The 461,373-nt window shown below is 72.0% G+C and carries 389 protein-coding genes, 7 tRNA genes, 3 rRNA genes, 11 pseudogenes and 3 riboswitches (2 of these 413 running past the window's edge); of the genes and pseudogenes, 256 read left to right on the top strand and 154 right to left on the bottom strand.

Features of this window, described 5'->3' with window-relative positions; translation table 11 throughout:
* The 3 genes and pseudogenes from OG242_RS05000 to OG242_RS04990 all read left to right on the top strand — a co-directional run.
* A protein-coding gene (locus tag OG242_RS05000) for an enolase C-terminal domain-like protein (protein ID WP_405896980.1) crosses the window boundary here: on the top strand, window positions 1–254 show its 3' end. 1,084 nt of this gene lie to the left of the window's left edge; only the last 254 of its 1,338 coding nucleotides appear in the window; its start codon lies off the left edge, out of view; the stop codon is at window positions 252–254.
* Complete coding sequence (locus OG242_RS04995) at window positions 251–1,030, top strand: SDR family NAD(P)-dependent oxidoreductase (protein ID WP_405896979.1); 780 nt, start codon at window positions 251–253, stop codon at window positions 1,028–1,030. The genes OG242_RS05000 and OG242_RS04995 overlap by 4 nt, the downstream gene beginning before the upstream one ends.
* A 17-nt stretch (window positions 1,031–1,047) precedes the next feature.
* A pseudogene (locus tag OG242_RS04990) lies at window positions 1,048–1,182 on the top strand (ABC transporter permease); the annotation flags it as partial.
* A gap of 73 nt (window positions 1,183–1,255) precedes the next feature.
* Here OG242_RS04990 and OG242_RS04985 read toward each other — a convergent pair.
* From OG242_RS04985 to OG242_RS04965, 5 genes are all read right to left on the bottom strand, one after another.
* On the bottom strand, window positions 1,256–1,927 hold the full coding sequence (locus OG242_RS04985; RefSeq protein ID WP_405896978.1) for a FadR/GntR family transcriptional regulator: 672 nt from the start codon (window positions 1,925–1,927) through the stop codon (window positions 1,256–1,258).
* A gap of 109 nt (window positions 1,928–2,036) precedes the next feature.
* A complete protein-coding gene (locus tag OG242_RS04980; protein WP_405896977.1) occupies window positions 2,037–3,650 on the bottom strand; it encodes an FAD-dependent oxidoreductase in 1,614 nt (537 codons plus the stop codon).
* 5 nt (window positions 3,651–3,655) lie between these two features.
* On the bottom strand, window positions 3,656–5,197 hold the full coding sequence (gene glpK, locus OG242_RS04975) for a glycerol kinase GlpK (protein WP_405896976.1): 1,542 nt from the start codon (window positions 5,195–5,197) through the stop codon (window positions 3,656–3,658).
* Window positions 5,198–5,239: 42 nt separating this feature from the next.
* Entirely contained in the window at window positions 5,240–6,031 is a 792-nt protein-coding gene (locus OG242_RS04970; protein ID WP_405896975.1) for an MIP/aquaporin family protein, read from the bottom strand.
* A 262-nt stretch (window positions 6,032–6,293) separates the two neighbouring features.
* Window positions 6,294–7,058 carry an IclR family transcriptional regulator gene (locus OG242_RS04965; RefSeq protein ID WP_405901509.1) on the bottom strand — a complete coding sequence of 255 codons (765 nt, stop codon included), beginning with the start codon at window positions 7,056–7,058 and terminating at the stop codon, window positions 6,294–6,296.
* A 238-nt stretch (window positions 7,059–7,296) separates the two neighbouring features.
* Here OG242_RS04965 and metH point away from each other — a divergent pair, with 238 nt between their 5' ends.
* The 3 genes from metH (at window position 7,297) to OG242_RS04950 (ending at window position 13,375) form a co-directional block, all read left to right on the top strand.
* Entirely contained in the window at window positions 7,297–10,809 is a 3,513-nt protein-coding gene (gene metH / locus OG242_RS04960; RefSeq protein WP_405896974.1) for a methionine synthase, read from the top strand.
* A 119-nt stretch (window positions 10,810–10,928) separates the two neighbouring features.
* Window positions 10,929–11,621, top strand: coding sequence for an HAD family hydrolase (locus OG242_RS04955; RefSeq protein ID WP_405896973.1), 693 nt, complete (start codon window positions 10,929–10,931; stop codon window positions 11,619–11,621).
* Between the two features lie 155 nt (window positions 11,622–11,776).
* Window positions 11,777–13,375: an ABC transporter substrate-binding protein gene (locus tag OG242_RS04950; RefSeq protein WP_405896972.1), complete on the top strand. Its 1,599-nt coding sequence runs from the start codon at window positions 11,777–11,779 to the stop codon at window positions 13,373–13,375.
* A 27-nt stretch (window positions 13,376–13,402) separates the two neighbouring features.
* On the opposite strand, the gene OG242_RS04945 is transcribed toward OG242_RS04950, so the two are convergent.
* The gene (locus tag OG242_RS04945; protein ID WP_018524072.1) at window positions 13,403–14,074 is read right to left on the bottom strand and encodes a response regulator transcription factor; all 672 of its coding nucleotides are present in this window, start codon (window positions 14,072–14,074) and stop codon (window positions 13,403–13,405) included.
* 9 nt (window positions 14,075–14,083) lie between these two features.
* Complete coding sequence (locus tag OG242_RS04940) at window positions 14,084–14,929, bottom strand: RecB family exonuclease (RefSeq protein ID WP_405901508.1); 846 nt, start codon at window positions 14,927–14,929, stop codon at window positions 14,084–14,086.
* A 184-nt stretch (window positions 14,930–15,113) separates the two neighbouring features.
* On the opposite strand from OG242_RS04940, the gene OG242_RS04935 reads away from it, so the two are divergent.
* The 3 genes from OG242_RS04935 to OG242_RS04925 all read left to right on the top strand — a co-directional run bounded on the left by OG242_RS04935 (window position 15,114) and on the right by OG242_RS04925 (window position 18,264).
* On the top strand, window positions 15,114–16,364 hold the full coding sequence (locus tag OG242_RS04935; RefSeq protein ID WP_405896971.1) for a site-2 protease family protein: 1,251 nt from the start codon (window positions 15,114–15,116) through the stop codon (window positions 16,362–16,364).
* Window positions 16,365–16,438: 74 nt separating this feature from the next.
* The gene (locus OG242_RS04930; RefSeq protein WP_405896970.1) at window positions 16,439–17,344 is read left to right on the top strand and encodes a tRNA (adenine-N1)-methyltransferase; all 906 of its coding nucleotides are present in this window, start codon (window positions 16,439–16,441) and stop codon (window positions 17,342–17,344) included.
* Window positions 17,345–17,670: 326 nt separating this feature from the next.
* Entirely contained in the window at window positions 17,671–18,264 is a 594-nt protein-coding gene (locus OG242_RS04925) for a hypothetical protein (protein ID WP_405896969.1), read from the top strand.
* A 4-nt stretch (window positions 18,265–18,268) separates the two neighbouring features.
* Here OG242_RS04925 and OG242_RS04920 read toward each other — a convergent pair whose 3' ends face one another.
* Window positions 18,269–18,580 (bottom strand): ferredoxin, encoded by a 312-nt coding sequence (locus tag OG242_RS04920; protein WP_405896968.1) that lies wholly within the window; start codon window positions 18,578–18,580, stop codon window positions 18,269–18,271.
* Between the two features lie 241 nt (window positions 18,581–18,821).
* On the opposite strand from OG242_RS04920, the gene arc reads away from it, so the two are divergent.
* From arc to prcA, 6 genes and pseudogenes are all read left to right on the top strand, one after another.
* On the top strand, window positions 18,822–20,588 hold the full coding sequence (gene arc, locus OG242_RS04915; RefSeq protein WP_405896967.1) for a proteasome ATPase: 1,767 nt from the start codon (window positions 18,822–18,824) through the stop codon (window positions 20,586–20,588).
* A 238-nt stretch (window positions 20,589–20,826) separates the two neighbouring features.
* Window positions 20,827–22,338 (top strand): depupylase/deamidase Dop, encoded by a 1,512-nt coding sequence (gene dop / locus OG242_RS04910; RefSeq protein WP_405896966.1) that lies wholly within the window; start codon window positions 20,827–20,829, stop codon window positions 22,336–22,338.
* Window positions 22,339–22,468: 130 nt separating this feature from the next.
* Complete coding sequence (locus OG242_RS04905; protein WP_405896965.1) at window positions 22,469–22,687, top strand: ubiquitin-like protein Pup; 219 nt, start codon at window positions 22,469–22,471, stop codon at window positions 22,685–22,687.
* A 105-nt stretch (window positions 22,688–22,792) separates the two neighbouring features.
* A pseudogene (locus tag OG242_RS04900) lies at window positions 22,793–22,972 on the top strand (endonuclease domain-containing protein); the annotation flags it as partial.
* Window positions 22,924–23,772 carry a proteasome subunit beta gene (gene prcB, locus OG242_RS04895; protein WP_405896964.1) on the top strand — a complete coding sequence of 283 codons (849 nt, stop codon included), beginning with the start codon at window positions 22,924–22,926 and terminating at the stop codon, window positions 23,770–23,772. The pseudogene OG242_RS04900 and the gene prcB, both read left to right, overlap by 49 nt.
* A gap of 62 nt (window positions 23,773–23,834) precedes the next feature.
* A complete protein-coding gene (gene prcA / locus OG242_RS04890) occupies window positions 23,835–24,671 on the top strand; it encodes a proteasome subunit alpha (RefSeq protein ID WP_405896963.1) in 837 nt (278 codons plus the stop codon).
* A 54-nt stretch (window positions 24,672–24,725) separates the two neighbouring features.
* Here the strand turns inward: prcA and OG242_RS04885 are convergent, their stop codons facing one another.
* On the bottom strand, window positions 24,726–25,751 hold the full coding sequence (locus OG242_RS04885) for a LacI family DNA-binding transcriptional regulator (RefSeq protein WP_405896962.1): 1,026 nt from the start codon (window positions 25,749–25,751) through the stop codon (window positions 24,726–24,728).
* Window positions 25,752–25,882: 131 nt separating this feature from the next.
* On the opposite strand from OG242_RS04885, the gene OG242_RS04880 reads away from it, so the two are divergent.
* From OG242_RS04880 to OG242_RS04820, 13 genes are all read left to right on the top strand, one after another.
* On the top strand, window positions 25,883–27,142 hold the full coding sequence (locus OG242_RS04880; protein ID WP_405896961.1) for an MFS transporter: 1,260 nt from the start codon (window positions 25,883–25,885) through the stop codon (window positions 27,140–27,142).
* Window positions 27,143–27,151: 9 nt separating this feature from the next.
* Window positions 27,152–28,513 carry a Pup--protein ligase gene (gene pafA, locus OG242_RS04875; RefSeq protein ID WP_026242784.1) on the top strand — a complete coding sequence of 454 codons (1,362 nt, stop codon included), beginning with the start codon at window positions 27,152–27,154 and terminating at the stop codon, window positions 28,511–28,513.
* A 147-nt stretch (window positions 28,514–28,660) separates the two neighbouring features.
* Window positions 28,661–29,617 (top strand): FKBP-type peptidyl-prolyl cis-trans isomerase, encoded by a 957-nt coding sequence (locus OG242_RS04870; protein WP_405896960.1) that lies wholly within the window; start codon window positions 28,661–28,663, stop codon window positions 29,615–29,617.
* A 43-nt stretch (window positions 29,618–29,660) separates the two neighbouring features.
* The gene (locus OG242_RS04865; protein WP_405896959.1) at window positions 29,661–30,035 is read left to right on the top strand and encodes an FKBP-type peptidyl-prolyl cis-trans isomerase; all 375 of its coding nucleotides are present in this window, start codon (window positions 29,661–29,663) and stop codon (window positions 30,033–30,035) included.
* 115 nt (window positions 30,036–30,150) lie between these two features.
* Window positions 30,151–31,104: a helix-turn-helix transcriptional regulator gene (locus OG242_RS04860; RefSeq protein WP_405896958.1), complete on the top strand. Its 954-nt coding sequence runs from the start codon at window positions 30,151–30,153 to the stop codon at window positions 31,102–31,104.
* 13 nt (window positions 31,105–31,117) lie between these two features.
* Window positions 31,118–32,074 (top strand): YafY family protein, encoded by a 957-nt coding sequence (locus OG242_RS04855; RefSeq protein ID WP_136315823.1) that lies wholly within the window; start codon window positions 31,118–31,120, stop codon window positions 32,072–32,074.
* A gap of 18 nt (window positions 32,075–32,092) precedes the next feature.
* The gene (locus tag OG242_RS04850; RefSeq protein WP_136315822.1) at window positions 32,093–32,371 is read left to right on the top strand and encodes a hypothetical protein; all 279 of its coding nucleotides are present in this window, start codon (window positions 32,093–32,095) and stop codon (window positions 32,369–32,371) included.
* A 12-nt stretch (window positions 32,372–32,383) separates the two neighbouring features.
* Window positions 32,384–32,581, top strand: coding sequence for a hypothetical protein (locus OG242_RS04845; protein WP_405896957.1), 198 nt, complete (start codon window positions 32,384–32,386; stop codon window positions 32,579–32,581).
* Window positions 32,582–32,821: 240 nt separating this feature from the next.
* Window positions 32,822–33,112 (top strand): Sec-independent protein translocase subunit TatA, encoded by a 291-nt coding sequence (gene tatA, locus OG242_RS04840; protein ID WP_405896956.1) that lies wholly within the window; start codon window positions 32,822–32,824, stop codon window positions 33,110–33,112.
* A gap of 73 nt (window positions 33,113–33,185) precedes the next feature.
* On the top strand, window positions 33,186–34,154 hold the full coding sequence (gene tatC / locus OG242_RS04835) for a twin-arginine translocase subunit TatC (RefSeq protein ID WP_405896955.1): 969 nt from the start codon (window positions 33,186–33,188) through the stop codon (window positions 34,152–34,154).
* A gap of 240 nt (window positions 34,155–34,394) precedes the next feature.
* Window positions 34,395–34,589 (top strand): hypothetical protein, encoded by a 195-nt coding sequence (locus OG242_RS04830; protein WP_405896954.1) that lies wholly within the window; start codon window positions 34,395–34,397, stop codon window positions 34,587–34,589.
* Between the two features lie 110 nt (window positions 34,590–34,699).
* Window positions 34,700–35,608, top strand: coding sequence for a diacylglycerol kinase (locus OG242_RS04825; protein ID WP_405896953.1), 909 nt, complete (start codon window positions 34,700–34,702; stop codon window positions 35,606–35,608).
* Window positions 35,609–35,652: 44 nt separating this feature from the next.
* Window positions 35,653–38,487, top strand: a complete 2,835-nt coding sequence (locus OG242_RS04820) for a DEAD/DEAH box helicase (RefSeq protein WP_405901507.1) — start codon at window positions 35,653–35,655, stop codon at window positions 38,485–38,487.
* A gap of 77 nt (window positions 38,488–38,564) precedes the next feature.
* On the opposite strand, the gene OG242_RS04815 is transcribed toward OG242_RS04820, so the two are convergent.
* The 3 genes from OG242_RS04815 to OG242_RS04805 form a co-directional block, all read right to left on the bottom strand.
* Window positions 38,565–39,011, bottom strand: a complete 447-nt coding sequence (locus tag OG242_RS04815) for an SPW repeat protein (RefSeq protein ID WP_405896952.1) — start codon at window positions 39,009–39,011, stop codon at window positions 38,565–38,567.
* A 211-nt stretch (window positions 39,012–39,222) separates the two neighbouring features.
* On the bottom strand, window positions 39,223–39,870 hold the full coding sequence (locus OG242_RS04810) for a fasciclin domain-containing protein (protein WP_405896951.1): 648 nt from the start codon (window positions 39,868–39,870) through the stop codon (window positions 39,223–39,225).
* Between the two features lie 110 nt (window positions 39,871–39,980).
* The gene (locus OG242_RS04805) at window positions 39,981–41,531 is read right to left on the bottom strand and encodes a sulfite oxidase (protein ID WP_405901506.1); all 1,551 of its coding nucleotides are present in this window, start codon (window positions 41,529–41,531) and stop codon (window positions 39,981–39,983) included.
* Between the two features lie 229 nt (window positions 41,532–41,760).
* Between OG242_RS04805 and OG242_RS04800 the strand changes: the two genes are divergently transcribed.
* Genes OG242_RS04800 through OG242_RS04780 form a run of 5 tightly spaced genes read left to right on the top strand, consistent with a single transcriptional unit; the run spans window position 41,761 to window position 47,165 of the window.
* Entirely contained in the window at window positions 41,761–43,035 is a 1,275-nt protein-coding gene (locus OG242_RS04800; RefSeq protein ID WP_405896950.1) for an NAD(P)/FAD-dependent oxidoreductase, read from the top strand.
* Window positions 43,032–43,754, top strand: coding sequence for a DUF1365 domain-containing protein (locus OG242_RS04795; protein WP_405896949.1), 723 nt, complete (start codon window positions 43,032–43,034; stop codon window positions 43,752–43,754). Before OG242_RS04800 ends, OG242_RS04795 begins: the two co-directional genes overlap by 4 nt.
* Window positions 43,751–45,037 (top strand): class I SAM-dependent methyltransferase, encoded by a 1,287-nt coding sequence (locus tag OG242_RS04790; RefSeq protein ID WP_405896948.1) that lies wholly within the window; start codon window positions 43,751–43,753, stop codon window positions 45,035–45,037. The genes OG242_RS04795 and OG242_RS04790 overlap by 4 nt, the downstream gene beginning before the upstream one ends.
* Window positions 45,034–46,365, top strand: coding sequence for a class I SAM-dependent methyltransferase (locus OG242_RS04785; RefSeq protein WP_405896947.1), 1,332 nt, complete (start codon window positions 45,034–45,036; stop codon window positions 46,363–46,365). The genes OG242_RS04790 and OG242_RS04785 overlap by 4 nt, the downstream gene beginning before the upstream one ends.
* Entirely contained in the window at window positions 46,362–47,165 is an 804-nt protein-coding gene (locus tag OG242_RS04780; RefSeq protein WP_405896946.1) for a DUF1295 domain-containing protein, read from the top strand. The genes OG242_RS04785 and OG242_RS04780 overlap by 4 nt, the downstream gene beginning before the upstream one ends.
* Before the next feature lie 34 nt (window positions 47,166–47,199).
* On the opposite strand, the gene OG242_RS04775 is transcribed toward OG242_RS04780, so the two are convergent.
* Both OG242_RS04775 and OG242_RS04770 read right to left on the bottom strand, forming a co-directional pair.
* Window positions 47,200–47,961: an anti-sigma factor domain-containing protein gene (locus OG242_RS04775; protein WP_405896945.1), complete on the bottom strand. Its 762-nt coding sequence runs from the start codon at window positions 47,959–47,961 to the stop codon at window positions 47,200–47,202.
* On the bottom strand, window positions 47,958–48,542 hold the full coding sequence (locus tag OG242_RS04770; protein WP_405896944.1) for a sigma-70 family RNA polymerase sigma factor: 585 nt from the start codon (window positions 48,540–48,542) through the stop codon (window positions 47,958–47,960). Before OG242_RS04770 ends, OG242_RS04775 begins: the two co-directional genes overlap by 4 nt.
* Before the next feature lie 210 nt (window positions 48,543–48,752).
* On the opposite strand from OG242_RS04770, the gene OG242_RS04765 reads away from it, so the two are divergent.
* From OG242_RS04765 to OG242_RS04755, 3 genes are all read left to right on the top strand, one after another.
* Complete coding sequence (locus tag OG242_RS04765; protein WP_405896943.1) at window positions 48,753–49,388, top strand: PadR family transcriptional regulator; 636 nt, start codon at window positions 48,753–48,755, stop codon at window positions 49,386–49,388.
* Between the two features lie 249 nt (window positions 49,389–49,637).
* On the top strand, window positions 49,638–50,648 hold the full coding sequence (locus OG242_RS04760) for an ATP-binding cassette domain-containing protein (RefSeq protein ID WP_405896942.1): 1,011 nt from the start codon (window positions 49,638–49,640) through the stop codon (window positions 50,646–50,648).
* Window positions 50,645–51,424, top strand: a complete 780-nt coding sequence (locus OG242_RS04755) for an ABC transporter permease (RefSeq protein WP_405896941.1) — start codon at window positions 50,645–50,647, stop codon at window positions 51,422–51,424. The genes OG242_RS04760 and OG242_RS04755 overlap by 4 nt, the downstream gene beginning before the upstream one ends.
* Before the next feature lie 72 nt (window positions 51,425–51,496).
* On the opposite strand, the gene OG242_RS04750 is transcribed toward OG242_RS04755, so the two are convergent.
* Complete coding sequence (locus OG242_RS04750; protein ID WP_405896940.1) at window positions 51,497–52,339, bottom strand: siderophore-interacting protein; 843 nt, start codon at window positions 52,337–52,339, stop codon at window positions 51,497–51,499.
* Between the two features lie 80 nt (window positions 52,340–52,419).
* On the bottom strand, window positions 52,420–53,328 hold the full coding sequence (locus OG242_RS04745) for a 5'-3' exonuclease H3TH domain-containing protein (RefSeq protein WP_405901505.1): 909 nt from the start codon (window positions 53,326–53,328) through the stop codon (window positions 52,420–52,422).
* Window positions 53,329–53,648: 320 nt separating this feature from the next.
* Here OG242_RS04745 and OG242_RS04740 point away from each other — a divergent pair, with 320 nt between their 5' ends.
* From OG242_RS04740 to OG242_RS04730, 3 genes are all read left to right on the top strand, one after another.
* Window positions 53,649–54,713, top strand: a complete 1,065-nt coding sequence (locus OG242_RS04740; RefSeq protein ID WP_405901504.1) for a glycine betaine/L-proline ABC transporter ATP-binding protein — start codon at window positions 53,649–53,651, stop codon at window positions 54,711–54,713.
* Complete coding sequence (locus tag OG242_RS04735; protein WP_405896939.1) at window positions 54,706–57,336, top strand: ABC transporter permease/substrate binding protein; 2,631 nt, start codon at window positions 54,706–54,708, stop codon at window positions 57,334–57,336. The genes OG242_RS04740 and OG242_RS04735 overlap by 8 nt, the downstream gene beginning before the upstream one ends.
* Before the next feature lie 171 nt (window positions 57,337–57,507).
* Complete coding sequence (locus OG242_RS04730) at window positions 57,508–58,053, top strand: helix-turn-helix domain-containing protein (RefSeq protein WP_405896938.1); 546 nt, start codon at window positions 57,508–57,510, stop codon at window positions 58,051–58,053.
* A 28-nt stretch (window positions 58,054–58,081) separates the two neighbouring features.
* On the opposite strand, the gene OG242_RS04725 is transcribed toward OG242_RS04730, so the two are convergent.
* Window positions 58,082–59,233, bottom strand: a complete 1,152-nt coding sequence (locus tag OG242_RS04725) for a TDT family transporter (RefSeq protein WP_405896937.1) — start codon at window positions 59,231–59,233, stop codon at window positions 58,082–58,084.
* Window positions 59,234–59,304: 71 nt separating this feature from the next.
* Here OG242_RS04725 and OG242_RS04720 point away from each other — a divergent pair, with 71 nt between their 5' ends.
* The 3 genes from OG242_RS04720 (at window position 59,305) to OG242_RS04710 (ending at window position 61,812) form a co-directional block, all read left to right on the top strand.
* Complete coding sequence (locus OG242_RS04720) at window positions 59,305–60,252, top strand: LysR family transcriptional regulator (RefSeq protein ID WP_405896936.1); 948 nt, start codon at window positions 59,305–59,307, stop codon at window positions 60,250–60,252.
* 118 nt (window positions 60,253–60,370) lie between these two features.
* Entirely contained in the window at window positions 60,371–60,853 is a 483-nt protein-coding gene (locus OG242_RS04715) for a GNAT family N-acetyltransferase (protein WP_405896935.1), read from the top strand.
* Window positions 60,850–61,812, top strand: a complete 963-nt coding sequence (locus tag OG242_RS04710) for an aminoglycoside phosphotransferase family protein (RefSeq protein WP_405896934.1) — start codon at window positions 60,850–60,852, stop codon at window positions 61,810–61,812. Before OG242_RS04715 ends, OG242_RS04710 begins: the two co-directional genes overlap by 4 nt.
* 8 nt (window positions 61,813–61,820) lie before the next feature.
* On the opposite strand, the gene OG242_RS04705 is transcribed toward OG242_RS04710, so the two are convergent.
* Window positions 61,821–62,513 (bottom strand): gamma-glutamyl-gamma-aminobutyrate hydrolase family protein, encoded by a 693-nt coding sequence (locus tag OG242_RS04705; protein ID WP_405896933.1) that lies wholly within the window; start codon window positions 62,511–62,513, stop codon window positions 61,821–61,823.
* Window positions 62,514–62,621: 108 nt separating this feature from the next.
* Between OG242_RS04705 and OG242_RS04700 the strand changes: the two genes are divergently transcribed.
* The 4 genes from OG242_RS04700 to OG242_RS04685 are packed head-to-tail and all read left to right on the top strand — an operon-like array spanning window position 62,622 to window position 67,164.
* Entirely contained in the window at window positions 62,622–63,989 is a 1,368-nt protein-coding gene (locus OG242_RS04700; RefSeq protein WP_405896932.1) for a glutamine synthetase family protein, read from the top strand.
* A 40-nt stretch (window positions 63,990–64,029) separates the two neighbouring features.
* The gene (locus tag OG242_RS04695) at window positions 64,030–65,394 is read left to right on the top strand and encodes an aldehyde dehydrogenase family protein (RefSeq protein ID WP_405896931.1); all 1,365 of its coding nucleotides are present in this window, start codon (window positions 64,030–64,032) and stop codon (window positions 65,392–65,394) included.
* A gap of 5 nt (window positions 65,395–65,399) precedes the next feature.
* Window positions 65,400–66,188, top strand: a complete 789-nt coding sequence (locus OG242_RS04690) for a 3-oxoacyl-ACP reductase (RefSeq protein ID WP_405896930.1) — start codon at window positions 65,400–65,402, stop codon at window positions 66,186–66,188.
* Between the two features lie 22 nt (window positions 66,189–66,210).
* The gene (locus OG242_RS04685) at window positions 66,211–67,164 is read left to right on the top strand and encodes a DUF2510 domain-containing protein (protein ID WP_405896929.1); all 954 of its coding nucleotides are present in this window, start codon (window positions 66,211–66,213) and stop codon (window positions 67,162–67,164) included.
* A gap of 198 nt (window positions 67,165–67,362) precedes the next feature.
* Here the strand turns inward: OG242_RS04685 and OG242_RS04680 are convergent, their stop codons facing one another.
* On the bottom strand, window positions 67,363–68,565 hold the full coding sequence (locus OG242_RS04680) for an amino acid deaminase/aldolase (protein WP_405896928.1): 1,203 nt from the start codon (window positions 68,563–68,565) through the stop codon (window positions 67,363–67,365).
* 388 nt (window positions 68,566–68,953) lie between these two features.
* On the opposite strand from OG242_RS04680, the gene OG242_RS04675 reads away from it, so the two are divergent.
* Genes OG242_RS04675 through OG242_RS04665 form a run of 3 tightly spaced genes read left to right on the top strand, consistent with a single transcriptional unit; the run spans window position 68,954 to window position 71,629 of the window.
* Window positions 68,954–69,691 (top strand): hypothetical protein, encoded by a 738-nt coding sequence (locus OG242_RS04675; protein WP_405901503.1) that lies wholly within the window; start codon window positions 68,954–68,956, stop codon window positions 69,689–69,691.
* Complete coding sequence (gene mycP / locus OG242_RS04670) at window positions 69,688–70,866, top strand: type VII secretion-associated serine protease mycosin (RefSeq protein ID WP_405896927.1); 1,179 nt, start codon at window positions 69,688–69,690, stop codon at window positions 70,864–70,866. The genes OG242_RS04675 and mycP overlap by 4 nt, the downstream gene beginning before the upstream one ends.
* A gap of 34 nt (window positions 70,867–70,900) precedes the next feature.
* The gene (locus OG242_RS04665; protein ID WP_405896926.1) at window positions 70,901–71,629 is read left to right on the top strand and encodes an SseB family protein; all 729 of its coding nucleotides are present in this window, start codon (window positions 70,901–70,903) and stop codon (window positions 71,627–71,629) included.
* A 77-nt stretch (window positions 71,630–71,706) separates the two neighbouring features.
* Here OG242_RS04665 and OG242_RS04660 read toward each other — a convergent pair whose 3' ends face one another.
* On the bottom strand, window positions 71,707–72,069 hold the full coding sequence (locus tag OG242_RS04660) for a DUF1844 domain-containing protein (RefSeq protein WP_405896925.1): 363 nt from the start codon (window positions 72,067–72,069) through the stop codon (window positions 71,707–71,709).
* Between the two features lie 316 nt (window positions 72,070–72,385).
* Between OG242_RS04660 and infC the strand changes: the two genes are divergently transcribed.
* From infC to OG242_RS04615, 9 genes are all read left to right on the top strand, one after another.
* Window positions 72,386–73,123, top strand: coding sequence for a translation initiation factor IF-3 (infC, locus tag OG242_RS04655; protein WP_405896924.1), 738 nt, complete (start codon window positions 72,386–72,388; stop codon window positions 73,121–73,123).
* Window positions 73,124–73,243: 120 nt separating this feature from the next.
* Window positions 73,244–73,438, top strand: coding sequence for a 50S ribosomal protein L35 (rpmI, locus tag OG242_RS04650; protein WP_003970213.1), 195 nt, complete (start codon window positions 73,244–73,246; stop codon window positions 73,436–73,438).
* Between the two features lie 107 nt (window positions 73,439–73,545).
* The gene (gene rplT / locus OG242_RS04645) at window positions 73,546–73,929 is read left to right on the top strand and encodes a 50S ribosomal protein L20 (RefSeq protein ID WP_111333655.1); all 384 of its coding nucleotides are present in this window, start codon (window positions 73,546–73,548) and stop codon (window positions 73,927–73,929) included.
* A 137-nt stretch (window positions 73,930–74,066) separates the two neighbouring features.
* On the top strand, window positions 74,067–74,909 hold the full coding sequence (locus OG242_RS04640; RefSeq protein ID WP_405896923.1) for a TrmH family RNA methyltransferase: 843 nt from the start codon (window positions 74,067–74,069) through the stop codon (window positions 74,907–74,909).
* Between the two features lie 124 nt (window positions 74,910–75,033).
* Window positions 75,034–76,131 (top strand): ATP-binding protein, encoded by a 1,098-nt coding sequence (locus OG242_RS04635; RefSeq protein ID WP_405896922.1) that lies wholly within the window; start codon window positions 75,034–75,036, stop codon window positions 76,129–76,131.
* Window positions 76,132–76,285: 154 nt separating this feature from the next.
* The gene (pheS, locus tag OG242_RS04630; RefSeq protein ID WP_018524136.1) at window positions 76,286–77,413 is read left to right on the top strand and encodes a phenylalanine--tRNA ligase subunit alpha; all 1,128 of its coding nucleotides are present in this window, start codon (window positions 76,286–76,288) and stop codon (window positions 77,411–77,413) included.
* Complete coding sequence (gene pheT, locus OG242_RS04625; RefSeq protein WP_405896921.1) at window positions 77,413–79,923, top strand: phenylalanine--tRNA ligase subunit beta; 2,511 nt, start codon at window positions 77,413–77,415, stop codon at window positions 79,921–79,923. Before pheS ends, pheT begins: the two co-directional genes overlap by 1 nt.
* A 311-nt stretch (window positions 79,924–80,234) precedes the next feature.
* Window positions 80,235–81,584, top strand: coding sequence for a transcriptional regulator (locus tag OG242_RS04620; protein ID WP_405896920.1), 1,350 nt, complete (start codon window positions 80,235–80,237; stop codon window positions 81,582–81,584).
* A 50-nt stretch (window positions 81,585–81,634) separates the two neighbouring features.
* The gene (locus OG242_RS04615) at window positions 81,635–82,165 is read left to right on the top strand and encodes an NUDIX hydrolase (protein ID WP_405896919.1); all 531 of its coding nucleotides are present in this window, start codon (window positions 81,635–81,637) and stop codon (window positions 82,163–82,165) included.
* Between the two features lie 72 nt (window positions 82,166–82,237).
* Here OG242_RS04615 and OG242_RS04610 read toward each other — a convergent pair whose 3' ends face one another.
* Together OG242_RS04610 and OG242_RS04605 are read right to left on the bottom strand one after the other, a co-directional pair.
* Window positions 82,238–83,872: a hypothetical protein gene (locus tag OG242_RS04610; protein WP_405896918.1), complete on the bottom strand. Its 1,635-nt coding sequence runs from the start codon at window positions 83,870–83,872 to the stop codon at window positions 82,238–82,240.
* Between the two features lie 79 nt (window positions 83,873–83,951).
* Window positions 83,952–84,809 carry a 3-hydroxybutyryl-CoA dehydrogenase gene (locus OG242_RS04605; RefSeq protein WP_405896917.1) on the bottom strand — a complete coding sequence of 286 codons (858 nt, stop codon included), beginning with the start codon at window positions 84,807–84,809 and terminating at the stop codon, window positions 83,952–83,954.
* 224 nt (window positions 84,810–85,033) lie between these two features.
* Between OG242_RS04605 and OG242_RS04600 the strand changes: the two genes are divergently transcribed.
* Entirely contained in the window at window positions 85,034–86,284 is a 1,251-nt protein-coding gene (locus OG242_RS04600; RefSeq protein WP_405896916.1) for a glycoside hydrolase family 10 protein, read from the top strand.
* A gap of 42 nt (window positions 86,285–86,326) precedes the next feature.
* On the opposite strand, the pseudogene OG242_RS04595 reads toward OG242_RS04600, so the two are convergent.
* Window positions 86,327–86,572 (bottom strand): annotated as a pseudogene (locus tag OG242_RS04595) (EamA family transporter); the annotation flags it as partial.
* On the opposite strand from OG242_RS04595, the pseudogene OG242_RS04590 reads away from it, so the two are divergent.
* Together OG242_RS04590 and OG242_RS04585 are read left to right on the top strand one after the other, a co-directional pair.
* A pseudogene (locus OG242_RS04590) lies at window positions 86,558–87,103 on the top strand (PLP-dependent aminotransferase family protein); the annotation flags it as partial. The pseudogenes OG242_RS04595 and OG242_RS04590 overlap by 15 nt on opposite strands.
* Before the next feature lie 71 nt (window positions 87,104–87,174).
* Window positions 87,175–87,750: a histidine phosphatase family protein gene (locus tag OG242_RS04585; protein ID WP_405896915.1), complete on the top strand. Its 576-nt coding sequence runs from the start codon at window positions 87,175–87,177 to the stop codon at window positions 87,748–87,750.
* A 50-nt stretch (window positions 87,751–87,800) separates the two neighbouring features.
* On the opposite strand, the gene OG242_RS04580 is transcribed toward OG242_RS04585, so the two are convergent.
* From OG242_RS04580 to OG242_RS04565, 4 genes are all read right to left on the bottom strand, one after another.
* Window positions 87,801–88,550 carry a Clp protease N-terminal domain-containing protein gene (locus tag OG242_RS04580; protein WP_405896914.1) on the bottom strand — a complete coding sequence of 250 codons (750 nt, stop codon included), beginning with the start codon at window positions 88,548–88,550 and terminating at the stop codon, window positions 87,801–87,803.
* Window positions 88,551–88,716: 166 nt separating this feature from the next.
* Window positions 88,717–89,214: a peptidylprolyl isomerase gene (locus tag OG242_RS04575; RefSeq protein WP_405896913.1), complete on the bottom strand. Its 498-nt coding sequence runs from the start codon at window positions 89,212–89,214 to the stop codon at window positions 88,717–88,719.
* A 47-nt stretch (window positions 89,215–89,261) separates the two neighbouring features.
* Window positions 89,262–89,774: a DinB family protein gene (locus tag OG242_RS04570; protein ID WP_405896912.1), complete on the bottom strand. Its 513-nt coding sequence runs from the start codon at window positions 89,772–89,774 to the stop codon at window positions 89,262–89,264.
* A gap of 39 nt (window positions 89,775–89,813) precedes the next feature.
* Window positions 89,814–90,554: a LysR family substrate-binding domain-containing protein gene (locus OG242_RS04565; RefSeq protein WP_405896911.1), complete on the bottom strand. Its 741-nt coding sequence runs from the start codon at window positions 90,552–90,554 to the stop codon at window positions 89,814–89,816.
* Between the two features lie 109 nt (window positions 90,555–90,663).
* Here OG242_RS04565 and OG242_RS04560 point away from each other — a divergent pair, with 109 nt between their 5' ends.
* A complete protein-coding gene (locus OG242_RS04560; protein WP_405896910.1) occupies window positions 90,664–91,068 on the top strand; it encodes a DUF5997 family protein in 405 nt (134 codons plus the stop codon).
* A 145-nt stretch (window positions 91,069–91,213) separates the two neighbouring features.
* On the top strand, window positions 91,214–91,405 hold the full coding sequence (locus OG242_RS04555; protein ID WP_405896909.1) for a hypothetical protein: 192 nt from the start codon (window positions 91,214–91,216) through the stop codon (window positions 91,403–91,405).
* Window positions 91,406–91,477: 72 nt separating this feature from the next.
* Here the strand turns inward: OG242_RS04555 and gap are convergent, their stop codons facing one another.
* From gap to OG242_RS04540, 3 genes are all read right to left on the bottom strand, one after another.
* Window positions 91,478–92,476, bottom strand: a complete 999-nt coding sequence (gene gap, locus OG242_RS04550; RefSeq protein WP_093709647.1) for a type I glyceraldehyde-3-phosphate dehydrogenase — start codon at window positions 92,474–92,476, stop codon at window positions 91,478–91,480.
* A gap of 117 nt (window positions 92,477–92,593) precedes the next feature.
* Window positions 92,594–93,562, bottom strand: coding sequence for a GlxA family transcriptional regulator (locus OG242_RS04545; protein WP_405896908.1), 969 nt, complete (start codon window positions 93,560–93,562; stop codon window positions 92,594–92,596).
* Window positions 93,563–93,604: 42 nt separating this feature from the next.
* Complete coding sequence (locus OG242_RS04540; protein WP_405896907.1) at window positions 93,605–94,039, bottom strand: VOC family protein; 435 nt, start codon at window positions 94,037–94,039, stop codon at window positions 93,605–93,607.
* A gap of 100 nt (window positions 94,040–94,139) precedes the next feature.
* Between OG242_RS04540 and argC the strand changes: the two genes are divergently transcribed.
* The 5 genes from argC to OG242_RS04515 are packed head-to-tail and all read left to right on the top strand — an operon-like array spanning window position 94,140 to window position 98,997.
* Window positions 94,140–95,168: an N-acetyl-gamma-glutamyl-phosphate reductase gene (argC, locus tag OG242_RS04535; protein ID WP_405896906.1), complete on the top strand. Its 1,029-nt coding sequence runs from the start codon at window positions 94,140–94,142 to the stop codon at window positions 95,166–95,168.
* Complete coding sequence (gene argJ, locus OG242_RS04530) at window positions 95,165–96,343, top strand: bifunctional glutamate N-acetyltransferase/amino-acid acetyltransferase ArgJ (protein ID WP_405896905.1); 1,179 nt, start codon at window positions 95,165–95,167, stop codon at window positions 96,341–96,343. Before argC ends, argJ begins: the two co-directional genes overlap by 4 nt.
* Window positions 96,340–97,242 carry an acetylglutamate kinase gene (argB, locus tag OG242_RS04525; protein WP_405896904.1) on the top strand — a complete coding sequence of 301 codons (903 nt, stop codon included), beginning with the start codon at window positions 96,340–96,342 and terminating at the stop codon, window positions 97,240–97,242. The genes argJ and argB overlap by 4 nt, the downstream gene beginning before the upstream one ends.
* Entirely contained in the window at window positions 97,239–98,450 is a 1,212-nt protein-coding gene (locus OG242_RS04520) for an acetylornithine transaminase (protein WP_405896903.1), read from the top strand. Before argB ends, OG242_RS04520 begins: the two co-directional genes overlap by 4 nt.
* A 10-nt stretch (window positions 98,451–98,460) precedes the next feature.
* Window positions 98,461–98,997 (top strand): arginine repressor, encoded by a 537-nt coding sequence (locus OG242_RS04515; RefSeq protein ID WP_018103822.1) that lies wholly within the window; start codon window positions 98,461–98,463, stop codon window positions 98,995–98,997.
* 15 nt (window positions 98,998–99,012) lie between these two features.
* Here the strand turns inward: OG242_RS04515 and OG242_RS04510 are convergent, their stop codons facing one another.
* The gene (locus OG242_RS04510) at window positions 99,013–99,720 is read right to left on the bottom strand and encodes a L,D-transpeptidase (RefSeq protein ID WP_405896902.1); all 708 of its coding nucleotides are present in this window, start codon (window positions 99,718–99,720) and stop codon (window positions 99,013–99,015) included.
* Between the two features lie 62 nt (window positions 99,721–99,782).
* Window positions 99,783–100,376 (bottom strand): pyridoxamine 5'-phosphate oxidase family protein, encoded by a 594-nt coding sequence (locus tag OG242_RS04505; RefSeq protein ID WP_405896901.1) that lies wholly within the window; start codon window positions 100,374–100,376, stop codon window positions 99,783–99,785.
* A 147-nt stretch (window positions 100,377–100,523) separates the two neighbouring features.
* Here OG242_RS04505 and argH point away from each other — a divergent pair, with 147 nt between their 5' ends.
* The 4 genes from argH (at window position 100,524) to OG242_RS04485 (ending at window position 105,149) form a co-directional block, all read left to right on the top strand.
* A complete protein-coding gene (gene argH, locus OG242_RS04500; RefSeq protein WP_405896900.1) occupies window positions 100,524–101,957 on the top strand; it encodes an argininosuccinate lyase in 1,434 nt (477 codons plus the stop codon).
* Window positions 101,958–102,022: 65 nt separating this feature from the next.
* Window positions 102,023–102,994 (top strand): aldo/keto reductase, encoded by a 972-nt coding sequence (locus OG242_RS04495; RefSeq protein ID WP_405896899.1) that lies wholly within the window; start codon window positions 102,023–102,025, stop codon window positions 102,992–102,994.
* A gap of 62 nt (window positions 102,995–103,056) precedes the next feature.
* Window positions 103,057–103,608 carry a TetR/AcrR family transcriptional regulator gene (locus OG242_RS04490; protein ID WP_405896898.1) on the top strand — a complete coding sequence of 184 codons (552 nt, stop codon included), beginning with the start codon at window positions 103,057–103,059 and terminating at the stop codon, window positions 103,606–103,608.
* The gene (locus OG242_RS04485) at window positions 103,605–105,149 is read left to right on the top strand and encodes an MFS transporter (RefSeq protein WP_405896897.1); all 1,545 of its coding nucleotides are present in this window, start codon (window positions 103,605–103,607) and stop codon (window positions 105,147–105,149) included. Before OG242_RS04490 ends, OG242_RS04485 begins: the two co-directional genes overlap by 4 nt.
* A gap of 67 nt (window positions 105,150–105,216) precedes the next feature.
* Here the strand turns inward: OG242_RS04485 and OG242_RS04480 are convergent, their stop codons facing one another.
* Window positions 105,217–105,888, bottom strand: coding sequence for a lysophospholipid acyltransferase family protein (locus tag OG242_RS04480; protein ID WP_405896896.1), 672 nt, complete (start codon window positions 105,886–105,888; stop codon window positions 105,217–105,219).
* Window positions 105,889–106,122: 234 nt separating this feature from the next.
* Between OG242_RS04480 and OG242_RS04475 the strand changes: the two genes are divergently transcribed.
* Window positions 106,123–107,283 carry a glycerophosphodiester phosphodiesterase gene (locus OG242_RS04475; RefSeq protein WP_405896895.1) on the top strand — a complete coding sequence of 387 codons (1,161 nt, stop codon included), beginning with the start codon at window positions 106,123–106,125 and terminating at the stop codon, window positions 107,281–107,283.
* Window positions 107,284–107,487: 204 nt separating this feature from the next.
* On the top strand, window positions 107,488–107,994 hold the full coding sequence (locus tag OG242_RS04470; protein ID WP_405896894.1) for a GNAT family N-acetyltransferase: 507 nt from the start codon (window positions 107,488–107,490) through the stop codon (window positions 107,992–107,994).
* A gap of 34 nt (window positions 107,995–108,028) precedes the next feature.
* Here the strand turns inward: OG242_RS04470 and OG242_RS04465 are convergent, their stop codons facing one another.
* Both OG242_RS04465 and OG242_RS04460 read right to left on the bottom strand, forming a co-directional pair.
* Window positions 108,029–108,466, bottom strand: a complete 438-nt coding sequence (locus OG242_RS04465) for a hypothetical protein (RefSeq protein WP_405896893.1) — start codon at window positions 108,464–108,466, stop codon at window positions 108,029–108,031.
* 2 nt (window positions 108,467–108,468) lie between these two features.
* Window positions 108,469–108,828, bottom strand: a complete 360-nt coding sequence (locus OG242_RS04460; protein ID WP_405896892.1) for a hypothetical protein — start codon at window positions 108,826–108,828, stop codon at window positions 108,469–108,471.
* A 594-nt stretch (window positions 108,829–109,422) separates the two neighbouring features.
* Between OG242_RS04460 and OG242_RS04455 the strand changes: the two genes are divergently transcribed.
* The 8 genes from OG242_RS04455 (at window position 109,423) to OG242_RS04420 (ending at window position 120,256) form a co-directional block, all read left to right on the top strand.
* Window positions 109,423–110,481 (top strand): methionine ABC transporter ATP-binding protein, encoded by a 1,059-nt coding sequence (locus tag OG242_RS04455; protein WP_405896891.1) that lies wholly within the window; start codon window positions 109,423–109,425, stop codon window positions 110,479–110,481.
* Window positions 110,478–111,146 carry a methionine ABC transporter permease gene (locus OG242_RS04450; RefSeq protein ID WP_405896890.1) on the top strand — a complete coding sequence of 223 codons (669 nt, stop codon included), beginning with the start codon at window positions 110,478–110,480 and terminating at the stop codon, window positions 111,144–111,146. Before OG242_RS04455 ends, OG242_RS04450 begins: the two co-directional genes overlap by 4 nt.
* 71 nt (window positions 111,147–111,217) lie before the next feature.
* Window positions 111,218–112,078, top strand: a complete 861-nt coding sequence (locus OG242_RS04445) for a MetQ/NlpA family ABC transporter substrate-binding protein (RefSeq protein ID WP_405896889.1) — start codon at window positions 111,218–111,220, stop codon at window positions 112,076–112,078.
* 102 nt (window positions 112,079–112,180) lie between these two features.
* Complete coding sequence (locus tag OG242_RS04440; protein ID WP_405896888.1) at window positions 112,181–112,858, top strand: GNAT family N-acetyltransferase; 678 nt, start codon at window positions 112,181–112,183, stop codon at window positions 112,856–112,858.
* Between the two features lie 109 nt (window positions 112,859–112,967).
* Window positions 112,968–114,203: a precorrin-6y C5,15-methyltransferase (decarboxylating) subunit CbiE gene (gene cbiE / locus OG242_RS04435; RefSeq protein WP_405896887.1), complete on the top strand. Its 1,236-nt coding sequence runs from the start codon at window positions 112,968–112,970 to the stop codon at window positions 114,201–114,203.
* 331 nt (window positions 114,204–114,534) lie between these two features.
* The gene (cobT, locus tag OG242_RS04430) at window positions 114,535–117,855 is read left to right on the top strand and encodes a nicotinate-nucleotide--dimethylbenzimidazole phosphoribosyltransferase (RefSeq protein ID WP_405896886.1); all 3,321 of its coding nucleotides are present in this window, start codon (window positions 114,535–114,537) and stop codon (window positions 117,853–117,855) included.
* Window positions 117,856–118,124: 269 nt separating this feature from the next.
* Window positions 118,125–119,375, top strand: coding sequence for a uroporphyrinogen-III C-methyltransferase (cobA, locus tag OG242_RS04425; RefSeq protein WP_405896885.1), 1,251 nt, complete (start codon window positions 118,125–118,127; stop codon window positions 119,373–119,375).
* 62 nt (window positions 119,376–119,437) lie between these two features.
* Window positions 119,438–120,256, top strand: coding sequence for a TrmH family RNA methyltransferase (locus tag OG242_RS04420; protein WP_405896884.1), 819 nt, complete (start codon window positions 119,438–119,440; stop codon window positions 120,254–120,256).
* Here the strand turns inward: OG242_RS04420 and OG242_RS04415 are convergent, their stop codons facing one another.
* A complete protein-coding gene (locus OG242_RS04415) occupies window positions 120,257–121,546 on the bottom strand; it encodes a protein kinase domain-containing protein (protein WP_405896883.1) in 1,290 nt (429 codons plus the stop codon).
* A gap of 205 nt (window positions 121,547–121,751) precedes the next feature.
* Between OG242_RS04415 and OG242_RS04410 the strand changes: the two genes are divergently transcribed.
* From OG242_RS04410 to OG242_RS04395, 4 genes are all read left to right on the top strand, one after another.
* Window positions 121,752–122,012, top strand: coding sequence for a hypothetical protein (locus tag OG242_RS04410; RefSeq protein WP_018524180.1), 261 nt, complete (start codon window positions 121,752–121,754; stop codon window positions 122,010–122,012).
* Between the two features lie 186 nt (window positions 122,013–122,198).
* A complete protein-coding gene (locus OG242_RS04405) occupies window positions 122,199–122,390 on the top strand; it encodes a hypothetical protein (RefSeq protein ID WP_405896882.1) in 192 nt (63 codons plus the stop codon).
* Between the two features lie 219 nt (window positions 122,391–122,609).
* On the top strand, window positions 122,610–123,560 hold the full coding sequence (locus tag OG242_RS04400) for a phosphotransferase enzyme family protein (RefSeq protein WP_405896881.1): 951 nt from the start codon (window positions 122,610–122,612) through the stop codon (window positions 123,558–123,560).
* 68 nt (window positions 123,561–123,628) lie between these two features.
* The gene (locus OG242_RS04395) at window positions 123,629–123,907 is read left to right on the top strand and encodes a zf-TFIIB domain-containing protein (protein ID WP_405896880.1); all 279 of its coding nucleotides are present in this window, start codon (window positions 123,629–123,631) and stop codon (window positions 123,905–123,907) included.
* Between the two features lie 100 nt (window positions 123,908–124,007).
* On the opposite strand, the gene OG242_RS04390 is transcribed toward OG242_RS04395, so the two are convergent.
* From OG242_RS04390 to OG242_RS04370, 5 genes are all read right to left on the bottom strand, one after another.
* Window positions 124,008–124,079: transfer RNA gene (locus OG242_RS04390), tRNA-Val, on the bottom strand.
* Window positions 124,080–124,101: 22 nt separating this feature from the next.
* Window positions 124,102–124,173 (bottom strand) — tRNA-Val (locus OG242_RS04385).
* A gap of 37 nt (window positions 124,174–124,210) precedes the next feature.
* Window positions 124,211–124,282: transfer RNA gene (locus tag OG242_RS04380), tRNA-Val, on the bottom strand.
* Between the two features lies 1 nt (window position 124,283).
* Window positions 124,284–124,357, bottom strand: a tRNA-Cys gene (locus OG242_RS04375).
* 36 nt (window positions 124,358–124,393) lie between these two features.
* Window positions 124,394–124,466 (bottom strand) — tRNA-Gly (locus OG242_RS04370).
* Between the two features lie 163 nt (window positions 124,467–124,629).
* On the opposite strand from OG242_RS04370, the gene OG242_RS04365 reads away from it, so the two are divergent.
* The 3 genes from OG242_RS04365 (at window position 124,630) to OG242_RS04355 (ending at window position 127,397) form a co-directional block, all read left to right on the top strand.
* Window positions 124,630–125,667, top strand: a complete 1,038-nt coding sequence (locus OG242_RS04365) for a chorismate-binding protein (protein WP_405901502.1) — start codon at window positions 124,630–124,632, stop codon at window positions 125,665–125,667.
* The gene (locus OG242_RS04360; protein WP_405896879.1) at window positions 125,664–126,485 is read left to right on the top strand and encodes an aminotransferase class IV; all 822 of its coding nucleotides are present in this window, start codon (window positions 125,664–125,666) and stop codon (window positions 126,483–126,485) included. Before OG242_RS04365 ends, OG242_RS04360 begins: the two co-directional genes overlap by 4 nt.
* Window positions 126,486–126,560: 75 nt before the next feature.
* Entirely contained in the window at window positions 126,561–127,397 is an 837-nt protein-coding gene (locus tag OG242_RS04355) for a GNAT family N-acetyltransferase (protein ID WP_405896878.1), read from the top strand.
* Window positions 127,398–127,417: 20 nt separating this feature from the next.
* On the opposite strand, the gene OG242_RS04350 is transcribed toward OG242_RS04355, so the two are convergent.
* Complete coding sequence (locus OG242_RS04350; RefSeq protein WP_405896877.1) at window positions 127,418–127,933, bottom strand: DsbA family protein; 516 nt, start codon at window positions 127,931–127,933, stop codon at window positions 127,418–127,420.
* A gap of 172 nt (window positions 127,934–128,105) precedes the next feature.
* On the opposite strand from OG242_RS04350, the gene OG242_RS04345 reads away from it, so the two are divergent.
* From OG242_RS04345 to OG242_RS04335, 3 genes are all read left to right on the top strand, one after another.
* Window positions 128,106–128,567 carry a hypothetical protein gene (locus tag OG242_RS04345; protein WP_405896876.1) on the top strand — a complete coding sequence of 154 codons (462 nt, stop codon included), beginning with the start codon at window positions 128,106–128,108 and terminating at the stop codon, window positions 128,565–128,567.
* Between the two features lie 227 nt (window positions 128,568–128,794).
* Window positions 128,795–129,766: an acetylxylan esterase gene (locus OG242_RS04340; RefSeq protein WP_405896875.1), complete on the top strand. Its 972-nt coding sequence runs from the start codon at window positions 128,795–128,797 to the stop codon at window positions 129,764–129,766.
* A 156-nt stretch (window positions 129,767–129,922) separates the two neighbouring features.
* A complete protein-coding gene (locus OG242_RS04335) occupies window positions 129,923–130,078 on the top strand; it encodes a hypothetical protein (protein ID WP_165946260.1) in 156 nt (51 codons plus the stop codon).
* Between the two features lie 4 nt (window positions 130,079–130,082).
* Here the strand turns inward: OG242_RS04335 and OG242_RS04330 are convergent, their stop codons facing one another.
* On the bottom strand, window positions 130,083–130,661 hold the full coding sequence (locus OG242_RS04330) for a CGNR zinc finger domain-containing protein (protein WP_405896874.1): 579 nt from the start codon (window positions 130,659–130,661) through the stop codon (window positions 130,083–130,085).
* Window positions 130,662–130,854: 193 nt separating this feature from the next.
* The gene (locus OG242_RS04325; protein WP_003959770.1) at window positions 130,855–131,268 is read right to left on the bottom strand and encodes an SsgA family sporulation/cell division regulator; all 414 of its coding nucleotides are present in this window, start codon (window positions 131,266–131,268) and stop codon (window positions 130,855–130,857) included.
* A 189-nt stretch (window positions 131,269–131,457) separates the two neighbouring features.
* Here OG242_RS04325 and OG242_RS04320 point away from each other — a divergent pair, with 189 nt between their 5' ends.
* Window positions 131,458–131,949, top strand: a complete 492-nt coding sequence (locus OG242_RS04320; protein WP_405896873.1) for a TIGR02611 family protein — start codon at window positions 131,458–131,460, stop codon at window positions 131,947–131,949.
* 56 nt (window positions 131,950–132,005) lie between these two features.
* Window positions 132,006–132,077 (top strand) — tRNA-Val (locus OG242_RS04315).
* Window positions 132,078–132,134: 57 nt separating this feature from the next.
* Here the strand turns inward: OG242_RS04315 and OG242_RS04310 are convergent.
* The gene (locus OG242_RS04310) at window positions 132,135–134,615 is read right to left on the bottom strand and encodes an SCO7613 C-terminal domain-containing membrane protein (protein WP_405896872.1); all 2,481 of its coding nucleotides are present in this window, start codon (window positions 134,613–134,615) and stop codon (window positions 132,135–132,137) included.
* Window positions 134,616–134,754: 139 nt separating this feature from the next.
* Between OG242_RS04310 and OG242_RS04305 the strand changes: the two genes are divergently transcribed.
* Window positions 134,755–134,826, top strand: a tRNA-Val gene (locus OG242_RS04305).
* 72 nt (window positions 134,827–134,898) lie between these two features.
* On the opposite strand, the gene OG242_RS04300 is transcribed toward OG242_RS04305, so the two are convergent.
* Entirely contained in the window at window positions 134,899–135,624 is a 726-nt protein-coding gene (locus OG242_RS04300) for a 3'-5' exonuclease (protein ID WP_405896871.1), read from the bottom strand.
* A gap of 189 nt (window positions 135,625–135,813) precedes the next feature.
* Here OG242_RS04300 and OG242_RS04295 point away from each other — a divergent pair, with 189 nt between their 5' ends.
* From OG242_RS04295 to thrS, 3 genes are all read left to right on the top strand, one after another.
* Window positions 135,814–136,380 carry a DUF4365 domain-containing protein gene (locus OG242_RS04295; protein WP_405896870.1) on the top strand — a complete coding sequence of 189 codons (567 nt, stop codon included), beginning with the start codon at window positions 135,814–135,816 and terminating at the stop codon, window positions 136,378–136,380.
* Entirely contained in the window at window positions 136,380–137,579 is a 1,200-nt protein-coding gene (locus tag OG242_RS04290) for a hypothetical protein (protein WP_405896869.1), read from the top strand. Before OG242_RS04295 ends, OG242_RS04290 begins: the two co-directional genes overlap by 1 nt.
* Window positions 137,580–137,680: 101 nt before the next feature.
* Window positions 137,681–139,657, top strand: a complete 1,977-nt coding sequence (gene thrS, locus OG242_RS04285) for a threonine--tRNA ligase (protein WP_405896868.1) — start codon at window positions 137,681–137,683, stop codon at window positions 139,655–139,657.
* Between the two features lie 36 nt (window positions 139,658–139,693).
* Here the strand turns inward: thrS and OG242_RS04280 are convergent, their stop codons facing one another.
* On the bottom strand, window positions 139,694–140,371 hold the full coding sequence (locus OG242_RS04280; RefSeq protein ID WP_405896867.1) for a potassium channel family protein: 678 nt from the start codon (window positions 140,369–140,371) through the stop codon (window positions 139,694–139,696).
* Between the two features lie 66 nt (window positions 140,372–140,437).
* On the opposite strand from OG242_RS04280, the gene OG242_RS04275 reads away from it, so the two are divergent.
* The gene (locus tag OG242_RS04275) at window positions 140,438–140,998 is read left to right on the top strand and encodes an HIT family protein (protein ID WP_405896866.1); all 561 of its coding nucleotides are present in this window, start codon (window positions 140,438–140,440) and stop codon (window positions 140,996–140,998) included.
* A 69-nt stretch (window positions 140,999–141,067) separates the two neighbouring features.
* Here the strand turns inward: OG242_RS04275 and OG242_RS04270 are convergent, their stop codons facing one another.
* Window positions 141,068–142,738 (bottom strand): hypothetical protein, encoded by a 1,671-nt coding sequence (locus tag OG242_RS04270; RefSeq protein WP_405896865.1) that lies wholly within the window; start codon window positions 142,736–142,738, stop codon window positions 141,068–141,070.
* 154 nt (window positions 142,739–142,892) lie between these two features.
* A pseudogene (locus OG242_RS04265) lies at window positions 142,893–143,117 on the bottom strand (hypothetical protein); the annotation flags it as partial.
* 335 nt (window positions 143,118–143,452) lie between these two features.
* On the opposite strand from OG242_RS04265, the gene pgsA reads away from it, so the two are divergent.
* The 15 genes from pgsA (at window position 143,453) to OG242_RS04190 (ending at window position 158,629) form a co-directional block, all read left to right on the top strand.
* Window positions 143,453–144,103 carry a phosphatidylinositol phosphate synthase gene (gene pgsA, locus OG242_RS04260; RefSeq protein WP_405896864.1) on the top strand — a complete coding sequence of 217 codons (651 nt, stop codon included), beginning with the start codon at window positions 143,453–143,455 and terminating at the stop codon, window positions 144,101–144,103.
* Window positions 144,100–145,047, top strand: coding sequence for a phosphatidylinositol mannoside acyltransferase (locus OG242_RS04255; RefSeq protein WP_405896863.1), 948 nt, complete (start codon window positions 144,100–144,102; stop codon window positions 145,045–145,047). Before pgsA ends, OG242_RS04255 begins: the two co-directional genes overlap by 4 nt.
* Window positions 145,044–146,204, top strand: a complete 1,161-nt coding sequence (locus OG242_RS04250; RefSeq protein WP_405896862.1) for a glycosyltransferase family 4 protein — start codon at window positions 145,044–145,046, stop codon at window positions 146,202–146,204. Before OG242_RS04255 ends, OG242_RS04250 begins: the two co-directional genes overlap by 4 nt.
* A gap of 26 nt (window positions 146,205–146,230) precedes the next feature.
* Window positions 146,231–146,779, top strand: a complete 549-nt coding sequence (locus tag OG242_RS04245; RefSeq protein WP_405896861.1) for a hypothetical protein — start codon at window positions 146,231–146,233, stop codon at window positions 146,777–146,779.
* A 161-nt stretch (window positions 146,780–146,940) separates the two neighbouring features.
* Window positions 146,941–147,861 (top strand): pyridoxal 5'-phosphate synthase lyase subunit PdxS, encoded by a 921-nt coding sequence (gene pdxS, locus OG242_RS04240; RefSeq protein WP_405896860.1) that lies wholly within the window; start codon window positions 146,941–146,943, stop codon window positions 147,859–147,861.
* 6 nt (window positions 147,862–147,867) lie between these two features.
* Window positions 147,868–148,461: a pyridoxal 5'-phosphate synthase glutaminase subunit PdxT gene (pdxT, locus tag OG242_RS04235; protein ID WP_405896859.1), complete on the top strand. Its 594-nt coding sequence runs from the start codon at window positions 147,868–147,870 to the stop codon at window positions 148,459–148,461.
* 61 nt (window positions 148,462–148,522) lie between these two features.
* Window positions 148,523–149,275 carry a YebC/PmpR family DNA-binding transcriptional regulator gene (locus OG242_RS04230; RefSeq protein ID WP_405896858.1) on the top strand — a complete coding sequence of 251 codons (753 nt, stop codon included), beginning with the start codon at window positions 148,523–148,525 and terminating at the stop codon, window positions 149,273–149,275.
* A 125-nt stretch (window positions 149,276–149,400) separates the two neighbouring features.
* On the top strand, window positions 149,401–149,967 hold the full coding sequence (ruvC, locus tag OG242_RS04225; protein ID WP_405896857.1) for a crossover junction endodeoxyribonuclease RuvC: 567 nt from the start codon (window positions 149,401–149,403) through the stop codon (window positions 149,965–149,967).
* On the top strand, window positions 149,964–150,590 hold the full coding sequence (ruvA, locus tag OG242_RS04220; protein WP_405896856.1) for a Holliday junction branch migration protein RuvA: 627 nt from the start codon (window positions 149,964–149,966) through the stop codon (window positions 150,588–150,590). The genes ruvC and ruvA overlap by 4 nt, the downstream gene beginning before the upstream one ends.
* 76 nt (window positions 150,591–150,666) lie before the next feature.
* Window positions 150,667–151,740, top strand: coding sequence for a Holliday junction branch migration DNA helicase RuvB (ruvB, locus tag OG242_RS04215; RefSeq protein WP_405896855.1), 1,074 nt, complete (start codon window positions 150,667–150,669; stop codon window positions 151,738–151,740).
* Window positions 151,741–151,905: 165 nt separating this feature from the next.
* Window positions 151,906–152,376: a preprotein translocase subunit YajC gene (gene yajC / locus OG242_RS04210; RefSeq protein WP_405896854.1), complete on the top strand. Its 471-nt coding sequence runs from the start codon at window positions 151,906–151,908 to the stop codon at window positions 152,374–152,376.
* A gap of 148 nt (window positions 152,377–152,524) precedes the next feature.
* Complete coding sequence (secD, locus tag OG242_RS04205) at window positions 152,525–154,261, top strand: protein translocase subunit SecD (protein ID WP_405896853.1); 1,737 nt, start codon at window positions 152,525–152,527, stop codon at window positions 154,259–154,261.
* Window position 154,262: 1 nt separating this feature from the next.
* Window positions 154,263–155,372, top strand: coding sequence for a protein translocase subunit SecF (secF, locus tag OG242_RS04200; RefSeq protein ID WP_405896852.1), 1,110 nt, complete (start codon window positions 154,263–154,265; stop codon window positions 155,370–155,372).
* On the top strand, window positions 155,369–155,920 hold the full coding sequence (locus OG242_RS04195; protein ID WP_405896851.1) for an adenine phosphoribosyltransferase: 552 nt from the start codon (window positions 155,369–155,371) through the stop codon (window positions 155,918–155,920). The genes secF and OG242_RS04195 overlap by 4 nt, the downstream gene beginning before the upstream one ends.
* A gap of 150 nt (window positions 155,921–156,070) precedes the next feature.
* Complete coding sequence (locus OG242_RS04190) at window positions 156,071–158,629, top strand: RelA/SpoT family protein (protein ID WP_405896850.1); 2,559 nt, start codon at window positions 156,071–156,073, stop codon at window positions 158,627–158,629.
* Between the two features lie 9 nt (window positions 158,630–158,638).
* Here the strand turns inward: OG242_RS04190 and OG242_RS04185 are convergent, their stop codons facing one another.
* The 3 genes from OG242_RS04185 to OG242_RS04175 form a co-directional block, all read right to left on the bottom strand.
* Complete coding sequence (locus tag OG242_RS04185) at window positions 158,639–159,244, bottom strand: hypothetical protein (RefSeq protein ID WP_405896849.1); 606 nt, start codon at window positions 159,242–159,244, stop codon at window positions 158,639–158,641.
* A gap of 204 nt (window positions 159,245–159,448) precedes the next feature.
* The gene (locus tag OG242_RS04180; RefSeq protein WP_405896848.1) at window positions 159,449–160,678 is read right to left on the bottom strand and encodes a DUF349 domain-containing protein; all 1,230 of its coding nucleotides are present in this window, start codon (window positions 160,676–160,678) and stop codon (window positions 159,449–159,451) included.
* 174 nt (window positions 160,679–160,852) lie between these two features.
* Entirely contained in the window at window positions 160,853–161,665 is an 813-nt protein-coding gene (locus OG242_RS04175; RefSeq protein WP_405896847.1) for a peptidylprolyl isomerase, read from the bottom strand.
* A 149-nt stretch (window positions 161,666–161,814) separates the two neighbouring features.
* On the opposite strand from OG242_RS04175, the gene OG242_RS04170 reads away from it, so the two are divergent.
* The 4 genes from OG242_RS04170 to OG242_RS04155 all read left to right on the top strand — a co-directional run bounded on the left by OG242_RS04170 (window position 161,815) and on the right by OG242_RS04155 (window position 166,161).
* Window positions 161,815–162,510: an MBL fold metallo-hydrolase gene (locus OG242_RS04170; protein WP_405896846.1), complete on the top strand. Its 696-nt coding sequence runs from the start codon at window positions 161,815–161,817 to the stop codon at window positions 162,508–162,510.
* 13 nt (window positions 162,511–162,523) lie between these two features.
* Window positions 162,524–163,786, top strand: a complete 1,263-nt coding sequence (gene hisS / locus OG242_RS04165; RefSeq protein WP_405896845.1) for a histidine--tRNA ligase — start codon at window positions 162,524–162,526, stop codon at window positions 163,784–163,786.
* Between the two features lie 277 nt (window positions 163,787–164,063).
* Window positions 164,064–164,699: a vitamin K epoxide reductase family protein gene (locus tag OG242_RS04160; RefSeq protein WP_405896844.1), complete on the top strand. Its 636-nt coding sequence runs from the start codon at window positions 164,064–164,066 to the stop codon at window positions 164,697–164,699.
* 85 nt (window positions 164,700–164,784) lie between these two features.
* Window positions 164,785–166,161 (top strand): replication-associated recombination protein A, encoded by a 1,377-nt coding sequence (locus OG242_RS04155; RefSeq protein ID WP_405896843.1) that lies wholly within the window; start codon window positions 164,785–164,787, stop codon window positions 166,159–166,161.
* Between the two features lie 18 nt (window positions 166,162–166,179).
* Here OG242_RS04155 and OG242_RS04150 read toward each other — a convergent pair whose 3' ends face one another.
* Window positions 166,180–166,881 carry a DUF2470 domain-containing protein gene (locus tag OG242_RS04150; RefSeq protein ID WP_405896842.1) on the bottom strand — a complete coding sequence of 234 codons (702 nt, stop codon included), beginning with the start codon at window positions 166,879–166,881 and terminating at the stop codon, window positions 166,180–166,182.
* Between the two features lie 188 nt (window positions 166,882–167,069).
* Here OG242_RS04150 and rpsD point away from each other — a divergent pair, with 188 nt between their 5' ends.
* Window positions 167,070–167,684, top strand: coding sequence for a 30S ribosomal protein S4 (rpsD, locus tag OG242_RS04145; RefSeq protein ID WP_018524225.1), 615 nt, complete (start codon window positions 167,070–167,072; stop codon window positions 167,682–167,684).
* An 18-nt stretch (window positions 167,685–167,702) separates the two neighbouring features.
* Here rpsD and OG242_RS04140 read toward each other — a convergent pair.
* Window positions 167,703–169,944: pseudogene (locus tag OG242_RS04140) on the bottom strand (ATP-binding protein).
* A gap of 214 nt (window positions 169,945–170,158) precedes the next feature.
* Here OG242_RS04140 and OG242_RS04135 point away from each other — a divergent pair.
* From OG242_RS04135 to nusB, 14 genes are all read left to right on the top strand, one after another.
* The gene (locus tag OG242_RS04135; RefSeq protein ID WP_132904150.1) at window positions 170,159–170,599 is read left to right on the top strand and encodes a DUF948 domain-containing protein; all 441 of its coding nucleotides are present in this window, start codon (window positions 170,159–170,161) and stop codon (window positions 170,597–170,599) included.
* A gap of 7 nt (window positions 170,600–170,606) precedes the next feature.
* Entirely contained in the window at window positions 170,607–170,960 is a 354-nt protein-coding gene (locus tag OG242_RS04130) for a DUF6167 family protein (RefSeq protein ID WP_405896841.1), read from the top strand.
* Window positions 170,960–173,629, top strand: coding sequence for an alanine--tRNA ligase (gene alaS / locus OG242_RS04125; RefSeq protein WP_405896840.1), 2,670 nt, complete (start codon window positions 170,960–170,962; stop codon window positions 173,627–173,629). The genes OG242_RS04130 and alaS overlap by 1 nt, the downstream gene beginning before the upstream one ends.
* 8 nt (window positions 173,630–173,637) lie before the next feature.
* Window positions 173,638–174,111: a Holliday junction resolvase RuvX gene (gene ruvX, locus OG242_RS04120; protein ID WP_405896839.1), complete on the top strand. Its 474-nt coding sequence runs from the start codon at window positions 173,638–173,640 to the stop codon at window positions 174,109–174,111.
* Window positions 174,112–174,206: 95 nt separating this feature from the next.
* Window positions 174,207–176,135 carry an endolytic transglycosylase MltG gene (gene mltG, locus OG242_RS04115; RefSeq protein WP_405896838.1) on the top strand — a complete coding sequence of 643 codons (1,929 nt, stop codon included), beginning with the start codon at window positions 174,207–174,209 and terminating at the stop codon, window positions 176,133–176,135.
* Window positions 176,132–176,959 carry a shikimate dehydrogenase gene (locus OG242_RS04110; protein WP_405896837.1) on the top strand — a complete coding sequence of 276 codons (828 nt, stop codon included), beginning with the start codon at window positions 176,132–176,134 and terminating at the stop codon, window positions 176,957–176,959. Before mltG ends, OG242_RS04110 begins: the two co-directional genes overlap by 4 nt.
* 145 nt (window positions 176,960–177,104) lie before the next feature.
* On the top strand, window positions 177,105–178,289 hold the full coding sequence (gene aroC / locus OG242_RS04105) for a chorismate synthase (protein WP_405896836.1): 1,185 nt from the start codon (window positions 177,105–177,107) through the stop codon (window positions 178,287–178,289).
* Window positions 178,286–178,828: a shikimate kinase gene (locus OG242_RS04100; RefSeq protein WP_405896835.1), complete on the top strand. Its 543-nt coding sequence runs from the start codon at window positions 178,286–178,288 to the stop codon at window positions 178,826–178,828. The genes aroC and OG242_RS04100 overlap by 4 nt, the downstream gene beginning before the upstream one ends.
* Entirely contained in the window at window positions 178,825–179,919 is a 1,095-nt protein-coding gene (gene aroB, locus OG242_RS04095; protein WP_405896834.1) for a 3-dehydroquinate synthase, read from the top strand. Before OG242_RS04100 ends, aroB begins: the two co-directional genes overlap by 4 nt.
* Window positions 179,916–180,356 (top strand): type II 3-dehydroquinate dehydratase, encoded by a 441-nt coding sequence (gene aroQ / locus OG242_RS04090; protein WP_018524238.1) that lies wholly within the window; start codon window positions 179,916–179,918, stop codon window positions 180,354–180,356. The genes aroB and aroQ overlap by 4 nt, the downstream gene beginning before the upstream one ends.
* A gap of 115 nt (window positions 180,357–180,471) precedes the next feature.
* Window positions 180,472–181,326: a Pro-rich N-terminal domain-containing protein gene (locus tag OG242_RS04085; RefSeq protein ID WP_405896833.1), complete on the top strand. Its 855-nt coding sequence runs from the start codon at window positions 180,472–180,474 to the stop codon at window positions 181,324–181,326.
* Between the two features lie 88 nt (window positions 181,327–181,414).
* Entirely contained in the window at window positions 181,415–182,521 is a 1,107-nt protein-coding gene (locus tag OG242_RS04080; protein ID WP_405896832.1) for an aminopeptidase P family protein, read from the top strand.
* 50 nt (window positions 182,522–182,571) lie between these two features.
* Window positions 182,572–183,138, top strand: coding sequence for an elongation factor P (gene efp / locus OG242_RS04075; RefSeq protein ID WP_405896831.1), 567 nt, complete (start codon window positions 182,572–182,574; stop codon window positions 183,136–183,138).
* Between the two features lie 2 nt (window positions 183,139–183,140).
* The gene (gene nusB, locus OG242_RS04070) at window positions 183,141–183,572 is read left to right on the top strand and encodes a transcription antitermination factor NusB (RefSeq protein ID WP_360858462.1); all 432 of its coding nucleotides are present in this window, start codon (window positions 183,141–183,143) and stop codon (window positions 183,570–183,572) included.
* A 165-nt stretch (window positions 183,573–183,737) separates the two neighbouring features.
* On the opposite strand, the gene bldD is transcribed toward nusB, so the two are convergent.
* On the bottom strand, window positions 183,738–184,238 hold the full coding sequence (gene bldD / locus OG242_RS04065; RefSeq protein ID WP_018103903.1) for a transcriptional regulator BldD: 501 nt from the start codon (window positions 184,236–184,238) through the stop codon (window positions 183,738–183,740).
* Window positions 184,239–184,459: 221 nt separating this feature from the next.
* Between bldD and pyrR the strand changes: the two genes are divergently transcribed.
* The 14 genes from pyrR to OG242_RS03995 all read left to right on the top strand — a co-directional run bounded on the left by pyrR (window position 184,460) and on the right by OG242_RS03995 (window position 201,073).
* Window positions 184,460–185,044 (top strand): bifunctional pyr operon transcriptional regulator/uracil phosphoribosyltransferase PyrR, encoded by a 585-nt coding sequence (pyrR, locus tag OG242_RS04060; RefSeq protein ID WP_405896830.1) that lies wholly within the window; start codon window positions 184,460–184,462, stop codon window positions 185,042–185,044.
* An 86-nt stretch (window positions 185,045–185,130) separates the two neighbouring features.
* Window positions 185,131–186,123, top strand: a complete 993-nt coding sequence (locus tag OG242_RS04055) for an aspartate carbamoyltransferase catalytic subunit (RefSeq protein ID WP_405901501.1) — start codon at window positions 185,131–185,133, stop codon at window positions 186,121–186,123.
* Between the two features lie 2 nt (window positions 186,124–186,125).
* Window positions 186,126–187,412, top strand: coding sequence for a dihydroorotase (locus OG242_RS04050; protein ID WP_164640921.1), 1,287 nt, complete (start codon window positions 186,126–186,128; stop codon window positions 187,410–187,412).
* Window positions 187,409–187,984 carry a hypothetical protein gene (locus OG242_RS04045; protein WP_405896829.1) on the top strand — a complete coding sequence of 192 codons (576 nt, stop codon included), beginning with the start codon at window positions 187,409–187,411 and terminating at the stop codon, window positions 187,982–187,984. Before OG242_RS04050 ends, OG242_RS04045 begins: the two co-directional genes overlap by 4 nt.
* Complete coding sequence (carA, locus tag OG242_RS04040; protein WP_405896828.1) at window positions 187,981–189,120, top strand: glutamine-hydrolyzing carbamoyl-phosphate synthase small subunit; 1,140 nt, start codon at window positions 187,981–187,983, stop codon at window positions 189,118–189,120. Before OG242_RS04045 ends, carA begins: the two co-directional genes overlap by 4 nt.
* The gene (carB, locus tag OG242_RS04035; RefSeq protein WP_405896827.1) at window positions 189,113–192,421 is read left to right on the top strand and encodes a carbamoyl-phosphate synthase large subunit; all 3,309 of its coding nucleotides are present in this window, start codon (window positions 189,113–189,115) and stop codon (window positions 192,419–192,421) included. The genes carA and carB overlap by 8 nt, the downstream gene beginning before the upstream one ends.
* A gap of 64 nt (window positions 192,422–192,485) precedes the next feature.
* Window positions 192,486–193,595, top strand: coding sequence for a quinone-dependent dihydroorotate dehydrogenase (locus OG242_RS04030; protein WP_405901500.1), 1,110 nt, complete (start codon window positions 192,486–192,488; stop codon window positions 193,593–193,595).
* Window positions 193,592–194,431: an orotidine-5'-phosphate decarboxylase gene (pyrF, locus tag OG242_RS04025; protein WP_405896826.1), complete on the top strand. Its 840-nt coding sequence runs from the start codon at window positions 193,592–193,594 to the stop codon at window positions 194,429–194,431. Before OG242_RS04030 ends, pyrF begins: the two co-directional genes overlap by 4 nt.
* Before the next feature lie 245 nt (window positions 194,432–194,676).
* On the top strand, window positions 194,677–195,000 hold the full coding sequence (locus OG242_RS04020) for an integration host factor (protein WP_018524251.1): 324 nt from the start codon (window positions 194,677–194,679) through the stop codon (window positions 194,998–195,000).
* A gap of 38 nt (window positions 195,001–195,038) precedes the next feature.
* A complete protein-coding gene (gene gmk, locus OG242_RS04015) occupies window positions 195,039–195,656 on the top strand; it encodes a guanylate kinase (RefSeq protein WP_405896825.1) in 618 nt (205 codons plus the stop codon).
* A gap of 82 nt (window positions 195,657–195,738) precedes the next feature.
* Window positions 195,739–196,011 (top strand): DNA-directed RNA polymerase subunit omega, encoded by a 273-nt coding sequence (rpoZ, locus tag OG242_RS04010; RefSeq protein WP_003970369.1) that lies wholly within the window; start codon window positions 195,739–195,741, stop codon window positions 196,009–196,011.
* Between the two features lie 147 nt (window positions 196,012–196,158).
* Window positions 196,159–197,361 carry a bifunctional phosphopantothenoylcysteine decarboxylase/phosphopantothenate--cysteine ligase CoaBC gene (coaBC, locus tag OG242_RS04005; protein WP_405896824.1) on the top strand — a complete coding sequence of 401 codons (1,203 nt, stop codon included), beginning with the start codon at window positions 196,159–196,161 and terminating at the stop codon, window positions 197,359–197,361.
* A gap of 241 nt (window positions 197,362–197,602) precedes the next feature.
* Window positions 197,603–198,811, top strand: a complete 1,209-nt coding sequence (metK, locus tag OG242_RS04000) for a methionine adenosyltransferase (RefSeq protein WP_164640913.1) — start codon at window positions 197,603–197,605, stop codon at window positions 198,809–198,811.
* A 129-nt stretch (window positions 198,812–198,940) separates the two neighbouring features.
* On the top strand, window positions 198,941–201,073 hold the full coding sequence (locus tag OG242_RS03995; RefSeq protein ID WP_405896823.1) for a primosomal protein N': 2,133 nt from the start codon (window positions 198,941–198,943) through the stop codon (window positions 201,071–201,073).
* Window positions 201,074–201,597: 524 nt separating this feature from the next.
* On the opposite strand, the gene OG242_RS03990 is transcribed toward OG242_RS03995, so the two are convergent.
* On the bottom strand, window positions 201,598–202,074 hold the full coding sequence (locus OG242_RS03990; RefSeq protein WP_405896822.1) for a hypothetical protein: 477 nt from the start codon (window positions 202,072–202,074) through the stop codon (window positions 201,598–201,600).
* Between the two features lie 243 nt (window positions 202,075–202,317).
* Between OG242_RS03990 and fmt the strand changes: the two genes are divergently transcribed.
* The 4 genes from fmt to OG242_RS03970 all read left to right on the top strand — a co-directional run bounded on the left by fmt (window position 202,318) and on the right by OG242_RS03970 (window position 206,726).
* Window positions 202,318–203,250, top strand: coding sequence for a methionyl-tRNA formyltransferase (gene fmt, locus OG242_RS03985; protein ID WP_405896821.1), 933 nt, complete (start codon window positions 202,318–202,320; stop codon window positions 203,248–203,250).
* A gap of 64 nt (window positions 203,251–203,314) precedes the next feature.
* Window positions 203,315–204,748: an RsmB/NOP family class I SAM-dependent RNA methyltransferase gene (locus tag OG242_RS03980; protein WP_405896820.1), complete on the top strand. Its 1,434-nt coding sequence runs from the start codon at window positions 203,315–203,317 to the stop codon at window positions 204,746–204,748.
* Window positions 204,749–204,873: 125 nt separating this feature from the next.
* Entirely contained in the window at window positions 204,874–205,557 is a 684-nt protein-coding gene (rpe, locus tag OG242_RS03975) for a ribulose-phosphate 3-epimerase (RefSeq protein ID WP_405896819.1), read from the top strand.
* Window positions 205,558–205,709: 152 nt separating this feature from the next.
* Window positions 205,710–206,726 carry a sugar-binding transcriptional regulator gene (locus OG242_RS03970; RefSeq protein ID WP_405901499.1) on the top strand — a complete coding sequence of 339 codons (1,017 nt, stop codon included), beginning with the start codon at window positions 205,710–205,712 and terminating at the stop codon, window positions 206,724–206,726.
* Between the two features lie 69 nt (window positions 206,727–206,795).
* On the opposite strand, the gene OG242_RS03965 is transcribed toward OG242_RS03970, so the two are convergent.
* Complete coding sequence (locus OG242_RS03965) at window positions 206,796–207,818, bottom strand: terpene cyclase (RefSeq protein WP_405896818.1); 1,023 nt, start codon at window positions 207,816–207,818, stop codon at window positions 206,796–206,798.
* Between the two features lie 306 nt (window positions 207,819–208,124).
* Here OG242_RS03965 and OG242_RS03960 point away from each other — a divergent pair, with 306 nt between their 5' ends.
* The 4 genes from OG242_RS03960 to OG242_RS03945 all read left to right on the top strand — a co-directional run bounded on the left by OG242_RS03960 (window position 208,125) and on the right by OG242_RS03945 (window position 212,954).
* Window positions 208,125–209,591 (top strand): GuaB1 family IMP dehydrogenase-related protein, encoded by a 1,467-nt coding sequence (locus OG242_RS03960; protein ID WP_405896817.1) that lies wholly within the window; start codon window positions 208,125–208,127, stop codon window positions 209,589–209,591.
* A gap of 140 nt (window positions 209,592–209,731) precedes the next feature.
* Window positions 209,732–210,187 carry an Lrp/AsnC family transcriptional regulator gene (locus tag OG242_RS03955; RefSeq protein ID WP_093709736.1) on the top strand — a complete coding sequence of 152 codons (456 nt, stop codon included), beginning with the start codon at window positions 209,732–209,734 and terminating at the stop codon, window positions 210,185–210,187.
* 216 nt (window positions 210,188–210,403) lie between these two features.
* Window positions 210,404–211,201 (top strand): carbon-nitrogen hydrolase family protein, encoded by a 798-nt coding sequence (locus tag OG242_RS03950; protein WP_405896816.1) that lies wholly within the window; start codon window positions 210,404–210,406, stop codon window positions 211,199–211,201.
* Window positions 211,202–211,253: 52 nt separating this feature from the next.
* Entirely contained in the window at window positions 211,254–212,954 is a 1,701-nt protein-coding gene (locus OG242_RS03945; RefSeq protein ID WP_405896815.1) for a flavin monoamine oxidase family protein, read from the top strand.
* Window positions 212,955–213,006: 52 nt separating this feature from the next.
* On the opposite strand, the gene OG242_RS03940 is transcribed toward OG242_RS03945, so the two are convergent.
* The 3 genes from OG242_RS03940 to OG242_RS03930 form a co-directional block, all read right to left on the bottom strand.
* Window positions 213,007–215,784, bottom strand: a complete 2,778-nt coding sequence (locus OG242_RS03940) for a CDP-glycerol glycerophosphotransferase family protein (RefSeq protein WP_405896814.1) — start codon at window positions 215,782–215,784, stop codon at window positions 213,007–213,009.
* A gap of 362 nt (window positions 215,785–216,146) precedes the next feature.
* Window positions 216,147–217,505, bottom strand: coding sequence for a uracil-xanthine permease family protein (locus OG242_RS03935; RefSeq protein ID WP_405896813.1), 1,359 nt, complete (start codon window positions 217,503–217,505; stop codon window positions 216,147–216,149).
* 152 nt (window positions 217,506–217,657) lie between these two features.
* Window positions 217,658–218,884 carry an MFS transporter gene (locus tag OG242_RS03930; protein ID WP_405896812.1) on the bottom strand — a complete coding sequence of 409 codons (1,227 nt, stop codon included), beginning with the start codon at window positions 218,882–218,884 and terminating at the stop codon, window positions 217,658–217,660.
* 121 nt (window positions 218,885–219,005) lie between these two features.
* On the opposite strand from OG242_RS03930, the gene OG242_RS03925 reads away from it, so the two are divergent.
* Window positions 219,006–220,199: an ROK family transcriptional regulator gene (locus OG242_RS03925; RefSeq protein WP_405896811.1), complete on the top strand. Its 1,194-nt coding sequence runs from the start codon at window positions 219,006–219,008 to the stop codon at window positions 220,197–220,199.
* A gap of 74 nt (window positions 220,200–220,273) precedes the next feature.
* On the opposite strand, the gene OG242_RS03920 is transcribed toward OG242_RS03925, so the two are convergent.
* A complete protein-coding gene (locus OG242_RS03920) occupies window positions 220,274–222,619 on the bottom strand; it encodes a chitinase C-terminal domain-containing protein (RefSeq protein ID WP_405896810.1) in 2,346 nt (781 codons plus the stop codon).
* A gap of 275 nt (window positions 222,620–222,894) precedes the next feature.
* A riboswitch (FMN riboswitch) is annotated at window positions 222,895–223,025 on the top strand.
* 149 nt (window positions 223,026–223,174) lie between these two features.
* Here OG242_RS03920 and ribD point away from each other — a divergent pair.
* From ribD to OG242_RS03870, 10 genes are all read left to right on the top strand, one after another.
* Window positions 223,175–224,275: a bifunctional diaminohydroxyphosphoribosylaminopyrimidine deaminase/5-amino-6-(5-phosphoribosylamino)uracil reductase RibD gene (ribD, locus tag OG242_RS03915; RefSeq protein ID WP_405896809.1), complete on the top strand. Its 1,101-nt coding sequence runs from the start codon at window positions 223,175–223,177 to the stop codon at window positions 224,273–224,275.
* Window positions 224,276–224,893, top strand: a complete 618-nt coding sequence (locus OG242_RS03910; RefSeq protein ID WP_405896808.1) for a riboflavin synthase — start codon at window positions 224,276–224,278, stop codon at window positions 224,891–224,893.
* On the top strand, window positions 224,890–225,534 hold the full coding sequence (locus tag OG242_RS03905; RefSeq protein WP_405896807.1) for a nicotinamide riboside transporter PnuC: 645 nt from the start codon (window positions 224,890–224,892) through the stop codon (window positions 225,532–225,534). Before OG242_RS03910 ends, OG242_RS03905 begins: the two co-directional genes overlap by 4 nt.
* Window positions 225,531–226,829 (top strand): bifunctional 3,4-dihydroxy-2-butanone-4-phosphate synthase/GTP cyclohydrolase II, encoded by a 1,299-nt coding sequence (locus OG242_RS03900; protein WP_405896806.1) that lies wholly within the window; start codon window positions 225,531–225,533, stop codon window positions 226,827–226,829. Before OG242_RS03905 ends, OG242_RS03900 begins: the two co-directional genes overlap by 4 nt.
* A gap of 40 nt (window positions 226,830–226,869) precedes the next feature.
* Entirely contained in the window at window positions 226,870–227,355 is a 486-nt protein-coding gene (ribH, locus tag OG242_RS03895) for a 6,7-dimethyl-8-ribityllumazine synthase (RefSeq protein ID WP_405896805.1), read from the top strand.
* A 34-nt stretch (window positions 227,356–227,389) separates the two neighbouring features.
* Entirely contained in the window at window positions 227,390–227,662 is a 273-nt protein-coding gene (locus tag OG242_RS03890; RefSeq protein ID WP_018524273.1) for a phosphoribosyl-ATP diphosphatase, read from the top strand.
* 63 nt (window positions 227,663–227,725) lie between these two features.
* Window positions 227,726–228,574 (top strand): ATP phosphoribosyltransferase, encoded by an 849-nt coding sequence (gene hisG, locus OG242_RS03885; protein ID WP_405896804.1) that lies wholly within the window; start codon window positions 227,726–227,728, stop codon window positions 228,572–228,574.
* A gap of 24 nt (window positions 228,575–228,598) precedes the next feature.
* The gene (locus OG242_RS03880) at window positions 228,599–229,063 is read left to right on the top strand and encodes a PH domain-containing protein (RefSeq protein WP_405896803.1); all 465 of its coding nucleotides are present in this window, start codon (window positions 228,599–228,601) and stop codon (window positions 229,061–229,063) included.
* A gap of 243 nt (window positions 229,064–229,306) precedes the next feature.
* Complete coding sequence (locus OG242_RS03875) at window positions 229,307–230,668, top strand: hemolysin family protein (protein WP_405896802.1); 1,362 nt, start codon at window positions 229,307–229,309, stop codon at window positions 230,666–230,668.
* Window positions 230,665–231,762, top strand: coding sequence for a hemolysin family protein (locus OG242_RS03870; RefSeq protein WP_405896801.1), 1,098 nt, complete (start codon window positions 230,665–230,667; stop codon window positions 231,760–231,762). Before OG242_RS03875 ends, OG242_RS03870 begins: the two co-directional genes overlap by 4 nt.
* Window positions 231,763–231,813: 51 nt before the next feature.
* Here the strand turns inward: OG242_RS03870 and OG242_RS03865 are convergent, their stop codons facing one another.
* Both OG242_RS03865 and OG242_RS03860 read right to left on the bottom strand, forming a co-directional pair.
* Window positions 231,814–233,718, bottom strand: a complete 1,905-nt coding sequence (locus OG242_RS03865; RefSeq protein WP_405896800.1) for an AAA family ATPase — start codon at window positions 233,716–233,718, stop codon at window positions 231,814–231,816.
* Window positions 233,719–234,113: 395 nt separating this feature from the next.
* The gene (locus OG242_RS03860) at window positions 234,114–234,695 is read right to left on the bottom strand and encodes a uridine kinase (protein WP_405896799.1); all 582 of its coding nucleotides are present in this window, start codon (window positions 234,693–234,695) and stop codon (window positions 234,114–234,116) included.
* 189 nt (window positions 234,696–234,884) lie between these two features.
* Here OG242_RS03860 and OG242_RS03855 point away from each other — a divergent pair, with 189 nt between their 5' ends.
* Together OG242_RS03855 and OG242_RS03850 are read left to right on the top strand one after the other, a co-directional pair.
* Complete coding sequence (locus OG242_RS03855; RefSeq protein ID WP_405896798.1) at window positions 234,885–236,237, top strand: peptidase C39 family protein; 1,353 nt, start codon at window positions 234,885–234,887, stop codon at window positions 236,235–236,237.
* A 199-nt stretch (window positions 236,238–236,436) separates the two neighbouring features.
* Window positions 236,437–237,567: a hypothetical protein gene (locus OG242_RS03850; protein ID WP_405896797.1), complete on the top strand. Its 1,131-nt coding sequence runs from the start codon at window positions 236,437–236,439 to the stop codon at window positions 237,565–237,567.
* Between the two features lie 10 nt (window positions 237,568–237,577).
* Here the strand turns inward: OG242_RS03850 and OG242_RS03845 are convergent, their stop codons facing one another.
* Together OG242_RS03845 and OG242_RS03840 are read right to left on the bottom strand one after the other, a co-directional pair.
* Window positions 237,578–241,069 carry a CHAT domain-containing protein gene (locus tag OG242_RS03845; RefSeq protein WP_405896796.1) on the bottom strand — a complete coding sequence of 1,164 codons (3,492 nt, stop codon included), beginning with the start codon at window positions 241,067–241,069 and terminating at the stop codon, window positions 237,578–237,580.
* Window positions 241,070–241,086: 17 nt separating this feature from the next.
* Entirely contained in the window at window positions 241,087–241,479 is a 393-nt protein-coding gene (locus OG242_RS03840) for a hypothetical protein (RefSeq protein ID WP_405896795.1), read from the bottom strand.
* Window positions 241,480–241,858: 379 nt separating this feature from the next.
* Here OG242_RS03840 and OG242_RS03835 point away from each other — a divergent pair, with 379 nt between their 5' ends.
* On the top strand, window positions 241,859–242,008 hold the full coding sequence (locus tag OG242_RS03835; protein ID WP_107468448.1) for an SCO1431 family membrane protein: 150 nt from the start codon (window positions 241,859–241,861) through the stop codon (window positions 242,006–242,008).
* 63 nt (window positions 242,009–242,071) lie between these two features.
* Here the strand turns inward: OG242_RS03835 and OG242_RS03830 are convergent, their stop codons facing one another.
* Window positions 242,072–243,346 carry a glycoside hydrolase family 18 protein gene (locus OG242_RS03830; RefSeq protein ID WP_405896794.1) on the bottom strand — a complete coding sequence of 425 codons (1,275 nt, stop codon included), beginning with the start codon at window positions 243,344–243,346 and terminating at the stop codon, window positions 242,072–242,074.
* 384 nt (window positions 243,347–243,730) lie between these two features.
* Here OG242_RS03830 and OG242_RS03825 point away from each other — a divergent pair, with 384 nt between their 5' ends.
* Window positions 243,731–244,903, top strand: a complete 1,173-nt coding sequence (locus OG242_RS03825) for an acyl-CoA dehydrogenase family protein (protein WP_405896793.1) — start codon at window positions 243,731–243,733, stop codon at window positions 244,901–244,903.
* A 398-nt stretch (window positions 244,904–245,301) separates the two neighbouring features.
* Here the strand turns inward: OG242_RS03825 and OG242_RS03820 are convergent, their stop codons facing one another.
* Window positions 245,302–245,697: a hypothetical protein gene (locus OG242_RS03820; protein WP_405896792.1), complete on the bottom strand. Its 396-nt coding sequence runs from the start codon at window positions 245,695–245,697 to the stop codon at window positions 245,302–245,304.
* Window positions 245,698–245,899: 202 nt separating this feature from the next.
* On the opposite strand from OG242_RS03820, the gene OG242_RS03815 reads away from it, so the two are divergent.
* The 4 genes from OG242_RS03815 (at window position 245,900) to fxsA (ending at window position 249,970) form a co-directional block, all read left to right on the top strand.
* Window positions 245,900–246,340: an Lrp/AsnC family transcriptional regulator gene (locus OG242_RS03815; RefSeq protein ID WP_018103953.1), complete on the top strand. Its 441-nt coding sequence runs from the start codon at window positions 245,900–245,902 to the stop codon at window positions 246,338–246,340.
* 45 nt (window positions 246,341–246,385) lie between these two features.
* A complete protein-coding gene (locus tag OG242_RS03810; protein WP_405896791.1) occupies window positions 246,386–248,026 on the top strand; it encodes an amidohydrolase in 1,641 nt (546 codons plus the stop codon).
* Window positions 248,027–248,553: 527 nt separating this feature from the next.
* A complete protein-coding gene (locus OG242_RS03805) occupies window positions 248,554–249,321 on the top strand; it encodes a polyprenol monophosphomannose synthase (RefSeq protein ID WP_405896790.1) in 768 nt (255 codons plus the stop codon).
* Between the two features lie 55 nt (window positions 249,322–249,376).
* Complete coding sequence (gene fxsA / locus OG242_RS03800; RefSeq protein WP_405896789.1) at window positions 249,377–249,970, top strand: FxsA family membrane protein; 594 nt, start codon at window positions 249,377–249,379, stop codon at window positions 249,968–249,970.
* A gap of 173 nt (window positions 249,971–250,143) precedes the next feature.
* Here fxsA and OG242_RS03795 read toward each other — a convergent pair whose 3' ends face one another.
* From OG242_RS03795 to OG242_RS03780, 4 genes are all read right to left on the bottom strand, one after another.
* On the bottom strand, window positions 250,144–250,518 hold the full coding sequence (locus OG242_RS03795) for an RNA polymerase-binding protein RbpA (protein ID WP_003959706.1): 375 nt from the start codon (window positions 250,516–250,518) through the stop codon (window positions 250,144–250,146).
* A 274-nt stretch (window positions 250,519–250,792) separates the two neighbouring features.
* A complete protein-coding gene (locus OG242_RS03790) occupies window positions 250,793–252,187 on the bottom strand; it encodes an MFS transporter (RefSeq protein ID WP_405896788.1) in 1,395 nt (464 codons plus the stop codon).
* Window positions 252,188–252,238: 51 nt separating this feature from the next.
* Window positions 252,239–253,003, bottom strand: coding sequence for a glycerophosphodiester phosphodiesterase (locus OG242_RS03785; protein WP_405896787.1), 765 nt, complete (start codon window positions 253,001–253,003; stop codon window positions 252,239–252,241).
* A complete protein-coding gene (locus OG242_RS03780) occupies window positions 253,000–253,662 on the bottom strand; it encodes a YitT family protein (protein WP_405896786.1) in 663 nt (220 codons plus the stop codon). Before OG242_RS03780 ends, OG242_RS03785 begins: the two co-directional genes overlap by 4 nt.
* Before the next feature lie 102 nt (window positions 253,663–253,764).
* Here OG242_RS03780 and OG242_RS03775 point away from each other — a divergent pair, with 102 nt between their 5' ends.
* On the top strand, window positions 253,765–255,264 hold the full coding sequence (locus tag OG242_RS03775) for a PLP-dependent aminotransferase family protein (protein ID WP_405896785.1): 1,500 nt from the start codon (window positions 253,765–253,767) through the stop codon (window positions 255,262–255,264).
* Window positions 255,265–255,379: 115 nt separating this feature from the next.
* Here OG242_RS03775 and OG242_RS03770 read toward each other — a convergent pair whose 3' ends face one another.
* Both OG242_RS03770 and OG242_RS03765 read right to left on the bottom strand, forming a co-directional pair.
* Window positions 255,380–257,104: a hypothetical protein gene (locus OG242_RS03770; RefSeq protein WP_405896784.1), complete on the bottom strand. Its 1,725-nt coding sequence runs from the start codon at window positions 257,102–257,104 to the stop codon at window positions 255,380–255,382.
* 44 nt (window positions 257,105–257,148) lie between these two features.
* A complete protein-coding gene (locus OG242_RS03765) occupies window positions 257,149–257,343 on the bottom strand; it encodes a hypothetical protein (protein ID WP_018103962.1) in 195 nt (64 codons plus the stop codon).
* A 243-nt stretch (window positions 257,344–257,586) separates the two neighbouring features.
* Here OG242_RS03765 and OG242_RS03760 point away from each other — a divergent pair, with 243 nt between their 5' ends.
* From OG242_RS03760 to OG242_RS03735, 6 genes are all read left to right on the top strand, one after another.
* Window positions 257,587–257,979, top strand: a complete 393-nt coding sequence (locus tag OG242_RS03760; protein ID WP_405896783.1) for an ankyrin repeat domain-containing protein — start codon at window positions 257,587–257,589, stop codon at window positions 257,977–257,979.
* A 220-nt stretch (window positions 257,980–258,199) separates the two neighbouring features.
* Window positions 258,200–259,621, top strand: a complete 1,422-nt coding sequence (locus tag OG242_RS03755; RefSeq protein WP_405896782.1) for a HEAT repeat domain-containing protein — start codon at window positions 258,200–258,202, stop codon at window positions 259,619–259,621.
* A gap of 167 nt (window positions 259,622–259,788) precedes the next feature.
* Complete coding sequence (locus tag OG242_RS03750; RefSeq protein WP_405896781.1) at window positions 259,789–263,418, top strand: hydantoinase B/oxoprolinase family protein; 3,630 nt, start codon at window positions 259,789–259,791, stop codon at window positions 263,416–263,418.
* Between the two features lie 71 nt (window positions 263,419–263,489).
* A complete protein-coding gene (locus OG242_RS03745; protein WP_405896780.1) occupies window positions 263,490–265,016 on the top strand; it encodes a hypothetical protein in 1,527 nt (508 codons plus the stop codon).
* A 67-nt stretch (window positions 265,017–265,083) separates the two neighbouring features.
* The gene (locus tag OG242_RS03740) at window positions 265,084–266,004 is read left to right on the top strand and encodes a hypothetical protein (RefSeq protein ID WP_405896779.1); all 921 of its coding nucleotides are present in this window, start codon (window positions 265,084–265,086) and stop codon (window positions 266,002–266,004) included.
* 56 nt (window positions 266,005–266,060) lie between these two features.
* On the top strand, window positions 266,061–270,815 hold the full coding sequence (locus OG242_RS03735) for a hypothetical protein (RefSeq protein ID WP_405896778.1): 4,755 nt from the start codon (window positions 266,061–266,063) through the stop codon (window positions 270,813–270,815).
* Window positions 270,816–270,834: 19 nt separating this feature from the next.
* On the opposite strand, the gene OG242_RS03730 is transcribed toward OG242_RS03735, so the two are convergent.
* Window positions 270,835–271,299 (bottom strand): hypothetical protein, encoded by a 465-nt coding sequence (locus OG242_RS03730; protein WP_405896777.1) that lies wholly within the window; start codon window positions 271,297–271,299, stop codon window positions 270,835–270,837.
* 400 nt (window positions 271,300–271,699) lie between these two features.
* Here OG242_RS03730 and OG242_RS03725 point away from each other — a divergent pair, with 400 nt between their 5' ends.
* Genes OG242_RS03725 through OG242_RS03710 form a run of 4 tightly spaced genes read left to right on the top strand, consistent with a single transcriptional unit; the run spans window position 271,700 to window position 275,940 of the window.
* Window positions 271,700–274,417, top strand: a complete 2,718-nt coding sequence (locus tag OG242_RS03725) for a nitrate- and nitrite sensing domain-containing protein (RefSeq protein ID WP_405896776.1) — start codon at window positions 271,700–271,702, stop codon at window positions 274,415–274,417.
* Between the two features lie 49 nt (window positions 274,418–274,466).
* Window positions 274,467–274,910, top strand: a complete 444-nt coding sequence (locus OG242_RS03720) for a roadblock/LC7 domain-containing protein (RefSeq protein WP_405896775.1) — start codon at window positions 274,467–274,469, stop codon at window positions 274,908–274,910.
* Window positions 274,911–274,919: 9 nt separating this feature from the next.
* The gene (locus OG242_RS03715; protein WP_405896774.1) at window positions 274,920–275,342 is read left to right on the top strand and encodes a DUF742 domain-containing protein; all 423 of its coding nucleotides are present in this window, start codon (window positions 274,920–274,922) and stop codon (window positions 275,340–275,342) included.
* Window positions 275,323–275,940 (top strand): GTP-binding protein, encoded by a 618-nt coding sequence (locus OG242_RS03710; protein ID WP_405896773.1) that lies wholly within the window; start codon window positions 275,323–275,325, stop codon window positions 275,938–275,940. Before OG242_RS03715 ends, OG242_RS03710 begins: the two co-directional genes overlap by 20 nt.
* Window positions 275,941–275,984: 44 nt before the next feature.
* Here OG242_RS03710 and OG242_RS03705 read toward each other — a convergent pair whose 3' ends face one another.
* Together OG242_RS03705 and OG242_RS03700 are read right to left on the bottom strand one after the other, a co-directional pair.
* Complete coding sequence (locus OG242_RS03705; protein WP_405896772.1) at window positions 275,985–276,341, bottom strand: Mpo1-like protein; 357 nt, start codon at window positions 276,339–276,341, stop codon at window positions 275,985–275,987.
* A gap of 122 nt (window positions 276,342–276,463) precedes the next feature.
* Window positions 276,464–277,270: a M15 family metallopeptidase gene (locus OG242_RS03700; RefSeq protein ID WP_405896771.1), complete on the bottom strand. Its 807-nt coding sequence runs from the start codon at window positions 277,268–277,270 to the stop codon at window positions 276,464–276,466.
* 56 nt (window positions 277,271–277,326) lie between these two features.
* Between OG242_RS03700 and OG242_RS03695 the strand changes: the two genes are divergently transcribed.
* The 3 genes from OG242_RS03695 (at window position 277,327) to OG242_RS03685 (ending at window position 281,085) form a co-directional block, all read left to right on the top strand.
* The gene (locus OG242_RS03695) at window positions 277,327–277,905 is read left to right on the top strand and encodes an NUDIX domain-containing protein (protein ID WP_405896770.1); all 579 of its coding nucleotides are present in this window, start codon (window positions 277,327–277,329) and stop codon (window positions 277,903–277,905) included.
* A gap of 215 nt (window positions 277,906–278,120) precedes the next feature.
* Window positions 278,121–280,097 (top strand): acetoacetate--CoA ligase, encoded by a 1,977-nt coding sequence (locus OG242_RS03690; RefSeq protein ID WP_405896769.1) that lies wholly within the window; start codon window positions 278,121–278,123, stop codon window positions 280,095–280,097.
* A 40-nt stretch (window positions 280,098–280,137) separates the two neighbouring features.
* Window positions 280,138–281,085 carry a hypothetical protein gene (locus OG242_RS03685; RefSeq protein ID WP_405896768.1) on the top strand — a complete coding sequence of 316 codons (948 nt, stop codon included), beginning with the start codon at window positions 280,138–280,140 and terminating at the stop codon, window positions 281,083–281,085.
* Window positions 281,086–281,153: 68 nt separating this feature from the next.
* Here the strand turns inward: OG242_RS03685 and ptsP are convergent, their stop codons facing one another.
* On the bottom strand, window positions 281,154–282,824 hold the full coding sequence (gene ptsP / locus OG242_RS03680) for a phosphoenolpyruvate--protein phosphotransferase (RefSeq protein WP_405896767.1): 1,671 nt from the start codon (window positions 282,822–282,824) through the stop codon (window positions 281,154–281,156).
* Window positions 282,825–282,903: 79 nt separating this feature from the next.
* Window positions 282,904–283,353, bottom strand: coding sequence for a PTS glucose transporter subunit IIA (locus OG242_RS03675; protein WP_405896766.1), 450 nt, complete (start codon window positions 283,351–283,353; stop codon window positions 282,904–282,906).
* Between the two features lie 698 nt (window positions 283,354–284,051).
* Here OG242_RS03675 and OG242_RS03670 point away from each other — a divergent pair.
* The 13 genes from OG242_RS03670 to OG242_RS03610 all read left to right on the top strand — a co-directional run bounded on the left by OG242_RS03670 (window position 284,052) and on the right by OG242_RS03610 (window position 299,321).
* Window positions 284,052–285,577: ribosomal RNA gene (locus OG242_RS03670) — 16S ribosomal RNA — on the top strand.
* Window positions 285,578–285,875: 298 nt separating this feature from the next.
* Window positions 285,876–289,000 (top strand): 23S ribosomal RNA (locus tag OG242_RS03665).
* 78 nt (window positions 289,001–289,078) lie between these two features.
* Window positions 289,079–289,195, top strand: a 5S ribosomal RNA gene (gene rrf, locus OG242_RS03660).
* The 16S, 23S and 5S rRNA genes sit together here, the layout of an rRNA operon.
* A gap of 146 nt (window positions 289,196–289,341) precedes the next feature.
* The gene (locus tag OG242_RS03655) at window positions 289,342–289,950 is read left to right on the top strand and encodes a CDP-alcohol phosphatidyltransferase family protein (protein WP_093709783.1); all 609 of its coding nucleotides are present in this window, start codon (window positions 289,342–289,344) and stop codon (window positions 289,948–289,950) included.
* Between the two features lie 112 nt (window positions 289,951–290,062).
* Window positions 290,063–292,558, top strand: coding sequence for a sugar phosphate nucleotidyltransferase (locus OG242_RS03650; RefSeq protein ID WP_405896765.1), 2,496 nt, complete (start codon window positions 290,063–290,065; stop codon window positions 292,556–292,558).
* 128 nt (window positions 292,559–292,686) lie between these two features.
* Entirely contained in the window at window positions 292,687–293,589 is a 903-nt protein-coding gene (locus tag OG242_RS03645) for a DUF881 domain-containing protein (protein ID WP_405896764.1), read from the top strand.
* Window positions 293,586–293,918 carry a small basic family protein gene (locus tag OG242_RS03640; RefSeq protein WP_018522495.1) on the top strand — a complete coding sequence of 111 codons (333 nt, stop codon included), beginning with the start codon at window positions 293,586–293,588 and terminating at the stop codon, window positions 293,916–293,918. The genes OG242_RS03645 and OG242_RS03640 overlap by 4 nt, the downstream gene beginning before the upstream one ends.
* A gap of 5 nt (window positions 293,919–293,923) precedes the next feature.
* Entirely contained in the window at window positions 293,924–294,712 is a 789-nt protein-coding gene (locus OG242_RS03635; RefSeq protein ID WP_405896763.1) for a DUF881 domain-containing protein, read from the top strand.
* 82 nt (window positions 294,713–294,794) lie between these two features.
* Window positions 294,795–295,658, top strand: a complete 864-nt coding sequence (locus tag OG242_RS03630; RefSeq protein ID WP_239077934.1) for an FHA domain-containing protein — start codon at window positions 294,795–294,797, stop codon at window positions 295,656–295,658.
* A gap of 42 nt (window positions 295,659–295,700) precedes the next feature.
* Window positions 295,701–296,441, top strand: a complete 741-nt coding sequence (locus OG242_RS03625) for a MerR family transcriptional regulator (protein WP_405896762.1) — start codon at window positions 295,701–295,703, stop codon at window positions 296,439–296,441.
* Window positions 296,442–296,494: 53 nt separating this feature from the next.
* Window positions 296,495–296,971, top strand: a complete 477-nt coding sequence (locus OG242_RS03620; protein ID WP_026171779.1) for a bifunctional nuclease family protein — start codon at window positions 296,495–296,497, stop codon at window positions 296,969–296,971.
* A gap of 167 nt (window positions 296,972–297,138) precedes the next feature.
* Window positions 297,139–297,756, top strand: coding sequence for a MerR family transcriptional regulator (locus OG242_RS03615; RefSeq protein ID WP_405896761.1), 618 nt, complete (start codon window positions 297,139–297,141; stop codon window positions 297,754–297,756).
* 92 nt (window positions 297,757–297,848) lie between these two features.
* A complete protein-coding gene (locus OG242_RS03610; RefSeq protein ID WP_405896760.1) occupies window positions 297,849–299,321 on the top strand; it encodes a DNA polymerase IV in 1,473 nt (490 codons plus the stop codon).
* Here OG242_RS03610 and OG242_RS03605 read toward each other — a convergent pair.
* Complete coding sequence (locus OG242_RS03605) at window positions 299,246–299,614, bottom strand: PRC-barrel domain-containing protein (protein WP_405896759.1); 369 nt, start codon at window positions 299,612–299,614, stop codon at window positions 299,246–299,248. The genes OG242_RS03610 and OG242_RS03605 overlap by 76 nt on opposite strands.
* 116 nt (window positions 299,615–299,730) lie before the next feature.
* Window positions 299,731–299,828, top strand: a riboswitch (glycine riboswitch).
* A 193-nt stretch (window positions 299,829–300,021) separates the two neighbouring features.
* Here OG242_RS03605 and gcvP point away from each other — a divergent pair.
* Window positions 300,022–302,907 carry an aminomethyl-transferring glycine dehydrogenase gene (gene gcvP, locus OG242_RS03600; protein WP_405896758.1) on the top strand — a complete coding sequence of 962 codons (2,886 nt, stop codon included), beginning with the start codon at window positions 300,022–300,024 and terminating at the stop codon, window positions 302,905–302,907.
* Window positions 302,908–303,004: 97 nt separating this feature from the next.
* Here gcvP and OG242_RS03595 read toward each other — a convergent pair whose 3' ends face one another.
* Together OG242_RS03595 and OG242_RS03590 are read right to left on the bottom strand one after the other, a co-directional pair.
* Window positions 303,005–303,211: a DUF5999 family protein gene (locus OG242_RS03595; protein WP_018522503.1), complete on the bottom strand. Its 207-nt coding sequence runs from the start codon at window positions 303,209–303,211 to the stop codon at window positions 303,005–303,007.
* A gap of 323 nt (window positions 303,212–303,534) precedes the next feature.
* Window positions 303,535–304,131 (bottom strand): hypothetical protein, encoded by a 597-nt coding sequence (locus OG242_RS03590; protein ID WP_405896757.1) that lies wholly within the window; start codon window positions 304,129–304,131, stop codon window positions 303,535–303,537.
* A gap of 482 nt (window positions 304,132–304,613) precedes the next feature.
* Between OG242_RS03590 and OG242_RS03585 the strand changes: the two genes are divergently transcribed.
* Entirely contained in the window at window positions 304,614–306,119 is a 1,506-nt protein-coding gene (locus OG242_RS03585) for a glutamate-cysteine ligase family protein (RefSeq protein ID WP_405896756.1), read from the top strand.
* 76 nt (window positions 306,120–306,195) lie between these two features.
* On the opposite strand, the gene OG242_RS03580 is transcribed toward OG242_RS03585, so the two are convergent.
* Window positions 306,196–307,983: a substrate-binding domain-containing protein gene (locus OG242_RS03580; protein ID WP_405896755.1), complete on the bottom strand. Its 1,788-nt coding sequence runs from the start codon at window positions 307,981–307,983 to the stop codon at window positions 306,196–306,198.
* Between the two features lie 184 nt (window positions 307,984–308,167).
* Between OG242_RS03580 and OG242_RS03575 the strand changes: the two genes are divergently transcribed.
* Window positions 308,168–308,947 (top strand): CPBP family intramembrane glutamic endopeptidase, encoded by a 780-nt coding sequence (locus tag OG242_RS03575; protein ID WP_405896754.1) that lies wholly within the window; start codon window positions 308,168–308,170, stop codon window positions 308,945–308,947.
* Window positions 308,948–308,956: 9 nt separating this feature from the next.
* Here the strand turns inward: OG242_RS03575 and OG242_RS03570 are convergent, their stop codons facing one another.
* Window positions 308,957–309,775, bottom strand: a complete 819-nt coding sequence (locus OG242_RS03570) for a PhzF family phenazine biosynthesis protein (protein ID WP_405896753.1) — start codon at window positions 309,773–309,775, stop codon at window positions 308,957–308,959.
* 129 nt (window positions 309,776–309,904) lie between these two features.
* Here OG242_RS03570 and OG242_RS03565 point away from each other — a divergent pair, with 129 nt between their 5' ends.
* The gene (locus OG242_RS03565; RefSeq protein WP_405896752.1) at window positions 309,905–310,573 is read left to right on the top strand and encodes a HEAT repeat domain-containing protein; all 669 of its coding nucleotides are present in this window, start codon (window positions 309,905–309,907) and stop codon (window positions 310,571–310,573) included.
* A 6-nt stretch (window positions 310,574–310,579) separates the two neighbouring features.
* Window positions 310,580–311,581 (top strand): HEAT repeat domain-containing protein, encoded by a 1,002-nt coding sequence (locus tag OG242_RS03560; RefSeq protein WP_405896751.1) that lies wholly within the window; start codon window positions 310,580–310,582, stop codon window positions 311,579–311,581.
* A 13-nt stretch (window positions 311,582–311,594) separates the two neighbouring features.
* On the opposite strand, the gene OG242_RS03555 is transcribed toward OG242_RS03560, so the two are convergent.
* Complete coding sequence (locus tag OG242_RS03555; protein WP_405896750.1) at window positions 311,595–312,017, bottom strand: nuclear transport factor 2 family protein; 423 nt, start codon at window positions 312,015–312,017, stop codon at window positions 311,595–311,597.
* A gap of 83 nt (window positions 312,018–312,100) precedes the next feature.
* Here OG242_RS03555 and OG242_RS03550 point away from each other — a divergent pair, with 83 nt between their 5' ends.
* Window positions 312,101–312,691 (top strand): TetR family transcriptional regulator, encoded by a 591-nt coding sequence (locus OG242_RS03550; protein WP_405896749.1) that lies wholly within the window; start codon window positions 312,101–312,103, stop codon window positions 312,689–312,691.
* Between the two features lie 12 nt (window positions 312,692–312,703).
* On the opposite strand, the gene OG242_RS03545 is transcribed toward OG242_RS03550, so the two are convergent.
* A complete protein-coding gene (locus OG242_RS03545) occupies window positions 312,704–313,597 on the bottom strand; it encodes an aminoglycoside phosphotransferase family protein (protein WP_405901498.1) in 894 nt (297 codons plus the stop codon).
* Between the two features lie 61 nt (window positions 313,598–313,658).
* The gene (locus OG242_RS03540; protein WP_405896748.1) at window positions 313,659–314,624 is read right to left on the bottom strand and encodes a DUF1152 domain-containing protein; all 966 of its coding nucleotides are present in this window, start codon (window positions 314,622–314,624) and stop codon (window positions 313,659–313,661) included.
* A gap of 176 nt (window positions 314,625–314,800) precedes the next feature.
* Here OG242_RS03540 and OG242_RS03535 point away from each other — a divergent pair, with 176 nt between their 5' ends.
* The gene (locus OG242_RS03535; RefSeq protein WP_405896747.1) at window positions 314,801–315,415 is read left to right on the top strand and encodes a PadR family transcriptional regulator; all 615 of its coding nucleotides are present in this window, start codon (window positions 314,801–314,803) and stop codon (window positions 315,413–315,415) included.
* A gap of 89 nt (window positions 315,416–315,504) precedes the next feature.
* Here OG242_RS03535 and OG242_RS03530 read toward each other — a convergent pair whose 3' ends face one another.
* On the bottom strand, window positions 315,505–315,705 hold the full coding sequence (locus OG242_RS03530; RefSeq protein ID WP_093709803.1) for a hypothetical protein: 201 nt from the start codon (window positions 315,703–315,705) through the stop codon (window positions 315,505–315,507).
* Between the two features lie 158 nt (window positions 315,706–315,863).
* On the opposite strand from OG242_RS03530, the gene OG242_RS03525 reads away from it, so the two are divergent.
* A complete protein-coding gene (locus OG242_RS03525; RefSeq protein WP_405896746.1) occupies window positions 315,864–316,859 on the top strand; it encodes an EamA family transporter in 996 nt (331 codons plus the stop codon).
* Here OG242_RS03525 and OG242_RS03520 read toward each other — a convergent pair.
* A complete protein-coding gene (locus tag OG242_RS03520; protein WP_405896745.1) occupies window positions 316,856–317,551 on the bottom strand; it encodes a pyridoxamine 5'-phosphate oxidase family protein in 696 nt (231 codons plus the stop codon). The two genes, OG242_RS03525 and OG242_RS03520, sit on opposite strands and share 4 nt — an antisense overlap.
* Window positions 317,552–317,586: 35 nt before the next feature.
* Here OG242_RS03520 and OG242_RS03515 point away from each other — a divergent pair, with 35 nt between their 5' ends.
* Entirely contained in the window at window positions 317,587–318,918 is a 1,332-nt protein-coding gene (locus OG242_RS03515) for an aminotransferase class I/II-fold pyridoxal phosphate-dependent enzyme (RefSeq protein WP_405896744.1), read from the top strand.
* 16 nt (window positions 318,919–318,934) lie between these two features.
* Here the strand turns inward: OG242_RS03515 and OG242_RS03510 are convergent, their stop codons facing one another.
* The gene (locus OG242_RS03510) at window positions 318,935–319,903 is read right to left on the bottom strand and encodes a DMT family transporter (RefSeq protein WP_405896743.1); all 969 of its coding nucleotides are present in this window, start codon (window positions 319,901–319,903) and stop codon (window positions 318,935–318,937) included.
* A 73-nt stretch (window positions 319,904–319,976) separates the two neighbouring features.
* On the opposite strand from OG242_RS03510, the gene OG242_RS03505 reads away from it, so the two are divergent.
* The gene (locus OG242_RS03505; protein WP_405896742.1) at window positions 319,977–320,891 is read left to right on the top strand and encodes a LysR family transcriptional regulator; all 915 of its coding nucleotides are present in this window, start codon (window positions 319,977–319,979) and stop codon (window positions 320,889–320,891) included.
* A 14-nt stretch (window positions 320,892–320,905) separates the two neighbouring features.
* Here OG242_RS03505 and OG242_RS03500 read toward each other — a convergent pair whose 3' ends face one another.
* The 7 genes from OG242_RS03500 to chvE all read right to left on the bottom strand — a co-directional run bounded on the left by OG242_RS03500 (window position 320,906) and on the right by chvE (window position 330,659).
* Window positions 320,906–323,041: a prolyl oligopeptidase family serine peptidase gene (locus OG242_RS03500; protein ID WP_405896741.1), complete on the bottom strand. Its 2,136-nt coding sequence runs from the start codon at window positions 323,039–323,041 to the stop codon at window positions 320,906–320,908.
* A gap of 82 nt (window positions 323,042–323,123) precedes the next feature.
* Window positions 323,124–324,722 carry an MDR family MFS transporter gene (locus tag OG242_RS03495; RefSeq protein WP_405896740.1) on the bottom strand — a complete coding sequence of 533 codons (1,599 nt, stop codon included), beginning with the start codon at window positions 324,720–324,722 and terminating at the stop codon, window positions 323,124–323,126.
* 106 nt (window positions 324,723–324,828) lie between these two features.
* Window positions 324,829–325,431, bottom strand: coding sequence for a TetR family transcriptional regulator (locus tag OG242_RS03490; RefSeq protein ID WP_405896739.1), 603 nt, complete (start codon window positions 325,429–325,431; stop codon window positions 324,829–324,831).
* 67 nt (window positions 325,432–325,498) lie between these two features.
* A complete protein-coding gene (locus OG242_RS03485) occupies window positions 325,499–326,467 on the bottom strand; it encodes a DUF6215 domain-containing protein (protein WP_405896738.1) in 969 nt (322 codons plus the stop codon).
* 219 nt (window positions 326,468–326,686) lie between these two features.
* The gene (gene mmsB / locus OG242_RS03480) at window positions 326,687–327,934 is read right to left on the bottom strand and encodes a multiple monosaccharide ABC transporter permease (protein ID WP_405896737.1); all 1,248 of its coding nucleotides are present in this window, start codon (window positions 327,932–327,934) and stop codon (window positions 326,687–326,689) included.
* Complete coding sequence (mmsA, locus tag OG242_RS03475; protein ID WP_405901497.1) at window positions 327,931–329,502, bottom strand: multiple monosaccharide ABC transporter ATP-binding protein; 1,572 nt, start codon at window positions 329,500–329,502, stop codon at window positions 327,931–327,933. The genes mmsB and mmsA overlap by 4 nt, the downstream gene beginning before the upstream one ends.
* A gap of 47 nt (window positions 329,503–329,549) precedes the next feature.
* Window positions 329,550–330,659 (bottom strand): multiple monosaccharide ABC transporter substrate-binding protein, encoded by a 1,110-nt coding sequence (gene chvE, locus OG242_RS03470; protein ID WP_405896736.1) that lies wholly within the window; start codon window positions 330,657–330,659, stop codon window positions 329,550–329,552.
* A 319-nt stretch (window positions 330,660–330,978) separates the two neighbouring features.
* On the opposite strand from chvE, the gene araB reads away from it, so the two are divergent.
* The 3 genes from araB to araD all read left to right on the top strand — a co-directional run bounded on the left by araB (window position 330,979) and on the right by araD (window position 335,014).
* Window positions 330,979–332,685 carry a ribulokinase gene (gene araB, locus OG242_RS03465; RefSeq protein WP_405896735.1) on the top strand — a complete coding sequence of 569 codons (1,707 nt, stop codon included), beginning with the start codon at window positions 330,979–330,981 and terminating at the stop codon, window positions 332,683–332,685.
* A 71-nt stretch (window positions 332,686–332,756) separates the two neighbouring features.
* Window positions 332,757–334,265 carry an L-arabinose isomerase gene (araA, locus tag OG242_RS03460; RefSeq protein ID WP_405896734.1) on the top strand — a complete coding sequence of 503 codons (1,509 nt, stop codon included), beginning with the start codon at window positions 332,757–332,759 and terminating at the stop codon, window positions 334,263–334,265.
* A gap of 23 nt (window positions 334,266–334,288) precedes the next feature.
* Window positions 334,289–335,014, top strand: a complete 726-nt coding sequence (gene araD / locus OG242_RS03455; protein ID WP_405901496.1) for an L-ribulose-5-phosphate 4-epimerase AraD — start codon at window positions 334,289–334,291, stop codon at window positions 335,012–335,014.
* Window positions 335,015–335,162: 148 nt separating this feature from the next.
* On the opposite strand, the gene OG242_RS03450 is transcribed toward araD, so the two are convergent.
* Window positions 335,163–336,263: a LacI family DNA-binding transcriptional regulator gene (locus tag OG242_RS03450; protein WP_405896733.1), complete on the bottom strand. Its 1,101-nt coding sequence runs from the start codon at window positions 336,261–336,263 to the stop codon at window positions 335,163–335,165.
* A 263-nt stretch (window positions 336,264–336,526) separates the two neighbouring features.
* Between OG242_RS03450 and OG242_RS03445 the strand changes: the two genes are divergently transcribed.
* The 5 genes and pseudogenes from OG242_RS03445 to OG242_RS03425 all read left to right on the top strand — a co-directional run.
* Window positions 336,527–337,477, top strand: a complete 951-nt coding sequence (locus tag OG242_RS03445) for an ABC transporter substrate-binding protein (protein WP_405901495.1) — start codon at window positions 336,527–336,529, stop codon at window positions 337,475–337,477.
* 68 nt (window positions 337,478–337,545) lie between these two features.
* Window positions 337,546–339,093 carry a sugar ABC transporter ATP-binding protein gene (locus OG242_RS03440; protein WP_405896732.1) on the top strand — a complete coding sequence of 516 codons (1,548 nt, stop codon included), beginning with the start codon at window positions 337,546–337,548 and terminating at the stop codon, window positions 339,091–339,093.
* Window positions 339,090–340,097: an ABC transporter permease gene (locus OG242_RS03435; RefSeq protein WP_405896731.1), complete on the top strand. Its 1,008-nt coding sequence runs from the start codon at window positions 339,090–339,092 to the stop codon at window positions 340,095–340,097. Before OG242_RS03440 ends, OG242_RS03435 begins: the two co-directional genes overlap by 4 nt.
* Window positions 340,094–341,077 carry a galactofuranose ABC transporter, permease protein YjfF gene (yjfF, locus tag OG242_RS03430; RefSeq protein WP_405896730.1) on the top strand — a complete coding sequence of 328 codons (984 nt, stop codon included), beginning with the start codon at window positions 340,094–340,096 and terminating at the stop codon, window positions 341,075–341,077. Before OG242_RS03435 ends, yjfF begins: the two co-directional genes overlap by 4 nt.
* Before the next feature lie 202 nt (window positions 341,078–341,279).
* Window positions 341,280–342,386 (top strand): annotated as a pseudogene (locus OG242_RS03425) (beta-L-arabinofuranosidase domain-containing protein); the annotation flags it as partial.
* 136 nt (window positions 342,387–342,522) lie between these two features.
* On the opposite strand, the gene OG242_RS03420 reads toward OG242_RS03425, so the two are convergent.
* A complete protein-coding gene (locus tag OG242_RS03420) occupies window positions 342,523–343,494 on the bottom strand; it encodes an alpha/beta hydrolase (protein ID WP_405896729.1) in 972 nt (323 codons plus the stop codon).
* 173 nt (window positions 343,495–343,667) lie between these two features.
* On the opposite strand from OG242_RS03420, the pseudogene OG242_RS03415 reads away from it, so the two are divergent.
* The 3 genes and pseudogenes from OG242_RS03415 to OG242_RS03405 form a co-directional block, all read left to right on the top strand.
* Window positions 343,668–344,132: pseudogene (locus tag OG242_RS03415) on the top strand (type 1 glutamine amidotransferase domain-containing protein); the annotation flags it as partial.
* Window positions 344,116–344,502 (top strand): annotated as a pseudogene (locus tag OG242_RS03410) (NAD-dependent epimerase); the annotation flags it as partial. The pseudogenes OG242_RS03415 and OG242_RS03410, both read left to right, overlap by 17 nt.
* Before the next feature lie 108 nt (window positions 344,503–344,610).
* Window positions 344,611–345,411: an SAM-dependent methyltransferase gene (locus OG242_RS03405; protein ID WP_405896728.1), complete on the top strand. Its 801-nt coding sequence runs from the start codon at window positions 344,611–344,613 to the stop codon at window positions 345,409–345,411.
* A gap of 77 nt (window positions 345,412–345,488) precedes the next feature.
* Here OG242_RS03405 and OG242_RS03400 read toward each other — a convergent pair whose 3' ends face one another.
* The 12 genes from OG242_RS03400 to eccD all read right to left on the bottom strand — a co-directional run bounded on the left by OG242_RS03400 (window position 345,489) and on the right by eccD (window position 377,337).
* Window positions 345,489–347,867 (bottom strand): glycoside hydrolase family 65 protein, encoded by a 2,379-nt coding sequence (locus tag OG242_RS03400; protein ID WP_405896727.1) that lies wholly within the window; start codon window positions 347,865–347,867, stop codon window positions 345,489–345,491.
* A complete protein-coding gene (locus OG242_RS03395; RefSeq protein WP_405896726.1) occupies window positions 347,864–348,604 on the bottom strand; it encodes a beta-phosphoglucomutase family hydrolase in 741 nt (246 codons plus the stop codon). The genes OG242_RS03400 and OG242_RS03395 overlap by 4 nt, the downstream gene beginning before the upstream one ends.
* Window positions 348,605–348,696: 92 nt before the next feature.
* On the bottom strand, window positions 348,697–349,830 hold the full coding sequence (locus tag OG242_RS03390; protein WP_405896725.1) for a ricin-type beta-trefoil lectin domain protein: 1,134 nt from the start codon (window positions 349,828–349,830) through the stop codon (window positions 348,697–348,699).
* 47 nt (window positions 349,831–349,877) lie between these two features.
* On the bottom strand, window positions 349,878–368,417 hold the full coding sequence (locus tag OG242_RS03385) for a hypothetical protein (RefSeq protein ID WP_405896724.1): 18,540 nt from the start codon (window positions 368,415–368,417) through the stop codon (window positions 349,878–349,880).
* Between the two features lie 18 nt (window positions 368,418–368,435).
* Window positions 368,436–368,804 (bottom strand): hypothetical protein, encoded by a 369-nt coding sequence (locus OG242_RS03380; RefSeq protein WP_405896723.1) that lies wholly within the window; start codon window positions 368,802–368,804, stop codon window positions 368,436–368,438.
* A 7-nt stretch (window positions 368,805–368,811) separates the two neighbouring features.
* Window positions 368,812–369,261: a YbaB/EbfC family nucleoid-associated protein gene (locus OG242_RS03375; protein WP_405896722.1), complete on the bottom strand. Its 450-nt coding sequence runs from the start codon at window positions 369,259–369,261 to the stop codon at window positions 368,812–368,814.
* Window positions 369,262–369,307: 46 nt separating this feature from the next.
* Window positions 369,308–372,832 (bottom strand): AAWKG family protein, encoded by a 3,525-nt coding sequence (locus OG242_RS03370; RefSeq protein ID WP_405896721.1) that lies wholly within the window; start codon window positions 372,830–372,832, stop codon window positions 369,308–369,310.
* Between the two features lie 60 nt (window positions 372,833–372,892).
* Complete coding sequence (locus OG242_RS03365; RefSeq protein WP_405896720.1) at window positions 372,893–373,342, bottom strand: type VII secretion system-associated protein; 450 nt, start codon at window positions 373,340–373,342, stop codon at window positions 372,893–372,895.
* A gap of 115 nt (window positions 373,343–373,457) precedes the next feature.
* On the bottom strand, window positions 373,458–373,781 hold the full coding sequence (locus OG242_RS03360; protein ID WP_018105149.1) for a WXG100 family type VII secretion target: 324 nt from the start codon (window positions 373,779–373,781) through the stop codon (window positions 373,458–373,460).
* Window positions 373,782–373,863: 82 nt separating this feature from the next.
* Window positions 373,864–374,202 carry a hypothetical protein gene (locus OG242_RS03355; RefSeq protein ID WP_405896719.1) on the bottom strand — a complete coding sequence of 113 codons (339 nt, stop codon included), beginning with the start codon at window positions 374,200–374,202 and terminating at the stop codon, window positions 373,864–373,866.
* 154 nt (window positions 374,203–374,356) lie between these two features.
* Complete coding sequence (gene eccB / locus OG242_RS03350; protein ID WP_405896718.1) at window positions 374,357–375,883, bottom strand: type VII secretion protein EccB; 1,527 nt, start codon at window positions 375,881–375,883, stop codon at window positions 374,357–374,359.
* A gap of 53 nt (window positions 375,884–375,936) precedes the next feature.
* Window positions 375,937–377,337 (bottom strand): type VII secretion integral membrane protein EccD, encoded by a 1,401-nt coding sequence (gene eccD, locus OG242_RS03345; RefSeq protein ID WP_405896717.1) that lies wholly within the window; start codon window positions 377,335–377,337, stop codon window positions 375,937–375,939.
* Between the two features lie 400 nt (window positions 377,338–377,737).
* Between eccD and eccCa the strand changes: the two genes are divergently transcribed.
* A complete protein-coding gene (gene eccCa / locus OG242_RS03340; RefSeq protein WP_405901494.1) occupies window positions 377,738–381,673 on the top strand; it encodes a type VII secretion protein EccCa in 3,936 nt (1,311 codons plus the stop codon).
* Between the two features lie 68 nt (window positions 381,674–381,741).
* Here the strand turns inward: eccCa and OG242_RS03335 are convergent, their stop codons facing one another.
* Together OG242_RS03335 and OG242_RS03330 are read right to left on the bottom strand one after the other, a co-directional pair.
* Entirely contained in the window at window positions 381,742–382,971 is a 1,230-nt protein-coding gene (locus tag OG242_RS03335) for a S8 family serine peptidase (protein WP_405896716.1), read from the bottom strand.
* Window positions 382,968–386,306, bottom strand: a complete 3,339-nt coding sequence (locus OG242_RS03330) for a right-handed parallel beta-helix repeat-containing protein (RefSeq protein ID WP_405896715.1) — start codon at window positions 386,304–386,306, stop codon at window positions 382,968–382,970. Before OG242_RS03330 ends, OG242_RS03335 begins: the two co-directional genes overlap by 4 nt.
* Window positions 386,307–386,548: 242 nt before the next feature.
* On the opposite strand from OG242_RS03330, the gene OG242_RS03325 reads away from it, so the two are divergent.
* From OG242_RS03325 to OG242_RS03290, 8 genes are all read left to right on the top strand, one after another.
* Entirely contained in the window at window positions 386,549–387,649 is a 1,101-nt protein-coding gene (locus OG242_RS03325; protein WP_405896714.1) for a hypothetical protein, read from the top strand.
* A gap of 173 nt (window positions 387,650–387,822) precedes the next feature.
* A complete protein-coding gene (locus OG242_RS03320) occupies window positions 387,823–388,647 on the top strand; it encodes a HipA family kinase (RefSeq protein WP_405896713.1) in 825 nt (274 codons plus the stop codon).
* Window positions 388,644–389,027 (top strand): DUF3037 domain-containing protein, encoded by a 384-nt coding sequence (locus OG242_RS03315; protein ID WP_405896712.1) that lies wholly within the window; start codon window positions 388,644–388,646, stop codon window positions 389,025–389,027. Before OG242_RS03320 ends, OG242_RS03315 begins: the two co-directional genes overlap by 4 nt.
* 216 nt (window positions 389,028–389,243) lie before the next feature.
* Window positions 389,244–390,005 (top strand): 3-oxoacyl-ACP reductase FabG, encoded by a 762-nt coding sequence (fabG, locus tag OG242_RS03310; RefSeq protein ID WP_405896711.1) that lies wholly within the window; start codon window positions 389,244–389,246, stop codon window positions 390,003–390,005.
* Window positions 390,006–390,025: 20 nt separating this feature from the next.
* Entirely contained in the window at window positions 390,026–390,781 is a 756-nt protein-coding gene (locus tag OG242_RS03305) for an SDR family oxidoreductase (RefSeq protein WP_405896710.1), read from the top strand.
* Window positions 390,782–390,898: 117 nt separating this feature from the next.
* Window positions 390,899–392,485 (top strand): ABC transporter substrate-binding protein, encoded by a 1,587-nt coding sequence (locus OG242_RS03300; protein ID WP_405896709.1) that lies wholly within the window; start codon window positions 390,899–390,901, stop codon window positions 392,483–392,485.
* A gap of 102 nt (window positions 392,486–392,587) precedes the next feature.
* Complete coding sequence (locus OG242_RS03295; RefSeq protein WP_405896708.1) at window positions 392,588–393,271, top strand: uracil-DNA glycosylase; 684 nt, start codon at window positions 392,588–392,590, stop codon at window positions 393,269–393,271.
* Between the two features lie 86 nt (window positions 393,272–393,357).
* Window positions 393,358–393,843: a hypothetical protein gene (locus tag OG242_RS03290; RefSeq protein WP_405896707.1), complete on the top strand. Its 486-nt coding sequence runs from the start codon at window positions 393,358–393,360 to the stop codon at window positions 393,841–393,843.
* 34 nt (window positions 393,844–393,877) lie between these two features.
* Here the strand turns inward: OG242_RS03290 and OG242_RS03285 are convergent, their stop codons facing one another.
* The gene (locus OG242_RS03285; RefSeq protein ID WP_405901493.1) at window positions 393,878–394,315 is read right to left on the bottom strand and encodes a hypothetical protein; all 438 of its coding nucleotides are present in this window, start codon (window positions 394,313–394,315) and stop codon (window positions 393,878–393,880) included.
* A 219-nt stretch (window positions 394,316–394,534) separates the two neighbouring features.
* Between OG242_RS03285 and OG242_RS03280 the strand changes: the two genes are divergently transcribed.
* Window positions 394,535–395,434 (top strand): Gfo/Idh/MocA family protein, encoded by a 900-nt coding sequence (locus tag OG242_RS03280; RefSeq protein WP_405896706.1) that lies wholly within the window; start codon window positions 394,535–394,537, stop codon window positions 395,432–395,434.
* Here OG242_RS03280 and lnt read toward each other — a convergent pair.
* Complete coding sequence (gene lnt, locus OG242_RS03275) at window positions 395,431–397,008, bottom strand: apolipoprotein N-acyltransferase (RefSeq protein ID WP_405896705.1); 1,578 nt, start codon at window positions 397,006–397,008, stop codon at window positions 395,431–395,433. The two genes, OG242_RS03280 and lnt, sit on opposite strands and share 4 nt — an antisense overlap.
* Before the next feature lie 92 nt (window positions 397,009–397,100).
* On the bottom strand, window positions 397,101–397,967 hold the full coding sequence (locus tag OG242_RS03270) for a universal stress protein (RefSeq protein ID WP_405896704.1): 867 nt from the start codon (window positions 397,965–397,967) through the stop codon (window positions 397,101–397,103).
* A gap of 146 nt (window positions 397,968–398,113) precedes the next feature.
* Between OG242_RS03270 and OG242_RS03265 the strand changes: the two genes are divergently transcribed.
* A complete protein-coding gene (locus tag OG242_RS03265) occupies window positions 398,114–398,491 on the top strand; it encodes a hypothetical protein (RefSeq protein ID WP_405896703.1) in 378 nt (125 codons plus the stop codon).
* 49 nt (window positions 398,492–398,540) lie between these two features.
* Here OG242_RS03265 and OG242_RS03260 read toward each other — a convergent pair whose 3' ends face one another.
* Together OG242_RS03260 and OG242_RS03255 are read right to left on the bottom strand one after the other, a co-directional pair.
* Entirely contained in the window at window positions 398,541–399,413 is an 873-nt protein-coding gene (locus OG242_RS03260; protein WP_405896702.1) for an undecaprenyl-diphosphate phosphatase, read from the bottom strand.
* Window positions 399,414–399,598: 185 nt separating this feature from the next.
* Window positions 399,599–400,309, bottom strand: coding sequence for a TVP38/TMEM64 family protein (locus OG242_RS03255; RefSeq protein WP_405896701.1), 711 nt, complete (start codon window positions 400,307–400,309; stop codon window positions 399,599–399,601).
* A gap of 363 nt (window positions 400,310–400,672) precedes the next feature.
* Here OG242_RS03255 and tuf point away from each other — a divergent pair, with 363 nt between their 5' ends.
* Window positions 400,673–401,842, top strand: a complete 1,170-nt coding sequence (tuf, locus tag OG242_RS03250) for an elongation factor Tu (protein ID WP_405896700.1) — start codon at window positions 400,673–400,675, stop codon at window positions 401,840–401,842.
* Between the two features lie 70 nt (window positions 401,843–401,912).
* Complete coding sequence (locus tag OG242_RS03245; protein WP_405896699.1) at window positions 401,913–402,758, top strand: spermidine synthase; 846 nt, start codon at window positions 401,913–401,915, stop codon at window positions 402,756–402,758.
* Here the strand turns inward: OG242_RS03245 and OG242_RS03240 are convergent.
* Window positions 402,720–404,033, bottom strand: a complete 1,314-nt coding sequence (locus tag OG242_RS03240; RefSeq protein ID WP_405896698.1) for an MFS transporter — start codon at window positions 404,031–404,033, stop codon at window positions 402,720–402,722. The genes OG242_RS03245 and OG242_RS03240 overlap by 39 nt on opposite strands.
* 55 nt (window positions 404,034–404,088) lie before the next feature.
* Window positions 404,089–405,177, bottom strand: coding sequence for a hypothetical protein (locus OG242_RS03235; RefSeq protein ID WP_405896697.1), 1,089 nt, complete (start codon window positions 405,175–405,177; stop codon window positions 404,089–404,091).
* A gap of 156 nt (window positions 405,178–405,333) precedes the next feature.
* On the opposite strand from OG242_RS03235, the gene OG242_RS03230 reads away from it, so the two are divergent.
* Window positions 405,334–405,771 carry a DUF4442 domain-containing protein gene (locus tag OG242_RS03230; RefSeq protein WP_405901492.1) on the top strand — a complete coding sequence of 146 codons (438 nt, stop codon included), beginning with the start codon at window positions 405,334–405,336 and terminating at the stop codon, window positions 405,769–405,771.
* A 147-nt stretch (window positions 405,772–405,918) separates the two neighbouring features.
* Window positions 405,919–406,581, top strand: coding sequence for a DedA family protein (locus tag OG242_RS03225; protein ID WP_405896696.1), 663 nt, complete (start codon window positions 405,919–405,921; stop codon window positions 406,579–406,581).
* 5 nt (window positions 406,582–406,586) lie between these two features.
* Here OG242_RS03225 and OG242_RS03220 read toward each other — a convergent pair whose 3' ends face one another.
* The gene (locus OG242_RS03220) at window positions 406,587–407,117 is read right to left on the bottom strand and encodes a gamma carbonic anhydrase family protein (RefSeq protein ID WP_405896695.1); all 531 of its coding nucleotides are present in this window, start codon (window positions 407,115–407,117) and stop codon (window positions 406,587–406,589) included.
* Window positions 407,118–407,283: 166 nt separating this feature from the next.
* Between OG242_RS03220 and OG242_RS03215 the strand changes: the two genes are divergently transcribed.
* Window positions 407,284–408,021 carry an acyltransferase gene (locus tag OG242_RS03215; protein WP_405896694.1) on the top strand — a complete coding sequence of 246 codons (738 nt, stop codon included), beginning with the start codon at window positions 407,284–407,286 and terminating at the stop codon, window positions 408,019–408,021.
* Between the two features lie 9 nt (window positions 408,022–408,030).
* Here OG242_RS03215 and OG242_RS03210 read toward each other — a convergent pair whose 3' ends face one another.
* The gene (locus tag OG242_RS03210; RefSeq protein WP_405896693.1) at window positions 408,031–408,897 is read right to left on the bottom strand and encodes an EamA family transporter; all 867 of its coding nucleotides are present in this window, start codon (window positions 408,895–408,897) and stop codon (window positions 408,031–408,033) included.
* Between the two features lie 92 nt (window positions 408,898–408,989).
* Between OG242_RS03210 and OG242_RS03205 the strand changes: the two genes are divergently transcribed.
* Complete coding sequence (locus OG242_RS03205) at window positions 408,990–409,562, top strand: helix-turn-helix domain-containing protein (protein ID WP_405896692.1); 573 nt, start codon at window positions 408,990–408,992, stop codon at window positions 409,560–409,562.
* A 43-nt stretch (window positions 409,563–409,605) separates the two neighbouring features.
* Complete coding sequence (locus OG242_RS03200; protein ID WP_405896691.1) at window positions 409,606–410,073, top strand: YbaK/EbsC family protein; 468 nt, start codon at window positions 409,606–409,608, stop codon at window positions 410,071–410,073.
* Here the strand turns inward: OG242_RS03200 and OG242_RS03195 are convergent.
* Window positions 410,070–410,480 (bottom strand): CoA-binding protein, encoded by a 411-nt coding sequence (locus OG242_RS03195; protein WP_405896690.1) that lies wholly within the window; start codon window positions 410,478–410,480, stop codon window positions 410,070–410,072. The two genes, OG242_RS03200 and OG242_RS03195, sit on opposite strands and share 4 nt — an antisense overlap.
* A gap of 59 nt (window positions 410,481–410,539) precedes the next feature.
* On the opposite strand from OG242_RS03195, the gene OG242_RS03190 reads away from it, so the two are divergent.
* From OG242_RS03190 to OG242_RS03180, 3 genes are all read left to right on the top strand, one after another.
* The gene (locus OG242_RS03190) at window positions 410,540–411,166 is read left to right on the top strand and encodes a YigZ family protein (protein WP_405896689.1); all 627 of its coding nucleotides are present in this window, start codon (window positions 410,540–410,542) and stop codon (window positions 411,164–411,166) included.
* 125 nt (window positions 411,167–411,291) lie between these two features.
* Window positions 411,292–412,458 carry an exonuclease SbcCD subunit D gene (locus OG242_RS03185; protein ID WP_405896688.1) on the top strand — a complete coding sequence of 389 codons (1,167 nt, stop codon included), beginning with the start codon at window positions 411,292–411,294 and terminating at the stop codon, window positions 412,456–412,458.
* On the top strand, window positions 412,455–415,490 hold the full coding sequence (locus tag OG242_RS03180) for an AAA family ATPase (RefSeq protein ID WP_405896687.1): 3,036 nt from the start codon (window positions 412,455–412,457) through the stop codon (window positions 415,488–415,490). The genes OG242_RS03185 and OG242_RS03180 overlap by 4 nt, the downstream gene beginning before the upstream one ends.
* On the opposite strand, the gene OG242_RS03175 is transcribed toward OG242_RS03180, so the two are convergent.
* Window positions 415,480–415,926: an Lrp/AsnC family transcriptional regulator gene (locus tag OG242_RS03175; protein ID WP_405896686.1), complete on the bottom strand. Its 447-nt coding sequence runs from the start codon at window positions 415,924–415,926 to the stop codon at window positions 415,480–415,482. The two genes, OG242_RS03180 and OG242_RS03175, sit on opposite strands and share 11 nt — an antisense overlap.
* Before the next feature lie 93 nt (window positions 415,927–416,019).
* Here OG242_RS03175 and OG242_RS03170 point away from each other — a divergent pair, with 93 nt between their 5' ends.
* A complete protein-coding gene (locus OG242_RS03170) occupies window positions 416,020–416,508 on the top strand; it encodes a rhodanese-like domain-containing protein (RefSeq protein ID WP_405896685.1) in 489 nt (162 codons plus the stop codon).
* Window positions 416,509–416,556: 48 nt separating this feature from the next.
* Here the strand turns inward: OG242_RS03170 and OG242_RS03165 are convergent, their stop codons facing one another.
* Together OG242_RS03165 and OG242_RS03160 are read right to left on the bottom strand one after the other, a co-directional pair.
* Window positions 416,557–418,242, bottom strand: coding sequence for a DUF885 domain-containing protein (locus OG242_RS03165; protein WP_405896684.1), 1,686 nt, complete (start codon window positions 418,240–418,242; stop codon window positions 416,557–416,559).
* 38 nt (window positions 418,243–418,280) lie between these two features.
* Window positions 418,281–418,802, bottom strand: a complete 522-nt coding sequence (locus OG242_RS03160; RefSeq protein ID WP_405896683.1) for an Lrp/AsnC family transcriptional regulator — start codon at window positions 418,800–418,802, stop codon at window positions 418,281–418,283.
* 59 nt (window positions 418,803–418,861) lie between these two features.
* On the opposite strand from OG242_RS03160, the gene OG242_RS03155 reads away from it, so the two are divergent.
* The gene (locus OG242_RS03155) at window positions 418,862–420,112 is read left to right on the top strand and encodes a trans-sulfuration enzyme family protein (RefSeq protein WP_405896682.1); all 1,251 of its coding nucleotides are present in this window, start codon (window positions 418,862–418,864) and stop codon (window positions 420,110–420,112) included.
* On the opposite strand, the gene OG242_RS03150 is transcribed toward OG242_RS03155, so the two are convergent.
* The 4 genes from OG242_RS03150 to OG242_RS03135 all read right to left on the bottom strand — a co-directional run bounded on the left by OG242_RS03150 (window position 420,039) and on the right by OG242_RS03135 (window position 427,243).
* A complete protein-coding gene (locus OG242_RS03150) occupies window positions 420,039–421,442 on the bottom strand; it encodes a GNAT family N-acetyltransferase (RefSeq protein ID WP_405896681.1) in 1,404 nt (467 codons plus the stop codon). The two genes, OG242_RS03155 and OG242_RS03150, sit on opposite strands and share 74 nt — an antisense overlap.
* 278 nt (window positions 421,443–421,720) lie before the next feature.
* Window positions 421,721–424,381 (bottom strand): DUF6493 family protein, encoded by a 2,661-nt coding sequence (locus tag OG242_RS03145; RefSeq protein WP_405896680.1) that lies wholly within the window; start codon window positions 424,379–424,381, stop codon window positions 421,721–421,723.
* The gene (locus tag OG242_RS03140; protein WP_405896679.1) at window positions 424,378–425,751 is read right to left on the bottom strand and encodes an SWIM zinc finger family protein; all 1,374 of its coding nucleotides are present in this window, start codon (window positions 425,749–425,751) and stop codon (window positions 424,378–424,380) included. Before OG242_RS03140 ends, OG242_RS03145 begins: the two co-directional genes overlap by 4 nt.
* A gap of 46 nt (window positions 425,752–425,797) precedes the next feature.
* Window positions 425,798–427,243 carry a PLP-dependent aminotransferase family protein gene (locus OG242_RS03135; RefSeq protein ID WP_405896678.1) on the bottom strand — a complete coding sequence of 482 codons (1,446 nt, stop codon included), beginning with the start codon at window positions 427,241–427,243 and terminating at the stop codon, window positions 425,798–425,800.
* Window positions 427,244–427,290: 47 nt separating this feature from the next.
* Here OG242_RS03135 and OG242_RS03130 point away from each other — a divergent pair.
* Window positions 427,291–428,139 (top strand): annotated as a pseudogene (locus OG242_RS03130) (DMT family transporter); the annotation flags it as partial.
* 57 nt (window positions 428,140–428,196) lie between these two features.
* Here the strand turns inward: OG242_RS03130 and OG242_RS03125 are convergent.
* Window positions 428,197–429,027 carry an alpha/beta fold hydrolase gene (locus OG242_RS03125; protein ID WP_405896677.1) on the bottom strand — a complete coding sequence of 277 codons (831 nt, stop codon included), beginning with the start codon at window positions 429,025–429,027 and terminating at the stop codon, window positions 428,197–428,199.
* A 413-nt stretch (window positions 429,028–429,440) separates the two neighbouring features.
* Here OG242_RS03125 and OG242_RS03120 point away from each other — a divergent pair, with 413 nt between their 5' ends.
* Window positions 429,441–430,208, top strand: a complete 768-nt coding sequence (locus OG242_RS03120; RefSeq protein WP_405896676.1) for a GntR family transcriptional regulator — start codon at window positions 429,441–429,443, stop codon at window positions 430,206–430,208.
* A gap of 162 nt (window positions 430,209–430,370) precedes the next feature.
* Here OG242_RS03120 and OG242_RS03115 read toward each other — a convergent pair whose 3' ends face one another.
* The 3 genes from OG242_RS03115 to OG242_RS03105 all read right to left on the bottom strand — a co-directional run bounded on the left by OG242_RS03115 (window position 430,371) and on the right by OG242_RS03105 (window position 433,455).
* A complete protein-coding gene (locus OG242_RS03115) occupies window positions 430,371–431,528 on the bottom strand; it encodes an ROK family transcriptional regulator (RefSeq protein WP_405896675.1) in 1,158 nt (385 codons plus the stop codon).
* A 99-nt stretch (window positions 431,529–431,627) separates the two neighbouring features.
* Window positions 431,628–432,278, bottom strand: a complete 651-nt coding sequence (locus OG242_RS03110; RefSeq protein WP_405896674.1) for a response regulator — start codon at window positions 432,276–432,278, stop codon at window positions 431,628–431,630.
* A 4-nt stretch (window positions 432,279–432,282) separates the two neighbouring features.
* The gene (locus OG242_RS03105) at window positions 432,283–433,455 is read right to left on the bottom strand and encodes a sensor histidine kinase (RefSeq protein ID WP_405896673.1); all 1,173 of its coding nucleotides are present in this window, start codon (window positions 433,453–433,455) and stop codon (window positions 432,283–432,285) included.
* A 107-nt stretch (window positions 433,456–433,562) separates the two neighbouring features.
* Between OG242_RS03105 and OG242_RS03100 the strand changes: the two genes are divergently transcribed.
* From OG242_RS03100 to OG242_RS03090, 3 genes are all read left to right on the top strand, one after another.
* Window positions 433,563–434,486, top strand: a complete 924-nt coding sequence (locus tag OG242_RS03100) for an ABC transporter ATP-binding protein (protein ID WP_405896672.1) — start codon at window positions 433,563–433,565, stop codon at window positions 434,484–434,486.
* Between the two features lie 2 nt (window positions 434,487–434,488).
* Complete coding sequence (locus tag OG242_RS03095; protein ID WP_405896671.1) at window positions 434,489–435,226, top strand: ABC transporter permease; 738 nt, start codon at window positions 434,489–434,491, stop codon at window positions 435,224–435,226.
* Between the two features lie 194 nt (window positions 435,227–435,420).
* Window positions 435,421–435,855, top strand: a complete 435-nt coding sequence (locus tag OG242_RS03090; protein ID WP_405896670.1) for a hypothetical protein — start codon at window positions 435,421–435,423, stop codon at window positions 435,853–435,855.
* Between the two features lie 13 nt (window positions 435,856–435,868).
* Here the strand turns inward: OG242_RS03090 and mug are convergent, their stop codons facing one another.
* The 7 genes from mug to OG242_RS03055 all read right to left on the bottom strand — a co-directional run bounded on the left by mug (window position 435,869) and on the right by OG242_RS03055 (window position 443,226).
* Entirely contained in the window at window positions 435,869–436,414 is a 546-nt protein-coding gene (gene mug, locus OG242_RS03085; RefSeq protein ID WP_405896669.1) for a G/U mismatch-specific DNA glycosylase, read from the bottom strand.
* A 31-nt stretch (window positions 436,415–436,445) separates the two neighbouring features.
* A complete protein-coding gene (purB, locus tag OG242_RS03080; protein WP_405896668.1) occupies window positions 436,446–437,888 on the bottom strand; it encodes an adenylosuccinate lyase in 1,443 nt (480 codons plus the stop codon).
* 84 nt (window positions 437,889–437,972) lie between these two features.
* Window positions 437,973–438,818: an SGNH/GDSL hydrolase family protein gene (locus tag OG242_RS03075; RefSeq protein WP_405896667.1), complete on the bottom strand. Its 846-nt coding sequence runs from the start codon at window positions 438,816–438,818 to the stop codon at window positions 437,973–437,975.
* An 82-nt stretch (window positions 438,819–438,900) separates the two neighbouring features.
* Window positions 438,901–439,920: a hemolysin family protein gene (locus OG242_RS03070; RefSeq protein ID WP_405896666.1), complete on the bottom strand. Its 1,020-nt coding sequence runs from the start codon at window positions 439,918–439,920 to the stop codon at window positions 438,901–438,903.
* A complete protein-coding gene (locus OG242_RS03065) occupies window positions 439,917–441,254 on the bottom strand; it encodes a hemolysin family protein (RefSeq protein WP_405896665.1) in 1,338 nt (445 codons plus the stop codon). The genes OG242_RS03070 and OG242_RS03065 overlap by 4 nt, the downstream gene beginning before the upstream one ends.
* A 166-nt stretch (window positions 441,255–441,420) precedes the next feature.
* The gene (locus tag OG242_RS03060; RefSeq protein WP_405896664.1) at window positions 441,421–441,858 is read right to left on the bottom strand and encodes a GNAT family N-acetyltransferase; all 438 of its coding nucleotides are present in this window, start codon (window positions 441,856–441,858) and stop codon (window positions 441,421–441,423) included.
* Between the two features lie 84 nt (window positions 441,859–441,942).
* Window positions 441,943–443,226, bottom strand: a complete 1,284-nt coding sequence (locus OG242_RS03055) for a cytochrome P450 (RefSeq protein WP_405896663.1) — start codon at window positions 443,224–443,226, stop codon at window positions 441,943–441,945.
* Window positions 443,227–443,466: 240 nt separating this feature from the next.
* Here OG242_RS03055 and OG242_RS03050 point away from each other — a divergent pair, with 240 nt between their 5' ends.
* Window positions 443,467–443,694 carry a hypothetical protein gene (locus tag OG242_RS03050; protein WP_014157595.1) on the top strand — a complete coding sequence of 76 codons (228 nt, stop codon included), beginning with the start codon at window positions 443,467–443,469 and terminating at the stop codon, window positions 443,692–443,694.
* Window positions 443,691–444,062, top strand: a complete 372-nt coding sequence (locus OG242_RS03045; RefSeq protein ID WP_405896662.1) for a fic family toxin-antitoxin system, toxin component — start codon at window positions 443,691–443,693, stop codon at window positions 444,060–444,062. Before OG242_RS03050 ends, OG242_RS03045 begins: the two co-directional genes overlap by 4 nt.
* 145 nt (window positions 444,063–444,207) lie before the next feature.
* Here OG242_RS03045 and bioD read toward each other — a convergent pair whose 3' ends face one another.
* The 3 genes from bioD to bioB are packed head-to-tail and all read right to left on the bottom strand — an operon-like array spanning window position 444,208 to window position 447,421.
* Window positions 444,208–444,897, bottom strand: coding sequence for a dethiobiotin synthase (bioD, locus tag OG242_RS03040; RefSeq protein ID WP_405896661.1), 690 nt, complete (start codon window positions 444,895–444,897; stop codon window positions 444,208–444,210).
* Window positions 444,898–444,900: 3 nt separating this feature from the next.
* Window positions 444,901–446,205, bottom strand: coding sequence for an adenosylmethionine--8-amino-7-oxononanoate transaminase (locus tag OG242_RS03035; RefSeq protein WP_405896660.1), 1,305 nt, complete (start codon window positions 446,203–446,205; stop codon window positions 444,901–444,903).
* Window positions 446,198–447,421 (bottom strand): biotin synthase BioB, encoded by a 1,224-nt coding sequence (gene bioB, locus OG242_RS03030; protein WP_405896659.1) that lies wholly within the window; start codon window positions 447,419–447,421, stop codon window positions 446,198–446,200. The genes OG242_RS03035 and bioB overlap by 8 nt, the downstream gene beginning before the upstream one ends.
* 142 nt (window positions 447,422–447,563) lie before the next feature.
* Between bioB and OG242_RS03025 the strand changes: the two genes are divergently transcribed.
* Window positions 447,564–448,706 carry an 8-amino-7-oxononanoate synthase gene (locus tag OG242_RS03025; protein WP_405896658.1) on the top strand — a complete coding sequence of 381 codons (1,143 nt, stop codon included), beginning with the start codon at window positions 447,564–447,566 and terminating at the stop codon, window positions 448,704–448,706.
* A gap of 13 nt (window positions 448,707–448,719) precedes the next feature.
* Here OG242_RS03025 and OG242_RS03020 read toward each other — a convergent pair whose 3' ends face one another.
* On the bottom strand, window positions 448,720–448,917 hold the full coding sequence (locus tag OG242_RS03020) for a DUF397 domain-containing protein (RefSeq protein WP_405896657.1): 198 nt from the start codon (window positions 448,915–448,917) through the stop codon (window positions 448,720–448,722).
* Window positions 448,918–448,942: 25 nt separating this feature from the next.
* Window positions 448,943–449,803, bottom strand: a complete 861-nt coding sequence (locus OG242_RS03015; RefSeq protein ID WP_405896656.1) for a helix-turn-helix domain-containing protein — start codon at window positions 449,801–449,803, stop codon at window positions 448,943–448,945.
* Between the two features lie 204 nt (window positions 449,804–450,007).
* On the opposite strand from OG242_RS03015, the gene OG242_RS03010 reads away from it, so the two are divergent.
* Window positions 450,008–450,439, top strand: coding sequence for an ATP-binding protein (locus OG242_RS03010; protein WP_405896655.1), 432 nt, complete (start codon window positions 450,008–450,010; stop codon window positions 450,437–450,439).
* Between the two features lie 17 nt (window positions 450,440–450,456).
* Here OG242_RS03010 and OG242_RS03005 read toward each other — a convergent pair whose 3' ends face one another.
* The 3 genes from OG242_RS03005 to OG242_RS02995 form a co-directional block, all read right to left on the bottom strand.
* Window positions 450,457–450,930: a C40 family peptidase gene (locus OG242_RS03005; protein WP_405896654.1), complete on the bottom strand. Its 474-nt coding sequence runs from the start codon at window positions 450,928–450,930 to the stop codon at window positions 450,457–450,459.
* Window positions 450,931–450,933: 3 nt separating this feature from the next.
* A riboswitch (cyclic di-AMP (ydaO/yuaA leader) is annotated at window positions 450,934–451,130 on the bottom strand.
* Between the two features lie 302 nt (window positions 451,131–451,432).
* Window positions 451,433–451,741, bottom strand: coding sequence for a hypothetical protein (locus OG242_RS03000; protein WP_405901491.1), 309 nt, complete (start codon window positions 451,739–451,741; stop codon window positions 451,433–451,435).
* Window positions 451,742–451,748: 7 nt separating this feature from the next.
* Complete coding sequence (locus tag OG242_RS02995; protein ID WP_405896653.1) at window positions 451,749–451,892, bottom strand: ATP-dependent Clp protease proteolytic subunit; 144 nt, start codon at window positions 451,890–451,892, stop codon at window positions 451,749–451,751.
* On the opposite strand from OG242_RS02995, the pseudogene OG242_RS02990 reads away from it, so the two are divergent.
* Window positions 451,892–452,026, top strand: a pseudogene (locus OG242_RS02990) (prevent-host-death protein); the annotation flags it as partial. The gene OG242_RS02995 and the pseudogene OG242_RS02990 overlap by 1 nt on opposite strands.
* Before the next feature lie 74 nt (window positions 452,027–452,100).
* On the opposite strand, the gene OG242_RS02985 reads toward OG242_RS02990, so the two are convergent.
* Window positions 452,101–453,093 (bottom strand): ABC transporter permease, encoded by a 993-nt coding sequence (locus tag OG242_RS02985; protein ID WP_405896652.1) that lies wholly within the window; start codon window positions 453,091–453,093, stop codon window positions 452,101–452,103.
* A gap of 108 nt (window positions 453,094–453,201) precedes the next feature.
* Between OG242_RS02985 and OG242_RS02980 the strand changes: the two genes are divergently transcribed.
* Window positions 453,202–453,831, top strand: coding sequence for a TetR/AcrR family transcriptional regulator (locus OG242_RS02980; RefSeq protein WP_405896651.1), 630 nt, complete (start codon window positions 453,202–453,204; stop codon window positions 453,829–453,831).
* Between the two features lie 16 nt (window positions 453,832–453,847).
* Here OG242_RS02980 and OG242_RS02975 read toward each other — a convergent pair whose 3' ends face one another.
* The 5 genes from OG242_RS02975 to OG242_RS02955 form a co-directional block, all read right to left on the bottom strand.
* Window positions 453,848–454,897, bottom strand: a complete 1,050-nt coding sequence (locus OG242_RS02975) for an NAD-dependent epimerase/dehydratase family protein (RefSeq protein ID WP_405757581.1) — start codon at window positions 454,895–454,897, stop codon at window positions 453,848–453,850.
* A gap of 42 nt (window positions 454,898–454,939) precedes the next feature.
* Window positions 454,940–455,674, bottom strand: coding sequence for a lysophospholipid acyltransferase family protein (locus OG242_RS02970; RefSeq protein ID WP_405896650.1), 735 nt, complete (start codon window positions 455,672–455,674; stop codon window positions 454,940–454,942).
* A gap of 111 nt (window positions 455,675–455,785) precedes the next feature.
* Window positions 455,786–457,387, bottom strand: coding sequence for a sigma-70 family RNA polymerase sigma factor (locus tag OG242_RS02965; protein WP_405896649.1), 1,602 nt, complete (start codon window positions 457,385–457,387; stop codon window positions 455,786–455,788).
* Window positions 457,388–457,579: 192 nt separating this feature from the next.
* Window positions 457,580–459,718 carry a glycoside hydrolase family 6 protein gene (locus tag OG242_RS02960; protein WP_405896648.1) on the bottom strand — a complete coding sequence of 713 codons (2,139 nt, stop codon included), beginning with the start codon at window positions 459,716–459,718 and terminating at the stop codon, window positions 457,580–457,582.
* A gap of 166 nt (window positions 459,719–459,884) precedes the next feature.
* Window positions 459,885–461,373, bottom strand: partial view of a glycoside hydrolase family 48 protein gene (locus OG242_RS02955; RefSeq protein WP_405901490.1) — the 3' portion only. The gene runs 1,274 nt beyond the window's last position; only the last 1,489 of its 2,763 coding nucleotides appear in the window; the start codon falls outside the window, past its right edge — the gene reads right to left on this strand; it ends in the stop codon at window positions 459,885–459,887.

Genomic DNA, 461,373 nt, shown 5'->3' with positions numbered 1-461,373 from the left:
GCGAACTCGTCCAGCACCTCTCGATGTTCGACTTCGTCGCCGTCTCCGGCACCTGGGAGGACCGGGTCATCGAGTACGTCGACCACCTCCACGAGCACTTCACCGACCCCGCCGTCATCGCGAACGGCCGCTACACCGCCCCGGCCGCCCCCGGCTTCTCCGCCAGGATGCGCCCCGAGTCGATCGCCGCACACCGCTACCCGCAGGGCCCCGTCTGGCAGGCCCGCCGCACACAGAAGGAGGAGAGCCGATGACCGGCACACGCGACTTCCAGGGGATGAACGCCCTGGTGACGGGCGGCGCATCCGGCATCGGGGCCGCCGTCACCACCCTGCTCATGGAACGCGGGGCACGCGTCGCCGTCCTCGACCGGGACACCACGGGCGCGCCCGGCGGCGCCCTCGCCGTCGAGGCCGACGTCACCGACGACGCGGCCGTGCGCGCCGCGGTCGACCGGGCCGCCGCCGAACTGGGCTCCCTGCACACCCTCGTCTCCAACGCGGGCATCGGCGCCATCGGCACCGTCGAGGACAACGACGACGCCGAGTGGGCCCGGGTCCTCGACATCAACGTCCTCGGCATGGTCCGCGCCGCCCGGCACGCCCTGCCGCACCTGCGCCGGGCCGCCGCCGAGCGCCCCGGCGCCGTATCCATCACCCACACCTGCTCCATCGCCGCCACCGCCGGGCTGCCCCAGCGCGCCCTGTACGGCGCGAGCAAGGGCGCCGTCCTCTCACTCACCCTCGCCATGGCCGCCGACCACGTCCGCGAGGGAATCCGCGTCAACTGCGTCAACCCGGGCACCGCCGACACCCCGTGGATCGGCCGGCTGCTCGACCGGGCGGACGACCCGGCCGCCGAACGTGCCGCCCTCAACGCCCGCCAGCCACTGGGCCGGCTGGTCTCCGCCGACGAGGTGGCCGCCGCGATCGTCTACCTCGCCGGCCCGGCCGCGGCCTCCGTGACGGGCACCGCCCTGGCCGTCGACGGCGGGATGCAGGGCCTGCGCCTGCGCCCCGCCGGCAGCTGAACCCGCACCGCAGTCCGAGCCGCGACGCCGTCATCCGCGTCGACCGGGTCACCTGGATCGTCCTCGCGATCGGCGGCCTGCTCGCGGCCTTCGCCGGCATCAGCCGCAAGGGCGGCCGGGGCACGCTGTTCGGCGCCCTCCGGCGTTTACTTCCGGCCCCTCCGGGCGGGCCGTATCAGCCCCTCCGGCGTTTGAGGAGCGGGGCCCGGGGCAGAGCCCCGCAACCTACAGCGTCGACCGCAACCACTGCTCCACGCTAGCCACGTGCACCGTCGCCCACGCCCGCGCAGCCTCCGCATCGCGATCCCGCAGCGCCGCCACAATCGCCCGGTGCTCATGCAGCGTCCGGCTCACCGCGTCCTCCTGGGTCAGCCCGCGCCACACCCGTGCCCGCGTCGTGGGCCCGGAGAGGCCGTCCAGCAGTGAGCAGAGCACCGAATTGCCGGACGACTGGACGATGCCCCGGTGGAAGTCCAGATCGCAGGCGACCAGCTCCTCCACCGAAGGCCGCTCGCCCAGCGCGTCGAGCTGCGCGCTCAGCGCGTCCAGCTGCTCCTCGCCGATCCGGCTCGCCGCCATCGCCGTCGCGGCCGGCTCCAGGATCCGGCGCACCGCCAGGAACTCCAGCACGGTGTCGTCGCGGTGGAAGTCCACGACGAAGCTCAGCGCCTCGAGCAGCAACTGCGGGTCGAGACTGGTGACATACGTGCCGTCGCCCTGGCGGACGTCGAGAATGCGGATCAGCGAGAGCGCGCGCACCGCCTCCCGCAGCGAGTTGCGGGAAAGCCCCAGCTCCGAGGCGAGTTCGCTCTCCTTGGGGAGACGATCGCCGGGCCGTAGCGCACCCGAGACGATCATTCCCTTGATCTTCTCGATGGCCTCGTCGGTGACAGCCATGGGCGACCTCCAGACATCCGATGTATCGCCCCATTATGCGGCCACGACAAGGGCCGGTACGACCGTCGGACCAATGCATGGCCCGCCCGGCCGTCCGGCCCGTCCCCTCTCAGCCGCGACGCTCGCCGAGGACCTGCTCCACACCGGCCCGGACGTCGTCCGTCGCCAGGCCCCGGATCGTCAGCGTCGTCCGCCGCCGCAGCACGTCGTCCGCCGTCTCGGCCCACTCGTGGTCCCGGGCGTAGGCGACCTGCGCCCAGATCTCCGGCGCGTCCGGGTGGACCCGCTCGGCCAGCGCCGGGTTCTCGTTGGCCAGCCGGGCGATGTCGAACGCGAGCGAACCGTAGTGCGTGGCCAGGTGCCGCGCGGTGTCGGCGGCCATCCGCGGACCGGGCGACCCGCCGTCCACCAGCAGTCGGTGCGCCACCGCGTTCGGGCTGGCGATCCCGGGCAGCGGCAGCTTCCTCGGCAGCCGGGCCATCGGCTCCATGTCCTCCGCCAGCGGGTGCCCCGGAAGCGCGGCCAGCTTGTTCATCACCGTACGGCCGATGTGCCGGAACGTCGTCCACTTGCCGCCCGCGACCGACAGCATCCCGCCCCGGCCCTCGGTCACGACCGTCTCGCGCTTGGCCTTCGAGGTGTCGCCCGGCCCGCCCGGCAGCACCCGCAGCCCCGCGAAGGAGTAAGTGATCAGGTCCCGCGACAGCTGCTGGTCGCGCACCGAGAACGCCGCCTCGTCCAGGATCTGCGCGGTGTCCATCTCGGTCACCGCGACATCCGCCGGGTCGCCCTCGTACTCCTCGTCCGTCGTGCCGAGGAGCAGCATGTCCTCCCACGGCAGGGCGAACGTGATGCGGTACTTGTCGATCGGGGTCGCCAGCGCGGCCTTCCACGGCCGGGTCCGCTTCAGCACCAGGTGGGCGCCCTTGGACAGGCGTATGGAGGGCGCCGCGTTCGGGTCCTCCATCTTCCGCAGGTGGTCCACCCACGGCCCGGTCGCGTTGAGCACCAGCCGGGCGGTCACCCCGAACTCCGTACCGTCCATGGAGTCCCGCAGCTCGGCGCCCGTCACCCGGCCGCGGGTGAACCGCAGCCCGGTCACCGCCGCGTGGTTCAGGACCACCGCGCCCGCGTCGACGGCCGCGCGGACCGTCATCAGCGCCATCCGCGCGTCGTTCATCTGGTCGTCGCCGTAGACCGCGACGGCCTTGAGGTTCTCCGTACGCAGCTCCGGCACGTCGCGCGCCGCCCGCGACGGGCTGATCACATGGCCGACGCCGTCACCGAAGGCGGACAGCGCCGAGTACGCGAACACGCCCGCGCCGAGCTTCGCCGCGCCGTGCGGCCCGCCCTTGTACACCGGCAGGTAGAAGGTGAGCGGGTTGGCCAGGTGCGGGGCGACCTGGCGGGAGACCGCACGGCGCTCGAAGTGGTTCTCCGCCACCAGCTTCACCGCGCCGGTCTGCAGATAGCGCAGACCGCCGTGGAGCAGCTTGGAGGAGGCGGAGGAGGTGGCGCCGGCGAAGTCGCCGGCGTCCACCAGCGCCACCCGCAGCCCGGACTGCGCGGCGTGCCAGGCGGTGGAGATGCCCAGAATGCCGCCGCCGATCACCAGGAGGTCGTACGTCGCCTTGGAGAGCTGCTCCCGGGTCTCGGCACGGCTCGGGAGGGAGCCGGAGGCCGGATGCGTCCCGAGGGCGGGGACGCTCTGCAGGGTGGTCATGGTGTCTACTCCTCGTCGTCCAGCCAGCCCATGGTGCGTTCCACGGCCTTGAGCCAGCTCTTGTACTCGCGGGCGCGGGTGTCCGCGTCCATGCGGGGGGTCCACTCGGCGGCCCGGCGCCAGTTGGCGCGCAGCGCGTCGGTGTCCGGCCAGAAGCCGACGGCCAGGCCGGCGGCGTAGGCGGCGCCGAGGCAGGTGGTCTCGGCGACCATCGGCCGCACCACGGGCGCGTCCAGGAAGTCGGCGAGCGTCTGCATCAGCAGGTTGTTGGAGGTCATTCCGCCGTCGACCTTGAGCGCGGTCAGCTCGACACCGGAGTCCTTGGTCATGGCGTCGCTGATCTCACGCGTCTGCCAGGCGGTGGCCTCAAGCACGGCACGGGCGATGTGCGCCTTGGTGACGTAGCGGGTGAGGCCGGCGATGACACCGCGGGCGTCGGGGCGCCAGTACGGGGCGAACAGGCCGGAGAACGCCGGCACGAAGTACGCGCCGCCGTTGTCCTCGACCGAGGAGGCCAGGGTCTCGATCTCGGCCGCGGACTGGATGAGCCCCATCTGGTCGCGCATCCACTGGACCAGCGAACCGGTGACGGCGATCGACCCCTCCAGGGCGTACACCGCCTTCTGGTCGCCGATCCGGTAGCCGACCGTGGTCAGCAGCCCGTTGTAGGAGTTGACGGGCGTCTCACCGGTGTTCATCAGCATGAAGGTGCCGGTGCCGTACGTGGACTTGGCATCGCCCTCGGCGAAACACGTCTGGCCGAACAGCGCCGCCTGCTGGTCGCCCAGCGCGGAGGCCACCGGCACGCCTTCGAGCACGCCGCCCTTGGCGTTGCCGTACACCTCGGCGGAGGAGCGGATCTCGGGCAGCACGGCCATGGGCACGCCGATGGACGAACAGATCTTCTCGTCCCACTGCATGGTGTGCAGGTTCATCAGTAGCGTGCGCGAGGCGTTGGTGACGTCGGTGACGTGGACGCCGCCTTCGGTGCCGCCGGTCAGGTTCCAGATGACCCAGGAGTCCATGGTGCCGAAGAGGATGTCGCCGCGCTCGGCCCGCTCGCGCAGCCCCTCGACGTTGTCGAGCAGCCAGCGCACCTTCGGCCCGGCGAAGTACGAGGCGAGCGGCAGCCCGGTCTCGCGGCGGAAGCGGTCCTGGCCGACGTTGCGGCCGAGCTCCCTGCAGAGCCCGTCCGTACGGGTGTCCTGCCAGACGAGGGCGTTGTGGACGGGCTCACCGGTGTGCTTGTCCCACAGCAGGGTGGTCTCGCGCTGGTTGGTGATGCCGATCGCCTTGACGTCGGCGGCGGTGATGCCCGCCTTCACGATCGCTCCGGCGACGACTTCCTGGACGTTCTCCCAGATCTCGGCCGCGTCATGTTCGACCCAGCCCGGCTTGGGGAAGATCTGCTCGTGCTCCTTCTGGTCGACGGAGACGATCCGTCCGTCCTTGTCGAAGACGATGCAGCGGCTGGAGGTCGTGCCTTGGTCGATGGCCGCGATGAACGGCCCGGTGCCGTGGCTGCCGGTGGTGTGTGCGTCTGTCACGGTGTGCTCCCGGAGGTCTGTGTGGGGTGGTGTGGGGACGGGCTAGGCGAACGCGAGGTTGTAGAGCCCGCCCGCGAGTGCGCCGCCGATCAGCGGTCCGACTACGGGGACCCACGCGTAGCCCCAGTCGGAGCCGCCCTTGTTCGGCAGCGGAAGCAGCGCGTGCACGATACGCGGACCGAGGTCGCGGACCGGGTTGATCGCGTACCCCGTCGGGCCGCCGAGCGACAGGCCGATGCCGACGACCACCAGGGCGGTGATGAGCGCGCCCAGCGCGCCGAGCCCGTTGCCGTCGTCGTTGAGGCCCTGGGTGAGGATGGCGAGCACCAGCACGATCGTGGCGATGACCTCGGTGAGGACGTTCTGCACGGCGTTGCGGATCTCGGGGCCCGTCGAGAAGACACCGAGCACCGGCCCTGCCTTGGGGGCCGCGGCCTGGTCGACCATGCCCTCCTCACCCGAATGGGCGCGCAGGACCTCCGGATCGTTGAGGTGCGCCCGGAACTGCCCGTAGTAGGTCAGCCAGACCAGCACCGCGCCGATCATCGCGCCGAGGAGCTCGGAGGCGAGGTAGAGCGGTACGTCGCTCCACTTCGTGCCGCCCTCGATCGCCAGGCCGATGGTGACGGCGGGGTTGAGATGCGCCCCCGACACGCCGCCGGCGATGTACGCGCCGGTCAGTACCGCGAAGCCCCACCCGAAGGTGATGGCGACCCAGCCGGCGTTCTGCGCCTTCGAGTGCTTGAGCGTGACGGCGGCACAGACACCGCCGCCGAGCAGGATGAGTACGGCGGTACCGATGGTCTCGCCGATGAAGATGTCGGAGCTGGACACCCGCGACTCCTTTGTCCTTCGTCCAGGGAAGCCGAACCCCGGGTCCCTCCGGTGGTCCGCGCCCTCGTGTGAGGGCTTGGCCGGCCCGTGGCACGGTCACACCCTAACGCTAATTTCCGTTAAGTGTTCGACAATGCCGACCGGTGAACGGCAGTGTTTCTCCCGGGAAGGGCAGCGTCAAGAGGGGTGTGACGTACGAATCGATCGTTACGGGGATCGCCGGCCCGGTACGCGGCCGTGCGCGCCGCCCCGGGCGGGCGCCTCAGAAGCGCCTGGCGCCCAGGTCCCGGGAGACCGCGCGGGCGCAGTCGCGTACCGCCGCGACCAGCTCGGGGCGCAGCTCCCCGTCCTTGCAGACCCGCTCCACCGCGCCGGTGACGGCGATGGCTCCCACCGGCATCCGGCGGCGGTCGTGGATCGGGGCGGCCACCGCTGCCACGCCCTCCCAGGTCTCCTCCACGTCGGAGCCCCAGCCCCGGGCCCGGACCACGTCGAGCACCGTCTCGAAGCCCTCCGGGTCCGTGACCGTCCGGGGTGTGAACGACTGCCGCCCGGTCTCCATGGCCTCGGTGTGCGCCACCGGGTCGTACGCGGCCAGCACCTTGCCCAGGGCCGTGGAGTGCAGCGGCTGCATGGCCCCCACCTCCAGCACCTGGCGGCTGTCGTCGGGGCGGAAGACGTGGTGGACGATCAGCACGCCCTGCTGGTGCAGGACGCCCAGGTGGACGCTCTCGCCGCTGGACCGGGCCAGGTCGTCCGTCCAGACCAGGGCGCGGGCCCGCAGCTCGTGGACGTCGAGATAGCTGTTGCCCAGGCGCAGCAGCTCCGCACCCAGCTGGTAGCGGCCGGAGGCGGCGTCCTGCTCGACGAAGCCCTCGTGCTGGAGCGTGCGCAGGATGCCGTGTGCGGTGCCCTTGGCCAGGCCCAGTGAGGAGGCGATGTCGGACAGCCCCAGCCGCCGCTCGCCGCCTGCCAGCAGGCGCAGCATCGCGGCCGCCCGCTCCAGCGACTGGATGTTCTTGGCCATCGCGCCGTACTCCTCCACCTTGTTCGACAATGCTGAACACTATCGGTCGATGCCGACCCGCGCTCGACCGCAGGGGAAGTCCGCGGCACCCCGCCACGCCGGAACCCCCCGTCAACAGGATGCCGTCCGGCTCGTGGGACAGAGTGACGGCCCAGGTCGCCGCCCGGCTACCCTGACCGGGTGCGCCTTCCGCCGAAGACGCAAAGCCGACAGCCGTCGCATCCCAGGGAGAACATCCATGGCCTCGTCGCCGACCCCTTCCGCCGACAGCCGGAACCGAGCCGCAGCCCTCCGTGAGGCGCTCGCCACCCGCGTGGTGGTGGCCGACGGTGCCATGGGCACCATGCTCCAGGCCCAGGACCCCACACTCGCGGACTTCGAGGACCTCGAAGGCTGCAACGAGATCCTCAACCTCACCCGGCCGGACATCGTGCGCTCGGTGCACGAGGCGTACTTCGCCGTCGGCGTCGACTGCGTCGAGACCAACACCTTCGGCGCCAACACGGCGGCCCTCGGCGAGTACGACATCCCCGAGCGGGTCCAGGAGCTGTCCGAGGCCGGCGCGCGGATCGCCCGCGAGGTCGCCGACGAGTTCACCGCGTCCACCGGGGAGCAGCGCTGGGTGCTCGGCTCCATGGGCCCCGGCACCAAGCTGCCGACCCTCGGCCACGTCCCGTACGCCACCATCCGCGACGGCTTCCAGGCGAACGCCGAGGGCCTGATCGCCGGCGGTGCCGACGCGCTCATCGTCGAGACGACCCAGGACCTCCTGCAGACCAAGTCCGCGATCCTCGGCGCCCGCCGCGCCCTGGACGCCCTGGGCAGCGACCTGCCGCTGCTGTGCTCGCTGGCCTTCGAGACCACCGGCACCATGCTCCTCGGCTCCGAGATCGGCGCGGCCCTGACCGCCCTGGAGCCCCTCGGCATCGACATGATCGGCCTGAACTGCTCGACCGGTCCGGCCGAGATGAGCGAGCACCTGCGCTACCTCACCCGCCACTCCCGCATCCCGCTGCTCTGCATGCCCAACGCCGGACTGCCGGTCCTCACCAAGGACGGCGCGCACTTCCCGCTCGACGCCGAGGGCCTGGCCGACGCGCAGGAGACGTTCGTCCAGGAGTACGGCCTCTCGCTGGTCGGCGGCTGCTGCGGTACGACCCCGGAGCACCTGCGCCAGGTCGTCGAGCGCGTACGCGGCACCGCCCCGGCCGCCCGCGACCCGCGCCCCGAGCCCGGCGCCGCCTCGCTCTACCAGAGCGTCCCCTTCCGCCAGGACACCGCGTACCTGGCGATCGGCGAGCGCACGAACGCCAACGGGTCCAAGAAGTTCCGCGAAGCCATGCTGGAGGGCCGCTGGGACGACTGCGTGGAGATGGCCCGCGACCAGATCCGCGAAGGCGCGCACATGCTCGACCTGTGCGTCGACTACGTCGGCCGCGACGGCGTCGCCGACATGGAGGAGCTGGCCGGCCGCTTCGCCACCGCCTCCACCCTGCCGATCGTCCTGGACTCCACCGAGCTGCCCGTGCTCCGGGCCGGGCTGGAGAAGCTGGGCGGCCGCGCGGTCCTCAACTCCGTCAACTACGAGGACGGCGACGGGCCCGAGTCCCGCTTCGTCAAGGTCACCCGGCTGGCCGCCGAGCACGGCGCCGCGCTCATCGCGCTGACCATCGACGAGGAGGGCCAGGCCCGCACCGCCGAGCACAAGGTCGCCATCGCCGAACGGCTCATCGAGGACCTGACCGGCAACTGGGGCATCCAGGAGTCGGACATCCTCATCGACACCCTGACCTTCACCATCTGCACCGGCCAGGAGGAGTCCCGCAAGGACGGCGTCGCCACCATCGAGGCGATCCGCGAGCTGAAGAAGCGCCACCCGGACGTGCAGACCACGCTCGGCCTCTCCAACATCTCCTTCGGCCTCAACCCGGCCGCCCGCGTCGTGCTGAACTCGGTCTTCCTGGACGAGTGCGTCAAGGCGGGACTCGACTCCGCCATCGTGCACGCCTCGAAGATCCTGCCGATCGCCCGGCTGGAGGAGGAGCAGGTCAAGGTCGCCCTCGACCTCGTCTACGACCGCCGCGCCGAGGGCTACGACCCCCTGCAGAAGCTCATGGAGCTCTTCGAGGGCGTCAACATGAAGTCGATGAAGGAGGGCAAGGCCGAGGAACTGCTCGCCCTCCCGCTCGACGAGCGCCTCCAGCGCCGCATCATCGACGGCGAGAAGAACGGCCTGGAGGACGACCTCGCCGAGGCCCTGAAGGACACGCCCGCGCTCGACATCGTCAACAACACCCTCCTGGCGGGCATGAAGGTCGTCGGCGAGCTCTTCGGCTCCGGCCAGATGCAGCTGCCGTTCGTCCTCCAGTCCGCCGAGGTCATGAAGACCGCCGTGGCCTACCTCGAACCGCACATGGAGAAGTCGGACGCCGAGGGCAAGGGCACCATCGTCCTGGCCACCGTCCGCGGCGACGTCCACGACATCGGCAAGAACCTCGTCGACATCATCCTGTCCAACAACGGGTTCAACGTCGTCAACATCGGCATCAAGCAGCCCGTCTCCGCGATCCTGGAGGCCGCCGAGGAGCACAAGGCGGACGTCATCGGGATGTCCGGCCTCCTCGTCAAGTCCACCGTGATCATGAAGGAGAACCTGGAGGAGCTGAACCAGCGCAAGCTGGCAGCCGACTACCCGGTGATCCTCGGCGGCGCCGCCCTGACCCGCGCCTACGTCGAGCAGGACCTCCACGAGATCTACGAGGGCGAGGTCCGCTACGCCCGCGACGCGTTCGAGGGCCTGCGCCTCATGGACGCGCTCATCGCCGTCAAGCGCGGCGTCCCCGGCGCCATCCTGCCCGAGCTGAAGCAGCGCCGCGTCCCCCAGCGCGACACCGCCGTCCTGGAGGTGAACGAGCCGGAGGAGGGCGTCCGCTCCGACGTCTCCGTCACCAACCCGGTGCCCACCCCGCCGTTCCGGGGCAGCCGCGTCGTCAAGGGCATCCAGCTCAAGGAGTACGCCTCCTGGCTGGACGAGGGCGCCCTCTTCAAGGGCCAGTGGGGCCTCAAGCAGACGAGGGCCGGCGACGGACCCACGTACGAGGAGCTCGCCGAGAGCGAGGGCCGCCCGCGTCTGCGCGGCCTGCTCGACCGGCTCCAGACGGAGAACCTGCTGGAAGCGGCCGTCGTCTACGGCTACTACCCCTGCGTCTCCAAGGGTGACGACCTGATCCTGCTCCACGAGGACGGCTCCGAGCGCACCCGCTTCACCTTCCCGCGCCAGCGCCGCGGCCGCCGCCTCTGCCTGGCGGACTTCTTCCGCCCCGAGGAGTCCGGCGAGACGGACGTGATCGGCCTCCAGGTCGTCACCGTCGGCTCACGGATCGGCACCGAGACCGCCAAGCTCTTCGAGGCCAACGCCTACCGCGACTACCTGGAGCTGCACGGGCTCTCCGTCCAGCTGGCCGAGGCCCTGGCCGAGTACTGGCACGCCCGGGTCCGCTCGGAGCTGGGCTTCGCGGGGGAGGACCCGGCGGACGTCGAGGACATGTTCGCCCTGAAGTACCGGGGCGCGCGCTTCTCGCTGGGCTACGGCGCCTGCCCGGACCTGGAGGACCGCGCCAAGATCGCGGACCTGCTCCAGCCCGAGCGGATCGGCGTCCACCTCTCCGAGGAGTTCCAGCTCCACCCCGAGCAGTCCACCGACGCGATCGTCATCCACCACCCCGAGGCGAAGTATTTCAACGCGCGGTAGGACTCCGTTCGACGCGTCGTAGCGGATCACGTCGTACACTGGTCGGTCCAGCGCAGGCCGGTCGCCCATCCTCCGGGACGGGTGGCCGGCCTTCTCGTCCCTCATGGAAGGTGTGCCGGATGACCAGTACGGTTCCCGCGTCCCTGACCCGTACGGCGGAGGGCGCTGCCCTCCAGGCCGTCTTTCTCGACATGGACGGCACCCTGGTCGACACCGAGGGCTTCTGGTGGGACGTCGAGGTGGAGGTCTTCGCCGACCTCGGTCACCGGCTGGACGAGGCATGGCGCGAGGTGGTCGTCGGCGGGCCGATGACCCGCAGCGCCGGCTACCTCATGGAGGCCACCGGCGCCGACGTCACGCTCGACGAGCTCACCGTGCTGCTCAACGACCGGTTCGAGAAGCGCATCGGCCGGGGCGCCCCCCTGATGCCCGGCGCCGCCCGCCTCCTCGCGGAGCTGCGCCGGCACGAGATCCCCACCGCCCTCGTCTCCGCCTCGCACCGCCGCATCATCGACCGGGTCCTCGACTCGGTGGGCCACCACCACTTCGGGCTCACCGTCGCGGGCGACGAGGTCTCCCGGACGAAGCCGCACCCCGAGCCCTACCTCACCGCCGCGCACGGCTTCGGCGTCGACCCCCGGCTGTGCGCCGTCATCGAGGACACCGCGACCGGGGTCGCCGCCGCCGAGGCCGCCGGATGCCGGGTGGTCGCCGTGCCCTCGGTCTCCCCGATCGCGGCCGCCGAGGGCCGGGTCGTCGTGACATCGCTGGAAGAAGTGAATCTCACATTCCTCCGGAGACTCATCAACTGAATGCGCCGGGACGGGCACCGAGAGTATTCCTGTGAATGAAAGGAAAAGCTCTCACGGTGGCCGTGCGAAAGAATTCTGCACGACCCCGGTCCGATATTCCGGAACGCGCCCGCTAATGTCTTTCTCCCCGAACCGATGAGGGAGAACGGCCAACCATGAAACGGAAGACCCTGGTGCTGCCGGCCGTCGCGGGCCTCCTTGCGCCCGTGCTCGCCGGCTGCGGCGCGACGGACGGCGGCAGCACCACAACCGGCGCGATCGTCGTCGGCACCACGGACCGGATCGCCGCGTCCGCGGGCGCCCCCGCGCCGCTCGACCCGGCCGTCGGCTATGAGGCGGGCGTCTGGAACGTCCTGCGGCAGACCGTGCAGACCCTGATGACCACCCCGCGCGGCGGCGGCCGCCCGGTCCCCGAGGCGGCCGAGAGCTGCGCCTTCACGGACCGCGAGAGCGAGAGCTACCGCTGCAGGCTGCGCGCCGGCCTCACCTTCTCGGACGGGAGCCCCGTCACCGCCGACGACGTCAAGTACTCCATCGACCGCGTCCTGCGCATCAAGTCCGCCAACGGGCCCGCCGCCCTCCTCGACAACATCGACACCGTCGAGACCACCGGCGCCCGCGAGGTCGTCTTCCACCTGAAGACCCCGGACGCCACCTTCCCGTACAAGCTCGCCACCCCGCCCGCCGGAATCGTCCCGCGCGACCAGTACCCCGCGAATTCCGCCCGCAGCGGATTCCAGGTGGACGGTTCGGGGCCGTACACCATGAAACCGGAAGTGAAATCCGGCCGTGTCGTGAAAATCGCCTTCACCAGGAACCCCCATTACCGGGGGAGTCACGAGGTGCGCAGCGACGACGTCGAACTCGATCTCTTCCCCGACGCCGCCGCCATGGGCAAGGCGCTGGACGACAGGAAGATCGACATGATGGCCCGCACCATGTCGTCCGACCGCGCTCAGCAGCTGCTCGCGAAGCCCGAGGACGGTGTCCGCCTCACCGAGACGCCCGGACTCGCCATCAGCTACCTCGGCTTCGACACCGAGGACCCCGCCGTCGGCAACAAGGCCGTCCGGCAGGCCATCGCCCAGATCGTCGACCGCGGCCGGATCGCGAGCCAGGTCTACGGCACCACCGTCGAGCCGCTGTACTCCCTGATCCCGACCGGGATCACCGCACACGCCAACGCGTTCTACAGCACCTACGGCGAACCCAGCACCGAGAAGGCCGCCGCCCTCCTCAAGAAGGCCGAGGTCCGCACGCCGGTGCGCTTCACGCTGCACTACACGAACGACCACTACGGCCGGGACACCGCCACCGAGTTCGAGACGCTGAAGAAGCAGCTCAACGACACCGGACTCTTCGACGTCACCACCGAGGGCACCCCCTGGGCCCGCTACCGCCCCGCCGAACTCCGCGGCGACTACGCCGTCTACGGCATGGGCTGGTTCCCCGACTTCCCGGACCCCGACAACTACACGGCGCCCTTCCTCGGCCGGGACAACTTCCTCGGCTCGCCCTACACCTCCACCGAGGCCCGCCGCCTGATCGCGGACTCCCGCCGCAAGGCCGACCGCGGAGGAGTCGCGCCCGCCTTCGAACGGCTCCAGGACATCGTCGCCCGGGACGTGCCCGTCCTCCCGATCTGGCAGGGCAAGCAGTACGTCGCCGCAGTGGACGGCCTCAGCGGCGTGGAATGGGCGGTCGACTCCAGCGCCGACCTGCGCCTCTGGGAGCTGGGCCGGGGCACCGGCTGAGCCCGGGCACCCCGCCACGCCCCGGTGTCACTGCGCGCCGGGGCGCACCAGGCCGCTCTCGTACGCGTACACCGCGGCCTGCACCCGGTCGCGCAGGCCCAGCTTCGTCAGCACATGGCCCACATGGGTCTTCACCGTCGTCTCGCTGACGAACAGGTCGGCGGCGATCTCCGCGTTCGACAGGCCGCGCGCCACCAGCTTCAGGACCTCGACCTCGCGGTCCGTCAGCGTGTGCAGCGTGTCCGGCAGCGGCTCCTCGCCGGACGGCAGGTGGTCCGCGTACTTGTCGAGCAGCCGGCGCGTCACGCTCGGGGCGAGCATCGCCTCGCCGCCCGCCACCACCCGGATCGCCTGCACCAGCTCGTCGGCCGGCGCGTCCTTCAGCAGGAAGCCGCTCGCACCGGCCCGCAGCGCCTCCACCACGTACTCGTCGAGATCGAACGTGGTCAGCACCAGCACCTTCGCCGGGCCGTCCCGGTCGGGGCCGGTGATCTGCCGCGTCGCCTCGACACCGTCCATCCGCGGCATCCGGATGTCCATCAGCACCACATCGGGCTGCAGCGCGCGCACCTGGTCGAGAGCCTGGAGACCGTCACCGGCCTCGCCCACCACCGCCAGATCGCCCTCGGCCTCCAGGATCATCCGGAAGCCGGTGCGCAGCAGCGGTTGGTCGTCGACCAGAAGGACGCGGATAGCCACCAGATCTCCTCAATGCCCGTCGAGGGCCGCAGGCCGGTCGGCCCCGGCCCGGACCGGGTCCATTCTGCCCTGGTCATCATCCGCCGGACCGGCCGGGCGGACGGTCAGCGGATAGACCGGGGGAGTCCCACCGAATTCCGGACAGAGCGCCTGGTGGTCGCACCAGCCGCACAGCTTCGTCGGCCGCGGCCGCCACTCGCCGGTCCGGGTCGCCAGCGAGATCGCCTCCCACAGCGCCAGCAGCTTGCGCTCCACCCGCTCCAGGTCCGCCACGACCGGGTCGTACGTCATCACGTCACCGCTGCCGAGGTAGACCAGCTGGAGCCGGCGCGGCACCACGCCCTTCAGCCGCCAGATCACCAGGGCGTAGAACTTCATCTGGAACAGCGCCCCCTCCGCGTACTCCGGACGCGGCGCCTTCCCGGTCTTGTAGTCGACGATCCGGACCTCGCCCGTCGGCGCCACGTCGATGCGGTCGATCACCCCGCGCAGCCGCAGTCCCGACTCCAGCTCCGTCTCGACGAACAGCTCCCGCTCGGCCGGCTCCAGGCGCGTCGGGTCCTCCAGTGAGAACCAGCGCTCCACGAGCTGCTCCGCCTGGCCCAGCCACCGCGCCAGCCGCTCGCCCTCCGGGTCCTCGGCGAAGAGCTCGCCCAGCTCCGGCTTCGACTCCAGCAGCCGGTCCCACTGCCCCGGGATCAGCGCCGTCGCCCCGCCGGGCGTGCGCTCCGCCGCAGGCTTGTCGAACAGCCGTTCAAGAACCGCATGGACCAACGTCCCCCGGGTAGCCGCCTCGCTGGGCTTCTGCGGCAGCTTGTCGATGACCCGGAAGCGGTACAGCAGGGGGCACTGCATGAAGTCGCTCGCCCGCGAGGGCGAGAGCGACGAGGGCGGCTGCGACAACGGCTGGGACGGCGGCGGAACGGAGGTCATGACGAAGACCCTACGGGCCGGCACCGACACCAACCGGCATACCATCGACCACAGACCCTCGAACACTGCATCATCGTGCCGAAAGGCACCGAACCGAAGGGACCTCGTGGACGAGAGCGGCGACAGCCGGCGGCCGCAGCCCGGCCCGGCGGGCACGGGCCCCGGCGACGGCCCCGGCAAGGGCACGCCCCCGCGCAGGGACGAGCCCGGAGGCGGCATCCTCATGGGCCGCCCCTTCGGCGTGCCCGTCTACGTCGCCCCCAGCTGGTTCCTGGTGGCGGCCCTCATCACCTGGGTCTTCGGCGGCCAGCTCGACCGGATCCTGCCCGACCTCGGCGCCGCCCGCTACCTCGTCGCCCTCTTCTTCGCGATCGCCTTCTACGCCTCCGTACTCGTCCACGAACTCGCGCACACGATCGCCGCCCTCCGCTACAAGCTCCCCGTCCGGCGCATCCAGCTCCAGTTCTTCGGCGGCGTCTCCGAGATCGAGAAGGAGTCCGAGACCCCCGGCCGCGAATTCGTCCTCGCCTTCGTCGGCCCCCTGCTCTCCCTCATCCTCGGCGGGCTCTTCTACGTACCCCTGCGCTTCGTCGAACGCGGCACCGTCCCCGCCGTCCTGCTCGGCGGGCTGATGATCTCCAACCTCATCGTCGCCGCCTTCAACCTGCTGCCCGGTCTCCCCCTCGACGGCGGCCGCATGCTCAGGGCCGTCGTCTGGAAGATCACCGGCAAGCCGATGAGCGGCACCGTCGCCGCCGCCTGGGTCGGCCGCGCGCTCGCCGTCGGCACCCTCGTCGGCCTGCCCCTCCTCACCCGCAGCGGCTCCCTGGGCAACGACACCGGTGAGATCAGCGGCATGGACACCGTCACCGACGCCCTGCTCGCCGCGATCCTCGCCGCCATCATCTGGACCGGCGCCGGCAACAGCCTGCGCATGGCCCGGCTCCGCGAACACCTCCCCGACCTGCGCGCCCGCAGCCTCACCCGGCGCGCCGTCCCCGTCGAGGCCGCCACCCCGCTCTCCGAGGCCCTGCGCCGGGCCAACGAGGCGGGCGCCCGCGCCCTCGTCGTCGTCGACGGCAGCGGCGAGCCCAAGGCCCTCGTCCGGGAGACCGCCATCGTCGCCGTCCCCGAACACCGGCGCCCCTGGGTCGCCGTCAGCGGCCTCGCCCAGGACCTGACCGACGGCATGAGGGTCCCCGCCGAACTCGCAGGAGAAGCCCTCCTGGACCGCCTCAAGGCCACCCCCGCCACGGAGTACCTCGTCGTCGAGGAGACCGGCGAGATCTACGGGGTCCTCTCCACCGCCGACGTCGAGCGTGCCTTCGTCGCCGCCATGGCCCGCCCCGCCGCCTGACACCCGCCGCACGCGGTCGTACGCCCGTACGGGCGGGCGGTCGGCTTCCCCCGAAACACCGGTACGCTGGTCACATGTCTGAACCGACCGGTGCCGCCCGCCGACGCGGGCCCTTCAAGGTCGGGGACCAGGTCCAGCTCACCGATCCCAAGGGACGCCACCACACCTTCACGCTCGAAGCCGGAAAGAACTTCCACACCCACAAGGGTTCTTTCCCGCACGACGAGCTGATCGGCGCCCCCGAGGGCAGTGTGGTCCGAACCACGGGAAACGTCGCCTACCTCGCGCTGCGCCCCCTGCTCCCCGACTACGTCCTGTCCATGCCCCGCGGCGCCGCCGTGGTCTACCCGAAGGACGCGGGCCAGATCCTCGCCTTCGGTGACATCTTCCCCGGCGCCCGCGTCGTGGAGGCGGGAGTCGGCTCGGGCGCGCTCTCCACCTTCCTGCTCCGCGCCATCGGCGAACAGGGCATGCTGCACTCGTACGAGCGCCGCGAGGACTTCGCCGAGATCGCCCAGCAGAACGTCGAGCGCTACTTCGGCAGCCCGCACCCCGCCTGGCAGCTCACGGTCGGCGACCTCCAGGACAACCTCACCGACACCGACGTGGACCGCGTCGTGCTGGACATGCTGGCCCCCTGGGAGTGCCTGGACGCCGTCTCCAAGGCGCTCGTCCCCGGCGGCATCCTCTGCGCGTACGTCGCGACCACCACCCAGCTCTCCCGGACGGTCGAGTCCATTCGCGAGATCGGCTGCTTCGCCGAGCCGCAGCCGTGGGAGTCGATGATCCGCAACTGGCACGTCGAGGGTCTGGCCGTGCGCCCGGACCACCGCATGATCGGTCACACCGGCTTCCTCGTCACCGCCCGCAGGCTCGCCGACGGCGTCGAGGCCCCGGCCCGTCGCCGCCGCCCCTCCAAGGGCGCCTACGGCGAGGACTACGACGGCCCGGGCGCCCGCAGCGGCTCCGCCCGCGACTGACCCCCGCGGCAACGTACCGGCGCCGCCGCCGGGTTCCCGGACCGACCCGGGGACCCGGCGGCGGCGCCCTTCTCGTACCCGGCTCGCGTACTCCGCTCGTAAACGGCTCGCGCCCTGCGCCTACCCCGCTCGTAAACGGACCGCATCCGGCCAGAGATCCGCTCGTGTGCCGCTCGTGGCCGGCTCGAACCCGGCCGGGCTCCCGGGCGCCGTGATCCTTGCGCACCCCACCGTTCCGCTGCCGTGTGAGGTGTGGCACGATGCTGGCCACCCCGTACCGCCGACGCCGACGGCCGCACCACAGGAACCACAGGAGACAAGCCCGCGTGCAGACCTCCGCGCTCCCGGACCTGGCGCACACCGACACCAAGCCGATGCACTGGCTCGCCACCGCGGCGGCCATGGCCGCCGTCGTCGCGGGCGCCGGTCTGCTCCAGCCCGACTCCAGCGCCTCGGCCTCCACACGCCACCGCACCGCGGCCAGGCAGCAGCACGCGGACCAGGCCGTCGCCCCCGACCCGGCCAAGGCGGTCTTCCCCCTGGACTGCGGAAACGCCGGCAACACCGTCGCCAAGCAGGCACCCGGCGACCTCGACGGCGACGGGCGGCCCGAGACCGTCGCGGTGGTCCACTGCGCGGCCGCAATCGGTACTCCGCCCAGCGGCGTCTACGTCCTCACACAGGCGGACGGGGCCGCTCCCAGGATCGTCGCGACCCTGGTGGACCCCGCCCAGCTGCTGAGCATCGGCGACTTCGCGGTCCGTGACCGCGTCATCTCCGCCACGCTCTTCGGCTACTCCTCGTCCTCGGTGCCCTCCTGCTGCCCCGACCAGCAGGAAAAGGTCACCTGGCAGTGGCAGAACGGGGCCTTCGTCCGCAGCGGCGGCCGGACGGACGGGCCCGCCTCCGCCGGCGCCTGACGGGTCAGGCCGCCTCGGGGCCGTACACCTCGACCCTGTCCGAAACCCGACGTACGTGAATGCAGTCGCCCGGGCACTCCTTGGCCGAGTCGACGACGTCCTGGAGCAGCGGCAGCGGCACCGGCGTCGTCGCGCCCTTGTCCTGCAGCAGCTCGTCGTCGCCGCTCTTCACGTACGCCAGGCCGTCGATGTCCAGCTCGAACACCTCGGGGGCGTACTGCACGCAGATGCCGTCACCCGTGCAGAGGTCCTGGTCGATCCAGACCTCCAGGTCCTTCGCCTCGCCATCGGTGGGAGTGTCCTGCCGCACGGTCATGTCGCCTGCCGTTTCCTGCGTATCCGGACCGGGAAAGAGCCAGCCCTGACGGGTGTTGAACGCTTCGACGATACAACCGGCCGCTTTCCGATGTTGAACGGTGGGTATCCACCAGGGACGGGGAGAGCGCAAGGGTGAAGATCGGACACACCTCACAGTCTTTGTGATCTAGGGGTTTCAATCACCACCCACGCAGGTAGGGTCAGGAAGCGTCCAGCTCCCCTTGGAGGAGGTGAGGACCGTGGCAGCCCACGACGACGACATCAACCGCGGCATCCGGCCCGGGCGGGGGTCCGACGACCCAGCCGGCCAGGTCGCCTATCTCGAGCAGGAAATCGCCGTCCTGCGACGTAAGCTCGCCGACTCTCCGCGGCATACGAGGATTCTCGAAGAGCGGATCGTCGAGTTGCAGACCAACCTCGCAGGCGTGTCCGCCCAGAACGAGCGGCTCGCCGGCACACTCCGCGAGGCCCGCGACCAGATCGTGGCCCTCAAGGAGGAGGTCGACCGGCTCGCACAGCCACCGGCCGGCTTCGGGGTGTTCCTGCAGGCGAACGAGGACGGCACGTGCGACATCTTCACCGGGGGCCGCAAGCTCCGGGTGAACGTCAGCCCCAGTGTCGAACTCGAAGACCTCCGGCGCGGCCAGGAGGTCATGCTCAACGAAGCGCTCAACGTGGTCGACGCCATGGAATTCGAGCGTGCCGGGGACATCGTCACCCTCAAGGAGATCCTTGAGGACGGCGAACGCGCCCTGGTCATCGGGCACACCGACGAGGAAAGGGTGGTGAGGCTCGCCGAGCCGCTGCTGGACATCACCATCCGCCCCGGCGACGCCCTGCTGCTCGAACCAAGGTCCGGCTACGTCTACGAAGTCGTGCCCAAGAGCGAGGTCGAGGAACTCGTCCTCGAAGAAGTGCCGGACATCGACTACGACAAGATCGGCGGCCTGGGCGACCAGATCGAGCTGATCCGCGACGCGGTCGAGCTCCCCTACCTTCACCCCGACCTCTTCAAGGAGCACGAGCTCCGCCCGCCGAAGGGCATCCTGCTCTACGGTCCACCCGGCTGCGGCAAGACGCTCATCGCCAAGGCCGTCGCCAACTCCCTGGCGAAGAAGGTCGCCGAGGTCACCGGACAGCCCGCCGGAAAGAGCTACTTCCTCAACATCAAGGGCCCCGAGCTCCTCAACAAGTACGTCGGCGAGACCGAGCGCCACATCCGCCTGGTCTTCCAGCGTGCCCGCGAGAAGGCGAGCGAGGGCACCCCCGTCATCGTCTTCTTCGACGAGATGGAGTCGCTCTTCCGCACCCGTGGATCGGGTGTCAGCTCGGACGTGGAGAACACCATCGTCCCGCAGCTGCTCGCCGAGATCGACGGCGTGGAGGGCCTGGAGAACGTCATCGTCATCGGCGCCTCCAACCGCGAGGACATGATCGACCCGGCGATCCTGCGCCCCGGCCGGCTCGACGTGAAGATCAAGATCGAGCGCCCCGACGCGGAGGCCGCGAAGGACATCTTCGCGAAGTACCTCACGCCTTCGCTGCCGCTGCACGCGGACGACCTGTCCGAGCACACCGGCTCGAAGGAAGCCGCGGCGCACGCCATGATCCAGTCGGTCGTCGAGCGGATGTACACCGAGTCCGAGGAGAACCGCTTCCTCGAAGTCACGTACGCCAACGGCGACAAGGAAGTCCTGTACTTCAAGGACTTCAACTCCGGCGCGATGATCCAGAACATCGTCGACCGGGCCAAGAAGATGGCCATCAAGGCCTTCCTCGACCACGGCCAGAAGGGCCTTCGCGTCTCCCACCTCCTCCAGGCATGCGTGGACGAGTTCAAGGAGAACGAGGACCTTCCGAACACCACCAACCCGGACGACTGGGCCCGTATCTCCGGCAAGAAGGGCGAGCGGATCGTCTTCATCCGCACGCTCGTCACCGGAAAGCAGGGCGCGGACACCGGCCGCTCCATCGACACGGTGGCCAACACCGGGCAGTACCTGTAGAAGGCTTACCGGCTGCGGATGCCCGGCCGGGCATCCGCAGCCGGTTGCTTTCCGGACAGCCGCGGCGACACCGCGGCAATCACGACGCAATTGATCTCCCCACCGGCACGGAGGCGTTCTAGGCTCTGGCTACCGCCCGTCCACGCAGCGCGGGACGGGCAGACCGCGCACGCATCGGACAAGCAGCGGTACTTGAGCGCCGCCCCGGAAGGGAGCGCCGCCGGGCAAGGAGGGCCGCATGACCGTACGGCGAGTAATGGGCATCGAGACGGAGTACGGGATCTCCGTCCCCGGACACCCCAACGCCAATGCCATGCTCACCTCGTCCCAGATCGTCAACGCCTACGCGGCGGCGATGCACCGGGCGCGCCGCGCCCGCTGGGACTTCGAGGAGGAGAACCCGCTGCGGGACGCGCGAGGCTTCGACCTCGCCCGCGAGACCGCCGACTCCAGCCAGCTCACGGACGAGGACATCGGCCTGGCCAATGTCATCCTCACCAACGGGGCCCGGCTCTACGTCGACCACGCGCACCCCGAGTACAGCTCCCCGGAGATCACCAACCCCAGGGACGCGGTCCTGTGGGACAAGGCCGGCGAGCGCATCATGGCCGAGGCGGCCGAGCGCGCGGCGCAGCTCCCGGGCGCCCAGCCGATCCACCTCTACAAGAACAACACCGACAACAAGGGCGCCTCCTACGGGACGCACGAGAACTACCTGATGAAGCGGGAGACCCCGTTCTCGGACATCGTGCGGCACCTGACGCCGTTCTTCGTCTCGCGGCAGGTGGTCACCGGCGCCGGACGGGTCGGGATCGGCCAGGACGGCCATGAGCACGGCTTCCAGCTCAGCCAGCGCGCGGACTACTTCGAGGTCGAGGTCGGCCTGGAGACCACGCTCAAGCGCCCCATCATCAACACCCGCGACGAGCCGCACTCGGACGCCGAGAAGTACCGCCGGCTCCACGTGATCATCGGCGACGCGAACCTCTCCGAGATCTCGACGTACCTGAAGCTGGGCACCACCTCGCTCGTCCTGTCCATGATCGAGGACGGCTTCATCAACGTCGACCTGGCCGTCGACCAGCCGGTGCGGACGCTGCACCAGGTCTCCCACGACCCCGGGCTCCAGCAGCTGATCACGCTGCGCAGCGGCCGGACACTCACCGCTGTGCAGCTCCAGATGGAGTACTTCGAGCTGGGCCGCAAATACGTCGAGGAGCGGTACGGGGCGGACGCCGACGAGCAGACCAAGGACGTCCTCAGCCGGTGGGAGGACACCCTGAACCGGCTGGAGAACGACCCGATGAGCCTGGCCGGCGAGCTGGACTGGGTGGCGAAGCGGCAGCTCATGGAGGGCTACCGGCGCCGGGACGGCCTGGACTGGGACGCGGCCCGGCTGCACCTGGTGGACCTGCAGTACGCGGACGTACGGCAGGACAAGGGCCTGTACAACCGCCTGGTGGCCCGGGGCCGGATGAAGCGCCTGCTCGACGAGGGCGAGGTCGAGCGGGCCCGTACGGCGCCGCCCGAGGACACCAGGGCGTACTTCCGCGGCCGCTGTCTCGAACAGTACGCGGACGACGTGGCGGCGGCCTCCTGGGACTCGGTGATCTTCGACCTGCCGGGCCAGGACTCGCTGCAGCGGGTGCCCACGATGGAGCCGCTGCGGGGCACCCGGGAGCACGTGAAGTCCCTCCTGGACCGCTGCCGCACGGCGCAGGAACTGGTCGAGGTCCTCTCGGGCCGCTGAACGCGCCTGAAAGGGCACCCGGCTGGGAATCATTCCGATGACCTCCGGACGTTGAGACAAGTACCGGGCCAATGTCGGACCCCGTAGGTAGGGTCTGATCAAGTGCTTCGAACCGAGCGGGGTGAGCTAGATGGCGACCAAGGACACCGGCGGCGGACAGCAGAAGGCGACGCGCTCCACGGAGGAGGCCGAGGAGCAGGCGCAGGACGCGCAGGCGTCCGAGGACCTCAAGGAACGCCAGGAGAAGCTGAGCGACGACGTGGACGACGTCCTGGACGAGATCGACGACGTGCTCGAGTCCAACGCCGAGGATTTCGTTCGATCGTTCGTCCAAAAGGGTGGCGAGTAACCGGCTTCGGCCGGAGGCCGGCGGCGGGTGTGCGGCACGGGCGGATCGCCCGTGCCGCACACCGCGGGCACGGACCGCGCTACCGGTCCGATTACCTCCGCCTGATATGTGGATCACCGTCACCGGGCGGGTAGGGTCCGGGGCGTACCGTGCTTCAACTGCAATTCGGCCATCGGCAAGTTGGGAGATGCTCCTGACGCCTTGCGCAGGGCCATCGCATACCTGGAGGGAATCGCGTGGAAGCCAACACTCGTAGCACCGGGCGTCTACCAGCTGCCTTCCTGACGCCGGGATCGTCCTCCTTCATGGACTTCCTGTCCGACCAGGCGCCCGGGATGCTGCCGGGCAACCGGCAGATGCCGCCCATGAAGGGCGTCATCGAGGCACCCCACGGCACGACGATCGTGGCGGCGGCCTTCCCCGGCGGCGTCGTCCTGGCCGGTGACCGGCGGGCGACCATGGGCAACATGATCGCGCAGCGCGACATCGAGAAGGTCTTCCCGGCCGACGAGTACTCGGCGGTGGGCATCGCCGGTACGGCGGGTCTCGCCGTGGAGATGGTCAAGCTCTTCCAGTTGGAGCTGGAGCACTTCGAGAAGGTGGAGGGTGCCCAGCTCTCCCTGGAGGGCAAGGCGAACCGGCTCTCCACGATGATCCGGAGCAACCTGGCGATGGCCATGCAGGGCCTCGCCGTCGTCCCGCTCTTCGCCGGCTACGACGTCGACCGCGAGCGCGGACGCATCTTCAGCTACGACGTCACCGGCGGGCGTTCCGAGGAGCACGTCGGCTACGCGTCCACCGGTTCCGGCTCGATCTTCGCCCGCGGCTCGATGAAGAAGCTCTACCGCGAGGACCTGACGGAGGCGGAGACGCTCACGCTGGTCGTGCAGGCGCTGTACGACGCGGCGGACGACGACTCGGCGACGGGCGGCCCGGACGTGGGCCGCCGTATCTATCCGATCGTCACCGTCATCACGGACGAGGGCTTCCGGAAGCTGACCGACGCGGAATCCTCCGAGATCGCCCGCTCGATTCTGGAACGCCGCCTGGAACAGCCCGACGGCCCGCGCGCCGCGCTGCTCTGAGCGCGCGTTCGTATCCAGCTTCTTCGATGCTCCCGCCACTGACAGAAAGGGACGGATAGCCGGTGTCGACGCCGTTCTATGTCTCACCCCAGCAGGCCATGGCCGACCGGGCGGAATACGCCCGGAAGGGCATCGCCCGTGGTCGCAGCCTGGTTGTGCTGCAGTACGCCGACGGAATCGTGTTCGTCGGCGAGAACCCGTCCCGTGCGCTGCACAAGTTCAGCGAGATCTACGACCGGATCGGTTTCGCCGCCGCCGGCAAGTACAACGAGTACGAGAACCTCCGCATCGGCGGAGTGCGCTATGCGGATCTGCGTGGTTACACCTATGACCGCGACGATGTGACGGCCCGCGGACTGGCGAACGTATACGCGCAGACGCTCGGCACCATTTTCTCCAGTGCGGCCGAGAAGCCGTACGAGGTGGAGCTCGTGGTCGCCGAGGTCGGCAGCGAGCCGGAGGGCGACCAGATCTACCGGCTGCCGCACGACGGCTCGATCGTGGACGAGCACGGCTCGGTCGCGGTCGGCGGCAACGCGGAGCAGATCAGCACCTTCCTGGACCAGCGCCACCGTGACGGGATGTCCCTCGCCGAGGCGCTGAAGCTGGCGGTGCAGGCGCTCTCCCGCGACCCCAACGGCAGCGAGCGGGAGATCCCCGCCGACCGCCTGGAGGTGGCGGTCCTCGACCGTACGCGGCCGCAGCAGCGGAAGTTCAAGCGGATCGTCGGCCGGCAGCTGGCCCGGCTCCTGGAGGCGGAGGCCGCCGCCTCGACGCCTACCGACGCCCCGTCCGACGCCGAGGACGGCGAGTCCTCGGACACCCCGACGGCCACCACGGACCCCAAGGAACCCAAGGGCACGACCGACACGACGGACTCCGGCGGGGACGTGGAGTAGCGGCTCCCGGTACGCCGAGCCCCGGCCCGCCCTTCAAGGCGGACCGGGGCTTCGTCATGCGGGAGGCGGGGCGGTGGAGCCGCGGGCGACCAGCCGCACCGGCAGGCTGCCCGGTTCGGCCGCCCGCCCGTCCAGGACGGCCAGCAGGGCGGCCATGCCACGCTCACCGACCTGCTCGGCGGGCAGCCGGACCGTGGTCAGTTCCGGCTCCACGGCCGTGGCCAGGGCCAGGTCGTCGAAGCCCGTGACGGACACGTCGTCCGGCACCCGCAGCCCGAACCGCCTGGCCGCCTTGCACGCGCCCGCCGCCAGGATGTCGTCATCGCAGACGATCGCGGTCGGCCGGGTCACGGGGAGGCCGAGCGCGTGTTCCGCCGCGTCCCGCCCCGCCCGTACGTCCAGCGCCGCGCGCGCCGTGCGCACCTCGGCGCCGGGGACCTGGCGCAGCTCCTCGTGCAGGGCGTCGGCGCGGCAGGCGAAGGTCCAGGTGTCGACGGCCGAGGCGAGGTGGAGGAAGCGCCGGTGGCCGAGGGCGAGCAGGTGGCGGGCCACCTGGCGCATCCCGTCCGCGATGTCGAGGTTGACCCGGGCCGCGGGCCCCGGCGCCGAGGGGTCGCTGTCCAGCATGACGAGGGGGACGCCCGCCCCGTGCAGGGCGTCGAGCGCGTCGGCGGCCATGGACGAGGCGAGGACCCCGTCCAGCGCGGCGCGGGCGGACGGGAAGGGGTCGCGGGCCGGTCCGGTGCCGTCGGGGGAGGGGTAGAGGACGACCCCGAAGCCGTGCTCGGCGGCGACCGCGGCGGCCCCGGTGTACACCCGGGCGAAGAACTCGTTGGTGAGGGCGGGGACGACCAGCAGGGCCGTCCTGGTGCGGCCGAGGCGCAGATTGCGGGCGGCCAGATTGGGGCGGTAGCCGAGGCCGCGGGCGGCGTCGCGCACCCGGCCGGCGGTGGACTCGGAGACCCGGCCCCGCCACTTGTCGCCGAGGACCAGCGAGACCGTGGCCTGGGAGACGCCTGCGGCCCGGGCCACGTCGCGGCTGGTGGGCCGGGGCGGGCCGGGTGGTGCTGGGCTGGTCACGCGGGCCTCCGGGCCGGTCGGGGCAGGCCCGTGAGGTGGACCTGCGGACGGGCTCATGGTACGTATGAACCTCGACGTTATACGTAAAACCTCGCAGGCCCGCACAGGCACCCGAGGGAGAGGGGCGGGACATGGCCGCGGGATACCTGGACATCCTCCGGGCACGGCACGTCGCCAGGCTGCTGACCGGCACCCTGGTGGGACGGCTGCCGAACGGCACGGCGAGCATCGCCATCGTGCTGTTCGTCCGGGCCGAGGGCGGCAGCTACACCCTCGCGGGCGCGCTCGCGGCGGTGTGCGGACTGGCCACGGCGGTGGGGCAGCCACTGCTGGGCCGCGCGGTGGACCTGTACGGGCAGCCGCGCGTCCAGCTGCCCGCCGCAGTCCTCTCCGCGCTGGGCATGTGCGTACTCGCCGGGGCCGGCTGCGACTCCCTGCCGGTGGCCTGTGCGGCGGTGGCCGTCGGCGGTCTGTTCACGCCACCGCTGGAGGGCGGACTGCGGGCGCTGTGGCCCGACGTGCTGGGCGGCGAGGAGCGGGTGCACCGGGCCTACGCCATGGACGCGGTCGCGCAGGAGGTCATGTTCACGGCCGGGCCGCTGCTCGTGACCCTGCTGGTCTCCCTCTGGTCGCCCGCGACGGCCCTGTTCGTCATCAACGTGATCGGGGTGCTCGGCGCGCTGTCCGTGGTGCTCTCCGAGCCCTCGCGGACCTGGCGCTCCGCCCCGCGCGAGGCGCACTGGCTGGGCGCGCTGCGCTCGCCCGGCCTGCTGGCGCTGCTCGGCTCGTTCTTCTTCGTGGGCCTCGCGCTCGGCTCCATCAGCGTGGCGGGCATGGCGTACGCGGACGACCACGGCCGGGAGTCGGTCTACGGCTGGCTGATGGCGGCCCTCGGGCTCGGCGCCCTGATCGGCGGGGCGGTGTACGGGGCCCGGCAGTGGGCGGGGGCGCCGGAGCGCCGGCTGCGGGTGATCGTGGGACTGCTCGCGTTGGGCTATCTGCCGCTGGTGCTGACGCCCGGCCCGGTCGCGATGACCGTGCTGGCGGCCGTGGCGGGGGTGTTCCTCGCGCCGGCGATCGCGTGCTCGTTCATCGTCGTCGACCGGCACGCCCCGCGCGGCACGGTGACGGAGGCGTTCTCGTGGCTCGTGACGACCTTCGGCGTGGGCGCGGCCGTGGGGACGGCGGTGGCCGGTCCCGCCGTCGAACTGGGCGGAACGGTGTGGAGCTTCGCCGTCGCGGGGGCCGGTGGAGTGGCGGCGCTGCTGGTGCTCCTGGCCACCGGCAAGGTCCTCTCGGCTCCCGCTCGTACCGCCGTCGCGGTGCGAGGATCCGAAAATGATCGAAACGGGGCCGTCGAACCCGGTTTCAGCTCGGGCCATCAGGCGTAATGTTCAGTCATGGACCGCCGCATTTTCGGGCTGGAGAACGAGTACGGCGTCACGTGCACGTTCAGGGGACAGCGCCGACTGTCTCCTGATGAAGTGGCGCGCTACCTCTTCCGCCGTGTTGTGTCATGGGGCCGCAGCAGCAACGTCTTTCTGCGGAACGGCGCCCGCCTCTACCTCGACGTGGGATCGCATCCGGAATATGCAACCCCCGAATGCGACAACCTGACCGAGCTGGTCACCCACGACAAGGCCGGCGAGCGCATTCTCGAAGGTCTGCTCGTCGACGCCGAACGCCGCCTGCACGAGGAGGGAATCGCCGGCGACGTCTATCTCTTCAAGAACAACACCGACTCGGCGGGAAACTCCTACGGATGCCATGAGAACTACCTCGTGGCCCGGCACGGAGAATTCTCCCGCCTCGCGGACATCCTCATTCCCTTCCTCGTCACGAGGCAGCTGATCTGCGGCGCCGGCAAGGTGCTGCAGACCCCCCGGGGCGCGGTCTACTGCGTCAGCCAGCGTGCCGAGCACATCTGGGAGGGCGTCAGTTCCGCGACGACGCGCTCCCGCCCGATCATCAACACCCGCGACGAACCGCACGCGGACGCGGAGCGCTACCGCCGCCTCCACGTCATCGTCGGCGACTCCAACATGTCCGAGACGACCATGCTGCTCAAGGTCGGCGCGACCGACCTGGTGCTCCGCATGATCGAGGCGGGCACGGTGATGCGCGACCTGACCCTGGAGAACCCGATCCGGGCGATCCGCGAGGTCAGCCACGACACCACCGGGCAGCGCAAGGTCCGCCTGGCCAGCGGCCGGGAGGCGTCGGCCATAGAGGTGCAGCGCGAGTACTACGAGAAGGCCGTGGACTTCGTCGACCGCCGCGGCATCCGTACGGGCAACGTCGAGCGCGTCCTCGAACTGTGGGGCCGCACGCTCGACGCGATCGAGGCCGAGGACCTCGACCGGATCGGCACCGAGATCGACTGGGTCATGAAGTACAAGCTCATCGAGCGGTACCGGGCCAAGCACAACATGACCATGTCCAATCCGCGGGTGGCGCAGATAGACCTCGCCTACCACGACATCCACCGCCGGCGAGGGCTGTACTACCTGCTGGAGCGCAAGGGCCAGGCCGCCCGCATCTGCAACGACCTGAAGATCTTCGAGGGCAAGTCGGTGCCCCCGCAGACGACCAGGGCCCGGCTGCGCGGCGACTTCATCCGGCGGGCCCAGGAGCAGCGGCGGGACTTCACCGTCGACTGGGTGCACCTCAAGCTCAACGACCAGGCGCAGCGCACGGTGCTGTGCAAGGACCCGTTCCGGTCGGTGGACGACCGCGTGGAGAAGCTCATCGCGGGTATGTGATCCGGCGCAGGACACGCCCCGGCACCCAACGCGACTCGGGCCCCGTACGTTTCTCGTACGGGGCCCTTGCCACGGCCTAGAGTGGCGGGGTCCCGGAACCACCTGGGGCGTGTCCCCCACATATGCCGTCTGAGATCTGAGGAACCAGTGCGCCGACTTGCCGGCCTTCTCGTCGTCCCCCTGCTGCTGTTGTCAGCGGCCTGCGGCAGCGACGACAAGGGCTCCGACTCCGCTTCCGCCTCCGCGTCCGCCCCCTCCAAGGGTGGTTTCCCCGCCATCACCGCGGGCGCGAAGTTCGGTGAGAAGCCCACGCTGGCCAAGGGCACGGGAACGCCGCCCAAGGAGCTGAAGACCAAGGTCATCAGCGAGGGTGACGGTGCGAAGCTCAAGAACGGCGACGTGGCCCAGGTCAACTACCTCGGCCAGGCGTACGACTCCACCAAGCCGTTCGACAACAGCTTCGACCGCAAGCAGCCGTTCGACCTGACGCTCGGCGCCGGCATGGTCATCCAGGGCTGGGAGAAGGGCCTGATCGGCCAGAAGGTCGGCAGCAGGGTCCAGCTGGTCATTCCGCCGGACCTCGGATACGGCGACCAGGGCCAGGACCCGATCAAGCCGAACGCCACCCTGGTCTTCGTCGTCGACGTCCTGAAGGCGAAGCAGATCCCGGCCTCCGCCAAGGGCACCGCCGTCGCCCAGGACAACATGGACCTGCCCAAGGTGGGTACCAAGACCGACGGCAAGGCGCCGAGCCTGACCATTCCCAGCAAGGTCGACCCGCCGAAGAAGCTGGTCTCCAACTACGTCCTGGAGTCCAAGGGCGACGTGGTCAAGGAGAGCGACTCGGTCGTCGTGAACTACGTGGCCAAGCTCTGGAAGGACGGCAAGGAGTTCGACAACACGTACACCACGGGCAAGACGCAGACCTTCCCCCTGGCCCAGGTCACCCTCAAGGGCCTGAAGGACGGCCTGGTCGGCAAGAAGATCGGCAGCCGCGTCCTGCTGGTCGTGCCGCCGGACCAGGGCCTCGGTGACAAGGAGCAGTCGGGCGTCCCCGCCAATTCCACGCTGGTGTTCGCGGTGGACATCCTGGCGAAGATGTAAGACTGTCCCGGTTGCCCAGTTCATCAGTAAGAGGAGCAAGTCAGTGAGCATCGACAAGCCCGAGATCGACTTCCCGGGTGGCGAGCCGCCGGCCGACCTGGAGATCAAGGACATCTGGGAGGGCGACGGCGCCGAGGCCAAGGCCGGCCAGACCGTCTCCGTCCACTACGTCGGGGTCGCCTTCTCCACCGGCGAGGAGTTCGACGCCTCGTGGAACCGCGGCACCCCGCTGCAGTTCCAGCTCGGTGCCGGCCAGGTCATCAAGGGCTGGGACCAGGGCGTGCAGGGCATGAAGGTCGGCGGCCGTCGCCAGCTGACCATCCCCGCCCGCCTCGCCTACGGTGACCGCGGCGCCGGCGGCGGCGCGATCGCCCCCGGCGAGACGCTGATCTTCGTCTGCGACCTGGTCGCCGTCTGATCCCGCGCGCGTAGCAGCAGCAGGGCCCGCACCGCGAGGTGCGGGCCCTCGCTTTTGCCCGGACACCCCGGGGCGGTACGGTCGAGCGTCGTAGAGCACAAGGGAAAGGGCGTCGATGGCGATTGCCAAGGCCGAGCGGCTGATGAACCTGGCGCTGTGTCTGCTGGGGACCCGGCGCCCGCTCAGCAAGCGCGAACTGCGCGGCTCCATCGAGGCCTACCTCGAAGCGGCATCCGACGACGCCTTCAACCGGATGTTCGAGCGGGACAAGGACGATCTGCGCGAACTCGGCCTGGTCATCGAGACCGTCGAGAACCTGGACGGCGACACCGGCTACCTCGCCCGCCGCGACAGCAACCGGCTGCCCCCCATCACCCTGGACGCCGAGGAGGCCGCCGCGCTCGGTCTGGCCGCCAAGGTCTGGCAGCAGGCCCGCCTCGCCGGCGCCGCCAGCGGCGCCCTGCAGAAGCTGCGGGCTGCCGGGATGCCCGAGGCCGAGGACGCCTACGAGGTGCACAGCGCCCTCGAACCGCGCATCCCCGTCCACGAGGCCGCGTTCGAACCCCTGATGCTGGCCTGCCGCGACCGGCGCCCGGTGACCTTCGACTACCGCAAGGCCAACGCCGCCCAGCCCGAGCAGCGCCAGGTCGAGCCGTGGACCCTGGAATGCTGGCGCGGCCACTGGTACCTGGCCGGCTGGGACCGGGAGCGGGGCGCGGAGCGCGTCTTCCGGCTCTCCCGGATCACCGGCAAGGTCCGCTCCCGGGCCGGCGCCTTCACCGCCGAGGTGCCCGACGTCGTCACCGTCCGCGAGACCGTCGAGAGCTGGGCCGGCGAGACGGCCACCCGGACCGCCCTGATCAGGCTGCGCACCGACTCCGGATACCCGCTGCGTGCCCGGGCCATATCGGTCCGGGAACTCGGGAACGGGTGGGAGGAGTTGGAGATCCCGTACGGACACGGCCTGGACGCCTGGCTCGTCGAGTTCGGCCCCGACGTCGTCGTCACCGGACCCGAGGACCTGCGGGCCGACGTGGTGGACCGGCTGCGCGCCGTGGCCAAGGACTGAGGGGACCGAATTCATGGCCACGAACGCCATCGACCAGACACGCCGGATGCTCTCCCTGGTGACGTATCTGCGCGAGCGCCCCGGCGCCCACGTCCAGGACGTCGCCCGGGCCTTCGGGATCACCGAGGACGAGCTGATCTCCGACCTCGACGTGCTGCCCATGTGCGGGACCAGCTTCCGGGGCGGCGACCTGCTCGACATCGACACCGACGGCGACCGCATCTGGTGGCACAACGCGGACGACGTCGCCGAACCCCTGCGGCTCGCCGCCGACGAGGCGACGGCCCTGCTGGTCGCCGCCCGCGCCGTGGCGACCCTGCCCGGGCTCCGCGAGAGCGACCGCCAGGCGCTGCTGCGCGCCACCGCCAAGCTGGAGACCGCCGCCGGCGAGGTGGGCGCGGCCAGCTCCCGGCTCTCGGTCACCTTCGAGTCCGAGGGCGGCGTCTTCGCCGAGGTGGACCGGGCGATCTCGGAGCGGCGCCGGCTCTGGCTGCGCTACTACTCGCCCGCCCGCGACGAACTCACCGAGCGCGAGGTGGACCCGATCCGGCTGTTCGCCGTCGGGCACACCTATATGGAGGCGTGGTGCCGCTCCTCCGAGGACCGGCGCACCTTCCGGCTCGACCGGGTCGCCGAGATCCGGCTGCTCGACGAGCCCGCCGCGCCGCCCGAGCTGGAGCTGCGGGACCTGTCGGCGGGGCTGGTCCAGCCGGCCGCCGAGGACCCGGAGGTCGTGATCGAGGTCGGCCCCGGCGGGCGCTGGGTCGCCGAGTACTACCCGCACGACCGGGCCGAGGAACTGCCCGACGGCGGTCTGCGGATCAGCCTGCGCACCCCCGACCCGGCCTCGCTGCGCCGGCTCGCGCTGCGGCTCGGCGGGGAGGGGCGCATCGTCTCGCCCCCGGAGCTCGCCGAGAGCGCCCGGGTCGCGGCCCGGGCGGCGCTCGCCGCGTACGACGGCGCGGCCTGAAGGGACGGCTGAGGAGACATGGGCCACCTGTCCGCGCTGCCGGGCCACGCCGCCGTATCCACCGTGCCGGTGCCGCAGTCGGCGCGCTTCAAGGCCGCCTGCCCCGACTGCCGCGCGCGGTTCGAGCTGGCGGCGGCGGAGTTCCGGCTCGTGATCGGCGCCACCAGCCGCACCACGTTCTACTCCTTCACCTGTCCCGAGTGCGCCGCGTGCGTCCGCAAGCCGGCGGGGGAGCGGATAGTGGAACTCCTCACCGACGGCGGCGTACGCACGCTGCGCCTGCACACCGGCTCCTGAGAGGCTCTGCGCATGTTCTGGCCCATGCTCGCCATCGCCCTGGGATTCCTCGGAACCGCCGTGCTCGGCGTGCTGGCCATCAAGGTGTTCGTCGAGGCCCAGCGCCTCGGCCACCAGGTGACCCGCACCACGGAACGCATCAACCGAGCCGCCGACGACCTGGAGCGCGCGGCGGCGGGGGTGGCCAAGGCGAGCAGGGACGCGCTCTGACTCTGCGGCGGGCGCGGCGGAAAGCGCTTTACCGTTGCGGCCTGTCGGCCCGGCAGGTGCGGCGGGTACGCTCGTTCGCGTGGCCTGGGAGTGAGACGCGGGCCGCAGGTGGGAGTACGCGCAGGGATTGCCCTGTGTTTACCCCCGCGGGATACCATCGCCGTCGACGCGACGGCCTGACACCGGTCCGGCCGGACCTGCAGCCCGCCCCTGCTGCCTCAGCGAAGAAGGTAAACGGATATGTTCGGAAAGTTCGGTGCCCCCGAGATCATCCTGGTTCTCGTAGTGGTCATTCTGCTGTTCGGTGCGAAGAAGCTCCCCGACATGGCGCGTTCGCTGGGCAAGTCCGCCCGCATCCTCAAGAGCGAGGCGAAGGCGATGAAGAGTGAGGGCGGCAACACAGCGGCGGCTCCCGCGGACCCGCCGAACAACGACGAGGACGTGTCGGTGCCGCGCACCATCAAGGCGGCGCCCGGCGACGTGACCAGCTCCCGTCCCGTGTCGGAGAAGACCAACCAGTCGCAGAGCTGAGCCCGTGAACTGATCAAGAGCTGATCGAAGGCCGGCCCTGGGCGTCGGCCTGCGCACGAGATGAGGACGTGGGTTGCTCAAGTCTGCCCGCAAACAGGAGAAGGACCCCGAGGGGCGGATGCCGCTCGGGGAGCATCTGCGCGAGCTCCGAAACAGGCTCGTCAAGAGCGTGTTGGCGATGGTTGTCGCGAGCGCCGTCGCCGCCTTCTTCTACAAGGACGTCATGGAGTTCTTCACGAACCCCATTCTCAAGGCCGTGGGATGCGAATACACTTTCTCCCACTTGGCCAAGGCGTCCAGTGATGCGCACTGCGCGCGTATCGTGCAGAACGGCTTGCTGAGCCCCTTCACGCTGGCCCTCACGGTCTCGTTCTCAGCGGGTGCGGTACTGGCGTCTCCGGTTTGGCTCTACCAGCTTTGGGGGTTTCTCGCCCCAGGACTTCATCGTCACGAGAAGAAATATGCTCTCGGCTTCGTGGGCGCGGGTTTCCCCTTGTTTGTTATGGGGGCATATTTCGCCTACTGGTCGCTGCCCAAGATGGCTTCCGTGATGTTGGAGTTCTCGCTCATCGGAAGCGACAACCAGCTTCCTCTCGACGATCTCCTTCAGCTGATCATGCGGATGATCCTCGTGTTCGGCCTTGCTTTTGAGCTTCCGCTGCTTCTTGTCATGCTGAACTTCGGTGGGGTTCTTTCCGGTCAGAAGATGATCGGCTGGTGGCGCGGCATGATCTTGGGCATTACGCTCTTCGCCGCTATCGCCACTCCGAGCACCGATCCGATTTCCATGCTGGCGCTTGCGGGCCCCATCTGCCTGCTGTACTTCGGGGCTACGGGTATTGCGCTGGCGAACGACCGTCGTCGGGCTCGTCGGCGCGCCGAGGGGCCCACTGATGACGAGGCTTCCGACCTTGACCTCACGCCGGAGAGCGTGGGTGCGGTCGAGCCGGTCAGTGCGAGTCGAGAGTTTCCCGAGCAGGCGACCGGCGAACGCTCGCACGCGGACGGGTATCGCGCGGATGGATATGACGACGTGACGTAGCGGGCTGCTACACGTCACGCGGAGAGGAGGCCACCGGTCATGAGGTGGTCTCCTTTCTACGTGTCACAGGGGACAAGTGGCGCAAACCCGCCAAGGGTTCGCCGAAAATCGCCTTGTGAGCGAAGAGGGGGATGAATGCCGTTCACCTGGTGTTTAGGGGCCTTCACGGCACGACATGCGTAGAGGGTCCTTTTTTGCAATCCCAGGGGAGGGGCATTTAGCATGCGTCATCGTGGTCTGATGAGGTATGCGTACCGAAACGGTAAGTGCACGAACGACCGTGGACAGGGTGACTGGGCGAAGTGCGACAAGAACTTCTACGAGGCCAGCACCACGAACACCTACGGAGGCAAGGGGAGCCGCATCAAGCTCACCGTCTGTGTCGCGAACCTCGGTGACGACCAACTGTGCGACAACCCCGTGGCTCAGCAATGACAGTTGAGTCCATCGCCTGACCTTCGTCTCGCACCGCTGTCGATGATGAGCGTTTTCGACCGTGAGCGCGACGGTTACGAGAACATCACCTGACCTTGTAGGGTCCCCGGGTGACCAGCGAGATCACCCTCTTCGTCAATCCCACCGCGGGACGCGGCCGGGGCGCGCGGGCCGCGCAGCCGGCCGCTTCCGCGTTGCGGGAGGCCGGCTTCTCCGTACGCACGATCCTCGGCGAGGACGCGGATGACGCGCTGCGCCGGGCGCGCGAGGCGGTGGCGGAGGGGACCGGGGCGCTCATAGCCGTCGGCGGGGACGGGCTGATGTCCCTGGCCCTCCAGGCGGTCGCCGGGACGCTCACCCCGCTCGGCGTCGTGGCGGTGGGCACCGGCAACGACTTCGCCCGTGCCCTGGGCCTGCCGATACGCGACCCGGAGGCGGCGGGCCGGCTCGCCGCCGACGCGCTCAAGGGCCGGGCGCCCGTGCGCGAGATCGACCTCGGCCGGGTCGGGGAGCGCTGGTTCGGGTCCGTGCTCGCCTCCGGGTTCGACTCCCGGGTCAACGACCGGGGCAACCGGATGCGCTGGGTGGGCGGGCGGTTCAAGTACGACCTGGCGATCCTCGCCGAACTCGCCGCCTTCAAGCCGGTCACGTACCGCATGACCCTCGACGACGGGCCCGCGCGCGAGATCCGGGCGACGCTCGTCGCGGTCGGCAACGGCACGGCGTACGGCGGCGGCATGCGGATCTGCGCCGACGCGGTCATGGACGACGGCCTCTTCGACGTCACGGTGGTCGGCGAGTGCAGCCGTACGACGCTGCTCAAGGTCTTCCCCCGGGTGTACAAGGGGACGCACCTCGGCCACCCCGCCGTCACCGTGCACCGGGTCTCCTCGATCACCCTCGAAGCCGTCGATGTCACCGCGTACGCGGATGGTGAACCCCTCGGCGCGCTCCCGCTGACCGCCGCCTGCGTGCCGAAGGCGGTACGAGTGCTGGGAGCCCGGGCCATGGGCGATTAAAGATCGCGTCACTGTCAGAGGTGGCGGGTAGGCTCGTGGACAAGATGACAGAGGACCTCTCACCAGCCGAGCGATACCAGGCTTTCCGGCTCCGGGCAGCCGAGCAGGCGACCGCTCTCGGGCCGTTCCGCGAGATGTACGACTTCGGTCTCGACCCGTACCAGATCGAGGCGTGCAAGGCGCTGGAGGCCGGGAAGGGCGTGCTCGTCGCGGCCCCGACCGGCTCGGGCAAGACGATCGTCGGCGAGTTCGCCGTGCACCTCGCCCTGGAGCAGGGCCGCAAGTGCTTCTACACCACGCCGATCAAGGCGCTGTCCAACCAGAAGTTCGCCGACCTGGTCCGCCGCTACGGCTCCGACAAGGTCGGCCTGCTCACCGGGGACAACAGCGTCAATGCGGACGCCCCGGTCGTCGTCATGACCACCGAGGTCCTGCGGAACATGCTCTACGCGGGCTCCCAGGCGCTGAACGGCCTCGGGTACGTGGTGATGGACGAGGTGCACTACCTCTCCGACCGCTTCCGGGGCGCCGTCTGGGAAGAGGTGATCATCCACCTGCCCCCGTCCGTCACCCTGGTCTCCCTGTCGGCGACCGTGTCCAACGCGGAGGAGTTCGGCGACTGGCTGGACACCGTGCGCGGCGACACCGAGGTGATCGTCTCCGAGCAGCGGCCCGTCCCGCTCTGGCAGCACGTGCTGGCCGGGCGCCGGATGTACGACCTCTTCGAGGAGGAGAGCGACCACGGAGGCCGGGGCACCGGCCGCCGCGAGGTCAACCCCGACCTCGTCCGCCTCGCCCGGATGGAGAACCAGCGCGGGTACAACCCGCGCGAGCGCCGGCGCGGCAAGATGGTGCGCGAGGCGGACCGCGAGCGCGAGCGGCGCCAGCGCAGCCGGATCTGGACCCCGTCGCGTCCCGAGGTCATCGACCGGCTGGATGCCGAGGGGCTCCTCCCCGCGATCACGTTCATCTTCAGCCGGGCCGCCTGCGAGGCCGCCGTACAGCAGTGCCTGCACGCCGGGCTCCGGCTCAACGACGACGACAAGCGCCGCCTGGTGCGGGAGATCGTCGAGGAGCGGACAGCGTCCATCCCGCCCGAGGACCTGCACGTCCTGGGCTACTACGAGTGGCTGGAGGGCCTGGAGCGGGGCATCGCCGCGCACCACGCCGGGATGCTCCCGAGGTTCAAGGAGATCGTCGAGGAGCTGTTCGTCCGGGGCCTGGTCAAGGCCGTCTTCGCCACGGAGACGCTCGCGCTCGGCATCAACATGCCGGCCCGCTCGGTGGTCCTGGAGAAGCTCGTCAAGTGGAACGGCGAGCAGCACGCCGACATCACCCCCGGCGAGTACACCCAGCTGACCGGCCGGGCCGGGCGGCGCGGGATCGACGTCGAGGGCCACGCCGTGGTGCTCTGGCAGCGCGGCATGGACCCGGGCGCCCTCGCCGGACTCGCCGGTACGCGCACGTACCCGCTGCGCTCCAGCTTCCGGCCGTCGTACAACATGGCCGTCAACCTCGTCCAGCAGTTCGGGCGGCACCGCTCGCGCGAGCTGCTTGAGACCTCCTTCGCGCAGTTCCAGGCGGACCGGTCGGTCGTCGGGATCTCCCGCCAGGTCCAGCGCAACGAGGAGGGCCTGGAGGGCTACCGCGAGGGAATGACCTGTCACCTCGGCGACTTCGAGGAGTACGCGCGGCTGCGCCGCGACCTCAAGGACCGGGAGACGGAGCTCGCCAAACAGGGTGCGTCCCAGCGGCGGGCCGCCGCCGCGGCGTCCCTGGAGAAGCTGAAGCCCGGCGACGTCATCCACGTGCCGACCGGCAAGTTCGCCGGTCTCGCGCTCGTCCTCGACCCCGGTCTGCCGGCCGGGCGCACCAACGGGCACGGGCACCGCGGCATGGAGTACCACGACGGGCCCCGCCCGCTGGTGCTGACGGCCGAGCGGCAGGTGAAGCGGCTCGCCTCGATCGACTTCCCGGTGCCCGTGGAGGCCGTGGAGCGGATGCGGGTGCCCAAGTCGTTCAACCCGCGCTCGCCGCAGTCGCGGCGGGACCTGGCCTCCGCGCTGCGGTCCAAGGCCGGGCACACCGTCCCGGACCGGCACCGCCGGGGGCGCGCCCCCGCCGCCGACGACCGCGAGATCGCGCGCCTGCGGTCCGAACTGCGCGCCCACCCCTGCCACGGGTGCGACGAGCGCGAGGACCACGCCCGGTGGGCGGAGCGCTTCCACCGGCTGCAGCGCGACACCCGGCAGCTGGAGCGCCGCATCGAGGGGCGCACCAACACCATCGCCCGCACCTTCGACCGGATCGTCGCCCTGCTCACCGAGCTGGACTACCTGCGCGGCAGCGAGGTCACCGAGCACGGGCGGCGGCTGGCCCGGCTCTACGGCGAGCTGGACCTGCTGGCGAGCGAGTGCCTGCGGGCCGGCGTCTGGGAGGGGCTGAACCCGGCCGAGCTCGCCGCGTGCGTCTCCGCGCTGGTGTACGAGGCGCGGCAGGCGGACGACGCGGTGGCGCCGAAGCTGCCGTCCGGGCCCGCGAAGACCGCGCTGGGCGAGATGGTCCGCATCTGGGGGCGGCTCGACGCCCTGGAGGAGGACTTCAAGATCAACCAGGCGGAGGGCGTCGGCCAGCGCGAGCCCGACCTCGGCTTCGCCTGGGCGGTCTACATGTGGGCGTCCGGCCGCCCGCTGGACGAGGTGCTGCGCGAGGCGGACATGCCGGCGGGTGACTTCGTGCGCTGGTGCAAGCAGGTCATCGACGTGCTGGGCCAGGTGGCCGCCGCCGCGCCGCGCGAGGACAGCTCGGTCGCGCGGAACGCCCGCAAGGCGGTCGACGAGGTGCTGCGGGGCGTTGTCGCGTACAGCTCCCTGGGCTGAGACACGCGGAAGCCGGCCGGATACCGCTGGGGTCCGGTCGGCTTCCCTGTGGGGTCCCTACCTCGGGGGAGGGCCGGCTAGGACCGGCCGCCTCGGCTCATTTTCATCGACGCACCCGCGCAGACCAGTCCGAGCAGGGCGGTCAGGCCGCCGATGATGACGTTGTTGAGGATGACGCCGGTGTCCGGGCTGCTGCCCACCACCCAGGGCGAGATGATCATCCAGGCGCCCATCGCGCAGATGGCCCAGCTCAGGCCGTACATCCGCCGCGGCATCGCGGTGAAACCGAGGCCGAGCACGGCGATCGCGATGCCCATGACCAGGTTGTGCGTCACCAGGGCGGACTGCGACGTGGTGAAGTGCAGTATCCACGGAGATACGGCGCAGTAGAGGCCGACCAGGAAGAGCGGCGCGTCCACGAGCGCCACGTCGCGGCCGCCCATCACGCGCGCGTAGCGGTCGCTCATCTCCGGTGCATCGGGGTGTCCGGCCATGTCGTGGCCGACGTGCGAGACGTTTGACATGAGTTTCGTCCCCTTCGGATCGTGCGGACCCGGTCACCGCCGTACGCGGGAAGTGGCCCGCACTGACCATTCTGCTCTTATTCGTCGCTTATGTGTAGGTTCGAGAGGGCTCGGTGTCCGCAGGATCCGCACCGGCCCTCGCGGCGGGCCTCGCACCGGCCCTCGCGCCGGCCCTCGCGGCGGGCCTCCGGGCCCGCCGCGAGGAACGTGATCACGCGGCGGGCGGCATGAGCACCGTGTCGACGATGTAGACCGTCGCGTTGGCGGTCGGGACATTGCCGCAGACGACCTTCGACGAGTCGTTCACGGTGTACGTCATGTCCGAGCCGGACGTCTTCAGCTCGCCCTTCTCCAGCGTCTCGAAGGAGCCCTTCTCCAGCTGCTTCGGCGTCAGCTTCTGGCCCACCACGTGGTACGTGAGGACCTTGGTGAGCGCGTCCTTGTCGGCGAGCAGCTTGTCGAGGTCCGCCTTCGGGATCTTGGCGAAGGCGTCGTTGGTCGGGGCGAACACGGTGATGTTCTGCGCGTTGTTCAGGGTGTCCACCAGGCCGGCCTTCTTGACCGCGGTGACCAGGGTGGACAGCGCCGGGTTGTTCGAGGCGGCCGTGGCGACCGGGTCGTTGGCCATGCCGTTGAAGGAGCCCGCGCCGCTCTTCGGGACCGACGCGCAGGCCGGGCCGAAGGGCTTGTCCATGTCCATGGACTTCTCGGCGGACGGCGAGGCCGGGGCCTTCGCGGAGCTGGCGCTCGCCCCGGACGCGCTGTCCTTGGAGTCGTCGGAACAGGCCGTCAGGGCCAGCGGCAGGACGAGCGCGGCGGACAGCGCGACGGCGGCGCGGCGGGCGTGGATGACCTTCATGATGTTCTCCTGTTTGGGTAACTGATTGATTACGTACAGTAGTTGACTTGGGGTGCGAACGGCCCGGGCGGGCGTCGCGTGTATCGGGGGAGGCGGCGGGGCCGCGCCGGTCAGGACACGTCGACCACCACCGAGTGCCATCCGGTCGCACCGTTGGGCACGGTGCCGACGCGGCTGCCGGTCTGGACGGCACCGGTGGAGTCCGTCGCGCGGACCTCCAGGGTGTGGCTGCCGGGGGTGGCCGGCCACTCCCACACCCACTGGCGCCAGGTGTCCCGGCCGTCCTGGGCCGCCAGCCGCGCGGGGTGCCACGGCCCGTCGTCCACCCGGACCTCGACCCGCGTGATCCCGCGGTGCTGGGCCCAGGCGACCCCGGCGACCGCCACCGTGCCGGCCTTCGGGGAGGCGAAGGGCCGCGGGGTGTCGATGCGGGCCTGGGTCTTGATGGGCGCCCGCCGGGACCAGGTCCGCTTCACCCAGTACGCGTCGTACGCGTCGAAGGTGGTCAGCTCGATGTCCTTGATCCACTTGCAGGCCGACACGTACCCGTACAGGCCGGGTACGACCATCCGGACCGGGAAGCCGTGCTCGAAGGGCAGCGGCTCCCCGTTCATGCCGAAGGCGAGCAGGGCCTCGCGACCGTCCATGACGTCCTCGACCGGCGTGCCGATCGTCATGCCGTCCACCGAACGCGCCACGAGCTGATCGGCCGGTCCCCCCTCCGACGGGGGCCGCACGCCCGCCTCCCGCAGCAGGTCGGCCAGGCGCACGCCGAGCCACCGGGCGTTGCCGACGTACGGCCCGCCCACCTCGTTGGAGACGCAGGTCAGCGTGATGTCGCGCTCGACCGCCTTGCGGCGCATCAGGTCCTGCAGGCTGAGCGTCACCGGCCGGGACACGCCCTTGCCGTGGATCCGCAGCCGCCACCCCCCGGCGTCCACCCTCGGCACGACCAGGGCCGTGTCGACGCGGTAGAAGTCCTTGTTGGGCGTGACGAAGGGGCTCAGCCCCCGGATCCCGAGATCCGCACCGGCCGGCACGGCGGGGGCGGGGGATCCGGGCACCGGGAGCTTCAGATCGCGCCGGGACGCCTCGGCCCCGGCCTGCACGGCCGACGTGAGCCGCCGCCCCAGCAGCCCGGCCCCGGCCGAGGCCACCGCGGCGGCACTCGCCGCGACGACGAACCCGCGCCGGTCGAAGCCGCTCGTGGCCCCCTCCCCCGAGGAGGGGGCCACGGCCGGGGACAGCCGGCCGGCCAGGAAGTACAGCACCCCCGCGGCCAGCACCGCGCCCACCACGGAGGGCAGGGCGTCGGAGACCCGGCCCTCGGGCCGCCCGATCGCCGCCGCCGCCCCGACCGCCCCGAAGACCAGCACGGCCGCCGACCCGGCGAGCCGGTGGCGGAGCGTCAGCAGCCCGACCGACACGGCGAACAGCGCCAGGATCGCCAGAATCCCCAGCTCCAGGACCAGCTTGTCGTTGGTCCCGAAGTTCCGTACGGCGAAGTCCTTCAGCGCCGGGGGAGTGCGGTCGATCACCGCACCGCCCACCGCCGTGACCGGACCCGCCTCGGGACGCACCAGCGCCGCCACCAGCTCGGCGACGGCCAGGGCGCAGAACCCGGCGATCACACCGCCGAGCGCCGCGCAGGCCGCACGCACCCAGCGGGACCGCCGGGGCACGGCGGCCCCGCTCTCCGGATCGTTCCGATCTTCACTCACGACGGTTATTCGGTGCCGCGCGCCGCACGGATTGGTCTGTCACCCGATCGGATGAACGCCGGGTTCCGCCAATCCGCCCAGTGGCCGGCAACGAATCACGTCCAAAGAGGCATCCGCCGCCCCTCCGTCTTCGGGGACAGGGCGTCGGGGCCGGTCCGGAAGGAGCGCAATGAGCGACAGGCGGCGACGCACGGCCGTCGTGGGCAGCGGGGTGGCGGGACTGACGGCCGCCCACATCCTGCGAAGGGCCCATGACGTGACGCTGTTCGAGGCGGACGACCGGGTGGGCGGCCACGCGCACACCCACGACCTGCCCGGGGCCGACGGCCGCGTCCACCACGTCGACTCCGGCTTCATCGTCCACAACCGGCGCACCTACCCGCACCTGCTGCGGCTCTTCGCCGAACTCGGCGTGCCCACTCAGGAGTCGGAGATGAGCATGTCCGTCCGGTGCGAGGGATGCGGCCTGGAGTACGCGGGGGCCCGCGGCCCGGCCGGTCTCCTCGCCCGCCCGGCGGCGCTCCGCGACCCCGCCTATCCGCGGATGCTCGCCGCCGTGCCCCGCTTCCACCGGCTGGCCGGGCGGCTGCTGCGGGACGGCGGACCGGACGCGGAGGCGCTGACCCTGGGGGAGTTCGCCGCGCGCGGCCGCTTCTCGCCGTACTTCACCGCCCACTTCCTGACGCCCGTGGTGGCGGCGGTCTGGTCCTGCGACCCGGTGACCGCGATGCGCTACCCGGCCCGCTACCTCTTCCGCTTCCTCGACCACCACGGCATGCTCGCGATCGGCGGTTCCCCGGCCTGGCGGACCGTCACCGGAGGCTCGCGCGCCTATGTGGAGCGGGTGACCAAGCAGCTCTCCGCCGTCCGCACCGCGACCCCGGTCCGCAGCGTCCGCCGGCACGCCGACGGCGTCGAGATCACCACCGACGACGGCACCGCCGAACCCTTCGACCACGTCGTCGTCGCCACCCACCCCGACCAGGCCCTCCGCCTCCTCGCCGACCCCACCGACGACGAGACCCGCACCCTGGGCGCCTTCCGCTACTCCCGCAACGCCACCCTGCTGCACACCGACACCCGGCTGCTGCCCGGGGCGCCCGGCGCCCGCGCCTCCTGGAACTACCTGATGCCCGACTGCGCCGCCGACGCCTCCCACGTCACCGTCAGCTACGACATGAACCGGCTCCAGCGCCTCGACGCCCCGGAGACCTTCGTCGTCACGCTGAACGGCGCCGACCGCGTCGCCCCCGGCCTCGTCCGGGCCCGCATGGTCTACGAACACCCCGTCTACACCCCGGAGTCCGTGGCCGCGCAGGCCCGGCTGCCCACCCTGTCCGGGCCGGTCACCGCCTACGCGGGCGCCTACCACGGCTGGGGGTTCCACGAGGACGGCTGCCGCTCGGGCGCCGAGGCCGCGGCCGCGCTGGGGGTGGACTGGTGAACGCCCTCTACCCGTGCACGATCACCCACATACGGACCGCGCCCAGCCGGTACGCCCTCCACCACCGCACCTACCTGTGGCTGACCGACCCCGACGGGCCCCCGCCGCTGCCGCGCGCCCTGCGCTTCCTCGCCCGCTTCGACGCCCGCGACCACTTCGGCGGCACCGCCCCGACGATCCGGGCCGGGCTCGCCCGCTTCCTGGCCGCCCGCGGCATCGACCTTGCCGACGGCACCGTCCTCATGCTGAGCCAGGCCCGGGTCTTCGGGCACGTCTTCAACCCGCTCACCGTCTACTGGTGCCGGCGCGCCGACGGCACCCCACTGTGCACGGTCGCCGAGGTGCACAACACGTACGGCGAACGCCACTGCTACCTGCTGCGCCCCGACGACCGGGGGCGGTCGGTGACCAGCAAGGAGTTCTACGTCTCGCCGTTCTTCGGCACCGACGGCGAGTACTGGATGCGGCTGCCCGAACCGGGCCCGGAGCTGCGGCTGACGGTCCGCCTGGAACGCGCCGGCACCCGCCCGTTCACCGCGACCGTCCGGGGCGAGCGGCGCCCGGCTGCCGCCCGCGTCCTGCTCGGCCTCGCCCTGCGGCACCCCTGGTCCACGGCCGTCGTCTCGGCCGCCATCCGGTTGCACGGCATCCGGCTCTACCTGCGCGGGCTGCCCGTCCGGCCCCGCCCCCACCACCGCACCCAGGAAGGCATGCGATGAGCGCCTCCACGTTCCGTACCCCGTCCGTGCCCGCCCCCGCCACGGGCGCGGGGGGCATCGACCCGGCGCACTGGCCGGACGTCGTGGCCCTGCCCCGTGCCTCCCGGCTGCGGACCGCCGTCGCCGAGCGGGTCGTCCGCCGCGCCCTGGCCCGGCTGCCGCTGCGCGTCCGCCTCGGCGGGCGGGAGGACATCGGGCTCGGCGGGCCCCTGATGGACGTCCGCGACCCCGACGCCTTCTTCCGCAGGACCGGCGCGAGCGGCCTCATCGGCTTCGGCGAGTCCTACATGGCACGCGAGTGGGACGCGCCCGACCCCGTCGGTGTGCTGACCGTCCTGGCCGGCCACGTCGCCACCCTGGTCCCGCAGCCCCTGCAACGGCTGCGCCGAGTGTGGGCGCGCCGCCGGCCCGAGGCCCAGACCGGGACCCGCGAAGGCGCCCGGGCCAACATCAGCCACCACTACGACCTGTCCAACGAGCTGTTCGCGCTCTTTCTCGACGAGACCCTCAGCTACTCATCGGCGCTCTTCCGCGGCTTCCCCGCCGAACCCGCCCTGCTGCCCGCCGCCCAGCACCGCAAGATCGACCGGCTGCTCGACCTCGCCGCCGTCGGCCCCGGCACCCGGCTCCTGGAGATCGGCACCGGCTGGGGCGAGCTCGCCCTACGCGCCGCCGCGCGCGGTGCCCACGTCGTCTCCGTCACCCTCTCCCGGGAACAGCGCGAGCTGGCCCTGCGGCGGATCGCCGTAGCCGGCCACGCGGACCGCGTCGACATCCGGCTGTGCGACTACCGGGAGATCGAGGGGACGTACGACGCGATCGTCAGCGTCGAGATGATCGAGGCGGTCGGCGCGGAGTTCTGGCCCGTCTACTTCCGCGCCCTGGACCGGCTGCTCGCCCCCGCCGGCCGGATCGCCCTCCAGGCCATCACCATGCCCGACGACCGCATGCGGGCCGGCCGGTCCACCTTCACCTGGATCCACAAGTACATCTTCCCGGGCGGCCAACTCCCGTCCACCGAGGCCATCGACCGGGTCAACGCCGCCCACACCGGACTGCGCGTGGAACGCTCCGACGGCTTCGGCACGCACTACGCCGAGACGCTCAGGCTGTGGCGCGAACGGTTCACCGCCGAGGCCTCGCAGGTCAACGCGCTCGGCTTCGACGACACCTTCCGCCGCATGTGGACCTTCTACCTCGCCTACTCCGAAGCGGGCTTCCGCTCCGGCTACCTCGATGTGCGGCAACTGCTGCTGACCCGTCAGGAACAGGAAACGGCATGACACTCACCGACAAACGCCCCGCCCACGGTGCCGCCCAGCGCATCGAACCCCTCGTCGAGCAGCTCCTCGGCGGCCGGCTCCCGGTCAGGGTGCGCATGTGGGACGGCAGCGAGACCGGCGCCGCCGACGGCCCCCTGATCCACATCCGGGCCCGCCGCGCCCTGCGCCGCCTCCTGTGGGAACCGGGCGAACTGGGCCTCGCGGAGGCGTACATCACCGGTGACATCGACATCGAGGGCGACCTCGCCGACGGCCTGCGAGCCGTGCGCCGCGCCGTACGCGAGCGCGGACTCGCCGCACCCCGCCCCCGCCTCGCCGACCGGCTGCGCGCCGCCGGGACCGCCGTGCGCCTCGGCGCGGCCGGGCCCCGGCCGCCCGTGCCCGCCGCCCGCGCCACCGGACTCGACGGCTCCCTGCACAGCAAGGCCCGCGACCGGGCCGCGATCAGCCACCACTACGACCTCTCCAACGCCTTCTACGCCCTCCTCCTCGACGAGACGATGGCGTACTCCTGCGGCTACTGGACCAGCGACGAACCCGGCTACGGCCCGGCCGACGCGCAGCGCGACAAGCTGGAGCTGATCTGCGGAAAGCTGGGTCTGCGCCCCGGTGCGCGGCTGCTGGACATCGGCTGCGGCTGGGGCTCGCTGACGCTGTACGCGGCCCAGCGGCACGGCGTCCGGGTCACCGCGGTCACCCTCGCCGCCGAGCAGGCGGCGTACGTGCGCAAGCAGGTCGCCGACCGCGGTCTCGCGGACCTGGTGGAGGTGCGCTGCTGCGACTACCGCGACATCGCGGCGGCCCCGGACCACGAGGGCGGCTACGACGCGGTGTCCACCATCGAGATGGGCGAGCACGTCGGGGACGCCCAGTACCCGGCCTTCGCGGCGACCCTGCACGGCATGGTCCGCCCGCGCGGCCGGGTGCTCGTCCAGCAGATGTCGCGCGGGCGCAACGCGCCGGGCGGCGGCGCGTTCATCGAGGCGTACATCGCGCCCGACATGCACATGCGCCCGCTCGGAGAGACCGTCGGGCTGCTGGAGGGCGCCGGGTTGGAGGTGCGCGACGTCCACGGGCTGCGGGAGCACTACGTCCGGACCGTCGACGCATGGCGCCGGACCCTGGAGGAGAACGAGGCGCGGTTCACGGACCTGGTCGGCGAGGAGACCGTACGGGTGTGGCGGCTGTATCTGGCCGGCGGCGCCCTCGCGTTCGCGGAGCGGCGGATGGGCGTGGACCAGATCCTCGCCGTACGGCCCGGTGGCGACGGGGGGTCGGGGATGCCGGACACCCGCGATGAACTCCGCGCGGATGCGGGCGCGTCATGAGCGGCTTCGCCTGGGAGGCGTTCGCGCGGGGCCTCGCACCCTGCGCGGGCGCCGCCCTGCTCGTCCTGCTCGCCGCGTTCGCGGCCGGGGTGCGCCGGGGCATGCACCGGGGCGTGGACGTGGCCTGGGGCCTGGGCTTCGCCGCGGTAGCCCTCGTCTCGTACGGACTGTCGGCGGCGGAGGGGGACGCCACGCGCCGGCTGCTCGTCACGGTGCTCACCGCGCTCTGGGGGCTGCGCCTGGGATGGCACATCGCCCGGCGCGGGCGGGGCCACGGCGAGGACCCGCGCTACGAGAAGATGCTCGCCAAGGCGCCCGGCAACCCCGACCTCCACGCCCTGCGGAAGGTCTATCTGGTCCAGGGCGCCCTGGTCTGGCTGATCTCGCTCCCCGTGCAGGCGGCCGGATACCTCACCGGGCCGGTCAACGCCCTCGCCTGGGCCGGCACCGCGCTCTGGGCGGTCGGCATGTTCTTCGAGGCCGTGGGCGACCACCAGCTCGCCCGGTTCAAGGCCGCCCCCCGCAACCGGGGGAAGATCATGGACCGGGGGCTGTGGTCCTGGACCCGGCACCCCAACTACTTCGGGGACTTCTGCGTCTGGTGGGGCCTGTTCCTGATCGTCTGCCAGGCCCCGGCCGCCGCCGCGGCGACGCTGGTGGCGCCCGCCCTGATGACGTATCTGCTCATCGGCGGCAGCGGCAAGGCCCTGCTGGAACGGCACATGGCCGACCGCCCCGGCTTCGCCGCGTACGCCGCACGCACCAGCGGCTTCTTCCCGCGCCCGCCGCGCCGGGGCTGAGGAGGGCCGGCCCGGGGTGCACCGGGCCGGCCGCTCACGCCGGCAGCTTCATCAGCGCCAGCGGATCCGAGGTCGGCCGCGCCGAGCCGCCCGTCGGTTCGACGGTGATGCCCATGCCCGTCGCCCCGTCCACCGGACCGTCGAGCAGGGCCGTGTACGTCGTCGAGGACGGGCCCGAGGCCTGCATCAGGCCCGCCGAACGCATCGTGCCGCCGTCGTCGAACCACAGCTGGTACACCTTGCCGCTCGGGGCGTCGGCCAGCCCGGTGGCCAGGAACACCGCGCGGTCCTCGCTCCGGGAGACCACCACCGTGCCCTGCGCCCCGTCCTCCAGCGTGCCGGACGAGGTCTTCGCGTCGGGGGCGGCCAGCACCCGGGCCACCTGCTCGGCCTGGCGCCGGGTGGCGTCCGCCTGCTGCTGGGCGTCCCGCGCCTCCTGGTGCTGCCACACGGCGACCCCGCCGAGACCCACCGCCCCGGCCAGGCAGGCGGCGAGCGCGAACCGCGACCACCTTGCGGCCCCGGACCGGCGGTCCGACGCGCGTTCGCGGCGGGAGACGTCCGGCGGCTCCTGGCGTACGGTCGTGATCTCCCGCAGCACCCGCTCCCGCAGCTCCCGGGAGGCCGGCACGGCGGCGGCCAGGCCGAGCCGCGTCGCGGTCTCGGAGAGCTCGCGCACCTCGATGGAGCACGCGTCGCAGTCGCCGAGGTGCCGTTCGAAGTCCCGGCGTTCCGTGTCCGGCAGGGCGTGCAGGGCGTAGGCGCCCGTCAGTGTGTGCAGTCCGGCGTCGGTCATGAGCTCACCCCCAGGCAGTCGCGCATCCGGATCAGCCCGTCGCGCAGTCGAGTCTTGATCGTGCCGAGCGGCACCGCGAGCAGTTCGGCCACCTCGCGATAGGTCAGCCCCTGGTAGTACGCCAGGGTGACGGACTCCCGCTGGAGCTCGGAGAGGGTCCGCATGCAGCGGCGCACCTGCTCGCGCTCCAGCCGGGTCTCGACCTGTTCGGTGACCTCGTCGAAGGCGGGCGTGCGGTCGAGCAGCGCGGCCTTGTGCTCGCGGGCGGCCGACGCCTGCGCGGAGCGGACCCGGTCGACGGCGCGGCGGTGGGCCAGGGTGAGCACCCAGTTCATGGCGCTGCCCCGGGCCGCCTGGAAGCGGGACGCGGTGCGCCACACCTCCACCAGGACCTCCTGGGCGACCTCCTCCGACTGGGCGGGGTCGCGCAGCACTCCGCGTACGAGCCCGAGCACCGGACCGTTCACCGCGTCGTAGACCTGGGCGAAGGCGTCCTGGTCGCCCCGGGCGACCCTTCCCATCAGCTCCTGGAGATCCGGCCCCGCCGAGGCCGTTCCGCTGATGTACACGGCTTCTTTCACGCGGGGGTCCCTTCGGTGGTCATCGCTCTCCGGAGGTGATTCGGAGCCGGTGCCGGTGCGGATTGGCCGGAAGCGGCAGATCCTGCCACGACCGCGCGGCGGCGCGGACCGTTCAGGGGACGCGATACATCGCGGTTGACGCACTTTCGGAAATCGAGCTATGTTCGGCCACGAGTATTCGGTGCCGGAATGATTGCGGGGGTGGGTGCGGTGGCCAAGCGGCGAAAACTCGGCAATCCGCTGGCGCTCACGGTGATGGTGCTGCTCGCCGAGCGGTCCATGCACCCGTACGAGATCGCCCAGACCCTCCGCAGGCGCGGCAAGCAGCACAGCGTCAAGATCAACTTCGGCTCGCTGTACACCGTCGTCCAGAACCTGGAGAAGCACGGGTACGTCGAGGTGGCGGGCGTACAGCGGCAGGGCAACCGCCCCGAACGCACGCTGTACGGCATCACCGAGGCCGGGCGCGCCGAGATGCTGGACTGGCTCTCCGACCTGATCGCGGTGCCGGCCGAGGAGTACCCCGCCTTCGACACCGCCCTCGCCCTGCTCCCCGTACTGCCGCCGGACGAGGTGAACGAACTACTCGGGGACCGCGAGCAGGCGCAGTCGATGCAGGCGGCGGCGCTGCGCGGGGTGCTGGGCCAGCTCGGGGACTCGCTGCCCCGGGTCTTCATCGTGGAGACGGAGTACCAGGTCCACATGCTGGAGGCGCAGGTGGAATGGATCGCCAAGTTCCGCAAGGAGATCGGCGAGGCCACCATCAGCGGCATCGAGGAGTGGAGGTCGTTCCACGAGACCGGCGAGGTCCCGCAGGACTGGCAGGACCTCGACGAGCAGGACTAGGCACAGAGGAGACGAGCAGGACCAGGCACAGAGGAGACGAGCAGGACCAGGCACAGAGGAAAAGACCCCGACGGGGCTGTTGGAGCAGCTTCCGCCGGGGTCTCGAACCCCAAGCCGGACGGCCGTGGAGGCGGCCCGGGCCATCGAGGTGCGGCACACCCAGGATAGCCCGGCACTCCTCACGCGGACCGGCCCGGCCCGACGGCGTCCGAGCCCCGGACGCCCGGCCGACCACAGGAGAACTCCGCCATGAGTACCCGTGCGCCCGCTGTCGAGGCGCGACAACTCGTCAAGACCTATCCGGGAGGGGTCACCGCGCTGCGCGGCATGGACCTCACCGTCGCCCCCGGCACCGTCCTCGGCCTCCTCGGGCCCAACGGTGCCGGGAAGTCCACCACCGTCAAGATCCTCACCACCCTCGCCCGCCCCGACTCCGGGACCGCGTCCGTCGCCGGCCACGACGCCCTGGCCCACCCGGACCGGGTGCGCCGCGCGATCGGCGTGGTCGCCCAGAAGTCCGGTGCCGACCCGGTCGCCACCGGCCGCGAGAACCTGCTCCTCCAGGGCCGGCTCCACGGGATGCGGGGCGCCGCCGTGCAGCGCCGCGCGGACGGGCTGCTGGCGCGCTTCGCCCTCGCGGACGCGGGAAAGCGCCTGGTCAAGGGGTACTCCGGCGGCATGCTCCGCCGGCTGGACGTGGCCCTCGGGCTGATGCACCGGCCCGAGGTGCTGTTCCTGGACGAGCCGACGACCGGCCTCGACCCGGAGTCCCGTACGGCGATGTGGGAGGAGATATCCCGGCTGGCCGGTGACGAGGGCCTGACCATCGTGCTCACCACGCATTACCTGGAGGAGGCGGACCGGCTCGCCGAACGCATCGCGATCGTCGACCGCGGCCGGATAGTCGTCGAGGGCACCCCGGACGAGCTCAAGGGCGAACTGCGCGGCGACGCCGTCCACGTGGAGCTGCGCGCCGACGCCGGACCCGAGGCCGTCACCGCGCTCGCCGGGCTGCCCGGGGTGCACGAGGCGGTGGCCGAAGGGCGCCGAGTCAGCGTCCGGGCCGAGGACGGCGCCGCCGCAGTCCCCGTACTGCTGGCCGCACTGGAGCGGGCCGGGGCCGCCGTCGCGGCGGCCACCGTCGCCCGTCCCTCGCTCGACGACGTCTATCTCCGCTACGCGGGCCGCCGCTTCCAGGAGGCGGAGACCGAACCGGCGAACACCCCCGGACCGGCCCTCACGGCGGGAGGCGCCCGATGAGCGGTCAGGCCCTGGCCCAGACCTGGTACATGACGCAGCGCCAGCTGATGTCCATCTTCCGGCAGCCCGTCTTCCTCGCGATCTCCCTGATCCAGCCGGTGATCTGGCTGTTCCTGTTCGGCAACCTGTTCCGGAAGGTCGTCGAGCTCGGCGGCTTCGGCACCACCTCCTACCTGGACTACCTCGTCCCCGGCATCGTCGTGATGAGCGCGCTCGGATCGAGCATGTGGGCCGGGATGGGCACCCTGGAGGAGATCGAGCGCGGCACCCTCAACCGCTTCCTCACCACGCCCGTCAGCCGCAACGCCCTGATGAACGCCAACGTCGTGCAGAACGGCATCGCCACCACCGCCCAGTCCGTGGTCATCCTGCTGCTCGGCCGGGCGGCGGGTGCCGGCTACCCGGGCGGCGCCGTCGGACTGCTGATCCTGGTCGTCGCCTCGGTGCTGCTCGGCACCGTCTTCGGGGCGCTGTCCAACGCCGTGGGCATGATCGTCCGGGAGCGGGAGTCGATCATCGGCATCAACACCTTCCTGCTGATGCCGCTGACCTTCCTGTCCACGTCCTTCATGGCCCCGAGCCAGATGCCCGGCTGGATGCGGGACATCGCCGCCTTCAACCCGGTCAACTGGGCCATGCTGGCCGGACGTTCCGCGCTGGGTGCCGATCCCGACTGGCAGCTGGTCGTCACCCGCTGCGGCGGGCTGGTGCTGCTCGCCCTGGCCTCCGTGGCGCTGTCGACCCGTACGTTCCGCTCGTACCAGAAGTCCGTCTGACGGACAGCCCGGCGACATGGCTGTGCCCCGGTCCGCCGGACCGGGGCACAGGAGCCGGACGTACGGGAGGGCTTACGCCGCGCCCTCCTGCTCGCGTTCCACCTGCTCGTTCCACTGGCGCTTGACGGAGCGCCAGGACTCGTCGTCGTGGCCGAGCCGCCAGTAGCCGGAGATCGACAGCTGGGACGCCGGGATCGCGCGCTCCAGGCGCAGGTGGCGGCGGATGTCCTTCACGAAGCCCGCCTCGCCGTGGACGAACGCCTGGACGTCGCCGGGCGGGAACTCCAGGCCCTTCACGGCCTCGGTGAGCGCCTCACCGACCGGGCGGCCGGCCCGGTGCAGCCACGTGATCACGACGCCGTCCGGCGTGGCGGTCTTCTGCTCCTCCGCCGCGTCCTCCACCTCGACGAACGCGCGCACCACCGCACCCGCCGGCATCTGCTCCAGCGCGGCGGCGACGGCCGGCAGCGCGCTCTCGTCGCCCACCAGCAGGTGCCAGTCCGCCGATGCGTCGGGGGCGTAACCACCGCCGGGGCCCAGGAACGTCACCTGGTCACCGGCCTCGGCGCGGGCCGCCCAGGGCCCGGCGAGGCCCTCGTCGCCGTGCACCACGAAGTCGATCGCCAGCTCCCGGGCGGCGGCGTCCCACGAACGCACCGTGTAGGTACGGGTGGTGGGCCACAGCTCGCGGGGGTACTCCTCACGGATGCGGGCGATGTCGAAGGGGTGCTCGTAGTCCGCGCCCTCGGGGGCGAAGCACAGCTTGAGGTAGTGATCGGTATAGCCCGCGAGCGCGAAATCGGCGAGACCGTCACCGCCGAGCACCACCCGGATCATGTGCGGGGTGATCTGCTCGGTGCGCAGGACCTGCGCCCCCTGAGCCTTCGGTGCCCGCCGCTCCGGTCGTTCTGCCACGAGGTCTGCTCCCTGTTGCCGGAAATCGGTGACCGTCGACCGAAGCCGACATAGGCCTTAGGGTGACCTAACCTAACACCTCAGGGGTGCAGTACGTCGAGGAGCCGACCCACCGCTCCACCGAGCCCCCACCGGGCCACGAGGGCCTCCAGCGCGGCCGGGTCGCGCGGCCCGGCCGGCAGCGCCGGATCGAAGTCCGGCAGCGGTACGTCACCGGCGACCCGCACCACCTTCGGTGCGACGGCCACATAGGCGCGGGCCTCGTCGAGCCGCTTGCGCTGCGAGGGCGTCAGCTTCGCCGCCGGATCGTCCACCGCTGCCATGATCCCGGCCAGATCGCCGAAGGCGTCCAGCAGCTTCGCCGCCGTCTTCTCGCCGACGCCGGGCACGCCGGGCAGCCCGTCGCTCGGGTCGCCGCGCAGCAGAGCCAGGTCCACGTACCCGGGGCCGTCCACCCCGTACTTCTCGCGCAGCCATGCCTCGTCCGTCAGCTGGAGGGTGCCGACCCCCTTCAGCGGGTAGAGCACCCGCACCCCGCGGGCGTCGTCCACCAGCTGGTAGAGGTCCCGGTCGCCGGTGACGATGTCGACAGGCCCGGCCGCCCGCCCGGTCAGCGTGCCGATCACGTCGTCCGCCTCGTACCCCTCGGCGCCGACCCGGGCGATGCCGAGCGCGTCCAGCACCTCCGCGATGACCGGCACCTGTGGGGCCAGCGTGTCCGGCGTCTCCTCCTCGTCGGGCACGCCCGCCCCGGTCTCGACCGCCACCCGGTGCGCCTTGTACGTGGGGATGAGGTCGACCCGCCACTGCGGCCGCCAGTCCGCGTCCCAGCAGGCGACGAGGTCGTCCGGCCGGTGGTCCTGCACGAGGCGGCCGATGAAGTCCAGCAGCCCGCGCACGGCGTTGACCGGAGTCCCGTCCGGCGCGCGCACCGAATCGGGCACGCCGAAGTAGGCGCGGAAGTAGAGGGAGGCGGTGTCGAGGAGCATCAGGCGTCGCGTCACACGCCGATGATGCCGCACGGCACCGACAGCGGCCGCCGCGGACGCGGTCCCCGGAAAACCAGGCCGTTTTATGTGATCCAGGTCACTCTTGCGTTTGCTCCGAGTAAGTGGGGGCAGGCGCGCCATCGGAGCGGACCACGTCGCATTTTCAACCAGTGCACGTGCCATGCGGACGGAAGCCGTGCCGCTCCACGGTCTGCCGGCGGGGGTGGCAGACCGTTCTCGGTTCAACACGTGAGGTGTATGTGTCCACGCTGCAAGCCGAGCACTTGTACAAGGTGTTCGGCAGACGACCCGATCAAGCCGTGCAGAAGCTGCGGGGCGGTACCGGCCGCGACGCGCTGCGCGCCGACGGAACGACCGCAGCGGTGATCGACGCGTCGTTCACCGTTGAACCGGGCCAGATCTTCGTCGTGATGGGTCTGTCCGGCTCGGGCAAGTCCACGCTGCTGCGGATGCTCAACGGCCTGCTGGAGCCCACCTCCGGCCAGGTGCTCTTCGACGGCCAGGACCTGACCGCCCTGAGCCCCGCCGAGCTCCGCCACGTCCGCTCCACCAAGATCAGCATGGTGTTCCAGCACTTCGCGCTCTTCCCCCACCGGAGCGTCCTGGAGAACGCCGCGTACGGCCTGGAGGTGCAGGGCGTCCCGCGCGCGGAGCGCAACCGCCGCGCCACCGAGGCCCTGGCGCTGACCGGTCTGGCCGGCTGGGAGAAGTCCTGGCCCGACGAGCTGTCCGGCGGCATGCAGCAGCGCGTGGGCCTCGCCCGCGCGCTCGCCACCGACGCCGACCTGCTCCTGATGGACGAGTCCTTCAGCGCGCTCGACCCGCTGATCCGCCGCGACATGCAGGACCAGCTCCTGGAGCTCCAGAAGCGGCTGAAGAAGACCATCGTCTTCATCACCCACGACCTCAACGAGGCCATGCGCCTCGGGGACCGCATCGCCGTGATGCGCGACGGCGAGATAGTCCAGCTCGGCACCGCCGAGGACATCCTCGTCACCCCGGCCAACGACTACGTCGCCTCCTTCACCCAGGACGTCGACCGCTCCCGGGTGCTGACCGCCGGCGCGATCATGGCCGAGACGGACACCATCATCGGCTCGCTCTGCGACCAGGGCAAGGAGATACGGAACACCGACGACGTGCTGCGGGCCACCCCGGCCACCGTCACCGAGTCCACGCCGATCATCGAGCTGTTCACGCCCTGCTCGCAGAGCCGCGTCGCGGTCGCCGTGACCGACGACAAGGGCAAGCTCCTCGGCGTCGTGCCCCGCGAGCGGCTGCTCGCCGTGCTCGGCGAGCCGATGCCCCCCGCCCAGGCTCCCCAGGACGCCGCTACCTCGCTGAAGAAGGTGGCCGGTGTTTAGGCTCCATCTCGGCGACTGGGTCGACTCCGCGGTCGACTGGCTCCAGACCCACCTCTCCTGGCTCTTCGACGCCATCAGCTCCGTCGTGAGCGGCATGTTCGACGGCATCGCCGCCGTGCTCTCCGCTCCGGCCCCCCTGCTCTTCGCGGGCATCGTCGCCGTCATCGCCTGGTGGCTGCGCGGCCTGCTCGCCGGAATCCTCGCGTTCGTCGGCTTCGCCCTCATCGACTCGGTCGAGTTGTGGGACGAGGCGATGGACACGCTCACCCTGGTGCTCGTCGCGACGATCGTGACGCTGGTGCTGGCCGTGCCGCTCGGCATCTGGGCCTCCCGCTCCAAGACGGTGAGCGCGGTGACCCGGCCGGTCCTGGACTTCATGCAGACCATGCCCGCCATGGTCTACCTGATCCCCGGTGTGATCTTCTTCGGCGTCGGCGTCGTACCCGGCATCATCGCCACCATCATCTTCGCGCTGCCCCCGGGCGTCCGGATGACCGAACTCGGCATCCGCCAGGTCGACGGCGAGCTCGTCGAGGCGGCCGAGGCCTTCGGCACCACCTCCCGCAACACCCTGCTGCGGGTCCAGCTGCCGCTGGCGCTGCCCACGATCATGGCGGGCATCAACCAGGTCATCATGCTGGGCCTGTCCATGGTGGTCATCGCCGGCATGGTCGGCGGCGGCGGCCTCGGCGGCTCCGTCTACCGCGCCATCGGCAACGTCGACGTCGGCCTCGGCTTCGAGGCCGGTGTCTCCATCGTCATCCTGGCCATGTACCTGGACCGGATGACCAGCGCCCTGGGCCGCGAGGTCTCCCCGCTCGCCCGCCGCGCGCTCGCCAAGGCGCAGTCGATGGCCGGCGGTCTGAAGATCTGGCACCACCGCCCGCAGCCCGTCGTCGCCGTCGCGGGCGTCGTCGCCCTCGCGCTCGTCGCCGGCGGCATGGGGCTCTTCGGCTCCTCCGACGACGAGTCCACGACCGCGTCGGACCCGAAGAACATCGGGGCCGGCAAGAAGATCAGCATGGGCTACATCCCGTGGGACGAGGGCATCGCCTCGACGTTCCTGTGGAAGGAGCTGCTGGAGCGCCGCGGCTTCGAGGTCGACGTCAAGCAGTACGAGGCCGGCGCGCTGTACACCGGCATGGCCGGCGGCCAGATCGACTTCGAGACCGACTCCTGGCTGCCGGTCACCCACGCCTCGTACTGGAAGAAGTACAAGGACCGCCTGGACGACATGGGCTCCTGGTTCGGCCCCACCTCGCTGGAGCTGGCCGTCCCCAGTTACGTCAAGGACGTGAAGTCCCTGTCCGACCTCAAGGGCAAGGCGTCCGACTTCAAGGGCCGGGTCGTCGGCATCGAGCCCAGCGCCGGTGAGACGGGCCTGCTCAAGGACAAGATCCTGCCCGGCTACGGCCTGGACAAGGAGTACAAGGTCGTCGACGGTTCCACGCCGTCCATGCTGGCCGAGCTGAAGCGCGCGTACGCCAAGAAGGAACCGATCGTCGTCCCGCTGTGGTCGCCGCACTGGGCGTACAACCAGTACGAGCTGACCAAGCTCAAGGACCCCAAGAACCTCTGGGGCAAGGGCGACGGCATCCACACGCTGACCCGCAAGGGATTCACCGGGGACAACCCCGAGGTCGGCAAGTGGCTCAAGGACTTCAAGATGAGCGAGGACCAGCTCACCAGCCTTGAGGCCCAGATCCAGAAGAGCGGCTCCGGCAAGGAGCAGGAGGCCGTCCGCACCTGGCTGAAGGCCAACCCGGACGTCGCCGACAAGTGGACCCCGGTGAAGTCCGCCCCCGCCAAGGGCGCGAACGGCAAGGACGAGCGCGACCGCCCCGTCGAGATGGCGTGGTTCCCCTGGGAGGAGGACATCGCCGCCACGTACCTGTGGAAGGCCGTCCTGGAGGACCGCGGCTACAAGGTCAACCTCAAGCAGTTCGAGGTCGGTCCGATGTACACCGCGATGTCGCGCGGCCAGCTCGACGTGCAGTTCGACGGCTGGCTCCCCTTCACCCAGAAGAACTACTGGGACAAGTACGGCTCCAAGCTCACCGACATCGGCTCCTGGTACGGCCCGACCTCCATCGAGGTCGCGGTGCCCGACTACGTCAAGGACGTGAAGTCCCTGGCCGACCTCAAGGGCAAGGCGTCGAAGTTCAAGGGCCGGATCATCGGCATCGAGCCCGGCACCGCCACGATGGAGAACCTCAAGAAGAACGTGCTCCCGGCCTACGGCCTGGACGACGAGTACGAGGTCGTCGACTCCTCGACGCCCGGCATGCTCGCCGAGCTGAAGCGCGCGTACGCCAAGAAGGAGCCCATCGCCGTCCTGCTGTGGACCCCGCACTGGGCGTACAGCGAGTACGGGATGACCAAGCTCCAGGACCCGAAGAAGGCGTTCGGCGAGGGCGACCGGCTGCACACCATCGCGTCCAAGGAGTTCCCGCGGAACTACCCGCAGCTGACGAAGTGGTTCAAGGACTTCAAGATGAGCGAGAAGCAGCTCGCCGGTCTGGAGAACCAGATCCAGAAGCTCGGTACGGGACACGAGGAGGAAGCCGTGAAGGCCTGGATGGAGAAGAACCCGGGCATCGCGGACAAGATGGCTCCCCAGTAGGAGCTCGCACCGGCCCCCACCAGGGCCGCAGCCCGTGAAGGGGTGGGTCGCGCCGACGGCGTGGCCCACCCCTTCCCGCGTGACGGTGCGGTCACTTTCCGGGTCGTCCTGGCGTAACGGTGTGCGCGCGGCGCCCGTAACCGGAAGGATGGCGACGGGAGGGAGCCGGACATGGACGAGAAGGAAACACTCCGGGTGGGCGCAGCGGTCCGCCGACAGCGCAGATCCCTGGGACTCACCCTGGCCGCCGTCGCCTCGCGCAGCGGTCTTTCCGTGCCGTTCCTCAGCCAGATCGAGAACGAACGCGCCAGACCCAGCGCCCGGTCCCTGGACCGGGTCGCCGAAGCGCTGGAGACCACCACCGCGCGGCTGCGCGCCGCCGCGGACTCGGCGCGCGCGGTCGACGTCGTGCGCGCCGCCCACGAGGACGGCGTGCACCGGGTGGTGCGCGGACGCCACCAGCTCAGCGCCCTGGAGTTCACCGGGGAGCTCGACCTCGGGCGCGAGTTCCAGCACCGCAACGACGAGATCATGTACGTCGCAGAGGGCGCCGCCGAGGTGGAGGCCGAGGGCCGGGCCTACCGGCTGGTCCAGGGCGACACCCTCTTCCTGTCCGGCGGGGTCCGCCACCGCTGGCGGGCCACCCTCCCGGGCACCCGGCTGCTGTGCGTCGCGGTCGCCGAACACATCGACGCCACGTCCGACCCCAGGCGCTGACCGCCCGGGACCGCCGGCGGCGGGACGCTCAGGCGGTACGGGCCGCCACCGGCGCCACCGGCGCCTGCGGCGGGGCGAGCAGCGCCCCGCTGAGCAGCCCGCGCACCGTACGCACCCCGGCCACCGCCCACGCCGACACCAGCAGCACGTACAGCGCGACGGCCAGCCAGGTGAACGCGGTCAGCCCCGTGTGCCGCGCCAGGCCCGCCGCGCCCGTCACACACGTGCCGACGGGGAACGTGAAGCCCCACCACGTCATCGAGAACGTCATCCCGCCCCGCGCCGCCCGCACCACCAGCGCCACGGCCAGCGCCAGCCACAGCAGGGCGAACCCCATCACCGGCACCCCGTACAGCACCGCGAAGGCGCGCAGCGCGGAGGCGTACGCGCCCCCGACCGCACCCGGTGCCACATCGGCCAGCGCGTTCACCGCGGTCGTCGACTGCCCGAGCGGACCGAGGACCAGGAACAGGGTCGGCGTCAGGGCGAGCGGCAGCGGGCCCCGGTGCACCAGCCGGCCGAAGACCAGCGGCAGCATCACCAGCGTCGCCAGCAGGCTCAGCCCGAACATCGCGTAGCAGCCCAGCAGCAGCGCCTCCCGCCCCTGGCCGGGCGGGAGCTCCGGCACCAGCAGCGGGCCGAGCGCGGCCGACACCATCGGGGCCACCACCGGCAGCAGCCACACCGGGGACGCCGTGCCCGGCTCGGGCCGGTGGCGCACGATCATGAGGTACGGGACCGCCACGGCCGCCACGAGCCCGGTCACCGTGCCCGCCGTGTACAGGACCACGTTCAGCGCGAGCGCCGCCGGATGCCCGATGACGTCCTTGCCGACGACCATTCCGGAGCCCCCGACCGCGAGCAGCGCCATCGACAGGCAGCCGTAGAACGGCGCGACGGCCGGGTCCGCGAGATGGGCGCGCGCCTGGTCGGGGTGGGCCGCCCAGTGCCCGGCCCGGGCGGCCAGCACGGCGGCCAGCAGCAGCGCCGAGACCACCCACACCGCCGTGCACGCGCCCCGCAGTCCGGGGATGTGCGCGGGCAGCGCGGCTCCGGCGCTCGCGACGATCGCGGTGCCCATGACCGTCGCGTACCAGTTGGGGCCGAAGTGCCGCAGCGCGGGCCGCCGGGCGGCTCCGGAGTACGGGGGGAAGGTGCGGGTCCGCGGATAGGTGGCCATGCCACGATTCTCCCCGGCCGGGTCCGGGCCCCACCAGGGAGCACCGCCCTATGAGGTCATAAGGTGGGCTTATGACCAGCGATCCGCCCGCCTCGCCCGCCCCGCTGTCCCACCGGGTGCCCGACCTCGGCGCGCTGGAGCTGCTTCTCGCCGTCGCCCGGCACGGCAGCCTCGGCCGGGCCGCCCGCGACGTCGGCATCACCCAGCCCGCCGCCAGCAGCCGCATCCGCTCGATGGAACGGCAGCTCGGCCTCGCCCTCCTCGACCGCTCGCCCCGGGGCTCCCGCCTCACCGACGCCGGCGCGCTCGTCACCGACTGGGCGCGCCGGGTCGTCGAGGCGGCCGAGGTGTTCGACGCGGGCGCCCAGGCGCTGCGCGACCGCCGCGACTCCCGGCTGCGGGTCGCCGCCTCCATGACCATCGCCGAATACCTGCTCCCCGGCTGGCTCATCGCCCTGCGCGCCGAACGGCCCGGCACCGCCGTCTCGCTGCTCGCCGGGAACTCCGCGGTGGTCGCCGAGCGGCTGCTGAGCGGCGAGGCGGACCTGGGTTTCGTCGAGGGCCTGTCCGTCCCGGAAGGGCTCGACGGCACCGTCATCGCCCACGACCGCCTCGTCGTCGTGGTCGCCCCCTCCCACGCCTGGGCCCGCCGCCGCAGCCCGCTGACCCCGGGCGAACTGGCCGCGACCCCGCTGATCCTGCGCGAGCACGGCTCCGGCACCCGCCAGGTCCTGGACGCCGCGCTCGCCGTGCACGGCCCGCTGGCCCCGCCGCTCCTGGAACTCTCCTCGACCACCGCCGTCAAGGGTGCTGCGGAGAGCGGCGCGGGCCCCTGCGTCCTGAGCGAACTCGCGCTCGGCGAGGAGCTGTCCGCCCGCCGCCTGGTCAAGGTCCCCATCGCCGGGGCCCGCCTGCGCCGCCAGCTGCGCGCGGTCTGGCCCTCGGGCCACCGCCCCACGGGCCCGGCCCGCGACCTGCTCACGCTGACCCGGTCGGAACCCTCCGGGGGTGCGGCCTAGACGGGTTCCGGCGTCGGCCTCCTGGCCCGACCGGGGCCGGTCCGAGAAAACGGGGCGACGCCGCCCGCCCGGGCACGACACCCTTGCGGGACACGGCACCCCACCGAGAGGACGCCCCATGAGCACAGCGCCGCACCTGAGACGCGCCGGCGCGGACGACGCCGCCGAGGTCACCCGGCTGCGCATGGTCATGTTCGCCTCCATGGGCCTCGTCCCGGAGCCCGGCTGGACCCCGGTGTGCGAGGCGTACTTCCGCGAACGGCTCGCCACCGACCCGCACTTCGTCGCCTATGTGATCGACGCGGGGGACCGGCTGCTGTCCAGCACGGTGGGCCAGTACATGTGGTCACTGCCCCGGCCGGGCCGCGCCCCGTACGTCGGGCACATCGCCTCGGTCGCCACCGACCCCGGCCACCGGCGGCAGGGATACGCCCGCCTGACCTTCCGGGCCGTTCACGACCACCTGGTCGAGGCCGGGTGCTCCCGGATCAACCTGACCGCGACCCCCGAGGGCGAGGACCTGTACCGCTCGCTGGGGTACGGCGAGCCCGGCGGACCCACGCCTCTGACCTGGACGGACACGAGGGAGACGCACCGATGACCACCACCGCGCCGCCCGCCCAGGGTGTCCGCCACCACTGGTCCGACCTGCCCGCCGCTGTTCGCAGCGGCGTCGAGGACATCCTCGGCGCGCCGGTCGTCGAGGCCCGCACCCAGAACGGCGGCTTCTCGCCCGGAGCCGCCGCCCGGGTCCGGCTCGCGAACGGAGGCCGGGCCTTCGTCAAGGCAGTGAGCGCCGAGGTGAACCCGGACAGCCCGGACATGCACCGCGCCGAGGCCCGCGTCACGGCGTCGCTGCCCGCGGACGCCCCCGTGCCCCGGCTGCTCGGCTCGTACGACGACGGCACCCGCGTCGCCCTCGTGCTGGAGGACATCGACGGCCGCCAGCCCCGGGTGCCCTGGGACCGGGCCGAGCTGGACCGGGTCCTGGACGCGGTCGGTGACCTCGCCCGCGTCCTCACCCCCGCCCCGGCCGACGCGCCCTCGGCCGTCTGGGGCAAGTCCTCGCTGTTCGACGGCTGGCGCACCCTGCACGCGGCCGGGGGCGACGCGCGCCTCGACCCCTGGGCGGCCGGCCGCCTCGCCACCCTCGCGGAACTGGAAGCAGGCTGGGCCGAGGCCGCCGGCGGGGACACCCTCGCCCACGGCGACCTGCGCGCCGACAACATCCTGCTCACCGAGGACCGGACCGTCTTCGTGGACTGGCCGCACGCGGTGCGCGCCGCCCCCTGGTTCGACCTGCTGGTGATGCTCCCGTGCGTGACGGCCCAGGGCTACGCCACCGGAGAGGGCGGTCCGGACCCGGAGGCCCTGTTCACCGCCCACCCGCTCGGCCGCGACGCGGACCCCGACGCCGTCACCGCCGTACTCGCCGCCGTCGCCGGATACTTCGCGGAGCACGCGCTGCGCCCCGACCCGCCGGGCCTGCCGACGCTCCGGGCCTTCCAGGCGGCCCAGGGCGCCGCCGCGCTGATCTGGCTGCGCCACCGCCTCGGCTAGGACAGGCCCTAGCGCCCCACCGCCTCCACCAGGCCCCGCACCACGCGCAGGTCGTCGCCCGCCTCCGGATGCCACTGCACGCCCAGCACCCAAGGGGCGCCGGGCAGTTCGACCGCCTCCACGGTGCCGTCCGCCGCGTGCGCCGACGCCACCAGGCCGGTGCCGATCCGGTCGACGGCCTGGTGGTGGTAGGTGGGGACGGCGCACACCTCCGGCACCAGCGACGCGTACCGGGTGCCCGGCACCGGCGTCACCGGGTGCGTACCGAACACGCCCGTCGCCCCGCCCGGGCCGCCGTGACCGTCCAGATGCTGCGTCAGGGTGCCCCCGCGCACCACGTTCAGCAGCTGCATGCCCCGGCACACCCCGAGCAACGGCGTCCCCGACTCCAGCGCCGCACCGATCAGCGCCGCCTCCCAGGCGTCACGCTCTGGCGCCGGCGGCCCGGTGCGCGGGTCGCGCCCCGCCCCGTACCGCGTGGGCTCCACGTCCGGCCCGCCCGCCACCACCACCGCGTCCAGCCGGGCCACGGTCCGCGCCGCGAACTCCGGCGCGTCCGGCGGCAGCAACACCGCCAGGCCACCGGCCTCGCGCACCATCCGGGCGTACCCGGCGGGCAGCAGCGCCGCCGGCACATCCCATACGCCCCAGCGCACCGAGGCCTCCAGGTAGGTACTGATCCCGACCAGCGGACGGTTCACCGGGGCCTCCCTCGTACGGCGCGCGGAACACCCCGGCACCGTACCCACAACCACGGCCCAACCCCTAGATTTGGACCGCCCGCCGGCCCGCGACGAGAGGACCCGTCCGTGTCCGACCGAACAGCCCCGCTCGCCCTCTCAGACCTGCGCCGCCTCGTGCACAGCAGCGAGATCGACACCGTCGTCCTGGCCTTCCCCGACATGCAGGGACGGCTCCAGGGCAAGCGCTTCGCCGCCCCCTTCTTCCTCGACGAGGTCGTGCGCCACGGCACCGAGGGCTGCGCCTACCTCCTCGCCGTCGACACCGACATGAACACCGTCGACGGCTACGCCATGTCGTCCTGGGACAACGGCTACGGCGACTTCGCCATGCGCCCCGACCTCACCACCCTGCGCCGGGTGCCCTGGCACGAGGGCACCGCCCTGGTCCTCGCCGACCTCGCCTGGGCCGACGGCGCGCCCGTCACCGCCGCGCCCCGGCAGATCCTGCGCCGCCAGCTCGAACGCCTCGCCGACCACGGCTACACGGCCCACGTCGGCACCGAACTCGAGTTCATCGTCTTCAAGGACACCTACGAACAGGCGTGGGACCGCGGCTACCGCGACCTCACCCCCGTCAACCAGTACAACGTCGACTACTCCGTCCTCGGGACCGGCCGGGTCGAGCCCCTGCTGCGCCGCATCCGCAACGAGATGGCGGGGGCCGGCCTCGCCGTCGAGTCGGCCAAGGGCGAGTGCAACCCCGGCCAGCACGAGATCGTGTTCCGCTACGACGAGGCCCTGGTCACCTGCGACCAGCACGCCGTCTACAAGACCGGCGCCAAGGAGATCGCCGCCCAGGAGGGCATGGCGCTCACCTTCATGGCCAAGTTCAACGAACGCGAGGGCAACTCCTGCCACATCCACCTCTCGCTGCGCTCCACCACCGGCCCCGGACGCTCCGTCATGGCCGGTGAGGACGGGGAGATGTCACCGGTGATGCGGCACTTCCTGGCCGGGCAGCTCGCCGCCCTGCGCGACCTCTCCCTCCTCTTCGCGCCGAACATCAACTCGTACAAGCGGCTGCGCCCCGGCTCCTTCGCCCCGACCGCCGTCGCCTGGGGCCACGACAACCGGACCTGCGCGCTGCGCGTCGTCGGCCACGGCGCCTCGCTGCGCTTCGAGAACCGGCTCCCCGGTGGTGACGTCAACCCGTACCTGGCCGTCGCCGGACTCGTCGCCGCCGGGCTCCACGGCATCGAGCACAAGCTCGAACTCCCCGAACCCTGCGCGGGCAACGCCTACACCGCCGCGTACGACCAGGTCCCCGCCACCCTGCGCGAGGCCGCCGCGCTCTGGGAGGACAGCGAGATCGCCCGGGAGGCCTTCGGCGCGGACGTCGTGGCGCACTACCGCACCATGGCCCGCGTCGAACTGGACGCCTTCGACGCCGCGGTGACCGACTGGGAACTGCGCCGCTCCTTCGAACGCCTGTGAGTACGACGCCTTCGAGGCCCACGACCGTTGTGAGGACCACGTGATCCACGAGCACCACGTCCTGAACCCGGCGACCGGAGAGACCATCGCCACCGTCCCCGCCACCCCGGCCGCCGGCGTGCACACCGCCGTCGTCCACGCCGTCGCCGCCCAGCGCGTCTGGGCCGCGCTCACCCCCGCCGACCGGGCCCGGCTGCTGCGCCGGTTCGCCGCCGCCGTCGACGCCCGCACCGAGGAACTGGCCCTGCTGGAGGTCCGGGAAGCCGGCCACACCATCTCCGACGCCCGCTGGGAGGCGGCCAACGTCCGCGACCTGCTCGACTTCGCCGCCGGGGGAGTGGAACGGCTCAGCGGCCGGCAGATCCCCGTCCCCGGCGGCATCGACCTCACGATCCTCGAACCCCTCGGCGTCGTCGGTGTCATCGCCCCCTGGAACTTCCCGATGCCCATCGCCGCCTGGGGCACCGCCCCCGCCCTCGCCGCAGGCAACGCGGTGCTCCTCAAGCCCGCCGAGACCACCCCGCTGACCGCGCTCCGGCTCGCGGAGATCGCCCTGGAGGCGGGCCTGCCCGAACACCTCTTCCAGGTGCTGCCCGGCGCCGGCGACGAGGCCGGCAACGCCCTCGTCGAGCACCCCGACGTCGCCAAGATCGTCTTCACCGGCTCCACCCGCACCGGCAAGCGGATCATGGCCAAGTGCGCCGACCGGCTGAAGCGGGTCACCCTCGAACTCGGCGGCAAGAGCCCCAACATCGTCTTCGCCGACGCCGACATCGAGGCCGCCGCGGCCGCCGCACCCGGCTCCTTCCTGGACAACGCCGGCCAGGACTGCTGCGCCCGCACCCGCATCCTCGTCGAGCGCTCCGCGTACGACCGCTTCCTGGAACACCTCGCCCCGGCCGTCGCCGCCCACACCGTCGGCGACCCCGCCGACGAGAAGACGCGGATGGGCCCGCTCATCTCCCGTACCCAACTGGAACGCGTACGCGGCTACGTCCCCGAGGGCGCCGCCGCGATCCGGGGGAGCGCGCCCGACGGCCCCGGCTTCTGGTTCCCGCCGACCGTCCTCACCGGCGTCCCGGCGGACGCGCCCGTCGCCACCGAGGAGGTGTTCGGGCCCGTCGCCGTCGTGCTGCCCTTCGAGGACGAGGCGGACGCCGTCCGGCTCGCCAACGCCACCGACTACGGGCTCGCCGGCTCGCTCTGGACCCGGGACGTGGGCCGCGCCCTGCGCGTGTCCCGGGTCGTACGGGCGGGCAACCTGTCCGTCAACTCCCACTCGGCGGTCCGCTACTGGACGCCGTTCGGCGGGTTCAAGCAGTCCGGCATCGGCCGCGAACTGGGGCCCGACGCCCTCACCGCCTTCACCGAGACCAAGAACGTCTTCCTGAGCACGGAGGCCTGACCGGAATGAGCACGGACCACGAGACCATCTGCCGCCGCCTCGTCGGCCGCACCGCCGTCATCACCGGCGCCGGCAGCGGCATCGGCCTGGCCACCGCCCACCGGCTCGCCTCCGAAGGGGCGCACGTCGTCTGCGGCGACATCGACGCGAAGGCCGGCGAGGCGGCGGCCGAAGCGGTCGGCGGCACCTTCGTACGCGTCGACGTGACCGACCCCGGACAGGTCGCCGAACTGTTCCGGACGGCCGACGACACCTACGGCTCGGTCGACATCGCGTTCAACAACGCCGGCATCTCGCCGCCCGAGGACGACTCCATCCTCACCACGGAACTGGAAGCGTGGAAACGCGTCCAGGACGTCAACCTCACCTCCGTCTACCTCTGCTGCAAGGCGGCCCTGCCCTACATGCGCCGCCAGGGCCGGGGCTCCATCATCAACACCGCCTCCTTCGTGGCCCGGATGGGCGCGGCCACCTCGCAGATCTCGTACACCGCGTCCAAGGGCGGGGTGCTGGCGATGACCCGCGAACTGGGCGTCCAGTTCGCCCGCGAGGGCATCCGCGTCAACGCGCTCTGCCCGGGGCCGGTCAACACCCCGCTGCTCCAGGAGCTGTTCGCCAAGGACCCCGAGCGGGCGGCCCGCAGGCTGGTGCACATCCCGCTCGGCCGGTTCGCCGAGGCGACCGAGATCGCCGCCGCCGTCGCCTTCCTCGCGAGCGACGACTCCTCGTTCGTCAACGCCACCGACTTCCTCGTGGACGGCGGCATCTCCGGCGCCTACGTCACCCCGCTGTAGACCTCTCTCCTAGAGTGGAGCGATGAGCTACCCGACGCCGCCCGGCTGGTACCCGGACACCTCCGTGCCCGGCACCGAGCGCTGGTGGGACGGGACGGCGTGGACCGCCCACACCCGGGCGCCCGCCGCCGCGCCCGTCCCCGCCCCGGCCCCGCAGTACGCGGTGCCGCAGCCGGGCGCCACGGGGAGCGGGGGAGGCGGCAGCGCACGGGCCATCGCGCTCGTGGCGGCCGGAGCGGTCGTCGTCGGCGCCGTCATGACCGGGGCCGTACTGCTCACGGGGAACGACGACCCGGCGACCCCGCAGGCCCACACCTCGCCGTCGCCCTCGCGGACCGGCACCGACGAGGCCCCGGGCGACGACGACCCCTCGCCGGACGGCACACCGGCCGCGCAGGACCCGGACGTGCTCGTCGACCAGCTCAACGGCATCACGCTGCCCATTCCCGACGGCTGGGAACGGCCGGAGCGGACCTCGGGCCAGCTCCTCACCATGCGCACCAAGAACTCCTACGACTGCCCCGGCGCGTCCTCCTCCTTCTGCTACCACGGCACGGTCACCACCCGGACCCCCGGCGGCACCGACGCCACCACGCCCGAGGCCCTGGCCGAGGAGGACATCACCGACGCCGCCGACCGGGCGTACGAGGAGGACGTCGTCGGCCGGCGCATCCACGGCGGCATCACCGCCCACCGGCAGGTCGCCGCGGGCGAGGTCGCCGTGGCCGGCCGCACCGGCTACTACATCCGCTGGAAGGTCACCACGGCCAAGGGCCCCGGCGGCTACGTCCAGTCGCTCGCCTTCCCCTCGGCCGTCGGCAGCGAGTCGCCCGTCATCGTCCGGTACGCCTTCGACGCGGGCCCCGACGGACCGCCGCTCACCCTCATGGACACCCTCACCGAGGGCATCCGGCCCATCGGCGACAGCGCCACGGACGGCGGCGTCGGCAGCTCCGTCGAGCACTCGGCCGACTAGGTCCTGTCTGGAGTTCCCCCGCGGCGTCGCGGCGTCCGGCACCGCCGCCTCCGGCGTTGTCGTCGGTCGCCGACGCTCCTTCCCTCAAGTTCTCGGCTTCGCTCGAACAGGGGAGACCCCATTCGGCTCCCTCCTCCGCCTCGGATTCGACGGCACCGGACGCCGCTCCTTCTCCCGCGCTGGAACTCCAGACAGGACCTAGAGGAACGTACGGCCCTCGCCCCGGTACGTCGGCACGGACGCCGTCACCCGGTCGCCCTCGATCAGGTGCAGCGTGTCGAACCGCTCGCACAGCTCACCGGCCTTCGCGTGCCGGAACCACACCTTGTCGCCGATCAGCAGATCGTCCGCCGGGGAGCCCAGCAGCGGCGTCTGCACCTCGCCCGGCCCCTCCTGCGGGTCGTAGCGCAGCCCCTCCGGGAGATACGGGACCGGCAGCCGGTCCGGCCCGGCCGCGCCCGACGCCGGGTAACCGCCCCCGAGCACCGTCACCACGCCCACGCCCGGCCGCCGCACCACGGGCTGCGCGAACAGCGCGGCCGGGCGGGCGGTGAACGAGGTGTAGTTGTCGAACAGGCGTGGTACGTACAGCCCCGAACCGGCGGCGATCTCCGTCACCGCGTCCTCGGCCGCCGTGTGCTGCACGCTGCCCGTACCGCCGCCGTTCACGAACTCCAGGTCCGCCGCCACCGCCCGCACCGCGCGCACCACCTCGGCCCGCCGCACCGCCAGCTCCTTGCGGGCCGTGGCCTGCATCAGCCGGATCGCCCGGGACCGCAGCGGACGCCCCGCCACCGAGTCACCGACGCCCGCGATATGCCCCTCGTACGCCATCAGGCCGACCAGCCGGAAACCGGGCCGCCGCACCACGGACCTGGCCAGCTCGGCCAGCTGGGCGGGGGAGCGCAGCGGCGAGCGCAGGGCCCCGATCCGGACCCGGCCGCCGAGCATCCGCAGCGAGGTGTCCAGCTCCAGGCAGACCCGGATCTCCTGGGTGCCACCCGCCCGCGCCGCGTCGATCAGGTCCAGCTGGGCATGGTCGTCCACCATCACCGTCACAGCCGCGGCGAGCTTCGGGTCGGCGGCCAGCTCCGCGTACGCCGGCCGGTCGGCGGAGGGGTACGCCAGCAACACGTCCTCGAACCCGGCCCGGGCCAGCCACAGCGACTCCGCGAGCGTGAACGACATGATTCCCGCGAACCCGGGCCGGGCCAGCACCCGCTCCAGCAGGGCCCGGCAGCGCACCGACTTGCTCGCCACCCGGACCGGCTTGCCCGCCGCCCGGCGTACGAGATCGTCGGCGTTGGCGTCGAACGCCTCCAGATCGACGACGGCTACGGGGGCGTCGAGATGGGCGGTGGCCCGGTCGTAACGGGTCCGGTCAGTGGCACGGGCAGTCATGGCCGCAGCTTGCCAGACGGTTCTACCGCTGGGTAGGGGGACGATCCGTGCAGATCGGCCGGTGAGCGGGCCGCCCGCTCCCGCCCGGGTCGCCGCAGCCCGTAGAGTGACGCCCACGCGGCGAGCGGCTCCTGTCTGTGCGGGCGAGGGTCCGCACGCGGTACGGAACGGATCAGGGGGACGGATGAGTACCGAGGCGCAGCGCGCTCCCGTGCCACCCCGCCCGGCGACTCCTCCCCGCCCCTCCCGGCCGCCGTCCCACGCCCCGGAGGAACCCGCGCCGCCGCGCCCGGCGGCACCGCCGCACCTCGCCGCCTGGCCGCCCCCCGCCACGCCGCCGCTCCCCGAAGCGGCGCCCCCGCTCCGCCCCCGCCGCCCGTCCCGCCCGGTGGCCGCCGGTGTCTGCGCGGTGCTCGGCCTCGGGCTCATCGGCGGTGCCGCCGCCGGGAGTTGGCTCATCGGCGGCTCCGACGACGATCCCGCAGCCCGCAGCGCGTACACCGTGGGCCGGGAGGCCTGGCACAGCGTCCCCGTGGACACCCTCTTCCCGCGCACCCTGAAGGGCGACGGCGCGGGGCCGGGCGGCGCCGACCGGGTCTGGACGCGGCTCGCCGTCGCCCCGGACAGCGGCTGCGCCACCGCACTCGACCCGCTGCTCGCCAAGACGCTGCGCACGGTCGGCTGCGCCCACGTCCTGCGGGCCACCTACACGGACGCGACGGCCAGCAACCTCACCACCGTCGGGCTGGTCTTCACCGAGGCGGACCCCGCCGCGATGCGGGCCCTGAGCGCCCGGTTCGCCGACGAGCACCTCGACCGGCGCACCGACCTGCTGCCCCGCACCTACCCCGTGAAGGGCACCCCTGCCGCCTCGTTCGGCGCCCGGCAGCGGGCCAGCTGGTCCGTGCGCGTGCTGACCGAGATCCCCGTCGTCGCCTTCGCCGTGTCCGGGTTCGCCGACGGACGCGCGACCGCCTCGCCCCAGCCCGCCGAGCAGGCCACGGCGTCCGGCGCCACGACCCCCGCCGCGCAGGCCGGCCTCGGCCACGAGGCCAAGGGCCTGACCGACCGCGTCGAACGAGCGCTGCGCACCCACGTGGCCGACCTCACGGAGCAGCCGCGATGACCCGCGCCCGCGTCCTCGGCGCCCTCTGCGCCGCCACCGCCCTCGCCCTGCTCCCCGCGACCCCCGCCGGGGCCGACACCATCCGGGCCCAGCAGTGGGGCCTGGCCGCCATGCACACCGACCGGGCCTGGGCGACCACCCGCGGCAAGGGCGTCACCGTCGCCGTCGTGGACACCGGGGTCGACGGCAGCCTGCCCGACCTCGCGGGCCAGGTCCTGCCCGGCAAGGACCTGATCGGCTTCGGCGCGGGGCGCGGCGACAAGGCCTGGGCCCGGCACGGCACCGCCATGGCCGGGATCATCGCGGGCCGGGGCCACGGCAGCGGACGCGCCGACGGCGTCCTCGGCATCGCGCCCGAGGCGAAGATCCTCCCGGTCCGCGTCATCCTCGAAGCGACCGACCCGGCCCGCGCCGAGGCCCGCAAGACCCGGGGCACGGCCCTCGCCGACGGCATCCGCTGGGCCGCCGACCACGGCGCCGACGTCATCAACCTCTCCCTGGGCGACGACAGCGAGTCCGCGCACCCCGAGCCGGGCGAGGACGCCGCCGTCCAGTACGCGCTGAAGAAGGGTGCCGTCGTCGTCGCCTCCGCCGGCAACGGCGGCGAGAAGGGCGACCACATCTCGTACCCCGCCGCCTACCCCGGGGTCATCGCCGCGGCGGCCGTCGACCGGTACGGCACGCACGCCTCGTTCTCCACCAGCCGCTGGTACGCCACCGTCAGCGCCCCCGGCGACGACATCGTCGTACCGGCGCCCGACCGCAAGTACTACGTGGAGTGGGGCACGTCCGCCGCCGCCGCGTTCGTCTCCGGGGCGGTGGCCCTCGTGGAGTCCGCGCACCCCGGTCTCTCGCCCGCGCAGGTCAAGAAGCTCCTCACCGACACCGCGCGCGACGCCCCCGCCTCCGGCCGCGACGACGCGCGCGGCTACGGGATCGTCGACCCGGCCGCGGCCATCGAGGCGGCCGACCGGCTGAGCCCCGCCGACGCGCGCGACGACTCCGCCCCGGCCGGTTACCGCAAGCGGTACTTCGGCGCCGGGCCCACGCCCGAGCCGGAGGACGACGGCCCGGCCGGCCGGCTCGCCCCGGTGGCCGGCGGCCTCGGCGTGCTCCTGCTCGTGGCGGGCGTGCTGCTGTGGCGCGGCCGCTCGCCGTTCACCCGGAACCGCTGACCGGGCGCCGCCGGCCAGGCACTACGCTCGCCGTGTGGCGCAGAAGAACATTCCGGACCCCGGTTACTCCGACGACGACGGCACCGCCGACCCCGCCCTGGCCTCGGCGCTCGCCGCCTGGGCCGAGGACCGCACCGCCGTGGCGCCGGTCCTCGAAGCGCTGAAGGGAGCCCGGCTCCTGGTCCCGGTCGTCGCCGTCCTCGGCGAGGTGGAGGAGGACGAGAGGGGGCTGCGGCGCGAGAAGACGAGCGACATGGCCGTGCCCACCCTCCAGGCCGGGGGCCGCCGCGCCCTGCCCGCGTTCACGTCCACCGCCTCGCTGGCCCGGTGGGACCCGCAGGCCCGCCCCGTCGCCGTACCCCTGCACCAGGCGCTCCAGGCGGCCGCGCACGAGAAGGCCGACACGGTGGTGCTCGACCTCGCCGGTCCGGTGGCCTTCGAGCTGACCGGGGCCGCCCTGCGCGCCCTCGCCGAGGGCCGTACCAGCGCGGACCCGCTGGACGACCCCGCCGTCACCGCCGCCGTCCGCGCTGCGGTCGCGGCCGAGCCCGCCGTGCTCCGCGCCCATCTCGGTCCCGGCAGCGCCGACGGCACCCTGGCCCTGGTCCTCGCGGCGGACGCCGACCCGGCGCGGGCGGCGGGCCGGGTCGCCCGGGCGCTGGCGGCCGACGAGGTACTGCGCGCCCGGCTGGTCCGGGGCCTGGACCTGGCGCTGCTCCCGGCCGGGGCGCACCCGCCGGGTGAGCCCCTGTTCACGCGTTGATCGCCTGTACGGCGCAGTGATGAGCCCCCTGCCGGAAGGACCGGCAGGGGGCTCACTCACGTACGGAAGGGAAGGGTTCAGCCGAAGACCGGGCCGGTGTACTTCTCGCCCGGGCCCTGGCCCGGTTCGTCGGGGACGAGCGAGGTCTCGCGGAAGGCGAGCTGGAGGGACTTCAGGCCGTCGCGCAGCGGGGCCGCGTGGAAGGAGCTGATCTCCGTGGTGCTCGCGTCCAGCAGGCCGGCCAGCGCGTGGATCAGCTTGCGGGCCTCGTCGAGGTCCTTGTGCGCGTCGCCGTCCTCGGTCAGGCCGAGCTTCACGGCGGCGGCGCTCATCAGGTTGACGGCGACCGTCACGATGACCTCGACGGCGGGCACCTCCGCGATGTCGCGGGCCATCTCGTCGAAGCCGGGGGAATCACTGCTGGGGGTCGCGTCACTCATGCGCCTTACGATAGGCCCACGGCGCCGGCCCTCCGCCCGCGGGAGCCGGTGCGTACGCCGGTTGGTGCCCGCCCGGCCGAGCTGCTAACCTTGTGTAACGACCGGCTGGGCAGCTATGTGCCCGGCCCACAAGTGGAGGCTCCGCTCTCCCACCTAGCCGTCCCCAGGACGGCGGGTCACCGGTCAGGTGGTGCCCATCGTTCCGTACGGACGATGGAGCCGCCCGATGCGCCCCGCGGTTCACCGTGGCGGTGTTCCGGTTTTCCAGGAGCCCCGCCTGTGTCCCGTCCGGGGCATTTTTCTTGCTCCGAGGCGGTTGGTCTGTCGAAACAGACGTTACGCGGCTGTCCGCCAGGCGGCCGCGTGGTGCTACCGAGGAGGATCCATCAGCGCCGAGCCCCGCATCAACGACCGGATTCGCGTGCCCGAGGTGCGACTTGTCGGTCCCAGCGGCGAGCAGGTCGGGATTGTGCCGCTTGCCAAGGCCCTGGAACTCGCACAGGAGTACGACCTCGACCTGGTCGAGGTGGCGGCTACCGCCCGTCCGCCCGTGTGCAAGCTCATGGACTACGGGAAGTTCAAGTACGAGTCGGCCATGAAGGCCCGTGAGGCGCGCAAGAACCAGGCGCACACGGTCATCAAGGAGATGAAGCTCCGGCCGAAGATCGACCCGCACGACTATGACACCAAGAAGGGTCACGTCGTCCGGTTCCTCAAGCAGGGCGACAAGGTCAAGATCACGATCATGTTCCGTGGTCGCGAGCAGTCCCGCCCCGAGCTGGGCTTCCGACTGCTCCAGCGTCTCGCTTCGGACGTGGAGGAACTCGGCTTCATCGAGTCCAACCCGAAGCAGGACGGCCGGAACATGATCATGGTTCTGGGCCCGCACAAGAAGAAGACCGAAGCCATGGCCGAGGCCCGCGAGGCCCAGGCCGCCCGCAAGGCGGAGCGCCAGGGGAACAACACCCACGACGCCGAGCCCGCGGGTCAGGCCCCCGAGGCTCCGGCCGAGGCGGCGCCCGAGGCCGAGGCCGAGACACCTTCCGAGGCGTGACCGCAGGGGGTGCCACCCAGGCACCCCCGGGTCCCCCCGGAACCCCCATCAAGATCTGACGCCCCTGCAGTCCGGTGCCCGCACCGAGAGGGGCGCCACTGACGAGGAGAGAACGGCGCGATGCCGAAGAACAAGACGCACAGCGGTGCCAGCAAGCGCTTCAAGATCACCGGCTCCGGCAAGGTGCTCCGCGAGAGGGCCGGCAAGCGCCACCTGCTCGAGCACAAGTCGTCCAAGAAGACCCGCTCGCTGACCGGCACGGTCGTCGTGGCTCCGGCCGACGCCAAGAAGATCAAGAAGCTTCTCGGCAAGTGAGGCCGTCGTCCCCGGTGAATCCGGGGACGCGCCCTCGATCCGACCGGGACCAATTCGTTTCCGGGCCGTGTGAGTACGACCACGGCCCCGCTACAAGGAGTTAACAAGTGGCACGCGTCAAGCGGGCAGTCAACGCCCACAAGAAGCGCCGGGCGATCCTCGAGCAGGCCAGCGGTTACCGCGGTCAGCGTTCGCGCCTGTACCGCAAGGCCAAGGAGCAGGTCACCCACTCCCTGGTCTACAACTACAACGACCGCAAGAAGCGCAAGGGCGACTTCCGTCAGCTGTGGATCCAGCGCATCAACGCCGCTGCCCGCCAGAACGGCATGACGTACAACCGCCTCATCCAGGGTCTGAAGGCCGCCAACATCGAGGTGGACCGCAAGATTCTGGCCGAGCTCGCGGTCAACGACGCCAACGCGTTCGCCGCTCTCGTCGAGGCCGCCCAGAAGGCCCTCCCGAGCGACGTCAACGCCCCGAAGGCCGCCTGACCCAGGCCGCACTTCCTGGCTTCCCCGCCGGACCCGCAGGCGCCCGCCGCCTGCGGGTCCGGTGCGTTGCGCGCCCTGTATCCCGGGGCGCGGCGCACGACCCGGACCTTCGTCACGCAGAGAGGCTCCTCGCCGACATGGGCACCCCCGAACTGATCTCCCCGCGATCGCCGCGGGTCGCCGCCGCCCGGCGGCTGGCCAGGCGCAACTTCCGCGGCAAGGAGCGCAGGTTCATCGCCGAGGGGCCGCAGGCCGTGCGCGAGGCCGCCGGGCACCGGGGTGCCGACGGCGAGCCCACCCTCGTCGAACTCTTCGCCACCGTCGAGGCCGCCGAACGCTACGCGCCCATCATCGACGCCGCCCACGCGGCCGGCGCCCGCGTCCACCTCGCCGACGGCGACGTCCTCGCCGACGTCTCCCAGACCGTCACCCCGCAGGGCCTCATCGGCGTCTGCCGCTTCCTCGACTCGCCCTTCGACGCGATCCTCGCGGCCCGGCCCCGGCTGGTCGCCGTCCTGGCCCACGTCCGCGACCCCGGCAACGCCGGCACGGTGCTGCGCTGCGCCGACGCCGCGGGCGCCGACGCGGTCGTCCTCACGGATGCCTCCGTCGACCTGTACAACCCCAAGTCGGTACGCGCCTCGGTCGGTTCCCTCTTCCACCTGCCGGTCGCCGTGGGCGTCCCCGTCGAGCAGGCCGTACGCGGGCTGCGCGAGGCGGGCGTCCGCATCCTGGCCGCCGACGGCGCCGGCAGCGACGACCTCGACGACGAACTCGACGCCGGCACCATGGGCGGGCCCACCGCCTGGGTCTTCGGCAACGAGGCCTGGGGGCTGCCCGAGGAGACCCGTGCCCTGGCCGACGCCGTGGTGCGGGTGCCCATCCACGGCAAGGCCGAGAGCCTCAACCTCGCCACCGCCGCCGCGGTCTGCCTGTACGCCTCCGCGCGCGCCCAGCGCCCCCGCCGCACCACCGGCTGAGCCCCTCCGCGCCCCCGGCCGCCGACGGAGAGCCGCGACAGGGTGTCGCTCCGTCACCGACGACTAGTAGGGTGACGCACTCGGGGGTGGCCCACTGCACCGGTTCGAGAGGTGGGGTACGGGAATGGCTGTCGGCATGAGCGAGCCGCGCGCGGACGCCGCGGTGGGCGGTCCCGGGCTGGACCCCGACGACCTCCCCGACGGGCTCGTCGTCGCGGACGAGACCGGCCGCGTCATCGTCTTCAACGCCGCCGCAGTCCGCATCACCGCCGTCCCCCGGGCCGCCGCCCTCGGCCGCCCCGTGGAGCACGCGCTGCCGCTGGAGGACCTCAAGGGCCGCCGCTGGTGGGAGCTGACCGACCCCTACGGCGGCCTCGCCACCCGCAGCGGCCAGCCCGAGCGCAACCTGCTGCTGTCCGGCGGCCGCGAGGTCCTCGTCTCCGCCCGCTACGTGCGCGAGACGCCTACCGGACCGGTCCGCCGCCTGGTGATCAGCCTGCGCGGCACCGAGGCCCGCCGCCGCACCGAGCGCAGCCACGCCGAGCTGATCGCGACCGTCGCCCACGAGCTGCGCTCCCCGCTCACCTCGGTCAAGGGCTTCACCGCGACCCTGCTGGCCAAGTGGGAGCGGTTCACCGACGACCAGAAGCGCCTGATGCTGGAGACGGTCTACGCCGACGCCAACCGCGTCACCCGCCTCATCACCGAGCTCCTGGACATCTCCCGGATCGACTCCGGGCGCCTGGAGCTGCGTCGGCAGCCCGTCGACCTCTCCGCCGCCGTCGAGCGCCACGTCCGGGCGCACACCGCGGCCGGCCAGGACCCCGGCCGCTTCCTCGTCCGCACCTGCCAGCCGCTGCCCGCGGTGTGGGCCGACCCGGACAAGGTCGACCAGGTGCTCGGCAACCTGCTGGAAAACGCGGTGCGGCACGGCGAGGGAACTGTCACCATCGACGTGGCACCCGCACCGGCGAAGAGCGACGAGAGGGGAGCGGCCGTCACCGTGAGCGACGAAGGCCCCGGCATCCCCGAGGAGTCGATGAGCCGCGTCTTCACCCGTTTCTGGCGGGGGAGCAAGCGCGGCGGCACGGGCCTGGGCCTCTACATCGTCAAGGGCATCGTCGAGGCCCACGGCGGCACCATCACGGTCGGCCGCGGCCCCGGAGGCGGCGCGGAGTTCCGATTTATGCTGCCCGTGAGCACGCCGGCCTTCCTCAAGTAAGGCACCGAGCGGCCCACGGGCGCCCCACCCGCCCCGCGACCCTTAGACTCGACCCTTGGCACCTTTGCGTCCTCCGGTCTTCGAGCGAGGTCACGGGGGTCCGGGAGCACCCCCGGCACACGCAGCACTCAGCCAATCGGAAGCACGGGAAGAGATGTCGGCACCGAACAAGTCGTACGACCCAGTCGAGGTCGAGGCACTGAAACCGGAAGAGATCGAGCGCATCCGGGACGAGGCGCTCGCCGCCTTCGCCGCCGCGGGTGACCTCGACGCGCTCGCCCAGGCGAAGACGGCGCACACCGGTGGCACCTCGCCCCTGTCGCTCGCCAACCGCGAGATCGGCGCGCTGCCCCCACAGGCCAAGGCCGAGGCCGGCAAGCGCGTCGGCCAGGCCCGCGCCGCCGTGGGCCGCGCCCTCGCGGCCCGCCAGACGGAGCTGGAGGCCGAGCGCGACGCCCGGGTCCTGGTCGAGGAGGCGGTGGACGTCACCCTGCCCTACGACCGCACCCCGGCCGGCGCCCGCCACCCCCTGACGACCTTCATGGAGCGCGTCGCCGACGTCTTCGTGGCCATGGGCTACGAGATCGCCGAGGGCCCCGAGGCCGAGGCCGAGTGGTTCAACTTCGACGCCCTGAACTTCGTGCCCGACCACCCGGCCCGGCAGATGCAGGACACCTTCTTCGTCGAGGGCGCCGACGGCGCGAAGAACGACGAGTCCGGTGTCGTCCTGCGTACGCACACCTCGCCGGTCCAGGCCCGCACCCTGCTCGACCGCGAGCCCCCGGTCTACGTCGTCTGCCCCGGCCGCGTCTACCGCACCGACGAGCTCGACGCCACGCACACCCCGGTCTTCCACCAGATCGAGCTCCTCGCCGTCGACGAGGGCCTGACCATGGCCGACCTGAAGGGCACCCTCGACCACATGGTCCAGGCGCTCTTCGGCCCGGACATGAAGACCCGGCTGCGGCCGAACTTCTTCCCGTTCACCGAGCCGTCCGCCGAGATGGACATGGTCTGCTACGTCTGCCGCGGCGCGTCCGTCGGCAACCCGGACCGCCCCTGCCGCACCTGCGGCAGCGAGGGCTGGATCGAGCTCGGCGGCTGCGGCATGGTCAACCCCAAGGTGCTCACCGCCTGCGGCGTCGACCCCCGGAAGTACAGCGGATTCGCCTTCGGGTTCGGCATCGAACGGATGCTGATGTTCCGCCACAACGTCGAAGACATGCGAGACATGGTCGAGGGTGACGTCCGGTTCACCCGGCCCTTCGGGATGGAGATCTGATGCGCGTCCCGCTTTCCTGGCTGCGGGAATACGTCGACCTGCCGGCCACCGAGACCGGCCGTGACGTACAGGCCAAGCTCGTCGCCGTCGGCCTGGAGGTCGAGACGGTCGAGCAGACCGGCGCCGGCCTCACCGGCCCGCTGGTCGTCGGACAGGTGCTGACCATCGAGGAGCTGGAGGGCTTCAAGAAGCCGATCCGCTTCTGCACGGTGGACGTCGGCACCGCCAACGGCACCGGCGAGCCGCAGGAGATCGTCTGCGGCGCCCGCAACTTCGCCGTCGGCGACAAGGTCGTCGTCGTCCTGCCCGGCGCCGTGCTGCCCGGTGACTTCGCGATCGCCGCCCGCAAGACGTACGGCAGGACCTCGCACGGCATGATCTGCTCCGCCGACGAGCTCGGCATGGGCGACGACGGCACCCACGGCATCATCGTGCTGCCGCCGGAGCACGAGGCCGGCACCGACGCGATCGAGCTCCTGGAGCTCCGCGACGAGGTCCTGGACATCGCCGTCACGCCCGACCGCGGCTACTGCCTGTCCATGCGCGGCGTCGCCCGCGAGGCCGCCATCGCCTACGGCCTGCCGCTGCGCGACCCGGCCCTCCTGGACGTGCCCGCGCCCAACGCGTACGGCTACCCGGTCAAGGTCTCCGACCCGATCGGCTGCTCCCGCTTCACCGCGCGCACCGTCGTCGGGCTCCAGCCCGAGGCCCGTACCCCGATCTGGATGCAGCGCCGGCTGCAGAAGGCGGGCATGCGGCCCATCTCGCTCGCCGTCGACGTCACCAACTACGTGATGCTCGAACTCGGCCAGCCGCTGCACGCCTACGACCGGACCCGCATCGACGGACCGATCGGGGTCCGCCGCGCCGAGCAGGGCGAGAAGCTCACCACGCTCGACGGCGCCGCCCGCGTCCTGGACTCCGGCGACCTCGTCATCACCGACAACCGCGGCCCCATCGGCCTCGCGGGCGTCATGGGCGGTGCGGACACGGAGATCGCCGACGCGGCGGAGGGCGCGCACACCGCCGAGGTCGTCATCGAGGCCGCGCACTTCGACGCGATCTCGATCGCCCGCACCGCGCGCCGCCACAAGCTGCCCTCGGAAGCGTCCAAGCGCTTCGAGCGCGGCGTCGACCCGCAGGCCGCCGCCGCTGCCGCGCAGCGCACCGTCGACCTGCTGGTCCTCCTGGCCGGCGGCACCGCCGAGGCGGGCGTCACCGAGGTCAGCGCCCCGTCCGCGCCCCGCACCATCACGATGCCGGCCGACCACCCCGACAAGGTCGCCGGTGTCGCCTACGGCCGCGAGACCGTCGTACGCCGCCTCCAGGAGGTCGGCTGCGACGTCTACGGGCAGGACGAGCTCCTGGTCACCACGCCGTCCTGGCGTCCCGACCTCGCCGAGCCGAACGACCTGGCCGAAGAGGTCATCCGCCTGGAGGGCTACGAGAACCTCCCGTCCACGCTCCCGACGCCGCCCTCCGGCCGCGGGCTCACCGACCGCCAGCGGCTGCACCGCCGCGTCGGCCGGGCGCTCGCGGGCGCGGGCTACGTCGAGGCGCTGAACTACCCGTTCATCGGCGAGGCGGTCCTCGACCAGCTCGGCCTGGAGGCGGACGACGCCCGCCGCCGCACGGTCCGGCTCGTCAACCCGCTCTCCGACGAGGAGCCGTCGCTGCGCACCACGCTGCTGCCGGGTCTCCTCGGCGCACTGCGGCGCAACGACGGCCGCGGCAGCCACGACCTCGCGCTCTTCGAGACCGGCCTCGTCTTCCGGCCCACCGGCCAGGAGACCAAGCCCGTCCGGCTGCCCGTGGACCGCCGCCCCTCGGAACAGGACATCGCCTCGCTCGACGCCGCGCTCCCGCGCCAGCCGCGCCGCGCCGCCGTCGTCCTCGCCGGCGCCCGCGAGCAGGCCGGCTGGTGGGGCAAGGGCCGCCCCGCCGACTGGGCGGACTCCGTCGAGGCCGCGCGGACGATCGCCCGTGAGGCCGGGGTCGAGGTCACCGTCCGCGCCGACCGGCACGCCCCCTGGCACCCGGGCCGCTGCGCCGCGCTGTACGTGACCGTGGCCGGCGAGGAGACCCTGTTCGGACACGCGGGCGAGCTCCACCCGCGCGTCATCAAGGAGCTCCACCTGCCCGAGCGCACCTGCGCCATGGAGGTCGACCTCGACATCCTGGAGCAGGCCGTCGACGGCGTCCTGCGGGCGCCGCGGATCTCCACCTTCCCGGTGGCGACCCAGGACGTCGCGCTGGTCGTCGGCCAGGACGTGCCCGCCGCCGACGTGGAGCGGGCGCTCCGCGAGGGCGCGGGCGAACTCCTGGAGTCGCTGCGGCTGTTCGACGTGTTCACGGGCGAGCAGATCGGCGAGGGCAGCAAGTCCCTGGCGTACGCGCTGCGCTTCCGCGCCGCCGACCGCACCCTGACGGTCGACGAGGCGAGCGCCGCCCGCGACGCCGCGGTGGCCCTGGCCGCCGAGCGCACGGGCGCGGTACTGCGCGGAGCGTAGTCCCGTCCCGCCGCACGAAGGAGGGGCGCATCCGGCCACCGGATGCGCCCCTCCTGTGTGCTCGCCGTCCGTCCCCGCCGCGGAGTGTCGGGCAGGCCGGCGGGGTGGACTGCGCGGGAAGCGGGCCGCCCTGCTGTACGAGGGGGAGCAGACGGCCCGTCCGCGCCCTGCGAGAGGAATCATTCAAGCGGGCCCCCGGCCGCTACGGCAGCGTGCGCGGCGGGACGGTTCGGGCATTGCGTTCACACCCCGTGTGAATCGTGCTCCACTGGGGCGACACGTCCTGGCGTGCCGAACCACCGGAGGGGGACATGGGGCCCAAGGAGCCCAACACCGCGCTTGAGGCCCTGATCGAGGAGGCGGGCGTCTCCCGGGCCGGACTGGCCGCCCATGTGAACCGGGCCGGCCGTGCGCGCGGTCTCGGACTGCGTTACGAACACACCGCCGTCGCCCGCTGGCTGAAGGGGCAGCGTCCGCGCGGCCAGGCGCCCGATCTGATCTGTGAGGTGCTCGGAAACCGCCTGCACCGGGCCGTTTCGCTGGACGACATCGGCATGGCGGTCCGCGACGGCAACCCGCCCGCCCAGGGCTCCTCGCTCCCCGGCTTCGTCGAACGGGCCACCGCCGTGTGGCGCTCCGACGCCCAGCAGCGCCCGCACGTCGTCACCGTCCCGGCCGTCACCGGGACCGGCGCCGTGATGCCGGTCTGGGAGTGGGAGAACCCGCCGGAGGACGCCGACGTGTCGCGGACCGGGCCGACCGGGGTCGGTGCGGCGGACATAGCAACGCTGCGGGCCGCCCGTGAACACTACGAACTGATGTACCGCAGAGCGGGCGGAATCGCGACGCGTCCGCGCATCGTCGGCTTCCTCAACGCCGGGGCCGCCCCGCTGCTGCGCGGCGGCTACAGCGATGCGGCGGGCCGTCAGCTGCACCGCGCCACGGGCGCCCTGGTGGCCGTCGCGGGCATCTGCGCCTACGACTCCGACGCGCACGGCCCGGCCCAGCGCTACTTTCACCAGGCGCTGCGGCTGGCCAAGGCGAGCGGGGACCGGGGCCTCGGCGGCTATGTGATCGCGCTGCTGGTCAACCAGTCGCTGTTCCTCACCGAGTACCGCCAGTCCGTCGCCTTCGCGGAGGCGGCCCTGCGCGCCGCGGGCCGCGAGATCACCCCGGCGCTCGCCGCCGACCTCCACGCGATGCAGGCCAAGGCGTACGCGAGGCTCGGCGACCGGACGGGCGCGCTGACGTGCATCGGCCGCGCCGAGTCGGCGGCCTCCCGCATCCGCCCGGGCGGTGAGCCGGACGAGACGGGGTACGTGCAGCCGGGCCTGGTCGATGTGCAGGTCGCGGATGCGCTGCTGAGCCTCGGGGACCTGTCGGCGGCCCGGGAGCACGCGGTGGCGGCGGTCCGGACGCCCGCGCACGACCGGGGCCGGGTACACCGGCTGGCCATGCTCGCCACGATCGAGCTGCGCCGGGGCGAGGCGGACCGGGCGGCGGCGACGGCCATCGAGATGGCGGACCGGGTCCGGGGCATGGAGTCGCAGCGGCTGCGCGACCGGCTCCGGGCGGTGCGCGCGGAGCTGCTCGGGAACGGGAGCGCCGAGGCGGAGCGGGCCGCCGAACGCGTGGAGGAGGCGCTGCGCGTACCGCTCTGAGCGGAAGTCTGCTGCGATACGGCCACCTACAAACAGAAGGTGGCAGAACCGTGCAGTGGACGAACCTGAACGAACAACCCGTGTACGAGAACCGCTGGTTCCGGGTCAATCTGGCCGACGTCGAGCTCCCCGACGGTGGCCGGCTCGACCACTTCGTGATCCGGCTGCGCCCGGTGGCCGCGGCCACCGTCGTCAACGCGGCGAACGAGGTGCTGTTGCTGTGGCGGCACCGGTTCATCACCGACAGCTGGGGCTGGGAGCTGGCGGCGGGCGTGGTGGAGGACGGCGAGTCACCGGCGCGGGCGGCGGCCCGCGAGATGGAGGAGGAGACCGGCTGGCGCCCCGGCCCGCTCCACCCGCTGCTGACCGTGGAGCCGTCCAACGGCCTCACCGACGCCCGGCACCACTTCTACTGGGGCGAGGAGGCGGACTGGACGGGCGAGCCGTGCGATGCCTTCGAGTCCTCACGCCGCGAGTGGATACCGCTGAAGCTGGTGCCCGACATGATCGCCCGAGGCGAGGTGCCGGCCGCGGGCATGGCTGCCGGGCTGATGATGCTGCACCACTTACGGCTGGGCTGAGTCCCGTCCCGTACGTGCGGGGGCGTCGTGGCCCTCGCCCGTGCGACCCGGTGGCGGGTGGAGCACCGGCGGTCAGCAGTGCCTCTGCCACGGGCCGAGGTACGAGCTGTCGATCTCGTACCGGCCGGCCCCCGGCACCCTGAGGCGCACCCACTCACCATCGCGTTCGATACAGCCGGCGTCGGTGCGCAGCCAAGGGGAGTAGGCGATGCGCAGGTTCACCGTCCCCGCCCTGCGGGTGCGAAGGGTGACCTTGGCGTGGTCGCCGGCGACCACGGACGCGCCGGCGCCGGTGGCCATGGGGCGGGCGTCCTCGACCGCGTAGATCCGCCAGCCGCTGTCGTGCCACACGGGCTTCAGCCAGCCGGGCTCGCTCCTGACGAGTCCGGCCTCGTCCTTCGCCGCGAAGTCGGGCTCGCCGTTCGGCAGGACGACGTACTTCACCGCCCAGCGATCGAGCCACGAGCGGTACTTCGCGGCGGAGAACCGGCCCTCGTAGAAGAGGTCACCGCGCTCCACGTCGACCTGACGATTCCAGCCGCGGGCGAGGTTCACCCGGGGGCCCAGCGCGGTGGTCTCCCGGTGGTCGACCGCCGGCACGACCTCCACGCGGGCCCGGTCCGCGCCCAGCCGGTCCAGCGCCGCCCGTACGCCGTGCGTCTCTGCGGCCCACGCGGGCACCGGCGTGGACATCCTCGTCACGTGAAGGGTGTGCGTCGTGACCCACTGGACGGAGATGACGGCCGCGACGGCGAGCGCCGCCCTCTGCGGCAGGCGCCCCTTGCCGGCGAGTACCGCGGCGAGCAGTACCGGGCCGCCGAACACTTCGGCCAGCCGGACGACGTTGCTTCCCACGGGCGTGGGGAGCGACGCCGACAGGACGACGCCCAGCGCGTAGACCCCGGCGCCGCGGCGGAGCACCCGCCACTCCGGTGGCGCGAGCGCGGCGAGCAGAACGCTGAAGAGAAGCGGCTTCCACAGATCGCTCGTGGACATGGGCATCACGCCGCTGAAGGGGAAGAGCAACGTCGTCAGACCCACCACCGCAGCGGGCGGAGCGCACAGTACGAGGGCTTTGCCGACATCCCGGTCCAGGAGACGGCCCGCGCCGCACACGAGGAGGAACAGTCCCGCCACCGGACTGGCCATGGTGGCCAGCGTGCTGAACACGCCGGCCGCGACGAGGCGTCTGCCGTCCCCCATCACCATCAGGCACGAGGCCAGGGCCAGAGCGACGCCCAGCGCGAAGGTGGACCGGCCCGAGGCGACGTTGGCCCACAGGAACAGCACTGCCAGGAGCGTGGGCCACATCGGGTGACGGACCCCGCTGCGTACGAAGACGCGGCCCACGAGCCATGAGGCGGCCATACCCGAGGCCACGGTGACGGTACGCACGCCGAACAGCGCCATCAGTTGCGGGGCCAGGACGCTGTAGTTGCCCACATGGACGCCCCCGTACCAGCCGAGGCTGTAGGGCGATCCGGGGTGCTCGGCGACAAAACGCGTCCAGGAGACCTGTGCGGCGAGGTCCCCGCCTCCGGTGGCGAGGAGCGCCGCCCACAGAACGTATGCGGGCAGGGCGAGGAGGCAGGCCGAGAGGGGTACGCGATGCCGCTTCCAGAAGGGCGGTAACCCTCCCGGCCCGCTGGTGCCACCGTTCTTTCCCCGGGCGGGCGACTCGGTCGTCGGCGAGGCAGCGGACACCACTGATGATTCCGTTCCGTATGTAGCCGGGAGACCGCACCGGGCGGGCCCGGCAGCAGCGCCGGGCCCGCCGGTGGGACGGTCAGTACGGGTAGAAGCCGGAGCCCGTCTTGCGCCCGAGCCGGCCCGCGTCCACCATCCGCTGGAGCAGCGGGGGAGCGGCGTACAGGGGCTCCTTGTACTCGGCGTACATCGAGTCGGCGACCGAGGCGACGGTGTCCAGGCCGATCAGGTCCGCGAGCTTCAGCGGGCCCATCGGGTGGGCGCAGCCCATCTCCATGCCGTTGTCGATGTCCTCGCGGCTGGCGATGCCCGACTCGAACATCCGGATCGCCGAGAGCAGGTACGGGATCAGCAGGGCGTTGACGACGAAACCGGAGCGGTCCTGGGCGCGGATCGGGTGCTTGCCCAGTATGTCCTGGACCACGGCCTCCGAGCGCGAAATCGTCTCGTCCGAGGTGGTCAGCGCGGGGATCAGCTCGACGAGCTTCTGCACCGGCGCCGGGTTGAAGAAGTGGATGCCGATGACCTGGTCGGGGCGGGAGGTCGCGACGGCCAGCTTCACCAGCGGGATCGAGGAGGTGTTGGAGGCCAGGATCGCGTCCGGGCGGGTCACCACCTGGTCGAGCACCTGGAAGATCTCGGTCTTGACCTGCTCGTTCTCCACGACGGCCTCGATGACGAGGTCGCGGTCGGCGAACTCGCCGAGGTCCGTGGTGAAGCTGAGCCGCCCCAGGGTCTCGTCGCGCTCCTCCACCGTGATCTTGCCGCGCTCGGCGGCTTTCGACAGGGAGTTGTGGAGCCGGGTGCGGCCGATCTCCAGCGCCTCACCGGTCGTCTCGGCCACCTTGACGTCGAGGCCGCTGCGCGCGCACACCTCCGCGATGCCGGCGCCCATCTGGCCGCAGCCCACCACTCCGACGCGTGCAATGTCGGCCATAGAGTCCGTCACCTCGTGCCTTTCGCTGTTCCCGTTCGGCGGCTTCCGTCTGGTTCCGGGCTCCACCACGACTCCCAGACGTTACTCCGCGCCTTACCAGGGATAGCAGTCCGGGGCGTGCATGCTCGGCTCTGGACACTCCGGTGCCCGGATTGCAGGGATTTGTTCGAGTGCGGAGAGAGAGCGGGTGCGACGCGATGCGAGGAATGGCCCGAAGAGGGTTCGTGACCGGTGCGGCCGGGGCGGTCGCCGGTGCGGCGGGAGCGGCGGCGGTGGCCGGTGACGCCGTCGCGCGGCCCCGGCGGGTACGGGCCCTGCCCGGCCCGGCCGCCGGCCGCGATGTGGTGCGGCGCGAGCTGCGCGGGATGTGGGTCGCGACCGTCGCCAACACCGACTGGCCGTCCAGGCCCGGTCTGTCCGCCGCCGCGCAGCGGGCCGAACTGACGGCCCACCTCGACCGGGCCGTGGAGCGGAAGCTCAACGCGGTGATCCTCCAGGTCCGCCCGACCGCCGACGCCCTGTGGCCCTCGGCGTACGAGCCGTGGGCGGAGTACCTGACCGGGACGCAGGGCAAGGACCCCGGCTGGGACCCGCTGGGCACCGCCGTCCGGGAGGCGCACGACCGGGGTCTGGAGCTGCACGCCTGGTTCAACCCGTACCGGGTCGCGAACCACACCGACCCCGGGCGGCTCACCGCCTCCCACCCCGCGCGCCGCAACCCCGGCTGGGTGCTGCCGTACGGCGGCAAGCTCTACTACAACCCGGGCCTGCCCGAGGTCCGCGCCTTCGTCCAGGACGCGATGCTCGACGCGGTCCGCCGCTACGACATCGACGCGGTGCACTGGGACGACTACTTCTACCCGTATCCGGTGGCCGGCCAGAGCTTCGCGGACGGCGCCGCCTACGAGAAGTACGGCGCCGGCTTCCCCGACCGGGCCGCCTGGCGCCGCGACAACACGGACCGGCTGGTCCGCGAGACGGCCGAACGCCTCAAGGCGCTGAAGCCCGGCGTCCGGTTCGGCATCAGCCCCTTCGGCGTCTGGCGCAACGCGGACACGGACCCGGCGGGCTCGCGGACCCGGGCCGGGGTGCAGACGTACGACGACCTGTACGCGGACACCCGCGGCTGGATCAGGAAGGGCTGGCTGGACTACGTCGTCCCGCAGCTGTACTGGCACATCGGCAACGCGGCGGCCGACTACGCGGCCCTGGTGCCGTGGTGGTCCGACACGGTACGGGGGACGGGCGTCGACCTGTTCATCGGGGAGGCCCTGTACAAGTGCGGCGACCCGGCCCAGCCCGCGGCCTGGCAGGACCCGGCGGAGCTGTCCCGCCACATCGACCTCGCGGCCGGACACGACCAGGTCCGCGGGCACGCCTACTTCTCGGCGAACAGCGTGGCCGCGGACCGGATCGGCGCGATGGACCGGGTGGTCGCCGACCACTACCGGACGCGCGCGAGGCCGCCGCGCTGACGGTCAGGGTCCGCGCGCCCGGCCTGCCCCACACGCCAGGCCCTAGGGCCGGGTGCGGGCCGCGCGCTGGGTGAGCGCGATGCAGACCAGGACCGCGACCGCGGCGACCGGGGCCGCCGCGGCGATCTCCTCGCCGAGCAGGAAGAACGACCAGAACAGGGTCAGCAGTGGCTGGGCCAGCTGGAGCTGGCTGGCGCGCGCCACCCCGATCTCCGCCATGCCCCGGTACCAGACGTACAGGCCGAGGAGCGTGGAGACGGCCGACACCCAGACCAGCCCGACGACCCCGACGGAGTCGTCGTCCACACCCGCTCCCTCACCAAGGCCGCCTCGCCCAGCCTGAGGGTGGGCGCGCTCGCCGCCCGGGGCCCGGCCCTGGAACGGCTGCGGGGCATCCAGGTCGTCGACAGCTTCTTCGTACCGCGGCCGCTCCAAGAGGCCGCCCTCGAACTGGTCGGCTCGCCCGCCTGGTCCCGGCATCTGCGCGCCGTGTCCGCCGAGCTCGGCGCCCGGCGCACGGCGATGACGGCCGCGCTCCGGGAGGCCCTGCCCGGGCTCGGCCTGCCGCACATCCCGGCCGGCGGCGGCTACCTCTGGCTGGGCCTGCCCGGCTCCGAGGCGGGCACGGACGAGTCCGCGACGGTCCAGTCGGCGCTGCGCGCGGGGGTGGCCGTAGCCCCGGGACGGCCGTACTTCTCCGCCGAACCCCCGGCCCCGCACATCCGCCTGAGCTTCGTCTCGGTCGCGGGCCCGGCCGAGATCACGGAGGGCGTACGCCGGCTGCGTACGGCGTGGGAGGGCACGCCGGCCGCCGCCTGACCCCTACTCGGGCGTAGGAGTGCGCGAACGACCTCTTGACCCGCGTCGCGATCCGCCCCACGATCACGGCCATGACCGTTCGCGTCTCGCTCGTCGCCGCAGCGCGCGGTTCCTCCCTGCTCGCCGAGCGTTTCGACGACGACCGGCCGCTCGACGAGGCCGGCTGGCACGCCGCGCGGTTCGTGGCTCCGGCGCTGATGTCCCTGGGCGCCGCCGAGTTGCGCTACTGCTCGCCGACGCCGCGCAGCCGTGCCACCGGTGAGGCGCTCGGCTTCCATCCCCTCGTCCAGCCGGCCCTGCGGGACTGCGACATGGGGCGGTGGCGGGGCCGCACCCTCGCCGAGGTCACCGCGCGAGAACCGGCGGCCGTCGACGCCTGGCTGGCGGACCCGCGCTCCGCGCCGCACGGCGGCGAACCGCTGCTCGCGTTCATCTCCCGGATAGGCGGCTGGCTGGACACCCGCCCCGTGTACGACGGCGCGATCGTCGCCGTCGCCGAACCCGCCGTCGTGAGGGCCGCCCTCGTCTACGCGCTGAATGCCCCGCCGTCCTCGTACTGGAACGTCGACATCAGCCCGCTCGCCACCGTCACCCTGACCGGCCTGCCCCGCCGCTGGAGCCTGCGCCTGGAGACGGGGACCCGTTAGGGCGGCGGTGCGACACGTTCAGCCGCCCGTGCGGTTCCGTCGCACGGCGGTCACTCGTCCTTGCCGGACTCCTTGGAGACGAGGATCGCGAGCGCCTCGGTGATGGCCTGCTCGGCGGCCGCCTTGTCGATGCCGAGACCGCTGAGCACGCCGGAGCCGTCCTCGTGCTCCAGCAGGGCGAGCAGGATGTGCTCGGTGCCGACGTAGTTGTGTCCCATCCGCAGGGCCTCGCGGAAGGTCAGCTCCAGCGCCTTGCGCGCGTCGGCGTTGTACGGGATCAGCTCGGGGATCTCGCTGTCGGCGGCCGGCGGGAGCACGGCGGTGGCCGCCTGCCGGACGGCGTCCAGGACCACGCCCTGCGCCTTGATGAACGCCGCCGCCAGCGCTTCGGGCTCGCTGAGCAGGCCGAGGACGAGGTGCTCGGTACCGATCTCGGGGTTGCCGGCCGCCCGTGCCTCGTTCTGGGCGGCCATCACCACGTTCTTGGCGCGCGGGGTGAAGCGGCCGAAGCCCTGGCTCGGGTCGAGGTCGGTGCCCTCTCCGGGGGTCTTGGCGACGAACCGCTTCTGGGCGGCCTGGCGGGTCACGCCCATGCTCTTGCCGATGTCGGTCCAGGAGGCGCCGGAGCGGCGCGCCTGGTCGACGAAGTGGCCGATGAGGTGGTCGGCGACGTCGCCGAGGTGGTCGGCGGCGATGACGGCGTCCTGGAGCTGTTCGAGGGCGTCGGAGTGGACCTTCTTGATGGCGTCGATCAGGTCGTCGAGGCGGACGGGCTGCGACGGGACTACGGGATTCGTCATGCGTCAACCGTAAGTTGACAGTGTTTGGGTGTCAACTATCGGTTGACAGTGCAAGGATCGCCCGCCGGACCCCCCCGCGCCCCGAATGACGAAAACGCGCCGCCCGACGGGATTCGTCGGGCGACGCGTTCGGTCAGCCGGGGGCTGCGTGCCGGGAGGTCCGGGGTCAGAGGATCCCGGAGTCGGAGATGGTGATCTTCGCCTTGGTGCGGCCGCTCTGCGAGCCGAGGGACTCGATGTGCTTGACCAGGACCATGCTGTCCTCGTCGGCGACCTCGCCGAAGACGACGTGCTTGCCGTCCAGCCAGGACGTCACGATGGTCGTGATGAAGAACTGCGAACCGTTCGAGTTCGGGCCGGCGTTGGCCATGGAGAGCAGGCCGGGCTTGGTGTGCTTCAGCTGGAAGTTCTCGTCGGCGAACTTTTCACCGTAGATGCTCTTGCCGCCCGTGCCGTCACCGCGGGTGAAGTCGCCGCCCTGGAGCATGAACTCCGGGATGACCCGGTGGAAGGAGGAGCCCTTGTAGCCGTAGCCGTTCTGGCCGGTGGCCAGCTGGCGGAAGTTCTCGGCGGTCTTGGGAACGATGTCGTCGAACAGATTGAACACGATCCGCCCGGCGGGCTCGTCGTTGATGGTGATGTCGAAGAAAACCTGGCTCGTCATGGATCCCATCCTGACATCTCCCCGGAGCGACCCGGAAACCCGGCCCGTCAGACGCCGGTGCTTCCGTCGATCCGCTCGCGCAGCAGATCGGCGTGACCGCTGTGCCGGGCGTACTCGCCGATCATGTGGTGGTGGATCCAGCGGAGGTTCACCTCGCCGCCCATGAAGGGCGCCGAGTCCTCCGGCGACCGCCCGGCGCACACCGCGCGGGACACGGCGATCTCCTCCTGCCAGGCCGCCAGGGCCCCGGCGAAGGTGGCGCCCCCGGCGAGCTCGAAGCCCCCGTCGTGGCCGTCGGGACGGGTGGGCCCGCCATGGACAGGCGGGACGTCCTCGCCGTTCAGGACCCGGCGGAACCAGTTCCGCTCGACCTCGGCGAGGTGCTGGACGAGCCCCATCAGCGTCAGCGACGACGGCGGTACGGAGGCGCTGCGCACCTGCTCGTCCGTGAGGCCTTCGCACTTCAGGGCGACGGTGGCCCGGTAGAAGTCGAGCCAGCTCTCCAGGCCGGTGCGCTCGTCGGCGTCGAGGGGCGGCATCGGGCGTTCGGTGTGTTCCATGGTCACCGATGCTGTCAGGGGGCACTGACAACGGCGCGGTTACGGCCTCCGGCGCGGCTTGCCGCGCTTGGCGGTCGCGCCGCGCGAACCCTTGGCGCCCTTGGCGCCCTTGGTCCCGCCGGAACCGCCCGAACTGCCCCGGGAGCCCTTGCCCGCCCCCGTACCGGAAGCGCGCTTCGGCTTGTCCTTCTCCTTCGGCCGGTCGGCGGGCGGAGCCCCGGCGCGGCCGCGCGAGCTGTTCACGGTCCGGCCGCGGACGATGCCGATGAAGTCCTCCACCCGGTCGGTGGTCTTCTCCTGCGGCCACGACAGCGCGATGCGCGACTCGGGCGCGTCCGTCAGCGGCCGGTACGTCAGGTCCTTGCGGTGGTGCAGCCGGGCCAGCGACTGCGGGACGACCAGGACGCCGATGCCGGCCGCCACCAGCTCGACGGCGTCCGCCGTGGTCACCGGCCGCTCGACCGCCGGGCGGCCCGGCAGCCGCTCCCAGGCCAGGGAGTCGTCCAACGGGTGCAGCACGATCTCGTCGGCCAGCTCCGCGACGGACACCTCGTCGGCCGCCGCGATCAGATGGTCCTTCGGGACCACGACGACGGTCGTCTCCGTGTACAGGGGGATCGCGCTGAGATCCGTGCCGTCGACCGGCAGCCGCAGGAACCCCGCGTCGGCCTCGCCTGCGCGCAGCAGGCCCTGGGCCTCGGCAGCGGGCACCTGGACGAGGGTCAGGGGGATGCCGGGCAGGCGCTCGTTCCAGATCCGGACCCATTTGGTGGGGGTCACTCCGGGGACGTACGCCAGCCGGAACGAAGGGGTTGCTTCCGGGCCTGTCACCCCGCCAGGTTACCGGCCGTGGTCGAGGGCGCCGCACGCGCTGGATACCCTTGACCCCATGAAGTCCCACCAGACCGCCCAGACGATGAAGCCCGCGACCGCGGCGAAGAAGCTGGGTGTGTACCTCGACGCCACCCCCGCCGAATTCCAGGAGGGTGTCGTCTCGCGCGCCGAGCTGGCGGCCCTCCAGGCCGATCCGCCCCAGTGGCTGCTCGACCTGCGGAGCAACGGCCCGCACCCACGCCCGGTCGTCGCGGCCAAGCTGGGCGTCTCCATCTCGGGCCTGGCCCGCGGTGGGGTCACCGAGCCCCTGACCACCGAGCAGATCGACGCCCTGAAGCAGGACAACCCCGAGTGGCTGCAGAAGGAGCGCGCCACCCAGGCGGACGTCCGCAAGGAGAACGTCCGCATCAAGGAGCGCAACGCCGAGCGCGAGGCGAAGGCGCGGGACGAGCGCGCCTGACGCCCGCAGACCCGTCTGAGGGGCCCGTTCCGCGACCGCGGAACGGGCCCCTCGGCCTCAGTAGCTGTAGAGGCCGGCCCCGTTGCCGCCGCTCAGGCACCACGAGGAACCGGCGGGCGGCGCGGGCAGGCGCGTGGAGTACGTGGTGACCGAAGTGCGCGGCGCGTGCGCCCACCACCAAGCTGCCGACGCGCCCGCTCGAATCCGTAAGACCGGTGCCGCCGATCTGGCGGAAGCGCTGGGGACCGGCCTCGCGGATCTCCCCGGCCGCCATTACGCCTGCTGGGAGACGCCCGTGGAGTACGGCGTCATCCGGAACGGCTTCGAGCCGGCCTGACACGCGTCGTACGCGCGCACCACGCGGCCGGGGCCGGCACCGACGGGCCCCGGCCGGCGAGCGAAACACCCTTCAGCGGCCGGCCAGCAGGGTCAGGGTGTCGATCACCCGGTTGGAGAAGCCCCACTCGTTGTCGTACCAGGCGGACACCTTGATGTGGCGTCCGTCGACCCGGGTGAGCTCCGAGTCGAAGATGGACGACGCCGGGTTGCCGGTGATGTCGGCCGACACGAGCGGGTCCTCGGAGTATTCGAGTACGCCCGCCAGCGGGCCCTCGGCCGCCGCCCGGTACGCCTCCAGCACCTGATCGCGCGTCACGTCCCGGGCCACCGTGGTGTTCAGCTCGACGATCGAGCCCACCGGGACCGGCACCCGGATCGAGTCGCCCGAGAGCTTGCCCTCCAGGCGGGGGAGCACCAGGCCGATCGCCTTGGCGGCGCCGGTCGTGGTCGGCACGATGTTCACGCCGGCGGCGCGGGCGCGGCGGGCGTCGCGGTGCGGGCCGTCCTGGAGGTTCTGCTCCTGCGTGTAGGCGTGCACGGTCGTCATGAAGCCGTGCTCGATGCCCGCGAGGTCGTCGAGCACCGAGGCCAGCGGCGCGAGCGCGTTGGTGGTGCACGAGGCGTTCGAGACGATCGTGTGCAGCTCGGGGTCGTACGCGTCGCTGTTCACCCCGTACGCGAGCGTCACGTCCGCGCCGTCCGACGGCGCGGCGACCAGCACCCGCTTCGCACCGGCGTCGAGGTGGGCGCGGGCGGCCTTCGCCGAGGTGAAGCGGCCGGTCGCCTCCACGGCGATGTCGACGCCCAGCTCCGCCCAGGGAAGCCGTGCCGGCTCCCGCTCGGCGAGCACCTTGATACGGCGGCCGTCGACGACGAGGGTGTCCCCGTCCACGGTGACCGGGCGGCCCAGCCGGCCCGCGGTGGTGTCGAACGCCAGCAGCCGGGCGAGGGTGGCCGGCTCCGAGAGGTCGTTGACGGCGACCAGGTCGAGGTCGCTGTCGCGTTCGAGCAGCGCGCGCAGCACGTTGCGTCCGATGCGGCCGAATCCGTTGATGGCGATGCGAGTCATGTGAGATGTCCCTTCTCTCTTCGCCCTCCACGATCGCGCCCGCCGCGGGCCCGGGACAGCGGCGTGATCGCCACGGTCCGCAAGGATCCCGCCAGCCGGCCGAGGACCGGACGCGCCCTATTCGCCCCTGGTGAAGGTGCGCCGGTACTCGCTCGGCGTGGTGCCCAGGATGCGCTGGAAGTGCAGCCGCAGATTCGCGCCCGTCCCGAGCCCCACATCGGCGGCGATCTGCTCCACGGCCCGCTCGGAGCGTTCGAGGAGCTCGCGAGCCAGGTCGATCCGGGCCCGCATCACCCACTGCATCGGCGTGTACCCGGTGTCCTCGACGAACCGCCGCGAGAACGTGCGCGGCGAGACCGCCGCGTGCCGGGCGAGCGCGTCCAGGGTCAGCGGTTCGCCGAGCCGGTGCAGCGCCCACTCGCGGGTGGCCGCGAACCGCTCGCCCAGCGGCTCCGGCACACTGCGCGGCACGTACTGCGCCTGGCCGCCGCTGCGGTACGGGGCCGCGACGAGCCGCCGCGCCGCGTAGTTGGACGCGGCGACACCGAGGTCGCCGCGCAGGACGTGCAGGCACAGGTCGATCCCGGAGGCGGCGCCGGCCGAGGTGAGGACGCTGCCCTCGTCGACGAACAGCACGTTCTCGTCCACCCGGATCAGCGGGTACTTCGCCGCGAGGGCCCGCGTGTAGTGCCAGTGCGTGGTGGCGCGGCGGCCGTCCAGCAGCCCGGTCGCGGCGAGCGCGAACGCCCCGGTGGAGATGGCGGCGAGCCGCGCCCCCCGCCCGTGCGCGGCGACCAGCGCCTCGATCACCGCCCGCGGCGGGTCGTCCCGGTCCGGCTGCCGGTACCCGGGCACGAAGACGATGTCCGCCCAGCCGAGCGCTTCGAGCCCGTGCGTGACGAGGTACGCCAGCCCGTCACCGCCGGTCACCGGCCCCGGGGCCGCGCCGCACACCCGTACCTCGTACGGCATGCTCGCCCGGGTCGTGAACACCTGGGCCGGGATCCCGACGTCGAGCGGCTTCGCACCGTCGAGCACGAGGACGGCGACGCGGTGCAGACGGGGGCTGGGGGAGGGGGCCGGCATGGGCGTGAGCGTACGTGCCCGGGGCGCGCCGGGCCGCGAGCCTCAGTCGAGGCAGAACTCGTTGCCCTCGACGTCCTGCATGTTGAGGCAGGACTCGTTCTCGCCGTCGGCCGGCAGCAGCTTCCCGCGCACCGCGCCGAGCGGGAGGAGCCGCGCGCACTCGGACTCGATCACGGCAAGGCGCTCCTCGCCGACGAGGCCGGTGGCCACCCGTACATCGAGGTGCAGCCGGTTCTTGGCGACCTTGCCCTCGGGGACCCGCTGGAAGTACATACGCGGACCGGCGCCGGTGGGGTCGGAGGCCGCGAACCACGTGTTCCGGCTCTCCGGCGGCAGCGAGGCGTTGTACGCGTCCCAGGAGTCGAACCCCTCCGGCGCCCCCGGCGCGACATATCCCAGCACCTCGCACCAGAAACGTCCCACGCGCTCGGGGTCCGCGCAGTCGAAGGTCACCTGAAGGTGCTTGATCGTTGCCATGTGATCACCCTAGAGGCCGGATCGGGTGCCACTCCAGGGGAATTCTTTGCATAAAAGTGCATCACTGCGTATAGTCATGCCATCGACTAGGAGGCTTTCGATGGCGGTACGCGCAGCAGTGGCAGGAGCGAGCGGATACGCGGGCGGGGAACTGCTCCGTCTGCTGCTCGCCCACCCCGAGGTGGAGATCGGCGCACTCACCGCCAACTCCAACGCGGGCCAGCCCCTCGGCGCCCTGCAACCGCACCTGCGCCCGCTCGCCGGCCGCATCCTCCAGCCCACCACCGCGGACGTACTCGCCGGGCACGACGTCGTCTTCCTCGCCCTGCCGCACGGCCAGTCCGCCGCCGTGGCCGAACAGCTCGGCGACGAGGTTCTGGTGGTCGACATGGGCGCCGACTTCCGCCTCCGGGACGCCGCCGACTGGGAGAAATTCTACGGCTCGCCGCACGCCGGCACCTGGCCCTACGGGCTGCCCGAGCTGCCCGGCGGGCGCGCCGCCCTCGAGGGCAGCAAGCGGATCGCGGTGCCGGGGTGCTACCCGACCGCCGTGTCGCTCGCGCTGTTCCCGGCGTACGCGGCGCAGCTCGCCGAGCCGGAGGCCGTGATCGTCGCCGCGTCCGGGACCTCCGGCGCGGGCAAGGCGGCCAAGCCCCACCTGCTCGGCTCCGAGGTGATGGGCAACATGACCCCGTACGGCGTCGGCGGCGTCCACCGCCATACGCCCGAGATGATCCAGAACCTCAGCGCCGCCGCCGGCGAGCCGGTCACCGTGTCGTTCACGCCGACCCTCGCGCCCATGCCCCGCGGCATCCTCGCCACGTGCAGCGCGAAGGCGAAGCCGGGGACGACCGCCGAGGGCGTACGCGCCGCCTACGAGAAGGCGTACGCGGACGAGCCGTTCGTCGACCTGCTGCCCGAGGGGCAGTGGCCCGCCACCGCCGCCGTGTACGGCTCCAACGCCGTGCAGATCCAGGTCGCGTACGACGAGGCGGCCGGGCGGATCATCGTGATCAGCGCCATCGACAACCTCGCCAAGGGCACCGCGGGCGGGGCCCTGCAGTCCATGAACATCGCCCTCGGACTGCCCGAGGACACAGGTCTTTCCACGATCGGAGTCGCACCGTGAGCGTCACGGCAGCACAGGGGTTCTCGGCGGCGGGCATCGCCGCCGGAATCAAGGAGAACGGCAACCCGGACCTGGCCGTCGTGGTCAACCAGGGGCCGCGATGCGCCGCCGCGGGCGTCTTCACCTCCAACCGCGTCAAGGCCGCCCCCGTCCTCTGGTCGGAGCAGGTCGTCAAGGGCGGCGAGGTCACCGCCGTCGTCCTCAACTCCGGCGGCGCCAACGCCTGTACGGGCCCGCAGGGCTTCCAGGACGCCCACGCCACCGCCGAGAAGGTGGCCGCCTCCCTGAACAGCGCCGGGTACGACGAGACGGGCGGGCACGGTGCCGGCACCATCGCCGTCGCCTCCACCGGGCTCATCGGCATCCCGCTTCCCATGGACAAGCTCCTCCGAGGCGTCGACAAGGCGGTCGCCCAGCTCACCCCGCACGGCGGCGAGAAGGCCGCCATCGCCATCAAGACCACCGACACCGTGCACAAGACCGCCGTCGCCGGCGGCGAGGGCTGGACCGTCGGCGGCATGGCCAAGGGCGCCGGCATGCTCGCCCCGGGCCTGGCCACCATGCTCGTCGTGCTCACCACCGACGCCGACGTGGACGCCGCCGGGCTTGACGCCGCGCTGCGCGACGCGACCCGCACCACCTTCGACCGGGTCGACTCGGACGGGTGCATGTCCACCAACGACACCGTGCTGCTGCTGGCCTCCGGCGCCAGCGGGACCGTCCCGGAGCAGAGGGAGTTCGCCGAGGCCGTCCGGACCGTCTGCGACGACCTGGCCCGCCAGCTCATCGGGGACGCCGAGGGCGCCTCCAAGGACATCCGGATCGAGGTCGTCAACGCCGCGACCGAGGACGACGCCGTCGAGGTGGGCCGTTCCATCGCCCGTAACAACCTCCTCAAGTGCGCCGTCCACGGCGAGGACCCCAACTGGGGCCGGGTGCTCTCCGCCATCGGCACCACGAAGGCCGTCTTCGAGCCGGACGCGCTGAACGTAGCCATCAACGACGTCTGGGTCTGCCGGGGCGGCTCGGTCGGCGAGGACCGCGACCTCGTCGACATGCGCTTCCGCGAGGTCAAGATCACCGCCGACCTCGCCGCGGGCACCGAGTCCGCCGTCATCTGGGCCAACGACCTCACCGCGGACTACGTCCACGAGAACAGCGCGTACAGCTCATGACGACGGCGCGGAAGCACACCGCACTCCCGAAGGCGCAGATCCTCATCGAGGCGCTGCCCTGGCTGACCCGGCACAACGGCAAGACCGTCGTCATCAAGTTCGGCGGAAACGCCATGATCGACGAGGAACTGAAGGCCGCCTTCGCCCAGGACGTCGTCTTCCTGCGGCACGCCGGCCTCAAGCCCGTCGTCGTGCACGGCGGCGGCCCCCAGATCAGCGCACAGCTCGACAAGCACGGCCTGGTCAGCGAGTTCAAGGCCGGCCTGCGCGTCACCACGCCCGAGGCGATGGACGTCGTACGCATGGTGCTCGCCGGCCAGGTCCAGCGCGAGCTGGTCGGCCTGCTCAACCAGCACGGGCCGCTCGCCGTCGGCATGACCGGCGAGGACGCCCACACCATCACCGCCGTACAGCACCGGCCCACCATCGACGGCGAGCTCGTCGACATCGGCCGGGTCGGCGAGATCACCGCCATCGACACCGGCGCCATCCAGGCCCTGCTCGACGACGGCCGCATCCCGGTCATCTCCTCCATCGCCCGGTCCGCCGACGACAACCACGTCTACAACGTCAACGCGGACACCGCCGCCGCCGCACTCGCCGCCGCGCTGAACGCCGAGACGCTGATGGTCCTCACCGACGTGGAGGGGCTGTACGAGGACTGGCCCAACAGCGACGACGTGATCAGCCGGCTCACCGCCACCGAGCTGGAGAAGCTGCTGCCCGAGCTGTCCAGCGGCATGGTGCCCAAGATGCAGGGCTGCCTGCACGCCGTACGCAACGGGGTCGAGACCGCCCGCGTCATCGACGGCCGGGTGCAGCACTCGATCCTGCTGGAGATCTTCACCGACGAGGGAATCGGCACGATGGTCGTGCCCGACGCGCAGGGGGAATCATGAGCAACGCCGAGCTTTCGCAGCGGTGGCAGCACGCGCTGATGGACAACTACGGCACCCCGAAGCTGTCCCTCGTGCGTGGCGAGGGCGCCCGCGTGTGGGACGCGGACGGCACCGAGTACCTCGACTTCGTCGGCGGCATCGCGGTCAACGCCCTGGGCCACGCCCACCCCGCCGTCGTCGAGGCGGTCACCGCCCAGATCTCCGCCCTCGGGCACGTCTCCAACCTGTTCATCGCCGAGCCGCCCGTCGCGCTCGCCGAACGGCTCCTCTCGCTCTTCGGCCGCACCGGCAAGGTCTTCTTCTGCAACTCGGGCGCCGAGGCCAACGAAGCCGCCTTCAAGATCGGCCGGCTCACCGGACGCACCCACATGGTCGCCACCGACGGCGGCTTCCACGGCCGGACCATGGGCGCCCTCGCCCTCACCGGCCAGCCCAAGAAGCGCGAGGCCTTCACCCCGCTGCCCGGCGACGTCACGCACGTCCCGTACGGCGACGTGGAGGCGCTCCGGGCCGCCGTCACCACCGACACCGCGCTCGTGATCATCGAGCCGGTCCAGGGAGAGAACGGCGTCGTCGTCCCGCCCAGGGGCTATCTGGAGGCCGCCCGGGAGATCACCCGGGCCACCGGCACCCTGCTCGTGCTCGACGAGGTCCAGACCGGCATCGGCCGGTGCGGTACGTGGTTCGAGCACCAGGCCCACCAGGGCGTGGAGCCGGACGTCGTCACCCTCGCCAAGGGGCTCGGCGGCGGGCTCCCGATCGGCGCCGCGGTCGCCTTCGGTGCGGCGGCGGACCTCCTCGCACCCGGCCATCACGGCACGACGTTCGGCGGCAACCCGGTCGCCTGCGCCGCCGGCCTCGCGGTGCTGGACACCCTCGCCGCCGACGGCGCCCTCGACCAGGTCAAGCGACTCGGCGAGCGCGTCCGGGAAGGCGTGGAGGCGCTGGGCCACCCGCTGGTCTCCCATGTCAGGGGCTCCGGGCTGCTGCTGGGTATCGTGCTCACCGAGCCCCTCGCGCCCCAGGCGCAGCAGGCGGCTCAGGGGGCCGGCCTCCTGGTGAACGCGCCCGCGCCCGATGTCCTGCGGCTGATGCCGCCGCTGACCATCGGTGACGCGGAGGTGGACGCGTTCCTCCGGGCGCTGCCTGGCGCCCTCGACGCGGCATACGGGGACGGACGATCCGGAGAGAAGCGCTCCGGAGAATGAGGCGACGACGATGACCGAGGCGCAGGAATCCGAGTTCGGCGGGCCGTCGGTGCCGCAGACCCGCACGGCGCGCCACCGCCGGATCGTGGACATCCTCAACCGGCAGCCGGTGCGCTCGCAGAGCCAGCTGGCCAAGCTCCTCAGCGATGACGGGCTGAGCGTCACCCAGGCGACGCTCTCCCGGGACCTGGACGAGCTGGGCGCGGTGAAGATCCGCAACACCGGCGGCGAGCTGATCTACGCGGTGCCGAGCGAGGGCGGATTCCGCACCCCGCAGGCACCGCTGGGCGGCTCCGCCAAGGAGGAGCGGATGCGCCGGCTCTCCGCCGAACTGCTCATCTCGGCGGAGGCGTCGGCCAACCTGGTGGTGCTGCGTACGCCGCCGGGCGCCGCGCAGTTCCTGGCCTCGGCCATCGACCAGGCCGAACTGCACGACATCCTGGGCACCATCGCGGGCGACGACACGCTCATGCTGATCAGCCGCGACCCGGCCGGCGGGCAGGCGCTCGCCGACCATCTGCTGCGGCTCGCGCAGAACGAGCGCTGACGGCGGGCGCCGACGTCAGTAGTGGGTGACCGCGGTCGCGCCGGCGACGGTGCCGATCGCGATGTGCGGGCTGCGGGCCGGATCGGCCCAGGCCAGGATGCGGTCCATCGCGTCCGCCGGTACGGAGACGCAACCGGCGGTCGCGCCCTTCCCGTTGACGTGCAGGAAGATCCCGGCGCCCCGGCCGCGTACCGGCTTGTCGTAGTTGAAGCCGATGACGAGCGCGCGGGCGTACCGCGTGGGGTACGCGGTGATCTGCTCGGACTCCGACGCCCGGCAGTCCGGGGGCAGCGGCTCGGCCCAGCGGTTGTAGGCGCGCGCCTCGTTGTCCTCGCACCACCAGGACCCGGCGGTGGCCCGCCGGTACGGGAAGCGGGTGCCGGCGGGCGCGGCCGCGACCCCGAAGGCGTACGGCAGGTCGTAGACGCCGGTCGGTGTCGTGTACGTGCCCTGCGTGCGGGTGGCGCCCTCGGTGAGCCCCTTTGAGCCGAACCGTGCGACGGCGGTCCCGGCGGGGGTCCACCTTCCGTTGCGCAGGTCCCACCAGGTGAGGGTGCCGACGGTGGAAGAGGTGGAGTCCGCCGTGGCGGTGATGAGCTGGGTGCCGCCGCCCGTGTCCGCGAGCCGCGTCGGCAGCGGGGCGGTGACCAGCGGCGGCCGGCCGGCCCCGGCGACGGTGCCGAGGGCCAGCAGGACGGCGGCGGTCGTCACGAGTCCTCGCATGCCACGGACTGTAGGCCGCCCGACGCCCCGTCATACGGAAGCGCGGTCGGCGGGTGCGCCGTTCAGGGCGCGGGCGGCATCGCCGGCAGGGGCAGGGGGAGTCCCGGCAGTCCGTCGATGCTGGTGGCGATGTGCTCCTTCTTCTCGAAGTAGGCGCTCAGCGAGGCGTCGTCCTCCCGCGCGAAGCGCTGCCCGTGCAGTGTGCGGTCCTGGTCGTACGTCATGAAGGGGACGCCGTAGCCGCAGGTGTCCCGGATCAGCTCGGCCGTGACCACGATGACCGCCCGCAGCCCGTGCGCGGAGGCGTCGACCCCGGCGAACCGGCCGAGGAGTTCCGGGAAGCGGGGGTCGTCGCGGAAGACGGGCTCGCCCCGGCCGTGCACCCGCACGATGTTCGGCGGGCCCTGGAAGGCGCACCACATGAGGGTGATCCGTCCGTTCTCGCGCAGATGGGCCACCGTCTCGGCGTTGCTCCCGGCGAAGTCCAGGTACGCCACGTGCCGCTCGTCCAGCACGGCGAAGGAGCCGCTGACGCCCTTGGGGGAGAGGTTGACCGTGCCCTCCCCGTCCAGCGGCGCGGTCGCCGTGAAGAACACGGGCTGTTCCTCGATGAAGGTCCGCAGCCGGCCGTCGATGCGTTCGTATGTTTTCCCCATGGGGCGAGTATCGACGGCGGTCCCCGGAGTGCCGAGGGAATTTCGCCCCTCGGGACGGCTGCGAGCGAGCGACCGACACCCGCTTTGACAAGTCATGCAGAGCTCTGCATAGTTATGCCTAACAGTGGCACTTCCGAGGAGCACGCAGTGAGTAACGGCAACGGCAACGGCGACGTACGTCTCTGGGGCGCCCGCTTCGCCGACGGACCGGCCGAGGCGCTGGCCCGGCTGTCCGCGTCCGTCCACTTCGACTGGCGGCTCGCGCCGTACGACATCGCCGGCTCCCGTGCCCACGCCCGCGTCCTCAACAAGGCGGGCCTGCTCACCGAGGACGAGCTGAACCGGATGACCGCCGGGCTCGACCAGCTCGAAGCGGACGTGGCCGACGGCTCCTTCACCGGCACCATCGCCGACGAGGACGTCCACACCGCCCTGGAGCGCGGCCTGCTGGAACGGCTCGGCCCCGACCTCGGCGGCAAGCTCCGCGCCGGCCGGTCCCGCAACGACCAGATCGCCACGCTCTTCCGGATGTACCTGCGCGACCACGCCCGCGTCATCGGCGGCCTGGTCGCCGACCTCCAGGACGCCCTGGTCGGCCTCGCCGAGGCCCACCCGGACGTCGCCATGCCCGGCCGTACGCACCTCCAGCACGCCCAGCCGGTGCTCTTCGCCCACCACGTCCTGGCCCACGTGCAGTCGCTGTCCCGGGACGCGGAGCGGCTGCGGCAGTGGGACGAGCGGACCGCCGTCTCGCCGTACGGCTCCGGCGCGCTGGCCGGGTCCTCGCTGGGCCTGGACCCGGAGGCGGTCGCGGCCGACCTCGGCTTCGAGCGCGGTTCGGTGGGCAACTCCATCGACGGCACGGCCTCGCGGGACTTCGTCGCCGAGTTCGCGTTCGTCACCGCGATGATCGGCGTCAACCTCTCCCGGATCGCCGAGGAGATCATCATCTGGAACACGAAGGAGTTCTCCTTCGTCACCCTGCACGACGCCTTCTCCACCGGCTCCTCGATCATGCCGCAGAAGAAGAACCCGGACATCGCCGAACTCGCCCGGGGCAAGTCGGGCCGGCTCATCGGCAACCTCACCGGCCTGATGGCCACGCTCAAGGCCCTGCCGCTCGCGTACAACCGCGACCTCCAGGAGGACAAGGAGCCGGTCTTCGACTCCTGCGACCAGCTGGAGGTCCTGCTCCCCGCCTTCACCGGCATGATGGCGACGCTCACCGTCAACCGGGAGCGCATGGAGGAGCTCGCCCCGGCCGGCTTCTCGCTCGCCACCGACATCGCGGAGTGGCTGGTCAGGAAGGGCGTGCCGTTCCGCGTCGCCCACGAGGTCGCCGGCGAGTGCGTCAAGGAGTGCGAGCACCACGGCATCGAGCTCGACGAGCTGACGGACGAGCAGTTCGCGAAGATCTCCGAGCACCTCACCCCGGAGGTCCGCACCGTCCTCGACGTGGCCGGCGCCCTCGCCTCCCGCAGCGGGCGCGGCGGCACCGCCCCCTCGGCCGTCGCCACCCAACTGGCCGAGGTCAAGGCGGACCTCGCCGTGCAGCACGCCTGGGCGGACGCGCACAAGTAGTCGCGGACGCATCGCGGGCTACGTTGGAGGGTAGGCGCGTCCTGCCCGACGACGAGGAGCCCGCGATGCCGTTCGCCCGACTTTCCGAAGCGACCACCCCCACCGCCCACATCGGGCTCGGCCTGGCCGCCGTCGGCAGGCCCGGCTACATCAACCTCCACCGCGACCGCGACCTGCCGGCCGACCGCTCGCCCGACGCCCTGCGCGACCGTACGCACGAACTCCTCGACGCCGCCTACGCGCAGGGCGTCCGCTACTTCGACGCCGCCCGCTCCTACGGGCGCGCCGAGGAGTTCCTGGCCGGCTGGCTGACGGCGCACCCCGAGGCGGACGACGTCGTCGTCGGCAGCAAATGGGGGTACACCTACACCGCCGACTGGAGCCCCGACGCCGAGGCGCACGAGGTGAAGGACCACAGCCTCGCCGCGTTCGAACGCCAGCGCGCCGAATCCGCCGCCCTGCTCGGGGACCGGCTCGACCTGTACCAGATCCACTCGGTGACCCCGGACAGTCCGGCGCTCACCGACAAGGAACTCCACGCCCGCCTCGCCGAACTGGCCGCCCAGGGCGTCAGCGTCGGCCTCTCCACCAGCGGCCCCGCCCAGGCCGAGGCGATCCTCGCCGCCCTCGCCGTCACGACCGACGGCGCCCCCCTCTTCCGTACGGTCCAGGCCACCTACAACGCGCTGGAGACCTCGGCGGGGCCCGCGCTCGCCGAGGCGCACGCGGCCGGGCTCACCGTCATCGTCAAGGAGGGCATGGCCAACGGCCGGCTCGCGGGGGACCAGGCGCCCGCCGTGGTCCGGGAGATCGCCGGCGAGGAGGGGCTCGGCAGCGACGCGGTCGCGCTGGCCCTGGTGCTCCATCAGCCGTGGGCCGGGGTCGTGCTCTCCGGCGCGGCCACCGTCGCCCAGCTCTCCGGCAACCTCCATGCGGCCGTCCCCGTCCTCGACGAGGAGCGGCGGGCCCGGCTGGACGCCCTGGTCGAGGAGCCGGAGGCGTACTGGCGCCACCGCGCTTCACTGCCCTGGAGCTGAGCCACAGGGACGCCACTCACCCGAATGAGACATCGGTGTCTCATTCGGGTTAGTGTCGTCTCATGACTCTTGACCGTGAGCAGGTGCTGCGCAGTGCCGCCGCCCTGCTGACCCGTAAATCCACCGCCACCATGGACGAGGTCGCCAGGGCGGCCGGCATCGGGCGCGCCACCCTGCACCGGCACTTCGCCGGCCGGGACGCGCTGGTGAGGGCGCTGGAGGAGCTGGGCATCCAGGAGTTCGAGGCGGCGCTCGACTCCGCCGCGATGGACGAGGGCACCAGCGAGGAGGCGCTGCGCCGGTTCGTCGTCGCCGTCGAGCCGGGCGCCGGACTGCTCTCGTTCCTCGTGACCGAGAACCAGCTCTTCGAGGGCGACGACCAGAACGCCGGCTGGGACCGGCTGGACGCCCGCGTCGCCGCCTTCTTCCGGCGCGGCCAGGAACGCGGCGAATTCCGCATCGACCTGACCCCGGCGTGGCTGACCGAGGCGCTGTACGGACTCATCGGCAGCGGGGCGTGGGCCGTTCAGGCGGGCCGGGTGGCCGCGCGGGACTTCCCGTACATGATCGTCGAGTTGCTGCTCGGCGGCGCACGCCGGAGCGTGGAGCAATGAGCAGTGTCGAAGAGCAGCCGGAGCCCGCCGTCGAGCCGTACCGCCCCGGGCGGTGGATCGCGCTGGCCGTCCTCGTCCTCGCCGTGCTGCTGGTGGCCGTCGACGCGACCGTGCTCGGCCTGGCGACCCCGTTCCTCAGCGAGGACCTGGAGCCGACCGGCACCCAGCTGCTCTGGATCGGTGACGTCTACTCCTTCGTCATCGCCGGGCTCCTCGTCTCCATGGGCAGCCTCGGTGACCGCATCGGCCGCAAGAAGCTGCTGCTGTGCGGCGCCACGGCCTTCGGCGCGGTCTCGGTGCTCAACGCGTACGCGCACACGCCCGAGATGATGATCGTGGCGCGGGCGCTGCTCGGCGTCGCGGGCGCCACCCTGATGCCGTCCACCCTCGCCCTGATCCGCAACCTCTTCCACGACCCCCGCGAGCGCAGCCTCGCCATCGGCATCTGGGGCGCGATGGCCTCGGCCGGTGCGGCCGTCGGGCCCGTCGTCGGCGGCTTCCTGCTCGAACACTTCTGGTGGGGCTCGGTCTTCCTGATCAACCTGCCCGTCATGGCGGTGCTCGTGGCGGTCGGCGTCAAGATGATCCCCGAATCGAAGAACCCGGCACCCGGGCCGTGGGACCTGCCGAGCGTGGGTCTCTCACTGGTCGGCATGATCGGGGTCGTCTACGCCGTCAAGGAGATGGCCGCGCACGGCGCGAGCTGGATCTCCGCCCTGGTGGGCGTCGCCGGCCTGCTGGCGCTGATCTGGTTCGTACGCCGTCAGTTCCGGCTCCCCGCCCCGCTGCTGGACATGCGGCTCTTCCACCACCGGGGCTTCTCCGGCGCGGTCCTCGCCGACCTGCTGACCATCCTCGGCCTGTCCGGGATCGTCTTCTTCCTCTCCCAGTTCCTCCAGCTGGTCCAGGGCCGCGGACCGCTGGAGGCCGGGCTCGCCGAACTGCCCGCCGCCGTGGGAGCGGTCACCGCGGGCCTGCTGGCGGGCACGGTCGCCCGGCGGCTCACCGTACGGGTGGTGGTGGCCGGCGGGCTCGGCGCGATCGGCCTGGCGCTGGCCGCGGTCGCCGCCGTCCACCGGGACACGGCCTACCCGCTGATCGGCGCGCTGCTCCTGATCGTCGGCGTCGGCGCGGGCTTCGCGTTCACCGTGACGTCCGACGTCATCCTCTCCAGCGTCCCCAAGGAACACGCGGGCGCCGCCTCCGCGGTCTCCGAGACGGCGTACGAGCTGGGCGCGGCGCTCGGCATCGCGCTGCTCGGCTCCATCGTGACCGGCGCCTACAAGGACTTCACCGCACCGCCCGGCACTCCGCCCGCCGTCTCGGACGCCGCGCACGAATCGCTCGGCGGCGCCGTGGAGTCCTCGCACCTGCTGCCGCCGCACGAGGCCGCCGAGATGGTCACCGCCGCCCAGGACGCCTTCGTGGGCGGGCTGCACCTCGCCTCGGTCATCGGCGCCGTCGTCCTCGTGGCCACGGCGGCCGCCGCCTGGTTCCTGCTGCGCGGGCAGGAGCTGGAGGAGGGCATCGTCCACGAGTAGCACCGGCCCCGGACACGCGTGAGGGCCCGCCCCGGCCGGGGCGGGCCCTCACGCGTGCGTCAGCGGATCAGGCCGCCTTCGCCTTCGTCGCGTACATGTCGACGTACTCCTGTCCGGACAGCCGCATCACCTCGGTCATCACGGAGTCCGTCACCGCCCGCAGCACATAGCGGTCGCGGTCCATGCCCTCGTACCGGGAGAACTCCATCGGCTCACCGAAGCGCACCGTCACCTTGCCCGGCCGGGGCAGGCCCGAGCCGCCCGGCTGGAGCTTGTCCGTGCCGATCATCGCGAACGGCACCACCGGCGCGCCCGTCATCAGCGTCAGCCGCGCGATGCCCGTACGGCCCCGGTAGAGCCGGCCGTCGGGGGAGCGGGTGCCCTCCGGGTAGATCGCGAAGGCCTTGCCCTCCTCCAGGATCCGCCGGCCCGTCATCAGCGCCGCGACCCCGCCGCGCCCGCCGTCGCGGTCCACCGGGATCATGCCCACGCCCGTGAAGAACCAGGCCATCAGCCTGCCCTTGATTCCCTTGCCCGTGACGTACTCGTCCTTGCCGATGAAGAACACCGGCCGGTCGCAGCAGATCGGCATGATCATCGAGTCGATGAACGTCAGGTGGTTGCCCGCCAGGATCACCGGCCCGGAGCCCGGGATGTTCTCGATGCCCTCCGTCCGGGGACGGAACATCAGGCGCAGGATCGGTCCGAGCACTGCCTTGATGAGTGCGAGACGGGACAACGCTTCCTCCGGTGTTGTGGCCGGGCCGGCCGGGGCGACGGATTGTGAAGGTCCATGCAGGTGAGGACGATACTCGCGGGTACCGGCCGATCGCACATCGGGTTCACGCATCGGATACAGCGTGTTGACATGTGTTCGCGCCATGTTCTTCCAGGTGCCGCCCCCAGGAGCGTGCCCCTGCCTACGCTCGATCCTCGCTCGACAGGTGCCGTACATCACATGCGAGGAGCATTCATGACAGAGCGTGCGCAGGCCGCGCCGGGACGACGGACCGTCATCGGGGCGGGGGCCGCCGTCCTCGGAACCGCCGCCCTGGGCGTCACCACAACGGCGCAGGCGGCCGGCCGGAACGGCGGACACGGCGGCGGCCACCGCCTCGACCTGCCCGTCCCCACGGTCATCGGCCACCGGGGCACCAGCGGCTACCGACCCGAACACACCCTGGGCTCCTACCAGCTCGCCCTCGACATGGGCGCGCACATCATCGAGCAGGACCTCGTCCCCACCCGCGACGGCCACCTCGTCTGCCGCCACGAGAACGACATCACCGCCACCACCGACGTCTCCGCGCACCCCGAGTTCGCGAACCGGAAGACCACGAAGCCCGTCGACGGCGTCTCCCTGACCGGATGGTTCACCGAGGACTTCACCCTCGCCGAGCTGAAGACGCTGCGCGCCAAGGAGCGCATCCCGGCCAATCGGCAGAAGAACACGCTCTACGACGGCCGCTGGGAGGTTCCCACCTTCGAGGAGGTCCTGCGCTGGGCCGACCGCGAGGGCCGCCGCCGCGGAAAGCCCGTCTGGCTGTACGTCGAGACCAAGCACCCCACCTACTTCCGGGGGCTCGGGCTCGGCCTGGAGGAGCCGCTGGCCAAGCTGCTGCGCCGCTACGGGCGGCACCGCGCCCAGTCCCCGCTGATCCTCCAGTCCTTCGAGCCGGGCAGCATCCAGCGCCTGGCGCGGCTCGTCGCCACCCCGCGCATCGTCCTGCTCTCCGGCACCGGCACCCGGCCCTGGGACTTCGAGGTGTCCGGCGACCCGCGCACCACGGACGACCTCGTGAAGCCGGCCGGCCTGAAGTGGATGGCCTCCTTCGCCCAGGGCATCGGCCCCACCCTGGACCTGATCATCCCCAAGGACGCCGCCGGCCGGCTCACCGAACCCACCACCCTGGTGCGCGACGCCCACGCACAGGGCCTCGTCCTCCACCCGTACACGATGCGCAACGAGAACACCTTCCTGCCCGCCGACTTCCGGCGCGGCGGCGACCCCAACGCGTACGGGGACGCCTTCGGCGCGTTCGCCGCGTACTTCGCGACCGGGATCGACGGGATCTTCTCTGACAACCCGGACACCGCCCTGCTCGCGGCGGCGGACTTCGCGGCGAAGAGGTAGGACGGCGGGCCCGACTCCCCGTCAGTACCCGGCTCCCGTCACATCCCAGGGGAGTTGGCTATGTCACAGGGGAGTTTGGGCCCCATCCGTTCCCGTCGCCTTGGATGTCTGCGCAGAATGCTCGCGGCGGAGGTTGTCGCTCCTGGAGCGTGGGAAAGGAGCCGTAGACAACCGGCGGATCAGGTGAGCGGGAGGCATGCGCACATGGGCATGAGCGTGATCATCTCGGCGGCGGACGCGCAGGACGCCGAAGAGATTCTGAAGCTGCAGTACCTCTGTTTCCAGAGCGAGGCGGAGCTGTACGGCAATTACCGCATCGACCCGCTCGTCCAGACCCTCGACTCGGTCCGCGCCGAGATCGCGGAGAACCTGGTGTACGTGGCCCGGCTCGGCGACGAGGTCGTCGGCTCGGTACGCGGCTCGACCGACCAGGAGGGCACGGGCCAGATCGGCCGGCTCTGCGTCCACCCCCGCCTCCGCGGCCACGGCCTCGGCGCCCGGCTGCTGCGGGCGGCGGAGGCGGGCCTCACCGACGAGCGCGCCGCCACCCGCTTCCGGCTGCACACCGGCCACCGCAGCGAGGCCAACCTGAGGCTCTACCAGCGCGCGGGCTACGCCACCGTGGGCAACGCCACCGGCAGCGACGGGGTCATGATGATCCTGCTGGAGAAGGAGGCCCAGGCCCCCGCCGCGTACGTGGCCAGCGCCTAGCCGTACCCGTATGGCGAGCGCCGCGCCCCAGCCGTTACGCGGTACGGGCGCGGCGCAGCCACATCATCCCGGTCACCGGCAGGATCACCGGGATGAACAGGTAGTCCCGGCCGCAGTACGACCACACGGTCGCGTCGGCGAACGCGGACGGCTCCACCAGCGTCCACGTCCCCACGACCAGCACCCCGACGAGCTCCGCGGCGCAGCACACCAGTGCGGTCCGGCGCGCCCGTTCGCCGCCGCGCACCAGCGAGTACGTGATGAAGCCGTAGACGGCCGCGGCGACCGCCGACAGTACATAGGCCAGGGGCGCGCGGCCGAAGTCCAGGATCATCTGGACGATCGAGCGGGACGCCGCCGCCACGGTGAACACGCCGTAGAACCAGACCAGGACGCGCCCGGGACCGGTGCCGAGGTCGAAGGGGCGCTTCTCGCCGCCGGCCGTCGCCTGCGTGGTGTCGGTGTCGGTCACGGTCAGCTTCCCCAGATGTCGTAGAGCCGTACTTCGAGGACGGCCAGGACGACCGCGCCCGCCGCCACCGTCACCGAGCCCCAGCGGGTCCGCTCGCTCAGCGACAGGAACCCCGCCGCCGGCACGGCGAGGAACGCCCCGGCCAGATAGGCGATGAAGATGGTCATGCCCTGCTCGGGCCGCTCGCCGCGGGCCAGCCGCACGATCCCCACGACCAGCTGCGCCAGGGCCAGCAGCGAGACGACGGCCATGCCGATGAAGTGCCAGTCCTTGGTGGGCTGGTCCCGGTAGGCGGCGAATCCGCACCAGGCGGCGAGGGCGAGGGCGGCCGCGGCGACCGCGACCGTCAGGGCGTCGAGCATGAGCCGAGGGTATTACGGCGCGCCGGACCCGCCGCGTGCGCCCCCGGTTCGCCGCGGGAAGCGCGCCAGGGCGGTCGATGGTGGCCTTGACCACAGAGTGCGCCGCTTCCGATCGCCGGGAAAACAACGACACCGGCCACTCCTTGAGTACATAAGAGCAGGTCAGAGCCGTGTGGCTGGAATTCGTCGGCTGATACGAGTCTGCCGTACCGCCTCATCCACCGCTGTCCGCTATTCGGACAATCGGTCCGGCGGGAACCTCACGTCTGTTTTACTTGTGCCCATGACCACGACGAGCAGCCGCATCCTTGCGACCGAGGCGATCACGACGCCCGGTGCTCGTTGTATGGGTCGAATGCGCGCCTTCTGAGGGCCCACGACCGAGCCTCGCGCCCCGAAGCGAGACCCCTTCCCCCCGGCCGTCCGCACCCAGCGGAACGAGCCCGCACGGGCCCCGGCCCGCGGTGACCGCCGCGCCCGGCCGCCCCGGGAAGCTGCTCGGAACGTCCGATCGAAATGTCCGGATCACCCCCGGACGCATGCCCCGTGCCCGGCGGACACCGCGCCGCGCACTCGACAGTGACGGAAACCCCTGTGATCACCACGACGGGCCTCACGAAGGTCTACCGGTCGCGCGACCGGGAGGTCACCGCCCTGGACGGCGTCGACCTGCACGTTCGCGAAGGCGAGGTGTACGGCGTCATCGGCCGCAGCGGCGCCGGCAAGTCCTCCCTGATCCGCTGCGTCAACCTCCTGGAACGCCCCACCTCGGGCACCGTGACCGTGGCCGGCCAGGACCTCACCGCCCTCGCGGGCCGGGGCCGCCGGGCCGGCAAGGAACTCCGCGAGGCGCGCAGCCGCATCGGCATGGTCTTCCAGCACTTCAACCTGCTGGCCTCCCGCACCGTGCGGCGCAACGTCGAACTCCCGCTGGAGATCCTCGGCGTCACCGGCCGCGAGCGCTCCCGCAAGGCCCTCGAACTCCTGGACCTGGTCGGCCTCGCCGACAAGGCCGAGTCCTACCCCGGCCAGCTCTCCGGCGGCCAGAAGCAGCGCGTCGGCATCGCCCGCGCACTCGCCGGCGACCCCAAGGTGCTGCTCTCCGACGAGGCGACCTCCGCCCTGGACCCCGAGACCACCCGCTCCATCCTCCAGCTCCTGCGCGACCTCAACCAGCAGCTGGGGCTCACCGTCCTGCTCATCACGCACGAGATGGACGTCGTCAAGACCATCTGCGACTCCGCCGCGCTGATGCGGGGCGGCCGGGTCGTCGAGTCCGGCACCGTCGGCGAACTGCTCGCCACCCCCGGCTCCGAGCTGGCCCACGAGCTGTTCCCCGTCGGCGGCACCGCCTCCGCGCCGGACCGCACCGTCGTCGACGTCACCTTCCACGGCGAGGCCGCCGCCCGCCCGGTGATCTCCCAGCTCTCCCGTACGTACAACATCGACATCTCGATCCTGGGCGCCGCGATGGACACCGTCGGCGGCAAGCAGATCGGCCGCATGCGCATCGAACTGCCCGGCCGGTTCGAGGAGAACGTCGTCCCGATCGGCTTCCTGCGCGAGCAGGGGCTCCAGGCCGAGCTCGTCGACGGAACAGACGCCGAACCCGTCACCACCCCCGCACCGCTCACCAAGGAGGTGGCGAAGTGACCTGGTCCGAAATGCAGCCGCTGCTGACCCAGGGCACCGTCGACACCCTCTACATGGTGCTGTGGTCCGCCCTCGTCACCGTCCTGGCCGGGCTTCCGCTCGGCGTCCTGCTCGTCCTCACCGACAAGGGCGGCCTGCTGCAGAACACCCCGGTGAACAAGGTCGTCGGTGCGATCGTGAACATCGGCCGCTCACTGCCGTTCATCATCCTGCTGATCGCCCTGATCCCCTTCACCACCTGGGTCGTCGGCACCTTCATCGGCCCCACCGCGATGATCGTGCCGCTCGCCGTCGGCGCCGTCCCCTTCTTCGCCCGGCTCGTCGAGACGGCCGTCCGCGAGGTCGACCACGGGCTCGTCGAGGCCGTCCAGTCCATGGGCGGCTCCATCACGACGATCGTCCGCAAGGTCCTCCTCCCGCAGGCCCTGCCATCCCTCGTCTCCTCCATCACCACCACCGTCATCGTGCTCATCGGCTACTCCGCGATGGCCGGCGCGGTCGGCGGCGAAGGGCTCGGCTCCAAGGCCGTCACCTACGGATTCCAGCGCTTCGACAACCGCTTCATGCTGATCACCGTCGCGCTGCTGATCGTCATCGTGACCCTCGTCCAGCTGATCGGCGACCTCGCCGTCCGCCTGCTGGCCCGCCGCGGCCGCACCTCCTGACTTCTCTCCTCACCAAGCCCGCACTCCTTGTCCGGGCGCTCCACCATCACCACCTGAAAGAGGCACTTTTCGTGCGTACCAGCATCAAGATCACCGCCGCCGCCGCGGCCACCACCGCCCTCGCCCTCGGCCTCACCGCCTGCGGCACGGACTCCGACCCGGCGGCCAAGAGCGGCACCGGCACCGACACATCCAAGGCCCTCGTCGTCGCCGCGTCCCCGACGCCGCACGCCGACATCCTCGGCTTCGTCAAGAAGAACCTCGCCGACAAGGCCGGCCTCAAGCTGGAGGTGAAGGAGTTCACGGACTACGTCCTGCCGAACACCGCCACCGAGACCGGCCAGGTCGACGCCAACTTCTTCCAGCACCAGCCCTACCTGGACGACTTCAACAAGAAGAACGACACCCACCTGGTCTCCGTCGGCACCGTCCACCTCGAACCCCTCGGCCTCTACTCCAAGAAGGTCAAGGGCCTCGACTCCATCAAGGCCGGCCAGACCATCGCCGTCCCCAACGACACCACCAACGAGGGCCGCGCGCTCCAGCTGCTCGCCGAGAACAACCTCATCACCCTCAAGGACGGCGTCGGCACCAGCGCCAAGCTGAGCGACATCACCGACAAGAAGGGCCTGGAGTTCAAGGAGCTGGAGGCCGCCACGGTCCCGCGCGCTCTGAACGACGTGGACGCCGCCGTCATCAACGGCAACTACGCCATCGAGGCCAAGCTCAAGCCCGGCAAGGACGCCCTCGTCCTGGAGAAGGCCGACGGCAACCCGTACGCCAACATCATCGCCGTGAAGAAGGGCAACGAGAAGGACGCCCGCGTCCAGAAGCTCGTGAAGCTCCTCCACTCCGACGAGGTCAAGAAGTTCATCGAGGACACCTACCAGGGCTCGGTCATTCCCGCCTTCGGTGACGCCGCCAAGTCCTGACCCGTACACGGCACTTGCCCCAGGAGCCCCGCACACCCCGCCCGGGAGGTGCGGGGCCCCGCCGTACGGACCCGGCCATGCACGCGGTCCCGGTGATGCTGCATGCTGTGCATTTACACGGTCTTCGGCATGGAGCTGCGCATGACTTCCACCTTCCCGGACATCTCCATCAGCACGGACCGGCTGGTGCTGCGCCCATTCGACATGGCGGACATCCCCGCGTACATCGAGATGATGAACGACGAACTCGTCACCGCCTGGACCGGAGCGCCCCACCCCTACACCCAGGTCGACGCCGAACGCTGGGTGCGCAGGATCGCTCCCGCACACCGCACCAAGGGCGACGGGATCGCCCTGGCCGTCACCGAGTTCCTCACCCAGCGCCTCGTCGGCTCCGTACGGCTGCGCAACACCGACTGGCGCACCCTCTCCACCGAGGCCGCCTACATCACAGCCCCCTGGGCGCGTGGCGAGGGGTACGCCACCGAGTCCGTCCTCGCCGTCGCCCAGTGGCTCTTCCGCGACCAGGGCTTCGAACGCATCGAACTGCGCACCGCCGCCGACAACACCGCCTCCCAGCAGGTCGCGCAGAAGCTCGGCTGCATCAGCGAGGGCGTCCTGCGCAACGCCCGGATAGCGCGCTCGCAGACGCAGGACGGAGGATGGACCGACATCCGCACCGACCTCATCGTCTGGGGCCTGCTCCCCGAAGACCTCGAAGGCGTCGCCGAACAGCTCGCCGACGCCGGCGGCTACGGCACCTACAACGACTGGAACTGACCGGCGCCGGGGCCCCGGCGCCCCATCGGGGGGGACCGGGTAACCTCACCCTGCCCGCCTCCGGGCATCCCCGCCCCGCCTGCGACGACTCCAGGAGAATGACACCAAGATGGCCGACCGGGTCACAGTGATCGGCTGGGACGGCTCACCGCTGACCAGAGCGGCCACCGCAGCGCTCTCGGCCGCCACCCTGGTCGCCGGCGCCGCCCACCACCTCGCGCTGCCCGAAGTGCCCCGGGACGCCGAACGCATCCGCCTCGGCTCCGTCGACCTCGCCGCCCGCCGCATCGCAGGCCACCGCGGCAGCGCCGTCGTCCTCGCCGACGGAGACCCCGGCTTCTTCGGCGTCGTCCGCACCCTGCGCGCCCCCGCGCACGGCCTGGAGGTCGAGGTGGTCCCGGCGGTCTCCTCCGTCGCCACCGCCTTCGCCCGCGCGGGCATGCCGTGGGAGGACGCCCAGACGGTCGTCGCCCACCCCCGTACGCTGCGCCGCGCGGTGAACGTCTGCCGCGCCCACCACAAGGTCGCCGTCCTCACCTCGCCCGGCGCCGGGCCCGCCGAACTCGCGCTGCTCCTCGAAGGCGTCCACCGCACCTTCGTCATCTGCGAGGAACTGGGCACCGACCGCGAACAGGTCACCGTCGTCACCTCCGACACGGCCGCCGACCACGTCTGGCGCGACCCCAACGTCGTCATCGTCATCGGCGGCGGCCCCGAGCGCCAGGAGGACGCCTGGATCGCCGGCCGCCACCCCGCCTACCCCCAGGGCGTACGCGGCTGGGCCCTGCCCGTCGGCGCCTACCCCGACCCGGGCGCCCGCCCGACGGGGGTGAGCGGCGAGGGCGAGGGCCCCGTCCTGCGCGCCGCCCAGCTCGCCCACCTCGGCCCCCGCACCGGCGACCTCGTCTGGGACATCGGCTCCGGCGGCGGCGCCCTGGCCGTGGAGGCGGCCCGCTTCGGCGCCGCCGTCCTCGCCGTGGACAGCGACCCGGCCGCCTGCGCCCGCACCACGGCCGCCGCCCGCGCCTTCGGCGTCCAGCTCCAGGTCGTCGAGGGCCGCGCCCCGCACGTACTGGAACGGCTGCCCGAACCCGACGTCGTACGCATCGGAGGCGGCGGCGTCCCCGTCGCCACCGCCGTCGCCGACCGCAGGCCGGAGCGGATCGTCACCCACGCCTCCACCCGCGACGAGGCCGAGGCACTGGGTGCCGCACTGGCCGGAAACGGCTACACGGTCGCCTGCTCGCTCCTCCAGTCCGTCGAACTCGACACGACCGCCTGGTCGGAGCGCGAACGCACGGTCGTCTTTCTGCTCTCCGCACTGCGTTCGGACCTTGCCCCCTGACCCGTCGGCAACCGGTGCGAGGTAGGCTGGCCGATCGTCGCACCGCTCCAGGACGTTCGTCGCTTCGTTCGTCAATGTCCGGAAAAGGGAACCGTTTTGGTCCCCGCTGTGGTACGGCAACACCCTGGGACGCGCAACGTGGCGCAGTCCACAGCGGGCCGTGGCGAAATGACCTGCCGCGGCGGCGAACGACCGCGAGAATGCAGGATGTCCGCGACCGATTCGTGCCGCGCGGCGCGCCCGCTCGTCCCACTGGACGAGCACCGCGTGCCGTGTCCGGGCGTCCCGGGCGCAGGGCCGAAGGAGCACTGACGATGGGCGAGGGGAACGCATGAGTGACACCGGCCGGATCCCGGGCGAGGGACTGCCGGAGAACGCGGGCACGGTGGAGCAGTCGGGCGTCCCCGCGCCGGACTCCTACACCTACCTCGAACCCTCCGCGCAGACCACCGAGGACGACGACCTCCTGCTGATGCCCCGCGCCCAGGGCGCCTGGGGCGAACCCCAGCCGGCGGACCGGGCCACGGGCCACTACGCGGACGCCGCGCAGGGCGCCTACCAGCCGCAGTTCCACCCCCAGCCGGCCGACCCGGCGCACGCCCAGGGCCCCGTCCAGCTCCAGGAGCAGGTCCCGGCGTACGCGATGCACCAGGCCGCCGCCGAGCCGCCGCCCGAGACCGGCCCCGGCGCGCACGAGTCCGGAGGCCGCGACTCCGGCTCCGTCGACCTCGGCACCGTCCGCATCCCCTCCCCGGCCCCGCAGCCCCAGCCCGCCCCCGTCCGCCGCCCGCTGCACCGCGGACCGGCCTCGCCCGAGCCGTCCTACGGCGGTACGTCGGGGGCCGGCGTGGTCCGCTCCCTGGCCGACCGCGGCCCGGCCGGAGCGCAGCCCCAGGCCGCCGCCGCCCGCCACGCGGGCCCGGCGACCGCCGAACCCGAGTACTTCGACCCGCAGCCCGTGCAGCAGCCCCTCCCTGGCCCGCAGCTCGGCGAGATCCCGCCGCAGAACGCGTGGTCGGCGCAGGCGCCGACGGCGGCAGCAGAAACGGTCGCTCCGGAAGCGGTGGCGGCCGAGGCCGCCGGGGTGGAGCCCGCGCCGGTGGAGCCGGTGGCCGAGGCGCCCGCGCAGGCCGGGCCCGTGCCCGTGCAGCCGGTGGCCGAGGAACCGGCGGTGGTGACCGAGGCGCCGGAGGCGGAGCCGGACGCGGCGGAGGCGGCACCTGCCGAGACCGTCGTCGTTCCGGAGGCCGCGCCCGAGGCCGTGCCGGCCCCGGAGGCCGTGGCCGCTCCGGAGGCCGCGCCCGAGGCTGTGCCGGCCCCCGAGGCCCACGTTGCCGACGCAACGGCACCCGAGGCCGCACCGGCCGCCGAGGCGCAGGTCGCCGACGCCCCGGCACCGGCGAACGAGACCGCCGCAGCGGTCACCGAGCCGGCCACCGAACCGATCGCCGAGCCGGTCGCGCACCCTGCGCCCGAGCCCGTCCAGGTCGCTGAGCCGGCCCCGGTCGCGGAGCCCGAGCCCGCCCCGGCCGCCGAGGCGGAGGCCGCTGTCGTGGCGCAGCCCGAGCCGGCGACCGTGCCCGAGACCGCACCGGCTGCCGACCCCGAACCCGTCACCGTCACCGTGGCCGAGCCGACGCCCGCCGTCGTCGCGGAGCCCACGGAGCCCGAGCCCGTCGCCGTGGCGGTACCCGCACCGGCCCCGGAGCCCGAGCCCGCCCCCGTAACCACGCAGGAAGCCGCCCCCCTGCCGGAGGCGGACGCCCCGGCCGTCGTCACGCCCCCGGCGTCCGAGCAGCCGATACAGCCCGAGGCGTCCGCCCCGGAGCCGGAGTCGGGCCCCGAGGTCATCGAGACCCCGGACCTGAGCGACGAGGCGGAGCCCGTACAGCCCGAGGCGTCCGAAGAGGCGCCCATCGCGCCGCCCGCTCCCGGTTACGACGACGCCGAGCGGGAGGCGGTCCTGCGGGTCATGCGGGAACGCCGTGACATCCGCAACGGCTTCCGCAGCGACCCCGTCCCGCACGAGGTGCTGCTGCGCGTCCTGGAGGCCGCGCACACGGCGCCCAGCGTCGGGCACTCGCAGCCGTGGGACTTCGTGGTCATCCGGTCCGCCGAGACGCGCCGCTCGATGCACGAGCTGGCGCAGCAGCAGCGGGAGGCGTACGCGCAGTCGCTGCCGAAGGCCCGGGCGAAGCAGTTCAAGGAACTGAAGATCGAGGCGATCCTCGACACCCCGGTCAACATCGTCGTCACCGCCGACCCGACGCGGGGCGGCCGCCACACGCTCGGCCGGCACACCCAGCCGCAGATGGCCCCGTACTCCTCCGCGCTCGCCGTGGAGAACCTCTGGCTGGCGGCACGGGCCGAGGGCCTGGGCGTGGGCTGGGTCAGCTTCTTCGACGAGCGCGAGATGGTGCGTGCGCTGGGGCTGCCCGAACACCTGGAGATCGTGGCGTACCTCTGTGTCGGGTACGTGGACGAGTTCCCCGAGGACCCGGAGCTGATGCAGGCGGGCTGGTCCAAGCGGCGCCCGCTGTCCTGGGTCGTCCACGAGGAGACGTACGGCCGCCGCGCCCTGCCCGGCGAGGCACCGCACGACCTGCTCCAGGAGACGATCTCCAACATCCGCCCGCTGGACGCCAAGGCGCTCGGCGAGGCGTGGGAGCGCCAGAAGCGGATGACGAAGCCGGCCGGTGCGCTCGGCATGCTGGAGATCATCTCGGCGCAGCTGTCCGGGCTGTCCCGGATGTGCCCGCCGCCGATCCCCGAGCCCGCGGCGGTCGCGGTCTTCGCGGGCGACCACGGGGTGCACGCCCAGGGCGTCACGGCGTGGCCCCAGGAGGTCACCGGCCAGATGATCGCCAACATGCTCGGCGGCGGCGCGGTCTGCAACGCGTTCGCCTCGCAGGTCGGCGCCGAGGTGTGCGTGGTCGACGTGGGCGCGGTCGCGGAACTGCCCCCGATGCCGGGCCTGCTGCCCCGGAAGGTGCGCGCGGGCACGGCGGACTTCACGACCGGCCCGGCGCTCACCCGCGAGGAGGTCCACGCGGCGATCGAGGTCGGCGTCGAGACCGCCCGCGATCTGGTCGCGGCGGGCAACAAGGGCCTGCTGACGGGCGAGATGGGCATCGCCAACACGACGGCGTCGGCCGCGCTGATCTGCGTGTACACGGGGATGGACCCGGCCGAGGTGACCGGCCGCGGCACCGGCATCAACGACGAGATGCACGCCCGCAAGATCGACGTGGTCCGGCGCGCCCTCGAGCTCCACCAGCCGGACCCGGCCGACCCGATCGGCGTCCTCGCGGCCGTCGGCGGCCTGGAGCACGCGGCGATGGCCGGCTTCCTGCTGGGCGGCGCGTCGCTGCGTACGCCGGTGATCCTGGACGGCGTGAGCGCGGGCGCGGCGGCGCTGGTGGCCCGGGCGATCGCTCCGGAGGCGCTGGCCGCCTGCATCGCGGGGCACCGCAGCGCGGAGCCGGGCCATGTCGCGGCCCTCAACAAGCTGGGCCTGCGCCCGCTCGTCGACCTCGACCTCCGCCTCGGAGAGGGCACGGGGGCGCTGCTCGCGCTCCCGATCGTGCAGAGTGCCGCGCGTGCGATGCACGAGGTGGCGACGTTCGACTCGGCGGGCGTGACGGAGAAGTAGCGCGGCTCGTTGCGGGGGCGCTGCCCCCGTACCCCCGCTCCTCAAACGCCGGAGGGGCTTGATTGTGGCGCGGCCACTTTCAGCCTCGCCGGCGTTTGAGGCGCGGGGTCCGGGGCGGCGCCCCGGTTTCGGGAAGGGGCGGGGAGGGGGCAAGGCCCGCCGCAGCCGCCCCGCCCACCCCGTATCGTGATCCCCACCCACCACATTCACGCCGCTCCACCGCCGCAGCGGCCCGCGCTTCCGCACCGCCCCGAGGAGCCCGCACCACCATGGCCACGCACGCCGATCGCCCCGCCTACCCCGTCGGACTGCGCCTCAGCGGGCGCCGCGTAGTCGTCGTCGGCGGCGGCCAGGTGGCCCAGCGCCGCCTCCCCGCCCTCATCGCGGCCGGCGCCGACATCGTCCTCGTGTCCCCGTCCGCCACCCCGTCCGTCGAGGCGATGGCGGACGCCGGCGAGATCCGCTGGGAGCGCCGCCGGTACGCCGACGGCGACCTCACCGACACCTGGTACGCGCTCATCGCCACGGACGACGACGCGGCCAACGAGGCCGCCTCCGCCGAGGCGGAACGCACCCGCACCTGGTGTGTCCGCAGCGACGACGCGGACGCGGCCACCGCCTGGACCCCGGCCACCGGCCGCAGCGAGGGAGTGACCGTCGCCGTGCTCACCGCCGGCGCCCACGGCCGCGACCCGCGCCACTCGGCGGCCGTCCGCGACGCGATCGTCGAGGGCCTGCGCGACGGCAGCATCGCCGCCCCGCACCACCGCACCCGGACCACCGGCGTCGCCCTGGTCGGCGGCGGCCCCGGCGACCCGGACCTGATCACCGTCCGCGGCCGCCGCCTCCTCGCCGAGGCGGACGTCGTCATCGCCGACCGGCTCGGCCCGCGCGACCTGCTCGACGAACTCCCGCCGCACGTCGAGGTCATCGACGCCGCGAAGATCCCGTACGGCCGCTACATGGCCCAGGAGGCCATCAACAACGCGCTGATCGAGCATGCCAAGGCGGGCAAGGCGGTCGTCCGGCTCAAGGGCGGCGACCCGTTCGTCTTCGGCCGGGGCATGGAGGAGGCCCAGGCGCTCGCCGCCGAGGGCATCCCGTGCACCGTCGTCCCCGGCATCTCCAGCTCGATCTCGGTCCCCGGCGCGGCCGGCATCCCCGTCACCCACCGCGGCGTCGCCCATGAGTTCACCGTGGTCAGCGGGCACGTCGCCCCCGACGACGAGCGCTCCCTGGTCGACTGGGAGGCCCTCGCCCGGCTGCGCGGCACCCTGGTCCTCCTGATGGCCGTCGACAAGATCGGCGCCATCGCCCGCGCGCTCGTCCAGCACGGCAGGTCGCCCGAGACCCCGGTCGCCCTCGTCCAGGAGGGCACGACGGCCGCCCAGCGCCGCGTCGACGCGACCCTCGCGACGGTGGCCGAGCGCGTGGTCGCCGAGGAGATCCGTCCGCCCGCAGTCATCGTCATCGGCGACGTCGTCGAGGTCGGCACGGCCACCGCGCCGAGCGGCAAGTAACCAGTGCCGACGGTCCCACGGGACCATCGGCACCCCACACCGGACAAGGCAGCAGCAGAACCGTGGCTGAACTCATCACCGTCGACGACCCCGACGACCCGCGCCTGAGCGACTACATCAACCTCACCGACGTCGAACTCAGGCGCAGGAAGGAGCCCGCAGAGGGCCTCTTCATCGCCGAGGGGGAGAAGGTGATCCGGCGCGCCCTGCAGGCCGGCTACGAGATGCGCTCCATGCTGCTCTCGGCGAAGTGGATCGACCTGATGCGCGACGTCATCGACGAGGTCCCGGCCCCGGTGTACGCGGTCGCCCCGGACCTCGCCGAACGCGTCACCGGCTACCACGTCCACCGCGGCGCCCTCGCCTCCATGCAGCGCAAGCCCCTCCCGGCCGCCGGGGAACTCCTGCGCACGGCCCGTCGCGTGGCCGTCATGGAGGCCGTCAACGACCACACGAACATCGGCGCGATCTTCCGCAGCGCCGCCGCCCTGGGCATGGACGCGGTCCTCCTCTCCCCGGACTGCGCCGACCCGCTCTACCGGCGGTCCGTCAAGGTCTCGATGGGCGCCGTCTTCTCCGTCCCGTACGCCCGTCTCGACACCTGGCCGGTAGGCCTGGAGGCCGTACGCGAGGCCGGCTTCAGGCTCCTGGCGCTGACGCCCGCCGAGAAGGCCGTCAGCATCGACGAGGCGGCGCCGCACCGGATGGACAGGGCCGCCCTGATGCTCGGCGCCGAGGGGGACGGCCTCTCCGCCCGCGCCCTCGCCGCCGCCGACCAGTGGGTGCGCATCCCGATGGCACACGGCGTGGACTCGCTGAACGTCGGCGCAGCGGCGGCGGTCGCCTTCTACGCGGTGGCCACGGGCCGCCCGGAGAACTAGTTACCGCCGGCCCTGGCTCTGGCCGGGGCTGTGGCCCAGGTCCACGCCCAGCCCCCGGGCCGGGCCCTGGCAGCCCTGTGCCGCCGCGATCCCCAACGCCACCAGCAGCGTCACCACCACGAAGACCACGAGCCGCTGCCGCAGCAGCTTCGGGTTGGCCGGGCGCCGGCCCGTCGAGGTCGTCCGGGTCCCGGGCCGGGTGCCCGGCCTGCCGTTCGTCGCGTTGGTGCCCTGCGGCCGCCGGCCCGGCCGGGTCCCCCCGCGCGGCTGCTGCTGCGCCGGGCGGCCGCCACCGGTGCGGGCCGGGGCGGGACGCGCCGCCGACGGCCGGTTCTGCGGACGCGACCCCGGCGCCGGACCGGCGGCCCGGCGGGTCTGCTGCTCCGTGTACGGGCCCTCCAGGCGGCCGGTCGGCCGGTCCGCCTCCTGGGCCGAACGCTGGACGGGCGGCCGGCTCTCGTGCAGCCCCTGGGCCTCCCGCGCCGCGATCTCCTTGAGCCGCATCGACAGCTGGAGCGTGCTCGGGCGCTCCTCCGGGTCCTTCGCCAGACAGGCGCTCACCAGCGGTGCCAGCGCGTCGTGCACATCGAACAGCTGGGGCTCCTCGTGCACCACCCGGTACAGCATGACCTCGGAACTTCCGTGTCCGAATGGTGAGTCGGCCATCGCCGCGTACGCAAGCGTGGCCCCGAGCGAGAACACGTCCGTCGCCGGGGTCACCGCCGCGCCCCGCACCTGCTCGGGCGCCAGGAAACCGGGCGAGCCCACCGCCGTACCGACGTGCGTCAGCGTGGACGCGCCCGTCGACCAGGCGATCCCGAAGTCGATGATCCGGGGGCCCTTGGGGGAGAGGAGGATGTTCGACGGCTTCAGGTCCCGGTGGACCACCCCGGCCTCGTGCACCGCCACCAGGCCCTCGGAGAGCGCCGCCCCGATCGAGGCCACCTCCGCGGCCGACAGGGGGCCCTCCTCGGCCACCTTGTCGTGCAGCGACGGGCCCGGCACGTACTGCGTGGCGAACCAGGGGCGGTCCGCCTCCAGGTCGGCGGCGACCAGCCGGGCCGTACAGCCGCCGCGGATCCGCCGGGCGGCGGACACCTCGCGCGCGAACCGCGACCGGAACTCCTGATCCTCCGCCAGGTCGGGGCGGATCACCTTCAGCGCCACCCGCTGGCCGCGCCGGTCCGAACCCAGGTAGACGACACCCATGCCACCGGCCCCGAGCCGCCGGTGCAGCCTGAACGAGCCGACGACACGCGGGTCCTCGCGCCGGAGCCGCATCATCGCCATGTCTGCCCATCCCCGCTGCCTGGTACGCCTGACGAGGCACAGCTTACGTACCCGCCGCCCGGGGCGCTCAGAGGCCGCGCCCTCACGGGAGATTCGATTGTCAGTGCCGGGTGGGAGACTTGAGGAGTGGTCAGGGAGCCGCGGATCCAGGCGCCCCGGCCCGTGCGAGATCTCAAAGGTCCGTCGCAGAAGGGGGATTGGATCAATGAAGGGCGATCGAGTCGAGATAGTCGTGGACGCCGGGGACAGCACCCGGACCTACGAGGTGGTGGCCTCCCGGGCCGGCCGCAGGGTGGAGACCGCGGTCCGCAGAGGGGTGGTCGAAGTGAGTGAAGTCACCAGGAACGGGTCCGTGGTGCGCACGGCCCGCTTCATGGCGACCAGGGTGCTCGCCCTGGTCGAACAGCCGGTCCCCAGGGAGGACAGCTCCGAGCGTCCCCTCAGGGAAGACCCCGGTCCCGCGTAGCCCGGTCTCCACCCAGGGGAGTACGCCGAGCGCGGACGGCTCATCCTCCGGGAGGCCCGGGATTCGGTACGCGGGCATGACGCCGCCCGCCGGCCGGATCCCTAATGTTGAAGTCAAGCGGCGGGCGTCACACTCGTCCCCCGAGGTCAAACGCCCGCCGCCCCACATCAGGTCAGGAGAGGAACCATGGCTGACACGGCAGCACGGACGGTGGTCCGCACGCGGACACGCAGCTCGTACGCCACGTCCGGCCGTCGCCACCCGCTGGTGGCGACCGCGATGGTCCTTCCCCTGGCGGCCCTGCTCGTCGTCGTCTTCGGCGGCTGGGAAGCAGTGGTCACACAGGCGTCGTCCGTGGGCGTGATGCTGGGGCGCTGAGCGGCGCCCCGGGTCCGGAAGAGCGGTCCGGACCGGGACATCCGGCCAACAACCCCGTGGGGACGGGGGTGCGGCGGACGGCAGCGTTTGTCCGGTCAGCTGGGGAGCTGACCGGACATCGCGCTGTCCGGGGCCGGACGCGCCGGGCCGCCGTCGCCCTTCCGCGTACGCTCTGCCCGGGCCGTGTCCGTCGGCCCGTCCGTACCACCGGGGGAGACCGTGACCGCCCTACTCGTTCGTGCCTTGGGGGACCTTGCCCATCGGGCGGCCCACGCTCCCGGTGACTGTTCCTGCCCGCCGCCGGTCGTGCTCGCCGACCGGGACGACGGGACCGTCGTCCGCAGCGGCCCCGTCGTCGCCAAGGCACATGCTCCCGGTACGGACCCCGTTGACCTGGGCGTACGGCTGCGCCTGGCAGCCGCCCCGTGGCTGGCGGACACCCTCCTCGCGCCCCGGCCCGGCGCGCACCTCGCCGAGCTGCACGGCCGCCCCGTCACCCTGTGGCCCCACGGCGAGCCCGTCGACCCCGGTGATCCGGACGCCGCCCCATGGGAGGAGGCCGGGGCGCTGCTCGCGCGGCTGCACCGGACCGAGATCCGGGGGCCGTTCCCCGCCATGCGCGGACCCGTGAAGGCCGCGTTCGCCGTGGCCCGGATGCGCACCGCCCGCCCCGGCGACCCGGCCGTCGCCCCCGTGCTCACCGCCTGGCGCGGGCTGCCGGGCTGGGCACGGGGCGAGGCACCGCCCCCGGCCGGCCGGGGGACGTACCTCTGCCACGGCGACCTGCACCTGGGCCAGCTCGTACGCCACCCCGCCCCGCACGGCCCCTGGCTGCTCATCGACGTCGACGACGCCGGTCACGGCGACCCCGCCTGGGACCTCGCGCGCCCCGCCGCCTGGTACGCGGCCGGGCTGCTGCCCCCGGAGGTCTGGCTCCGTTTCCTGGACGCCTACCGGGCCGGCGGTGGCCCCGCCGTACCCGGCGACGGCGACCCCTGGCCCGCCCTGGACGTGCCGGCCCGCGCGCTGACCGTGCAGACCGCCGCGCTGGCGTGGGCGAAGTCCGCGGCGGAGGACCGGGCTCCGGATGAGGTGGAACAGGTCATGATCGACGCCTGTGCCCGAATCGCCTCGCTCCCGCCCGAGTTGGCGGCCGAACGCACGTCGTAGGGTGAACCGACCGTCGGCGGGCATGCATTCCGGCGACGGCGAACCGACGGCGAGGAGTGAGCCCGAACATGCAGTGCCCCAAGTGCCACGCACAGATGCACACGTACAACCGCAACGGCATCCAGATCGAGCAGTGCAGCGGCTGCCGGGGGATATTCCTGGACTACGGCGAGCTGGAGACGCTGACCCGCATCGAGTCCCAGTGGGCGCAGCAGGCCCCGCCGCCGGCCGCCCCGCCGCAGGCGTACCCCTCCGCCCCCGCGCCCGCCTGGGGTGCCCCGCAGCACGGCGGCCACCACGGTCACTACCGGCAGAAGAGCTTCGGCCGCATGCTCTTCTCCTCCTGACCGCGCCCGGTGGGCCCCGGCACCCGTGCCGGCGGCCCGCCCGCTCGCGCGCGAGCACGACGAAGCCCCGGTCGCCGAGACGACCGGGGCTTCGTGAAAGTGCGCGATACTGGGATTGAACCAGTGACCTCTTCCGTGTCAGGGAAGCGCTCTCCCGCTGAGCTAATCGCGCAGGCGAACCTGCGTGTACTGCGTGCGCGATACTGGGATTGAACCAGTGACCTCTTCCGTGTCAGGGAAGCGCTCTCCCGCTGAGCTAATCGCGCGGGTGATCCTTGCGGACCGACGATCCTTGCGGATCAGTGGACGATACTGGGATTGAACCAGTGACCTCTTCCGTGTCAGGGAAGCGCTCTCCCGCTGAGCTAATCGTCCTTGGAGGTGGAGACGGGATTTGAACCCGTGTAGACGGCTTTGCAGGCCGTTGCCTCGCCTCTCGGCCACTCCACCAGGGGCGGGAGACCGGGAAGGTCCCCACCTTCTGCGAGCGGACGACCAGGTTCGAACTGGCGACCTCAACCTTGGCAAGGTTGCGCTCTACCAACTGAGCTACGTCCGCTTGTCATTCCCGGCCCGCTTGCGCGTCCCGGCGACGTGTTGAACTCTAGCGGATTCCGGGGCCAGTACAAAAACGCGTTTGTGCAGCGTGCTGAGGTGCGCTTGCCCCGGCGCAGCTCACCGCGGGCCGCCCTACACTCACGAACGTGCACGACCTCGCTCCCATGGCCCGCTTCGGCGGCCTCGTCGCCTCCGGTCTGCGGGACGTGACCAGTGATCCCGCGGCCCTCGACTCGTCCGGATTCTGGGCGGTGTGCGCCGGTTTCGAGGGCTCGCTGCTCTGTGCCCGCTTCGACACCGTGCGCCCCGACCCCGTGCCCGCCCCGGCCCCCGGCGCCTGGCGCGGCCCGGCGGCCGGCGACTGGACCTCCTCGCTCGACCGCGAGGCGTACACCGAAGGCGTCCGGCGCATCCGCGCGTACATCGCGGCGGGCGAGGTCTACCAGGCCAACCTCTGCCGCGTCCTGAGCGCACCGCTGCCCGACGGGGACGCGGCGGACGTGGACGCCCTCACCGCGCTGCTGGCACGCGGCAACCCCGCCCCGTACGCAGGAACGATTCGGCTCCCCGCGCACGGCGTCGAGATCGCCACCGCGTCCCCCGAGCTCTTCCTGCGCAGGGACGGTCGCACGATCGAGTCCGGGCCCATCAAGGGCACCGGCCGCACCGAGGCGGACCTGCTGGAGAAGGACCACGCCGAGAACGTGATGATCGTCGACCTGGTCCGCAACGACCTGGGCCGGGTCTGCGCCACCGGATCGGTCACCGTCCCCGACCTGTGCGCCGTCGAGAAGCACCCCGGCCTCGTCCACCTCGTCTCCACCGTGCGCGGCCGCCTCGCCGACGGCGCCGGCTGGCCGGAGATCCTCACCGCCGCCTTCCCGCCCGGTTCGGTCACCGGCGCGCCCAAGTCCAGCGCGCTGCGGATCATCCGCGAACTGGAGACCGCCCCACGCGGCCCGTACTGCGGCGGCATCGGCTGGGTCGACGCAGACCGGGCCACCGCCTCGCTCGCCGTCGGCATCAGGACCTTCTGGACCGACCGCGCCGGACCCGCCCCCCTCCTGCGCTTCGGCACCGGCGCCGGCATCACCTGGGGCTCCGATCCGGAACGCGAATGGGACGAGACCGAACTGAAGGCGTCCAGGCTGCTCGCTGTAGCGTCGGGCGCATACGAAGCAACCGGAAGGACCGCGCCATGAGGATCTGGGTCAACGGCGAGCTGCGCCCCGCCGACGACGCCCGGGTGTCCGTACTCGACCACGGGCTCACCGTCGGCGACGGCGTCTTCGAGACGCTCCGGGTCTCCCAGGGCCGCCCCTTCGCCCTCACCCGCCACCTCGACCGCCTGACCCGCTCCGCACAGGGACTCGGCCTGCCCGCCCCCGACCTCGACGAGGTGCGCCGAGCCTGTGCCACCGTCGTCGACGCCAACCCGGTGGAGCTCGGCCGACTGCGGATCACGTACACCGGCGGCATCTCGCCCCTCGGCTCCGACCGGGGCGACGCGGGCCCCGGCCTGGTCGTCGCGCTCGGCGAGGTGAGCCGCCGCCCCGACACCACGGCCGTCGTCACCGTGCCCTGGACCCGCAACGAACGCTCCGCGCTCACCGGCCTCAAGACCACGTCGTACGCGGAGAACGTCGTCGCCCTCGCCCGCGCCCACGAGCAGGGCGCGTCCGAGGCGCTGTTCGCCAACACCGCGGACCGGCTCTGCGAGGGCACCGGCTCCAACGTCTTCGTCGTCCTGGACGGGCAGCTCCACACCCCGCCGGTCGCCTCGGGCTGCCTGGCCGGCATCACCCGGGCGCTCGCGGTGGAGTGGACCGGGGCGCAGGAGACAGACCTGCCGTTCGACGTCCTGGACCGGGCCGAGGAGATCTTCCTGACCTCCACCCTGCGTGACGTCCAGGCCGTGCACCGGGTCGACGGCCGGGAGCTGACGGGCGTGCCCGGGCCGGTGACCGCGAAGGCGATGCGCGTGTTCGACGAGCGGGCCGCGGACGACGTCGACCCGTGATCGCCGCGCCCGCCGCCCGGCCCGTCTCCGTAAAAACGGGTGACGGGCCCGCGAGCAGGGGATAGAACCCCTCTGATGACGACGACACTGCGGCCGTCCGGGCCGTTCCAGCCAGGCGCCGACGGCGCACAGCGACGCGCGTACGACGTGTGCGACAACGGGCGCCCCGTCGGCTCCGTGGAGCTCGCCCTCGAACCGGGGGCGGGCGGGGCCACGGGGGTGGTCAAGGAGCTCTGGATCGACGAGGCCGTCCGCCGCCGCGGCAGGGGCACCATCGCCGCGCTGGCCGCGGAGGAGGTCCTGCGCGGGTGGGGCTGCACCCAGGCGTTCACCGAGGTGGCCGCCGGTGACACCGCCGGGCAGCGGATGGCCGACGCCCTCGGCTACACCGAGCGCAGCCGGCACATGCTCAAGCCCCTGCCCGAGCAGCCGCCGGCCCTGCCCGCCGGTCTCACCGCGCGCCCGATGACGCCGGAGGAGTTCGCGGTCTGGGAGGGCAAGGCGGTCGCCGGGTACGCGGAGAGCCTGGTGAGCCGGGGCTTCCCGCAGGAGCGGGCGCTCGAGATGTCCCGCGCCTCCCACGCCCGCTACCTGCCGGACGGCCTCGCCACCGAGGGGGCGCGGCTGGACCACCTGATCCACGAGGGCGAGACGGTGGGCAACGTCTGGGTGTCGCCGTTCGAGATGCACCCCGGTCTGCGGGTCGCCTACGTCTTCGACGTGGAGGTGCGGGAGGCCTTCCGGGGGCGGGGCCACGGGCGGGCGCTGATGCTCCAGGCCGAGCGGATATCCCTGGCGGCGGGCGAGACGCGGATCGGCCTGCACGTCGTCACGGCCAACACGCCGGCGCTGCGGCTGTACGAGTCGCTGGGCTACGTACTGACCAAGTCCTACCTGGCCAAACCGCTGTAGGCGCCCGCACGTCCCGGACCTCAGACCTCCCCGGCGAGCAGCCGGTCGGCGATCTCCTCGATCCGCTCGCGGAGCCCCTCCTGACTCTTGCCGCCGTCCAGCCGCTCCCCGCCGATGACGTACGTCGGCGTGCCGGTCACCCCGATCGCCTTGCCCTCGGCCTGGTCCGCGTCGACGATCAGCATGTGCCGGCCGTCGATCAGCGCGGTGTCGAACTCCTCGGCGTCGAGACCCAGCTCGCCGGCCACCTCGACCAGCAGCTTCTCGCCCCGCGCCCCGAGGTCGTCGGTGCGGGCGAGGACCGCCTCGATGTAGGGCCATCCGCTGCCCTGGGCGACGGCCTCCTCGGCGGCCTGCGCGGCGGCGTACGCGTGCTTGTGCTTCTCCAGCGGGAAGTGCCGCAGCCGGATCTCCAGCCGGTCCCCGTACCGGGCCCGCAGGGCGTGCACATCGGTGAGGGCGTGGTGGCAGTCGGGGCACTGGAGCTCGCACCAGACGTCGAGGACGACCGGTGCGGCGGGGGAGGAATCGCTCATGGGGCCAGTCTCGCAGGGCGCGCGCCCCTGCCTCCTCCCGGCACGGTCCGTACGGCACCTGGGGAGGAGCCCGGCCCCTGAGATCTCCCTGATACGGGCCCGGGGCATGGCCGCCCGACGGGTGATCGGTGCAGGATGGAAGGGACGTATCCCCCTGCGCCAGGAGGCACCGATGCTTGCCGAGACCATTTGTTCCGCGGTGTCCGCGGCGGGCCTGGGCATCGCGGCCGTCACCGCGTACCGCAAGCGGTTCCTCACCGCGACCAGGATCGCCGCCTACTCGCTGGTGCCGGTCGGCCTGGTGCTGACGGGCGTCGTGAAGTGGGTGTCGGACATCGCCTTCAAGCCGAGCGTCTGGCTGGGCTTCGGCCTGCTGGGCGTGGCCTGGCTGCTGTTCATGATCACGCGCGCGGTCGAACGCAGGGGCGGCGGCAGCCGCAAGGAGCGCAGGGCGGCCGCCCGCGCAGCCCGGGACGAGGCCGTGGCCCCGGGAGCGTCGGCCCCCTCGCTCGGCGCGGGCGCCCCGGCCGCGGGCACGCGCTCGCGGAGCAAGCCGGAGAAGAAGTCGGGCCCGTCCGGAGCCGGTGAAGACTTCAGCGACATCGAGGCCATCCTCAAGAAGCACGGCATCTGACCCCGGGGCCGCCCGGAGCCGTCGAGCCCCGCCGCACCCCGCGGCGGGGCTCACCCCGTCCCACCAGGTGAATCGTTTCGCCCGGGATTCCTTGACCCTGCCTCGCGAGGCCGCATAGCGTCCCGCTGGGCCGTGAATCCATTCGCTCCGGCCCCACGACACCGGGGGCGGGACGCGTGGCGCGTGCGGCGGACGGCCCCCTTCCGCATGCCCGAAACGGAGACGCCATGGCCCTGTTCGACCTGCCCCTGGACCAACTGCGCACCTACCGCCCCGACCCCGACGAGCCGGAGGACTTCGACGCGTTCTGGCAGCTCACCCTCGACGAGGCCGCGGCCCGTCCGCTGGATGCCGAATTCGCGCCGTACGACGCGGCGTTGCACGCGGTCGACTCGTACGACGTGTCGTTCGCCGGCTGGGGCGGGCACCGGATACGCGCCTGGCTGAACGTGCCCGCGGGCGCCGAGGGCCCGCTGCCGACCGTCGTCCACTACCTCGGCTACGGCGGCGGACGCGGGCTGCCCCTCGACCACCTGGTGTGGCCCGCCGCGGGCTGGGCGGCCCTGGTCGTGGACACCCGGGGCCAGGGCGCGGTCAACCACCACTCCGCGGGCGCCACCCCCGACCCGCACGGCGCCGCCAACCCGCAGTCGCCCGGCTTCATGACCAACGGCATCCTCGACCCGGAGACGTACTACTACCGCCGGGTCTACACCGACGCGGTGCGCGCCGTCGAGGTCGCCCGCAGCCACCCGGCCGTCGATCCCGCCCGCATCGTCGTGAACGGCGCCAGCCAGGGCGGCGGCATCACCCAGGCCGTCGCGGCCCTCAGCCCGCACGTGAAGGCGGCGTTCGTCGACGTGCCGTTCCTGACGCACTTCCGGCGCGCCGTCGAGATCACCGACGAGGACCCGTACCAGGAGATCGTCCGGTTCCTCGCCACCCGGCACGGCGCCGAGCCCCAGGTGTTCCGCACGCTGTCGTACTTCGACGGCGTCAGCTTCGCCGCGCGGGCCACCGTGCCCGCGCTCTACTCGGTCGCCCTGATGGACGCGATCTGCCCGCCCTCCACGGTCTTCGCCGCCTACAACCGCTGGGCCGGGCCGAAGGAGATCGAGATCTACCCCTGGAACGGCCACGAGGGCGGCACCGGCGTCCACCGCCAGACCCAGCTGCGGAAGCTGCGCGAACTCCGCTGAGCCGCCGGACCCGGGCAGGGGGAACGGCGGTTAGGAAATGTGTTGGGCGATCGGACGCCGGAGCGATTAACGACGCCCCCGTGACGGGTGAACTCCCGTGGTGAAGAGGCATGTTGGTAAGCAGCACCCCCCGGACTGCGTCATGATCGTCCCGAAATGGTGGACACCTCCCGGGGCGACGCCCCCGCACCCCCTGGCGAAGAGCCGCGCGGCTGCCTCTTCGCGCTTTCCCAGCCCCCTCTGATGATCTTCCTCACGGTCATCGGCACTCTGCTGCTGATGGCCGCGTTGCACGATCTCTTCATGCTGTGAGCGGTCAGCCGGCCGCTTCCCTGCGGCGCGCCCGGTACGCGGCCACGTGCAGGCGGTTACCGCAGGTGCGGCTGGAGCAGTAGCGGCGGGAGCGGTTGCGCGAGAGGTCGACGAAGGCGTGCCGGCAGTCCGGCGCCTCGCACCGCCGCAGCCGCTCCGTCTCGCCCGCCACGATGATGAAGGCGAGGGCCATGCCGCAGTCGGCCGCCAGGTGGTCGGCGATCGAGGCGTCCGGCGAGAAGTAGTGCACGTGCCAGTCGTAGCCGTCGTGGGCGGTGAGCTGCGGCGTGGTGCCGGCGGCCGCGACCAGGGCGTTCACCAGCCCGGCGGCGGTCCGCGCGTCCCCGGCCGCGAAGACCTCGGCGAACCGGGCGCGTACGTCGTGCACGGCCCGCAGGTCCTTCTCGTCGAGCGCGCCGACCCCGCTGACCCGGTGGCGTACGGCGAACGCGTGGAGCGCCGCGATGCCGGGGAGTCCGTCGGCGGGCGGCGCCCCGTCCCCTTCCGGCTCGCTCTCCGGCGCGGTGTTCACCAGATCGACCACTAGGTCGAGGGCGATCCGGGTGTCGTGGGGGATCAGCACGCTTTCGCTCCCTGGCCTCCGGCGGACGGGCGCCCGCCGATGCCGGACGACTCTACTGGCTCGGCCGCGACGCGGACCGGCGCCGGTCACCACGGTGGATCCGTGGTCACCGGCGCCGGTGTCAGCCGTATGAGGTTGTCCGCGCGACGCCGTCTCCCCGAGTCGGACGGCGTCGTGCAGCTCTCGGCCTGGCTCAGCTCTCGGCCAGGATGTGTGAGAGCTCCGTATCGAGGTCGAAGTGACGGTGTTCGGTGCCCGGAGGAACCGCGGCGTCGGTCCGCTTCAGGAACGACTCCAGGGCCCGTGCCGGGGCCTCGAGCAGTGCTTCGCCCTCTGGGGAGCTCAGCGCGATACAGACGACGCCCTGGCCGTGACTACGGGATGGCCAGACGCGGACGTCTCCGGTGCCGGTGGGCCGGTGCAGCCCCTCGGCAAGGAGGTCACGGGCGAAAACCCACTCGACCGTCTCCTCCGCTCCGGTGTGGAAGGTGGCGTGCACGGCATACGGATCGGCCGTGTCATACCGCAGGCCCGCGGGTACAGGCAGTGAGGACTCGCTCGACACAACGAGGCGCAGGTGCAGCTCGCAGCTGACCGTGGTGTTCATAAGCGCCAGGGCCTTTCGCTCAGTGTGCGCTCGGGGATTCGCACGTCGGCGAAATCGACATGCCACCTACGGTGCCGTTGTAAACCCCTCTGACTGTTTTGTGTTGCTTCGGGTAGCTCGTACAGCGGTGTGTAACTTTGCGTCATGCGGCCATTCCAGTGACGCGCGGCGGTCCGGTAGGTTGAGGTCATGAATGCGGAGAGTGACGGGCGGGACGGGGCCGCCGCGGCGGCGGAACCGGCTCCCGCGGCGGGGGAAGCGCCCCGCGACGCGACGGGGGACGTCATACCGGGAGTGACCAAGGAGGACCGCGCACTCGGCTCCAGGGCACCCGGCTTCATCAAGGCCTCCAGGGCACTGCATCTGAGCTGGCAGGTCGGCGTCTTCGTGGTCGGCCTCGCCGTCGTGGTGGCCGGCATCATCATGCTGCCGCTGCCGGGACCCGGCTGGCTGGTGATCTTCGGAGGCATGGCGATCTGGGCGACCGAGTTCGTCTGGGCCCAGCTGGTACTGCGCTGGACCCGGCGCAAGGTCACCGAGGCCGCCCAGCGGGCGCTCGACCCCAAGGTCCGCCGGCGCAACATCATCCTCACGGTCACCGGGCTCGTGATCATGGCGGTGCTCGCCGGGATCTACGTGTGGAAGTTCGGGATCGTCATGCCGTGGAAGATCGACGAGTGACCCCGTGAGGTGGTCGTGGGGCGCCGCTGACATGGGGTAATGTTTGGCGTGCGCCCGGGCGATTAGCTCAGTGGGAGAGCGCTTCGTTCACACCGAAGAGGTCACTGGTTCGAACCCAGTATCGCCCACCCCGGACCAACGGCCCGGAAGCTTCGAAAGCTTCCGGGCCGTCGGCGTTCCCGCCCTCACCGCATCCGCCCCAGCACCTCCCTCACCCGCCGGGCGTCGCGCAGCCGCTTCTCGTACGTCGCCCCCACCACGAGCAGCAGCACCCCGGCCAGCGCCGGCGCCACCCACCGCGGCAGCGCGCCCGCCACCTGCACCACGTACGGCGTCAGCTCGTGCAGCGCGTCCAGCGCCAGCACCACGCCCCCCAGCACCAGCAGCGCCTGTAGCCGCAGCCGCGCACCCGCCAGCGTGATCACCAGGGCCGCCACCCCCAGCAGCAGCGGACGCGTCCAGTGCGGGTCCGCCCAGGCCGCGACCAGCGACGGCACCAGCGTCACCGACAGCCCCGCCCCGTACGCCGTCCACGACGAGGCCGACGGATCGCGGCGGCGGCGCAGCACCCCGACCACCAGCGCCGGCACGGTCACCGGCAGGGTGTACGCCTCCGGGGCCGACACCCCCGACACCGAGAGCCGCACCCAGGCCGCCAGGACGAACAGCCCCGTCGCCAGGTACCCCGCGAACGGACGGCGTTCCGGCCGCAGCGCCGTCCCCGCCGCCAGCACCCCGCACAGCGCCAGCACCAGCGCCAGGAAGCGCGCGTCGCCCGCCGCCGCAGCGACCGCCACCGCACCCGCCGCCGCACCGGCCACCTCGACCGGCAGCGCCACCGGGTGCCCCTTCAGCCGGGCACCCAGCAGCACCGTCGCCGCCGGGACCACCAGCAGCAGCGGAGCCGCCTCGTACACCGCCAGCCCCAGCGAGGCCCCCAGGGCCGCCGGCAGCACGACGGCGCACACCACGGCAGCACACGCCGACGCCCGCACCACCCCCGCCGACGCACCCTCCTGCCGGTCCAGGGCGACCGCCAGGGCCACGAACACCGCCACCAGCAGACCGGACGCCGTGTACGTGGCCGCCTCCGCCGCCGACGCCAGCAGCCCGGCCACCACCGCACCGCCCGCCCCGACCACTCCGGCCGTCAACGCAACGCCCCGCGCCCCCCGCCGCAGCGCGCCCACCGCCGCACCGAACGCCACCACCACCAGGACCAGCTGCACCGCGAGGGCCGCCGCGAAGGACTGGTCCAGCGCGGCCGGCAGCACCATCAGCCCCGCCCAGCCCAGCGCCACCGCCGTCGAGCCCGCCGCACCGCGCCAGGCCGGCCCGGACACCGCCACAGGCCCGGCCCACCGGAGCAGCCCCTCCCACCACCGGAACGCCGCACCGCACGCCCCGGCCACCAGCAGCAGCACCACGGGGGCGTACGCCATCTCCGCCCACGGCAGGTCCGTCGCCCCCACCGCGCCCCGGGCCCCGCCGCGCGGAACGCCCGACCACGGCGCGCCCAGCCGGGTCACCGGACCCGCCGCGACCACCGTCACCGGGGGTAGCGACACCAGCACCGCGCCGGCCGCCACCAACCCGGACGCCCATCGGAGCCCCCGGACCGCCCCGGCCCCCAGCGGAGCCCGTACGGCGAAGAGCAGCACCCCGGCGCTCAGCAGGTACGCCGGCACCGGCCAGCCGTCCGGCAGCCCGGCTGCGGGCACCCCGCCCACCGCCGCCACGGCGGCCGATCCGGCGACCACGCCCCCGGCCACCGCGAACGGCACCGGAGCACTGCGGGCCCCCGCCAGGGCGAGCGCGGCACCCGCCAGCAGCAGCGCCCCCGGCGCCACCGCGCCCGCGGGCCCGGACGCCGTCAGCGACTCCACGAAAGCCACCAGCAGCCCGGCGCCGCCCGTCGCACACAGAGCGACGCACGCCATCACCCGCACCGAAGCCCGCCCGGCCCGCAGCGCCACCACACCGTCCAGCGCGGCCGTCGCCAGCAAGGCCCCGGAGAACCACAGCGGGCCGCCGCCCGCCGCCCACGTCCACAGCACCAGCGGCAACTGCGCGACGAACACCGCCAGCGGCAACGGCAGCCGCAGCCGGTCGAGCAGCAGCCCGTACGCCGCCCACAGCACCGCGAGCACCGCCGCGGCGGTCGCCGTGTAACCCGCACCGTCCGCACCCGGGACCGCCACCACGTACAGCGCGTACGCGTCGAGCACCATCAGCACCGAGGTCAGCGCCGCCAGCGCCTCAGCCGTCGAGGACAGCTTCCGCCGCAGCAGCACCGCCGGCGCGATCAGCCCCCCGGCCGTCAGGGCCGTCAGGACCGCACTGCGCCCACCGATCCCCATCTCGCCCCAGCTCACCAGCGTGAACGCCAGCGCGGCGACCGTCAGCAGCAGCCCGCCGAGGACGAGCAGCACGTTCTGCACACCGCGCGCGGGAGCCGGAGCGGCCGGCGGGCCGAACGCCCCCGCGACCTGACCCCGGGGCGCCGTCCCCGGGCCGGGACCGGTGGCAGGCGGCGCAGCGGCGGTGCTCAGCACCTGCACCAGCCAGGCGCGTCGGGTCAGCAGCTGGGCCCGGCGGGCGTCGAGCCGGACCAGTTCACGATCGAGGAGCGCCAATTCCTCGGCGGGCGGCGGCACATGTTCCATGGACGCGAGTGTGCTGCGCGCCACGCCGGCGGACATGGGCACACGTACTCAGATCCCCGCCTGAGTACGAGCACGGCGCGGGCCGGGAGATGTGGTTTGAACCCCGGCCGCCCGGCCCTGTATGGTTCAACCCGTTCCCGGGCGATTAGCTCAGTGGGAGAGCGCTTCGTTCACACCGAAGAGGTCACTGGTTCGAACCCAGTATCGCCCACCCGGGAGAGGCCGGTCCGTCAGCACCACCGACGGACCGGCTTCCGCGTTTCCGGAACCCTGCCCAGGTCCCTCAGGCCGCGGTACGCAGCTCCGGGCGCAGCGGCCAGGCCGGGTCCACCGTCTCCGGCGTCCCGCTGCGGGCGAACCACGCCTGGAGCCCCCGTGCCTGAGCCGCGTGCCACACCGCCTGGAGCGTGTGCAGCTCCGCCGGCGTCAGCCGTTCCAGCCTGGTCGTGAACCGGCGTCCCACCGCCCGGACCAGCTCCAGCGAGGCCGTCGCGTCCGCCGCCGCGTCATGCGCACCGTCCAGCAGCACCCCGTACAGCCCGCACAGGTCCGTGAGCGTGCGCCGGCCCTTGCGGTAGCGGTCCAGATGCTTGTCCAGCACCCGGGGATCCAGCACGCACAACGGCGACCGCTCCAGATAGGCGCCCAGCGACGACGCGCGATGCCGCTTCAGTTCCCGGTCCAGCAGCGTCAGATCGAACGGTGCGTTCATCACCACCAGCGGCCGGCCCGCCGCGGACTGCTCCGCCAGCGCCCGGGCCATCTCCTCCACCGCCGGCGCGGGCCAGCGGCCGTTGCGCTGGAGGTGGTCGTCGGTCAGCCCGTGGATCTCCGTCGCACCCGGGGGCACCGGCACCCCGGGGTTCACCAGCCAGCGGGTGACCCGCACCGGGCCGTCCGCCCGGTCCTGGACGACGAGGGCGGCCGAGACGATCCGGTCCTCCTCGACGTCCACACCCGTGGTCTCCGTGTCGAAAGCGGCCAGCGGCCCTTCGTACCAATAAGTCATCCCCGAACTCCTCGCGCACGCACGGCAGATGGCGTGATTCCCCTGCCCGGTTCGGTGATACCCGCGCCCTTTGCCTGATACGCCGTTTGCGGGCGGCTCCGTGCGGTGACAACACAAGTACCGGAAGCGGAAGTTGACCGCCCGGCATCTCCCACCCCCATCGGCACGGCCCGGAAGGCTTACGGAGCCATGGCGCTCGCGCAGCCCGAACCGAGCGGGCTGCTGCCCCAGCGGACGGCACCGCTGCGCGGCGCACTCGCCACCACCGCCTGCATGGAGACCCTCCAGGTGGGCTATCTGCACGCCGTCGCCGCCGCGGCGGGCTGCTCGCTGTCGCAGCCCTTCCCCGACAACGGCATCGACTGGCACGTCAGCCACGGCGCCCCCGGCCATGTCGTCGACGACGAGGTGACCATCAAGGTCCAGCTGAAGTGCACCTACCAGATACCGCCCCGGCCACCCGGCCGGACGTTCTCCTTCACGCTGGACAACGCCCACCTCGTGAAGCTCGCCCGGACGCCCGTCTCGGTGCACAAGATCCTGGTCGTGATGCTCGTGCCGCGCAGCCAGGACGACTGGCTGCGTGCCGGACCCGAGAGCCTCGACCTGCGGCACTGCTGTTACTGGACCAACCTGGCCGGCCACCCCGTGACCGGCCGCCACCGGACCACCGTGCGGCTCCTGACCTCGCGCGTCTTCGACGACCGGGCGCTCTGCGAGATCATGACCCGCGTCGGGGCGGGAGGGAGACCCTGATGCACGAGTCCGTACGCGTCCACGGCGAGGCCGCCCCAACCTCCTGGGGCCTGCCCGACCCGGCCCGCGTCGACCCCGCCGTCCTCGGCGCCCTGCTCGCCCGGCACGGCTGGCAGCGGCGCGGCGGGGGCGAGGGCCCGTACAGCCGCTGGATTCCGCCGGGGGGCAGCGCCAGCCTGCTCGTCCCCCGCACCAGGGCCTTTCCCGACAGCGAGGACCTGCTGAGCGAGGCCCTGACCGCGCTCGCCCGCAGCGCCGCCCCCTCCGCCCGCGAGATCCTGGTCGCCCTCACCGTCCCCAGCGACGAGATCCGCTGGCGGCGGGAGGTCCCGGAACCCGCCGCCGGAGCCGCCGACTGGCTCGGCGCGGAGCAGCTGCACACCGCCGCCCGGCAGATCCTGCTGGCCGGCGCCCTCGCCGTACGCGGCCGGGCCGGCTACCACGGCGCCCGCCGCCGCAGCCGCGCCCTCGGCGCCCTCGGCCCCGTACTGACCGGCCCCGGGCCCGGCGGCCGGTCGCTCACCGCGTTCGTTCCCGTCGCACCGGGCCGGCCCGTCGCGGTGCGCCTCCACCACGCCCTGCACGCCACCCGCGAGGCCGTCGACTACCAGCGGGCGACCGGCGGCATGGAAGCCTTCGACAACGCGGTCGCGGCGGGCGTCAGCCGCGAACTCACCGAGGCACTCGTCGCCCTCGTCCGGGGCTCGGAGGGCGCCGCCATCGCGCTCGACTGGGCGCCCGCCGCCGGAACGCCCGACGGCTGCCCCGCCCGCCCCGAGCCCGTCGAGTTCTCCCCGGGCGACCTGCCCGCCCTGCGCCGCGCCGGCGCCCGCTACCTGCGCGACGAGCCCGCCGTCACCGTACGGATCACCGGCGCCGTCGTCCGGCTGCGCCGCTCCGGGCCGCGCGGGGCCGGAGTCGTACGGCTGCGCGTGCTCGCCGGCGCCGAGGTGCCGCACGTCCGGATCGAGCTGGACGAGGAGGCGTACCGGATCGCGGGCCAGGCCCACCTGGTGGGGCTGCCGGTACGGGTGGAGGGCCGGCTGGAGAGCCGGCTGGAGAGCCGGGGCGGCTTCCGGCGGCTGACCGGGGCCTCGCAGGTCGTCCCGGTCCAGGTCGACGACGAGGAACGGGACCGGCTGATGAAGTCCCTCCAGGAGAACGTGGACTTCTTCGAGGAGGCGTGCGCGGGGGAGTAGGCCGGAAACCGGCCCTTTCGCAATGGGAGCCCTCGGCTCGGTACGATTCCTTCTGCACGCGCCAGAGGAGTGCGGTGCGCCCCCTGAGTCAGGAGAGACCGGTGTCAGACGTCCGTGTGACCATCCAACGCGATTCCGAGCGGGAAGAGCGCGTGGTGACGACGGGCACTACGGCGGCCGAGCTCTTCCCCGGCGAGCGCACCATCGTCGCGGCCCGCGTCGGCGGCGAGCTGAAGGACCTCGCGTGCGAGCTCCAGGACGGCGAGACCGTCGAGCCCGTTCTGATCTCCTCCGAGGACGGCCTCAACATCCTGCGCCACTCCACCGCGCACGTCATGGCCCAGGCCGTGCAGGAGCTGCACCCCGAGGCCAAGCTCGGCATCGGCCCGCCGGTCAAGGACGGCTTCTACTACGACTTCGACGTCGAGAAGCCGTTCACGCCCGAGGACCTCAAGGCCATCGAGAAGCGGATGCAGGAGATCCAGAAGCGGGGCCAGAGGTTCTCCCGCCGGGTCGTGACGGACGAGGCCGCCCGCGAGGAGCTGGCCGACGAGCCGTACAAGCTGGAGCTCATCGGCATCAAGGGTTCCGCCTCCTCGGACGACGGCGCGGACGTCGAGGTGGGCGGCGGCGAGCTGACCATCTACGACAACCTCGACCCGAAGACCGGCGAGCTGTGCTGGCGCGACCTCTGCCGGGGCCCGCACCTGCCGACGACCCGGTTCATCCCGGCCTTCAAGCTGATGCGGAACGCCGCCGCGTACTGGCGGGGCAGCGAGAAGAATCCGATGCTCCAGCGCATCTACGGCACCGCCTGGCCCACCAAGGACGAGCTGAAGGCGCACCTGGAGTTCCTGGAGGAGGCCGCCAAGCGGGACCACCGCAAGCTCGGCAATGAGCTGGACCTCTTCTCCTTCCCGGACGAGATCGGCCCCGGTCTCGCCGTCTTCCACCCCAAGGGCGGCGTCATCCGCCGGGCCATGGAGGACTACTCGCGCCGCCGGCACGAGGAGGAGGGCTACGAGTTCGTCTACTCGCCGCACGCCACCAAGGGCAAGCTCTTCGAGAAGTCCGGCCACCTGGACTGGTACGCCGACGGCATGTACCCGCCCATGCAGCTCGACGACGGGGTGGACTACTACCTCAAGCCGATGAACTGCCCGATGCACAACCTGATCTTCGACGCGCGCGGCCGTTCGTACCGTGAACTGCCCTTGAGGCTGTTCGAGTTCGGCACGGTGTACCGGTACGAGAAGTCGGGTGTCGTGCACGGCCTGACCCGCTCGCGCGGCTTCACGCAGGACGACGCGCACATCTACTGCACCAAGGAGCAGATGGCCGAGGAGCTGGACCGGACGCTCACCTTCGTCCTGAACCTGCTCCGCGACTACGGTCTCACCGACTTCTACCTGGAGCTCTCCACCAAGGACGAGACCAAGTTCGTCGGCTCCGACGAGACCTGGGAAGAGGCCACCGAGACGCTGCGCCAGGTCGCCGAGAAGCAGGGGCTGCCCCTGGTCCCGGACCCGGGCGGCGCCGCGTTCTACGGCCCGAAGATCTCGGTGCAGGCGCGGGACGCCATCGGCCGGACCTGGCAGATGTCGACCATCCAGCTCGACTTCAACCTGCCGGAGCGGTTCGACCTGGAGTACACCGGTCCGGACGGCTCCAAGCAGCGCCCGGTCATGATCCACCGCGCCCTGTTCGGCTCCATCGAGCGCTTCTTCGCGGTGCTGCTCGAGCACTACGCGGGTGCGTTCCCGGTGTGGCTGGCCCCGGTCCAGGCGGTCGGCATCCCGATCGGCGACACCCACATCCCGTACCTCCAGGAGTTCGCGGCGGAGGCCCGGAAGAAGGGCCTGCGTATCGACGTGGACGCGTCTTCGGACCGGATGCAGAAGAAGATCAGGAACCATCAGCGCGCCAAGGTGCCGTTCATGATCATCGTCGGTGACGAGGACATGAACGCGGGCACGGTGTCCTTCCGGTACCGCGACGGCTCGCAGGAGAACGGCATCGCCCGTGACGAAGCGATCGCCAAGCTCGTCGACGTGGTGGAGCGTCGCGTGCAGGTGTGAGTGTTCCCCGCACGAGCGGGGTGGGCCCCCGGTGAGCTAGTCGCTCGCCGGGGGCTCCTTCTCGTCCTCCCGCCGGAACACCTGGATCAGCCACGACGAGAACGCGCCCGTCACCGCCCCCAGAAGCCCCAGGCCGCACGCCATCAGCCCCGCCGCGATGGTCCGGCCCACCGCCGTGACCGGCACGGCGTCCCCGTAGCCCACCGTCGTCAGCGTCGCGCACGCCCACCACACCGCGTCCCCGAACGTGCGGATCGAGGCGCCCGCGGCGTCGTGCTCCCAGTGGTAGACGCTGAGGGCCGCCGAGAAGCCGAGGAGCACGGCCGTCATCCCGGCGTACGAGATCACCCGGGCGTACAGGCCGAGGCGCGGCCGCTCCCGCTTCTTCTGGACGGCCGTGTAGACCTGGACCATCCGCAGCGGGCGCAGCAGTGGCAGGACCAGGACGAGGGTGTCGAGCCAGCGGACGCGGGGGAAGCGGGGGCCGAGGCGGCTGAGCCGGAGGCGCACCGCGTAGTCGAGGATGAACAGCAGCCAGGTCGCGCCGACGAGGACGAGGGAGAGGTCGTGCCAGGGCTGGGCGTCGTGCGGGGCGAGGACGCGGAAGGCGTAGCCGGCGAGGAAGACGAGTGAGGCGCCGAGGAGCGGGATCTCGGTGTGCCGCTCCCAGTGGGTGAGGGCGGGAGGGGGCGGTGCCGGGGTGCGCGCGCTCATCGGCCCAGCATCGCGGTGCGTGAGCGGGATCGGCCCCGGCGACACGCTCCGCGCAGGTGAAGCAATATGCTGGCCGGCATGACGAGTGAGCCGGAGCAGCAGATCGGAGTGGGGACGCCCGACGCGTTCCAGCGCCTGTGGACGCCCCACCGGATGGCGTACATCCAGGGGGAGAACAAGCCGACCGGCCCGGAGTCGGGGGACGGCTGTCCGTTCTGCGGGATTCCGGAGCTGTCGGACGAGGACGGACTCGTCGTCGCGCGCGGTGCGAAGGTCTACGCCGTGCTGAATCTGTATCCGTACAACGGCGGGCACCTGTTGGTGGTGCCGTACCGGCATGTCGCGGACTACACGGAGCTGGACGGTCCGGAGACGGCGGAGCTGGCCGATTTCACGAAGCGGGCGATGACCGCGCTGCGGGCGGCTTCGGGTGCGCACGGTTTCAACATCGGGATGAACCAGGGTGAGGCGGCGGGGGCGGGGATCGCCGCGCATCTGCACCAGCACCTGGTGCCCCGGTGGGGTGGGGACGCCAACTTCATGCCGGTCGTGGGGCACACCCGGGTGCTGCCGCAGCTGCTGGCGGACACGCGGAAGATGCTGGCGGACGCCTGGCCGGCCGCCTGATCCTCCTGCTCGCTGTGCGGGGCGCTCCGGATGTCTTCCGGGGCGCCCCGTTGGCGTACGCGGGGGCGGCTACGCGTCGTAGAGGTCGGCCTTGCCGGGGGTGGGCTGCTGGACGAGGCCGCTCAGGACCGACGAGCGGTTGTTGAAGCGCTCGGTGTCCACGCCGTGCTCCTCCAGGACCTTGATGGCGGCGTTGTGCACGACGCGCAGGACGGGGGTGGCGGCGCGCATGGCGTCGTCGGCCATGAAGCGGTGGCGCCAGGGCTTCTCGGCCCAGGCGTGGCGGAGGCCGAAGGGTTCGGGCAGGGCGATCTTGCCGCCGAGGTAGTCCAGGAGCGGCGGGTACCAGGTGAAGGGGGCGCGCAGGGCGAGCCGGGTGACCTCGTGGGCGTCGACGAGGGAGAGGGTGATGTCGCGGGTCTCCCAGAACCGGACGGTCTTGTTGACGGTCCTGGTCTTCGCGGCGGGCTTGCTGGTGAAGAGGGAGTGGACGGGGCCGAGGGCGTGTCCGGTGACCTCGATGCGCAGGGTCTCGAAGAGGACGGTGACCGTGATCATCATGGTGATGACGAGCTGGCCGTCCCAGAGGGTGAACTGGACGCCGAGGTAGTGCCGGTCGCCGCCACCGAACTGCTGGTGGTTGCAGATCCGCTGTATCTCGTGGGGCTTGATCTGGAAGGTGGCGACGTCCTCGCCCTCGCGGCGGGTGACGGCGTCGGCGTTCTCCCCGATGGGGGTGACGATCCAGTGGGTGACGGACGGGGTGGGGAAGCCGCCGGTGTTGAGGGGGCCGCGTTCGAGCAGTTTCAGCTGGTCGTGGATGACGCGGATGACGTCCCAGCTGCGGAACTGGTGGATCTCCTTGCCGGGGTCCTTGGCCACGAGGTCTTCGGCGAGCTGCCAGCTGCCCCAGCGGGTGCCCATGCCGAGGATGCCCTTGGGGCCGGCGTAGAAGACGGAGTTGGACTGCTGTTCGGCGGAGAGCTTCTCCAGGCCCTGGCGCAGGGCCTCGCGGGCGGTCTCGTTGGGGTTCTTCGGGACGGCCTCGGGGATCTTGGCGACGACGCCGCCGCCGGAGAGCAGGCCCTCCCAGCGGGTGCGCATGTCCTGGGCGGACTTCTCCGCGATGCGTTTGGCGATGTACCAGCCGACGACGGGGGCGACGACCATGGCGCGGAGGTAGAGCCCGAGGAATCCGGTCAGCGGGAGCTTGATCAGGAGGAAGATCACGCCGATGCCGACGAGGGGGAGCAGGCTGTTGCCGAGGGTGGTGAGCAGCTTGTCCTTGGTCTTCGCGAAGCTGTCGCGGACCCGGAAGGCGATGACCCACATCAGCATGCCGGGCAGGAACAGGAAGCCGAACAGGGCGGTGACCGCGGTGAGTTTGGTGTCACGGGCCTTGCGCAGGCGGCTCGCGGAGAGGCAGTGCTCGACGACGGTCTGCGGGTCGCTGCCGAAGGACTGGATGAGCGCTTTACGGGCTCCGCCGAGCATGCGTTCCTGGACGGCGCGGGAGAACGCCTCGCCGAGGTTGGGCTTGAAGTAGTCGGACTTGAAGAGCTTGGAACCGCCCGTCTTCACTGCGGATTTGTGCCACTCGCTGTTGGCTTTGAGGATGTCCTCCACCGGGCTGTCGCGGTACGCGGCGGAGGCGAGGGCGTTGGTCGCCACCGCCGCGCCTGCCGACCCCTGGAGCGGAATCTGCGCTCCGGGAGAGAAATCGAATCCGTTGCTGGCCACTGTCGCCCCCACTCGCCACCGAGGAACCGCTCCTGCGGCTGTTTCCCAACTGCCGTGCCCGGCACACTTTCTGAGCTGGGGTCTCAGCGTATCGTCCGGATACGTCCGCCGTCCGGCCCTGTGGACAACGGCCGGGGGGAGCGGCGCTTTCGCGTCATTGCTGCTGGGCGTGGACGCGGTCGGCGAGCTGGGCGGGCATGGGCTCGTGGCGGGCGTACGCGCGGTCGAAGCGGCCGGTGCCGCGGGTCAGCGAGCGCAGGTCGACCGCGTACCGTCCGATCTCCAGTTCGGGTACGTCGGCGCGTACGAGGGTGCGTCCGGTGCCCGACTGCTCGGTGCCGGTGACCCGGCCGCGGCGGCCGGACAGGTCGCTCATCACCCGGCGCGGCGGCTGCGGCGACGCCCGCGGCATTCCGAGCTTGGCACTCCGCGCGGAGCGCGTCCATACGGGCGTCCGGGGTGCCCGGACGGTGAGCGCCGCGGGGCGTGACTAACATGGGCGCGGAGGGTGCTGAAGGCCCTGGCCGTGCTCGCGGTGTCCGGCACGCACGTCTGCGGTGTTGCCGAAACGCCTTCATGGCTCCGCCATGGAGACGCTCCGGCGCCTTGCAGCCGCACGCACCGGACACCGCTCCCTGATCCGGCCAGGGCCTTCAGCACCCTCCAGCCGGTGGCCGACGGGGCCAAGCGGCCCACCTACCCCTCGGGAAGGCCATGCTGAACAAGTACGCGCGTGCCTTTTTCACGCGTGTCCTCACGCCGTTCGCCGCACTGCTCCTGCGCCTCGGCGTGAGCCCGGACGCGGTCACCCTGATCGGCACGGCCGGGGTGATGGCCGGTGCGCTGGTCTTCTTCCCGATGGGGGAGTTCTTCTGGGGCACGATCGTCATCACGATCTTCGTTTTCTCCGACCTCGTCGACGGGAACATGGCCCGCCAGGCCGGCGTCTCCAGCCGGTGGGGCGCCTTCCTGGACTCCACGCTCGACCGGGTCGCCGACGGCGCGATCTTCGGCGGCTTCGCCCTCTGGTACGCGGGCAGCGGCGACGACAACATCCTGTGCGCGGTCGCGATCTTCTGCCTGGCGAGCGGCCAGGTGGTCTCGTACACCAAGGCGCGCGGTGAGTCGATCGGCCTGCCGGTGGCGGTCAACGGGCTCGTGGAGCGTGCCGAGCGCCTGGTGATCTCGCTGGTGGCGGCCGGTTTCGCGGGTCTGCACAAGTTCGGCGTGCCGGGCATCCAGGTGCTGCTGCCGATCGCGCTGTGGATCGTCGCCGTCGGCAGCCTGGTGACGCTGGTGCAGCGCGTCGTCACCGTCCGCCGCGAGGCCGCGGAGGCGGACGCGGCCGACGCGGCCGCGCAGTGAGCGGCGCCGGCGCCGACGCGCGGCCCGGCGCGAAGGAGCGGCTGAGCGACGCGCTGTACGGGCTGGGCTGGGCGGCGGTCAAGACGCTGCCCGAACCGGCCGCCCGGGCCCTCTTCCGCACCCTCGCCGACCAGGTGTGGAAGCGGCGCGGCAAGAGCGTGCTGCGTCTGGAGGCGAACCTCAAGCGGGTCGTGCCGGACGCGGACCCGGCCGGGCTCGCCGCCCTGTCGCGCGCCGGGATGCGCTCGTACATGCGGTACTGGATGGAGTCGTTCCGGCTGCCCACCTGGAGTCCGGAGCGGATCAAGGCGTCCATCGACGTGACGGACGCGCACCGGCTGACGGACGGGCTCGACTCGGGGCGCGGGGTCATCCTCGCCCTGCCGCACCTGGGGAACTGGGACCTGGCGGGGGCGTGGGTCACCACCGACCTGAAGGTGCCGTTCACCACGGTCGCCGAGCGGCTGAAGCCGGAATCGCTGTACGACCGGTTCGTCGCCTACCGCGAGGGCCTGGGCATGGAGGTGCTGCCGCACAACGGCGGCGCCGCGTTCGGGACGCTGGCCCGGCGGCTGCGGTCGGGCGGGCTGGTCTGCCTGGTCGCGGACCGCGATCTGTCGGAGTCGGGGGTCGAGGTGTCGTTCTTCGGCGACACGGCCCGGATGCCGGCCGGCCCCGCGCTGCTCGCCCAGCAGACCGGCGCGCTGCTGCTGCCGGTGACGCTCTCGTACGACGACACGCCGGTCATGAAGGCGCGCATCCACCCGCCCGTCGAGGTGCCGGAGTCAGGTGACCGGGCGGCGAGGACGTCCGTGATGACACAAGCCCTGGCCGACGCGTTCGCCCTGGGCATCGCCGAGCACCCGGAGGACTGGCACATGCTGCAGCGGCTCTGGACCGCCGACCTCGAACCCCGCGGAGACCGGAGCGGAGACCAGCAGTGAAGATCGGCATCGTCTGCCCGTACTCCTGGGACGTACCGGGCGGAGTGCAGTTCCACATCCGTGACCTGGCCGAGCACCTGATCCGGCTCGGCCACGAGGTGTCCGTGCTGGCGCCCGCCGACGACGAGACGCCGCTGCCGCCGTACGTGGTCTCCGCGGGCCGGGCCGTGCCGGTCCCGTACAACGGCTCGGTGGCCAGGCTGAACTTCGGGTTCCTGTCGGCGGCGCGGGTGCGGCGCTGGCTGCACGAGGGCACCTTCGACGTCATCCACATCCACGAACCGACCTCGCCCTCGCTGGGGCTGCTGACGTGCTGGGCGGCGCAGGGCCCGATCGTCGCGACGTTCCACACGTCCAACCCGCGGTCCCGGGCGATGATCGCCGCGTACGCGATCCTGCAGGCCGCGCTGGAGAAGATCAGCGCGCGGATCGCGGTCAGCGAGTACGCCCGCCGGACCCTCGTCGAGCACCTCGGCGGGGACGCCGTGGTCATCCCGAACGGCGTGGACGTCGACTTCTTCGCCCGCGCCGAGCCCCGGCCCGAGTGGCAGGGCGGCACGATCGGCTTCATCGGGCGCATCGACGAACCCCGCAAGGGCCTCCCCGTCCTGATGCGCGCGCTCCCCGCGATCCTGGCCGACCGCCCGGACACCAGGCTGCTGGTGGCCGGCCGGGGCGACGAGGAGGAGGCCGTCGCCTCACTGCCGAAGGAGATGCGCTCACGCGTGGAGTTCCTCGGCATGGTGAGCGACGAGGACAAGGCGCGGCTGCTGCGCAGCGTCGATGTGTACGTGGCGCCCAACACCGGCGGCGAGAGCTTCGGGATCATCCTGGTCGAGGCCATGTCGGCGGGCGCGCCGGTCCTCGCCAGCGACCTGGACGCCTTCGCGCAGGTCCTGGACCAGGGCGCGGCCGGCGAGCTGTTCGCCAACGAGAACGCGGACGCACTGGCCGAGGCGGCGATCCGGCTGCTGGGCGACCCGGAGCGGCGCGCCGAGCTGAGCGAGCGGGGCAGCGCCCATGTCCGGCGCTTCGACTGGTCGACGGTCGGTGCGGACATCCTCGCGGTGTACGAGACGGTGACGGACGGCGCCGCCTCGGTCGCGGCGGACGAACGCACGGGGCTGCGGGCCCGGTTCGGGCTGGCCCGGGAGTAGGGCCTGTCCCGGTAGCCTTGCCGCCCGTGACCGTAACCCTCATCATCTGGGCCGTCGTCGTGCTCGTCGCGATCGGCCTGTACCTCAGCTGGACCGCCGGACGCCTCGACCGGCTGCACACCCGTATCGACGCGGCCCGGGCAGCCCTCGACGCGCAACTGCTGCGCCGCGCCTCGGTCACCCAGGAGCTCGCCACCTCCGGCGTCCTCGACCCCGCCGCGTCGATCGTGCTGTACGAGGCCGCGCACGCCGCCCGGCAGTCGCCCGCGGACCACCGCGAGGTCGCCGAGAGCGAGTTGAGCGCCGCCCTGCGCGCGGTGTTCGGCGAGAGCGCGCAGGTGGAGGCGGTGCGGGAAATCCCCGGCGGTGAGGAGGCGGCGTCCGAGCTGGCGGCCGCGGTGCGGCGGGTGCCGATGGCGCGCAGGTTCCACAACGACGCGGTCCGGGCGGCGCGGGCGCTGCGGCGCCACCGCACGGTGCGCTGGTTCCGGCTGGCGGGGCACGCGCCGTTCCCGCTGGCGTTCGAGATGGACGACGAGCCGCCGGTGGCCCTGGCGGACCGCCCGGGCAGCTAGGGCCTGTCCGGCGGACAGTGGCCCCTCCCCAAACGCGGGGGTGCGGGCCAAAACGATCCACCGGCCTCTCATTGGCCCTTGCTGTGGACTGGTGCCGGGGAGTTTGCTCGGGAGTGCGTCATTCGGCGCTCCCGCATTCGCTCCCCCCAGTGAGGTCATCCGTGTCCACGCTTCCCAGCACCCCGCACTCCGCCGACACCCCGGCCACCGGCACCGCCCGCGTCAAGCGCGGCATGGCCGAGCAGCTCAAGGGCGGCGTGATCATGGACGTCGTCAACGCCGAGCAGGCGAAGATCGCCGAGGACGCGGGCGCCGTGGCCGTCATGGCCCTGGAGCGGGTGCCGGCCGACATCCGCAAGGACGGCGGCGTGGCCCGGATGTCCGACCCGAACATGATCGAGGAGATCATCGAGTCGGTGTCCATCCCGGTGATGGCCAAGTCCCGCATCGGACACTTCGTCGAGGCGCAGGTCCTGCAGTCCCTCGGCGTCGACTACATCGACGAGTCCGAGGTCCTGACCCCGGCCGACGAGGTCAACCACAGCGACAAGTTCGCCTTCACCACCCCGTTCGTCTGCGGCGCCACCAATCTGGGCGAGGCGCTGCGCCGTATCGCCGAGGGCGCGGCCATGATCCGCTCCAAGGGCGAGGCCGGCACCGGCAACGTCGTCGAGGCCGTCCGCCACCTGCGCCAGATCAAGAACGAGATCGCCCGGCTGCGCGGCTACGACAACAACGAGCTGTACGCCGCCGCCAAGGAGCTGCGCGCCCCCTACGAGCTGGTCAAGGAGGTCGCCGAGCTGGGCAAGCTGCCCGTCGTGCTGTTCTCCGCGGGCGGCGTCGCGACCCCGGCCGACGCGGCGCTGATGCGCCAGCTCGGCGCCGAGGGCGTCTTCGTCGGCTCCGGCATCTTCAAGTCCGGCGACCCGGCCAAGCGCGCCGCCGCCATCGTGAAGGCCACCACCTTCTACGACGACCCGAAGATCATCGCGGACGCCTCCCGGAACCTGGGCGAGGCCATGGTCGGCATCAACTGCGACACGCTGCCCGAGACCGAGCGCTACGCCAACCGCGGCTGGTAGTCACCGATGAGCGACACCCCTGTGATCGGAGTCCTGGCCCTCCAGGGCGACGTACGGGAACACCTGATCGCCCTGGCCTCGGCGGACGCCCTGGCCAGGCCGGTCCGGCGTCCCGAGGAACTGGCCGAGGTCGACGGGCTGGTCCTGCCCGGCGGCGAGTCCACCACGATGTCCAAACTGGCCGCCCTGTTCGGCCTGCTGGAGCCCCTGCGCGAGCGGATCGCGGCCGGGATGCCGGTCTACGGCACCTGCGCCGGGATGATCCTGCTCGCCGACAGGATCCTCGACCCCCGCTCGGGCCAGGAGACGCTCGGCGGCATCGACATGATCGTGCGCCGTAACGCTTTCGGGCGGCAGAACGAGTCCTTCGAGGCGTCCGTCGAGGTCGCCGGAATCGACGGCGGACCCGTGGAGGGCGTCTTCATCCGGGCCCCCTGGGTCGAGTCCGTGGGCGCCGGGGCGAAGGTCGTCGCGGAGCACGGCGGACACATCGTGGCCGTACGGCAGCAAAACGCCCTCGCCACGTCATTCCACCCGGAACTGACCGGAGACCACCGCCTCCACGCGTACTTCACCGAGATGGTGCGCGCGGCCGGGTGACTCGATCCCGGTAGGATCTCTCGGGTTCGTACGGAATTTGGTGACGCGAAGGAGAAGGCAGATGTCCGGCCACTCTAAATGGGCTACGACGAAGCACAAGAAGGCCGTGATTGACGCCAAGCGCGGCAAGCTCTTCGCGAAGCTGATCAAGAACATCGAGGTCGCGGCCCGCACCGGTGGTGTGGACCCCGAGGGCAACCCGACCCTCGTGGACGCGATCCAGAAGGCGAAGAAGAGTTCGGTCCCGAACAAGAACATCGACTCCGCGGTCAAGCGCGGTGGCGGTCTCGAAGCGGGCGGCGTCGACTACCAGACGATCATGTACGAGGGTTACGGGCCCAACGGTGTCGCGGTGCTCATCGAGTGCCTCACCGACAACCGCAACCGTGCCGCGTCCGACGTACGGGTCGCCATGACGCGCAACGGCGGCTCGATGGCCGACCCGGGTTCCGTCTCGTACCTCTTCAACCGCAAGGGCGTGGTCATCGTCCCCAAGGGCGAGCTGACCGAGGACGACGTGCTCGGTGCCGTCCTGGACGCGGGCGCCGAGGAGGTCAACGACCTCGGTGACACGTACGAGGTCGTCAGCGAGGCCACCGACATGGTCGCGGTCCGCACCGCGCTCCAGCAGGCGGGCATCGACTACGACTCGGCCGAGGCCAACTTCCTGCCCACCATGCAGGTCGACCTCGACGAGGAGGGCGCCCGCAAGATCTTCAAGCTGATCGACGCGCTGGAGGACAGCGACGACGTGCAGAACGTCTTCGCCAACTTCGACGTCAGCGACGAGGTCATGGCGCAGGTCGACGCCTGAGCCGCGTCTGACACAGCCGTTGTGGACGGGCCGGCGGGGGGACACACCCCGTCGGCCCGCCGCGTTGTCGGTGCCGACCGATAGCCTGCTGGAACAGTTGACCGATCGGCAGGGAGGGGCGGACCGTGCGGGTACTCGGCGTGGACCCGGGACTGACCAGGTGCGGGGTCGGCGTCGTCGAAGGCGTCGCGGGGCGGCCCCTGACCATGCGCGGCGTGGGTGTCGTGCGCACCCCGGCCGACGCGGAGCTCGGTGACCGGCTCGTGGCGATCGAGCGCGGCATCGAGGAATGGCTCGACGAGCACCGCCCCGACTGCGTCGCCGTGGAACGGGTCTTCGCCCAGCACAACGTGCGTACGGTGATGGGCACCGCCCAGGCCAGCGCCGTCGCCATGCTCTGCGCGGCCAGGCGCGGCCTCCCGGTCGCCCTGCACACCCCCAGCGAGGTCAAGGCCGCCGTCTCCGGCAGCGGACGCGCCGACAAGGCACAGGTGGGAGCCATGGTGACCCGGCTGCTGCGACTGGACGCCCCGCCGAAACCGGCCGACGCCGCCGACGCCCTGGCGCTCGCCATCTGCCACATCTGGCGCGCCCCCGGCCTCAACCGCCTCCAGCAGGCGCACGCGGCCGCCGCCCGCACCCCCCGCGTCCCGCGCACCGCAGCCGTTCCCGTCCGGAAGGTCCCCCGATGATCGCCTTCGTCAGCGGCCCCGTCGCCGCGCTCGCCCCGACCACGGCCGTCATCGAGGTCGGCGGCATCGGCATGGCCGTCCAGTGCGCACCGGGCACCCTGGCCTCCCTGCGCATCGGCCAGGAGGCCAGGCTCGCCACCTCCCTCGTCGTCCGCGAGGACTCGCTGACCCTCTACGGCTTCGCCGACGACGACGAACGGCAGATCTTCGAACTGCTGCAGACCGCGAGCGGCGTCGGACCCCGGCTCGCCCAGGCCATGCTCGCCACGCATACCCCGGACGCCCTGCGCCTCGCCGTCGCCACCGGTGACGAGAAGGCCCTCACCGCCGTCTCCGGCATCGGCAAGAAGGGCGCCCAGAAGCTCCTGCTGGAACTGAAGGACCGGCTCGGCGACCCGGTCGGCGCCCACGCCCCCGGCCAGGGCATCGGCGCCGCCGTCTCCTCCTCCTGGCGCGACCAGCTCCAGGCCGCCCTCATCGGCCTCGGCTACGCCACCCGCGAGGCGGACGAGGCGGTCGCCGCCGTCGCACCGCAGGCCGAGGAAGCCCTCGCCGCCGGCGCGACGCCGCCCGTGCCGCAGCTGCTGCGCGCCGCCCTGCAGACCCTCAACCGGGCGCGCTGAGCGGCGCGGGCCACCCTTCTCCGCCCGGCCGGCCACCCCCGGCCGGGCACCGATACATCCGAGGCGGACAGACGAGATGAACTGGGACGACACCGAAGCCGGCACGGACGACCGGCTCGACGAGCGGCTGGTCGACGCCGGCGCGGACGGCGACGACACCGCGGTCGAGGCGGCGCTGCGCCCCAAGGACCTCGACGAGTTCGTCGGCCAGGAGAAGGTGCGCGAACAGCTCGACCTCGTCCTCAAGGCCGCCCGCGCCCGCGGTGCCACCGCCGACCACGTGCTGCTCTCCGGCGCGCCCGGCCTCGGCAAGACCACCCTCTCCATGATCATCGCGGCGGAGATGAACGCCCCGATCCGGATCACCTCAGGACCCGCCATCCAGCACGCGGGCGACCTCGCGGCGATCCTCTCCTCGCTCCAGGAGGGCGAGGTGCTGTTCCTGGACGAGATCCACCGCATGTCCCGGCCCGCCGAGGAGATGCTGTACATGGCCATGGAGGACTTCCGGGTCGACGTCATCGTCGGCAAGGGCCCCGGCGCCACCGCCATCCCGCTGGAGCTGCCCCCCTTCACCCTCGTCGGCGCCACCACCAGGGCCGGCCTCCTGCCGCCCCCGCTGCGCGACCGCTTCGGCTTCACCGGGCACATGGAGTTCTACGCCCCCGCCGAACTGGAACGGGTGATCCACCGCTCCGCCCGCCTGCTCGACGTCGAACTGGACGCCGACGGCGCCGCCGAGATCGCCGGACGCTCCCGGGGCACGCCCCGTATCGCCAACCGGCTGCTGCGGCGCGTGCGGGACTACGCCCAGGTCAAGGCCGACGGCCGGATCGACCGGGAGATCGCCGCGGCGGCCCTCAGGGTGTACGAGGTCGACGCCCGCGGCCTGGACCGGCTGGACCGGGCGGTGCTGGGCGCGCTGCTGAAGCTGTTCGGCGGCGGCCCGGTCGGCCTGTCCACGCTCGCGGTCGCCGTGGGGGAGGAGCGCGAGACCGTCGAGGAGGTCGCCGAGCCCTTCCTCGTACGGGAAGGACTGCTGGCCAGGACGCCGCGCGGGCGGGTCGCCACACCCGCGGCGTGGGCCCATCTCGGAATGGTGCCGCCGCAGCACGGCGTAACGGGACAACAGGGCCTGTTCGGGGCGTGATGCGTCACAGGTTGACCGGAAGCGGAACCACGGTGCCATGCTGGGCGTTGTTCCATCGATGCGGACTCGCTTAGACTCCGCCGATGCCGCCCTTAAAGGGTCGGTGTGCCCACCCCCGTAGACCAGGCCGCTTTCCAGTGCGGTCGTGCGAAGGAAACTCGTCCCGTGAATCCCGTGACTCTCCTCCCCTTCATCGTGCTCATCGGGGCCATGTTCCTGATGACGCGGTCCGCCAAGAAGAAGCAGGCGGCGGCTGCGGCCATGCGCAATGACATGCAGCCCGGCACCGGCGTCCGGACGATCGGGGGCATGTACGCCACCGTCAAGGAGCTTCACGACGACACGGTCCTCCTCGAGGTCGCTCCCGGCGTCCACGCCATCTACGCCAAGAACGCCATCGGCGCCGTCCTGGACGACGCGGAGTACAACCGCATCGTTCACGGCGACACCCCGGAGCTCGACGTCGACGGCGCGGTCGTTCCCGACGACGCCTCCTCGCTGACCGAGCTCGACGCCACCGACGACGCCAAGACCGACCTGGTCAAGAAGACCGACGCGGACGAGGGCGACGAGGTCAAGGCCGAGGACGAGAAGAAGTCCGACGGCAAGGCCGACGGCGAGACCGACGCGAAGTAGCACACACGACGCGGGGAGGCCGTGAGCCGACAGGCACCCGGCCGGCCCCGGTCCGTGCGCTCCTTCGCGGGGGCGGGCCCCCACTAAACTTCGTGGCCGCTCGGGCGCACACCCGGCGCGGGGCGGTTGGACAGGGAGAAACGACAAGGTGGCAGCACCGAAGAAGGGCCGGGGCGCGGCCGGCGGTCAGGGGAAGCCAGGGCGTTCCCTGACGCTGATCCTGATCGTCATGGCCGCCCTCACGGGCGGGATGTTCCTGGCCAAGCAGCCGACGCCGCGACTCGGCATCGACCTGGCGGGCGGTACCTCCATCACGCTGGAGGCCAAGGCCGAGCCGGGCCAGGAAAAGGCGATCAACAAGACCAACATGGACACCGCGGTCGAGATCATGGAGCGCCGCGTCAACGGTCTTGGCGTCTCCGAGGCCGAGGTCCAGACCCAGGGCACGCGCAACATCATCGTCAACATCCCCAAGGGCACGGACTCCGCCCAGGCCCGGGCGCAGGTCGGTACCACGGCCAAGCTGTACTTCCGGCCGGTGCTGACCGTCACCCAGGGCGCACCCACCCCCCAGCCCAGCGCCTCGCCCTCCGGCAAGGCCAGCGGCTCCCCCTCGCCGAAGGCGTCCGCCTCCGAGAAGGCGACGGACGGCGACAAGGCCGCCAGCCCCTCCTCGAAGCCGTCCGCGTCCGCCACCACCCAGGGCCGCGCGGTCACCGGCGCCCTGAAGGCCGACTCCTCACCGTCGCCGAAGGCCAGCGAGTCCGCGTCCGCCGAGGACCAGGCCGCCGCCGCGAAGCTCCAGAAGCAGTTCGAGGAGCTCGACTGCTCCAACGACGCGTCGCGCGCCAAGGCCGCCCAGGGCAGCAAGGCCGGCGACACGGTCGTCGCCTGCGGCCAGGACGACGGCCTGAAGTACGTGCTCGGCCCGGCCGAGGTCTCCGGCACCGAGGTCGACAGCGCCAAGGCCGCCTTCGACCAGCAGCGCGGCATGTGGCTCGTCCAGATGGAGTTCACCGGCAAGGGCTCCAAGCAGTTCCAGACGATCACCAAGAAGCTCTCCACGCAGCAGGAGCCGCAGAACCAGTTCGCCATCGCGCTGGACGGCGAGGTCGTCTCCGCCCCCCGCGTCAGCGAGCAGCTGAGCGGTAGCGCCGAGATCTCCGGCAGCTTCACCCAGGACACCGCCGAGGCCCTGGCCAACCAGCTCTCCTACGGTGCGCTCCCCCTCTCCTTCAAGGAGCAGAGCGTCACCACCGTCACCGCCGCGCTCGGCGGCGAGCAGCTGCGGGCCGGCCTCATCGCCGGCGCCATCGGCCTCGCCCTCGTGGTCATCTACCTGGTGGCCTACTACCGCGGTCTGGCGTTCATCGCCCTGCTCAGCCTCCTGGTCTCCGGCATCCTCAGCTACACGATCATGTCGCTGCTCGGCCCGGCCATCGGCTTCGCGCTGAACCTGCCGGCCGTCTGCGGTGCCATCGTGGCCATCGGTATCACCGCAGACTCGTTCATCGTGTACTTCGAACGCATCCGGGACGAGATCCGCGAGGGCCGCACGCTGCGGCCCGCCGTGGAACGCGGCTGGCCGCGCGCCCGGCGCACCATCCTGGTCTCCGACTTCGTGTCGTTCCTCGCCGCGGCCGTGCTGTTCGTCGTGACCGTCGGCAAGGTCCAGGGCTTCGCGTTCACGCTGGGTCTCACCACCCTGCTCGACGTCGTCGTGGTGTTCTTCTTCACCAAGCCGCTCATGACGATCATGGCCCGCAAGAAGTTCTTCGCCAGCGGTCACCCGTGGTCCGGTCTCGACCCGAAGCGCCTGGGCGCCAAGCCGCCGCTGCGCCGCTCCCGCCGTACCAACGCCCCCACCGAACCGAAGGAGGCGTGAGATGTCGCGACTCGGGAATCTCGGCGCCCGTCTCTACCGAGGCGAGGTCGGCTACGACTTCATCGGCAAGCGCAGGATCTGGTACGGCGTCTCGGTCCTGATCACCATCACGGCCATCGTCGGCCTGGCGGTCAGCGGCCTGAACATGGGCATCGAGTTCAAGGGCGGTGCCGTCTTCACCACCCCGAAGACGAGCGTGTCCGTCGACCACGCCGAGGACGTGGCGTCGGAGGCCTCGGGCCACCAGGCCATCGTCCAGAAGCTCGGCAACGGCGGTCTGCGCATCCAGATCACCGAGGTCGACACCGCGAAGTCGGACCAGATCAAGGACAAGCTCTCCGACGAGCTGTCCGTCCCGTCGGAGAAGATCGCCGCCGACCTGGTCGGCCCCAGCTGGGGCGAGCAGATCGCGAACAAGGCCTGGACGGGCCTCGGTGTCTTCATGGTCCTGGTCGTGATCTACCTGGCCATCGCCTTCGAGTGGCGGATGGCCATCGCGGCCCTGGTCGCGCTGATCCACGACATCACCATCACGGTCGGCGTCTACGCCCTGGTCGGCTTCGAGGTCACCCCGGGCACCGTGATCGGTCTGCTGACCATCCTCGGTTACTCCCTCTACGACACGGTCGTCGTCTTCGACAGCCTCAAGGAGGGCACGAAGGGGATCACCAAGCAGACCCGGTGGACGTACAGCGACGTCGCCAACCGCTCCATCAACGGCACGCTGGTCCGTTCGATCAACACCACCGTCGTCGCGCTGCTGCCGGTCGCCGGTCTGCTGTTCATCGGCGGCGGTGTCCTCGGCGCCGGCATGCTGAACGACATCTCGCTCGCCCTCTTCGTCGGCCTCGCGGCCGGTGCGTACTCCTCGATCTTCATCGCCACCCCGCTGGTCGCCGACCTCAAGGAGGGTGAGCCGCAGATGAAGGCCCTGAAGAAGCGGGTCCTCGCCAAGCGCGCGGCCGCGTCCGCCAAGGGCGAGGCCACCGAGGCGGAGCAGGACGACGAGGACGTGACCGACGCGGAGGACGCCGCGCCCGCCGGTGCGGTCGTCGGCCAGCGCCAGCAGCCCCCCAGGGGCCACGGCCGGACCTCGGGGAAGCGTCGATGACCAGCACCGCCGAGAGCACGAGGGAGCTCCTGCTCAGCCGCATCCGTGACGTGGCGGACTACCCGAAGCCGGGCGTGATGTTCAAGGACATCACCCCGCTGCTCGCGGACCCGGTCGCGTTCACGGCCCTCACCGACACCCTCGCGGAGCTGTGCCTGCGGCACGGCGCCACGAAGATCGTCGGCCTGGAGGCCCGCGGCTTCATCCTGGCCGCCCCCGTCGCGGTCCGGGCCGGCCTCGGCTTCGTACCCGTGCGCAAGGCCGGGAAGCTGCCGGGAGCCACGCTCAGCCAGGCGTACGAGCTGGAGTACGGCACCGCGGAGATCGAGGTCCACGCGGAGGACCTGTCGGCAGAGGACCGCGTCATGGTCATCGACGACGTCCTGGCCACCGGCGGCACCGCCGACGCCTCCCTGGAGCTCATCCGCCGGGCCGGCGCCCAGGTCGCCGGGGTCGCCGTCCTCATGGAGCTGGGCTTCCTGGACGGCCGGGCCCGGCTGGCCGACGGCCTGCTCGGGGCACCGCTGGAGGCCCTGATCACGGTCTGAGGACCTCCCGCACCACCACCGAGGGGCACCCGGGAACATCCGGGTGCCCCTCGGCGTTGTGAGGGCTCTCACGGTCCCCGGGGGAGGACCGGCCGTCGGGTCGTTACGATGGCCCTTCCGGGTGTGTCCGGATCCGCACGAGGAGCGCTCTTGCCAGACGAGGCCCAGCCAGTCGCCGCCCCGCAGCCCGACAAGCCCGAGGCGGCCCCCGTCACGCCCGCGACGCAGCAGCCCGCGGAGAAGCCGAAGCCCCCGGCACCCCAGCCCGGTACGGGCCCGGCGTCCGCCGAGGCGGGCGGCCCCGCACCCGCTTCGCCCGCCCAGCCGGCCGCGCCCGCCCCGACCGCGCCCAAGCCGCCGGCCAAGCCCGCGGCCGGGTCCCCGGCACCGACCGGTCCGGCGTCCCGGTCCGGCGGCTCCTCCAACCGCGTCCGGGCCCGCCTCGCCCGCCTCGGCGTCCAGCGCTCCAGCCCGTACAACCCGGTCCTCGAACCGCTGCTGCGCATCGTCCGCGGCAACGACGCCAAGACCGAGACCTCCACGCTGCGCCAGATCGAACGGGCCTACCAGGTCGCGGAGCGCTGGCACCGCGGCCAGAAGCGCAAGAGCGGCGACCCGTACATCACGCACCCGCTCGCCGTGACGACGATCCTCGCCGAGCTGGGTATGGATCCGGCCACCCTGATGGCGGGCCTGCTGCACGACACCGTCGAGGACACCGAGTACGGCCTGGACACCCTGCGCCGCGACTTCGGCGACCAGGTCGCCCTGCTCGTCGACGGCGTCACCAAGCTCGACAAGGTCAAGTTCGGCGAGGCCGCGCAGGCCGAGACCGTGCGCAAGATGGTCGTCGCCATGGCCAAGGACCCGCGCGTCCTGGTCATCAAGCTCGCCGACCGGCTGCACAACATGCGCACCATGCGGTACCTCAAGCGGGAGAAGCAGGAGAAGAAGGCCCGCGAGACGCTGGAGATCTACGCCCCGCTCGCCCACCGCCTGGGCATGAACACCATCAAGTGGGAGCTGGAGGACCTCGCCTTCGCGATCCTCTACCCCAAGATGTACGACGAGATCGTGCGGCTGGTGGCCGAGCGCGCGCCCAAGCGCGACGAATACCTCGCCATCGTCACCGACGAGGTCCAGGCCGACCTGCGCGCCGCCCGCATCAAGGCCACCGTCACCGGACGCCCGAAGCACTACTACAGCGTCTACCAGAAGATGATCGTGCGGGGCCGGGACTTCGCCGAGATCTACGACCTGGTGGGCATCCGGGTCCTCGTCGACACCGTCCGCGACTGCTACGCGGCGCTCGGCACCGTCCACGCGCGATGGAACCCGGTCCCCGGCCGGTTCAAGGACTACATCGCGATGCCCAAGTTCAACATGTACCAGTCGCTGCACACCACGGTGATCGGTCCCAGCGGCAAGCCCGTCGAGCTCCAGATCCGTACGTTCGACATGCACCGCCGCGCCGAGTACGGCATCGCCGCGCACTGGAAGTACAAGCAGGAGGCCGTCGCGGGAGCCTCCAAGGTCCGCACCGACGTCCCCAAGAACACCGGCCGGGGCCAGGACACGGTCAACGACATGGCGTGGCTGCGCCAGCTCCTGGACTGGCAGAAGGAGACCGAGGACCCCAGCGAGTTCCTGGAGTCGCTGCGCTTCGACCTCTCGCGCAACGAGGTCTTCGTCTTCACGCCCAAGGGCGACGTGATAGCGCTGCCGGCCGGGGCGACCCCGGTGGACTTCGCGTACGCCGTCCACACGGAGGTCGGCCACCGGACGATAGGAGCACGGGTCAACGGGCGGCTCGTACCGCTGGAGTCGACGCTCGACAACGGCGACCTGGTGGAGGTCTTCACCTCCAAGGCGGCCGGTGCCGGGCCCTCCCGCGACTGGCTGGGCTTCGTCAAGTCGCCCCGGGCCCGCAACAAGATCCGCGCCTGGTTCTCCAAGGAGCGCCGCGACGAGGCGATCGAGCAGGGCAAGGACGCCATCGCGCGGGCCATGCGCAAGCAGAACCTGCCGATCCAGCGCATCCTGACCGGCGACTCGCTGGTCACCCTCGCGCACGAGATGCGCTACCCCGACATCTCGTCCCTGTACGCCGCGATCGGCGAGGGCCACGTCGCCGCCGCGGGCGTCGTGCAGAAGCTGGTCCAGGCCCTCGGCGGCGAGGACGCGGCCAACGAGGACCTGGAGGAGAGCACCCCGCCCTCCCGCAGCCGCAACAAGCGCCGCTCCAACGCCGACCCCGGGGTCGTCGTCAAGGGCGTCGACGACGTGTGGGTCAAGCTCGCCCGCTGTTGTACGCCCGTGCCCGGCGACCCCATCATCGGCTTCGTCACCCGGGGCAGCGGCGTCTCCGTGCACCGCGCCGACTGCGTGAACGTCGACTCGCTCTCGCAGCAGCCGGAACGGATCCTGGAGGTCGAGTGGGCGCCCACGCAGTCCTCGGTCTTCCTCGTGGCCATCCAGGTCGAGGCCCTGGACCGCTCCCGGCTGCTGTCGGACGTCACCCGGGTGCTGTCCGACCAGCACGTCAACATCCTGTCCGCCGCCGTGCAGACCTCACGCGACCGGGTGGCCACCTCGCGCTTCACGTTCGAGATGGGCGACCCCAAGCACCTGGGCCACGTCCTGAAGGCGGTGCGGGGCGTGGAGGGCGTGTACGACGTCTACCGGGTGACCTCCGCCCGCAGGCCGTAGGAGAAGGCCCTACGCGTCGACCTCGTACTGGCCGTACTCCAGGAAGTAGCGCATCTCCTCGGGCGTGCCCTGGATGGCCTCGATGACGGCGGCGCGCATCGCGTCGCTGATGTCCGGCTCGCCGAGCATGCGGAAGAGGGCGACGCTGTCGTCCTCGGCCTGGGCGAGGCGGTAGCCCGTCTCCAGCCACTGGCGGGTCTCGGCCGGGTCGTCGTCGTCGAGGAGCGCGTTGATCTCCTTGATGACGCGCTTGCCGGAGTCCGGGTCGCCGAGGATGCGGAAGAGGGCGACGCGGTCGTCCATCGCCTGCGCCGCGGCGTAGCCGGTCTTCAGCCACTCGCGCATCTGTGCCACGTCATGGCTGTCGAGGAGCGCGTTGATCTCCTTGGTGACGGCCTTGCCGGAGTCCGGGTCGCCGAGGATCCGGAAGAGGGCGACACGGACGTCGTCGTCGGACATCTCGTCCACCGGGACGTCGGGGCTCCAGACCGCCGGCGCGGCGGCGACGGCGGTGGTCGGGGACGCGGTCCCGGCGGCGAAGGCCGGGCCGGACAGCAGGAGGGCGGGGGCCATGGCGGCGGCCGCCGCGATCAGGACGACGCGGGACGATCTCATCGAAAGAACCTGCCTCAACTACGGGAACGTACAAGGGAATCCGGCCCAGCCGTGCGGCCTGCCGGTGCGAAGATCGTCACCCCCGGGGCCGTTCCGTTTCATTGCCTGTTCCCGGCAGTCGTCGCCCCCTCGTCATTGCCCTGCGCACGCGGAGGGGGCCTCCCCGCGTACACGGGAAGGCCCCCTCCGGACTGCTGCGCGCTGTCAGCCGCCGAACTCCTCCAGGCCCTTGAGCGCCTGGTCGAGCAGGGCCTGCCGGCCCTCCAGCTCGCGGGCCAGCTTGTCCGCCCGGGCGTTGTTGCCCGAGGCGCGGGCCGTGTCGATCTGTCCGCGCAGCTTGTCCACGGCCGCCTGGAGCTGACCGGTCAGACCCGCGGCGCGCGCCCGCGCCTCCGGGTTCGTCCGGCGCCACTCGGTCTCCTCGGCCTCCTGGAGCACCCGCTCCACCGCCTGCATCCGCCCCTCGACCTTCGGACGGGCGTCACGCGGTACGTGGCCGATGGCCTCCCAGCGCTCGTTGAGGGCCCGGAACGCGGACCTGGCCGCCTTCAGGTCCGTCACCGGCACCAGCTTCTCGGCCTCATCGGCGAGCTCCTCCTTGAGCTTGAGGTTCTCGCCCTGCTCCGCGTCCCGCTCCGCGAAGACCTCGCCACGGGCGGCGAAGAAGACGTCCTGGGCACCGCGGAAACGGTTCCACAGGTCGTCCTCGGCCTCGCGCTGGGCGCGGCCCGCCGCCTTCCACTGGGTCATCAGGTCGCGGTAGCGGGCGGCCGTCGTCCCCCAGTCCGTGGACCCGGAGAGCGCCTCGGCCTCGACGACCAGCCGCTCCTTGACCTTGCGGGCCTCCTCGCGCTGGGCGTCCAGCGAGGCGAAGTGGGCCTTGCGGCGCTTGGAGAACGCCGAGCGGGCGTGCGAGAAGCGGTGCCACAGCTCGTCGTCGGACTTGCGGTCGAGCCGGGGCAGGCCCTTCCACGTGTCCACGAGGGCACGGAGCCGCTCGCCCGCGGAGCGCCACTGCTCGCTCCGCGCCAGGTCCTCGGCCTCGGCGACCAGGGCTTCCTTGGCGTGCTTCGACTCGTCGGCCTGCTTCGCCTTCTGTGCCTTGCGCTCCTCGCGCCGCGAGTCGACCGTCGCGACGAGCGCGTCCAGCCGCTTGCGCAGCGCGTCCAGGTCGCCGACGGCGTGGTGCTCGTCGACCTGGCCGCGCAGGTGCTCGATGGCGGTCGTCGCGTCCTTCGCGGACAGATCGGTGGTCTTCACCCGCCGTTCGAGGAGGCCGATCTCGACCACAATTCCCTCGTACTTGCGCTCGAAGTAGGCCAGGGCCTCCTCCGGTGAACCGGCCTGCCACGATCCGACGACCTGCTCGCCGTCGGCTGTACGCACGTACACGGTGCCCGTCTCATCGACACGGCCCCACGGGTCGCTGCTCACAGCGCCTCCTCCACCTGATGCCCGCGAGGGGATCACCCCCCTGGCATCGTCCACAGTTTCCTGGGGCGGGCAGCGCCCGCCCTGCACGACGCCAATCTAGGCGACGGGCCGCCCGGCTGTCCGCACTCGGCGAGGCCGGATTTATTCGGCCCCGCCGTGCGCCCGCCCCCGGGATCACACCTTGTCGACGGTGAGCTTCGAGATGTTCACGGCCTTCTTCGGTGCACCGTCGGCGCCGCCGCCGTCCACACCCGCCTTGCCGATGGCCTCGACGGTCTTCAGCGACTTCTCGTCCATCGTGCCGAACGGCGTGTAACTGGGCGGCAGTTTGCTGTCCTTGTACACGAGGAAGAACTGGCTGCCGCCGGTGTGCGCCTGACCGGTGTTGGCCATCGCCACCGTGCCCGCCGGGTACGTCACCGCGCCGTCCGCGCCCGCCTTGCCCAGCGCCGTCAAATTCTCGTCGGGGATCGTGTAGCCGGGGCCGCCCGTGCCGTCGCCCTTGGGGTCGCCGCACTGCAGGACGAAAATGCCGTCCGTGGTCAGCCGGTGGCACTTGGTCCCGTCGAAGAACTTCTTGTCGGCCAGCGACTTGAACGAGTTCGTCGTGTGCGGGGTCTTCGACGCGTCCATGGTGAACGCGATGTCGCCCTGGCTCGTCTTGAGCGACATCGTGTACTCGGCCTTCTTGTCGATCTTCATCGCCGGCTCCGGCTTCGCCTCCTCCGTGGCCGAGGGCGAGGGCGAGGGCGCGGGCGAGGCCTCGGCGGACGGGCTCTGGCTCGCCGCCGCGTCCGTCCTGTCCTTGTCGTCGTCCCCGCTGGTGGCGAGGTACGTGGCACCGCCGATGACCGCCACCACGGCCACCGCCGAGGTGATGACGAGCGCCAGCCGCCTCGTCCGGCGGCGCGCCTCCTCCCGGCGCTGCTGCTGCCGCTCGTACTTCTCCCTGGCGAGCTGCCGCCGCCGCTGATCGCTGGTGACCACCGGGTGTTCTCCCTTGTACGTCGTGTGTTCGGGCCTGGGTTGCCCCGTACCGTATATGGGTTAGCTGTGGAATGAGGAGCGCCGGTAGGCTCTGAACTGCTGCGACCTCGCAGCCGCCCCTGCCTGTAGGACGACCATTAAGGACGATCGTGCTGATTGCCGGGTTCCCCGCCGGGGCCTGGGGGACCAACTGTTACCTGGTCGCCCCCGCCGCGGGTGAGGAGTGCGTGATCATCGACCCGGGCCACCAGGCCGCCGCCGGGGTCGAGGAGGCGCTGAAGAAGCATCGGCTGAAGCCCGTCGCCGTCGTCCTCACCCACGGCCACATCGACCACGTCGCCTCGGTCGTCCCGGTGTGCGGCGCGCACGACGTCCCCGCCTGGATCCACCCCGAGGACCGCTACATGATGAGCGATCCGGAGAAGGCCCTCGGCCGCTCCATCGGGACGCCGCTCATGGGCGAGCTGACGGTGGGGGAGCCGGACGACGTCCAGGAGCTGACCGACGGAGCGCGGCTGCGGCTCGCGGGCATGGAGTTCGGCGTCTCGCACGCGCCCGGCCATACCAAGGGGTCGGTGACGTTCAGGATGCCCGAGACCCCGGAGGTACCCCAGGTCCTCTTCTCGGGCGACCTGCTCTTCGCCGGCTCCGTCGGACGCACCGACCTGCCCGGCGGCGACCATGCCGAGCTCCTCGAGTCGCTGGCCCGTGTGTGCCTGCCGCTCGACGACTCGACCGTGGTGCTGTCCGGCCACGGCCCCCAGACGACCATCGGCCGCGAGCGCGCCACCAACCCGTTCCTGACCGGAATGAGCGGTGTGGACGCGCCCCGGCGAGGAATGTGACGAGAGCGGAATCGTGAGCACCTTCAAGGCCCCCAAGGGCACGTACGACCTGACCCCGCCGGACTCCGCGAAGTACCTCGCGGTGCGTGAGGCGATCGCCGCACCGCTGAAGAACTCCGGCTACGGCTACATCGAGACCCCGGGCTTCGAGGACGTGGCCCTCTTCTCGCGCGGCGTCGGCGAGTCCACCGACATCGTGACCAAGGAGATGTACACCCTCACCACCAAGGGCGGCTCCCAGCTCGCCCTGCGCCCCGAGGGCACCGCGTCCGTGCTGCGCGCCGCCCTGGAGGCCAACCTCCACAAGCTCGGCAACCTGCCGGTCAAGCTCTGGTACTCCGGCTCGTACTACCGCTACGAGCGCCCGCAGAAGGGACGCTACCGCCACTTCTCGCAGGTCGGGGCCGAGGCCATCGGCGCCGAGGACCCGGCGCTCGACGCCGAGCTGATCATCCTGGCCGACCAGGCGTACCGCGCGCTGGGCCTGCGCGAGTTCCGCATCCTGCTGAACTCGCTGGGCGACAAGGAGTGCCGGCCCGTCTACCGCGACGCGCTCCAGGGTTTCCTGCGCGAGCTGGACCTGGACGAGGAGACCCGCCGGCGCATCGAGATCAACCCGCTGCGGGTCCTCGACGACAAGCGCCCCGAGGTCCAGAAGCAGCTGACCGGCGCCCCCGTGCTGCGCGACTTCCTGTGCGACGCCTGCAAGGCGTACCACGAGGAGGTCCGCGACCTGCTCAACGAGGCGGGCGTGATCTACGAGGACGACGAGAGGCTCGTCCGCGGCCTCGACTACTACACGCGCACCACCTTCGAGTTCGTCCACGACGGCCTCGGCTCGCAGTCGGCGGTGGGCGGCGGCGGCCGCTACGACGGCCTCTCCGAGATGATCGGCGGCCCGGCGCTCCCGTCGGTCGGCTGGGCGCTCGGCGTGGACCGCACGGTCCTGGCCCTGGAGGCGGAGGGCATCGAGCTGGAGCTGCCCTCCACCACCAGCGTCTTCGCCGTTCCGCTGGGCGAGGAGGCCCGCCGGGTCCTGTTCGGCGTCGTCACGCAGCTGCGCCGGGAGGGCGTGGCCGCGGACTTCGCGTACGGCGGCCGGGGGCTGAAGGGCGCGATGAAGAGCGCCAACCGCTCGGGCGCCCGGTTCACGATCGTCGCCGGTGAGCGCGACCTGGCCGAGGGCCACGTCCAGCTCAAGGACATGGAGTCCGGCGAGCAGACGCCGGTCCCGGTGTCCGACGTCGTCGAGACGGTCCGCGCGCGCCTGGCGTGAGACGTGCCTGGGGGGCGGCCTGCCCGCCCCCGGGGCCACGTCAACCTGAGGAGCGCGGATTCATCCCGCACGGTGATTCCGTCCGCGCTCTCGGTGACGTCCGGGTGACGGCCGGCGGGCGGTGATCGCCCTCGTCGTGGCTGCGGGGCGGGGGTTCCGCTCCTACGCCGCCCCGTATTCATGTGCACGTCTTTATGTGCATCGAACGGAAGAGCGGCCGAGCTGTGCGGCACAATGACCCTGCCCCAGCAGGCTACTCAGTGACGGAAACGGCGATATGACGACTGCAGCGGTTGACCATCCCTCCTCCGACCAGGACGAGCGCGGCGGGAAGCGGACCATCGGCGGCAGCCGTGCGCTGGCCATCCTGCTGGTGATCACGGGCGCCGCCGGAACGCTCGCCGCATGGGTCATCACGCTGGACAAGCTCAAGATGATGGAGGACCCGTCCTTCATTCCGGGCTGCAGCCTCAACCCCGTGGTGGCCTGCGGCAACATCATGAAGAGCGAGCAGGCCTCCGCCTTCGGCTTCCCCAACCCCTGGCTCGGCATGGTCACCTACCCGGTGATCATCGGTATCGGCCTGGCCCTGCTCGCCGGTGCGCGCTTCCGCCCGTGGTACTGGCTCGGCATGAACGCGGGCACGCTGTTCGGCGTCGGCTTCTGCACCTGGCTCCAGTACCAGTCGCTGTACAACATCAACTCGCTGTGCCTGTGGTGCTGCCTGGCCTGGGTCGCCACCATCTTCATGTTCTGCTACGTCACCACGCACAACATCCGGCACGGGATCATCCCCGCGCCCTCCTGGCTGCGCAACGGCATCACCGAGTTCCACTGGGTGCCCCCGGTGCTGTGGATCGGCATCATCGGCATGCTGATCCTGACCCGCTGGTGGGACTTCTGGACCAGCTGACCTGCTGAGACCTGCGCCTCCCTCACCGCCGGGCCGGACATCCGGCCCGGCGGCGTTGTCAGTGGGGTGGCATAGGCTTCGAGACGTGGAGCCCGACCTCTTTACCGCAGCTGCCGAAGACCGCCAGGAGAAGGACCCGTCCAGCAGCCCCCTCGCTGTCCGGATGCGTCCGCGTACGCTCGACGAGGTCGTGGGCCAGCAACACCTGCTCAAGCCGGGCTCGCCGCTGCGCCGCCTGGTCGGCGAGGGCAGCGGGGGACCGGCGGGGCCCTCGTCGGTGATCCTCTGGGGCCCGCCCGGCATCGGCAAGACCACCCTCGCGTACGTGGTCAGCAAGGCGACGAACAAGCGGTTCGTCGAGCTCTCCGCCATCACCGCGGGCGTCAAGGAAGTGCGCGCCGTGATCGACGGCGCCCGACGCGCCACCGGTGGCTACGGCAAGGAGACCGTCCTCTTCCTCGACGAGATCCACCGCTTCTCCAAGGCCCAGCAGGACTCCCTGCTCCCCGCCGTGGAGAACCGCTGGGTCACCCTGATCGCCGCGACCACCGAGAACCCGTACTTCTCCGTCATCTCCCCGCTGCTCTCGCGCTCGCTGCTGCTGACGCTGGAGCCCCTGACCGACGACGACCTGCGCGGTCTGCTGCGCCGCGCCCTCACCGACGAGCGCGGGCTGGGCGGCGCGGTGACGCTGCCGGAGGACGCGGAGGGGCACCTGCTGCGCATAGCGGGGGGCGACGCGCGCCGGGCGCTGACCGCCCTGGAGGCCGCCGCCGGGGCGGCGCTGTCCAAGCAGGAGACGGAGATCACGCTCCTCACGCTGGAGGAGACGGTCGACCGGGCCGCCGTGAAGTACGACCGGGACGGCGACCAGCACTACGACGTGGCGAGCGCGCTGATCAAGTCGATCCGGGGCTCCGACGTCGACGCGGCGCTCCACTACCTGGCCCGCATGATCGAGGCGGGGGAGGACCCCCGGTTCATCGCCCGGCGGCTGATGATCTCGGCCAGCGAGGACATCGGCCTCGCCGACCCCACCGCGCTGCCCACCGCGGTCGCCGCGGCCCAGGCGGTGGCCCTGATCGGCTTCCCGGAGGCCGCGCTCACCCTCAGCCACGCCACCATCGCCCTGGCGCTGGCCCCCAAGTCCAACGCGGCCACGCTGGCGATCTCCGCCGCCCGCGAGGACGTCCGCAAGGGGCTGGCCGGTCCGGTCCCGGCCCATCTGCGCGACGGCCACTACAAGGGCGCGGCCAAGCTCGGCCACGCCCAGGGCTACGTCTACCCGCACGACGTGCCCGGAGGCATCGCCGCCCAGCAGTACGCGCCGGACGCCGTGACCGACAAGCGGTACTACCGCCCCACCCGCTACGGCGCCGAGGCGCGGTACGCGGACGTGGTGGACCGGGTCAGGGAGCGGCTCGGCCGGACGGACGGAGAGGAAGGGGCGGGCCCGGCCTGAGCGGGCCCCGCGCGCCTCTCAGCCGGCCGCCGCCGCGAAGAGCGTGTGCATGGCGTGGCTGAGCTCCACCACGTCCCGCACCGGCCGGGGGAACTCGAAGCGGGCGTCGAAGCAGCCGCCCTCCTGCTCGCAGAAGCGCACCCGCAGCCCGAACCGGTCCAGCGCCAGTGGCACCACCGCCGGCCGGTGCTCGGGGCAGGAGCACACGGCCCGCCGGCCGAGCAGCTCGCACAGCGACGCCAACTCCTCCGTGTGCGAGGAGTAGAGGTGCTGGAGCAGGTCGGCCTCGTGGAGGGCGAGCGGGTCGGGGGCGGCGTCGCGGAAGCTGTCCGCGTCGACGCACTCCACCCCGCACAGGTCGTCGGTGTGGGCCTCGCTCGTCTCCAGGCGCAGCATCATCCGCCCGGGGCCGGCCATGCCGGGCACGGAGGTCAGCCAGCCGCTGACCCGGGCACGGCCGCGGATACGGTGGGGTACGGAGACCGGGGCGACGTCCGTGATCTCCAGCACGGCCGGCAGCTCGTCGTCCTGGGCGTGCGTGGCGGCCCGGACGGCCGGGGATTCCGCGGGGAACTCCAGGAACAGGTCGCCGTCGGGGCCGACGCCCCGGGACAGCGGCATGAGCTGGTCCGAGCCCACTGTTTCGAGCCCGGGCACGAGCAGTACCGCGGAGCAGGTACTCTGTACGAGAGTTCGTGTGCGCTCGGCTGCTGACGGCATCCGTGTGATTTCAAGCCCGCTGGGACGCGGCTGACCACGATCTGATCGGTCCTCCGTCATCTCGACGCCATCAGGCGCGTCGATGCTGTCTGTGCTGTCCGTGACGTGTGTGGTGTTCCCAGGGCGAGACATGCGATCTCCTTGAGTAAGGTGAGCCTAACCTAACCTACAACGGAGGTCTGGAGAACGTGCCTAATCAGTCGCGTCCCAAGGTCAAGAAGAGCCGCGCGCTCGGCATCGCGCTGACGCCGAAGGCCGTCAAGTACTTCGAGGCCCGCCCCTACCCGCCGGGCGAGCACGGCCGCGGCCGCAAGCAGAACTCGGACTACAAGGTCCGTCTGCTCGAGAAGCAGCGTCTGCGCGCGCAGTACGACATCAGCGAGCGCCAGATGGCGCGTGCCTACGACCGCGCCAAGAAGGCCGAGGGCAAGACGGGCGAGGCGCTCGTCGTCGAGCTCGAGCGCCGTCTCGACGCGCTGGTCCTGCGTTCGGGCATCGCCCGGACCATCTACCAGGCCCGCCAGATGGTCGTCCACGGCCACATCGAGGTCAACGGTGGCAAGGTCGACAAGCCGTCGTTCCGCGTCCGCCCGGACGACGTCGTCCAGGTCCGCGAGCGCAGCCGCTCCAAGGTCCCCTTCCAGGTGGCCCGCGAGGGTGGTTACGACACCGACGGCGAGACCCCGCGCTACCTGCAGGTGAACCTGAAGGCCCTGGCCTTCCGCCTTGACCGGGACCCGAACCGCAAGGAAATCCCCGTGATCTGCGACGAGCAGCTCGTCGTCGAGTACTACGCCCGCTGATCCAGGCGTAGCCGCTCTTCACCGGCGCTCAGGCCCGCCCCTTCCCGGTCCCCGGGGAGGCGGCGGGCTTTCGCGTTCTTCCGGGCGCGGGCCCGGCGGCCCCGGCCGGCTCCCCGCCCCCGGCCTCCCCCTGCTCGCGCCCGTCCGGCCGCGCCAGGAGCGCCCGGGCGACCGCCGCGTCGGGCCCCAGCTCCCCGCCCGCGCCCAGCGCCGCCGCGTACCGCGTCCCGCCCAGCTCGCGCCGGGCCAGCTCCGCGCAGCGGGCCCTCGGCGCCCCGTAGTGCGCCGAGCCGAACAGCGGCAGCCCCACCGATGGCCAGATCCGGTCGGCGGCCCCCTGGAGCAGCGCCGCCTCGGCCGCGTCGCCCTCGGTCACCGTGACGAGGGCCAGCAGTTCCAGGGCGAGTACGGTGCCGAGCAGGTCGTGGAACGTCCGGCTGATGGACAGCGACTCCTCCAGCAGCCCCCGGGCCCGCTCCGGACACCCGCGCTGCAGGGCGGCGTGGGCCAGGACGTACAGCGCGTAGCTCAGGGCCCACCGCTCGCCGTGGTCCTCGCAGATGTCCCGGACCTCCTCGCAGATCGCGACGGCCTGCTCCGGGTCCCCCAGGAAGCCGGTGGACATGGCCAGCTCGACCTGGGCCATCAGGACGTTGCTGTTCAGCTCGCCCAGCTCGCGGTAGCGGCCGAGCGCGTCGCCCAGCAGATCCCGGGCGCGCTCCATGTCGTCGGTGACCAGGGCCAGGCAGCCGGTGCGGTGCACGGCGTACGCGGCCGCGGCGGCGTCGCCCGCGGCCTCCGCCTCCTCCCGGCACTCCGTCAGGGCGGAGATCGCGCCCACCGGGTCGCCCTGGAGGACCGCGACGTAACCCAGCACCCACAGGGCCTTCAGCCGCGAGGCGTCGTACGGGGTCTCCTCCTCCAGGACGTGGTCCAGCCAGTGCCGGCCCTCGGACAGCCGCCCGCAGCCAACCCACAGGAACCAGAGCGTGGCCGCCAGGTACTGGGCGAGGTGCGCCTCCTGCGGGGTCTCCAGCGAACACTCCATGGCCCGGCGCAGGTTCGGCAGCTCGCTCTCCACCCGGGCCGCCACCTCCGCCTGCCGGGGGCTGAACCAGTCCAGCTCGCACCAGGTCGCCAGCCCCAGGAACCAGTCGCGGTGCCGGCGGCGCAGCCGGTCGGTGTCCCCGGTGGCGGCCAGCCACTCGGCGCCGTACTCGCGCACCGTGTCCAGCATCCGGTAGCGGGTGCCCACGGGGGAGTCCTCGCGCAGCACCACGGACTGCGCCAGCAGCCCGGAGAGCACGTCGAGCACCGAGTCGGCGGGCAGGTCGGGGCCGCTGCAGATGTACTCGACGGCCTCCAGGTCGAACTGCCCGGCGAAGACCGAGAGCCGGGCCCACAGCAGCCGCTGCGGCGGGGTGCACAGCTCATGGCTCCAGCCGATGGCCGTGCGCAGCGTCTGGTGCCGGTCGAGGGCGCCCCGGGTGGATCCGGTCAGCAGCCGGAAGCGGTCGTCGAGGCGTTGCAGCACCTGCTCGGTGGACAGGGCCCGCAGCCGTCCGGCGGCCAGTTCGAGGGCGAGCGGGATCCCGTCCAGCCGGCGGCACAGCTCCAGGGCCGGGCCGCGGCTGCGGTCGGTCACCCGGAAGTCCGGGCGCACCCCGGCGGCCCGCTCGGCGAACAGCCGGAGCGCGTCCTCGTCCGTCATGGTGGCGAGCGGGTGGACGGCCTCGCCCTCCACTTCCAGCGGCAGCCGGCCCGCCGCGAGCACCCGCAGCCGCGGGGCGCGGCGCAGCAGCTCCCGTACCAGCGCGGCGCAGTCGTCCACCAGGTGTTCGAAGCCGTCGAGGACCAGCAGGAGGTCGCGGTCGGCGCAGTGCTCGACGAGGGCGGCGCGGGGTGGCCTGACGGTGTGGTCGTTGAGGCCGAGGGCGTCGGCCACGGCGTGCTCCAGCAGCCCGGCGTCGTGGACGGTGGACAGCTCCACCAGCCACACCCCGTCGCAGTACCGTTTCTCCAGCAGGGCCGCGGTCCTGCTGACCAGCCGGGTCTTGCCGACGCCGCCCACCCCGGTGACCGTGACGAGTCTGGAGTCCTCCAGCGACCGCGCCAGTGCGGCCAGTTCGCTCTCGCGCCCCACGAAGTCGTTCAGCTCGGCGGGCAGGTTGCCCGGGTGCGGGAGCCTGCCGGTGTCGCGGCCGGCGTCCGGGGTACCGGAGTCGTCGTCGGGCGAGAAGGGGGGCTGAGGGCGTCGCATGAAACACGCAGAGTACTGGCTTGAAAGCACTCCGTACAATCTCGTCTCCCGGACTCCCGTCGCCCGGCCGGTCGGGCGGTACGGGGCGTGAGCCCCGGCGCGATAGGCTCGGGGGAAGGTGACCGGCCACCATGCGGGCCCTCGCCGCAGAGCAAGCGAACAAGACAGAGACAGACGACAAGCCAGAGAGCGGTGCACTGTGTCCGGTGGTGAGGTGGCCGGAATCCTGGTGGCCGTCTTCTGGGCGATCCTGGTTTCGTTCCTCGCCGTCGTGCTGGTGAGGCTTGCCCAGACGCTCAGGGCGACCACCAGACTCGTGGCGGACGTGACCGAACAGGCCGTCCCCCTGCTGGCGGACGCGTCCGCGACCGTACGCTCCGCGCAGACCCAGCTCGACAAGGTCGACGCCATCGCGACGGACGTACAGGAAGTCACCTCCAACGCATCGGCGCTCTCCACCACCGTCGCCTCCACCTTCGGCGGCCCGCTGGTCAAGGTCGCGGCGTTCGGCTACGGCGTACGGCAGGCCATCGGCCGCCGCTCCGCCCCCGAACCGGAGGCGCGCTCCAGGCGCGCGGTGATCGTCGGCCGGACCGTACCGTCGGCGCGCGGCAGGAAGCGCAACGGCCGAAATTCCCGCGGATCTAAGGACTGACGCAGCGATGTTCCGCCGTACGTTCTGGTTCACCGCCGGCGCAGCCGCCGGGGTGTGGGCCACCACCAAGGTCAACCGGAAGATCAAGCAGCTGACCCCCGAGAGCCTCGCGGCGCAGGCCGCGGACAAGGCGATCGTCGCCGGTCACAAGCTCAAGGACTTCGCGCTGGACGTCCGCGAGGGCATGGTCAGGCGCGAGGCCGAACTCGGCGAGGCGCTGGGCCTGGAGGCCCAGGACGCCCCCGAGCTCCCCGTGCCGCGCCACCTGGCCGTCGAGGCGGCCGAGCCGGAGACCCACCGGGCCCCCGCCACGTACCGCAAGCTCCCCTATAACTCGTACAACCGGAATGAGGACCACTGATGGAGTCGGCAGAAATTCGTCGCCGCTGGCTGAGCTTCTACGAGGAGCGCGGTCACACCGTTGTCCCTTCGGCGTCGCTCATCGCGGACGACCCGACTCTGCTGCTGGTCCCCGCCGGCATGGTGCCCTTCAAGCCCTACTTCCTCGGTGAGGTCAAGCCGCCCGCCCCGCGCGTCACCAGCGTGCAGAAGTGCGTGCGTACGCCGGACATCGAGGAGGTCGGCAAGACCACCCGGCACGGCACCTTCTTCCAGATGTGCGGCAACTTCTCCTTCGGCGACTACTTCAAGGAAGGCGCCATCGCGTACGCCTGGGAGCTGCTGACCGGCTCCGTGGCGGACGGCGGCTTCGGGCTCGACCCCGAGCGCCTGTGGATCACCGTCTACCTGGACGACGACGAGGCCGAGGCCATCTGGCGCGACAGGATCGGCGTCCCGGCCGATCGCATCCAGCGCCTGGGCAAGAAGGACAACTTCTGGTCCATGGGCGTCCCCGGCCCGTGCGGTCCCTGCTCCGAGATCAACTACGACCGCGGCCCCGAGTTCGGCGTCGAGGGCGGCCCGGCCGTCAACGACGAGCGGTACGTGGAGATCTGGAACCTGGTCTTCATGCAGTACGAGCGCGGCGCCGGCGAGGGCAAGGACGACTTCCCCATCCTCGGCGACCTGCCCTCCAAGAACATCGACACCGGTCTCGGCCTCGAACGCCTCGCGATGATCCTGCAGGGCGTGCAGAACATGTACGAGACCGACACCCTGCGCGTCGTCATGGACCGCGCCACCGAGCTGACCGGTGTGCGCTACGGCGCGGCCGACGCCACCGACGTCTCGCTGCGTGTGGTAGCCGACCACATCCGCACCTCCGTCATGCTCATCGGAGACGGGGTCACCCCCGGCAACGAGGGCCGCGGCTACGTGCTGCGCCGCATCATGCGCCGCGCCATCCGCAACATGCGCCTGATGGGCGCCACCGGCTCCATCGTCAACGAGCTGGTCGACGTCGTGATCAACACCATGGGTCAGCAGTACCCGGAGCTGATCACCGACCGCAAGCGCATCGAGACCGTCGCGCTCGCCGAGGAAGCCGCGTTCCTGAAGGCCCTCAAGGGCGGCACCAACATCCTGGAGACCGCGGTCACCGAGACCAAGGCCTCCGGCGGCACGGTCCTCGCCGGCGACAAGGCGTTCCTGCTCCACGACACCTGGGGCTTCCCGATCGACCTGACCCTGGAGATGGCCGCCGAGCAGGGGCTCTCCGTGGACGAGGACGGGTTCCGCCGCCTGATGCAGGAGCAGCGGGCCAAGGCCAAGGCCGACGCCAAGGCCAAGAAGACCGGCCACGCCGACCTGTCCGCCTACCGCGAGGTCGCCGACAACTCCGGCGTCACCGAGTTCACCGGCTACACCACGACCGAGGGCGAGTCGACGATCGTCGGCCTCCTCGTCGACGGTGTCCCCTCGCCCGCCGCCACCGAGGGCGACGAGGTCGAGGTCGTCCTCGACCGCACCCCGTTCTACGCCGAGGGCGGCGGCCAGCTCGCGGACCAGGGCCGCATCCGGCTCGACAGCGGCGCCGTGATCGTCGTCCGCGACGTCCAGCAGCCGGTCCCGGGCGTCTCCGTGCACAAGGGCTCCGTCCAGGTCGGCGAGGTGACGGTCGGCGCCGCCGCCCACGCCGCCATCGACTCCACCCGCCGCCGCGCCATCGCCCGCGCCCACAGCGCCACGCACCTCACGCACCAGGCGCTGCGCGACGCGCTCGGCCCGACGGCCGCCCAGGCCGGTTCGGAGAACTCCCCGGGCCGCTTCCGCTTCGACTTCGGCTCGCCCGCCGCCGTCCCCGGCACGGTCCTGACGGACGTCGAGCAGAAGATCAACGAGGTCCTGGCCCGCGAGCTCGACGTGCAGGCCGAGGTCATGTCGATCGACGACGCGAAGAAGCAGGGCGCCATCGCCGAGTTCGGCGAGAAGTACGGCGAGCGGGTCCGCGTCGTCACCATCGGCGACTTCTCCAAGGAGCTGTGCGGCGGTACGCACGTGCACAACACCGCCCAGCTCGGCCTGGTCAAGCTGCTCGGTGAGTCCTCCATCGGTTCCGGCGTGCGCCGCATCGAGGCCCTGGTCGGCGTCGACGCGTACAACTTCCTGGCCAAGGAGCACACGGTCGTCGCTCAGCTCCAGGAGCTGGTCAAGGGCCGCTCCGAGGAGCTTCCGGAGAAGATCGCGGGCATGCTCGGCAAGCTGAAGGACGCCGAGAAGGAGATCGAGAAGTTCCGCGCGGAGAAGGTCCTCGCGGCCGCCGCCGGTCTCGTGGACTCCGCGAAGGACGTCCGGGGCGTCGCCCTGGTCACCGGCCAGGTGCCGGACGGCACCTCCGCCGACGACCTGCGCAAGCTCGTCCTCGACGTGCGCGGCCGCATCCAGGGCGGCCGCCCGGCCGTCGTCGCGCTGTTCACGACGGCCAACGGGCGCCCGCTGACCGTCATCGCGACCAACGAGGCGGCCCGCGAGCGCGGCCTCAAGGCCGGCGACCTCGTCCGTACCGCCGCCAAGACCCTCGGCGGCGGGGGCGGCGGCAAGCCGGACGTCGCCCAGGGAGGCGGCCAGAACCCCGACGCGATCGGTGACGCCGTCGCCGCCGTCGAACGCCTCGTCGCCGAGACGGCGTGACCACGGACATGCCGCAGATGCGCCGCGGTCGCCGGCTGGCGATCGACGTCGGGGACGCCCGGATCGGGGTCGCCTCGTGCGACCCCGACGGCATCCTCGCGACGCCGGTGGAGACCGTGCCGGGACGCGATGTCCCGGCCGCCCACCGGCGGCTCGGCCAGATCGTCGAGGAGTACGAACCGATCGAGGTCGTCGTCGGCCTGCCGCGCTCCCTGGGCGGCGGCGAGGGGCCCGCGGCCGCCAAGGTGCGCGCCTTCACCGATGTCCTCGCCCGAGCGGTCGCACCCATTCCGGTGCGGTTGGTGGACGAGAGGATGACCACAGTGACGGCGAGTCAGGGGCTGCGTGCCTCGGGCGTGAAGTCCAGAAAGGGCCGTTCCGTCATCGACCAGGCTGCCGCTGTGGTGATCCTGCAGAACGCTCTGGAGTCGGAGCGCGCTTCGGGCAATCCGCCGGGCGAAGGCGTCGAAGTGGTGGTCTGATCGCAATACGGTAACGTTCCGCGCGATGCGGCGGTGTTCGAACAAACACCGCACAGCAAAGAGGCGGAACATCGTCTCGCGGCTCAAGGGGATCGATGACTGAGTATGGCCGGGGCCCCGGCTCCGAACCATGGCATCCCGAGGACCCCTTGTACGGGGAACAGGGATGGGGCGGCCAGCAGGCTGCCAACGGGCAGGCCCAGTACGACGGCCAGAACCAGTACGACGGCCAGAACCAGTACGGCGACAGCACGAACCAGTACGGCGCCCAGCAGCAGTACCCGCAGGGCCAGTACGACCCGTACCAGCAGCAGCCGCACGATCCCTACGCGCAGCAGCAGCAGCACCAGCAGCAGGACCCGTACGCGCAGCAGCAGCACCAGCAGCAGGACCCGTACGCGCAGCAGCAGCACCAGCAGCAGGACCCGTACGCGCAGCAGCAGCACCAGCAGCAGGACCCGTACGCGCAGCAGCAGCACCAGCAGCAGGACCCGTACGCGCAGCAGCAGTACCAGCAGCAGGCGTACGGGCACCAGCACCCGCAGGACCCGTACGGCCAGCCGCAGCAGCAGCCGCAGCAGCCGCAGCCCGGCTACGACACCGGCTGGGACACGGGCCAGCAGGCGATGCCGCCGTACGAGGGCCAGCCCGTCGCCACGTACGGCTACGACGAGACGGGCGACTACTACGGCACCCCTGAGGCGTACCCGCCCCCGCAGCCCCCGGGCCGCCGCGAGGCCGCACCGGCCCCGGCGCCCGAGCAGGCCCCGGACTGGGACCCCGAGGAGCCGCCGGAGGAGACCCACCCCTTCTTCACGGGCGTGGACGAGAAGGACGGCCGCAAGGCGCCCAGGGACGACGACTACGACGACGATGACGACGACTCCCGGGACTCCCGCCGCGGGGACGGCGGTGAGCGCCGCGGCAAGGGCAAGAAAAAGAAGAAGGGCCGCAGCGGCTGCGCGTGTCTGGGCGTCTCCCTCGTCCTGGTCGCCGGCGTCGGCGGAGCGGGCTACTTCGGCTACTCGTTCTACAAGGACAAGTTCGGTCCGGCCCCCGACTACTCGGGCAGCGGCTCGGGCTCGGTCGAGGTGGAGATCCCGAAGGGCTCGTACGGGTACGACATCGGCAACATCCTGAAGAAGGCGGGCGTCGTGAAGAGCGTCGACGCCTTCGTCTCGGCGCAGAACGAGAACCCGAAGGGGAAGTCGATCCAGGCGGGCGTCTACCTCCTGCACTCGGAGATGTCGGCGTCCGAGGCCGTGAAGATGATGGTCGACCCGAAGAGCCAGAACCTTCTGATCATTCCGGAGGGCACGCCGAACCGGCTGGTGTACGCCTCGATCGACACGAAGCTGGGTGTCGGCAAGGGGACGACCGCCAAGGTGGCCAAGAAGGAGGCGGGCAGCCTCGGCCTGCCGGGCTGGGCGAAGAACCACGAGGAAGTTCTGGATCCCCTGGAGGGCTTCCTCTACCCCGCCGCGTACCCGGTGACGAAGGGCATGAAGCCGGAGACCGTCCTCAAGTCGATGGTCTCCCGCGCCAACGAGGAGTACGAGAAGGCCGACCTGGAGGCCAACGCCAAGAAGCTGAATCTCAAGAGCCCCTGGCAGCTGATCACCGTCGCCAGCCTCGTCCAGGCCGAGGGCAAGTACAAGCACGACTTCGACAAGGTCGCACGGGTCGTCTACAACCGGCTCAAGCCCAACAACGTCGAGACCAACGGCCTGCTCGACTTCGACTCCACCGTCAATTATGCGAAGAAGTCGAGCACGCTTGACATTGGCCCGGTGTCGGAGCAGCGGAACTTCAAGCACCCGTACAACACCTACTACATTCACGGTCTGCCGCCGGGCCCCATCAACAACCCCGGTGAGGCCGCTCTGCATTCGGCGATCAAGCCCACCCCCGGCCCCTGGTACTACTTCGTTTCGGTGACCGAGGACAAGACGGTCTTCGCCGTGACCAACGACGAGCACAACCGGAACCGGGAGAAGTACGAGAAGGAGCAGTCCGGGCAGTGAGCACACACCGACGCGCGGCCGTCCTCGGCTCGCCCATCGCGCACTCGCTCTCCCCGGTCCTGCACCGGGCCGCGTACGCCGAGCTCGGGCTCGACGGCTGGTCGTACGACCGGTTCGAGGTCGATGAGCAGGCGTTGCCCGGGTTCATCGAGGGGCTGGACGGGAGCTGGGCCGGGCTTTCGCTCACCATGCCGCTCAAGCGGGCGGTCATCCCGCTGCTCGACGGGATCAGTGACACCGCCGCCTCCGTCGAGGCCGTGAACACCGTGGTCCTCGGCGGGGACGGCCGTCGCACCGGCGACAACACCGACATCCCAGGCATGGCCGCCGCCCTGCGTGAACGCGGCGTCGAGAAGGTGGAGTCCGCCGCGATCCTCGGCGCCGGCGCCACCGCCTCCTCCGCGCTGGCCGCCCTGTCCGGGATCTGCTCCGGGCCCGTCACCGCGTACGTCCGCAGCGCGGCCCGCGCCGACGAGATGCGCGGCTGGGGCGAACGGCTCGGCGTCGAGGTCCGCATCGCCGACTGGGCCGAGGCCGACCGGGCGCTGACCGCGCCCCTCGTCATCGCGACCACCCCCGCCGGCGCTGCCGACGCGCTGGCCGGAGCCGTTCCGGAGCGGCCCGGCACGCTCTTCGACGTGCTGTACGAGCCCTGGCCCACCCGGCTCGCCTCCGCCTGGGCCGAACACGGCGGCGCAGTCGTCGGAGGTCTCGACCTCCTCGTGCACCAGGCCGTCCTCCAGGTCGAGCAGATGACGGGCCGCTCGCCCGCCCCGCTCGCCGCTATGCGCAAGGCCGGGGAACAGGCGCTGGCCGCCCGCTGAAGCCCGCCCGGCCCCGGCCGCGCCGTCCGTCTGCTGGACCGGCGGCCGGTCGGGGGCTCCGTCCGTGGGAGGATCGGGGGCGGCGGGCCAGGGCCGCGCACCCGGTCGCGCCGCTGGATTTCAGGCGCGAGCATGAGGAGCACCGTTGAGCAGGTTGCGCTGGCTGACCGCGGGAGAGTCGCACGGGCCCGCACTGGTGGCGACGCTGGAGGGCCTTCCCGCCGGTGTCCCGGTCACCACGGAGATGGTGGCGGACGCGCTCGCCCGGCGGCGGCTCGGTTACGGCCGCGGTGCGCGGATGAAGTTCGAGCAGGACGAGGTCACCTTCCTCGGCGGTGTCCGGCACGGCCTCACCATGGGCTCCCCGGTCGCCGTGATGGTGGGCAACACCGAGTGGCCCAAGTGGGAGCAGGTCATGTCGGCCGACCCGGTCGACCCCCAGGTGCTGGCCGAGCAGGCCCGTAACGCCCCGCTGACCCGGCCCCGCCCCGGCCACGCCGACCTCGCCGGCATGCAGAAGTACGGCTTCGACGAGGCCCGGCCGGTCCTGGAGCGCGCCAGCGCCCGGGAGACCGCCGCCCGCGTGGCCCTCGGTGCCGTCGCCCGGTCCTACCTCAAGGAGACCGCGGGCATCGAGATCGTCAGCCATGTCGTCGAGCTGGCCGCCGCCAAGGCACCGTACGGGGTCTACCCCGTCCCCGCCGACGTGGAGCGGCTCGACGCCGACCCGGTGCGCTGCCTCGACGCCGACGCGAGCAAGGCGATGGTCGCCGAGATCGACCAGGCCCACAAGGACGGCGACACCCTCGGCGGCGTCGTCGAGGTGCTGGCCTACGGCGTCCCCGTCGGCCTCGGCTCGCACGTGCACTGGGACCGCCGGCTCGACGCCCGCCTCGCCGGTGCGCTCATGGGCATCCAGGCCATCAAGGGCGTCGAGGTCGGCGACGGCTTCGACCTCGCCCGGGTGCCCGGGTCCAAGGCGCACGACGAGATCCTGGCCACCGAGGACGGCATCAAGCGCGCCTCCGGCCGGGCCGGCGGCACCGAGGGCGGCCTCACCACCGGCGAACTGCTGCGCGTCCGCGCCGCCATGAAGCCGATCGCGACCGTGCCGCGCGCCCTGGCCACCATCGACGTGGTGACCGGCGAGGCAGCCAAGGCCCACCACCAGCGCTCCGATGTCTGCGCCGTGCCGGCCGCAGGCATCGTCGCCGAAGCGATGGTCGCCCTGGTCCTGGCCGACGCCGTCGCGGAGAAGTTCGGCGGCGACAGCGTCACCGAGACCCGCCGCAACGTGCAGTCGTACCTCGACCACCTCCAGATCCGATGAGCGGCCCCGTCATCGTCCTGGTCGGGCCGATGGGCGTCGGCAAGTCCACGGTCGGCGAGCTGCTCGCCGGCCGGCTCGGCTCCGGCTACAGGGACACCGACGCCGACGTCGTCGCGACCGCGGGCAAGCCCATCGCCGAGATCTTCTACGACGAGGGCGAGGAGCACTTCCGCGCACTGGAGCGGGACGCCGTCCGCGCCGCCGTCGCCGAGCACACCGGCGTCCTCTCGCTCGGCGGCGGGGCCGTCCTCGACGAGTCGACCCGCGCGCTGCTCGCCGGCCACCCGGTCGTCTACCTCTCGATGGACGTCGACGAGGCGGTCAAGCGCGTCGGGCTCAACACCGCCCGCCCGCTGCTCGCGGTCAACCCGCGCCGGCAGTGGCGCGAGCTGATGGAGGCCCGCCGGCACCTCTACACCGAGGTCGCCCGCACGGTCGTCGCCACCGACGAGCGCACACCCGAAGAGGTCGCCCAGGCGGTCCTCGACGCACTGGAGCTGCCGGACGGGGCCCCGTCCGGCCGGGAGAACACACCATGACCCAGCAGGCACCCACCCGCGTCCACATCGCAGGCAGCGCGGGCACCGACCCGTACGAGGTACTGATCGGCCGACAGCTCCTCGGCGAGCTGCCCGGGCTCATCGGTGAGCGGGCCAAGCGCGTCGCGGTCCTCCACCCCGAGGCGCTCGCCGAGACCGGCGAGGCGGTCCGCCAGGACCTCGCCGACCACGGCTACGAGGCCATCGCGATCCAGCTGCCCAACGCCGAGGAGGCCAAGACCGTCGAGGTCGCCGCCTACTGCTGGAAGGCGCTCGGCCAGACCGGCTTCACCCGCACCGACGTCATCGTCGGCGTCGGCGGAGGCGCCACCACCGACGTCGCGGGCTTCGTCGCCGCGTCCTGGCTGCGCGGGGTGCGCTGGATCGCCGTACCGACGACCGTGCTCGGCATGGTCGACGCGGCCGTCGGCGGCAAGACCGGCATCAACACCGCCGAGGGCAAGAACCTCGTCGGCGCCTTCCACCCGCCGGCCGGGGTCCTCTGCGACCTGGCCGCCCTGGAGTCGCTGCCGGTCCACGACTACGTCTCCGGCATGGCCGAGATCATCAAGGCCGGCTTCATCGTCGACCCGGTGATCCTCGACCTGATCGAAGAGGACCCGCAGGCCGCCCGTACGCCCGCCGGCCCGCACACCGCCGAGCTCATCGAGCGCTCCATCCGGGTCAAGGCCGACGTGGTCTCCAGCGACCTCAAGGAGTCCGGCCTCCGCGAGATCCTCAACTACGGCCACACCCTGGGCCACGCGATCGAGAAGAACGAGCGCTACAAGTGGCGCCACGGCGCCGCCGTCTCCGTCGGCATGGCATTCGCCGCCGAACTGGGCCGCCTGGCCGGCCGCCTGGACGACGCCACCGCCGACCGGCACCGCGCGATCCTGGAGTCCGTCGGGCTGCCGCTCACCTACCGCGGCGACCAGTGGCCCAAGCTGCTGGAGAACATGAAGGTCGACAAGAAGTCCCGCGGCGACCTGCTGCGCTTCATCGTCCTGGACGGCCTCGGCAAGCCCACCGTCCTGGAGGGCCCCGACCCGGCCGTGCTGCTCGCCGCCTACGGGGAGGTCTCCGCATGACGCGCCGGGTCCTCGTGCTCAACGGCCCCAACCTCGGCCGGCTCGGCTCCCGCGAGCCCGACGTCTACGGCTCGACCTCGTACGCCGGGCTCGTCGAGGCCTGCCGCACGCTCGGCAAGGAGCTCGGCTTCGACGCCGACGTGCGCGAGACCAACGACGAGGGCGAGCTGATCCGCTGGCTCCACGAGGCCGCCGACGGTTCGATTCCGGTCGTCATCAACCCCGGTGCCTTCACGCACTACTCGTACGGCATGCGGGACGCGGCCGCCCAGCGCACCGCACCGCTGATCGAGGTGCACATCTCGAACCCGTACGCACGGGAGGAATTCCGCCACACCTCGGTGATCGCCCCGGTCGCCACCGGCACCGTGGCCGGATTCGGCATCGGCTCCTACCGGCTCGCGCTGCGCGCCCTGGCGGACGAACTCACGGACTGAGCAGGCGCCTCGGGCACCCCAGACCCTTCCCGGCCGTTGTCCGTGTGGCGGCCGGGGAAGGTACGGTTGCCGTTGCACCAGCGCCAGTTGCCTGTACGAGACGGAGTTGCACCGGATGCAGCACGCAGTGGGGGCCCCGCTGCCTCCGCCCCAGGGTCCCGGAAACGGCCCCGTAGGCTGGCCGCACCAGGCCCAGCACCCCGGCCCGCCGCCCCGGCCCCCGGCCGGCCCGCCCGCCGGGCATCCCGGACCGCCGCCCGCCGGCCCGCCCGCGCCGCAGGGCCAGGGCTGGAGCGGACCGGCGCCGCACCAGGCCCCGGCCCCGGTCTCCCGCGAGACCACCGGGCACATCCAGCTCCCGCCGGGCAGGCCCGTACCGCTGCCCGCCCCGCCCGCCGGACCCGGCACGGGCAACGCGACCCTCGCAGTGCTCCTGATCGGCCCGGCGGGCGCCGGCAAGACCACCGTGGCCCGGCTCTGGGCGGCCCGCCGCCGGGTGCCCACCGCCCACGTCAGCCTCGACGACGTCCGCGAGTGGGTCTGCTCCGGCTTCGCGGACCCGCAGGCCGGGTGGAACGACCAGTCGGAGGCCCAGTACCGCCTGGCCCGCCGCACCTGCGGCTTCGCCGCCCGCAACTTCCTGGCCAACGGGATCTCCTGCATCCTCGACGACGCCGTCTTCCCCGACCGGCCCGTCGTCGGCCTCGGCGGCTGGAAGCGCCACGTGGGCCCCGGGCTCCTGCCGGTCGTGCTGCTGCCCGGCCTGGAGATCGTCCTGGAGCGGAACGCCGAGCGCAGCGGCAACCGCCGCCTCTCCGACGAGGAGGTGGCCCGCATCCACGGCCGGATGGCCGGCTGGTACGGCTCCGGGCTGCCCATCATCGACAACTCGACGTACGACGTGGAGACCACCGCCCGGGTCCTGGACGACATACTCGCCCGCTCCCTGGCCAGCCCTCCCGCCTGGTGAGCCCGCGGAGCCCCCGCCCACGGCGGCCCGACCCCCGGTCGGGTGCGCTGACCGCGCGGGCCCGGCACCCCGCTCGTACGCTCGACGCATGTCAGAGGTGTACGCCGTCCGACGCGGGCTGCTCCGCGACCGGTGCGCCGCAGTCGGATCCGCGGCCGCCCTGGTCTCCCGTCCCGCCAACGTCCGCTACCTGGCCGGGGGAGCGCCCCCGGGTGCCGTGCTGCTGCTCGGCCCCGGCGAGGACGTCCTGCTCTGCCCCCGCCCGCCGACCGGCGACCCGGCCGACGGGCGCACCGACGAGCACCTGCGGGTGGACCTGCTGCCGGTGGCCGGCGGGGACCCGGTGGTCGCCGCGGCGGACCTCGCCGCCGGGGCCGGCGCGGAGTCACTGGCCGTAGAGGAGCACGACCTGACGGTCGCCCGGCACCGGGCGATGGCCTCGGTCGCCCCGAAGCTCCGGCTGGCCGATCTCGGCGCCACCGTCGAGCAGTTGCGCATCGTCAAGGACGAGGAGGAGATCGGCTGCCTGCGCATCGCGGCCGAGATCACCGACCAGGCGCTGGGCGAACTCCTCGAATCGATCCTCGTCGGCCGCACCGAACGGCATCTGGCACTGGAGCTGGAGCGCCGGCTGGTCGACCACGGCGCCGACGGCCCCGCCTTCGCGACCTCCGTGGCGACGGGCCCGAATTCCGGCCGGGGCCGCCACCGGCCCACCGACCGCCGGGTCGAGGAGGGAGATTTCCTCTCCGTCTGCCTGGGCGCGAACTACCACGGCTACCGCTGCGAGATCGGCCGGACCTTCGTCATCGGGACGGCGCCCGCCGACTGGCAGATCGAGCTGTACGAGTTGGTTTTCGCCGCTCAGAGGGCCGGCCGCGAGGCCCTGCTGCCCGGCGCCGAGTACCGTGACGTGGACCGTGCCGCCCGCCATCTCCTGGACTCCGCGGGCCACGGCGAGGGCCTCGCGCCCTTCACGGGCCACGGGGTGGGGCTCGAAATCGACGAGGACCCGCAGCTGGCACCCGCCGCCATGGGTAAACTGGACGCTTGTGTGCCGGTCACCGTCGAACCGGGGGTCCACCTCCCGGGCCGGGGCGGGGTCCGGATCGATGACACGCTCGTCGTGCGCCCCGAGGCGGACGGCGGACCCGAGCTACTCACCATTACGACCAAGGAGCTGCTCGCGCTCTAGCGCGCGTCCTCGGTCGTTCCACCAGCTTCAGTCCAGGAGATTCCGCAACCGTGGCTTCCACGAACGACCTCAAGAACGGCCTGGTGCTCAAGCTCGACGGGGGCCAGCTCTGGTCCGTCGTCGAGTTCCAGCACGTCAAGCCCGGCAAGGGCCCGGCCTTCGTGCGCACCAAGCTCAAGAACGTGCTGTCCGGCAAGGTTGTCGACAAGACGTTCAACGCCGGCGTGAAGGTCGAGACGGCCACCGTCGACCGGCGCGACATGCAGTTCTCGTACATGGACGGCGAGTACTTCGTCTTCATGGACATGGACACGTACGACCAGCTCATGGTCGACCGCAAGGCCGTCGGTGACGCCGCCAACTTCCTGATCGAGGGCTTCACCGCCTCCGTCGCCCAGCACGAGGGCGAGGTGCTCTACGTCGAGCTGCCGGCCGCCGTCGAGCTGACCATCCAGCACACGGACCCGGGCGTCCAGGGCGACCGCTCTACCGGCGGCACCAAGCCCGCCACCCTGGAGACCGGCTACGAGATCGGCGTCCCGCTCTTCATCAGCACGGGCGAGAAGATCAAGGTCGACACCCGCTCAGGCGACTACCTCGGCCGGGTGAACAGCTAACCGTGGCTGCCCGGAACACGGCCCGCAAGCGCGCCTTCCAGATCCTCTTCGAGGCCGACCAGCGCGGCGAGTCCGTGCTGACGGTCCTCGCGGACTGGGTGCGGCACTCGCGGTCCGACACCCGTCAGCCGCCGGTCACCGAGTACACGATGGAGCTCGTCGAGGGGTACGCGCAGTACGCGGACCGGATCGACGACCTCATCGTCACCTACGCCGTGGACTGGGAGATCGACCGCATGCCGGTCGTCGACCGGAACATCCTGCGGCTCGGTGCGTACGAGCTGATCTGGGTGGACGCGACCCCGGACGCGGTGGTGATCGACGAGGCGGTGCAGATCGCCAAGGAGTTCTCCACCGACGACTCCCCGTCCTTCGTGAACGGCCTGCTGGCCCGCTTCAAGGACCTCAAGCCGAACCTCCGCCGGGAGCAGTGAGCCCGGCGGCGTTCCGCCGACGAAGGGCCCATGGCTGAAGCCGTGGGCCCTTCGGCATGTCCGGCCCCGGCCGCGCTCCCGCAGGGCGTACGAGAAAGCCGGGCCCGGCAGGGCACCCGTGAGGGGCCCCGCCGAACCCGGCGGCACGTTTCTTCGAGGGGCTGCTCAGCCCTCGTCGTGGGCGACGGCACGGCGTGCGTCCGCGTCCAGCACGCCCCAGCTGATCAGCTGCTCCGTCAGCACGGACGGCGACTGGTCGTAGATCACGGCCAGCGTGCGCAGGTCGTCCTGGCGGATCGACAGCACCTTGCCGTTGTAGTCGCCGCGCTGGCTCTGGATCGTCGCCGCGTAACGCTGGAGGGGGCCGGCCTTCTCCGGCGGCACGTGCGCCAGGCGCTCCAGCTGGAGGACGAGCTTCGGCGGCGGCTCGGCGGCACCGCCGGGCGTCGTGCCCGGCAGCAGCTCCTGGACGGGAACGCCGTAGAAGTCCGCCAGCTCGGCAAGGCGCTGCACGGTCACGGCACGGTCGCCGCGCTCGTACGAACCGACCACGACGGCCTTCCAGCGGCCCTGGGACTTCTCCTCCACGCCGTGGAGGGAGAGGCCCTGCTGGGTGCGGATGGCACGGAGCTTGGCCCCGAGCTGTTTTGCGTATTCGCTGGACATAAGGCTCCCCGGACGCTGGAACGTTCGCGGCTGGGCCGCGTGGCTGGTAACTCACTGTGAGGTTACGCAGCGTTACTTGGCCGCGTCAAGCTGAGATGGTCCGTACCGGCTCTCCCCGGGGGCGGGGCAGAGGTCCGGTGCAGGCCCTGGTAACGTGGAGGACGCAAATTCGACGTCCTTTAAGGTCCGTCCCGTGAGGCGGAGAAGGAGGTCCGTTTCTTATGGACGCACAGTACGACGCCACCGGCAACGCGGCACGCCCCGTTCTGGAGGCTCCCGACATCGCCCGGGTTCTCACCCGTATCGCCCACGAGATCGTCGAACGCGCCAAGGGCGCCGACGACGTGGTGCTCCTCGGCATCCCGACCCGCGGGGTCTTCCTCGCCCGCCGGCTCGCCGCCAAGCTCGAAGAGATCACCGGCTCCACGATGCCGGTCGGCTCCCTCGACATCACCATGTACCGCGACGACCTCAGGCTGCGCCCCGCGCGCGCCCTGGCACGCACCGAGATCCCCGGCGAGGGCATCGAGGGCCGCCTGGTCGTCCTGGTCGACGACGTCCTCTTCTCCGGCCGCACGATCCGCGCCGCCCTCGACGCGCTCGGCGACATCGGCCGGCCCCGCGCGGTACAGCTCGCGGTCCTCGTCGACCGCGGCCACCGCGAACTGCCGATCCGCGCCGACTACGTCGGCAAGAACCTCCCCACGTCGCTGCGGGAGACGGTCAAGGTCCAGCTCGCCGAGGAGGACGGCCGCGACGCCGTGCTGCTCGGGGTCGAGCAGGCCGCCCCCGCGGTCGAGCGCTAGCTCTCTGTCCGTACGGCCCGCCCGCCGTGCGGCGGCTTCCGCGCGCCCGCATGCCTGAAACCTCCAGCCACCCGGAGAACACCCAGATGAAGCGTCACCTCATCTCGGCCGCCGACCTCACCCGCGACGACGCCGTCCTGATCCTCGACACCGCCGAGGAGATGGCCCGGGTCGCGGACCGGCCGATCAAGAAGCTCCCGACCCTGCGCGGCCGTACCGTCGTCAACCTCTTCTTCGAGGACTCGACGCGTACCCGCATCTCCTTCGAGGCGGCCGCCAAGCGGCTGTCCGCGGACGTCATCAACTTCTCCGCGAAGGGCTCCTCCGTCTCCAAGGGCGAGTCGCTCAAGGACACCGCCCTGACCCTGGAGGCGATGGGCGCCGACGCCGTCGTCATCCGCCATGGCGCCTCCGGAGCCCCGTACCGGCTGGCCACCTCCGGCTGGATCGACGGCGCGGTCGTCAACGCCGGAGACGGCACCCACGAGCACCCCACCCAGGCCCTCCTGGACGCCTTCACGATGCGCCGCCGGCTCGTCGGCGCCGACGCCGGACTCGGCAAGGACCTCGACGGCCGCAGGATCACCATCGTCGGCGACATCCTGCACAGCCGGGTCGCCCGCTCCAACGTCCACCTGCTGAACACGCTGGGCGCCCACGTCACCCTCGTCGCCCCGCCCACCCTGGTCCCGGTCGGCGTCGAGCAGTGGCCCTGCGACGTCAGCTACAGCCTCGACGACGTGCTGCACCGGTCCGACGCTGTGATGATGCTGCGTGTGCAGCGTGAGCGGATGAACGCCGCGTACTTCCCGACCGAGCGCGAGTACTCGCGCCGCTACGGCCTAAACGGCGAGCGCATGGCGAAGATGCCGGAGCACGCCGTCGTCATGCACCCCGGCCCCATGGTCCGCGGCATGGAGATCACCGCCGAGGTAGCCGACTCCGACCGCTGCACGGTCGTCGAGCAGGTCGCCAACGGCGTCTCCATCCGCATGGCCGTGCTCTACCTGCTGCTCGGCGGCTACGAGTCGGCTGCCCCCAGCACCCCTACCGCCGCCCGTACCGAGGAGACCAAGTAACCATGAGCAAGATCCTTATCCGCGGTGCGAAGGTACTCGGCGGCGACCCGCAGGACGTTCTCATCGACGGCGAGACCATCGCCGCCGTCGGCACCGGCCTCGACGCCGGCGACGCCACCGTGATCGAGGCCGCCGGCCAGGTCCTGCTGCCCGGCCTCGTCGACCTCCACACCCACCTGCGCGAGCCCGGCCGCGAGGACTCCGAGACCGTCCTGACCGGCACCAAGGCCGCTGCGGCCGGCGGATTCACCGCCGTGCACGCCATGGCCAACACCTTCCCGGTCGCCGACACCGCCGGCGTCGTCGAGCAGGTCTGGCGGCTCGGCAAGGAGTCCGGCTACTGCGACGTGCAGCCGGTCGGCGCCGTCACCGTCGGCCTGGAGGGCAAGCAGCTCGCCGAGCTCGGCGCCATGCACGACTCCGCCGCCGGGGTGAAGGTCTTCTCCGACGACGGCAAGTGCGTCGACGACGCGGTCATCATGCGCCGCGCCCTGGAGTACGTGAAGGCGTTCGACGGCGTCGTCGCCCAGCACGCCCAGGAGCCCCGCCTCACCGAGGGCGCCCAGATGAACGAGGGCGTCGTCTCGGCCGAGCTGGGCCTCGGCGGCTGGCCCGCCGTCGCCGAGGAGTCGATCATCGCGCGCGACGTGCTGCTCGCCGCCCACGTCGGCTCCCGGGTGCACATCTGCCACCTGTCGACCGCCGGCTCCGTGGAGATCGTGCGCTGGGCCAAGTCCAAGGGCTGGAACGTCACCGCCGAGGTCACCCCGCACCACCTGCTCCTCACCGACGAGCTCGTCCGGTCCTACAACCCCGTCTACAAGGTGAACCCGCCGCTGCGCACCGAGGCCGACGTCATGGCCCTGCGCGAGGCCCTCGCCGACGGCACCATCGACTGCGTCGCCACGGACCACGCCCCGCACCCGCACGAGGACAAGGACTGCGAGTGGGCCGCGGCCGCCATGGGCATGGTGGGCCTGGAGACCGCGCTCTCCGTCGTCCAGCAGACGATGGTCGAGACCGGGCTGCTCGACTGGGCAGGCGTCGCCGACCGCATGTCGGCGCGCCCCGCGGCCATCGGACGGCTCGAAGGACACGGCCGCCCCGTCTCGGCGGGTGAGCCTGCCAACCTCACCCTGGTCGATCCGGCATACCGTGGAGAGGTGGACCCCGCGGGCTTCGCCTCCCGCAGCCGCAACACCCCGTACGAGGGGCGCGAGCTGCCGGGCCGAGTGACCCACACCTTCCTGCGGGGCCGTGCCACGGTCGTCGACGGGAAGCTCGCGTGACAACACAGACCCTTTACCAACTGGCCGCCGAGCAGAAGTCGGCGGAAGTGACCGACTGGTCCGCCCGGATCAGCTGGGTGATCGGACTCGTCGTCCTCGTCGTGTTCGTCTACTGGCTGATGCGCCAGGGATGGAAGTGGCGCGGGAACCTCCAGTCGGACCTGCCCGCCCCCGCCACCGTCCCGGACGGCTACGCGGACGGCGAGAAGCTGCTCACCCTCTCCGGCCGCTACCACGCGTCGACCACGGCCGGGCAGTGGCTCGACCGGATCGTCGCCCACGGCCTCGGCACCCGCAGCCGCGTCGAGCTCACCCTCACCGCGGACGGCCTCGACGTCGTACGGCCCGGCGCGGCGGACTTCTTCGTGCCCGCCGCCGACCTGCGCGGCGCCCGCACCGAAAGGGCACTGGCGGGCAAGGTCCTGCCCGAGGGCGGCCTCCTCGTCATCACCTGGGCGCTCGGCGACCAGCTGATCGACTCCGGGTTCCGCTCGGACCACTCGGCCGAACACCCCGCCTGGGTCGACGCCGTCAACCACCTCACCAGCACTACGGAAGGCATCGCACGATGACGACCTCCACCCGGGGAGCCCAGGCTCCCGCCGTACTCGTCCTGGAGGACGGCCGCATCTTCCGCGGCCGCGCCTACGGGGCTGTGGGGGAGACCTTCGGCGAGGCGGTCTTCTCCACCGGCATGACCGGCTACCAGGAGACGCTGACCGACCCCTCGTACCACCGCCAGGTCGTCGTGATGACCGCCCCGCACGTCGGCAACACCGGCGTCAACGACGAGGACCCCGAGTCCAAGCGGATCTGGGTCTCCGGCTACGTCGTCCGCGACCCCGCCCGCACCCCCTCCAACTGGCGCTCCCGCCGCACCCTCGACGAGGAGCTGGCCGGCCAGGGCGTCGTCGGCATCAGCGGCGTCGACACCCGAGCCCTCACCCGCCACCTGCGCGAGCGCGGCGCCATGCGCGTCGGCATCTTCTCCGGCGACGCCGTCACCGACGAGGCCGCGATGCTGGCCCGCGTCCAGGAGGCGCCCGAGATGAAGGGCGCCGACCTGTCCGCGGAGGTCGCCACCAAGGAGGCGTACGTCGTCCCCGCGATCGGCACCAAGAGGTTCACGGTCGCCGCGGTCGACCTCGGCATCAAGGGCATGACCCCGCACCGGATGGCCGAGCGCGGCATCGAGGTGCACGTGCTGCCCGCCACCGCCACGCTGGAGGAGATCTACGCGGTCGCCCCCGACGGCGTCTTCTTCTCCAACGGCCCCGGCGACCCCTCCACCGCTGACCACCCGGTCGCCCTGATGCAGGGCGTCCTGGAGCGCGGGACCCCGCTCTTCGGTATCTGCTTCGGCAACCAGATCCTGGGCCGCGCGCTCGGCTTCGGCACGTACAAGCTGAAGTACGGCCACCGCGGCATCAACCAGCCCGTGCAGGACCGCTCGACCGGCAAGGTCGAGGTCACCGCGCACAACCACGGCTTCGCCGTCGACGCCCCCCTCGACAAGGTCTCCGACACCGCCTACGGCCGCGCAGAGGTCTCCCACGTGTGCCTGAACGACCAGGTCGTCGAGGGCCTCCAGCTGCTCGACCGGCCGGCCTTCAGCGTCCAGTACCACCCCGAGGCGGCCGCCGGCCCGCACGACGCCGCGTACCTCTTCGACCGCTTCGTTTCCCTGATGGAGGGCCAGCGTGCCTAAGCGCTCCGATATCCAGTCCGTCCTGGTCATCGGCTCCGGCCCGATCGTCATCGGGCAGGCCGCCGAGTTCGACTACTCCGGCACCCAGGCGTGCCGCGTGCTCAAGGCCGAGGGCCTGCGCGTCATCCTGGTGAACTCCAACCCGGCGACGATCATGACCGACCCGGAGATCGCCGACGCCACGTACGTCGAGCCGATCACCCCCGAGTTCGTCGAGAAGATCATCGCCAAGGAGCGCCCCGACGCGCTGCTGCCCACCCTGGGCGGCCAGACCGCGCTGAACACCGCGATCTCCATGCACGAGAACGGTGTGCTGGAGAAGTACGGCGTCGAGCTCATCGGTGCCAACGTCGAGGCCATCAACAAGGGCGAGGACCGCGACCTCTTCAAGGGCGTCGTCGAGGCCGTCAAGCAGAAGATCGGCTACGGAGAGTCCGCCCGCTCGGTCATCTGCCACTCCATGGACGACGTCCTCGCCGGCGTCGACACCCTCGGCGGCTACCCCGTCGTCGTCCGCCCCTCCTTCACCATGGGCGGCGCCGGCTCCGGCTTCGCCCACGACGAGGAGGAGCTGCGCCGCATCGCCGGCCAGGGCCTCACGCTCTCCCCGACCACCGAGGTGCTCCTGGAGGAGTCCATCCTCGGCTGGAAGGAGTACGAGCTGGAGCTGATGCGCGACCGCAACGACAACGTCGTGGTCGTCTGCTCCATCGAGAACTTCGACCCGATGGGCGTCCACACCGGCGACTCCATCACCGTCGCCCCGGCGATGACCCTCACCGACCGCGAGTACCAGCGGCTGCGCGACATCGGCATCGCGATCATCCGCGAGGTCGGCGTCGACACCGGCGGCTGCAACATCCAGTTCGCGATCGACCCGGCCGACGGCCGCGTCATCGTCATCGAGATGAACCCGCGCGTCTCCCGCTCCTCGGCGCTCGCCTCCAAGGCCACCGGCTTCCCGATCGCCAAGATCGCCGCCAAGCTGGCCGTCGGCTACACGCTCGACGAGATCCCCAACGACATCACCGAGAAGACCCCGGCCTCCTTCGAGCCGACCCTCGACTACGTCGTCGTGAAGGCCCCGCGCTTCGCCTTCGAGAAGTTCCCCTCCGCCGACTCCACCCTCACCACCACCATGAAGTCGGTGGGCGAGGCCATGGCCATCGGCCGGAACTTCACCGAGGCCCTGCAGAAGGCCCTGCGCTCCCTGGAGAAGAAGGGCTCGCAGTTCACCTTCACCGGCGACCCCGGCGACAAGGCCGGGCTGCTGGCCGAGGCGGTCCGCCCGACCGACGGCCGCATCAACGCCGTCATGCAGGCGATCCGGGCCGGCGCCACCCAGGAGGAGGTCTTCGACGCCACGAAGATCGACCCCTGGTTCGTCGACCAGCTCTTCCTGATCAAGGAGATCGCCGACGAACTGGCCGCCGCCGACAAGCTCGGCCCCGAGCTGCTGGCCGAGGCCAAGCGGCACGGCTTCTCGGACGTCCAGATCGCCGAGATCCGCGGCCTGCGCGAGGACGTCGTCCGCGAGGTGCGCCACGCGCTCGGCATCCGCCCGGTCTACAAGACGGTCGACACCTGCGCCGCCGAGTTCGCCGCGAAGACGCCGTACTTCTACTCCTCCTACGACGAGGAGAGCGAGGTCGCGTCCCGCACCAAGCCCGCGGTGATCATCCTGGGCTCCGGCCCCAACCGCATCGGCCAGGGCATCGAGTTCGACTACTCCTGCGTCCACGCCTCCTTCGCGCTCAGCGACGCCGGCTACGAGACCGTGATGGTCAACTGCAACCCGGAGACGGTCTCCACCGACTACGACACCTCCGACCGCCTGTACTTCGAGCCGCTGACGCTCGAGGACGTGCTGGAGATCGTGCACGCCGAGTCCCTCGCGGGCCCGATCGCCGGCGTCGTCGTCCAGCTCGGCGGCCAGACCCCGCTGGGCCTGTCGCAGGCGCTCAAGGACAACGGCGTGCCCGTCGTCGGCACCTCCCCGGAGGCGATCCACGCCGCCGAGGACCGCGGCGCCTTCGGCCGCGTCCTGGCCGAGGCCGGTCTGCCCGCCCCCAAGCACGGCACCGCCACCACCTTCGCCGAGGCCAAGGAGATCGCCGACGAGATCGGCTACCCCGTCCTCGTACGCCCGTCGTACGTGCTCGGCGGGCGCGGCATGGAGATCGTGTACGACGAGACCCGGCTCTCCTCGTACATCGCCGAGTCCACCGAGATCAGCCCCAACCGGCCGGTCCTGGTCGACCGCTTCCTCGACGACGCCATCGAGATCGACGTCGACGCCCTCTACGACGGCACCGAGCTCTACCTCGGCGGCGTCATGGAGCACATCGAGGAGGCCGGCATCCACTCCGGCGACTCCGCCTGCGCGCTGCCCCCGATCACCCTCGGCGGCCACGACGTCAAGCGGCTGCGCGCCTCCACGGAGGCCATCGCCAAGGGCGTCGGCGTCCGAGGGCTGATCAACATCCAGTTCGCGCTCTCCGGCGACATCCTCTACGTCCTGGAGGCCAACCCGCGCGCCTCGCGGACCGTGCCCTTCACCTCGAAGGCGACCGCGGTCCCGCTCGCCAAGGCCGCCGCCCGGATCTCGCTGGGCGCGACCGTCGCCGAGCTGCGCGAGGAGGGCCTGCTGCCCAGGACCGGCGACGGGGGCACGCTGCCGCTGGACGCGCCGATCTCCGTCAAGGAGGCCGTCATGCCGTGGTCGCGCTTCCGCGACATCCACGGCCGCGGCGTCGACACCATCCTCGGCCCGGAGATGCGCTCCACCGGCGAGGTCATGGGCATCGACTCGGTCTTCGGCACCGCGTACGCCAAGTCGCAGGCCGGCGCCTACGGACCGCTGCCCACCAAGGGCCGCGCCTTCATCTCGGTGGCCAACCGCGACAAGCGCTCGATGATCTTCCCGGCCCGCGAGCTGGTCGCCCACGGCTTCGAGCTGCTGGCCACCTCCGGCACCGCCGAGGTCCTCAAGCGCAACGGCATCAACGCCACGGTCGTGCGCAAGCAGTCCGAGGGCGAGGGCCCGAACGGCGAGCCGACCATCGTCCAGCTGATCCACGAGGGCGGTGTCGACCTCATCGTCAACACCCCGTACGGGACCGGCGGCCGGCTCGACGGCTACGAGATCCGCACCGCGGCCGTCGCCCGCTCCGTGCCCTGCCTGACCACGGTCCAGGCGCTCGCCGCGGCCGTCCAGGGCATCGACGCCCTCAACAACGGAGATGTCGGCGTCCGTTCCCTCCAGGAACACGCCGAACACTTGACCGCGGCCCGCGACTAGGAAGCCCACAAGGGGGACACCGGAAACGGTGTCCCCCTCTTCATGAGGACACCGTGACACCGTGATGTACAAGTTCTTCTTCCAGCTGGTCTTCAAGCGCATGGACCCCGAGCGCGCCCACCACCTGGCCTTCCGCTGGATCCGCCTGGCCGCACGCGTCCCCGTGCTGCGCACCTTCGTGGCCGCCGCCCTCGCCCCCCGCCACAAGGAGCTGCGCACCGAGGCCCTGGGGCTGCGGATGCACGGCCCCTTCGGTCTCGCCGCCGGCTTCGACAAGAACGCGGTCGCGATCGACGGCATGGCGATGCTCGGCTTCGACCACGTCGAGATCGGCACCGTGACCGGCGAGGCGCAGCCCGGCAACCCGAAGAAGCGGCTCTTCCGCCTGGTGGCGGACCGCGCGCTGATCAACCGCATGGGCTTCAACAACGAGGGCTCGGCCGCCGTCGCCGCCCGGCTGGCCGCCCGCAACCCGGTCTTCCGCACCACCGTCGGCGTCAACATCGGCAAGACCAAGGTGGTCGCCGAGGCCGACGCCGCCGCCGACTACGTGAAGTCCACCGAGCGCCTCGCCGCCCACGCGGACTACCTCGTCGTCAACGTCTCCTCGCCCAACACCCCCGGCCTGCGCAACCTCCAGGCCACCGAGTCGCTGCGCCCGCTGCTCACCGCCGTGCGCGAGGCGGCCGACCGGACCGTCACCCACCGCCGCGTCCCGCTGCTCGTCAAGATCGCCCCGGACCTCGCGGACGAGGACGTCGACGCGGTCGCCGACCTCGCCGTCGAACTGGGCCTGGACGGCATCATCGCCACCAACACCACCATCGCCCGCGAAGGCCTGGGCCTGAAGTCCCCGGCGGCCCTGGTGAAGGAGACCGGCGGCCTGTCCGGCGCCCCCCTCAAGGAACGCTCGCTGGAGGTCCTGGGCCGCCTGTACGGGCGCGTGGGGGACCGGATCACCCTGGTGGGCGTCGGCGGCATCGAGAACGCCGAGGACGCCTGGCAGCGCATCCTGGCCGGCGCCACCCTCGTCCAGGGCTACAGCGCCTTCATCTACGAGGGCCCGTTCTACGCCCGCGCGATCCACAAGGGCCTGGCCGCACGCCTGGCCGCCTCCCCGTACGCCACCCTCGCCGACGCCGTCGGCGCGGAATCCCGGAAGGAAACGGAATGACCCTGGAACCCTTCGGCGCCCGGCTGCGCCACGCCATGGACACCCGAGGCCCGCTCTGCGTCGGCATCGACCCGCACGCCTCCCTGCTCAGCGCTTGGGGACTCCCCGACGACGTGGCGGGCCTGGAGCGGTTCACCCGTACGGTCGTCGAGGCGCTGGCCGACCGGGTCGCCGTGCTCAAGCCGCAGTCCGCGTTCTTCGAGCGGTTCGGCTCGCGCGGCGTCGCCGTGCTGGAGAAGGCCGTCGAGGAGGCCCGCGCGGCCGGTGCCCTGGTCCTGATGGACGCCAAGCGCGGCGACATCGGCTCCACCATGGGTGCCTACGCGGCGACCTACCTGGACAAGGACTCGCCGCTGTTCTCGGACGCGGTCACGGTCTCGCCGTACCTCGGCTTCGGCTCGCTGCGGCCCGCGCTCGACGCGGCGGCGGTCTCCGGCGCCGGCGTCTTCGTCCTCGCACTGACCTCCAACCCGGAGGGCGCCGAGGTGCAGCGCGCCACCGCCGCGGACGGCCGTTCGCTGGCGCAGCTGATGCTCGACCACATGGCCGCCGAGAACGCGGGCGCCGAACCGCTCGGCTCGGTCGGCGCGGTGGTCGGGGCGACGCTCGGCGACGCGGGCGTGGACCTGGCGGTCAACGGCCCGCTGCTCGCCCCGGGCATCGGTGCGCAGGGCGCGACGCCGGCGGATCTGCCGGGTGTCTTCGGCGACGCGGTCCGCAATGTGGTGCCCAGCGTCAGCCGGGGCGTGCTGCGCCACGGCCCGGACGTGGCGGGGCTGCGCGAGGTCGCGGAACGCTTCGCTGACGAGGTCCGCGCGGCCGTCTCGGACCGCTGACCCTGCCACGTAACCGTGTGTTGACGGAATCCTGAGAAAAAAACTCGGTGGTTATGCCCGAAAAGTCCTGGTCGGCAGAGGCTGACCAGGACTTTTCGTCTGTTCTCGCTGACTCCGGCGGCCTTGGCCGCTAGTCTCCGTCGAGGGCCGACGAGCACAGGTTGTTCGCGGCTCACCAGGTGAGCGGCGATCCCGCTGCCTCACCGGTCCGTATCCGACAGATCGACATCCGAGGTGACGTAGGCGTGGCTCTTCCGCCCCTTACCCCTGAACAGCGCGCAGCCGCGCTCGAAAAGGCCGCCGCGGCTCGCCGGGAGCGGGCCGAGGTCAAGAATCGACTCAAGCACTCCGGTGCCTCCCTCCATGAGGTCATCAAGTCGGGCCAGGAGAACGACGTCATCGGCAAGATGAAGGTCTCCGCCCTGCTGGAGTCCCTGCCCGGTGTGGGCAAGGTCCGTGCCAAGCAGATCATGGAGCGGCTCGGCATCTCCGAGAGCCGCCGCGTGCGGGGACTTGGCTCCAACCAGATCGCATCCCTGGAGCGTGAGTTCGGCGGCAGCGCCGCCTGACGTTCTCAGGCACCCCTGAGAAGCTGGATAATCGCTTCATGGCTGCAACATCCCGGGGGACGTCCCCCGTACCCCCGGACGTACGTCCGCGGCTGACCGTGCTCTCCGGCCCCTCGGGGGTCGGCAAGAGCACGGTCGTCGCGCATATGCGCAAGGTCCACCCCGAGGTGTGGCTCTCGGTGTCGGCGACGACCCGCAAGCCCCGCCCCGGCGAACGCAACGGCGTCCACTACTTCTTCGTGGACGACGGGGAGTTCGACAAGCTCATCGCCAACGGCGAGCTGCTGGAGTGGGCCGAGTTCGCCGGCAACCGCTACGGCACCCCGCGCCGCGCCGTGCAGGAGCGGCTGGAGGCGGGGGAGCCGGTGCTCCTGGAGATCGACCTCCAGGGCGCCCGGCTGGTCCGCAAGTCCATGGCCGACGCCCGGCTGGTCTTCCTCGCCCCGCCGAGCTGGGAGGAGCTGGTGCGCCGGCTCACCGGCCGGGGGACCGAGGCGCCCGAGGTGATCGAACGGCGGCTCGGCGCCGCCAAGATCGAGCTGGCCGCCGAATCGGAGTTCGATACGACGCTCGTCAACACCTCCGTCGAGGATGTGGCACGTGAGCTGCTAGCCTTGATGCTGGAGGCTTCCGGCCACCGTGCCGGCGGCGAGTGACCACCGGCGGCGGGGGCCGCGGCAACAAAGCCCCTGACTGTCAAAGATTTCTTTGATCTTCATCCCCTTCGGAAGGCAGAGCGTGTCCTCTTCCATCACCACGCCCGAGGGCATCATCAACCCGCCGATTGATGAGCTCCTCGAAGCAACCGACTCGAAGTACAGCCTCGTGATCTACGCCGCCAAGCGCGCGCGCCAGATCAACGCGTACTACTCGCAGCTCGGTGAGGGCCTCCTCGAGTACGTCGGTCCGCTCGTCGACACCCACGTGCACGAGAAGCCGCTCTCGATCGCGCTCCGCGAGATCAACGCGGGCCTGCTGACGTCCGAGGCCATCGAGGGCCCCGCGCAGTAAGCAGCGACGACGCACCTTCACCCCGGGCCCGGCGGACATCCGCCGGGCCCGGGGTGTGTCTCCGGGCCGACCGTCCGGCGCGCGTACCCGTGAGGCAGCATGGAGGCGTACGTACGCAGGGTGCGTAACCGAGTGCGGGGAGACGCAGTGGACAAGCCGAAGGTCGTTCTGGGGGTCAGCGGCGGCATCGCCGCGTACAAGGCGTGCGAGCTGCTGCGCCGGCTGACCGAGTCCGGCCACGACGTACGGGTCGTCCCCACCGAGTCCGCCCTGAACTTCGTCGGCGCGGCCACCTGGTCGGCGCTCTCCGGCCACCCCGTCTCCACCGAGGTCTGGAACGACGTCCACGAGGTGCCCCACGTACGGATCGGGCAGCACGCCGACCTCGTCGTCGTCGCCCCGGCCACCGCCGACATGCTGGCCAAGGCCGCCCACGGACTCGCCGACGACCTGCTCACCAACACCCTGCTCACCGCCCGCTGCCCGGTCGTCTTCGCCCCGGCGATGCACACTGAGATGTGGGAGCACCCCGCCACCCAGGAGAACGTCGCGACCCTGCGCCGCCGCGGCGCCGTCGTCATCGAGCCAGCCGTCGGCCGCCTCACCGGCGTCGACACCGGCAAGGGCCGGCTCCCCGACCCGGGCGAGATCTTCGAGGTCTGCCGCCGGGTACTCGCCCGCGGCACGGCCGCCCCCGACCTGGCGGGCCGTCACGTGGTGATCAGCGCCGGCGGTACGAGGGAGCCCCTCGACCCCGTCCGCTACCTCGGCAACCGCTCCTCCGGCAAGCAGGGTTACGCGCTCGCCCGCACCGCCGTCGCCCGGGGCGCCCGGGTCACCCTCGTCGAGGCCAACACCGGACTGCCCGACCCGTCCGGCGCCGACGTCGTCCACACCGGCACCGCGATCCAGCTGCGCGAGGCCGTGCTGAAGGCGGCCCGGGACGCCGACGTCGTGGTCATGGCCGCCGCCGTCGCCGACTTCCGGCCCGCCCAGTACGTCACCGGCAAGATCAAGAAGAAGGACGGCCAGGAGCCCGCCCCCATCAGCCTCGTCCGCAACCCGGACATCCTCGCCGAGGTCGCCGCCGAGCGCGCCACGCCCGCGCAGATCGTCGTCGGCTTCGCCGCCGAGACCGACGACGTGCTCGCCAACGGCCGCGAGAAGCTGCGCCGCAAGGGCTGCGACCTGCTGGTGGTCAACGAGGTGGGGGAGCGCAAGACCTTCGGTTCCGAGGAGAACGAGGCCGTGGTGCTCGCCGCCGACGGGACCGAGACACCGGTGCCCCACGGGCCCAAGGAGGCGCTCGCCGACACGGTCTGGGACCTCGTTTCGGCCCGCCTCGGATGAATTTCCGGTGACACGCCGGGGCCGGCACGACCCGTGCGACACGGGCGCGGACCGTGCGGGCGGCGGGCTTCCGGGGCCTTCCGGCCCTGGTGGGACACGTCACAGCACGGCCAAAGGGCGAGACACGTTGTCCGGCGCCCCGGCCCGACCGATAAACTGCACTCCGGACCGTGCCCGGGCGCAGCTCCCGGACCGTCCGGCCAATGATCAGCCAGCAGCCGCTGCAACCCCAGGGAGCGATGTGTCCCGCCGTCTCTTCACCTCGGAGTCCGTGACCGAGGGCCACCCCGACAAGATCGCCGACCAGATCAGCGACACCATTCTCGACGCGCTCCTGCGCGAGGACCCGTCCTCCCGCGTCGCCGTCGAGACCCTGATCACCACCGGTCTCGTGCACGTCGCGGGTGAGGTCACGACCAAGGCCTACGCCGACATTCCGACGCTGGTCCGCAACAAGGTCCTGGAGATCGGCTACGACTCCTCCAAGAAGGGCTTCGACGGCGCCTCCTGCGGCGTCTCGGTGTCCATCGGCGCGCAGTCCCCGGACATCGCGCAGGGCGTCGACACCGCCTACGAGAAGCGCGTCGAGGGCGATGAGGACGAGCTCGACAAGCAGGGCGCCGGCGACCAGGGCCTGATGTTCGGCTACGCCTGCGACGAGACCCCCGAGCTCATGCCGCTGCCGATCTACCTCGCGCACCGGCTCTCCCGCCGTCTGTCCGAGGTCCGCAAGAACGGGACCATCCCGTACCTGCGCCCCGACGGCAAGACCCAGGTCACCATCGAGTACGACGGTGACAAGGCCGTCCGTCTCGACACCGTCGTCGTCTCCTCGCAGCACGCCAGCGACATCGACCTCGACTCGCTGCTCGCGCCCGACATCCGCGAGTTCGTCGTCGAGCACGTGCTGAACCAGCTCATCGAGGACGGCATCAAGCTCGACACCGAGGGCTACCGCCTCCTCGTCAACCCGACCGGCCGCTTCGAGATCGGCGGCCCGATGGGCGACGCCGGCCTGACCGGTCGCAAGATCATCATCGACACCTACGGCGGCATGGCCCGCCACGGCGGCGGTGCCTTCTCCGGCAAGGACCCGTCGAAGGTGGACCGCTCGGCCGCCTACGCGATGCGCTGGGTCGCCAAGAACGTCGTCGCCGCCGGCCTCGCGGCCCGCTGCGAGGTCCAGGTCGCGTACGCGATCGGCAAGGCCGAGCCGGTGGGCCTCTTCGTCGAGACCTTCGGCACCGCCGCGATCGAGACCGAGAAGATCGAGCACGCCATCGGCGAGGTCTTCGACCTCCGCCCGGCCGCGATCATCCGCGACCTCGACCTGCTGCGCCCGATCTACGCCCAGACCGCCGCGTACGGCCACTTCGGCCGCGAGCTGCCCGACTTCACGTGGGAGCGCACGGACCGGGTGGACGCGCTGCGCGCCGCCGCCGGTCTGTAGGGACGGCCCAGGCAGTTTCCCGCCGGAGCCCGGACGCCGTTACGGTGTCCGGGCTCCGGCGTTCCGATGCCCGGGGGTTGCGGGGGAGGACGGGCGCCGTTGTCCGAGGCGTCTGGTAGGGATGGAGCTGTGAGCAGCGAGAACGAGCGGTCCGACGAGCCCGGGCCCGGGGCGCCGGAACAGCTTGCGCTGATCCGGGAGACCGTGCGCCGGGCGGACGTGCCGCGCGCCAAACCGCGCACCTGGCGCGGGGCCGCCCTCGCCGAGGAGCTGCCCGTCGCCCGCGTCCTCGTCAACAAGGGCGCGCTCCACCTCGACCAGTACTTCGACTACGCCGTCCCCGAGGAGCTGGACGCCGACGCGCAGCCCGGGGTGCGGGTACGGGTCCGGTTCGGTGCCGGGGGCCGCAACGTGCGCGGCGGCCGGCGCGAGGGCGGCGGTCTCATCGACGGCTTCCTCATCGAGCGGCTGGCCGAGTCCGACTACAACGGGGCGCTCGCCGCGCTCGCCTCCGTCGTCTCCCCGGAGCCGGTCCTCGGCCCGGACCTCCTCGCCCTCGCCCGCGCCGTCGCCGACCGGTACGCGGGCAGCCTCGCGGACGTCCTTCAGCTCGCCGTCCCCCCGCGCAACGCGCAGGCCGAGTCCAAGCCGTCGCCCGCACCCCTGCCCGCCCCCGCGCGGCCCGTTACCGGCAGCTGGGAGCGGTACGAGCAGGGGCCCGCCTTCCTGTCCGCGCTGGCCACCGGGGGCGCTCCCAGGGCCGTGTGGACCGCGCTGCCCGGACCGCACTGGCCCGCCGAGATCGCCACGGCCGTCGCCGCGACCCTGTCCTCCGGGCGGGGCGCCCTCGTCGTCGTCCCCGACGGGCGGGCCGCCGCCCGGGTCGACGCCGCGCTCACCGCCCTGCTCGGCGAGGGGCGGCACGCGCTGCTCACCGCCGGCTCCGGGCCCGGCCGGCGCTACCGGGAATGGCTCGCCGTGCGGCGCGGGTCCGTCCGGGCGGTGGTGGGGACCAGGGCCGCGATGTTCGCGCCCGTCGCCGACCTCGGGCTCGTCGTCGTCTGGGACGACGGCGACTCCAGCCACAGCGACGACCGCGCCCCCTTCCCGCACGTCCGCGAGGTCCTGGAGCTGCGGGCCACGCACGGGCGGTGCGCCTTCCTGCTCGGCGCCCTCAGCTGCACCGTGGAGGCCGCCCAGCTCGTCGAGAGCGGCTGGGCGCTGCCCCTGCGCGCCGGCCGGGAGCAGCTGCGGGCCGCGGCGCCGGTCATCCGTACCGTGGGCGACGGCGAACTCGCGCGGGACGGGGCGGCGCGGGCCGCCCGGCTGCCCAGCCTCGCCTGGCAGACCGTCCGGGACGGGCTGCGCACCGGTCCGGTGCTGGTCCAGGTGCCCCGCCGGGGTTACGCCCCCCGGCTCGCCTGCGAGCGCTGCCGGGAGGCCGCCCGGTGCCGGCAGTGCGCGGGGCCGCTGGAGGCGCCCGACCAGCAGGACCTGAACTGCGCCTGGTGCGGGCGGGCCGAGACCTCCTGGCACTGCGTGGCCTGCGGCGGGCGGCGGCTGCGCGCCCAGATCGTCGGCGCCCGGCGCACGGCGGAGGAGCTGGGCCGGGCGTTCCCGGCCGTGCCGGTCCGGACCTCCGGGCGCGACCATGTCCTCGACTCGGTGCCGGACCAGCCCGCGCTCGTCGTCAGCACGCCTGGCGCCGAGCCGGTCGCCGAGGCCGGTTACGCGGCCGCGCTGCTGCTGGACGGCTGGGCGATGGTCGGCCGGCCCGACCTGCGCGCCGGTGAGGAGGCGCTGCGCCGCTGGACGGCCGCCGCCGCGCTGGTCCGGGGGCGGCCCGAGGGCGGCACGGTGGTCGTCGTCGCGGAGCCGACGCTGCGGCCGGTGCAGGCGCTGGTCCGCTGGGACCCCGTGGGGCACGCCCGGCGGGAGCTCGCGGAGCGGGCCGAGCTGGGCTTTCCGCCGGTGTCCCGGATGGCGTCGGTGACGGGGGCGCCGGAGGCGCTGGCGGCGTTCCTCGCCGGGGCCGAGTTGCCTTCGGACGCGGAGGTGCTGGGGCCGGTGCCGGTGCCGGCCGCGGAGCCCGGGCGGCCCCGGCGGGCGTTCGAGGCGCCGGTGGGGGAGGTCTGGGAGCGGGCGTTGGTGCGGGTGCCGCCGGGGAGCGGGGCGGCGTTGGCCGGGGCGTTGCGCGTGGCGCGCGTGGCGCGCGGCGGGGGTGGGGTGCGGGTGCGGGTGGATCCGGTGGACATCGGCTGAGGGCGTTGCCGGGTGCGGGTGCGGGTGCGGGCGCGTGCCGCTCGGCGTTTTGTCCTCAAGCGCCGGACGGGCTTGGTTGTGCGGGCGTGCGTTGGTGGGTGCGGGTGTGTGTCGGGCGGGGTCCTGTCCTCAAGCGCCGGACGGGCTGGATGGGCCGGACGGGCTTGGTTGTGCGGGCGTGCGTTGGTGGGTGCGGGTGTGTGTCGGGCGGGGGCTTGTCCTCAAGCGGCGGAGGGGCTGGATGGGCTGGGCGGGTTTGGTTGTGCGGGCGTGCGTTGGTGGGTGCGGGTGTGTGTCGGGCGGGGGCTTGTCCTCAAGCGGCGGAGGGGCTGGATGGGCTGGGCGGGTTTGGTTGTGCGGGCGTGCGTTTGTGGGGCGGGTGTGTGTCGGCGGGGGGCTTGTCCTCAAGCGGCGGAGGGGCTGGATGGGCTGGGTGGGCGCGGTTGGGTGGGGCGGCCGTGGCCGGGGCGTGAGTGCGCCGCCCCCCTCGCGGGCGCGACGGGGGCGGCCCACTCGCCTGTGGGTCAGCCGTTGCGCGGGCCCGGGAACGGGTTGGGGCGGTCCGCGGGGGGCTGCGGGGTGCGGGCGGCCGGGACGGTGGGGGCGCGTTGGGGGACGACCTCCGCGGCGTCGGCCGCCGTCGGCTGGGGGGTGGTCCGCCGGGCGCCGTAGCGGCGGTGGACGGCCTGTTTGGTGACCCCGAGCGCGGAGCCGACCGCGTCCCAGGAGAAGCCCAGCGAGCGGTCGAAGTCCACGGCCGCCGTGACCAGCGTCTCGACGCTGTCCCGCAGTTCCTGGGCCAGTCTGACCGTGGGGGCCGGGGCCCTCCCGTAGACGACGAAGCCCGCGGACGGGCCGGAGCGGCGCGGACGGTAGACGTTGCCCAGCTGTGCGGTGAGCGTGCGCAGTGCGTCCACCTGCCGCCGGACCCGCTCGATGTCCCGCACCAGGAGGTGCAGGCTGGCCCGCGCTTGGGCGTCGTGGGTTGCGTGGTCGGCCATGAAGAAGCCTCTCGAACCGGCGTTGAAAGGGATCGGGCCGCACCAGGGCGGCTCGCTTCGGTCAATCTCTCTTGACCAACGCCGCACCCGGGGATCTGGTCACGCTCAGGGGGCGTATGAGCACGTGCGAGGGGCGCGCAACTACGCGTACGCCCCCCGGGTCCCGGCCCCATAGACTTGTGCGTTGCTCGTCACCGTAACGTTTCGGCCTGAGAGTCCGGCCTGAGAGGCAGTCAGCCACCCATGAAGCTCGTCTTCGCCGGCACCCCCGAGGTAGCCGTTCCCGCCCTGGACGCCCTGATCGCCTCCGACCGCCACGAGGTGGCCGCCGTCGTGACGAGGCCCGACGCGCCCGCGGGGCGTGGCCGGCGGCTGGTGGCCAGCCCGGTCGCCCAGCGTGCCGAGGAGGCCGGGATCGAGGTGCTGAAGCCCGCCAGGCCCCGGGACGAGGACTTCCTCGCGCGGCTGCGGGAGATCGCGCCGGACTGCTGCCCGGTCGTCGCCTACGGCGCGCTGCTGCCCAAGGTGGCGCTCGACATCCCGGCCAGGGGCTGGGTCAACCTGCACTTCTCGCTGCTGCCCGCCTGGCGCGGCGCGGCCCCCGTGCAGCACGCGGTGATGGCCGGCGACGAGGTGACCGGCGCCTCCACCTTCCTCATCGAGGAGGGGCTCGACTCCGGGCCGGTCTACGGCGTCCTCACCGAGGAGGTCCGCGCGACCGACACCAGCGGCGACCTGCTGACCCGGCTGGCGTTCGCCGGTGCCGGGCTGCTCGCCGCGACCATGGACGGCATCGAGGACGGCGCCCTGCACGCCGTGGAGCAGCCCGCCGACGGGGTCACGCTCGCCCCCAAGATCACCGTCGAGGACGCCGAGGTCCAGTGGTCCGCGCCCGCCCTGCGCGTCGACCGCGTCGTCCGCGGCTGCACGCCCGCCCCCGGCGCCTGGACGCTGTTCCGGGGCGAGCGCCTGAAGCTGGTCCAGGCGACCCCCGCCGTGGACCGGTCCGAGCTCGCGCCCGGTGAGCTGTCGGTGGGCAAGAACAACGTGTTCGCCGGCACCGGGTCGCACGCGGTCGAGCTGCTCTGGGTGCAGCCGCAGGGCAAGAAGCCGATGCGCGCCGCGGACTGGGCGCGCGGGGTCCGTATCGCCCCCGGCGAGCTGCTCGGGAACTGAGGCCCGGGACGGGGACGTAGGCTGGGAGGGTTCGTCCTCTCACCTCCAGCGGAGCACCTTTCACGTGAACGACCAGCCGCGTCGCCGTCCCGCCAAGCCGCACCGCCGCCCCCAGAAGGACCCGGTCCGCTTCCTCGCCTTCGAGGTCCTGCGGGCCGTCGACGAGCGCGACGCGTACGCGAACCTCGTCCTGCCGCCGCTGCTGAAGAAGGCCCGCGCCAAGGGCGACTTCGACCACCGGGACGCGGCCCTGGCGACCGAGCTGGTCTACGGGACGCTGCGCCGCCAGGGGACGTACGACGCGATCGTCGCCGCCTGCATCGACCGGCCGCTGCGCGAGGTCGACCCGCCGGTCCTGGACGTGCTGAACATGGGCGTGCACCAGCTGCTCGGCACCCGTATCCCGACCCACGCGGCGGTCTCCGCGAGCGTGGAGCTGGCCCGGGTGGTGCTGGGGGAGGGGCGCGCCAAGTTCGTCAACGCGGTGCTGCGCAAGGTCTCCGCCGACGACCTCGACGGCTGGGTGGCGAAGGTGGCCCCCTCGTACGAGGACGACGCCGAGGACCACCTCGCGGTCGTCCACTCGCACCCGCGCTGGGTCGTCTCGGCGCTCTGGGACGCGCTCGGCGGCGGCCGGGCCGGCATCGAGGACCTGCTCGAAGCGGACAACGAGCGCCCCGAGGTCACCCTCGTCGCCCGCCCCGGCCGCTCCACCACCGCCGAACTCACCGAGGAGCTCGGCGAGGAGAACGCGCTGCCCGGCCGCTGGTCGCCGTACGCCGTGCGGATGGCCGAGGGCGGCGAGCCCGGCGCCCTGACCGCCGTGCGTGACGGCCGGGCCGGGGTCCAGGACGAGGGCAGCCAGCTCGTCGCGGCGGCTCTCGCGGCCGCGCCGCTTGAGGGCAGCGACACCCGGTGGCTGGACGGCTGCGCGGGCCCCGGCGGCAAGGCCGCCCTGCTCGCCGCCCTCGCGGCGGGCCGCGGCGCCGCCCTGCTGGCCGCCGAGAAGCAGCCGCACCGCGCACGCCTCGTGGAGCGCGCCCTGGCCGGCAACCCAGGCCCGTACCAGGTGGTCACCGCCGACGGCACCCGCCCGCCGTGGGGGCCCGAGACCTTCGACCGCGTCCTCATGGACGTGCCCTGCTCCGGCCTCGGCGCGCTCCGCCGCCGCCCGGAGGCCCGCTGGCGCCGCCGCAAGGAGGACCTGGAGGGCTTCGCGCCCCTCCAGCGCGGACTGCTGCGCGAGGCGCTGAAGGCCGTACGCGTCGGCGGTGTCGTCGGGTACGCGACCTGCTCGCCGCACCTCGCGGAGACCCGGGTCGTCGTCGAGGACGTGCTCAAGGGACGCGGTGGGGCGCCCGTCGAGGCCGAGTGGATCGACGCCCGCCCGCTGATGCCCGGGGTGCCCGCACTGGGCGACGGACCCGACGTGCAGCTCTGGCCGCATCTGCACGGCACCGACGCCATGTACCTGGCTCTCCTCCGCCGTACCGGCTGACCGCAGACCCCCGCGCCGGGGCGAAACACCGCGAAACGCCGGGAATGCGCGAACCGTAATGATCCCGTGAGGCTTTGGAGCGCACCGAAGCGGGGAAGTGACGCAGAACATGGCAGGCTTGGCCCATGGCCCAGATCAACCCGAGTATTCTCTCCGCCGACTTCGCGCGCCTCGCCGAGGAGGCGAAGGCCGTCGAAGGTGCCGACTGGCTCCATGTCGATGTCATGGACAACCACTTCGTGCCCAATCTGACCCTCGGCGTTCCGATCGTGGAATCGCTCAGCAGGGCCACGGACACGCCGCTGGACTGCCACCTGATGATCGAGGACGCGGACCGCTGGGCACCGCAGTACGTCGAGGCGGGGGCCGGGTCGGTCACCTTCCACGCCGAGGCCGCCGCCGCTCCGGTGCGGCTGGCCCGCGAGATCCGCGCCAAGGGCGCCCGCGCCTCCATGGCGCTCAGGCCGGCGACGCCCATCGAGCCGTACGAGGACCTGCTCCCCGAGCTCGACATGCTGCTGATCATGACGGTGGAGCCGGGCTTCGGCGGCCAGGCGTTCCTGGACATCATGCTGCCGAAGATCCGCCGCACCCGTGAGCTGATCTCCAAGCACGGCCTCGACCTGTGGCTCCAGGTCGATGGCGGGGTCTCCGAGTCCACCATCGAGCGGTGCGCCGAGGCGGGCGCCGACGTCTTCGTCGCGGGCTCCGCCGTGTACGGCGCCGAGGACCCGGCCGCCGCGGTGCGGGCCCTGCGCGCCAAGGCCGACGGGGCCATCGGCTCGGCCGGCTGGGCCTGCGCGCACTGAGGTCGCGGCGGTGCGGGCGCGCGAGCAGGAGGTCGTCCGGGCCAAGGGCAGATGAACGGGGTCCGACGGGACCGGTCAGGGATCGCCGTATCTGACAGGATGAACGGCGTATCAAGAGCGTGAACAGCAGTGAGGAGAACGCGGTGTCTGCAATGTCGGCGGGCCGGTCCGCCCTGCGGATGGGGCCCGCGGAGCTGGTGCAGGCGGCGGCCATGGCCCGCCGCTTCTACCTCGAGGGCAAGTCCAAGATCCAGATCGCCGAGGAGTTCGGCGTCAGCCGTTTCAAGGTGGCCCGCGTCCTGGAGACCGCTCTGGAGCGTGACCTCGTACGGATCGAGATCCGTGTCCCGGCCGAGCTGGACGCCGAGCGCTCCGACGCGCTCCGCGCCCGCTACGGTCTGCGCCACGCGGTCGTCGTCGAGTCCCCGGCGGAGGAGCAGGACGACGCCGCGGACCCGGAGAACCTCGGCGAGGTCGCGGCCGACCTGCTCGGCGAACTGGTGACCGAGGGCGATGTGCTCGGACTCGCCTGGGGCCGCTCCACCATCCACATGGCCGCCGCCCTCGACCGGCTGCCCCCGTGCACGGTCGTGCAGCTCACCGGGGTGTACGACGCCGGCACCGCCGAGCGCGGTTCGGTGGAGGCCGTGCGGCGCGCCGCCCAGGTCTCCGGCGGCGAGGCCCACCCGATCTACGCGCCGATGCTGCTGCCGGACCCGGCGACGGCCGCCGCGCTGCGCCACCAGACGGGGATCGCCCGCGCCTTCGACTACTTCGACAAGGTGACGGTCGCGGCCGTCTCCATCGGTTCCTGGGAGCCCGGGATCTCGACCGTGCACGACATGCTCTCCGACGAGGAGCGCCGGCACTACGCCTCGCTCGGCGTCGCCGCCGAGATGTCGGCCCACCTGTTCGACGCGGAGGGCCGCCGGGTCGGCCGGGACCTCGGCGAGCGGTGCATCACCGTCGAGACGGACCGGCTGCGCCGGATTCCCGAGGTGGTGGCCATCGCGGGCGGGCAGCGCAAGGCCGCCGCGATCGGCGCGGTGCTGCGGTCCGGCCTGGTCACCAGCCTGGTCACGGACACCGCCGCCGCCGACTACCTGCTGACGGAGTCCGCGGCCCCGCGCCGGCCGGCCCTGGAGCGCGCGGACCCGGACGGCGACTGACCGTACGGGCACACGGGAGAGGGGCGAGCGGTCACAGGCCGCTCGCCCCTCTTCCCGTACGGCCGGTACTCAGTCCTGGGACACGCCCAGCACCGTGGCCTCCAGGTACTGCTCGGGCTGCTCGTACTGGCTGACGTCGGCCGGGTTGTAGCGGGGCGTCTGCCGGGACCAGTCGAGGTTGCCGCGCATCCAGCTGCGCATGCCGTCGAGGTACGGCTCCAGCATCGGCGTCAGCTGCGGATAGGCCTCCAGCAGCTCGGACTCCGCCTTCAGGAAGCGCTCCGTCTCGACGGCGATCTCCGCGCAGACGTGCTCAAGCGCCTGCTGCTTGCCGTAGCCACGGTGGTGGCGGGCCAGGTGGACCAGGTTGTGGATCTCGCCGAGCACCTGTTCCTTCTCGTACGAGTACACGTCATTGGCCCAGCAGACGTGGTTGCAGGACGCCTCCAGCGCGGTGATGAACCGGGGGTCGTTGTGGATCGACGAGGGTGCCTCGATGCCCGCGACGATCTCTATCAGGTCCATGCAGACGATGATCGCGCCGGTGTGGCGGCGCTTCTCTATGTACAGCTCCTCCGACGGCACCACGCCCGCCGCCCGGTTCCCGGCCTCCCAGGTGGTGGCGGTGGTGAGGTACTTCTTCAGGTGCCAGGCGAACCGGCGCCGCCAGTGCACCGCCGCGGTCGGCGTCGTACGTTGCCACAGGTCCATGAGGGCGACCACGGCGGCGGGCAGCTCCTCGTTCTCCATGACGCCGGTGCGGGTGCCCTCGACGACGGCCAGCATCAGGGCGACGACGTCCCGCACCCGCTCGGGGCTGCGCCCGAGGTGGCCGTCGTCGAGCTGGTCGTCGACGAGGAAGAGCCAGACGAACCAGTCGGCGACGAGGTCGAGGTTCTCACTGTCGGCGGTCGGGTAGACCATCCCGACGAACGCCCCGAAGTCCGCCTGCTCGAAGCGCTCCCTGGCCGAATCGCGGTGCACCAGACCGGTGTTGCGGGTCCAGGCGTCCAGATGTTCCCGTACGTGTGCGACGTGCGGGTTCGTCCGCTGGGGGAACGGGCAGTAGATGTCCGGCAGTTCGTTCTCCACGGGCGGGTCGTGATCCTCTCCGGTCGTACGGGTGACGGAAGTTGAGCATGCTCCGTCCGTTCCTCCGGGGCGCAGTGGTGACCCACGGGACCTGCGGGTTTGAAGCTACCTGACCCCCTGTCACCAGGTCCAGGGCAGATGATCGGGAATGGTTGAAAGCTGTTCGGGTAAGGTCTGTGGGCAAGGCAGGTTGCACTTGCCCGGGACTCCCGCAGCGGTCCTTCGTAGGAACGTACGAGGGCGGGAGTCATTTGCTGTGTCTTCGTTGAAGCGACCTGCGCCATTTCGTATGAAAAAATGAGTGTTATGCGTTTTCTTGAGCCCGGCACCGGTCGCTACACAGAGTCCTCCTCGGTCCCGTACGACCTCACGTACGACGACGTCTTCATGGTCCCGGGCCGGTCGGCGGTCGGATCGCGCCAGGCCGTCGACCTCTCCTCGCCCGACGGCAGTGGCACCACCATCCCGCTGGTCGTCGCGAACATGACCGCGATCGCGGGCCGCCGGATGGCCGAGACCGTTGCCCGCCGCGGCGGCCTCGTCGTCATCCCGCAGGACATCCCGATCGAGGTCGTCACCGAGGTCGTCTCCTGGGTGAAGACACGCCACCTGGTCCTCGACACCCCCATCGAGCTGTCCCCGGGCCAGACCGTCGCCGACGGGCTGTCCCTGCTGCACAAGCGCGCGCACGGCGCCGGGGTCGTCGTCGACGCCGAGCGCCGCCCCGTCGGCGTGGTCACCGACCACGACCTGACCGGCGTGGACCGCTTCACCCAGCTCTCCGAGGTCATGTCCAAGGACCTGGTCCTGCTGGACGCGGACATCGACCCGCGCGACGCCTTCAACAAGCTCGACGGCGCCAACCGCAAGCTCGCCCCCGCCGTCGACGCGGACGGCCGCCTCGTCGGCATCCTCACCCGCAAGGCCGCCCTGCGCGCCACGCTCTACACCCCGGCCACCGACGCGGCCGGCAAGCTGCGGATCGCCGCCGCCGTCGGCATCAACGGCGATGTGGCCGGCAAGGCCAAGCAGCTCCTCGACGCCGGCGTCGACACCCTCGTCGTGGACACCGCGCACGGCCACCAGGAGTCCATGATCAGCGCCGTGCGCGCGGTCCGGGCACTGGACCCGCAGGTGCCGATCGTGGCGGGCAACATCGTCGCCGCCGAGGGCGTGCGCGACCTCATCGAGGCCGGCGCGGACGTCATCAAGGTCGGCGTCGGACCCGGCGCCATGTGCACCACCCGGATGATGACCGGCGTGGGCCGGCCCCAGTTCTCCGCCGTCCTCGAGTGCGCCGCCGAGGCGAAGAAGTACGGCAAGCACGTCTGGGCCGACGGCGGGGTCCGCCACCCGCGCGACGTCGCCATGGCGCTCGCGGCCGGCGCGTCCAACGTGATGATCGGCTCCTGGTTCGCCGGCACGTACGAGTCCCCGGGCGACCTCCAGCAGAGCGCCGACGGCCGCTTCTACAAGGAGTCCTTCGGCATGGCGTCCGCGCGCGCCGTGAAGAACCGCACCTCCGACGAGTCCGCGTACGACCGCGCCCGCAAGGCGCTCTTCGAGGAGGGCATCTCCACCTCGCGGATGTTCCTGGACCCCGCGCGCCCCGGCGTCGAGGACCTGATCGACTCGATCATCGCGGGCGTCCGATCCTCCTGCACCTACGCGGGCGCGGCCTCCCTCGCCGAGTTCGCCGAGAAGGCCGTCGTCGGCGTCCAGAGCGCCGCCGGCTACGCGGAGGGCAAGCCGCTGCACGCCAGCTGGAGCTAGGGGGCGTTCAGGCGCTGTCCGGCCCTGATCCGCCGGACCGGTCCTGACCCGTGGTCTACTGCCGGGGGGCGGCACACCGTCCCCCGGCATCGTCATGCCCGGCTCCGCCCGTGCTCCCGCAGAGAAGTGACCCGTACGACGTGCGACTGAACGACCTCGACGAACGCATCGTCCACGCCCTGGCCGAGGACGCCCGCCGCTCCTACGCCGACATCGGCTCGATCATCGGCCTGTCCGCGCCCGCCGTGAAACGCCGCGTGGACCGGCTGCGCGCCGAGGGCGCCATCACCGGGTTCACCGTGCGGGTCGACCCGGCGGCGCTCGGCTGGGAGACCGAGGGGTACATCGAGATCTACTGCAGCCGCAACACCTCACCGGATTCGATCAAGCAGGGCCTCGCCCGTTATCCCGAGGTCGCCTCCGCGTCCACGGTCACCGGCGACGCGGACGCGCTCGTCCAGGTCTTCGCGGCGGACATGCGGCACTTCGAGCAGGTCCTGGAGCGGATCGCCGGCGAGCCGTATGTGGAGCGGACGAAGTCCGTGCTGGTGCTTTCGCCGCTGTTGCGGCGGTATTCGTCCGGGTCGCCGGGGTAGCCCTCGCGCGTGGGGGTGAGCCCGGTCCTCCGGCGAGGGTTCCGTCCTCAAACGCCGGACGGGCTGGGGTGGTCCTCGCGCAATGAATCGCCGTGCCCCGCCCGAACCGCGCAACGGATCGGCGGTCGATGCGCAACGGTCGCGCCTTGTCCGGGCCGAACGGCTGAACGTACCGTTTCTACGTCCCCGCCCCGCCCGTATCGACCGAGGTCAGCCATGCCGCCGTTGCGCACCGCCCTGCTCCAGAGCTCCGGACGCCCCGGCTCGGTGGCCGGCTCCGTCGAGCTGCTGGCGGACGCCGCGCGCCGCGCCGCCGCCACCGGCGCCCGGCTCCTCGTCTGCCCCGAGCTGTACCTGACCGGGTACGCCATCGGTGACGACGTCCCCCGGCTGGCCGAGGCCGCCGACGGGCCCGCCGCCCGCGCCGTCGCCGAGATCGCCGTGCGGCACGAGATCGCCGTCCACTACGGCTACCCCGAGCGCGAGGGCGACACCCTGTACAACTCCGCGCAGCTCATCGGCCCCGACGGCACCGCGCTCGCCAACTACCGCAAGACCCACCTCTTCGGCGACTTCGAGCAGCGCTGGTTCGCCCCCGGCGGGCAGCCCGTGGTCCAGGCGGAGCTGGACGGCATCCGCATCGGCCTGCTGACCTGCTACGACGTCGAGTTCCCGGAGAACGTACGGGCGCACGCCCTGGCCGGCACCGATCTCCTGCTGGTCCCGACCGCGCTGATGCACCCCTTCTCGTTCGTCGCCGAATCCCTCGTCCCGGTCCGCGCCTTCGAGAGCCAGCTGTACATCGCGTACGTCAACCGGACCGGCCCGGAAGGCGAGTTCGACTTCACCGGGCTGAGCTGCCTGGCCGGACCCGACGGCACGGTCCGCGCCCGTGCGGGACGTGGCGGGGAACTCGTCACCGCCGACGTCGACCCCGCCCTGCTGGCCGCCTCCCGGGCAGCCAACCCGTATCTGCGCGACCGCCGCCCCGGCCTGTACGGCTCCCTCGTCTGAGCCCGCCCGCCCCCGTCACGTCTTCGCCTTTCCCGCAAGGAGCCCGTACCCCATGACCGCCGTGCCCCCCGCCGTCCAGCACACCGAGGAAGCGGCCCCACCGATCACCATGTTCGGGCCGGACTTCCCGTACGCGTACGACGACTTCCTCGCCCACCCGGCGGGCCTCGGCCAGATACCGGCGACCGAGCACGGCACCGAGGTGGCCGTCATCGGCGGCGGGCTCTCCGGCATCATCACCGCGTACGAACTGATGAAGATGGGCCTGAAGCCGGTCGTCTACGAGGCCGACCGCATCGGCGGACGGCTGCGCACCGTCGAGTTCGAGGGCTGCGCCACGGACGGCGAACCGCTCACCGCCGAGATGGGCGCGATGCGCTTCCCGCCCTCCTCGACCGCCCTCCAGCACTACATCGACCTCGTCGGCCTGGAGACGAAGGCGTTCCCCAACCCGCTCTGCCCGGCCACGCCCTCCACCGTCGTCGACCTCAAGGGCGAGTCGCACTACGCCCGGACCATCGACGAACTCCCGCAGGTCTACCGCGATGTGATGGACGCCTGGAACGCCTGCCTGGAGGAGGGCGCCGACTTCTCCGACATGAACCGGGCGATGCGCGAGCGCGACGTCCCCCGGATCAGGGAGATCTGGTCCCGGCTCGTCGAGAAGCTCGACAACCAGACCTTCTACGGCTTCCTCTGCGACTCCGACGCCTTCAAGTCGTTCCGGCACCGCGAGATCTTCGGCCAGGTCGGCTTCGGCACCGGCGGCTGGGACACCGACTTCCCCAACTCCATCCTGGAGATCCTGCGCGTCGTCTACACCGAGGCCGACGACCACCACCGCTCCATCGTCGGCGGCAGCCAGCAGCTCCCGGTGCGCCTGTGGGAGCGCGAGCCGCAGAAGACCGTGCACTGGCCGCTCGGCACCTCGCTGTCCTCGCTGCACGGCGGCGAGCCGCGCGGCGCGGTCACCCGGCTCAACCGCACGGCCGGCAACCGGATCACCGTCACCGACGCCTCCGGCGACATCCGCACCTTCCGGGCGGCCGTGTTCACCGGCCAGTCCTGGCTGCTGCTCTCCAAGATCGCCTGCGACGACGCGCTCTTCCCGATCGACCACTGGACGGCGATGGAGCGCACCCACTACATGGAGTCGTCCAAGCTGTTCGTGCCCGTCGACCGGCCCTTCTGGCTGGACAAGGACGAGGTCACCGGGCGCGACACCATGTCGATGACGCTGACCGACCGGATGACCCGGGGCACGTATCTGCTGGACGACGGGCCGGACCGGCCGGCCAGCATCTGCCTCTCGTACACCTGGTGCGACGACAGCCTGAAGTGGCTGCCGCTCTCGGCGACCGAGCGCATGGACGTCATGCTGAAGTCGCTCGGCGAGATCTATCCGAACGTCGACATCCGCAGCCACATCACCGGCAACCCGGTCACCGTGTCCTGGGAGAACGAGCCCTGGTTCATGGGTGCGTTCAAGGCCAACCTGCCCGGCCACTACCGCTATCAGCGGCGGCTGTTCACCCACTTCATGCAGGACCGGCTGCCCGCCGACAAGCGGGGCCTGTTCCTGGCGGGTGACGACATCTCCTGGACGGCCGGCTGGGCCGAGGGGGCCGTGCAGACCGCGCTGAACGCCGTGTGGGGCGTCATGACCCACTTCGGCGGCACGACCGACGCGACCAACCCCGGCCCCGGCGACCGCTTCGACGAGCTGGCGCCGGTGGAACTTCCCGAGGACTGAGCCGAACCCCCGGCCACGAGCCCGTGGCCGGGGGTTCGGGCACGTACAGCGCTCAGCCGTCGGTCGGGGCTGCGGCGTGCGGTCCGCCGACGAGCAGCCGGTCCACGACCCGCGCGGTCGCGAGGCCGTCCCCGGGCTCGCAGAAGTCCCTCTTGAACTGCGCGTACTTCTCCCGGTACTCCGCTTCGACGGCCTCGACGTCGCGCAGGGCCTTGACCAGCTCTTCGGAGGTCTTCAGCAGCGGGCCGGGCGCCCGGGTGGTGAGGTCGAAGTACAGGCCACGCAGCGAGTCCCGGTAGTGCTCCAGGTCGTAGGTGAAGAACAGCATCGGCCTGCCCGAGTGCGCGAAGTCGAAGAGCACCGAGGAGTAGTCGGTGATCAGGACATCGGCGACGAGGTACAGATCGGCGATGTCCGGGTAGCGGGTGACATCCCACACGAAGCCCTGGCCGGCGCCCGGCACGCTGTCATGGACCCTGGGGTGCTTGCGGAAGAGCAGCACGTGGTCGTGACCGAGTTCGGCCTGGGCCGCGGCCAGGTCGATCCGCAGATCGAGTTTGTACATCTTGTTCGCGTGCCGCTGGTCCTCCCGCCAGGTGGGAGCGTAGAGCACCACCTTCTTGCCCTCGGGCAGGCCGAGCCGCTCCCTGACCCGCGCGGCCCGCGCGTCACGGTCGGGGGCGTGGAAGACGTCGTTGCGCGGATAGCCGCTCTCGAGCAGGTCGCCCTCGATGGAGTACGCCCTGCGCATGATCTCCGTGGTGTACGCGTTCGGCGACACCACGAAGTCGAACTGCCGATAGCTGTGCGGCAGGCCGGCAATATAGGCGGGACTCGCCGAGGGAGAGCCGAGCTGGTCCTTACCGAGCTTCTTCAGCGGCGTGCCGTGCCAGGTCTGTACGACCTGTTGCCCGGGGCGGGTGACGAACCAGTCACCCACCGGCGTGTTGACGACGACGTAGCGGCTGCGTGCCAGTGCCTCGAACCACTCGCGGGTGCCCCGGCCCACCAAAGTCGCTTCCGGCGGCATCTCGGGCAGCCCCGCGTCCTGGGTCCAGATGTGCTCGACCTCGACCCCTCGGCGCACCAGCTCCTCGTAGACCGCCCGCGGGGAATCCGAGAACTGCTTGCCAGAGAAGCTTATGTAGAGGACCGCCTCGCGCAAGGGGAGCTTGCGCTGCTCGTGGAAGTACGTCTCGCGCAGTATGCGCTGCCGGTAGACGCTGTGCTCATCGGGGCCGAGCAGCCGCTGCGGCTCGATGTAGATGCGGTCGAAGTGGCGGCGGTCCACGGTGTAGGGGCGTTGCGGGCCGCTCACGGACATGGGCAGCTCCTGCACCTGTTCCGGACGCAAGGTCACCGGGACGTCGGCGGACTTGTCCCAGGCGTCCGAGTCGCGGAAGAACAGGTACCAGCGACCGGGGCACAGGGGCAGCTCGGGGCCGTGCGTCTGCGGGGCGGCCTCGGTATTGATCCGAAGTGTGAACCGCCCGTCGGCGAGCTCGACGGGCAGCTCCTTCTCCTCGAAGCGGACGCCGTGCCGCAGGATGAACTTCTTCCCGGCCGCCGCCTCACCGGGATACGTGCCCTCGAGTACCAGCTCCCCCGACTCCGTCACCGTCATCGCGTCGACGACGGGACGTACGGCTCGCGTTGCCAGCACCAGTCTGCCGGGCCCGTTGCGGTGGATGGCCAGCTCACGGCCGGGAGTGAGCCCATGCCTTGACGTCGTGAAGCCCTCGGCGAGGAGCGCGTCCTGGCCCTGCCCGTCGTCTCCGCGCAAGGTCACCTTGAACTGCCGGTTCTTGGTTCCCGGCAGGTCGTTCTCGGCCAGCTGGGCCAGGCTGAAGACCGCCTGGTGGCGTCGGAACGCGTCGGTCGAACCGGACAGGGGAGCGAGCGGGCTGTCGAACCTGTTGTCGCCTTCGACGATGCTCACGGCGGTGGGGGCCTCGACGCCGCCGCGCCCCCTGGTGACGATCCGCAGTTCGCCGTCCTCGACAGTGCAGGACTCGACCTCGACAGCGGGCTGCCGCACCGTGATACTCACGGCGTTCTTGGTGAAGCCGACCACGAGATGTGAGCCGTCCGCCAGATGACGCACCTGGTTGTGCCCGGCCGTGCCCGCGTCGTGCTGGCGCACCCGGGCGCCGTAGGTTCCGCCCGGTCCCGGTATCCCGACGTAGAGGAACCACTGGCCGGCACCGAGCCCGGCGATCTCGTGCAGCCGACGAGCGGGAACGACGACTTCGAAGCCCGACTGGTCGTAGCAGTGCATGGTCTGTTTGGAGGCGGCGGTGGCCTGCCTGTCCGTGGTGCGGCGCATGCGCAGTTTGATGCGACGGCCGGTCTCGCCGTGCTCCAGCACCGCGGAACGGCCGATGACGCGGCCCGACTGCCGCGGCAGGTTCGCGACAAACGCGTACCCTCGCCACACCAGATCGTCGCCTCGCCAGTCGACCGAGGTGAGCTGCGCCGTCACCGGCAAGTCGCGAGGCTGGAGCGTGGTTATCCGTTCAGGCAGCGCGAGGCTCCGCAGCCCCGGCAGCACCAGACGCGGGTGCCTGACGCCTGCCACGTGAAAGGTGTTCGGGTTCTTGCGCTGGTACCTGATCACCTTGATGAGATCCTCGGTACGCCCCTCGGCAGCGAGGTACCACATGACGCGCGCAGCCGGACGGAGGCCGGTGAGCGCCTTCTCACCATGGACGTCGAGCAGTTTCCGCGCCGCGGCGCTCAACTCCGCGCGCTCGGCCTGCGAGCTCTCGGGGAAGAAGCGCAAGGCCCTCTGCACTTCTGCCGGTGCGAGATCGGCGAGAGACTGCGCCATGAATAACGCCCTTCTTCAATGTGGCAGTCGACTTTGAGTCGTCGCGCGTCAACCGAGCCTGCCTGCGATTGGTGCGGAATTATCGTACGCAACCAGGGAGAGGGCACTTGCCGAAGTCGCGTGCGATCGGCCGGGCCCGGAGGCGAGGGTAACCGCAGCTCGGAAGATGTAAAGCCCCGTTCCGACAACGTCAAACCCGTTGTCACCCTCGCGCATCCCAAGCGCTTTGAGAATGTTTCGCCCGGATTCTCCCGAACGGGTTTGCGGCGGAACGGGTGCTGCGGCGCTTGCGGGCGCCTCAACTCGTGATGGTTGTACGGAGCTCATGGAAAATTCTGTGACGTAGCTTACAACAACGCCCTTTAATTCTCAGGGGTCTCGACAACCCCGGGCTCGGTCTTCAGATGCGCGGGCGCCAGGGCCCGAAGGGCGTGGTAGCCGAGGACGACGATCAGCGTTCCCAGCGCGATGCCGCTGAGCTCGAAGTTGTCGGTGAGTGTCAGGCTGACGTTGCCGATTCCCACGATGAGTCCCGCGGCCACGGGCACGAGGTGGAGCGGGTTGGACAGGTCGACGCGGGAGCGGACCCAGATCTGGGCGCCCAGCAGGCCGATCATGCCGTAGAGGATGACGGTGATTCCGCCGAGGACCCCGCCGGGGATGGCGGCCACGACGGCACCGAACTTGGGGCAGAGCCCGAACAGGATCGCGAAACCGGCGGCGCACCAGTAGGCGGCCGTCGAGTAGACGCGGGTGGCGGCCATGACGCCGATGTTCTCGGCGTACGTGGTCGTGGCAGGACCGCCGACGGACGTCGACAGCACGGTGGCCGCGCCGTCGGCCATGATCGCCGTTCCGAGCTTGTCGTCCAGCGGGTCGCCGGTCATCTCGCCCACGGCCTTGACGTGTCCGGCGTTCTCAGCGATGAGCGCGATGACGACCGGCAGGGCGACGAGGACCGCGGAGAGGGAGAAGCCCGGGGCGTGGAAGGTGGGAAAGCCGACCCAGTCGGCCTTGCCCACCCCTGAGAGGTCGAGGCGCCAGTGGTCGACCGATTCCGTTCCTCCGGCGGGGGAGTGGATCTTGCCGAAGACGCGGTCGAGGACCCAGGAGACCAGGTAGCCGAAGGCCAGGCCGAGGAAGATCGCGATGCGGGACCAGAAGCCGCGCAGCACGACGAGGGCGAAGCCCGTGAAGAGCATGGTGAGCAGCGCCGTCCACTGGTCCTGGGGCCAGTACGTGCCGGCGGTGACGGGAGCCAGGTTGAACCCGATCAGCATGACTACCGCGCCCGTGACCACCGGTGGCAGGACCGCGTGGATGATGCGGGCGCCCAGAGCGCGGACGACCGCCCCGCACAGGAACAGGACCGCGCCGACGGCCAGCAGTGCGCCGGTGAGGGTCGCCGCGTCGCCGCCCTGGGTCTTGATGACCGCGGCCACGCCGATGAACGACAGGCTGCTGCCGAGGTAGCTGGGGATACGGCCCCGGGTGATGAGGAGGAAGAGGATGGTGGCCACACCCGACGCCATGACGGCCAGGTTGGCGTCCAGACCCATCAGGATCGGGGCGACGAAGCAGGCCCCGATCATGGAGACGACGTGCTGTGCGCCGAGGCCGGCCGTGCGCCCCCAGGCGAGCCGCTCGTCCGGTCTCACGACCTCGCCGGGTGCGAGGCTCTTGCCGTCGCCGTGCAAGGTCCAGCGCACGCCGAGGCCCATGGTTGCTCCCTGTGTGTAGGTGCATGAGCCCGTATCGGCGGGACACGGCGCTCATCGCGGAAAAGACCAGCGCCATGGTAGTGGTGCCCGGCTCGCGCCCCCCGGCCGGACCCACCCGTTCCGGTTCGCCGGTTTCGCGGAGTCGGGGCAGGTCAGGGGCGGGGCTCGGCCGCCGGTACGTCGCGGACCGCGCTTCCGGCCACCGGCTTGCGGTCACCGGCTCGCAGCACCCCGGCCCCCAGCACCAGACCGAACGCCAGCACCGACACCAGGCCGAACGACACCACCAGCGAGGTCGCCTCGGCCAGTGAACCGATCATCGACGGGGCGATGAGCCCGGAGGTGTACGTGATCGTGGCGACGCCCGCGATGGCCTGGGCCGGCCTGGGTCCGCTGCGACCCGCCGCCGCGAAGGCGAGCGGGACCACCACGGCGATCCCGAGCCCCATCAGCCCGAAGCCGCACATCGCGAGGGTCACATGTGGAGCGGTGACCACCAGGACCCCGCCGACCGTGGCCAGGACGCCGCCCGCCCGTACGGTGCGCACGGCGCCGAAGCGGTCGACGATCCGGTCGCCGGCGATCCGGGCGACCGCCATGGTCAGCGCGAACGCGGTGGTGGACGCGGCCGCGAGACCGGCCGAGCTGTCCAGCGTGTCGCGGAGGTAGACCGCCGACCAGTCGAGGCTGGCGCCCTCGGCGAACACCGCGCAGAAGCCCACCGCACCGATGACCAGGGCCGACTTCGGCGGCAGCGCGAACCGCGGCGGCGGCTCCTCGTCCGGCTCGCTGCGCAGGTCCAGCACCCACTGGCAGGCGGCCAGGCCCACGAGGGTCAGGACCAGCGCCGCTGTCAGGTGGTGCAGCCGGGCGTCCGCGCCCACATGGGCGGCCACCGTGCCCGCCGCCGAGCCGATCAGGGCGCCCACGCTCCACATCCCGTGCAGCCCGGACATGATCGACTTGTCGAGACGGTTCTCCACCTCGACCCCGAGCGCGTTCATCGCGACGTCGGACATGCCTGCCGACGCCCCGTACACGAACAGCGCCCCGCAGAGGGTGAGCAGGTTGGGTGCCAGTGAGGGCAGGATCAGGGCCAGCGTCCACAGGGCGAGCAGGCCGCGCAGGGCGGTCCGCGCGCCGAAGCGGTGGCTCACCGCCCCGGCCAGCGGCATGGCCACCGAGGCGCCGATCGCGGGGAACGCGAGGGCGATGCCGAGCTGGCCGGCGCTGACGCCCGCGTGGTCCTGGATCCAGGGGACCCGGGTGGCGAAGCTGCCGGTCACCGCCCCGTGCACGGTGAAGACCGCCGCTACGGCGTACCGGGCCCGCCGCACCTCGCCGGTGCCGAAGACCGTAGCCGTGGATTCCGTCGTCATACCGCCGTTTCCCTCCCCTGGAGTCCTTCTCCACGATGCGGGCGATAAACTATCAGGAACCCTGCCTGATAAATAGACCGCCCGCGCTTCGGGCTCGGCGGTGATCTGGAAGGATTCCGGCATGCCCGCATCACCGAGCACCGCCCGGGCCATCAACGACCGGCTCGCCCTGCGCCATCTCCAGCAGGACGGCCCCCTGACGGCCACCCAGTTGAAGACCCTCACCGGGCTCTCCCGGCCCACCGTCGCGGACCTCGTCGAACGCCTCCGGGACGCGGGTCTGATCCATGTCGTCGGCGAGACCGGGGCCGACCGCCGGGGGCCCAACGCCCGGCTCTACGGCATCGTCGCGGACCGCGCCCTGCTGGCCGGCCTGGACGTGCGCACCGACAGCGTCGCCGTCGTCGTCGCGGATCTGCTGGGCGCGACGCTGGCCGAGGCGACGCTGCCGATCGGCAGCGAGACCGAGGGGGACGACGCCGTCGAGCAGGCCGTCGCCCTGCTGGCGGCCACCGCCCGCAGTGCCGGGAGCGCGCCCCTGCACAGCGTCGGCGTCGGCGCGCCGGGACTCATCGACCCGGTGACGGGCGAGCTGCGGGACAGCACCGGCCTGCCCTCCTGGCACCGCAGCCTGGTCCGGGCGCTCCAGGAACGGCTGCCGGCGACGGTCCTCGTCGAGAACGAGACGAACCTCGCCGCCGTCGCCGAGCACCGCGCCGGCGCGGCCCGCGACCACGACACGTTCGTCCTGCTCTGGCTCGGCCACGGGGTGGGGGCGGCGGTGATGCTCGACGGGAAGCTGCGCCGGGGGGCCTCGGGCGGTGCTGGCGAGATCGGCTTCCTGCCGGTGCCGGGCACGGTCGGAACGCCCTCGGCCGTCAACTGCGACGGGGGCTTCCACTCGTTGGCGGGTTCGGTGCCGCTCTGTGAACTGGCCGCCGGTTACGGCATCGCCGTTACGGAGGAGGGCCAGGAGCCCGGTGCGGCGGCGGCCGTCCGGGCGGCGCTCGCGGGGGAGGGCGACAGCGAGGGCTTCCTCGACGCCGCCGCCGACCGGATCGCGCTGGGCGCGGCCGCGGTGGCGTCGGTCCTCGACCCGGGGCTGGTCCTGCTCTCCGGGGAGGTGGGGCACGCGGGGGGCGGCGCGTTGGCCGCCCGGGTCTCGGGGCGGCTGAAATCGATGTCCCCGCTGCGGACGGAGGTCCGGGCGGGGCTGCTGGGCGGCACGGCGGTCCGCCGGGGGGCGTTGCTCGCGGCGCGGGAGGCGGCGCAGGAGGCGCTGTTCGCGCCACAGTCAAGCCCGTCCGGCGTTTGAGGACGGAACCGGTTCGCCCGGTCCGGGGCGGGGGGTTCCGTCCTCAAACGCCGGACGGGCTTCAAAGGGAACGGTCAGCAGGCGCCCAGGTCCTGCCAGACGCCCCATTCACCGGTGGAGCCGGGCTTCTCGCCCTTCGTCCACCACTTCGCCTTCCACTGGTGGCCGTCCTGGCTCACCGTCGTACCGGCGCCGTACTCCGCGCTCGCGCTCCACGCCGCAGCCGCGCACGTGCCGCCCGACGGGTCCGGGCCGGGGCCGGTCGTGCCCGACGGGTCGGGGGCCGGCGTCGAGCCCGTGTCCGGTTCGACGACCGTCGTACCGCGGGCCAGGTCCGCCGCCAGGGCGTAGGACTTGCCGCCGAAGGTCACCGTCCAGTTGGACGGGGTGGACGTCGGCAGGTAGTACACGAAGTCCACCTGGACCGACGCGCCGGGCGCCAGGCTCTGCCAGGACGGCAGCTTCAGGGAGACGCGGTTGTAGTCGCCCTTCAGCCCGCCGACGTTGTTCGCGGCCGTGTGGTCGCTCCGGACGATCGTGGTGCCGAAGCCCGACTGGTCCTTGGCGTTGGCGGGCGCCGAGGTGGAGTAGTCGAACTGGAACTCCGTGCCGCCGGGCAGCGTCGCCTTCGTGTTGTTGGTGATCGTCAGCTTGGGGCTGATCGGGTAGTTGGAGTCGCCGAGCGGGAACTGGCCGAAGGACACGTCGATGTCCAGGGCCTGCGTCGGCAGGTCGATCGTGGAGCGCTTCGCCCCGTACGGCGCGGCCTTCTTGAAGGTGTCGTACATCGTCGAGGTGAGCGTCGAGCCGGGCTCGTACTGGCCCTTGGACGCGTTCCAGCCGTAGTCGCCGGCCAGCTCCCAGATCATCGTGCCGCCGATGCCCTTGTCGGCCACGTAGTCCGCCTTGGCCTGCACGGACTGCTCGTCCTCGGTGGAGAGGAAGACCTTCTTCTCGGCGTTCCACAGCCACGGAGCGACGAGCGTGGAGTCGTAGTTGCGTACGTAGGCGCCGGTCAGCTTCGTGTCCGCGGGGAACCCGTAGTCCGTGACGTAGTCGCCGACGATGCCCTTCTCCAGGTTCTTGGCGTGCCACATCGGGTTGGAGCCGGCGGGCGCCTCCTTGCCGTTGGTGTCCTGGTCGTGCCAGAGGTTGTCGATGCCGACGGCGCCGTCACCGCACTTGGTCAGCCCCGCACCGGCCGGACAGTCGGTGGAAGCCGCCTTGCCCCACAGGCCGTTGGTGCCGCCCTGCACGTTCTTGAAGCCGCGGGTGTAGTACGGCAGGCCGATGTTGATACGGCCGGACGGCATGGAACCGCGGAAGTAGTGGTACGCCCAGTCGGTGTTGAGGTAGCCGGTGCCGCCGTACTGCGAGGTCGAGTAGACGCTCGCCTGGGCGAGTTCGGCGTCCTTGCCGTCGTCGAACAGCGCGGCGTTGGGGCCGACGTACTCGTTCCAGGCGCCGTGCAGGTCGTACGACATGATGTTGACGTAGTCCAGGTACTTCTGGACCTGGAAGGTCTCCATGCCGCGCAGCAGGTAGCCGGACGAGGGGGCGGCGACGCTGAGCAGGTAGTGGTGGCCGTCGGCGGCGGAGGCCCGGTCGAGCTTCTCGCGCAGGGTCTTCATCAGCGCGGCGTAGCTCTTGACCAGACCCGCCCGGCGGGCGTTGGACAGCGTCCAGTCCAGCGGGTTCCCGGCGTCCTTCATGGTGGTCGGGTACTCGTAGTCGATGTCGACGCCGTTGAAACCGTACTTCCGGATGAAGTCGACGGTCGAGTCCGCGAAGGTGTTGATCCCGGCCTGGTTGACCGAGCCGTCGGCGTTGGCGGCCATCGAGTAGAAGCCGCCGGAGTCGACGCGCTTGCCGCTGTCGTCGAAGTAGCCGCCGGTCTCGGCCCAGCCGCCGACGGAGACCATCGTCTTGACGTTCGGGTACTGCTTCTTGAACTTGCTCAGCTGGTTGAAATGGCCCTTGTAGGGGAGGTCCGGGTCCATTTCGGCGCCCTTGACGCCCGGCCAGGTCATGCCGGTGGAGGCGTTTTCCGGCCCGTCCGCGCCGACGGAGATCTTGTTCGATCCGTCGACGTGGGCGAAGGCGTAGTTGAGGTGGGTGACCTTGTCCCAGGGGATGTCGGAGGCGAGGTAGGCGGGCTTGCCGTCCTTGCCGGTCCGCCAGTTCGTGAAGTAGCCGATGACGCGCCGCGGGTGGTCGGCGCCCATCTTCTCGCGGCCCTCGGAGTCGTACACGGAGCAGTAGGGGACGGCGACGCCCGGCGTCTCGTAGAGCCCGTCGGGGCGACAGGACTCCTGGTCGGCGGCTTGCGAGGGGGTAGCGGCGAGCGAGCCGATCAGCAGCGCGGCGATGGAGACGCCGGCGGCGAGGAGCGAGGCTCTCGCGCGAGTGGGGGACAGCACGTTCGGTTCCTCCTGGGGAGGTCGGCAGAACACAACTGACAAGGGGGTGGGTCGTGTTGGGTCCCGGGCGTGCGCACACCAGGAAACCGGTCCTCGGAGGTGACGCAGAGATTAAGAGGACTAGACCAGTGCGTCAATAGGTCTGGACCAATCGCGATCCATTCCTCTACGGGTGTCCGAAAAGAGCCCTTGTCACGGGCTGTCTGTGAGCCACTCCACAGCGTTCACCCGTATGGCTCATGCCCGCTCGTGGCACACTGATCGTGTACCAGCAGCAGCGCACTCCGGGGTCGGTGCAATTCCGAACCGGCGGTTATAGTCCGCGACCCGTCCGCATCCAGCGGCCGGTTGACCAGGTGGGATTCCTGGACCGACGGTTAAAGTCCGGATGGGAGGCAGTGCGCGGCGGGCCGTTTCGCGGGTACGCCGCCGTCGGCGGATGGTTTCCGGACCTTCCGGCATTCCGGCATTCCGGCGTCCCTGTCGTGCGTTCCCGCTTCTTCTGTCGTCATCGACAGGCCCCGGAGTCCGTGCCCGAAGAGGCAGGAGGACCCGGTGGACACCGCAGCCGACACCACCGCCATGCGCCGAGCCATCGCGCTCGCCGCCCGCGGCCTCGGCTCCACCAGCCCCAACCCGGTCGTCGGATGCGTCGTCCTCGACGCCGCCGGGCAGACCGTCGGCGAGGGCTTCCACCAGCGCGCCGGCGGCCCGCACGCCGAGATCCACGCCCTGCGCGCGGCCGGCGACCGGGCCCGTGGCGGCACCGCCTACGTCACCCTCGAACCCTGTAACCACACCGGCCGCACCGGCCCCTGTGCCCAGGCGCTCATCGAGGCCGGCGTAGCCCGGGTCGTCTACGCCGTCGGCGACCCGAACCCGCAGGCCACCGGCGGTGCCGACACCCTCCGCGCCGCCGGCGTCCGGGCCGAGGCGGGCCTCCTCGCCGACGAGGCCGAGGCGGGCAACGCCGCCTGGCTGACCTCGGTGCGCCGGGGCCGCCCGCACGTCACCTGGAAGTACGCGGCGAGCCTGGACGGCCGGGTCGCCGCCGCCGACGCCACCAGCCGCTGGATCAGCTCCGCCGAGTCCCGCGCCGACGTCCACCGGCTGCGCGCCGAGGCGGACGCGGTCGTCGTCGGCTCCGGCACCGCCCGCGCCGACGACCCCCAGCTCGGGGTGCGCGGCGTCGACGGCGCGGTCCAGCCCCTGCGGGTCGTCGTCGACACCCGCGCCACCGCCGTCCGGCCCGGCGCCCGGGTCCTCGACGCCTCCGCGCCCACCCTGGTCGCGGTCGCCGAGGACGCCGACGCCCGCCACCTGCCCGACGAGGCCGTCCTGCGCCTCCCGCGCGCCCACGGCGGGCCCGGCCTCGACCTGACCGCCCTGCTCGCCGCCCTCCACGAGCGCGGCGTGCGCTCCGTACTCCTCGAAGGGGGCCCGGTCCTGGCCGGTGCCTTCGTCGCCGCGGGACTCGTCGACAAGGTCGTCGGCTATCTCGCCCCCGTCCTCCTCGGCGCGGGACCCGCCGCCCTCGCCGACGCCGGAATCCCCACCCTCGCCGAGGCGTTGCGCCTCGATGTGACGGAGACCGTCCGCATCGGCCCCGATCTGCGCGTCACCGCCGTTCCCGGCCCCGCCCGGAAGGAAAACTGAGTGTTCACCGGAATTGTCGAAGAACTGGGTGAGGTCACCGCCGTCGAGCAGCTCGACGACGCCTCCCGCTTCCGTCTGCGCGGCCCCGTCGTCACCGAGGGCGCCAAGCACGGCGACTCGATCGCCGTGAACGGCGTCTGCCTGACCGTCGTGGACCTCGGCGAGCACGAGTTCACCGCCGATGTGATGGCCGAGACGCTGAACCGCTCCAGCCTCGGCGCCCTGACGACCGGCTCCCGCGTCAACCTCGAACGCCCCATGGCGCTCGGCGGGCGGCTCGGCGGCCACATCGTCCAGGGCCACGTCGACGGCACCGGCCGCATCCTGGAGCGCCGGCCCTCCGAGAACTGGGAGATCGTGAAGATCTCGCTCCCGGCCGCCCTCACCCGGTACGTGGTGGAGAAGGGCTCGATCACCGTCGACGGCGTCAGCCTGACCGTGGTGGACGCCGGACCCGACTACTTCACCATCAGCCTCATCCCCACCACCCTCGCGCTGACCACGCTCGGCATCAAGGGGCCCGGCGACCCGGTCAACCTCGAAGTGGACGTCATCGCGAAGTACGTCGAGCGACTGCTCGGCGACTCCGCCCCGCAGACCGGCAAGGACCCGAAGTGAGCGCCCTGCACTGGCTGAACTCCGAGGCCTTCACCGTCCTCGACCAGCACATCATCTGGTCCGACATGATCGGCAACACCATCGGCCTGATCGCCCTCGCGCTCGGCTGGCTGCGCTCGATCTGGACCTGGCCCGCCCAGCTCCTGTCCGGCGTCGTGCTGGTCGCCGCCAACGTCTCCGTCCAGCAGGCGGGCAGCGTCGGCAAGCAGGTCATCGTCATCGCGGTCGCCGTCTGGGGCTGGCAGCAGTGGACCCGGGGCCGGCAGCAGGCCCAGGACGGCTCCCTAGCGGTCCGCTTCGCCACCTGGCGCGAACGCGGCTACCTGGTCGGCGGGGCCGCCCTCGGCACCCTCGCGGTCGGCGGCCTGTTCACCGCCTTCCCCTCGCTCTCCTGGAGCCCGTGGGCGGACGCCTACATCTTCGCCGGCACGCTGGTCGCGATGCTCGCCCAGGCCCGCGGCATGGTCGAGTTCTGGTTCGCCTGGCTGCTCGTCGACCTGGTCGGCGTCCCGCTGAACTTCCACAGCGGACTCGCCTTCTCCGGTCTCATCTACGTCGTCTACGGCGCCCTCGTCCTGTGGGGCATGCGCGACTGGTGGCTGCGTACGCGGACACCCGCTCTGGAAGGAGCCACGGCATGACTGCCCGGCCCACCTGGCTGCACCCGGACCACGGAGCGCCCGTCGAGGACCTCGCCCTCGACCCCGTCGAGCAGGCCGTCCGCGACATCGCGGCCGGCCGGCCCGTCGTGGTCGTCGACGACGAGGACCGCGAGAACGAGGGCGACCTCGTCATCGCCGCCGAGAAGGCCACCCCCGAGATCATCGCCTTCATGATGAGCGAGTGCCGCGGCCTGATCTGCGCGCCCATGGAGAGCGACGAGCTGGAACGGCTCGAACTGCCCCAGATGGTCGACCACAACACCGAGTCGATGCAGACCGCGTTCACCGTCTCCGTCGACGCCTCCGCCGCCCACGGCGTGTCCACCGGCATCTCCGCCGCCGACCGCGCCACCACGCTCCGCCTGCTCGCCGGCGGTACGGCCGGCCCCGGCGACTTCGTGCGCCCCGGCCACGTCTTCCCGCTGCGTGCCCGCTCCGGCGGGGTGCTCGTGCGCAACGGCCACACCGAGGCCGCCGTCGACCTGGCCCGGCTCGCCGGCCTGAGGCCCGCCGGGGCGATCGTCGAGATCGCGGGCGAGGACGGGGTCATGCTGCGGCTGCCCCAGCTGGTGCCGTTCGCCCGCAAGCACGGCCTCACGATCATCTCCATCGAGGACCTGGTCGCGTACCGCCGCAGCAGCGAGCCCACCGTCCGCCGCGAGGCCGAGGTCCGTCTCCCGACCCGCTTCGGCGCGTTCACCGCGTACGGCTACCGCTCCACCGTGGACGGCGTCGAGCACGTCGCGCTGGTCCACGGCGACATCGAGGACGGCGAGGACGTCCTGGTCCGCGTCCACTCCGAGTGCCTGACCGGCGACATCTTCGCGTCCGAGCGCTGCGACTGCGGCCCCCAGCTGCACGCCTCCATGCGCCGCATCACGGACGAGGGGAGCGGCGTCGTCGTCTACCTGCGCGGCCACGAGGGCCGGGGCATCGGCCTGCTCTCCAAGCTGCGCGCGTACGAACTCCAGGAGCGGGGCGTCGACACGCTCGACGCCAATCTGGAGCTCGGCCTGCCCGCCGACGCCCGGGACTACGCGGCCGGCGCCCAGATCCTCAAGGACCTCGGCGTGCACAGCCTGCGCCTGATGACCAACAACCCCGACAAGACCGCCGCGATCATCCGGCACGGCCTGACCGTCACCGGCCGCGAGCCGATGCCCGTCCAGGCCGGCGAGCACAACCTGCGGTACCTGCGCACCAAGCGCGACCGCATGGGACACGACCTGCCCTGGCTCGACGCCGCCACCGCGTCGACCTGCGGCAACCAGTAGCTCCACCAGCAGTCACCCGTACAGAGAAGCCAGGAGAGACATGAGCGGCAAGGGCGCACCCGAACTGTCCGTACGCAACTGCGGTGACCTCCGTGTGGCGGTCGTCGCCGCACAGTGGCACGAGAAGGTCATGGACGGACTCGTCGACGGCGCCCTGCGCGCCCTGCACGAGCTGGGCATCGACGAGCCGACCCTGCTGCGGGTCCCCGGCAGCTTCGAGCTCCCGGTCGTCGCCAAGGCGCTCGCCGGACGCGGGTACGACGCGATCGTCGCCCTCGGCGTGATCATCCGCGGCGGCACCCCGCACTTCGAATACGTGTCCCACGGCGTCACCAACGGCCTCACCCAGGTCGCCGTCGACACCGGCGTCCCGGTCGGCTTCGGCGTCCTCACCTGTGACACCGAGGAACAGGCGCTCGACCGCGCGGGCATCGAAGGGTCCAACGAGGACAAGGGGCACGAAGCGGTCACCGCCGCCGTCGCCACCGCCGCCACACTGCGCTCGGTCAGCGAACCCTGGCGCTGAGTGCGGGCCCGGCACCCCGTATTCTGAGCACATCATGGCGAACAAAACCTTCGAAGAGCTCTTCGCCGAGCTGCAGCTCAAGGCCGCCAACGGCGACCCCTCCACCTCCCGCACCGCCGAGCTGGTGGACAAGGGGGTCCATGCCATCGGCAAGAAGGTCGTCGAGGAGGCCGCCGAAGTCTGGATGGCCGCCGAGCACGAGAGCAAGGACGCCGCCGCCGAGGAGATCTCGCAGCTGCTGTACCACGTCCAGGTGATGATGGTCGCGCGCGGGATCTCCCTCGACGACGTCTACGCCCACCTCTGAGCCAGGCCCCGCACGCTCCCGTACGTCATCCCGCCACACCTTTCGCAAAGGAAACCCGACCTCATGCTGCGCATCGCCGTCCCCAACAAGGGTGCTATCTCCGGGCCTGCGATGGCGATGCTCCATGAGGCGGGCTACAAGCAGCGCAAGGAGTCGAAGGAACTCGTCCTCGTCGACCCCGCCAACGAGGTCGAGTTCTTCTACCTGCGCCCCCGCGACATCGCCATCTACGTCAGCTCGGGCCGCCTCGACATCGGCATCACCGGCCGCGACCTGCTGCTCGACTCCGGCGCCGAGGCCGAGGAGATCCTCCAGCTCGGCTTCGCCCGCTCCACCTTCCGCTACGCCACCAAGCCCGGGACCGTAGCGGGACCGCAGGACTTCGGCGGCCTGACGATCGCCACCTCCTACGAGGGCATCGTCGCCAAGCACCTCGCCGAGTCCGGCGTCGACGCCTCCGTCGTCCACCTCGACGGCGCCGTCGAGACCGCCATCGAGCTCGGCGTCGCCCAGGTCATCGCGGACGTCGTCGAGACCGGCACCAGCCTGCGCAACGCCGGCCTCGAAGTCATCGGTGAACCCATCATGACCTCCGAGGCCGTCGTCATCCGGCGCACCGGCGCCCCCGCCGAAGAGCCCAAGGTCCAGCAGTTCCTGCGCCGCCTCCAGGGCGTCCTGGTGGCCCGCAGCTACGTGATGATGGACTACGACTGCCGCGTCGAGCACCTGGAACGCGCCGTCGCCCTCACCCCCGGCCTGGAGTCGCCGACCATCTCCCCGCTGCACCACGAGGGCTGGGTCGCCGTCCGCTCCATGGTCGCCGCCGCCGAGGCGCAGCGGATCATGGACGACCTGTACGACCTCGGCGCCCGCGCCATCCTCACCACCGCGATCCACGCCTGCCGGCTCTGACGGCGGGGACGGAAGAAGAGCACGATGTCAGCCCCCACACCCCCGCCCGGCCTCCCGGCCCTGCCGGTCACCTTCCGGCCGACCCGCACCCGGGTGGTCCTGCTGGCCGTCGGCGCGGCGATGTTCGCCGTCATCACCGTCGTCGCCTTCACCCTCGAACAGCTCAGCGGGGGAGAGCGGGTCAGCTTCGTCTTCACCGCGCTGCTGTTCTTCGGCGTCCTGGCGCTGCTCAGCCGCCCCAAGGTCGTCGCCGACGAGGAGGGCGTGACGGTGGTCAACCTCACGCGCACCCGTCGCCTCTCCTGGGCGCAGATCGTCCGCGTCAACCTGCGGGCCGGCGACCCGTGGGTCTTCCTCGACCTCAGCGACGGCACCAGCATGCCCGTCCTCGGCATCCAGCCCGGCATCGCCAAGCAGCGGGCCATCCGGGACGCCCGGGCCCTGCGCGCCCTCGCCGAGAACCACGGCACGGGCACGGACAACGGCTAGGTCCTGTCTGGAGTTCCGCCGCGACGCCGCGGGGGAACTCCAGACAGGACCTGGGGGGCGTCTTGCCCCGTACGGCCCTGCGTTGATTACTCTGGAGGGTGGCGGCGCCCCGTGCGCGCCCCGCCCCGCCCGAAGGCCCACGCGGCCGGCGGGGATTTTCCTGCGACCCGAGGAGTGACTCCCTCCAGCAATGGACGGATCGTCCGGTAGTACCTGCGCCGCCCCCTCCGCGGAGGCGGCGGCATGACAACCCCCCTCTTGCTGCTCAGCGCGGCATTCCTTCTCATCCTCGCCAACGGCTTCTTCGTGGCGGCCGAATTCGGTCTCGTCACCGTGGAACGCGCGGACGCCGAGCGTGCCGCCGCCGAGGGCGACCGCCGGGCCCGCTCGGTCACCGACGCCCTGCGCGAGCTCTCCTTCCAGCTCTCCGGCACCCAGCTCGGCATCACCATCACCTCCCTGGTGGTCGGCATGCTCGCCGAGCCGGCGCTCGCCCAGCTGCTGGACGGACCCCTCGCCCTGACCGGCCTGCCCGACGGCGCGATCCCCACCGTCAGCGTGGTGACCGGCATGCTGCTCGCCGCCGCCGTCCAGATGGTCATCGGCGAACTCGTCCCGAAGAACTGGGCGGTCTCCCACCCGCTCACCGTGGCCCGGTTCGTCGCCGGACCGCAGGCCCGCTTCACCCGCCTCTTCCGGCCGGTCATCGGCGCCCTGAACACCGCGGCCAACCGGCTCGTACGCCTCCTCGGCGTCGAGCCCACCGAGGAGCTGGCCTCCGCCCGCACCCCCGGCGAGCTGGTCTCCCTCGCCCGGCACTCCGCCGAGGCGGGCACCCTCGAACAGGACACCGCCGACCTCTTCGTACGGACCCTGTCGCTCGCCGGGCTCACCGCCCAGCACGTCATGACCCCGCGCGTGAAGGTCAGCGCCCTGCAGACCTCCGCCACCGCGGCGGACGTCCTCAACCTCACCCGCGCCACCGGCCTGTCCCGCTTCCCCGTCTACCGGGAGCGCATCGACGAGGTCGTCGGCATGATCCACCTCAAGGACGCCCTGGCCGTCCCGGCCCCCGACCGGCTGCGCACCACGGCCGGCCGGATCGCCGTGCCGCCGCTCCTGGTGCCCGAGACGCTGCCCGTCGAACAGCTGCTCCAGCGGCTGCGCAAGGAGCAGCCGATCGCCGTCGTCGTCGACGAGTACGGCGGCACCGCCGGCGTCGTCACCCTGGAGGACATCATCGAGGAGCTCGTCGGCGAGGTCCGCGACGAGCACGACGCCGAGGGCGCCGACCGCCCCGAGCTGGCCCCCGCCCCGCCCGAGGACGGCCGGCCCGCCTGGGACGCCGAGGGCAGCTGCCGCGTCCTCACCCTGCGCCGCATAGGGCTCGACGTGCCCGACGGCCCGTACGAGACGGTCGCCGGACTCGTCGCCGATCTGCTGGGCCGCATCCCCGCGCCCGGCGACCGGGCCGAACTCCCCGGCTGGCGGATCGCGGTCCGCCAGGTCGGCCACTACCGCGCCGAGCAGGTCCGTTTCGTGCGCGTGGCCGAGCGGGCCGGTGCGCACGCCTCGGAACCGGCCGTCCTGGAGGCCGCGCGATGAGCCTCGTCCAGCTGGTCTTCGCCGCACTCCTCGTCCTGGCCAACGGCTTCTTCGTCGGCGCGGAGTTCTCCCTCGTCTCCGTGCGCCGCAGCCAGGTCGAACCCCTCGCCGCGGCCGGTTCCGGCCGCGCCCGCCAGGTGCTGTACGGCCTGGAGAACCTGCCCCAGATGATGGCGGCGGCCCAGTTCGGCATCACCATCTGCTCCCTGACCCTGGGCGCCGTCGCCGAACCCACCGTCGCCCACCTCCTGGAGCCGGTCTTCGCCGCCGTGCACCTGCCCGAGGGGCTGATCCACCCGCTCGGTTACGTCCTCGCGCTCGTCCTCGTCGTCTTCCTCCACCTCGTCATCGGCGAGATGGTCCCGAAGAACCTGGCGATGGCCGCGCCGGAGAAGACCGCGCTCTGGCTCAGCCCCGGCCTCGTCGGCTTCGCCCGGCTCTGCCGGCCGGTCACCGCGGCGCTCGGCGCCTGCGCCCGGCTCGTGCTCCGCCTCTTCGGCGTCGAACCGAAGGACGAGGTGGAGGCCGTCTTCACCAGCGAGCAGCTCAACCGCCTGGTCGAGGACTCCGGTCAGGCCGGTCTCATCGAACCCGACGCGCAGGAACGCCTGGAGGACGCCCTGGAGCTGGGCAGCCGCCCGGTCACCGACGTCCTGCTGCGCCGGGCTTCGCTGGTGACCGTCGACCCGTCGGTCACCCCGCGCCGGATCGAGGAGCTGACCGTCCGCACGGGCTTCTCGCGCTTCCCGGTCTGCGCCGAGGGCGGCGGCCCGTTCATGGGCTACCTGCACGTCAAGGACGTCCTCGACCTGGAGGACCGCGAGCGTGCGGTGCCCCAGCAGCTGTGGCGCCCGATGGCGACCGTACGGGCCGAACTCCCGCTGGACGACGCCCTGACGGTGATGCGGCGCGCCGCCACGCACCTCGCCCAGGTCGCCGACGCCTCGGGCCGGGTGCTCGGCCTGGTCGCGATGGAGGACGTCCTGGAAACGCTGGTCGGCGAGGTGCGCGACCCGGCGCACCGGGTGGCGGAGCCGCGCCGCACGGAGGAGCGGACGACGGACCCGGACGGCGCGGGCGCCCTGGTCGGCTGAACCGTCTGCGTGAACCGGCCACCGGAACGCTCCGGTGGCCGGCCGCACGGTTCACAGCGCCGGCGGCTCCTGCTGCCCCCGGCCCACCGGTCCGCGCCCCGACAGCACCTCGCCGTACGCCTGCATCAGGTCCGGCAGCCGCAGCGTCGCCAGGTCGTCCCGGGTGGGCACCGTCGTACAGCCGGAGAGCCGCAGATCGCGGTAGGCGCAGCTCTTCTCGTACAGCGTCCGCAGGAAGCGGCCGTTGCCCAGCTCGTCCAGCCAGCCCTGGCCGACGACATGGCCGCTGATCGAGCGCAGCTCCTCCAGCGACTCCTCGTCCCAGACGTCGCCGTTCTCCGCGGCCAGCACCTCGCCGATCGCGGTGAGCTCCAGCGGGCGGTAGCTGGGGAAGTCCACCCGGGTGGTGAAGCGTGAGGAGAGCCCCGGGTTGGTGGACAGCAGCCGGTCCATGCCCTCCGGGTAACCGGCCAGGATGACGACGAGGTGGTCCCGGTTGTCCTCCGCCCGCTTGAGCAGGACCTGAAGGGCCTCGTCGCCGTACGCGTCACCCTTGCTGTACCCGGTGTTGGAGAGGCTGTACGCCTCGTCGACGAAGAGCACCCCGCCGAGTGCCGAGTCGATCAGCTCGTTCGCCTTCACGGCGGTCTGGCCCAGGAACTCGCCCACCAGGTCGGCCCGTTGTGCCTCCACGAGGTGGTCGCCGCCGAGCAGGCCGAGCGCGTAGAAGACCCGGCCCAGGATGCGGGCCACCGTCGTCTTGCCGGTGCCGGACGGCCCGGAGAACACGAAGTGCCGCTTCGGCGGCTGTACGGGGAGCCCCTGGCCCGCCCGCAGCCTCGCCATGTTCAACTGCGCCGACAGGGCCTTCACCTGCCGCTTCACCGGCTCCAGACCGACCATCCGCTCCAGCTCGGCCAGCGCCTCGGCCAGCAGCGCCGGGTCGCTGGGCCCGGCCGGGAAGGGCTGCGCCGGCACCGAGGTCTTCGCCCGTACGCCGCCGGGCAGCGGGGAGACCCCGGTACCGGGCGGGTCGGCAGGCTCATTGCCCGGCGAGAGCTCCCTGCCGTCCGCCTGATCGGTGCCCGGCGATGGCGCGGGCTCCGTCAGGCCCTCCGCGTAGAACCCGTCCGCCTCCACGCCGGTCAGGGACACGGCCGCGAGACCGGACATGTCGTCGGGGCCGTCGAGCCCGTCGTAGTCCGCGATGGCGGCGAGGCGCGCTGAGGTGTCCATGAAGGCGGGGTCGATCCGGTGCACGGCGCGGTACAGCGGCAGGGCGGCGGCACTGCGGCCGGTGCCCTCGTGCGCGCGGGCCAGCCAGTAGCGCAGCTCCTTGCGCTGCGGCTGCTCGCTGCGGCAGCGCATCAGGGCCGTCGCGAGCATCGGCTCGGCCTGCCCGTACATCTCCAGCCGCACCCGCGCCATCCCGCCGAACAGCCCCGCCTCGATGCCGAGCATCGGGTCGTCGATCAGCCGCTCGGTGTGGCGTACGAGCTGCTCCCAGTCCTTGACCAGATAGGAGCGGCAGGCATGCAGGAAGCGGACCTGGGGATCGGTCTCCACCGGTGGCAGCGCGGCCAACGCCCGGTCCAGCTCGGCGACATGGCGGCCGTCCAGCCAGTGCGAGGCGTGCGCGAGGAGCAGGTCGCGCGGGCTCTCCAGGACCGGCTGCACCCACCATCCCAGCCAGTACCACGAGTTGAGCGTGCGCCGGTAGCGGCCGCGCTGTTCGCCGAAGCGGTCGCGGTGGCGGTGCATGTGCAGCAGGGCCGACGCCGTGTCGACGCGCAGGGCGTGCAGCCCCAGCCAGGCGTCCGCCATACCGGGGTCCTGTCGCACGGCGGCCCGGAACTCCTCCTCGGCCTGCGGATAGGCGCCCATCGTGTAGGCGTCCACGCCCCGCAGCCAGGCGAGGTCGGCGGGGGCCTGCGCGCCCTGCGTGCCGAAGTCCATCAGGTCCCCCACAAACGTGCCCCCAGGATGTCCCGCCGCCCGAAGGCCCGCCGAGGCGCGCCGAACCACTGTGCCGAGGACGGGAATTGACCGCACCGAGAGGCATCGTACCTGTGCGGTGCGTATCCGACGAAGGGTGCCGCAGGCCCCGGACGCGTCGTGACCCAGGGTGAGGGCGAGGGGAAGGGAGAGGTGCGGGGAGCACAGGACGAAGCCCCCGATCACGGGGGAACAACCGGGGGCTTCGCGTCTGTGGGGGCTCCGAAAAGCCGCACATTGAGAACGTAAGACCTGTACCGCCCCCGGGTCAAGCGGAGTTGAGGTGGTTGCGAGTCGATTTCCGGCTGCTCAGTACAGAGGTGCGAGTCGGTCACGCCGGGTGACGAAACGGTTCGTCACCGCTCCCGCAGGGGTCCCTTGCGCCACTCGTACCCCTGGGGCAACTGCCGTACCAGAGCGTCCGCCCAGGGACGGGACGGGTCGGCCGAGAAGTGCGCCGTCTCGGCCGCCACCCAGCCGTCCCAGAAGGAGCGCAGTGCGGGGCCGTCGCGCCGCCGGCCGCGCTCCCAGGACTCCTCGGCGCCGAGGTCCATCCACAACAGCCGCGCCAGCAGGGGCCGCAGAGCGCTGCGGCCGGCGCCGACCCCCTCGATGAGGATCACCGGGGCCGGCTCCAGGGCCCTGGCCGGTCCGAAGGCGCGGGCCGTCCAGTCGTACGGCGCGTAGTGCGCGGTCTCGCCGCGCGACAGCGGTCCCGTCACCTGCCCGTGCAGCCGGCCCGTCCAGGCGAACAGCTCCTCGTGCGTCGCGAGGTCGTCCAGGTGCAGTACGGGCGCGTCGCCGAGCGCTGCCGCGAGCCGGCCGGCGAAGGTGCTCTTGCCCGATCCCGCGTGCCCGTCGACGGCGATCAGCCGCACCGGCCCGCAGGACGGCGGGAGGGCGCGCAGCCGGGCGGCGTGGGGAGCGAGGTCGTCCATGCGCCCAGCCTACGAGCCGGGGCGCGTGCTGGGCCGTTCGGCCCAGCCGCAGGTCACGCCAGTGGTAGAGACCAATATTGATTGACCGGCACGGGCCGAAACGCTGGCCGAACCGGGACGCGAACCGCGATAGTTGGCGCACTGTCGTGCACCGCAGCCCCATTCCGCCGACGACCGGGGGTCTCGCCCATGCCCAGTCCCACCACACGCCGGACCGTGCTCGCCGCCGCCATCGCCGCGGCCGCCGGCGCCGGAGCACTGTCGTCCGCCGCCTCCGCGTCCGCCGCCCCCCGCCGCGACAGGCCGGCGCCGCCCTCCGTGGACAACCACGCCTGGACCACGTACACCGACTGGCGCTTCGGCCGGAACGCGGGGACGCGCGCGGTCGCCGGCCGCCGTGCGGGCCTCGCCCTCGCGCACCCGCTGGGCCGTACGGACTACACCGACCCGCACACCGGCACCACCGCCGCGTGGGAGTACGCGACCTGGACCTCGCCGGTCCACCGCTCGTCCGTCCCCGCGACCGAGGTCATCGCCTCCTGGAACGCGGACACCCCGGCCGGCACCTGGATCAGGATCGAACTGCGCGGCCGCTACTCGGACGGCACCGAGACCCCCTGGTACGTGATGGGCTGCTGGGCAGCCGGCGACGGGGACATCCGCCGCACCTCGGTGGACGACCAGAGCGACGGCAAGAGCTCCATCTGGACGGACACCTTCTCGGTGGACGACGCCGCGAGCGGCCTGCGCCTGCTGTCGTACCGCCTCCGGCTGACCCTGTACCGCACCCCGGGCACCCGGCTCACCCCGACGGTGTGGCGCGTGGGCGCGATGGCCTCGGACATCCCGGACCGCTTCACGGTGCCGGCGAGCACCCCGGGCCTGGTCCGCGAACTGGCGGTGCCGCGCTACTCCCAGAACGTCCACGTCGGCCAGTACCCCGAGTACGACAACGGCGGCGAGGCGTGGTGCAGCCCCACCTCCTCCCAGATGATCATCGAGTACTGGGGCCGCAGGCCCTCCGCCGCCGACCTCGCCTGGGTCGAGCCCGGCATACAGGATCCCCAGGTCTGCCACGCCGCCCGCTTCACGTACGACAACCAGTACGAGGGCTGCGGCAACTGGCCCTTCAACGCCGCCTACGCGGCCACGTACCGCGACATGAGCGCCGCCGTCACCCGCCTCGGCTCCCTGAAGGACGTGGAGACCCTGGTCCGCGCGGGCATCCCGGTCATCACCTCGCAGTCCTTCCTCAAGGAGGAGCTGACCGGCGCGGGCTACGGCACCTCCGGCCACCTGATGACGGTCATCGGCTTCACCGCGGACGGCGACGTCATCGCCAACGACCCCGCCTCCCCGGACGACGACGCGGTCCGCCACGTCTACAAGCGCCACGAGTGGGAGACGATCTGGCTGCGCACGAAGCGGTACGACGCGAACGGCAACGTCAAGTCCGGTACGGGCGGTGTCTGTTACGTCTACTGGCCGGCCCACCCGAGCCCGGCACAGCGCTGGGCACTGAGGTCGTTCGGCCTGGTGTGAGGGTGCGGACCGAACGCCCCTGCGGTTCGGTCCGGCCTGTCAATTCCCTTATCAGCGCGGTAAGTTGGACTCTCGGGCTCCACATGCGCGGACCCCCGCGGAAGAGCGGGCTGATGGAAATGTTCAACGGGACAGCCGTCGCCGGGGAGCCGCGCCTGGAACAACGCATGGTGGTTCGGGATCTACCTCGGAGGGCCGTATGTCTTTCCTCGGGCGCGGGAACAACGACGGACTCGGTTCCGCCGTGCGCTTCAAGCACACCGAGAAGAGCGACAGAGCCACCTACCACGTCCACACCGGGCCGGGCCGGCAGGCCGCGCTGGACTTTCTCCGCAGCACGCCCGTGCGGGACGAACTCGTCTACGTCATCGTGGAGACGCCGGAGGGGAACTTCGGCCGGGACCTCATCTATCTGTTCCGTGAGGCCGACGGCGCGACGATCGAGCTGGCGGAGCGCCCCCGGAGCCAGAGCCCCACACCGTCGAGCACGCGGTGCGCCTGGTGCGGCTGCGTGGTCGTGCCCAGTGTGATTCCGCTGAACGACGAGATGAAGGGCACGGTCACGTCGTACAGCACATATGCCGAACTCGCCGGGCTGGTGAAGACCGGGGGCGGGTTCCGCTGCGACCCCTGTGCGCTGCTCCAGTGCGCCGTGTGCAGCGGGCTGGCGAGCGTCCGGGGGAGCGCCCGTGCGCCGGCGTGCCTGGCCTGTGGCGGAAAGGTGTCGACCCGGATGGAGGTGGGCACCGTCGGGCGGTCGCACCTGGGGAAGGCGGCCGGGCCCGATGCCGAGAACATGGTCACGTTGCCGTACGACCCCCTGGGGGACGAACTGTGGGGCATGGCACCGCTGCGCGTTCCGTGGAGCATCGACGTCCCGGGCCTTCTGAGCCGGAAGAGCCTGCCGTACCTCTGGCCGGACGACAGCGACTACCTGAGCTACATCGGCAGCGGGGAGCGGGCCCAGGGCCTTCTGCGCGCCAGCTGGATCAACGTCTTCCTCCACCATCCCAACCCCGATGTGGTCCTCCAGTGCCTGCGCAGCGCACCGCCGGACAACATGCTGAACTTCGCCTCGCTCGCCGACCTGCTGGCGCGTCCCACGGCCGCGTCCCACGTCAAGGAGGAGGCCGCGCGGGTCTTCTGGCGGCTGGGCGACGGCCCGGCCGGATACACGCTCAACGTCCTGCTGTCGCGGGGCCTGATCCCGTCCGGCTACGAAACCGACGCGGTGCACCGGGCACTGGGACTTCTGCGGGCGGCGTGTCCGCGGGAGCGCGCCGGCTGGTTCGAGACGCACCTGACCGGGCCCGACGAGGACGAGGAGTGAGGGCGGCGGCTCAGACCCCGATGTGGACGTAGGAGGCCCAGAAGAACGGCCCCGGGGCCGCGCCGTCGGCATCCGAAGCGCCGATTCCGTCGCGAGCACGGCGGACGGAGTGGTGCAGGGCGTACGCGGCACCGCCCAGGGCGAAGCCGCCGCCGGCGCTGCGGAGCCGGGTGTAGAAGTCGTCGGCGACCCGCACGGAGAGCTGGTCGTCGATCTCCCAGAGCGTGCTGATGACGTGCGAGTAGCCGGCGAGCTGGAACGCGGACGCGAGATGGATCGACTCGTCGAGGAGCCGCACCGGCCCGGTCGCCGCCGTGCTGCACGCCGACAGGTAGGCGAGCCGCGCACCGTCGAGCGCCACCGGCGTGACGCTCGCGGCGGTCAGCGGTGCGCTCGCGTGGTCCTGGAGCAGCAGCCGGCTGTGCGAGGGCCGGACGGGATCGCTGGCGCCGTGGCAGGAGAAGTGCGCGATCGGGTGGCCGGGCAGGCGCTCCAGTACGGAACGCCTGGTCGGCGCCTCGATGCCGCCCAGGCCGGCGTCCTGGGCGGCGAGCAGTGTGAGGCGGGGGAAGTGCCGGCGCACCACCCCGACCTCCTCCGCCACGAACGGCAGGCGGCCCAGACCGGGAAGTCCCGGCGTGGTCGGCATCGCCACCGCCAGGACATGAGGCTCCGGCGCGGATCCGGTGGCGGCGGCGGTACGGGCGGATTGCCGGGTGTGGATGAGCGCCCGCAGCGACGGGGTGTAGGAGGAGACCACCCGGTCGATGACCGTTCGCGGACACTGCTCCGCACGGGCCGTGCGGTGGTGGCCCGCTGCGTGGACGGGCAGCAGGCTCAGCAGGCCGCATGGGACCCACCAGACCCGGTCCCATGCGGCCGGTTCCCCTTCGGCGGCGGATTCCGGGGGCCGGCCCCGGTATCCGAGGGCGGCCAGCACGGGACCCGCCGCGGCGTCCCACAGCCATTCCAGTACGGATAGCATCCGGGCCTCGCCCCGCTGCTCCTCGGCCGGGTTCCCCATCAGGACCGACTGACGGGCCGAGAGGAACGCGGAAACGCGCTCGCCGAGTTCCTCCTCGCCGAGGCCCGGCAGCGGCAGCGCGGTGACGCCGGTCCGGGTGAGCAACAGGGCGTGGCTGCCGTAGGCGCTGACGTTGAGGACCACCACCGGCCCGGCCTCCGCGGCGTCGAGCAGTTCCTCGGGACGCGGCGGCAGACCGAAGGAACCGAAGCCGTCCAGCGATCTGATCCGGGCCAGCGTCGCGGCGAACTCGGCGGCGAGTCGAGGCCTTTCGCGGGGACCGCCGACGGCCGGAGCGGCCGGATCCGCACTGGACGCCACGGCCCCTGAGGAGAACTCGGACTCCGTGAACCGGTCCAGCTGTTCCCGTAGTCCGGCGAAGCGCGCGGCCAGGTCCGGATCGCTGCGGCGGAGCGCGGACAGATCGTCGCGGCCGTCGAGCGTCTGGCTGATGAGCACGCCGCGCCCGGCCTCCAGCAGACTGAGCGCCCGGCCCGGGCGGTCGGCCCCGGGAATCCGGTCGTCGGCCAGGACGAGCGACGCCGCTTCGAGGGCCAGTCCGGCCAGACCACCCAGCGCGTGCTCCTGGTCACTGCGGACCAGCCGCCGGGGACTCGCCTCCGGCAGCAGCCGCACCGCCTCCACGAGCAGATCCGTCGCGCCGGGCAGATCGCCGGAGGCCACCAGGTCGGCCGCGGCCAGCCGGGCCGCGCCCAGGCGCTGCCGGACCGGCGCCGCCTTCACGGCCGTGGCCTCGACACGAGCCGCCGTGGCGGCTCTCCGGTCGTCCGGGATGCCCGTGTGCGTGTAGCGGGCCCGCAGCACACCGGCGAGATTGACGAGGAACCTGGCCCGCTCGGGATGCGTACCGGAGATCAGCGCGACGCTCCTGCGGCCCGCCGCGACGGCCTCGTCCAGGTCCTCCCCGCCCCCGGTCCGTTCGTACCGCAGCCCCAGGGCGTAAGCCAGATTCGAGCAGTACCGGGCCAGATCCTCGTCCTGGAAGTGGGCCGCGGCCACGGCGCCGCGGGTCACCTCGATGCCCTCGTCGAGATCCTCCAGCCGGCCGCCGCGCTCGAACCTCGCCATCAGGGCGTTCCCGAGGTTGGACAGGCACATCGCCCGGTCGGCCCGGTGGACGCCGGTCGCCACGGCCTCACGCCCGCAGGCGATCGCCTCGTCGACGTCGCCGGGGCCGTCGCTGCGCCGGGACCGTTCCCAGAGCAGCAGTCCCAGCGCGTTGAGCGCCCTGGCCCGGCCTCGGCGGTCGATGGACGGCATGCCCAGCACCGCGCGCTGGACCTGGACCGCCTCGTTCAGGTCCCCGAGGGACCCGGTCTGCCGGTAGCGCTGGTACAGCAGGGTGGACAGCACGCCGGAGTAGACCTCCCGCTGTCGCGGATCCTCGTTCGCGGGGCCCAGGGCAGCACGGCAGAGCGCGACGGCTTCGTCCAGATCGGCGACCGCGCCGGTCCACCGGTTTCTGCGCTCAAGGGCCGATACGAGGATCCCGTCGCGGCCGGCCGCCGATGCGGGCCGGGAGCCGTCAGCCGTGCGGCTCCCGGCCGTCCGCGCGAGGCGCACGGCCTCGTCCAGAGGGGCGGTGTCCCCCGAGAGCCGGCCCTGGAGCGACAGTCCGTGGACGAGCTGGGCCAGATACGTATCCCGGACCGGCCGGCCCTCGGGCGTCATGCCGAGTGCCTCGCGGCTGCTCGCCAGGGCCTCGTCCAGGCCCTCCGCCGATCCGGTCAGCTCGCAGTGGTCGACGAGGGCCCGGGAGAGGCCGTGCAGGCACTGGGCCTGGAAACTCCCCTCACGGGGGCGGGCACGGGCGGCGCGCCGGGCCAGGACCACGGCCTCTTCCAGGGCCTCGGCGCGCCCGGTGGCCTCGACGAGCCGGCCCAGGCTCCGCGCCAGCTGGTGGAGCGCGGTTTTGCGGGCGGTGCCCGGACGGCTCAGCGCGACCGCCGACCGTTCGAGGGCGATCGACTCCTCCAGGTCCTCGACCGATCCGAGGAAGCCGAACCGCTCGCCGAGCGCGGCGCCGAGGCTCTCCAGCGCTCTGCGGCCGTCCGAGATCTGCGCGGGCGGCAGGGACACCGCGATCCGGGCGAGGCGGACCGCATCGTCCAGGTCGTCCTTCCGCTCGGACACCTTGAACCGCTCCAGGAACACGGCCCCGAGCGCCGCGAGGCAGCGGACGTTCGTCCGGGCCAGGGACACGGCCTCCTGTCCGGCGGCGATGGCACGGTCCAGGTCCGCCGGCTCCCGGGTTTCGTTGAACCGCAGAAGCGTCACGGCGAGGAGGTCGTGGAGATGCGGCACCCGGCCCGCGTCGTCCGGGGAGAGCGCCGTGACGGCCGCGCGGAAGGAGGAGACCGCCTCGTTCAGTTCCGCGAGGGACCGGGTGTGCTCGAACCGGTCCCAGGCGGCCGTGGCCGCCCGACCGTGGGAATCCGCTGCTCCGGGGGAATGCACCGAAGACACCCCTCACCTCAGGGCAGTCGGATCCGCTGGGGGTCCGCGGTGATCCGGTCGAGCATCCGGTTCAGTTCGGCCGGTTCGATACCGGCCGGGACTTCTAGCCGGGCCCCGGAGGCGAACTCGATCACGATGCGCTGTCCCTCCCGGGCCGAGACGCGGCTCAGGATCCCGCTCACCAGCGCGGTCAGGGCGGAACTCACGGCCGCGACGGTCGCCACCAGGACCGCCGGGTCGGTCGTGCGGAACCTCGACCGGGGCTGCCGCAACGCCACCGACACGCCGTCGCCCCAGGTGGCCCCACGGCTCAGTTCCGTGTGCACGTCCTCCGGCGCCCGGGAGTCCGACGCGATGACCACGCGCCACTCCGGCGACTCCAGCACCATCTCGCGGACCCCTCTCGGCATGCGGTCAATGCGGCCTGTGCAGTGGTGAGTTGGGGGTCGAGTATGACACAGCGGCAGTGTCGTGAGGTCACCGGTCGTGTCGGAGCCACCCCGGAGAGTCCCTTCGCCGGTGCGGCGCGGACCGCCGCCCCGCACCGGGCGCCGCGGGGTGGGCCGCTCTGTGGTGTCGGGCACAGCCGGAGCCCGTCCCCGCACGCCCCCGGCCGCCCCGCGCCCGCCTGGTGCCGGGCTCCGGCGGCTGTAGGCGTCCCGCCGGTCCCGGCGGGCGGTCCGGGGGGGTGACGAGCGTCTCTACCCAGCTGCGCCCCGGGCTGGCACGGTGGTCGGGTCCCGGCCGGGTGCTGGGTACACCTTCTGCCGGCCGACCGAACGAGATGCCATGAGCGCGACTGCCGCCACCCTCACCGCCGCCCGCCGCCGAGCCCGCACCGGTGGCCCCGACGACGGACCCAAGCTGCTGGAGCACGTGATGGGCTGGACCCTCGTGGTCGTGGTCGCCATGCTCGTCACCCAGCTCGGCCTGCTCTAGTACGTACGCCGGGGGCGGGGGCCCGACCGGCTCCCCGCCCCCGGCGTTCACCGCGCTACCGGCTCAGTCGATCGCCTTGATCAGCTCGCCGTCGGTGGTGTCACCGCTCAGCTCCCAGAAGAAGGTGCCGCCCAGGCCCTGCTGGTCCTTGTACGCCATCTTGGTGCCGATGGTGGCGGGGGTGTCGTAGCTCCACCAGTCGGTGCCGCAGTGCGCGTACGCCGTGCCCGCGACGGTGCCCGTGGTGGGGCAGGTGTTCTGGAGGACCTTGTAGTCCTCGATGCCCGCCTCGTACGTGCCGGGGGCCGCGCCGGTCGCCGTACCGCCCGGCTCGTCCTGCGTGACACCCGTCCAGCCGCGCCCGTAGAAGCCGATGCCGAGCAGCAGCTTCGAGGCCGGGACGCCCTGCGCCTTCAGCTTGTCGATGGCCGCCTCGCTGTTGAAGCCCTCCTTGGGGATGCCCTCGTAGGAGGTGAGCGGCGAGTGCGGGGCGGTCGGGCCCTTCGCGTCCCAGGCACCGAAGAAGTCGTACGTCATCGGGTTGTACCAGTCGACGTACTTCGCCGCGCCGCCGTAGTCGACGGCGTCCAGCTTGCCGCCGTCGGAGCCGTCCGCGCTGATCGCCGAGGTGACCAGGTTGTCGCCGCCGAACTTCGTACGCAGCGCCGAGAGCAGGTTGCCGTAGGCGTCCCGGCCGCTGGTGTCACAGGTCAGGCCGCAGGCGTTGGGGTACTCCCAGTCGATGTCGATGCCGTCGAACACATCGGCCCACCGCGGGTCCTCGACCAGGTCGTAGCAGGAATCGGCGAACGCGGCCGGGTTCTTCGCGGCCTCACCGAAGCCGCCGGACCAGGTCCAGCCGCCGAACGACCAGATGACCTTCAGGTCCGGGTGCAGCTTCTTCAGCTTGCGCAGCTGGTTGAAGTTGCCGCGCAGCTCCTGGTCCCAGGTGTCGGCGACGCCGTCGACGGACTGGTCGGCGGTGTACGCCTTCTCGTAGTCGGCGTACGAGTCGCCGATGGTGCACTTGCCGCCCTGGACGTTGCCGAAGGCGTAGTTGATGTGCGTGAGCTTGACGGCCGAGCCGGAGGTCTCGATGTTCTTGACGTGGTAATCGCGCTGGTAGACACCCCAGTTGGTGAAGTATCCGACCACCTTGTCACCGGCCGCTGTGGGGGCGGCGGGTGCTGATGCCGGTGCGGCGGTCCGGGGCGCGGCGGGGGCCGCGCCGGCGGAGCCGGTGCCGGCGACGCCGAGCAGGGCCGCGCCCAGGGCGGCGGTACACGCGGCAGCGGCGACAGCCCGGAGACGGGCTCCCGGGCGATGCGGTCCGGTCATGGTTGCTCCTCGTGGGGGAGGGGACGTGCCAGTGGACGACCGGCTTCCGGCGCTCGTACAGAGTTGGCATGAACGCGGAAAGCCGGTTCGCCGGGAACCGTAGGTGGACTAGACCAGTTGGGTCAATGGTTCGGACCAATATCGATGATCGCTGTGCCCCGCGAAGTCCGTCGATCCGTATGTCCGGTCAACCGGTGACGGATACCGTCCGATCGGGCATACTCGACCCGCCACAGCCGCCTGCCTGCGCCTCTCGTAATCCGGGAGGGCAACATCGGCTGGGCAGCAGTGATTTCGGGCATCGCCCGGAGATCCCCCCGGCGGCGCCGCTCACACCCCGCGCGCGCGACCGCCGCAACGCCCGACAGGGAGGAGAGCGCCGTCATGTCCGACCGTGCCCCGCAGTGGGTCGAACGCCGACTGCCCACCGAGGAGTCCAACCAGCTCATCGACCTCGTGCGCGACATCGTCCAGCGGGAGATCGCGCCGCGGGCCGCCGAGGAGGAGGAAGCCGGCCGCTTCCCCCGCGAGGTCTTCACCCTGCTCTCCGAGTCCGGTCTGCTCGGACTGCCCTACGACTCCGAACACGGCGGCGGCGACCAGCCGTACGAGGTCTACCTCCAGGTCCTCGAAGAGCTCAGCGCCGCCCGGCTCACCGTCGGCCTCGGCGTCAGCGTCCACTCCCTCGCCTGCCACGCGCTCGCCGGCTACGGAACCAAGGACCAGCGGACCGAACACCTCCCGGCGATGCTCTCCGGCGGCCTGCTCGGCGCCTACTGCCTCTCCGAGCCCGCCTCCGGCTCCGACGCCGCCTCGCTGCGCACCAAGGCCGTACGGGACGGCGACGACTGGGTCGTCACCGGCACCAAGGCGTGGATCACGCACGGCGGCATCGCCGACTTCTACACCGTGCTGGCCCGCACCGGCGTCGAGGGCGCCCGCGGCATCACCGCCTTCCTCGTCCCCGGCGACGCCGCCGGGCTGAGCGCGGCCGTCCCCGAGAAGAAGATGGGCATGAAGGGCTCGCCCACCGCCCAGCTGCACTTCGACGGCGTGCGCGTCCCCGACGCCCGCCGCATCGGCGACGAGGGCCAGGGCTTCGCCATCGCCCTGTCCGCCCTCGACTCCGGCCGGCTCGGCATCGCCGCCTGCGCCATCGGCGTGGCCCAGGCCGCGCTGAACGAGGCCCTCGGCTACGCCACCGGCCGCAAGCAGTTCGGCCGCCCCATCGCGGACTTCCAGGGGCTGCGCTTCATGCTCGCCGACATGGCCACCCGGATCGAGGCCGGCCGTGCGCTCTACCTGGAGGCCGCCCGGCTGAGGGACGCCGGCCGCCCCTTCTCACGCCAGGCCGCCATGGCCAAGCTCTTCTGCACGGACGCCGCGATGCAGGTGACCATCGACGCCGTCCAGGTGCTCGGCGGCTACGGCTACACGCAGGACTTCCCCGTCGAACGCCTCATGCGCGAGGCCAAGGTGCTCCAGATCGTCGAGGGCACCAACCAGATTCAGCGGATGGTCATCGCCCGCCACCTCGCGGGCCCTGAGTCCCGCTGACCCGCAGCGGGCGCTCCGACCACACGGGTGTCGTCATGATCCGGTTCCAGTCCTGGTCATGGCGGCCCGGCAGGGTCCGGCCGGTGCTCTCCCAGTGCCGCAGCAGCGCACGGTAGATCGGCGGATCCGTCGAGTGGGGCACCGCGCGCGGAACCGAGCGCGGCGGTTCGGACTGCGAAGCCGGTACGGAGCCGGGCTGCGGAACCGATTCTTCGGGGGCCGGAGCGGCGAGACGGCGGCGACCGGGGCCGGCCGTGGGGTGCAGCAGGGTCATACCGGGCCAACGCCAAGCGGCGCAGCGGGGTCACTGGCTGTTCGATTCGGGCGAATGTTCACCCGGTTCTCCCCGGCTGCCGGGCCGCTCTCGCACCCCGGCCGCACGTTCGGGAAGAGGAGCCTCAGGCGGCCTCGCGCCGGACCTGGCGGGGCACCCGGATCGGGCGGGAGCCCGCCCCGCCGGCGTGCGAGAACGGCTGCGTCCGCCAGTCGAGCCCCTGTGGAAGCGTCAGCAGCAGGGCGGTCTCCTGCTCCTGCGCACCGTCCGCCTCCGCGGGCCGGTCCCCGGCGGCACGCCCCGTGCCGGGGCACACGGTGAGCACGAACGGATTCCACGGGGACGGGCACAGAGCGTGCTCCGGGAGCACGTCCTCGTCCGCGAGGAGCGCGATGGGCTGCGCGCAGTCCGGGCAGACCACCCGGTGCATCTCGAAGATGTCGTACACGTCGGGAGCGGCGTCGTCGAACGGATCAACAGGCTCCGGTTCGGTGCGCGCGGTGAGCTTCAGGCTTGGCATGGGAAATCCCCCCTCGGATGGGCCGACAGAACGCTGTGGCCTCGGCCACAGCAAGCACTTCCCGCCGCCGATCGGCCGTAACCGTTCCGTGTCCCACTACTGGCGCGTAAACCTGTGGCGTTGGTCACATGCCCGCCGCAGGTGCCGTCCCAAGGGCTGGGCAGCTGTGCCGGGAACGACTCATGGCCATAGATTGATCCATATGGAGGAGCTGGACCGTCACATCGTGGAGTTGCTCGTCAAGGACGGGCGGATGAGCTACACCGACCTGGGCAAGGCCACCGGCCTGTCCACCTCGGCGGTTCATCAGCGCGTCCGCAGGCTGGAGCAGCGCGGGGTGATCCGGGGCTATGCCGCGGTCGTCGACCCCGAGGCGGTCGGCCTGCCGCTGACCGCGTTCATCTCGGTCAAGCCCTTCGACCCGAGCGCCCCGGACGACATCGCCGAACGCCTCGCCGGAGTCCCCGAGCTGGAGGCGTGCCACAGCGTCGCCGGCGACGAGAACTACATCCTCAAGGTGCGCGTGGCCACCCCCCTGGAGCTGGAGAACCTGCTCACCCGCATCCGCTCCCTCGCCGGCGTCTCCACCCGCACCACGGTCGTCCTGTCGACCCCGTACGAGGCACGCCCGCCGCAGATCTAGGGGGTGCGCACGGGGGAGGGCCCGGCAGGCGGGAGACTGGTCCCCATGACCGAGAGCACCGCCCCCCAGAGCGAACACCGCACCGTGCTGCTGCGCGGTGGAGAAGTCCACAGCCCCGCCGACCCCTTCGCCACCGCCATGGTGGTCGAACGCGGCCATGTCGCCTGGGTGGGCTCCGAAGGGGCCGCCGACGCCTTCGCGAGCGGCGTCGACGAGGTGATCGACCTCGAAGGGGCCCTGGTCACCCCCGCGTTCACCGACGCCCACGTCCACACCTCGTCGACCGGCCTGGCCCTCACCGGACTCGACCTTTCCCGCGCCCGCACCCTGGGCGACGCCCTCGCCCTCGTCCGCGCCCACGTCTGCGCGCACCCCGCCGGCCGGGTCGTCCTCGGCCACGGCTGGGACGCCACCCGCTGGCCCGAGCAACGCCCGCCCTCGCGCGCCGAACTCGACGAGGCGGCGGCCGGCCGGCCCGTCTACCTGCCCCGGATCGACGTGCACTCGGCGGCCGTCACCACCGCCCTGCTCGACCTCGTCCCCGGTGTCACCGCGATGGCCGGCTACCACCCCGAGGGCCCGCTGACCGGCGCCGCCCACCACGCGGTGCGCGCGGCCGCCCACGACGCCGTGCCGCCCGCCCAGCGCGCCGAGGCCCAGCGGGCCGCCCTGCGCCACGCCGCGTCCCTGGGTATCGGCACGGTCCACGAGTGCGGCGGGCCCGACATCTCCGACGAGGAGGACTTCACCGGGCTCCTGAAGCTCGCCGCCGAGCAGCCCGGCCCCCGGGTCTTCGGCTACTGGGCCCAGCAGGTGACCGACGAGAAGGACGCCCGGCGCGTCCGCGAACTCGGCGCGGTGGGCGCGGCCGGCGACCTCTTCGTGGACGGTTCGCTCGGCTCGCACACCGCCTGCCTGCACGAGCCGTACGCCGACGCCCCGCACTCCGGCACCGCCCACCTGGACGCCGGGCAGATCGCGGCCCACGTAGCCGCCTGCACCGAGGCGGGCCTCCAGGCGGGCTTCCACGCCATCGGCGACGCGGCCCTCACGGCGGTCGTCGACGGCATCAGGGCCGCGGCCGAGAAGGTGGGCCTCACCCGGGTGCGCGCCGCCCGGCACCGCGTCGAGCACGCGGAGATGCTCACCCCCGAGACCGTCGCCGCCTTCGCGGAGCTGGGCCTCACCGCCTCCGTCCAGCCCGCCTTCGACGCCGCGTGGGGCGGCGAGGAGGGCATGTACGCCCAGCGCCTCGGTGCCGCACGGGCCGCCACCCTCAACCCGTACGCGGCGCTCCTGCGGGCCGGTGTGCCCCTCGCCTTCGGCTCCGACAGCCCGGTGACCCCGCTGGACCCGTGGGGGACCGTACGGGCCGCCGCCTTCCACCGGACGCCCGAGCACCGCGTCTCCGTCCGGGCGGGCTTCACCGCGCACACCCGGGGCGGCTGGCGGGCCGTGGGCCGGGACGACGCGGGGACCCTGGTGCCCGGTGCCCCGGCGGACTACGCGGTCTGGCGGACCGACGAGCTGGTGGTCCAGGCTCCGGACGACCGGGTCGCGCGCTGGTCGACCGATCCCCGGTCCGGGACGCCGGGACTGCCGGACCTCAGCCCCGGCGTCGACCTCCCGGTGTGTCTGCGCACGGTCGTCCTCGGACAAACTGTCTACGTAAGGCCGAACGAGTGACGTGCGGATGTGCCGCTCCGCCGATCGGAGGCGGTCCGGCTCTTCCGCCACCTGGGGATCTTCGGGACTGACCAGGCAATTTCGGTAATCGATGCAGGTCAGGCAACTATTGACAGAATGCGGCCATCGGCCGGTAGGTTCGGCCGAGTCCACCACAGGACGTCCGACCGGTGAAGCCTCCACGCAGTCGTCGAACGCCGCTGGGTCACGGGGTGGTGTGCCGCACCGGCGCACCACCACTGACAGCCAGGTTCAGCGCCCGCGCCTCGGGGGCGAGGGAAGGTTTCAGCCGGACGGAGGGTGCGACCCGGGTGGGGCCCGGACGTTCAGTAGACAACGGCTCTAGGTCGACCCGCAGCCAGCGGGTCCCAGGTCGGCCCGAAGGACACCGGGCCCCGATCCGCACTTCTGTCCCTGATTCCGCTCTTCTGTCCGCCGCGGCTCCCGCGCCACCCCCACCGGGTCGGCATTCCGCGCCGCCGCGCTCGATATGGTGTGCATCTGCGTACGGACGTGAGGGGCAGTAAGTGAACGACGGCGGTCAGCGGCAATTCGGCCCGCTCGGCAGTGTCTTGGTGATCATCCCGACCTTCGACGAGGCCGAGAACATCAAGCCGATCGTGAGCCGGGTGCGTGCCGCCGTCCCGGAGGCCCACATCCTGGTCGCCGACGACAACAGCCCCGACGGCACGGGCAAGCTCGCCGACGAGCTGGCCGCCGTCGACGACCACGTCCACGTGCTGCACCGCAAGGGCAAGGAGGGGCTCGGCGCGGCCTACCTCGCCGGCTTCCGCTGGGGCATGGAGCACGAGTACGGCGTCCTCGTCGAGATGGACGCCGACGGCTCGCACCAGCCCGAGGAGCTGCCCCGGCTGCTCACCGCGCTCAAGGGCGCGGACCTGGTCCTCGGTTCCCGCTGGGTGCCCGGCGGCCGGGTGGTGAACTGGCCCAAGTCCCGTGAGTTCATCTCGCGCGGCGGCAGCACGTACTCCCGGCTCATGCTCGGACTGCGCACCCGGGACGTCACCGGCGGCTACCGGGCCTTCCGCACCGAGACCCTCAAGGGCATCGGCCTGGACGAGGTCGCCTCGCAGGGCTACTGCTTCCAGGTCGACCTGGCCCGCCGCGCGGTCGAGGCCGGCTTCCACGTGGTCGAGGTGCCGATCACCTTCGTGGACCGCGAGGCCGGCGACTCCAAGATGAGCAAGGACATCCTGGTCGAGGCGTTGTGGCGGGTGACCGCCTGGGGCGTCACCAGCCGGACGAACAAGGTGCTCGGCCGCCGTACGACCTGAGCCGGCCACTCACCCTTTTACGGCGTACGGACGCGTGGCCAGGCACACTGGGGGCATGACGACCGGTACACCGCCCCCGACCGCCCGCAGGCGCTCGCGCGCCCGGACCTTCGTACCCCTCGCCGTCGCCGCCTGGGCGGTGCTGGAGATCTGGCTGCTGATCCTGGTGGCGGACACCGCGGGCGGGCTGACCGTCCTGATCCTGTTGGCCGCCGGGATCGTCCTCGGCGCCGCGGTGATCAAGCGGGCCGGCCGCCGTGCGTTCCGCAACCTCACGGAGACGCTTCAGCGGATGCCGGGGCAGCCGGGCGCGGACGGCTCCACGCCTGCGGCTCCGGAGAGCAGCCGGGGCAACGGCTTCCTGATGCTCGGCGGACTGCTGATCATGATCCCCGGCCTGATCTCGGACGTGGCCGGGCTCCTGCTCCTGGTGCCGCCGGTGCGTAAGGCACTCAGCGGGTACGCGGAGCGCTCGCTGGACCGGCGCATGCGCGCGGCCGCCGCCCCCGGCGGCTTCTCGGACGCCTTCCAGCAGGCCCGTATGCACCGCCCCGACGGCAAGGTGGTCCAGGGCGAGGTCATCCGCGACGAGCCGCCCCGCGGCAACCCCGGCCCGAACGACGGGCCGCGCCCACCGCTGACGCCGTGACCTTCCAAGCCCGTCCGGCTCTTCCGCGGTCCCGTCCAGCCACATCAAGCCCGTCCGGCGATTGAGGACATCTTTGGCCTCGGCCGGACGGGCCGCCACGACACGACAAAGCCGCGGGCCCGGCACGCATACGTACCGAAACCCGCGGCTTGTCGCGGAACCGTGCTAGCCGGTCAAGCAGACTTCCTGCTGTCTCGGGGGTGCACAGCGATATTCATCGCCCCGGAGCGCAGGACCGCCAGCCGCTCGGCCAGCACTTCCTCCAGCTCCTCGCGCGTACGCCGCTCCATGAGCATGTCCCAGTGCGTACGCGCAGGCTTGCCCTTCTTCTCCTCGGGGCCGTCCCCGTCCACCAGGAGTGCCTGGGCGCCACACGCCTTGCACTCCCACTCCGGCGGAATTTCCGCCTCTACCGAGAAGGGCATCTCGAATCGATGTCCGTTCTGGCATGCGTACTCCACCGCCTGGCGCGGGGCCAGATCGATGCCGCGGTCCGTCTCGTAGCTGGTAACCACGAGTCGCGTGCCGCGGAGAGCTCGCTCACTCATGAATCGTGCCTCCCGGGCTTGTCGCCCACAGGACAGGTGTCGCTGTCGTCGTCAATCGGTCAACGTCCGGTCGGCGGCAAAGATTCCCGTTGCCGGTCATGCGTCGCCCGTCGAACCGCTGATTTTCAGGTTTCCCAGGGTTCAAGTACCCGCCCATACCCGGTTTGTCACCTTTGACGGAAGTTGTCACCCAACGGTTCGTGAAGTTCCACTCACCGTAACGGTCACCCGGGGCAGGCCAAAGGCGTACACTACCGGCCTTTTACTTCAACGTCTAAATCCGCTCGGGTACGGGGTTTCCCGCCGCCGCCACCGCTCGCCTGACCGGGACCCGGGCGAGCAGCACCGAACCGACGACGAAGAAGACCACCAGCGAGATGATCGCGTCACGGTAGCTGCCGGTCAGCTGGTACGCGAGACCGAACACCAGGGGCCCCAGCCAGCTCAGCCCCCGGTCGCTCATCTCGTACGCCGAGAAGTACTCGGTCTCCTTCCCGAGCGGCACCAGGTGCGAGAACAGCGAACGCGACAGCGCCTGGCTGCCGCCGAGCACCAGCCCGATCGCCGCCGCGAGCACGTAGAAGAAGACGGGCGACCCGGCCGGCAGGAAGTATCCGGCGACCAGGATCAGCGTCCATACGGCCAGGGAGCCCAGGATCGTGTGCTTCGCGCCGTACACCCTGGCCATCCGGCCCATCGCCAGCGCCCCGGCGACCGCCAGCACCTGCACCAGCAGCACCGCCGTGATCAGCGTCGACTGGCCGAGGCCGAGCTCCTCGGAGCCGTACACCGATGCCTGCGAGATCACGGTCTGCACGCCGTCGTTGTAGACGAGGTACGCGAGCAGGAAGGACAGGGTCAGCGGATGGCGCCGCATGTCGGCCAGCGTGGCCCGCAGCTGCCGCCACCCCGAGCCCACCGCCCCCCGGCCGGCCGGACCCGCCGGGGCCCCGCCCCTCGCCACCGCGCGGTCGCGCAGCCGGAGCAACGGAATGACCGTGAAGACGCCCCACCACAGGCCCGCCGACGCCAGGCAGATCCGTACCGCCTGGGACTCCGAGAGCCCGAAGGAGTCGTGGCCCGAGTAGAGGATCAGATTGAGGACGAGGACCAGCGCCCCGGACGTGTAACCGAACGCCCAGCCCCGCGAGGAGACGTCGTCGCGCTCCTCGGGCTCGGCGATCTGCGGCAGGTACGCGTTGTAGAGCATCATCGCCACCGCCGTCGCCGCGTTCGCCACGATGAGCAGGAAGGCGCCGAGCAGATAGCGCTGACCGTCCAGGAAGAACATCGCCGTCGTCGCGGCCGCCCCGGTGTACGCGGCCGCCGCGAGGAGCGGTTTCTTGCGCCCCGTACGGTCGGCCGCCGCGCCCACGACGGGCATCAGGACGATCGCCAGGACAAGTGAGGCGGAGACCGAGTACGCGAACAGCGACCCGGCGCGGACCGGGATGCCGAGCGGGTGGACGAAGCCGTCGGGGTCCGCCGCGGCCTTCGCGACCGAGGTCAGGTAGGGGCCGAGGAAGACCGTGATGACACTCGTCGAGTAGACGGAGCACGCGAAGTCGTAGAAGTACCAGCCGCGCTGCTCCCTGCGCCGTTCGGCCGGGCCGTCCGGACAGCTCGTGCCGTCGGCCGGCTCGGCGGTGTCTGCGGTCTCGGCCGTCATGCTGCCCCCTGGAGGTCTCCCCGTGAGGACGCCGCCCGGCCGGCGTCGCGGTCAGACCCAGGCCCCCCGCTCGCTCAGCACCGTGCGCAGCGTCTCGATGTGATCGGTCATGATGCCATCCACACCGAGGTCCAGGAGAGCGGCCATCCGCTCCGGTTCGTTCACCGTCCACACGTGCACCTGGAGCCCCCGCGCGTGGGCCTCGCGCACGAAGCGCCGGTCGACGATCCGCACGCCGTTCTGGCTCTCCGGCACCTGCGCGCACACCGCCCCGGCCCGCAGCGCCGCCGGGATGCCGTACGAGCGCAGCCGCAGCCCGAGGATGCCGCGCACCCCGTACGAGGTGGCCAGGCGCGGGCCGGCCAGCCGGTGCGCCCTGGCCACCCGCGCCTCGGAGAACGAACCGACGCACACCCGGTCCCAGGCGTCCGTCGCGCGGATCAGCTCCACCAGCGGCTCCAGGGCGGCCTCCGCCTTGATGTCCACGTTCCACCGGGCCTCCGGGAACGCCTCCAGCAGCTCCTCGAACAGCGGCAGCGGTTCGCGCCCGGCGACCCGGGCCCGGCGTATCCCGCTCCACGGCAGCTCCGCGAGGCGGCCCCGGGCGTCCGTCACCCGGTCGAGGGTGGCGTCGTGGAAGGCCACCAGCCGGCCGTCCGCCGACGCGTGCACATCGGTTTCGAAGTAGCGGTACCCGGCGTCGGCGGCGCGGCGGAAGGCGGCCGCCGTGTTCTCGATGCCGTCCGCCGCGCCGCCCCGGTGGGCGAACGCGAGCGGAGCGGGGTGGTCCAGATAGGGGTGGCGTTGGGAAGTCACCGCCGCAGTATGGACCGCCGGGGCGAGGGAGCCTCCCCCGAGGTGCCCTCGTCCTCCGGGATCGCGAAGACGCGCAGGAAGACCTGGGCGAGCGGCCCGATGGCCACCGCGTACAGGACCGTGCCGACGCCGAGCGAACCGCCGAGCACGAACCCGGTGACCACGACCGCGATCTCGATCGCCGTGCGCACCAGCCTGATCGACCTGCCGGTCCGCCGGTGCAGCCCGGTCATCAGGCCGTCGCGGGGGCCGGGGCCGAACCGGGCGCTGATGTAGAGGCCCGTCGCCACGCCGTTGAGGACGATCCCGGCGACCATCACACCGGCCCGCGCCACCAGGCCGTGCACCTCCGGGACCAGGGCGAGCGTGCCGTCCATCGCGATGCCCACGGCGAACACGTTCGAGACCGTGCCCAGGCCCGGCCGCTGCCGCAGCGGGATCCACAGCAGCAGGACGATCGCGCCGATGATGATCGAGACCACGCCGATGCTGATCCCGGTCCGCTCCGCGAGCCCCTGGTGCAGCACGCCCCACGGCTCCAGACCGAGGCCGGCCACGACCAGCAGGGCCGAGCTCGCCCCGTACAGCGCGAGACCCGCGTACAGCTGGACAAGCCGTCGGGTGAGGTGCGCCCGCTGCGGGACGAGGGTCTTGGACAAGGGGTACCCCCTGAAGTGGTGGTGTTGGACCGCTCCGTGTCACTCTGTGGCAGGTGATTGGCCGCCAACCATGGCCAATCCGAGGAAGGTGGACTGATTCTCATGGCGCAGTGGACTTCGGCGGTCGGGGCGGCCCAGCTGGCCCGGCAGCTCCAGGCCCAGCAGCAGCGGCCGGCCGGCCCCGGCAGCCGCCGCCCGCCCGCCTACCGTGCCCTCGCCGACGGTATCCGCCTGCTCGTCCTGGAGGGCCGGGTCGCCGTCGCCGGCCGGCTCCCGGCCGAACGCGAACTGGCCGTCGCCCTCGCCGTCAGCCGCACCACGGTCGCCGCCGCCTACGAGGCGCTGCGCGCCGAGGGCTTCCTGGAGTCCCGGCGCGGCGCCGGCAGCTGGACCGCGGTCCCGGCCGGCAACCCGCTGCCCGCCCGCGGCCTGGAACCGCTGCCGCCCGAGGCCCTGGGCTCCATGATCGACCTGGGCTGCGCCTCGCTGCCCGCCCCCGAGCCCTGGCTGACCCGGGCCGTCCAGGGCGCACTGGAGGAGCTGCCGCCGTACGCCCACACCCACGGCGACTACCCGGCCGGGCTGCCCGCCCTGCGGCAGATGATCGCCGACCGCTACACCGCCGACGGCATCCCGACCATGCCCGAGCAGATCATGGTCACCACCGGCGCGATGGGCGCGATCGACGCCATCTGCCACCTCTTCGCCGGCCGCGGCGAGCGGATCGCGGTGGAGTCGCCGAGCTACGCCAACATCCTCCAGCTGATGCGGGAGGCGGGCGCCCGGCTGGTGCCGGTGGCCATGGAGGAGGGGCTCGGCGGCTGGGACCTGAACCGCTGGCGCCAGGTCCTGCGGGACGCCGCGCCCCGGCTCGGTTACGTCGTCGCGGACTTCCACAACCCCACCGGCGCGCTGGCCGACGAGGACCGCCGCCGCGCCCTGGTGGACGCCGCGCGCTCCGCCGGCACGGTCCTGGTCGTCGACGAGACGATGCGGGAGCTGCAGCTCGACGAGGACGTGGCGATGCCGCGCCCGGTCTGCGCGTTCGACCCGGCCGGCTCCACGGTCCTCACCGTGGGCTCGGCCAGCAAGGCCTTCTGGGCGGGCATGCGGATCGGCTGGGTCCGGGCCGCGCCCGACGTGATCCGCAGCCTGGTCGCCGCCCGCGCCTACGCCGACATGGGCACCCCGGTCCTCGAACAGCTGGCGGTGAACTGGCTGATGCGCACCGGCGGCTGGGCGGAAGCGGTGCGGCTGCGCCGGGAACAGGCCCGCGAGAACCGCGACGCGCTGGTCGCCGCCGTGCGCCGGGAGCTGCCGGAGTGGGAGTTCTCCGTGCCCGGCGGCGGGCTGACGCTCTGGGTGCGCACCGGCGGCCTGTCCGGTTCGCGGCTCGCGGTGGCCGGGGAAGGGGTCGGGGTGCGCGTCCCGTCCGGGCCCCGGTTCGGGGTCGACGGGGCCTTCGAGGGCTACGTACGGCTGCCGTTCACGGTCGGCGGCCCGGTCGCGGAGGAGGCCGCCCAGCGCCTCGCCCAGGCGGCCCGCCTGGTCGGCGCGGGCGCGGGGGCCGGCATGGAGGCACCGCGCACCTTCGTCGCCTGACGGCCGCCGTTCCGTGGCAGGGCCCCCTTTACGCGGGGTGGCCACGGACCCCGCCGCCGAACGAGGCAGGAGGGCCCGGCAGTACGCCGGGCCCTCCTGCCTCGTTCCCACTGTCTCAGTCGCTGACGGCCACGGCCTCCGCATCGACGGGCGCGGCCACGGCCTCCGCATCGACGGGCGCGGCCACGGCCTCCGCATCGACGGGCGCGGCCACGGCCTCCGCCCCGACGGGCGCGGCCACGGCCTCCGCCCCGACGGGCGCGGCCACGGCCTCCACCCCAGCGGTCACCGTCTCCGTCCCGGCCGGCGCCGGCTCCGGCCCCCCCGCCTCGACCGCCGTGCGCCGCTCCGGCAGCAGGCTCAGCACCGCCGCGCGCTGCGCCTCGCTGGTGGCGTCGTCGTACGGGTCGGGCGTGGCCGGGACCTGGAGGCGCAGGACGGCTCCCGCGCCGAACCGGGCGTAGCCGCGGCCGGGCGGGGCGTCCGTCGGCGGGGTGGTGTGCGGGCCCGTGCCGAGCACCGCCTCGATCTGCCCGGCGGAGCAGCGGCCGAGCACCACGCGGGCCCGGGTGTGCGTCCTGACGGTCTCCCCGAGGCCGTCGATGTGGTCGAACGCCTCCGCCAGCACCACGACGACGTTGGCGGCCCGCCCGTGCCGCAGCGGGATCTGGAGCAGTTCGGGCACACCGGGCGTCCCGTCGCCGGCCGGCCGGGCCAGTGCGCTCGGGCGGTCCAGCAGGATCCACAGCGGCCGCGTGAGGTCCTCGGGGACGGGGTCCCCGGCCTGCCGGGCGCGGTTCGCCTCGATCAGCCGGCGTTCCGTCTCGTTGGCCGCCCACTCCAGGGTGGACAGGGCGCCGGCCGGGCCGCACTCGACGGCCAGGACGCCTTCGCGTCCGGTGAAGCAGGCGTACTCGCCGGTGCCGCTGCCCTCGACGATCAGGATGTCGCCGTGCTGGAGCGCCTGGAGGGCGACGGACCGCAGCAGTGAGGTGGTGCCGCTGCCGGGCTGCCCAGCGACGAGCAGGTGGGGTTCGGTGGAGCGGGGGCCGGTGCGCCAGACGACGCCCGGGGCGTCCCGGGTGCCGGTGTCGTCGTTCACGGGGAGCGTGCGCTGCACGGCGTCCTCGTCGGTGAACCCGAGGACGGTCTCCCCGGGGGCGGTGACGAAGCGCTGGGCGGTGAGCGAGGTGGGCAGGGCGTCGAGCACGCTCATCACGAGCCGGTTGCCCTCCTCGTCCCAGTCGAAGCGGTACTCCCGGCCGCGGCCCGATTTGGCGTGCAGCAGCTGCTCGATCCGGGCCCGGGAACCGGGCTCGCTGTCGGTGAAGTACGCGGGGTACGAGACCTGGAGGCGCGAGACGCGGCCGTCGCCGTCGAACTCGTAGCCGCTGAAGGCGTTCTCCCACTCGCCGCCGTGGCTGAACAGCGGGCTGGGGTCCTCGGCCGTGGAGAAGTACGGCACGAGCGCCTCGTACAGGGACCGCAGACGGGCGGTCTCCGCCTCGTCGGGTCCGGTCTTGACGGGGGTGCGGTCCCGTCCCGTCCATGCAGCTGCGCCCATCACCGCGACGAGGGCCAGCAGCGGCCCGTACGGGATGAGCGCGACCACGAGTACGCAGGCCGCGACGAGGAACAGCGTGGGACCACGCCGGTCCTTGGGCGTCGCGGCCCACTTGTGCCGTCCTGCGCCGGCCAGCATCCGCAGGCCACGTGTGAGCGTGATCAGCGGATGGAGCACGTCGGTGGCGCTGTCGGCGGCCGTGCGCGCGATCTCCCGACTGCGGGTGATCGAGGCGCTGCCGCTGCTCAGAATGCGGGGGAGTGGTCGCCGGGCCACGTCTGTCTCCTGTGTCTCCTGAAGGCCGGTGCGGGGGCGGAGGGTCAGAACTTGATCCCGCCCAGGAGTCCGGCCAGGCTCGCTCCGCCCGCGGTGATGCTCGGTGCGATGGCGGTGCCGGCCAGGTAGAAGCCGAACAGGGCGGTGACGAGGGCGTGCGACGCCTTGAGGCCGTCCTTCCTGAAGAAGAGGAAGACGATGATGCCGAGGATGACGACGCCTGACATGGAAAGGATCATGAGTGGTTCTCCTGGTTGGGGGGACAGTCACCATGAGTCCTTCCAGGCTCACCCCAAGTATCCATAGGGCAAAAGGCGCAATCGGGTGAAAAGGGTGATTATCCACTCGACTGGCGGATGTGAGGTCCGGACCGGATCACACACCCGTACGGGCAGTACCCTGTCGGTTCACTCGCACGGCCCGCGCCGTGCACGTCCCGGCCGCCGACGGCGGCGTCAACGGTCAAGGAAGGCGGTACCCCGATGAGCGAGACCCCCGATCCCGAGGTGGTCGAGCTGGCGTCCAAGGTGTTCGACCTGGCGCGCGGCGGCGACTGCGACGCCCTCGCCGCCTACGTGGACGCCGGGGTGCCCGCCAACCTCACCAACGACCGGGGCGACACACTCCTGATGCTCGCCGCCTACCACGGGCACGCCCCCGCGGTCACGGCCCTCGCCGCCCGCGGCGCCGACCCGGACCGGGCCAACGACCGGGGCCAGACGCCGCTTGCCGGAGCCGTCTTCAAGGGCGAGGAAGCGGTGGTACGCGCCCTGCTCGACGCCGGGGCCGATCCGGCCGCCGGAACGCCCTCCGCGGTGGACACCGCACGCATGTTCGGCAAGGGCGACCTGCTGGAACTCTTCGGCGCCCGCTGAACGGGTTCGCCGTAAATGTGGTCGCGGTGGCGAAATGGCTGGGTCATCATGACGTCGCGGGCCCGATCCGGGTCACCCGACGAGAGGCAGAGGAAGATGTTCTACACCAGGCAGAAGACGGCGGTCGGCGAATCATGTTGCTGCGCGGCCTAGTGCTCCCCGAGCACGTGGAACTGCACAGTCCCGGTTGCGTCGACAGCTTGATGTGAGGCCTTCCCCCATGTTCGATCCGTTCATAGCGCCGAGCGGCACCCTGCTCGGCCTGCTGCAGAGGGGCCGCGGCGACGGCACGCTCCACGCGCTCGCCGCACCGCGCTCCGAGGCCCTGGCGGCTCTCAACCACTGCGTCCTGAGCGACCCCCGCCACGACTGGCAGGCGGAGAACCGCTCCCTCTACTACGCACGCCTCTACCTCGACCTCGACGGCGGCGTCGAGGAGATCGAGCGGCACCTGTCCGACCCCGAGGACCACCTCGACACGGACGACTCACGGACCGGCCTCGCCCTGTCCGTCCTCGGTCACCTCGCCTCCTACGGGCGCGGCGACGCCCTCGCCGTGCTGCGGGGCTACGCCGCGACCGGCTCCAACTGGGCCTGGGCCCTCGACGAGCTGGCCCTGCGCGACGACGACGCGGGCCTGCGCTCCCTCGCCGAACCCGTGCTCGCCCGGTTCCCGGACGATGCCGAGGGACGCGCCGAGCTGGCCGCCACCGTCCGGGACGCCTATGAGCCCCGCCCCTGGCGCCTGTGGGCCGACGACCCGCGCGAGACGGTCGGCACCCGCGTCCGGGCCGCCTCCGAACAGGGGTCCTTCGACCGCTGGCAGCGCCAGATGCGCCCCGGCGGCCCCCGGCCCGGCTGGAGCGTCCGGGCGGTCTTCGACTGGGCGCGGCAGGGGCTGGAGCGCGGCAGCCTGCTGCACGTGCCGGCCGCCCGCTGCCTCGCCGCCGTCGCCGGCCCCGAGGACCGGCCCGAGATCGTCGAGGCCGCCCGCAGCGGACCCGACGCCGCCCGCTGCGCCGCCCTCCACTATCTGGCCGCCGAGGTCCGCGACCCCGTCGTGCTCGACCTCATCGAGGCCGCCGCCACCGAACCCCGGGGCACCGTCGCCGACGGCGCCGTCACGGCCTTCGAACGCATGTGCGGCGAGGACGCCGTGGAACGCGCCCGCCGCTGGGCCCGCAGGCCCGACGCCCTCGGCGCGTCGGCCGCCGGTGTGCTGGCCGGACGCGGCGGTCCGCAGGACGCCCCCGCCGTGCTCGGCGCCCTGCGCGACGCCGTACGCGGCGACGGCCCCGACGCACCCCGGCTGTGGCCCCTCGTCGACGGCGCCGGCCGGCTGGGCATCGCCTGCGCCGCCCCCGTACTGCGCCACATCTACCGCGAGACGTCCTCCTCCCAGCTGCGCGGCCGCACCGCCCGCGCCCTGGCCGCCACCGACCCCTCCTTCGCCACCGGGTTCGCCGTCGAATGCCTGTGGGACTGCGAGGAGACGACCCGCGAGGTCGCCGCGCTCCACGCCGAGACCGGTGACCTGCGGGTGGCCGAGCGGCTGCGCCGGCTGGCCGCCGACCCCGCCGAGGAGGCCGAGGTCCAGTCGGCGGTACGCAGCAGGATCGGCCCGGACGCCCCGGCGGTCTGAGCCGCCGGACACCGTCCCGTACGAGGGCCGCACCTGGCCCGCAGGAGTGCAGCGCGTCGGGGGCGCGCCGCTCCGGCCCGCCCGGCACACCACCGCCGGGCACCCGCGCCGCAGCCCCGCGCCGCGCCCTGTTCCGTGATCACCGGACGGCAGGCCAGTATGGGGGTATGACCGGGCGCTGGGAGTTCTGGATCGACCGTGGCGGCACCTTCACCGATGTGGTGGGACGGCGCCCCGACGGGCAGCTCGTCACCCGCAAACTCCTCTCGCACGACCCGGACCGCTACCGGGACGCCGCCGTCGCCGGAATCCGGCTGATGCTCGGCCTCGCGCCCGGCGAACCGGTCCCCGCAGACCGCGTCGCCGCCGTCAAGATGGGCACCACCGTCGCCACCAACGCCCTGCTGGAGCGGCGCGGCGAACCGACCGCCCTGGTCATCACCGAAGGGTTCCGGGACGCCCTGCGCATCGCGTACCAGAACCGCCCCCGCCTCTTCGACCGCCGCATCCTGCTCCCCGAAGCCGTGTACGACCGGGTCATCGAGGTCCCCGAGCGCATCGACGCCCACGGCCGCACCGTCACCCCGCTGGACCGGGAGGCCGTCGCCGCGCGGCTGCGCGAGGCCCGCGCCGACGGGCTGAGCAGCGCGGCCGTCGTCCTGATGCACGGCTACCGCCACCCCGCCCACGAGCAGGCGGTCGCCGCCGAGGCCCAGGCCGCGGGGTTCACCCAGATCAGCTGCTCCCACGAGGTCAGCCCGCTGATCAAGCTCGTCCCGCGCGGCGACACCACCGTCGTCGACGCCTACCTCTCACCCATCCTGCGCCGTTACGTCGACTCGGTCGCCGCCGAACTGCCCGGCATCCGGCTCATGTTCATGCAGTCCAACGGCGGGCTGCGCGAGGCCGCCCACTTCCGGGGCAAGGACGCGGTGCTCTCCGGGCCGGCCGGCGGGGTCGTCGGCATGGTCCGCACCTCCGGGCAGGCCGGCCACGACCGGGTCATCGGCTTCGACATGGGCGGCACCTCCACCGACGTCTCCCACTACGCGGGCGAGTTCGAACGCGAACTGGGCGCCGAGGTCGCGGGCGCGCGGATGAGGGTGCCCATGATGAACATCCACACCGTCGCGGCCGGCGGCGGCTCGGTCCTGCACTTCGACGGCCGGCGCTACCGGGTCGGCCCCGACTCCGCGGGTGCGGTGCCGGGACCCGCCTGCTACCGCCGGGGCGGGCCGCTGACCGTCACCGACGCCCAGGTCATGCTGGGCCGCGTCCACCCGGCGCACTTCCCCGCCGTCTTCGGCCCGGACGGCGCCCAGCCGCTCGACGCGGACGTCGTACGGGAACGCTTCGAGGAGCTGGCCGATGAGGTCGCCCGGGCCACCGGCACCAAGCGGACGGCGGCCGAGACCGCGGCCGGCTTCCTGGAGATCGCGGTCCTCGCCATGGCCGGCGCGGTCAAGAAGATCTCCGTGCAGCGCGGGCACGACATCACCCGCTACGCCCTCACCGGCTTCGGCGGGGCCGGCGGCCAGGCCGTCTGCGCCGTCGCCGACGCCCTCGGCATCGACACCGTCCTCGTACCGCCGCTGGCCGGTGTGCTGTCCGCGTACGGCATCGGGCTCGCCGACGCCACCGCCATGCGCGAGCAGTCCTTCGAGGCCGCCCTCGACACCGGCACCGAGACCCGGGTGCGAGAACTCTGCGACGAGCTCGCGGAGCGTACGAGCGCCGACCTGCGCGCCGACGGCGTGCCCGTCGACGCCATCTCGACCCGCGCCCGGGTGCTGCTGCGGTACGAGGGCACCGACGCGAGCCTGCCCGTGGCCCTGGACACGGCCGGCGCCATGACCGAGGCGTTCACCCGTGAACACCGCGCCCGCTACGGCTTCACAGCCGACCGGCAGCTCGTCGTGGAGACCGTCTCCGTCGAGGCGACCGGCACGGCCGGCGGCCACGAGGAGATCCGGCCGGCTGGACGCGACGAGGGCGCCCCCACCACCCCGCGCCCCTACGACACCGTGCGGATGTTCGCGGACGGCCGGTGGCGGGACGCCCCGCTGCACCGCAGGACCGACCTCAGGGTCACCGACACGGTCCTGGGGCCCGCCGTCGTCGCGGAGGCCGACGCCACCACCGTCGTCGACCCCGGCTGGCAGGCCGAACTCGCCGCCGGCGGGCACCTCGTTCTCACCCGGGCCCGCCCCCGCCCGGCCCGGCAGGCCGTCGGCACCCAGGTCGACCCGGTGATGCTGGAGGTCTTCAACAACCTCTTCATGTCCATCGCCGAGCAGATGGGCGTGACCCTCGAGAACACCGCCCGCTCCGTCAACATCAAGGAGCGCCTCGACTTCTCCTGCGCGCTGTTCGACGCGCACGGCAACCTCATCGCCAACGCACCCCACATCCCGGTGCACCTCGGCTCCATGGGCGAGTCCATCAAGGAGGTCCTGCACCGCAACGCCGGCACCCTGCGCCCCGGCGACGTGTACGCCATCAACGACCCGTACCACGGCGGCACCCACCTGCCCGACGTCACCGTCGTGACACCGGTGTTCGACGAGAGCGGCGACGGGCCGGTGCTGAAGTTCCTGGTGGCCTCGCGCGGCCACCACGCCGAGATCGGCGGCATCACCCCCGGCTCCATGCCCGCCTTCAGCCGCACCATCGAGGAGGAGGGCGTCCTCTTTGACAACTGGCTCCTGGTACGCGACGGCACCTTCCGCGAGGACGCCACCCGCGAACTCCTCACCACCGCCCCGTACCCCTCCCGCGACCCCGACACCAACCTCGCCGACCTGCGCGCCCAGATCGCCGCCAACGAGAAGGGCATCGCCGAACTTCGCGCCATGACGGGCCAGTTCGGCACCGAGGCCGTCGACGCCTACATGGGGCATGTGCAGGACAACGCCGAGGAGTCGGTGCGCCGCATCATCGCCGGGCTGGACGACGGCCACTACCGGTACGAGACGGACAACGGCGCTGTGATCGAGGTGACCCTGACAGTCGACCGCGAGGCCCGCGGCGCGGTCATCGACTTCGCCGGTACCTCACCGCAGCAGCCGGGCAACTTCAACGCCCCGAAGTCCGTGGTCATGGCCGCCGTGCTGTACGTCTTCCGCACCCTGGTCGCCGAGGACATCCCGCTCAACAGCGGCTGCCTGAACCCGCTGGAGATCCGTGTCCCGGAGGGCTCCATGCTCGCCCCCGCCCCGCCCGCCGCCACGGTCGCCGGCAACGTCGAGACCTCTCAGGCCGTCACCGGCGCCCTGTACGCGGCCCTGGGCGTCCAGGCCGAGGGCTCCGGGACCATGAACAACCTCACCTTCGGCAACGACCGGGTGCAGTACTACGAGACCGTGGCCAGCGGCTCGGGCGCGGGCGAGGACTTCGACGGCACCGACGCCGTCCAGACCCACATGACCAACTCCCGCCTCACCGACCCCGAAATCCTGGAGTGGCGCTACCCGGTCCTGCTGGAGAGCTTCCGGGTACGCGACGGCAGCGGGGGAGCCGGCCGCCACCCCGGCGGCTGCGGGGTCGAGCGCCGCATCCGCTTCCTCGAACCGGTCACCCTCGCCCTGCTCACCGGACACCGCCGCGTGCCCCCGTACGGCATGGCGGGCGGTGCACCCGGCGCGCTCGGCAGCCAGCACATCGAACGCGCCGACGGCGGCCGCACCGAGCTGGCCGGCTGCGACAGCGCGGACGCCGGCGCGGGCGACGTGCTGGTGCTGCGCACCCCCGGGGGCGGGGGATACGGGGAGCCGGACGCTGAGGGCGCGCAGGCCTGAGCGGCCCCGCCGGGTGCGGCCCTTCTGCGCCGTTTCGACCGTTGTCGGTGCGAGGACCTAATCTGTGCACCGTGACTTCGCCTGCCTACACGGACAACGCTGCGCCCCAGCTCAGCGCGGGGCCGCGGCCCGCACCGGGCCCGGCCGCCGACGAGGGGCTGTCCCGTCGGCTGCGCGCGCTCGCCTGCACGGCGCCGCTGCACGACCTGGACGTGCGCAAGGCGAACCTCGCCGGTGAGTACAGCGGATACGCGATGGCCGAGGTCGCCCTCGCGGCGATCGACCACGTCACGCTCAACATGGACTTCGACACCGGCGCGGACCACGACCAGATAGTGGCCAGGCTCCTCCCGCGCGTCGCCGCCCAGGCCCCCTCCCGCCCTGCCGCCGAGCACGAACGGGTCGCCCGCTGGGTCCTGGAGAACCTGATCAACGTCGGCAGCGTGGACCGAGGCTTCCGCGCGGTCTACGGCACCTTCGGGCCCGACGGCGCCTACGTCCGCCGCGACTACGACTTCAAGCTGATCGAGGAGGTTCCCGGGCACGGCGGCAGCGTCTACCTCAGGGCCACCGACGAAGCGGTCAACGTCCTCGTCGGCGCCCTCGACACGGACGTCACCAGCGCCCAGATCGCCGCCGAGGTGAAGCTGGAGGTCCTGATCAGCCGGGGCAGGCTCGCCGACGCCCAGCTCGCCGCCGAACAGGCCCGCTACCGGACCGTGCAGTACGCGGAAACGCTGCGCAAGACGCTCGACGCCACCCGGCGCAACGTCCGCGCGGTCGACTGGCTCAACGCCGTGCCCGACATGATCGCCGAGGCGCTGGACCACGTCGCCGACCGCTACCGCCACGAGAACGCGATCCTCACCAACATCCGCAAGGCCCGCGACGAGGCCGAGGACCCCGAGCACAAGCGCCGCGCCGCCGAGCTCGTCGACATCGTCAAGGACTGCATCCGCCGCCACACCCAGCTCCAGTCCCGGCTGCTGGAGGCCGGCCCGCTCTTCCGCGCCGAGCAGGACCGCCAGGCCTTCGCCGCCCCCGCCGCCCGCACCGGCCTCGACCTGTACGGGCAGCTCCTCGGCCCGCTGCTGCCGCTGCCGGTCGAGCAGGCGAGCCGCGCCACCGACGCCTTCTTCGCGCACGGCACGGGCCTGCGCACCCCGGTCTCCGTACGGGTGGGCGACCTGGTCGACCTGCTCCTCAGCCCGCCGCCGGCCCGCGAACACCTCGGCGCGGAGATGCCCGAGCCGGACCTGATCGCCACGCCGGACGACAGCCGCTTCAGCGAGGAGCAGCTGGCCGCCGCGATGGAGCTGCTCGACCTGGAGCACGACGCGCCGCGCCGGCTCTCCGGCCTCCTGGCCGACGCCCGCCGGCGCGACCCGGACCTGCCCTACCTGGTCGCCCTGCTCGCGGTGCACGCCGCGAGCCCTCCGGTCGGCACCGCCTACCGCCAGGGCGAGCGCCGCCTGCTGTTCTCCGTCGACGACGGCACCCCGCTCGACGACGAGGAGTTCGGCGGCGCCGACCTGATCGTGGGCACGGCCCTGCTCGACGCCGCCGGCATGGCGGCGGACCGCTCGGAGGCGCCGTGACAGCCCCTGGCCCCGGGCCCGCCCGCAGCACCTTCCGCAGTACCTTCCGCACCAAGGAGCGAGTGTCGTGAGCGACCACCACGCAGAGCACGCCGACGCGTGGAGCGAGCCCGCCGACCGGCCCGCCTCCGCCTACGAGCCCGACCGGCCCGCGCCAGCACCGGCCGCCGTCACCCCGGCGGACGCGGCCGACGCCGCCCGGCTCGTCGCCTTCGGCCTCCAGCCCAAGCTGCTGCCCGCCCGCGACGCCGAGTACGCCGAACTGCTCCGCCGCTACCGGGAGGACCCCGCCTTCGCCCGGCTCGCCGACGCCGTCGCGACCGGCCTCGGCCTCATCGTCCTGGAGGTCTCGCCCCGGGCCGGCATGGCCGTCACGGCGGGCGAGGACTCGCTCTTTGCCGTCCGCATGGGCGACTACGCGCGCCGCGCCTCGTCGGACAGCGCCGACCGCTTCCTGCACGGCCTTGCCCACCTCGCCGTCGCCGCGATGGCCTTCCCGCGCCCCGAGGACCTCGCCGACGACGCCTACATCGGCCGGATCACGGTCAACGGCGTCGACGCCTTCGTCCGCCAGGCGTGCAACCGCCTGGAGGAGCGCGCCGAGGAGCAGGGCGACAACACCGACCCGGCCAGCGACGCCCCCGGCCTGGAGGCCGGCTGGCGCGTCTACGCCCGGCGCAGCGCCACCGGCGCCACCAAGGACGCCCGCCGGCTCGCCGGTTCCACCACCGGCATCATCGGCAAGGCCGTCGCCTTCCTCACCGACTCCGGCTTCCTCCAGCGCACCGGCGACGACGCCGGAGGCACCTACCGCACCACCGCCCGCTACCAGCTCCAGGTACGCGACATGGCCGGCAGCGCCGCCATGGCCGAGCTCCTCGACCTTGGCGTCGTCCCCGTCACCGACGGAAGCGCCACCCTGCTGCCGCCCCCGGACCCCGACGACCTGGAACTGGTGGCCGACGCGGGCCTGCCGTTCCACGGCTGACCCGCCCCGCCACCGACGCCTTCCCTCCGCTCCCCGAACGACGAGAGTCCGCCGCCATGTACGAGCTGTCCCGGGTCCGCCTCTACTCCATCGGGCCGGCCGGCGCACGCTACGCCGACACCGTGCTCGACCTGCGCGGCGTCGGCGAGCCCGTGCCCCGTCCCGCACCCGCGCAGGCGGAGTTCTTCGAGGACGAGCCGGTCGGCCCACCGCGCAGGCCCGCGCCCGCCGGCGTCCTCTTCCTGGAGAACGGCGGCGGCAAGTCCGTCCTGCTGAAGCTGATCTTCTCGGTGATGCTCCCCGGCCACCGCAACACCCTCGGCGGCGCCAGCTCCGGCGTGCTGCGCAAGTTCCTGCTCGCCGACGACTGCGGGCACGTCGCCCTGGAATGGCAGCACACGCTGACCGGCGAGTGCGTGGTCGTCGGCAAGGTCAGCGAGTGGCGCGGACGCCAGGTCTCCAACGACCCCCGGAAGTTCGCGGAGGCCTGGTATTCGTTCCGGCCCGGCCCCGGGCTCGGCCTGGACTCGCTGCCCGTCGCCGAGTCCACCGCCGTCGGCCGCCCTGCCGAAGGCGTCTCCGGCGCCCGCGGCAGGCGCCGCACCATGAAGGGCTTCCGGGACGCGCTCACCGAGGCCGGCAAGTTCTACCAGCACCTCGACGTGCACTGGGAGGAGATCCACGACCGCTGGAACGAGCACCTCGGCGAACTGGGCCTCGACCCCGAACTCTTCCGCTACCAGCGCGAGATGAACGCCGACGAGGGCGAGGCGGCCGGCCTCTTCGCGGTCAAGAAGGACTCCGACTTCACCGACCTGCTGCTGCGCGCCGTCACCGACACCCGCGACACGGACGGCCTCGCCGACCTCGTCAGCGGCTTCGGCAACAAGCTCGGCCGCCGCGCCGAACTCACCGCCGAACGCGACTTCACCGCCGGCTCCGTCGACCTCCTGGGCCGCATCGTCGACGCCGCCGGGACCCGCGCCCATGCCCGCGACATCCACGCCGGAGCCGAGCGCCGCACCCGCACCCTCGCCCGCCGGCTCTCCGCCCGGGCCGGTGAGGAGCGCGGCCGGGCCGCCGAGCTCGCCCAGCAGGTCACCGGCGCCGCCCATACCGTCACCGGCGCCGAGGAGAGCCGCGGCCGCAGCGCCCTGATCGCCGCCGAACTCGCCTACCGGCACGCCTCGCTGGCCCTGACCGCCGCCGAGAAGAGCGCCGCCGCCCAGCGCCGCGAACTGGGCGACGCCCGCACCCTGCACTCCGCCTGGCAGGCCGCCGAAGCCGTCCTGCGCCACCGCGCCGCCGCCGACCGCTCCGCCCGCGTCGCCGCCGCGATCCTGGAGGCCGAGCGCGACGCCGCCCCCGCCCTCGCCGCCCGCGCGACCGCGGCCGCCGACCTCGTACGGGCCCTGCACACCGCCGCCGAGGCGGGGGAGAGCCGGGCCAACGAGGAGGAGGGGCGCTCCGACGCCCTGCAGAGCGCCGGCGAGGCCGCCCACCGGGACGCCACCACCGCCGCCACCGAGGCCCAGCGCGCCCGCAGCGAGGCCGGCCACCTGCGCCAGCGCCTGGCCGAGGTCGAGCAGGAGACCGCCGAAGCCGTCCGGGCCGGCTGGCTCGACGACACCGCGCCCCACGCCGACCCCGCCAGGGCCGCCCTCGCCGCGAACGACGCCGAACAGTCCGCCGTCGCCGCCTGGGACACCGCCCGCGAGGCCGCCGGAGCCACCGCCGACCGGGCCCGGCAGGCCACCGCCGACGAGAGCCGCGCCGAACTCGCCGCGGCCCGCGCCGCCGACGCCGCCCGCGCCGCCGAGCAGGCGTACGAGGCCGAGCTGAGGGCCGCCGGTGCGATCGCCGCCGAACCCCGCCTCGCCGAACTGCTCGGGCTGCCCGGCGCCCGGACCGGCGGGGCCACCCAGACCGGCGGCGTCCCCCGGCCCCGGCAGGCAGCCGCGCCCGGGGCCGAAGCCACCGACGGCGATCCGCACGTCACCGACGAGGCCGCAGGCTCGGACGGCGCCCCCACCGCGGGCCACCCCCTGACCGCCGACGAATTCGACCGCGGCGCGGACGAGCTGCGCGACCTGCTCGACCGGAGCGTCGCCACCGCCGAACGCCGCCTGTTCGAACTGCGCACCGCGGCGGCCGACGACGCCCGCATCCTGGGCGCGCTCGGCGACGGTGGCCTCCTCCCGCCGAGCCCCGACGTCCTGGCCACCGTGGAATACCTCGGCGAACAGGGCATCCCCGCCCTGCCCGGCTGGCGCTACCTCGCCCAGGCCGTCGACCCCGCCGACCACGCGGCCGTCCTCGCCGCCCGCCCCGAGCTCGTCGACGGCGTCGTCATCACCGACCCCGACGCCCACGCCCGTGCCCGCGACGTCCTGGGCGCCGCCGCCCTGCTGCCCCGGTCCGCCGTCGCCGTCGGCACCGCCGCCGCCCTCCTCGCCCCCGTGCCGGATCCGGGCAGCGGGGCGGCCGATGGCGTCTTCCTCGTACCGCCGAACCCGGCCATGCACGACGAGCACGCCGCCGACGAGGAGCGCCACGCGCTGCGCAGCCGGGCCGCCGCCCGTGACGAGGACATCCGCGTGCTCGCCGCCCGCCTCGGCGCCGACCGCGCGCTCGCCGCCCGCATCGGATCCTGGCGCGCCGACTGCCCGCCCGGCATGCTCGCCGAACTGGCCGAAGCCGCCGGTGCCGCCTGCACCGCCGCCGAGACCGCCGAGGTCGCCCTCGCGGAGGCCCGCGCGATCCGCGCCGAGGCCGACGAGGCCGCCGCCGACACCGCCCGGATCCGCGAGGAGCGCCAGGAGGCCGCGCAGCGCGCCCGCCGGGCCGCCGACGCGCTCGCCGGACTCGCCTTCCGGCTGCGCGAACGGGCCGGCTGGCAGGCGAAGCTGCGCGAACTGACCGATGAGGCCGCGGAGTGCGAGGCCCGCGCGACCGTCTTGCTGGAGCGCGCCCGGGCCGCCGACGAGGACCGCCGCGCCACCCAGCGCGCCGCCGACGACGCCCGCCGCACCGCCCGCGCCCTGCGCGCCGAACGCGCCGAGATCGCCGGCGCCCCCGAACACCTCCCCGACCTCGGCGAGGACGCCCCGCGCCAGGCGCTGCCCGCCCTGCGCGAGGCGTACCGGGCCGCGTCCCAGCTGTACGAGAAGGTGGGCGTCGGCGCCGACCTGCGCGCCGAGCAGGCCCGCGCCGAGAGCGACGAGAGCGCCGCGCTCGCCGAGCTGGACCGCCTCACCAACAAGGTCCGCACCCGGGCCGCCCAGCTCCTGGAGGGCACCGACGGCGCCGACGGACCGTCCCGGCAGGCCGCCGCCGCCCGCGCCGAATCCCTCGTCCAGCTCCTGGAGACCCGGGCGTCCGCCGCCAGCGAGCAGCTGGGCCGGCTGCGCGGCGAGGCCGAACGTCTGGCGCCCGCCGACGGCGAGAGCCTGCACACCGAGCTGCCCGACGACCAGGTGCCTGCCGACGCCGAACAGGCCCAGGCCCTCCTGCGCACCGCCACCGCCGAACTGGCCGCCGCGACCGCCGCGCTGGACACCGCCCGGGCCGCCCACGCCGAGCTGCTGCACGCCCACCGCGCCGCCGAGGACGCGGCGGGCGGCTTCGACGAGACCGCGGCCCTGCTGCGCGACCTGCTCAGGGACCACGGCGCCGAGGACGACCCGGAGGAGCCCGAGCCGTATCCGGGCAGCCTGGAGGAGGCCCGGCAGTCCGCCGCCGAGGCCCGCCGCTCGCTGCGAGGCTGCGCCGCCGACCTGTCCGCCGCCGAGGCGGCCGTCCGGGAGGCGAGCGACGTCCTCGTACGGCACGCCAACTCCACCCGCTACGAGCAGGTCCGCACCCCCGCCCGCCAGCAGATCCGCGAGCTGCCCGCCGCGGCGCTCCCCGAGCACGCGGAGAAGTGGGCCACCGCCTTCGCGCCCCGGCTGCGCGTCCTCACCGACGAGCTGGCCCAGCTGGAGCGCAACCGCGACTCCATCGTCGACCGGCTGCGCGGCCTGGTGGAGTCCGCGCTCACCACGCTCCGCTCCGCGCAGCGGCTGTCCCGGCTCCCCGAGGGCCTGGGGGAGTGGTCCGGGCAGGAATTCCTCCGTATCCGCTTCGACGAGCCCGACCAGGCCACCCTCACCGAACGGCTCGGCGAGGTCATCGACGAGGCGACCAGGGCGGCCCTCAGGAAGAACTCCGACCTGCGCCGGGACGGCATGTCCCTGCTCCTGCGCGGCGTGCAGGCGGCCCTGGAACCCAGGGGCATCGCGGTGGAGATCCTCAAGCCGGACGCCGTCCTGCGCGCCGAGCGCGTGCCCGTCGGACAGATGGGCGACGTCTTCTCCGGCGGACAGCTGCTCACCGCGGCGATCGCCCTGTACTGCACGATGGCCGCCCTGCGCAGCAACGACCGGGGCCGCGACCGGGCCGAGCACCGGCACGCGGGCACGCTGTTCCTGGACAACCCGATCGGCCGGGCCAACGCCACCTATCTGCTGGAGCTCCAGCGCGCGGTGGCCGACGCGCTCGGCGTACAACTGCTGTACACCACGGGCCTGTTCGACACGACGGCGCTCGCGGAATTCCCGCTCGTCATCCGCCTGCGCAACGACGCGGACCTGCGGGCCGGGCTGAAGTACATCAGCGTCGAGGAGCACCTGCGCCCCGGGCTGCCGCAGCAGGACCCGGGCAGCGAGACGGTGCACGGCGAGATCACCGCGACCCGCATGTTCAAGCGCGGCGCCCCGGCCCCTCGGACACCGGACGCGTCGGAGACCGTCGAGGAGACCCGGACCCCGTAGCGCCCGGGCGGAGGGGCGGTCAGGCCCGCGACAGCCGGCGGTCCGCGCCCCGGCGCCCTATCCGCGCCGCGTCCCGCTGCGTGGCACGGGCCTCACGCCGCGCCCTGCGCCGCTCACGGCGCAGGGCCCGGGCCGAGCTGCTGGGCTCGGAGACCACGCCGTTGCGCTGGTTCCACACCTGGCGGGTGACCCAGACGTCCAGCACCGCCCACGTCGCGACCACCGTGCTCGCCACCCCGCTCAGCACCATCGGGAAGGAGAGCCAGGACCCGGCCAGCGCGGTCAGGAACGCCACCATCGCCAGAATCACCGTCAACGACATGACGAGCACCGCCCGCACGGCCGCCGTGCGCACCGGATCCGGCATCCGCCTGCGCGTCGCCGGCTCCTCCACCCACAGCGGCTGCCGGGGAATGTCCGCCCGCTCCGGCGCGCTCAGCTCCTCCGCCGGCTCCACCGCGCCCTCACGCTCCTGTGTGTCCAAGGCCCTTCACTCCCACCGCTGTCCGACTCAAGGGTTGCTGCCCGGCATACACCCCTTCTACGCGGACCGTCCGTCCCGTCCGCCCGAGCGTGTCCCGTTGGTCCCCCCTACCCCCGTACAGGCAGACGAATGGCCAGGGGTGAAGATTCCTCCCAGCTGTCACGAAACGAAGAATTCCAGCCAACCGGGACGTGAAGGAACGTGCCACTCCTCAGGGCGTCTTCTGTCGCTTTCGTGAATTTCATCTCCCGGAATACCAGGACAAGCCATGGTCAACTCCCGGCAACGCGGCCGAAAATCGTCCGGACGTGCCTTCGAGTTGCCTGTGTGTCAGTAGTAGGCTCGCGCCGTTTGTTGACGAGACCCGTCCCCGCCCCACGGGGATGACCTGGGGGAGGCCATGCGCTTTCGCGGAAAGTCCATCCGCAGGAAGATCGTGGCGTTGCTCGTGGTGCCGCTCGTCTCGCTCACCGCCCTCTGGGGATTCGCCACCTATCTCACCGGGCGCGAGGCCGGGAAACTGCTGAGCGGGAGCACCGTCGTCGAGAAGGTGGGCCACCCCCTCGAGGACACCGTCCGGGTCATCCAGAACGAGCGCCGCCAGACCCTCGTCTTCCTCGCCGACCCGCGCGCATCCGACGCCCTGCCCGTGCTGAGCCGGCAGCGCGCCGCCACCGACCGGGTCGTGGCCCAGGTCCGCAAGAGCGCCGGGGAGAAGGACATCCGCGACGCGCTCGGCCCGACCGCCGAGACCCAGCTCACCTCGATACTCGGCGCCGTCGAAGGACTCGACGCCCTGCGCGACTCCGTGGACAAGCGCACCATCGGCCGGCTCAAGGCGATGGCCTACTACAACCGGCTGATCGACCCCTGCTACCGGTTCCTGACCGGCCTGCACACCATGGAAAGCGTCTCCATGGACCAGCAGGTCCGGGCGCTGACCGGGATGTCGCGCGCCCGCGAAATGCTCTCCCGGGAAGACGCCCTGGTCGCCTCCGGCCTCCTCGCCGGCCGGCTCGCCGCCCCCGAACTCCGCCAGATCTCCGACCTCGTCGCCCAGCGCACCCTGCTGTACGAGACCAGCCTCGCCCTGCTCCCCGCCTCCGAACGCAGGCGCGTCGAGCAGTACTGGCAGGGCCCCGACAGCGAACCGCTGCGCTCCGCCGAGGAGCGGATCATCGACCAGGGCCCCACCACCAGCCCGCGCACCGCCGACGCCGCCCGCTGGCAGGAAGTCGCCCCGGCCGCCCTGGACCGGCTGGCCAACGACTCCACGGAGATGAACAACCGCTTCCAGGACCGTGGCAAACCCGCCGGCTACAGCGTCCTCATCAAGGCGGGCATAGCCGGCGTCCTCGGCTTCCTCGCCCTGGTCGTCTCCGTCTTCGTCTCCGTACGCATCGGCCGCGAGCTGGTCCGCGACCTCTCCCGGCTGCGCAAGGACGCCCATGAGGTGTCCGGCGTACGGCTGCCGAGCGTGATGCGCCGCCTCGCCGCGGGTGAACAGGTCGACGTGGAGACCGAGTCCCCGCACCTCCAGTACGAGCGCGACGAGATCGGCCAGGTCGGCCAGGCCCTCAACACCCTGCAGCGCGCCGCAGTCGAAGCCGCCGTCAAGCAGGCCGACATGCGCCGCGGTGTCTCCGAGGTCTTCGTCAACCTCGCCCGCCGCAACCAGGTCCTGCTGCACCGCCAGCTCACGCTCCTGGACGCCATGGAGCGCCGCACCGAGAACACCGACGAACTCGCCGACCTCTTCCGCCTGGACCACCTCACCACCCGCATGCGAAGGCACGCCGAGGGCCTGGTGATCCTCTCCGGGGCCGCCCCCTCCCGGCAGTGGCGCAAGCCCATCCAGCTGATGGACGTGGTGCGCGCCGCCGTCGCCGAGGTCGAGGACTACGAACGCATCGAGGTCCGCCGGCTGCCCCGGATCGGCGTGGGCGGCCCCGCCGTCGCCGACCTCACCCACCTGATCGCCGAACTCCTGGAGAACGCCACGGTGTTCTCGCCGCCGCACACCGCGGTCCAGGTGCACGGCGAGCGCGTCGCCAACGGCTTCACCCTGGAGATCCACGACCGCGGCCTCGGCATGCCCCCCGACGTCCTGCTCGACGCCAACCTGCGGCTCGCCGAGACCCCCGAGTTCGAGCTGTCCGACACCGACCGCCTCGGCCTCTTCGTGGTCAGCCGGCTCGCCCAGCGGCAGAACGTCCGGGTGTCCCTCCAGACCTCCCCGTACGGCGGCACAACGGCGGTGGTGTTCATCCCCGCCGCGCTCCTCACGGACGCCCCCGAGTCGCACGGCTCCGGCTTCCGCCTCGACCGCAGGTCCGAGAAGGCCATCGCCAGCAGCAGGCCGGGCGCCGCCGAGGGCCGCCCCGAGGCCGACGACCACGTGCCGGGCCGGCCGAGCGGCCTCTCACCGGTGCCCACCGGACTGGCCGGCCCCGCCCTGCTGGACGGACCCGTCGAGCTGGAGGGCGACGAGCCGCTGGACTTCACCCGCGACCCGGTCCTCGAAGCGGTGGCGGGTCCGGGGCTCGACCCCGTGCTCGACGGGGTCGCCGACCTGGAGGACACCGAGAGCGAACGCGGCGGCATCTTCAGGGCCCGCGCACTGCGCCGCGACGGGGACCGCGAGCAGCACCAGCAGGCCGCCGACGACGGCGTACGGGCGCTGCACCCCGAGGGCACCAGGCCGCTGCCCCGCCGGCGCCGCCCGCCGACCCTGGTCACCGACCGGGGCCGCCGGGTCGACGGGCCGGGCCGCGCCCACCCCGGCTCCGAGGACCGCGAACCGGTCCGCCCGGTGGACCGGCTCCGCCCCGCCGAGCCCCCGCAGCCCACCGGTCTGCGCAAACCCGCCGGGCCGACGGTGCCCGCACCCCGTACGCCCGAACCCGCCCCGGACACCGTGGGCGGACTGCCCCGCCGCGTCCGGCAGGCCAGCCTCGCCCCGCAGCTGCGCGAGGGACCGGACAGCCGCACGGCGCGACCCGCCCCGGTCGAGAGCGCCGACGACATCGGGCGGGACGCCGAAGAGGTACGCAGCCGTATGGCCTCGCTCCAGCGCGGCTGGCAGCGAGGCCGCCAGCAGAACGCCGAGGACACGTGACCGGCCACGGCGACACAGCACCAGGAACCACTCCGGGAGGGGACGGTCCATGACCGCACCGAACGCCGCAGCACCCGAATCCGAACGCCAGGGGTCGGGCGAACTCAACTGGCTCCTCGACGAACTCGTCGCGCGCGTCGCCAGCATCCGCAAGGCGCTGGTGCTCTCCAGCGACGGTCTGCCCACCGGCGCGTCCAGCGACCTGACGCGGGAGGACAGCGAGCACCTGGCCGCCGTCGCCTCCGGCTTCCACAGCCTGGCCAAGGGCGTGGGCCGGCACTTCGACGCGGGCAGGGTCCGCCAGACCGTCGTCGAACTCGACGAGGCGTTCCTCTTTGTCACCGCGGCCGGCGACGGCAGCTGTCTCGCCGTGCTGGCCGAGTCCGACTCGGACGTCGGGCAGGTGGCGTACGAGATGACGCTCATGGTCAAGCGCGTGGGCAGCCACCTGGCCAACGCGCCCCGGACGACCGGTCAGCCCTCCGGGGGGTGAGCGGACGCCATGAGCGCCGCATCGCCCGGCTCGCCGCAGACCCCGGAGAGGCCGCGGACGCCACGCTGGTACGACGACGACGCGGGGCCGGTCGTCCGCCCCTACGCGATGACCCGAGGGCGCACCGGCAGCGGGTCGCGCCACCGTCTCGACCTGATCGCGATCGTCGTGCCCGAACCCGCGGCCGACGAACCGGACAGGGACCAGCTGCTTGCCCCGGAACACGTCGAGATCCTCGAACTCTGCGATGAGCTCCCGCAGTCGATCGCCGAGCTCGCCTCGTCACTGGACCTCCCGGTGGGGGTGGTCCGGGTCCTGGTGGGCGACCTCGTCGACGAGGAGCTGGTGCACGTGACCCGTCCCGTTCCGCCGGCCGAGCTGCCGGACGTGAACATTCTCCGTGAGGTGATCAATGGCCTTCGGGCGCTCTAGCCGCAACAGGCGGCCCGTGGAGCCCGTCACCCTCAAGATCCTGGTGGCGGGCGGCTTCGGCGTGGGCAAGACGACGCTGGTGGGCGCGGTCAGCGAGATCAGGCCGCTGCGCACGGAGGAGACGCTGAGCGAGGCCGGGCGTCCGGTGGACGACCTGGACGGTGTCGAGGGGAAGACCACGACGACCATGGCCATGGACTTCGGGCGGATCACGCTCCGCGAGGACCTGGTGCTGTACCTCTTCGGCACGCCGGGGCAGGACCGGTTCTGGTTCCTCTGGGACGAGCTGGCCCAGGGCGCGCTGGGGGCGGTCGTGCTCGCGGACACCCGGCGCCTGGAGGACTGCTTCGCGGCCGTCGACTACTTCGAGCGCCGCGAGATCCCGTTCGCCGTCGCCGTCAACTGCTTCGAGGGCACGGAACGTTTCCCCGAGGCGACGGTACGGGCCGCGCTCGACCTGGACCCGGGGGTTCCGCTCCTGATGTGCGACGCGCGGGACCGGCCGTCGGCCCGAGACGTGCTGGTGGCCGTGGTCGAACACGCGCTGGCCCGCGCGGACCGCCCGCGCGAGCCCGTGACGACCCTAGGGCCTGTCTGACAATTCCCGTCTGCCGCGCGACGACGGGAATTGTCAGACAGGCCCTAGACCGCGCGGCCGTTCTCCGCGAGCCACTTCTCGGCGGTCTGCGCCAGCTCGTGGTCGCGTCCGGCCAGCATCATCCGGATCATCTGCGCGTCGCCGCGCAGCGACCAGGCGGGGTGCCCGAAGGTGGCCGGGTTGTTCTTCTCTATCAGGAAGTGCGCGGGCCAGGCCGTGCCGTAGCCGATGAGCGGCAGGGCGGCCAGATACCGCTTGCGGCCGCGCGCCAGCCCGTACGCCGTGATGGCGAGGCCGGTCAGGGTGCCGGTGAGATGTACCCAGCGGGTCGCCGCCCGCGAGTGCATCGCGACGTAGTACGGCCAGAACTCTTCGTACGACTCGAACGTCTGCTGTGACATACGGGCACCGTAATGGCTCACCCGGCAACCGGAAACGGCTGCGCCGCGTCCGAAGAGGAGAACGGGCGGCCGGAACCCACGGGGGTGGTCCCGACCGCCCGTTCCGCGCGCGGCGGGCCGGCTCAGTGCCCGGCGACGGACCTGCGGGCCACCGGGAAGTCGAAGTAGGTGTGGGGGAACGTCTCGGGCCGGAAGGTGTAGTGCCACCACTCCTCCGCGAGGTTCACGAAACCGGCCTCGGTGAGCGTCTTCCTGAGGAACTGCCGGTTGGCGCGCTGGACACCCCGGACACGGGGATCATCCGTGTGCGAGAGCGTGTCGAAGCAGTCGAACCCCGTGCCCATGTCCACCGAGTTGTCCGGGAAGCGGTCGGCCTTCGGCGCGTAGCACGGCACCAGCCTCTCGCCCGGACGGTACGGCCTGGTCGGCAGGGCGGGCAGCCGCACCAGCGTCAGGTCCACCGTGCTGCCCCGGCTGTGACCGGACTTCTCCGCGATGTAACCGTCCGCGAAAAGCCGGGACTTGTCGACCCGCGGATAGAACTCGCCCTTCATCGTCTCGTCGTCGAGGTCCTTCGCCCACCGCACGAAGTGGTCGACTGCCCGCTGCGGGCGGTAGCAGTCGTACACCTTCAGCGAGTAGCCCTGCCGCAGCAGCCGGAGCTGGGCGCGGTGCAGGGCCTCGGCGGCGGGCCGGGTCAGAATGCAGAGGGGCTGGCGGTAGCCGTCCACAGGCTCGCCCATGAAGTCGTGGGCGGTGGGGTAGCGCATCTCCTGGATGATCGTGGGGTCCACCGAACTCAGCGGGACGAACTCGCCGGGCGCCTTGGGCTCGGGCTTCGCCTGCGCCACCGGCGCGGTGACGGTCACGGCGAGCAGGGCGGCGGCAGTGGCCGCCAGGGCACGGAAAGCGGTCGCGATACCTGTCATGAGCACATCTTCCATCGTGCGGAGCCACCCGGAAGGGGATCCGGTACAGTCCGCGCGTGTCCGCCACCGGTTCCCCGCCCGGTCACCACGAGGACCGGTGGCCCCACGAGGAAACGGAGCAGCCCGTGATCCACTCCCACTGCGCCGCCTGCGGAGCCCCGTACACCGGCCTCCCGACCCCCGGCACCTGGCCCCGCACCTGCGCCGTCTGCGGCGAGACCGCCTACCGGAACCCGCTCCCGGTCGCCGTCGCCCTGCTCCCCGTCACCGACGGCCACACCACCGGCCTCGTCGTCATCACCCGCACCATCGAACCCGCACGCGGCGGCCTCGCCCTGCCCGGCGGCTTCATCGACCACGCCGAGGACTGGCAGCACGCCGTCGTACGCGAACTGCGCGAGGAGACCCGCATCGAGGCACGCCCCGAAGACGTCCGCCTCGCCGACGCCCTCAGCTCACCCGCCGGGCACCTGCTCCTCTTCGGAATCCTCCCCGAGCGGCCCGCCGCCACCCTCCCGCCCTCCGCCCCCACCGACGAGACCTCCGGCCACACCCTCCTCACGGCCCCCGCCACGCTCGCCTTCCCCCTCCACACCGAGGCCGTCCACCGCTGGTTCGCCGGCCGCTACCGCTGAGCCCCCGCACCACCACGACCCGCCGGCCGGCTTCCGTACACCCCGCACCGGACGTGGCGGGAGCACATAACCGGACACGGAAGCATGTACGGGCAACCCTGGTGCGAGAGACGATCACATGGCATCGTCCGTGACGTCGCCTCACGCGCACACCCCGCACGTGCGCGCGACCTGCGCACACACCGCGTACCCGCTACAGCCAGGGAGCCGCCCCCATGACCTCAGCAGCCGACGAAGCCCCCCTGTGGCAGCCCGGCCCCGACCGCATCGCGGCCGCCGCCGTCACCCGCTTCCAGAGCTGGGCCGCCGAACACCACGGCGCACCGGCCGAGGGCGGCTACGCCAGTCTGCACCGCTGGTCCGTCGACGAACTCGACACCTTCTGGAAGGCCGTCGCCGAGTGGTTCGACGTGCGCTTCTCCACCCCGTACGAGCAGGTCACCGGCGACCGCTCGATGCCCGGCGCCACCTGGTTCCCCGGCGCCACCCTCAACTACGCCGAACACGCCCTGCGCGCGGCCGAGGACCCCCTGCGCGCCGACGCGCCCGCCCTCCTCCACGTGGACGAGAGCCACACCCAGGCCGCCACCTCCTGGTCCGAGCTCCGCCGCCAGGTCGGCTCGCTCGCCGCCGAACTGCGCGCACTCGGCGTCAACCCCGGCGACCGCGTCAGCGGCTACCTCCCCAACATCCCGCAGGCCGTCGTCGCCTTCCTCGCCACCGCGGCCGTCGGCGGCGTCTGGACCTCCTGCGCCCCCGACTTCGGTGCCCGCAGCGTCCTCGACCGCTTCCAGCAGGTCGAACCCGTCGTCCTGTTCACCGTCGACGGCTACCGCTACGGCGGCAAGGAACACCACCGCGCCGACACCGTCGCCGAACTCCGCCGCGAACTGCCCACCCTGCGCGCCGTCGTCCACATCCCGCTGCTGGGCACCGAAGCCCCCGAAGGCGCCCTCGACTGGGCCGCCCTCGTCGCGGCCGACACCGAGCCCGTCTTCGAACAGGTCGCGTTCGACCACCCGCTCTGGGTCCTCTACTCCTCGGGCACGACCGGCCTGCCCAAGGCCATCGTCCAGTCCCAGGGCGGCATCCTGCTCGAACACTTCAAGCAGATCGGCCTCCACTGCGACCTCGGCCCCGAGGACCGCTTCTTCTGGTACACCTCCACCGGCTGGATGATGTGGAACTTCCTCGTCTCCGGCCTCCTCACCGGCACCACCCTCGTGCTGTACGACGGAAGCCCCGGTCACCCCGACGTCAGCGCCCAGTGGCGCGTCGCCGAACAGACCGGCGCCACCCTCTTCGGCACCTCCGCCGCCTACGTCATGGCCTGCCGCAAGGCCGGCATCCACCCGGGACGCGACCTCGACCTCTCCCGCGTCCAGTGCGTCGCCACCACCGGCTCCCCGCTCCCGCCCGACGGCTTCCGCTGGCTCCACGACGAGGTCGCCGACGACCTCTGGATCGCCTCCGTCAGCGGCGGCACCGACGTCTGCAGCTGCTTCGCCGGCGCGGTGCCCACCCTCCCCGTCCACATCGGCGAACTCCAGGCCGCCTGCCTCGGTACGGACCTCCAGTCCTGGGACCCCGCCGGCGAACCGCTCACCGGCGAGGTCGGCGAACTCGTCGTCACAAAGCCGATGCCCTCCATGCCGGTCCGCTTCTGGAACGACCCCGACGGCAGCCGCTACCACGACAGCTACTTCGACGTGTACCCCGGCGTCTGGCGCCACGGCGACTGGATCACGATCACCGACCGCGGCTCCGTCGTCATCCACGGCCGCTCCGACTCCACCCTCAACCGGCAGGGCGTCCGCATGGGCTCCGCCGACATCTACGAGGCCGTCGAACGCCTCCCCGAGATCCGCGAGTCCCTCGTCATCGGCCTGGAGGAACCCGACGGCGGCTACTGGATGCCGCTCTTCGTCCACCTCGCCGAAGGCGCCACGCTCGACGACGCCCTCCGCGACAGCATCAAGCGCACCATCCGCGAGAACCTCTCGCCGCGTCACGTACCGGACGAGGTCATCGAGGTCCCCGGTATCCCGCACACCCTCACCGGAAAGCGCATCGAGGTTCCGGTCAAGCGCCTGCTCCAGGGAACGGCCCTGGAAAAGGCCGTCAACCCCGGCTCGATCGACAACCTCGAACTCCTCCACTTCTACGAGAAGCTGGCCCGCGAACGCCGCTGACCGCACCACTGTCAGTGCCCATGATTACGCTGAGTGAGCAATGTTCGACAGCGCACTGGGGGAAATCATGGCGCAGACCAGGAACAAGCGGACCACCGTCCACGGACGGACCGTCACTACCACCATGCGACGCACGCTGCGCCGCGAAGCACCCACCACCATCGGCCTGCTGACCGATGAACAGGACTTCGCGGCCATGCGGCGCTACCGCACCTTCACCTTCGACGACCACCACGTCTACCTGGAACAGGTGGAGGCCCTGCTCAAGGCCCTCACCGCCCAGGGCGTGCACACGACGGTCGCCCTCTTCGACCCGCAGGAGTACGCGCAGTACTGCGCGGAGGCCGGCATCGCCCCCGACACCCCGGCCGGCCGCAGCCGCTTCACCGCGGAGATCGCCGCCTGCGGAGCCACCGTCCCCTACGACGGGCAGCCCCTCGACGCCCTGATCCCGGTGCTCGTCGGCCGAGCGGTCTGCCGGGCCACCTGGGAGTACGCCACCATGCTCCTGGCCGGTCTCGGCGACTGTGCCGACTGCGGCCAGGACATCGGCCACGCCGCCTTCGACCGCGCCTCCCACCTGCTGGAACGGACCCTGGAGGCGGCCGGACCCGGCATCCACCACCTGGTCTGCAGCACTCCCACGGAGCACGACCAGCTGCTCGCCGCCCTGCACACCGACCGGGCCACCGCCGGCCCCGCCCGGCTCGACAGCGAGGAGGGCGCCGAGTTCGTGAGCGTGCTCGCCGTCGGCATCGCGCTGGAGAGCCACGGCGGAGTCGTCCTGCGCACGAGCACACCCGGCGCCCCGGACCGGGTGCACGGCTGGCGGCTCAGCCGGGGCAGCCTCGCCCCGCTCACCGCGGGCGAGGTCTTCAGCGCCTACTGCACCGACGCCGACACGGGCGAACCCGTCGCCCCCGAATCCGGCGTGGAGTACTGCGCGGGCTTCGACATCGGAGCGGACGAACCGGAACAGCACCACTGACACGGCGAAGGGGCTTCCCGCCGGTCATCGGCGGAAAGCCCCTTCACCACTTGGCGTCCGGCGCCGGACTACTCGCCCGACAGCACCGCCTGCGCGGCCCGGCGAGCTTCCTCGGCGGAGTCCGCCGCACGCGCGGCCGACGCGGCCCGCTCGCACTGCGCGAGCGTGTACTTGGCCAGCGTGGCGCGCACATAAGGAATGGAGGCCGCGCCCATAGACAGGGAGGTGACACCCAGACCGGTCAGCACACAGGCGAGCAGCGGATCGGAGGCCGCCTCACCACACACACCGCAGCTCTTGCCCTCGGCCTTGGCGGCCTCGGCGGACAGCGCGACCAGATCCAGCAGAGCCGGCTGCCACGGGTCCTGGAGCCGGGAGACGGCACCCACCTGACGGTCGGCGGCGAAGGCGTACTGTGCCAGGTCGTTGGTGCCCAGCGACAGGAACTCCACCTCCTGCAGCACCGAGCGCGCCCGCAGCGCGGCGGACGGGATCTCGACCATCGCACCGAACTTGGCGTTCAGCCCGGCCTCGCGGCAGGCGTCGGCGAAGGCCTTGGCGTCCGCGCGGTCGGCCACCATGGGCGCCATGACCTCGAGGTAGACGGGAAGCCCCTCGGCCGCCTTCGACAGAGCGGTCAGCTGGGTACGCAGCACGTCCGGGTGGTCCAGCAGGCTCCGCAGCCCGCGTACGCCCAGCGCCGGGTTCGGCTCGTCCGCCGGGGTCAGGAAGTCGAGCGGCTTGTCCGCCCCGGCGTCCAGCACCCGCACCACGACACGGCCCTCGGGGAAGGCCTCCAGCACCGCCCGGTACGCGGCGACCTGCTTCTCCTCGGACGGCGCCTGCTTGCTGTCGTCCAGGAAGAGGAATTCGGTACGGAACAGGCCCACGCCCTCCGCACCCGCCTCGACGGCCGCCGGCACGTCAGCGGGACCGCCCACGTTGGCGAGCAGCGGCACCTTGTGGCCGTCCGACGTGGCACCGGGGCCGGTCGCCGCGGACAGCGCGGCCTTGCGCGCGGCGGCGGCGCTCTCCAGCTCCGCCCGCTTCTCGGCGCTCGGCTCGACGAAGATCTCGCCGGTGCTGCCGTTCACGGCGATCATCGTGCCCTCGGCCAGCTCACCGGCGCCGGGCAGAGCGACCACGGCGGGCACACCGAGCGCCCGCGCCAGGATCGCGCTGTGGCTGGTCGGCCCGCCCTCCTCGGTGACGAAGCCGAGGACCAGCGCGGGGTCCAGCAGGGCCGTGTCGGCGGGGGCGAGGTCCCGGGCGATCAGGACATAGGGCTCGTCGCTGTCCGGGACACCCGGCATCGGCACACCGAGCAGGCGCGCCACGATGCGGTTGCGGACGTCGTCGAGGTCGGCGACCCGGCCCGCCAGGTACTCGCCGGCACCCGCGAGCAGGGCCCGGTACGAGGCGAACGCGTCGTACACACCACGCTCGGCCGTGCTGCCGACGGCGATGCGGCGCTCGACATCGGCCATGAGCTCCGGGTCCTGGGCCATCATGGCCTGGGCCTCCAGCACGTGCTGGGCCTCGCCGCCGGCCAGGTTGCCGCGCGCGATGAGGTCGGCGGCCACTGCCTCCACGGCCTGCCGGGCCCGTCCCTGCTCGCGCTCGGCCTCTTCGGCCGGGATCTGCTTGGCCGGCGGTTCGAGCACCGCGGTGCCCATGTGCCGTACCTCGCCGATCGCCACACCGTGGCTCACGCCTACGCCTCGCAGCGTTGTCTCCATTGCACCCGTCTCCGGTCGTGCGGGGGTCGTTGCCTCCGCGGTGGTGGATATCCAGTCGGCTGTCACTGCGCCGATCGCGTTACTGCCAACCGAACAGCGTGTCGCCGACCGCCACGTCGCCGCTCTCCACGAGGTCGGAGAGGGAGTCGGCCGTCGCCTCCAGCGCCACGATCGGGCACACAGGGGACTTGCCGGCCTTCTCGACGGCGGAGGGGTCCCACCGGACGATGCCCTGGCCGCGGGTGACGGTGTCACCCTTGCTCACGAGCAGCTCGAAGCCCTCGCCGTTGAGCTGGACCGTGTCGATACCGAGGTGCGTCAGTACACCGTGGCCCTCGCTGTCAACGACGACGAACGCGTGCGGGTGGAGGGAGACGACGATCCCGTCGACGGGGGCGACGGCCTCCGAGGCCTCGCGCACGGGGTCGATGGCGGTGCCGGGACCGACCATCGCGCCGGCGAAGACGGGGTCGGGTACGGCAGCGAGCCCAATGGCACGTCCGGCAAGAGGGGACGTAACAGTGGTCATGGGGGGCCTCCCAGTGGAGCTTCGAAGGTGCCGCCGCGGCTAGATAGGAGGACGGCGTACTGCTCAGCAGCGTAAGTCATAAGAAGTCCCGGTTCCGCCCGAGTCCTGATGGTTCGAGGACCTAGGGGCGCACCGGAAACGGTTTGCCTCGACTCTCGGCAGCCTGTACTGTCGTACTCCTGCCTGGCCCCAACGCGACTTTGAGTCGGGGGTCGGCAGCGGCTTATTGAGCCCAAACCCTAACCCGAAATCGGGCACCCGCATGTCTGCGGGGGGCCGGTCAGGGAGAGCGAAAAGGTTTGATAGAGTCGGACACGCCGAAAGGGAAACGCGAAAGCGAAGAACTGGAAAGCGAAAACCGCTTGACCCGCTTCGACCGGGAATCGGACACGAAAGAGTCTGATAGAGTCGGAAACGCAAGACCGAAGGGAAGCGCCCGGAGGAAAGCCCCAGAAAATGTTCTGAGGGTGAGTACAAAGGAAGCGTCCGTTCCTTGAGAACTCAACAGCGTGCCAAAAGTCAACGCCAGATATGTTGATACCCCGGCCTGCTACGGCAGGTTGGTGGTTCCTTTGAAAGTCCTGCGGAACCTTCGGGTTCGGCAGGCAAAAACACAGCGAGGACGCAGTGGACGACGGGTCTTATTCCGATCTTGTCGTTCCGCTCTCGTGATGTGTTGTCCCGATTACGGGAAAACATTCACGGAGAGTTTGATCCTGGCTCAGGACGAACGCTGGCGGCGTGCTTAACACATGCAAGTCGAACGATGAAGCCCTTCGGGGTGGATTAGTGGCGAACGGGTGAGTAACACGTGGGCAATCTGCCCTTCACTCTGGGACAAGCCCTGGAAACGGGGTCTAATACCGGATAATACTTTCCTCCTCCTGGAGGAAGGTTGAAAGCTCCGGCGGTGAAGGATGAGCCCGCGGCCTATCAGCTAGTTGGTGGGGTAATGGCCTACCAAGGCGACGACGGGTAGCCGGCCTGAGAGGGCGACCGGCCACACTGGGACTGAGACACGGCCCAGACTCCTACGGGAGGCAGCAGTGGGGAATATTGCACAATGGGCGAAAGCCTGATGCAGCGACGCCGCGTGAGGGATGACGGCCTTCGGGTTGTAAACCTCTTTCAGCAGGGAAGAAGCGAAAGTGACGGTACCTGCAGAAGAAGCGCCGGCTAACTACGTGCCAGCAGCCGCGGTAATACGTAGGGCGCAAGCGTTGTCCGGAATTATTGGGCGTAAAGAGCTCGTAGGCGGCTTGTCACGTCGGTTGTGAAAGCCCGGGGCTTAACCCCGGGTCTGCAGTCGATACGGGCAGGCTAGAGTGTGGTAGGGGAGATCGGAATTCCTGGTGTAGCGGTGAAATGCGCAGATATCAGGAGGAACACCGGTGGCGAAGGCGGATCTCTGGGCCATTACTGACGCTGAGGAGCGAAAGCGTGGGGAGCGAACAGGATTAGATACCCTGGTAGTCCACGCCGTAAACGTTGGGAACTAGGTGTTGGCGACATTCCACGTCGTCGGTGCCGCAGCTAACGCATTAAGTTCCCCGCCTGGGGAGTACGGCCGCAAGGCTAAAACTCAAAGGAATTGACGGGGGCCCGCACAAGCAGCGGAGCATGTGGCTTAATTCGACGCAACGCGAAGAACCTTACCAAGGCTTGACATACACCGGAAAGCATCAGAGATGGTGCCCCCCTTGTGGTCGGTGTACAGGTGGTGCATGGCTGTCGTCAGCTCGTGTCGTGAGATGTTGGGTTAAGTCCCGCAACGAGCGCAACCCTTGTTCTGTGTTGCCAGCATGCCCTTCGGGGTGATGGGGACTCACAGGAGACTGCCGGGGTCAACTCGGAGGAAGGTGGGGACGACGTCAAGTCATCATGCCCCTTATGTCTTGGGCTGCACACGTGCTACAATGGCCGGTACAATGAGCTGCGATGCCGCGAGGCGGAGCGAATCTCAAAAAGCCGGTCTCAGTTCGGATTGGGGTCTGCAACTCGACCCCATGAAGTCGGAGTTGCTAGTAATCGCAGATCAGCATTGCTGCGGTGAATACGTTCCCGGGCCTTGTACACACCGCCCGTCACGTCACGAAAGTCGGTAACACCCGAAGCCGGTGGCCCAACCCCTTGTGGGAGGGAGCTGTCGAAGGTGGGACTGGCGATTGGGACGAAGTCGTAACAAGGTAGCCGTACCGGAAGGTGCGGCTGGATCACCTCCTTTCTAAGGAGCATCTAGACCCTTTCGGGGGTCCAGAGCCACTACGTCGGCAAATGTTCGACGGTGGTCAGCTCATGGGTGGAACGTTGACTACTCGGCACGGCACATGAGTCTTCACTAGTACTGCTTCGGCGTGGAACGTGAGGGTTGATGGGTCGGGTCGGGCACGCTGTTGGGTATCTGAAGGTACGGCCGTCATGGTCGTCCTTCGGTTGCCGGCCCCAGTGAACTTGTTCTTAGGAGCAGGGTGATGGGTGGCTGGTCGTTGTTTGAGAACTGCACAGTGGACGCGAGCATCTGTGGCCAAGTTTTTAAGGGCGCACGGTGGATGCCTTGGCACCAGGAACCGATGAAGGACGTGGGAGGCCACGATAGTCCCCGGGGAGTCGTCAACCAGACTTTGATCCGGGGGTTTCCGAATGGGGAAACCCGGCAGTCGTCATGGACTGTCACCCGCTGCTGAACACATAGGCAGTGTGGAGGGAACGAGGGGAAGTGAAACATCTCAGTACCCTCAGGAAGAGAAAACAACCGTGATTCCGGGAGTAGTGGCGAGCGAAACTGGATCAGGCCAAACCGTATGCGTGTGATACCCGGCAGGGGTTGCGCATGCGGGGTTGTGGGATCTCTCTTTCACAGTCTGCCGGCTGTGAGACGAGTCAGAAACCGTTGATGTAGGCGAAGGACATGCGAAAGGTCCGGCGTAGAGGGTAAGACCCCCGTAGCTGAAACATCAGCGGCTTGTTTGAGAGACACCCAAGTAGCACGGGGCCCGAGAAATCCCGTGTGAATCTGGCGGGACCACCCGTTAAGCCTAAATATTCCCTGGTGACCGATAGCGGATAGTACCGTGAGGGAATGGTGAAAAGTACCGCGGGAGCGGAGTGAAATAGTACCTGAAACCGTGTGCCTACAAGCCGTGGGAGCGTCGCGCATCGAGCTTGCTCGGTGCGTCGTGACTGCGTGCCTTTTGAAGAATGAGCCTGCGAGTTTGCGGTGTGTTGCGAGGTTAACCCGTGTGGGGAAGCCGTAGCGAAAGCGAGTCCGAATAGGGCGGTTTAGTAGCGCGCTCAAGACCCGAAGCGGAGTGATCTAGCCATGGGCAGGTTGAAGCGGAGGTAAGACTTCGTGGAGGACCGAACCCACCAGGGTTGAAAACCTGGGGGATGACCTGTGGTTAGGGGTGAAAGGCCAATCAAACTCCGTGATAGCTGGTTCTCCCCGAAATGCATTTAGGTGCAGCGTCGTGTGTTTCTTGCCGGAGGTAGAGCACTGGATAGGCGATGGGCCCTACCGGGTTACTGACCTTAGCCAAACTCCGAATGCCGGTAAGTGAGAGCACGGCAGTGAGACTGTGGGGGATAAGCTCCATGGTCGAGAGGGAAACAGCCCAGAGCATCGACTAAGGCCCCTAAGCGTACGCTAAGTGGGAAAGGATGTGGAGTCGCAGAGACAACCAGGAGGTTGGCTTAGAAGCAGCCACCCTTGAAAGAGTGCGTAATAGCTCACTGGTCAAGTGATTCCGCGCCGACAATGTAGCGGGGCTCAAGCGTACCGCCGAAGTCGTGTCATTCATACGCATAGGGCCAACGCCTGTATGGATGGGTAGGGGAGCGTCGTGTGCCGGGTGAAGCAGCCGCGGAAGCGAGTTGTGGACGGTTCACGAGTGAGAATGCAGGCATGAGTAGCGATACACACGTGAGAAACGTGTGCGCCGATTGACTAAGGGTTCCTGGGTCAAGCTGATCTGCCCAGGGTAAGTCGGGACCTAAGGCGAGGCCGACAGGCGTAGTCGATGGACAACCGGTTGATATTCCGGTACCCGCTTTGAAACGCCCAATACTGAATCAGGCGATGCTAAGTCCGTGAAGCCGGCCCGATCTCTTCGGAGTTGAGGGTAGTGGTGGAGCCGATGAACCAGACTTGTAGTAGGTAAGCGATGGGGTGACGCAGGAAGGTAGTCCAGCCCGGGCGGTGGTTGTCCCGGGGTAAGGGTGTAGGCCGTGTGGTAGGCAAATCCGTCACACATTAAGGCTGAGACCTGATGCCGAGCCGATTGTGGTGAAGTGGATGATCCTATGCTGTCGAGAAAAGCCTCTAGCGAGTTTCATGGCGGCCCGTACCCTAAACCGACTCAGGTGGTCAGGTAGAGAATACCGAGGCGTTCGGGTGAACTATGGTTAAGGAACTCGGCAAAATGCCCCCGTAACTTCGGGAGAAGGGGGGCCATCACTGGTGAGGGAACTTGCTTCCTGAGCTGGGGGTGGCCGCAGAGACCAGCGAGAAGCGACTGTTTACTAAAAACACAGGTCCGTGCGAAGCCGTAAGGCGATGTATACGGACTGACGCCTGCCCGGTGCTGGAACGTTAAGGGGACCGGTTAGCTGCTCTTCGGGGTGGCGAAGCTGAGAACTTAAGCGCCAGTAAACGGCGGTGGTAACTATAACCATCCTAAGGTAGCGAAATTCCTTGTCGGGTAAGTTCCGACCTGCACGAATGGCGTAACGACTTCTCGACTGTCTCAACCATAGGCCCGGTGAAATTGCACTACGAGTAAAGATGCTCGTTTCGCGCAGCAGGACGGAAAGACCCCGGGACCTTTACTATAGTTTGATATTGGTGTTCGGTTCGGCTTGTGTAGGATAGGTGGGAGACTTTGAAGCGGCCACGCCAGTGGTTGTGGAGTCGTCGTTGAAATACCACTCTGGTCGTGCTGGATGTCTAACCTGGGTCCGTGATCCGGATCAGGGACAGTGTCTGATGGGTAGTTTAACTGGGGCGGTTGCCTCCTAAAGAGTAACGGAGGCGCCCAAAGGTTCCCTCAGCCTGGTTGGCAATCAGGTGTTGAGTGTAAGTGCACAAGGGAGCTTGACTGTGAGACCGACGGGTCGAGCAGGGACGAAAGTCGGGACTAGTGATCCGGCAGTGGCTTGTGGAAGCGCTGTCGCTCAACGGATAAAAGGTACCCCGGGGATAACAGGCTGATCTTCCCCAAGAGTCCATATCGACGGGATGGTTTGGCACCTCGATGTCGGCTCGTCGCATCCTGGGGCTGGAGTCGGTCCCAAGGGTTGGGCTGTTCGCCCATTAAAGCGGTACGCGAGCTGGGTTTAGAACGTCGTGAGACAGTTCGGTCCCTATCCGCTGTGCGCGTAGGAATATTGAGAAGGGCTGTCCCTAGTACGAGAGGACCGGGACGGACGAACCTCTGGTGTGCCAGTTGTTCTGCCAAGGGCATGGCTGGTTGGCTACGTTCGGAAAGGATAACCGCTGAAAGCATCTAAGCGGGAAGCCTGCTTCGAGATGAGTATTCCCACCAACTTGATTGGTTAAGGCTCCCAGTAGACGACTGGGTTGATAGGCCAGATGTGGAAGCCCGGTAACGGGTGGAGCTGACTGGTACTAATAGGCCGAGGGCTTGTCCTCAGTTGCTCGCGTCCACTGTGTTAGTTCTGAAATAACGAACAGCCGTGTCAATATCCGGTTGGTTCAATTTCATAGTGTTTCGGTGGTCATTGCGTTAGGGAAACGCCCGGTTACATTCCGAACCCGGAAGCTAAGCCTTTCAGCGCCGATGGTACTGCAGGGGGGACCCTGTGGGAGAGTAGGACGCCGCCGAACTCCTTTTAGGAAGAGCCCCGTGCCCTTGTGGCACGGGGCTCTTTCGCGTTTCCGGGAGCACTCCGGACCCCTGTGCACCGCCGGCGAGGGCTGAGGGTAAGGTCAGGGGGCATCATTGGCACGTTCTTGACACAGGAGGCCCCCGGGTGGAGGTCCAGGAGACCCGCGTTCAGACGGACCGGGTACTCACCATCCCCAACATCCTCAGCATGGCACGCCTCGTCGGCGTACCTGTCTTCCTGTGGCTGATCCTCCGCCCCGAGTTCGGCGGGCCCAAGAGCGATAGCTGGGCCCTGCTGGTCCTGATGTTCAGCGGCGTCAGCGACTACCTCGACGGCAAGCTCGCGCGCCGGTGGAACCAGATCAGCAGCCTGGGCCGGCTCCTCGACCCGGCCGCCGACCGGCTCTACATTCTTTCCACTCTCGTCGGACTCACCTGGCGCGAGATCCTGCCTCTCTGGCTCACCATCGCCCTCCTCGCCCGCGAGCTGATGCTTCTCGTGATGGTGGGAATCCTGCGCCGGCACGGCTATCCGCCGCCCCAGGTGAACTTCCTCGGCAAGGCGGCCACGTTCAACCTCATGTACGCATTCCCCTTGTTGCTGCTCAGCGACGGGCATGGTTGGCTGGCAGAGGTGGCCACTGTTTTCGGATGGGCGTTCGCAGGGTGGGGTACAACCCTCTATTGGTGGGCAGGAATCTTGTACGTGGTTCAGGTCCGCCGCCTCGTCAAGGCGGATGCAGTAGCCGATTGAGCTCGTTGATGTGGTGCCGTGCAACGCTGCCGGCCCGCGGCTGATGTCAAAGAAGCTGCCCTGACGGGTCAAGTCGGCTCGACCGTCGTCTCTCAAGGAGGACGTTTCCGACATGAAGGCCGTCGTGATGGCTGGCGGCGAAGGCACTCGCCTTCGCCCCATGACCTCGAGCATGCCCAAACCGCTCCTGCCTGTGGCCAACCGGCCGATCATGGAGCATGTGCTCCGGCTGCTGAAACGGCACGGGCTCAACGAGACGGTGGTGACCGTCCAATTCCTCGCCTCATTGGTGAAGAACTACTTCGGGGACGGCGAAGAGCTCGGTATGGAGCTCAGCTATGCCAACGAGGAGAAGCCGCTTGGCACCGCGGGCAGCGTCAAGAATGCCGAAGAGGCACTGAAGGACGACACCTTCCTCGTCATTTCCGGCGACGCGCTCACCGACTTCGACCTCACGGATCTGATCGCCTTCCACAAGGAGAAGGGCGGCCTGGTCACCGTCTGCCTCACCCGCGTTCCCAATCCCCTCGAATTCGGGATCACGATCGTGGACGAGCAGGGCCAGGTCGAACGGTTCCTGGAGAAGCCCACCTGGGGCCAGGTCTTCTCGGACACGGTGAACACGGGCATTTACGTCATGGAGCCCGAGGTCTTCAACTACGTCGAGGCCGACGCGTCCGTCGACTGGTCCGGGGACGTCTTTCCGCAGCTGATGAAGGAAGGCAAGCCCATCTACGGCTACGTCGCCGAGGGCTACTGGGAGGACGTCGGCACGCACGAGAGCTATGTGAAGGCCCAGGCCGACGTGCTCGAGCGCAAGGTCGACGTGGAGATCGACGGCTTCGAGATCTCCCCCGGCGTCTGGGTGGCCGAGGGCGCCGACGTGCACCCCGACGCCGTGCTGCGGGGCCCGCTGTACATCGGGGACTACGCCAAGGTCGAGGCCGGCGTGGAGATCCGCGAGCACACGGTCATCGGGTCGAACGTCGTCGTCAAGAGCGGCGCCTTCCTGCACAAGGCCGTGGTCCACGACAACGTGTACATCGGCGACCACAGCAACCTGCGCGGTTGTGTGGTCGGCAAGAACACCGACATCATGCGCGCCTCCCGTATCGAGGACGGCGCAGTCATCGGCGACGAGTGCCTCGTCGGTGAGGAATCGATCATCCAGGGGAACGTCCGCGTCTACCCCTTCAAGACCATCGAGGCCGGCGCCTTCGTCAACACCTCGGTGATCTGGGAGTCGCGCGGCCAGGCCCACCTCTTCGGAGCGCGCGGCGTCTCCGGAATCCTGAACGTCGAGATCACCCCCGAACTGGCCGTCAGGCTGGCGGGTGCGTACGCGACGACGCTCAAGAAGGGTTCCACCGTCACCACCGCCCGGGACCACTCCCGAGGCGCCCGGGCCCTCAAACGCGCGGTGATCTCCGCACTCCAGGCCAGTGCCATCGACGTACGCGACCTGGAGAACGTACCGCTGCCCGTCGCGCGTCAGCAGACCGCGCGAGGAAGCGCCGGCGGGATCATGATCCGGACCTCCCAGGGCGTGCCCGACTCCGTCGACATCATGTTCTTCGACGAACGCGGAGCGGACCTCTCCCAGGCCCGGCAGCGGAAGCTGGACCGGGTCTACGCCAGGCAGGAGTACCGGCGGGCCTTCCCGGGCGAGATCGGGGACATCTACTTCCCGTCCAGCGTCTTCGACTCGTACACCGGATCGCTCCTGCGCAACGTCGACACCACGGGGATCGCCGACGCCCAGCTCAAGGTCGTCGTCGACGCCTCCAACGGCAGTGCGGGGCTCGTGCTGCCGAGTCTCCTGGGGCGGCTGGGCGTGGACGCGCTCACCATCAACCCCGGGCTCGACGAATCGCGCCCGACCGAGACGGCCGAGGCCCGGCGCAACGGCCTCGTGCGCCTGGGGGAGATCGTCTCCTCGGCGCGGGCGGCCTTCGGCGTCCGCTTCGACCCGGTGGGCGAGCGGCTCTCGCTGGTCGACGAGCGGGGCCGGATCGTGGAGGACGACCGGGCCCTGCTGGTCATGCTCGACCTCGTCGCCGCCGAGCGGCGCAGCGGACGGGTGGCGCTGCCGGTGACCACCACCAGGGTCGCCGAACAGGTCGCCGCGTACCACGGCACACAGGTCGAGTGGACGACGACGTCGCCCGACGACCTGACGCGGGTGGGGCGTGAGGAAGGCACCATCTTCGGTGGAGACGGCCGTGGCGGCTTCATCGTTCCCGAATTCGCCAGCGTCTTCGACGGAACGGCCGCGTTCGTGCGGCTCATCGGGCTCGTCGCCAGGACCCAGCTCACGCTGAGCCAGATCGATGCCCGCATCCCGCACGCCCATGTCCTGCGCCGTGACCTCGCGACACCCTGGGCCGTGAAGGGGCTCGTGATGCGCCGGGTCGTGGAGGCGGCCGGGGACCGGGACGTCGACACGACGGACGGCGTACGGGTCGTCGAGGCGGACGGGCGCTGGGTCATGGTCCTGCCGGACCCGGCGGAAGCCGTCACCCACCTGTGGGCCGAAGGTCCCGACGACGCCTCCGCCGAGGCCCTGCTCGACGAGTGGGCGGCGGTCGTCGACAGCGCGGGCGACTGACGTGGAGCCGCCGGGACGCGCGAACGAGCACCCGTCCCGGCGGCGCACCGGCCGCCCCTTCCCGCAGGCGGCCGGCCATCGGTGGGGCCATTCGGCGTAAGCCGCCGCGACATGCGACGATGTGCGGCATGTCGCAGCAGCCCCCCGGTCGGAGCACGGCCCCGCCGTCCAAGCGCCCCGACGCGTCCATGTTGCTGCTGACCAACGTGATGGAGCACAGCCTGGACGACGGGTACGCCGAAGCGGCGGCCCGGCGCGAGGCCGACGGGCGATCCGGCATGCCCCGTACGCTCAAGGCCAAGCTCGGCTTCGCGGCCTGCCTGGTCCTGGCCGCCCTGGTCGTCACGCTCGGGGCGGCCCAGGCACGGGTGACCGCGCCGGTGCTGGCCAAGGAGCGGCAGGAGCTCATCGACCGCATCGACGCGGAGACGGCGGCGGCCGACACCCTGGAGACCCAGGTGGAGGAAGTCCGCGACGACGTGAGCAAGCGCCAGCGCAAGGCCCTCCAGGAACACGGGGGCGACCAAGGCGAGCTGGTGGCGCTGCTCTCCGGGGCGACGCCCGTGCAGGGTCCGGGGATCAAGGTCGTCGTCGACGACGCCGAGGACACCGACCAGGGGGGCGGCGGGCCCCGCGAGACCAGCGGCTTCTCCGACACCGGGCGGGTCCGGGACCGGGACATGCAGCGCGTCGTCAACGGCCTGTGGGAGTCCGGCGCCGAGGCCATCTCGATCAACGGACAGCGGCTGACCGCCCTGTCGGCGATCCGGGCCGCGGGCGACGCCATACTGGTCGACAACAGACCGCTCGTGCCCCCCTACACGGTGCTCGCGGTGGGGGACGGCAAGAAAGTGGCTGCGGCCTTCCGGGACAGTGCCGACGGCAGGTACCTGCAGTCGCTCAAGGACAGCTTCGCCATCAGGACCGCCATCTCGGTCCAGGAGAAGCTGAGTCTTCCGGCCGCCCCGAGCCTGATCGTACGGACAGCAGAGCCATACAAGGCCGCAGACACAGGGAAGGGCACATCGTGATCGCCGTACTGGGCCTCGTCGTGGGAGTCGTGGTCGGACTGTTGGTCCGGCCCGAAGTTCCGGCGATGGTCGAGCCCTATCTCCCCATCGCCGTCGTCGCCGCGCTCGACGCGGTCTTCGGCGGGCTGCGGGCCATGCTCGACGGGATCTTCGTCGACAAGGTCTTCGTGGTCTCGTTCCTCTCGAACGTGGTCGTGGCGGCGCTCATCGTCTTCCTGGGCGACAAGCTGGGCGTGGGTGCCCAGCTCTCCACCGGTGTGGTGGTCGTGCTGGGCATCCGGATCTTCTCCAACGCCGCCGCGATCCGCCGGCACGTCTTCCGGGCTTGATGCCGATGAGCAACGACACGTTCGACGACGGCGGCGAGCAGCCGGGCCGCCCGCCGGCCGGCTCTCCCGAGGAACTCACCGGGCGCCAGCGGCTGATCGCAGGCATCTGGCCGCCCCGGGTGACCCGCGCCCAACTCATCGTCGCCCTGCTGCTGTTCGTCCTCGGCCTGGGGCTCGCCATCCAGGTGCGGTCCAACAGCGACAACAGCGCCCTGCGCGGTGCCCGCCAGGAGGACCTGGTGCGCATCCTCGACGAGGTGGACGACCGCACCCAGCGGCTGGAGGACGAGAAGCAGCGCCTCGACGCCCAGCGCACGGAGCTGGAGAACAGCTCCGACCAGGCCGAGGAGGCCAGGAAGCAGACGGTCGAGAAGGAGCGTCAACTCGGCGTGCTCGCGGGCACCGTGGCGGCGCACGGCCCGGGCATCACGATGACGGTCGACGATCCCGGGGACGCCGTGCGGCCGGACATGCTGCTCGACGCGCTTCAGGAGCTCAGGGCGGCCGGGGCCGAGGCCGTGGAGGTCAACGGTGTGCGCGTGGTGGCCAATACGTACTTCTCCGGCGACGGGGGAGCGGTCAAGGTCGACGGACGCAAGATCTCCGCGCCGTACGTCTTCAAGGTCATCGGCAAGCCGCAGGATCTGGAACCGGCGCTGAACATCCCCGGGGGTGTGGTGCAGACGCTGGAGAAGGAGCAGGCCACGGTGCATGTGGCCCGGGCCGACGACATTGTCGTGGACGCCTTGCGACCGGCGGAGCGGCCTGACTACGCTCGGTCGTCGGGCCAGTGATCCCCCGGCGCCCGGGCGTCGGGGAACACGAGCGGACGGTTGCGGGGGGTCGCCGCATCGTAATCGTGGCGCGTGGTGGAAACTGTCGAGTGGATACGGACGTTGTGAAGATGTCCGGGTCGGCAGGTGTGTTCATTCAGGGTTCGTCCTGCCCCACGGGCGGGTCTGTTTCGGTCAAGGGGAATCGCCCGTGAAGTTGTTTGGGAAGTTGTTCGGCAAGAGCGCTCGCGATGAAGCCGCACGTCATCGCGCGCCGCGCCATGGTCAGCCCGACGAGCAGGGCGCGGAGCGCCCGCTCTTCCGCGACCAGGTGGCAGGCCAGGGGGGTGACTATCCGGGCGGTCCCGGCGCGTCGTCCGTTGACCCTGCCGGTCCCGGCGCAATAGGTTTCGGAGCCCCGAGCCAGGAGGCTTCGTCCATGCCGGTGTGTACGAGGTGCGGCCACCGCAACGCCGAGGCCAGCCGTTTCTGCTCCAACTGCGGTGCGCCGCTGCGGGGCGGAGTCCCCGAGCGCGCCTCGGAGACGACGTCGACCATCTCGATCTCGGGCCTGGAGGCGTACGAGGCGGAGGCGACCGGCCAGACGGCCGTGCCGTCGCTGTCCCCCGAGGCGCAGGCAGCCGTCGACGCCCTGCCGCTCGGTTCGGCGCTCCTGGTGGTGCGGCGCGGGCCGAACTCCGGCAGCCGCTTCCTGCTGGACGGCGAGCTGACCACGGCCGGCCGTCACCCGCAGAGCGACATCTTCCTCGACGACGTGACGGTCTCGCGCCGTCACGTCGAGTTCCGTCGCAACGCCGACGGCAGCTTCACGGTCGGGGACGTCGGCAGCCTCAACGGCACCTATGTCAACCGTGAGCGGATCGACTCCGTCGCCCTGTCCAATGGTGACGAGGTGCAGATCGGCAAGTACCGGCTGGTCTTCTACGCGAGCCAGCGGGGCATCTGACCCGCCCCCGGACGCCGTCCGGGGGGAACCCCAGGAAGGTCCATGCTGAGAACACCGAGCGGCGGTGCCGGACACGGCACCGCCGCCGACGACCGGCCGATGAGCATCGGCACGGTGCTCCTGCAGCTGCGGGAGGAGTTCCCCGAGGTCACCATCTCCAAGATCCGCTTCCTGGAGGCCGAGGGGCTCGTCGATCCGCAGCGGACCCCGTCCGGCTACCGGAAGTTCGTCGCAGCGGACGTCGAGCGGCTCGCCCAGGTCCTCCGGATGCAGCGGGACCACTACCTGCCGCTCAAGGTCATCCGTGAGCACCTGGACGCCCTCGCCCGGGGGGAGCAGGTCTCCCTGCCCTCCCAGGACGGTGAGGGGGACGAGTCGGACGGTGACGGCACCGGTGTGCCGGGCCGCGCCACGGCCGCCCGCATCGGCCGCTCCGAGCTTCTCGTCGCCGCCGAGGTCACCGAGAGCGACCTCGATGACTGGGAGTCGTACGGCCTCGTCGCGCCCTCGCCCGACGGCGGCTACGACGCCGAGATGGTGACCGTCGCCAGGCTTGTGGCGGATCTGGGGCGATTCGGTCTGGAACCCCGTCACCTGAGGGCCATGCGGGCCGCCGCCGACCGGGAGGCGGGACTCATCGAGCAGGTGGTCGCGCCGCTCCGCCGGCACCGGAATCCGCAGACCAGAGCCCATGCCGAGGCGACCGCGAAGGAGCTGGCGGAGCTCTCCGTACGGCTGCATTCCGCCCTCGTGCACACGGCTCTGCAAGTCCGGCTCCACTGAAGCCGGACCAGCCCGACTACCCAAACCTGCCGAGCACGTCCTAGGGTTGCTGTGTGAACGAGCTCGACGTTGTGGGTGTCCGGGTGGAAATGCCCTCCAACCAACCGATCGTGCTTCTGCGTGAAGTGGGAGGCGACCGGTACCTCCCCATTTGGATCGGTCCTGGCGAGGCGACCGCGATCGCCTTCGCCCAGCAGGGCATGGCTCCGGCCAGGCCGCTGACCCATGATCTCTTCAAGGACGTGCTCGAGGCCGTCGGTCAGGAGCTGACCGAGGTCCGGATCACGGACCTGCGCGAAGGGGTTTTCTACGCGGAGCTGGTCTTCGCCGGCGGTGTCGAGGTGAGCGCGCGGCCTTCCGACGCGATAGCGCTCGCCCTGCGCACCGGCACGCCGATCTACGGCAGTGACGGGGTGCTCGACGACGCGGGGATCGCCATCCCCGACGAGCAGGAGGACGAGGTGGAGAAGTTCCGCGAGTTCCTCGACCAGATCTCTCCGGAGGACTTCGGTACGAACAACAGCCAGTGACGTCGTCGGGGGCCGCCGTCGGCACAACCGATCAGCCTTTCCCCGTCAACGGTCACGCGAAACCACCCTCAGGGTGATTATCACTCGGCGTGCCGAGTGTGGCGATCGTTGACGCACCCCGGGTGACTGCCTACCTTCGAGTGGGCAGGTCAAGGACGGAGGTCGGCGTGAGAAGCAGCGGCGACGGTACGGCAGCGGGTGCGCCGTATTCGCAGCAGGGGAGTAAAGCCGACCGAACCATGAGGCAGTCGGCTGTGCCGGCTGCGGTGGTGGGGGGCGGCGTGGCATCGGCCGACGACATCGGCTATCGCGGGCCAACGGCGTGCGCGGCGGCGGGGATCACCTACCGGCAGCTCGACTACTGGGCCCGCACCGGTCTCGTCGAGCCGAGCGTCCGGCCGGCGTACGGGTCGGGCACCCAGCGGCTCTACAGCTTCCGGGACGTCGTTCTGCTGAAGATCGTGAAGCGCTTCCTCGACACCGGCGTGGCGCTCCAGAACATCCGGACCACGGTCCAGCACCTGCGGGCCCGCGGCTTCCAGGACCTGGAACGCATGACGCTGATGAGCGACGGCGCGACGGTCTACGAGTGCTCCTCGCCCGCCGAGGTCGTCGATCTGCTGCAGGGCGGCCAGGGCGTCTTCGGCATCGCCGTCGGCGTGGTGTGGCGGGACGTGGACGCCGCGCTGTCCCAGCTGCACGGGGAGCGCGTGGACACGGGTGAGACCCTCGTCGGGCACAACCCCGCCGACGAGCTGGCACGGCGCCGCAACCGGGCCGTCTGAGCCGCTGAGAGCGGCCGCCCGGGGTGTGAACCGCGGGCGGCAGCGCCGTGAGGCGCGGCGATTGTCAGTGCCGTAGGGCAGCATCGGCAGGTGTGAGAGCCGCGCCCACCATCCTCCATCTGGACATGGACGCCTTCTACGCCTCGGCGGAGCAGGCGGCGAAGCCCAGCCTGCGCGGCAAGCCGGTCGTGGTGGGCGGGCTCGGCCCGCGCGGGGTCGTCGCGACCGCCTCGTACGAGGCACGGCGGTTCGGGGTGCATTCGGCCATGCCGATGGCGCAGGCCAGACGGCTGGCGCCGAACGCCGCGTATCTGGTGCCGCGCTTCACGCTGTACCGGTCGGTGAGCGACCAGGTCATGGAGCTGCTGGGCCGGCTCTCCCCGCTGGTGGAACCGCTCAGCCTGGACGAGGCCTTCGTGGACCTCGAAGCCGGGGACATGGCCGACGACACCGCCTCGGCCCTGGAGATCGGCCGGCAGCTGCGCGAGGCGATCGAGGCGGTCACCGGACTGAGCGGTTCCGTCGGGCTCGCCGGCTCCAAGATGCTCGCCAAGATCGCTTCCGAGGAGGCCAAGCCCGACGGGATACGCCTGATCGCCCCCGGCACCGAGCGGGAACACCTCGCGCCCATGCCGGTGCGCACCCTGCCCGGTGTCGGCCCGGCCACCGCCGACCATCTGCGCCGTGCCGGCATGACGACGGTCGACGACCTCGCCGAAGCCGGTGAGGCCGAGCTGATACGGCTGCTGGGGAAGGCGCACGGCGCCTCGCTGCACCGGATGGCGATCGGCCTCGACGACCGGCCCGTGGTCGCGGAGCGCGACGCGAAGTCCGTCTCGGTCGAGGACACCTTCGACATGGACCTGCACGACCGGGTCCGGGTGCGCACCGAGGTGGAGCGGCTGGCCGACCGGTGCGTCCAGCGGCTCAGGGGCGCCGGTCGCTCGGGGCGCACGGTGGTGCTGAAGGTGCGCCGTTACGACTTCTCCACGCTGACCCGCTCCGAGACGCTGCGCGGCCCCACGGACGACCCGGCGGTGGTCCGCGAGGCCGCCGCCCGGCTGCTGGAGTCCGTGGACACCACCGGGGGAGTTCGGCTGCTGGGCGTCGGCGTCACGGGGCTCGCCGACTTCACCCAGGAGGACCTGTTCGCCCAGGCCGCCGGTGAGCGGGCGGCCGCGGTCCCGCCGGAGGACGCCGGAGCGCGGCCGCAGGACGACACCGGCGGCCGCGAGCGGCCCGCGGAACCCGAGCCGGGACAGCCGGGGCCGGACGACGCGGAGCAGCTCGCGGCGCGGCGCTGGCCGGCCGGGCACGATGTGTCCCACGAGGCCCACGGACACGGCTGGGTGCAGGGCAGCGGGGTCGGCCGGGTGACCGTGCGGTTCGAGGAACCGGGGTCGCCGCCCGGCCGGGTGCGTACGTTCCGCGTCGACGACCCCGCGCTGCGGGCCGCCGAGCCCCTGCCGCTCGTCCGGGACGCGCCGGACTACTCCTCCTGGCCCGCCAGCCGGCCGAAGTCCCGGTCCGGGGCCGGTTCGCCGGGGGCGGCGTCCAGGCCGTAGTGCCGGTAGAGCTGGAGCTCCTGCTCCGGCGAGAGGTGGCGGCCCACGCCGAAGTCGGGCGCGTCCTTGATCAGCGCCCGGTCGAAGGGGACGCGCAGCGCGTCCTCGACGAACTCGCTGGGCTCCAGCGGGACGAAGGCGTCACGGCTGAAGAGGCCGGTGCGCACCGCCGCCCATTCGGGTACCCCGGTCGCGTCGTCGAGGTACACCTCGTCCACGGTCCCGATCTTGGTGCCCTTGCGGTCGAAGGCCTTGCGGCCGATCAGGCTGCGCGGGTCGATGTCGGTCTGCACGGTCCCTCCCACACTGGTCGCGGCTGGTCCACAGGGACTACAGAAATGCAGTTCCGTGGGCTTGGCCACTCGAGAATTCTCGTCGTGTACCCCGCTGGTAGGCTGGTCATGGCTGCTGACCCCGTGCGGGAGAGTCGTCCGGAGCCCATCCGGAGGACGCCGAAGGAGCAAATCCTCCCCGGAATCTCTCAGGCCCCCGTACCGCACGGACGAGGTCACTCTGGAAAGCAGGGCGGGTTGCGCGCGGCCGATGGGCCGTACGGAACCTCTCCCTCACCGACGGTGAAAGCCGGCGCCCGCGTGGTGCCGGTGAAGCTCTCAGGTTGAGATGACAGAGGGGGAGGCCGTTCGGGCACCCGGCGCCGCGGTGCCCCTCGCAGGTCGTGACAGACCAGGAGGCCTCCACCATGACCCCCCGTCGCACCCCGCTCTCCCAGCTGGAACAGGGCATCCCCTTCGAGCAGCGCCACATCGGCCCGGACGCCGAGGCGCAGGCGAAGATGCTCGCCCAGGTCGGCTACGGCTCGCTGGACGAGCTGACCGCGGCCGCCGTGCCCGACGTGATCAAGAGCGCCGAGGCGCTGAACCTGCCGGGAGCCAGGACCGAGGCCGAGGTGCTGGCCGAGCTGCGCCGGCTCGCCGACCGCAACCAGGTCCTCGCCCCGATGATCGGGCTCGGCTACTACGGCACGTTCACCCCGCCGGTGATCCTGCGCAACGTCATGGAGAACCCCGCCTGGTACACGGCCTACACGCCGTACCAGCCCGAGATCTCCCAGGGCCGCCTCGAAGCGCTCCTGAACTTCCAGACGATGGTCGCCGAGCTGACCGGCCTGCCCACCTCGGGCGCCTCACTCCTCGACGAGGGCACCGCCGCCGCCGAGGCCATGTCGCTGGCCCGGCGCGTCGGCAAGGTCAGGAACGGCGTCTTCCTGGTCGACGCCGACGCCCTGCCGCAGACCGTCGCCGTCATCGAGACCCGCGCCGAGCCGACCGGTGTCGAGGTCGTCGTCGCCGACCTCACCGACGGCATCCCGGCCGGGATCGCCGAGCGCGGGGTCTTCGGTGTGCTGCTCCAGTACCCCGGCGCCTCCGGGGCCGTCCGGGACATCAAGCCCGTGATCGACCAGGCGCACGAGCTGGGCGCGATCGTCACCGTGGCCGCCGACCTGCTGGCCCTCACCCTGCTCACCTCGCCCGGCGACCTCGGCGCCGACATCGCCATCGGCACCACGCAGCGCTTCGGCGTGCCGATGGGCTTCGGCGGCCCGCACGCCGGCTACATGGCGGTCCGGGACAAGTTCGCCCGCAGCCTGCCCGGCCGCCTCGTCGGCGTCTCCGTGGACGCCGACGGCAACAAGGCGTACCGGCTGGCCCTGCAGACCCGCGAGCAGCACATCCGCCGCGAGAAGGCCACCAGCAACATCTGCACCGCGCAGGTGCTGCTCGCCGTCATGGCCGGCATGTACGCCGTCTACCACGGCCCCGAGGGCCTGCGCACGATCGCCCGGCGCACCCACCGTTACGCCGCGATCCTGGCCGAGGGCCTGCGCGCCGCCGGCGTGGACGTGGTGACCGGTTCCTACTTCGACACGCTCACCGTCCGCGTCCCCGGCAAGGCCGGCGAGGTCGTCGCCGACGCCCGCGAGCGTGGCGTGAACCTGCGCCTGGTCGACGCCGACACCGTCTCCCTCGCCTGCGACGAGACCACGACCCGTACCCAGGTCGCCGCCGTCTGGGCGGCCTTCGGCGCCGACGGGGACGTCGAGGCTCTGGACGCCACCACCGGGGACGCGCTCCCCGAGGCGCTGCTGCGCGCCGACACGATCCTGACCCACCCGGTCTTCCACCAGCACCGGTCCGAGACCGCCATGCTGCGCTACCTGCGCAAGCTGGCCGACCGCGACTACGCGCTGGACCGCGGCATGATCCCGCTCGGCTCCTGCACGATGAAGCTGAACGCGACCGCCGAGATGGAGTCGATCACCTGGCCCGAATTCGGCGCGCTGCACCCGTTCGCGCCCGCCGAGCAGGCCCAGGGCTTCCTGACGCTCATCCGCGAGCTGGAGGAGCGGCTGGCCGAGGTCACCGGTTACGACGCGGTCTCCCTCCAGCCGAACGCCGGTTCGCAGGGTGAGTTCGCGGGGCTGCTGGCCGTCCGCGCGTACCACCGCGCCAACGGCGACGAGAACCGCACCGTCTGCCTGATCCCGTCCTCCGCGCACGGCACCAACGCCGCGAGCGCCGTGATGGCCGGCATGAAGGTGGTCGTCGTCAAGACCGCCGACGACGGCGAGGTCGACATCGATGACCTGCGCGCCAAGATCGCGCAGTACCGCGACGAGCTGGCCGTGCTCATGATCACCTACCCGTCGACGCACGGCGTCTTCGAGGAGCACGTCGCCGACATCTGCGCCGAGGTGCACGACGCCGGCGGCCAGGTCTACGTCGACGGCGCCAACCTCAACGCGCTGGTCGGCCTGGCCAAGCCCGGCCGGTTCGGCGGCGACGTCTCGCACCTGAACCTGCACAAGACCTTCTGCATCCCGCACGGCGGCGGCGGCCCCGGCGTCGGCCCGGTCGGCGTGCGCGCGCACCTGGCGCCGTACCTGCCCAACCACCCGCTGCAGCCCGCGGCGGGCCCGGAGACCGGCGTGGGACCCATCTCGGCCGCCCCGTGGGGCTCCGCGGGCATCCTCCCGATCTCCTGGGCGTACGTACGCCTGATGGGCGGCGAGGGCCTGAAGCGCGCGACGCAGGTCGCCGTGCTCGCGGCCAACTACATCGCCACGCGCCTCGAACCGCACTACCCGATCCTGTACAACGGCCCGGCCGGGCTGGTGGCGCACGAGTGCATCGTGGACCTGCGGCCCATCTCCAAGGCGACCGGGGTCAGCATCGACGACGTCGCGAAGCGGCTCATCGACTACGGCTTCCACTCGCCGACCATGTCGTTCCCGGTCGCCGGGACGCTGATGATCGAGCCGACCGAGAGCGAGGACCTCGCGGAGCTGGACCGCTTCTGCGACACGATGATCGCCATCCGCGGTGAGATCGAGAAGGTCGCGTCGGGGGAGTGGAGCGCCGACGACAACCCGCTCGCCAACGCCCCGCACACCGCCGCCGCGCTGGGCGGGGAGTGGGAGCACGGCTACAGCCGCGAGGTGGCGGTCTTCCCGGCGGGCGTGTCGGCCGCCGACAAGTACTGGCCGCCGGTGCGCCGGATCGACGGTGCGTTCGGTGACCGCAACCTCGTCTGCTCGTGCCCGCCCCTGGACGAGTACGACAACTGATCCGGAACGCCTGATCGAAGCGGTGTGACGCGGACACGCGTCGGGGCCGGTGCGGAGACTCCTCCGGGCCGGCCCCCTTTTTTTCCGTACGGGCCGCTCAGGCGGCCTTCATCACCCGGCTCGCCGCCAGGGGCCTGTGCGGGGCGATGATCTGCCCGTCCGGGAGCAGCTCACCGGTGTCCTCGAAGAGCAGGACGCCGTTGCACAGCAGGCTCCAGCCCTGCTCCGGGTGGTGTGCCACCTGGCGGGCGGCTTCCCGGTCGGCTGAGTCGGCTGTCGGGCAGGGTGGCTGGTGCTGGCACATGGAGGGGTTCTTTCGCTGCGTCGAGTTGAGTGGTGTGCGGTGTGAAGAGGTGTTCATGACCGCCCCCGTATCGATCGGTCGGATCCCAGTGTTGCCCTACGGGCGTCAATCCGCAGGGATTTCGCCGCAGCGCTTCCACTCCTCCCATGACGCGTCACCCGGGCGGACGGTTCTCCTCAACTGCACTGTCACTTCGGGTGGTTCGGGGTGGCCGGATGGGACTAGTCCGGATGGGCCGATCGCCCCATGCCAGTGAGCGCGCTGTGCCCCGTCGCCGGGCGAGGGCGACGGGGCACAGCGCGCTGCACGGACGGCCGGCCGCTTCAGGCCGGGGCCGGGGAGCCCAGCAGCGGGCCCGGGCCGGGCATGATGCGGGTGGTGATGACGGGCAGCAGGTCGGCTGCCCGGTGCGGGCGGTGGGCCGCGAAGCCGGGCGGCGCCGGGGCCAGCGGCACCAGCAGGTCGGCCGGGGCGGGGGCGCCGCAGGACGCGTCGGCCTCCGGGTCGCCGTGCAGCCACAGGGCCAGCATGTAGAGGTCGGGGATGGACAGCAGCCTCGGCTGGTAGTGGCCGCCGATCCCCTCCGCCTGGCGCAGCGCCAGCTCCGTCGAGGCGATGTACGGGCCCTCGAAGAAGTGCGAGAAGGCCCAGCCGTCCGCGGTCAGCATGGTGTCCGCCGCCGCGACCGCCCGCTCCGTGCTGCGGATCTGGAAGCGCCAGGCGGCGAGCCGGGTCGCGGGGGCGATTCCGCCCGGGGCGAGGTCCAGCACATGGACGGGCAGCGGGTGTTCGGGGCTCAGCGGTCCCTGAGCGGACCGCAGGGCGGGCGTACGGGCCTCACGGACCGCGGTCGGTGAACCGAGCGCCGCGAGAACGCTGCGCAGCGCGGGCGCGGGGGCCAGGGGAACATGCAGCGGCATAATTGGGTCGCCTCTCACTTCGGAGACACGGTGGTGCGCGGGCGGGTGCAGACGGCGCTGTCGGCGTGCGGGGCCAGAGGAGGCCGGTGACTGAGCCGGTGCGTCAACTCTCTGCCTCGTCCGCGGAGTTTATACGACACGTGTTCACGCGGTGTTTCCACTAGCTGTCGCGGCTATCGCCGACAAGGCGGTATCCGGACTTTATTATGCGGAGATCATGCTGATTCGGCGCGAGCGGCGCAGCCGCCGCCTCGGGTTTTTCCCGCGCCGCGGTCGGCCGAAACCCATCGGGGCTTTACCGGCCCGCCGTACGAGGAAACCGGCCGCTGCCTCATGCCGAGTGAATGTGCCGGGGGCTCCGGCGCTCAGATTAGCGGGTATGCGCCCTCCGCGGGGCGTTACGGATCACGTCCTGCGGGCATTATCGATCGTGATGCGAGCGGCCCGGGCCGCGTGCTGGCCACTCGAGGAGGGACACTTCGATGGGGGAGAAGGTCGTCGCGGGCGCCTTTGACCTGTCCGACCGCCAGAAGTACCGGAAGAAACTGCACCAGTGCCTGGAGGCACTGTCCGGGCTCCTGGCGGAGCGGCGGTTCGACCGGCCGCGCAACCTCATGGGCATGGAGATCGAACTGAATCTCACGGGCGCCGACGCCATGCCGAAGATGTTGAATGGGGAGGTACTGGAGCGCATCGCGAGTCACGATTTCCAGACGGAACTGGGGATGTTCAATCTGGAGGTGAACATAGTCCCCCATCATCTGTCGGGGCGCGTTCTGGATCAGCTGGCCGAAGAGCTGAGGACCGGGCTCGGATATGCCGACCGGAAGGCCGGTGAAGTCGATGCCGGGATCATGATGATCGGAATCCTGCCGACGCTCGGCCGCGACGACATGGTCCGGTCCAATCTCTCCGACGTAGACCGCTACGCCCTCCTGAACGATCAAATGGTGGCGGCCCGCGGCGAGGATTTCTCGCTCGATATCGAAGGCGTCGAGCGGCTGGTCGCCACCGCCGGATCGATCACCCCGGAGGCGGCCTGCACCTCGCTGCAACTGCATCTCCAGGTGACGCCGGAACGCTTCGCCGACGTGTGGAACGCGGCGCAGGCCGTGGCCGCCGTCCAGGTGGCGCTGGGGGCCAACTCGCCCTTCCTGTTCGGCCGGGAGGTGTGGCGCGAGTCCCGGCCGCCGCTGTTCGAGCAGGCCACGGACACCCGGCCGCCCGAGCTGCGCAACCAGGGCGTGCGGCCGAGGACCTGGTTCGGGGAGAAGTGGATCGGTTCGGTCGAGGAGCTCTTCGAGGAGAACCTCCGCTACTTCCCGCCGCTCCTGCCCATCTGCGACGAGGAGGAGCCGCTGCGCGTCCTCGCCGACGGCGGGGTCCCGCAGCTGAAGGAGCTGGTGCTGCACAACGGCACGGTCTACCGCTGGAACCGCCCGGTGTACGGGATCGCCGACGGCGTTCCGCACCTCCGCGTGGAGAACCGGGTGCTGCCCGCCGGCCCGACCGTCGCCGACGTCATCGCCAACACCGCGCTCTACTACGGCCTCGTCCGGGCCATGGCGGAGGAGTCGCGTCCGGTGTGGACCCGGATGCCGTTCTCCGCCGCCGCGGAGAACTTCGAGACCGCGTGCCGCCACGGCATCGACGCCGAGCTGCTGTGGCCCCGGCCCGGCCGGTCGGGCGGGCTGACCCGGGTGCCGGTGGTGAAGCTGGTGCGCGACGAGCTCCTGCCGCTGGCCGCCGCCGGGCTCGACGCCTGGAACGTCGAACCGGTGGACCGGGACCACTACCTCGGGATCATCGAGGAGCGGTGCAAACGGCGGACGAACGGGGCGTCCTGGCAGGCGGACACCTACCACCGGGCGCGCGAGGCGGGGATGGACCGGGGCGCCGCCCTCGCCGCGATGACCCGGCGTTACGGCGAGCTGATGCAGGGCGGCGACCCGGTGCACAGCTGGCCCGCCGGCATCCCGGCGCCGTGACCCGGCCGGCGGCGCCACGGGCGTGAGCCCGCGGTACGGGTACGGGGGCGCCCCCCGTACCCGTACCGCGTCGTCGTTACCGTTCGGCCGCGCGGACGCCCTGGCCGGCGGTCATGACGGCCTGCAGGATCACCGCCTGGATCTCGGCCGGGTCGTTCACCTGGTAGCCGCCGCCCCCGGTGACCTCCGCGATCTCTTCCAGCTCCGCGCTGTCCGCCTCGGGTCCGACCGCGATGGCCAGCAGCGGGACCGGGCGCGTCGGGTCGGCGAGGGACTTCAGCCGGGCGACGAGGTCGGAGCGCGAGATGGACCGGTCGTCCTGGTTCGAGCCGTCGGTGAGGATCACGACCGCGTTGAACTTGCCCTTCACATACGTGCGCTGCGCCTCCTTGTACGCGGCCAGCGCGGTGTCGTACAGACCGGTGGCGCCGTCCGGCACCGGTTGCAGCGCGGCGAACGCGGCGGCGAGCTTCTCCCGGTGGGTGCCGCCGCCCTTCGTGTCGTCCCCGAGCCGGGCGGTCGTCACGAGCCGACGGTAGTCCCTGTCGCCGTCGAGCCTGGTCGCGAACTCCCAGAGCCCGATCTCGTCGTTCGGCGTGAACTGGTTGAGCGCCTGGACCAGCGATGCCTTGGTGACGTCCATCCGGGACTGGTTACGGCCCGGCACGATCGCGGCCATCGAGCCGGACGCGTCGACGACGGTGGTCAGCCGCGCGCTCTGCACCGTGATCGTCCACATGCCGAGCGTCTTCTGGAGCGTCTCGTCAGACGGGGCGGCCGGCTGGGTCGCGTCGTACGGCTGGGGGGATCTGCCACCGGCCGCGGCGACCAGCTTCTCGTCGGCCTCGCCGTCCGTGGTCCGGAAGCCGTGCTCCTTGAGGGTGCTCAGGGAGTCGTCCTCGAAGAGCAGGGTCATGAACCGCATCGCGGCCCGGCCCTCCTCGGTGGTCCGGTGCTGGTTGTCGACCAGCGTGAACGGATAGTCGAGCAGCGGCGTGCCGTCCTCGGGATAGAACAGGTCGAGCTTGCCGTCGCCCGTCGACTCGGCGTTGTGGGCGAAGGCGGCCTGTTCGGAGAGCAGCACCGCGTGATTGCGCGCCGGGTTGCCCTGCTCGGCGTCCGAGCCGTCCTGCGGCAGGGTGGCCACGACCTGGGTGTCGCCGTCCGACATCCGCTGGGCGAGCAGCTTCGCGGTGGCCGCTACCCGGGTGTCGCTGTCGCCGCCCTGCTTTTCCGAGGAGGCGCCGATGCTCGTGAGGGCCAGCAGGCCGGTGGCCGAGCGCCCGGGGTCGGCGGCGCCGAGACGTACCTGGTCGGACTCCATGGCCGCACCCGTCAACTCGGCCCACGAGTACGTCTTCTTCGGCCAGCCGAGGCTCTTGGCGGCGGTGGGCACCGCGGCGAGGGCGACCGGTGAGGTGGCGATGGACTCGCCCGAGGTGATCGGGACGCCGTCCCCCTCGCCCTTGGCGCGGCCGATCCACAGATCGGAGTCGGGGAGCCATATCTGGTAGTCGGGCGTGCTGGTGCCGTTCGCGAGCGCGTCCGCGACCTTGTACGAGTCGCGGGGCACGACGTTCACGTCGAAGCAGCGGCCGTCGGAGCGCACCTCGTCCTCACGTGCCCGGTCGGCGACGGCACGTACGGCGGGGGCGATGTCCGGCGAGGTCATCATGGTCAGGTGGACCGCGCCCTCCTCGCACGACTTCGAGAACGGGAGCAAGCCGCCCTGCGCAGCTATCGCTGTTCCCCCCGCCACGGCGAGAACGAGCAGGGTGGCGATGACCACGGTACGGCGGCGGCGCGGCGGACGGTCCCCGCCTCCGGCCGCCGTGCGGTCATCGGGCAAGCTGTGACGTCCCATGTCGGTGGTGCCCCTCCTTGGAGATGTACAAGGAAAAGGGGGACCACACCATCGGCAATGGTGCTCGTCCCCCGGCCTGTCACGCATGATCTTCGTACCTGCATTCGAGACCCTAGCGGGGCGGTGAGGGACTTGGGACGCGAATGCACAACTGAGAGCAGGTGTACAGGTGGAGGCGGGGTACGTGGCTGATTCCTTTCCCCAGGAGGCCGTGTCACGACGGATTCTCCGGTCCGAGACGGTGCTGGTGCTGGCACTCTCGCTGGGCGCGAGCGGCGTGTCTGCCCTCATCAGTTTTGTCGGATCGCTGACGAAACCGGGGGGTTTGAAGGATCAGGCGGCGACCCTCAACAGCTCTGCCGCCCCGGGCCGTCCCTGGCTGGATCTCGCCTGGCAGCTCTTCGGGATCGCGACCGCGCTGGTGCCCGTCGCCCTGGTGGCGCATCTGCTCCTCAGGGAAGGGGCGGGGCTGCGGGTCCTCGGCTTCGACCGCACCCGGCCGGGTCAGGACGCGGCGCGCGGCGCGGTGGTCGCGGCGTGCATCGGCAGCGCCGGGCTGGCGTTCTATCTGGTGGCCAGGGCCGCCGGGTTCAACCTCACCGTCGTCCCCGAGTCGCTGCCCGAGGTGTGGTGGAAGTTCCCCGTCCTCATCCTGTCGGCCGTCCAGAACTCCGTACTGGAGGAAGTGATCGTCGTCGGGTACCTGCTGCGCCGGCTGGGGCAGTTGGGGTGGACGCCCATGGCGGCGCTGGTGGCGAGTTCGGTGCTGCGCGGCTCGTACCACCTCTACCAGGGCATCGGCGGGTTCATCGGCAACATGGTGATGGGGGTCGTCTTCGTGCTGCTGTACCGGCGCTGGCAGCGCGTGGGCCCGCTGGTCGCGGCACACGCGCTGCTCGACATCGGCGCGTTCGTCGGGTACGCGCTGCTCGCCGGAAAGGTGGGCTGGCTGCCCACGCCGTGAGGCCGCGCCCTACGGCGTGACGAGCAGTTCGCCGTCCAGGACCGTGACCGCGCGGCCCGTCAGCATCGTGCGCGCGCCGCGCAGCGAGGTCCGTACGAGACCAGAGCGGGCCGAGGCCTGGAGTCCGGTCAGCTCGTCGCGGCCGAGGCGGGCCGACCAGAACGGGGCCAGTGCGGTGTGGGCGCTGCCGGTCACCGGGTCCTCGTCGATGCCGACGGCGGGGAAGAAGCCCCGCGAGACGTAGTCGTACCCATGGCCGGGCTCCGCCGCCGCCGTGGCGATGACGCCGCGCCGGGAGAGGCCGGCCAGCGCCGCGAAGTCCGGGGCCAGGCCCCGTACGGCCGCCTCGTCCTTCAGCTCCACGAGCAGGTCCCCGACGTGCGGACCGGTGTCGTGCACTGACACCGGCTCCGCGCCCAGGGCCTCGGCGAGACCGGCGGGAGCGGGTTCGGGCGTCAGCGGGGCGGTAGGGAAGTCCAGCGTGAGCGAGCCGTCCGCATGGGCGGCCGAGGTGAGCGTGCCGCACCGGGCGGCGAAGCGGACGGTGCCGGTCGCCGCGCCTGTGGTGTGCAGGACGTGGGCGGTGGCCAGCGTGGCGTGGCCGCACATGTCCACCTCGGTGACCGGGGTGAACCACCGCAGCGCCCAGTCCGCCTCGCCGCCCGGCGGCAGCGGGTGGGCGAACGCGGTCTCGGAGAGGTTCAGCTCGGCGGCGACCCGCTGGAGGAAGCCGTCCTCGGGGAAGCCCTCGGGGCCGAACAGCAGGACGCCTGCGGGGTTGCCGGTGAAGGGGCGGTCGGTGAACGCGTCTACGGTGCGAATCCTCATGGGCCGACCGTAGGCGTGGCTGCCGCCGGGCAACCAAGGCCAATCGCGGGCCGGTGGCCCCGAATCGAGCACCGGCTTGACCTTGTCACGGTGACAAGGGCTTCACTGAGCCGCGAGGAGGTGGTCCGGATGACCCTGCCGAACGAGGACACGGCCACGAAGCGCGCCCTGCACGGGCTGGAGCACGGTGACGCGTCGGTCCGGCTGCGGACCGCGATGGCGGTCGGCTCGGCGCCGGACGCGCGGCTCGTCGACCGGCTCGTGGAACTGTGTGCGACGGAGCCCGACTTCTCCGTACGGGAGATGCTGACGTGGGCGCTCACCCGGCATCCGCGCGAGCTGACCGTGCCCAGGCTCGTCGACGAGCTCCGCTCGGAGCGTACGCAGGCACGCAGCCAGGCCCTGCACACCCTGTCCAAGACCGGCGACCGGCGGGCATGGCCGGCGATCACCCGGGCGCTGCTGACCGACCCGGACGACGAGGTGGCGCGCACGGCCTGGCGGGCGGCCGTCGTCCTCGTCCCCGAGGGCGAGGAACCCGGGCTTGCCGATGTGCTGGCCGGCCAGCTCGGGCGCGGCGGGCGCGAGACGCGGCTGAGCCTCAGCCGGGCGCTGATCGCGCTCGGCGCGCCGGCCGGACGGGCACTGGACGCCGCGGCCACGCACCCCGAACCCCGCGTCCGGGAGCACGCGCTCGCCACCGAGGAGCTGCGGCGCGACCCGGACGCCGGATTCGACTTCGCGGTCGAGGAGGCGAAGCGGAGGGTCGCGCTCGGGGCGTACGGTCAGGAGGGGTGAGAGACGGTGCTGATCGGTGAGGTGGCGCGGCGGTCCGGGGTCAGCGCGCGCATGCTCAGGCACTACGAGTCGCTGGGGCTGGTGCGGCCCACGGGACGCAACGACGCCGGGTACCGCGAGTACTCCGGCGACGACGTCCGGCGGATCTTCCACATCGAGAGCCTGCGGTCGCTCGGCCTGTCGCTGCGCGAGGTGGGGCGCGCCCTGGACGATCCCGGCTTCAGCCCGGCGGAACTCGTCGACGATCTCGTGCGGCGGACCCGGGAGCGGATCGCGAGCGAGACGGAGCTGCTGACGCGGCTGAGCCGGATCGGGGCCGCGGAGCCTGAGGGCTGGGAGGAGGTCCTGCGTACCGTCGCCCTCCTCCAGGCCCTCGGGTCCAGCAGTCCCGGCACCCGCCAGCGGGCGGCGCTGTCCTCGGGCGGTGAGGCGCCAGTGCCGGTGGAGGCCCTGGTCGAGGCGGTGCTGAGCGAGCGGGACCCGAGCGTGGCCGGTGCCCTGCGGTGGGCGCTGGCCCGGGCGGGCGACGGGCTCGCGCTGCTGGCCGAGGGGCTGGACTCGCCCGTGGCGGAGGTCCGCGCCCGTGCGGTGCGGGCGGTCGCCGGAATTCCGGGCGAGGCGGCGAACGCGTTGCTGCGGGAGGCTCTCGGGCACCCCGACGCCGCGGTGCGCCGGTACGCGGCTCCGGCGCTGGGTGCGCGCGGGGTGGCCGAGGCGGCCCCGACGCTGATCGACATGGTCGCCGAGGCGGTCCGGGACGTGGACGCGGCCGACGCTCTGGGCGTGCTGGCCGCCGAACCGGGGACGGCCGAGCGCATCGCCGCCGGACTCGTCGACCGCCTCGCCGACCGCGTCCTCGACGCCGCCGCCCGCCGCCGCCTCACCCAGGCACTCGCGGACATCCCGGGCCCGACGGCGTCGCGCGCGCTCGCGGAACTCGCGCGGGACGGGGACCGGGGGGTGTCGGTGACAGCGGTGTACCTGCTCGGGCTGCGGGGCGAGGGGTGACGCCGGGTGGGCTTCAGCCTCTGGCGGCGGTGAGGGCGGCTGTGTCCATGTAGTCGCGGACGTGGGTGATCAGGCCGTCGCGGACCCGGAGCACGAGCAGACCGGGCACGGTGAAGGTGCCGCCGCCTGGGGGCCTTGCGACGACCACGTGCTCGGCGACGATCACCTCCGGGTCGGCCGTCTCGTACGCGGACACCGTCCTGACCTCGTCGATCCGTACGGGGCTCGCGCCCCAGACGGCGCCGTAGCCCGTGCGTACGGCCTCGCGGCCCTCGTAGCGCGGCGGAAAGCCGGGGGCGGTGAAGGGGAACTCGTGCAGCGCGCCGGGCGCGTACAGGTCGGCGAGATCGTCGGCGGACTTGTCGAGCATGGCGCGGTGATAGGCGGCCAGGGCCTGGCGGGGGGTGCGGACAGCGGCGGCTTCCTGGTGGGGCATGGACGGCTCCATTCGCTCAACGTCTGTTGAGCGTGACCGTAGGCCGGGAGAGGGTGTTCGGTCAACGGCTGTAGAGTCGCCGCGTGACCTCGCCTCGTCAGACCCGCGCCGACCGTCGCCGTGCCACCGAGGAGCGCATCCTCGACAAGGCGCGGGAGGAGTTCGCCGCCAAGGGGTTCGACCGGACCACCATCCGTGCGGTCGCGGGTGCGGCCGGTGTGGACCCGGCCCTGGTCATGCAGTACTTCGGCTCGAAGCGTGAGCTGTTCGGCCGGGCCGTGCAGACCTTCACCGCACCGGCGCCGGAGGCCGCGGACGCGGACGCGTTCGCCGACCGGATGCTGGCCACGCTGGGCCTGAAACTGGGCGGTCTGCCCGAGGGGACGCTCGCGGTGCTGCGGTCCATGCTCACCGATCCGGCGGCCGCCGATCATGTGCGTACCGCGCTCGGCGGACAGATCGCCGGTGCCGGTGCGGCCGTCCCCGCGCCCGACGACCGCGAACTGCGCGCCGCCCTGGCCGTCACCACGCTGCTCGGGGTGACGATCGGTCACCAGCTCCTGGAGCTTCCCGCCCTGCGCGAGGCATCGCCCGACCGCATCGCCGCGTTGCTGCGGCCCGCGCTCAACGCGCTGGCCGAGGCCGCGCCGGGGCCCGACGCCGCCGGAGCATGACCGGACTCTGCCCTACTCCGACTCCAGCAGGCGGTCCAGGGTCCGGCGGCCCAGCGCGCTCATCGTCGGGTTGCTCTCGGCGTAGTACCAGACGAGGCCCATCGCCTGTTCGAACGCCCAGGCCCGGCCGCGTTCCCATTCCAGGTCGTCGCAGGAGAGGGCGCGCCGGAGTACGTTCCGGGGGCCGGCGTCCAGCAGGTGCCAGGCGCCCACCAGGTCCAGGGCGGGGTCGGCCGGGGCGAAGCCGCCGGTGTCGAGTACGCCGGCGAGGCGGCCGTCCGCGACCAGGACGTTGCCGGGGATCAGGTCGCCGTGGCTCATCACGTCGGGGCTCGTACGGGGCAGCTCGCGGAAGTCCCGCCACAGCCGGCGCAGGCGGTCCACGTCGAGCAGGCCCTCGCTCTCCCGGAAGCAGGTCGCCATCCAGCCGTCGTGGTCGGCGATCACACCACCGCGGTTGTCGCCGTCGAACCGGCGTCCCCGTGTGCCGGCGCCCCGGAGGCCCCCGATGAAGCCCGCCAGGTCCAGCGCGAAGGCGTCCGACGCGCCCGGGTCGGCGTCGAAGGCGTTCGTGCCCGGCAGCCAGGTCTGGACGGACCAGGGCATGGGGTAGCCCGCGCCGGGGCGCCCCAGCGCGACGGGTTCCGGGACGGGGAACCGCGACACCGCCGCCAGCTCCGCGGCCGCCCGGGCCTCCCGTTCCAGGGCCGCCAGCGCCTCGCCGGTGCCGGCCGGGCGCAGCGGGAATCGCGCCGAGAGGGTGTCCCCGATGCGGAAGATGGCGTTGACCGTCCCGGTCGAGGCCAGGGGGCGGACCGCCTCGCCGCTCCACTGGGGGAACTGGTCGCGGATCAGGGCGGCGACGGTCCCGGTGCTCAGGTCGAGTTGGTCGGCGTGCATGGTCAGCCAGTATGGGGAGGCGGGAGCGAGGGGGCGACCGGGTTTCGCGGACGCCGGTTCAGGTACTTCAGTGCGGGAACGTCCTCGGCGGACGCTGACGGGGCAGTGTGGTGCGGAACTCCTCGATGACGGAACTCACCTGCCGCATCAGCGCGGTCCGCTCCAGCAGGCCGAGGTAGAGGTTGCGGCGGGCCAGTCCGGGCAGGTCCACGCAGAAGTACATCGCCATCAGCGGGTTGATGAACAGCTCGCTGTCCTTGGTCCTTTCCGTGAACCGGACGTTGCCGAAGTCACCGCGCACGGCGGCGGCCACGGATCCGTTCACGATGCTCGGGTGGCTCGCCGTGTGGCGCTGGGCGTGCGCCACCGCGTCGAGGTACAGCGCGCCCTCCCGGCCCGACCCGAGCAGTGAGAACGCGCCGAGATAGGAGCCGTCCCGGTCCAGAGCGGCCAGGTTCTCCAGCACGAGCGAGTGGTTCACGCCGTGATACGCGTCCACCCCGAAGCCGAGGCAGGCCACCAGCCGGTGCGGGACCTCGTCCAGTCCGCTTACGGCGGCGAGGCTGGCCATGTCCTCCTCCGGGGTGCCGAGGCCGTGCTCGTCGCCGCGCATCAGGATGTCGGTGCCGCCGTCCACCAGCACGATCGCGTCGACACCACCGAGGTGCTCGATCAGCGTCCGGTAGGCCGCCCGCAGCGGCCCGACCCCGATGCTCGGGAAGGCGTACACGGTCGACGGCAGATCCTGCGTCACGAGCCACCGGGCGAGCGTCCGTTCAGGGAAGTAGTCGCCGCGCACGGGGGTGTCGGGGCCGATGGCCGCGACGTCCTGGTCCACCCACACGTCGAGGTCCAGGCCGTACAGGTCGGCGAAGGACAGGTTGGCGAGGTGCACCTCCTTGCCCGCCGACCGCAGCGCGAATGCGAGCGGAAGCCCCGCGTACACGTCGAAACCGCCGCCCGCACCGGCGATGAGCACCCGTCGCGCGTCGCGCAGACGGGTGAAGAAGGCGGGTTCCCCCAGAGAAATCACCGCATGACGCTAGCAGGAGGGCGGGGCGGCACCGGGGCGATCGGGCCTCATGAGAACGGTGACGGATCGGTGCGACGGCGCAGAGGTTGTCATGCGATCGGTTCCGATATATCGTTGAGGCATCGCGACAGTACAGCGATACCCGTAAAGATCAACGTAGGAAAAGGAGAACGGTCATGCGTTCACATGGATTCGAGCATGGACATGGACATGGCTACGGGCGTGGCCCGGGCGGTCCCGAGGGACGACGTGGGGGATTCGAGGGGCAGCGGGCGGCGTTCGGGCCGTTCGGTCCGCCGTTCGGCGGGGGCCCTTTCGGTGGCGGGCGGAACCGTGGCGGCGGCCGGGGGAGGGCGCGGCGCGGTGACGTACGCGCCTCGATCCTGGCGCTGCTCAAGGACCGGCCGATGCACGGGTACGAGATGATCCAGGAGATCGGCGAGCGCAGCGGCGGGGCCTGGCGGCCCAGTCCGGGCTCGGTGTACCCGACCCTGCAACTGCTGGAGGACGAGGGGCTGATCACCAGCGCGAGCGAGGGCGGCAAGAAGCTGTTCACGCTCACCGACACCGGTCGCACCGAGGCGGAGACCGGGTCCGAGGCGCCCTGGGAAGAGGCCGGGCGAGGTGTCGACTGGGAGAGCATGAACGAGATCCGGCAGGCCGGGTTCGGTCTGATGGAGGCGTTCGGGCAGGTCTGGAAGACCGGCTCGGCCGAGCAGCGCGAGAAGGCGCTCGCGGTCATCAACGACACGCGCAAGAAGCTGTACCTCATTCTCGCCGACGAGCACTGAGCCCCGGCCATGGGCCGGGTGACAGTCGGAGAGGGAGAACCGGGAGGAGCCCGGCGGTTCAGGCCGCCGGGCTCCTCTCCGTTCACGCCTCAGTTCTGATGGGCCTGTTCGGGGCCCGTCCGCCAGATCAGCGCCGCGTCGAAGCAGTCGGACGCGCGCGGATGCGGTCCGTCGTCGTGGCAGTGGAACGCGGACCAGAACAGATCCGCCGGCAGCGCGTCGAGCGGTGCGTGGACCCGGTAGACGTAGTCGCGCCCGTCGAGCGCCGGCAGGGACACCAGCCAGCTCACCCCTGATCCCTCCCGCCGCGCCGCGCACAACCGCTCACGTCTGTGGGACGTGTACGGGAGGGCCGTCGGTTGCCCCGTGTCCGGCTCGATGTGCGGGCCGGTGTGCCGACAGGTGTCACCGGGGTGACGCTCCTGACCGCAGCTGTCATGATGTGCCGATGCACGCGTCTCAGGGGAGAAGCGCCGGCCTGGGACTCGCCCTCGCCTCGGCCTTCGCATTCGGCGGTTCCGGAGTGGCGGCCAAGCCGCTCATCGAGGCGGGGCTCGACCCGCTCCACGTGGTCTGGCTGCGGGTGGCCGGGGCCGCGCTCCTCATGCTGCCCGTGGCCTGGCGCCACCGGGCGCTGGTGCGCGACCGGCCCGTGCTGCTGCTCGGCTTCGGGCTGCTCGCCGTCGCCGGTGTGCAGGCCTGCTACTTCGCCGCCATCTCCCGTATCCCGGTGGGCGTCGCGCTGCTGGTGGAATACCTGGCTCCGGCGCTCGTCCTCGGCTGGGTGCGCTTCGTCCAGCGGCGGCCGGTCACCCGGGCGGCGGCCCTCGGGGTCGTCCTCGCCGTCGGCGGCCTGGCCTGCGTGGTCGAGGTGTGGGCCGGCCTCGGCTTCGACGCCGTCGGGCTGCTGCTCGCGCTCGGGGCCGCCTGCTGCCAGGTCGGCTACTTCGTCCTCTCCGACCAGGGCGGCGGCGAGGCGTCCCGGGGCGGCGCCGAACCCCCGCATCCGGTCGGCGTCATCGCGTACGGGCTGCTCATCGGCGCCCTCGTGCTCACCGTGATCGCCCGGCCGTGGGGCATGGACTGGTCGGTGCTCGGCGGCTCCACGGTCATGGACGGCGCCGAGGTCCCGGCCTGGCTGCTGCTCGTCTGGATCGTGCTGCTGGCCACCGTCATCGCGTACGTCACCGGCGTGATCTCCGTACGGCTGCTGTCCCCGGCGGTCGCGGGCGTCGTCGCCTGTCTGGAGGCGGTCATCGCGACCGTGCTCGCCTGGGTGCTGCTCGGCGAGCACCTGGCCGCCCCGCAGCTCATCGGCGGGGCGCTGGTCCTGGCCGGCGCCCTCATCGCGCAGTCGGCCACGCCCCGGCCGCCGTCCGGCCCCGTCGCCTCGGGGACGGGGGCGCGGGACGCGGTCGCGGAGCGGGCCGACACCCGTCGTTAGGACGCCGTCAGGTACGCCGGTACGTCGATCGACGGGTCCAGGTCGTCCGCCGGGACCGGCGCGGCGTACGCGGGGGCGACCGGAACGACGCCGGCCCAGTGCGGCAGGCCGGTGTCCCGGGGGTCGTCGTTCGGCCCGCCCGTACGGATCTTCGCGGAGACCTCGCGCAGGTCGAGGCGGATGACGGCCGTGGCGGCCAGCTCCTTGCCGTCGGCCGGGCGTGAGTCCTTCGAGCGGCCCGGCACCACCTGGTCCACGATCGTGTCCAGGGCGATGCGCCGCTCCTCGGGGTCGGTCACCGTGTACGCGGTGCCGTGGACGACCACCGAACGGTAGTTGAGCGAGTGGTGGAAGGCGGACCGGGCGAGCACCAGGCCGTCGACATGCGTCACCGTCAGGCACACGGGCAGCCCTTCGTCGTCGCGCCCCGCCGACCGCAACGGCCGCGAACCGGTCGAGCCGTGGACGTACAGCCGCTCGCCGACCCGGCCGAAGAGCGTCGGCAGGACGACCGGCGCGCCGTCGCGCACGAAGCCGAGGTGGCAGAGGTAGGCGTCGTCGAGTATCGAGTGGACGGTCTCGCGGTCGTACGCGGCCCGGTCGGGCGACCGGGTGGGGAGCGTGCGGTCCGTCGGCTCGTAACCGGATGGGGCGTCCGGGGACGTGGTCTGCTGGGGTGCGGTCTCCGGCATTGCGGACTCCATTGCACTAGTGCATACTTTCATTTGTGCTAGGAGAGTATCGGATCAGTGGGCGGCGCGCACAGGAAATCGCTGCCAGTGTCGAGCGCGGGGTCGGTTCGGGAGAGCTGGCGCCGGGTGAAGTGCTGCCGCCTATGCGGGAGTTGGCCGTGCACTTGGAGGTGAACCCCAACACCGTCGCGGCCGCCTACCGCATCCTGCGTGAGCGCGGGGTGATCGAGACCGCCGGCCGCCGGGGCAGCCGGATCAGGCCGCGCCCCGCGAGCACCGCGCGCGGCTCGATGCGGGTCGAGGCGCCCCCGGGCGTACGGGACCTGGGCGACGGGAGTCCGGACCCGGCGCTGCTGCCGCGCCTCGGCGAGGCCTTCGCGGCGGTCGCCGAGCGGTACGCGCGCGAGCCCGGCCTGTACGGGGAGGCCCCCGTCGACCCGGAGTTCGCCGCGCTGGCGCGCGCCGCAATGGACGCCGACGGGGTCCCGGCCGGGCCGGTGGCCGCGGCCTCGGGCTCGCTGGACGCGATCGAGCGCGTCCTCGTCGCCCATCTCAGGCCCGGTGACCTGGTCGCGGTCGAGGACCCCGGCTGGGGCGGGCTGCTCGACCTGGTGCCCGCCCTCGGCATGCGGCCGGTCCCCGTCGCACTCGACGACGAGGGGCCGCTGCCCGACGCGCTGGAGGCGGCGCTCCGGGCGGGCGCACGGGCCGTCGTCGTCACGGACCGGGCGCAGAACCCGACGGGCGCGGCGGTCTCCGGGGCGCGCGCGGCGGAGCTGCGGACCGTCCTCGCCGGGCACCCGGAGGTCCTGCTCATCGAGGACGACCACGGCCACGCCATCGTCGACCTGCCGCTGCACCCGCTGGCCGGTGTCACCGACCGCTGGGCGTTCGTCCGTTCGACGGCCAAGGCGTACGGGCCCGACCTGCGGGTCGCGGTGCTGACCGGGGACGCGGTCACGGTCGACCGGGTGTCCGGACGGCAGCGGCTCGGGCCCGGCTGGGTCAGCCGGCTGCTGCAGCGGACCGTGGTGCACCTGTGGCGTACCGGCTCCGTGGACCCGCGCGAGGTGGCCCGTTCCTACGCCCGCCGCCGGGACGCCCTGGTGCGGGCGCTGCGGGAGCGGGGCGTCGAGGCGTACGGCCGCAGCGGGATGAACGTGTGGGTGCCGGTGAGCGACGAGACCGGGGCGGTGGCCGGCCTGTTGCAGGCGGGCTGGGCGGTGGCGCCCGGGGCCCGGTTCCGTATCTCCGCACCCCAGGCGATCCGGATCACCGTGTCCCCGCTCACCGACGCGGACATCGGGCCGCTGGCCGACGCGGTGGCCCGGGCGGCGGGACCGGCGCGGCCGCTGAGCTACGGGTGAGGGCGGGCCCGGCCGGTCACGCGCGCCGTCTGCCCTGCGTCAGGGCTGCGCCCGCCAGGACGATCAGCGCGCCGACCGGGGTGTTCCAGCTCAGCCGCTCGCCGAGCACGGCGACTCCGGCGGCGGTGGCGATGACCGGGATGAAGTAGGTGACCATCTGCGCGGTCGTCGGCCCGACCTCGTTGACCAGGCCGTACTGGAGCAGCACCGCGAGGCCCGTGCCCAGCGCCCCGAGGGCGACGACGGCCAGCGTGGGCAGGGCGGGGAAGCTGCCTGGGGCGGTGGTGAACAGCGGTGTGACGACCGCGAGTTGCACGGTGCCCAGGAAGAGCTGGCTGCCGGTGAGCGCGAGGGTCGACGCGCCGCTGCCCGCCAGCGTGCGGCGTACGTAGATCCAGCCGACCGGGTAGCTGAGCGACGCCAGCAGGGCCATGGCCGTACCGCTGAAGTCCAGTCCGGAGAAGCCCTGCCAGGCGCCCAGCACCGTCAGGACTCCGAGGAAGCCGAGCCCGAGTCCGGCGACGCGGCGCCGGGTCGGCCGGTCCTCCGAGAGGGCGACGAGCGACAGTGCCATGCCCCACAGCGGCGAGGTCGCGTTGCAGATGCCCGCCAGCGTCGACGGGATGCTCAGCTCGGCGTAGGCGAACAGGGAGAACGGCAGGGCGTTGAGGAAGAACGCCGCCACCGTCAGATGGCCCCAGGTCCGGGCGGAGCGCGGCAGCCGCTCCCGCTTCACCGCCATCACCACCGCCAGGACCGCGGTCCCCGACAGGAGCCGCCCGAGCGTCACCTGGAACGGCGCGTAGGCGTCGGTCCCCACCTTGATCAGGAGGAAGCTGAAGCCCCAGATGAGCGAGAGCGCCGCGAACCGCAGCCGCCAGTCCAGGGCCGGGCGGCGGGCGGAAGTGCCGACGGGAGCCCCGGGCGGCGCGGCGGGGGAGGCGGACGGCTCGGTGGCGGGTCTCGGTGCGGTCGGAGCGCTCATGGGACCACGATGACCTCGTCCACTTCGTAGCACAAGTGAGAATTTGTGCGCTGATTCGCGTAGCATCGCTTACATGTTGAACCTGGAGCGGCTGCGCACCCTGGACGCCCTGGCCAGGCTCGGTTCGGTCAGCGGCGCGGCCGAGGGGCTGCACGTCACGACGTCGGCCGTTTCGCAGCAGATGGCCAAGCTGGAGCGCGAGGTGGGCCAGCAGCTCCTCGCCCGGAACGGACGCGGGGTGCGGCTGACCGACGCGGGGCGGCTGCTCGCCGACCACGCGGCGCGCATCCTCTCGCAGGTGGAGCTCGCCCAGTCCGACATCGAGGCCCAGCGCGGCGAGGTGGTGGGCGAGATCCAGCTCGGGGCGTTTCCGACGGCGGCGCGCGGCCTCTTCCCCGCGACGCTTCTGTCCCTGCGCGCCGGCCACCCCGAGCTGCGGGTGCGTACGCTGGAGTTGGAGCCCGAGGACGGTATCCGGGCGGTGCTCAGAGGTGACATCGATCTGGCGGTGGTCCTGGACTGGAGCAACAAGCGGCTCCCGGTGCCCGGCGGACTGACCCGGGCCGAACTGCTCGACGACGCCCCCGACATCGCGATGCCGGCGGACCACCCGCTCGCCGGCCGGTCCGAAGTGGACCTGGAGGACTTCGCCGACGACGACTGGGTGTCCTGGCCCGAGGGCGAGTTCTGTTACGACTGGCTGATGTTCACGCTCCGCTCGAAGGGCATCGAACCCCGCATCGCGCACCTCGCGGGCGAACACCACACCCAACTCGCACTGATCGCCGCCGGGATGGGGGTGTGCGTGGCGCCCCGGCTCGGGCGGGGACCGGTGCCCGACGGGGTGCGGCTCGTTCCCGTACGCCAGAAGATGCGGCGGCACGTCCACGCGGTGTGGCGGACGGACGCGGACCGGCGGCCGTCGATCCGGGCGGCGGTCGCGGCGCTGCGCGAGGCGGGCCGGGAGCTGGACGAACCCTTCGGGTGAGGGGACGCACGCCGTCAGCTTCCCAGCGCCTTTTGCAGGAAGTTCCGCTCCAGCAGCAGCAGTCCGCTCGCCGTGCGGTCCTGACCCACCAGGTGTCCGGCCCCCGACAGCGGCAGCACCGTGTGCGGCCGGCCCGCGGCGAGCAGGGCGGCCGACAGGCGAAGCGTGTGCGCCACGGCCACGTTGTCGTCGGCCAGTCCGTGCACCAGCATCAGCGGCCTGGTCAGCGAAGCGGCCTCGTCCAGCAGCGAGTTGCGCGCGTAGTTCTCCGGCAGCACGTCCGGGTGACCGAGGAAGCGCTCCTCCCAATGGGTGTCGTAGAGCCGCCGGTCCGCCGGGGCCGCGCCCGCCACCGCCGCGTGGAAGACCTCCGGGCGCCGGAGCACGGCGGCCGCCGCGAGGTACCCGCTGAATGACCAGCCCCGCATCGCCACCCGGGTGAGGTCGAGCGCGGGGTGGGCGTCGGCCGCCGCACGGAGGGCGTCGATCTGGTCCTCCAGGACGGCCGTCAGCCGGTCGCCGTGCACCGACTTCTCCCACTCCTCGCCCCGCCCCGGGGTGCCCCGCCCGTCCGTGACGAGCACCGCGAACCCCTGCTCGGCGAACCACTGGGCCACCGCCGTCCACCACGCCCGCACCTTCAGAACGACCTGCATGCCGTGACCGGCGTACGGGCTCAGCAGCACCGGCAGCGGTCCGTCGCCCGGCCGGTGCCACGACGGCAGGTGGAGCCGGCTGCGCAGCTCCCGCCGGCCCAGGCTCAGGGCCAGGGGGCGCGGCGTGACGAGGGGTTCCTCGGCCAGGACCGCGATCCGGCCGGTCTCCGCTCCCGCCCGCAGCACGGTCACCGTATGGCCGTCCGGGGTCCTGCTGTCGAGCACCACGGTCGAGCCGCCGGCCGCCGCGGTGTGCACACCGGGTGCCGCGGAGACGCGGACCAGGCCCTCGGCCGTGCCGCACGACCAGACGTGGACCTCCGTGGGCTCCCCGCCGCCCGTGAAGTACACCCGCCCGTCCGCCTCACCGAGCACCTCGCGCACCTCCAGGCCCGGGGGTGTCGGGACACCGCCGACGTCCAGCCCCTGGGTGTCGCCGCCGGGGCGCGCCGGGACGACGAGCGCCCCGGACGACAGGCGCAGCGGGGTGCCCGGGCGCAGGGCCACCCAGGCCGGGTCGTGCTCCCGGTGCACGGTCCTGGTGGCGCCGGTCCGCTCGTCCACCTCCACGACGTGCACGGTCCGCTGGTCCCGGGACTGTACGGAGACCAGCGGGCCCCGGTCGTCCCAGCCCGCCGCCACCACGTACTCGAACGCCCGGTCCGTCCAGGGGCCTTCCGGATGCCCGTCGCCCGCCGCGTCGGGGAGCCGGGCGGCGGTGTGCTCGCCGGAGATCCGGACCAGGTGCAGGGAGACCTTCGCGTTGGCCGTGCCCGCCGCCGGGTAGGGCAGTTCGCGGGGCGGGCGGTCCGGGTGGGCCGGGTCGGTGAGGTAGCGGCGTTCGACGCCGGTGGTGTCCGCGCGGGCGACCAGGAGGGCGTCGCCGCGCGGGGACCACCAGTAGCCGCGCGTACGGCCGATGGACTCCTGCGACACGTAGTCGGACAGGCCGTAGGTGATGTGGGCGCCCTCCGGTTCGGCGAGCGCGCGGTCGCCGGTGCCGTCGGCCCGTACCGTACGCAGCGCGCCGCCGCAGACGTACGCGATCAGCGAGCCGTCGGGGGAGGGGCGGGGGTCGACGGCGGGCCCGGCCGTCGACAGCGGGCGGGGTGCGGAGCCGTCGGTGCGGACCACCCAGAGGGTGCCCGCGAGGGCGAATGCCGCCAGACGCACCGAGGCGTCGGTGGCGTACGAGACCACCCCGGAGGAGGTTTCGCGGGCGCGTTCGCGCCGGGCCCGCTCCTCCGGCGGGACCTCGCCGGGGTCCTCCTCCGCGAAGCCGGGCCCGAGCGGATCGGCGAGCAGCCTCTCCGCGCCGTCCTCGTACAGCCAGAGCCGGCTCACCGGGTCGGTGCCCGACGTGCCCCGGACGAACAGGACCCGCTCGCCGTCGGGGGAGACGGTGAACTGCCGGGGCACGCCCAGCGAGAAGCGGCGGGTGCGGGCGAACTGGGCGGGGAACAGGTCGGCGGGCGAGCCGGAGGGGTCTGTCATCTCGACACCATGACAGGTGGTGTGGCGCGAAAGCCGTCCGGGGCCCGTCCGCCGTGGACGGGCCCCGGAGCGGGAATCAGGATCAGTGCGTGGGAGTCGCGGCGGGCTGTGCCGCGGCGGTCTCCTCCGCGAGGCGCTCCATGCCGCTCTGGGTGCGCAGCGGCTTCTCCTTGATGAAGATCACCGCGATCAGCGCCAGGAAGGCGAAGGGGGCGCCGATCAGGAAGACGTCGGCGGTGGCGACGCCGTACGCGTTCTCGACGATGACCCGCGCCGGCTCGGGCAGGGTGCTGAGCTCGGGGACGCCGCCGCCCGTGCCGTCCGCCGCGCCGCCGAAGCCCTTCTTCAGCTCCTCGGCCACCCGGTGGCCGAGGACGGCGCCGAGCGCGCTCGTGCCGATGGCGCCGCCGAGGCTGCGGAAGAACGACAGGACCGAGGTGGCCGCGCCGAGTTCGGAGGCGGGCACGTCGTTCTGGGCGGCCAGCACGAGGTTCTGCATCAGCATGCCGACACCGACGCCGAGGACCACCATGTAGACGCTGAGCAGGCCGAACGAGGAGTCGGCGCCGATCGTGGAGAGCAGTCCCATGCCCGCGGTCATGATGATGCCGCCCGCGATGAGGAAGCCCTTCCACTTGCCCCGGGCGGAGATGATCTGGCCGGCCACGGTCGTCGAGACCATCAGACCGAGGATCATCGGCAGGCTCATCAGGCCCGCGGTCGTCGGGGACTTGCCCAGCGAGATCTGGAAGTACTGGGAGAGGAACACCGTGCCGCCGAACATGGCCACACCGACCAGCAGGCTCGCCACGGTCGTCAACGCCACCGTGCGGTTGCGGAAGATGTCCAGCGGGATGATCGGTTCCGCCACCCGGGACTCGACCCACACCGCGGCGGCCAGCAGGACCACGCCGGCGGAGACGAGAGCGGCCGTCTGCCAGGACGCCCAGTCGAAGTTGTTGCCCGCGAGGGTCACCCACAGCAGCAGCGAGCTGACACCGCTCATGATGAGGACGGCGCCGACGTAGTCGATCTTGACCTCGCGGCGGATCGTCGGCAGCTTCAGGGTCAGCTGGAGCAGCACGATCGCGAGCAGCGCGAACGGCACGCCGATGAAGAAGCACCAGCGCCAGCCCAGCCAGGAGGTGTCCACCAGGACCCCGCCGATGAGCGGCCCGGCGACCGTGCCGACGGCGAAGACGGCGCCGAAGATGCCGGAGTAGCGGCCGAGTTCGCGCGGCGGGATGATCGCCGCCATCACGACCTGGGCGAGCGCGGTGAGACCGCCCGCGCCGATGCCCTGCACGACACGGCTGACGATGAGCAGCCCGACGCTGTGCGAGAAGCCCGCGACGAGCGAACCCACGACGAACATCGACAGGGAGAGCTGGATGAGCAGCTTCTTGTCGTACAGGTCGGAGAGCTTGCCCCAGATCGGCACGGTCGCCGTCATGGCGAGGAGCTCGGCCGTGACGACCCAGGTGTACGAGGACTGGGTGCCGTGCAGGTCGGCGATGATCCTGGGCAGGGCGTTGGAGACGACCGTGGAGGCCAGGATGGCCACGAACATGCCGGCCATCAGGCCTGACATGGCCTGGAGTATCTGGCGGCGCGTCATGCCGGACGCGGGCCCCTCGGTCGCACCGGCGGCGCCGGTTTCGGGTGTGACGGCAGCGGTCATCGGCTGACGTTCCTCATTCTCTGGTGACTGGCTCCGCGGTCGGTGGTGCCGCGCGGAGTGGTGGTGCGGGGGTGGCGAGCGGGCCGGCGGGACGCGCCGGGCGGGCTCAGGCCTTCAGACCGGCGGCCAGGGAGGCGAACGCCTCGCGGTACAGGCTCTGGAAGGTACGTGTGCGGCCCGTGGCCACCCAGACCTCGACCGCGGCCCGCACGGCGGAGACGGACACGTGCGCGAGGAGCCGGGGATACAGGTCGGTCTCCGGGTCCTGGCCGAGGCGTTCGGCGACGACGGCGACCATGGCGGTCTCGTCGGCGCCCCGGGCGGCCAGGAAGTTGGGGAGCAGGGCCGGGCTCTTCTTCAGGACCGCCATCTGGAGCTCCCAGCGCTCGTGGTCCTCCTCGATGGAGGCGAGTTCCTGGGCGATGGCCTCGCTGAGGGCTTCGAGCGCGCTGAGGTGCTCCGGGGCGTTGAGCACGGTCCGGCGGGTGCGTTCGGCGTTCTCCTGGCCGGGGCGCGTGATGGCGTCCTCCAGGCACGGGAAGTAGTTGAAGAACGTGCGCACGGAGACGCCGACCGCGTCGGTGACCGCTTCCACGGTCACATGCTCGAAGCCGCGGTCGGCGGCCATGCGCAGGGCCGCGTCGGCCAGGGCGTCACGTGTGGCGCGCTTCTTGCGTTCACGCAGCCCCAGGGGCGGGTCGTCGCTCATGAAGGTGCATGCTATGCAATTTTGCAGGCTGGGCAAAATTTTAAACGGCGCCCGCAGGGGCCGGGCCCTACCGGGAGGCCCCGGCCGGGAGCGCCGCGAGGACCTTCTCGACGATGCCGAGGATGGCGTCGTCGTCGGGAAGCGCGGCCCCGGACTCGCTCCACACGGTGAAGTCGAAGGAGCCGCCCGGGTCCTTCCGGTCGAGTGCCACGGTCAGCGTCCTGGCCAGGGGGCCTTCCGTGGCGGGCCCGCCGGACGCGTCGCCCCCGATGCGGAACTGCATGAGGTGGTCCGACGTGAAGACCGCGGGCCGGCCGAGGGCCTTGTCCGCCCGGTGGTCCAGTGTCTGGGGCGCCAGCACCTTCGTGTACAGGGCGATCGTCATGTCGTTGTACGTTGCCGACAACTCCACGGTGTACGTGTCGAACTGGACCCGGGCCTCCGGCTCGGCGACCTTGTCGGCGGTCAGGGCCGCGGTGCCGCTGTTGCCGTACGCCACCTTCGGCTGCTCGCCGGGCGTTCCGAGGAGGTCCGCCAGGTCGGCGCGGTTGAGCGCCTTGCACAGGTCGTCGCCGGTGACCGCCCCCGGCGTCAGGGCGTACGCCTTCGGCAGCTTCTTCTCGGGTTCGTCGTCCGAGCAGGACGCGGGCTTCCGGGCGGCGGCGGTGCTGTCCCCCGTGACGCGGGGAGCCAGCCACACCGCGCCCACGAGGGCCCCGACCAGGGCCAGGGCCACGAAGACCTGCGCCCAGGCGTTGGGCTCCTTCTTCTTCGGCACCGTCGGCCCGGCGCCGGGGCCCGGCTGCGCCTGCGGTGCCGGGCCGGCCGCCGCCTCCCGGCGGGCGCGCCAGGCATGGGTCACCATGCGGATGCGGTACGCGGTGACGACGAGGACGGCCGCGCCGAGACCCGCCATGAGCCAGCGGCCTTCGACGAGGGCGTTGCCCACCATGCCTACGCCGAAGAGGGACCCGAAGAGGATCAACAGAGGTTCGCGTACCCAGAAGGGCAGAACGCGGACGATGAGACCGAGCATCCGGTGATCTCACCAGAGCGTGATCATCCACGCTGTGATGGAGGCCACAATTCCGGGCAGGTTCGGACCTGGTGGGCGGTGGGGACGACGCTGGCCCCGACCGGGCTCAGCCTGACCGGCACGGCGACCCGTCCACCGTGCTGCGGCCCGGTGACGAGTGCCGGTCGAGGCCGGTCCTGCGGTTCGGCACCCGGGACCGACCGCCATGTCAGGAGCGGGTCAGGCGCCCGCCCTCCGCTTGTTCCACACGTCGAAGCCGACCGCCGCCAGCAGCACCAGGCCCTTGATGACCTGCTGCCAGTCGGTGCCCACCCCGACCAGGTTCATGCCGTTGTTGAGCACACCGAGGACCAGGCCGCCGATGATGGCCCCGAGCACGGTGCCCACACCGCCGCTCATCGACGCCCCGCCGATGAACGCGGCGGCGATGGCCTCCAGTTCGAAGTTCACCCCCGCCTTCGGCGAGGCCGCGTTGAAGCGCGCCGCGAAGACGAGACCGGCCAGCGCCGCGAGCATGCCCATGTTGAGGAAGACCGCGAAGGTCACCTTCCGGTCCTTGACCCCGGACAGCTTCGCGGCGGGCAGGTTGCCGCCGATCGCGTACACATGGCGCCCGATGACCGCGTTGCGCATGACGTAACCGAAGCCGACCAGCAGCACGGCCAGGATCAGCAGGACCACGGGCGCGCCCTTGTAGCTGGCCAGCAGCAGGGTCGTGACCAGCACGGCGGCGACCAGGGCCGTCACCTTCAGCGCGAACAGGCCCGTGGGCAGGGTGTCCAGCGTGAACTCCCGTTGGCGCCGGCGGTCCCGCAGCTCCTGGAGCACCACGTACCCGGCCAGTCCCAGACCCAGCAACAGGGTGATGTTGTGGTAGTTCGTCTCCGGCCCCACCTCGGGCAGGAAGCCGTTGGCGACCCTCTGCATGCCCTCCGGGAACGGGCCGAGCGTCTGGCCCTTGAGGAAGATCTCCGTCAGCCCGCGGAACAGCAGCATCCCCGCGAGCGTCACGATGAACGAGGGGATGCCGACGTACGCGATGAAGAAACCCTGGAGCGCCCCCGCGACCGCCCCCAGCAGCAGGGTGAGGAGGACCGCGACGGGCCAGGCGAGATGGTGCTCGACCATCAGCACCGCTCCGACACCGCCGACCAGGGCCATCAACGAGCCCACCGACAGGTCGATGTGCCCGGAGATGATGACGATCATCATGCCGATGGCCAGGATGAGGATGTAGCTGTTCTGCAGCACCAGGTTGGAGACGTTGCGCGGCAGCAGCAGGTCGCCCCCCGTCCAGACCTGGAACAGCAGCACGATCAGGCCGAGCGCGAAGAGCATGCCGTACTGGCGCATGTTCCGCCGTACGCCGTCCAGGAGCACCCGGACGACCGGCCCTCCCGTCGGCGGTGCCCCGCCCTTGCCGGAGGGCGGGGTGGCCTTCGTGTGGGTGCTGACGTCGGTGCTCATGCGTGCTGTCCTTCGGTGGGGGTGGTGCCCGCGGTGGCCACCGGTGGTACGGGGGTGTCCTGGGTCATGTGCCGCATCAGCACTTCCTGGGTGGCGGCCTCGCGGGCGACCTCGCCGGTCAGCCGGCCGGCGGCCATGGTGTAGACGCGGTCGCACATGCCGAGCAGTTCGGGCAGCTCGGAGGAGATGAAGAGGATCGCCTTGCCCTCGGCGGCGAGCCGGTCGATCACGGTGTAGATCTCGAACTTGGCTCCCACGTCGACGCCGCGTGTGGGCTCGTCCAGGATGAGGACGTCGGGCCCGGTGAGGATCCACTTGCTGAGGACGACCTTCTGCTGGTTGCCGCCGGAGAGACGGCCGACCGGTTCGAGGACGTTCGGCGTCTTGATGTTCATGGTCCGCCGGTACCGCTCGGCCACCTTGCGTTCCTCGTGGCCGTCGACGACACCGCGCCGGGCGAGGTCGCCGAGGGAGGCGAGCGAGATGTTCCGGCTCACCGAGTCCCCGAGGTCGAGACCGTAGTGCTTGCGGTCCTCGGTGACGTACGCGATGCCGTTCGCGACCGCCTCGGGGACCGTACGCGTACGCACCTCGCGGCCGTCCTTGAGGACGGAGCCCCGCTCGTAGTGGCCGTAGGAGCGCCCGAAGACGCTCATCGCGAGTTCGGTCCGGCCGGCGCCCATCAGCCCGGCGATGCCCACGATCTCCCCGCGGCGGACGCGGAGCGACACCCCGTCGACGACCTTGCGGCCGCGGTCGAGCGGGTGGCGCACCGTCCAGTCCCTGACCTCCAGGGCCGGGCGGGCGTCGGCCCCACCCGTGTACGGCGTCCGGTCGGGGAAGCGGCTGTCGAGGTCCCGGCCCACCATGCCGCGGATGATGCGTTCCTCGGTGGTGGCCGGGTCGTTGACGTCCAGGGTCTCGATGGACCGCCCGTCGCGCAGGATGGTGACGGAGTCGGCGATCCGGGCGATCTCGTTCAGCTTGTGCGAGATGATGATCGAGGTGATGCCCTGGTCCTTCAGCTCCCGCATCAGCCGCAGCAGCTTGGCACTGTCCTCGTCGTTGAGCGCGGCGGTGGGCTCGTCGAGGATCAGCAGCCGTACGTTCTTCGCCAGCGCCTTCGCGATCTCCACCAACTGCTGCTTGCCCACACCGATGTCGGCGACCCGGGTCTCCGGGTGGTCGTCCAGGCCGACCCGCTTGAGCAGCGCGGAGGCGCGGCGCAGCGACTCTCGCCAGTTGATGATCCCGCGCCGGGCCGGCTCGTTGCCCAGGAACACGTTCTCGGCGATCGACAGATGGGGGACGAGGGCGAGTTCCTGGTGGATGATGACGATGCCGCGCTGCTCGCTGGCCCGGATGTCCTTGAAGTGGCACGGTTCGCCGTCGAAGAGGATCTCGCCCTCGTACGAGCCGTGCGGATGGACGCCGGAGAGCACCTTCATGAGCGTCGACTTGCCGGCGCCGTTCTCCCCGCACAGGGCGTGCACCTCGCCGCGCCGCACGGACAGGGTCACCTCCGAGAGCGCCTTGACGCCGGGGAACGTCTTGACGATGGAGCGCATTTCCAGGACCGGGCCGGGCGCGGCGGGGGATTCGTGCCCGGCGGAGGTCACCCGAGCTCCTTGGCGTTGATGTAGCCGGAGTCGACGAGGATCTTGCGGTAGTTCGACTTGTCGACGCTGACCGGGTTCAGCAGGAAGGCGGGCACGACCCTCTTGCCGTTGTCGTAGGTCGAGTCGTCGTTGATCTCGGGCTTCTTGCCGTTCAGAACCGCGGTCACCATGTTCGCCGCGACCTCGGCCAGCGCGCGGGTGTCCTTGTAGACGGTCTGGGTCTGCTGGCCCGCGATGATCGACTTCACGGAGGCGACCTCCGCGTCCTGACCGGTGACGACCGGAAGCGGCTTGGCCTTGCTCCCGTAGTCGTCGGACTTCAGGGCGGACAGGATGCCGATGGAGATGCCGTCGTACGGGGAGAGCACGGCGTCGACCCGTGCGGTGGAGTACGAGGAGGTCAGCAGGTCGTCCATGCGCTTCTGCGCGGTGCCGCCGTCCCAGCGCAGCGTGGTGACCTGGTTGAGCCGGGTCTGCCGGGACCGTACGACCAGCTGCTTCTTGTCGAAGTAGGGCTTCAGCACCTTCATGGCGCCGTTGAAGAAGTACTTGGTGTTGTTGTCGTCGTTGGACCCGGCGAACAGCTCGATGTTGAAGGGGCCCTTCTTCGCGCCGTCCTTCAGCCCCAGCTTGTCGACGATGTACGTGGCCTGGAGCTCGCCGACCTTCTCGTTGTCGAAGGAGGCGTAGTAGTCGACGTGCGGGGAGCCCAGGATGAGCCGGTCGTACGAGATCACCGGGATGTCGGCGTCCGCCGCCTGCTGCAGGACGTTGGACAGGGCCTCGCCGTTGATGGCGGCCACGACCAGCGCGTCGACGCCCTGCGTGATCATGTTCTCGATCTGGGCGACCTGCTGGTCGGGATCGTCCTCGCCGTACTGGAGGGTGGTGGCGAACCCGGCCTTCTTGAGGCTCGCCGTCATGTTCTTGCCGTCGGCGATCCACCGCTCGGAGGACTTGGTGGGCATGGCGATGCCGATGGTGACGTCCTTCTTGTCCTTCTTCTCCTCGCTTCCTCCTGCGCTGTCCTGTCCGCAGGCGGTGAGCAGCAGGGCGCAGCCGGTGGTCACCGCCACGAGGGCGGACGCGGCTCGGAAGTTCTTCATGGGCATGACCTGACAATCCCGTCGTCGCGGCGGCCTTGATGGAGCTCGATTGTTAGCGCTCGCATCAATGGGTCGCAAGAGGCCGCAGCGCCTTTTCTTGCGTCGACGCATGGCCGTAACCGGAGGAAAGGGAGGTAATCGTGGTGCACCTCGCAGGTTTGAGCTGTCGGTCGCGCTACGTGCGGTGGTCGGGGTTGCCGCCGGGCCGTCCCGGAACGACAAAAGTGCACAAGGCCCTTGCCTCAGAGGATTGTGAGCGCTAACAATCATCGGGGTTCCATTGCCGCCCCCGCTCCCCCCTGACGAGAGAGACCGCATCGTGACGCCACACGCCTCTTCCGACTCCGTCGACCCGCACCACCCCGACGCCTGCACGGTCGGCGTGGACTTCGGCACCCTGTCCGGGCGCGCCGTGGTGGTCAGGGTCCGGGACGGCGCCGAACTCGGCTCGGCGGTCCACGACTACTGCCACGCCGTCATAGAGGACCGCCTCCCGCCCACCGGCGTACCGCTGCCCCCCGACTGGGCGTTGCAGCACCCCGAGGACTGGCGCGACGTGCTCCGCACCGCGGTCCCGGCGGCGGTCGCGGCCGCCGGGGTCGACCCGGCCCTGGTCATCGGCATCGCCACCGACTTCACCGCCTGCACGGTCCTGCCTGCCACCGCGGAGGGCACCCCGCTCGCCCTGCTGCCCGAGTGGTCCGGCCACCCGCACGCCTGGCCGAAGCTGTGGAAGCACCACGCGGCCCAGGGACAGGCCGACCGCATCAACGCCCTCGCGCACGACCGGGGCGAGAAGTGGATCAGCCGGTACGGCGGCAGAATCTCCTCCGAGTGGCAGTTCGCCAAGGCCCTCCAGGTGCTGGAGGAGGACCCCGAGGTCTACGCGGCGTGCGCCCGCTGGATCGAGGCGGCCGACTGGATCGTCTGGCAGCTGACCGGCGCCGAGTCGCGCAACACCTGCACCGCCGGCTACAAGGGCATCCACCAGGACGGCGCCTACCCCTCGCCCGGCTTCCTGGCCCGGCTCCATCCGGACTTCGCCGACTTCCCCGCCACCCGCCTGGAGCACCCGCTGTCGGCCCTCGGCTCACGCGTCGGCGGCCTGAACAGCCGCGCCGCCGCGTGGACCGGCCTGCCCGAGGGCATCGCCGTGGCCGCGGGCAACGTCGACGCACACGTGGCCGCCCCCGCCGCCGGAGCCGTCGAGAACGGGCGGCTGCTCGCCATCATGGGCACCTCCACCTGCCACGTCCTCAACGGCGCCACCCTCGCCGACGTCCCCGGCATCTGCGGAGTCGTCGACGGCGGCATCGTGGACGGCGCCTACGGCTACGAGGCCGGGCAGAGCGCGGTGGGCGACATCTTCGCCTGGTGGCTCCGGCAGGGCGTACCGGACGACTACCGCACCGAAGCGCGAGACGCCGACGAGGACCTGCACCAGCTCCTGACCCGCAAGGCCACCGGCCGCCAGGTCGGCGCGCACGGACTGGTCGCCCTGGACTGGATGAACGGCAACCGCTCCACCCTGGTCGACCACCACCTGTCCGGGGTCATCGCGGGGCTCACCCTCGACACCCGCCCCGAGGACGTCTACCTGGCCCTGCTCGAATCCACCGCGTACGGCACCCGGGTGATCGTCGAGGCGTTCGAGGACGGCGGGATTCCGGTGGAGGAGTTCATCGTCACCGGCGGGCTGAAGAAGAACGCCCTGCTCATGCAGATCTACGCCGACGTCCTGCGCCGCCCCGTCTCCCTCGGCACCTCCGAGCAGGGGCCCGCGCTCGGCTCGGCCATCCATGCCGCCGTGGCCGCGGGCGCGCACCCCGACGTGCGGACCGCCGCCGCCCGCATGGGGAGCGTCCAGCGCCACGCGTACACCCCCGACCCCGGCCGGGCGGACGCCTACGACGCGCTGTTCGCCGAATACCGCGCCCTGCACGACCACTTCGGCACCGGCACGGACCTGCTCCTGCACCGGCTGCGGAAGATCCGCAACGCCGCGCGCACCGCCACCGCCGGCTGACCGGCACACCTTTCACCGGGACCGCCAGGCCCGGATCTCTCTTCCCCGCACAACCGAGGAGCACACCCGACATGACGCTCGCCCAGCCCGACCGCGAGATCTGGTTTCTCACCGGCAGCCAGTCCCTCTACGGGGACGAGACCCTGGCCCAGGTCGCCGACCAGTCACGGGTCATCCGCGACACCCTCGCGGACCAGCCGCAGATGGCGGTGCGCCTCGTCTGGAAGCCGGTACTCACCGACGCGGCCGCCATCCGCAGGGTCTGTCTGGAGGCGAACGCCGACGACCGCTGCGCCGGCCTCATCGCCTGGATGCACACCTTCTCCCCGGCCAAGATGTGGATCTCCGGCCTCGACGCCCTGCGCAAGCCGCTGCTGCACCTGCACACCCAGGCCAACCGCCAACTGCCCTGGTCCACCATCGACATGGACTTCATGAACCTGAACCAGGCCGCCCACGGCGACCGCGAGTTCGGCTTCGTGCAGACCCGCCTCGGCGTCCCCCGCAAGACCGTCGCCGGCCACGTCACCACCCCCGAGGTCGTCGACCGCATCGCCGGCTGGGCGCGCGCCGCCCTGGGCCGTGCCGAGCTGTCCGGCCTCAAACTCGCCCGCTTCGGCGACAACATGCGCGACGTCGCCGTCACCGAGGGCGACAAGGTCGAAGCCCAGCTGCGGTTCGGGGTCTCGGTCAACACCTACGGCGTCAACGACCTGGTCGCCGCGGTCGACGCCGCCGACGAGGACACCGTCACCGCGCTCGTCAAGGAGTACCAGGACCTCTACGCCCTGGCCCCCGAACTGCGCCCCGGCGGTGAACGCCACGACTCCCTGCGCTACGCGGCCCGCATCGAGGCCGGGCTGCGCGCCTTCCTCACCGAGGGCGGCTTCCACGCCTTCACCACGAACTTCGAGGACCTCGGCGGACTGCGCCAGCTGCCCGGCCTCGCCGTGCAGCGCCTGATGGCGGACGGCTACGGCTTCGGCGGCGAGGGCGACTGGAAGACCTCGGTCCTGCTGCGCACGCTCAAGGCCATGGCGCACGGGCTGCCGGGCGGCACGTCCTTCATGGAGGACTACACCTACGACCTGACGCCCGGTCAGGAGCTCATCCTCGGCGCCCACATGCTGGAGGTGTGCCCCTCGCTCACCACGGCGACCCCGGCCTGCGAGATCCACCCCCTCGGCATAGGCGGCCGGGAGGACCCGGTCCGGCTCGTCTTCGACGCGGCACCCGGCCCCGCCGTCGTCATCGGGCTCGCGGACATGGGCGACCGGTTCCGCCTCGTCGCCAACCACATCGACGTCGTCACCCCGCCCGAGCCGCTGCCCAAGCTGCCCGTCGCCCGCGCCGTCTGGCGGCCCAGCCCCGACCTGCGTACGTCCACCGAGGCGTGGCTGACCGCCGGAGCACCGCACCACACCGTGCTCACCACCGCGCTCGGCGGCGAGGAGCTGGAGGACCTCGCGGAGATGCTGCGCACCGAACTCGTCGTCATCGACCAGGACACCACCATCCGGCGCTTCACCCGCGAACTGCGCTGGAACCAGGCCTACCACCGTCTGGCCCAGAGCCTGTGACCGCCGCCGACGCCCACACCAGGATGGAGCCCACCGTGGCCGGGACCGTATCGAAAGAGCTGCGCCGGGAAGTGCTCGAAGCCAACCTCCGCATTCCCCGGGCCGGGCTCGCCACCCTCACCTGGGGCAACGTGAGTGGCGTCGACCGGGAGGCCGGCGTCTTCGTCATCAAGCCGTCGGGGGTCTCCTACGACGCGCTGGGCCCCGACGACCTCGTCGTCGTCTCACTGGCGGACGGGGGCGTCGTGGAGGGCCGGCTGCGCCCGTCCACCGACACCGAGACCCATCGCAGCCTCTACCTGGCCTTCCCCTCGATCGGCGGGGTGACCCACACCCACTCCACCCACGCCGTCGCCTTCGCGCAGGCCCGGCGCCCGATACCGGTGCTCGGCACGACCCACGCCGACACCTTCAACGGGCCCGTCCCCGTCACCGCCGCCCTCACGCCCGAGCAGTGCGCCAAGGACTACGAGTACAACACCGGGCAGGTCGTCGTGGACCTCCTGGAGCGCGACGACACCCGGGCCAGGGAGGTGCCCGGCGCCCTGGTCGCCCACCACGGCCCCTTCACCTGGGGCTCCGACGCCACCAAGTCCCTGGAGCACGCCATCGTCTGCGAGGCGGTGGCCGAGATGGCCCTGCACACCATCGCCCTGGGCGCGGTCGAACCCCCGCAGCACGTGCTGGACCGCCATTTCACCCGTAAGCACGGCCCGGACGCCTACTACGGCAACCCCGGAGCCGCGTAGAGCCACCGCGTGACCGGTGCCCGGGCCCCGCACGCCGTGTGCGGGGCCCGGGCACCGGTCATCGCACGGCTTCGCACGTGGCGCCGGCCGCGAACTCAGCCGTCCCGTGGTCGCGGACGAGCCGCGCCGTCGGTGCCGGTGGCCCGGGTCAGTGGCCGAGGGGTGCCCGCACGCTATCGCGCCGGACGAGCTCGGGGGTGATGACGGGCTGGGCGCCCTTCGTCTCGGCGCCGTTCATCAGGCCGAGCAGGAGGTCGAGCGTGGTGGTGGCCACCGCACCGAAGTCCTGGCGCACGGTCGTCAGCGGCGGCGAGTAGTACGCCGACTCCGGCACGTCGTCGAACCCGACGATGCTGACCTGCTCCGGGACCGAACGCCCCCGCTCGGTCATGGCCCGCAGGGCGCCGAGGGCCTGGTGGTCGTTGGCGGCGAACACCGCGGTGACGTCGGGCATGCGCGCCAGCATCTGCCCCGCGCGGTACCCGGAAGCGGCGGACCAGTCGCCCGTGCTGATCGGCGGCACCTCCGCGCGGGCCTCCTGCAGCGCCCGGCGCCACCCGCGGATGCGGCCGGCCGCGTCGAACCAGTCCGGCGGGCCGGAGATGTGCCACACCGTCTCGTGCCCCGCCTCCAGCAGGTGCTTCGTGGCCTGGTAGGCGCCGTGCTCCTGGTCGACGGCCACCATCGGGGCGCCGCGCTCGGGGTCGCCGTCGATCGTGACGAGAGGGACCTCGGCGGGCACCCCGGCCAGCGCCTGGTCCGCCGAGGCCGTGGGCGCGATGACCACGATCCCGGCCACCCGCTCGTCGCGGTGGCGTTCGACGGCGGCGGTGATCGAGGCCGGGCCCAGCTCGGGCACCCGGTGCACGCTCACCGCGAAGCCCTGGCGGGCGGCGGCGATCTCGAACGCGGCCAGGAGCGAGGAGGGGCCGTAAAGCGTGGAGTTCTGGGCGATCACGCCGATCAGCTGGGACCGCCCGGTCACCAGGGCGCGCGCCGCGCGGTTGGGCCGGTAGCCCAGCTCCTTGACGGCGGCGAGCACCCTCAGCCGGGTCTGTTCGCGCACGTTGGGGTGGCTGTTGAGCACCCGGGACACCGTCTGATGGGACACGCCCGCGAGCCGCGCGACATCGGTCATCGCGGGCTCCCGCACCACTGGACTCGTCGCCGTGGCGTCCTCCACACCCATCTCCTCCTGACGGTGACCGCCCTGCTCCGGCTGCCGGCCGGAGCAAAGGGTGATCCGCATTGAACATTCAATCTACGCCCCGGCCAAGGTACGGCCCCGAAGTGCGTGGCCACCGCACTGCCCCACCCCGCGCAGACGAATAGTGAGCGCTAACACTGCCGTCCACAACAAGTCCGCCCCGATGCCGAATTGTGGTTTCCCCAGGGGTTGACGCCACAAATGTTAGCGCTCACTGTTGACGCCCGTGGCCCCGATCACACGAGGTCGGTGGCAGGGACGCACGGTTCACGATGGAGGACGACGCTGTGTTCAAGAAAATTGCCATGGTCGGCTGCGCCCTGGCGCTGGCCACGCTGACGGCCTGCGGGAGCGGCGACGGCGGCGGGTCCAAGGGGTCCGGCGGCGACAAGCTGGTCATGGGCTTCGCCCAGGTGGGCGCGGAGAGCGGCTGGCGTACCGCCAACACCAAGTCGGTGCGCGAGTCCGCCAAGAGCGCCGGCATCGAGCTGAAGTTCTCCGACGCGCAGCAGAAGCAGGAGAACCAGATCAAGGCCATCCGCTCCTACATCCAGCAGAAGGTCGACGTGATCGCCTTCAGCCCGGTCGTGGAGACCGGCTGGGACGCCGTCCTGCTGGAGGCCAAGCGCGCGAAGATCCCGGTGATCCTCACGGACCGGGCCGTCGACTCCTCGGACACCTCCCTGTACAAGACGTTCCTCGGCTCCGACTTCGTCGAGGAGGGCCGCAAGGCCGGCAAGTGGCTGACCGAGAACGCCAACGGCCCGGCCAAGGTCGCGGAGATCCAGGGCACCACCGGCGCCGCCCCGGCCATCGACCGGCAGAAGGGCTTCAAGGAGGCCACCGCCGGCAAGTCCGACATCAAGGTCGTGGCCTCGCAGAGCGGTGACTTCACCCGGGCGGGCGGCAAGCAGGTCATGGAGGCGCTGCTGAAGTCGCACCCCGACATCAACGTCGTGTACGCCCACAACGACGACATGGGCCTCGGCGCCATCGAAGCGATCAAGGCCGCGGGCAAGAAGCCCGGCACCGACATCAAGATCATCACGGTGGACGCGGTCAAGGCCGGCATGCAGGCCCTGGCGGACGGCGAGATCAACTACATCGTCGAGTGCAACCCGCTGCTCGGCGACCAGCTGATGGACCTGGCGAAGAAGGTCGTCAAGGGCGAGGAGGTCCCGGAGCGCGTGGTCACCGAGGAGACCGCCTTCACCTCGGAGCAGGCGGCCAAGGTCCTCAAGGACCGGAAGTACTGACAGGCGCCGCGGCCCCGCCACCGGGACGGGTGGCGGGGCCGCTCCCTCCCTTGACGAAAGCACGGGTCATGACCGATTCCTCAGCGGCCGGCGCCAGTCCGGTCGTCGACATGCGCGGCATCACCGTCGAGTTCGCCGGCATCAAGGCGCTCGCGGGCGTCGATTTCCGCCTGTTCCCCGGTGAAGTGCACGCCCTCATGGGTGAGAACGGCGCGGGCAAGTCCACGCTGATCAAGGCCCTCACCGGGGTCTACCGGCCCACGGCCGGCACCATCCGGCTGGAGGACTCGCCGGTCGAGTTCACCACCCCCGGCCAGGCGCAGGACGCCGGGATCAGCACCGTCTACCAGGAGGTCAACCTCTGCCCGAACCTGTCGGTGGCCGAGAACATCCTGCTCGGCCACGAACCGCGCAGGCTGGGTGCCATCGACGGCAGGGCCATGCGGGCCCGCGCCGCGGAACTCCTGGCCCGGATCGGTCTGACCATCGACCCGGCCTCCGTACTGAACAGCCACTCCATCGCCGTGCAGCAACTGGTGGCGATCGCCCGGGCGCTGGTGGTGGACGCCCGGGTACTGGTCCTGGACGAGCCGACCTCCAGCCTCGACAGCGACGAGGTCGAGGAGCTGTTCCGCATCGTGCGCGTCCTGCGCGACGAAGGCGTGGCGATCCTGTTCGTCTCGCACTTCCTCGACCAGGTCTACGAACTGTCGGACCGGATGACCGTGCTGCGCAACGGCACGCTCGTGGGGGAGTACCTGCCCCAGGACCTCGACCGCATGGGCCTCGTGTCGGCGATGCTGGGCCGCGAACTCGGTGTCCTCTCCGAGGTCGAGCGCCGCTCGGAGCAGCGGGCACCGGGCAGCGCCCCGGTCCTGGCCGCCCGCGGGCTCGGCCGGACCGGCGCGATCGAGCCGTTCGACCTGGAGATCCACGAGGGCGAGGTCGTCGGCCTCGCCGGCCTGCTGGGGTCCGGCCGGACCGAGCTCGCCCGGCTGCTGTGCGGCGCCGACCGCGCCGACAAGGGCACGCTCTGCGTCGACGGGGAGACGGTCCGGCCCCGGGGACCGCGCTCGCTCATCGCCAAGGGCGTCGCCTTCTGCTCAGAGGACCGCAAGGCCGAGGGCGTCGTCGCCGACCTGAGCGTCCGCGACAACCTGATCCTCGCCACCCAGGCGTCCCGGGGCTGGGCGCGGCCGGTGCCCCGCCGCACCGCCGAGGCGATGGTGGCCGAGTACATCGAACGGCTGGACATCCGCCCCGCCGACCCCGACGCCGTGATGGGCAACCTGTCGGGCGGCAACCAGCAGAAGGTCCTGCTGGCCCGGTGGCTGGTGACCCGGCCCCGGCTCCTCATCCTCGACGAGCCGACCCGCGGCATCGACGTCGGCGCCAAGGCACAGATTCAGAAAGTGGTCGCCGAACTGGCGGCCGAGGGCATGGCGGTGCTGTTCATCTCCGCCGAACTGGAGGAGGTGGTACGGGTGTCCGACCGGGTCGTGGTCCTGCGGGACCGGCACAAGGTGGCCGAACTGTCCGGCGGCGACGTCTCCGTGGACTCCGTCATGTCGGCCATCGCGGCCGACGCCCACAGCGGAGTGGCGGTGGCCTCGTGATCCGCGGACGTCTGCTCTGGCCGCTGACAGCACTCGCCGGCCTCCTCCTGCTCAACGTCGTCTTCACGCACTCCTTCCTGGCACTGCGCATCCAGGACGGCCACCTGTACGGAAGCCTCGTCGACATCCTGCGCAACGGCGCCCCGACCATGCTCATCGCGGTGGGCATGACCCTGGTGATCGCCACCCGCGGCATCGACCTGTCCGTGGGCGCGGTCGCCGCCATCGCCGGGGCCATCGGCTGCACCTGGATCGCCGACGGCGGGGACGTGCCGACCGCGGTGCTCCTCGCCCTGGCCGTGTGCGTGCTGCTCGGGCTGTGGAACGGCTTCCTGGTCTCCGTACTCGGCATCCAGCCGATCATCGCGACCCTCGTCCTGATGACGGCCGGACGTGGTGGCGCGATGCTGCTCACCGAGGGCCAGATCGTCACCGTCGACAGCTCCGCGTACCGGCAGATCGGCGCGGGCTTCCTCGTCCTGCCGATCGCCATCCTGATCAGCCTCGTGGTCCTCGGCGGGGTCGCCCTGCTGACCCGCCGCACCGCCCTCGGGATGCTGGTCGAAGCGGTGGGCGCCAACCCCGAGGCCAGCAAGCTGGCCGGAGTGCGCTCCCGCACGATCACCTGGACCGTGTACGTGTTCGCGGCGTTCTGCGCGGGCGTGGCCGGCCTGATGATCAGCTCCAACGTCAGCGCCGCGGACGCCAACAACGCGGGTCTGTGGATCGAGATGGACGCCATCCTGGCGGTCGTGATCGGCGGCACTTCGCTCGCCGGCGGCCGCTACTCGCTGGGCGGGACCCTCGTCGGCGCGCTCGTGATCCAGACCCTGACCACCACCGTCTACACCATCGGCGTACCGACCAACGTGACCCTGCTGTTCAAGGCGGTCGTGGTGATCACCGTGTGCCTGCTGCAGTCACCGCGCATGGCGCGGATCATCGGCGGCCGGCGCAAGACCCCCGTTACCGCACCCCGATCCCAGAAGGTGGCCGCAGGATGAGCACATCGGCCCTCGCGTCCGTACGACTGCGCCTTCCCCAGCGTTTCCTGCCCGTCGTCGCGACCCTCGTGGTGTTCGCGGTGACCTTCGGGGCCGGCTCGGTGCGCTACCAGGACTTCGCCTCCGGTCAGGTGGTGGCGAACCTCTTCATCGACAACGCCTTCCTCATCGTGCTCGCCGTGGGCATGACCTTCGTCATCCTCACCGGTGGCATCGACCTCTCCGTGGGCGCCGTCGCCGCGCTGTCCACCATGATCGCCGCGTCCACCCTCCGGGCCGGCTGGCCGCCCCTGCTGTCCGTACTCGCCGTCCTCGTCGCGGGAACGGTCCTCGGCCTGCTGATGGGCCTGGTCATCCACTACTTCGACGTGCAGCCGTTCATCGTCACCCTGGCGGGGATGTTCCTGGCCCGGGGGCTGTGCTTCCTCATCAGCGTCGAGTCGGTGTCCATCAAAGACACGACCTTCCGCGACTTCGCCACCGGCACGATCGAGCTGCCCGGGGACGTCACGGTCACCTACAGCGTGCTCGTCGCCCTGGCCGTGGTGGCCGCGGCGGTGTACGTCCTCCACCTCACCCGCTTCGGCCGCACGGTGTACGCGGTCGGCGGCAGCGAGACCTCGGCGCGGCTGATGGGGCTGCCCACCACGAGGGCCAAGGTGGGCGTCTACGCGGTGAGCGGCTTCTGCTCGGCCCTGGGCGGCCTGCTGTTCGCGCTGTACATGCTCTCCGGCTACGGCCTGCACGCGGTCGGCATGGAGCTGGACGTCATCGCCGCCGTCGTGATCGGCGGAACCCTGCTGGCGGGCGGGGTCGGCTATGTGGCCGGCTCGATGGCGGGCGTGCTGGTCCTCGGCACCGTACAGGCGCTGATCTCCTTCGAGGGCACCCTCAGCTCCTGGTGGACCAAGATCGTCATCGGCGCCCTGCTGCTGGCCTTCATCGTCCTCCAGCGCGTCATCGTGCGGCAGCCCCGGTAGCCCGCCCCACGCGCACGCCCGTCCGTGAACACCGAGGAACAGCGCATCCGCCCCACCGGACTCTCACCCGACGAGCGAGACGAGGAGCGCACACCCATGAGCCCGGCACTCTCCCGGCGCACCCTGCTGCAAGCCGCGGTGTTCACGGCGGCCGCACCCGCCATCGGTATCTCCCTCCCGACGCCTGCGGCCGCCGCACCCCTTCACCGACGCCTCGGGCCGCGCCCTGCACGCCACCCTCCGCCGCACCTGGGGCGCCCCCAGCCCCCCGGGCTTCCTCGCCGCCCATCCGGAAACGCAGTTCATCGAGCTGGAATCGATGACGACCGGCAACTACACCAAGGTGTGGGCGCCGTACTACACCGCACACAAGATCCTGCGCGGCCTGCTCGACGCCCACCTCGCCACCGGCGACGCACGCGCACTCGACCTCGCGTCCGGGCTCTGCGACTGGATGCACTCCCGGCTCTCCGCACTGCCGGCGGCGACCCTGCAACGCATGTGGGGCATCTTCTCCAGCGGGGAGTTCGGCGGCATTGTCGAGGCGATCGTGGATGTGCACGCCCTCACCGGGAAGGCCGAACACCTGTCGCTGGCCAGGCTGTTCGACCTGGACCGGCTCATCGACGCCTGCGCCGCCAACACCGACATACTCGACGGCCTGCACGCCAACCAGCACATCCCGATCTTCACCGGCTACGCCCGGCTGTACGACGCCACCGGCCAGGACCGCTACCTCACGGCCGCGAAGAACGTCTGGGACATGGTGATCCCGCACCGCATGTACGGCATCGGCGGCACGAGCCAGGACGAGTTCTGGAAGGCCCGCGACGCCATCGCCGGAACCATCAGTGCCACGACCGCCGAGACCTGTTGCGCGTACAACCTGCTCAAGCTCAGCCGCACCCTGTTCTTCCACGACGAGAACCCGAAGTACATGGACTACTACGAGCGCGCTCTGTACAACCAGATCCTGGGCTCGAAGCAGGACCGCGCCGACGCCGAGAAGCCGCTCGTCACGCATCTGATCGGCCTGACGCCCGGTCATGTCCGGGACTACACACCCAAGCAGGGCACGACCTGCTGCGAGGGCACCGGAAGCGCGGACTCGGGCGTCGCCAACCCGGCCCGCGCGGACGGCACCACGCTGCTGGACGAGATCTGGTCGGCCGCGCCGTTCGCCTCCAAGTACGCCTTGGTGAACCGGGTCCGGACGACGGTGGACAGCTGGGTCTCCGCGGGCCTGCTGCCGCGGGCGGACGGCCAGAAGGCCCTGGCCACCGCCCAGAGCGCGTCGTACGTGGCCTGAGGCGCCTCGCGTCAGCGGGTGTCGGCCGCCGCTCCGAGCGCGGGGGAGACCGTGAACAGCGCGAGCGCGGGAAGATCCTGCTGCGCTACCACGACCTGGCTCCCACGAGACCTTGTCCGCTGACGCGGACGCGCTGTCAGTCCTTGAGCGCGGCGGCGAGGAAGTCCAAGGCGAGCTTGCGGGCCACGTTGGCGGCGCGGGTGTCGCGGAGGCTGTCCAGGAGCAGGAAGTCGTGGACCATGCCGGCGACGCGGACGGATGTGACGTCCACCCCCGCCTCGCGCAGCTTGTTGGCGTACTTCTCGCCCTCGTCCCGCAGGACGTCCGCCTCGTCGGTGATGACCAGCGTCCTGGGCAGGCCCTTCAGCTGGTCCAGGGAGGCTCGCAGCGGGGAGGCGTGGTGCTCGGCACGCTGGGCGGGATCGGTGGTGTACGCGTCCCAGAACCACTTCATGCCGTCGCGGGTGAGGTAGTAGCCCTCGGCGAACTGGTGGTACGACGGGGTGTCGAAGTCGGCGTCCGCCACCGGGTACAGCAGGCACTGGGCCCGGAGGCCGATGCCCCCGCGCTCCTTGTTCATCAGCGCGAAGACGGCGGACATGCAGCCCCCGACGGACTCGCCGGTCACGGCGATCCGCGAGGTGTCGAGCCCGTGCTCGGCGCCGTGCTCCAGAACCCATCGGCCCACGGCGTAGTTCTGCTCGACCTGCGTGGGGTACCTGGCCTCCGGGGCCCGGTCGTAGACGGGGAAGACGCCCGCCGCGCCGGCCCCGACCGCGAGTTCACGGAAGAGCCTGTCATGCGTCTTGTCGTCACCGAAGACCCAGCCCGCGCCGTGGATGTAGAACAGCACCGGCAGCGGCCCGGTGGTTCCCGCCGGGCGGATGAGCCGGGTACGGACCGTGCCCCACTCGCCCGCGTCGACGTCGACCCATTCCTCGTCCACCTCGGGGCGGGGCACGGACGTGTCGCTCTGCAGGCCGAGCAGGATGTCGCGGCCCTTCTCCGGAGGGACCTCGTAGATCCGCGGATGCGGGTCCGTGGCCTCGCACAGCTCCTTCGCGGCCGGTTCCAGATAGGGAGTGATCGGAGGAGGAAGGTCACTCATGTCCGCTCCATGTCATGGGCACCGGGTGCCCGGCTCGTACGGCTGTCCCGACCGCGGCCCATGGGCCCCCGAGTGGGCGTAGACGGCCCGAACCTCATCGTTCGCCCCCCTCCGGCCCTCCGCAACCGGGCTGGACCGGCCCAGGTCCCGATGTGCCCCGCGGCGCCGCCCGGACCCCGGCAGGCAAGGTCCCGACCCTGGATCGGCTGAGCACGTCCAGGACCGCCGGGCGCCCCTCCAGGCTCCGCGAGGTCGCCGCGTACCTGGAATCCATCCAGGGGGCGAGCTGAACAGCCCCCGCCCCCTGAGCGACATCGACCCCCCGGACGACCACGACGTCGTCCTCTGCCCCGGCGGCGGCATTCGCGGCAGGCGACGCGGACGGGGCGTGGCCGTTCGAGGGCTACCGGATGACGGGCCTGTCGAACCTGGAGGAGAAGTTCAACAGCTTCGGCCGCAGGGCCGTCCGGCTGCTGGAGGACCAACTCCGGGAGAGCGGTGCGAAGTGCTCCGAGGCCCGCCTGCCGCTGCTGTCGTACGTGGTCGTGGACCGCAACCTCTGCACAGGGCGGATCCCCCCGTCGTCCGGACGCCTCGCGGAACGCCTCGTCGCCGACGTCTCAGCGGCCGCTCGTACCCGTCGGCGCGCAGACGGCCCGCTCCCTCATCCGGACGCCGGACGCAAGCCGCGCCATGGCCCTGATCGGCAACACCCCTGACGCCTACGGCCAGACCTGGCACCTGCCGGTCGACCCGGACCGCCTCGCCTACGCCGATATGGTCGAGGTGGCCGGGGAGGTCACCGGCCGCCGGCTCCGGTACACGGTGCTGCCCGAGGCGCTCTTCCGGATCGGCGGGCGCTTCGTCGGCCAACTCGGCGAAGTCCAGGAGCTGTTGCCCCGCCATCGCGGCGACAACATCTTCGGCACAGCGAAGTTCGCGACCCGCTTCCCCGATTTCCCTGTCACCTCCTACCGCACGGGAATCACCGAGATCCTGGGCGCTTAAAGGGAGTTGCCCCACTTCGGGCTGGTGCGGATGTGGCCCGTGGGGAAACATTGGGCCCGCGTGGCACGGAGTCGCCCGTGCCACCGTCGTACGACGTGAAGAGGGCCGATGACTGACGGGCAGGGCAACCAGGTGGCGGTGGACGGAATCGACACGGGCACACCGCACTCGGCGCGCGTGTGGAACTACTGGCTGGGCGGCAAGGACAACTACGAGGTGGACCGCCGGCTCGGGGCCATGATGGAGGAGTCGTACCCCCAGATCATCGAGATAGCGCGCGCCTCCCGGGCGTTCCAGGCACGGGCCGTGCGCTATCTGGCAGCCGAGGCGGGCGTCCGGCAGTTCCTGGACCTCGGCACCGGCCTGCCGACGGCCAACGCCACCCACGAGGTCGCCCAGGGCGTCGAGCCGACGGCACGCATCGTGTACGTGGACAACGACCCGATCGTCCTCGCCCACGCCCGGGCCCTGCTCACGAGCCGGCCCGAGGGCGCCACGGACTACGTGCACGCGGACCTGCGGGACGCGGAGACGGTCCTGCGCGAGGCCGCACGCACCCTGGACCTCAGCCGCCCGGTGACCGTGATGCTGCTCTCGACGCTGGGACACGTGGCGGACGCGGACGACGCCGCGGCCCTCCTCCGCGGCTACCTGGACGCGCTGCCCGCCGGCAGCCATCTGATGCTGTGCGACACCATCGGGACCCCGGAGACCCGGGCCGCGTCCGACGAGTACGCCAGCGGCGGCGCCATGCCGTACACCTCACGGCCGAAGGAGATCGTCGCGACGTTCGCGGACGGGCTCGAACTGGTCGAGCCCGGCTTCGGCTCGATCAGCCTCTGGCGCCCCGAGGAGCCGCCCACCGGGGCCCCGGTCGACCAGTGGGGCTTCGTGGCCGCCAAGCGGTAGTTGCCCCGGCCCGGGGCGGCCGGGCCCCCAGGCCGCTCGTGCGGGCTGTCCGGGGAGCCCGGCCGATTACCCCCGTCTCAGCCCTGCCCGGGGCCCGGCCGGTCGGCGTCGCCCGGACGGCGGTGCAGTGGCTGTTCGGGCGTGGGCCGCCGCTCGGGCGGGGAGATCGCGAGGGTGACGGGCTCCTGACCGTTCACGTGCGCCTCCGTGCCGTGGTGGTGGATCGTCAGCGGTTCACCGATCAGAAGCGAGTACGTCGCCCTGTCGGGCCCGATCTCCACCTGGAGGCACCGGCCGCGGAACTGGAGCCGGAAGGCCAGGCGGCTGAACTTCTCGGGCAGCCGGGGCGCGAAGCGCAGGCTGTCGCCGTCCCGCCGGGTGCCGCCGAATCCGGCGACCAGCGCCATCCACGTACCGGCAAGCGAGGCGATGTGCAGTCCGTCGCGGGTGTTGTGTTCCAGATCGGCCAGGTCCATCAGCGCGGCCTCGGCGGTGTAGTCGTAGGCCAGCCGCAGATGCCCGGTCCGGGCGGCGACGACGGCCTGGCAGCACGCCGACAGGGAGGAGTCCCGTACGGTCAGCGGCTCGTAGTAGGCGAAGTTCGCGGCCAGCTGGTCGTCGTCGCAGTGGGTTTCGAACCAGCTGCCGCAGGTGTACATGGCCAGCACCAGATCGGACTGCTTGATCACCTGCTTGCGGTAGATGTCGAAGTAGGGGAAATGCAGCATCAGCGGGTACTGGTCGGCGCGTGTGTTCGCGAAATCCCAGCGCTGGTGGTGGGTGAAGCCGGCGTGCTGCTCGTGCACGCCGATCTCCTCGTTGTAGGGGATGTGCACGGCCTCGGCGGCATCCCTCCAGGCGGCGCTCTCCTCCTCGTTCACACCGAGGCGGGCCGCTTCCTCCGGGTGGCGTTCGCACACGTCGGCCGCGGCGAGGAGATTGGAGCGGGCCATGAGATTGGTGTACGTGTTGTCGTCCACGACGGCGCTGTACTCGTCCGGCCCCGTGATGCCGTCGATGTGGAACACACCGTGAGCGTCGTGATGGCCCAGGGAGCGCCACAGCCGCGCGGTTTCCACCAGGAGTTCCAGGGCGGTCTCGCGTTCGAAGGCGGTGTCGCCGGTCACCGCCGTGTGGCGCACCGAGGCGTGCGCGATGTCGGCGCCCACGTGAAAGGCGGCGGTCCCGGCCGGCCAGTACGCGGAGCCCTCCGAGCCGTCGATGGTCCGCCACGGGAACGCGGCACCGCGCAGCCCGAGCTGGGTGGCCCGGTCCCGGGCGGCGGGCAGGGTGGCCTGCCGCCAGCGCAGCGCCTCGGCGACCGCCTTGGGCTCGGTGTAGGAGAGGAGGGGCAGCACGAACATCTCGGTGTCCCAGAAGGCGTGGCCGTCGTACCCGGAACCGGTCAGCCCCTTGGCCGGGATCGCCCGTTGTTCGGCGCGGGCACCGGCCTGAAGCACATGGAAGAGGGCGAAGCGGACCGCCTGCTGGATCTCCTCGTCGCCGTGCACCTCGACGTCGGCACGGGCCCAGAAGTCATCGAGGTAGGCCCGTTGCTGGGCCACCAGTTCGTCCCAGCCGCCATGCGCGGCCGCAGCCAGTGCGGCCTCGACCTGATCGCTCATCGCGGGCCGGGACCGGGCCCCCGACCAGCCGTGGGCGACGGTCTTCTGTACCCGCAGCCGCTGTCCCGGGTCCAGGACGGAGGTGATGGTCAGGCGGGCGACATCCGTGTTGCTCTCGCTGCTGGTGGTGATCTCCCCGGGGGCGTCCACGACGTGGTCGGCGGCCACGGCGACCCTGAGGCCGCTGCGCCGGGTGCGGTGGACCAGACGCAGCCGCGACCCAACGGCCTGGTCCTCCTCCGGCTCCAGCGGGGACTGCAACGCCTTGGCCGTCCGCGGATCGCCGTCGGACGAGGGCAGACTCTCGTTGGTGACCAGCTCCGACTGGATGACCACCCTGGTCCGGCTGTCGACGGGCTCCACCTCGTACTGCACGGCGGCGATGGCGCGCTGGGTGAGGGAGACGAGGCGGGTGGAACGCACCCGGACGGTCGTACCCGCCGGGGAGGTCCACTCGCAGCTGCGCTCCAGCACACCGCGCCTGAAGTCCAGGGTGCGTTCGTGCTTGCCGAGCCGCCCGTAGCGAAGGTCGAAGGGCTCGTCGTCCACCAGCAGCCGCAGCAGCTTTCCGTTGGTGACGTTGATGACGGTCTGGCCCGATTCGGGGTAGCCGTAACCCGCCTCGGCATAGGGCAGCGGGTGCAGTTCGTACACCCCGTTGAGGTAGCTGCCGGGCAGGCCGTGCGGTTCGCCCTCGTCGAGGTTGCCGCGCCAGCCGACATGTCCGTTGGACAGGGCGAAGACGGATTCGCTCTGGGCCAGGAGATCGAGGTCGAGAGCCGTCTCGCGCACGCGCCAGGGCTCCACGGTGTACGTCCGGTTGGTGATCACTCGCTGCCTCCGAGTTCGGCGAGGTCCTTGACGACACGGTCGGCGCCATGGGCGTACAGCGCGTCGGTCTGCCCCACGCGGTCGACGCCGACGACGAAGCCGAAGTGCCCGGACCTGCCCGCGTCCATGCCGGCCAGCGCGTCCTCGAAGACGGCGGCCCGGGACGGCTCCACGCCGAGGTCCCGGGCGGCGGCCAGGAAGGTGTCGGGGTGCGGTTTGCCCGGCAGTTTCCGTTCTCTGGCCACCACGCCGTCGATCCGTACGTCGAACAGCTGCTCGGCGGCGATGGAGCGCAGCACGTCGCGGGTGTTGGCGCTGGACGAGACGATCGCGGTGGCGAGCCCGGCGGCACGGACCGCGTCGATGTAGCGCAGCGTGCCCTCGTACGGCTCCACACCGTCGGTACGGATCTTCTCCAGCAGGAGCTCGTTCTTGCGGTTGCCGACACCGTTGACGCTCCGCGTGTCCGGTGGGTCGTCGGGGGTGCCCTCCGGCAGTTCGATGTCCCGGGAGGCCAGGAAAGAGCGGACGCCGTCGGCCCGGGGGCGGCCGTCGACGTACTGGTCGTAGTCGGAGTCGGTGAAGGGGCGGAAGTCCGCTCCGTCACGCTCGCGCAGGAAGGCGTCGAAGGTCGCCTTCCAGGCGGCGGCGTGCACCACCGCCGTCCTGGTGACCACCCCGTCGAGATCGAAGAGACAGGCCTGGAGGCCTTCGGGAAGTCCGAGCTGTGTCGTCATGATCCCACAGTTCCCCGCCGGGGCGGGTCCGATCGGATGACACGCTGTGAGGTGCGCCGCCTACCCGCCCGGACCCGAGGCCGGCGGTGGACTCACCGCCTGCTCCACTTCTGGTTGTCCTGGCCGTTGCAGTCCCAGAGCTGGAGGCGGGCGCCGCCGCCGGTCTGCGCGTTCTTCACGTCCACGCACTTGTTGGCCTGCGGGTTCACCAGGTCGTGGTCGGCGCTCAGCACGAACTGCTGGGCCGGGTTTCCGCTGCACCACGCGATCTGGATCACCGCGCCGTTGTCGTGCGAGCCCCAGGCCACATCCATGCAGAGGCCCATCGAGCGGATGGTGCCGTCCGGGCGGAAGTCCCATTTCTGCCAGTTCTTGCCGGTGCAGTTGGCTATCTGGAGGGGGGAGCCGTCCGCGCCCTTGTGGGCCACCATCTCGATACAGCGGTTGGAGGCGTGGCCGAAGAGCGTGGTGCCGGGCGCCGCGGTCACCGTGGTGGTGACGGCGGGCTTCGGGGCCGTCTTCTTCTTCGGCTTCTGCGGCTTCTGCGGCGTCTTCGACGGCTCCGGGTTCTTCGGTGCCTCCTGCGTGCTCCTCGGCACCGCCGGGCCCCCCGCCACGGCGCCCGTCTTCGGCTTGTGCTTCCCGTCGTCCTCCTTGCCCTTGCTCGCGGACGGCGACGGAGACGGCGACGAAGGGGCCGGGTCGGCCGATCCGTAGACGCCCGGCTCCGCGCCGTTGCCCGAGTTGTTCAGCACCGTGCCCGCGTCGGCCACCCGGTCCGCCGATCCGCCGTTCCCCGGCCCCGATCTGTCCAGCGCCCCCGACACCAGGAACGGCACCCCGATCAGCAGTGCCCCCGCGATGGCCGCACCGGCCAGCAGGCCCCGGGACGGGCGGCCGGAGGGACGGGAGGCCGCGGATTTGCCGCCGTCGCCCACGTGGGTCTGGGGCTCGGCCTCCGCCTCGGCCTCCGCCGTGGCCGTGGCCGTCGGGTCGGCGTCCGGAGCCGCCTGCGCGGCCGCCGCGTGCGGTACCTCCGGTGAGGGCGTGCTCTCCGGGGTGGACGTGCTCTCCGGGGCGGCCGGCTCCGGCTCCGCGGTCTTCGCCGGTTCCGGAGACGCCGCTGCTGCCGGCGCCTCCGGAACCGACATCTCCGGCTCCGGTGTGGTCGGCGTCGCCGACTCGGCCGGCGTGGCCTGGTGGTGCGGTTCGTTCGTGCCGGACATGGTCTTCCTTTCGGGGCGGTGGTGCGGGGATCGGGCGGTGCCCGTGGTCAGGCGCCGGGTGGGGTGGCCGAGAAGCGGCGGCCGTCGAAGTACAGGTTCAGCGGGTCGCCCTCCTCCGGTCCGAACGCGCGGACGCCGTCGCCGGGTCCGAGCACCCGCACCGGCCGTCCGGTATCCCGGGCGACCAGCGCGGCCAGGGTCGCCACGTACGCCGGGGAGTCGGGGCGTGCCAGGACCAGCGCGAGGCGCGCGGCTTCGTCGAGTCCGGCCTCGTCCACGGTCACCCGGCCGCTCTGGAGGATCGACTGGGCGCGCAGCGCGTCGGTGAGGGCATCGATCCGGGCAAGATCATCGATGCTCACCAGCGTCTCGCCCTCGGGGAGTTCGGCGTCCTCCGGGGCCCGGCGTGCCGCCACGTCCGTACGCGCCCACGCGCGCAGCGCGCCGTGCGGGTCACGCGATCCGGTCCACGCCGGGGCGTCGCCCGACGCGGTGAGCAGCCGGGAGAGCGAGGCCACGAAGGAGTCCGGACGCTCGCCCCGGGGGACCGGGGGAGGGCCGCCCGCGTCCTCGGCGTCCTCGTCGTCGCCGTCCTCCTCCGAGTCCGTGTCGGACGCGTCGGTCTCCGCGTCGGACTCCTCCTCGATCCTGGGCGGCGCCGGCCGGCCCGTGCGGATCGGCCAGCCCGCCGGTGTACGGGCGAACGAGCCCGTCGGGAGCGGCACCGTGCCGTCGCCCGCCGCCGCGCGCTCCGCCTCCAGGAGGGTCACGAGGTCGGTCAGGTCGTTCTGCGCGTTGCGCTGCCTGTCCGCCTGACGGGCCTGTTCGGCGAGGGCTTCGCCGACTCGGCGTTCGAGGCCGTCCACCCCCTGCTGGGCCGTGTCCAGTGCCGTGACCGTGGCGTCGTGGCGTTCGGTTGCCGCGGTCAGGGCCTCGCGGGCCTCCCGGTCGGTCCGCGACGCCGTCGTGGCCGTGTCACGGGCGCGGGTCAGCGCGGTGGCCGCGGCGCCGGCCGCGTCGCGGGCCATGTCACGGCGCCGGGCGGCGTCCTCGGCCGCGTGCCGGGCGGCGTCGGCGGCGCGCTCGGCCGTCTCGGCCGCCGTCCTGGCCGTCTCCAGCGCGGCGCGGGCACCGTCCCGGCGTACGGTGCGGCGACCGACCGACCCGTTGGACCTGTCCGAGCCGCCGGACCGGCCCGACCTGGCCGAACCGCCGGAGCTGGAACCGCCGCGCTCGGCCGCCTCGGCCACCGCCTCCCGCAGGCTGCGTTCCGTCGCCTCCAGATGCTCCCGCGCGTCGCGGACCGCCTCCCGGGCCTCCTCCGCCTCGTGGGTCGCCGCCGTCGCGCGGGACCGGCGGTCCTCGGCGTCGGCCGTCAGCTCCGCGACGCGGGTGCGGCGTTCCCGGTCGGTGCGTTCGGCGGCGGTGACCGCGTGGTCGGCGGCCGTACGGGCGTCCCGGGCGTCCCGCGCGGCGGCCCGGGCGTCGTCCACGTCCCGCCCCGCACGCGCCACCGGTGGGCGGGCCTCGTCCAGTGCCCGGCGCGCGCCGGGCAGTTCGGCCTGGAGCCCCGCCTCCTCGGCGCGGGCCGCCTCCTCCGCGTGCGCCGCCGCGTCCAGCGCCCCGACCTGTTCCCGGACGGCCGCCCAGCCGGCGCCGTCCTCCTCAGGGCCGGCCGGCTCCGGTTCGCCGTCGGCGTCGAAGCGGCGGAAGCGCACGCCCTCGTCGTCGCGCAGCGCCAGCTCGACCGGACGGCGCAGCAGCGCTGCCGCCCCGGCGGCGGCGTACAGTGCGCGGGCCGTCTGCCCGGGACCGCCGTCCACGGCCAGCCATATCTGCACGCCCTCCACGGCCGCCCCGTCGTCCGCCCGGACGCCGTCCGCCAGCAGCGTCGGCAGGTCGCGCAGCGGCCCCGTGCGCCAGTCGCGCAGTACGGCGTCGGCGGCGGCACCGGCCGGGGCGCCCGCCGCGTGGGCGCGGGCGTCGGCGGCCTCCCGCACCAGGGCGGCACCGTCGAACGTCCCGGCGTCGGTGCGGGCGCCGGTCACACCGAGGCCCAGCAGATCGCGCTCCAGGGGGCGCATCCGCACCGTGCCCGTCACGTACCGCACGCCGTCCGGGCCGTGCACGGTGATCAGCGCGTCGGCGAGGATCTCGTGGCTTCGGGTGCCGCGCGAGCCCTCCGGGGCGCTGGTGTTGCCGTGCTTGAGCCAGTCCCGGCGGGTGCCGCTCACGGCGGCGCCGGGGCCGGGGGCCTGCGGCTGGCGGGCCAGCACCGGGACGGTGAAGTTGACGATGTGCCGGTTGTCGTCGGAGGCGGCGAGCCCGCCCTGCGCCGCGAGCCCGGCGGTGACGCCCGCCTGCGAGGAGGACGCCGCGCCGAACGTGCTCAGCCGCAGCCGGTCCACCGTCACATCCCCCGTGTCGGTGACCGGGCGCGGTCGGTACAGCTCCACCGTGAGGCGGGGCGGGGTGCCCGGCGCGCCCTGGACGGGGTAGGCGCCCGGCATCGTCGTGGTCGGACCGGCCGGGCCGCGCGGGTGGTCCAGCGAGAGGGTGCCGGACTGGATCAGCTCACCCACGCGCACGGCCGTGGCGTCCGCCGAGCCGGATGCGGTCAGGGAACGCCAGGAGCGGGTCAGCGCCGGCGCCACCTCGCCCAGCGCCGCGGCCAGTTCCGCGCCGCCGTCGAAGGCGTACACGGGGGCCGGGCCGTGCGGCACGAAGCGGTCCCCGGTGACCGTGGGCCGTGCGGTGTGCCGGGCCACCGGCAACGGCGCGGGCGCGGGGGCCGGGTCGCCGGTCTCGCTGCCGGTGAACCGCAGCGCGGCGGCGGTGTACACGGTGGTCGTCCGCGCCGGCCGGCCGCCGAACAGGTGCGCGATGCGGTCGGCGAGCGTGGCGTCCGCCTCGGTGAGGCTCAGCACGCCGTGCTGGAACAGGCTGCCCGGCAGGTCGAGCAGCCACTGCGCGGCCGGGGTCGACCGCACCTCGGCCACCACCCGGTACGGCACGCCCTCGAAGTCGGCGGCGCTGTCGGTGCGCTGCCAGAAGCGGTCCTCGGCGGAGCGGGTGACGCGCGCCGCGTTGCCGCGGGTCGTGTCGGCGCTGAGCAGCACGCCCGCCCGGTCGGTGCGCGGGCCGCCGGTGGGCCGTGGGAAGCGCGACTGGAGCTGTACGAACCCGGCGTGCCGCACACTGCGCGCCGTCCGGTCGGTCACCGCGGAGGGCACATGGCCGAGGAACTGCTCGATGCCCGACCCCGCCGCCGCCGGGTGCCCGCGCAGCGCACGCAGCGCGTGGTCGTCGGCGTCCGGCTCGGTGCGCAGCGTCACCTCGACCAACTGGGCTCCGCCGTAGCCGAGATAACGGAACCGGAAGCGCTGCACATGGCCGGGGCCGCGACCGGCGAGGGTGCGCAGGCCGGCCGTCGACGACAGGTCCGCGATACGGGTCGCCACGCCCGGCAGATGGGAGGAGTGGCCGGGCCGGGTGATACCGGGCGCCTCCTCCTCGATCAGCGCGAGGAGCCGCTGCCGCAGCACGTCGGGGCGCTGCACCGTGCGCGTCGCGTCGGTGAACTGGTCCACCGCGAGCACGCTGCCCAGACCCACTTCGCGGGAGGCCGTGAAGCGGCGCGGCAGCGGCACCGAGCCCACCGCCGGGCCCGGTACGGCAAGACCGGGCACGCCTGCGAACCACGCGGCGTGCCGCCGGATCTGCGCCGGGGTGGCCAGGAACCGCACCCCGTCCGTCAGGTCCAGCGCCACGGTCACCGCGCGGCCCTCGCCCTGCCCGAACGCGTTGCCGACGACGTTGCGGCGGCCCCGGCGGAACGTCACCAGCAGCGTCGCGTCGGCCGTGATCCGGTGCTGGGTGCCGCTCTCGGTGGCGGTGCGGTAGGCGGTCGTCGTGGAGCCCAGCGCCCGCGACCGCTCGCTCCGGGCCGTGCGGGTGTAACGGCCCGACGGGTTCAGTGTGCCCGGCCGGGACGCCGGCGGCGCGCTCTCCTCCTGACCGGTGCGGTCGGCGCGGGTCACCAGGACGCCGTCGAAGTCGTTGCCCGCCGCCTGGTCGGCGGCCGGTGTCTGGCTCGACGACGTGTTGCGGACCGCGCGGAGGCCGCCCGCCCACTGCGAGGTGCCTGCCGCGCCCCGCTGCTGCGCCGCTCCGTCGGTGGCGCTCAGACCGGTCTCGAAGTACTGCGCGAAACCGTCCGTCGCCCGGGGCCGCCGCAGCACGCCGCGGATCTCCACCGACAGCACCTCGTCCGAGGCGAGCCCCGGCAGGGTCAGGCCCTCCACCACGTAGGCGCCCTTGAACACCTGGTGCCCCCGGGCCAGCAGTGCGGCGGGGTTGCGCGCGGCGGACAGCATCTCCGCCGCCACCGTCGTCGGATCGGTGGCCGCCGCGCCCGCCAGCGACTCGCCCAGCGCCCGGCCGGCCCGCGCCACCGGACGCGGGGTGTGCCCGGCGACCGCGTCCCGCACGTCGTCCAGCAGACCGCGCGCCGGATGCCCCGGGTAGGTGTTGCCGAGCACCGCGCGGAACGCCGAGTCCAGCGCGGCGGACGCCTGGAACACCTCCATGATCGCGTCGTCCGGCAGCAGCACCGTGTCCGGCAGCGCGGCGCCGTCCTCGCCGGTGAGGTCGAGCAGGTCCCGGTCGGCGTCGGTGGCCGCGCGCAGCACCGGCGCCGGGGGAGCCGCCGGCACCGGCGCCCCGGCGGGAAGCGTGCGGTGCGTCGGCACCGAGAGGCGCAGCGTGCCCGGCACCCGGTCCGGCGGCGGACCCAGCGGCTCGGCGGGCGGGGCGCCGTGCGGCACGAACGGCACCTCCACCGTCTCGTGCGCGAAACGCACCGACGGCTGCTCACCGGGGCCCTCGTACAGGTCCAGCGCGAGATCGGCCGGCACCTCGAAGACCTCGCTGCGCTGCCCGGCCCCACTCCCGATGAACAACTGGTCGTGCCCGACGCCCAGCTGCACGCTGTTGTCGTGCCGCACCTGGTCGCCGCGCACATAGTCGCCGCTGCCGCCCAGCGTCCACGAGCCCTTCGGCAGCCCGAACGAGCCGCCACCGCCGTACGAGAGGCCGTACGACGAACCGCGGTGGTCGGCGCCCGCCGCCGACAGCGACGCCACGCCCATGCCCTGCACGTCCGGCAGCACCCGGCTGTGCACGCTGTCGCCGTCGCCGCGCACCGCGCTGAGCACCAGCCGCACCCGCCGCGTCCCGGTCGCGGTCGGGATCTCCAGGAACAGCGAGTGGCCACCGTCCAGCATGGCGTCCGTGGCGGCTCGCTGCCCCACCTCCGAACGACCCTGCTCGAACCGGCGCAGATTGTTCAACTGTGCCTGCACCAAGGCCTCGTCGGGCAGCACCCGGTTGCGTCCCGGTGTGTCGCCGGGCAGGAAGCCCTCCCGCCGCAGCCAGTTCTCGGCGTGTACGAAGAGGGGTGCGGCGCCGTCCACGGCCAGCGGCGTCGCCGTCGTACCGACCGACCGCAGGTGCTCCAGCTCCGCGGGCAGCCGCCGCAGCTCGTCCGCCGCCGGTGCGTGTCCGTTGGCGTCCTCGGCGGTGAGCAGTCGCAGGTGCATGCCGCGCGGCCAGGCGTCCGGGGTGAACTCCCGCCGCCCGCCGCCCGGCAGGTGCAGGACCAGGGTGTGCCGCACCTCGGCCGGGGCCAGCAGATGGCTGCGGTTGGTGCGCACGGCGTGCATCAGCGCCGTACTGCCGCTCTGCACCAGCTCCTCGTGGGTGCCCGCCTGCGCGGACACCCGCCCCAGCACACCGCCGCCGGGCCGTTGCGAGGCGTTCGGATGCCCCTGCGACCGGTCCGCGGTGAGCGCCGGTCCGACGCTCCCGGACAGGGTGAGCCCGCTGCTGAACCGCGACTGCGAGTCCAGCTTGACCACCTGCGTCAGATGGCTCTCCAGGTTGATCTTGCCGGCCACGCTGCGCCGCAGCGGTTCGCCCACGACGACCTCGGTCCGCAACTGGAACATGCCCAGGGCGCGCCCCGAGGTGTCGAGCAGCACCGGCGAGAACACCCCCCGGTCCCGCTGCATGGGCAGGGTGCCCCGCAGCAACGGCTCCGACAGGAACGTCTCCAGCTCCGCCGCCGAGTCCTCGTCCAGCGTGCTCAGTGCGGTGCCGAAGAAGCCCAGCGCCTCCGCGAGCAGCCGCTGCGGCTCGGCGACCGTGTCCACGCCCCACACCGGCAAGTCGTCCAGGCCGGCCGCCTCCGGCAGCTCATCCGCCTCGTCCCGAGCGAGGTGCTGCGGGAACCAGAACGTCACCGGCCCGTGCGCCTGTGGCGGCCCCCAGGTGACCGGCGGCGCCAGCCGTGGCGCGTCCACCCGCACCTCCCACGAGGCCGTGAAGTCGTACGGCTCCGAGGGCTCGTTGCTGCGCTGCGCCGACGTGGTCTGCACGACCGTCGTCACCGACGACGTCGAGGACAGCTGGTTCAGGGTCATCGCCAGCGTCAGCGCCACGTCGACACCGCGCACCGGGATGGCCCGCGTCACCGGGAAGAGGCCCGTCCACGGCAGCAGCAGGGTGCGGACCGTGCCCGACGCTTCAGCGGACACCGACTCCTGGGTGCCGATGCCGCGCCGCTCCACGCGCACGTCCCGCTCGGCGCCCTCCGTCTGCCCGTATCGCGCCGACGCCACCGGGTTCGACAGCCGCATCCGCACGTCCACGGTCCGGTCGCGGCCGTCCACCCGGACGGTGAAACGAAAGCCCAGACTGCCGCGCACATAGGGCAGGTTGAGTATCAGCTGCTCGCCGCTCGCCACCGCCCTGAGCTGCTCACGCACCGGGTGCGTGTCCGGGGCGTGCGCCAGCCCCAGTGCGCCCATCACCTGCCGGTGCAGCCCGTCCACCACCGCCGGAGGCAGCGGCTCCAGGTACACCAGGCCCACGTTGCCGTCCAGTTGGGCGCCGTAGGCGAGCACGTAGGTGGAGGAGGGTGCGGGCACCGGTGCCCGGGAGGTGGGCCAGGCGGGGGCTTCGGTGGCCGGGACGGGAGTGGTGTCCGGATCGGTGGGGGTGTCGGTGACCGCGTCCGTGTGGTCGTGGAGGCGCGGCCCGGCATCGGTGACGTTCTCGATGGTGGCGAGGTAGCGGTGGGGGAGGGAAGCGGGCGCGGGGGTGTCGATGGTGGCCATGAGGCCGTCGGTGCGGACGGCGGTGGCGTCGGGGTGGTTGCGGAAGAGGAAGTCGTTGTCGCGCTGTTCGTCGGGCAGGCCGAGGTAGTGCAGGAGTTCGTGCAGGAGCTGGCTGTCGGTGTGGTTGAGGTCGAGGTGGGTCTGGTCGGGCCGTGCGGGGGCGTCCGTGTGCGTGAGAGTGATGACTTCCGGGTGCTCCGGGCTGTCGACGAGGTTGACGTTGACGTGGAGCTGGTCGCCCGAAGTGGGCAGCGCGTAGCCGGTGTTGAGGTGGTGGTCCACGAGCCGGCCGAGGCGCTCCGCGAGCCGGGCGGTGTGCTGGGCGTCGGCGGCGTTGACGGGGAGGTTGAGGGTGTAGTCGCGTACCCACTGGCCGCTCGGGGCCTGGATACGGCGGACCTGGGCGCGGATGAGGGTGGTGGCGCCGGAGAGGAGTCCGGACCGGGGGGCGTCGGCGGTGGGGTCGGCGTGCGGGTCGAAGCGCTCGGTGCGGAGGGTGGCAGGGCGTGCGTGCGGGCGGAGGTGGTGCCAGGTGTCGGGGTGCGCGGGCCGTGCGACACGGGGTGCGGGTCGGTCGTCGCTGGGGTCGCGGCGGGGGGCGGGGCGGCGGCGCCCGGCGGGTCGGGTGCTGGGCGCGTCCTGCGGGCCGCGCGGCGCACTGGACGTCGGGATCGCGGTGAGCGGGGCCGCGTCGCTGGCCGTGTAGTGGTTCAGCCCCCAGTAGTGGACCTCCAGGACCCGGCCCGCGGTGGGTGAGCCGACGCGGGTCACCGTGCCGAGGCCTGTCGTGGGATCGGGCCGCAGCACCTCCACCGTGACGCCGAGGGTGTCGGCGAGCAGCGGCAGGAACATCTCGCCCTGGTCGCTCTGCCAGGCGCCGGACCAGTTCCGCACGGCGGCGAGGGCGTGGTTCAGCTCCTCGTCCGTGAAGGGCACGGTGCTCTCGGTGTAGGCGGAGTCGATGACCTGACGGAGCTGGGCGTCGTCCAGTTCGTCGAGGGAGGGCAGCCGGCCGGTGTCGCGCAGGTGGTTGAACATCCGGATGACACCGGGGTCGGCCGGGCGGTCGGTCACCCCGTCCTCGGTCAGCGCGGCGTCGTAGCGCGCGTTGAGGTCGCTCAGCTCCTCGGGCCGGCGCAGTCCGTCGATGCCGTAGCGCCGGGCGGTGGCGAGGAGTTGGGAGCGGTTCATGGCGGCCGTGGTCCGGGTGAAGTGCGGTGCCGGCGTCTGGCGTACCTGGCCCACCACGTCCTGCGGCAACGGCCGTCCGCCCCCGTGCGCGTCGAGCAGCCGCTGTTCTGCCGCCGAGCGGAGGTGGTCGGCGGCGATCAGCAGATGGTTGCGGGCCTGCCGGGCCGCGGGGGAGGTGTCGCTGCGGGCGGCCAGGCCCAGACCGGCGCGCACCTCGTCGGTACGGCCCAGCCAGGCATACGTCTCCGGGGCCCGGGTGCTCAGTCCGGGCACCCGCTCGCGGACGCGCTGCGGGTCGGTGCCGATGAACGTGTAGAGGATGCAGCGGCCGTCGCCGATCGTGGGCACGGTGTTGCCGCGCGGCGCGCGCACCTGGAAGGGCTCGGAGGGGGGTGGCGGCGGGGCCGCGCTCTCCGGGTCGGGGTCGGGGTCGGGGTCCGGGTCCGGGTCGGCGTCGGATTCGGAGCGGGTGTCGCTGTGGGCGTCGCCGTCCTTGCCGTGCTCGGAGGTGCCCTCGCTCTTGGGCGGGACCGAGGGCACCGGGTCCGGCACGGTGAGCGCGGTCTCCACCTCGGACGGGTCGTCACGGTCGTCGGAGTCGTGGTCGCCGGAGTTGTGGTCGTCGGAGTTGTGGTCCGAGACGACCGAGCCGGTGGAGTCCGGATCGGCGTCGGAATCGGTGTCGTCCCCGGTGGCGGGGGTGTTGCCGGTGGAGGGGCCGGCCGTCCTGGGTAGCCCGGAGCCCGGCGGGTGCGGGGGCATGGAGGACAAGGACGACCGCGAGGGCGGCACCGCTACGGGCCCGTTCGCCAGGACCGGCCCCGCCGCCGCAGGCAGGGCGGTCTCCGCGGCGGCGCGCCGGGTGGCGGCGTCGTCGCGGCGGCCGAGGATGTCGTCCAGCGCACGGTCGATCTCGCGGAGGCTCAGCTCGGCCCGGTCGTGCGACTCCTGCGCGTCCTGGCGGGCCAGGTCGGTGTCGTCGGCGTGGCCGCGCGCCGTGTCGGCGTCGGAGCGCAGTTCGCGTGCGGTGTCGCGGAGGTCCGGGAGCGGGGCTTCGAGCTCCTTGAGAGCTGCCTCGTCCCGGGCGAGGGAGACCTCGGACTGCCGGAGGTTCGTCCGGTCGAGCGCCACCTTCTTGCGGACGCCGTCCAGTTCGCCATCGATCCGGTCGACCTCGGCGGTCGCGGCGTCGATCCGCTCGGTCAGCCGCGGGTCGACGGGCGGGGGCGTCGCGGGGGCGGCCGTGGGCGTGGACGAGGTGCCGGTCCCGGTGTCCGCGGGCGTCGACGAGGTGCCGGTGTCCGTGGGCTTCGATGAGCTGCCGGTCCCGGTGGCCGGGTCCGGCGCGGGGGGCGCGGCGGCGGTCTCGTTCAGGGCGTCGAGGCGGGCCTGCGCCGCCTTCAGGCCGGCGTCGAGACCGCTCTGCCGGCGCCCGCCCTCGGTGAGGGATTCCGTGAGCGCGTCGATCGTGCCGCGGGTGGTGGCGATGTCCGTGGTCAGCTTGTCGATCCGGCCTTCGAGGTCGCTGACGTCCTGCTCGGCCGCGTCGGCCCCGGTCTCCGCCGAGGTGGCCGCCCGGTCGGCGTCGTCGGCAGCCTTGCGCCCGTCGTCCAGCGTCGTGACCGCGTCGCGCAGGCCGTCCACCGCGTCCGTCCGCAGGTTCCGCATCTCGGTCTCGTCGGCGAGGGCCTGCGCGTGGTCGCCGTGCGCGCGGTGCAGATCGTTCGCGACGGTCTCGAAGCCGGACCAGGCGCGGTCCAGCGCCGGATCGCCGAGGGGCGGCGTGCCCTCCGTGCCCGGCGCCCCGGAAGGGGTGGCCCTCAGGACACCGTCCGGGCCGAACGACCAGAACCGCAGCCCCTCCGGCCCACGCGTCACCAGCTCCACCGGATGCCCGGTGAGCCGGGCCGTACGGGACGACCCGTACAGCGCGAGGGCGAGCCGGGAGCCGTCCGGGTCCGCGCCGGTCGCCAGCCAGAACTGGTACCCGTCGTCGTCAGGATCGACCCCGGCGATCAGGGCGTCCGGCAGGTCGCGCGGGGGTGTGGACGCCCACTGCCCCGGCGCGGTGCCGGTCTGCGAGGCCAGCAGCGCGGGCAGGTCGTAGACACGCGGAAGGGGCCGGGGCGGGGTGATGCCGTGGCCCAGCGCGTCGCGCTCCTCGATGCGGAGGGTGGCCGTACCGGTGACGTGCCGCACCCCCTCGGGGCCGCTGACCTGGATGTGCACGTCCGCCTGGACCTCGTACCCACGCGTTCCGCGCCCGTCGGCCGGGGCACTGGTGCTGCCGGTCTTCAGCCACTCGCGGCGCCCGCCCGAGACGTTGCCGCCGAAGTTGCTGGGGTCGATGGGCCGTTGGAGTACGGGCGGGGTGGCGCCGACCAGATTGCGGTCGGGGTCGTCGGCGCTCAGCACGAACGGCAGGGACAGGCCGAGGCCGGTGTCGTTGCCGGACACCGTGCCCGAGGTGTCGGTGACGATACGCAGCCGGTCCACGGCGATGTCGCTGCTCTCGGTGACCACCCGGGGCCGGTACAGGGACACCGTCAGAGTGGGCCCCTCCGGGGAGTCCAGGAGCGGGAAGGCGCCCGGCATGGTCGGCAGCATCCCGCCGACCTGGCGCGGGTTGTCGAGCGTGATCGAACCGGCCTGGAGCAGCTCCCCGAGACGCACCGAGGCGTTCTCGTCCGAGGTGGAAGCCGGCTGCGCGCGCCAGCCGCTGCCGGTGGCCGGCGCCACCTGGTCGAGAGCCGTGTAGAGCTGGTCCCAGGCGCTGAAGCCGTACACCGGGACGTTGCCGTTCGGGTGGAACAGCCCGTCGTCGCGCAGCGCGGGCTGCCCGTGCGGCGCCGGCCGCGGGTCGACCCGGGACACCGAGACGGGGACCGGCAGCGGGTTGCCGCCGCGCGGGTCGGCCGTCTCACCGCCCGCGAACCGCAGGCTGACGTGGGCCGGGACCCGGGTCCGGCCGCCGATCTCGCCGGCCAGGGTGCGGCTGATCCAGTTCCGGGTCGTCGCGTCGGCGTCGCTCCAGGCGATGAACCCGCGCTGCACCAGCGCGCCCACCACGTTCGGCGGCCAGTCCGTGACCCAGGTGGAGCGGACGGTGGCGACCAGTTCGTAGTCCAGGCCGTCGAAGTCGGCGGCGTTGTCGGTGCGGAGCCAGAACCGGTCCTCGGCGGTCCGGCCCCGCTTGTCGGTCTTGACACTGGCCGACGTCCACTGGGGGGAAGGGCCGAGCCGGTCGGTGCGGTCGTCCGCGTCGGGCCGGGTGAAGCGGGCCGTCGGATTGAAGGTGACCCGGTGCTGCCGGCTCACCGTGTTCGCGGTGGACCGGCCCGCCGGGGTCTGCGACGTCCAGCTCTCCAGCCCCGACTTGTCGCCGGGGACGGCGATGCCGCGGCGCGCGCCCCGGTTGGCGGCGGTGGTCGTGGGCCGGGCCGAGAACGTGACCTCGACCAGCGCCGCGCCGCCGAAACGGTGGTGCCGGAAGCTGAACCGGGCCTGTCCGCCGCCGCGTCCGATCAGCGCGCGTTTGCCCGCGGTGCTCGTCTGGTCGGCGATCAGGGTGGCGACGCCGGGCAGGTATGAGGCGTGGCCGGGGGTGGTGACGCCGGGCGCGTACCGGTCGAGGAGGCCGCGCACCTCGTTCTGGAACCGCTGGCGCTGCGCGGTGCCCGGCCGGCCGGTGGGGCCCAGTTCGGTGACCGAGGTGACCGAGGCCAGGCCCAGCGTGCCGTCCCGGACATAGCGGCTGGGCAGTGGCGGGCTCGCCAGGCCTGTGGGCGGCACGTCGGCGGGCAGCCCCTCGACGCCGCCCATCCACTGCCGGTCGCGACGCAACTGGCTGTCGGTCATCAGGAATTGGAGGCCCTGCGGTACGTCCACGGCGAGCTGGACGGTCTGCCCGTTGGCGTAGCCGACGAAGTTCGCGAACGCGTTGCGGTGCCCGGAGCGGATGGTGATGACATAGGTGAGGTCGGCCGTGACCCGGTGCTGGATGCCCGTCTGGGTCGGTACCCGGTTGGTCGTCGTCGTACTGATCGAGGTGTCGGACTTGTCCGCCTTGCGGGCGTACTGGTAGCGCAGGGACGGGTTGAAGCGGGACGGCTGCCGGGTCTCCGCCGTGCTGGGCTGCGGTGTGGAGGTGGCGCCGTCCTGCTGCGTGTTCGGCTCCGGGTCGGTGGCGGGGGCGGGCGACTTCGGGTTGTTCTGTGTCGCCGTGCCCGCCAGCCCGAACTGGTGCGTCTTGCCGAGGCCCTTGAGCTGCTGCGCCGAGTCGGCGGCGGCGACGTCCGACTCCATGTACTGGCTCGTGCCGGACGTCAGCCGGGGGTGGTGTGCGACGGCCTGGATCTCCACGGAGAGCTGCCCGTCGGCGCCGAGGCCCGGCAGGGTCAGGCCCTCCACCACGTAGCTGCCGCCGAGTATCTGCTGTCCGCGCGCGACCAGCGAACCGGGCGAGAGCGCCGCGGCCCGGGACTCGGCGGCCACCGTGGTGGGGTCGGCGAACGGGTTGCCGGTGAGCGAGTTGCCGACGAAGCCGGTGAAGCGGCTCAGCAGCGAGGGCGCCGGAGCGAGGGAGACCGGACCGGGGGCCGGAGCGGTGGTTCCGGTGGTGGGTGCCGCGCCGGTGACGATGCGCTGGAAGGCGTCCTGGAGGGCCTCCGAGCCCCGCATCACGTCCACCAGGGCGTCGTCCGGGACCCGCACCACGTCAGGGCGCGGCCGGCCGGTGTTGTCCGTGAGGGCCAGCCGGTCCCGGTCGAGCCGCGAGACAGGGCGTACGGTGAACGGCCGGCCGGCCGGCTCCGGCGCCGGGGCGTCCAGGGTCCGGCCGTGCGGCACGCCCAGCCGGACGGTGCCGGGCACCCCCGCCAACACGGTGCCCGGCGCGGACTCCAGGTCACCGGGCGGGTGCGGCCGGGGCTCCGGGGTGCCGAAGCGGACCTGCGGCCCGGGGCCCGTGCCCTCGTACAGATCGAGCGTGAGGCGGGCCGGTACGTCGAACTCGTGGGCGTCCTGGCCCGAGCTGATGAAGAACTGGTCCTGCCCGACCGTCGACGAGGTGGTGTTGCCGAGCGAGGCGTTGCCGACGTACTGGTAGTCGCCGGTGCCGCTCAGCGTCCAGGAGCCGTTCGGCGTGGGAATGCTGGGGCCGCCGCCGAAGCCGAGGCCGCCGCTGTAGCTGTTGCCGAGTCTGCCGTTGCCGCCGGCCGTCGACGAGGACACGCTGATGACGGCGACGCCGGGGAGCACTCTCCTGTGTACGGGCGGCCGGTCCCGGTCCGCGTTCGCGCCGAGCACCAGCCGCACGCGGCGCCGCCCCGTCGACGAGGGCGTCTCCAGGAACAGCGAGTGCCCGCCGTCCACCATGGAGTCCGTCGCGCCCCGCAGCCCCAGCCCGGAGCGCAGTTCCTGGAGCCGCCGCAGGTTGTTCAACTGCGCCTGCACCAACGTTTCGTCGGGCATCCGGCCCCGGCGCGGCGCGGTCGCGGGCGGTGGCAGGAAGCCCTGGTCGCGCAACCAGGTCTCGGCCTCCGCGAACAGCGGGGCCGCGCCATCCACACCGAGCGGCGCCGTCGACTGCCCGATCGAGCCGAGCGACGCCAGCTCGGCGGGGAGCTGCCTGACCTCGGACCCGGCCGGCGTGTGGCCCCGGGCGTCGTCCGCGCTGAGCATGCGCAGGTCGAGGCCGTGCTGCCAGGTTCCCGGCGCGTACGAGTCGGTGCTGCCGTCCGGCCGGATCAGGGTGACGGTGTACGAGACGTCGGCCTCGGTCAGCAGATGGCTGCGATTGGTGCGCAGCGCGTGCACGGAGGCCGCCGAGGAACTGGTGCCGAAGGCGTTCTGCGCGCCGAGCTGGAGGGTGCCTTTACCGCTGAAGCTCCCTCCGACGGAGACGGTGGCGTCCGGGTGGTCCGGCCGGGTGTCACCGGTGAACGACGGGCCGATGCTGCCGGTGAGGGCGACACCGCTGTTGAACGTGGTGTTCTGGTCGTTCTTGACCGTGTTGACGAGGTGGCTCTCCAGGTTGATCTTCGCGTCGATGCTCTTGGCGACCGGCGCGGTCGGCGTGACCCGCGCGTCCAGCCGCACCATGCCGACGGCCCGGCCGTTGCCGTCCGTCAGCACCGGCGAGTACAGCCCGCCGTCGCGCTGCATCGGCAGTGTGCCGCGCAGCACCGGCTCGGAGAGGAAGTCGGCGAGCTGCGAGGAGGACGTGGCGTCGAGGTCGGCGCGGAAGTGCGCCGCCGCGCCCTCGTACAGCCGCCGGGGGTTGAGCACCGAGTCCACGCCCCACAGCGGCAGGTCGTCCAGGGCGGCCGGGGCGGGCAGTTCCTGGGCGGGGTCGGCGTCCGCGTCCACCAGGTGCTGCGGGAACCAGGCGGTGACCGGCCCGTGCTGCCGCACCGGCGACCAGCCGTCGGCGGGTGCGCCGTCGCTGGTCGAGGCGGTCGGCGCGGGAGCGTCCACGCGGACCTGCCAGTTGCCGTCGAAGTCGTAGGCCCGGGACGGCTCGGCGCTGCGCTGGGCGGTGGTGGTCTGCGTGACCTGGGTGACGGTGACGGAGCCGTCCGCCTGGTTGTGCGTGATGGTCGCGGACAGCGCCATGTCCAGCGAACGGACCGGACCCGACGCGGTGATCGGCAGCGAACCCGTCCAGGGCACCGGGATCGTCGAGAACGTGCCGGACGGCTGCGCCGAGACGTTCTCCCGGGTCCCCTGGCCGCGCCGCTCCACGTGCTTGTCTGGGTCACTGGTGTCCAGCTCCCCCTGCCGCGCGGACGGCCGCCCCCCGCCCAGGGCCAGCCGCACGTCCACGCTCCGGTCGGTGCCGTCGACGCGCAGCGTGACGCGGTGGCCGCCGAGGCTGCGCAGGTACGGCAGGTGCTGGGCCATCTGCACCGCCGACAGCACGTCCCGCAACTGGGCGAGGACCGGGTCGTCGGGGCGCGGGGCCGGCCGGCCGAGGGCGGTGATCACCTGCCGGTGCACGGCGTCCACCACGTCCGGCGGGAACGGCTCCATGAGGACGAGCCCGACCTGCCCGTCGTGCCGCCGCCCGTAGTCGCCGAGGTAGGAGGGGCGGGGCCCGCGCCCACTGGTCGTCTCCGGCTCCGGGTCCGGATCGGGCAGGGGAGTGGTGTCACCGTCCGCCGTGGTGAGCGTCAGCTCCGGCACCACCGGCGGGGGCGTCGCCTCCTCGGAGATGACGACGGGCGGGGGCACGGTCGTGTCGTCCGGGACCGGCGCGGACGTGGTGCTGATCGGGACCATCGGCATGGCTTCGGCGTCCGAGACCGGGTCGACGACGGGCGCGGTGGCAGACGTCGTGGCAGGCGGGACGACCGGTGCCGGCGGGTCCGCGCCGAGGTCACCGGTGACCGGCACAGGAGGCGTCGCGGCGTCGCGCCGCTCACCGTCGAGGCGCGGCCGGGGCGCGTCGGGGGGGTCGCCCACCAGCGTGCCGATGAGCTGGAGGTGCCGGGGCCGCAGCCCGCCCGCCCGGTAGCCGGCTGTTTCCGGCGGGGAGACGGGGACGGGGGCGCCGGTGGCCGGGGGCGCGTCGCCCATCAGGCTCTCGTTGCCGCCGCGGTGCGGCGCGGCCGGGTCGAGGCCGCTCTCGTCGCGCAGGCCGAGCTGGTGGCCGATCTCGTGGGCCAGCGCCGAGTCGGAGATGTCCGCCGGCCACGAGTGGTGCGTGGTGGGCACGCCGTCCGCCGGGTCGGTCAGGGTGACGTCCAGGTGCGGCGTCCGGTCGGCTTCGGCCGGGACGACGGTGACGTGCAGCCGGCTGCCGTCGGGCAGGCGGTGGTCCGGGGTGTTGAACACCCTCCGCACACCCTCTTCGAGCCGCTGCCGCACCCCGTCGACCTCCGGGCCGAGCTGCGGGTCGCCCGTGACGCGGTAGGTGACGGTGAGATCGGTGACGGGCTCACCACCGTGCGTGAACTGCCGTACGTCGAAGGAGGAACGCACCACGTACTGCGTCGGCCTGCCGTCCGGACCCGTGGGCCGCGAGACCGGGTCCACCCACGTGTGACTCCGCGGCGTCGGCGTCGCCCCGTTCCGCGCCTCCTCGAAACTGCCCGGCGCGGGGTGGGACGCCGGGGCGACGGGCGGCGTCGGGGTCAGGACCACCGGCTCCCGTACGTCGTCGGCCACGGGGTCCGGTGCGTCGTTCCGCACGGGGTGCGGCACGTCGTTCCGGTCGGGGTCCGGCGTCGGGTCCGAGGACGACGTGTGCACGGGCGTCGGGCGGGGGGCGGGGCTGACGGCCGGAGCGTCGCCGGGTATGCCGTCCGGGGCGGTTCCCTCGGGGAGACCGGTCGGCGGCGGCGTGGTGCTGCCGGTGACGATCGGCTTGGGCGCTTCGGTGACAGGGGCGTGGGTCTCGGTGTCCCCGGTGCCGTCGGGGTCGGTGATGTCGCTCTCGGCGATGCTGTCGGTGTCACTGAACACGGAGTCCGTGTCCGAGTCGCTCTCGGTGTCGGAGCCGGTGTCCACGCCGGTTCGGGTGTGTGCGTCCGCGTTCGTGTTCGTGTCGGTCGTCGTCGTGTCGTCGGACCGCGGCGAACTCCCCGGACGCGGCGTGCCGTTGCCGGTGTGCGGCTGCTGCTGAACGGTCTGCACCGGAGGCGGATTGCCGGGCGCCGTCACCGGAGGGGCCGTCGTCGGCTTCTGGACCGCCGACGGATCGGTCACCGGGTGAACGTCGGGGTCGGTGACCGTGACGTTGCCGTCGAGGTCCGGGACATCGCTGTGGACGTCCACCCCCTCGATCGTGACGGGGTCCACGTGCACGCCGTCGAAGTGCACGCCGGACGGACCGTGGGCGGTGACCTTGCCGCCGGGCACGTCCACGTCGAGGCCGGGCGACTGGGTCGGAGGCCGGAGGGTGACCGGCCCGTTCCGCCCGCCGCCCGTCGGGGACGGGCCCGGAGCCGGCACACCGTCGCCCGGCCCCGGGGTGGGCGCGCCCGGACCGGGGCCCTTGCCGTCGCCGTCGCCCGGGCGGGGAGCGTCGTCCGCCGTGGACTCGTCCGGCGTGTCCGGGAGGTGCGCGGTGTTCACGGTGGGCGGCTTGGTGAAGTTGAACTTGTTGCCCAGGGCGGACGCGCCCTGCCCCAGGTGCCGTTCGCTGACCGCGCTCAGTCCGCCGCCCAGGAAGGTCATCGGGCCCTCGACGGGGAGGTGGAAGATCGCGGCCGTGGCCAGCTCGCCCAGCGCCTCCGCTCCGCCCTCGGTGAGGAAGTGACCGATGTCCTCACCGAACTCGTGCTTGATCCTGTCCCCGAGGCCGGGGGGCGGGGTGGGGGGCGGCTTGGGCAGCGGGACCGGATTGGGCTTCGGCGTGGGGGTCGGCTCGGGGCCCGGCTTCGGCGTCGGCTTCGGGTCCGGCCGGTGGGAAGGCCCGTCGTTGAGGTGATGGTTGTCGAACTTGTCGTTGTGGAACTTGTTGCCGTTGCCGTCGATGCCCTTGAACGGGTTGTTCCCGCTGCCCCAGAGGTTCTTGAAGTTCTTCTTCAGGTTCTTGAGGATGTCGTTGAGGAACCCGTGGAACAGGCCGGTGAACGCGCCGAAGACACCGTCCTGGACGATCTGCGACCAGTCGAAGCCGTGCGGCCGCCGCCCCTTGGGCGCGCCCAGCATCATCGCGAGGCGAACGGCGAACGTCGTGAACGCCTCTTCGATCATCTCGGAGAGGGCCGGCAGCAGGTGGGTGCGCTTCATCAGCCAGTCGAGCAGCGTGAGGATCGCCACCCGGCTGCGTGCCTTGGCGACCGCCGCCTGGCTGGAGGCCGAACCGCCGGTGAAGATGGACAGCACCATGATGATGGCCAGTTCGATCAGCAGCCGGATCAGCTCGGCGATGATCTGCCACTTGGCCTCCATGATGTCCATGGAGGACTTGGTGCGCGCCTTCTCCAGATCGTCGAGCTGGTCGGCGAAGTCCTTCAGGTAGTTCTTGCCGCCGTTGTCGAGGAACAGGTGCATGGCCTTGACGTACTGGTTGCCCACCTGCGGCGGCAGCGAGCGCCCCACGCCACCCGCGGTCTGCTCGATCAGGTCCGACAGGTCCCGCACCCGCCGCCCCAGCCGCCCGTAGGGCCGGCCGTTGGCGAAGGCCATGTCCTCGTCGGCCTGCAGCATTTTCTCACCGATCAGCACGAACAACAGATTGTTCAGCTGCGGTGAAACCTGAATGCTCATGGGGCGCGGTCCGGTCCGTCAGTGCCTGCCGCCGCCGTGCGTGCCGCCGGAGACGTTGCTGTTGTCGATGTGGGACTCGTGGATCGCGTCGAGGTTGCCGCCCTGCGTGGTCAGGACGCTCTTCAGGTTGGCGAGCGTGCCGTCGCCCACGCCGACGATGGCCTCGGTCAGGGCCTTGCCGGTGCTCACCGCACCCTCCCGCTGCTTCTTCTCCTGCGGGACCATCGTCTTGGCGTAACTGTCGTCCCTGCCGGGCCAGTCGCTGGTCGCCGACACGTCGTGGAAGAACTCGTTGAACATGTCGACGGCGTAGTCGCTGATCGCCTGGAGCTGCCGGGTGCCGCCGGTCAGGCCGGGGAAGTTGGCGTAGTACGCGTTTTCCGTCATCGTCTCCTCAGTCCTCCGGGTCCTCGCTGATCTCGTCACGGAGCCGGCCGGAGCCGCGGCGGCGCTCCCCCTTCGGACCCTCCAGCACGCCGGGCCCGAAGATCTTGTTCCAGTCCACGTCGAAGCCGGTGAGTTCGGGCGCCTCCGCGTTCGCGTGGGTGAAGGGCTCGAAGGTGGACATCACCCGCCGGGCCATCCGGGCTCGCGCCTCCTGCGCCGCCTCCAGCACGCTCGCAGCCAGCTGACCTGCGGGCATCGTACGGTACTTGTCGTCCAGGAAGGTCAGTGCGGTCATGTCGCCCTGGGCGGAGACGGTCACCTCGACCGAGCGGTCCGCGGAGCGCACCGTCGCCTCGGCGTGCGTCAGTTCGCTCTCGGCGCGCGCCACGGCGGCCTCGGTCGCCTCCAGTTCCGCCATCGCCTTGGCGAGCCGCTGTTCGATCGACTCACTGTTCACCGTGCACTCCCTCTCCGTTCTCTCTTGCGTGGCCCCGTGTGCGTCCTCAGCGTCCGATGACCGCCGGGGCGCCGCCGTCGTCGGTGCCCCACACGTCGTCGTCCTCGGCCAGCCACGCCTCGCGGGCGCGGTCGCCGCTCTCCGTGGACGTGCCGCCCTGGCCGGAGGCGCCGGGCCCGCCCACCGGGTACGGGGAACTGGAGGTGGTCGGCCGGGTGTACACGACGTCCTCGTCCTCGTCGACTCCCACGGCCCGTCCGGCGCGCCCGCCCCGAGCACCGCCGACCGGGTCGGTGAGGACGGCCCGGGTGCGTTCGCTGGTGCCCCCCTGGCCGCCGCCGCCCGCACCGCCCATGCCGGGCATGCCGCCGCCCCCCATGCCCATCGGGTTGAGCGGCGTGCCGTTCGCGGACTGCGCCGCCGAGTTGGCGTTGAGCGCGGCGGCGCCGGGGTTGGCCGACCCCAGGGAGCCGCCGCCGTACGGGGTGCTGTCGTAGTCGTCGTAGTAGTCGTCGAGGCCGGCGTCCGGGCCGCCGGGCGCGTTCAGCGAGCCGCCCGGTCCGTGGGTGTTCAGGCCGGACGTGTGGGTGAGCGGCGACGAGGTGTGCGGGCCGTCGAGGCCCTGGGTGTTGAGCCCGTCGGTGTCCGGACCGTTGTGGTCGAGGCTGTCGAGGTCCGGGATGCGGGTGTTGAGCGACGACGGTCCGTCACCGTTCAGGTCGGTCGTGGTGGTGTGCCCGGCGGGGTCGGTGGTGGTGAGCCGGCCCGTATCCGGGTCGAGGATCTGCTGGGAGCCGTCGGGGAACTTCGTGGTGAGTGTGCCGTCGTTGTTCAGGGTGGTGGTGGACCCGTCGGGGTTGGTGAACGACCCACCGGGGTTGAGCTGGTGGGTGGTGACGTTGCCCGAGGGGTCGGTGACGGTGACCTGGCCGGTGTCCGGGTTCAGGACCTCCGTCGAACCGTCCGGGAAGTGCGTGCTGACGGTGCCGTCGGGGTTGAGCTGCGCCGTGGACCCGTCCGGTGTGGTGAAGGTGTTCGGGGCCGGATTCAGGTCGGTGGTGGTGGTGTGTCCGGCGGGGTCGGTGGTGGTGAGCTGCCCGGTTTCCGGGTTGAGGGTCTCCGTCGAGCCGTCGGGGAACTTCGTGGTGAGTGTGCCGTCGTTGTTCAGGGTGGTGGTGGACCCGTCGGGGTTGGTGAACGACCCACCGGGGTTGAGCTGGTGGGTGGTGACGTTGCCCGAGGGGTCGGTGATGGTGACCTGGCCGGTGTCCGGGTTCAGGGTTTCCATCGAGCCGTCGGGGAACTTCGTGGTGAGCGTGCCGTCGCCGTTGAGCTGGGACGTGGAGCCGCCCGGGTTGGAGAAGGCGCCGTCGGTCGGGTTCAGCGTCGACTCGGACAGGCTGCCGTCCGGGTTGAGGGTCTCCACATGGCCGGTCTTCGGGTCGAGGGTCTGGCTCGAACCGTCCGGGAAGGTGGTGGTGAGTGTGCCGTCGTCGTTGAGCGTGGTGGTCGATCCGTCCGGGTTCAGCAGGCTGGTGCCCGGGTTGAGCTGCGAGGTCGACGTCACACCGTCCGGCGAGGTGCTGGTGACCAGGCCGGTGCGCGGGTCGATGGTCTGCGTCGAGCCGTCGGGGAACTTCGTGGTCAGTGTGCCGTCGTCGTTGAGCTGGGTGCTGCCCCCGAGGGGGGTGTTCAGCAGCGACGAGCCGCCCTTCCCGTCCTTGTCGCCGAGGCCGTCGGTGTTCAGGGCGTTGTTCAGCAGCGAGGTGACCGGAGGCACCAGTGCGGCCGGGTCCGGCCCTCCGAGCGGGGAGTCCGGGTCGCCGTTCAGGCCCGGGCCGTCGCCCGGACCGAGCCCGTCGCCCAGTCCGTTGTTCAGCCCGTCGTTGAGCGTGGTGAAGTTGTCGTTGATGCCGTCACCGAGGTTGTTGACGCCGTCACCCAGGCCGTTGAGACCGTCGCCGAGGCCGTTCAGGCTCTCGTTGAGGCCGTCGTTGATCCCGTTGAGACTGTCGTTGAGCCCGTCGTTCAGCCCGTTCAGGTTGTCGTTGAGCCCGTCGTTGAGGTCCTTGAATCCGTCGCCGAGGCCGTTGAGACTGTCGTTGAGCCCGTCGTTGAGGTCCTTGAATCCGTCGCCCAGGTCGTCGAGGCTGTCGTTGAGCCCGTCGTTGAGGTCGTTGAGACCGTCACCGATCGTGTTGATGTTGTCGTTGAGGCCGTCGAGGTAGTCGTTCAGCTTGTCGTTGTTCGCATTGGCCTCGTCCTCCGCGATGTCGGCCTCCTCCTTCGCGAGGACCTCGGCCAGCGTCTCGGAGTTCTTGTCGGTGACCTCCTGGTCGAAGGCGTCCGTCACATCGGTCCAGGCGGACTTCACATTGCTGAGGGCGTCGATGGCCGGCTGCTTCAGCACGCTGTCGGCATGGTCCGACCAGCTCTTGACGGCCGCGTCGGCGATCTTCTTCCAGGTGGTGTGCTGGGTGAGGTCGCCGTACGCGGAGGTCTGCTTGAATTCGGACGTGGTCGAGTAGGTCTTGTACGAGCCGCCACCGCCGTAGCCGCCGTAGTACTGGGTCTTCACGTTCACGTGCTGGATGTTGTCCTTGAGGACGAAGGCGGACACCTCGTCCAGCACCTTCACCAGGTGCCTGTGCGGGTCGTGCTTGCCGTCCTTGGCCCAGTTGTTCCACGCCGTCTGGAGGTCGGTGACCGCGTCCTTGAGCGCGGTCTGCGCGGCGGCCAGGGCGTCGCTCAGCTTCGACTTGGGGACGTAGCCGCCCACCGTGGTGTTCTTCGGGCTGTAGTCGCGGCCGCCCAACTGGGAGACGTAACCATCGTAGTTGGTCTTCAGCTCCTTCAGCAGGTGCCAGAAGAGGCTGGCCGCCTTGCCCTTCCACGCGGCCTGGTCCTCGCCGAGCGACTTCATCCACCCGTTGACGACGTCCGAGTGGTCCTTGAAGAACTGCATCGCCCTGTCGAAGGACTGGCCCGTCTCCTCGAAGGACTTGAACTCGACAGCGTTGCCATCGAGGACCGACAGGTTGCTGAAACTCCAGCCCTTGGTGGTGTGGTTGTTCAGCAGCTCGTCCAGAGCCAGTTTGCTGCCGGAGATGTACTGGGCCATCGGGCCGGAGTCCCACTGGACATGCGAGTACGAGCCCTCGAACTCACCGCCGCCGGAGATCGCTCCGTCCCCCCACAGGTCGGCGCGGCCGTCCTCGCCCACGCCCACGCCGATCATCACGATCCGCGCCTTCTTCAGACTCACGCTGTTGTGCGCGCCGTCGCCGCCCGCGTCGTAGAAGGCCAGGTCGTAGTCCTCGCCCTTGCTCTTCTGGAAGCCGCTGAGCGCCGTGTAGTCCTCGGTGGACACCGCGCGCATGGTCTGCCCGGAGATCTCCATCCGGAACAGCTTGAGGTCGGAGAAGTCGTCGCCGCTGTCGCTGCTGAGGGAGTTGAACAGGCTGGAGCGGGCCGGGATGGTGTAGCCGGTGAAGTTGGTGATCGCCTGGCCGTAGTAGTCGTCCGGGTCGTAGGTGGGCGTTCCGGAAGTACTTTTGCCGTCGTCGGCCATGGCACGGACTCCGCTGCTGGGGCTGAGGGGGTGGGGGAGAGGAGGACGCGGGGTCCGGCGTCAGCTGCCGGAGCCGGTGCCGCTCATGTCGTCGTCCACCGTGTCGAAGATGTCCATCAGCTTCTCGCCGTCGATCGAGGTCAGGCTGGCGCCCTGCGTCTTCAGCAGCGTGGTGATGGTCTCCTCGAGGGCGGACTCGATGTCGTCGAAGAGGACCTTCTGGCTCTTGAAGATGCCGTCCAGCGCGCCGCCCTGCGTCTTCAGCGCCTCTATCAGTGCTGAGCCACCGGTCGGGTCCTCGCTGTCGCCGCCGCCCATCAGGCCGATGCGCAGCATCTTGGCGTCGCCCGACGCCGAGCCCTTACCGGTCTCCGCGACCAGGTTCTTCAGCGAGCGGACGCCCCCCTCGTTGTCCTTGCGGATGTTGAGCAGGTCGGTGATGAAGTCCCCGACATCGTTGTTCTTGAAGTTCTTGAGCGCCGTCGAGTCCAGATGGGTCAGGTCTGCCATGGGTGCCTCCGGTGGCGGGACGCGCCGGACCTGCTATTGGCACGGCGACGGTACGGGGAGATGCCACTGCCGCGCCGACCGAGGGCGGGCCGGTCGGCGCGGTCGGGACGCGTGCTCAGCGGCCGATGGTCACTTCGGACCACATCTGGCTGAGGGAGTTCTCGCTGTACTTGTAGTTGCCGGAGATGTCGCTCAGGAGCTGCGCGTGCGAGGTGAGCAGCGTCTCCATGTTCTGCACCGCGCCGTCCCAGGCGGCCTGCTTCTGGCGGTACGTGTCGCCGTCGTTGCCGTACCAGGTCTTGGACAGCTCGCTGAGCTCTGCCTCAAGATTGGACAGCGTCTGGGCGATCGCCTTGGTCTGCATCACCATGTCGTCTGCCGCGTTCGACATGTGGTTGTAGCTGACGTAAATGAAACCGTCGCTCAGATTGTCTGCCACGGTCTGCCTCTTTCACACGGTGTTGAGGGGGGGTCTGTCCGGTAGGTCACCGGGAGGCCCTGGTGCCGACGAGGCGCACGGGTCAGCCGACCAGCTGATCGAAGGCCGACTGCGAGGTGTTGTACGCCTGGTTGATCGCGTCGTTCGACGAACCCTGGGTCTTGTTGTGCTCGACAAGGCTCTGGTTCAGCCGGTCGATGACGTCCTCAAGGTTCTTGAGGATGACGTTGCACTGGCCGTCCCACTGAGCGAGGAGCTGGCCGTACTGGCCGCCGTCGCTGCCCTGATAGCCGGAGCCCAGGGTGGACTTGGTGCCGTCGACGTCCTGGCGGATCTTCATGATCCCGCTGAAGGCCGATTCAAGGGCCTGGATGCCGTTCCGGGTTGATGACTCGCTTGACTGCTGGCCGTCTCCCGCCATCGTCCCACCTTTCGTAAGTCGGATCTTGGTACGAGCAACTTGAGCCTAAAGTGCGGCAAGTTGAGAAGACAACAAGCTGAGGTAGATCTGAGGTTGGAGTTCGAAATTTTCCCGGGTCATCAACTGGTGGGAAACCACCCGGCGACGGGGGAGTTCAGGAGTCGGAAGCGGCCTTCCCGGTAACCGAATCGGCCGCCCGGACAGCCGGTGACGCGACGTCGGTCCGGCACTGCGTCGCGGGACCCGGCCCGGCCTTCCTCTGGTCCGTGCCCGGTTCGGACCGCGCCGCGGCCTCCGTGCTCAGGTCGGGGCCGGTGGGCAGCAGCGACAGCAGCGTGGACGGCACTCGCACCGCATCGCCGTCGGAGTACCCGAGGGCGGCCAGCGCCTCCGCGTCCGCGACGCGGTACTTCACCCCGTCGTCGCCCACCAGGAACGTGGTGTTGCCGACCGTCGCGCCGGCCGCGCCCAGCACCCGTACCAGCGTGCCGTGCCCCGGGCGCGTCACCACATGATCCACCGCCACACAGGCCGGGACCAGCACCGTGGAGTCGGCCGCGGCGTAGGGTGACAGCGCGACCTGGTCGATCCGCACCGACGTCACCCGTACCTCGCCGCCGTCCGGATCGACCCGCGTGCACGCCGCCTGCCCGGCCGGCAGCCGCAGCGCCGCCGGCGGGCTGTCCGGCAGCCCGGCCACCGACGCGTCGGTGCCCGCCGTGCCCGGCGCCTGGTGGGATCGCAGATCGGAGACGCCGATGGCGACGGCTTCCGGGGACGCGCCGTCGTACGCCTTCCTGCGGGTCTCCGGGTCGCCCAGCAGCAGCGCCGCCTGAGTGGCCGTCACCGCGTGCAGGCCGTCCGTCTGGAGCACGTAGTCCTGACTCACGGAGCCGGCCGTCATCCGGAACACCTGTCCGACCCGGGTCTTCCCGCCCGCCAGCGCCGGACCCGCCCCGCCCCGGTCCGCGACCTTCGGGGTGGCCAGCTTCGGGCCGGTGACCAGGGCGTCCAGGAACGCCGCCGACACCGGGCGGGGCGTCACCGCGCCGTAACCCAGCGACTCCGCGGCACCCGACCTCCGGTCCAGCTCCAGCCGGCTGCCCTGCCACATCAGGTACGTGCGGTCGTCCGGCCCCCGCACCACGAGCGCCGAACCCGCACCGATCGGCCGCGTCTCCACCGGCGCACCCGGCACCAGGGTCGTCTCCTCGCCGTCGCCCGTGGAGCACACCTCCCACGCCGACGTCTCCAGGTCGCCCGAGCCCGGTACGCCGTCCGGGGCGCCGGTGATGCCGACCGGTGTGCCCACCGGCGTGCCCTTCAGCGACCTCGTGCCCACCGCCGTGGTGTCCAGGTCCGCGCCGCCGATCAGCAGCGCCGACGCGTAGTTGCGCACCGGCCGCAGCCGGCCGTCCGCGTACAGGTAGCGGGCGCCCGTGTCCTTGTTGACGATCAGAGTGTCGCCGCCGCGCCAGGCGTCGTTGCCGCCCGGCCGGAGCAGCCCGTACACGAATGCGCCGGCCGAGACGAGGATGGCGACGATGATGCCGATCAGCGCACCGCGGGTGGTGCGCCCCAGCGGACTCTCCGGGGCGTCCGGATCGGCCAGCAGCATGCCCGAGGTCAGCCGCCCCATCATGAACGTGTGCGCTTGCACCTGGTCGCGCTTGGACCGCACGGTCGCCTCCTGCTCTCAGTGGTTCGTCGTCGTCACGGTGCCCGGTCGGTCCGTCATCCGTTCCAGCCGCGCAGGGCGCCGAAGACGCCCAGCAGCCAGAGGGTGAGCGGCAGCAGGGAGACCGCCAGAAGGGTGTGCAGCAGCTCGGCGGCCCGGCCCCAGTACGGCACCAGACGGCGGCCCGGCACCGTCCACACCGCGATGGTCAGCACCGTCGCGACCACCAGCAGACCCGCCACCAGGAGCACCCGGTCCACACCGGTCAGCGCCAGACCCCAGCCGAAAGCCAGCAGCAGCAGCCCCCACGCGCCCGGCAGCACCAGCACCAGCCGCTGCGTGGTGTTCACCAGGCCCCGGCCGTGCAGGAGCAGCAGCAGCGACAGCGCCAGCGCGCACAGCAGCGCGGGCAGCGCGGGCCGGTGCGCGAGCGCAACCAGGCAGGCCGAAGCCAGCACACCCGTCGCACCGTACAGCGCGGTCATCCACTCGCCGGCCAGCTCGGTACGGACCGCGACATCGTTGCCGCGGTAGGGCTCGATGCCCTCCTGGAGCTGCTGGGCGTTGGTCGGCAGCGCCGGCATCCGCATCCCCGCGAACCGGAACGACAGCGCCGGCACCAGACCGCCGAGCAGCACCGTCAGCATCGCCACCACGCCCGCCGCGGCGGCCGCCCGCAGGTCGAAGAGGGTCATCACCGCACCGCCCACCGCCGTTGCGAACGCGGTGAGCGCGGAGGCCAGGAAGAGCGGCGTGCGCACCGCGGTGGCCGCCAGCGCGAGCACCGCGCCGCCCGCCCAGGCCGCCGCCGCGCCCAACAGCCGGGCGCCCAGCACCTGGTGGGCCTGGGGCCCGCTCAGCTCGCCGCCCGGTACCAGCCAGCCCGCCAGCGCCAGCGCCGGCGCCGCCAGCAGACCGAGGACCGCCCCGGTCGCCCCGTCGTCCACCGCCCGGCTCGCCGAGGCCGCTCCGGCCAGCAGCAGCGCGCCGGCGGCGACGGCCGCGCCCGCCCGCAGCGCCACCGGCGTACCCGGCCACGCCAGCAGCGCCAGACCGGCCAGAACGGCCACCGCGACCAGGGCGCGCAGCAGGTGCCGCGCCGCTCCCTCGTTCCAGTCGTGCAGCCGGTCCCGGGTGACCGAGGCGATCCCGTCGACCAGGTCGTCGAGGCGCACCTCGGGCAGCGCTTCGGTGCGCGGTCGCAGATGCAGGACGTCGCCGTCGGTCAGCCCCAGCGTCGCCAGCGTCGCCTCCTCGTCCAGCGGCCGTCCGCCGAGGCGCTGGAGTATCCAGCCGTCGTGTTCGAGGCCGGTCTCCTCGATGTCCTCGCCCGCGTACCGCAGCACCGTCGGCAGCAGGTCGGCCACCGGCACGTCGGAGGGCACGGAGAGGTCGATGGTGCGGCCGGGGGCGCGCACGGTCAGGTGGCACAGGTCGGCCACGGAGGTGTCGGTCATACCGGGGCTCACGTCTCCTGAGCGTCGGAACGGAGGGCGTGGCGTGCGGTGTTGCAGGCCACTGGAGGGGAGGTGGCGCGAATGAGATGGGAGACAGTCGAACGGTCGGGAGCGTGCGGAGGGAGGGGGTGACGTGGACTTACGGAGTTGACGGGGTGCACACTACTGTCACTCCCGGAGGCCGTCGTAACGGGAGCCCCGGTAACGTGCACGGCACACATACCGGCCGGCCGCCGCAGGGCTCCGCCGTCCGTACGGCCTGCCCGTACCGCGCCCGCCGGCGTCGGCACCCGGACCGTGAGCCTCCTCCACGTGCCGCCGCGCGCGCGAAGACCACTAAGGAGCCCCAGCGTTGAGCGTGGTCCTGTTCCGTCGTCCGGCCCGCCGCCGCGGACCCGACATGCCGAGCGGCGAGCTGACCCTGCAGGAGCCGCCGACCCTGATGGAGACCGTGCCGGACACGTCCGCGGTGTGGACGTATCTGCCGATGGCGATGATGTCGGTCTCCATGATGCTGATGTTCCTGCGCATGGGCGGCCAGGGGTCCGGCATCTTCATGTACATCGCGCTCGGCATGATGGTGCTCGCCGCCGCCGCGATGATGGTCGGTCAGGTCATGCGCAAGGCGGGCGACCGCAAGCAGCGGCTGCGCGGCGAGCGCCGTGACTACCTGCGCTACCTGGCGCAGAGCCGGCGCACCGTGCAGCGCACCGTCGTCGAGCAGCAACTGGCCCTGGCCTGGCGCCACCCCGAGCCCACCGTGCTGCGTTCCATGGTGCGTACCACCCGGTTGTGGGAACGCCGCACCAAGGACGTCGACTTCGCCGAGCTGCGCATCGCCGTGGGCGACCAGCAGTTGGCCCTGCGGCTCAACCCCGTCTCGACCAAACCCGTCGAGGACCTCGAACCGCTGTGCGCGCACGCCCTGCGCCGCTTCATCCGCGCCTACAGCACCGTGCCCGGCCAGCCCATCGCGCTCTACCTGCGCTCCTGGTCCCGGGTGCTGCTGCGCGGCGACCAGGACGCCGCGCGGGGCATGCTGCGCGCCGCGCTGAGCCAGCTCGCGGTCTTCCACCCGCCGGAGGAGGTGTGGATCGCGGTCTGCGCCGACGACGAGCACCGCGCCGAGTGGGAGTGGGTGAAGTGGCTCCCGCACAACCAGCACCCCCAGGAGACCGACGGCGCCGGACCGCTGCGCATGGTCGCCTCCGCGTTCACCGACCTGGAGAACCAGCTCGGCAGCGAGTTCTCGGAGCGGCCCGCCTTCGACCCGGACGCCCTGCCCGGCCGCGACGAGCCGCTCGTCGTGGTCGTCGTGGACGGTGCAACCGTCCCGGCCGGCCACCGCTTCGACGGCCCCGGCTACCGCAACGCCGTCGTCCTCGACCTCTCTGGCACCCTCACCTGGCGCCCCGGCCGCACCACCCTCCGCCTCGACGTCACCCCCGAGACCGTCGCCCTGGTGCGCACCGACCGCAGCCGCAAGGAGCAGACGACCGTCCTCGGCCGCCCCGACCAGGCCGGCCCGGTCGCCGCCGAGACCCTGGCCCGGCTGATATCCCCGTACCGGATGAGCCTCACCGCGGACGCGGTCGAGCCGCTCTCCGCCGACATGGAGCTCACCACCCTGCTCGGCATCCCCGACCTGCACCGCCTCGACCCCGAATCCCTGTGGCGGCGGCACAGGGCCTCCGCACGGCTGCGGGTGCCGGTCGCCGTCGGCGCGGACGGCCGCCCGGTGGAGCTGGACATCAAGGAGTCCGCGCAGGGGGGCATGGGCCCGCACGGCATGCTCATCGGCGCCACCGGCTCCGGCAAGTCCGAACTGCTGCGCACCCTCGTCCTCGGACTCGCCCTCACCAACTCCTCCGAGACGCTCAACTTCGTCCTCGTCGACTTCAAGGGCGGCGCCACCTTCCTCGGCCTGGACGAACTCCCGCACACCAGCGCCGTGATCACCAACCTCGCCGACGAGGCCGCCCTGGTCGAGCGCATGCAGGACGCCCTCCATGGCGAACTGCTGCGCCGCCAGGAACTGTTGCGCGCGGCCGGCAACTACACCTCCGCCCTGGAGTACGAGCGGGCGCGCGCCGGCGGCGCCGACCTCGCCCCGCTGCCCAGCCTCTTCGTCGTCGTCGACGAGTTCAGCGAACTGCTCGCATCGCACAGGGAGTTCATGGAGCTGTTCGTGATGATCGGCCGCCTCGGCCGGTCCCTGGGCGTACACCTGCTGCTCGCCTCGCAGCGCCTGGACGAGGGCCGCATGCACCAGCTGGAGTCGCATCTGTCCTACCGGATCGGGCTGCGCACCTTCTCCGCCATGGAGTCGCGCGGCGTCCTCGGCGTCCCCGACGCCTACGAACTGCCCTCCCAGCCGGGCAGCGGTTTCCTCAAGAGCGGCGTCGAGGCGCTGACCCGGTTCCGCGCCGCCTACGTCTCCGGGCCCTACCGCCGTCGTGGCGGCGCCGTCGCCCAGGCCCGCGTCGCCAGCCAGGTCGTGCCCTGGACCGCCGAGTACGTGGTGCCCCGCGCTCCCGCTCCGGCCACCGTCGAACCGGAGGCGGAGGAGACGGACGACGGTTCCAGCCTGCTGTCGGTCGCCCTGGACCGGCTGCGCGACGCGGGCCCGCCCGCCCACCGCGTGTGGCTGCCGCCGCTGGGCGCCCCGTCCCCGCTCGACGTCCTGCTGCACGGCCTGACCGTCGACCCGGAGCGCGGACTGACCGCGCCGCGGTGGAACGGCACCGGCAAGCTGCGGGTCCCGGTCGGCCTCGTCGACAAGCCCTTCGACCAGCGCCGCGACCCCCTCGTCGTGGACCTCGCGACGGCGGGCGGCCACGTCGCCGTCGCGGGCGGCTCGCAGAGCGGCAAGTCGACCGTGCTGCGCAGCCTCATCATGGGCCTCGCGCTCACCCACACCCCGCGCGAAGTGCAGTTCTACTGCCTCGACTTCGGTGGTGGCACTCTCTCCCAGCTCACCGGGCTGCCGCACGTCGCCGGTGTCGCCGCCCGCCTCGACGCGGACCGGATCGGCCGCACCGTGGCCGAGGTCACCGCCGTGCTCACCCGACGCGAGCAGTTCTTCCTGGAGCACGGCATCGACTCGATGGCCACCTACCGGCGCCGCCGCGCCGCCGGGGAGTTCCCCGACGAGCCGCACGGCGACATCTTCCTGGTGATCGACGGCTGGTCCACGGTCCGGCAGAACTTCGACCAGTTCATCCCCACGTTCAACCAGATCGCCACCGGCGGCCTCAACTACGGCGTCCACCTGATCGTCGCGACCTCGCGCTGGCTGGAGCTGACCGCCCCGGTGCGCGACCAGGCCGCGACCCGCCTGGAACTCCGGCTCGGCGACACGATGGACTCCGTGGTCGACGTCCGCAAGGCGGCCGGCGTGCCCCGTACGCCCGGCCGGGGGCTCACCGTCGACTCCAAGCTGCACTTCCTCTCCGCGCTGCCCCGAGGCGACGGCTCCAGCGACCCGGAGACGCTGAGCGAGGGCGTCGGCGAACTGGTCGAGCGCATCGCCGCCGCCTGGCACGGGCCACGCGCACCGCAGGTGCGGATGCTGCCGCACCGGCTGCCCGCCTCGGAGCTGCCCGAGCCGGAACTCGGCCAGGGCCAGAGCCTCAGGCTGCCCCTGGGCCAGGACGAGGAGACGCTGGACACCGTCTGGCACGACTTCTCCCGCACCCCGCACCTCGTCGCCGTCGGCGACACCGAGAGCGGCAAGACCAACCTGCTGCGCGTGGTGGCGGACGCGATCGTCGCCCGCTACTCGCCGACCGAGGCCCGTATCCTCGTCGTCGACTACCGCCGTGACCTGGTGGAGGCGGTGCCCGAGGAGTACCGGCTCGGGCACGCCGTCTCCGTCGACGCCCTCAAGCAGCTCGTCGGCGGCTCCGCGAAGGCGCTGCGGACCCGGCTGCCCGGTCAGGAGATCACCCCGGCCCGGATGCGCAGCGCCGACTGGTGGACCGGCCCCCGGCTGTTCGTCCTCGTCGACGACTACGACATGGTCGGCGGCGGCACGGTGATGGACCACCCGTTCGCACCGCTCTTCGACCACCTTGCGCTCGGCCACGAACTGGGCCTGCACATCGTCGTCGTACGGTCCGCCACCGGCGCCGGACGCGGCCTCAACGACCAGCTGCTGCGGCGCCTGGACGAGGTCAACACCCCGGGCGTCCTGATGTCGACACCGCCGTCCGAAGGGTACGTCTTCGGGAACGTGAAGCCGCGAGTGCTGCCGCCGGGACGCGCGCTGCACATCGTGCGGCGCAAGCCGGTACTGATCCAGACGGCGCTGGCGGGCGGGACGGAGGAGGAGTAGGCGGCCTCGCTTATGCACCCCGCACCGAGGCTGCCCCGCGCCCCTGCCGGGGCGCGGGGCCGTATCCCTCAGGGGCGCCGGGCAGACGGCCGCCAGCCCCTACGACGGCCCCGGGGGATGATCACGGCGAGCCAGACGACGGTGACCACCACGGCCACACCGGCCAGCGTCGGCCACATGGCGCGGCGCAGCGGCCCGGCCGCCCGGTCCTCCGGCATCCGCACCGGGGCGGCCGACTCCTTGTCCGCGGCCGGTCCCAACGGCGCCTTCGCGGCCGTGGAGGCGGAGGCGAGCACCGCGGTCACGGCGGCGTACGGGTCGACCCTCGGCACGGCGTCCGGGTAGGCCGAGGACCGCAGCAGTTCCGCGGTCTGCGCGGCCGTCAGCTCCGGGTGCACCGATCGCACCAGGGCCGCCGCCCCCGCCACGTACCCGGCGGCGAGCGAGGCCCCGGAACCGATGTAGTGGCCGTTCTTCGACGGACCGATCCCGACCACCCCGTCACCGGGCGCCGCGAGCTGGGCGCTCCCGGTGGTGTACGAGCCCGTCGGCCGCTCACCCTTGGCGTCCACGTCGAGTACGGACAGCACACCGTCACCGGCGGCCGGGTAGTAGTCCCGGGCCGGGACCTCCTGGCCCACCCCGCCGGCCGGCGAGTCCGGCACGGCGGCGGCGACCAGCAGTACGTCCTTCTTCGCGGCCAGTCGCACCGCCGACCTCAGGGCGGCCGTGTCGCCCGGGAAGGCCGCCGACACGGTCACCACCTCGGCACCGGCCCCGATGGCGGCCTCGATGCCCGAGGCGACCCGGCCGGGGGTGGCCGCGCCGCGCTCGTCGGTCCCGCGCACCGCGACGATGGCCGACCGCTGGGCGACGCCCGCGAACTTCACGCCCTTGTCCGACTGCGCGGCGATCAGCCCCGCCACGAAGGTGCCGTGCCCGACACAGTCCTTCCCGGCCGCGCCGACCGCCGTCACGCGGCCCTTCAGCGCGGGCGCCGAGGTCGAGACGCCGGTGTCGACCACGCCGACCTTGACCCCGGAGCCGGAGGCGAACTGCCAGGCCCGGCCCAGCTGGAGGCTGACCTGCTCCCACGGCACGGCGGTGGCCTGCCGCCCCGAACCCTCAGTGCAGCCGGCGTTGCCCGTCAGCTTCGTCCTGAGTACCGGCAGCTCCACCGTGTTCCCGCCGGCCGCCGCGGCGCTCATGGCACCGGCACCGCTCAGAGCGGCCGTCAGCAGCAGCGCCAGCGCACCGGCGGCGGCCCGGGACGGATTCCTCCCGCGCATCGCCGTCACGCCCCCGCCCCGCCGGAGGCGGACGCCGACACCGGGTCGGCGAGATCCTCCGGGAGCAGCAGCCGCAGATCGTCCAGGCTGGGCGCGGCCACTCGGCTGAGCCGGCCCGCCTGCCGCGTCATCATCCGCTCCAGCACCTGACGCGCCGTGCGCGCGTTGCCGAACGACCGGTCGCGCGGCAGGGTGTCGAAGTGGTGCCGCAGTACCGAGCCGAGCCCGGTGCCGCACTCGTACCCGGCCTGCAGCGCGTGCTGGCGGACGATGGTGACGAGTTCGTCGGACGAGTAGTCGGCGAACTCGATCTTCCGTGAGAACCGCGAGTGCAGCCCCGGGTTGGAGGCCAGGAAGCCCTCCATCTCGTTGGTGTAGCCGGCGACGATGACCACCACCTGGTCGCGGTGGTCCTCCATCAGTTTCAGCAGCGTGTTTACGGCCTCCCGGCCGAAGTCGGCGCCGGACGCCTCCCGAGGCGTGAGCGTGTACGCCTCGTCGATGAAGAGCACGCCGCCCAGCGCCCGCTCGAAGACCTCCTTGGTGAGCTGCGCGGTGTGGCCCACGTACCGTCCGACCATGTCGGCGCGGGACACCTCGACGAGCTGGCCCCGTGGCAGCACGCCCAGGGAGACGAGGAGTTCGCCGTAGAGCCGGGCCACCGTGGTCTTGCCGGTGCCGGGCGGTCCGGTGAAGACGAGGTGGTGGCTGAGGCGCGGCACCGGCAGCCCGGCGGCCTCCCGCTGCCGGGCCGTCGAGACCAGGTTGACCAGGTCCGTGACGTCCCGCTTGACCGCGGAGAGCCCGACCAGGGCGTCCAGGCGGCTGAGCGCGTCGTCCCCGGCGTCGGCACCGTCCGGACCGGCCTCGAGGTCGCGGGCGGCCTGCTCGCTGATGTCCTGCGGCAGCAGCAGGGTGAGGTCCCTCTCGGTGACCTGGGCCTGCGAGGCGAGCCGTACGGCCTGCCGGTCCACCATCTCCTCGAAGACCTGCCGTGCCGCACGGCCGTTGCCGAATCCGGCGTCCTTCGGTATCCGGTCGAAGTGTGTCGCGAGCGCCTTGCGGGTCTCGTCGCTCAGCACGTACTGGTGGCGCCCGCACATGCTCTCCACGATCTCCACCAGTTCGGGGACCGAGTAGTTCTCGAACTCCACGGTCCGCGAGAACCGGGAGGCCAGACCCGGGTTGGAGCCGAGGAAGCCGCGCATCTCACCGGAGTAGCCGGCGACCACCACCACCACGTCGTCGCGGTGGTCCTCCATCAGCTTCAGCAGCGTGTCCACCGCCTCCCGGCCGAAGTCGGCGCCCGAGCCGCGCGAGTCGGAGGTGAGCGCGTACGCCTCGTCGATGAAGAGCACGCCGCCCAGCGCCCGTTCGAAGGTTTCTGTGGTCTTGATGGCGGTACCGCCGATGACCTGCGCGACCAGATCGGCCCGGGAGACCTCGACCAGGTGACCGGACCGCAGTGTCCCCAGCTCGGCCAGGATCGTGCCGTAGAGCCGCGCGACCGTCGTCTTTCCGGTGCCGGGCGGACCCGCGAAGACCAGGTGCCGGCTCATCGGCGGCGCGGACATGCCGAGTTGGGCGCGGCGCCGGGCGAGCTGGGTGAGGTTGACCAGCGTGCGGACCTGTTCCTTGACGTTGTCCAGGCCGATCAGGTTCTCCAGCGCGGCCATCGGGCCGTCCGGGCGCCCGGGACCGTCCGACTCGGGCACGGTGCCCGCCGGATCTGTGCCCTCGACCTCGCCGTAACCCCAGGCGTCCCGGGCCTCGTTGCCCGTGCTGTTCAGGTTCTCCACCGCGAGCCGGCCGCTCGCCCTGGACTGGACGAGCCCGCCGCCCCTGTTCTCGCGCACGGTGCAGCCGACCACCGAGACCGGCGACTCGGTCTCCACCCGGATGCCGTCACGGCCGTTCCCCGCCGCCTCGCAGCCGTTGAGGTTGGCGCGGCCGCCCTCGCGGACCAGGAAGCCGTGGTCGGTCGCGGCGGCGGCACGCACCCGGGTCGCCGTCAGCTCGCCGCCGTTGTCCACGACGACGCCGCAGCCGCCGGCCGACACCAGCTCGCCGTCGCGCAGTGCCGCCGTGCCCTCGCCGCCGATCTCCAGACCCGCGCCGCCGGGTCCGGTCACCTTCAGACCGGCCAGGTAGACGTTGCCGCCCGAGGCGACCGTCACTCCGGCACCGCCCGGCGACTCCACCGAGCAGTCCTCCACCCGGCCGCGTCCGCCGTCGGTCACCGAGACGCCGGTGCCGCCCGTGCCGGTGATGCGGGCCCTGCGCACCAGCGGGTTGGCGCCGCCCCTGACCACCACGCCGGTGCCCCTGACATCCAGGATCTCCACGCGGTCCAGCTCGGCCGCCGAGTCCTCCTCCAGCAGCACGGCCTCGGCCTCGCCGTCCCGGACGGTCAGTGAGGTCAGGGTGGGCGAGGAGGAACCCGCCACGCGCAGCGCCGCTGCCTGGGCGCCGCTCAGCCAGCAGTCCTCGTACGTGCCCCGCGAACGGTCGGTGACGAACAGGCCGTTGCCCGCCGTGCGGGACGTGCGGCAGCGGCGCAGCACCGGGTCGGCGCCGTGCGACACGATGATGCCCTGGCCGGTGGTGCCGTTGACCCGCACGTCGTCCAGCTCGATCCGGGCGGCGCTGGTCAGGTGCGCGCCGATCGCGGTGTCGTGGATCACGGTCCGCAGCACCCGGACCGCGCTGCGCTCCTCCAGTGCCAGCGCGGGCTTGTCGGTCGAGGAGAGGTCGCAGTCCTCGACGGAGACCTGGGCGTCTCCGTTGGCCAGCAGGCCGTTGCCGCGCGCGTCGCGCACAGTGCAACCGCGTACCGTCGCCCTGCCGCGCTCGCCGATCACCACGCCGCTGGTGCCCAGGTGCTCGAACGTGCACGACTCCAGCGAGCTCTCGCTGGCCGAGGTGACGACGACGCCCGCGCCGGTCCGGCTGGAGACCCGGCACTCGCGCATGGCCAACGAGCCGGAGTTGCGGGCGAGGACGGTGGCCCAGGACGCGCCGGAGACGTCGCAGCCCTGCATCGCGACCTGCCCGTGCGAGGCGTCCACGACGGGAGCCTCCTCGTCCTGGCCCTGCACCACCAGATCGGTCAGCATCAAGGCGTCGGCCCGCAGCGAGACCGCGGTCCCGGTGCGCGGCGCCAGGCGGACGCTGCCGCGTGACTGCTCGGCGACGATGGTCACGCGGGTGGTGACGACGAGGTTCTCCTCGTACGTCCCCGGCCGCACACTGAGCACCGCCCCTCCGCGTGCCCTGGCCAGGGCCTCTGCGATCGTCCGGGCGTCCCCGGTGCCCTCCGGACAGATCGTCAGTACCTGGCGCACTCCGCTGACCTCCTTGTATCGGCACCCATGGGTTGCGGTCGGCCCCATCATGCCTTCCTCCCACCTGCGATCCCACCCCGGTCCGGCCGCCGGGGCGGCCGGACCGGTGAGCTCCGCGACGCGGCGGAGGGCGGCGTACCGCGCATTACGGGATGTTCCGCAACCCCCTTACCCGGGCTGGGATTTCTCCGAGACCCATTGTTCATCCAGAGATATGACGTGTCCCCCACATGTGTGCGTGAATGAGAGCGCTCGCAGGGACGTACGACGAACTACGGGACGGATGGGGCCAGATGACGGACCGGGCCGGAACGGCCGCGAAGGCGACGACCGAAGAGGCTGCGGCGGCCCGCGCTCACGCCTCCGGGGCCGCCCCCGAGCCGGAGGCGGCGCCCGAGACCGCCGCTGCCGGCGCCGCAGCTCAGGAGGAGACCTCGGCCGGCACGCGCCCCGTGCAGGCGCCGGACGTGGGGGACGGGGCCTCGGCACCCGAGGCGGAGGCCGGGGCGTCCGCTTCCGCCCCCGAGGCGGCGGCGGAGCCGGCAGCCGCCGAGCCGGGCGTCGCCGAGGCGCTGGCCGCTTCGGCGCCCGAGGACCCCGAACCCGGCGCGGCTGCCCCGGCCGGGCGCCCGAGCCGCCCCCTGCTGGCGGGCGCCGCCCTGCTGGGCGCCGCACTGGTCGCCGTGCCGGTCCTCCTCATGAGCCGCCACGGTGAGCCCGAGCGGCACGACACCACCGTCGCCAACCAGGCGGGCACGCTGCTGGGCGGCGGGGAGCCGACGAGCGAGGGGGCGCAGGCGTACGCGTCGTCGAGCGCGTCGCCCTCGAAGCCGGCGAAGCCGAAGAAGACACCGACACCGAAGAAGGCCGTGCCGAAGCAGGCTCCGGTCGTGGCCCCGGTGGCGCCCTCGCCGTCCCCGACGAAGAAGCCCCCGCCCGAGCCGACCCCGAAGAAGACCCCGAAGAAGACGCCGAAACCGACCCCGAAACCGGTGAAGAAGCCGTCCCGGGCGGCGGACATCACGGTCACGGCCACCAGGGTGCTGCGGGCCGGCGAATCCATCGAGGCGAACAGGACGAGGCTGCGGATGCAGCGCGACGGCAACCTCGTCGTCTACGACGAGAACGACAAGCCCCGCTGGGCCACCATGACCTTCGGCAACAACTACCAGGCGGTCTTCCAGGCGGACGGCAACCTGGTCGTCTACACCGCCGACAGCCGCCCGGTCTGGGCCAGCAAGACCCAGGGCCACCGCGGCGCGATCCTGCGCCTCCAGAAGGACGGCAACCTGGTGATCTACTCGGGAGGCGCTCCGGTCTGGGCGTCGAAGACCCAGCACTGAACGCGCCGCCCGTCGAGCGGGCACACGTCCGCACGACGGACCAGCCCCTCCGGCGGCGTCCCTCGCCGGCGGTCACCCTCGGTTACGATGCTCACTCATACCGGAGGGTGGCGGCGAGCGACGCCGTGCCACCGACGGTCCGCTCGGGCAGAAGAGATGGGTGGCCTGGGAAAGTGTTGCAAGAGGTTGTAGCGACCCGCTACGTCACGCCCCTGCGTGAAGGCGGCTCGCTCCCCGGGATCGTCGAGGCCGACGACCTGGGCACGTACGTCATGAAGTTCACCGGCGCGGGCCAGGGCCGCAAGACCCTCGTCGCGGAGGTGATCTGCGGGCAGCTCGGGCGGTGCCTCGGGCTGCGCGTGCCCGAGCTGGTGCAGATCCAGCTCGACCCGGTCATCGGCCTCGCCGAGCCCGACCAGGAGGTGCAGGAACTCCTCAAGGCCAGCGGCGGGCTCAACCTCGGGATGGACTTCCTGCCCGGCTCGCTCGGCTTCGACGCCCTCGCGTACGAGGTCGACCCGCGCGAGGCCGGCCGGGTCGTCTGGTTCGACGCGCTGATCAACAACGTCGACCGGTCCTGGCGCAACCCCAACATGCTGGTCTGGCACGGCGACCTCTGGCTCATCGACCACGGCGCCACCATGATCTGGCACCACAACTGGCCCGGTGCCCAGGCGTCCGCCGCCAAGCCGTACAACGCCTCCGACCACGCACTCGCCCCGTTCGGCCCCGACATCGCGGCGGCCGCAGCCGAGCTCGCCCCGCTGGTGACGCCCGAACTGCTCGCCGAGGCGGCGGCCGACGTCCCCGACGAGTGGCTGGTGGACGAGCCGGGCTTCGACTCGACGGACCAGCTGCGCCGGGCGTACACGGACGCGCTGCTCACCCGGGCGGCCACCATCCATGAGCGGATCATCATGGACGCGCCCACCCCCGACAAGCCGTCCCAGGCGCCGGGCTGGATCACCGAGCGCCTCGCCCCGGGCGGCCGCGCATGAGCGAGCGCCATGTCTTCGAGTACGCGCTGCTGCGCGTCGTCCCCCGCGTCCAGCGCGGGGAGTGCTTCAACGCCGGGGTGGTCGTCTACTGCCGCGCCAAGGGCTTCGTGGCCGCCCGCACCGAGCTCGACGAGACCAAGCTCAAGGCGCTGGACCCCGGCGCCGACGTGACCGGGGTCCGCGCCGCGCTGCACGCCGTCGAGGGAGTCTGCCGCGGCGGTACGGACGCGGGCCAGGCCGCCGGCGACGACGCGGGCCGCCGCTTCCGCTGGCTGATCGCGCCGCGCTCCACCGTCGTACAGCCGGGGCCTGTGCACAGCGGCCTGACCGCCGATCCCGAGGCCGAGGTGGAGCGGCTGCTCGACCTGCTGGTGCGCTGACACGCGCCCCGGGCCGCCGTCCGAGCACCGCGTGACGGCGGCCCGGCGGAGTGTGACATGCGCCGCTGCGCCCGTGTGCCGTTGACACCGGGTGCCAGGGCTTCTAGCGTCACGTCTGCTGAAGGTACTAAGCGGTTGCTCAGTCATCGGGCCGGTTCTCTCCGGGAACGCCCCGACGTCCGCTGAGCCGCTATCCAAGGGCGAGGAGAGCCAAGCATGTCCACCAGCGAGCAGCGCGTAGCCATCGTGACGGGAGCGGCCCGGGGCATCGGTGCCGCCACCGCGGTACGTCTGGCGGCCGAGGGCCGTGCCGTCGCCGTACTCGACCTCGACGAGGCGGCCTGCAAGGACACCGTCGAGAAGATCACCGCCGCCGGGGGCACGGCACTCGCCGTCGGCTGCGACGTGTCGGACAGCGCGCAGGTGGAAGCCGCCGTCGCGCGGGTCGCCGCCGAGCTCGGCGCCCCGACCATCCTCGTCAACAACGCCGGCGTGCTCCGCGACAACCTTCTCTTCAAGATGAGCGAGTCCGACTGGGACACCGTGGTGAACGTGCACCTCAAGGGCGCGTTCCTGATGGCCAAGGCCGTCCAGAAGCACATGGTGGACGCCAAGTTCGGCCGGATCGTGTCGCTGTCCTCCTCCTCGGCGCTCGGCAACCGCGGCCAGGCCAACTATGCGGCGGTCAAGGCAGGCCTCCAGGGCTTCACCAAGACCCTCGCCAAGGAGCTCGGCAAGTTCGGGATCACCGCCAACGCCGTCGCGCCCGGCTTCATCGTCACCGAGATGACCGCGCAGACCGCCGCCCGCGTCGGCATGGGCTTCGAGGAGTTCCAGGCGGCCGCCGCCACCCAGATCCCGGTCCAGCGCGTCGGCGTCCCCGACGACATCGCCAACGCCATCGCCTTCTTCACGGGCGACGCCGCCGGCTTCGTCTCCGGCCAGGTCATGTACGTCGCCGGCGGACCGCTCAACTGAACGGAAGGGCTGCGGACATCATGACTGTGCAGGACAGCGGCAAGGTCGCGCTGATCACCGGCGCGAGCCGGGGCATCGGCTACGGCATCGCGCAGGCGCTCGTCGAGCGCGGCGACCGGGTGTGCATCACCGGGCGCAACGAGGACGCCCTGAAGGAGGCCGTCGAGACGCTCGGCACCGACCGGGTCATCGGCGTCGCGGGCAAGGCGCATGACGAGGCGCACCAGGCGGTGGCCGTCGCCCGCACCATGGAGGCGTTCGGCCGGGTCGACTTCCTGGTCAACAACGCCGGCACCAACCCGGTCTTCGGGCCGATCGCGGAGCTCGACCTGAACGTCGCCCGCAAGGTGTTCGAGACCAACGTGGTGTCGGCGCTCGGTTTCGCCCAGCAGACCTGGAAGGCGTGGCAGAAGGAGAACGGCGGGGCGATCGTCAACATCGCCTCGGTCGCCGGTGTCTCCGCGTCGCCCTTCATCGGCGCGTACGGGATGAGCAAGGCCGCCATGGTCAACCTGACCCTCCAGCTGGCGCACGAGTTCGCGCCGGTGGTCCGGGTCAACTCGATCGCGCCGGCGGTCGTCAAGACCCGCTTCGCCCAGGCGCTGTACGAGGGCCGCGAGGAGGAGGCCGCCGCGGCCTACCCGCTCGGGCGGCTCGGGGTGCCGGAGGACATCGGCGGCGCCGCCGCCTTCCTCACCTCCGACCAGTCCGCCTGGATCACGGGGCAGACGCTGGTGGTCGACGGGGGCATCTTCCTGAATGCCGGGGTGGGCTGATCCGGCCTGGGCCGATATGGCCGCGAATGCCTCAAGTGCCCCGCCGGGCCTGCGGATTGACCTGGCGGGGCGCTGCGGTATGGTCTGCCGACCCATGGCTGATCGAGGAGCGTGCACGTGTTCTACCGGGCCAGTCTGCAGGCCGCTGCAGCCCTTGCGTCCCTGTCCTTGCTGGCCGGTTGCGGGCTGCTGCCCGGCGACGGCTCGGAGGTGGACCAGAAGCTCGCGGTCGGGACGACCAGTGAGCCCTCGACCCTGGATCCGGCGGCGGCCTGGGACGGTTCCTGGGAGCTGATGCGCAACGTCTTCCAGACCCTGGTCAGCTTTCCCACCGGCAGTACGAAGCCCGAGCCGGACGCGGCGGAGGAGTGCAGGTTCACCGACCGCACCAGCACGGCCTACCGCTGCAAGCTCCGCGAGGGGCTGAAGTTCTCCAACGGCGACAAGCTCGACGCCGAGGCCGTCAAGTACTCCATCGACCGGATCTCGCAGATCGCGGTCAAGGGCGGGCCCGTCGGCATGCTCGGCTCGCTCGACCGGGTCGAGACCAAGGGTGACGACGTGGTCATCTTCAACCTGAAGAAGCCCGACGCCACCTTCCCGTTCGTGCTGGCCACCCCGGCCATGTCCCTGGTCGCGCCGAGCGCCTACTCCAAGCACAAGATCCGCAACGACGGCAAGGTCACCGGCTCCGGCCCCTACCTGCTGGACTCCTACAAGCAGGGCGACCGCTCCGAACTGGTGAAGAACCCCGACTACGAGGGGTTCGCAGACCGCAAGAACGACGCCGTGACCATCCGGTACTTCAAGGAGTCCGGTGCCATGGTGGACGCGCTCAAGAAGAACGAGATCGACGCGACCTACCGCGGCCTGTCCGCCGAGGACGTCGTCAGCATCGAGGACCAGAGCGGCAGCGACAAGGACAGCGATCTCCAGGTCGTCGAGTCGACCGGCGCCGACATCCGCTTCCTCGTCTTCAACCCGGACGACCCGGCTGCCGGGAAACCGGCCGTCCGCCGGGCGATAGCCCAGCTGATCGACCGGGACGCGCTCGTCTCCAAGGTCTACAAGGGCACGGCCGAACCGCTGTACTCGATGGTTCCGAAGGGCATCGCCGGGCACGCCACCAGCTTCTTCGACACCTTCGGCAATCCCAGCAAGGACAAGGCCCGCCAGATCCTGGCAGACGCGAACATCACGACGCCCGTCGCCATGACCTTCTGGTACACGACCGACCGGTACGGATCCTCGACAGCACCGGAGTTCGACGAGCTCAAGCGCCAGCTGGAGGCGTCCGGGCTCTTCCGCATCACTCTGAAGCACCGGCCGTGGAAGACCTTCCAGGAGGGCTTCACCAAGGGGGAGTACCCGGTCTTCGGCCGCGGCTGGTTCCCGGACTTCCCGGACCCGGACAACTTCATCGCCCCGTTCGTGGGCCAGAACAGCGTCACGGGCGTGCCGTACGTGAAGGACGAGATCACCAAGCAACTGCTGCCCCAGTCCCGCAAGGAGAGCAACCGGGGCGCGGTCGGCAAGGAGTTCGAGCGGGCGCAGAAGATCCTGGTCGACGACGTGCGGCTGCTGCCGCTGTGGCAGGGCAAGCTGTACGTGGCGGCAGGCGATGACATCGGCGGCGGCGAGCGCGCCCTGGACCCGCAGACCGTCATGCAGATGTGGGAGCTGTACCGCAAGGCCAGCTGGTAGTGCCACCGCGCGGGCCCCGGGAGCCTGCTCGCGCACCGCGTTGTCAGTGGCGCCCGGTAGGTTCTGGGATCAAGAACGGATTGCCTACCGGAGGTTGTTCACGTGACCGTCACCGACCTGCTGCCCGAGTCCTGGCGCGGCGTCCTCGGCGAAGAGCTGCAGAAGCCGTACTTCAAGGAGCTCACCGAGTTCGTCGAGGAGGAGCGGTCCGCGGGACCGGTCTACCCGCCCCGGGAGCAGGTGTTCGCGGCCCTGGAAGCGACCCCGTACGACAAGGTGAAGGTCCTCGTCCTCGGGCAGGACCCCTACCACGGCGAGGGCCAGGGCCACGGCCTGTGCTTCTCCGTGCGCCCGGGCGTGAAGACCCCGCCCTCGCTGCGCAACATCTACAAGGAGATGCAGGAGGAGCTGGGCCTGCCCGTCCCGGACAACGGCTACCTCATGCCGTGGGCCGAGCAGGGCGTCCTCCTGCTCAACGCCGTGCTCACCGTCCGCGCGGGCGAGGCCAACTCGCACAAGGGCAAGGGCTGGGAGAAGGTCACCGACGCCGTGATCCGGGCCGTCGCCGCCCGCCCCGACCCTGCGGTCTTCGTCCTCTGGGGCAACTACGCGCAGAAGAAGCTCCCGCTGATCGACGCCGAGCGCCATGTGGTGGTGAAGGGAGCGCACCCCTCGCCGCTGTCCGCGAAGAAGTTCTTCGGCTCCCGCCCCTTCAGCCAGATAAACGAGGCCGTCGCCCAGCAGGGCCACCAGCCCATCGACTGGCGCATTCCCGACCTGGGCTGAGCAGCCTCCGCGCGTCCGCCCGTCCGGGCGGCTAGCGTCGGGAGCCGGACCGGGCGGTTCGGGCGGACGGGTGCGAGGAGGCCGTGGTGACGGAGCAGCGGGAGATGTCGGAGGACGTCTTCATGACCAGGATCGGCCAGGCGGTCATGCTGCTGCACGGAGGAGACCGGGAGGAGGCCCGCAACCGCTTCGGCGCGCTCTGGTCGGAGATCGGCGAGGACGGCGACGCCCTGCACCGGTGCACGCTGGCGCACTACATGGCCGATACGCAGGACGACCCGGCCGACGAGCTGGCCTGGGACCTGCGGGCACTGACCGCCGCCCGGGCGCTGACCGACGAACGCGTCGCCGGGCACCGGGACGCGCTCGCGGTCCAGGCGTTCTACCCCTCGCTGCACCTCAACCTCGCCGCCGACTACGTGAAGCTCCAGCGTCCGGCGGCCGCCCGGGACCATTTGCAGCGGGCCCGGGCGGCCGCGGCCGTGCTGGCCGACGATGGTAAGGACGACGGGTACGGGGGAGGCGTCCGGGCGGCGATCGGCCGGCTGGAGCGGCGGCTGCGCGAGTGGTGACGCGCGCCCCGGGGCGCGCGTCACCACTCGCGCGTCACCGGCCGTACGCGCGGTCGCAGATGCGGGACTGCGGGCTGCCCGCCGGCCAGTGGCCGTAGCCCCGGCCGAGGGCGCAGACCCCGGTCGCACCGCCGGGCGCGGGCAGGGCGGGCGCGGGAGCCGCCGGGGCGATCCGGTGCGGCAGCGTCGGGGCGGGTCCGCGCTCGGGCCGCTGCCGTGCCCTGCCCGGCTCTCCGGGCCGTGCGGCCGGGGGCACCGACGGCGGTTTGTGGGCGGCGGACGGCGAGGCCGAGGCGGAGCGCTTCGCCTTCGGCGCGGCCTCCAGGGTGTCGTGGACGGGCGGCCCGGCGGTCTGCGGGGCCACGTCGTGCGCCGGCCTGTCGGCCCCGGGGCGCGGTGGGGCGGCCGGCTGCGGCTGGACGGACACACACCCCGACAGGACCGCGACCGCGAGGCAGGCCAGGATTTTCACGGCGGTTCTCGTTCGTTGCACGTGATCAACTGTGCGTGGCCGGTGACCAGCCGGTGAGCCCGTACGCGGCAATTGGCCCGCACGAGTGACACCGGTCAGCGCGTCGTGCCCCGGCCGCCGCCGGGATCGCCGACCGGCGGCCGCCGGGGGCCACGTATGCTGCCGGGACGACGACGGAGGCGCCCGGCACACGGCGCTGACCAGCGAGAGGAACACCCTGTGAAGGTCGGTTGCATCGGGCTCGGGGACATCGCGCAGAAGGCGTACCTGCCGGTGCTCGGCACCCTCCCGGACATCGAACTGCACCTGCAGACCCGCACCGCGGCCACCCTGGCCTCGGTCGCCGCCGCCCACCGCATCCCGGCGGACCGCTGCCACCGGGACCTGGAATCGCTGCTCGCCCAGGGGCTCGACGCGGCCTTCGTGCACGCCTCGACCGCCGCCCACCCGGAGATCGTCGGCCGGCTGCTGGAAGCGGGCGTCGCCACGTACGTCGACAAGCCGCTCGCGTACACGCTGGAGGAGTCCACACGCCTGGTCGAGCTCGCCGAGGCCCGCGGTACCGGCCTCGCCGTCGGCTTCAACCGCCGGCTGGCCCCGGGATACGCCCAGTGCGCCGAGCACCCGCGTGAGCTGATCCTCCTGCAGAAGAACCGGGTCGGGCTGCCCGAGGAGCCCCGGACCATGGTGTTCGACGACTTCATCCACGTCGTGGACACCCTGCGCTTCCTCGCGCCCGGCCCCGTCGAGCGCACCGTGGTGAGCGGCAGGATCGTCGACGGTCTGCTGCACCACGTCGTGCTCCAGCTGTCCGGCGACGGCTTCACCGCCATCGGCGCGATGAACCGGCTCAGCGGCTCGACCGAGGAGCGCCTCGAAGTCTCCGGCCAGGACTCCAAGCGCGAGGTGCTCAACCTCGCGGAGGTCATCGACCACAAGGGCCAGCCGAGCGTGCGCCGACGCGGCGACTGGGTGCCGGTGGCCCGTCAGCGCGGCATCGAGCAGGCCGTGCTGGCATTCCTGGACGCCGTGCGCGAGGGCCGCCCGCTGAGCGCCCGCGACGCCCTGGAGACCCACGAACTCTGCGAGCGCGTCCTGCGGGAGCTCGACGCCGCCTAGGAGGCGGCCGCCGCCTTCACCGGCCGCGTACGCCGCCGGGCGCGCAGGGCCCGTACGCCCTCGAACGCGCAGTACACCGCAAGCACCCCCAGCGCCCCGTACAACGCCCAGTCGCCCAGCCGTACGTAGAGCGTCGTGCCGCGGGCCAGCGGCACCCCGTAGACGGCGGTGCCGCTGGTGTCCGTGCCGAGCCGGGTCCCGACCGCCTCGCCGTGCGGGCCGTACACCGCGCTCACACCCGTGAGGGTGGCGTGCACCATCGGCCGGCCGCTCTCCGCCGCCCGCAGCGCACCGAGCGAGGCGTGCTGGGCGGGCGCCCAGCCGTGCTGGAAGGACGACGTGGACGACTGGGCGATCAGCAGCCCGGCCCCGTCCCGGACCAGCCGCCGGCTCATGTCGGGGAACGCGGACTCGAAGCAGACCAGCGGGCCGACGCGCAGGCCGTCCGCGCCGGGCACCCGCATCGTGACCGGGCCGGTGCCGCGCAGCCGGTCCTCGCCCGCCGCACGGCCCATCGAGGTTGCCCAGCCCAGGGCCGACCGGGCCGGGATGTACTCACCGAACGGCACGAGCCGCGTCTTGTCGTACCGGTCGCCGGTCAGTCCGTCCGGGCCGACCAGCACGGCGCTCTTGAAGATGCCGGTGCGGCCCGCCGCGTCGGTCTGCCGGGCGTCCACGTTGACCAGGACGTCCGCGCCCACGGTCCGCGACAGCGCCGCCAGCCGGGCCGTTATGTCGGGCCGCCGGACCGGATCGACGCCGACGCTGCTCTCCCCCCACACGACCAGGTCGACGTCCCGCCCGGCCAGCGACCGCGTCAGCCCTTCGCTGAGGGCGAGCCTGCGCTGGATGCTGCCCGGACCGTTCACGATCCCCGGCTGCACGACGGCCACCCTGGCCGTGCCGGTCCGCTCGGGCTGCGGCGCCCACATCCAGGCCGCGCCGACCACGAGCGCCCCCACCAGGAGCGACACGGCGGCCGCGGCCCGTGCTGCGGAGTGCACCAGCAGCACGGTGAGCGCGGTGTTCACCGCCACCACCAGCAGGCTCACCAGCCACACCCCGCCCACCGAGGCCAGCCGCAGCGCCGGTTCCACCTGCCACTGGCTCGCCCCCAGCAGCCCCCAGGGACCGCCCAGCGCCTCCCAGGACCGCACCAGCTCGATCATCAGCCAGCCGCACGGCACCAGGACCACCGCCGCCAGGGCCGATCGCCCGGTCACCGGCCCCCGCAGCAGCCGGCCCACCAGCACCCCCCACGGCGCCCACAGCAGACCGAGCAGCGCCGCGAGGACCACGATGAACACGTGCAGGCTCGGCATCAGCCAGTGGTGCACGGCGATCATGTAGCCGGTCCCGCCCAGCCAGGCGTCCCGCGCCGCCGCGCGCCCCGTACCGGCCGACCGGATCAGCAACAGCAGCGGCACCAGGCAGACATAGGCGAACCACCACAGCGAGGGCGCCGGGAAGGCCAGGGCCGGCAGCGCACCGGCCACCAGCGCGGCGGCCGCGCGCCCCGGGGTCCGCTCCAGCATCCGTGCGCCCCGCTCGCGCCACCCGGCCCACGACCCCATGCCCCGCCTCCTCGCCCCACCCGCCGGCAGGCCCGTCCGCATCCGATCCCGCTCTTCTTCCCCAGTGTGGACCGGCGGACGCGGCCCGGCCCTCAGCAGGGGACCACGGCCACCGGGCCCATCGCGTGCGTGAGCGTCGTGTGCGCCACCGGCGACAGCCCGAGCCCCAGCGACTCACCACCGCGCCGCCGCCCGATCACCGTCAGCGAGGCGGTGGCGGACGCGGTGACCAGGGTGCGCGTCGCGGAACCGTTGACCGGCTCCTTCATCACCTCGACCTGCGGATACGCCGCCCGCCAGCCGGCCGTCAGCTCCGCCAGCGACCGCTCTGCCGCGTTCGCCGCCGCGTCCCGGTCGAAGACGGGTCCGCCGGACAGCATCGAGGAGAACATCGTCCAGCCGTGCACGATCCGGAGCCGGGCGCCCGGGTGTGCCGCCGCCGTCTCGAAGGCGAAGTCCAGCACCCCTTCGCTGCTCTCGTCGGCGGCCACCCCGGCGACGATGTCCGGGAAGACCTCACCCGTACCGCCGTCGTGCTCCTCGTCGTTCCGGCCCTCGTGCACGATCACCACGGGGCACTTCGCCATGGAGGCCGTCGCCAGGCTGTTGGACCCCAGCATCAGGGAGCGGAAACCGCCGAGCCCCCGCGAGCCCAGCACCACCAGGGAGGCGTCCCGGCTCAGCGAGACCAGCGCCGCCGACGGGAAGTCGAGCGGCGCGAGCGTCGTGGGCCGCAGCCCCGGAGCGGTCCCGGCCACCCGGCGCACGGCCGAGGCCAGCAGCTCGCCCGCCTCCCGCTCCTGCACCTCCTGGTCGGTGCGCCGGGCGAGCTGCCGTACGTGGACGATCAGCAGGGGCAGCTTTCGTGCGACTGCCTCACGGGCCGCCCAGCCCAACGCGTCCATGCTGTGCGAGGAGCCGTCGACCGCCGCGATCACGGGAAGCTCGGTGCCGCTCATGGGTTCCTCTCCGCCGGTTCGTACCTGCTCCGTACGCTATGGCCGTCCGGGCGCCGGTGCCGAGGCGGAAGCGGCCGTCCGGGCCCCGGCACGGCATACCGTCGCACGTCGTAGTGCCTGTGGGCCGGGCCGCCTATGCTCGCGGGATGGAGCAGAGCGAAGTGGTGAAGCGTGTGGTCGGCATCCTCACCGAGGCGGGGGAGATGCGCCGGCTGCTGGAGGAGAACCCCGACCGCGACGACGCCGACACCGACTCGACCGTGGTGACCGCCCTTCTCAACGAGACGATGCCGCGCATCGCGATCCCGGAGGACGCCACCGTCGAGGACGTGGTGGTCGTCGTCGGACGCGAGGTGGGCGGTGCGGTGGAACAGCTCGTCGGGGCCTTCACGCTGGCGTTCGCCATGCTGGCCCAGGTGCACGACGCGGGGCAGACGGACGTCACCTCGGCGGACGTGCTGCAGGACCTCGCCCTGCGCGCCGAGCAGTTCGGCACCGAGGGTCCGGGCGACGCGGAGATCTGACGTAACGCGCCGCCCCCGGTCGAGGCCGGGGGCGGCGCGTTACGGGGGGTCAGCCCGCCGACCCGCCCGCGTGCGGGTTCAGCGCACCGGCGCCCACGAGGATGAACAGCAGCACGCCCAGGACGATCCGGTAGATCACGAACGGCATGAAGCTCTTGGTCGTGATGAACTTCATGAACCATGCGATGACCGCGTATCCCACCCCGAACGCGATGAAGGTCGCGAAGATCGTCGGGCCCCAGGACACGTGTCCCTCGCCCGCGTCCTTCAGCTCGAAGACGCCCGAGGCGAGCACCGCGGGGATCGCGAGCAGGAACGAGTAACGCGCCGCCGCCTCCCGGGTGTAGCCCATCAGCAGACCGCCGCTGATCGTGGCGCCGGAGCGGGAGACGCCCGGGACCAGGGCCATCGCCTGGCAGAAGCCGTAGATCAGGCCGTCCTTGACGCCCAGTTCGCGCAGCGTCTTGCGCTGCTTGCCGGCGCGGTGCCGGCCGCCCGACTCGTCGCGGGCCGCCAGCCGGTCCGCGACGCCGAGCACGATGCCCATCCCGATCAGGGTGGTGGCGATCAGCCGCAGGTCGCGGAAGGGGCCCTCGATCTGGTCCTGGAACGCCAGGCCGAGCACGCCGATGGGGATGGAGCCGACGATGACCAGCCAGCCCATCTTGGCGTCGTGGTCACCGCGCATCGAACGGTCCGTCAGCGACCTGAACCACGCCGAGACGATCCGGACGATGTCCTTGCGGAAGTAGATGAGGACCGCGGCCTCCGTGCCGATCTGGGTGATCGCGGTGAAGGCCGCACCCGGGTCCTGCCAGTCGGCGAACGCCGCGGTGAGCCGCAGGTGCGCGCTGGAGGAGATCGGCAGGAACTCGGTCAGTCCCTGGACGAGTCCGAGGACGAACGATTCGAACCAGCTCATGGGGCTTGGGCCATCCCGGGGTACTCATGCACAGGCCACCGGCGTCGGGCGCCGGCGCGTGCGGGTTGCGGTCGGGCGAGGACAGGGCCGCACCGGGCCCGGTTTCGTCTGTCGGTCGCGGGCAGCGTATCGCCCCCGGGTGAACAGCCGGCGACACCCCCCGCGCGCCCGGCCGGTCGCGGTCCTCAGACGCCCAGACGGTGCCGGCGGCGCCAGGCGACCACCGCCGCGCCGGCCCCCGTCAGCACGATGAACCCCATCGCGGCGAGGAACGCGGGCGAGGTGGGCGAGGACGCCTCGCTGCCCGCCACCACGTAAGCCGCCGTGTTCGGGACCGAGCCCAGGCCCGTCGCCACCAGGAACGGCGGATAACCCATGCGGGAGACGGCTGCGCAGTAGTTGGCGGCGGCGAACGGCACCCCGGGGAAGAGCCGCAGCGCCAGCATCGAGCGGAAGCCGTGCCGGCTCAGCTGCCCGTCCGCCGCCCGCAGCCAGCGCCCGCGCACCAGCGTGCGCAGCGCGTCCTGGCCCAGGACCCGGCCGAGCATGAACGAGATCCCGGCGCCCAGCACCGTACCGCCGAGGGCCGCCGCGAGACCGGCCTGTGTGCCGAACAGCGCACCCGCCGCGAGGTTCAGCAGCGGACGCGGCACGAACGCCACCGTGCAGACGCCGTAGGCGAGTCCGAAGAGCAGGGCCGCCGTGGAGCCGCCGCTCAGCTGCCCGAGTCTCCCGGAGGTCAGCAGCTGCTGCGGTTCGAGCAGCAGCACGGCCGTCGCGGCGGCCACCAGCACGGCGACGAGCAGCGAGAGCCGGGACCACGGCGAGAGCAGCACCCGAGTGCAGCGCACGGCGAGGCCGGGGGAGGGCCGGGTGGCGGGGACGACGTCGAGCATTCGGGGAGAGTAACCGACAAAGGTGTGTGATCGCCGTAATGTGCCCCCGCCGGCCTTCCGGCGGCCCGCGCCCAATCCCCGTACGGCCCGCCGTAATTCGCTCGACGGGCCGACGGGCCGTCGGGGATGATCGGGCCATGTTCCGGTACGCCTTCCTCGCAGCGCCGTCCGCAGTCGCGGACGCGCCGAAGGCTGCCGTGACCACCCTCGCAGCAGTTGTCGCCGCAGCGTTCACCGCTGCCGCAGCGCCCGTCGGCGGCGCCCGAAGCTGACCCTCCCCCGGCTGTCCGGCGGACCCCGCGAGGGGAGGGTCGGCCGGGCCCCGGGGTCTCACGTCACGCTTCGCATCCCAAGGAATGAACCATGCCCAAGACGGCATACGTGCGCACCAAGCCGCACCTCAACATCGGCACGATGGGTCACGTCGACCACGGCAAGACGACCCTGACCGCCGCCATCACCAAGGTCCTCAGCGACCGCGGCACCGGCACCTTCGTCCCCTTCGACCGCATCGACCGCGCGCCCGAGGAGGCGCAGCGCGGCATCACCATCAACATCGCGCACGTCGAGTACGAGACCGGCACCCGGCACTACGCGCACGTCGACATGCCAGGACACGCCGACTACGTCAAGAACATGGTCACCGGGGCCGCCCAGCTCGACGGGGCGATCCTCGTCGTCTCCGCGGTCGACGGGATCATGCCGCAGACCGCCGAGCACATCCTGCTCGCCCGCCAGGTGGGCGTCGACCACATCGTGGTCGCGCTCAACAAGGCGGACGCGGGTGACCCCGAGTTGGCCGACCTGGTCGAGCTGGAGGTGCGCGAGCTGCTGTCCGCGCACGGCTACGGCGGCGACACCGTGCCCGTCGTACGGGTGTCGGGGCTGCGGGCGCTGGAGGGCGACCCACGCTGGGCCGGGGCCGTGGAGGCGCTGCTCGACGCCGTCGACACCTACGTACCGATGCCGGTGCGCTACACCGACGCGCCGTTCCTGCTGCCGGTGGAGAACGTCCTGACCATCACCGGTCGGGGCACGGTCGTCACCGGCGCCGTGGAGCGCGGCACGGTCCGGGTCGGCGACCGGGTGACGGTACTCGGCGCCGGCACCGACACGGTCGTCACCGGTCTGGAGACCTTCGGGAAGCCGATGGAGTCCGCCGAGGCCGGCGACAACGTCGCGCTGCTCCTGCGCGGCGTCGAGCGCGACCGGGTGCGCCGCGGCCATGTCGTCGCGGCGCCGGGCAGCGTCACCCCCAGCCGGCGCTTCACCGCGCGGGTGTACGTCCTGTCGGGACGCGAGGGCGGCCGCACCACCCCGGTCACCACCGGCTACCGGCCGCAGTTCTACATCCGCACGGCCGACGTGGTCGGCGACGTGGACCTCGGCGGGGCGGGGATCGCGCGGCCCGGTGAGACGGTCACGATGACCGTCGAGCTGGGCCGGGACATCCCGTTGGAGCCGGGCCTCGGCTTCGCGATCCGCGAGGGCGGCCGCACGGTCGGCGCGGGCACCGTCACGGAGCTGCTCTGAGCCGGACGGGCCCGTCTTCCCGAGCCCGGGGGAGGCGGGCCCGTCCGTCAGCAGCCCGCACAATGGGGGAGTGAACGAGTCGATACCCGTCATCCGCGACGTGGACCACGGCACCGCACGGCTGCTCCCCGACGTGGACCGGGCACGCGCCTGGCTGCTCACGGTCGACGGCGCGCCGCAGTCCTACGTCGACCTGGACGCGCCCGAGCACCTGGAGTTCGAGTACGTCCGGCGGCTCGGCCACGTCGTCGACTGCGCTGCGGACCCGGGCGAGCCACTGGACGTCCTGCACCTGGGCGGCGGCGGACTCACCCTGCCCCGCTACGTGGCGGCCACCCGCCCCGGCTCCCGGCAGGAGGTGGCGGACGCGGACCGCGGGCTCCTCGACCTCGTCGCCGAGCACCTGCCGCTGCCCGCGGGCGGCGGCATCACCGTGCGTGCGGCGGACGCCCGCGCCCGGCTGGAGGAGACGGCCCCCGGCTCGGTGGACCTGCTGATCGCGGACGTCTTCGGCGGGTCCCGGGTGCCCGCACACCTCACCACCGTGCCCTACGCCCGGGCCGCGGCGCAGGCGCTGCGCCCGGACGGGATCTACGCCGCCAACCTCGCGGACGGGCCGCCGTTCGGCTTCCTGCGCTCGCAGCTGGCCACGTTCGCCGCCGCCTTCGATGAGCTGGCGCTGATCGCGGAGCCGGGCGTGCTGCGCGGCCGGCGCTTCGGCAACGTGGTCCTCGTCGCCTCCCGTGCCCCGTTCGACACGGCGGCCCTGGCCCGCCGGTGCGCGGCCGACGCGTTCGCGGCGCGGGTGGAGCACGGCGCGGCGCTGGAGGCGTTCGTCAACGGGGCCCGGCCGGTCGGCGACGAGGACGCGGTCCCCTCACCCGAGCCGCCCGACGGCGCCTTCAGCCTCGGCTGAGGTGGGCGGGACGAGCGGGACGGCGGCCACCTCGACCGACGCGTTCCTGCGGGTCAGGTTGCGTACGTCCGGCACGAACAGCACCGCGCCCGTGACCAGCACGACCAGGCCGGCGCACCCCCACAGTGCCTGGCCGCGCCCGACCAGCGACTCGACCGGTCCGGCGAGCGCGGTGGCGACGGGCACCATGGCCACCGAGCCGAACCAGTCGTAGGCGGAGACGCGTGACAGCTTCTCCTCGGGGATCTCCTGGTGCATGGCCGTCATCCAGGAGACGCCGAACACCTCGATCGCCGTACCGCTGACGAACATCACCACGCAGAGCCAGGTCGCGGAGAGCGGCACGGCGAGCCCGGCCGACGGCAGGGCCAGCGGGAAGACGCAGAGCGTTCCGGCCAGCAGCAGCCGGCGCGGCTTCCACCGCATCATCAGCAGCGCCCCGGCCAGGTTGCCGACGCCGAACGCGGCCAGCGCGAAGCCCCAGGGCCGTGCGCCGCCCAGTGAGTCGCGGGCGACCAGCGGGCCGTAGACCGCCTCGGCCGCTCCGACGGCGGCCACCACCACGGAGAACTGGGCGACGATGGCCCACAGCCACGGCCGGCCGGTGAACTCCTTCCAGCCGTCCCGCAGGTCGGCGAGCAGCCCGCCCCCGGGCTCCCGCTCCGGGATGTGGCTCACGTCGAGGAAGGCGCGCAGGGCCCCGGCGACCGCGAAGGCCGCGGCGTCCACGGCCAGCACCCAGCCCGGGTCCATCGCCGCGATCATGGCGCCGCCGAGGGCGGCACCGCCGATCGCGGCACCCTGGGTGGACATCCGGAACAGGGCGAAGGCGCGGCTCGCCTGCTCGCCGCTGACGCTCGACATCAGCATGCCCTCGGCGGCCGGGCTGAAGAAGGCCTGCCCGGTGCCGCACAGCGCGGTGAGCAGCATCATCTGCCACAGCTGCGGATCGCCGGCCAGGACCAGCAGGGCGAAGAGGCCCTGCGAGACGCAGTTGAGGGTGTTGGCCGCCACCATCACCCGGTGACGCGGCAGCCGGTCCGCGATCGCCCCGCCGATCAGCAGGAAGAGCACCAGCGGCACGGTCCTGGCGGCGGCGACCAGACCGACGTCACCGCCGTCGCCGCCCGCCTGGAGAACCGCGAACGCCGCCGCGATCAGCGCGCCGTGGGTGCCCAGGGCGGTGATGATCGAGGCGGCGGTCAGCAGCCGGTAGTTGCGGCCCGCCGGGACGGGGCGGGTGGAGCGGGAGGCGGGGGCGGCTGCGTCGGTCACCCAGGGACTATCGCGGTCCCGCCCCCGCCTTCGCAAATGAGTTCCCGCACCGGGCTCAGGACTCGGTGTCGGCGTCGGTGATCGGCACGGTGCGCACCGTGCTCAGGATCTTCTTGATCGTCGCGTCGGGCAGCTCGCCGTCCACACCGACGGCGGCGTACAGCACCCACGAGGAGAACTCGCCCTTGGTGTTCTTGAAGGTGAAGGCGTACGTCTTGCCGTCAGTGGTGCACTTCGACTTCTTCTTGACGTTGGGCGCGGTGGCGGTGACCAGGCTCCCGGTCAGCCCCGACTTGGTGGTGTACTGCTTGGCCTTGCTGATCTTGATGCTCTTCTTCGGCATGTGCTGCGCGAACGCGGCCCAGGCCCAGGTGCCCGCCTCGTTCCGGGCGTTCAGGTCGGCGTCCTTGGCCCCCTCCGCGCCCCGGGTGCCGGCGCCGGCCAGGCTGTAGTTCTCCTCGGTGCCGTCCTTGTCGGAATCCTCCGAGCACCACTTGTCCTTGAGGTCCGCGGGCCCGGTGAACCCGATGAGCGGCGAACCGTCGCCCTTCTTGTCGTCCTCGAAGTACGTGAGCACGCCGGGGGGCGACACCTTCCAGTCGCCGGGCACGTCGAACTGCGTGCCCCACTTCGGGTTGGTCACGACCTTCCAGCCCGCGATCTGCGGCTTGGCCTCCTCGTCGTCGCCGCGCGGGTTGGCCTCGGAGGCGGACTCGGACGGCTTGGCGGGCGCGGACGACTTCTTGTCGTCGGCGACGTTCTTGGCGTCCTTGTCGTCGTCCTTGTTCAGCACGACGACACCGGTGACCGCGGCGGCCACCACGACCGCGGTGGCCGCGACGATGGCCACGAGCGTCGTCTTCTTCTTGCCGTTGTCGTCACCCGGCTGCGGAGAGCCGGGAGGTCCGGCCACCGCGTACTGCGGGACCGTCGGCTGCTGGTACGGGTTGGGCTGTCCATAGCCCCCCTGCCCGCCCTGCTGCGGGTATCCGTACCCGGGCTGCTGGCCCGACTGCTGGCCCTGCTGCTGATATCCCGGTTGCTGATAGGGATTCGGCTGCTGGTACCCCGGCTGCTGGTACGGGTTCTGATTCTGGTCCTGCGGGTTCTGCTCGCCCCCGGGCGGCTGCTGTCCTGGCCACATGGCCAGTAACGATAGAGGGGCCCAGCCCGGCGTGCTACGTCCGCCCCCGTGTGCGAACGGTGAAGGACGGGCGGCGGCCGGGCGGGAAGTGGCCGCGGAGGCATGGCCAAAGGCTCCTACTCATGAGTAACATCTCGGCGCATGAGCGCTGAACAGATGACCGCGGGCGAGATGCTCGCCGCGACAGTCCCCATGGTCCGGACCCTCGACCTCGAATTCCTTGAGTCCACCGCCGACCGCGCGGTGGTCCGCATGCCGGACCGGGCCGACTACCACAACCACGTCGGCGGGCCGCACGCCGGAGCCATGTTCACGCTGGCGGAGTCGGCGAGCGGTGCCATAGTCATCGCCGCGTTCGGCGACCAGCTGGGCCGGGCCGTGCCACTCGCGGTGAGCGCCGAGATCGGCTACAAGAAGCTGGCCATGGGCGAGGTCACCGCGACCGCCGTCCTCGGCCGCCCCGCCGCCGAGGTCGTCGCCGAACTAGACGCGGGCGAGCGCCCCGAGTTCCCGGTGACCGTGGAGATCCGGCGCGGCGACGGCGCCGTGACCGGTGAGATGACCGTGGTCTGGACCCTGCGCCCGAACTCCTGAACCGTACGACCGAAGGGCCGCCCCGCACCGGCCGGTGCGGGGCGGCCCTTCGCGCTGCCCGGCCCGGTGACGCTGAGGGTAGGCTTCCCGTGGTGCGCCGATGAGTTGTCCGGCGGGCGACAGGACATCACACGTAAGGAAACGGCGTTGCACATCCAGGAGTGGCTGGAGACCGTCCCGGCGATCAGCGTGTACGTCCTGGTGGGCGTCATCATCGGACTGGAGAGCCTGGGCATCCCGCTCCCCGGCGAGATCGTCCTGATCAGCGCTGCACTGCTGGCCGCGAGCCACGACGGCATCAACCCCTGGATCCTGGGGGCCTGCGCCACGGCCGGGGCCGTGATCGGCGACTCGATCGGTTACGCCATCGGCCGCAAGGGCGGACGCCCGCTGCTGGCCTGGCTGGGCGGGAGGTTCCCCAAGCACTTCGGCGAGAGCCAGATCGCCATGGCCGAGCGCTCCTTCCAGAAGTGGGGCATGTGGGCCGTCTTCTTCGGCCGCTTCGTCGCGCTGCTGCGTATTTTCGCGGGACCGCTGGCCGGTGTGCTGCACATGCCGTACTGGAAGTTCCTCGTCGCCAACGTGCTGGGCGGGATCGCCTGGGCAGGCGGCACCACGGCCGTCATCTACTCGGTGGGCGTCGTCGCCGAGGCCTGGCTGAAGCGGTTCTCCTACCTCGGCCTGGCCATCGCGGTCCTGATCGGCCTCGCCTCGATGCTCGTCCTCAAGAACCGCGCCAAGAAGGCCGCCGCCGCGCACTCCGCGGCGGCCGTCGAGCCGGAACCGGGGACCGTGCCGGTCGCCGACTGAGCCCCTCAGCCCTCGCAGGCCGCGCGGTGGGCCTTGGCCAGCTCCACGTACCCCACCGCGTTGAAGCGGACGCCCTCCAGCTCCTCCTCGGTCAGCTGCCGCTTCACCTTCGCCGGCACGCCCGCGACCAGCGAGCCCGGCGGCACGCGCATCCCCTGCGGGACCAGGGCCTGCGCCGCGACCAGCGAGCCCGCGCCGATGTGGGCGCCGTTGAGCACGGTGGCCCCCATGCCGATCAGCACGTCGTCCTCGATGGTGCAGCCGTGCAGTACCGCGTTGTGCCCCACCGAGACCCGCTCGCCGACCGTCACCTCGAAGCCGGGATCGACGTGGACGCTGCAGTTGTCCTGGATGTTGGAGTCCGCGCCGATGACGATCGGTCCGCAGTCCGCACGCAGCACCGCCTGGTACCAGAGGCTGGAGCCCGCAGCCATGGTGATGTCGCCGATCGCGACGGAGGTCGGCGCGGTGAACGCGTCCGCGTCGATGGACGGCTCCTTGCCGCCCATGCCCATGATCAGCGCCTGCTCCGCCATCGCGCGTTCCTCCGTGCTCCGGTGCCGTGGGTCGCGGGGGCCACGGTGACAGCAGGCCGTCCGCCCGGGAAACCGTATGCGACGCACCGCCGTCCCAGGACCGTTGGGGTGAAGATCACAGGTCGGGGCCGCCGTCCGGCCGATGGGCGCGGACTACCGTGAGCGCGTGCCCAAGAACAGAAACGCGTTCTCCCCCCTGACCGCCTGGCGGCGGCGCGTCCTGTCCGGGGCCGTCCACCGCTGCTGGCGCTGGGCGCGGGAGGCGGGCGCGGTCACCGCCGAGCACTCAGGGGGACTGCGGTTCGCCCGGATCGGCGAGGGCACCCGGCTGGCGTTCCCGCAGGGCACGGTCTTCGGGGAGCCGTGGATCGAACTGGGCGACCACTGCATCATCGGCGAGCAGGTCACGCTGACCGCGGGACTCATGCCCGACCTGGACCTCGGCCCCGACCCGATCCTCACCCTGGGCGACGGAGTCGTGCTCGGCCGCGGCAGCCATGTCGTCGCCGACACGACGGTGACCATCGGCGCGGACACGTACTGCGGTCCGTACGTCTACATCACCTCGACCAACCACAGCTACGACGACCCGCACGAGCCGGTCGGCAAGCAATGGCCCCGGATGCAGCCCGTGTCCATCGGCCCGGGCTGCTGGATCGGCACCGGCGCGGTGATCCTGCCCGGCGCCCGGCTCGGGCGCAACGTGGTCGTCGCCGCCGGCGCGGTCGTCCGCGGCGAGGTGCCCGACCGGGCGGTCGTGGCGGGTGCGCCCGCCCGGATCGTACGCAGCTGGCACCCCGACAAGGGCTGGCAGCCGCCCCTGCGGACCCCGGCCCCCGTGCCGATCCCCGCGGGCGTCACCCCGGAACAGCTGCTGGCCGTCGCGGAGCTCGAAGAGAGCTGACACCCGCGCTCACCCGGTCGCCAGCAGCACCGTGCCCACCAGCGCGAGTCCGGCGCCCGCCGCCTGCACGCCCCGAAGCCGCTCCCTGAGGAAGCCGCGCGCGGCGAGGGCGGTCACCACCGGGTAGAGCGAGGCCAGCACCGCGGCGACGGTGACCGGGCCGTGCTGCGCGGCCATCGCGTACGTACCGTTGGCCGCCACGTCCGCGAGGCCGACGAACGCCAGTGCCGGAAGCGCCGCCCGGACAGCCGAGGCGCCCCCGTCCTCGGGCAGTGCCCGGCCGCCGCGCCGCAGCGAGACGTACAGCGCACCGCCGCCCACCGCGACATTGGTGAGCCGCTGCACGAGCAGGGCCAGGAACAGCCCGGTCACCGTCGTCGAGGCCTCGGCGATCAGCGACATCACGGCCCCGAAGCCGAAGGCCGCCGCCAGCGTCAGCAGGATCGTCCGCCGCTGCACCGGCGCCCCGCGCAGCTGCGGGCCGCCCGCCATCATGATGCCGGCGACGGCGACCGCGACCCCGGCGCCCTGGAGGAGGCCCGGGCGCTCCCCGGCGACCAGCCCGATACCCACCGGCACGGCGACGCCGAGCGAACCGAGCGGGGAGACCACGCCCATCGGCCCGAGGGCGAGGGCCTTGTAGAAGCAGAGCATCGCCATCGGCCCCACGACGCCCGCCGCGACCGCGAACCAGAGCCGGGGACCCGCCTCGCTCCAGCCGTCCGTGGCCGTCACGATCACCCCCAGCACCGCCGCCGCGATGACCTGTGAGACCACGACCACGGTCAGCGCGGGCGTGCGCCGGGTCAGCAGGCCGCCTCCGAAGTCGGCCAGCCCCCACAGAAGGCTGGTGGCCAGGGCGAACAACGCAGTCATCGGTGCCTCGCAGTACAGTGCGGCGAACGGTTGGGTACACCACACCGTAGTGCAGAATGCTTTACCACGGCATACAAAATATTGGACGGAACGTGACTGACCTCGATCAGCTGACCCAGTCCCTCGCGCGCAACCTCAAGCGCTGGCGCGGGGAGCGAGGCTTCACCCTGGACACGCTGGCCGCCCGCGCCGGAGTCAGCCGCGGCATGATCATCCAGATCGAACAGGCCCGCACCAACCCCAGCGTCGGCACCACGGTCAAGCTCGCCGACGCGCTCGGCGTCAGCATCACCACGCTCCTCGACTACGAACAGGGCTCCCCGGTCCGCCTGGTCCCCGCCGGCCAGGCCGTACGCCTGTGGTCCACCGAGGCGGGCAGCGCCACGACGCTGCTGGTCGGCACGGAGGCCCGCGGCCCCCTCGAACTCTGGTCCTGGCGGCTGATGCCGGGCGACGGCAGCCGGTCCGACCCGCACCCGGAGGGCACGGTCGAACTGCTCCACGTCACCGCCGGCACTCTCACGCTCGTCGTCGCCGACACCCCGTACGCCGTGCCCGCCGGCACCTCCGCCACCTTCGAGGCGCACCACCCGCACGCCTACCGCAACGAGGGCACCGAACCGGTCGAACTCACCATGGCCGTAAGCATTCCGCCCGTCAGATGAGACGCCGCACACCCTCGCGTACGGCGCTGTCAGCGTGACGCGCATGCGCGCACCCGTCGGCTCCTTCGAGGACGCCAGCCCCGCCGTCGACCGTCAGGACATGCTCACCGCACCGGTGGCCGAGGCGGTGCGCACCGGCTGGGGAGGCATCACCCCCGAGCAGGTCCTGCACGTCGACACCGACCCGGAGATCGCCGACACCGCGGCCTTCGTCGCCCACCACGGAGCGGACCTGCTCGACCGCTCGGCGAACTGCGTGGTCCTCTCGGGCAAGCGCGGCGCCGAGGTCACCCTCGCCGCCTGCGTCGTGCTGTCGCACTCCCGCGTCGACGTGAACGGTGTCGCCCGCAAGCACCTCGGCCTGCGCAAGGCGCGCTTCGCCCCGATGGACACGGCAGTCGGCGAGACCGGCATGGAGTACGGCGGCATCACGCCCGTCGGTCTGCCGGCCGCGCTGCCGGGCGCGGTGGTGCTGGAAGGACTGGGCGTGCGCGCGCCAGACAGGCCCTAGGCTCCGAGCCGCGGGATCTCGATGGCCGGGCAGCGGTCCATGACCATGTCGCGCCCGGCCGCCCGGGTGCGCTCGTACGCCTTCTCGTCGACCACGCCGAGCTGGAACCAGACGGCCCGGGCGCCCGCGGCCACCGCCTCGTCGGCCACCGCACCGGCCAGGTCGCTGTTGACGAAGACGTCCACCACGTCCACCGGGAACGGTATGTCCGCCAGCGAGGCGTACCCCTCCTCGCCGTGCACCCGCTCCGCCTGCGGATGCACCGGCACCACGCGCTTGCCGAAGCGCCGCAGCACCTCGGCGACCCCGTAGGCCGCGCGGGCGCGGTTGTTGGACAGCCCCACCACGGCCCAGGTGTCACCGGTATCTTCCAGAATCCTGCGGATCGTCTGCGCATCTGCGTACATGAACCGCACAACCGGCGGCCCGCTCCGGCCATTCCCGCGAGGAAGCATAGGGTGGCGGGATGCAGGAGCAGTACCGGACCGTCGCCCGCGCGGGCGTCCACGAGAGCGAGATCAACCGGTCCCGTTTCCTCTGCGCGCTCGCCCCCGCGGCCACCGAGGAGGAGGCGCAGGAGTTCGTCGCCCGCGTCCGCAGGGAGCACCCGACCGCCACCCACAACTGCTACGCGTACGTGATCGGCGCCGACGCCTCCGTACAGAAGGCCAGTGACGACGGCGAGCCCGGCGGCACCGCCGGCGTCCCCATGCTCCAGATGCTGACGCGCCGCGAGGTCTGCTACGCCGTCGCCGTCGTCACCCGCTACTACGGCGGAGTGAAGCTGGGCGCCGGGGGACTGATCCGGGCGTACGGGGGAGTGGTCGGCGAGGCCCTCGACGCAATCGGCACCCGTACCCGCCGCCGCTTCCGGCTCGCCACCGTCACGGTCGGCCACCAGCGGGCGGGCAGGCTGGAGAACGAACTGCGGGCCACCGGACGGACCGTGCGCGAGGTCCGCTACGCGGCCGAGGTGACGATCGAGATCGCGCTGCCGGACGCCGACGTCGAGGAGTTCCGCCGCTGGCTGGCCGACGCGACGGCGGGCGAGGCGCGGGTGGAACTGGGCGGCGAGGCGTACGACGACGCGTGACCCGGCCCGAGGCGGTGTCCGGCCGGTCCTTCGCGGACGTGCCCTTCGGGCTCCCGGCGGGATGGGACACTGTGGGACGTGAGGGCACAGGGGCGGAGGAAGCGCATGCGGACCGGAGCCGGGTCTTGAGGATTCTGCACACATCGGACTGGCACCTGGGCCGGTCGTTCCACCGGGTCCCCCTGCTCGACGCGCAGGCCGCCTACCTCGACCACCTGGTGGCCGCCGTCCAGGAGCACCAGGTCGACGCCGTCGTTGTGGCGGGTGACGTGTACGACAGGGCGGTACCCCCGCTCAGTGCCGTGCGGCTCTTCGACGACGTCCTGCACTGCCTCGCCGACGCCGGGGTGCCCACGGTGATGATCTCCGGCAACCACGACTCGGCCCGCAGGCTCGGCGTCGGCGCCGGGCTCATCGGCCGGGCCGGCATCCACCTGCGAACCGACCCCGAGCACTGCGCCACCCCCGTCGTGCTCCCCGACGCGCACGGCGACGTCGCGTTCTACGGGCTCCCGTACCTGGAGCCGGCCCTGGTCAAGGACACCTTCAAGGCCCAGCGCGCCGGGCACGAGGCCGTGCTGACCGCCGCCATGGACCGCGTCCGCGCCGATCTCGCCGGGCGCCCGGACACCACCCGGTCCGTCGTCCTCGCCCACGCCTTCGTCGCCGGCGGCGAGCCCAGCGACAGCGAACGCGACATCACGGTCGGCGGCGTCGCCGCGGTCCCGGCCGGCGTCTTCGACGGCGTCGACTACGTGGCGCTCGGCCACCTCCACGGCAGCCAGGCCGTCACCGACCGCGTCCGGTACTCCGGCTCCCCGCTCGCCTACTCCTTCTCCGAGGCCACCCACCGCAAGACCATGTGGCTCATCGACCTGGACGCCTCGGGCGCCGTCACCGGCGAGCGCGTCGACTGCCCGGTGCCGCGCCGCCTCGCCCGGCTGCACGGCCGGCTCGACGACCTCCTCGACGACCCGGCCCTCGACCGTCACGAGGACGCCTGGGTGGAGGCCACCCTCACCGACCCGGTCCGCCCCGCCGACCCCATGGCCCGGCTCACCGAACGCTTCCCGCACACCCTCAGCCTCGTCTTCGAACCGGAGCGGGCACCCGACGACCCGGACATCTCGTACGCCCGCCGGCTGCGCGGCCGCGACGACCAGAGCATCGCGGAGGACTTCGTGGCCCACGTACGTGGCGGCTGCGGGACCAACGAGCACGAACGGGCGGTGCTGCGCGGCGCCTTCGACCACGTGCGGGTCGACGACGGCGTGCGCGAGGTGAACCGGTGAGGCTCCACACCCTGCGCATCACCGCGTTCGGCCCCTTCGGCGCGACCCAGGAGATCGACTTCGACGCCCTCTCCGCCGCCGGCCTCTTCCTGCTGCACGGACCGACCGGCGCCGGGAAGACCTCCGTCCTGGACGCCGTCTGCTACGCCTTGTACGGGGCGGTCCCCGGCGCCCGGCAGAGCCCCGGCACCTCGCTGCGCAGCGACCACGCCCCGGTGGACCTGCCGACCGAGGTCCTGCTCGACCTCACCGTCGGCGGGCGGCGGCTGGAGATCACCCGGCGTCCCGCCCAGCCCCGCCCCAAGAAGCGCGGCGGCGGCCACACCACGGAGAAGGCGCAGAGCTGGCTGCGCGAGTACGACTCCGAGGAGGGCTGGCGGGCGCTCAGCAAGTCGCACCAGGAGATCGGCGAGGAGATCACCCAGCTCGTCGGGATGAGCCGGGAGCAGTTCTGCCAGGTGGTCCTCCTGCCGCAGGGCGACTTCGCGCGCTTCCTGCGCGCCGACGCCGAGGCGCGGGGCCGGCTCCTCGGCCGGCTCTTCGACACCCGGCGCTTCGCGGCCGTCGAGGAGCGCCTCGCCGACCTGCGCCGCACGGCCGAGGCACAGGTCAAGGCCGGTGACGACCAGGTGCTCGCGCTCGCCCAGCGCATCGCCCAGGCGGCCGGCGCCGCCGCCCGTGAGTGCGCACTGCCCGACGTCCAGCCCGGCGACCCGGGCCTCGCGGACGCGGTCCTCGGCTGGGCCGCGACCGCTCGCAGCGGCGCCCGCGAACGACTCGACATCGCTGCCCAGGTCCTGGCCACGGCGGAGCACCGGCACGCCGGGGCCCGCCGCGCCCTGGACGACGAACGGGAACTCGCCGTGCTCCAGGAGCGGTACGCCGAGACCCGGCGCCGCGCCGACGCCGTGGAGGCCGGCCGCACCGCCCACGAGGAGGCGCGGGAGCGCCTCGCGCGCGCCCGCAAGGCGGACCTCGTCGCCCCGGCGCTCGACCTGCGCGAGGAGGCGGAGCGGGCTTACCGGCGGGCGAGCGAGGCCCGGGGCCGCGCCCGGGCACGGCTGCCCGAGACCCTGGCCGACGCGGGCGCCGAACAGCTCGCGACCCTGGAGCACCGGCTCCGCGAGGAACTGGGCGGCCTCGAATCCGCGCGCCGCGCCGAGCAGCGCAGCGCCGAGATCGACGACGAACGCGCCGCCCTGGAGCGGCAGGCCCGGGCCGACGAGGAACTGGTCCGCGACACCGAGGGCTGGCTCGCCGGCTGGGAGACCACCCGCCGGGACCTCCAGGGCCGCCTCGACGCGGCGCTGGAGGCCGCGACCCGCACCGAACTGCTGGCCCGCCGCCTCGACCCGGCCCGCCGCCGTCTCGACGCGGCCCGCCGCCGGGACGCCCTGGCCGTCGAGGTGACGGCCGCCGAGCAGCGCCTCGCGGACGCCCGTCAACAGGCGCTCGGCACCCAGGAACGCTGGCTCGACCTGCGGGAGCGCCGCCTGCGCGACATCGCGGCCGAACTCGCCGGACAGCTGGCCGATGGGGCCCCCTGCGCTGTCTGTGGCGCGCAGGACCACCCGGCCCCGGCCCGCCCCTCCGACGGGCATGTCGACCGGGCGACGGAGGAGGCCGCCGAACGTACGCACCGCGAGGCGGTACAGGCCCGCGAGGAGGCGGAGCGGACCGTCGTGCTGGTCGGCGAACGCCATGCGACGGCCGGCGCGGAGGCGGCGGGTAGCGACGACGCAGCCGGCACCGCTCCCACCGTCGCCGCGCTCGCCGCCCTCGTGGACACCTTCGCCGGTGAGCACGCCGAGGCCTACCGGACCGCCGCCGGGGCGCACGCCGCCCGGGAGGCACTGGCCGCCGCCGAGCGGGAGCAGCGGCGGCGGTCCGAGGAGCGGCAGCGGGCCGAGCAGCGCGCCGCCGCACGCACCTCGCGGCGCGAGTCGCTGGACGGCGAACGGGCCTCGCTCGACGAGGTGCTGGACCGGGCGCGCGGCGGGTACGCCGGCGTCGCCGAGCACGCCGCAGTCCTTCAGAGGCGGATCGCCCTGCTCGTCGAGGCGGCCGGCGCGGTGCGCGAGGAGGAGAGCGCGGCGGACCGGCTGAAGGAGGCCGACGACCGGCTCGCGGACGCCGCGTTCCGGGCCGGGTTCGAGACCCCGGAGGCCGCCGCCGCGACGCTGCTCGACGACGCGGGGCAGCGCACGCTCCAGCATCGGATCGACGCCTGGCAGGCCGAGGCGGCGGCGGTCGCGGACCGGCTCGCCGAGACCGCGGCCCGGGAGGCGGTCGCCCGCCCGCCCGCCGCCCCGGACACGGCCCGCGAGGCGTTCGACCGGGCCGAGCGCGCGCTGCGGGAGGCCGCGGCCGGACTCGACGCGGCCCGGGAACGCTGTGCCGAACTCGGCAGGCTCTCGCGCCGGGTGGCGGACGAGGTGCGCGGGCTGGGTCCGGTGCGCGAGGAGTACGAACGCGTTGCCCGGCTCGCCGGGCTCACCGCGGGCACCTCGGCGGACAACGCGCGCAAGATGCGGCTGGAGTCGTACGTGCTCGCGGCCCGGCTGGAGCAGGTCGCGGCGGCGGCCACCGCCCGGCTGCAGCGCATGTCCTCGGGCCGCTACCAGCTCGTCCACTCCGACGCCCGCACGGGGGGCCGCCGGGCGGGGCTCGGCCTGCACGTCATCGACGCCTGGACCGGTCGCGAGCGCGACACCGCCACGCTCTCCGGCGGCGAGACGTTCTTCGCCTCACTCGCCCTGGCGCTCGGCCTCGCCGATGTCGTGACCGACGAGGCCGGAGGCGTACGGCTGGACACCCTGTTCATCGACGAGGGGTTCGGCAGCCTCGACGACCAGACGCTCGACGAAGTGCTCGACGTGCTCGACTCGTTGCGCGAGCGGGACCGCAGCGTCGGCATCGTCAGCCATGTAGCGGACCTGCGCCGCCGCATCCCCGCCCAGCTGGAGGTGGTCAAGGAGCGGCACGGTTCGGCCGTGCGGCTCCGGGCCGGGGCGGACGGGCTCAGCGACTGATCGCGCGTCCGGGCAGCGGCGAGGAGTAGACGACGCTGGTGGTGACCGACCCGAGCGCGCCGATCTTCCCGGAGACGGTCTCCAGATGGCTCATGGAACGGGCCGTCACCTTCAGCACGAAGCAGTCGTCACCGGTCACGTGATGGGCTTCCACGATCTCCGGCGTGGTGTCGAGCAGGTCGTGGAACGGCTTGTAGTTGCCGTTCGGATACCGCAGGCGTACGAAGGCGAGGATCGGCAGCCCGAGCCGTTCCGGATCGACCACGGCCGCGTATCCGCTGATGACCCCCGCCTCCTCCAGCCGGCGGACCCGCTCGGTCACCGCGCTCGGCGACATGGCCACCGCCCGCGCGAGCTCCGCGAACGAGGCGCGGCCCTCGCGCTGCAGCACATCGAGAATGCGCCAGTCGGTGGCATCCGGGGAATAGTCGCTCATACGGACAGACAACCGTGGAATCCCCGGCGGACCAAGCCCACTGCCGGGGATACCGCCTTCCGGACCGGGGATGCCGATCATAGATTTTCAGGCATGACTTCCCAGCCCGGCGCCGCCGCCGCCCACCCTGTCCTGAGCGTCCCGCCCGCCGAACCGGCCGCGGCGGTCGCCTACTTCGGCGCCTCGCTCGCTTTCCACGCCGACGTCTCGGACGTCGCGGCCGTCCTCGCCGGTGGAGGCGACCCCGGCTTCGTCCTGCTCGACTCGCGGTCCACCGAGTCCTGGGACCAGGGGCACATCCCGGGCGCGGTGCACCTGCCGACGGCGCTCATCGCCGAGCAGGCGCCCCGGCTCCTCGACCCGGCCGTGCCGGTGGTCACGTACTGCTGGGGCCCCGGCTGCAACGGCGCCACCCGCGCCGCCCTCGCGCTGGCCCGGCTCGGCTACCGGGTCAAGGAGATGCTGGGCGGCTTCGAGTACTGGGCGCGCGAGGGGTTCTTGTACGAGACCTGGGAGGGCGGCGGGCAGCGCCCGGCCGACCCGCTCACCGCACCGGCCGGCACCGACGACTGCGGCTGCTGACGACGGCCGGGCCCGGGGAGGGCTCCCCGGGACCGGCCGCCGGCGAACTCAGAGGTTCGACAGCTCGTCGACCAGGTCGTCCAGGCCGAGCGGGCCCTGCGACAGGGCCGCCATGTGCCAGGCCTTGAGGTCGAAGGCGTCCCCGTGCGCCGCGCGGGCGTTCTCCCGGCCCAGCAGCCAGGCGCGCTCGCCGAGCTTGTAGCCGATCGCCTGGCCCGGCATCGAGAGATAGCGGGTCAGCTCGCTCTCCACGAAGTCGGCGGGGCGGCCGCTGTGGTTGCCGAAGAACTCCTGCGCCAGCTCCGGCGTCCACCGCTCACCCGGGTGGAACGGCGAATCGGCCGGGATCTCCAGTCCCAGGTGCATGCCGATGTCCACGATCACCCGGCAGGCGCGCATCATCTGTGCGTCCAGGTAACCGAGCCGGCGCTCTGGGTCGGGCAGGAAGCCCAGCTCGTCCATCAGCCGCTCCGCGTACAGCGCCCAGCCCTCGGCGTTGGCGCTGACGATGCCGACGGTCGCCTGGTAGCGCGACAGGCTCTCCGCCACGTGCACCCACTGGGCGAGCTGGAGGTGATGACCCGGCACGCCCTCGTGGTACCAGGTGGACACCAGGTCGTACACCGGGAAACGTGTCTCGCCCATCGTCGGCAGCCAGGTGCGTCCGGGGCGGGAGAAGTCCTCGGAGGGGCCCGTGTAGTACGGGGCGGCGGCGCCGCCGGGCGGGGCGATCCGGGACTCCACCCGGCGGACCCGCTCGGCCAGCTCGAAGTGGGTGCCGTCCAGCGCGTCGATCGCCTCGTCCATCAGCCCCTGCAGCCACGCCTGGACCTCGTCGACACCCTCGATGTGCTTGCCGTGCACGTCGAGATGGGCGAGCGCCTCCCACGGGCCCGCGCCCGGCAGCACCTTCTCGGCCTCGGTCTTCATCTCGGCGAGCAGCCGGTGGTATTCGGACCAGCCGTACGCGTACGCCTCGTCGAGATCCAGGTCGGTGCCGTTGAAGTAGCGCGACCAGCGGGCGTACCGCTCGCGGCCCACCGTGTCGGGCTCGCCCTCGATCCCGGGGGCGTACACCTCGCGCATCCACCGCCGCAGCTCGTCCAGGGCGCCGGTGGCCTGCGCAGCGGCCTCGTCCAGCTCCGAGCGCAGGCTGTCCGGGCCGCCGGCGGCGAAGTCCTGGAAGAAGCCGTTCGCGCCGTCCCCGACCCACTCGTCGAGCTGCCCGATGAACGTGGCGGTGGGCCGCGGACCGCCGTACAGCTTGCGCTCCAGACCGAGCGCCAGCGACTCCTGGTATCCGGCCAGCGCCGCCGGGACGGCCCGCAGCCGCTCGGCGACGGCCGCCCAGTCCTCGTCCGTCTCGGTGGGCGTGAGCGTGAACACCTCACGGACCGAGTGCGCCGGGGAGTGCAGGTTGGAGACGGCCCGCAGCGCCTCGTCCGCCTCGTGGACGGCGAGTTCGGCCGTCAGCCGCTCCCGGAGCAGCCGGCCGCAGCGGCGCTCGGCGTCGTCGGCCGCGCCGGGCAGCTGCTCCGCGCGGTCCAGCCGCGCGAGGGTGTCCCGGGCCAGCGCGGCCAGTTGTTCCTGGCCGGCGGGGGAGAAGTCGGGAAGGCGGCGAGAGCTTGCCGCGACACCCAGATAGGTGCCGGAGATCGGGTCGAGTTCGATGAATGCGTCGACGTAGGCGTCGGCGACCTGACGCGGCAGTGCGCTGTTGGAAGAGTCTGACATGTGGACATCCTCGTACGCGGAGGGGCCCCGCGTCACTATCAATCGGCGGGACGGACCTGACCCGGCACCGGCCCGGCCGTCGTCCCCGGCCCGGGCGGCAGGAGTGGACCGCACTCCCACTGCTGGAAGATCAGCCGCGTCTCCACCCGGGCCACCTCGCGCCGAGAGGTGAACTCGTCGAGCACGAGCCGCTGCAGGTCCGCCGTGTCCGCCACGGCCACATGCACCAGATAGTCGTCCGGGCCGGTCAGGTGGAACAGGGCGCGCGACTCCGGCAGCGACCTGATCCGTTCGACGAACGGCCCGATCAGCTCCCGGCGGTGCGGACGCACCTGCACGGAGAGCAGCGCTTCGAGCCCCCGCCCGAGCCGGGCCGGGTCCAGCCGCAGCTGGTGCCCGAGGATGACGCCGGTGCGGCGCAGCCGGGTCACCCGGTCCAGGCATGTCGAGGGGGCGACGCCGACCTCGGCCGCCAGCTCCCGGTAGGTGGTCCGGGCGTCGTTCTGCAACAGCCGCAGAATGTGCAGATCGACCGTGTCGAGAGCGACGGAATCAGTCATTCGCCGAACGTAGCACGGGGTTTCGGCAGGCTGATCCGGTGAGCGTTCAGAGTGCTGGCATGGACACCGAATCCGTGCTGCCGCCCTCGACGACAACCCCGTCCCGGGCGCTCGCCACCGAAGCCGTGCACGCCGGACGCGACGACCTCGCGGCCCTCGGCCTGCACGCCGCGCCGATCGACCTGTCGACCACCTACCCCTCGTACGACTCCCGGGCGGAGGCTGAGCGGATCGACACGTTCGCCACCACCGGGGCACGGCTCGACGGGCCGCCCGTCTACGCCCGGCTCGACAACCCGACGACCGCCCGCTTCGAAACGGCACTGGCCCGGCTCGAAGGCACCGCGAGCGCCGTGTCGTTCGCCAGCGGCATGGCCGCGCTGACCGCCGTCCTGCTCGCCCGCGCGAGCGCGGGGCTGCGCCATGTGGTCGCCGTGCGGCCGCTGTACGGGTGCAGCGACCACCTGCTGGGCGCCGGGCTCCTCGGCACCGAGGTGACCTGGACGGACCCGGCAGGCATCGCCGACGCCATCCGGCCCGACACGGGTCTGGTGATCGTGGAGACGCCCGCCAACCCGACCCTCGCCGAGATCGACATCAGGGCCGTCGCGCACTCCTGCGGATCGGTGCCGCTCCTCGTCGACAACACCTTCGCGACGCCCGTCCTGCAGCGCCCCGTCGAGCACGGTGCGCGGATCGTCCTGCACAGTGCGACGAAGTACCTGGGCGGCCACGGCGACGTGATGGGCGGAGTCGTCGCCTGCGACGAGGAGTTCGCTGCCGTGCTGCGCCAGGTGCGCTTCGCCACCGGAGGCGTCCTGCACCCGATGGCCGGCTATCTGCTGCTACGGGGCCTGTCCACCCTGCCGGTACGGGTCCGGGCCGCCTCCGCGAGCGCCGCCGAACTCGCCCGCAGGCTCTCCGCCGACCCGCGAATCGCCCGCGTCCTCTACCCGGAACTCGGCGGCGCCATGGTCTCGTTCGAGGTCTACGGAGACCCGCACCAGGTCATCGCGGGCGTCCGGCTGATCACGCCCGCCGTCAGCCTCGGCAGCGTCGACACCCTCATCCAGCACCCGGCCTCCATCAGCCACCGCATCGTGGAAGAGGGGGACCGGCACGCGTCCGGCGTCGGCGACCGGCTGCTGCGCATGTCGGTCGGCCTGGAGGACGTCGAGGATCTGTGGGCCGACCTGTGCCAGGCGCTCAGCGGCGGGGAGCCCCTACGCCGTGGGCTCAGCGCTCAGCCTGTTCGTACGGCGGCTGCGGCTGCGGGGAGTGTGCCGGGTTCGGGGCAAGGCGCGCGGTGATCACGAGGGTGCCCTCCTCGATCTGGTAGTCGAGCGGCAGCGAGAGCGCGCGCATGGCGGCGACCATGCCGGTGTTCGACGCCTGGGTGACGGCGTAGACGCTCTCGCAGCCGGCCTCGCCGGCCATCGCCACCAGACGGGCCAGCAGTTCGGAGCCGATGCCGCGCCGCTGCCACTCGTCCTCGACGAGCAGGGCCACCTCGGTCTCGTCACCGTCCCAGAGCAGATGGCCGAGGCCGACCAGCCGCCCGGAGGCCGTCTGCACCGCCAGGGTGCGGCCGAAGCGCGGGCTCAGCAGGTGGTCCAGGTAGCGGTCCGCGTCCCGGACCGGGCCGTGGTAGCGCAGCCGCAGGGTCTGCTCCGTGCAGCGCCCGTGCATGGCCACCGCTGCTTCGAGGTCGGCCCGGTCCGCCCGGCGGACGGTGATCTCGTTGCCCTCGGGCAGCGTCAGGACCTGCTCGCCGCGTGGGACTCGGGGGCCGAGCCGGGCGTCGAGCTCCACCAGTGCGCGGGCCCGCGCGAACTCCGTGGGCGTAAACGGGAGATAGGGCCGCTCGACGGTGATGACGCCCCCCGACGGATCGCGCAGCCGCATCACCGTCTCTTCCAGCACCCCTTCGACCGGGGCGCTCTCGCCGGTGGCGCGCCCGCTGACCGACACGGCGGGCAGCGAGTGGATCGTGCACCGGCCGAGCAGCTGACGCAGGGCGAGGGGGAGTTCGGCGGCGTCGAGGGCGGTTCGGGTGGCGAGGCCGAGCACCCGCGTCGGGGCGTCGACCAGGTCGTGGGCGTCGGCCCGCTCGGTCCAGGTGGAGCTGCCGCCGGCGGCCGACACCGCGCGGGCCAGCTGCTGGGCCGGCAGCGAGGCGGGCACCCGCAGCAGGAACTCATCGACCGTGCCCTGCGCCAGCGGGTGCGTCTGGAGCGTGAGGATGTCGATCCCGTGCCGGGCCAGCACCGTGCACAGCGCGGCGAGACTGCCCGGGGCGTCCCGCACGGTGGTCCGCATCCGCCACAGCACGGTGTCGCCGGGCGCGGCCGGCCGGGCCTTCTCGTCGGGCACGTCCGTGTCCGTTCCCGTGCCCGTGGATTCGGGCGGCAGGGGCGGGGCGTGGCTGTGGCGCCGTGCCCACCAGGTGTGGAACGCGGCGGTCGCGGTCAGCGCCACGGCAGAGGCGATGAGCAGGTACGGGCCGTCCGGCTGGTGCCCGATCAGGTTGGCGATCGCGTCGGCGACCGCCACCGCCGTGAACAGCGCGGCGAGTTCGATCATGTCCCGCCGCCAGTGGTGGGGGCGGGGGGCACTCTTCGCGGATGTCGCATCAGTCATGAATCCACTGTGACCGCACCGTGTTGCCTGATCACGAACGCTTTGTGACCGATGGGTTAATCGAGCATCCGGCTTCCTATCGTCGGTTTCCCGCGCGTGGGGAGCGCGTTTCGAAGGCGCGGGCGAGGGCCGTCCGAGGGGCCGGTACGGGGCCCGTCCCTCGGTCGCCGCGCTGGTACGGGGCCCGTCCCGCCTCGGGCCGCCGCGCTGGTACGGGGCCCGTCCCGCCTCGGGCCGCCGCACCGGTACGGGGCCCGTCCTTCGGGCCGCCGCGCTGGTCAGCCGGCTTCCGCCCGGCACGCGGTCTCCAGGCGTATCGCCTGCCTCACCAGCTGGGTCGTCCCGCCGCGCGCGGCCGTCGCGGCCAGACCCGGTACGGGGCCGGTGCGTGGCGGCCCGGAGCGCTCCGCGCACCCCGCCGCCACAGCGAGCAGATCGCTCAGCCCCCGGGGCGCCCGCTCCCGGCCGAGCAGCGCGGGCAGCGCCGGCACCAGCACGGACAGGACCGTCCCGTACGCGCCGGTCTCCGCCGCCGTGCGGACCGCGTCCGCCAGTCGGTTCGGCTTGACCGACTCCTGTTCGAGCAGCACGGCCAGCTCGCCGCCGAGCAGCCCGGCATCCAGCCGCCCCCGCGCCGCCAGCACCAGCAGGGCGTCCACGGCCGCGAGCCGGTCCTCCGCGTGCCTGGCGCCCAGCCCGTATGCCAGAGCGAGATGCATGGCCCCGCCGGCCGGCCCGCCGGTCTCGGCGAGCGCGGGCAGCAGCCAGGTGCGGCCGCGCTCTTCCTGCACGCACGCCGCGACGGAGGGCAGCAGCCAGGCCGCCAGCGTTTCCCCGTCCTCGGGAAGGGTGGCGATCCACTGCGGGGACTCCGCTATCCAGCAGTAGCAGTTCTGGTCGCTGGGGGAGTGCGCGCTCCCGAGCCAGTGGAAGGGCCGCGGAAACTTCTGCCGGACGAGCGGGTTCTCCCCGGTGGCCAGCAGCGCGCGCCGCGCCTTGATCACCGTCTGCCGCAGCCAGTCGCGGCCGATGTGGACGTCCGTGTCCACATGGCGGGGGGCCACGGCCGCCACCGGCTCGTCCGCCCGGAGCCATGCCGCCAGGCGGTCGCCCTCGTCGGTGCGCAGCGCGGCGGCCTGCCTCGCGGCCTCCTCCTCGCCTGTGCGCCGCACCCGCAGCAGGGCCTGGGCGAAGTCGACGGGCCCGGCCGACACGCCCAGCGACCGGTAACCGCGCAGCCGTTCGACCAGTTCCCCTGCGTCGATGGTCCCCGTATGCCAGGTGGGGGTGGCCAGCAGGTACGGCAGCCTGCCCGACCGCACCTCGGCGGCCGCCTCCCACAGCCGGGCGTACAGGATGCCGTTGAGGGCGTCATGGCAGCAACGGCCCGCACCCGTCCGGCGGGCCTGCCCGTCGTGCACGCTCTTCCGCGAGACCCGCCCGAGCAGGGACGCCGCGACGATGTGCAGGCTGTCGTTGTTGCGGAACATCCGCCACTCGGCCTCCCCCTTGGGAGCGGTGGCCCACCACTGGCCGGCGAGCGCGGGCTCCAGGGCCGTGACCAGCTCCTCCCTCCCGGTGTGGGCGTACCGGACGAGCCCGTCCAGGGCCCGTTCGAACGCGGTGATGTCCTCCGGGCCCGGGCCGAGCAGGACCGCTGTCACCACCTCCGTCAGCTCGGCGACCGAGCCGGGCGGCGGGCCGACGGGACGCGGGGCGGGCGGCGGCGGGAGGACCTCCTCGTACGCCGTCTCCGGCTCGTCCTCCAACAGCTCACCGAACACGGCGCGCGCCGCCTCCCGGTGCACCGGCGCCAGCAGCGAGGCCATCCGGGCCGCCTCCTCCCGGACCTCCGGAGTCGCGGCGGGAAGGGCGCGGGCGGCCAGCTTCAGCGCCCGCTCCTGGGCGTCGATATCCGGGTGCCCGAAGACGTCGGCGATCACCGGCAGCAGCACGTCGGCCGTCGAGGCATCCCGGCGCAGCACCTTCCCCAGGTGGATCAACTGGGCGCGCACCAGCTTCTTCTCGGTGCGGAAGAGCACCGATCCGGACACCTCGGCCAACTGCCGCACGGTGAGCCCCCCTTGGGCGTCGAGCCGGGCCAGCACCTCCTGGGCGTGACCGGCCACCGGCGAAGGCCCGTCGGCCGCCATCGCCATCCAGTCGGCGACCCGCGCCGCCTCCTCGTCGGCGGTGGGCTCGAGACCGCGCACCACCAGTAGGCAGAAGCGCAGGTCGACGGGCTTGCCGCCGCGCAGCAGACGCGCGACACAACTGTCCAGCAGGGCCGCACGATCGAGCCGTCCCCCTGCCACCAGGGCGGTCAGGGCGGCCGGCCAGTACGCGCCGGGGGAGCGGCTGTCGACCCAGGCGACCACCGGCGGCAGCTCCGGCATCGTCAGGAGATGCGGAACCAGGACGTCGAGATGCGCGTCCGCCCGCAGCACATCGATCAGCGGCTTCTCGGGCCTCGACTGCCATCTCGTGCCGTTGACCCGCTCGGCCCATGCCCGGACCATGCCGTCGGAGGCGGGCAGCGGGCAGCCCGCCCTGCGGGCCAGCTCCGCGATGAGCCGGTACTCCGCGTCGGACTCCACGGCGCGCGCGGCCAGCCGCCGGGCGAGATCGGCGAGCCAGGCCGGATCGCGGTCACCGAGTACCTCCAGCACCCATGGGTACGGCGAGTGCACCCAGTCGCGCATGTCCCGTGCGCCGAGCCAGGTCGCGCAGCCGGCCGCCCCCGTGTGGCAGCCCGCGCCGGCCACCAGCAAGGCCTTCCGGGCCCTGGTGCGCTCGCCCCAGGCCCAGCCGCGCGCCTCCTTGCGCAGCACCTTCAACTCTTCGAGCGCCGCTTTGCGTCCGCCCCGGTCGAGCCGGGTCAGCAGGGCCTTGATGTCGTCCACGCGGCCCTCACGTACCGCGTCGAGCAGGGTCGTCATCGCACACCTCCGGCGACCGTCGCGCCACGACGGATCATGCGGACGGCCAGGGCGTGCTTGCACGGGCCGCGCCGGCCCCGGTAGTCCGCCCACCACTGGCAGGTGCAGCTGAGCGCACCGGACCGCTCGCGCACCTGGTATTGCCGGTCGCCCGAACGCACCGCCGCCACCTCGCCGTCCAGGACCACCGCACCCTCCCGCGCCAGCTTCCGCGCCGCCACCAGCCGGGGATTGTGCCGCTCGGCGCGGTCCGCGTCGTACGGCAGCTCACGGTGGAAGTACGCCGCGTCCGCGAGGTCGTAGCCCACCCGGCCGGCCGTTCCCAGCCGGACCAGCGCGGCCCGCACCCGCTCCACCGGAAGGCCGGACTCCGCTGCCAGCCGGTCCGGCTCGATCCGCGGCTCCCACGCCAGCAGCACCGAGACCAGGTCCGCGTCGGCCGCGGCGTCGTCCGTGGCCAGCGCCTCCAGGACCCCGCCCTCACCGGAGAACCCGCGCGAGGCGTCGGGCGACAGCGTCAGCGTGAGCCGCATTCCGGGAAGAACGACCTCCCAGGCGCTCGCGGTGGCCGCGCCGTCGGCCACCGGCCCGTACACGCGCAGCGCCGACGCGTACCGCAGCACGCGCTGCAGGGCGGCCAGCCGCTGAGGGCCGGGAAGGCAGACGGCCCCGGGAACCGGGCGGGTCGTGGGCCGCAGCGTCTGCCCGGCCGGCACCACCCACTGCGCACCACGCGTGGCCGGCCCCGACGACCTGGGCAGCGACCTCAGGAACCGTACGGCCTCGGGCGCCGGGAGCTCCGCCCGCAGGTCGAAGGAGGCGGAGACCACCTGCGCCTCGGCGAAGCCCCGCAGCCAGCGGTCGGGCAGCGGCACCTTCTTCTCCACGACGGAACCGCCCGTCGTGGTGACCGCCATCTCCTGCGGGCCCACCCGCAGATGCAGCGGCTCGTCGCCGCCTATCCGCGAAAGCGCCTCCCGGAGCGGATTGTTCACGTCCACATTGGTGGTGCCGTGGCCCGTCCCGACACCTTCCAGTCCCTCGCTCAGCACGTCGAGCCGCGCGTACACCCCGCAGCACCCGGAGAACGACTCGAAGCGCAGCCGGTCGCCGTTGCCCGTCACCACCGGGTCGAGCGAGGACAGCAGCGTCCGCTGGTAGTAGCGCGCGGCTGCGACGTCCGCCACGGCGAGCAGTCCCCGCGCGGCGATGTGCGGCGAGGCGAGGAAGCCCGCGAAGAAGCGCGGGTGGGCCTCGGCGCCGAGCGGAGTGGAGCCGCCGGCCGTCTCCAGGCCGAGCAACCGCCCGGCCTGCGACGAAGCCAGCGCGGAAGGACGTGAGTAGGCCAGGGCCTGCACGGTTCGGGTCATGGAAAAACCGTAGAACCCGCCACTGACAATCGGCCTCCGTCGCAGGTCAACTGGGGTTCCGGCCAAGGCCGGCGAGCGCGCGCACCCCACGCACGATGTCCGCCGGAGCCAGATGCGCGTAACCGAGTACCAGACGTACGCAATCGTCCGCCGGCCGCGCAGCCCCGTACTCGCGCAACAGGCGTACGGCGATCCCCGCACCGGCCGCGCGCTCGGCGAACTCCTCCTCGGGGCCCCAGCCTGCGGGCAGCCGGGCAATGGCGTGCAGACCCGCCGCCACGCCGCTCACCTCGGAGCCGGGGACGTGCTCGGCCAGTGCCCGCGTCAGCGCGTCGCGGCGCTCCCGGTACGCGCGCTGACAGCGCCTCAACTGGCGGTCGTAGCCCCCGCCCGACACGAAGTCGGCGAGCACCGCCTGATCGAGCGCCGGGTTCCCGAGGTCCATCGTCCGCTTCCGGTCGACGAGTTCGGCGGTCATCGACGCCGGCGCGATCAGCCAGCCCAGACGGAGCCCCGGAGCCAGCGACTTGCTCACCGAACCGGTGTAGGCGACGCGTTCCGGATCGAGTCCCTGGAGTGCGCCGACGGGGGCGCGGTCATAGCGGAAGTCACCGTCGTAGTCGTCCTCGACAACGAGTCCGCTCGTCTCCCGCGCCCACTCCAGGAGCCGGCTGCGCCGGGCGGCGGAGTACGCCACCCCGGTCGGGAACTGGTGGGCCGGGGTCGTCACCACGGCCCGCACACCAGAGCGCGTCAGCGGTTCCAGGGCCAGCCCTTCGTCGTCGAGCGGCACCGGCACCGTCGCCACCCCGGCCGAGGCGAAGAGCGCCGCGTGCTCGGGGCTTCCCGGGTCCTCCAGCCCGACCGTCCGAATCCCGCGTCCGCGCAGGACGAAACCGAGCAGCGTCGTCGCCTGCGCCACCCCGGAACAGACCAGCAGCCGCTCCGGATCGGCGACCACCCCGCGCCGCCGCGTCAGCAGTGCGGCCAGGGCGTCGCGCAACTCCGGAAGACCGCGCGGGTCCGGGTAGCCGAGAGCGCCGTGCGGCAGCCGGCCGAGCGCGGAACGGTGGGCGGCGGCCCAGGCGCTGCGCGGGAAGAGCGAAAGATCCGGCGTGCCCGGACGGAAGTCGACGCTGACGCCACGGGCGCGCGGCGCCAGGTCCCGCGCACCACCCGCCGCCGCCCGCGCGGACCCGCTCACCCAGGTCCCCGAGCCCCGCCCGCTGCGCAGATAGCTCTCGGCCGTCAGCTGTTCGTACGCCTCGGTCACCAGGCCGCGCGAGACCCCCAGATCGGCGGCCAGCTCGCGGCTGGACGGCAGTCGTGTCCCCGGCGCCAGACGGCCCGAGCGGACCGCCTCGCGCAGCGCCGCCTGGAGCGCCCGGCCGCGGCCACGGGCCGGAGCGGAGGCCACCGGCAAGAGCAACTCCCAGGCCGCCGAGACGGATTCACGGCCACCGGCAGGCTGATTGGTCCCCGAAGCTGTCATGGAAGTGGACCTTAATCCGAGCCACCGCGCTCCCTAGCGTCGGTCCCATGAACGCGACCTCACTGCGCGGCCCCCTGCTCGCCGCCTTCGCCTGCGTCCTCGTCGGCGCCTCCTTCACGGCCAACAGCGTCCTCGGCGACTACCCGTACGCAGGCGGCCAGGCGCTGCGCTACGGCTTCGCGGCGCTGCTCCTGCTGCCCCTCATCCACCGGGAAGGCGAACCGCGCCCCGCCGCCACCCTGCGCAGGCTCACCGGCCGCCAGTGGGGGCGGCTCGCGCTGCTCGCCGCCGTCGGCATGGTCGGCTTCAACCTCGCCGTCCTGACCGCCGAACGCTCCGCGGAACCCGCTGTTCCGGGCGTCTTCGTCGGCTGCGCCCCGATCGTCGTGGCCGTGCTCGTACCCTTGCTGGAAGGGCGGCGGCCGACACGTCCCGTGCTGTACGCGGCGGCTCTGGTCGCCGCGGGCGCCTGCACGGTCCAGGGATGGGGGCGCACCGACCTGGCCGGCATCCTGTGCTCCGTCGGAGCGCTGGCCGGTGAGGTGGGCTTCGCCGTTCTCGCGGTGCCGGTGCTGCGCCCGCTGGGCCCGAAGCTGCTGTCCGCGACGGTGTGTGCGATCGCGGCGGCCGAGTCGGCGGTGCTCGGCCTGGTGCTGGACGGCGTCGGCTTCCTGCGGATGCCGACGGGGGCCGAGGCGCTGGCGCTGATCTGGCAGGCGGCCGTCGTGACGGTCATCGGTTTCGTCTGCTGGTACATGGGCATGCAGCGCATCGGCGCCGAGCGCGCCACCCTCTTCTCCGGACTGATCCCGGTCTCCGCCGCGCTCACCGCCCCGCTGGTGGGCACCGGCTCCTACGGTCTCGCCCAGGCCGCGGGCTCCTGCCTCGTCGGCCTCGGCGTGGCCATCGGCTCCGGAGTGCTGGGGCGGCGCGGCGAAGACCGGGCGGCCGGTTCAGCGGCTGGTGTCGAGGATGACCCGGGCCACCAGAGCGGGGTCGTCGTTCATCGGGACGTGACCGCAGCCGGGCAGCCGGACCAGCCGGGCACCGGGCAGGGTCTGCTTCGCCCGGAGGCCCTGGCGGCGCAGCAGCAGCCGGTCGCGGCCGCCCCAGGCGATGGTCACCGGTAGCTCCGGTATGTCGTCGGTGAACAGCACGTTCCGGCCGACGGCCAGGGTCTGGTGGAAGCCGGTCGCCCCGCGCAGGGCCAGGGTCTCGGAGGCGGCCGCCGCGGGGGAGCGGCGGCCGGGCCGGGCGTAAATGGTGCTGGTCAGCGCCGTCCGCCCGGCCGCTGAACGGGACAGCCGCTCTATCACGGGCAACGGCATCGACTCCGCGGCCAGCCGCATCGCGCGCAGCGTCCCGAACGCGTAGACCCGCTCGCGCTCGGTCCAGAAGCCGGCGGGCGAAAGCGCGGTCACCGACCGGACCGCCTTGGTGCGCCCCAGCTCCAGGGCGAGGAGCCCACCGAGCGAATTGCCCGCGACGTGCGGGCGGTCCACCCCGATCGCCTCGCAGAACCCGGTGAGCACCGGCGCCACGGTCGCCAGGTCGTACGGGACACCGTCCGGCAGCGCCGGGGAGGCGCCGAAACCGGGCAGGTCGACGGCGACGACCTCGCGCTCCACGGCGAGGATCGGGATCACCGGGTCCCAGGCCTGCCGGTGGTGGCCGATGCCGTGGAGCAGCAGCAAGGGCTCCCCGGAACCGCTGCGTTCGTACGCCACGGACACGGTCCGGGGCCCTCGGGGTGTGTCGACGCTGAACGAGACCGTGCTGGCCATGGCGGTGCTCCCGGTCGTTGCGACACGGGAGGCCGTGCCGACAAGCGGCTAGACATTGCGTCAACAACAACTACCGCCAAGTAGCTTCCAGTTCAAGAGGCCCGTTCGCCTTCGTCATCCGGCGACCCTGCGCCTGGTTTCTTTCGGCCGGTATGGCCGATTATGACCCGTGGTGGGATAATCGTTCCGCAGCCCCACGTGTCTGCCCCTGCGTGGGGCTTTGTGCTGCCTTCGGTGCACCGGTCCGCGAACGTCCTGTGAACGCTGTGCGGCGGACCATCCATTCGCAGGGGCCCCGGCGCAGGATTGGTCTTGACCAAGGGGGTGTGCCGTCCTATGGTCTCAACGTTAAGACAGGAACCTTTAATAAATAACGTCGCGGAAAAAGCCGCTGGGCGATTGCGGAGGACAGGGTGGGGACCACGCAGCTGGAAACGGTGCAGGAGCCGAAGTACTGGCACCTCAAGACCGTGCTCAGTGAGGCACTCGACTCGGACTTTGCGGTGGGGGAGATCCTTCCCAACGAGCGTGAGCTCGCCGCCCGGTTCGGAGTCGCCCGGGCCACGCTCCGGCAGGCCCTGGAACAACTCGAACTCGAAGGCCGGCTGCACCGCCGCCGCGGCGTCGGGACCACGGTCGCCCCGCCGCGCGTGGGCGTGGCGGTCTCCACCGCCCGCAACGACTGGAACGAGGGCGGGGCCGGCGAGGCCTGGCAGGCGGTGGACTGCGAGAGCGCTTCCGCCCCGGCCGCCGTCGCCGCGACGCTCAACGTCGGCGTCGAGGAGCCCCTGCACATCGTGCGCCGCATCCGGACGAGCCACGGCCAGGTGGTCGCCGCCGAGCTGCTCTACGTGCCGTCGTCCTCGGTGCCCGACCTGTCCGGCATAGACGCCCCCTCCGGCGCGGCCCGCGCCCGCAACGTCGTGCGCGAGCTGCACCGGCTCGGCCTCGACGGCCAGGACCGCTCCGTCGAGCTGGGCTCCGCCCGCGCCGACGACGCCAAGGAGCTGGACCGGCTCCCCGGCGCCCCCGTCCTCGTCGTCACCACCCGCTACCTCGCCGCGGGCGGCACGGCGGCGGTCTCGATCGCCACGTACCGGGCCGACACCTGCCGGCTCACCTTCGGCGACTCGGGGGACCTGGAGATCAGCCACCCCGCCCAGGAGCGCCAGGCGTCCTGACCCGGACAGTCACCGGGCGCGAACCCGTCCGGTCGGGACGCGGCACCCAGCGGTCCGTTGCACTCAGCGGCGGGCCACCACCGAGCGGCTGGCCATCACCGAGCGGCGGGCCCGAACGGGAGCCCGTACGACCCCGGACCCGTACCCCACGGCCCGTCGCACTCAGCGGCGGGCCGTCACCGTTCCCTCGACGGCGAACAGCTGCTCCTCCACGTGGTCGAGCGCGAGCCGCAGCGCACCGGTCGCCACCGCGGCCTCGCCGAGCAGCGACAAGGCCACCCGTGGTGGCCGCAGGCAGTAGCGGGCCAGCTCACCCCGGAGCGGGTCCAGCACCCCGTCCAGGCCGGCGGCCCAGCCCCCGACCACCACCAGCTCGGGGTCCAGCGCCAGCACCAGCGCCGCCACGTCATGGACCAGCCGCTGGATGAACCGTTCCACCGCGGCCTGCGCCTGCTCGTCCCCGTGCCGGGCCTTCGCGAAGACCGCCGCGACCGCGTGCTCGTCGAGCGGGTCCAGCGGGATGTCCGTCGTCGACAGCAGGTGCTCCGGCGTCACGTCCCGCCCGAGCAGGTGCAGTGCGCCGATCTCCCCGGCAGCGCCGCCGAACCCCCGGTGCAGCCGCCCGCCGATCAGGGAACCGGCTCCCGGACTCAGCCCCGCCAGCACGAACACGATGTCGTCGGACTCGGTGGCCGCGCCCTTCCAGTGCTCGGCCACCGCGGCCGCGTTGGCGTCGTTCTCCACGAGGACGGGACAGCGGAACGAACGCCGCAGCCGCTCACCCAGCGGCAGTCCCGTCCAGCCCGGCAGCGCGGTGCCCAGCCGGACCGTGCCGTCGGCCTCCACGATGCCCGGACTGCCCACCCCCACCGCCCGCAGGCTGCTGCGGGCCACGCCGGTGCGGCGCAGGACGTCCGCGACCACGGCCCGCACCCGGTCGAGCCGGTCGTCCGCACCGGCGGTCTCCGACACCTCCCGCGAGCCGGCACCGATGATGCGGCCGTCCAGCCCCGAAAGCAGCGCGGAGACACGGTGCGGGCCGATCTCGATGCCCAGCAGGTGCCCGGCCTCGGCCCGGAAGCGGAAGCGCCGGGCCGGACGGCCCTGACGCCGGGCTTCGGGCCCGTCCGGAGCGCACTCGACGACCAGCCCCGCCTCGAAGAGTCCTTCCACGACGCCCTCGACCGTCGGGCGGGACAGGCCCGTGATGCGGGTCAGGTCCGTGAGAGTCGAGGAGGACGCGCCCCGGAGGGCATGCAATACCACCGCGGAATTGATCCGTCGCAGCAACGACGGGTCCCCACCGGTCAGCCGGCCCACGGTGTGTCCTCCCAGCTCGTGCGCATGTCAGGCGGATGGTACTCGCTGCTCAGGGGGAGGGCGACCGTGGGTTGCGGTGCTGTTCGCAAGGGCCCCTGATCAAGCCGGAGCGACGAACCCGGACTCGTAGGCGGCGATCACCGCCTGGGTGCGGTCACGCGCGCCCAACTTCGAGAGCACCGCGCTGACATGAGTTTTCACCGTCTCCACCCCCACCACGAGCTTGTCGGCGATCTCCGCATTGGTCAGGCCTCGGGCCATCAACCGGAGCACAGTCGCCTCACGCTCGGTGAGCGCGGCCCGCTTCAGCGCCTCGCGCGCCTTGCTCGTGCCGTATTCGGCGGCGAGCTGCCGGACCGCCGCCGGGAACAGCAGGGACTCGCCCTCCGCCACCAGCCGGACCGCATGAACGATCTCGGCCGGCCGGGCCCGCTTGAGCAGGAAGCCGTCCGCCCCCGCGCGCAGCGCCTCGTACACATACTCGTCGTTCTCGAATGTCGTCACCACCAGGATCTTCGGAGGTTCGGGCACGGTACGCAGCACCACCCGGGTGGCCTCTATGCCGTCCATGAGCGGCATGCGGACATCCATCGCCACCACATCGGGGCGCAACTGCCGTACCAGGGGGATGACCGCTGCGCCGTCCCCCGCCTCACCCACCACCTCGATATCGGGCTGGGCCTCCAGGACCGCCCGCAGTCCCGCGCGGACCAGGGGCTCGTCGTCGACCAGAAGAACGGTTACCGCCATCGCGTCAGCCTATTCCGTGCAGCGGGAGGCTCGCGTGTACCGTCCACTCCCCGTCCAGGGGCCCCGTCCTGGCCCTTCCGCCCAGGAGAGCCGCTCGCTCCCGGATGCCGCGCAGGCCGCTCCCGCTGCCCGGTGCTCCGGGGGACCCCATGAGTGGATTGCTGACCTCCAACTCCAGCCGGCCGTGCGCGACGCGGATACGGACGCGGACCGGGACCGCTCCCGAGTGACGCAGGACGTTGGTGAGGGACTCCTGAAGGATGCGGTAGCCCTCCCGGGACACCGGCCCCGGCACCAGCTCCAGCGGCCCGGTCACCTCGGCGTCGACCTCGGCACCGGACCCCCGGGCGGAATCGAGCAGCCGGTCGGCCTCGGTCAGTGACGGCCGCTTCCCGGGAGGTGCGTCCGTCTCGCGCAGTACCCGCAGCACCCTTTCCAGATCCTCCAGGGCGTCCCGACCCGTCTCCTCGATCACCGCCAGGGCCCTGCCGGTGAAGTCAGGGTCCTGTGCCGCCCTCGCCGCACCCGCCTGCACCACGGCCACGGTCAGCGCGTGCCCGATCGAGTCGTGCAGTTCGCGGGCGATCCGATTGCGTTCGAGGAGCTGCTCGGTGCGCTCCTCCAGTGCGGTCAGCCGCTGCACCGGTGTCGGACCGAGCAGCCACCGGGCTGCCGCGGTGATGATCTCGCCGCAGCTCACCACCACGGCGAACAGCATCACGACGGGGATGGGCGCCAGCGCTGCGGCCCACCAGTGCGTCCCTAGCCCGGTGGCGAACCCCTGCTCGGTCGGCGCCGAACCGAAGGAGGCCCGGACAAGGTCGACAGCGGTCGTCGACAGCGTCACCGTGGCCAGTCCGGCCAGGCCCGCACCGAGCAGTCGTATCTCCAGCCAGAGAGCGGTCCTCCAGCGCTCCGACCACGAAGTCGACGGCGCCACGGAGATGGAGGCGTCCGGAGCACCGCGCTCCGCGGGAGTGAGCAGCAACTGCGCCTGGATGCCCTCCGCGAGGCGCATTCCCGGTATCAGGCCGACCATCGCCGCGAGAACCATGGGCACCCAAGGCGTGTCCATCGAGATGAACAGCCACACGCTCACGACCGCAGCGGGCATGAGCAGGTGCAGCCAGCGGGTGTACATGACCGAGCGGGTCAACGGGCGAAGGAAGTGGCGCATGCCGCCATCGTGCCAGCGTGCGGGGCAGGCCGACTCCCCCGAGCGAGGGAGGTGATCCACTCGCGCGGGGGAGGAGAGGAGCCGGCCCGGGCGGCGAGGCTGAGGACATGACCAGCATCGAAGTCCACGAGCTCACCAAGGACTACGGCGGCACCCGTGCCGTGGACCGTGTCACCTTCCGAGTACGGCCCGGCCGCGTGACCGGCTTCCTCGGCCCCAACGGCGCCGGGAAGTCCACCACCATGCGGCTGCTGCTCGGCCTGGACCGTCCCACGAGCGGCACCGCGACGATCGGCGGGCAGCCGTACGCGGCACTGCCCGAACCGCTGCGGTACGTCGGGGCCTTGCTCGATCCGCAGTCCGCACACGGGGCGCGGACAGCACGCAACCATCTGCTGGCCCTCGCAGTCAGCAACGGCCTCGGCGCGATCCGGGTCGAAGCGGTGCTGGAGGAGACAGGTCTCGGGCACGTCGGCGGGCGAAGGATCAGAACGTTCTCCCTCGGCATGCGCCAGCGCCTCGGTATAGCGGCCGCGCTCCTCGGGGACCCGGCGGTCGTCATGCTGGACGAGCCGTCGAACGGGCTGGATCCCGAAGGCATCGTCTGGATCCGCGAACTGATGCGGAGACTTGCCCGCGAAGGCCGCACGGTGCTGGTCTCCAGCCATCTGATGAACGAGACATCCTCATTCGCCGACCATCTGATCGTTCTCGGGAAGGGGCGGCTCCTCGCAGACCTTCCGATGCGTACTTTCCTGGAGTCCCGCAGCCGGCCCCGAGTGAGAGTGCGCACGACCGACCCCACCCGCCTCGGCGAGCTCCTGGCCCGCAAGAGATACCAAGCCGCGCCGGGCGAGGACGGCCGATGGACGGTCGAGGACGTCAAAGCAGAGGAGATAGGCGCGATGGCAGCGAAGGAGGGCATCCCGATCGTGGAGCTGATGGACGAGCACACCACCCTGGAGCAGGCATACCTCGACCTCACCGCCGACGCGACGGAGTTCGCGTCCGCCGGACGACAGGAGGTCTGACCATGTCGGCCACCGCTGTTCTGCACTCGGAATGGATCAAGATCAGGTCAGTGCGGTCCGTGTCCGCATCGCTGGCCGCCATCCTTCTCGTGACTATGGCAATCACCGTGCTCACCGCCGCCACCGTCGGTCGGGCGGAGGCGGACGATGCCGACGCCGAGCTGCTCTTCGGGGCCTTCTACGCTCTGAACTTCGGCCAGATCGCCGCCATAAGCTTCGGTGCGACGGCGGTATCGACCGAGTACGCCAACGGCGCGCTGCGCATGTCGCTCGCCGCGGTCCCGAACCGCTCCCGCTTCTTCGTGGCCAAGGCGTCGCTGATCGGTGCCGCAGGGCTGGGAGTAGGGCTCGTCACCAGCTTTGGTTCGTTTCTCGTGGGCCAGTTGTTCATGGGGGAGGACGCGATAGGGCCGGGCGAACCGGGCGCGCTGCGTGCGGCGTTCGGTGGCGGGGTCTACCTGGCGCTGATGGCCTTGTTCGCAGCCGGTCTGACGTTCCTGTCGCGAAGTGCGGTCGCTGTCCTCAGCGTGCTCATACCGTTCATCCTCATCGTCTCGTTCGTGGTCGGAGATATCGCCGGCAGCGTCGCGGACTACCTGCCGGACCGGGCCGGGCAGTTGGTCCTGCACCAGCACCCCGAGGGCAGCCTCGGCCCCTGGGCGGGGCTGGCCATTACCGCGGCCTGGGCCGCAGCGTCCCTGCTCGCCGGCTGGTGGGCGCTGAAGCGCCGGGACGTCTAGGGCCTGATCCGAACGAAGGTCCCTGGGCCCTGATCCAAACGACGGTCTCTGGGCCCTGATCCAAACGAAGGCCCTGGGCCCTGAAGCAAACGAAAGGCCCTAGCCAGCCCTGTTCGTGGGTATGAGAGGGCCGAAACCGTCTCAAAGTGCGGAGCTCGGCTCCGATTGTCAGTGGGGGGAGGTTTACTGACGGCATGACCACCGCACATCACCTCCGACTCATCGACGGGATGCGCACCCGAGAGTTTCCCGCGGAACGTGTCCGGTCGGGTTCGGGAGTCAGCGGTCCCGGTTACCACACGGTGTACCTGCACCTGGACGACGTCTGGGAGGACGACGAGGCAGGCCGGCTGGAGAGGCGCGCCCAGTGTGTCGCGGACCACGAGGCGCTGGTCACGCTGCTCGGCAGCCGGTGGGGCGAGCCGGAGCTGGTCAGTCTGTTCAGTGCCCGGGAGCGGATGGTGTCCGGGGAGGAGATACCCGCGCCATGGGCGGACACCGCCGCGGGGTGCGAATATCTGCAGCTCTGGCACATCGAGGAACGGTGGATAGCGCTGGTCCTCTGCCTGGAGGACGGCGGCTCCGGCTGCGAGCTGAGCGTCGTGGTGACGGAGATAGACCCGCCCTGACCGGGGCTGGGTGCTACGGGCTGCCGGACTCCACGGCGGCGCGCAGCCGGGCGTACTCCTCGGCCATGGTCTGAGTGGTCCAGTGCGCGTTGAGGCCGCTGGGGTTGGGCAGGGCCCACACGCGGGCTCCGCCGACCGTCCGCTCCTGGGGGCCGATCGCGGCCCTGCGGTCGTCGAATGCCGTGCGGTAGGCGGTGATGCCCACGACGGCCAGCCACTGCGGGCGCAGCCGCTCGACCTTGGCGGTGAGGATCCGTCCCCCGGCCCGGAATTCCTCGGCGGACAGCTCGTCGGCCCGGGCGGTGGCCCTGGCGACGACGTTGGTGATGCCGAGGCCGTGGTCGAGCAGCTCGGCCTGTTCGGCGGGGAGGAGTCGGCGAGGGGTGAAGCCCGACAGGTGGAGCACGGGCCAGAATCGGTTGCCGGGAAAGGCGAAGTGGTGGCCCGTGGCGCCCGTCGTCAGGCTCGGGTTGATCCCGCAGAACAGGACGCGCAGGCCGCCCGCGGCCACGTCGGGAACAACGCGGTCACGGGCGGCCTGGAGCTCTTCGGGCGTCATCTGCGGGATGCGGAGGCGGTGGCCGTCGCCGTCAGAGGATGGAGCCCGGGGTGTACCCGGCGGCCTCGGGGTGCTGCTTGGTGATCTCCTCGATCCGCGCGACGAGCGCGGTGACCTGGTCGCCCGCGGCGCCGGTGAAGGAGAGCTTGTCGGCCATCAGCTCGTCCAGCTGGGCGCGGTCCAGCGGGATGCGCTCGTCGGCCGCGAGCTTGTCCAGCAGCTCGTTGCGCTCCGTGCCCTGCTCGCGCATCGCCAGGGCGGAGGCGACGGCGTTCTCCTTGATGGCCTCGTGGGCGACCTCGCGGCCGACGCCCGCGCGCACCGCGCCCATCAGGACCTTGGTCGTCGCGAGGAACGGCAGGTAGCGGTCCAGCTCGCGGGCCACGACGGCGGGGAAGGCGCCGAACTCGTCGAGCACGGTCAGGAACGTCTCGACCAGCCCGTCGAACGCGAAGAACGCGTCCGGCAGGGCCACCCGGCGGACCACCGAGCACGAGACGTCGCCCTCGTTCCACTGGTCGCCGGCGAGCTCACCGGTCATCGACGCGTAGCCGCGCAGGATGACCATGAGGCCGTTGACGCGCTCGCAGGAGCGGGTGTTCATCTTGTGCGGCATCGCGGACGAGCCGACCTGGCCCGGCTTGAAGCCCTCGGTCACCAGTTCGTGGCCGGCCATCAGCCGGATGGTCTTCGCCACCGAGGAGGGCGCCGCGGCCAGCTGGACCAGCGCGGTCACCACGTCGTAGTCCAGCGACCGGGGGTAGACCTGACCGACCGAGGTGAAGGCGTGCGCGAAGCCCAGGTGGCCCGCGATGCGCTCCTCGAGTTCGGCCAGCTTCCCGGCGTCGCCGCCCAGCAGGTCCAGCATGTCCTGCGCCGTGCCGACGGGGCCCTTGATGCCGCGCAGCGGGTAGCGGCCCAGCAGGTCCTCCAGCCGGCCGTACGCCACCAGCAGCTCGTCCGCCGCGGTCGCGAAGCGCTTGCCGAGCGTGGTGGCCTGCGCGGCGACGTTGTGCGAGCGCCCGGCGACGACCAGCTCGCGGTACTCGGCGGAGAGCTTGCCGAGGCGGGCCAGGACGGCCACGGTGCGGTCACGCATCAGCTCCAGGGAGAGCCGGATCTGCAGCTGCTCGACGTTCTCGGTGAGGTCGCGGGAAGTCATGCCCTTGTGGACGTGCTCATGGCCGGCGAGGGCGTTGAACTCCTCGATCCGGGCCTTCACGTCGTGCCGGGTGACCTTCTCGCGCTCGGCGATCGAGGCCAGGTCGACCTGGTCGAGGACGCGCTCGTAATCGGCGAGAGCGGCGTCGGGCACCTCGATCCCGAGGTCCTTCTGGGCGCGCAGCACCGCCAGCCACAGCCGGCGTTCCAGCTTCACCTTCTGCTCGGGGGACCAGAGGACGGCCAGCTCCGTGGAGGCGTAGCGGCCGGCCAGGACATTGGGGATGCGAGGCTTCGCAGACACAGCAGTCACGTGTCCTGATTCTACTGGCGGTTTCTGCAGCTCAGCGCCGAGGTCCGGTTTGTGGGTTGCTACGAACAGCGCGGAACCCGCGCCTCAGCGCTCGCCGCTCTCCAACCGTCGCCACGCGGCCACCGGTGCCGCCGTGCCGTCGCCCTCAGGGGTGACCCAGAACGCCTGCCCCAGCTCGGCGTTGAACTGTGCCCCCGCCCGTCCGTCGCCCGAGGAGCGCCCCGTGAGCCGCCGACCGATCCAGGGCAGCAGGTGCTGCCGGGCGAAGCGCACGTCCTCCGCCCGCCGGGCGGCCCAGCGCAGCGGGGCGGAGGCGGGCAGCGGGGCCTGCCAGTCGCTCTCCGGAGGCAGCCCCAGGGCCTGCCAGACCGCTTCGGCGACCCGGCGGTGCCCCTCGGCGGTCAGGTGCAGCCGGTCGACGTCCCACATGCGCTGGTCGCCCAGTGCCGGAGCGCCGTACAGGTCGACGACCACCGCGTCGTGGCGCGCCGCCAGCTCGTCGACCAGGGTGAACAGCTCCTCCATGCGAGGACGGAACCGCTCCATCACCGGGCCGTTGCGGCCGGGGCTGCGCATCAGCACCAGCTTTTTGCACGACGGCGCCAGGCGCTCCACCGCCTCCTCAAGGCGTCCGCGCACCATGCCCATGTCGCACTTGGGGCGCAGGGTGTCGTTGAGGCCGCCGACCAGCGTCACCACGTCCGCCCGCATGGCCGCCGCCACGTCCACCTGCTCATCCACGATCTGGCTGATGAGCTTGCCGCGTACCGCGAGATTGGCGTACCGGAAGCCGGGCGTGCGGGCGGCGAGCCGGGAGGCGAGGACATCGGCCCAGCCCCGGTACGAACCGTCGGGCAGCAGGTCCGACATGCCCTCGGTGAACGAGTCGCCGACCGCGACGAGACTGGTGTATGAGGCATTGATTTCCATGGCGATGCGATCGTATCGCGGTGCGGTACGGCACCGGCGGGCGATCGGTGGCTCCGGGACGAGGCCCGGAGCCACCACGGGTTCAGCGGCTCTGGGGGCGCCCCACCAGCTCCCGGAGCACGTCCTCCATCGTCACCATGCCCGCCAGCCGGCCGTCCTCGTCGAGCACCGCCGCCAGGTGCGTACGGCTGCGCCGCAGCGCGGTCAGCGCGTCGTCGAGCGGCGTCGCCGTCCGGACCCGAGCGATGGGCCGCATCGAGGACACCGGGAACGGCATGTCACGCGGGGTGACGTCGAGGGCGTCCTTGACATGGAGGTACCCGAGGATGCGCTGCTCGGCGTCCATCACCGGGAAGCGCGAGAAGCCCGTCTCGTAGGACAGCCGCTCCAGCTCCTCGGGCGTCGCCCCGACCCGGATGTACATCACCCGGTCCACCGGCAGCACCACGTCCCGCACCGGCCGCCGCCCCAGCTCAAGGGCGTGGTGCAGCCGCTCGGCCGCCCGGTCGTCGACCAGCCCGGCATCGCCGGCGTCCTTCACCAGACGGGCCAGCTCGTCGTCCGAGAACGTCGCCGCCACCTCGTCCTTCGTCTCCACCCGCAACAGCTTCAGCAACCCGTTGGCGAAGGCGTTGATCGCGAAGATCACCGGGCGCAGCGCCCGGGCCAGCGTCACCAGCGGCGGGCCGAGCAGCAGCGCCGACCGCACCGGCTCGGCCAGTGCGATGTTCTTCGGGACCATCTCCCCCAGCAGCATGTGCAGATAGGTCGCCACCGACAGCGCGATCACGAACGAGATCGGGTGGACCAGGCCGTGCGGCACGCCGACCGTGTCGAAGACGGGTTCCAGCAGATGCGCGATCGCGGGCTCGGCGACGATACCGAGGACCAGGGTGCACAGCGTGATGCCCAGCTGCGCCGCCGCGAGCAGTGCCGAGACGTGCTCGAGCCCCCAGATGACGCTGCGCGCCCGCCGGTTGCCCTCCTCGGCCTGGGGTTCGATCTGGCTGCGGCGCACCGAGATCAGGGCGAACTCGGCGCCGACGAAGAAGGCGTTCACGACCAGCGTCAGCAGACCGATGAAGAGCTGTACGGCGGTCATCGCTCGTCCTCCGACGGCAGGTGGGAACCGGTGAGCGGGGCATGCAGCAGGGCCCGGGCGGCGCGGCGCCCGGAGGCGTCCACCACGTCGAGCCGCCAGCCGGCCAGCTCGATCGAGTCGCCCACGGCCGGGATGCGGCCCACCTCCGTGGCGATGAGGCCCGCGAGGGTCTCGTAGGGGCCGTCCGGCACGCGCAGCCCGATCGCCTCCAGCTGGTCCGTGCGGGCGGCGCCGTCAGCGGACCACAGGACGCGTCCGTCGGCGTCCTCACCGGCCGGCGCGAGATCCGGCGTCTCGTGCGGGTCGTGCTCGTCGCGCACCTCGCCGACGACCTCCTCGACGATGTCCTCCAGCGTGACGACGCCCGCCGTACCGCCGTACTCGTCGATCACCACCGCCATGGCGAGCTTCCCGGACAGCCGGTCGAGCAGCCGGTCCACGGTCAGTGTCTCGGGGACGAGGACCGGTTCGCGCAGCATCTCGGACACCCGCTTGCGGGGCCGCTGCTCGGCGGGGATCGCCAGGACGTCCTTGATGTGGGCGACGCCCACGACGGTGTCGAGGCTGCCCCGGTAGACGGGGAAGCGGGAGAGGCCGGTGGCCCGGGTCGCGTTGGCGACGTCCTCGGCGGTCGCGCCGATCTCCAGCGCGGTGACCTGGACGCGCGGGGTCATCACGTTCTCCGCGGTGAGCTCCGGCAGGTTGAGCGTACGGACGAAGAGCTCGGCGGTGTCCGCCTCCAGCGCGCCCGCCTTCGCGGAGTGCCTGGCCAGCGCCACCAGCTCCTGGGGGCTGCGCGCGGAGGCCAGCTCCTCGGCGGGTTCGAGCCCGAAGCGGCGCACGATCCGGTTGGCCGTGTTGTTGAGGTGGCTGATGAAGGGCCGGAAGAGGGCCGTGAAGACGCGCTGCGGGGTGGCGACGGTCTTCGCCACCGCGAGGGGTGAGGAGATGGCCCAGTTCTTCGGGACCAGCTCGCCGACCACCATCAGGAACACCGTCGACAGGGCCGTACCGATGACGAGCGCAACGGACGACGCGACACCGGCGGACAGGCCGACGGCCTCAACCGGGCCCCGGATGAGCTTCGCGATGGACGGCTCGGAGAGCATGCCGACGACCAGATTGGTGACGGTGATGCCGAGCTGCGCACCGGAGAGCTGGAAGGTGAGGCTGCGGACCGCCTTCATCGCGCTCGCGGCCCCGCGCTCGCCCTGCTCGACGGCCTTCTCCAGCTGGCCGCGTTCGACCGTTGTCAAGGAGAACTCCGCCGCGACGAAGGCGCCGCAGGCAAGGGAGAGCAGTACCGCAACGAACAGCAGAAGCACTTCGGTCATCGGTTCACCTCCGTCCCATGATCGGGCAGGGACTGGCGGACCGCGCGATCTCGGCGGCTTCGGCTACTGGGAGGCTCGCCCATGGGCGGACGCTCACACCTCTCGTCGGAAGGGGCAGGACTGAATCCTCATAGTAAAGGATCGGCAAAGTGGCGCGCTTGTCCGATCACTTCCCTGTGCCCGTCGGGAGCGGCTTCACCCACCTCCGCCAGTGGTTCTCGCGCTGGTAGCCGGCCGCCTGCCAGGTGTGGTGTGCACGCTCGTTCTCCTCCAGGACCATGGCGTCCACCCGCCGTCCGCCCAGCTCGGCGAAGCGGTGCTCCGCCGCCTCCAGCAGCGCGGTCGCGATGCCCTTCCGGCGGTGTTCCGGATGCACGGCCAGCCGGTAGGCGGAGCACCGCCAGCCGTCGAAACCGGCGATGACAGTCCCCACGAGCGCCCCCCGCAACGCCGCGAGCAGCAGCGCCCCCGGGTCTCGGTCGATGAGCCGGGTCACCCCGTCGTGGTCGTCGCTGATGCTCGTGCCCTCCGCCGCCGATCGCCAGAACCGCAGCACGGCGTCGATGTCGGAAGGGGTGGCGCGGCGTATGTCCAGATCACTCATGCGGTGAGCCAATCAGATGATCGTTTCCCTGTGCGAGCGGATTCCCGCTTGCTGCGGGGACGGCTCAGCGCCGTACGGGACGGCTCAGCGCAGTCGTACGGGCAGCGCGTCGACGCCGTACACGATCGACAGCTTGCGGAAGGCCAGATCCTGCGTCGGAACGGCGAGCCGCATCTCGGGAAACCGCCTGACCAGGGCCGGGAAGGCGGAGCGCAGTTCCATCCGGGCCAGCTCCGCGCCTATGCAGCGGTGGATGCCGTGCCCGAAGGCGAGATGCCCGGCCGGCGTGACCCGGTCCACGTCGAACCGCCCGTCGTCCGTGACGTACGCCGCGTCCCGGTTGGCGCCGCTCAGCGAGCAGAGCACCATGTCGCCGCGCGGGATGAGCACCCCGGCGATCTCGATGTCGTCGCGGGCGAACCGGGGGAAGGCGATCTGCACGGCGGAGAGATAGCGCAGCACCTCCTCCACGAACGGCGCCGTCACAGCGTCGTCCGTACGCAGCCGCTCCGCCACCTCCGGGTTCCGCAGCAGTACCAGGGCGCCGAGCGCGATCGTGCTGGCGGTCGTCTCGAAACCGCCGGTGAGCACCCCGTCCGCCAGTCCCGCGAGTTCCTCGTCGTCGACGCTGTCCCCGTGCTCCCGCACGATCATGCCGAGCAGGCCGTCGCCGGGGTCGCGCCGCTGGGCCCGGACGACGCCCCGGAAGTAGTCGAGCGACGCCGACATGGCGCCGAACGGCGCGGTCGTCCCGGCGAACAGGTCGAAGCGGTCCATGGCCAGCTTCTGGAAGTCGTCGCGGTCCGCGTAGGGCACCCCGAGCAGTTCGCAGATCGTCAGGGAGGGCACGGGCAGCGCGAAGGCGTGCACCAGATCGACCGGCCCCTGCGCGGCGGCCATCGCGTCCAGGCGCTCCGTGACGATGGCGTCGATCCTGGGCGTCAGTCGGCGCAGCCGGCGCATCGTGAATTCCGGGGTCAGGATGCGCCGCAGCCGCGTGTGCACCGGCGGATCGCTGAAGCCCAGTCCGCCGGGGCTGTGTTCGGCGACTATGCCCGCGTTGCCCGCGAGGTGGGCGAAGTCGGTGCTGAAGCCCTCGGTGGAACCGAGTACGGCCTTCGACTCCTCGTAGCCGGTGACCACCCAGGCGTCCATGCCGAAGGGCAGGGCCACCCTGGTCACCGGAGCGCTCGCCCGGATGTCGGCGAGCCGCCGCACCGGATCGAGCCCCTCCCTGCGCAGCGGCATCAGCAGCTGTTCCGGGAGCAGTTTCATCGTGGAGGACCCGAGCCCGTGCTTCTGGATCCGCGCCAGGTAGCTTCGTCCGAGCCGGGCGGTGATGCGGGAACGGAACGTCGTCGTACTCAATGTCACTCCATGAGGCGTCGCGAGATCTGGTCGGTTGGCGCGCGTGGGCGCCAGGACGTGGCCGACTGCGGTGACTTCGGCTACCTGAGCAGGAATTATGACCGCGTGTTCGACCGCTGGGAGGACGGGGTGCGGAATATGTCCGCGATACGCGGCCGCGGCGGGCGCGCGGCGCCGCCGGGGCACCCGCTCGCGCCCCTCCTCTTGCCGGTGCTAGCGGCTGCGCGCTAGCGTGATGGGGTGCCCAAGACACAGCTGAACGTTCGAGTGGACGAAGCCACCGCGGAGGCCGCGAGACAGCGCGCGCTCCAGAGGGGGATGAGCGTGAACCGCTACATAGAGGAGCTCGTCAAGCAGGACGCGGGCGAAGTGGGACACACCTTCGTCGAGGCCGCGGCAGACTTCATGAAGCAGTACGAATCGGTGTTCGCCGAGGAGTTCGGCCCGGAGCGCGAAGGCACCCGTTGAACCTCCGGATCCAACTCTCCTGGCTTCTCATGGTCGCGGAGCACAAGACGCCCGGCGACCCGCAGGTGACCGACTGGGGCGCCCTGGTCGCGGCCGTCGCGCGCCACGAGGCGGAGATCTTCGGCAGCCCTGTTTACAGCGATCCGCACTCCAGGGCCGCGGCCCTGCTGCAACTGCTCCTGCACGTCCCGGCGCTTGAGCGGTCCAACGCCATGTTCGCCTCCGCCGTCGCCTACGGCTATCTCGTCGCGTCCGGCACCAAGGTCATCACGTCGCCCGAGCAGGTGCGGGATCTGGCCCTGCTGGTGAAGCAGGGCGAGGCGGACGTCCGCGCCATCGCCGACGAACTGCGCCAGTGGAGCCTGTGACAGGGGCGCGGGGCCTACCGTCGTGCCGCCACCGCGGACCGGCGCCCACGCCCAGCACGCAGGACGAGGTGGGCAGCCGGATTCCGCTCTCGGGCAGGTCGACCCGCCGGCACCGTACGGGACGTGGAGCGGTCGCTCCTGCCGCTCAGCCCAGCGCCCGGTGCCCGCCCAGCGGCTCCGCCAGCCAGCCCGCCGCCCGCGCGCGGAAGTCCGCCGGTGCGAGTGACCCCGCGCCCTCGGGGACGACGCCGAGCAGCGGGGCCCCCGCGGCCACCGGCAGGTCCGCCACATTGCAGCGTGCCGCCAGGTCCGGCGCGGACGGCATGCTGCCGATGACGACGCCCAGGCAGTCCAGCCCCCGGGCCCGCAGCGCCTCCGCCGTCAGGGCCGTGGAGTTCAGCGTGCCCAGACCGGCCGGGGCGACGACCAGGACCGGCGCCGCCAGCAGCCGGGCCGCGTCCGCCAGGGTCGCGCCCTCGTCGTCGAACCGTACGAGCAGCCCGCCCGCGCCCTCGACCAGGACCAGGTCGTGGTCGGCGGCCAGCTTCTCGGCGGCCTCGGCGACCTCGTACGGCCGTACCGGGCGCATGCCCGCCCGGCGGGCCGCCGTCGCGGGTGCCAACGGCTCCGGGAACCGCGCCAGTTCGACCGCCGTCACATGCTTGCCCGCCAGCCGCGCCACCTCGGCCGCGTCACCCGGCTCGCCGGGCTCCAGACCGGTCTGGGCCGGCTTGAGCACCGCGACGCGGCGGTCCGCGGCGGCCGCGGCCACGGCCGCCGTGACGATCGTCTTGCCGATCTCCGTACCGGTACCCGTCACCACAAGGACGTTCATGTCTCAGCCCTCCCGCGCCGCAGCGCACACGGCGCGGCAGATCCGTGCCACATCGTCGTCACCGGTCACGTACGGCGGCATGGTGTAGACGAGGTCGCGGAACGGCCGCAGCCACACCCCTTCACGTACCGCCGCCGCGGTCGCCGCCGCCATGTCCACCTCGTGGTCCAGCTGGACCACCCCGATCGCGCCGAGCACCCGCACATCGCGGACCCCGGGCAGCTCGCGCGCCGCCGCCAGGCCCTCGTTCAGCCCGGCCTCGATCCGCTTGACCTCCTGCTGCCAGTCCTGGCCGAGCAGCAGGTCGATGGAGGCGCAGGCCACCGATGCGGCGAGCGGGTTCCCCATGAACGTCGGACCGTGGGCGAGCACCGGCACCTCGCCGCGCGAGATGCCCTCGGCCACCTCGCTCGTGCAAAGCGTCGCCGCCATCGTCAGATAGCCGCCGGTCAGCGCCTTGCCCACGCACATCACATCCGGGGAGACCCCCGCGTGATCGGCGGCGAACAGCTGTCCCGTACGCCCGAAGCCCGTGGCGATCTCGTCGAACACGAGCAGGACGCCGTACGCGTCGCACGCCTCGCGCAGCACGCGCAGATAGCCGGGAGAGTGGAAACGCATCCCGCCGGCCCCCTGGACCACCGGCTCCACGATCACCGCCGCCAGCTCGTGCGCGTGCCGCTCGATCAGTTCGCGCAGATGCGCCGTGTACGAGGGGTCGGGCTCCGCGTCGTAACCGGCGGGCGGCTCGTCGGCGAACACCTGGCGGGGCAGCGCGCCGGACCACAGCTCGTGCATCCCGCCCTCGGGGTCGCACACCGACATCGGCTGCCAGGTGTCCCCGTGGTACCCGCCGCGCCAGGTCAGCAGGCGCTTCTTGGCGGGCTGCCCGGCCGAGCGCCAGTACTGCAGGCACATCTTCACGGCGACCTCGACCGACACGGAGCCCGAGTCGGCGAGGAAGACGTGGCGCAGCGGCTCCGGGGTGATCTCCACCAGCCGGGCCGCCAGCCGGACGGCGGGCTCGTGCGTGAGCCCGCCGAACATCACATGGCTCATCCGGTCCAGCTGGCCGCGCGCCGCCTCGTTCAGCACCGGGTGGTTGTAGCCGTGCACGGCGGACCACCACGACGACATCCCGTCGACCAGCTCGTGCTGCCCGTGAGCGGGTTCGGCGAGCCGCAGCCGGACCCCGGACGCGGACTCCACGACCAGCGGCTCCTGCCTGCCCGGCATCGGGCCGTACGGATGCCAGACGTGCGCCCGGTCCAAATCCCGGAGTACGGCGGGGGAGAGCGGCTCAGGCATTGGGAGCGAGGTCCGTGCCCGCGCCACGGCGGCGGACCGCCACCAGATCAGTACGGGCACCCGGCACCTGGGCTTCCGGCACCTCGGCGGTGGGAACGGCCTCCGCCTCCGGCGCCTCGCCGCAGGGCCCGCAGCCCTCCGCGTGCGAACCGCAGCTCTCCGGCTCCGAGGCGCAGCTGCCCGCGTGCGAGCCGCAGCCGGCCGCCGCGTCCGCGCGGTGCCGGGGGAGCGTCGTCGTACCCGCACCCTCCACCTCGAAACCGGCGTCCGCGATCATGTCCAGGTCCGCCTGGCCCGCCTGGCCCTCACTGGTCAGGTAGTCGCCCAGGAAGATCGAGTTGACCAGGTTGAGGGCGAGCGGCTGCATCGAGCGCAGATGGACCTCGCGCCCGCCCGCGAGCCGCACCTCCACGTCCGGGCAGACGAACCGCACCATCGCCAGGATGCGCAGACACCGCTGCGGCGTCAGGTTCCACTCCTTGGCGAGCGGCGTCCCCTCGAACGGGATCAGGAAGTTGACCGGCACCGAGTCCGGGTCCAGCTCGCGCAGCGAGAAGACCACGTCGACCAGATCGGCGTCGCTCTCGCCCATGCCCGCGATCAGCCCGGAGCACGCGGAGAGACCGGCCGCCTGCGCCTGGTGCACCGTGTCGACACGGTCGGCGTAGGTGTGGGTGGTCGTGATCTCCCCGTACGTCCCCTCGGACGTGTTGAGGTTGTGGTTGTACGCGTCGGCGCCCGCCGTGCGCAGCCGGTCGGCCTGCCCCTCGGACAGCAGACCGAGGCACGCGCACACCTCGACGCCCTCGTTCTCGTCCTTGATGGCCTCGATGGTCTTCGAGACCCGGTCGACGTCCCGGTCCGTCGGGCCCCGGCCGCTGGCCACCAGGCAGACGCGCTTGGCGCCGCCGGCCACCCCGGCGGCCGCCGCCTTCGACGCCTCCTCGGGCTTCAGCCAGGTGTACTTGAGGATCTCGGCCTTGGAGCCGAGCCGCTGCGAACAGTACGAGCAGTCCTCGGGGCAGAGCCCGGACTTCAGGTTCACCAGATAGTTGAGCTTCACCCGCCGCCCGAACCACTGACGGCGCACCTTGCCGGCCGCGGCCACCACGTCGAGCAGTTGGTCGTCCGGGGTCGCCAGTACGGCGAGCGCTTCTTCGCGGGTCGGCAGCTCGCGCCGCAGCCCCTTGTCCACCAGCGTGTTCAGGAGGTCCATGGCGACGATCCTGACGCACCGCACCGCCCGGAGCCAAGGAGGAACCGGACAACAGAGCTCACGGGGGGTGTGTGCATTGCCACACCGTGCCTTCGAGTGACCGCGGTTAGGGTCTGTGGGCTGCCTACAAGAGGGATCGCCCATGCCCGCCACCCCGTTCGACTGGATCGACGAAGAGGCACGCCGGCGCGCGGACGCGGGGCTCGTCCGCAGGCTGCGGCCCCGGGACGCCGACGCGGAGCCGCTGGACCTCGCGAGCAACGACTACCTCGGCCTGACCCGGCACCCCGAGGTGACCTCAGCCGCCGCCGACGCGGCGCGCCGCTGGGGCGGCGGGGCGACCGGCTCCCGTCTCGTCACGGGCTCGACCGCGCTTCACGCGGAACTCGAACGCGAACTCGCCGCGTTCTGCGGCTTCGAGGCCGCGCTCGTCCTCTCCTCCGGTTACGCCGCCAACCTCGCGGCCCTCACCGCTCTCACCGGGCGCGGCGCCCTCATCGCGTCGGACGCGGGCAACCACGCCTCCATCGTCGACGGCTGCCGGCTCTCCCGGGCCGAGACCGGCGTCGTCCCGCACGCCGACCCGGATGCCTTCCGCAAGACCCTGCGCGGGCACGACGGGCGGAAGCTGGCCGTCACCGACTCGGTGTTCTCCGTGGACGGCGACGCCGCGCCGCTGGGCGCACTGGCCGCCGTCTGCCGGGCGGAGAACGCGGCGCTCCTCGTGGACGACGCGCACGGGCTCGGCGTGCTGGGCGACGGCGGGCGCGGCGCGCTCGCCGCGGCGGGCCTCGCGGGCGACGAGGACGTGGTCGCCACGCTCACCCTCTCCAAGTCGCTGGGCAGCCAGGGCGGCGCGGTCCTCGGACCGGCCCGGGTCATCGAGCACCTGGTCAACACCGCCCGTACGTTCATCTTCGACACCGGACTCGCTCCGGCGGCCGCCGGCGCGGCCCTGGGCGCACTACGGCTGCTGCGCCGCGAACCGGAACGCGCGCTCAGGGCGCGTACGGTCGCCACCGCGCTGTACGAGGGGCTGACGGCGGCCGGGCTGACCGCGGTGCGGCCCGACGCGGCGGTCGTCTCGGTGCGGGCGCCCTCGCCCGAGGCCGCCGTCCGCTGGGCCGCCGACTGCCGTACGGCCGGGGTGGCGGTCGGCTGCTTCCGGCCGCCGTCCGTGCCCGACGGCATCTCCCGGCTGCGGCTCACCGCCCGCGGTGACCTGACGGACGAGCAGGTCGCGCGGGCGGTGGCGACGGTGCGGCAGACCGCGCCCCGGAACTGAGGCGCGGTCCGCGTCAGCGTTTCAGGCCGGAGACGAAGGACGTCCAGGCCGGGGCTGAGAACTCCAGGGGTGTCCTGGCCACATCCTTGGAGTCGCGCACGGCCAGCAGCCGTCCGCTCCCCAGCGGCGCGGTCTCCACGCAGTTGTTCATCCCTGTGCTGCGGCTGCTGCGCCGCCACCGTAAGGCGTACTGAGCGAGGCGATCGGGCATGACGCTTCCTCCGGGCGGTGGGGGGTCACCGATCGTCGCGGTCGATCGCGGCGATCAGGTCCAGCGTGTGCTCCGGCGACAGCGCGTGTGTCTGAAGGGTTCGGAAGGCCGAGCTGTACGCCGCAAGGTCTTCTTTCCGTTCCAGATAGAGGCTACTCGTCAAGTGGTCAAGAACGACCACGTCAAGGTCGGAAGCGGTCGGAAAGGAGAAGATAACGAAAGGGCTGGTGAGGCTCACATACCCGCCGACCGAGAACGGGAGTAACTGGAGTTGCACGTGGGGCAGTTGTGCCACCCGTGCGAGATGGCGCAGCTGCTCGCGCATCACCCTTCGGCCACCGACCTCCCGACGCACCACCGCCTCGTCGAGCACGGCGCTCAGCCGCAGCGGCGGATCGCTCCGCAGCACCCCCTGCCGGGTCAGCCGCACCTCGACCAGCGAGTCCAGCTGACCGGACGGCAGCCCGTCGAGGGAGGCCCGGGTCACCGCACGGGCGTAGTCGGCCGTCTGCAACAGGCCCGGCACCACGGAGGTCTCCAGCGTGCGGGCGGTGCGCGCCTGTGACTCCAGGCTGATGAAGTCGCGGTACTGCGGCGGGATGAGACCCCGGTACGCGTGCCACCAGCCGGCCCCGCCGCCGCCCGCCGAACCGGCGAGCGCGCCCAGGACCTCGCGCAGCTTCGGATCGTCCATCCCGTACGCGTCCAGCAGCCGGTTCACGTCATCCGGCCGCACCCCGCTGACACCTGTCTCGATCCTGCTCACCTTCGACTGGTGCCAGCCGAGCAGTCCCGCGGCCTCCCGGCTCGTGAGCCCCGACGCCTGGCGCAGGCTCCGCAGCTCCTCGCCGAGCTTGCGGCGCCGCACCGCTGGGCCGTGCTGCATCTGATGGCTCCCTCCACTGGCTGCCGAGGGGACAGTGTGGCGCCCGAGCGGGGCCGGGCGGGGAGAGTTCACCGGTTTGAGCGACAGATATATGCATATCTTGGTGGATCGCCGCCGCGGGGGGCAGCATCGGTGGCAATCTGGCGCGAAGCACAACCGGACCGCTCGGCGGGCCGGTACCGGGTGGGAAAGGGACGGCTCGCCATGGCAGACCATCAGGAAGCACGTGTCACTCTGCCGAGCGAGCCGGTCTCGGTCTCCGCGGCCCGGAAGTACGTCGCCCGGGTGCTGGCGGAGTGGGGCCTGCCCGACGACACGGAGACCGCCGACACCGTGCGCCTCATCATCTCGGAGCTGGCCACCAACGCCGTCCTGCACACCTTCGGGCAGTCGCCCACCTTCACGGTCGACCTGCGTCTCGAACGGGAGGAGCAGCTGCGCCTCGGCGTGACGGACAGTCATCCCCGCAGGCCCCAGCGGCTGCCCGCCGCCGTCCAGCAGGACAACGGGCGTGGCATGGTCATCATCCGCTCACTGGCCAAGGAGTACGGCGGCCGGCTGACCGTCACACCCACCGCCGACGGCGGCAAGACCGTCTGGGTGGCACTTCCGTGGCAGGTCCCCCTCCAGCCCTGAGGCCGGCCGGGCCCGCGTCAGCTCACCCGGCCGTACAGGACGCTCCTGGTCCAGATCTTCTCCAGGCGGACCACGGCGCCGGTCTTCGGCGAGTGCCAGATCTTCCCGCTGCCGGCGTAGATGCCGACGTGGTAGACACTGCTCCCGGAATGGAAGAAGACCAGGTCACCTCGTTGCCGCTTGGACGCCGAGATGTGCCTGGTCCTGTTGTACTGCTGCTGGGCCGTCCGGGGGAGTTTCTTGCCGGCCCTCTTGAACGAGTAGAGCGTCAGCCCGGAACAGTCGAAGCTGCTGGGCCCGGTGGCGCCCCATCGATAGGGCGCCCCCTTCTTCGACGCCGCGATCTTCAGCGCCTTCATCGCATGGCCGGCGGCATGCGCCTCGGTCGCGGCACCGGGGACGAACAGCGTGCCGCCGACGGCGGCGAGAGTCATGGCCGAGGCCGTCGTGGCCCGGGCGAGCAGAGACGGGACATGAACCTGCGCACTCATGCGCAACCCTTCGTCAGCCGCCTGTGAAGGATGACCTGTCGGGTTCGGGCTGGCGAAGTTGCCCGGCCGCGCACGGCGGCTTCACCCCGAGGGACAGCCGGACATCCGGCGGTCCCGTAGTGCTCGGGTCCTCCACTCCTGCCGATCCACTCCTGTCGACCAGGCATCCGGACGGCGGCAGGACTCGGCGTCCGCCCGGACCGCCCCGCCGCGGCGGCGGGGGCTTGTCGTCCCAGGGATCTTGACTCACCTCGTGCCGGATTTCCGAGGTGAAACGGCCATAAGTGAAGACCGTCACGGATGGTCCGTTCAGGTGGACACGGGCCGTCCGACCGCCCCGGCCCGCCCCCGGAGTCCTGCCGGTACCAGCGGTGTCGCGAGGGAATCCGCCCCACGCGCATCAGGAAAAGGCAAATCGGACCGTCGCTCGTGAGAGGGAACGCCTACGCCGAACGAGCGAGGAAATCCGGTGCGTCCGTCGGGCGTGTCATGACCGGGCGCGTCAACTCGGGGGATCCGGCGGGAGGGTGACCCGCCCCGCCCGCCGCTCCCCGTCCAGCGCCCGGAGCGCCCGGGTCAACGTGGTGCTGTGGATGCGGGTTTCACCGCGCCGGTGCATCACCGCCAGGGCGTCCCGCAGGGCCGCCGCGTGCGAGGCGAGCGCCTGGGCCGCCCGCAGCGCCGTGTGCGTGTCGTCGCCGCGGGCCGGGTTGATCCGGCCCACCTGGTCGACGACGTGCAGATAGAGGTCGATGAACTCGCTCTCGGCCCGGGTCAGCGCGGGCAGCGGTGGGAACTCCGGCGGCTGCACCACGGGTTCACCGCACGGAGCGCGGCGGCACCGGGACGCGGCTCCGCACGACGTGGTCGACGATCCCGTGGGCCAGGGCTCCCTCCGCGTCCAGGACGAGGTCGCGCTCGGTGTCCTCGGCGATCTGCTCGGCGGAACGGCCCGGGTGCAAAGGAGGAGGCGGCGGAGCAGGAGCACGTGATCAGCTCGGTCTCCTCGATCGGCTCCACCGCGTCCGCTGCCGGCGAACGGCAGCGTTTCGGCATCGCCGCCGAGCACCGCGGGCACCACGGCCGGGATGACTGAACCTCCGTACTCGGCGAAGCGCCCCCGTCCGTCGGGACGGGGGCGCTTCGCGTTGCTGTGCGGGCGTGCGCGGATCAGCCGGCGAGTGCGGGCTCCCGAGCGGCCGTGGTCGGTGCGCTGTCCGGCGCGGCGGTCCCGCGGCGGCCGCCGATGAGGACGGCGGCCAGTCCGAGCACCGCCCACACGCCGAGCGTCAGGGCCGCGCCGCCCGCCGCGGCGCCGTCGAAGAAGGAGACCGACCGCAGCAGCGACCCGCTCGCCCCCGGCGGCAGCAGCTGGCCGATCGTGCCGATGGGCCGGGGGAGCAGCTCGGGCGCGCTGGTCACCCCGGAGAACGAGTTGCCCAGGAGCACCATGAGCAGGGCGCCGAGGCCGATGCCGGGAGTCCCGATCAGGGCGGCGAGCCCCGCGACCGGCGCGCCGATGGCGAGCACGGTCAGGGCGATGGCCCCGGCCTCGCTCCACCAGTCGCCGGTGAGGGCGCCGAGCCAGCTGTCCGTGACCGCGGTGGCCAGGAGCCCCACCGCGACGGCCACGCCCAGCAGCGCGGCCCCGGCCCGTGCGCCCCGCAGCCGGAGCAGGGTCACGGCCGCACCCGCGGCGACCCCGGCGATGGCCAGCGGCAAGATGCTCGAACTGAGCACCGCGCCCCTGGGGTCGGCGGCGGGGGCGGCCACCACGTCCGTGACCGGTACGGCCGTGCCGACCGGGGCCCCGGCGCTCACGGCCTCGTGCAGCAGCTGGGCGACCACGGGGCCGGCCGCGCTCGCCGTCAGCAGTGCGGGGCCCTTCTCGGAGACGACGACCGCGCCATACACGGTACGGTCCTCGATCGCGTCCCGGGCCGCGGCCCCGGAGTCGTAGCGGTGGATCTCGAAGGCGCCGTCGCGCTCCTCGAACCGCTGCTGGAGGCGGTCCGCGGCCGGTGCGGACCCGGCGATCCCGATGGGCAGGTCGCGCGGGGCCGTTCGGGCGGCGGGCCACGCGAAGGCCCACAGGGCGAGGGTCACCACCACCGGCACCAGCAGGACGACCCCCACCATGCGGCGGTTCGGGGTGAGGGACATGGGTCATGCCTCGATTCAAAGAGAATGATCGTTCGTTTTATGACTCTGCCACTGTCGCGCCGCTGCCGCTTCCTTGTCAAGAATGAATGTTCGTTTTAACTTGGGTGCATGGCCCGTGTATCCCAGGAGCACCTCGACGCCCGCCGCCGGCAGATTCTCGACGGCGCCGCGCGCTGCTTCGCCCGCGACGGCTTCCACGGCACCTCGATGCAGGACGTGCTGGGGGAGGTCGGCCTGTCGGCGGGTGCGGTCTACCGCTACTTCGGCGGCAAGGAGGACCTGATCGCGGCCATCGCCACCGAGGCCGTCGAAGGAGTGCGCCGGGCCTTCGAGGGGGCGGCGCGCGACACCCCCGTCCCCGCCCCGGACGTCCTCATCGGCCGGGTGTCGCGGACGCTGTTCGAGAACAGTATGGAATCGGGGCGGGGCCTTGAGCCCCGAGCGTACGCGGGGCTGATCATCCAGGTGTGGTCGGAGACCCTGCGCAGCGAGCGGCTGGCGGCCACCCTCGCCGAGGCGTTCGGCGGGCTGCGCGGGGCGTGGACCGAGCTGGTCGGGCTGTACCGGGAGGCCGGGGTGCTCCGGGCGGACGTGCCCGACGAGCACGTCGCCCGGGCCCTGATCGCGACCGCCCAGGGCTTCATCGCCCAGCTCGCCATGTTCGGCGACACCGGCCCGGAGGTCCTGGAGAACGGCCTGCGGGGGCTGATGTCGATGGACACGGTGCAGGCGGGCTGACCGCGCCCGCCCGGGCTCACCCCTTCCGGTCGTGCTCCGCCAGCCAGGCGTCCTCCGCCGCGTAGTCGAACAGGCTCGTGCCGTACGACCGCAGCATGGCCGGGTACGCGTCCTGCCAGTCCCGCCCCGCCAGCTGCCCGGCGATCCACTCGACGGTCTCCGGCAGCGACTCGGCGTACCCCGTCACCGGCCGGTAGCCGAGTTCCCGCTCGGCCGCCGACATGTCGAACACGATGGGGTGCGGCGCGCTCCACGGCGTCGCGCCGACGCCCTCGGGGGACGGGTCGCCCGGCATCAGCACCGTCTCCGCGCTCCGGCCGAGGACCGCGTCCACCGCCTCGCCGATCTCCGCGACCGTCGGCGCCTGCGGATCGGCGGCGTTCAGCACCCGGGAACCGGGCCGGGCGGCGGCCAGCCGGATCAGCTCCGCCATGTTCGCCGAGTGCACCGGGTGGAAGCGGGACGCCCCGCCGTACGCCAGCACGCGCCGGGTCCGGCCGTCCAGCGCCCGCTTCACGAAGTACAGCTCACGCGGTGAGCGGCAGTGCGGGCCGTGCACCGCGCCCGCCCGCAGCAGCGTGGCGGGCAGCGCGTCGCCGGCCGCCAGGAGATCGCGCTCCAGCCGGATCTTGCGCGTCGCGTAGGTGTCCTCGCCCGGTGCCACGGTGGCCAGTGACTCCGGGATCGGCACCGGATAGCGGGGCTCCCCGCCCGGTTCGGCCTGGGTGTCGAAGCTGTGGCCCTTCTCGTCCTCGTACACCGCGCCGCTGGAGACGACCACGGCCGAGCCGATCCTGTCGGCGAGCCCGGTCAGCTGCCGGGCGTGCTGCCGCCCGTACGCCACCATGTCGACCAGGACGTCGCATCCCGGCCCGAGCGCCGACGCGAGCGCGCCCTCCTCGTCGCGGTCCAGGGCCACCGCCCTGACCCCGTCGTCCCACCCCTCGTCACGGCCTCCGCCGCGCGAGGCCGCCGTCACCTCCCAGCCGTCCTCCGACAGCGCGCGCACAGCGGCCCGCCCTATCTGTCCTGTTGCTCCCAGTACCCATGCGTGTCCCCTGCTCATGCCCCGAACGCTAGGCCCGGGTCACGCCCCTGGCCAGGGCGTTCACCGCTCGCGAATCCGCTCTCGGCGTCGCAACTTCGGGAACCGGCCCGGCTGCTTCTCCTCGGCCGCCTGCTTGGCCTTCACGGCGTACTCGTCGACGTACTCCTGACCGGAGAGCCGCAGGATCGCGTACATGATCTCGTCGGTCACCGCCCGGATGGCCGCCTTCTCGTTCTCCAGGCCCGCGTAGCGCGAGAAGTCCAGCGGTTCGCCGAAGCGGATGGTGACCGGCTTGATGCGGGGGAGCCGCCTGCCGGGCGGCTGGATCTCGAAGGTGCCGACCATCGCGCAGGGCACCACCGGCACCTGCGCCCGGATGGCCATGACCGCGACCCCCACCTTGCCCTTGTAGAGCCGCCCGTCGTGCGAGCGCGTCCCCTCCGGGTAGATGCCCAGCAACTCGCCCCGCGCCAGCACGCCGAGACCCTCGCGGATCGCGGCCTGCCCGGCCTCCTTGCCCGACCGGTCCACCGGGATCTGGCCCGCGCTGCGGAAGAACGCGGCGGTCAGCCGGCCCTTGATGCCGGGGCCGGTGAAGTACTCCGCCTTGGCCAGGAAGGTGATGCGCCGCTTGATGATCGCGGGCATCAGGAAGTGGTCCGAGAACGACAGGTGGTTGCCCGCGACGATCGCGGCGCCGTCGTCCGGGATGTGCTCCGTGCCCTCGATGGCCGGGCGGAAGAGCAGCCGCAGCACCGGCCCGAGGACGACGTACTTGAGGACGTAGTAGAACACGGTCTCTCCCCGGTCTGCGGAATCAGCGGGTCGGTGGGAGAGACATATACCCCGTGGTCGCGAGGCGACGCCGCGACCCCGTACAGCGGCGCGCCCCGGACGGTGCCGCGCTCACATCGCCGCGCCGAAGTCCTGGGTCCACACGATGCCGCCGGGGCTGTCCTGTATGCCCACGCCCAGCTCCTCGAACGAGCAGTTCAGGATGTTCGCCCGGTGGCCGGGACTGTTCATCCAGGAGTTCATCACGTCGGCGGGCGTGCGCTGGCCCTTGGCTATGTTCTCCCCGTACGTGCTCCAGCGGTAGCCGGCGGCGGTGATCCGCTCGCCCGGGCCCGACCCGTCCTGCGAGGTGTGCGAGAAGTAGTCGTGCGCGGCCATGTCCTCGGAGTGGCGCTGGGCGGCGGTCGTCAGCCGGTCGTTGCCGGTCACCGGGGAGCAGCCCTCCTTGGCCCGCTCGGTGTTGACGAGCGCCAGGACCTGGTCCGCCTCCGACGACGCGCTCGGCGCGGGCTGCGCCGGAGCCGGCCGGGTCGCCGTGGACGACTTGGGCGCCGTCGGGCGCTTGCTCGCGGGCGCGGTCTTCTTCGGTTTCGGCGAGGCCTTCGTCTTCGTGGCCTTCGGGCTCGCACTCCTGCGGGGGGAGTGCGAGGCGGAGGCGGACGGCGACGGCGATTCGGACGCCTCGGCCTGCCCGGCCGCCGTGGCGGGGCCGGATGCCTCCGGGGCGGTCGCGACGGAGACCTCGTCGTCACGGTCACCCGTCGACAGGTGTACGGCGGCGCCGCCGGTGCCCAGGACGCCCACCGCGAGCACGGACGCCACCACGGCGTTGCGCCGGCGGCGCCCCTGCGCCTGGTCCCGCCGCAGCGCCGCCCTGCCGGGGCGGCCGGACGCGGCCAGGGGCGTCGTGGCCGCGACCTCGGTCAGCCGCGGGGCCCGCCCCGCCGCAGCGACCGCCATCGGCACCAGCGCCAGCCCCACGAGCAGCCCCTCGGCCGGAACCAGGCCCGAGCCGAACCCGGAACAGACGGTGCAGCCGCGCGCGTGCCGTGCGATGCGCTTGCGCCAGAGCGGCGAGGGCGCCCCGTCCCACCCGGTGAGGATGTCGTCGAGGAGCACGCACCGCGGCTGCGCGGCCAGCGCGCCCACCACCACGCGGGCGGTGTCCAGCTGCGCCTTCATCCGCTGCACCCGTACGGCGGTGTGCTCGGCGGACAGGCTCATCGCGGCGGCCACCTCGGCCCGCGTCAGCTCGCCCGCCGCCTCCAGCCACCACAGCGAGAGCAGCGCCCGGTCGTCCTCGTCCACCCACCGGGTCGCCTCGGCGACCTGCCGGCGCTGCCCGGACAGACCGAGGCGCAGGATCGTCACGTCCACGAAGTCGGCCGCCGGGTCGACCCGGTCCTGGCCGTGTGCCATGGGCTCCACGGGTATCGCCGCGGACTGCCGGTCGCGCCAGTGCCCGCGTATCTCGTTCATGGCGATGGCCACCAGCCAGGAGCGGAAGCGCGCCGGATCGCGCAGGCCCGGCAGCGCCCGCAGCATGCGCAGGACCGTCTCCTGCACGACGTCGTCCACGTCGGCGTGGCCGTTCAGCGCGCGCCCGACGATGTTGTAGAGCAGCGGCAGACAGGACGCGACGAGTTGGTCCTTGGCGTCGGCGTCCCCGGCCCGCGCCGCCTTGATCAACGCCCGTTCGCGGTCCTGGCCCATGCTGTGCTCACTCTTCCGGAGTCCTGTTCTGGCTTCACGCACACCTGGGAGATGCGGCCCGGCGGGGACCATAACAAAAACCCGTCGCTCATTTGTACGTAAAGAGGCTCGGTAGTTGTAGGGGAAAGGGGTCCGGCCCCGCCACGAGGGTGGCGGGGCCGGACCAGGTCACCGGATCATCCGGCGGGTGTTTCAGGGCGCGGTGCCCCAGGAGAGCGCACCGGCCGTGTACACGCCGACCTTCGACGCGTCCGCGTACGAGGTGCCCGTGCCGTGGCTGTAGTCGTCCGCCTCGTTGAAGTTGGACCAGTCGCTCTTGTTCAGCCGCAGCTGCATCTCACCGGTGGAGGCGCCGGCCGCGAGGGTACCGCTCCCGAAGGAGACCTCCAGGTACTGGCTGGCACCGGCCGCCGAACCGTTCGACTTCACCGCCAGGCTCAGCTTCCCGCAGCCGATGACCGCCCAGTCGCACGAGGTGCCGAAGGTGGAGGAGCCGGACTCGGGGGTGAACCAGTAGCGCAGCTTCACCGTGGACAGGTCCACCGCGCTGCTGCCGGTGTTGACCAGCTGGAGACCCATCCGGATCTGGTTGTCGGTCGTGGAGGAGTCGTTGTTCTTGTACTGGACCTTCAGCGCACCCGTCCCGGTGCCACCGCCCGCGGAGGTGGTGACGGAGAGGGCCGAGGAGGCCGCCGAGACGTTACCGGCCGCGTCCTTCGCCTTGACCGTGTAGCTGTAGGCAGTCGAGGCCGACAGACCCGTGTCGGTGTACGAGGTGGTGGTGGTCGAACCCACCTTGGCGCTGCCCCGGTACACGTCGTAGCCGGTGACCGCGGTGTCGTCGCTCGACGCGGACCAGGACAGCGAGACGCTGCTGCTGGTCTTCGCCGTGGACGTCAGACCGGTCGGCGCGGTCGGCGCCTGGGTGTCGTCGTCATCGCCGCCGTTGTCGCCACCGTCATCGCCACCGCCGGTGATCGGCGGGTAGGCGTTGCGCACCAGCTCCTGGAACTGCGCGGAGAACCAGTGACCTGCGACCGGGGAGTTCGGCAGCGCGCCCGTCATGCTGTTGCCGTTGCGCCCGTTGCCCTCATAGGTCGGGTCGCACATCCGGTCCCAGCCCTTGCCCTCGTCGTTCTCCTCGGGCTCGCTGTTGCCGTCAGACTCCCCCGGGGGCTTCGCCCACACATAGGCGTCGATCCCGGGCTCGGGGGCGGCGGTGGGCCGCTCACCGATGCCGGCTCCGCTCTGGTTGCACCAGTTGCCCGCGTGGATGCGCCGGTCGACGCGTCCACCGTTGACGTAGTCGTCCACGCTGGTCAGCGGGCCCGCCGAGGTGGGCCGGTCGGCGCCGCCCCAGCCGTTGCGGGCGGTGTCGATCAGCATGCCGATGTTCGAGTTGAAGCCCTGGCCCACCAGCTGGGTGCGCAGCGCCTGGGCGAACGTCAGCTCATCGGTGTAGTAGTTCCAGTCGACCCACTTGGACTGGCGCACCGTGGTGCCGTTCACCGAATCCGTGATCTTGAAGTTCGGCTCCTTGAGAGCCGAGTAGTTGGCCGTGTTGACGATGAATCCGGAGACATCGTTGACCGTGGCGCCCTCGGAGGTGGCGGCCTTCTTGAACTCCAGGCCCGCCGGGGCCATGTTGCTGTCCCAGCCGAGCCAGCCGTGGTGGGCGGCGTCGATGTAGTTGTAGACGTTGGGAATGGCACCCAGGGTGTGAAGGGCGTAGCCGATGCCCTTCTCGTAGTTGCCGTTCGCCTTCATCGTCGCGCAGTCCTCGGTCGAACCGGCGGTACCGCCCGCGTTGGTGACGATGTTGGGCAGCGAGTCGGGCTCGATGATCGTGACGATGCGCAGGTTCGCGTATGCCGGGTCGGCGAGGATGTCGGCGATCGGATCGATGTATTCGTCCTTGTACCGGTCGATCTCCGTGGCGCCGAGCTCACCGTGGGAGGCCAGCGCGGCACAGTCTCGTCCCGGCAGGTCGTAGATGACGACCTGGAACAGGTCCGCACCCTGGGCGAGGGCGGTGTCCAAGTGGTCGCGCAGGCTCCGCTTGCCTTCCGTGCCCTCGATGGCCGCGATGCGGTCCATCCAGACGAAGGCGGGCGTGTTCGCGATGGCCGCGCCACCCGGCTCGGCTGCCGCCAAGGCGGACCAGTCCGGGTTCACGTACGCCTTGGCGCCCACGTAGGGGTTGTCGACCCGGGCCGCCGCGGCGTCGGCGGTGGTGGGGAGGGCCACCGCCAGGGCCGCGCCCATGGCCAGGGCGGAGGCTGCGGCCAGCCTCCTGCGCATCCGGTTCTTGATGGTGCCTCTGGTACTCATTGCGGCTCCGTGCTCCTCTCGTACGCCTGCGGAAACTCCCCGCAGACGGGTTCATGGGGGGTGCTGCCCGATGGCGGGTTCAGCGGGGTGAGTGGTAGACCCGCCATCGGGAGTGGGTGGGGTGACCGGCGCTCCGGCCGGTCACCGGGGAGGCGCCGAGCGCCTGTTACGGCTCGACTCCCCAGGCCAGCGCGCCGGCGACGTAGGCGCCGACCTTGGTGGAGTCCGCGTAGGAGGTGTTGGTGGCCCGGCTGTAGTCGTTGCTCTCGTCGAAGTTCGACCAGTCGCTCTTGTTGAGGCGCAGCTGGATCTCACCGGTCGACGCGCCGGCGGCCAGGGTGCCCGCTCCGCCGGTGAAGCCGACCTCCAGGTAGCGGTCGGCGCCGGTCCTCGGGCTGGAGACGGCGACCACCGTGTGCGTGACGGTGGAGGAGCCGAGCGCGGCGTAGTCGCAGTACGTGCCGAAGGTGCTCGGTCCGCCGTCCGCGGTGAACCAGTACCGGACCTTGACCGTCGACAGGTCGACGGGCGCGCTGCCGGTGTTCACCACCTGGAGCCCCAGCCGGATCTGGTTGTCGCTCGCGGAGGAGTCGTTGTTCTTGTACTGCACCTTCACCGCGCCCGTGCCCGTCGAGCCACCGGTCTTCGTCTTCGCGAGGACCGCGTCGGACAGCGCCGAGGTGTTGCCGCCCGCGTCCCGCGCCGCGACCGCGTAGGTGTACTCGGTGGCGGCGGCCAGCCCGGTGTCGGTGAACGTCCGCCCGGTCGCGTTGCCCGCCAGCACACCGTTGCGGTACACGTCGTAGCCGGTCACCGCGACGTTGTCGGTGGACGCCGACCAGGAGAGCGAGACGCTGTCCTTGGTGGTCGCGCTCACCGTGAGGCCGGCCGGTGCGGTCGGCGGTTCGGTGTCGCCGCCCGGCTCACCGCCGCCGCCCTCCACCAGCAGCTCCGCGTAGATCGCGAAGGCCAGGGCGAGCGCGGCCTGCGCCCAGAAACGGTGGTACGTGAAGACGGGCGCGTCCCCGCCGTCCAGGTACGCCTGCACCTTCGGCCAGTCCGGGTCGTCCTTGTACCAGCTGCGGATGGAGATGAACGTCGAACCGGGCCGGACCGGGTCGCCGTTGGGCATGGTGCCCGACCAGCCGGACGGGATGTACACCTCGTCCTCGAACCGGTTGTAGTCCAGCCGGGTCTCCGGCACCGAGATGCCCTTGTCCGTGGTGTTCGTCGCCATCGCGTCCAGCAGCGCCTTGGCGAGGGCCGCCGCGTCCTCGTCGCCCGACTTGGCGGCGTAGTAGGTGAGCGTCTTGACGTACGCGGCGCCCACGCCGACGTCGTTGGCGTAGTTGACGACCGAGACATGCAGACCGGCGTTGTCGCCCGGCGACGCGGCGTTCCAGGTGTCCGGCTCGCCCGTCCAGTTCAGGGTGGAGGGGAAGCGGAAGCTGCCGTCGGCGCCGATGGTCGTCTCGCTCGACGCCCAGGCGACCCACTTCGCGAGGACGGCCTCGGCGGTCGCGTTGCCGGTCACGTAGTAGTACGCGGCGACGCGCTCCATGCCCCAGGCCTGGAAGCCGAACCAGTTGTTGCTCGCCGGGTCGTGGTAGACCGGCTGCCAGTCGTACGCCATGCCGTAGAAGGTGGGGGTGCCG

Source organism: Streptomyces sp. NBC_00727, from assembly GCF_045161745.1.
Classification (GTDB): domain Bacteria; phylum Actinomycetota; class Actinomycetes; order Streptomycetales; family Streptomycetaceae; genus Streptomyces.
The sequence above is the reverse complement of the archived record's forward strand: the minus strand, read 5'-3'. Positions and strand labels throughout refer to the sequence as shown.

Coding starts and splice junctions, on each gene's coding strand:
- OG242_RS04310 (WP_405896872.1), bottom strand. CDS start 134,615: ATGGAACATGTGCCGCCGCCCGCCGAGGAATTGGCGCTCCTCGATCGT.
- OG242_RS03880 (WP_405896803.1), top strand. CDS start 228,599: ATGTCAGCCCCCACACCCCCGCCCGGCCTCCCGGCCCTGCCGGTCACC.
- OG242_RS04785 (WP_405896947.1), top strand. CDS start 45,034: ATGACACTCACCGACAAACGCCCCGCCCACGGTGCCGCCCAGCGCATC.
- OG242_RS03525 (WP_405896746.1), top strand. CDS start 315,864: ATGCACGCGTCTCAGGGGAGAAGCGCCGGCCTGGGACTCGCCCTCGCC.
- OG242_RS03595 (WP_018522503.1), bottom strand. CDS start 303,211: ATGTGCCAGCACCAGCCACCCTGCCCGACAGCCGACTCAGCCGACCGG.
- OG242_RS03075 (WP_405896667.1), bottom strand. CDS start 438,818: ATGGAAATCAATGCCTCATACACCAGTCTCGTCGCGGTCGGCGACTCG.
- mycP (WP_405896927.1), top strand. CDS start 69,688: ATGACCCGCGCCCGCGTCCTCGGCGCCCTCTGCGCCGCCACCGCCCTC.
- rpe (WP_405896819.1), top strand. CDS start 204,874: ATGGCCCAGATCAACCCGAGTATTCTCTCCGCCGACTTCGCGCGCCTC.
- OG242_RS03365 (WP_405896720.1), bottom strand. CDS start 373,342: ATGGCAGACCTGACCCATCTGGACTCGACGGCGCTCAAGAACTTCAAG.
- tuf (WP_405896700.1), top strand. CDS start 400,673: ATGCCCAAGACGGCATACGTGCGCACCAAGCCGCACCTCAACATCGGC.
- OG242_RS04725 (WP_405896937.1), bottom strand. CDS start 59,233: ATGGCCACCTATCCGCGGACCCGCACCTTCCCCCCGTACTCCGGAGCC.
- OG242_RS03385 (WP_405896724.1), bottom strand. CDS start 368,417: ATGAGCATTCAGGTTTCACCGCAGCTGAACAATCTGTTGTTCGTGCTG.
- OG242_RS04160 (WP_405896844.1), top strand. CDS start 164,064: ATGACGACTGCAGCGGTTGACCATCCCTCCTCCGACCAGGACGAGCGC.
- OG242_RS03090 (WP_405896670.1), top strand. CDS start 435,421: ATGACCACCGCACATCACCTCCGACTCATCGACGGGATGCGCACCCGA.
- OG242_RS03490 (WP_405896739.1), bottom strand. CDS start 325,431: ATGAGCGACGACCCGCCCCTGGGGCTGCGTGAACGCAAGAAGCGCGCC.
- OG242_RS04950 (WP_405896972.1), top strand. CDS start 11,777: ATGAAACGGAAGACCCTGGTGCTGCCGGCCGTCGCGGGCCTCCTTGCG.
- OG242_RS04325 (WP_003959770.1), bottom strand. CDS start 131,268: ATGAACACCACGGTCAGCTGCGAGCTGCACCTGCGCCTCGTTGTGTCG.
- fmt (WP_405896821.1), top strand. CDS start 202,318: ATGAAGCTCGTCTTCGCCGGCACCCCCGAGGTAGCCGTTCCCGCCCTG.
- OG242_RS03170 (WP_405896685.1), top strand. CDS start 416,020: ATGACTTCCCAGCCCGGCGCCGCCGCCGCCCACCCTGTCCTGAGCGTC.
- OG242_RS03935 (WP_405896813.1), bottom strand. CDS start 217,505: ATGGGCCTCGGCGTGCGCTGGACCTTGCACGGCGACGGCAAGAGCCTC.
- OG242_RS03265 (WP_405896703.1), top strand. CDS start 398,114: ATGGAGCAGAGCGAAGTGGTGAAGCGTGTGGTCGGCATCCTCACCGAG.
- OG242_RS03305 (WP_405896710.1), top strand. CDS start 390,026: ATGACTGTGCAGGACAGCGGCAAGGTCGCGCTGATCACCGGCGCGAGC.
- pdxT (WP_405896859.1), top strand. CDS start 147,868: ATGAGCGACACCCCTGTGATCGGAGTCCTGGCCCTCCAGGGCGACGTA.
- OG242_RS03850 (WP_405896797.1), top strand. CDS start 236,437: ATGTCTTTCCTCGGGCGCGGGAACAACGACGGACTCGGTTCCGCCGTG.
- rpmI (WP_003970213.1), top strand. CDS start 73,244: ATGCCGAAGAACAAGACGCACAGCGGTGCCAGCAAGCGCTTCAAGATC.
- cbiE (WP_405896887.1), top strand. CDS start 112,968: ATGGCCGACCGGGTCACAGTGATCGGCTGGGACGGCTCACCGCTGACC.
- gmk (WP_405896825.1), top strand. CDS start 195,039: ATGGCTGCAACATCCCGGGGGACGTCCCCCGTACCCCCGGACGTACGT.
- OG242_RS03070 (WP_405896666.1), bottom strand. CDS start 439,920: ATGACCGCCGTACAGCTCTTCATCGGTCTGCTGACGCTGGTCGTGAAC.
- OG242_RS03945 (WP_405896815.1), top strand. CDS start 211,254: ATGACCGCCGTGCCCCCCGCCGTCCAGCACACCGAGGAAGCGGCCCCA.
- OG242_RS03495 (WP_405896740.1), bottom strand. CDS start 324,722: ATGACCGCTGCCGTCACACCCGAAACCGGCGCCGCCGGTGCGACCGAG.
- OG242_RS02960 (WP_405896648.1), bottom strand. CDS start 459,718: ATGAGTACCAGAGGCACCATCAAGAACCGGATGCGCAGGAGGCTGGCC.
- OG242_RS04395 (WP_405896880.1), top strand. CDS start 123,629: ATGCAGTGCCCCAAGTGCCACGCACAGATGCACACGTACAACCGCAAC.
- OG242_RS04320 (WP_405896873.1), top strand. CDS start 131,458: ATGAATGCGGAGAGTGACGGGCGGGACGGGGCCGCCGCGGCGGCGGAA.
- OG242_RS04920 (WP_405896968.1), bottom strand. CDS start 18,580: ATGACCGTGCGGCAGGACACTCCCACCGATGGCGAGGCGAAGGACCTG.
- aroQ (WP_018524238.1), top strand. CDS start 179,916: ATGACGCGCCGGGTCCTCGTGCTCAACGGCCCCAACCTCGGCCGGCTC.
- OG242_RS03580 (WP_405896755.1), bottom strand. CDS start 307,983: ATGGGACGTCACAGCTTGCCCGATGACCGCACGGCGGCCGGAGGCGGG.
- OG242_RS03930 (WP_405896812.1), bottom strand. CDS start 218,884: ATGACGACGGAATCCACGGCTACGGTCTTCGGCACCGGCGAGGTGCGG.
- OG242_RS03390 (WP_405896725.1), bottom strand. CDS start 349,830: ATGTCCGGCACGAACGAACCGCACCACCAGGCCACGCCGGCCGAGTCG.
- mug (WP_405896669.1), bottom strand. CDS start 436,414: ATGACGCCCGAAGAGCTCCAGGCCGCCCGTGACCGCGTTGTTCCCGAC.
- gcvP (WP_405896758.1), top strand. CDS start 300,022: ATGACCCCCCGTCGCACCCCGCTCTCCCAGCTGGAACAGGGCATCCCC.
- OG242_RS03505 (WP_405896742.1), top strand. CDS start 319,977: ATGTTGAACCTGGAGCGGCTGCGCACCCTGGACGCCCTGGCCAGGCTC.
- pheT (WP_405896921.1), top strand. CDS start 77,413: ATGCGCGTCCCGCTTTCCTGGCTGCGGGAATACGTCGACCTGCCGGCC.
- OG242_RS04150 (WP_405896842.1), bottom strand. CDS start 166,881: ATGCCGTCAGCAGCCGAGCGCACACGAACTCTCGTACAGAGTACCTGC.
- OG242_RS04485 (WP_405896897.1), top strand. CDS start 103,605: ATGAGCAGTGTCGAAGAGCAGCCGGAGCCCGCCGTCGAGCCGTACCGC.
- OG242_RS03790 (WP_405896788.1), bottom strand. CDS start 252,187: ATGACGGCCGAGACCGCAGACACCGCCGAGCCGGCCGACGGCACGAGC.
- OG242_RS04605 (WP_405896917.1), bottom strand. CDS start 84,809: ATGGCCGACATTGCACGCGTCGGAGTGGTGGGCTGCGGCCAGATGGGC.
- OG242_RS04755 (WP_405896941.1), top strand. CDS start 50,645: ATGAGCGGTCAGGCCCTGGCCCAGACCTGGTACATGACGCAGCGCCAG.
- OG242_RS03060 (WP_405896664.1), bottom strand. CDS start 441,858: ATGAGTGATCTGGACATACGCCGCGCCACCCCTTCCGACATCGACGCC.
- ruvX (WP_405896839.1), top strand. CDS start 173,638: ATGCCGCAGATGCGCCGCGGTCGCCGGCTGGCGATCGACGTCGGGGAC.
- OG242_RS03235 (WP_405896697.1), bottom strand. CDS start 405,177: ATGTGGCCAGGACAGCAGCCGCCCGGGGGCGAGCAGAACCCGCAGGAC.
- OG242_RS03105 (WP_405896673.1), bottom strand. CDS start 433,455: ATGCGCCACTTCCTTCGCCCGTTGACCCGCTCGGTCATGTACACCCGC.
- OG242_RS04860 (WP_405896958.1), top strand. CDS start 30,151: ATGGCGATTGCCAAGGCCGAGCGGCTGATGAACCTGGCGCTGTGTCTG.
- dop (WP_405896966.1), top strand. CDS start 20,827: ATGACCGTACGGCGAGTAATGGGCATCGAGACGGAGTACGGGATCTCC.
- OG242_RS03760 (WP_405896783.1), top strand. CDS start 257,587: ATGAGCGAGACCCCCGATCCCGAGGTGGTCGAGCTGGCGTCCAAGGTG.
- OG242_RS04845 (WP_405896957.1), top strand. CDS start 32,384: ATGTTCTGGCCCATGCTCGCCATCGCCCTGGGATTCCTCGGAACCGCC.
- carA (WP_405896828.1), top strand. CDS start 187,981: ATGACGACCTCCACCCGGGGAGCCCAGGCTCCCGCCGTACTCGTCCTG.
- OG242_RS04355 (WP_405896878.1), top strand. CDS start 126,561: ATGACGACGACACTGCGGCCGTCCGGGCCGTTCCAGCCAGGCGCCGAC.
- OG242_RS02965 (WP_405896649.1), bottom strand. CDS start 457,387: ATGGGCCAGGACCGCGAACGGGCGTTGATCAAGGCGGCGCGGGCCGGG.
- OG242_RS03700 (WP_405896771.1), bottom strand. CDS start 277,270: ATGACAGGTATCGCGACCGCTTTCCGTGCCCTGGCGGCCACTGCCGCC.
- OG242_RS03650 (WP_405896765.1), top strand. CDS start 290,063: ATGAAGGCCGTCGTGATGGCTGGCGGCGAAGGCACTCGCCTTCGCCCC.
- OG242_RS04685 (WP_405896929.1), top strand. CDS start 66,211: ATGAGCTACCCGACGCCGCCCGGCTGGTACCCGGACACCTCCGTGCCC.
- OG242_RS03020 (WP_405896657.1), bottom strand. CDS start 448,917: ATGCCCGATCGCCTCGCTCAGTACGCCTTACGGTGGCGGCGCAGCAGC.
- OG242_RS03820 (WP_405896792.1), bottom strand. CDS start 245,697: ATGCCAAGCCTGAAGCTCACCGCGCGCACCGAACCGGAGCCTGTTGAT.
- OG242_RS03635 (WP_405896763.1), top strand. CDS start 293,924: ATGAGCAACGACACGTTCGACGACGGCGGCGAGCAGCCGGGCCGCCCG.
- OG242_RS03865 (WP_405896800.1), bottom strand. CDS start 233,718: ATGGACTTCGGCACGCAGGGCGCGCAGGCCCCCGCCGACCTCGCCTGG.
- OG242_RS03485 (WP_405896738.1), bottom strand. CDS start 326,467: ATGCTCGGTCTCATCGTCCGCGTTCTGCCCTTCTGGGTACGCGAACCT.
- OG242_RS04410 (WP_018524180.1), top strand. CDS start 121,752: ATGAAGGGCGATCGAGTCGAGATAGTCGTGGACGCCGGGGACAGCACC.
- ptsP (WP_405896767.1), bottom strand. CDS start 282,824: ATGGAGACAACGCTGCGAGGCGTAGGCGTGAGCCACGGTGTGGCGATC.
- OG242_RS03510 (WP_405896743.1), bottom strand. CDS start 319,903: ATGAGCGCTCCGACCGCACCGAGACCCGCCACCGAGCCGTCCGCCTCC.
- OG242_RS03825 (WP_405896793.1), top strand. CDS start 243,731: ATGTCCGACCGTGCCCCGCAGTGGGTCGAACGCCGACTGCCCACCGAG.
- eccD (WP_405896717.1), bottom strand. CDS start 377,337: ATGACCGACACCTCCGTGGCCGACCTGTGCCACCTGACCGTGCGCGCC.
- OG242_RS04780 (WP_405896946.1), top strand. CDS start 46,362: ATGAGCGGCTTCGCCTGGGAGGCGTTCGCGCGGGGCCTCGCACCCTGC.
- OG242_RS04995 (WP_405896979.1), top strand. CDS start 251: ATGACCGGCACACGCGACTTCCAGGGGATGAACGCCCTGGTGACGGGC.
- OG242_RS03585 (WP_405896756.1), top strand. CDS start 304,614: ATGGGGGAGAAGGTCGTCGCGGGCGCCTTTGACCTGTCCGACCGCCAG.
- OG242_RS03165 (WP_405896684.1), bottom strand. CDS start 418,242: ATGTCAGACTCTTCCAACAGCGCACTGCCGCGTCAGGTCGCCGACGCC.
- OG242_RS03005 (WP_405896654.1), bottom strand. CDS start 450,930: ATGAGTGCGCAGGTTCATGTCCCGTCTCTGCTCGCCCGGGCCACGACG.
- OG242_RS03815 (WP_018103953.1), top strand. CDS start 245,900: ATGGAGGAGCTGGACCGTCACATCGTGGAGTTGCTCGTCAAGGACGGG.
- lnt (WP_405896705.1), bottom strand. CDS start 397,008: ATGGGGTCGTGGGCCGGGTGGCGCGAGCGGGGCGCACGGATGCTGGAG.
- OG242_RS04690 (WP_405896930.1), top strand. CDS start 65,400: ATGAGCACGGACCACGAGACCATCTGCCGCCGCCTCGTCGGCCGCACC.
- OG242_RS03145 (WP_405896680.1), bottom strand. CDS start 424,381: ATGACGACCCTGCTCGACGCGGTACGTGAGGGCCGCGTGGACGACATC.
- OG242_RS02975 (WP_405757581.1), bottom strand. CDS start 454,897: ATGAGCAGGGGACACGCATGGGTACTGGGAGCAACAGGACAGATAGGG.
- OG242_RS03450 (WP_405896733.1), bottom strand. CDS start 336,263: ATGCGGATCACCCTTTGCTCCGGCCGGCAGCCGGAGCAGGGCGGTCAC.
- ruvA (WP_405896856.1), top strand. CDS start 149,964: ATGATCGCCTTCGTCAGCGGCCCCGTCGCCGCGCTCGCCCCGACCACG.
- OG242_RS02985 (WP_405896652.1), bottom strand. CDS start 453,093: ATGTCCCTCACCCCGAACCGCCGCATGGTGGGGGTCGTCCTGCTGGTG.
- OG242_RS04515 (WP_018103822.1), top strand. CDS start 98,461: ATGACCGAGGCGCAGGAATCCGAGTTCGGCGGGCCGTCGGTGCCGCAG.
- ruvB (WP_405896855.1), top strand. CDS start 150,667: ATGAACTGGGACGACACCGAAGCCGGCACGGACGACCGGCTCGACGAG.
- OG242_RS03900 (WP_405896806.1), top strand. CDS start 225,531: ATGACTGCCCGGCCCACCTGGCTGCACCCGGACCACGGAGCGCCCGTC.
- secF (WP_405896852.1), top strand. CDS start 154,263: ATGTCGCGACTCGGGAATCTCGGCGCCCGTCTCTACCGAGGCGAGGTC.
- OG242_RS04055 (WP_405901501.1), top strand. CDS start 185,131: ATGAAGCGTCACCTCATCTCGGCCGCCGACCTCACCCGCGACGACGCC.
- hisG (WP_405896804.1), top strand. CDS start 227,726: ATGCTGCGCATCGCCGTCCCCAACAAGGGTGCTATCTCCGGGCCTGCG.
- OG242_RS04275 (WP_405896866.1), top strand. CDS start 140,438: ATGCTGGCCGGCATGACGAGTGAGCCGGAGCAGCAGATCGGAGTGGGG.
- OG242_RS03065 (WP_405896665.1), bottom strand. CDS start 441,254: ATGACCGAAGTGCTTCTGCTGTTCGTTGCGGTACTGCTCTCCCTTGCC.
- OG242_RS03095 (WP_405896671.1), top strand. CDS start 434,489: ATGTCGGCCACCGCTGTTCTGCACTCGGAATGGATCAAGATCAGGTCA.
- OG242_RS04280 (WP_405896867.1), bottom strand. CDS start 140,371: ATGAGCGCGCGCACCCCGGCACCGCCCCCTCCCGCCCTCACCCACTGG.
- OG242_RS03840 (WP_405896795.1), bottom strand. CDS start 241,479: ATGCCGAGAGGGGTCCGCGAGATGGTGCTGGAGTCGCCGGAGTGGCGC.
- OG242_RS04815 (WP_405896952.1), bottom strand. CDS start 39,011: ATGTCAAACGTCTCGCACGTCGGCCACGACATGGCCGGACACCCCGAT.
- OG242_RS04775 (WP_405896945.1), bottom strand. CDS start 47,961: ATGACCGACGCCGGACTGCACACACTGACGGGCGCCTACGCCCTGCAC.
- OG242_RS04030 (WP_405901500.1), top strand. CDS start 192,486: ATGTACAAGTTCTTCTTCCAGCTGGTCTTCAAGCGCATGGACCCCGAG.
- OG242_RS03035 (WP_405896660.1), bottom strand. CDS start 446,205: ATGCCTGAGCCGCTCTCCCCCGCCGTACTCCGGGATTTGGACCGGGCG.
- OG242_RS04560 (WP_405896910.1), top strand. CDS start 90,664: ATGAAGTCCCACCAGACCGCCCAGACGATGAAGCCCGCGACCGCGGCG.
- OG242_RS04290 (WP_405896869.1), top strand. CDS start 136,380: ATGCACGAGTCCGTACGCGTCCACGGCGAGGCCGCCCCAACCTCCTGG.
- OG242_RS04415 (WP_405896883.1), bottom strand. CDS start 121,546: ATGGCGATGATGCGGCTCCGGCGCGAGGACCCGCGTGTCGTCGGCTCG.
- OG242_RS04850 (WP_136315822.1), top strand. CDS start 32,093: ATGGGCCACCTGTCCGCGCTGCCGGGCCACGCCGCCGTATCCACCGTG.
- OG242_RS04715 (WP_405896935.1), top strand. CDS start 60,371: ATGAGCACAGCGCCGCACCTGAGACGCGCCGGCGCGGACGACGCCGCC.
- pafA (WP_026242784.1), top strand. CDS start 27,152: ATGGACCGCCGCATTTTCGGGCTGGAGAACGAGTACGGCGTCACGTGC.
- OG242_RS04130 (WP_405896841.1), top strand. CDS start 170,607: ATGTTCCGCCGTACGTTCTGGTTCACCGCCGGCGCAGCCGCCGGGGTG.
- OG242_RS04495 (WP_405896899.1), top strand. CDS start 102,023: ATGCCGTTCGCCCGACTTTCCGAAGCGACCACCCCCACCGCCCACATC.
- OG242_RS03690 (WP_405896769.1), top strand. CDS start 278,121: ATGACCTCAGCAGCCGACGAAGCCCCCCTGTGGCAGCCCGGCCCCGAC.
- OG242_RS04955 (WP_405896973.1), top strand. CDS start 10,929: ATGACCAGTACGGTTCCCGCGTCCCTGACCCGTACGGCGGAGGGCGCT.
- bioB (WP_405896659.1), bottom strand. CDS start 447,421: ATGGACCTCCTGAACACGCTGGTGGACAAGGGGCTGCGGCGCGAGCTG.
- OG242_RS03940 (WP_405896814.1), bottom strand. CDS start 215,784: ATGGCGCAGTCTCTCGCCGATCTCGCACCGGCAGAAGTGCAGAGGGCC.
- OG242_RS03565 (WP_405896752.1), top strand. CDS start 309,905: ATGACCCTGCCGAACGAGGACACGGCCACGAAGCGCGCCCTGCACGGG.
- OG242_RS03645 (WP_405896764.1), top strand. CDS start 292,687: ATGTCGCAGCAGCCCCCCGGTCGGAGCACGGCCCCGCCGTCCAAGCGC.
- fabG (WP_405896711.1), top strand. CDS start 389,244: ATGTCCACCAGCGAGCAGCGCGTAGCCATCGTGACGGGAGCGGCCCGG.
- OG242_RS03795 (WP_003959706.1), bottom strand. CDS start 250,518: ATGAGTGAGCGAGCTCTCCGCGGCACGCGACTCGTGGTTACCAGCTAC.
- OG242_RS04230 (WP_405896858.1), top strand. CDS start 148,523: ATGTCCGGCCACTCTAAATGGGCTACGACGAAGCACAAGAAGGCCGTG.
- OG242_RS04475 (WP_405896895.1), top strand. CDS start 106,123: ATGACAGAGCGTGCGCAGGCCGCGCCGGGACGACGGACCGTCATCGGG.
- OG242_RS04760 (WP_405896942.1), top strand. CDS start 49,638: ATGAGTACCCGTGCGCCCGCTGTCGAGGCGCGACAACTCGTCAAGACC.
- OG242_RS03160 (WP_405896683.1), bottom strand. CDS start 418,802: ATGACTGATTCCGTCGCTCTCGACACGGTCGATCTGCACATTCTGCGG.
- OG242_RS04940 (WP_405901508.1), bottom strand. CDS start 14,929: ATGCAGTGCCCCCTGCTGTACCGCTTCCGGGTCATCGACAAGCTGCCG.
- OG242_RS04855 (WP_136315823.1), top strand. CDS start 31,118: ATGGCCACGAACGCCATCGACCAGACACGCCGGATGCTCTCCCTGGTG.
- OG242_RS03380 (WP_405896723.1), bottom strand. CDS start 368,804: ATGACGGAAAACGCGTACTACGCCAACTTCCCCGGCCTGACCGGCGGC.
- OG242_RS04100 (WP_405896835.1), top strand. CDS start 178,286: ATGAGCGGCCCCGTCATCGTCCTGGTCGGGCCGATGGGCGTCGGCAAG.
- pgsA (WP_405896864.1), top strand. CDS start 143,453: ATGCTGAACAAGTACGCGCGTGCCTTTTTCACGCGTGTCCTCACGCCG.
- OG242_RS03710 (WP_405896773.1), top strand. CDS start 275,323: ATGGCCTTCGGGCGCTCTAGCCGCAACAGGCGGCCCGTGGAGCCCGTC.
- bioD (WP_405896661.1), bottom strand. CDS start 444,897: ATGAACGTCCTTGTGGTGACGGGTACCGGTACGGAGATCGGCAAGACG.
- OG242_RS04720 (WP_405896936.1), top strand. CDS start 59,305: ATGACCAGCGATCCGCCCGCCTCGCCCGCCCCGCTGTCCCACCGGGTG.
- OG242_RS03765 (WP_018103962.1), bottom strand. CDS start 257,343: ATGATCCTTTCCATGTCAGGCGTCGTCATCCTCGGCATCATCGTCTTC.
- yjfF (WP_405896730.1), top strand. CDS start 340,094: ATGAGCACATCGGCCCTCGCGTCCGTACGACTGCGCCTTCCCCAGCGT.
- OG242_RS03395 (WP_405896726.1), bottom strand. CDS start 348,604: ATGACGACACAGCTCGGACTTCCCGAAGGCCTCCAGGCCTGTCTCTTC.
- OG242_RS03735 (WP_405896778.1), top strand. CDS start 266,061: ATGTACGAGCTGTCCCGGGTCCGCCTCTACTCCATCGGGCCGGCCGGC.
- OG242_RS03220 (WP_405896695.1), bottom strand. CDS start 407,117: ATGGCGGAGCAGGCGCTGATCATGGGCATGGGCGGCAAGGAGCCGTCC.
- OG242_RS03500 (WP_405896741.1), bottom strand. CDS start 323,041: ATGACAGACCCCTCCGGCTCGCCCGCCGACCTGTTCCCCGCCCAGTTC.
- OG242_RS03140 (WP_405896679.1), bottom strand. CDS start 425,751: ATGACCCGAACCGTGCAGGCCCTGGCCTACTCACGTCCTTCCGCGCTG.
- OG242_RS04660 (WP_405896925.1), bottom strand. CDS start 72,069: ATGAGTGACGCGACCCCCAGCAGTGATTCCCCCGGCTTCGACGAGATG.
- OG242_RS04340 (WP_405896875.1), top strand. CDS start 128,795: ATGGCCCTGTTCGACCTGCCCCTGGACCAACTGCGCACCTACCGCCCC.
- OG242_RS04050 (WP_164640921.1), top strand. CDS start 186,126: ATGAGCAAGATCCTTATCCGCGGTGCGAAGGTACTCGGCGGCGACCCG.
- OG242_RS03555 (WP_405896750.1), bottom strand. CDS start 312,017: ATGCCCCACCAGGAAGCCGCCGCTGTCCGCACCCCCCGCCAGGCCCTG.
- OG242_RS04640 (WP_405896923.1), top strand. CDS start 74,067: ATGGGCACCCCCGAACTGATCTCCCCGCGATCGCCGCGGGTCGCCGCC.
- mltG (WP_405896838.1), top strand. CDS start 174,207: ATGACTGAGTATGGCCGGGGCCCCGGCTCCGAACCATGGCATCCCGAG.
- ribH (WP_405896805.1), top strand. CDS start 226,870: ATGAGCGGCAAGGGCGCACCCGAACTGTCCGTACGCAACTGCGGTGAC.
- OG242_RS03255 (WP_405896701.1), bottom strand. CDS start 400,309: ATGCTCGACGTCGTCCCCGCCACCCGGCCCTCCCCCGGCCTCGCCGTG.
- OG242_RS04905 (WP_405896965.1), top strand. CDS start 22,469: ATGGCGACCAAGGACACCGGCGGCGGACAGCAGAAGGCGACGCGCTCC.
- OG242_RS03015 (WP_405896656.1), bottom strand. CDS start 449,803: ATGCAGCACGGCCCAGCGGTGCGGCGCCGCAAGCTCGGCGAGGAGCTG.
- OG242_RS03890 (WP_018524273.1), top strand. CDS start 227,390: ATGGCGAACAAAACCTTCGAAGAGCTCTTCGCCGAGCTGCAGCTCAAG.
- OG242_RS04505 (WP_405896901.1), bottom strand. CDS start 100,376: ATGGGGAAAACATACGAACGCATCGACGGCCGGCTGCGGACCTTCATC.
- OG242_RS03775 (WP_405896785.1), top strand. CDS start 253,765: ATGGCGCAGTGGACTTCGGCGGTCGGGGCGGCCCAGCTGGCCCGGCAG.
- tatA (WP_405896956.1), top strand. CDS start 32,822: ATGTTCGGAAAGTTCGGTGCCCCCGAGATCATCCTGGTTCTCGTAGTG.
- OG242_RS04295 (WP_405896870.1), top strand. CDS start 135,814: ATGGCGCTCGCGCAGCCCGAACCGAGCGGGCTGCTGCCCCAGCGGACG.
- araD (WP_405901496.1), top strand. CDS start 334,289: ATGGAGCCCACCGTGGCCGGGACCGTATCGAAAGAGCTGCGCCGGGAA.
- OG242_RS03440 (WP_405896732.1), top strand. CDS start 337,546: ATGACCGATTCCTCAGCGGCCGGCGCCAGTCCGGTCGTCGACATGCGC.
- OG242_RS03190 (WP_405896689.1), top strand. CDS start 410,540: ATGCAGGAGCAGTACCGGACCGTCGCCCGCGCGGGCGTCCACGAGAGC.
- argB (WP_405896904.1), top strand. CDS start 96,340: ATGACGACGGCGCGGAAGCACACCGCACTCCCGAAGGCGCAGATCCTC.
- araA (WP_405896734.1), top strand. CDS start 332,757: ATGACGCTCGCCCAGCCCGACCGCGAGATCTGGTTTCTCACCGGCAGC.
- OG242_RS03875 (WP_405896802.1), top strand. CDS start 229,307: ATGACAACCCCCCTCTTGCTGCTCAGCGCGGCATTCCTTCTCATCCTC.
- OG242_RS03445 (WP_405901495.1), top strand. CDS start 336,527: ATGGTCGGCTGCGCCCTGGCGCTGGCCACGCTGACGGCCTGCGGGAGC.
- OG242_RS04830 (WP_405896954.1), top strand. CDS start 34,395: ATGAGGTATGCGTACCGAAACGGTAAGTGCACGAACGACCGTGGACAG.
- OG242_RS04790 (WP_405896948.1), top strand. CDS start 43,751: ATGAGCGCCTCCACGTTCCGTACCCCGTCCGTGCCCGCCCCCGCCACG.
- OG242_RS03110 (WP_405896674.1), bottom strand. CDS start 432,278: ATGGCGGTAACCGTTCTTCTGGTCGACGACGAGCCCCTGGTCCGCGCG.
- OG242_RS04965 (WP_405901509.1), bottom strand. CDS start 7,058: ATGGCCAAGAACATCCAGTCGCTGGAGCGGGCGGCCGCGATGCTGCGC.
- OG242_RS04800 (WP_405896950.1), top strand. CDS start 41,761: ATGAGCGACAGGCGGCGACGCACGGCCGTCGTGGGCAGCGGGGTGGCG.
- OG242_RS03925 (WP_405896811.1), top strand. CDS start 219,006: ATGCCCGCATCACCGAGCACCGCCCGGGCCATCAACGACCGGCTCGCC.
- bldD (WP_018103903.1), bottom strand. CDS start 184,238: ATGTCCAGCGAATACGCAAAACAGCTCGGGGCCAAGCTCCGTGCCATC.
- OG242_RS04575 (WP_405896913.1), bottom strand. CDS start 89,214: ATGACGAGCCAGGTTTTCTTCGACATCACCATCAACGACGAGCCCGCC.
- OG242_RS04350 (WP_405896877.1), bottom strand. CDS start 127,933: ATGAGCGATTCCTCCCCCGCCGCACCGGTCGTCCTCGACGTCTGGTGC.
- OG242_RS03755 (WP_405896782.1), top strand. CDS start 258,200: ATGTTCGATCCGTTCATAGCGCCGAGCGGCACCCTGCTCGGCCTGCTG.
- OG242_RS03135 (WP_405896678.1), bottom strand. CDS start 427,243: ATGACAGCTTCGGGGACCAATCAGCCTGCCGGTGGCCGTGAATCCGTC.
- OG242_RS03855 (WP_405896798.1), top strand. CDS start 234,885: ATGCCCAGTCCCACCACACGCCGGACCGTGCTCGCCGCCGCCATCGCC.
- OG242_RS03230 (WP_405901492.1), top strand. CDS start 405,334: ATGACCGCGGGCGAGATGCTCGCCGCGACAGTCCCCATGGTCCGGACC.
- OG242_RS03355 (WP_405896719.1), bottom strand. CDS start 374,202: ATGGCGGGAGACGGCCAGCAGTCAAGCGAGTCATCAACCCGGAACGGC.
- OG242_RS03025 (WP_405896658.1), top strand. CDS start 447,564: ATGCCCGCCACCCCGTTCGACTGGATCGACGAAGAGGCACGCCGGCGC.
- OG242_RS03260 (WP_405896702.1), bottom strand. CDS start 399,413: ATGAGCTGGTTCGAATCGTTCGTCCTCGGACTCGTCCAGGGACTGACC.
- aroB (WP_405896834.1), top strand. CDS start 178,825: ATGACCCAGCAGGCACCCACCCGCGTCCACATCGCAGGCAGCGCGGGC.
- pyrR (WP_405896830.1), top strand. CDS start 184,460: ATGGACGCACAGTACGACGCCACCGGCAACGCGGCACGCCCCGTTCTG.
- OG242_RS04930 (WP_405896970.1), top strand. CDS start 16,439: ATGTCTGAACCGACCGGTGCCGCCCGCCGACGCGGGCCCTTCAAGGTC.
- OG242_RS04540 (WP_405896907.1), bottom strand. CDS start 94,039: ATGGCAACGATCAAGCACCTTCAGGTGACCTTCGACTGCGCGGACCCC.
- OG242_RS04185 (WP_405896849.1), bottom strand. CDS start 159,244: ATGAGATCGTCCCGCGTCGTCCTGATCGCGGCGGCCGCCGCCATGGCC.
- OG242_RS03835 (WP_107468448.1), top strand. CDS start 241,859: ATGAGCGCGACTGCCGCCACCCTCACCGCCGCCCGCCGCCGAGCCCGC.
- OG242_RS04335 (WP_165946260.1), top strand. CDS start 129,923: ATGGTGGACACCTCCCGGGGCGACGCCCCCGCACCCCCTGGCGAAGAG.
- OG242_RS04710 (WP_405896934.1), top strand. CDS start 60,850: ATGACCACCACCGCGCCGCCCGCCCAGGGTGTCCGCCACCACTGGTCC.
- OG242_RS03420 (WP_405896729.1), bottom strand. CDS start 343,494: ATGAGTGACCTTCCTCCTCCGATCACTCCCTATCTGGAACCGGCCGCG.
- OG242_RS04745 (WP_405901505.1), bottom strand. CDS start 53,328: ATGCTCCTCGACACCGCCTCCCTCTACTTCCGCGCCTACTTCGGCGTG.
- OG242_RS04195 (WP_405896851.1), top strand. CDS start 155,369: ATGACCAGCACCGCCGAGAGCACGAGGGAGCTCCTGCTCAGCCGCATC.
- eccCa (WP_405901494.1), top strand. CDS start 377,738: ATGCCGAGCGGCGAGCTGACCCTGCAGGAGCCGCCGACCCTGATGGAG.
- OG242_RS03195 (WP_405896690.1), bottom strand. CDS start 410,480: ATGTACGCAGATGCGCAGACGATCCGCAGGATTCTGGAAGATACCGGT.
- OG242_RS03685 (WP_405896768.1), top strand. CDS start 280,138: ATGTTCGACAGCGCACTGGGGGAAATCATGGCGCAGACCAGGAACAAG.
- OG242_RS03590 (WP_405896757.1), bottom strand. CDS start 304,131: ATGCCGCTGCATGTTCCCCTGGCCCCCGCGCCCGCGCTGCGCAGCGTT.
- OG242_RS04080 (WP_405896832.1), top strand. CDS start 181,415: ATGTCAGAGGTGTACGCCGTCCGACGCGGGCTGCTCCGCGACCGGTGC.
- fxsA (WP_405896789.1), top strand. CDS start 249,377: ATGACGACCGGTACACCGCCCCCGACCGCCCGCAGGCGCTCGCGCGCC.
- OG242_RS03520 (WP_405896745.1), bottom strand. CDS start 317,551: ATGCCGGAGACCGCACCCCAGCAGACCACGTCCCCGGACGCCCCATCC.
- OG242_RS03155 (WP_405896682.1), top strand. CDS start 418,862: ATGGACACCGAATCCGTGCTGCCGCCCTCGACGACAACCCCGTCCCGG.
- OG242_RS04085 (WP_405896833.1), top strand. CDS start 180,472: ATGCAGCACGCAGTGGGGGCCCCGCTGCCTCCGCCCCAGGGTCCCGGA.
- OG242_RS03950 (WP_405896816.1), top strand. CDS start 210,404: ATGCCGCCGTTGCGCACCGCCCTGCTCCAGAGCTCCGGACGCCCCGGC.
- OG242_RS04460 (WP_405896892.1), bottom strand. CDS start 108,828: ATGCTCGACGCCCTGACGGTCGCGGTCGCCGCGGCCGCCCTCGCCCTC.
- OG242_RS03570 (WP_405896753.1), bottom strand. CDS start 309,775: ATGAGGATTCGCACCGTAGACGCGTTCACCGACCGCCCCTTCACCGGC.
- OG242_RS03870 (WP_405896801.1), top strand. CDS start 230,665: ATGAGCCTCGTCCAGCTGGTCTTCGCCGCACTCCTCGTCCTGGCCAAC.
- OG242_RS04510 (WP_405896902.1), bottom strand. CDS start 99,720: ATGCGAGGACTCGTGACGACCGCCGCCGTCCTGCTGGCCCTCGGCACC.
- metH (WP_405896974.1), top strand. CDS start 7,297: ATGGCCTCGTCGCCGACCCCTTCCGCCGACAGCCGGAACCGAGCCGCA.
- gap (WP_093709647.1), bottom strand. CDS start 92,476: ATGACTCGCATCGCCATCAACGGATTCGGCCGCATCGGACGCAACGTG.
- OG242_RS04470 (WP_405896894.1), top strand. CDS start 107,488: ATGGGCATGAGCGTGATCATCTCGGCGGCGGACGCGCAGGACGCCGAA.
- OG242_RS03370 (WP_405896721.1), bottom strand. CDS start 372,832: ATGGCCGACGACGGCAAAAGTACTTCCGGAACGCCCACCTACGACCCG.
- OG242_RS03675 (WP_405896766.1), bottom strand. CDS start 283,353: ATGACCACTGTTACGTCCCCTCTTGCCGGACGTGCCATTGGGCTCGCT.
- mmsB (WP_405896737.1), bottom strand. CDS start 327,934: ATGAGCACCGACGTCAGCACCCACACGAAGGCCACCCCGCCCTCCGGC.
- OG242_RS04820 (WP_405901507.1), top strand. CDS start 35,653: ATGACAGAGGACCTCTCACCAGCCGAGCGATACCAGGCTTTCCGGCTC.
- OG242_RS04810 (WP_405896951.1), bottom strand. CDS start 39,870: ATGAAGGTCATCCACGCCCGCCGCGCCGCCGTCGCGCTGTCCGCCGCG.
- OG242_RS03810 (WP_405896791.1), top strand. CDS start 246,386: ATGACCGAGAGCACCGCCCCCCAGAGCGAACACCGCACCGTGCTGCTG.
- pheS (WP_018524136.1), top strand. CDS start 76,286: ATGTCGGCACCGAACAAGTCGTACGACCCAGTCGAGGTCGAGGCACTG.
- OG242_RS04730 (WP_405896938.1), top strand. CDS start 57,508: ATGGACGAGAAGGAAACACTCCGGGTGGGCGCAGCGGTCCGCCGACAG.
- OG242_RS03200 (WP_405896691.1), top strand. CDS start 409,606: ATGCGCGCACCCGTCGGCTCCTTCGAGGACGCCAGCCCCGCCGTCGAC.
- OG242_RS04620 (WP_405896920.1), top strand. CDS start 80,235: ATGGGGCCCAAGGAGCCCAACACCGCGCTTGAGGCCCTGATCGAGGAG.
- pyrF (WP_405896826.1), top strand. CDS start 193,592: ATGACCCTGGAACCCTTCGGCGCCCGGCTGCGCCACGCCATGGACACC.
- OG242_RS04980 (WP_405896977.1), bottom strand. CDS start 3,650: ATGACCACCCTGCAGAGCGTCCCCGCCCTCGGGACGCATCCGGCCTCC.
- OG242_RS04490 (WP_405896898.1), top strand. CDS start 103,057: ATGACTCTTGACCGTGAGCAGGTGCTGCGCAGTGCCGCCGCCCTGCTG.
- OG242_RS04635 (WP_405896922.1), top strand. CDS start 75,034: ATGGCTGTCGGCATGAGCGAGCCGCGCGCGGACGCCGCGGTGGGCGGT.
- alaS (WP_405896840.1), top strand. CDS start 170,960: ATGGAGTCGGCAGAAATTCGTCGCCGCTGGCTGAGCTTCTACGAGGAG.
- OG242_RS04680 (WP_405896928.1), bottom strand. CDS start 68,565: ATGACTGCCCGTGCCACTGACCGGACCCGTTACGACCGGGCCACCGCC.
- OG242_RS04520 (WP_405896903.1), top strand. CDS start 97,239: ATGAGCAACGCCGAGCTTTCGCAGCGGTGGCAGCACGCGCTGATGGAC.
- OG242_RS04300 (WP_405896871.1), bottom strand. CDS start 135,624: ATGACTTATTGGTACGAAGGGCCGCTGGCCGCTTTCGACACGGAGACC.
- OG242_RS04985 (WP_405896978.1), bottom strand. CDS start 1,927: ATGGCTGTCACCGACGAGGCCATCGAGAAGATCAAGGGAATGATCGTC.
- OG242_RS02980 (WP_405896651.1), top strand. CDS start 453,202: ATGGCCCGTGTATCCCAGGAGCACCTCGACGCCCGCCGCCGGCAGATT.
- OG242_RS03270 (WP_405896704.1), bottom strand. CDS start 397,967: ATGAGCGGCACCGAGCTTCCCGTGATCGCGGCGGTCGACGGCTCCTCG.
- argC (WP_405896906.1), top strand. CDS start 94,140: ATGGCGGTACGCGCAGCAGTGGCAGGAGCGAGCGGATACGCGGGCGGG.
- cobT (WP_405896886.1), top strand. CDS start 114,535: ATGAGTGACACCGGCCGGATCCCGGGCGAGGGACTGCCGGAGAACGCG.
- OG242_RS04570 (WP_405896912.1), bottom strand. CDS start 89,774: ATGGAACACACCGAACGCCCGATGCCGCCCCTCGACGCCGACGAGCGC.
- OG242_RS03125 (WP_405896677.1), bottom strand. CDS start 429,027: ATGGCCAGCACGGTCTCGTTCAGCGTCGACACACCCCGAGGGCCCCGG.
- chvE (WP_405896736.1), bottom strand. CDS start 330,659: ATGAAGAACTTCCGAGCCGCGTCCGCCCTCGTGGCGGTGACCACCGGC.
- OG242_RS03150 (WP_405896681.1), bottom strand. CDS start 421,442: ATGACTGATGCGACATCCGCGAAGAGTGCCCCCCGCCCCCACCACTGG.
- OG242_RS04585 (WP_405896915.1), top strand. CDS start 87,175: ATGACCGTTCGCGTCTCGCTCGTCGCCGCAGCGCGCGGTTCCTCCCTG.
- OG242_RS04880 (WP_405896961.1), top strand. CDS start 25,883: ATGGCCGCGGGATACCTGGACATCCTCCGGGCACGGCACGTCGCCAGG.
- OG242_RS03315 (WP_405896712.1), top strand. CDS start 388,644: ATGAGCGAGCGCCATGTCTTCGAGTACGCGCTGCTGCGCGTCGTCCCC.
- OG242_RS04405 (WP_405896882.1), top strand. CDS start 122,199: ATGGCTGACACGGCAGCACGGACGGTGGTCCGCACGCGGACACGCAGC.
- OG242_RS03725 (WP_405896776.1), top strand. CDS start 271,700: ATGCGCTTTCGCGGAAAGTCCATCCGCAGGAAGATCGTGGCGTTGCTC.
- OG242_RS04580 (WP_405896914.1), bottom strand. CDS start 88,550: ATGACGAATCCCGTAGTCCCGTCGCAGCCCGTCCGCCTCGACGACCTG.
- OG242_RS03990 (WP_405896822.1), bottom strand. CDS start 202,074: ATGGCCGACCACGCAACCCACGACGCCCAAGCGCGGGCCAGCCTGCAC.
- OG242_RS04440 (WP_405896888.1), top strand. CDS start 112,181: ATGCTGTGCATTTACACGGTCTTCGGCATGGAGCTGCGCATGACTTCC.
- OG242_RS03705 (WP_405896772.1), bottom strand. CDS start 276,341: ATGTCACAGCAGACGTTCGAGTCGTACGAAGAGTTCTGGCCGTACTAC.
- OG242_RS04345 (WP_405896876.1), top strand. CDS start 128,106: ATGCTTGCCGAGACCATTTGTTCCGCGGTGTCCGCGGCGGGCCTGGGC.
- OG242_RS04360 (WP_405896879.1), top strand. CDS start 125,664: ATGAGGATCTGGGTCAACGGCGAGCTGCGCCCCGCCGACGACGCCCGG.
- OG242_RS03100 (WP_405896672.1), top strand. CDS start 433,563: ATGACCAGCATCGAAGTCCACGAGCTCACCAAGGACTACGGCGGCACC.
- OG242_RS04365 (WP_405901502.1), top strand. CDS start 124,630: ATGGCCCGCTTCGGCGGCCTCGTCGCCTCCGGTCTGCGGGACGTGACC.
- OG242_RS03860 (WP_405896799.1), bottom strand. CDS start 234,695: ATGGACGACCTCGCTCCCCACGCCGCCCGGCTGCGCGCCCTCCCGCCG.
- cobA (WP_405896885.1), top strand. CDS start 118,125: ATGGCCACGCACGCCGATCGCCCCGCCTACCCCGTCGGACTGCGCCTC.
- OG242_RS03830 (WP_405896794.1), bottom strand. CDS start 243,346: ATGACCGGACCGCATCGCCCGGGAGCCCGTCTCCGGGCTGTCGCCGCT.
- mmsA (WP_405901497.1), bottom strand. CDS start 329,502: ATGCGCTCCATCGTCAAGACGTTCCCCGGCGTCAAGGCGCTCTCGGAG.
- OG242_RS03720 (WP_405896775.1), top strand. CDS start 274,467: ATGACCGCACCGAACGCCGCAGCACCCGAATCCGAACGCCAGGGGTCG.
- OG242_RS04545 (WP_405896908.1), bottom strand. CDS start 93,562: ATGCCGGCCCCCTCCCCCAGCCCCCGTCTGCACCGCGTCGCCGTCCTC.
- OG242_RS03750 (WP_405896781.1), top strand. CDS start 259,789: ATGACCGGGCGCTGGGAGTTCTGGATCGACCGTGGCGGCACCTTCACC.
- OG242_RS03010 (WP_405896655.1), top strand. CDS start 450,008: ATGGCAGACCATCAGGAAGCACGTGTCACTCTGCCGAGCGAGCCGGTC.
- OG242_RS03405 (WP_405896728.1), top strand. CDS start 344,611: ATGACTGACGGGCAGGGCAACCAGGTGGCGGTGGACGGAATCGACACG.
- OG242_RS03625 (WP_405896762.1), top strand. CDS start 295,701: ATGCTGAGAACACCGAGCGGCGGTGCCGGACACGGCACCGCCGCCGAC.
- OG242_RS03325 (WP_405896714.1), top strand. CDS start 386,549: ATGAGAGCGCTCGCAGGGACGTACGACGAACTACGGGACGGATGGGGC.
- OG242_RS03715 (WP_405896774.1), top strand. CDS start 274,920: ATGAGCGCCGCATCGCCCGGCTCGCCGCAGACCCCGGAGAGGCCGCGG.
- OG242_RS03960 (WP_405896817.1), top strand. CDS start 208,125: ATGCGTTTTCTTGAGCCCGGCACCGGTCGCTACACAGAGTCCTCCTCG.
- OG242_RS03175 (WP_405896686.1), bottom strand. CDS start 415,926: ATGAGCGACTATTCCCCGGATGCCACCGACTGGCGCATTCTCGATGTG.
- OG242_RS03970 (WP_405901499.1), top strand. CDS start 205,710: ATGTCGGCGGGCCGGTCCGCCCTGCGGATGGGGCCCGCGGAGCTGGTG.
- OG242_RS03535 (WP_405896747.1), top strand. CDS start 314,801: ATGCGTTCACATGGATTCGAGCATGGACATGGACATGGCTACGGGCGT.
- OG242_RS03210 (WP_405896693.1), bottom strand. CDS start 408,897: ATGACTGCGTTGTTCGCCCTGGCCACCAGCCTTCTGTGGGGGCTGGCC.